Source organism: Exiguobacterium acetylicum DSM 20416 (genome assembly GCF_000702605.1).
Lineage (GTDB): Bacteria > Bacillota > Bacilli > Exiguobacteriales > Exiguobacteriaceae > Exiguobacterium_A > Exiguobacterium_A acetylicum.
Genome location: NZ_JNIR01000001.1, coordinates 571,059 through 1,032,431, shown reverse-complemented (window position 1 = coordinate 1,032,431; position 461,373 = coordinate 571,059). Strand labels below are relative to the sequence as shown.

Annotated in this window: 479 protein-coding genes, 1 other RNA gene, 11 pseudogenes, 1 riboswitch and 2 other annotated features (2 of these 494 running past the window's edge); of the genes and pseudogenes, 166 read left to right on the top strand and 325 right to left on the bottom strand. The window is 47.1% G+C overall.

Annotated features, from left to right (window positions below):
• The 5 genes from P401_RS0105445 to P401_RS0105425 form a co-directional block, all read left to right on the top strand.
• Positions 1-171, top strand: the end of a protein-coding gene (locus tag P401_RS0105445; protein WP_029341581.1) for a MarR family winged helix-turn-helix transcriptional regulator. Its footprint begins 249 nt before the window's first position; only the last 171 of its 420 coding nucleotides appear in the window; the start codon falls outside the window, past its left edge; the stop codon is at positions 169-171.
• Between the two features lie 19 nt (positions 172-190).
• Positions 191-613, top strand: a complete 423-nt coding sequence (locus P401_RS0105440; protein ID WP_023468160.1) for a MarR family winged helix-turn-helix transcriptional regulator — start codon at positions 191-193, stop codon at positions 611-613.
• Between the two features lie 82 nt (positions 614-695).
• A complete protein-coding gene (locus P401_RS0105435) occupies positions 696-1,457 on the top strand; it encodes a hypothetical protein (protein WP_029341580.1) in 762 nt (253 codons plus the stop codon).
• 233 nt (positions 1,458-1,690) lie between these two features.
• Positions 1,691-2,221 (top strand): PH domain-containing protein, encoded by a 531-nt coding sequence (locus tag P401_RS0105430; RefSeq protein WP_071908782.1) that lies wholly within the window; start codon positions 1,691-1,693, stop codon positions 2,219-2,221.
• Positions 2,190-3,668, top strand: a complete 1,479-nt coding sequence (locus P401_RS0105425; RefSeq protein WP_029341578.1) for a PH domain-containing protein — start codon at positions 2,190-2,192, stop codon at positions 3,666-3,668. The genes P401_RS0105430 and P401_RS0105425 overlap by 32 nt, the downstream gene beginning before the upstream one ends.
• A gap of 40 nt (positions 3,669-3,708) precedes the next feature.
• Here the strand turns inward: P401_RS0105425 and P401_RS0105420 are convergent, their stop codons facing one another.
• The 4 genes from P401_RS0105420 to P401_RS0105405 all read right to left on the bottom strand — a co-directional run bounded on the left by P401_RS0105420 (position 3,709) and on the right by P401_RS0105405 (position 7,431).
• Positions 3,709-4,698, bottom strand: a complete 990-nt coding sequence (locus tag P401_RS0105420; RefSeq protein ID WP_029341577.1) for a DUF2268 domain-containing putative Zn-dependent protease — start codon at positions 4,696-4,698, stop codon at positions 3,709-3,711.
• A 149-nt stretch (positions 4,699-4,847) separates the two neighbouring features.
• Positions 4,848-5,639 (bottom strand): ABC transporter permease, encoded by a 792-nt coding sequence (locus P401_RS0105415; protein WP_029341576.1) that lies wholly within the window; start codon positions 5,637-5,639, stop codon positions 4,848-4,850.
• Positions 5,636-6,430: an ABC transporter permease gene (locus P401_RS0105410; RefSeq protein ID WP_201770438.1), complete on the bottom strand. Its 795-nt coding sequence runs from the start codon at positions 6,428-6,430 to the stop codon at positions 5,636-5,638. The genes P401_RS0105415 and P401_RS0105410 overlap by 4 nt, the downstream gene beginning before the upstream one ends.
• A complete protein-coding gene (locus P401_RS0105405) occupies positions 6,427-7,431 on the bottom strand; it encodes an ABC transporter ATP-binding protein (RefSeq protein WP_029341574.1) in 1,005 nt (334 codons plus the stop codon). The genes P401_RS0105410 and P401_RS0105405 overlap by 4 nt, the downstream gene beginning before the upstream one ends.
• A 142-nt stretch (positions 7,432-7,573) precedes the next feature.
• On the opposite strand from P401_RS0105405, the gene P401_RS0105400 reads away from it, so the two are divergent.
• From P401_RS0105400 to P401_RS0105390, 3 genes are all read left to right on the top strand, one after another.
• Positions 7,574-7,957, top strand: coding sequence for a hypothetical protein (locus tag P401_RS0105400; protein WP_029341573.1), 384 nt, complete (start codon positions 7,574-7,576; stop codon positions 7,955-7,957).
• Between the two features lie 125 nt (positions 7,958-8,082).
• A complete protein-coding gene (locus tag P401_RS18035) occupies positions 8,083-9,168 on the top strand; it encodes a GGDEF domain-containing protein (protein ID WP_051656256.1) in 1,086 nt (361 codons plus the stop codon).
• A gap of 63 nt (positions 9,169-9,231) precedes the next feature.
• Positions 9,232-9,843 (top strand): YdeI/OmpD-associated family protein, encoded by a 612-nt coding sequence (locus tag P401_RS0105390; protein ID WP_034785982.1) that lies wholly within the window; start codon positions 9,232-9,234, stop codon positions 9,841-9,843.
• On the opposite strand, the gene P401_RS0105385 is transcribed toward P401_RS0105390, so the two are convergent.
• The gene (locus P401_RS0105385) at positions 9,832-10,722 is read right to left on the bottom strand and encodes an ABC transporter ATP-binding protein (RefSeq protein WP_029341570.1); all 891 of its coding nucleotides are present in this window, start codon (positions 10,720-10,722) and stop codon (positions 9,832-9,834) included. The genes P401_RS0105390 and P401_RS0105385 overlap by 12 nt on opposite strands.
• A gap of 1 nt (position 10,723) precedes the next feature.
• Positions 10,724-11,407, bottom strand: coding sequence for an ABC transporter permease (locus P401_RS0105380; RefSeq protein ID WP_029341569.1), 684 nt, complete (start codon positions 11,405-11,407; stop codon positions 10,724-10,726).
• Positions 11,408-11,649: 242 nt separating this feature from the next.
• On the opposite strand from P401_RS0105380, the gene P401_RS0105370 reads away from it, so the two are divergent.
• The 5 genes and pseudogenes from P401_RS0105370 (at position 11,650) to P401_RS0105350 (ending at position 15,470) form a co-directional block, all read left to right on the top strand.
• Positions 11,650-12,510, top strand: a complete 861-nt coding sequence (locus P401_RS0105370; protein ID WP_029341568.1) for an alpha/beta fold hydrolase — start codon at positions 11,650-11,652, stop codon at positions 12,508-12,510.
• A gap of 129 nt (positions 12,511-12,639) precedes the next feature.
• Positions 12,640-13,812, top strand: a pseudogene (gene tnpB / locus P401_RS17570) (IS200/IS605 family element RNA-guided endonuclease TnpB).
• A gap of 106 nt (positions 13,813-13,918) precedes the next feature.
• Positions 13,919-14,305: a hypothetical protein gene (locus P401_RS0105360; protein ID WP_029341567.1), complete on the top strand. Its 387-nt coding sequence runs from the start codon at positions 13,919-13,921 to the stop codon at positions 14,303-14,305.
• 161 nt (positions 14,306-14,466) lie between these two features.
• A complete protein-coding gene (locus P401_RS0105355; protein ID WP_029341566.1) occupies positions 14,467-15,129 on the top strand; it encodes a type 1 glutamine amidotransferase domain-containing protein in 663 nt (220 codons plus the stop codon).
• A gap of 53 nt (positions 15,130-15,182) precedes the next feature.
• Positions 15,183-15,470 (top strand): putative quinol monooxygenase, encoded by a 288-nt coding sequence (locus P401_RS0105350; RefSeq protein WP_029341565.1) that lies wholly within the window; start codon positions 15,183-15,185, stop codon positions 15,468-15,470.
• 71 nt (positions 15,471-15,541) lie between these two features.
• On the opposite strand, the gene P401_RS0105345 is transcribed toward P401_RS0105350, so the two are convergent.
• Positions 15,542-16,396, bottom strand: coding sequence for a LysR family transcriptional regulator (locus P401_RS0105345; protein ID WP_029341564.1), 855 nt, complete (start codon positions 16,394-16,396; stop codon positions 15,542-15,544).
• A gap of 231 nt (positions 16,397-16,627) precedes the next feature.
• Between P401_RS0105345 and P401_RS18030 the strand changes: the two genes are divergently transcribed.
• Positions 16,628-17,110, top strand: a complete 483-nt coding sequence (locus tag P401_RS18030; RefSeq protein WP_051656255.1) for a hypothetical protein — start codon at positions 16,628-16,630, stop codon at positions 17,108-17,110.
• A gap of 66 nt (positions 17,111-17,176) precedes the next feature.
• Here the strand turns inward: P401_RS18030 and P401_RS0105335 are convergent, their stop codons facing one another.
• Positions 17,177-18,208, bottom strand: coding sequence for a zinc-binding dehydrogenase (locus tag P401_RS0105335; protein WP_029341562.1), 1,032 nt, complete (start codon positions 18,206-18,208; stop codon positions 17,177-17,179).
• 192 nt (positions 18,209-18,400) lie between these two features.
• Between P401_RS0105335 and P401_RS0105330 the strand changes: the two genes are divergently transcribed.
• On the top strand, positions 18,401-18,838 hold the full coding sequence (locus P401_RS0105330) for a hypothetical protein (RefSeq protein WP_029341561.1): 438 nt from the start codon (positions 18,401-18,403) through the stop codon (positions 18,836-18,838).
• A gap of 46 nt (positions 18,839-18,884) precedes the next feature.
• Here P401_RS0105330 and P401_RS0105325 read toward each other — a convergent pair whose 3' ends face one another.
• Complete coding sequence (locus P401_RS0105325; RefSeq protein WP_029341560.1) at positions 18,885-19,364, bottom strand: hypothetical protein; 480 nt, start codon at positions 19,362-19,364, stop codon at positions 18,885-18,887.
• Positions 19,365-19,702: 338 nt separating this feature from the next.
• Between P401_RS0105325 and P401_RS19220 the strand changes: the two genes are divergently transcribed.
• The 15 genes from P401_RS19220 to P401_RS0105255 all read left to right on the top strand — a co-directional run bounded on the left by P401_RS19220 (position 19,703) and on the right by P401_RS0105255 (position 34,021).
• Positions 19,703-19,861, top strand: a complete 159-nt coding sequence (locus tag P401_RS19220) for a hypothetical protein (protein WP_422653567.1) — start codon at positions 19,703-19,705, stop codon at positions 19,859-19,861.
• Positions 19,862-19,886: 25 nt separating this feature from the next.
• Entirely contained in the window at positions 19,887-21,113 is a 1,227-nt protein-coding gene (locus P401_RS0105320; protein ID WP_029341559.1) for an MFS transporter, read from the top strand.
• A gap of 15 nt (positions 21,114-21,128) precedes the next feature.
• Entirely contained in the window at positions 21,129-21,665 is a 537-nt protein-coding gene (locus P401_RS0105315; RefSeq protein WP_051656254.1) for a GNAT family N-acetyltransferase, read from the top strand.
• A 182-nt stretch (positions 21,666-21,847) separates the two neighbouring features.
• A complete protein-coding gene (locus P401_RS0105310) occupies positions 21,848-25,078 on the top strand; it encodes an ABC transporter permease (RefSeq protein ID WP_236627074.1) in 3,231 nt (1,076 codons plus the stop codon).
• Between the two features lie 161 nt (positions 25,079-25,239).
• Complete coding sequence (locus P401_RS0105305) at positions 25,240-26,133, top strand: DMT family transporter (RefSeq protein WP_029341556.1); 894 nt, start codon at positions 25,240-25,242, stop codon at positions 26,131-26,133.
• A gap of 22 nt (positions 26,134-26,155) precedes the next feature.
• Positions 26,156-26,632 carry a DUF7878 domain-containing protein gene (locus P401_RS19215; RefSeq protein ID WP_034785977.1) on the top strand — a complete coding sequence of 159 codons (477 nt, stop codon included), beginning with the start codon at positions 26,156-26,158 and terminating at the stop codon, positions 26,630-26,632.
• Positions 26,633-26,652: 20 nt separating this feature from the next.
• The gene (locus tag P401_RS0105295; RefSeq protein ID WP_029341554.1) at positions 26,653-27,174 is read left to right on the top strand and encodes a hypothetical protein; all 522 of its coding nucleotides are present in this window, start codon (positions 26,653-26,655) and stop codon (positions 27,172-27,174) included.
• Between the two features lie 233 nt (positions 27,175-27,407).
• Complete coding sequence (locus tag P401_RS0105290) at positions 27,408-28,286, top strand: NmrA family NAD(P)-binding protein (RefSeq protein ID WP_029341553.1); 879 nt, start codon at positions 27,408-27,410, stop codon at positions 28,284-28,286.
• Positions 28,273-28,566 (top strand): hypothetical protein, encoded by a 294-nt coding sequence (locus P401_RS0105285; protein WP_023468121.1) that lies wholly within the window; start codon positions 28,273-28,275, stop codon positions 28,564-28,566. Before P401_RS0105290 ends, P401_RS0105285 begins: the two co-directional genes overlap by 14 nt.
• A 36-nt stretch (positions 28,567-28,602) precedes the next feature.
• Entirely contained in the window at positions 28,603-29,022 is a 420-nt protein-coding gene (locus P401_RS0105280; RefSeq protein WP_029341552.1) for an RrF2 family transcriptional regulator, read from the top strand.
• 53 nt (positions 29,023-29,075) lie between these two features.
• Positions 29,076-29,930: an NmrA family NAD(P)-binding protein gene (locus P401_RS0105275; protein WP_029341551.1), complete on the top strand. Its 855-nt coding sequence runs from the start codon at positions 29,076-29,078 to the stop codon at positions 29,928-29,930.
• Between the two features lie 841 nt (positions 29,931-30,771).
• On the top strand, positions 30,772-31,410 hold the full coding sequence (locus P401_RS18520) for a GGDEF domain-containing protein (protein WP_160171447.1): 639 nt from the start codon (positions 30,772-30,774) through the stop codon (positions 31,408-31,410).
• Positions 31,411-32,169: 759 nt separating this feature from the next.
• Complete coding sequence (locus P401_RS0105265) at positions 32,170-32,451, top strand: hypothetical protein (RefSeq protein WP_029341549.1); 282 nt, start codon at positions 32,170-32,172, stop codon at positions 32,449-32,451.
• A gap of 18 nt (positions 32,452-32,469) precedes the next feature.
• Positions 32,470-32,808 carry a hypothetical protein gene (locus P401_RS0105260; protein ID WP_029341548.1) on the top strand — a complete coding sequence of 113 codons (339 nt, stop codon included), beginning with the start codon at positions 32,470-32,472 and terminating at the stop codon, positions 32,806-32,808.
• A gap of 37 nt (positions 32,809-32,845) precedes the next feature.
• The gene (locus tag P401_RS0105255) at positions 32,846-34,021 is read left to right on the top strand and encodes a hypothetical protein (protein WP_029341547.1); all 1,176 of its coding nucleotides are present in this window, start codon (positions 32,846-32,848) and stop codon (positions 34,019-34,021) included.
• Positions 34,022-34,148: 127 nt separating this feature from the next.
• Here P401_RS0105255 and P401_RS0105250 read toward each other — a convergent pair.
• Positions 34,149-35,311, bottom strand: a protein-coding gene (locus P401_RS0105250; RefSeq protein ID WP_152548178.1) for an IS3 family transposase whose coding sequence is annotated in 2 segments (ribosomal slippage) — positions 34,149-35,035 and positions 35,035-35,311 — 1,164 coding nt in all. Because the reading frame shifts where the segments join, the coding sequence is not laid out codon by codon here.
• 837 nt (positions 35,312-36,148) lie between these two features.
• Between P401_RS0105250 and P401_RS0105235 the strand changes: the two genes are divergently transcribed.
• From P401_RS0105235 to P401_RS0105220, 4 genes are all read left to right on the top strand, one after another.
• Positions 36,149-37,819: a putative bifunctional diguanylate cyclase/phosphodiesterase gene (locus P401_RS0105235; protein WP_152548177.1), complete on the top strand. Its 1,671-nt coding sequence runs from the start codon at positions 36,149-36,151 to the stop codon at positions 37,817-37,819.
• 212 nt (positions 37,820-38,031) lie between these two features.
• A complete protein-coding gene (locus P401_RS0105230; RefSeq protein WP_051656252.1) occupies positions 38,032-39,918 on the top strand; it encodes a DUF4084 domain-containing protein in 1,887 nt (628 codons plus the stop codon).
• A 154-nt stretch (positions 39,919-40,072) separates the two neighbouring features.
• A complete protein-coding gene (locus P401_RS0105225; RefSeq protein WP_029341541.1) occupies positions 40,073-40,531 on the top strand; it encodes a GNAT family N-acetyltransferase in 459 nt (152 codons plus the stop codon).
• Between the two features lie 165 nt (positions 40,532-40,696).
• Positions 40,697-41,050, top strand: coding sequence for a hypothetical protein (locus tag P401_RS0105220; protein WP_029341540.1), 354 nt, complete (start codon positions 40,697-40,699; stop codon positions 41,048-41,050).
• Positions 41,051-41,149: 99 nt separating this feature from the next.
• On the opposite strand, the gene P401_RS0105215 is transcribed toward P401_RS0105220, so the two are convergent.
• Entirely contained in the window at positions 41,150-41,866 is a 717-nt protein-coding gene (locus P401_RS0105215; RefSeq protein ID WP_050677777.1) for a GntR family transcriptional regulator, read from the bottom strand.
• A 173-nt stretch (positions 41,867-42,039) separates the two neighbouring features.
• Between P401_RS0105215 and P401_RS0105210 the strand changes: the two genes are divergently transcribed.
• From P401_RS0105210 to P401_RS0105180, 6 genes are all read left to right on the top strand, one after another.
• Positions 42,040-43,362, top strand: coding sequence for a 6-phospho-beta-glucosidase (locus P401_RS0105210; RefSeq protein WP_029341538.1), 1,323 nt, complete (start codon positions 42,040-42,042; stop codon positions 43,360-43,362).
• Positions 43,359-44,678: a PTS cellobiose transporter subunit IIC gene (gene celB, locus P401_RS0105205; RefSeq protein ID WP_029341537.1), complete on the top strand. Its 1,320-nt coding sequence runs from the start codon at positions 43,359-43,361 to the stop codon at positions 44,676-44,678. Before P401_RS0105210 ends, celB begins: the two co-directional genes overlap by 4 nt.
• 29 nt (positions 44,679-44,707) lie before the next feature.
• Entirely contained in the window at positions 44,708-45,007 is a 300-nt protein-coding gene (locus P401_RS0105200) for a PTS lactose/cellobiose transporter subunit IIA (RefSeq protein ID WP_029341536.1), read from the top strand.
• Entirely contained in the window at positions 45,004-45,306 is a 303-nt protein-coding gene (locus P401_RS0105195; RefSeq protein WP_029341535.1) for a PTS sugar transporter subunit IIB, read from the top strand. The genes P401_RS0105200 and P401_RS0105195 overlap by 4 nt, the downstream gene beginning before the upstream one ends.
• On the top strand, positions 45,299-45,991 hold the full coding sequence (chbG, locus tag P401_RS0105190) for a chitin disaccharide deacetylase (RefSeq protein WP_029341534.1): 693 nt from the start codon (positions 45,299-45,301) through the stop codon (positions 45,989-45,991). The genes P401_RS0105195 and chbG overlap by 8 nt, the downstream gene beginning before the upstream one ends.
• A 377-nt stretch (positions 45,992-46,368) precedes the next feature.
• A complete protein-coding gene (locus tag P401_RS0105180; protein WP_029341533.1) occupies positions 46,369-46,695 on the top strand; it encodes a hypothetical protein in 327 nt (108 codons plus the stop codon).
• 213 nt (positions 46,696-46,908) lie between these two features.
• Here the strand turns inward: P401_RS0105180 and P401_RS18515 are convergent, their stop codons facing one another.
• From P401_RS18515 to P401_RS0105165, 3 genes are all read right to left on the bottom strand, one after another.
• Positions 46,909-47,052, bottom strand: coding sequence for a hypothetical protein (locus tag P401_RS18515; protein WP_158513337.1), 144 nt, complete (start codon positions 47,050-47,052; stop codon positions 46,909-46,911).
• A gap of 26 nt (positions 47,053-47,078) precedes the next feature.
• Positions 47,079-47,831 (bottom strand): hypothetical protein, encoded by a 753-nt coding sequence (locus P401_RS0105170; protein WP_029341532.1) that lies wholly within the window; start codon positions 47,829-47,831, stop codon positions 47,079-47,081.
• A 93-nt stretch (positions 47,832-47,924) separates the two neighbouring features.
• The gene (locus P401_RS0105165; protein ID WP_029341531.1) at positions 47,925-48,842 is read right to left on the bottom strand and encodes an NAD(P)-dependent alcohol dehydrogenase; all 918 of its coding nucleotides are present in this window, start codon (positions 48,840-48,842) and stop codon (positions 47,925-47,927) included.
• 167 nt (positions 48,843-49,009) lie between these two features.
• Here P401_RS0105165 and P401_RS0105160 point away from each other — a divergent pair, with 167 nt between their 5' ends.
• From P401_RS0105160 to P401_RS0105130, 5 genes and pseudogenes are all read left to right on the top strand, one after another.
• A complete protein-coding gene (locus P401_RS0105160) occupies positions 49,010-49,330 on the top strand; it encodes a hypothetical protein (protein WP_148662019.1) in 321 nt (106 codons plus the stop codon).
• 16 nt (positions 49,331-49,346) lie between these two features.
• A complete protein-coding gene (locus tag P401_RS0105155; RefSeq protein WP_029341529.1) occupies positions 49,347-49,547 on the top strand; it encodes a hypothetical protein in 201 nt (66 codons plus the stop codon).
• 25 nt (positions 49,548-49,572) lie between these two features.
• Positions 49,573-49,920, top strand: coding sequence for a hypothetical protein (locus P401_RS0105150; protein WP_029341528.1), 348 nt, complete (start codon positions 49,573-49,575; stop codon positions 49,918-49,920).
• Between the two features lie 353 nt (positions 49,921-50,273).
• Positions 50,274-51,354, top strand: a pseudogene (locus tag P401_RS17560) (RNA-guided endonuclease InsQ/TnpB family protein).
• Between the two features lie 414 nt (positions 51,355-51,768).
• A complete protein-coding gene (locus P401_RS0105130; RefSeq protein WP_029341525.1) occupies positions 51,769-52,071 on the top strand; it encodes a hypothetical protein in 303 nt (100 codons plus the stop codon).
• 58 nt (positions 52,072-52,129) lie between these two features.
• Here P401_RS0105130 and P401_RS0105125 read toward each other — a convergent pair whose 3' ends face one another.
• Positions 52,130-52,747: a hypothetical protein gene (locus tag P401_RS0105125; RefSeq protein WP_029341524.1), complete on the bottom strand. Its 618-nt coding sequence runs from the start codon at positions 52,745-52,747 to the stop codon at positions 52,130-52,132.
• 66 nt (positions 52,748-52,813) lie between these two features.
• Positions 52,814-53,143 (bottom strand): winged helix-turn-helix transcriptional regulator, encoded by a 330-nt coding sequence (locus tag P401_RS0105120; RefSeq protein ID WP_023468096.1) that lies wholly within the window; start codon positions 53,141-53,143, stop codon positions 52,814-52,816.
• A gap of 311 nt (positions 53,144-53,454) precedes the next feature.
• Between P401_RS0105120 and P401_RS0105115 the strand changes: the two genes are divergently transcribed.
• The 3 genes from P401_RS0105115 (at position 53,455) to P401_RS0105105 (ending at position 56,743) form a co-directional block, all read left to right on the top strand.
• Positions 53,455-54,657 carry an MFS transporter gene (locus P401_RS0105115; protein ID WP_029341523.1) on the top strand — a complete coding sequence of 401 codons (1,203 nt, stop codon included), beginning with the start codon at positions 53,455-53,457 and terminating at the stop codon, positions 54,655-54,657.
• 11 nt (positions 54,658-54,668) lie between these two features.
• Positions 54,669-55,619: a TIGR03571 family LLM class oxidoreductase gene (locus tag P401_RS0105110; protein WP_029341522.1), complete on the top strand. Its 951-nt coding sequence runs from the start codon at positions 54,669-54,671 to the stop codon at positions 55,617-55,619.
• 218 nt (positions 55,620-55,837) lie between these two features.
• Entirely contained in the window at positions 55,838-56,743 is a 906-nt protein-coding gene (locus P401_RS0105105) for a TerC family protein (protein WP_029341521.1), read from the top strand.
• A gap of 76 nt (positions 56,744-56,819) precedes the next feature.
• Here P401_RS0105105 and P401_RS0105100 read toward each other — a convergent pair whose 3' ends face one another.
• The 9 genes from P401_RS0105100 to P401_RS0105050 form a co-directional block, all read right to left on the bottom strand.
• Positions 56,820-57,341 (bottom strand): GNAT family N-acetyltransferase, encoded by a 522-nt coding sequence (locus tag P401_RS0105100; protein WP_029341520.1) that lies wholly within the window; start codon positions 57,339-57,341, stop codon positions 56,820-56,822.
• Positions 57,342-57,361: 20 nt separating this feature from the next.
• Positions 57,362-57,814 (bottom strand): MarR family winged helix-turn-helix transcriptional regulator, encoded by a 453-nt coding sequence (locus tag P401_RS0105095; RefSeq protein ID WP_029341519.1) that lies wholly within the window; start codon positions 57,812-57,814, stop codon positions 57,362-57,364.
• Positions 57,815-57,928: 114 nt separating this feature from the next.
• Positions 57,929-58,567: an ATP-binding cassette domain-containing protein gene (locus P401_RS0105090; RefSeq protein ID WP_029341518.1), complete on the bottom strand. Its 639-nt coding sequence runs from the start codon at positions 58,565-58,567 to the stop codon at positions 57,929-57,931.
• Between the two features lie 12 nt (positions 58,568-58,579).
• Positions 58,580-60,061: a hypothetical protein gene (locus P401_RS0105085; protein WP_029341517.1), complete on the bottom strand. Its 1,482-nt coding sequence runs from the start codon at positions 60,059-60,061 to the stop codon at positions 58,580-58,582.
• Positions 60,058-60,843, bottom strand: coding sequence for a hypothetical protein (locus P401_RS0105080; protein ID WP_029341516.1), 786 nt, complete (start codon positions 60,841-60,843; stop codon positions 60,058-60,060). Before P401_RS0105080 ends, P401_RS0105085 begins: the two co-directional genes overlap by 4 nt.
• 10 nt (positions 60,844-60,853) lie before the next feature.
• Positions 60,854-61,576: a hypothetical protein gene (locus P401_RS0105075; RefSeq protein WP_029341515.1), complete on the bottom strand. Its 723-nt coding sequence runs from the start codon at positions 61,574-61,576 to the stop codon at positions 60,854-60,856.
• A complete protein-coding gene (locus P401_RS0105070) occupies positions 61,563-61,910 on the bottom strand; it encodes a PadR family transcriptional regulator (RefSeq protein WP_029341514.1) in 348 nt (115 codons plus the stop codon). The genes P401_RS0105075 and P401_RS0105070 overlap by 14 nt, the downstream gene beginning before the upstream one ends.
• Before the next feature lie 143 nt (positions 61,911-62,053).
• Positions 62,054-62,533 (bottom strand): DUF4825 domain-containing protein, encoded by a 480-nt coding sequence (locus tag P401_RS0105065; RefSeq protein ID WP_051656251.1) that lies wholly within the window; start codon positions 62,531-62,533, stop codon positions 62,054-62,056.
• A 628-nt stretch (positions 62,534-63,161) separates the two neighbouring features.
• Positions 63,162-64,433 carry an alkaline ceramidase gene (locus P401_RS0105050; protein WP_029341511.1) on the bottom strand — a complete coding sequence of 424 codons (1,272 nt, stop codon included), beginning with the start codon at positions 64,431-64,433 and terminating at the stop codon, positions 63,162-63,164.
• Between the two features lie 82 nt (positions 64,434-64,515).
• Here P401_RS0105050 and P401_RS0105045 point away from each other — a divergent pair, with 82 nt between their 5' ends.
• A complete protein-coding gene (locus P401_RS0105045; RefSeq protein WP_029341510.1) occupies positions 64,516-64,761 on the top strand; it encodes a hypothetical protein in 246 nt (81 codons plus the stop codon).
• Positions 64,762-64,764: 3 nt separating this feature from the next.
• On the opposite strand, the gene P401_RS0105040 is transcribed toward P401_RS0105045, so the two are convergent.
• Positions 64,765-65,313, bottom strand: coding sequence for a TetR/AcrR family transcriptional regulator (locus P401_RS0105040; RefSeq protein WP_029341509.1), 549 nt, complete (start codon positions 65,311-65,313; stop codon positions 64,765-64,767).
• 81 nt (positions 65,314-65,394) lie between these two features.
• Positions 65,395-66,234: a hypothetical protein gene (locus P401_RS0105035; RefSeq protein WP_029341508.1), complete on the bottom strand. Its 840-nt coding sequence runs from the start codon at positions 66,232-66,234 to the stop codon at positions 65,395-65,397.
• Between the two features lie 284 nt (positions 66,235-66,518).
• On the opposite strand from P401_RS0105035, the gene P401_RS19135 reads away from it, so the two are divergent.
• The 3 genes from P401_RS19135 (at position 66,519) to P401_RS0105020 (ending at position 68,190) form a co-directional block, all read left to right on the top strand.
• A complete protein-coding gene (locus tag P401_RS19135) occupies positions 66,519-66,737 on the top strand; it encodes a DUF2834 domain-containing protein (protein ID WP_081834779.1) in 219 nt (72 codons plus the stop codon).
• A 129-nt stretch (positions 66,738-66,866) separates the two neighbouring features.
• The gene (locus P401_RS0105025) at positions 66,867-67,643 is read left to right on the top strand and encodes a phosphatidylserine decarboxylase (protein ID WP_029341507.1); all 777 of its coding nucleotides are present in this window, start codon (positions 66,867-66,869) and stop codon (positions 67,641-67,643) included.
• A 160-nt stretch (positions 67,644-67,803) separates the two neighbouring features.
• A complete protein-coding gene (locus P401_RS0105020) occupies positions 67,804-68,190 on the top strand; it encodes a hypothetical protein (RefSeq protein ID WP_029341506.1) in 387 nt (128 codons plus the stop codon).
• Positions 68,191-68,264: 74 nt separating this feature from the next.
• Here P401_RS0105020 and sstT read toward each other — a convergent pair whose 3' ends face one another.
• From sstT to P401_RS0104965, 12 genes are all read right to left on the bottom strand, one after another.
• Positions 68,265-69,536, bottom strand: a complete 1,272-nt coding sequence (sstT, locus tag P401_RS0105015; protein ID WP_029341505.1) for a serine/threonine transporter SstT — start codon at positions 69,534-69,536, stop codon at positions 68,265-68,267.
• A 328-nt stretch (positions 69,537-69,864) separates the two neighbouring features.
• Positions 69,865-70,173 (bottom strand): hypothetical protein, encoded by a 309-nt coding sequence (locus P401_RS0105010; protein WP_029341504.1) that lies wholly within the window; start codon positions 70,171-70,173, stop codon positions 69,865-69,867.
• A gap of 147 nt (positions 70,174-70,320) precedes the next feature.
• A complete protein-coding gene (locus P401_RS0105005; RefSeq protein ID WP_029341503.1) occupies positions 70,321-71,148 on the bottom strand; it encodes a carbohydrate ABC transporter permease in 828 nt (275 codons plus the stop codon).
• 10 nt (positions 71,149-71,158) lie between these two features.
• Complete coding sequence (locus P401_RS0105000; protein WP_029341502.1) at positions 71,159-72,031, bottom strand: carbohydrate ABC transporter permease; 873 nt, start codon at positions 72,029-72,031, stop codon at positions 71,159-71,161.
• A gap of 19 nt (positions 72,032-72,050) precedes the next feature.
• Positions 72,051-73,298: an extracellular solute-binding protein gene (locus P401_RS0104995; RefSeq protein WP_029341501.1), complete on the bottom strand. Its 1,248-nt coding sequence runs from the start codon at positions 73,296-73,298 to the stop codon at positions 72,051-72,053.
• Positions 73,291-75,504: an alpha-galactosidase gene (locus P401_RS0104990; RefSeq protein WP_029341500.1), complete on the bottom strand. Its 2,214-nt coding sequence runs from the start codon at positions 75,502-75,504 to the stop codon at positions 73,291-73,293. The genes P401_RS0104995 and P401_RS0104990 overlap by 8 nt, the downstream gene beginning before the upstream one ends.
• A 115-nt stretch (positions 75,505-75,619) precedes the next feature.
• Positions 75,620-76,639, bottom strand: coding sequence for a LacI family DNA-binding transcriptional regulator (locus P401_RS0104985; protein WP_029341499.1), 1,020 nt, complete (start codon positions 76,637-76,639; stop codon positions 75,620-75,622).
• Between the two features lie 135 nt (positions 76,640-76,774).
• The gene (locus tag P401_RS0104980) at positions 76,775-77,461 is read right to left on the bottom strand and encodes a hypothetical protein (RefSeq protein WP_029341498.1); all 687 of its coding nucleotides are present in this window, start codon (positions 77,459-77,461) and stop codon (positions 76,775-76,777) included.
• The gene (locus P401_RS18785; RefSeq protein WP_236627073.1) at positions 77,433-77,780 is read right to left on the bottom strand and encodes a hypothetical protein; all 348 of its coding nucleotides are present in this window, start codon (positions 77,778-77,780) and stop codon (positions 77,433-77,435) included. Before P401_RS18785 ends, P401_RS0104980 begins: the two co-directional genes overlap by 29 nt.
• 101 nt (positions 77,781-77,881) lie before the next feature.
• Positions 77,882-78,076, bottom strand: coding sequence for a hypothetical protein (locus P401_RS18780; RefSeq protein ID WP_236627072.1), 195 nt, complete (start codon positions 78,074-78,076; stop codon positions 77,882-77,884).
• A 43-nt stretch (positions 78,077-78,119) separates the two neighbouring features.
• The gene (locus P401_RS0104970; RefSeq protein WP_029341497.1) at positions 78,120-78,377 is read right to left on the bottom strand and encodes a hypothetical protein; all 258 of its coding nucleotides are present in this window, start codon (positions 78,375-78,377) and stop codon (positions 78,120-78,122) included.
• 250 nt (positions 78,378-78,627) lie between these two features.
• Positions 78,628-78,876 (bottom strand): hypothetical protein, encoded by a 249-nt coding sequence (locus tag P401_RS0104965; RefSeq protein WP_081834778.1) that lies wholly within the window; start codon positions 78,874-78,876, stop codon positions 78,628-78,630.
• Positions 78,877-79,036: 160 nt separating this feature from the next.
• Between P401_RS0104965 and P401_RS0104960 the strand changes: the two genes are divergently transcribed.
• The 3 genes from P401_RS0104960 (at position 79,037) to P401_RS17545 (ending at position 80,267) form a co-directional block, all read left to right on the top strand.
• Positions 79,037-79,588: a hypothetical protein gene (locus P401_RS0104960; RefSeq protein ID WP_029341495.1), complete on the top strand. Its 552-nt coding sequence runs from the start codon at positions 79,037-79,039 to the stop codon at positions 79,586-79,588.
• A gap of 242 nt (positions 79,589-79,830) precedes the next feature.
• Entirely contained in the window at positions 79,831-80,055 is a 225-nt protein-coding gene (gene relB / locus P401_RS0104955; RefSeq protein ID WP_029341494.1) for a type II toxin-antitoxin system RelB family antitoxin, read from the top strand.
• Complete coding sequence (locus P401_RS17545; protein WP_051656250.1) at positions 80,052-80,267, top strand: type II toxin-antitoxin system RelE family toxin; 216 nt, start codon at positions 80,052-80,054, stop codon at positions 80,265-80,267. The genes relB and P401_RS17545 overlap by 4 nt, the downstream gene beginning before the upstream one ends.
• A gap of 771 nt (positions 80,268-81,038) precedes the next feature.
• On the opposite strand, the gene P401_RS0104940 is transcribed toward P401_RS17545, so the two are convergent.
• From P401_RS0104940 to P401_RS0104850, 16 genes are all read right to left on the bottom strand, one after another.
• The gene (locus P401_RS0104940; RefSeq protein WP_029341492.1) at positions 81,039-81,290 is read right to left on the bottom strand and encodes a hypothetical protein; all 252 of its coding nucleotides are present in this window, start codon (positions 81,288-81,290) and stop codon (positions 81,039-81,041) included.
• A 382-nt stretch (positions 81,291-81,672) separates the two neighbouring features.
• Positions 81,673-82,803, bottom strand: a complete 1,131-nt coding sequence (locus P401_RS0104935; protein ID WP_034785967.1) for an McrC family protein — start codon at positions 82,801-82,803, stop codon at positions 81,673-81,675.
• Between the two features lie 132 nt (positions 82,804-82,935).
• Complete coding sequence (locus P401_RS0104925; protein WP_236627071.1) at positions 82,936-84,705, bottom strand: AAA family ATPase; 1,770 nt, start codon at positions 84,703-84,705, stop codon at positions 82,936-82,938.
• 849 nt (positions 84,706-85,554) lie between these two features.
• Positions 85,555-86,310, bottom strand: coding sequence for a hypothetical protein (locus tag P401_RS0104910; protein WP_236627070.1), 756 nt, complete (start codon positions 86,308-86,310; stop codon positions 85,555-85,557).
• Positions 86,311-86,315: 5 nt separating this feature from the next.
• Positions 86,316-87,320: a DUF2716 domain-containing protein gene (locus P401_RS18775; RefSeq protein WP_051656248.1), complete on the bottom strand. Its 1,005-nt coding sequence runs from the start codon at positions 87,318-87,320 to the stop codon at positions 86,316-86,318.
• 21 nt (positions 87,321-87,341) lie between these two features.
• On the bottom strand, positions 87,342-87,728 hold the full coding sequence (locus P401_RS0104900; RefSeq protein WP_029341486.1) for a hypothetical protein: 387 nt from the start codon (positions 87,726-87,728) through the stop codon (positions 87,342-87,344).
• Positions 87,729-87,816: 88 nt separating this feature from the next.
• Positions 87,817-88,299, bottom strand: a complete 483-nt coding sequence (locus P401_RS0104895) for a DUF2691 family protein (RefSeq protein ID WP_029341485.1) — start codon at positions 88,297-88,299, stop codon at positions 87,817-87,819.
• A gap of 22 nt (positions 88,300-88,321) precedes the next feature.
• Complete coding sequence (locus P401_RS0104890; protein ID WP_029341484.1) at positions 88,322-88,954, bottom strand: hypothetical protein; 633 nt, start codon at positions 88,952-88,954, stop codon at positions 88,322-88,324.
• A gap of 16 nt (positions 88,955-88,970) precedes the next feature.
• Positions 88,971-89,450 (bottom strand): hypothetical protein, encoded by a 480-nt coding sequence (locus P401_RS0104885; RefSeq protein WP_029341483.1) that lies wholly within the window; start codon positions 89,448-89,450, stop codon positions 88,971-88,973.
• A gap of 10 nt (positions 89,451-89,460) precedes the next feature.
• Positions 89,461-90,636: an SMI1/KNR4 family protein gene (locus P401_RS0104880; RefSeq protein ID WP_029341482.1), complete on the bottom strand. Its 1,176-nt coding sequence runs from the start codon at positions 90,634-90,636 to the stop codon at positions 89,461-89,463.
• A 72-nt stretch (positions 90,637-90,708) separates the two neighbouring features.
• Positions 90,709-91,374, bottom strand: coding sequence for a hypothetical protein (locus P401_RS0104875; RefSeq protein WP_051656247.1), 666 nt, complete (start codon positions 91,372-91,374; stop codon positions 90,709-90,711).
• 25 nt (positions 91,375-91,399) lie between these two features.
• On the bottom strand, positions 91,400-91,975 hold the full coding sequence (locus P401_RS0104870) for a hypothetical protein (protein WP_029341480.1): 576 nt from the start codon (positions 91,973-91,975) through the stop codon (positions 91,400-91,402).
• 1 nt (position 91,976) lies between these two features.
• Positions 91,977-92,699 (bottom strand): DUF2750 domain-containing protein, encoded by a 723-nt coding sequence (locus tag P401_RS18260; RefSeq protein WP_081834701.1) that lies wholly within the window; start codon positions 92,697-92,699, stop codon positions 91,977-91,979.
• A gap of 30 nt (positions 92,700-92,729) precedes the next feature.
• The gene (locus tag P401_RS0104860; protein ID WP_029341478.1) at positions 92,730-93,386 is read right to left on the bottom strand and encodes a hypothetical protein; all 657 of its coding nucleotides are present in this window, start codon (positions 93,384-93,386) and stop codon (positions 92,730-92,732) included.
• Between the two features lie 29 nt (positions 93,387-93,415).
• Positions 93,416-93,955, bottom strand: a complete 540-nt coding sequence (locus P401_RS0104855; protein ID WP_029341477.1) for a hypothetical protein — start codon at positions 93,953-93,955, stop codon at positions 93,416-93,418.
• Between the two features lie 16 nt (positions 93,956-93,971).
• Positions 93,972-95,273 carry a suppressor of fused domain protein gene (locus tag P401_RS0104850; protein ID WP_029341476.1) on the bottom strand — a complete coding sequence of 434 codons (1,302 nt, stop codon included), beginning with the start codon at positions 95,271-95,273 and terminating at the stop codon, positions 93,972-93,974.
• Positions 95,274-95,607: 334 nt separating this feature from the next.
• Between P401_RS0104850 and P401_RS0104845 the strand changes: the two genes are divergently transcribed.
• Entirely contained in the window at positions 95,608-97,074 is a 1,467-nt protein-coding gene (locus P401_RS0104845; protein WP_029341475.1) for an IS1182 family transposase, read from the top strand.
• A 398-nt stretch (positions 97,075-97,472) separates the two neighbouring features.
• Here P401_RS0104845 and P401_RS0104835 read toward each other — a convergent pair whose 3' ends face one another.
• Complete coding sequence (locus tag P401_RS0104835) at positions 97,473-98,213, bottom strand: hypothetical protein (RefSeq protein ID WP_029341473.1); 741 nt, start codon at positions 98,211-98,213, stop codon at positions 97,473-97,475.
• Positions 98,214-98,600: 387 nt separating this feature from the next.
• Between P401_RS0104835 and P401_RS19055 the strand changes: the two genes are divergently transcribed.
• The 3 genes from P401_RS19055 to P401_RS0104825 all read left to right on the top strand — a co-directional run bounded on the left by P401_RS19055 (position 98,601) and on the right by P401_RS0104825 (position 101,312).
• Positions 98,601-98,735: a hypothetical protein gene (locus P401_RS19055; protein WP_268871239.1), complete on the top strand. Its 135-nt coding sequence runs from the start codon at positions 98,601-98,603 to the stop codon at positions 98,733-98,735.
• Positions 98,736-98,844: 109 nt separating this feature from the next.
• Positions 98,845-99,231: a hypothetical protein gene (locus tag P401_RS0104830; RefSeq protein WP_029341472.1), complete on the top strand. Its 387-nt coding sequence runs from the start codon at positions 98,845-98,847 to the stop codon at positions 99,229-99,231.
• Between the two features lie 188 nt (positions 99,232-99,419).
• Entirely contained in the window at positions 99,420-101,312 is a 1,893-nt protein-coding gene (locus P401_RS0104825; RefSeq protein ID WP_029341471.1) for a glycosyltransferase family 2 protein, read from the top strand.
• A gap of 452 nt (positions 101,313-101,764) precedes the next feature.
• Here P401_RS0104825 and P401_RS0104820 read toward each other — a convergent pair whose 3' ends face one another.
• Positions 101,765-102,439 carry a 5'-methylthioadenosine/S-adenosylhomocysteine nucleosidase family protein gene (locus P401_RS0104820; protein WP_029341470.1) on the bottom strand — a complete coding sequence of 225 codons (675 nt, stop codon included), beginning with the start codon at positions 102,437-102,439 and terminating at the stop codon, positions 101,765-101,767.
• Between the two features lie 257 nt (positions 102,440-102,696).
• On the opposite strand from P401_RS0104820, the gene P401_RS0104810 reads away from it, so the two are divergent.
• A complete protein-coding gene (locus tag P401_RS0104810; RefSeq protein ID WP_029341469.1) occupies positions 102,697-103,566 on the top strand; it encodes a helix-turn-helix transcriptional regulator in 870 nt (289 codons plus the stop codon).
• Between the two features lie 74 nt (positions 103,567-103,640).
• On the opposite strand, the gene P401_RS0104805 is transcribed toward P401_RS0104810, so the two are convergent.
• On the bottom strand, positions 103,641-104,438 hold the full coding sequence (locus P401_RS0104805) for an ankyrin repeat domain-containing protein (protein WP_029341468.1): 798 nt from the start codon (positions 104,436-104,438) through the stop codon (positions 103,641-103,643).
• 338 nt (positions 104,439-104,776) lie between these two features.
• On the opposite strand from P401_RS0104805, the gene P401_RS0104800 reads away from it, so the two are divergent.
• Positions 104,777-105,820, top strand: coding sequence for a Fic family protein (locus P401_RS0104800; protein ID WP_029341467.1), 1,044 nt, complete (start codon positions 104,777-104,779; stop codon positions 105,818-105,820).
• 153 nt (positions 105,821-105,973) lie between these two features.
• On the opposite strand, the gene P401_RS0104795 is transcribed toward P401_RS0104800, so the two are convergent.
• The 4 genes from P401_RS0104795 to P401_RS0104780 form a co-directional block, all read right to left on the bottom strand.
• Positions 105,974-106,171, bottom strand: a complete 198-nt coding sequence (locus tag P401_RS0104795) for a hypothetical protein (RefSeq protein ID WP_029341466.1) — start codon at positions 106,169-106,171, stop codon at positions 105,974-105,976.
• A gap of 406 nt (positions 106,172-106,577) precedes the next feature.
• On the bottom strand, positions 106,578-106,844 hold the full coding sequence (locus P401_RS0104790; protein WP_029341465.1) for a hypothetical protein: 267 nt from the start codon (positions 106,842-106,844) through the stop codon (positions 106,578-106,580).
• A gap of 103 nt (positions 106,845-106,947) precedes the next feature.
• Positions 106,948-107,814 (bottom strand): UTP--glucose-1-phosphate uridylyltransferase GalU, encoded by an 867-nt coding sequence (galU, locus tag P401_RS0104785; protein WP_029341464.1) that lies wholly within the window; start codon positions 107,812-107,814, stop codon positions 106,948-106,950.
• A gap of 34 nt (positions 107,815-107,848) precedes the next feature.
• On the bottom strand, positions 107,849-109,345 hold the full coding sequence (locus tag P401_RS0104780; RefSeq protein WP_029341463.1) for a glycosyltransferase: 1,497 nt from the start codon (positions 109,343-109,345) through the stop codon (positions 107,849-107,851).
• Between the two features lie 380 nt (positions 109,346-109,725).
• Between P401_RS0104780 and P401_RS0104775 the strand changes: the two genes are divergently transcribed.
• Positions 109,726-111,669: a CDP-glycerol glycerophosphotransferase family protein gene (locus tag P401_RS0104775; protein ID WP_029341462.1), complete on the top strand. Its 1,944-nt coding sequence runs from the start codon at positions 109,726-109,728 to the stop codon at positions 111,667-111,669.
• A 70-nt stretch (positions 111,670-111,739) separates the two neighbouring features.
• Here the strand turns inward: P401_RS0104775 and P401_RS18510 are convergent, their stop codons facing one another.
• The 10 genes and pseudogenes from P401_RS18510 to P401_RS0104730 form a co-directional block, all read right to left on the bottom strand.
• Complete coding sequence (locus P401_RS18510; RefSeq protein WP_160171446.1) at positions 111,740-111,916, bottom strand: hypothetical protein; 177 nt, start codon at positions 111,914-111,916, stop codon at positions 111,740-111,742.
• On the bottom strand, positions 111,913-112,545 hold the full coding sequence (locus P401_RS0104765; protein WP_029341461.1) for a hypothetical protein: 633 nt from the start codon (positions 112,543-112,545) through the stop codon (positions 111,913-111,915). Before P401_RS0104765 ends, P401_RS18510 begins: the two co-directional genes overlap by 4 nt.
• The gene (locus tag P401_RS0104760) at positions 112,542-113,147 is read right to left on the bottom strand and encodes an AAA family ATPase (protein ID WP_081834698.1); all 606 of its coding nucleotides are present in this window, start codon (positions 113,145-113,147) and stop codon (positions 112,542-112,544) included. Before P401_RS0104760 ends, P401_RS0104765 begins: the two co-directional genes overlap by 4 nt.
• A gap of 28 nt (positions 113,148-113,175) precedes the next feature.
• Positions 113,176-113,919, bottom strand: coding sequence for a phosphotransferase family protein (locus tag P401_RS0104755; RefSeq protein ID WP_160171445.1), 744 nt, complete (start codon positions 113,917-113,919; stop codon positions 113,176-113,178).
• A gap of 69 nt (positions 113,920-113,988) precedes the next feature.
• Positions 113,989-114,330, bottom strand: a complete 342-nt coding sequence (locus tag P401_RS18770) for a substrate-binding domain-containing protein (protein ID WP_236627069.1) — start codon at positions 114,328-114,330, stop codon at positions 113,989-113,991.
• Positions 114,258-114,953: pseudogene (locus P401_RS17540) on the bottom strand (LacI family DNA-binding transcriptional regulator); the annotation flags it as partial. The gene P401_RS18770 and the pseudogene P401_RS17540, both read right to left, overlap by 73 nt.
• Positions 114,928-115,776, bottom strand: a complete 849-nt coding sequence (locus tag P401_RS0104745; RefSeq protein ID WP_029341458.1) for a Cof-type HAD-IIB family hydrolase — start codon at positions 115,774-115,776, stop codon at positions 114,928-114,930. The gene P401_RS0104745 and the pseudogene P401_RS17540, both read right to left, overlap by 26 nt.
• 114 nt (positions 115,777-115,890) lie before the next feature.
• Positions 115,891-116,364, bottom strand: a complete 474-nt coding sequence (locus P401_RS0104740) for an NUDIX hydrolase (RefSeq protein ID WP_029341457.1) — start codon at positions 116,362-116,364, stop codon at positions 115,891-115,893.
• Between the two features lie 20 nt (positions 116,365-116,384).
• Positions 116,385-116,795: a hypothetical protein gene (locus P401_RS0104735; RefSeq protein WP_029341456.1), complete on the bottom strand. Its 411-nt coding sequence runs from the start codon at positions 116,793-116,795 to the stop codon at positions 116,385-116,387.
• 30 nt (positions 116,796-116,825) lie between these two features.
• Positions 116,826-117,512 (bottom strand): glyoxalase, encoded by a 687-nt coding sequence (locus P401_RS0104730; protein WP_029341455.1) that lies wholly within the window; start codon positions 117,510-117,512, stop codon positions 116,826-116,828.
• Between the two features lie 132 nt (positions 117,513-117,644).
• On the opposite strand from P401_RS0104730, the gene P401_RS0104725 reads away from it, so the two are divergent.
• Together P401_RS0104725 and P401_RS0104720 are read left to right on the top strand one after the other, a co-directional pair.
• Complete coding sequence (locus tag P401_RS0104725) at positions 117,645-118,301, top strand: carbon-nitrogen hydrolase family protein (protein WP_029341454.1); 657 nt, start codon at positions 117,645-117,647, stop codon at positions 118,299-118,301.
• A gap of 58 nt (positions 118,302-118,359) precedes the next feature.
• Positions 118,360-118,611, top strand: a complete 252-nt coding sequence (locus tag P401_RS0104720; RefSeq protein WP_029341453.1) for a hypothetical protein — start codon at positions 118,360-118,362, stop codon at positions 118,609-118,611.
• On the opposite strand, the gene P401_RS0104715 is transcribed toward P401_RS0104720, so the two are convergent.
• From P401_RS0104715 to ileS, 3 genes are read right to left on the bottom strand one after another with little or no spacing between them, the layout of a single operon-like run.
• Positions 118,590-119,066, bottom strand: a complete 477-nt coding sequence (locus tag P401_RS0104715) for a GNAT family N-acetyltransferase (protein ID WP_029341452.1) — start codon at positions 119,064-119,066, stop codon at positions 118,590-118,592. The two genes, P401_RS0104720 and P401_RS0104715, sit on opposite strands and share 22 nt — an antisense overlap.
• Before the next feature lie 16 nt (positions 119,067-119,082).
• On the bottom strand, positions 119,083-119,559 hold the full coding sequence (locus tag P401_RS0104710; RefSeq protein WP_029341451.1) for an SMI1/KNR4 family protein: 477 nt from the start codon (positions 119,557-119,559) through the stop codon (positions 119,083-119,085).
• 10 nt (positions 119,560-119,569) lie between these two features.
• Positions 119,570-122,650, bottom strand: coding sequence for an isoleucine--tRNA ligase (gene ileS, locus P401_RS0104705; protein WP_051656245.1), 3,081 nt, complete (start codon positions 122,648-122,650; stop codon positions 119,570-119,572).
• A gap of 56 nt (positions 122,651-122,706) precedes the next feature.
• Positions 122,707-122,952: a binding site (T-box leader), on the bottom strand.
• A gap of 83 nt (positions 122,953-123,035) precedes the next feature.
• Between ileS and P401_RS0104700 the strand changes: the two genes are divergently transcribed.
• Together P401_RS0104700 and P401_RS0104695 are read left to right on the top strand one after the other, a co-directional pair.
• A complete protein-coding gene (locus P401_RS0104700) occupies positions 123,036-123,587 on the top strand; it encodes a GNAT family N-acetyltransferase (protein WP_029341449.1) in 552 nt (183 codons plus the stop codon).
• Between the two features lie 109 nt (positions 123,588-123,696).
• Entirely contained in the window at positions 123,697-124,611 is a 915-nt protein-coding gene (locus P401_RS0104695; RefSeq protein WP_029341448.1) for a hypothetical protein, read from the top strand.
• A gap of 297 nt (positions 124,612-124,908) precedes the next feature.
• Here the strand turns inward: P401_RS0104695 and P401_RS0104690 are convergent, their stop codons facing one another.
• From P401_RS0104690 to P401_RS0104680, 3 genes are all read right to left on the bottom strand, one after another.
• Positions 124,909-125,292, bottom strand: coding sequence for a hypothetical protein (locus tag P401_RS0104690; RefSeq protein WP_029341447.1), 384 nt, complete (start codon positions 125,290-125,292; stop codon positions 124,909-124,911).
• Positions 125,285-125,494 (bottom strand): helix-turn-helix transcriptional regulator, encoded by a 210-nt coding sequence (locus tag P401_RS0104685; protein WP_029341446.1) that lies wholly within the window; start codon positions 125,492-125,494, stop codon positions 125,285-125,287. The genes P401_RS0104690 and P401_RS0104685 overlap by 8 nt, the downstream gene beginning before the upstream one ends.
• A gap of 137 nt (positions 125,495-125,631) precedes the next feature.
• A complete protein-coding gene (locus tag P401_RS0104680) occupies positions 125,632-125,856 on the bottom strand; it encodes a DUF2188 domain-containing protein (protein ID WP_029341445.1) in 225 nt (74 codons plus the stop codon).
• Between the two features lie 146 nt (positions 125,857-126,002).
• Here P401_RS0104680 and P401_RS0104675 point away from each other — a divergent pair, with 146 nt between their 5' ends.
• From P401_RS0104675 to solA, 3 genes are all read left to right on the top strand, one after another.
• Complete coding sequence (locus P401_RS0104675) at positions 126,003-126,473, top strand: DUF2975 domain-containing protein (protein WP_029341444.1); 471 nt, start codon at positions 126,003-126,005, stop codon at positions 126,471-126,473.
• A gap of 530 nt (positions 126,474-127,003) precedes the next feature.
• On the top strand, positions 127,004-128,701 hold the full coding sequence (locus tag P401_RS0104665; protein WP_051656351.1) for a methyl-accepting chemotaxis protein: 1,698 nt from the start codon (positions 127,004-127,006) through the stop codon (positions 128,699-128,701).
• 52 nt (positions 128,702-128,753) lie between these two features.
• Positions 128,754-129,905 (top strand): N-methyl-L-tryptophan oxidase, encoded by a 1,152-nt coding sequence (solA, locus tag P401_RS0104660; protein WP_152548173.1) that lies wholly within the window; start codon positions 128,754-128,756, stop codon positions 129,903-129,905.
• 67 nt (positions 129,906-129,972) lie between these two features.
• Here solA and P401_RS0104655 read toward each other — a convergent pair whose 3' ends face one another.
• Positions 129,973-130,242, bottom strand: a complete 270-nt coding sequence (locus P401_RS0104655; RefSeq protein WP_034785960.1) for a hypothetical protein — start codon at positions 130,240-130,242, stop codon at positions 129,973-129,975.
• Between the two features lie 149 nt (positions 130,243-130,391).
• On the opposite strand from P401_RS0104655, the gene P401_RS0104650 reads away from it, so the two are divergent.
• Positions 130,392-130,910 (top strand): helix-turn-helix domain-containing protein, encoded by a 519-nt coding sequence (locus P401_RS0104650; RefSeq protein WP_029341440.1) that lies wholly within the window; start codon positions 130,392-130,394, stop codon positions 130,908-130,910.
• A 76-nt stretch (positions 130,911-130,986) separates the two neighbouring features.
• Positions 130,987-132,072, top strand: a complete 1,086-nt coding sequence (locus P401_RS0104645; protein WP_029341439.1) for a hypothetical protein — start codon at positions 130,987-130,989, stop codon at positions 132,070-132,072.
• 52 nt (positions 132,073-132,124) lie between these two features.
• Here P401_RS0104645 and P401_RS17530 read toward each other — a convergent pair.
• Positions 132,125-132,476 (bottom strand): annotated as a pseudogene (locus P401_RS17530) (cupin).
• Positions 132,477-132,673: 197 nt separating this feature from the next.
• Between P401_RS17530 and P401_RS0104635 the strand changes: the two are divergent.
• From P401_RS0104635 to P401_RS0104625, 3 genes are read left to right on the top strand one after another with little or no spacing between them, the layout of a single operon-like run.
• Positions 132,674-132,901 (top strand): PLDc N-terminal domain-containing protein, encoded by a 228-nt coding sequence (locus P401_RS0104635; RefSeq protein ID WP_029341438.1) that lies wholly within the window; start codon positions 132,674-132,676, stop codon positions 132,899-132,901.
• A complete protein-coding gene (locus tag P401_RS0104630; RefSeq protein ID WP_029341437.1) occupies positions 132,898-133,782 on the top strand; it encodes an ABC transporter ATP-binding protein in 885 nt (294 codons plus the stop codon). The genes P401_RS0104635 and P401_RS0104630 overlap by 4 nt, the downstream gene beginning before the upstream one ends.
• Entirely contained in the window at positions 133,779-134,549 is a 771-nt protein-coding gene (locus tag P401_RS0104625) for an ABC transporter permease subunit (RefSeq protein ID WP_029341436.1), read from the top strand. Before P401_RS0104630 ends, P401_RS0104625 begins: the two co-directional genes overlap by 4 nt.
• Before the next feature lie 46 nt (positions 134,550-134,595).
• On the opposite strand, the gene P401_RS0104620 is transcribed toward P401_RS0104625, so the two are convergent.
• The 5 genes from P401_RS0104620 to nikA are packed head-to-tail and all read right to left on the bottom strand — an operon-like array spanning position 134,596 to position 139,599.
• On the bottom strand, positions 134,596-135,393 hold the full coding sequence (locus P401_RS0104620; RefSeq protein ID WP_029341435.1) for an ATP-binding cassette domain-containing protein: 798 nt from the start codon (positions 135,391-135,393) through the stop codon (positions 134,596-134,598).
• Positions 135,390-136,196, bottom strand: a complete 807-nt coding sequence (locus tag P401_RS0104615) for an ABC transporter ATP-binding protein (protein WP_029341434.1) — start codon at positions 136,194-136,196, stop codon at positions 135,390-135,392. Before P401_RS0104615 ends, P401_RS0104620 begins: the two co-directional genes overlap by 4 nt.
• A complete protein-coding gene (gene nikC, locus P401_RS0104610) occupies positions 136,193-137,038 on the bottom strand; it encodes a nickel ABC transporter permease subunit NikC (RefSeq protein ID WP_081834696.1) in 846 nt (281 codons plus the stop codon). Before nikC ends, P401_RS0104615 begins: the two co-directional genes overlap by 4 nt.
• Positions 137,035-137,976, bottom strand: a complete 942-nt coding sequence (gene nikB, locus P401_RS0104605) for a nickel ABC transporter permease (RefSeq protein WP_029341432.1) — start codon at positions 137,974-137,976, stop codon at positions 137,035-137,037. The genes nikC and nikB overlap by 4 nt, the downstream gene beginning before the upstream one ends.
• 12 nt (positions 137,977-137,988) lie before the next feature.
• Positions 137,989-139,599, bottom strand: a complete 1,611-nt coding sequence (nikA, locus tag P401_RS0104600; protein ID WP_029341431.1) for a nickel ABC transporter substrate-binding protein — start codon at positions 139,597-139,599, stop codon at positions 137,989-137,991.
• A gap of 255 nt (positions 139,600-139,854) precedes the next feature.
• On the opposite strand from nikA, the gene P401_RS0104595 reads away from it, so the two are divergent.
• Entirely contained in the window at positions 139,855-140,412 is a 558-nt protein-coding gene (locus tag P401_RS0104595) for a hypothetical protein (RefSeq protein ID WP_029341430.1), read from the top strand.
• A gap of 54 nt (positions 140,413-140,466) precedes the next feature.
• Here P401_RS0104595 and P401_RS0104590 read toward each other — a convergent pair whose 3' ends face one another.
• Positions 140,467-141,423: a sensor domain-containing diguanylate cyclase gene (locus tag P401_RS0104590; RefSeq protein WP_029341429.1), complete on the bottom strand. Its 957-nt coding sequence runs from the start codon at positions 141,421-141,423 to the stop codon at positions 140,467-140,469.
• 394 nt (positions 141,424-141,817) lie between these two features.
• Between P401_RS0104590 and P401_RS0104585 the strand changes: the two genes are divergently transcribed.
• The 6 genes and pseudogenes from P401_RS0104585 to P401_RS0104560 all read left to right on the top strand — a co-directional run bounded on the left by P401_RS0104585 (position 141,818) and on the right by P401_RS0104560 (position 147,263).
• Complete coding sequence (locus tag P401_RS0104585; RefSeq protein ID WP_029341428.1) at positions 141,818-142,810, top strand: siderophore ABC transporter substrate-binding protein; 993 nt, start codon at positions 141,818-141,820, stop codon at positions 142,808-142,810.
• A 20-nt stretch (positions 142,811-142,830) separates the two neighbouring features.
• Positions 142,831-143,826 (top strand): ABC transporter permease, encoded by a 996-nt coding sequence (locus tag P401_RS0104580; RefSeq protein ID WP_152548172.1) that lies wholly within the window; start codon positions 142,831-142,833, stop codon positions 143,824-143,826.
• Positions 143,827-143,859: 33 nt separating this feature from the next.
• Positions 143,860-144,887: pseudogene (locus P401_RS0104575) on the top strand (iron chelate uptake ABC transporter family permease subunit).
• Complete coding sequence (locus P401_RS0104570; RefSeq protein WP_029341425.1) at positions 144,884-145,636, top strand: iron ABC transporter ATP-binding protein; 753 nt, start codon at positions 144,884-144,886, stop codon at positions 145,634-145,636. Before P401_RS0104575 ends, P401_RS0104570 begins: the two are co-directional and overlap by 4 nt.
• A 27-nt stretch (positions 145,637-145,663) precedes the next feature.
• Positions 145,664-146,359: a hypothetical protein gene (locus P401_RS0104565; RefSeq protein WP_029341424.1), complete on the top strand. Its 696-nt coding sequence runs from the start codon at positions 145,664-145,666 to the stop codon at positions 146,357-146,359.
• 124 nt (positions 146,360-146,483) lie between these two features.
• On the top strand, positions 146,484-147,263 hold the full coding sequence (locus P401_RS0104560) for an HAD-IIB family hydrolase (protein ID WP_029341423.1): 780 nt from the start codon (positions 146,484-146,486) through the stop codon (positions 147,261-147,263).
• Positions 147,264-147,316: 53 nt separating this feature from the next.
• Here P401_RS0104560 and P401_RS0104555 read toward each other — a convergent pair whose 3' ends face one another.
• Positions 147,317-147,583, bottom strand: coding sequence for a hypothetical protein (locus P401_RS0104555; protein WP_029341422.1), 267 nt, complete (start codon positions 147,581-147,583; stop codon positions 147,317-147,319).
• Positions 147,584-147,762: 179 nt separating this feature from the next.
• Between P401_RS0104555 and P401_RS0104550 the strand changes: the two genes are divergently transcribed.
• The 3 genes from P401_RS0104550 (at position 147,763) to P401_RS0104540 (ending at position 150,553) form a co-directional block, all read left to right on the top strand.
• Positions 147,763-148,869: a citrate synthase/methylcitrate synthase gene (locus tag P401_RS0104550; RefSeq protein ID WP_029341421.1), complete on the top strand. Its 1,107-nt coding sequence runs from the start codon at positions 147,763-147,765 to the stop codon at positions 148,867-148,869.
• 25 nt (positions 148,870-148,894) lie between these two features.
• Positions 148,895-149,839, top strand: a complete 945-nt coding sequence (locus P401_RS0104545) for a helix-turn-helix transcriptional regulator (protein WP_029341420.1) — start codon at positions 148,895-148,897, stop codon at positions 149,837-149,839.
• A 75-nt stretch (positions 149,840-149,914) separates the two neighbouring features.
• Entirely contained in the window at positions 149,915-150,553 is a 639-nt protein-coding gene (locus P401_RS0104540; RefSeq protein WP_029341419.1) for a type 1 glutamine amidotransferase family protein, read from the top strand.
• 1,018 nt (positions 150,554-151,571) lie between these two features.
• Here P401_RS0104540 and P401_RS0104530 read toward each other — a convergent pair.
• The 8 genes from P401_RS0104530 to P401_RS0104495 all read right to left on the bottom strand — a co-directional run bounded on the left by P401_RS0104530 (position 151,572) and on the right by P401_RS0104495 (position 159,975).
• Positions 151,572-152,126, bottom strand: coding sequence for a DUF1349 domain-containing protein (locus P401_RS0104530; RefSeq protein WP_029341417.1), 555 nt, complete (start codon positions 152,124-152,126; stop codon positions 151,572-151,574).
• Positions 152,127-152,167: 41 nt separating this feature from the next.
• Complete coding sequence (locus tag P401_RS0104525; protein ID WP_029341416.1) at positions 152,168-152,881, bottom strand: N-acetylmuramoyl-L-alanine amidase; 714 nt, start codon at positions 152,879-152,881, stop codon at positions 152,168-152,170.
• Between the two features lie 123 nt (positions 152,882-153,004).
• Positions 153,005-153,532 (bottom strand): hypothetical protein, encoded by a 528-nt coding sequence (locus P401_RS0104520; RefSeq protein WP_029341415.1) that lies wholly within the window; start codon positions 153,530-153,532, stop codon positions 153,005-153,007.
• The gene (locus P401_RS0104515; RefSeq protein WP_029341414.1) at positions 153,529-154,575 is read right to left on the bottom strand and encodes a DUF871 domain-containing protein; all 1,047 of its coding nucleotides are present in this window, start codon (positions 154,573-154,575) and stop codon (positions 153,529-153,531) included. The genes P401_RS0104520 and P401_RS0104515 overlap by 4 nt, the downstream gene beginning before the upstream one ends.
• Positions 154,576-154,657: 82 nt before the next feature.
• On the bottom strand, positions 154,658-156,031 hold the full coding sequence (locus P401_RS0104510) for a PTS transporter subunit EIIC (protein WP_029341413.1): 1,374 nt from the start codon (positions 156,029-156,031) through the stop codon (positions 154,658-154,660).
• 12 nt (positions 156,032-156,043) lie between these two features.
• The gene (murQ, locus tag P401_RS0104505; RefSeq protein WP_029341412.1) at positions 156,044-156,928 is read right to left on the bottom strand and encodes an N-acetylmuramic acid 6-phosphate etherase; all 885 of its coding nucleotides are present in this window, start codon (positions 156,926-156,928) and stop codon (positions 156,044-156,046) included.
• Positions 156,929-157,048: 120 nt separating this feature from the next.
• Complete coding sequence (gene lysS / locus P401_RS0104500; RefSeq protein ID WP_051656243.1) at positions 157,049-158,602, bottom strand: lysine--tRNA ligase; 1,554 nt, start codon at positions 158,600-158,602, stop codon at positions 157,049-157,051.
• 419 nt (positions 158,603-159,021) lie between these two features.
• A complete protein-coding gene (locus P401_RS0104495) occupies positions 159,022-159,975 on the bottom strand; it encodes an SMI1/KNR4 family protein (RefSeq protein ID WP_236627068.1) in 954 nt (317 codons plus the stop codon).
• A 156-nt stretch (positions 159,976-160,131) separates the two neighbouring features.
• Here P401_RS0104495 and P401_RS0104490 point away from each other — a divergent pair, with 156 nt between their 5' ends.
• Together P401_RS0104490 and P401_RS0104485 are read left to right on the top strand one after the other, a co-directional pair.
• Positions 160,132-161,043 (top strand): EamA family transporter, encoded by a 912-nt coding sequence (locus P401_RS0104490; RefSeq protein ID WP_029341409.1) that lies wholly within the window; start codon positions 160,132-160,134, stop codon positions 161,041-161,043.
• Positions 161,044-161,046: 3 nt separating this feature from the next.
• Positions 161,047-161,508 (top strand): hypothetical protein, encoded by a 462-nt coding sequence (locus tag P401_RS0104485; RefSeq protein ID WP_029341408.1) that lies wholly within the window; start codon positions 161,047-161,049, stop codon positions 161,506-161,508.
• A 79-nt stretch (positions 161,509-161,587) separates the two neighbouring features.
• Here the strand turns inward: P401_RS0104485 and P401_RS0104480 are convergent, their stop codons facing one another.
• The 7 genes from P401_RS0104480 to P401_RS0104450 form a co-directional block, all read right to left on the bottom strand.
• Entirely contained in the window at positions 161,588-162,064 is a 477-nt protein-coding gene (locus tag P401_RS0104480) for a glutathione peroxidase (RefSeq protein WP_029341407.1), read from the bottom strand.
• 73 nt (positions 162,065-162,137) lie between these two features.
• On the bottom strand, positions 162,138-162,356 hold the full coding sequence (locus P401_RS0104475) for a hypothetical protein (RefSeq protein ID WP_029341406.1): 219 nt from the start codon (positions 162,354-162,356) through the stop codon (positions 162,138-162,140).
• Positions 162,357-162,430: 74 nt separating this feature from the next.
• Positions 162,431-162,655: a hypothetical protein gene (locus P401_RS18250; RefSeq protein ID WP_081834695.1), complete on the bottom strand. Its 225-nt coding sequence runs from the start codon at positions 162,653-162,655 to the stop codon at positions 162,431-162,433.
• Positions 162,656-162,696: 41 nt separating this feature from the next.
• Positions 162,697-163,104: a cytidine deaminase gene (locus P401_RS0104465; RefSeq protein ID WP_029341405.1), complete on the bottom strand. Its 408-nt coding sequence runs from the start codon at positions 163,102-163,104 to the stop codon at positions 162,697-162,699.
• Positions 163,101-163,574 (bottom strand): GNAT family N-acetyltransferase, encoded by a 474-nt coding sequence (locus tag P401_RS0104460; protein WP_029341404.1) that lies wholly within the window; start codon positions 163,572-163,574, stop codon positions 163,101-163,103. The genes P401_RS0104465 and P401_RS0104460 overlap by 4 nt, the downstream gene beginning before the upstream one ends.
• Positions 163,575-163,599: 25 nt before the next feature.
• Entirely contained in the window at positions 163,600-163,890 is a 291-nt protein-coding gene (locus P401_RS0104455) for a hypothetical protein (RefSeq protein WP_029341403.1), read from the bottom strand.
• Positions 163,891-163,936: 46 nt separating this feature from the next.
• Positions 163,937-165,265: a M20/M25/M40 family metallo-hydrolase gene (locus P401_RS0104450; protein WP_051656242.1), complete on the bottom strand. Its 1,329-nt coding sequence runs from the start codon at positions 165,263-165,265 to the stop codon at positions 163,937-163,939.
• 116 nt (positions 165,266-165,381) lie between these two features.
• Here P401_RS0104450 and P401_RS18020 point away from each other — a divergent pair, with 116 nt between their 5' ends.
• Together P401_RS18020 and P401_RS0104440 are read left to right on the top strand one after the other, a co-directional pair.
• The gene (locus tag P401_RS18020) at positions 165,382-166,293 is read left to right on the top strand and encodes a tol-pal system YbgF family protein (protein WP_160171443.1); all 912 of its coding nucleotides are present in this window, start codon (positions 165,382-165,384) and stop codon (positions 166,291-166,293) included.
• 85 nt (positions 166,294-166,378) lie between these two features.
• Positions 166,379-166,567 carry a hypothetical protein gene (locus P401_RS0104440; RefSeq protein ID WP_029341400.1) on the top strand — a complete coding sequence of 63 codons (189 nt, stop codon included), beginning with the start codon at positions 166,379-166,381 and terminating at the stop codon, positions 166,565-166,567.
• Here P401_RS0104440 and P401_RS0104435 read toward each other — a convergent pair.
• Positions 166,560-167,057: a hypothetical protein gene (locus P401_RS0104435; protein ID WP_029341399.1), complete on the bottom strand. Its 498-nt coding sequence runs from the start codon at positions 167,055-167,057 to the stop codon at positions 166,560-166,562. The two genes, P401_RS0104440 and P401_RS0104435, sit on opposite strands and share 8 nt — an antisense overlap.
• A 101-nt stretch (positions 167,058-167,158) precedes the next feature.
• Positions 167,159-167,311, bottom strand: a complete 153-nt coding sequence (locus tag P401_RS18500) for a hypothetical protein (RefSeq protein WP_158513334.1) — start codon at positions 167,309-167,311, stop codon at positions 167,159-167,161.
• Between the two features lie 202 nt (positions 167,312-167,513).
• Here P401_RS18500 and P401_RS0104425 point away from each other — a divergent pair, with 202 nt between their 5' ends.
• On the top strand, positions 167,514-167,708 hold the full coding sequence (locus P401_RS0104425; protein WP_029341398.1) for a hypothetical protein: 195 nt from the start codon (positions 167,514-167,516) through the stop codon (positions 167,706-167,708).
• 519 nt (positions 167,709-168,227) lie between these two features.
• On the opposite strand, the gene P401_RS0104415 is transcribed toward P401_RS0104425, so the two are convergent.
• Both P401_RS0104415 and rnpB read right to left on the bottom strand, forming a co-directional pair.
• Complete coding sequence (locus tag P401_RS0104415; RefSeq protein ID WP_029341397.1) at positions 168,228-169,373, bottom strand: THUMP domain-containing class I SAM-dependent RNA methyltransferase; 1,146 nt, start codon at positions 169,371-169,373, stop codon at positions 168,228-168,230.
• Between the two features lie 111 nt (positions 169,374-169,484).
• Positions 169,485-169,858: RNase P RNA component class B (gene rnpB, locus P401_RS18245), an RNA gene on the bottom strand.
• Between the two features lie 134 nt (positions 169,859-169,992).
• On the opposite strand from rnpB, the gene P401_RS0104410 reads away from it, so the two are divergent.
• On the top strand, positions 169,993-170,436 hold the full coding sequence (locus tag P401_RS0104410) for a hypothetical protein (RefSeq protein WP_029341396.1): 444 nt from the start codon (positions 169,993-169,995) through the stop codon (positions 170,434-170,436).
• Between the two features lie 47 nt (positions 170,437-170,483).
• On the opposite strand, the gene P401_RS0104405 is transcribed toward P401_RS0104410, so the two are convergent.
• From P401_RS0104405 to P401_RS0104390, 4 genes are all read right to left on the bottom strand, one after another.
• Positions 170,484-171,827 (bottom strand): S8 family peptidase, encoded by a 1,344-nt coding sequence (locus P401_RS0104405; RefSeq protein WP_029341395.1) that lies wholly within the window; start codon positions 171,825-171,827, stop codon positions 170,484-170,486.
• Between the two features lie 49 nt (positions 171,828-171,876).
• Entirely contained in the window at positions 171,877-172,290 is a 414-nt protein-coding gene (locus P401_RS0104400; RefSeq protein WP_023467922.1) for a hypothetical protein, read from the bottom strand.
• A gap of 59 nt (positions 172,291-172,349) precedes the next feature.
• On the bottom strand, positions 172,350-173,042 hold the full coding sequence (locus tag P401_RS0104395; protein WP_029341394.1) for a hypothetical protein: 693 nt from the start codon (positions 173,040-173,042) through the stop codon (positions 172,350-172,352).
• A 69-nt stretch (positions 173,043-173,111) separates the two neighbouring features.
• A complete protein-coding gene (locus P401_RS0104390) occupies positions 173,112-174,107 on the bottom strand; it encodes a potassium channel family protein (RefSeq protein WP_231884689.1) in 996 nt (331 codons plus the stop codon).
• Between the two features lie 68 nt (positions 174,108-174,175).
• On the opposite strand from P401_RS0104390, the gene P401_RS0104385 reads away from it, so the two are divergent.
• From P401_RS0104385 to P401_RS0104375, 3 genes are all read left to right on the top strand, one after another.
• A complete protein-coding gene (locus P401_RS0104385) occupies positions 174,176-174,403 on the top strand; it encodes a DUF1659 domain-containing protein (RefSeq protein ID WP_023467919.1) in 228 nt (75 codons plus the stop codon).
• Between the two features lie 36 nt (positions 174,404-174,439).
• Positions 174,440-174,646, top strand: coding sequence for a DUF2922 family protein (locus P401_RS0104380; protein ID WP_029341392.1), 207 nt, complete (start codon positions 174,440-174,442; stop codon positions 174,644-174,646).
• Between the two features lie 89 nt (positions 174,647-174,735).
• Positions 174,736-175,629 (top strand): hypothetical protein, encoded by an 894-nt coding sequence (locus P401_RS0104375; RefSeq protein ID WP_029341391.1) that lies wholly within the window; start codon positions 174,736-174,738, stop codon positions 175,627-175,629.
• A gap of 87 nt (positions 175,630-175,716) precedes the next feature.
• Here P401_RS0104375 and P401_RS0104370 read toward each other — a convergent pair whose 3' ends face one another.
• From P401_RS0104370 to P401_RS18015, 8 genes are all read right to left on the bottom strand, one after another.
• On the bottom strand, positions 175,717-176,814 hold the full coding sequence (locus P401_RS0104370; RefSeq protein WP_029341390.1) for an ABC transporter permease subunit: 1,098 nt from the start codon (positions 176,812-176,814) through the stop codon (positions 175,717-175,719).
• Positions 176,811-177,854 (bottom strand): hypothetical protein, encoded by a 1,044-nt coding sequence (locus P401_RS0104365; protein WP_152548171.1) that lies wholly within the window; start codon positions 177,852-177,854, stop codon positions 176,811-176,813. The genes P401_RS0104370 and P401_RS0104365 overlap by 4 nt, the downstream gene beginning before the upstream one ends.
• A gap of 5 nt (positions 177,855-177,859) precedes the next feature.
• Positions 177,860-178,741 carry an ATP-binding cassette domain-containing protein gene (locus P401_RS0104360; RefSeq protein ID WP_029341388.1) on the bottom strand — a complete coding sequence of 294 codons (882 nt, stop codon included), beginning with the start codon at positions 178,739-178,741 and terminating at the stop codon, positions 177,860-177,862.
• A gap of 54 nt (positions 178,742-178,795) precedes the next feature.
• The gene (locus P401_RS0104355; RefSeq protein WP_029341387.1) at positions 178,796-179,866 is read right to left on the bottom strand and encodes a hypothetical protein; all 1,071 of its coding nucleotides are present in this window, start codon (positions 179,864-179,866) and stop codon (positions 178,796-178,798) included.
• Positions 179,867-179,878: 12 nt separating this feature from the next.
• Positions 179,879-180,697: a hypothetical protein gene (locus tag P401_RS0104350; RefSeq protein ID WP_029341386.1), complete on the bottom strand. Its 819-nt coding sequence runs from the start codon at positions 180,695-180,697 to the stop codon at positions 179,879-179,881.
• Positions 180,694-181,374 carry an ABC transporter ATP-binding protein gene (locus P401_RS0104345; RefSeq protein WP_029341385.1) on the bottom strand — a complete coding sequence of 227 codons (681 nt, stop codon included), beginning with the start codon at positions 181,372-181,374 and terminating at the stop codon, positions 180,694-180,696. The genes P401_RS0104350 and P401_RS0104345 overlap by 4 nt, the downstream gene beginning before the upstream one ends.
• Positions 181,375-181,776: 402 nt before the next feature.
• Entirely contained in the window at positions 181,777-182,199 is a 423-nt protein-coding gene (locus tag P401_RS0104340; protein ID WP_029341384.1) for a hypothetical protein, read from the bottom strand.
• Between the two features lie 147 nt (positions 182,200-182,346).
• Positions 182,347-183,021, bottom strand: a complete 675-nt coding sequence (locus tag P401_RS18015; protein WP_051656240.1) for a CPBP family intramembrane glutamic endopeptidase — start codon at positions 183,019-183,021, stop codon at positions 182,347-182,349.
• Positions 183,022-183,128: 107 nt separating this feature from the next.
• On the opposite strand from P401_RS18015, the gene P401_RS0104330 reads away from it, so the two are divergent.
• The 3 genes from P401_RS0104330 (at position 183,129) to P401_RS0104320 (ending at position 185,315) form a co-directional block, all read left to right on the top strand.
• A complete protein-coding gene (locus P401_RS0104330) occupies positions 183,129-183,812 on the top strand; it encodes a lytic transglycosylase domain-containing protein (protein WP_029341382.1) in 684 nt (227 codons plus the stop codon).
• A gap of 15 nt (positions 183,813-183,827) precedes the next feature.
• Positions 183,828-184,409, top strand: coding sequence for a DUF1643 domain-containing protein (locus tag P401_RS0104325; protein WP_023467910.1), 582 nt, complete (start codon positions 183,828-183,830; stop codon positions 184,407-184,409).
• Between the two features lie 105 nt (positions 184,410-184,514).
• A complete protein-coding gene (locus P401_RS0104320; protein ID WP_029341381.1) occupies positions 184,515-185,315 on the top strand; it encodes an SMI1/KNR4 family protein in 801 nt (266 codons plus the stop codon).
• A 75-nt stretch (positions 185,316-185,390) separates the two neighbouring features.
• On the opposite strand, the gene P401_RS0104315 is transcribed toward P401_RS0104320, so the two are convergent.
• The 8 genes from P401_RS0104315 to P401_RS0104280 form a co-directional block, all read right to left on the bottom strand.
• Positions 185,391-187,766, bottom strand: a complete 2,376-nt coding sequence (locus P401_RS0104315) for a glycoside hydrolase family 31 protein (RefSeq protein WP_029341380.1) — start codon at positions 187,764-187,766, stop codon at positions 185,391-185,393.
• Between the two features lie 152 nt (positions 187,767-187,918).
• Positions 187,919-189,442: a cardiolipin synthase gene (locus P401_RS0104310; RefSeq protein WP_029341379.1), complete on the bottom strand. Its 1,524-nt coding sequence runs from the start codon at positions 189,440-189,442 to the stop codon at positions 187,919-187,921.
• A 111-nt stretch (positions 189,443-189,553) separates the two neighbouring features.
• Positions 189,554-190,675: a GTP-binding protein gene (locus P401_RS0104305; protein WP_034786225.1), complete on the bottom strand. Its 1,122-nt coding sequence runs from the start codon at positions 190,673-190,675 to the stop codon at positions 189,554-189,556.
• 507 nt (positions 190,676-191,182) lie between these two features.
• On the bottom strand, positions 191,183-192,070 hold the full coding sequence (locus tag P401_RS0104300) for an alpha/beta fold hydrolase (protein ID WP_029341377.1): 888 nt from the start codon (positions 192,068-192,070) through the stop codon (positions 191,183-191,185).
• Positions 192,071-192,089: 19 nt separating this feature from the next.
• Complete coding sequence (locus P401_RS0104295) at positions 192,090-192,536, bottom strand: DinB family protein (RefSeq protein ID WP_029341376.1); 447 nt, start codon at positions 192,534-192,536, stop codon at positions 192,090-192,092.
• Positions 192,529-193,047: a GrpB family protein gene (locus tag P401_RS0104290; protein WP_029341375.1), complete on the bottom strand. Its 519-nt coding sequence runs from the start codon at positions 193,045-193,047 to the stop codon at positions 192,529-192,531. The genes P401_RS0104295 and P401_RS0104290 overlap by 8 nt, the downstream gene beginning before the upstream one ends.
• 90 nt (positions 193,048-193,137) lie before the next feature.
• Positions 193,138-193,875 (bottom strand): acetoacetate decarboxylase, encoded by a 738-nt coding sequence (locus tag P401_RS0104285; RefSeq protein WP_029341374.1) that lies wholly within the window; start codon positions 193,873-193,875, stop codon positions 193,138-193,140.
• 13 nt (positions 193,876-193,888) lie between these two features.
• On the bottom strand, positions 193,889-194,908 hold the full coding sequence (locus P401_RS0104280; RefSeq protein WP_029341373.1) for a ketopantoate reductase family protein: 1,020 nt from the start codon (positions 194,906-194,908) through the stop codon (positions 193,889-193,891).
• Positions 194,909-195,009: 101 nt separating this feature from the next.
• On the opposite strand from P401_RS0104280, the pseudogene P401_RS18765 reads away from it, so the two are divergent.
• Positions 195,010-195,063 (top strand): annotated as a pseudogene (locus P401_RS18765) (hypothetical protein); the annotation flags it as partial.
• Between the two features lie 4 nt (positions 195,064-195,067).
• Positions 195,068-195,892: a LysR family transcriptional regulator gene (locus P401_RS0104275; protein ID WP_029341372.1), complete on the top strand. Its 825-nt coding sequence runs from the start codon at positions 195,068-195,070 to the stop codon at positions 195,890-195,892.
• Between the two features lie 38 nt (positions 195,893-195,930).
• Here the strand turns inward: P401_RS0104275 and P401_RS0104270 are convergent, their stop codons facing one another.
• From P401_RS0104270 to adhE, 3 genes are all read right to left on the bottom strand, one after another.
• On the bottom strand, positions 195,931-198,651 hold the full coding sequence (locus P401_RS0104270) for a bifunctional 2',3'-cyclic-nucleotide 2'-phosphodiesterase/3'-nucleotidase (RefSeq protein ID WP_029341371.1): 2,721 nt from the start codon (positions 198,649-198,651) through the stop codon (positions 195,931-195,933).
• Between the two features lie 460 nt (positions 198,652-199,111).
• Positions 199,112-200,512, bottom strand: coding sequence for a hypothetical protein (locus P401_RS0104265; protein ID WP_029341370.1), 1,401 nt, complete (start codon positions 200,510-200,512; stop codon positions 199,112-199,114).
• Between the two features lie 191 nt (positions 200,513-200,703).
• Positions 200,704-203,298 carry a bifunctional acetaldehyde-CoA/alcohol dehydrogenase gene (adhE, locus tag P401_RS0104260; RefSeq protein WP_029341369.1) on the bottom strand — a complete coding sequence of 865 codons (2,595 nt, stop codon included), beginning with the start codon at positions 203,296-203,298 and terminating at the stop codon, positions 200,704-200,706.
• 336 nt (positions 203,299-203,634) lie between these two features.
• On the opposite strand from adhE, the gene P401_RS0104250 reads away from it, so the two are divergent.
• From P401_RS0104250 to P401_RS0104210, 8 genes are all read left to right on the top strand, one after another.
• Entirely contained in the window at positions 203,635-204,186 is a 552-nt protein-coding gene (locus P401_RS0104250) for a beta-class carbonic anhydrase (protein ID WP_029341367.1), read from the top strand.
• 314 nt (positions 204,187-204,500) lie between these two features.
• A complete protein-coding gene (locus tag P401_RS0104245; RefSeq protein WP_029341366.1) occupies positions 204,501-205,820 on the top strand; it encodes a Na+/H+ antiporter family protein in 1,320 nt (439 codons plus the stop codon).
• A gap of 123 nt (positions 205,821-205,943) precedes the next feature.
• The gene (gene uptA, locus P401_RS0104240) at positions 205,944-206,537 is read left to right on the top strand and encodes an undecaprenyl phosphate transporter UptA (RefSeq protein WP_023467894.1); all 594 of its coding nucleotides are present in this window, start codon (positions 205,944-205,946) and stop codon (positions 206,535-206,537) included.
• A 58-nt stretch (positions 206,538-206,595) separates the two neighbouring features.
• Entirely contained in the window at positions 206,596-207,480 is an 885-nt protein-coding gene (locus tag P401_RS18010; RefSeq protein WP_051656239.1) for a hypothetical protein, read from the top strand.
• Positions 207,481-207,643: 163 nt separating this feature from the next.
• Complete coding sequence (locus tag P401_RS0104230) at positions 207,644-209,014, top strand: amino acid permease (RefSeq protein ID WP_029341364.1); 1,371 nt, start codon at positions 207,644-207,646, stop codon at positions 209,012-209,014.
• A 334-nt stretch (positions 209,015-209,348) separates the two neighbouring features.
• Positions 209,349-209,891, top strand: coding sequence for an alkaline shock response membrane anchor protein AmaP (amaP, locus tag P401_RS0104220; RefSeq protein WP_029341362.1), 543 nt, complete (start codon positions 209,349-209,351; stop codon positions 209,889-209,891).
• Positions 209,892-209,911: 20 nt separating this feature from the next.
• Entirely contained in the window at positions 209,912-210,118 is a 207-nt protein-coding gene (locus tag P401_RS0104215) for a DUF2273 domain-containing protein (RefSeq protein WP_029341361.1), read from the top strand.
• Between the two features lie 52 nt (positions 210,119-210,170).
• Positions 210,171-210,608, top strand: coding sequence for an Asp23/Gls24 family envelope stress response protein (locus P401_RS0104210; protein ID WP_029341360.1), 438 nt, complete (start codon positions 210,171-210,173; stop codon positions 210,606-210,608).
• 55 nt (positions 210,609-210,663) lie between these two features.
• Here the strand turns inward: P401_RS0104210 and P401_RS0104205 are convergent, their stop codons facing one another.
• The 5 genes from P401_RS0104205 to P401_RS0104185 form a co-directional block, all read right to left on the bottom strand.
• Positions 210,664-211,431: an ABC transporter permease gene (locus tag P401_RS0104205; protein WP_029341359.1), complete on the bottom strand. Its 768-nt coding sequence runs from the start codon at positions 211,429-211,431 to the stop codon at positions 210,664-210,666.
• Between the two features lies 1 nt (position 211,432).
• Positions 211,433-212,356 (bottom strand): daunorubicin resistance protein DrrA family ABC transporter ATP-binding protein, encoded by a 924-nt coding sequence (locus P401_RS0104200; protein ID WP_034786222.1) that lies wholly within the window; start codon positions 212,354-212,356, stop codon positions 211,433-211,435.
• A 107-nt stretch (positions 212,357-212,463) separates the two neighbouring features.
• Complete coding sequence (locus tag P401_RS0104195) at positions 212,464-212,745, bottom strand: hypothetical protein (RefSeq protein WP_029341357.1); 282 nt, start codon at positions 212,743-212,745, stop codon at positions 212,464-212,466.
• 103 nt (positions 212,746-212,848) lie between these two features.
• The gene (locus P401_RS0104190) at positions 212,849-213,646 is read right to left on the bottom strand and encodes a transporter substrate-binding domain-containing protein (RefSeq protein WP_029341356.1); all 798 of its coding nucleotides are present in this window, start codon (positions 213,644-213,646) and stop codon (positions 212,849-212,851) included.
• Positions 213,639-214,469: a transporter substrate-binding domain-containing protein gene (locus P401_RS0104185; RefSeq protein ID WP_029341355.1), complete on the bottom strand. Its 831-nt coding sequence runs from the start codon at positions 214,467-214,469 to the stop codon at positions 213,639-213,641. The genes P401_RS0104190 and P401_RS0104185 overlap by 8 nt, the downstream gene beginning before the upstream one ends.
• A 263-nt stretch (positions 214,470-214,732) precedes the next feature.
• On the opposite strand from P401_RS0104185, the gene P401_RS0104180 reads away from it, so the two are divergent.
• Positions 214,733-215,371 (top strand): SDR family oxidoreductase, encoded by a 639-nt coding sequence (locus tag P401_RS0104180; protein ID WP_029341354.1) that lies wholly within the window; start codon positions 214,733-214,735, stop codon positions 215,369-215,371.
• 53 nt (positions 215,372-215,424) lie between these two features.
• Here the strand turns inward: P401_RS0104180 and P401_RS0104175 are convergent, their stop codons facing one another.
• The 10 genes from P401_RS0104175 to P401_RS0104130 all read right to left on the bottom strand — a co-directional run bounded on the left by P401_RS0104175 (position 215,425) and on the right by P401_RS0104130 (position 224,387).
• The gene (locus P401_RS0104175) at positions 215,425-216,042 is read right to left on the bottom strand and encodes a hypothetical protein (RefSeq protein ID WP_029341353.1); all 618 of its coding nucleotides are present in this window, start codon (positions 216,040-216,042) and stop codon (positions 215,425-215,427) included.
• Positions 216,043-216,062: 20 nt separating this feature from the next.
• Positions 216,063-217,196 carry a hypothetical protein gene (locus P401_RS0104170; protein WP_148662011.1) on the bottom strand — a complete coding sequence of 378 codons (1,134 nt, stop codon included), beginning with the start codon at positions 217,194-217,196 and terminating at the stop codon, positions 216,063-216,065.
• 285 nt (positions 217,197-217,481) lie between these two features.
• Positions 217,482-218,009, bottom strand: coding sequence for a DUF2812 domain-containing protein (locus P401_RS0104165; RefSeq protein WP_051656238.1), 528 nt, complete (start codon positions 218,007-218,009; stop codon positions 217,482-217,484).
• Positions 218,002-218,331 carry a PadR family transcriptional regulator gene (locus P401_RS0104160; RefSeq protein WP_029341350.1) on the bottom strand — a complete coding sequence of 110 codons (330 nt, stop codon included), beginning with the start codon at positions 218,329-218,331 and terminating at the stop codon, positions 218,002-218,004. Before P401_RS0104160 ends, P401_RS0104165 begins: the two co-directional genes overlap by 8 nt.
• Before the next feature lie 135 nt (positions 218,332-218,466).
• Positions 218,467-220,125 (bottom strand): FAD-dependent oxidoreductase, encoded by a 1,659-nt coding sequence (locus P401_RS0104155; RefSeq protein WP_029341349.1) that lies wholly within the window; start codon positions 220,123-220,125, stop codon positions 218,467-218,469.
• Positions 220,126-220,145: 20 nt separating this feature from the next.
• On the bottom strand, positions 220,146-221,450 hold the full coding sequence (locus tag P401_RS0104150; protein ID WP_029341348.1) for an arsenic transporter: 1,305 nt from the start codon (positions 221,448-221,450) through the stop codon (positions 220,146-220,148).
• 127 nt (positions 221,451-221,577) lie between these two features.
• Entirely contained in the window at positions 221,578-221,892 is a 315-nt protein-coding gene (locus tag P401_RS0104145; protein ID WP_029341347.1) for an ArsR/SmtB family transcription factor, read from the bottom strand.
• Between the two features lie 183 nt (positions 221,893-222,075).
• On the bottom strand, positions 222,076-223,086 hold the full coding sequence (locus P401_RS0104140) for an ABC-2 transporter permease (protein ID WP_029341346.1): 1,011 nt from the start codon (positions 223,084-223,086) through the stop codon (positions 222,076-222,078).
• A 68-nt stretch (positions 223,087-223,154) separates the two neighbouring features.
• The gene (locus P401_RS0104135; protein WP_029341345.1) at positions 223,155-223,577 is read right to left on the bottom strand and encodes a MarR family winged helix-turn-helix transcriptional regulator; all 423 of its coding nucleotides are present in this window, start codon (positions 223,575-223,577) and stop codon (positions 223,155-223,157) included.
• Between the two features lie 75 nt (positions 223,578-223,652).
• Entirely contained in the window at positions 223,653-224,387 is a 735-nt protein-coding gene (locus tag P401_RS0104130; protein WP_029341344.1) for a nuclease-related domain-containing protein, read from the bottom strand.
• 130 nt (positions 224,388-224,517) lie between these two features.
• Between P401_RS0104130 and P401_RS0104125 the strand changes: the two genes are divergently transcribed.
• The gene (locus tag P401_RS0104125) at positions 224,518-224,823 is read left to right on the top strand and encodes a hypothetical protein (RefSeq protein ID WP_029341343.1); all 306 of its coding nucleotides are present in this window, start codon (positions 224,518-224,520) and stop codon (positions 224,821-224,823) included.
• Positions 224,824-224,875: 52 nt separating this feature from the next.
• On the opposite strand, the gene P401_RS0104120 is transcribed toward P401_RS0104125, so the two are convergent.
• The 5 genes from P401_RS0104120 to P401_RS0104100 form a co-directional block, all read right to left on the bottom strand.
• Entirely contained in the window at positions 224,876-225,415 is a 540-nt protein-coding gene (locus P401_RS0104120; RefSeq protein WP_029341342.1) for a class I SAM-dependent methyltransferase, read from the bottom strand.
• Positions 225,416-225,519: 104 nt separating this feature from the next.
• Positions 225,520-226,257, bottom strand: a complete 738-nt coding sequence (locus P401_RS0104115; RefSeq protein WP_029341341.1) for a Bax inhibitor-1/YccA family protein — start codon at positions 226,255-226,257, stop codon at positions 225,520-225,522.
• A gap of 57 nt (positions 226,258-226,314) precedes the next feature.
• The gene (locus tag P401_RS0104110; protein WP_029341340.1) at positions 226,315-227,106 is read right to left on the bottom strand and encodes an AAC(3) family N-acetyltransferase; all 792 of its coding nucleotides are present in this window, start codon (positions 227,104-227,106) and stop codon (positions 226,315-226,317) included.
• 13 nt (positions 227,107-227,119) lie between these two features.
• The gene (locus P401_RS0104105; RefSeq protein WP_029341339.1) at positions 227,120-230,125 is read right to left on the bottom strand and encodes an AAA family ATPase; all 3,006 of its coding nucleotides are present in this window, start codon (positions 230,123-230,125) and stop codon (positions 227,120-227,122) included.
• Complete coding sequence (locus tag P401_RS0104100) at positions 230,107-231,228, bottom strand: exonuclease SbcCD subunit D (protein ID WP_029341338.1); 1,122 nt, start codon at positions 231,226-231,228, stop codon at positions 230,107-230,109. Before P401_RS0104100 ends, P401_RS0104105 begins: the two co-directional genes overlap by 19 nt.
• A gap of 324 nt (positions 231,229-231,552) precedes the next feature.
• Between P401_RS0104100 and P401_RS0104095 the strand changes: the two genes are divergently transcribed.
• Positions 231,553-231,921 carry a hypothetical protein gene (locus P401_RS0104095; RefSeq protein ID WP_029341337.1) on the top strand — a complete coding sequence of 123 codons (369 nt, stop codon included), beginning with the start codon at positions 231,553-231,555 and terminating at the stop codon, positions 231,919-231,921.
• A gap of 130 nt (positions 231,922-232,051) precedes the next feature.
• Here P401_RS0104095 and P401_RS0104090 read toward each other — a convergent pair whose 3' ends face one another.
• The 8 genes from P401_RS0104090 to P401_RS0104055 form a co-directional block, all read right to left on the bottom strand.
• Positions 232,052-232,408, bottom strand: coding sequence for a hypothetical protein (locus P401_RS0104090; RefSeq protein WP_023467859.1), 357 nt, complete (start codon positions 232,406-232,408; stop codon positions 232,052-232,054).
• Between the two features lie 122 nt (positions 232,409-232,530).
• Complete coding sequence (locus P401_RS0104085; protein ID WP_029341336.1) at positions 232,531-233,538, bottom strand: ThiF family adenylyltransferase; 1,008 nt, start codon at positions 233,536-233,538, stop codon at positions 232,531-232,533.
• Positions 233,535-234,299, bottom strand: coding sequence for a thiazole synthase (locus P401_RS0104080; protein ID WP_029341335.1), 765 nt, complete (start codon positions 234,297-234,299; stop codon positions 233,535-233,537). Before P401_RS0104080 ends, P401_RS0104085 begins: the two co-directional genes overlap by 4 nt.
• Positions 234,300-234,301: 2 nt before the next feature.
• Positions 234,302-234,502, bottom strand: a complete 201-nt coding sequence (thiS, locus tag P401_RS0104075) for a sulfur carrier protein ThiS (protein ID WP_029341334.1) — start codon at positions 234,500-234,502, stop codon at positions 234,302-234,304.
• Positions 234,499-235,443, bottom strand: coding sequence for an FAD-dependent oxidoreductase (locus tag P401_RS0104070; RefSeq protein ID WP_051656237.1), 945 nt, complete (start codon positions 235,441-235,443; stop codon positions 234,499-234,501). The genes thiS and P401_RS0104070 overlap by 4 nt, the downstream gene beginning before the upstream one ends.
• The gene (locus P401_RS0104065; protein ID WP_034785954.1) at positions 235,440-236,033 is read right to left on the bottom strand and encodes a thiamine phosphate synthase; all 594 of its coding nucleotides are present in this window, start codon (positions 236,031-236,033) and stop codon (positions 235,440-235,442) included. Before P401_RS0104065 ends, P401_RS0104070 begins: the two co-directional genes overlap by 4 nt.
• Before the next feature lie 82 nt (positions 236,034-236,115).
• Positions 236,116-236,218, bottom strand: a riboswitch (TPP riboswitch).
• A 56-nt stretch (positions 236,219-236,274) separates the two neighbouring features.
• Positions 236,275-237,495, bottom strand: coding sequence for a beta-N-acetylhexosaminidase (nagZ, locus tag P401_RS0104060; protein ID WP_029341331.1), 1,221 nt, complete (start codon positions 237,493-237,495; stop codon positions 236,275-236,277).
• A complete protein-coding gene (locus tag P401_RS0104055; protein ID WP_023467853.1) occupies positions 237,492-237,917 on the bottom strand; it encodes an OsmC family protein in 426 nt (141 codons plus the stop codon). Before P401_RS0104055 ends, nagZ begins: the two co-directional genes overlap by 4 nt.
• A gap of 190 nt (positions 237,918-238,107) precedes the next feature.
• Between P401_RS0104055 and P401_RS0104050 the strand changes: the two genes are divergently transcribed.
• Positions 238,108-239,292, top strand: coding sequence for an MFS transporter (locus P401_RS0104050; RefSeq protein ID WP_029341330.1), 1,185 nt, complete (start codon positions 238,108-238,110; stop codon positions 239,290-239,292).
• A 128-nt stretch (positions 239,293-239,420) separates the two neighbouring features.
• On the top strand, positions 239,421-239,909 hold the full coding sequence (locus P401_RS0104045) for a DoxX family membrane protein (RefSeq protein WP_051656236.1): 489 nt from the start codon (positions 239,421-239,423) through the stop codon (positions 239,907-239,909).
• On the opposite strand, the gene P401_RS18235 is transcribed toward P401_RS0104045, so the two are convergent.
• The 8 genes from P401_RS18235 to P401_RS0104010 form a co-directional block, all read right to left on the bottom strand.
• The gene (locus tag P401_RS18235; RefSeq protein ID WP_201770437.1) at positions 239,802-240,230 is read right to left on the bottom strand and encodes a hypothetical protein; all 429 of its coding nucleotides are present in this window, start codon (positions 240,228-240,230) and stop codon (positions 239,802-239,804) included. The two genes, P401_RS0104045 and P401_RS18235, sit on opposite strands and share 108 nt — an antisense overlap.
• Before the next feature lie 82 nt (positions 240,231-240,312).
• Positions 240,313-241,407 carry a hypothetical protein gene (locus P401_RS0104040; RefSeq protein ID WP_029341328.1) on the bottom strand — a complete coding sequence of 365 codons (1,095 nt, stop codon included), beginning with the start codon at positions 241,405-241,407 and terminating at the stop codon, positions 240,313-240,315.
• A 10-nt stretch (positions 241,408-241,417) separates the two neighbouring features.
• On the bottom strand, positions 241,418-242,233 hold the full coding sequence (locus P401_RS0104035) for a hypothetical protein (protein ID WP_029341327.1): 816 nt from the start codon (positions 242,231-242,233) through the stop codon (positions 241,418-241,420).
• A complete protein-coding gene (locus P401_RS0104030; RefSeq protein ID WP_029341326.1) occupies positions 242,230-242,907 on the bottom strand; it encodes an ATP-binding cassette domain-containing protein in 678 nt (225 codons plus the stop codon). Before P401_RS0104030 ends, P401_RS0104035 begins: the two co-directional genes overlap by 4 nt.
• A complete protein-coding gene (locus tag P401_RS0104025; RefSeq protein WP_029341325.1) occupies positions 242,900-243,280 on the bottom strand; it encodes a GntR family transcriptional regulator in 381 nt (126 codons plus the stop codon). Before P401_RS0104025 ends, P401_RS0104030 begins: the two co-directional genes overlap by 8 nt.
• 152 nt (positions 243,281-243,432) lie before the next feature.
• Positions 243,433-243,621: a hypothetical protein gene (locus P401_RS0104020; protein WP_029341324.1), complete on the bottom strand. Its 189-nt coding sequence runs from the start codon at positions 243,619-243,621 to the stop codon at positions 243,433-243,435.
• A gap of 13 nt (positions 243,622-243,634) precedes the next feature.
• Positions 243,635-244,510: an SDR family oxidoreductase gene (locus P401_RS0104015; protein ID WP_029341323.1), complete on the bottom strand. Its 876-nt coding sequence runs from the start codon at positions 244,508-244,510 to the stop codon at positions 243,635-243,637.
• A gap of 88 nt (positions 244,511-244,598) precedes the next feature.
• Positions 244,599-245,060: an NUDIX hydrolase gene (locus P401_RS0104010; RefSeq protein ID WP_029341322.1), complete on the bottom strand. Its 462-nt coding sequence runs from the start codon at positions 245,058-245,060 to the stop codon at positions 244,599-244,601.
• Positions 245,061-245,386: 326 nt separating this feature from the next.
• Between P401_RS0104010 and P401_RS0104005 the strand changes: the two genes are divergently transcribed.
• Positions 245,387-246,124 (top strand): peptidoglycan DD-metalloendopeptidase family protein, encoded by a 738-nt coding sequence (locus tag P401_RS0104005; protein ID WP_029341321.1) that lies wholly within the window; start codon positions 245,387-245,389, stop codon positions 246,122-246,124.
• Positions 246,125-246,381: 257 nt separating this feature from the next.
• On the top strand, positions 246,382-247,326 hold the full coding sequence (locus P401_RS0104000) for a peptidoglycan DD-metalloendopeptidase family protein (protein ID WP_029341320.1): 945 nt from the start codon (positions 246,382-246,384) through the stop codon (positions 247,324-247,326).
• 61 nt (positions 247,327-247,387) lie between these two features.
• Here the strand turns inward: P401_RS0104000 and P401_RS0103995 are convergent, their stop codons facing one another.
• From P401_RS0103995 to brnQ, 10 genes are all read right to left on the bottom strand, one after another.
• Positions 247,388-248,539, bottom strand: coding sequence for an FAD/NAD(P)-binding protein (locus P401_RS0103995; RefSeq protein WP_051656235.1), 1,152 nt, complete (start codon positions 248,537-248,539; stop codon positions 247,388-247,390).
• 147 nt (positions 248,540-248,686) lie between these two features.
• A complete protein-coding gene (locus tag P401_RS0103990; RefSeq protein WP_029341318.1) occupies positions 248,687-249,799 on the bottom strand; it encodes a glycerol dehydrogenase in 1,113 nt (370 codons plus the stop codon).
• 94 nt (positions 249,800-249,893) lie between these two features.
• Positions 249,894-250,721 carry a sugar phosphate isomerase/epimerase family protein gene (locus P401_RS0103985; RefSeq protein WP_029341317.1) on the bottom strand — a complete coding sequence of 276 codons (828 nt, stop codon included), beginning with the start codon at positions 250,719-250,721 and terminating at the stop codon, positions 249,894-249,896.
• The gene (locus P401_RS0103980) at positions 250,669-251,667 is read right to left on the bottom strand and encodes a DUF6005 family protein (protein WP_029341316.1); all 999 of its coding nucleotides are present in this window, start codon (positions 251,665-251,667) and stop codon (positions 250,669-250,671) included. The genes P401_RS0103985 and P401_RS0103980 overlap by 53 nt, the downstream gene beginning before the upstream one ends.
• Positions 251,660-251,911 carry a phosphopantetheine-binding protein gene (locus P401_RS0103975; RefSeq protein ID WP_029341315.1) on the bottom strand — a complete coding sequence of 84 codons (252 nt, stop codon included), beginning with the start codon at positions 251,909-251,911 and terminating at the stop codon, positions 251,660-251,662. Before P401_RS0103975 ends, P401_RS0103980 begins: the two co-directional genes overlap by 8 nt.
• Positions 251,899-253,095 (bottom strand): AMP-binding protein, encoded by a 1,197-nt coding sequence (locus tag P401_RS0103970; protein WP_029341314.1) that lies wholly within the window; start codon positions 253,093-253,095, stop codon positions 251,899-251,901. Before P401_RS0103970 ends, P401_RS0103975 begins: the two co-directional genes overlap by 13 nt.
• Positions 253,082-254,707 carry an IucA/IucC family protein gene (locus P401_RS0103965; protein ID WP_051656234.1) on the bottom strand — a complete coding sequence of 542 codons (1,626 nt, stop codon included), beginning with the start codon at positions 254,705-254,707 and terminating at the stop codon, positions 253,082-253,084. Before P401_RS0103965 ends, P401_RS0103970 begins: the two co-directional genes overlap by 14 nt.
• Positions 254,664-256,358 (bottom strand): IucA/IucC family protein, encoded by a 1,695-nt coding sequence (locus P401_RS0103960; RefSeq protein WP_029341312.1) that lies wholly within the window; start codon positions 256,356-256,358, stop codon positions 254,664-254,666. Before P401_RS0103960 ends, P401_RS0103965 begins: the two co-directional genes overlap by 44 nt.
• A gap of 327 nt (positions 256,359-256,685) precedes the next feature.
• Positions 256,686-258,164 carry an AraC family transcriptional regulator gene (locus tag P401_RS0103955; RefSeq protein WP_051656233.1) on the bottom strand — a complete coding sequence of 493 codons (1,479 nt, stop codon included), beginning with the start codon at positions 258,162-258,164 and terminating at the stop codon, positions 256,686-256,688.
• Positions 258,165-258,373: 209 nt separating this feature from the next.
• Positions 258,374-259,714: a branched-chain amino acid transport system II carrier protein gene (brnQ, locus tag P401_RS0103950; RefSeq protein ID WP_029341310.1), complete on the bottom strand. Its 1,341-nt coding sequence runs from the start codon at positions 259,712-259,714 to the stop codon at positions 258,374-258,376.
• Positions 259,715-260,080: 366 nt separating this feature from the next.
• On the opposite strand from brnQ, the gene P401_RS0103945 reads away from it, so the two are divergent.
• Entirely contained in the window at positions 260,081-260,959 is an 879-nt protein-coding gene (locus P401_RS0103945; protein WP_029341309.1) for an AraC family transcriptional regulator, read from the top strand.
• Positions 260,960-261,076: 117 nt separating this feature from the next.
• On the opposite strand, the gene P401_RS18230 is transcribed toward P401_RS0103945, so the two are convergent.
• The 6 genes from P401_RS18230 to P401_RS0103910 all read right to left on the bottom strand — a co-directional run bounded on the left by P401_RS18230 (position 261,077) and on the right by P401_RS0103910 (position 267,361).
• Positions 261,077-262,425 (bottom strand): IS3 family transposase gene (locus P401_RS18230; RefSeq protein WP_412767679.1). Its coding sequence is split into 2 segments (ribosomal slippage): positions 261,077-261,966 and positions 261,966-262,425, totalling 1,350 coding nucleotides; the frame shifts between segments, so codons are not numbered across the junction.
• A gap of 108 nt (positions 262,426-262,533) precedes the next feature.
• Entirely contained in the window at positions 262,534-263,724 is a 1,191-nt protein-coding gene (locus tag P401_RS0103930) for an acetyl-CoA C-acetyltransferase (RefSeq protein ID WP_029341306.1), read from the bottom strand.
• Positions 263,725-263,737: 13 nt separating this feature from the next.
• The gene (locus tag P401_RS0103925; protein WP_029341305.1) at positions 263,738-264,514 is read right to left on the bottom strand and encodes a 3-hydroxybutyrate dehydrogenase; all 777 of its coding nucleotides are present in this window, start codon (positions 264,512-264,514) and stop codon (positions 263,738-263,740) included.
• 5 nt (positions 264,515-264,519) lie between these two features.
• Positions 264,520-265,182: a 3-oxoacid CoA-transferase subunit B gene (locus P401_RS0103920; RefSeq protein WP_029341304.1), complete on the bottom strand. Its 663-nt coding sequence runs from the start codon at positions 265,180-265,182 to the stop codon at positions 264,520-264,522.
• Between the two features lie 13 nt (positions 265,183-265,195).
• Complete coding sequence (locus P401_RS0103915) at positions 265,196-265,897, bottom strand: CoA transferase subunit A (RefSeq protein WP_029341303.1); 702 nt, start codon at positions 265,895-265,897, stop codon at positions 265,196-265,198.
• Positions 265,898-265,921: 24 nt separating this feature from the next.
• The gene (locus P401_RS0103910; RefSeq protein WP_029341302.1) at positions 265,922-267,361 is read right to left on the bottom strand and encodes a GntP family permease; all 1,440 of its coding nucleotides are present in this window, start codon (positions 267,359-267,361) and stop codon (positions 265,922-265,924) included.
• 240 nt (positions 267,362-267,601) lie between these two features.
• On the opposite strand from P401_RS0103910, the gene P401_RS0103905 reads away from it, so the two are divergent.
• The 3 genes from P401_RS0103905 to P401_RS0103895 are packed head-to-tail and all read left to right on the top strand — an operon-like array spanning position 267,602 to position 269,358.
• On the top strand, positions 267,602-268,717 hold the full coding sequence (locus P401_RS0103905) for a GGDEF domain-containing protein (protein WP_051656232.1): 1,116 nt from the start codon (positions 267,602-267,604) through the stop codon (positions 268,715-268,717).
• A gap of 55 nt (positions 268,718-268,772) precedes the next feature.
• Positions 268,773-268,940: a hypothetical protein gene (locus P401_RS18665; RefSeq protein ID WP_023467823.1), complete on the top strand. Its 168-nt coding sequence runs from the start codon at positions 268,773-268,775 to the stop codon at positions 268,938-268,940.
• A gap of 13 nt (positions 268,941-268,953) precedes the next feature.
• Entirely contained in the window at positions 268,954-269,358 is a 405-nt protein-coding gene (locus tag P401_RS0103895; protein ID WP_023467822.1) for a DUF350 domain-containing protein, read from the top strand.
• Between the two features lie 151 nt (positions 269,359-269,509).
• On the opposite strand, the gene P401_RS0103890 is transcribed toward P401_RS0103895, so the two are convergent.
• From P401_RS0103890 to trhA, 8 genes are all read right to left on the bottom strand, one after another.
• Positions 269,510-270,064: a hypothetical protein gene (locus P401_RS0103890; protein WP_029341300.1), complete on the bottom strand. Its 555-nt coding sequence runs from the start codon at positions 270,062-270,064 to the stop codon at positions 269,510-269,512.
• An 862-nt stretch (positions 270,065-270,926) separates the two neighbouring features.
• On the bottom strand, positions 270,927-271,613 hold the full coding sequence (locus tag P401_RS0103875) for an ABC transporter permease (RefSeq protein WP_231925719.1): 687 nt from the start codon (positions 271,611-271,613) through the stop codon (positions 270,927-270,929).
• 20 nt (positions 271,614-271,633) lie between these two features.
• Positions 271,634-272,482, bottom strand: coding sequence for an ABC transporter ATP-binding protein (locus P401_RS0103870; protein WP_029341297.1), 849 nt, complete (start codon positions 272,480-272,482; stop codon positions 271,634-271,636).
• A 122-nt stretch (positions 272,483-272,604) separates the two neighbouring features.
• The gene (locus P401_RS0103865; protein WP_051656231.1) at positions 272,605-273,654 is read right to left on the bottom strand and encodes a LytTR family transcriptional regulator DNA-binding domain-containing protein; all 1,050 of its coding nucleotides are present in this window, start codon (positions 273,652-273,654) and stop codon (positions 272,605-272,607) included.
• Between the two features lie 297 nt (positions 273,655-273,951).
• Entirely contained in the window at positions 273,952-274,212 is a 261-nt protein-coding gene (locus P401_RS0103860) for a hypothetical protein (RefSeq protein WP_029341295.1), read from the bottom strand.
• Between the two features lie 21 nt (positions 274,213-274,233).
• Entirely contained in the window at positions 274,234-274,932 is a 699-nt protein-coding gene (gene rpiA, locus P401_RS0103855; protein ID WP_029341294.1) for a ribose-5-phosphate isomerase RpiA, read from the bottom strand.
• Between the two features lie 42 nt (positions 274,933-274,974).
• A complete protein-coding gene (locus P401_RS17505; protein ID WP_051656230.1) occupies positions 274,975-276,699 on the bottom strand; it encodes a M3 family oligoendopeptidase in 1,725 nt (574 codons plus the stop codon).
• A 119-nt stretch (positions 276,700-276,818) separates the two neighbouring features.
• On the bottom strand, positions 276,819-277,466 hold the full coding sequence (trhA, locus tag P401_RS0103845; RefSeq protein ID WP_023467814.1) for a PAQR family membrane homeostasis protein TrhA: 648 nt from the start codon (positions 277,464-277,466) through the stop codon (positions 276,819-276,821).
• 112 nt (positions 277,467-277,578) lie between these two features.
• On the opposite strand from trhA, the gene P401_RS0103840 reads away from it, so the two are divergent.
• Together P401_RS0103840 and P401_RS0103835 are read left to right on the top strand one after the other, a co-directional pair.
• Positions 277,579-278,094, top strand: coding sequence for a DUF1836 domain-containing protein (locus P401_RS0103840; protein WP_029341292.1), 516 nt, complete (start codon positions 277,579-277,581; stop codon positions 278,092-278,094).
• Between the two features lie 54 nt (positions 278,095-278,148).
• Positions 278,149-279,108, top strand: a complete 960-nt coding sequence (locus P401_RS0103835) for a DUF4003 family protein (RefSeq protein ID WP_029341291.1) — start codon at positions 278,149-278,151, stop codon at positions 279,106-279,108.
• Between the two features lie 77 nt (positions 279,109-279,185).
• On the opposite strand, the gene P401_RS0103830 is transcribed toward P401_RS0103835, so the two are convergent.
• From P401_RS0103830 to P401_RS0103815, 4 genes are all read right to left on the bottom strand, one after another.
• Entirely contained in the window at positions 279,186-279,464 is a 279-nt protein-coding gene (locus P401_RS0103830; protein WP_029341290.1) for a hypothetical protein, read from the bottom strand.
• Between the two features lie 61 nt (positions 279,465-279,525).
• Positions 279,526-281,283: an EAL domain-containing protein gene (locus P401_RS0103825; RefSeq protein ID WP_231925602.1), complete on the bottom strand. Its 1,758-nt coding sequence runs from the start codon at positions 281,281-281,283 to the stop codon at positions 279,526-279,528.
• A 31-nt stretch (positions 281,284-281,314) separates the two neighbouring features.
• Entirely contained in the window at positions 281,315-282,949 is a 1,635-nt protein-coding gene (locus P401_RS0103820; protein WP_231925601.1) for an ATP-binding protein, read from the bottom strand.
• A gap of 83 nt (positions 282,950-283,032) precedes the next feature.
• Entirely contained in the window at positions 283,033-283,464 is a 432-nt protein-coding gene (locus P401_RS0103815) for a YaiI/YqxD family protein (protein ID WP_029341287.1), read from the bottom strand.
• 144 nt (positions 283,465-283,608) lie between these two features.
• Between P401_RS0103815 and P401_RS0103810 the strand changes: the two genes are divergently transcribed.
• Complete coding sequence (locus P401_RS0103810) at positions 283,609-285,333, top strand: ABC transporter ATP-binding protein (RefSeq protein WP_034785953.1); 1,725 nt, start codon at positions 283,609-283,611, stop codon at positions 285,331-285,333.
• Positions 285,330-286,211, top strand: a complete 882-nt coding sequence (locus P401_RS0103805) for an NAD(P)-dependent oxidoreductase (protein ID WP_029341285.1) — start codon at positions 285,330-285,332, stop codon at positions 286,209-286,211. Before P401_RS0103810 ends, P401_RS0103805 begins: the two co-directional genes overlap by 4 nt.
• Before the next feature lie 52 nt (positions 286,212-286,263).
• Here P401_RS0103805 and P401_RS0103800 read toward each other — a convergent pair whose 3' ends face one another.
• The 10 genes from P401_RS0103800 to acnA form a co-directional block, all read right to left on the bottom strand.
• Positions 286,264-286,899 carry a DUF975 family protein gene (locus tag P401_RS0103800; RefSeq protein ID WP_029341284.1) on the bottom strand — a complete coding sequence of 212 codons (636 nt, stop codon included), beginning with the start codon at positions 286,897-286,899 and terminating at the stop codon, positions 286,264-286,266.
• Positions 286,900-287,085: 186 nt separating this feature from the next.
• Positions 287,086-287,748, bottom strand: a complete 663-nt coding sequence (locus tag P401_RS0103795) for a copper homeostasis protein CutC (protein ID WP_029341283.1) — start codon at positions 287,746-287,748, stop codon at positions 287,086-287,088.
• A gap of 25 nt (positions 287,749-287,773) precedes the next feature.
• Positions 287,774-288,538 (bottom strand): DeoR/GlpR family DNA-binding transcription regulator, encoded by a 765-nt coding sequence (locus tag P401_RS0103790; protein ID WP_029341282.1) that lies wholly within the window; start codon positions 288,536-288,538, stop codon positions 287,774-287,776.
• A gap of 191 nt (positions 288,539-288,729) precedes the next feature.
• Positions 288,730-289,344, bottom strand: coding sequence for a glycerol-3-phosphate 1-O-acyltransferase PlsY (gene plsY / locus P401_RS0103785; protein ID WP_029341281.1), 615 nt, complete (start codon positions 289,342-289,344; stop codon positions 288,730-288,732).
• A gap of 17 nt (positions 289,345-289,361) precedes the next feature.
• Positions 289,362-290,390, bottom strand: a complete 1,029-nt coding sequence (locus P401_RS0103780; protein WP_029341280.1) for a M15 family metallopeptidase — start codon at positions 290,388-290,390, stop codon at positions 289,362-289,364.
• 238 nt (positions 290,391-290,628) lie between these two features.
• Positions 290,629-291,066, bottom strand: a complete 438-nt coding sequence (locus tag P401_RS0103775; protein ID WP_023467801.1) for an acyl-CoA thioesterase — start codon at positions 291,064-291,066, stop codon at positions 290,629-290,631.
• Between the two features lie 12 nt (positions 291,067-291,078).
• Positions 291,079-293,322 (bottom strand): AAA family ATPase, encoded by a 2,244-nt coding sequence (locus P401_RS0103770; RefSeq protein ID WP_029341278.1) that lies wholly within the window; start codon positions 293,320-293,322, stop codon positions 291,079-291,081.
• Positions 293,323-293,398: 76 nt separating this feature from the next.
• Positions 293,399-294,106: a hypothetical protein gene (locus tag P401_RS0103765; RefSeq protein ID WP_029341277.1), complete on the bottom strand. Its 708-nt coding sequence runs from the start codon at positions 294,104-294,106 to the stop codon at positions 293,399-293,401.
• Positions 294,107-294,295: 189 nt separating this feature from the next.
• Positions 294,296-294,760, bottom strand: a complete 465-nt coding sequence (locus P401_RS0103760) for a DUF3939 domain-containing protein (RefSeq protein WP_029341276.1) — start codon at positions 294,758-294,760, stop codon at positions 294,296-294,298.
• A gap of 57 nt (positions 294,761-294,817) precedes the next feature.
• Complete coding sequence (acnA, locus tag P401_RS0103755) at positions 294,818-297,544, bottom strand: aconitate hydratase AcnA (RefSeq protein WP_029341275.1); 2,727 nt, start codon at positions 297,542-297,544, stop codon at positions 294,818-294,820.
• A 257-nt stretch (positions 297,545-297,801) separates the two neighbouring features.
• Between acnA and P401_RS0103750 the strand changes: the two genes are divergently transcribed.
• Positions 297,802-298,296 carry a hypothetical protein gene (locus P401_RS0103750; protein ID WP_029341274.1) on the top strand — a complete coding sequence of 165 codons (495 nt, stop codon included), beginning with the start codon at positions 297,802-297,804 and terminating at the stop codon, positions 298,294-298,296.
• Positions 298,297-298,329: 33 nt separating this feature from the next.
• Here P401_RS0103750 and P401_RS0103745 read toward each other — a convergent pair whose 3' ends face one another.
• From P401_RS0103745 to P401_RS0103735, 3 genes are read right to left on the bottom strand one after another with little or no spacing between them, the layout of a single operon-like run.
• Positions 298,330-298,908: a hypothetical protein gene (locus P401_RS0103745; RefSeq protein WP_029341273.1), complete on the bottom strand. Its 579-nt coding sequence runs from the start codon at positions 298,906-298,908 to the stop codon at positions 298,330-298,332.
• Between the two features lie 34 nt (positions 298,909-298,942).
• Positions 298,943-300,127, bottom strand: a complete 1,185-nt coding sequence (locus P401_RS0103740) for an RNA-splicing ligase RtcB (protein ID WP_029341272.1) — start codon at positions 300,125-300,127, stop codon at positions 298,943-298,945.
• Between the two features lie 40 nt (positions 300,128-300,167).
• Positions 300,168-300,989: a LysR family transcriptional regulator gene (locus tag P401_RS0103735; protein ID WP_029341271.1), complete on the bottom strand. Its 822-nt coding sequence runs from the start codon at positions 300,987-300,989 to the stop codon at positions 300,168-300,170.
• Positions 300,990-301,096: 107 nt separating this feature from the next.
• Between P401_RS0103735 and P401_RS0103730 the strand changes: the two genes are divergently transcribed.
• Entirely contained in the window at positions 301,097-302,335 is a 1,239-nt protein-coding gene (locus P401_RS0103730; RefSeq protein ID WP_029341270.1) for a purine/pyrimidine permease, read from the top strand.
• 164 nt (positions 302,336-302,499) lie between these two features.
• Here the strand turns inward: P401_RS0103730 and P401_RS0103725 are convergent, their stop codons facing one another.
• The 3 genes from P401_RS0103725 to P401_RS0103715 form a co-directional block, all read right to left on the bottom strand.
• Entirely contained in the window at positions 302,500-303,588 is a 1,089-nt protein-coding gene (locus tag P401_RS0103725; RefSeq protein WP_029341269.1) for an MBL fold metallo-hydrolase, read from the bottom strand.
• Positions 303,589-303,710: 122 nt separating this feature from the next.
• Positions 303,711-304,184 (bottom strand): YflT domain-containing protein, encoded by a 474-nt coding sequence (locus P401_RS0103720; RefSeq protein ID WP_029341268.1) that lies wholly within the window; start codon positions 304,182-304,184, stop codon positions 303,711-303,713.
• A gap of 125 nt (positions 304,185-304,309) precedes the next feature.
• On the bottom strand, positions 304,310-305,890 hold the full coding sequence (locus P401_RS0103715) for a peptide chain release factor 3 (protein ID WP_029341267.1): 1,581 nt from the start codon (positions 305,888-305,890) through the stop codon (positions 304,310-304,312).
• 402 nt (positions 305,891-306,292) lie between these two features.
• Here P401_RS0103715 and P401_RS0103710 point away from each other — a divergent pair, with 402 nt between their 5' ends.
• Entirely contained in the window at positions 306,293-307,537 is a 1,245-nt protein-coding gene (locus P401_RS0103710; protein WP_029341266.1) for an MDR family MFS transporter, read from the top strand.
• 62 nt (positions 307,538-307,599) lie between these two features.
• On the opposite strand, the gene P401_RS0103705 is transcribed toward P401_RS0103710, so the two are convergent.
• A complete protein-coding gene (locus tag P401_RS0103705) occupies positions 307,600-308,397 on the bottom strand; it encodes a hypothetical protein (protein WP_029341265.1) in 798 nt (265 codons plus the stop codon).
• A gap of 140 nt (positions 308,398-308,537) precedes the next feature.
• Between P401_RS0103705 and P401_RS0103700 the strand changes: the two genes are divergently transcribed.
• From P401_RS0103700 to P401_RS0103690, 3 genes are all read left to right on the top strand, one after another.
• Positions 308,538-308,978: an RrF2 family transcriptional regulator gene (locus tag P401_RS0103700; protein ID WP_029341264.1), complete on the top strand. Its 441-nt coding sequence runs from the start codon at positions 308,538-308,540 to the stop codon at positions 308,976-308,978.
• A 92-nt stretch (positions 308,979-309,070) separates the two neighbouring features.
• Positions 309,071-310,084, top strand: coding sequence for a hypothetical protein (locus tag P401_RS0103695; RefSeq protein WP_029341263.1), 1,014 nt, complete (start codon positions 309,071-309,073; stop codon positions 310,082-310,084).
• A gap of 26 nt (positions 310,085-310,110) precedes the next feature.
• Positions 310,111-311,415 carry an LD-carboxypeptidase gene (locus P401_RS0103690; protein ID WP_081834688.1) on the top strand — a complete coding sequence of 435 codons (1,305 nt, stop codon included), beginning with the start codon at positions 310,111-310,113 and terminating at the stop codon, positions 311,413-311,415.
• Positions 311,416-311,458: 43 nt separating this feature from the next.
• On the opposite strand, the gene P401_RS0103685 is transcribed toward P401_RS0103690, so the two are convergent.
• On the bottom strand, positions 311,459-311,782 hold the full coding sequence (locus P401_RS0103685; protein WP_029341261.1) for a hypothetical protein: 324 nt from the start codon (positions 311,780-311,782) through the stop codon (positions 311,459-311,461).
• 91 nt (positions 311,783-311,873) lie between these two features.
• On the opposite strand from P401_RS0103685, the gene P401_RS0103680 reads away from it, so the two are divergent.
• Complete coding sequence (locus P401_RS0103680; protein ID WP_029341260.1) at positions 311,874-312,299, top strand: DUF2621 family protein; 426 nt, start codon at positions 311,874-311,876, stop codon at positions 312,297-312,299.
• 42 nt (positions 312,300-312,341) lie between these two features.
• Here P401_RS0103680 and P401_RS0103675 read toward each other — a convergent pair whose 3' ends face one another.
• Together P401_RS0103675 and P401_RS0103670 are read right to left on the bottom strand one after the other, a co-directional pair.
• Positions 312,342-312,821 (bottom strand): CcdC family protein, encoded by a 480-nt coding sequence (locus P401_RS0103675; protein WP_029341259.1) that lies wholly within the window; start codon positions 312,819-312,821, stop codon positions 312,342-312,344.
• Between the two features lie 16 nt (positions 312,822-312,837).
• Entirely contained in the window at positions 312,838-313,536 is a 699-nt protein-coding gene (locus P401_RS0103670; protein WP_034786216.1) for a cytochrome c biogenesis CcdA family protein, read from the bottom strand.
• 222 nt (positions 313,537-313,758) lie between these two features.
• Here P401_RS0103670 and P401_RS0103665 point away from each other — a divergent pair, with 222 nt between their 5' ends.
• From P401_RS0103665 to P401_RS0103655, 3 genes are all read left to right on the top strand, one after another.
• A complete protein-coding gene (locus P401_RS0103665; RefSeq protein WP_029341257.1) occupies positions 313,759-313,953 on the top strand; it encodes an aspartyl-phosphate phosphatase Spo0E family protein in 195 nt (64 codons plus the stop codon).
• A gap of 196 nt (positions 313,954-314,149) precedes the next feature.
• Positions 314,150-314,446: a hypothetical protein gene (locus tag P401_RS0103660; RefSeq protein WP_152548168.1), complete on the top strand. Its 297-nt coding sequence runs from the start codon at positions 314,150-314,152 to the stop codon at positions 314,444-314,446.
• A 304-nt stretch (positions 314,447-314,750) separates the two neighbouring features.
• A complete protein-coding gene (locus P401_RS0103655) occupies positions 314,751-315,647 on the top strand; it encodes an SH3 domain-containing protein (protein WP_029341255.1) in 897 nt (298 codons plus the stop codon).
• A gap of 58 nt (positions 315,648-315,705) precedes the next feature.
• On the opposite strand, the gene P401_RS0103650 is transcribed toward P401_RS0103655, so the two are convergent.
• From P401_RS0103650 to yneA, 7 genes and pseudogenes are all read right to left on the bottom strand, one after another.
• A complete protein-coding gene (locus P401_RS0103650) occupies positions 315,706-317,469 on the bottom strand; it encodes an ABC transporter ATP-binding protein (protein ID WP_029341254.1) in 1,764 nt (587 codons plus the stop codon).
• Positions 317,466-319,217 (bottom strand): ABC transporter transmembrane domain-containing protein, encoded by a 1,752-nt coding sequence (locus P401_RS0103645; protein ID WP_029341253.1) that lies wholly within the window; start codon positions 319,215-319,217, stop codon positions 317,466-317,468. The genes P401_RS0103650 and P401_RS0103645 overlap by 4 nt, the downstream gene beginning before the upstream one ends.
• A 120-nt stretch (positions 319,218-319,337) precedes the next feature.
• Positions 319,338-319,568, bottom strand: coding sequence for a YneF family protein (locus tag P401_RS0103640; RefSeq protein WP_012370001.1), 231 nt, complete (start codon positions 319,566-319,568; stop codon positions 319,338-319,340).
• A 124-nt stretch (positions 319,569-319,692) separates the two neighbouring features.
• The gene (gene tkt / locus P401_RS0103635) at positions 319,693-321,663 is read right to left on the bottom strand and encodes a transketolase (RefSeq protein WP_231925712.1); all 1,971 of its coding nucleotides are present in this window, start codon (positions 321,661-321,663) and stop codon (positions 319,693-319,695) included.
• A gap of 272 nt (positions 321,664-321,935) precedes the next feature.
• Positions 321,936-322,173: pseudogene (locus P401_RS17500) on the bottom strand (DUF896 domain-containing protein).
• A 113-nt stretch (positions 322,174-322,286) separates the two neighbouring features.
• A complete protein-coding gene (locus P401_RS0103625) occupies positions 322,287-322,940 on the bottom strand; it encodes a YneB family resolvase-like protein (protein ID WP_029341251.1) in 654 nt (217 codons plus the stop codon).
• A gap of 45 nt (positions 322,941-322,985) precedes the next feature.
• Positions 322,986-323,273, bottom strand: coding sequence for a cell division suppressor protein YneA (gene yneA / locus P401_RS0103620; RefSeq protein ID WP_023467771.1), 288 nt, complete (start codon positions 323,271-323,273; stop codon positions 322,986-322,988).
• Between the two features lie 211 nt (positions 323,274-323,484).
• Between yneA and lexA the strand changes: the two genes are divergently transcribed.
• The 4 genes from lexA to glpK all read left to right on the top strand — a co-directional run bounded on the left by lexA (position 323,485) and on the right by glpK (position 327,035).
• Positions 323,485-324,099, top strand: a complete 615-nt coding sequence (gene lexA / locus P401_RS0103615; RefSeq protein ID WP_023467770.1) for a transcriptional repressor LexA — start codon at positions 323,485-323,487, stop codon at positions 324,097-324,099.
• 31 nt (positions 324,100-324,130) lie between these two features.
• On the top strand, positions 324,131-324,601 hold the full coding sequence (locus tag P401_RS0103610; RefSeq protein ID WP_029341250.1) for a metal-binding protein: 471 nt from the start codon (positions 324,131-324,133) through the stop codon (positions 324,599-324,601).
• A gap of 186 nt (positions 324,602-324,787) precedes the next feature.
• A complete protein-coding gene (locus P401_RS0103605) occupies positions 324,788-325,489 on the top strand; it encodes an MIP/aquaporin family protein (protein ID WP_023467768.1) in 702 nt (233 codons plus the stop codon).
• A gap of 43 nt (positions 325,490-325,532) precedes the next feature.
• Positions 325,533-327,035: a glycerol kinase GlpK gene (gene glpK, locus P401_RS0103600; RefSeq protein ID WP_029341249.1), complete on the top strand. Its 1,503-nt coding sequence runs from the start codon at positions 325,533-325,535 to the stop codon at positions 327,033-327,035.
• A 234-nt stretch (positions 327,036-327,269) separates the two neighbouring features.
• Here glpK and P401_RS17495 read toward each other — a convergent pair whose 3' ends face one another.
• The 4 genes from P401_RS17495 to dhaK form a co-directional block, all read right to left on the bottom strand.
• Complete coding sequence (locus P401_RS17495; protein WP_236627065.1) at positions 327,270-327,683, bottom strand: GNAT family N-acetyltransferase; 414 nt, start codon at positions 327,681-327,683, stop codon at positions 327,270-327,272.
• 132 nt (positions 327,684-327,815) lie between these two features.
• Positions 327,816-328,184: a dihydroxyacetone kinase phosphoryl donor subunit DhaM gene (gene dhaM / locus P401_RS0103590; RefSeq protein ID WP_029341248.1), complete on the bottom strand. Its 369-nt coding sequence runs from the start codon at positions 328,182-328,184 to the stop codon at positions 327,816-327,818.
• On the bottom strand, positions 328,177-328,779 hold the full coding sequence (gene dhaL / locus P401_RS0103585; RefSeq protein ID WP_029341247.1) for a dihydroxyacetone kinase subunit DhaL: 603 nt from the start codon (positions 328,777-328,779) through the stop codon (positions 328,177-328,179). The genes dhaM and dhaL overlap by 8 nt, the downstream gene beginning before the upstream one ends.
• Positions 328,780-328,803: 24 nt before the next feature.
• Positions 328,804-329,772, bottom strand: a complete 969-nt coding sequence (gene dhaK / locus P401_RS0103580; RefSeq protein WP_029341246.1) for a dihydroxyacetone kinase subunit DhaK — start codon at positions 329,770-329,772, stop codon at positions 328,804-328,806.
• Positions 329,773-329,925: 153 nt separating this feature from the next.
• Between dhaK and P401_RS0103575 the strand changes: the two genes are divergently transcribed.
• Positions 329,926-330,627, top strand: coding sequence for an AzlC family ABC transporter permease (locus tag P401_RS0103575; RefSeq protein ID WP_029341245.1), 702 nt, complete (start codon positions 329,926-329,928; stop codon positions 330,625-330,627).
• Positions 330,623-330,931 carry an AzlD domain-containing protein gene (locus P401_RS18225; RefSeq protein ID WP_328286321.1) on the top strand — a complete coding sequence of 103 codons (309 nt, stop codon included), beginning with the start codon at positions 330,623-330,625 and terminating at the stop codon, positions 330,929-330,931. The genes P401_RS0103575 and P401_RS18225 overlap by 5 nt, the downstream gene beginning before the upstream one ends.
• Before the next feature lie 317 nt (positions 330,932-331,248).
• Here the strand turns inward: P401_RS18225 and P401_RS0103565 are convergent, their stop codons facing one another.
• The 6 genes from P401_RS0103565 to hflX form a co-directional block, all read right to left on the bottom strand.
• Positions 331,249-331,524 (bottom strand): GNAT family N-acetyltransferase, encoded by a 276-nt coding sequence (locus P401_RS0103565; protein WP_029341244.1) that lies wholly within the window; start codon positions 331,522-331,524, stop codon positions 331,249-331,251.
• Positions 331,514-331,735 carry a (4Fe-4S)-binding protein gene (locus P401_RS0103560; protein ID WP_029341243.1) on the bottom strand — a complete coding sequence of 74 codons (222 nt, stop codon included), beginning with the start codon at positions 331,733-331,735 and terminating at the stop codon, positions 331,514-331,516. The genes P401_RS0103565 and P401_RS0103560 overlap by 11 nt, the downstream gene beginning before the upstream one ends.
• A gap of 116 nt (positions 331,736-331,851) precedes the next feature.
• Positions 331,852-333,198, bottom strand: a complete 1,347-nt coding sequence (gene glnA / locus P401_RS0103555) for a type I glutamate--ammonia ligase (protein WP_029341242.1) — start codon at positions 333,196-333,198, stop codon at positions 331,852-331,854.
• A 45-nt stretch (positions 333,199-333,243) separates the two neighbouring features.
• On the bottom strand, positions 333,244-333,642 hold the full coding sequence (locus P401_RS0103550) for a MerR family transcriptional regulator (RefSeq protein ID WP_023467758.1): 399 nt from the start codon (positions 333,640-333,642) through the stop codon (positions 333,244-333,246).
• Between the two features lie 140 nt (positions 333,643-333,782).
• Positions 333,783-335,060, bottom strand: coding sequence for a methionine gamma-lyase family protein (locus P401_RS0103545; RefSeq protein WP_029341241.1), 1,278 nt, complete (start codon positions 335,058-335,060; stop codon positions 333,783-333,785).
• Between the two features lie 2 nt (positions 335,061-335,062).
• Positions 335,063-336,304 (bottom strand): GTPase HflX, encoded by a 1,242-nt coding sequence (gene hflX, locus P401_RS0103540; protein ID WP_034785946.1) that lies wholly within the window; start codon positions 336,302-336,304, stop codon positions 335,063-335,065.
• Between the two features lie 138 nt (positions 336,305-336,442).
• Between hflX and P401_RS0103535 the strand changes: the two genes are divergently transcribed.
• Complete coding sequence (locus tag P401_RS0103535; protein WP_029341239.1) at positions 336,443-337,414, top strand: site-specific integrase; 972 nt, start codon at positions 336,443-336,445, stop codon at positions 337,412-337,414.
• A 29-nt stretch (positions 337,415-337,443) separates the two neighbouring features.
• Positions 337,444-337,848 (top strand): DUF2283 domain-containing protein, encoded by a 405-nt coding sequence (locus P401_RS0103530; protein ID WP_051656229.1) that lies wholly within the window; start codon positions 337,444-337,446, stop codon positions 337,846-337,848.
• Between the two features lie 42 nt (positions 337,849-337,890).
• Here P401_RS0103530 and hfq read toward each other — a convergent pair whose 3' ends face one another.
• Positions 337,891-338,139, bottom strand: coding sequence for an RNA chaperone Hfq (hfq, locus tag P401_RS0103525; protein WP_023467753.1), 249 nt, complete (start codon positions 338,137-338,139; stop codon positions 337,891-337,893).
• A gap of 48 nt (positions 338,140-338,187) precedes the next feature.
• Positions 338,188-339,114 carry a tRNA (adenosine(37)-N6)-dimethylallyltransferase MiaA gene (gene miaA, locus P401_RS0103520; protein ID WP_029341237.1) on the bottom strand — a complete coding sequence of 309 codons (927 nt, stop codon included), beginning with the start codon at positions 339,112-339,114 and terminating at the stop codon, positions 338,188-338,190.
• Positions 339,115-339,620: 506 nt separating this feature from the next.
• On the opposite strand from miaA, the gene P401_RS0103510 reads away from it, so the two are divergent.
• Positions 339,621-340,148 carry a P-loop NTPase family protein gene (locus P401_RS0103510; RefSeq protein ID WP_029341236.1) on the top strand — a complete coding sequence of 176 codons (528 nt, stop codon included), beginning with the start codon at positions 339,621-339,623 and terminating at the stop codon, positions 340,146-340,148.
• Between the two features lie 36 nt (positions 340,149-340,184).
• Here P401_RS0103510 and P401_RS0103505 read toward each other — a convergent pair whose 3' ends face one another.
• Both P401_RS0103505 and P401_RS0103500 read right to left on the bottom strand, forming a co-directional pair.
• On the bottom strand, positions 340,185-341,183 hold the full coding sequence (locus P401_RS0103505; RefSeq protein WP_034785942.1) for an ABC transporter permease: 999 nt from the start codon (positions 341,181-341,183) through the stop codon (positions 340,185-340,187).
• Positions 341,176-342,096, bottom strand: a complete 921-nt coding sequence (locus P401_RS0103500) for an ABC transporter ATP-binding protein (RefSeq protein WP_029341234.1) — start codon at positions 342,094-342,096, stop codon at positions 341,176-341,178. The genes P401_RS0103505 and P401_RS0103500 overlap by 8 nt, the downstream gene beginning before the upstream one ends.
• Positions 342,097-342,222: 126 nt before the next feature.
• On the opposite strand from P401_RS0103500, the gene P401_RS0103495 reads away from it, so the two are divergent.
• On the top strand, positions 342,223-342,987 hold the full coding sequence (locus P401_RS0103495; protein ID WP_023467747.1) for an SGNH/GDSL hydrolase family protein: 765 nt from the start codon (positions 342,223-342,225) through the stop codon (positions 342,985-342,987).
• Between the two features lie 38 nt (positions 342,988-343,025).
• On the opposite strand, the gene P401_RS0103490 is transcribed toward P401_RS0103495, so the two are convergent.
• Positions 343,026-343,376, bottom strand: a complete 351-nt coding sequence (locus P401_RS0103490; RefSeq protein ID WP_029341233.1) for a DoxX family protein — start codon at positions 343,374-343,376, stop codon at positions 343,026-343,028.
• A gap of 207 nt (positions 343,377-343,583) precedes the next feature.
• On the opposite strand from P401_RS0103490, the gene P401_RS0103485 reads away from it, so the two are divergent.
• Both P401_RS0103485 and P401_RS0103480 read left to right on the top strand, forming a co-directional pair.
• Positions 343,584-344,714 (top strand): S1C family serine protease, encoded by a 1,131-nt coding sequence (locus P401_RS0103485; protein ID WP_023467745.1) that lies wholly within the window; start codon positions 343,584-343,586, stop codon positions 344,712-344,714.
• A gap of 77 nt (positions 344,715-344,791) precedes the next feature.
• Positions 344,792-346,039: a lysine N(6)-hydroxylase/L-ornithine N(5)-oxygenase family protein gene (locus tag P401_RS0103480; protein WP_029341232.1), complete on the top strand. Its 1,248-nt coding sequence runs from the start codon at positions 344,792-344,794 to the stop codon at positions 346,037-346,039.
• A gap of 57 nt (positions 346,040-346,096) precedes the next feature.
• Here P401_RS0103480 and P401_RS0103475 read toward each other — a convergent pair whose 3' ends face one another.
• Together P401_RS0103475 and P401_RS0103470 are read right to left on the bottom strand one after the other, a co-directional pair.
• On the bottom strand, positions 346,097-346,957 hold the full coding sequence (locus P401_RS0103475; protein WP_029341231.1) for a DUF4003 family protein: 861 nt from the start codon (positions 346,955-346,957) through the stop codon (positions 346,097-346,099).
• Positions 346,958-347,081: 124 nt separating this feature from the next.
• On the bottom strand, positions 347,082-348,794 hold the full coding sequence (locus tag P401_RS0103470; RefSeq protein ID WP_029341230.1) for an ABC transporter ATP-binding protein: 1,713 nt from the start codon (positions 348,792-348,794) through the stop codon (positions 347,082-347,084).
• 194 nt (positions 348,795-348,988) lie between these two features.
• On the opposite strand from P401_RS0103470, the gene P401_RS0103465 reads away from it, so the two are divergent.
• Together P401_RS0103465 and P401_RS0103460 are read left to right on the top strand one after the other, a co-directional pair.
• On the top strand, positions 348,989-350,422 hold the full coding sequence (locus tag P401_RS0103465) for a C40 family peptidase (protein ID WP_029341229.1): 1,434 nt from the start codon (positions 348,989-348,991) through the stop codon (positions 350,420-350,422).
• A gap of 88 nt (positions 350,423-350,510) precedes the next feature.
• Complete coding sequence (locus P401_RS0103460; protein WP_029341228.1) at positions 350,511-350,690, top strand: hypothetical protein; 180 nt, start codon at positions 350,511-350,513, stop codon at positions 350,688-350,690.
• A gap of 29 nt (positions 350,691-350,719) precedes the next feature.
• Here the strand turns inward: P401_RS0103460 and P401_RS0103455 are convergent, their stop codons facing one another.
• Complete coding sequence (locus tag P401_RS0103455; RefSeq protein WP_051656228.1) at positions 350,720-351,910, bottom strand: helix-turn-helix domain-containing protein; 1,191 nt, start codon at positions 351,908-351,910, stop codon at positions 350,720-350,722.
• Positions 351,911-352,030: 120 nt separating this feature from the next.
• Between P401_RS0103455 and P401_RS0103450 the strand changes: the two genes are divergently transcribed.
• The gene (locus P401_RS0103450; protein WP_029341226.1) at positions 352,031-353,299 is read left to right on the top strand and encodes an MFS transporter; all 1,269 of its coding nucleotides are present in this window, start codon (positions 352,031-352,033) and stop codon (positions 353,297-353,299) included.
• 19 nt (positions 353,300-353,318) lie between these two features.
• On the opposite strand, the gene P401_RS0103445 is transcribed toward P401_RS0103450, so the two are convergent.
• Positions 353,319-354,329: an LLM class flavin-dependent oxidoreductase gene (locus tag P401_RS0103445; RefSeq protein ID WP_023467737.1), complete on the bottom strand. Its 1,011-nt coding sequence runs from the start codon at positions 354,327-354,329 to the stop codon at positions 353,319-353,321.
• 163 nt (positions 354,330-354,492) lie between these two features.
• On the opposite strand from P401_RS0103445, the gene P401_RS0103440 reads away from it, so the two are divergent.
• From P401_RS0103440 to P401_RS0103430, 3 genes are all read left to right on the top strand, one after another.
• A complete protein-coding gene (locus tag P401_RS0103440; RefSeq protein WP_029341225.1) occupies positions 354,493-354,978 on the top strand; it encodes a pyridoxamine 5'-phosphate oxidase family protein in 486 nt (161 codons plus the stop codon).
• 119 nt (positions 354,979-355,097) lie between these two features.
• On the top strand, positions 355,098-356,066 hold the full coding sequence (locus tag P401_RS0103435; RefSeq protein ID WP_029341224.1) for a cation diffusion facilitator family transporter: 969 nt from the start codon (positions 355,098-355,100) through the stop codon (positions 356,064-356,066).
• On the top strand, positions 356,063-356,359 hold the full coding sequence (locus tag P401_RS0103430; RefSeq protein ID WP_029341223.1) for an MGMT family protein: 297 nt from the start codon (positions 356,063-356,065) through the stop codon (positions 356,357-356,359). Before P401_RS0103435 ends, P401_RS0103430 begins: the two co-directional genes overlap by 4 nt.
• Before the next feature lie 63 nt (positions 356,360-356,422).
• On the opposite strand, the gene P401_RS0103425 is transcribed toward P401_RS0103430, so the two are convergent.
• From P401_RS0103425 to P401_RS0103385, 9 genes are all read right to left on the bottom strand, one after another.
• Positions 356,423-356,944, bottom strand: coding sequence for a pyrophosphohydrolase domain-containing protein (locus tag P401_RS0103425; RefSeq protein WP_029341222.1), 522 nt, complete (start codon positions 356,942-356,944; stop codon positions 356,423-356,425).
• A gap of 61 nt (positions 356,945-357,005) precedes the next feature.
• Positions 357,006-358,655, bottom strand: coding sequence for an aromatic amino acid hydroxylase (locus P401_RS0103420; RefSeq protein ID WP_029341221.1), 1,650 nt, complete (start codon positions 358,653-358,655; stop codon positions 357,006-357,008).
• Positions 358,656-358,715: 60 nt separating this feature from the next.
• Positions 358,716-358,920 (bottom strand) — a binding site (T-box leader).
• A 70-nt stretch (positions 358,921-358,990) separates the two neighbouring features.
• Positions 358,991-360,136: an FUSC family protein gene (locus tag P401_RS0103415; RefSeq protein ID WP_023467731.1), complete on the bottom strand. Its 1,146-nt coding sequence runs from the start codon at positions 360,134-360,136 to the stop codon at positions 358,991-358,993.
• Positions 360,137-360,241: 105 nt separating this feature from the next.
• Positions 360,242-362,176, bottom strand: coding sequence for a PTS fructose transporter subunit IIABC (locus P401_RS0103410; protein ID WP_029341220.1), 1,935 nt, complete (start codon positions 362,174-362,176; stop codon positions 360,242-360,244).
• A gap of 17 nt (positions 362,177-362,193) precedes the next feature.
• Entirely contained in the window at positions 362,194-363,114 is a 921-nt protein-coding gene (gene pfkB / locus P401_RS0103405; RefSeq protein ID WP_029341219.1) for a 1-phosphofructokinase, read from the bottom strand.
• On the bottom strand, positions 363,111-363,857 hold the full coding sequence (locus P401_RS0103400; RefSeq protein ID WP_029341218.1) for a DeoR/GlpR family DNA-binding transcription regulator: 747 nt from the start codon (positions 363,855-363,857) through the stop codon (positions 363,111-363,113). Before P401_RS0103400 ends, pfkB begins: the two co-directional genes overlap by 4 nt.
• Before the next feature lie 287 nt (positions 363,858-364,144).
• Positions 364,145-364,969, bottom strand: a complete 825-nt coding sequence (locus tag P401_RS0103395) for a fumarylacetoacetate hydrolase family protein (RefSeq protein ID WP_029341217.1) — start codon at positions 364,967-364,969, stop codon at positions 364,145-364,147.
• 125 nt (positions 364,970-365,094) lie between these two features.
• Entirely contained in the window at positions 365,095-366,537 is a 1,443-nt protein-coding gene (locus tag P401_RS0103390; protein ID WP_029341216.1) for a SulP family inorganic anion transporter, read from the bottom strand.
• Positions 366,538-366,608: 71 nt separating this feature from the next.
• A complete protein-coding gene (locus P401_RS0103385; protein WP_029341215.1) occupies positions 366,609-367,517 on the bottom strand; it encodes a TetR/AcrR family transcriptional regulator in 909 nt (302 codons plus the stop codon).
• A 169-nt stretch (positions 367,518-367,686) separates the two neighbouring features.
• Here P401_RS0103385 and P401_RS0103380 point away from each other — a divergent pair, with 169 nt between their 5' ends.
• A complete protein-coding gene (locus tag P401_RS0103380) occupies positions 367,687-369,159 on the top strand; it encodes a DHA2 family efflux MFS transporter permease subunit (RefSeq protein WP_029341214.1) in 1,473 nt (490 codons plus the stop codon).
• Here P401_RS0103380 and P401_RS0103375 read toward each other — a convergent pair.
• The 38 genes and pseudogenes from P401_RS0103375 to P401_RS0103190 form a co-directional block, all read right to left on the bottom strand.
• On the bottom strand, positions 369,138-369,668 hold the full coding sequence (locus P401_RS0103375) for a 4Fe-4S single cluster domain-containing protein (RefSeq protein WP_081834686.1): 531 nt from the start codon (positions 369,666-369,668) through the stop codon (positions 369,138-369,140). The two genes, P401_RS0103380 and P401_RS0103375, sit on opposite strands and share 22 nt — an antisense overlap.
• The gene (locus P401_RS0103370) at positions 369,640-371,469 is read right to left on the bottom strand and encodes an anaerobic ribonucleoside triphosphate reductase (RefSeq protein WP_029341212.1); all 1,830 of its coding nucleotides are present in this window, start codon (positions 371,467-371,469) and stop codon (positions 369,640-369,642) included. Before P401_RS0103370 ends, P401_RS0103375 begins: the two co-directional genes overlap by 29 nt.
• A gap of 241 nt (positions 371,470-371,710) precedes the next feature.
• On the bottom strand, positions 371,711-373,750 hold the full coding sequence (locus P401_RS0103365) for an ATP-binding protein (RefSeq protein WP_029341211.1): 2,040 nt from the start codon (positions 373,748-373,750) through the stop codon (positions 371,711-371,713).
• Between the two features lie 101 nt (positions 373,751-373,851).
• A complete protein-coding gene (locus tag P401_RS0103360; protein WP_412767678.1) occupies positions 373,852-374,391 on the bottom strand; it encodes an AAA family ATPase in 540 nt (179 codons plus the stop codon).
• Between the two features lie 86 nt (positions 374,392-374,477).
• Positions 374,478-375,161: an LrgB family protein gene (locus P401_RS0103355; RefSeq protein WP_029341209.1), complete on the bottom strand. Its 684-nt coding sequence runs from the start codon at positions 375,159-375,161 to the stop codon at positions 374,478-374,480.
• On the bottom strand, positions 375,154-375,543 hold the full coding sequence (locus P401_RS0103350) for a CidA/LrgA family protein (protein ID WP_051656227.1): 390 nt from the start codon (positions 375,541-375,543) through the stop codon (positions 375,154-375,156). Before P401_RS0103350 ends, P401_RS0103355 begins: the two co-directional genes overlap by 8 nt.
• A gap of 430 nt (positions 375,544-375,973) precedes the next feature.
• A pseudogene (gene mutL / locus P401_RS17490) lies at positions 375,974-377,807 on the bottom strand (DNA mismatch repair endonuclease MutL).
• Between the two features lie 10 nt (positions 377,808-377,817).
• Positions 377,818-380,349, bottom strand: a complete 2,532-nt coding sequence (gene mutS, locus P401_RS0103340) for a DNA mismatch repair protein MutS (RefSeq protein WP_029341207.1) — start codon at positions 380,347-380,349, stop codon at positions 377,818-377,820.
• 62 nt (positions 380,350-380,411) lie between these two features.
• Positions 380,412-380,849: a YlbF/YmcA family competence regulator gene (locus tag P401_RS0103335; RefSeq protein WP_023467714.1), complete on the bottom strand. Its 438-nt coding sequence runs from the start codon at positions 380,847-380,849 to the stop codon at positions 380,412-380,414.
• Between the two features lie 111 nt (positions 380,850-380,960).
• The gene (locus tag P401_RS0103330; RefSeq protein WP_029341206.1) at positions 380,961-381,788 is read right to left on the bottom strand and encodes a DNA-3-methyladenine glycosylase family protein; all 828 of its coding nucleotides are present in this window, start codon (positions 381,786-381,788) and stop codon (positions 380,961-380,963) included.
• Complete coding sequence (locus tag P401_RS0103325) at positions 381,785-383,053, bottom strand: DUF445 domain-containing protein (RefSeq protein WP_029341205.1); 1,269 nt, start codon at positions 383,051-383,053, stop codon at positions 381,785-381,787. Before P401_RS0103325 ends, P401_RS0103330 begins: the two co-directional genes overlap by 4 nt.
• A gap of 105 nt (positions 383,054-383,158) precedes the next feature.
• Complete coding sequence (locus P401_RS0103320) at positions 383,159-383,446, bottom strand: hypothetical protein (protein ID WP_029341204.1); 288 nt, start codon at positions 383,444-383,446, stop codon at positions 383,159-383,161.
• Between the two features lie 124 nt (positions 383,447-383,570).
• Positions 383,571-385,025, bottom strand: a complete 1,455-nt coding sequence (locus P401_RS0103315; RefSeq protein ID WP_051656226.1) for a phytoene desaturase family protein — start codon at positions 385,023-385,025, stop codon at positions 383,571-383,573.
• Positions 385,022-386,639 (bottom strand): annotated as a pseudogene (locus P401_RS17485) (alpha/beta hydrolase). Before P401_RS17485 ends, P401_RS0103315 begins: the two are co-directional and overlap by 4 nt.
• Before the next feature lie 145 nt (positions 386,640-386,784).
• Entirely contained in the window at positions 386,785-387,960 is a 1,176-nt protein-coding gene (locus P401_RS0103305; protein ID WP_029341202.1) for a glycine C-acetyltransferase, read from the bottom strand.
• Positions 387,960-389,048, bottom strand: a complete 1,089-nt coding sequence (gene tdh, locus P401_RS0103300) for an L-threonine 3-dehydrogenase (protein ID WP_023467708.1) — start codon at positions 389,046-389,048, stop codon at positions 387,960-387,962. The genes P401_RS0103305 and tdh overlap by 1 nt, the downstream gene beginning before the upstream one ends.
• 99 nt (positions 389,049-389,147) lie before the next feature.
• On the bottom strand, positions 389,148-390,014 hold the full coding sequence (locus tag P401_RS0103295) for a 2-oxoacid:ferredoxin oxidoreductase subunit beta (RefSeq protein ID WP_023467707.1): 867 nt from the start codon (positions 390,012-390,014) through the stop codon (positions 389,148-389,150).
• Positions 390,001-391,749, bottom strand: a complete 1,749-nt coding sequence (locus P401_RS0103290; RefSeq protein ID WP_029341201.1) for a 2-oxoacid:acceptor oxidoreductase subunit alpha — start codon at positions 391,747-391,749, stop codon at positions 390,001-390,003. The genes P401_RS0103295 and P401_RS0103290 overlap by 14 nt, the downstream gene beginning before the upstream one ends.
• A gap of 189 nt (positions 391,750-391,938) precedes the next feature.
• On the bottom strand, positions 391,939-392,199 hold the full coding sequence (locus P401_RS0103285; RefSeq protein ID WP_029341200.1) for a stage V sporulation protein S: 261 nt from the start codon (positions 392,197-392,199) through the stop codon (positions 391,939-391,941).
• 29 nt (positions 392,200-392,228) lie between these two features.
• Positions 392,229-393,023 carry a TIGR00282 family metallophosphoesterase gene (locus P401_RS0103280; RefSeq protein WP_029341199.1) on the bottom strand — a complete coding sequence of 265 codons (795 nt, stop codon included), beginning with the start codon at positions 393,021-393,023 and terminating at the stop codon, positions 392,229-392,231.
• Positions 393,024-393,072: 49 nt separating this feature from the next.
• Complete coding sequence (gene rny / locus P401_RS0103275; RefSeq protein WP_029341198.1) at positions 393,073-394,635, bottom strand: ribonuclease Y; 1,563 nt, start codon at positions 394,633-394,635, stop codon at positions 393,073-393,075.
• 193 nt (positions 394,636-394,828) lie between these two features.
• The gene (recA, locus tag P401_RS0103270; protein WP_023467702.1) at positions 394,829-395,872 is read right to left on the bottom strand and encodes a recombinase RecA; all 1,044 of its coding nucleotides are present in this window, start codon (positions 395,870-395,872) and stop codon (positions 394,829-394,831) included.
• A gap of 111 nt (positions 395,873-395,983) precedes the next feature.
• The gene (locus P401_RS0103265; protein ID WP_029341197.1) at positions 395,984-397,216 is read right to left on the bottom strand and encodes a competence/damage-inducible protein A; all 1,233 of its coding nucleotides are present in this window, start codon (positions 397,214-397,216) and stop codon (positions 395,984-395,986) included.
• 71 nt (positions 397,217-397,287) lie between these two features.
• Entirely contained in the window at positions 397,288-397,866 is a 579-nt protein-coding gene (pgsA, locus tag P401_RS0103260; protein WP_029341196.1) for a CDP-diacylglycerol--glycerol-3-phosphate 3-phosphatidyltransferase, read from the bottom strand.
• Positions 397,867-397,930: 64 nt separating this feature from the next.
• Positions 397,931-398,830, bottom strand: a complete 900-nt coding sequence (locus P401_RS0103255; RefSeq protein WP_029341195.1) for a helix-turn-helix domain-containing protein — start codon at positions 398,828-398,830, stop codon at positions 397,931-397,933.
• A 27-nt stretch (positions 398,831-398,857) separates the two neighbouring features.
• Positions 398,858-399,640 carry a DUF3388 domain-containing protein gene (locus tag P401_RS0103250; protein ID WP_023467698.1) on the bottom strand — a complete coding sequence of 261 codons (783 nt, stop codon included), beginning with the start codon at positions 399,638-399,640 and terminating at the stop codon, positions 398,858-398,860.
• A gap of 94 nt (positions 399,641-399,734) precedes the next feature.
• Entirely contained in the window at positions 399,735-400,439 is a 705-nt protein-coding gene (gene ymfI, locus P401_RS0103245) for an elongation factor P 5-aminopentanone reductase (protein WP_029341194.1), read from the bottom strand.
• Positions 400,439-401,710 carry an EF-P 5-aminopentanol modification-associated protein YfmH gene (yfmH, locus tag P401_RS0103240; protein WP_231925706.1) on the bottom strand — a complete coding sequence of 424 codons (1,272 nt, stop codon included), beginning with the start codon at positions 401,708-401,710 and terminating at the stop codon, positions 400,439-400,441. The genes ymfI and yfmH overlap by 1 nt, the downstream gene beginning before the upstream one ends.
• A complete protein-coding gene (yfmF, locus tag P401_RS0103235) occupies positions 401,707-402,960 on the bottom strand; it encodes an EF-P 5-aminopentanol modification-associated protein YfmF (protein WP_029341192.1) in 1,254 nt (417 codons plus the stop codon). The genes yfmH and yfmF overlap by 4 nt, the downstream gene beginning before the upstream one ends.
• Positions 402,957-403,508: a cob(I)yrinic acid a,c-diamide adenosyltransferase gene (locus tag P401_RS0103230; RefSeq protein ID WP_029341191.1), complete on the bottom strand. Its 552-nt coding sequence runs from the start codon at positions 403,506-403,508 to the stop codon at positions 402,957-402,959. The genes yfmF and P401_RS0103230 overlap by 4 nt, the downstream gene beginning before the upstream one ends.
• A gap of 33 nt (positions 403,509-403,541) precedes the next feature.
• Complete coding sequence (locus P401_RS0103225; protein WP_029341190.1) at positions 403,542-405,269, bottom strand: ATP-binding protein; 1,728 nt, start codon at positions 405,267-405,269, stop codon at positions 403,542-403,544.
• A 2-nt stretch (positions 405,270-405,271) separates the two neighbouring features.
• The gene (locus tag P401_RS0103220; protein ID WP_023467692.1) at positions 405,272-405,988 is read right to left on the bottom strand and encodes a response regulator transcription factor; all 717 of its coding nucleotides are present in this window, start codon (positions 405,986-405,988) and stop codon (positions 405,272-405,274) included.
• A 171-nt stretch (positions 405,989-406,159) separates the two neighbouring features.
• Positions 406,160-407,326, bottom strand: coding sequence for a c-type cytochrome biogenesis protein CcsB (gene ccsB / locus P401_RS0103215; protein ID WP_029341189.1), 1,167 nt, complete (start codon positions 407,324-407,326; stop codon positions 406,160-406,162).
• Positions 407,323-408,870, bottom strand: a complete 1,548-nt coding sequence (gene resB / locus P401_RS0103210; protein ID WP_029341188.1) for a cytochrome c biogenesis protein ResB — start codon at positions 408,868-408,870, stop codon at positions 407,323-407,325. Before resB ends, ccsB begins: the two co-directional genes overlap by 4 nt.
• A gap of 22 nt (positions 408,871-408,892) precedes the next feature.
• A complete protein-coding gene (gene resA, locus P401_RS0103205) occupies positions 408,893-409,483 on the bottom strand; it encodes a thiol-disulfide oxidoreductase ResA (protein ID WP_023467689.1) in 591 nt (196 codons plus the stop codon).
• 126 nt (positions 409,484-409,609) lie between these two features.
• Positions 409,610-410,370, bottom strand: a pseudogene (locus P401_RS17480) (pseudouridine synthase).
• Positions 410,370-410,942: an SMC-Scp complex subunit ScpB gene (gene scpB, locus P401_RS0103195; protein ID WP_023467687.1), complete on the bottom strand. Its 573-nt coding sequence runs from the start codon at positions 410,940-410,942 to the stop codon at positions 410,370-410,372. The pseudogene P401_RS17480 and the gene scpB overlap by 1 nt, the downstream one beginning before the upstream one ends.
• Positions 410,932-411,687: a segregation/condensation protein A gene (locus P401_RS0103190; RefSeq protein ID WP_023467686.1), complete on the bottom strand. Its 756-nt coding sequence runs from the start codon at positions 411,685-411,687 to the stop codon at positions 410,932-410,934. Before P401_RS0103190 ends, scpB begins: the two co-directional genes overlap by 11 nt.
• Positions 411,688-411,779: 92 nt before the next feature.
• On the opposite strand from P401_RS0103190, the gene P401_RS0103185 reads away from it, so the two are divergent.
• Positions 411,780-412,244 (top strand): DUF309 domain-containing protein, encoded by a 465-nt coding sequence (locus tag P401_RS0103185; RefSeq protein WP_029341187.1) that lies wholly within the window; start codon positions 411,780-411,782, stop codon positions 412,242-412,244.
• Between the two features lie 17 nt (positions 412,245-412,261).
• On the opposite strand, the gene P401_RS0103180 is transcribed toward P401_RS0103185, so the two are convergent.
• The 11 genes from P401_RS0103180 to P401_RS0103130 form a co-directional block, all read right to left on the bottom strand.
• The gene (locus P401_RS0103180) at positions 412,262-412,609 is read right to left on the bottom strand and encodes a GNAT family N-acetyltransferase (protein ID WP_029341186.1); all 348 of its coding nucleotides are present in this window, start codon (positions 412,607-412,609) and stop codon (positions 412,262-412,264) included.
• A 152-nt stretch (positions 412,610-412,761) separates the two neighbouring features.
• Positions 412,762-413,289 carry a type 1 glutamine amidotransferase domain-containing protein gene (locus P401_RS0103175; RefSeq protein WP_029341185.1) on the bottom strand — a complete coding sequence of 176 codons (528 nt, stop codon included), beginning with the start codon at positions 413,287-413,289 and terminating at the stop codon, positions 412,762-412,764.
• Positions 413,290-413,386: 97 nt separating this feature from the next.
• Positions 413,387-413,824 carry a peptidylprolyl isomerase gene (locus tag P401_RS0103170; RefSeq protein ID WP_023467682.1) on the bottom strand — a complete coding sequence of 146 codons (438 nt, stop codon included), beginning with the start codon at positions 413,822-413,824 and terminating at the stop codon, positions 413,387-413,389.
• Positions 413,825-413,927: 103 nt separating this feature from the next.
• Positions 413,928-414,932, bottom strand: a complete 1,005-nt coding sequence (locus P401_RS0103165; RefSeq protein WP_029341184.1) for a S66 family peptidase — start codon at positions 414,930-414,932, stop codon at positions 413,928-413,930.
• Positions 414,933-415,015: 83 nt separating this feature from the next.
• Positions 415,016-415,660, bottom strand: a complete 645-nt coding sequence (locus P401_RS0103160; RefSeq protein WP_152548167.1) for a hypothetical protein — start codon at positions 415,658-415,660, stop codon at positions 415,016-415,018.
• 104 nt (positions 415,661-415,764) lie between these two features.
• A complete protein-coding gene (locus P401_RS0103155) occupies positions 415,765-417,066 on the bottom strand; it encodes a pyrimidine-nucleoside phosphorylase (RefSeq protein WP_029341182.1) in 1,302 nt (433 codons plus the stop codon).
• Between the two features lie 47 nt (positions 417,067-417,113).
• Positions 417,114-417,926: a purine-nucleoside phosphorylase gene (locus tag P401_RS0103150; protein ID WP_029341181.1), complete on the bottom strand. Its 813-nt coding sequence runs from the start codon at positions 417,924-417,926 to the stop codon at positions 417,114-417,116.
• Positions 417,927-417,944: 18 nt separating this feature from the next.
• Positions 417,945-419,117 (bottom strand): phosphopentomutase, encoded by a 1,173-nt coding sequence (gene deoB, locus P401_RS0103145; RefSeq protein ID WP_029341180.1) that lies wholly within the window; start codon positions 419,115-419,117, stop codon positions 417,945-417,947.
• 118 nt (positions 419,118-419,235) lie between these two features.
• Positions 419,236-420,120: a site-specific tyrosine recombinase XerD gene (gene xerD, locus P401_RS0103140; RefSeq protein WP_029341179.1), complete on the bottom strand. Its 885-nt coding sequence runs from the start codon at positions 420,118-420,120 to the stop codon at positions 419,236-419,238.
• Between the two features lie 125 nt (positions 420,121-420,245).
• Entirely contained in the window at positions 420,246-420,728 is a 483-nt protein-coding gene (gene fur, locus P401_RS0103135) for a ferric iron uptake transcriptional regulator (RefSeq protein ID WP_023467675.1), read from the bottom strand.
• A gap of 101 nt (positions 420,729-420,829) precedes the next feature.
• Positions 420,830-421,360 carry an NUDIX domain-containing protein gene (locus P401_RS0103130; protein WP_034785931.1) on the bottom strand — a complete coding sequence of 177 codons (531 nt, stop codon included), beginning with the start codon at positions 421,358-421,360 and terminating at the stop codon, positions 420,830-420,832.
• A 165-nt stretch (positions 421,361-421,525) separates the two neighbouring features.
• Here P401_RS0103130 and P401_RS0103125 point away from each other — a divergent pair, with 165 nt between their 5' ends.
• Complete coding sequence (locus P401_RS0103125; protein ID WP_029341177.1) at positions 421,526-422,380, top strand: aldo/keto reductase; 855 nt, start codon at positions 421,526-421,528, stop codon at positions 422,378-422,380.
• A gap of 67 nt (positions 422,381-422,447) precedes the next feature.
• Complete coding sequence (locus P401_RS0103120) at positions 422,448-423,107, top strand: type 1 glutamine amidotransferase domain-containing protein (protein ID WP_023467672.1); 660 nt, start codon at positions 422,448-422,450, stop codon at positions 423,105-423,107.
• Positions 423,108-423,170: 63 nt separating this feature from the next.
• Here P401_RS0103120 and P401_RS0103115 read toward each other — a convergent pair whose 3' ends face one another.
• From P401_RS0103115 to P401_RS0103065, 11 genes are all read right to left on the bottom strand, one after another.
• A complete protein-coding gene (locus P401_RS0103115) occupies positions 423,171-423,788 on the bottom strand; it encodes a hypothetical protein (protein WP_029341176.1) in 618 nt (205 codons plus the stop codon).
• A gap of 80 nt (positions 423,789-423,868) precedes the next feature.
• The gene (locus tag P401_RS0103110) at positions 423,869-424,405 is read right to left on the bottom strand and encodes a PadR family transcriptional regulator (RefSeq protein WP_029341175.1); all 537 of its coding nucleotides are present in this window, start codon (positions 424,403-424,405) and stop codon (positions 423,869-423,871) included.
• 160 nt (positions 424,406-424,565) lie between these two features.
• Positions 424,566-425,150, bottom strand: coding sequence for an NUDIX hydrolase (locus P401_RS0103105; RefSeq protein ID WP_029341174.1), 585 nt, complete (start codon positions 425,148-425,150; stop codon positions 424,566-424,568).
• Positions 425,147-425,728 (bottom strand): CDP-alcohol phosphatidyltransferase family protein, encoded by a 582-nt coding sequence (locus P401_RS0103100; protein ID WP_023467668.1) that lies wholly within the window; start codon positions 425,726-425,728, stop codon positions 425,147-425,149. Before P401_RS0103100 ends, P401_RS0103105 begins: the two co-directional genes overlap by 4 nt.
• Before the next feature lies 1 nt (position 425,729).
• A complete protein-coding gene (locus tag P401_RS0103095) occupies positions 425,730-426,617 on the bottom strand; it encodes an ABC transporter ATP-binding protein (protein ID WP_029341173.1) in 888 nt (295 codons plus the stop codon).
• The gene (locus tag P401_RS0103090; RefSeq protein ID WP_029341172.1) at positions 426,589-427,335 is read right to left on the bottom strand and encodes an ABC transporter permease subunit; all 747 of its coding nucleotides are present in this window, start codon (positions 427,333-427,335) and stop codon (positions 426,589-426,591) included. Before P401_RS0103090 ends, P401_RS0103095 begins: the two co-directional genes overlap by 29 nt.
• Positions 427,332-428,090: an ABC transporter permease family protein gene (locus P401_RS0103085; RefSeq protein WP_029341171.1), complete on the bottom strand. Its 759-nt coding sequence runs from the start codon at positions 428,088-428,090 to the stop codon at positions 427,332-427,334. Before P401_RS0103085 ends, P401_RS0103090 begins: the two co-directional genes overlap by 4 nt.
• On the bottom strand, positions 428,077-429,273 hold the full coding sequence (locus P401_RS0103080; RefSeq protein ID WP_029341170.1) for an ABC transporter substrate-binding protein: 1,197 nt from the start codon (positions 429,271-429,273) through the stop codon (positions 428,077-428,079). The genes P401_RS0103085 and P401_RS0103080 overlap by 14 nt, the downstream gene beginning before the upstream one ends.
• A gap of 19 nt (positions 429,274-429,292) precedes the next feature.
• A complete protein-coding gene (locus P401_RS0103075; RefSeq protein ID WP_029341169.1) occupies positions 429,293-430,051 on the bottom strand; it encodes an SDR family NAD(P)-dependent oxidoreductase in 759 nt (252 codons plus the stop codon).
• The gene (locus tag P401_RS0103070) at positions 430,051-431,022 is read right to left on the bottom strand and encodes an MBL fold metallo-hydrolase (protein ID WP_029341168.1); all 972 of its coding nucleotides are present in this window, start codon (positions 431,020-431,022) and stop codon (positions 430,051-430,053) included. The genes P401_RS0103075 and P401_RS0103070 overlap by 1 nt, the downstream gene beginning before the upstream one ends.
• 173 nt (positions 431,023-431,195) lie before the next feature.
• A complete protein-coding gene (locus P401_RS0103065; protein ID WP_029341167.1) occupies positions 431,196-432,635 on the bottom strand; it encodes an NADP-dependent glyceraldehyde-3-phosphate dehydrogenase in 1,440 nt (479 codons plus the stop codon).
• 218 nt (positions 432,636-432,853) lie between these two features.
• Between P401_RS0103065 and P401_RS0103060 the strand changes: the two genes are divergently transcribed.
• Positions 432,854-433,732, top strand: a complete 879-nt coding sequence (locus tag P401_RS0103060; RefSeq protein WP_029341166.1) for a chemotaxis protein CheV — start codon at positions 432,854-432,856, stop codon at positions 433,730-433,732.
• A 47-nt stretch (positions 433,733-433,779) separates the two neighbouring features.
• Here P401_RS0103060 and P401_RS0103055 read toward each other — a convergent pair whose 3' ends face one another.
• Positions 433,780-434,148 carry an Hpt domain-containing protein gene (locus P401_RS0103055; RefSeq protein ID WP_029341165.1) on the bottom strand — a complete coding sequence of 123 codons (369 nt, stop codon included), beginning with the start codon at positions 434,146-434,148 and terminating at the stop codon, positions 433,780-433,782.
• A gap of 122 nt (positions 434,149-434,270) precedes the next feature.
• Here P401_RS0103055 and P401_RS0103050 point away from each other — a divergent pair, with 122 nt between their 5' ends.
• Positions 434,271-435,206, top strand: coding sequence for a magnesium transporter CorA family protein (locus P401_RS0103050; protein WP_029341164.1), 936 nt, complete (start codon positions 434,271-434,273; stop codon positions 435,204-435,206).
• A gap of 80 nt (positions 435,207-435,286) precedes the next feature.
• Here P401_RS0103050 and P401_RS17475 read toward each other — a convergent pair.
• A pseudogene (locus P401_RS17475) lies at positions 435,287-436,390 on the bottom strand (PP2C family protein-serine/threonine phosphatase).
• A gap of 126 nt (positions 436,391-436,516) precedes the next feature.
• On the opposite strand from P401_RS17475, the gene ytzI reads away from it, so the two are divergent.
• Both ytzI and P401_RS0103035 read left to right on the top strand, forming a co-directional pair.
• A complete protein-coding gene (gene ytzI / locus P401_RS18425; protein WP_143404442.1) occupies positions 436,517-436,690 on the top strand; it encodes a YtzI protein in 174 nt (57 codons plus the stop codon).
• A 133-nt stretch (positions 436,691-436,823) separates the two neighbouring features.
• Positions 436,824-437,375 (top strand): hypothetical protein, encoded by a 552-nt coding sequence (locus P401_RS0103035; RefSeq protein ID WP_029341163.1) that lies wholly within the window; start codon positions 436,824-436,826, stop codon positions 437,373-437,375.
• A 52-nt stretch (positions 437,376-437,427) separates the two neighbouring features.
• On the opposite strand, the gene P401_RS0103030 is transcribed toward P401_RS0103035, so the two are convergent.
• Both P401_RS0103030 and P401_RS0103025 read right to left on the bottom strand, forming a co-directional pair.
• Entirely contained in the window at positions 437,428-438,012 is a 585-nt protein-coding gene (locus tag P401_RS0103030) for a YdcF family protein (protein ID WP_029341162.1), read from the bottom strand.
• 150 nt (positions 438,013-438,162) lie between these two features.
• Positions 438,163-438,987, bottom strand: coding sequence for an endonuclease I family protein (locus tag P401_RS0103025; protein ID WP_029341161.1), 825 nt, complete (start codon positions 438,985-438,987; stop codon positions 438,163-438,165).
• A 337-nt stretch (positions 438,988-439,324) separates the two neighbouring features.
• Between P401_RS0103025 and amyS the strand changes: the two genes are divergently transcribed.
• Positions 439,325-440,866 (top strand): alpha-amylase, encoded by a 1,542-nt coding sequence (gene amyS, locus P401_RS0103015; RefSeq protein WP_029341160.1) that lies wholly within the window; start codon positions 439,325-439,327, stop codon positions 440,864-440,866.
• Positions 440,867-440,912: 46 nt separating this feature from the next.
• Here the strand turns inward: amyS and P401_RS0103010 are convergent, their stop codons facing one another.
• Positions 440,913-441,527 (bottom strand): NAD(P)-dependent oxidoreductase, encoded by a 615-nt coding sequence (locus tag P401_RS0103010; protein ID WP_029341159.1) that lies wholly within the window; start codon positions 441,525-441,527, stop codon positions 440,913-440,915.
• A gap of 181 nt (positions 441,528-441,708) precedes the next feature.
• Here P401_RS0103010 and P401_RS0103005 point away from each other — a divergent pair, with 181 nt between their 5' ends.
• From P401_RS0103005 to P401_RS0102980, 6 genes are all read left to right on the top strand, one after another.
• Complete coding sequence (locus P401_RS0103005; RefSeq protein WP_029341158.1) at positions 441,709-442,401, top strand: hypothetical protein; 693 nt, start codon at positions 441,709-441,711, stop codon at positions 442,399-442,401.
• Between the two features lie 17 nt (positions 442,402-442,418).
• Positions 442,419-443,342, top strand: coding sequence for an AAA family ATPase (locus tag P401_RS0103000; RefSeq protein ID WP_029341157.1), 924 nt, complete (start codon positions 442,419-442,421; stop codon positions 443,340-443,342).
• A 6-nt stretch (positions 443,343-443,348) separates the two neighbouring features.
• On the top strand, positions 443,349-444,416 hold the full coding sequence (locus P401_RS0102995; protein WP_029341156.1) for a DUF58 domain-containing protein: 1,068 nt from the start codon (positions 443,349-443,351) through the stop codon (positions 444,414-444,416).
• Between the two features lie 28 nt (positions 444,417-444,444).
• Complete coding sequence (locus P401_RS0102990; RefSeq protein WP_029341155.1) at positions 444,445-445,305, top strand: ABC transporter permease subunit; 861 nt, start codon at positions 444,445-444,447, stop codon at positions 445,303-445,305.
• On the top strand, positions 445,305-446,333 hold the full coding sequence (locus P401_RS0102985; protein WP_029341154.1) for an ABC transporter permease subunit: 1,029 nt from the start codon (positions 445,305-445,307) through the stop codon (positions 446,331-446,333). The genes P401_RS0102990 and P401_RS0102985 overlap by 1 nt, the downstream gene beginning before the upstream one ends.
• 114 nt (positions 446,334-446,447) lie before the next feature.
• Positions 446,448-447,620, top strand: coding sequence for an MFS transporter (locus P401_RS0102980; RefSeq protein WP_029341153.1), 1,173 nt, complete (start codon positions 446,448-446,450; stop codon positions 447,618-447,620).
• A gap of 52 nt (positions 447,621-447,672) precedes the next feature.
• On the opposite strand, the gene P401_RS18005 is transcribed toward P401_RS0102980, so the two are convergent.
• The 5 genes from P401_RS18005 to P401_RS0102955 all read right to left on the bottom strand — a co-directional run bounded on the left by P401_RS18005 (position 447,673) and on the right by P401_RS0102955 (position 454,739).
• Positions 447,673-448,782, bottom strand: a complete 1,110-nt coding sequence (locus tag P401_RS18005) for an MFS transporter (RefSeq protein WP_029341152.1) — start codon at positions 448,780-448,782, stop codon at positions 447,673-447,675.
• A 145-nt stretch (positions 448,783-448,927) separates the two neighbouring features.
• Entirely contained in the window at positions 448,928-451,483 is a 2,556-nt protein-coding gene (locus P401_RS0102970; RefSeq protein WP_029341151.1) for a sensor histidine kinase, read from the bottom strand.
• Positions 451,484-451,689: 206 nt separating this feature from the next.
• Complete coding sequence (locus P401_RS0102965) at positions 451,690-452,130, bottom strand: hypothetical protein (protein ID WP_029341150.1); 441 nt, start codon at positions 452,128-452,130, stop codon at positions 451,690-451,692.
• A gap of 75 nt (positions 452,131-452,205) precedes the next feature.
• Positions 452,206-452,622, bottom strand: coding sequence for a hypothetical protein (locus P401_RS0102960; protein WP_029341149.1), 417 nt, complete (start codon positions 452,620-452,622; stop codon positions 452,206-452,208).
• Positions 452,622-454,739 carry a DNA topoisomerase III gene (locus P401_RS0102955; protein ID WP_029341148.1) on the bottom strand — a complete coding sequence of 706 codons (2,118 nt, stop codon included), beginning with the start codon at positions 454,737-454,739 and terminating at the stop codon, positions 452,622-452,624. Before P401_RS0102955 ends, P401_RS0102960 begins: the two co-directional genes overlap by 1 nt.
• Positions 454,740-454,783: 44 nt before the next feature.
• Here P401_RS0102955 and P401_RS0102950 point away from each other — a divergent pair, with 44 nt between their 5' ends.
• A complete protein-coding gene (locus P401_RS0102950; RefSeq protein WP_029341147.1) occupies positions 454,784-455,680 on the top strand; it encodes a DMT family transporter in 897 nt (298 codons plus the stop codon).
• A gap of 186 nt (positions 455,681-455,866) precedes the next feature.
• Here P401_RS0102950 and P401_RS0102945 read toward each other — a convergent pair whose 3' ends face one another.
• A complete protein-coding gene (locus P401_RS0102945; protein WP_029341146.1) occupies positions 455,867-457,327 on the bottom strand; it encodes an MDR family MFS transporter in 1,461 nt (486 codons plus the stop codon).
• A gap of 145 nt (positions 457,328-457,472) precedes the next feature.
• Between P401_RS0102945 and P401_RS0102940 the strand changes: the two genes are divergently transcribed.
• A complete protein-coding gene (locus tag P401_RS0102940) occupies positions 457,473-458,288 on the top strand; it encodes an SDR family NAD(P)-dependent oxidoreductase (RefSeq protein ID WP_023467637.1) in 816 nt (271 codons plus the stop codon).
• Between the two features lie 44 nt (positions 458,289-458,332).
• Here P401_RS0102940 and P401_RS0102935 read toward each other — a convergent pair whose 3' ends face one another.
• The 6 genes in view from P401_RS0102935 to P401_RS0102910 are tightly spaced (at most 27 nt apart) and all read right to left on the bottom strand, a layout consistent with a single transcriptional unit that may run on beyond the window.
• Positions 458,333-458,704, bottom strand: coding sequence for a hypothetical protein (locus tag P401_RS0102935; RefSeq protein WP_023467636.1), 372 nt, complete (start codon positions 458,702-458,704; stop codon positions 458,333-458,335).
• Positions 458,705-458,731: 27 nt separating this feature from the next.
• Positions 458,732-459,295, bottom strand: a complete 564-nt coding sequence (locus P401_RS0102930; RefSeq protein ID WP_029341145.1) for a hypothetical protein — start codon at positions 459,293-459,295, stop codon at positions 458,732-458,734.
• Positions 459,292-460,245, bottom strand: a complete 954-nt coding sequence (locus P401_RS0102925; protein ID WP_029341144.1) for an ATP-binding cassette domain-containing protein — start codon at positions 460,243-460,245, stop codon at positions 459,292-459,294. The genes P401_RS0102930 and P401_RS0102925 overlap by 4 nt, the downstream gene beginning before the upstream one ends.
• Positions 460,181-460,900: a hypothetical protein gene (locus P401_RS0102920; protein WP_029341143.1), complete on the bottom strand. Its 720-nt coding sequence runs from the start codon at positions 460,898-460,900 to the stop codon at positions 460,181-460,183. The genes P401_RS0102925 and P401_RS0102920 overlap by 65 nt, the downstream gene beginning before the upstream one ends.
• The gene (locus P401_RS0102915) at positions 460,878-461,282 is read right to left on the bottom strand and encodes a DUF4430 domain-containing protein (RefSeq protein ID WP_029341142.1); all 405 of its coding nucleotides are present in this window, start codon (positions 461,280-461,282) and stop codon (positions 460,878-460,880) included. Before P401_RS0102915 ends, P401_RS0102920 begins: the two co-directional genes overlap by 23 nt.
• Positions 461,279-461,373 carry the 3' end of a hypothetical protein gene (locus P401_RS0102910; RefSeq protein ID WP_029341141.1) on the bottom strand. It continues 802 nt past the right edge of the window, so the window shows 95 of its 897 coding nt (coding positions 803-897); its start codon lies off the right edge, out of view; it ends in the stop codon at positions 461,279-461,281. The genes P401_RS0102915 and P401_RS0102910 overlap by 4 nt, the downstream gene beginning before the upstream one ends.

Genomic DNA, 461,373 nt, shown 5'->3' with positions numbered 1-461,373 from the left:
CGCAAGCGCAAATGGAAGACGAACTATCTGCTATTGACGGAAAAAGGAACAGCTATTCTGCAAGAAGTGTTGCCCGCCTACGAACGTTTTCAACAAGAACAATTCGCCGCTTTGACGGCTCGACAACAGGAAGAATTAATCCGTTTCTTCGATAAGCTCAACCCTGCATGACAGAAGAGGAGGAAAAATCATGACCTTCACATTCGAATCTTCAATGCAACACTGGAACGCCATTCAGCGAATCCATTCTCGTTATTCGAAAGAAGTCAACGATGTACTGAAACCAAAAGGGCTTTCAAAATCCCAATTCGATTTATTGATGACCCTGTATCATCAAGAGAGTGCGACACAAAAATCACTTGAACGCACGCTCGAACTCTCAAGCGGTGCCATTTCGCAAACGGTCAAGAAGTTGCTCGCGGAACACCTCGTCATCCGAAAACGAATCAACCGGGAAAAACGGATTCTCTTGACGGAAGATGGTGCAGCGCTGATTCAAACGTCAGCTCCCGAGATCGAAGAGATTGATGATCGTTATTTCCGTGCCTTTACATCAAAGGACCACGAGACGTTCGACCAATTGCTCCATAAGATGCAAAGCGATCATTTTTGATCGCCCTGACACTCGCGGACGCTTCCCTAATGAGGTGTCCGCAATTCTTACATATAAACACCATAAAGAGGGAGCAACAGAGATGACACATACAGACGTATTATTGGAACGATTAGACGCAATTGGGCAAACGATTGCACAAACAGATGATGCGCTCGTCCTGCTCGGACTCGGTTCTGTCGGTCAAGAACTTGAACGACTCGATGACTATTCGGACTTAGACTTTTTCGTCATCGCAAAGCCCGGTAAAAAGGCTCGATTCATCGAGCAACTCGACTGGTTAGAAAACACATACCCTTTACACTTTCAATTTCAAAATACGCAGGATGGACATAAAGTCATGTTTGACGACGGTATCTATGCCGAATTCGCCATCTTCGAACTAGATGAACTTTCTGAAATTGCATTTTCCGCTGGTCGTATCGTGTGGTGCGATCCTTCCTTCGACGCGTTTGAACGCTTAGTCCCACAACCACGTAACAGTTCGAGCGAACATCCATCCGTCGATTACGCCATCCATGAAGCACTGACGAACGTATATGTCGGGCTCTGTCGCGAAGCACGTGGCGAAACATTATCAGCCTTCCGTTTGATTCAACAATTTGCCGTTGGTCAATTGTTACACGTTCTGTCCTCATTTGAAAAAGAGGAAGCGACATCTGTTGATCCGTTTGCTCCGGAACGTCGGATTGAGCAACGTTTCCCAGAAATGGTCAACCAATTCTCAGAGATGATGCCAGGCTATTCGCATAATAAAACGGCTGCACTAGTGATCCTCGATTACATCGAACAGATTCATCCTGTCTCCCCTGCCATGTCAAACGCTATCCGTTCACTCGCTTAAATGATGTCTTCTAAAAAATACGTCCGGATGTCCTAAGTCATAGGAGATCCGGACGTATTGCGTTTAGGATGAATCAGAATCCACTTCAAAAGAATACTTCATTACAGTTTTGAAAGGAATAATATTCCTGTTCGTGATAGGTTTGCTCCCCTATGCATGATACCATTATTTTACACTATGACAATGAATCAAAGATGTATCTCTAAAAGAAGTGTAGAAAGGAAACGATCTGGATGTATGAATTAAAAGAACCTACTCAAACCATCTCGAAAGACGCGATCAAGGTGTGGCGCTTGACCGACGCGTTGGTTTCGACTGCCGTGTTGATCGGATTGATTGGTCTTCTGTTCGTCGATACGTACTATCAGTGGTCCAGTTGGATTGGGATCGTCCTCTACGTGTTGATGGCAGTGACGATCATTTCAGCTTTGATTGAGTGCACCGTATTGCCTGTCTATCGGCAAAAGACATGGCGTTATGAGATTGATGCCAAGTGCATTCAATTAAAGCATGGCGCGTTCATGCGTACGCACCTAATCATTCCGATCGAGAAAATTTATTTCGTTAAGACATCGCAAGGACCGCTCAGTAAACAGTACGGTCTTGCGACAGTCAAAATCGGTACGATCGGTTACGTCCATGACATTCCGTTTTTACCGCTTGCGCAAGCAACGGAAATCACGCAACGGATCACTGCCCTATCGGACCGTACGTCACGAAAGGAGCGAGCTGATGCGACAGGAACCGCCCCTGACTTCCTTTAAGCTCCATCCTGCCTGGATTCCGTATCGCTTTGGCATTGCTATGAAAGAATTCGTCTTCGCTGCTTTTTTGATTTCCTTCTTGTTCCGCCGCTTATCCATACCACTGTTCTCTTGGTATGGATACACGTTGCTCGGTAGTTTCATTCTCGTGCGTCTAATCGGTCTCGTGTTGCAGTGGAAACACTTTACATATCAACTCAAGGAACAAGAGCTACTGATTGAAAAAGGGGCGTTCGTGACGGAGAAAAAGCAGATTCCCTATGAACGGATACAAGGAATCACGGAATACGAATCGTTGTTTCATCGCGTGACGGGTCTGACATCACTCGTCATTGAGACCGGTTCAACGGATTCCGATGCCGACGTTCGTCTCGAGATGCTATCAAAACAAGAAGCAACGCACATCAAGGAACAGATCGAGTCGATCGTTACACGACAGCATGATCCTCAGGCACTACCAGAAGTCGCAACGACCATGCTAGCGCCAAATCCAGAGCAATACGCGATTCAATTCAAGGAGATTGCGCTGGCTTCGCTGACGTCACTCAGTCCGCTATTCTTTTTCTTCCTTCTGTACTCTGTTTATCAAGAATTGAGTCGTTTTCTTGAGCTCGATGATATCGTCTCTTCGCTCGTTACCTTCAGTACCCAATCTAACGTCATGCGTGTTGCGATGATCGGACTCTTGATCATCCTTGCTCTCAGTTATGGTGTCTTTCGGAATTATCGCCTATATGCGGGCTTTCGCATTGATACAAATCAACGATCGATCCAGATTGAAAAAGGCTGGGAGAGCGTCACGCGCTTTTCGATTCCAAAAGACCGGATTCAAGCTTTGACGATGCGGAGTCGCTTCATCCATCAGTTACTCGGAATCAGTCAAGTCAAGATGATCAGTTCGATTGATCCCGAGCAACAAGACAAAAACACGTCCGCTGTTTTGTTCCCGTTCATCCGGCGTTCAAAAGCGCTCGACTTGATTCCGAAAATCTTACCTGATTTTCAAGTGGCACCTCGGACGCTTCCGATTCCGAAACAGGCGGTCGTCGTCAAATTATGTCGGACCGTCTTGTTATGGGCTGGCGTTCCGATTTGCCTATGGTTCATGTTTCCGAACTTACGTCTTCTTGCCGTGTTAATCTGCTTTACTGTCATCACGTCACAAATCTTGAGTCGCCGCTTCAGTACATATACGACGAGTCCGACAGTGCTACACTTCCATCAAGGGGGACTCGCACCTCTTACGTACTGGATGCGCCGTGATGGCATCGAACGACTCGAACTGTCCGAGTCTTACGTGCAACAACGTCTTGGTCTTGCTAGCGTCACCGTCACCTTACATGCGACACCAGCAAAGGAAGTACGGATTATGGATGTTCCGATTGATTGGGCGAAGCAGTGTCAAAGATGGTATATCGAAGGACATAATCCTGAAGTACAAAAATAGACCAATCAGCTTCTTGATGCTGACGGGTCTATTTTTTGAATCAAAGTAGATCATTTTTATACTTGTAATCCTTTAAAATCGTTTCCGCGTCTTTAGTCGTCCAATCTGCTATCGATTCTGAAGGATGTTTTTCAAGATATGCGTCCATGATATCTTTACCTAATCGGTACATACTCCACATAGGTACATCCTGTTTCTTATTGCCGTCCATGATATCATCTTGCGTTAACTCACCATTTTTCATTAAACGTAGAACACGCTGTTTCGTCTCTTCTTCTAATGGCTCGACCCAAGCTGGTGTCACACCTTTAACGACGCGTTTCGCGAACTGATCCGCTTTCCCTTCAAGGAGGAGTGAATGGATCAGTGGACTAGCTTCCTCTCCTAAGGAAGTATCTAGCTTCATCCGATCATATAAAGCAGTGTGGTGATATTCATGGGCTACTGCATATTCCAACATTTTCTTATCGTAGTCAGCGGTAAGGAATAGCATGAAGCAATCTCTAGTTGCCAATCCTGCGACCCCTCCCATGACATCCATACGCTCCATGAATTCCGAGTTAACAGGCACGATGAATATCGTATTCGTTTGTTTTGGTAATGCCCGATATGAAGCAGTGTAACTTTTTTCAATGATTTTTTTGATCTCTGTATCTTGTTTCATCAGCTCTTTCGTCCGACTCACCAATTGTTCTTTATACTCAGTTGCTTGTAGCATAAAGTAACTTTTCATATATGTTAGATCGAGATCTTGTTGCTCACCAATTTCATCGATGTAACCTAAGACATGTTTTAGGTAACTGTTCGTGTTGTCGTCTGAGTTTCCTGTCTGCATCGCTTCTTCTAAGTACTGATTGTATTGCGTATAGAGCGGAACGATCTTGACCTGATCCTCTTGACCAATCTTGATCGTCTTGTTTTTAATCGTTTCGTCGTTCGGTGAAAAGAAGTTTTCTGTCCTTTCCCAAACGGTACAACCCGATAAGGTAACCAACATCAAACAGAGTAATACGAGCCATCCCTTTTTCAATGTAACCCCTCCCTCAGATTTATGTCTCAATATTTTATACTGTCATTTAATAACAAAAGTTTCATATTTTAGATAAAAAGTCCACCTCCAGATTGACTATAAACAAAAAGAACCTTGAAGCGTCGCAACACTTCAAGGTTCTCCTTCTTTCATGATCCCGTACTCGCAAATGCCTTTAGTCCTAATAACCAGAACCGATAAGCAATCAAACAGGCGATGATCGCGACAAGTGGTGTCGCGACTGCCATCGCGCCGTAACCTCTTCCGTCAAAGAAATACATCGCCGGATAAAAGGCGGTAAATCCGAACGGAATGATGTAGGTCAAGACGAACATCAACACCTTTGAGTAAATCGTCATCGGATAACGGGCGAAGTCACTCAAACTGAAGACCGCTGAGACGATCGGTAAACTATCGACCATCCAGAACGAGAACGTCGCAAAAAACAGGTTGATTGCGATATAGAGCAATCCGCTCGATAAGACGAGCACGAGCAACATCAAGACATCACCGAAGCTCCAAACCATATCGAGATGATCCGAGGCGATGTACAGTACGCCACCGCCAATCAATAGTTGACCGAACCCGTCTTGCTGGACCCGCTCAGCGATGATTTGAAACAACGGATTGACTGGGCGCATCAACAACCGATCCAGATTCCCGGTCCGGATGTACTGACAGCCGATCGTCCAAAGATTATCAAAGAAGATATGATGTAAGGCTCGTCCTAAAAAAGCGATCCCGTAAATGAATAGGATCTCGTAAAAGTCCCAGCCGTTTAGCGTCTCGATATGCTGAAAGACGACCGACAGGAAAAAGAGTGAGGCGAACTGTTGACCGAAGACCGACAAGACACCGATCAGGAAATCGATCCGGTATTCCATCATCACTTTAAAATGACTTTTGACATACAACCAGTAGAGTTTTATGTATCGTTTCATCCGCCGAACACCGTCACTTTCCGGATCGCGAGCGCGAACGTGATCCGCAAGATGACAAAGAATCCAATCAACCAACCGATTTGAATCAGTAACGCTTGCAGGATACCGCTTGCCCCGATCTCTCCCGTATAGATTGCAACCGGGACGTAGACGAGTGAAGCAAACGGTAAGTACAGACTAATCGTCTGAAACCAGTCCGGAAACAGCGTCAACGGGACGATCGCACCGGACATGATCGTGATGACGGCGTCTTGTAAGACGGATAGTCCCCAAATATTGACGGTGTAGAAGGCGAAGATGCCGACGAGCAGGTCAATCAACGTCGCAAGCAACACGGCACAAAGAACGCTGCCTACGAAGGCGAGTCCAGCCAGCCACGACTGTGGTCGATCCACGCCGATGAACAGGATTGAGACGAGAACGAGTGGCAGGATCGAGCGGAACAAGACCGAGACTTTTGAGCCAATATCTTGAGCGAGTAATTTATCGAGCAAGTGATACGGACGGAGCAACTCGATTGCAATCGCCCCTTGTTTGATCATTCGGGCAAGATCACGTCCGGCACCCCCTCGGAACTGATCGATCATCGTCGCAAGCACCGCATACGTCAGCATCGTCGACAGTGAGATACCGGAGACATCGGTCTTATTGGCATACACGACTTGCCAGAAGAAATAGAGGATGAACAAACGCATCGTCACGCTGAACATGCTTGCCCAGTACCAGGCCGTGTAGGCGAGATCAACCTTGATTTGGGACCGCATCAACGCGGTATATTTACGGATTCTCATGCACTGATCCCCGCTTGGTAGAGCTTGCGGATTAACGTCTCCATCTTCGGTACGGACACGGAGACGTCCCGAACGGCGTACAGCGAAACGATTTCCTTGATGACTTGACCGCTTGACAGTTCTCGGTCGTCGAAGGCGAGCTCATACGTTAGTTCATCCGTCTCAAACATGATCACACGATTGATCAACACTGTCGGTAAAGCGAACGGCACCGGTTCTTCGAGCGTGATTCGAAGTGTCCGCTCGTGACTGAAGGATGCCTTCAATTGATCAATCGTATCGTCATAGATGATCTTGCCGTCATCAAGGACGATCACCCGGTCACAAACTTCCTCGATGTCCTGCATATCGTGCGTCGTCAAGATGACGGTCGTTCCCCAGCGATCACTCATCTCGCGGATGAAGTGACGGATCGTCTCCTTGATCTCGATATCAAGCCCGATCGTTGGTTCGTCGAGATAGACGACTTTTGGTCGATGCAGGAAGGCTGCGGCTAGTTCACAGCGCATCTTTTGTCCGAGCGACAGTTGTCGGACCGGTACGTCTAGAAGCGGTGCGAGATCGAGCTTCTCCCGAAACCACGCGAGCGTTTCGTCAAACTCGGACGTCGGTACTTGATAGATTTCCTTCAACAGCTCAAACGATTCTTGGACCGGAATGTCCCAGAACAGTTGTGTCCGCTGACCGAAGACGGCTCCGATTTGTGACGCGTTCTTGACGCGGTCGGCGTGTGGATCAAGTCCGAATACCCGGACGTTCCCCGCGTCCGGACGTAAGACTCCAGCGAGCATCTTGATCGTCGTTGATTTCCCCGCACCGTTGAAACCGATATAGCCGACGCGTTCTCCTGGCGCGATCGTCAAATCAATCGCTTTGACTGCCTCTTTCGTCCGGTATGTCCTGCGAAAGAGTGCTTTGATCGCCCCGCGTAGCCCCGGTTCCCGTTGTAGGATTTGATAGTGTTTCGTCAGTCCTGTTGCTTTGACGGCATATGGTTGCATGTATTCTCCCCCTTTTTGTGCAAACGCTTTCCGAAAACGTAGTATACCAAAAAAATCCAAGATTCTTCCATCTCTTTTGAAAATTTTTCTCGATATTCTGACGTAGTCGCGTAATAATAGATGAAAAAGGAGTGGTCTGACCATGCTATTACGCCATATGACACATCGGCTTCATATGAAATCAATCGTGACGCGCGGTGGGTTGTCACCGACATTTCAAATCGATGCACCAACAGGCTGGATCGCCTTTGAAGTCGATCCTCCAAGCGTAGCGTATCAAAATCACTTTCATCAATTGAAGAGTGATTGGCAGGATGGAGATGTCGTTACGCTCGAATTTGACGGGGAGCGGATGCAAGCGGCAGGCTTCGAGATTCTGCAATCATCAGAAGACGTCCGCAATCAACAGGCAGAGAGATTAGGCGTATCCATCGAGGAAATCGGCTCGTATGCATTCATTCGTAATTTCGTCTCACTTGATTATCTAATCGAGTCTTCACGCGAGAAAATCTCCGAATATTATTGAGCTAGACGAGAAGTTCTCTTTTTTAAAAGATAAGGAAATATTGATATTTCTCAACATCGTTAGGGTATCGGACCAAGTACTGTATAAATGCTTTTAAAATGAATCATTTCGAGAGGAACACGAACATGTGGAATACATTGAATCATCTTATCCTCAACGTCGCTCTGACCTTTTTCTTCGTGCTCATCTCTCTGTTCTTTTTTAAACGATTTCAGTTTCGAAACACGTTCGACAGCTGGTTGAAGAAAAATCTGTTAGTACTGATTCTTGCGACAGGTGCCGACTACTGGATCATCCATAATGCCATCACCTATGAGGGATTTCAATTCGACTTATCGATTACCTTGATTGTCATCGCCTTCATTTATGGAGGTATTAGTAGCGGCTTCATCACGACCCTCGTCTTCGCTTTCCTTCAAACGTTCGTTTTTGATTCCGCTCATGCCTATTGGCTGATCGGTACGTATCTGATCGTCAGCATCGTTGTCTTGTACTTACAAAATGAAGCACCGGATCGATTCATCTCGTTTCCAATCATCTTCACGATTGCACTCATTCTCTGTTTACCATACGTTCAACATGTTCAACCGAATGATATGACAGCAATGACTGTCTTTCTCATCGGGAATGGTTGCGCCGGTCTCCTCTTGCACAGCATCTTGCATCAAGTCCGCTGGCACTTCACTCAAGTCCGGATGCATCGGCGTCTCGCCTTGACGGATACGTTGACAGGTCTCGATAATCGACGTCGCCTAGAAGAGACCGTCCAACGATACAAATCCCAACAGACAGACTTTTCAATCATGATCATCGATGTCGATCATTTCAAACAGGTCAATGATACTTACGGTCATGACCGCGGTGATCATATCTTACGACAAATCAGCTCTTTGCTTGCATCGTATTGTCCCCCAACTTGTGTGCTCGGACGATTCGGCGGTGAAGAGTTCATGATGCTGTTGCCGGAGCATTCGTTGCCGAAGACGCGTCGACTCGCGGAACAAATCTGTGAAGCCAGTGCTAAGCGGTCGTATGAGTTATCAGCGACGGAACCGCTGCAAGTGACGTTATCGATTGGGGTGTCCCGCCAAACTCATCAACCGTCTGAGACCCATAATTTTCTGCAGACGATCCAGCAGGCAGACGCTGCCTTCTATCAAGCGAAGAAGAGTGGTCGGAATTGTGTCTTTCATCATGACCCGTTACGTTAAAGAAAAAAGTGCCCCCTCGCGTGACGTGGAGGGGGCACTGCTATCTGAAATGGAGGAACGAACGTGGAAATCACGAATGTCTTACGCTTTACCGATCGCGATGGCTTTCGACAGTGGCTGACGAACCACGCAGATCACGCGACCTTCTGTTGGGTGATTCTCAGTCGAAAACAAGGCGGAGATGGGTTACTTTATCTCGATGCCGTCGAAGAGGCACTTTGCTTCGGCTGGATTGATGGAATTGCAAAGAAGACCGATGACGGTGAACTGGCGCAACGATTCACCCCGCGTCGAAAAAACAGTAACTGGACCGAACTGAACAAGGAACGGGTCCGTCGCTTAGAGCGCCTCGGCTTGATGCAATCGTCCGGACGACAGGTTCTACCAGACATGCGTCCTGATGCGTTCGTCATCGATGACACGATCCAAGCGCGTCTTCAAGAAGACCCGATCGTCTATGAACAGTTTAATGACTTCCCGGAACTCTATCGACGCATCCGAATTGATACGATTCAAAGTGTCCGCAAGGATCCTGTTCTCTACGAAAAACGTCTGCAAACGTTGATTGAAAAAACGAAACTGAATCAGATGTACGGTCAGTGGAATGATGGTGGTCGTCTTTTACTCGAAGATGTTCCGGAGACGGAATCAATAGCTGATCGGTCAGACCGCTAAGAAGATCTCTTCTAACGATTGGCGTTCGATCTGTACCTCGTAGACTTTGACGTCTTGTTTTGCAAGCATGACGAGTAACTCTGGAATATCTTCTTCCGTCGTTAGAGTTAGCTGTGTATACTCATCGGTTTGTGACAAAAGTCGAGCGTATGCTGGCAGATGCGATGGCTCTACTCGCGGAACAGTCCGAATACGGATTTGAATCTCCTGCCTCATTGCTTCTTGTAAGGACGCAACGGTTCCGCAGCGGACGATTCGCCGCTCCGCCATGATGGCGACACGGTCACACATCTTTTCGATCTCATTCAAGTTATGCGAGGTCAAGAAAATCGTTTTCCCCTCCGCTTTTAATGCAAGCAACAATCGCTGGATCTCGATCGCCGACTCTGGATCAAGACCGGACGTCGGTTCATCTAAAAAGAGTAATTCCGGATTTCCAGTGAGCGCTTGTGCGATACTGATCTTTTTCTTCATCCCGAACGAGAAGCTCCCGATCTTTTGTCGCTCCGTCCCGCTTAATCCGACCTGTTCGAGCAAACTTCCAACTTCTTGCTTACTGATGCGAACTCCTGATAATCCTGCCATGTATTCGAGGAACGCACGTGCCGTCATATCATGATACAGATTCGATGTATCCGGCATGACCCCGATTCGTTGTTTGACGGCATCCAGTCGATCAACGGGTTCACCGAGGAGCGAGACGGTTCCGCCTGTTGCTTGCGTAATCCCGGTCATGATTTGAATGAATGTTGATTTTCCGGCACCATTACGACCTAAAAACCCAAAGATTTCTCCAGGCTCGACCGTCAAATCCACCTCTCGTAAGACTTCTTTCGCACCGAACGATTTCTTCAACCCTCTTACTTCAATCGCATACATATTACAAATCCTTTCGTTTTAGCTTTAAGTAAGCAATCGTCAAGAACACCCCACTCCACAAAACAGGTAACACTAACAACGTTCCAGACATAATGACGGCATGATACGGCAAGATGTATTGAAACGGTAGCAGATACCGTTTTTCTGAGAACGCTGACCAGAGACCGATGATCGGTACGACAATCCCGAGAAAAATACCGAGGAACATCGTCAAACCAGGCTTCGCAATCATCGTAGACAAAAAGATGTTGAAACTGGTGATGTAGATGATGACAATCAGAACCGTCAGATAATCCATCCAGAACCATTGCTGTGCGTAGAGTGAGACAATCAGGAAATTGATCGTAAGCGTCGCGCACCAGAACAACAATGATCCGAGAAACTTCTCCAAAACGATTCGCAGACGCGACGTCTTCGTGACCAGTAAACGAATCGTCCGCGTCTCGATTTCACGATTGATGATGTCGTGTGGTAACGCAGCCACGAACAGAAAACCGAAGAACAGGATGAAGAACTTAATGCTTGAAGTATAGGCAGACGGTTGATTAACGCCAGCAAGCAGTTCCGGATGCCTCGTCAAATACGATGCTGTGAAGACGGACGTGATCGTCAGAAAAAGAATCAATAGAATCGCTTTGATGCTTTTGAAGCTGCTCGTGAATTCTTGTTTTACGATTGGAAACATGACGGACTCCTTTGGACATATTTTTGATTAACGCAAGCGTTCTTTTACTTTCGTGACAAGGACACCGAGTCCATATAAGGTAACGGCTGTTAAGAGCATCGTGATGATGGTTTCCATGTGAATTCTCCTCTATATAAACGACGTGTTATCTTACTCTACGCTACTCCTTAAAGAAAGTTTCCTTATTTTTCAATTCCCAACATTCTCCTCATGGTACAGTAAAAGAAAAAAGGAGACGGCAAATGAAACGTTATACGATCACCTGTCAGCAACAATCCGTCCACATTACGGAATGGGGAACCAAACAGCTTCCGACGATTGTCTGCTTTCATGGACTCGGCAGTACGAGTCTCAGCTTCATCGAAATCGCCGAAGCGCTCGCGGACGAATTCCGTCTGATTGCGATTGATTTACCCGGTCACGGCAAAACACCAGCTTTCTCAGACCCTCTACACTATCGCATGAAGCCGCTCACAGACTGGATTGATGAAGTTCTAAATGAACTCGATATCCAACAGTTTTATGCCTTATCACACTCATGGGGCAGTGTTCTGTCACTGTATTATTTGATTGAACATGCGGACCGTGTGCTCGGCACGATTCTGATTGACGGCGGCTATCACAGTAAACGACTTTACGGTCGTTCCGTAGAGGAAGAAGTCGCCTTTTATGAACAAGATTTCGAGGATTCCGTTTCGACATGGAACGAATTTTTGGATATTGCCGTTTATGCCCCAAACGCCCGTCGCTCGCCCTCCCTCGATCTAGCCGGAGCCGATCTCCTTCGGATGGAGGAAGGACGATTCCACTGGCATGCGCGAGGAGAGACGGCTGCTGCGATCGTACGCGCGCTTCACCACGAGGATGTTCTTGATTTCCTCCCGGACGTTCCACCAGCGAACATTCAGTTGTACGCCGCAACGTTACCGACAGATCAAGCATCGATCCGTCAGCAGGCAACGAACCGATTACATGAGATAACGCAAGCGACGGTCCATTTCGTCCCGGAGACAGGACATCTATTACACTGGGATCGTCCAGACGTCATCATCGAAGCGATTCGTCACTACTGGACGTCCGGAAAAAGATTGTCTTTCATTTGAAAAATGATTTATCAAAATTAGGCGAGAATACTCCCACTTCTAAACGTTGAGGGCGAAACCCTAGTGAAAGTGGGAGATGAATCGCCAACTATCCTTTAGGGTATGCTCCCTTCAAGGAGGTGAAAAATCATGTTAAAACATAAGGCTTACAAATTCAGAATATATCCGACAAAAGAGTAGGAAATCCTGATCGCCAAGACGATTGGTTGTTCACGATTCATCTTCAACCACTTCTTGGCGAAGTGGGATGAAACCTATAAGGCGACAGGAAAAGGACTATCCTACGGCTCTTGTTCGAAAGAAATCCCTTTGTTGAAGCAGGAGTTCGACTGGTTAAAAGAAGTTGATAGTACGTCTATGCAGACCAGTGTCAAGCATCTAGCCGATGCCTACGACCGCTTTTTCAAAAAGCAGAACGAACGACCTCGCTTCAAATCGAAGCGTAACCCTGTCCAATCCTATAAGACAAACATCCAGGGGAAGTCCCAACTACCTGAAGTCTCGATTGTCGAGAATAACCTCAAACTCCCGAAGCTGAAGTGGGTTCGTTTCGCCAAGTCGAAACAGGTCGAGGGTCGCATCTTGAACGCCACGATCCGACGAAAGGCTTCTGGCAAATACTTCGTCTCCCTGCTCGTCGAGCAGGAGGTCAACGAACTGCCCAAGACCGGCTCATCCATCGGTGTCGACGTCGGGCTGAAGCACTTTGCCATCCTGTCGGACGGCACGGTGTACAAAAACGACCGCTACTTCCGCATGCTAGAGAAGAAGCTAGCGCGAGAACAGCGGAAGCTGTCCCGACGTCAGCTCATCGCCCTGAACAAGAAGATCAAACTCTCCGAGGCGAAGAACTACCAGAAGCAGAAGCGGAAGGTCGCCCACATCCACGAAAAGATCGCCAACAAGCGGACCGACTTCCTTCACAAGGTATCGACCGAGATCGTCAAAAACCACGACGTCATCGGGATCGAGACCTTGCAGGTAAAGAACATGCAGAAGAACCGCAGGTTGAGCAAGTCCATCTCCGAGGTCAGCTGGTCGGAGTTCTTCCGCATGCTCGAGTATAAGGCCGCCTGGTACGGCAAGACCGTCGTGAAGGTCGGGAAGACCTTTGCCTCGAGCCAGCTCTGTTCGAGTTGCGGCCATCAACACAAAGACGTGAAACATCTTGCTCTACGTGAATGGACATGCCCGAGTTGCGGGGTCCATCACGACCGCGATGTGAACGCAGGACTGAACCTCAAACAAGAAGCCGAACGAATCTTGGTCTCTTCAACCGTCGGAACGACGGGGTTAGCCTGATAACGTTTCGACCGTTAGGTCGAATAACTCAGGAATCCTCCACCTCTAAGCAAAGCGTAGGTGGAGGTAGTTCAATATGGAATTAGAGTAAAAAGGAGGGGTTCCTATGCTAAAACGGTTAACGTTCGTTTGTGTAACCTTATGCGTCGCGATCGTCGCCGTGCTCGTCGCAGCACGCCATTCAACAGGCAATACCATCTCGTTAGAGGAGCCGTTATCGGTCTACATGGCGATTGGTCTAATTGTCTTCTTATTCCTACCACCACTCATCCTATCGTTTTTCGAAAACCCTGTACTGAAGATTGTCAATGTCATTTATCAATCACTAATCGTCTTTAGCTTCGTCGGATTAATTCCGGTCGGCTTCTTGATTCCGAATGGTTCTTCGACAATTATCGTCGCCGTCCTCGGAACGGTCGCTAGTCTTGCGAGTGTCATCGTGACAATACGAAGTCACTCGATTTTATCTAACTATTCTTCTGACGTTCGTTAATCCACTTTTTTAGGCTACTTTCGACGCGATAGTCGGAAGTAGTTTTAATTTTCTTCTATAAATTTATTTATCAATAAGCTCATTTTTATTAATTTTTTTGATTCATGCGGGCGTATTCTAATCACGTAGCCAATCGGCAAACGAAAAAGGAGGAACATATCATGAGTAAACACATCTTAATGGTTGTCACGAACGCAAAGGAAATGAAGGAAGGTCACGCAACTGGACTTTGGTTGTCTGAGTTCGCAGAAGCATACATTGAGTTCAAGAACGCAGGATATACAGTCACAGTCGCAAGTCCGAATGGCGGCGAATCACCAATCGACGCACGGAGCCTTGCAGACGAAGTCCCAGCTGAGATCCAAGCGACAGCTCCACTCTTTAAAGAGACACTTGATTTGAAATCAATCCAGGACTTCTCAGCATTCGATGCAATCTTCATGCCAGGCGGACACGGAACGATGTTCGACTTACCACAAAGCGATGCCTTGAACAACGCCCTTCGGACATTGTTTGAAGCGAATAAAACAGTCGCTGCAGTCTGCCACGGACCAGCTGGACTCGTTAGTGCGACACTTTCAGACGGAACACCACTCGTCGCTGGAAAAACGATCGCAACGTTCACGGATGAAGAAGAACGCGCGACAGGTCTTGACGTCTACATGCCATTCTTGCTTGAGACACGTCTTCGTGAACTCGGTGCGAACATCATCACGGCTGACAACTTTACGGAAAACGTCCAAGTCGACGGAAACCTCGTCACGGGTCAAAATCCACAATCAACGATCGCAGTCGCGAAAGCTGTCATTAATACACTCAACTAATCGAAACAAGAGATCCTTTGGATGAAGGGTCTCTTTTCATAGGAGGTTATTCGATGATTCAACTGATTGCCCGGATCGAAGCGCATCCGAATCAAGGCGAACAGCTCGCTTCTATCATCGAAGGTGTGATCGCACCTTCTCGTGCCGAGGCAGGCTGCCTGATGTATCAGGCACACCGCGCTATCGACAAACCGAACGTCTTCTTTTTTTACGAACAATGGCATGATCAAGATGCTTTCGATCAGCATGTCGCCTCACCGCACTATCAAGCCTATCGAGCAGATAGTGCGAGTCTCGTCGCTGATCGTGCGTTGACATTCTTAGATGACGTATCGAAGTAATGTATATTTCATAAAAAAAAGTCCAATCCTCTCAGCATTTTTGCTTGTGGATTGGACTTTTTTCATACGATTCAACCTAACGCTTTAATCGCCTGCTGCAAAACCGGATCATGACGAGATTCCGTTCGATAGGCGACGTATAACTGATTCGTCGCGAATCGTTCCGGTGCAATCCGCTGGACCCGTCCAGCACTGACCGCTACCTCGACGAGATAATCGGGGAGGACGCTGATCCCGTGCCCCGCTTCGATGGCTTTTAGAATCGCGTCGACGTTCGGTAAAATCATTTCCGGACGGATCCCAGGTCGTTCCCCGAACTGCGTCTGATAGTACCGACGAATGATCGGCAGCTCGAGTCCGTAACTGATCCAGCGCTGACGGGCCATCCATTCCTTTAGATCCACTTCCGGAACTTCGTAGCCAATCGGGGCGATCAAATGAAAGCGTTCGTCAGCGATCGGGACGTACTGGACGCCTGGCTCATCAATCCGTTTCGTTGCGATGATGAAATCGAGCTCATTCGAGAGCAGCCGTTGCAATAAGGGAACCGTCAAATCAAAGATGGCCGTGAATTGGGCGATGTCGAGCGGCAATTTTGGCACGATCCCATGCGTGACGAATTCTGTCGGTCCACCGAACTTCAAGACTGGACGAGGTTGTTCCCCTGCTTCGTACTTCATCTCGAGCGATAACTCTTCAAGCCGATCAATCAACCCGACGACTTGTGTATAGAGGGCTGTTCCGGCGTCTGTCGGAATCATTTGCCGAGGTGCACGGATGAACAAAGACGTCTCAAGCTCTGCCTCGAGCGCCGCGATATGCTGACTGACCGCTGGCTGCGTCAAAAAACGAATTCGGGCAGCTGCCGAGACGGAACGTTGTTGGTAGACATGGATGAAACTGCGATACCATTCAAAATCAATCATGTAATGTTCTCCTTTAAGTTTACTCTCTCCCTGATTATAGAAAGACTAAATACATAAGACAAACAATGATTTATCTAGAGTATCATAAAAATATTTATGAATGATTTGAATAAGATTTTTTAAATTTTATAATTGAACATTGTATTAAGACTGTATGCCGTTCAACAGATGAGATAGTCTTGATACAACATGATACTATGTACACATACTTACTTGAAAGGTCGATGAACCATGAAAAAATTTCGCGGTAAACGCCGTTATTTTAAAAATCTAGAACTTGAATTCAAAAGTTATTCTTCTCCCTCCTATATTGATTCAGACGACTGGCATGTGCACCCTGACTTTTATGGTCATGGCAATACGAGTCTGCGCCTTCGTAAAGCACATCTTCGGATCGCGTTGAGCGCTTTGCAGGACATGCGCCAAAAACTCGAGGAAAAACAGATCGAGCATCAGATTTATATGACAATCGCCCGCGAGGATGCTTCGCAGGACGCACTACATGTTCACACGCAAAATCCGGTTGGAACACCGTTTCCACTTGAACAGATTCAGTCGCTCTCCCTTTCTGCAGATGTTCCAGAATGGATAACGGATCTCTTTTCGACCCATGCGTATACGATTTATCAATCACAAGAGGAATTCACGGATTTTACGGAAGACGAACCTATCACATCGACCGTCACGCTTTTTTACATCATACCTAGCCCTTAAATCGACACGAAAACGAGCTACCCTTTCTTTAACTGGAAGAGGTTAGCTCGTTTTGTTCGTTTTCTCTTATGGTAGCAAGACGACTTTGCCAAATTTGCCAGCTTGTTTGAAGTACGCTTGGGCTTCTCGCGCTTCAGCGAGCGGGAACATCCGGTCGATGACCGGCTGAATCGTCTGCGTCCGAACTGCCTCAAGCAGCTTCTCGTAATCATGACGATTGCCAAGGACGGATCCTTGCAGACGGATATGCTTTAAGTAAAGCGTTCGAAAATCAAGCGACGTCACCTGTCCCCCGGACGATCCGGAAATGCAGTACGTTCCGCCGCGCTTTAGCAGCTCAAGACCTTTTTTAAACACGGCATCGCCGACGACATCGAGAATCGCATCGACCGGACCGACTTCTTGCATGACTTGTTGATCCCAGTCCGGCTCACGGTAGGAGACGACCAGGTCCGCCCCGAGTTCGTGCAATTGATCCGTTAGCTTCAAGTCACCAACGAGTGCGACGACACGCGCGCCGAAGACACGCTTCGCAATCTGGACGTTAAGTGAACCGACACCGCCACTGGCGCCTGTTACGAGAACGGTCTGCCCTTGTTGTAAGTCGAGTTGCTCGACCATATGCCACGCCGTCAAGCCACTGACCGAGAAGACGGCACTGTCCGTATAGGAGGCAAGCGGCATGTCGTAACAGAGCTTAAGCGGCCAACGAACGTATTCAGCGTACCCGCCGTCATACTCGGAACCGATGAACGATAAGTTCTCGGCACTCTGTTCGTCTTTGATTTCTCCACTTGCTGTGAACGGAAACAAGACAACGTCACGACCGATCTTCGATTCTGCGACACCGTCTCCGACCGCGACGATCCGTCCGCTGATGTCTGAACCGGGGATTCGTGGGAATTGCACACCTTCTGCTTTCCAGCCTGATTCACTCTCCACACCATAGGCGCCTTCCCGCATCCAGATTTCTGTATTGTTCAAGGCACAGGCTTTGATTTCAATCAGCACCTCGCCTTGTTTCGGTTGTGGTGTTTCCATATCAATGTACTTCAGTTGATCGAGTCCACCATGTCCTATGACCGTGACTGCCTTCATGTTTTTGCCTCACTTTCTTTTCGTTTAGATATAGCATCTCTTATCCTTTACCCTTTTGTTTTTACATACACACCACGTCAAATAAATGATCAAACTCACCAAAAATTAAAAACTGAATATCTTTTCATTTAAAAGCTTTTCTATTTGATTTTTTCTTTTGGTAAAATAAAGAAAATACCAAGGAGGTGCCTCATGAAACGTGGTTTAACGTTAGCCGTTCTACTTATTCTAGTCGTGTGCATCATCGTTTTTGAACCGTTCCGGGGTGCACCGCCGAAACCTGAAGTTAAGGCGAACGGAAAGGATGTTCCGACCGTTCAAGGCTCTTATTGTTGGGATAGCTTACTTCGCAGTCAATGTGTCGATAAGATATATCGCAACGGACTTGATATGACAAAAGAGCAAAAACCGGTCAATGTCTCTGCCGGGGCACCTGTCCGTATCGAGTTAACCGGGGACCTCGAAAGCGTGAAACTATCGCAGTGGAATGATCAAAAAGAGGATGCCACTGTCACTTTGAAAAATGATCAGTTCAACGCACCCACAGAACCCGGTGTCTATGCCTATGAATTGAACTCCCGCTGGAAACAAGGCGACGGACAATTTGGATTCTCGTTAAAAGTTCAGTAAACACAATAACCCCTCTGTCGTCTCTAGGCGTCAGAGGGGTTTGCTATCATCCGGTTTGACGGTACAGTTGCAAGATTCCGAAGACGGTCAAGATGAGATAGCCGGTTCCGATGAACAAAAAGACCGGGCGAATCAATTGATCCTTCGGTTGTCGCGTAATGCCTTCGAAGAAACAACTGACAACGAAACCGAGAACGAGGATTCCACCATACATGAAGAGGAAGGTTACGAGAAGACCAACGAGACTCGGATTCGATAACGAAGGTGCTAACCATATGAGACCACTGACTAATGAGCCAAGCACAACTATCCCCATTACGATCCCGATAAGTGGATGGATCTTGTTCAGTCGTCGCATCATATCATGGCGTTTGACGAGACGCTCCACTAAGGTCATCGCTGACAGACAGGTCAGTAAAAATAAGATTAAGAAATAGATCGCTTGCTCGACTGGACGAAACGTCGTGAAAAAGACAGCTCCGGTAAGAACTAGGAGTGGAGATATGAAAAAAATCAAACGCTTCATTTCTTTTCCTCCTTTCGAACGACTTTCTTGATGGTGAACGCGTGACCATGACAATGTATCATACAACCTGTTACATCTTTTACCATTTTGATTATTTTTCCAATTCTGATACCTATGTATCATTTTCAATAATTGTAAAAAAATTGATAAAATTCTTTACTGTTTCATTCTGCATATGCTAGGATGAGACAAATCACATGAATCAAACGCGTCGAAGAGAACAGTACGTCATCTCGGCTTTTCCTAGAGAGCTCCGATTGGTGGGAAGGAGCATCAGCCATTGACCGAACCAAGCCTCTGAGCAGCACGGTGGAACCGAATCGGGGATATCGTGACGGGTGCTCCCGTTATCGAGCTCAGGTATTTGCCGTTTAAAAGCGGTCGTACCGATGAAGGCGGTACCGGTGACGGTCTCGCGAACAGGGGTGGCACCACGACACGCACAGTCTCGTCCCCAAGACCAACGTCTTGGAGGTGGGATTTTTTTATTGGCTTAAAACACAATAAAAAGGAGTGTGTCGGATGTCGAATTGGAAATACCCTGGATTGCTATTACTTGGTGTCGGTGTCTCGAACATCGGCGCTTGGGTCTACTTCATCGCCTTGAATTTAATTGTCCTTGAACGAACGGGATCAGCGTTCGCCGTCTCCGTTCTCTATATTCTGTTGCCGATCTCCGCGCTGTTGACGAGTCTTTGGTCCGGTAGTGTCGTCGATCGGATCAATCAACGTCGCTTGCTCGTGTTGCTTGACGTCGGGCGTGCCGGGCTCGTCTTTTCACTGACACTGATCGATTCACTGTATGTCCTTTATGCGCTCGTCTTTATCCTGAACATCGGCAACACGCTGTTTGAGACATCGTCGTTGATCTACATGACGAAGCTCGTCCCGGAGAACAGCCGCCAACGGTTCAATGCGTTAAAGAACTTTATTCAATCGGCCGGCTTCATTCTCGGACCGTCGATTGCCGGCTTCTTGTTTTTGATCGGTTCCCCGGAGACGGCGATCATAATGAATGCGGGAGCACTAATGTTTTCTGCTATTCTCCTGTCCTTCTTACCGAACGTTCACATTAAATCGAAAGAAAAAACAACATTCTCAATTCGAGTGATTCTCACGGACTGGAAAGAGACCCTTCAGTTTGCACGGACGCGGCGCTACATCACGCTCGTCTACGCCTTCTATGCGTTGATGATTGTCCTTATGAGCGGACTTGATTCACTCGAAGCCTCGTTTGCGACGATTGTCCTGCAGATGGATGAGAGCACGTACGGGTTTCTCGTCAGTATCGCCGGAATCGGTATCATCTGTGGTTCTGCGGTCAATGCGACCTTCACGCATCGCTTGTCGCTCCGCTTCTTGATTCAATTCGGAGCACTGGTGACACCGATCGGTTATTTGATTTTTGCCACAGCGACGTCATTCTTGACGGCAGCGATTGGCTTTTTCTTGCTGACGTTCGCCCTTGCGTTTGCGAACACCGGCTTCATGACGTTTGCTCAAACGCATATTCCGGTCGACTTGATGGGACGATTCCTCAGTAGTATCCATGTCGTCCAGTCAGCTGGTGTCATTCTCTTGACGGCGTTGATAGGTATCTATGCCGAGACCTCGATTCGCTTGGCGTATACCGTCTCTGCAGTCAGCTTCCTGTTCGTCGGTGGATTGATCGTCTTCATCGTCCAAAATCGAACGAAGCGTCATTATTTTACGACGGAAACGGATGAAACAATCAAGCTTTCGTCATGAGAAAGGAAGGTATTCATGGACCTGACCGCAGAACGAATTTTCCTACGCCCGCTTAACGTGACGGATGCACACGTCTTATTCGAACAAATCCAGGATGAGACATTACGTTACCTGACTGGTACGACGGCGACGTTTTCGCTCGAACAGATCGAACGACACATTCTTTCGATCCAAGCTGATCCGACGCGCTTTGACTTCGCTATCTGTTTGAACTCCGGTGAAATAATTGGCGAGTGTTCGATTTTAGACATCGATGTAAAGTTGAAACAAGCGGGCTTTCGCATTTCGATGCGCGCCCTCCCCTGGACCGGTCTAGGATACGGGTCAGAAGCGATCGCGTGTATCATCCGCTTTTGTTTCGAGGAACTCCGGCTCCATCGACTCGAACTTGAAGTGTTTTCCCATAATGAGCGAGCCATCGCTGCGTATAAAAAAGTTGGCTTTCACATCGTAGAATCGATTCCTGACGCTTTACTGTACAATGGCGTTTCGTTTGACGAGATCATCATGCGGAAATGCAATCCATTCCTTACTTTAAAGAATCAATCCTGATGTAGCACCTCCTTCGTGAGGTGCTTTTTCTAATCTAATAAAAACTAACATACCTAATTAACAGCTTTTTTAGTCAATTCACTTTTATTTGTATATAATGGAAAAAAAAGAAATATATGGATAAAAGAATATCTTATTGAAAGGAATTTTATGCAATGACCAATTAATCAAATCGAAATGAGGTGGAGAACTTGCTGAGATTCATCTGGAACTCCTGGTGGCGCAATAAGGAGCGGTTCATTCTGCTCCTCGTCGGCGTCCTGATCGTCAGTACCGGACTCAGTTACTTGATCGGTACGACGCAAGCGAACAACGGAACGGTCGTCGATGAACTGCAAAAACGTTGGGGATCGTCTTACGATATCGTCGTTCGACCGGAAGGCAGCCGGAGCGTGACGGAAGATTTGAAGTTGCTTGAACCAAACTATACAAGTGGTCTTGACGGCGGCATCACGCGTAAACAATATGAGACAATCAAAAAAATTACAGACGTCGAAGTCGCTGCCCCGATTGCGATGATCGGAAATAGTTATATCGATGCGAACGTCGGTACCCACACGATCACCGATCCCGGCATCTATAAACTGACGATCACCGATTCCCAAAATACCGGTCTGAAGATGGAAAAAGATACGACGACTTCCTTCCTTGCTGCCGGTTGGGAACCTCCAAGCGGGACACGTGTGAAAGGCGTGTCTTTATTAGAACTCGGAGAACAACCATTATTCGCTTATGGTAGTGCGACGATGCTCGCTGGAATTGATCCGGAAGCCGAGGCGAAAATGGTCGGACTGGATCAATCGACTAAATCCGCTACATACAGCCGCTATTTTAAAACGGATGACAGTCCCGTTGACATGGGGAGTGACGTCTATCAAATTCCGATCTTATTAAATCAGCGCGAGTACGTTGATGCCTTCCGGACATATAAATATGAAAAAGTTGATCTCCCCTTACAGAATGATTCGATCAATACGACGATGGAGCAAGTTATTCAAAAAGGTGGCTACAAGTACCTAAACACGTTACCTTTATCGGATAAAAAAACATATAAAGTCACGACTTCGGATACGCAGAAGACATTAGTGAATGACATTCTAAAAAATACGGTTCCAGAAGAGCCTTCCGGAAGCTTTAATTGGCTAGCACTCAAACCATCACCGATTTCCTATCAGAGTGTCGCTAGTCCCTACCCATCCCGGTGGCCATTCAGCTACCAGGTCAAACCATATGAAGTCACAAACGATAGCCTACTAGCCAAACGAACGATGTACCGTGAAGCACGTCTATTTGGAACAGACATTAATAACATGCCTAAAATGCGTTTTAATTACATTGGCGTCTTTGATCCGAAAAAGCTAGACATTTCAAAAGATCCGTTAACGGAACTACCAATGGAGACCTACTTCCCAGCGAAGGCTCAGTGGGTCATGGATAAGAAGGATCGTCCAGTTAATCCACCACGTGATGTCAAACCGACGAACGATGCCTATGACTTCCTGACAAAACCGCCTTCAATGCTGACAACACTGGATGCTGCCTTCAAGTTACGAGGCAAAAAAGCAATCTCTGTCATTCGCGTCAATGTCAAAGGGGTCGAGACGATGAATGCAGAGAGCGAAAAGAAACTCCACGCGGTCGAGCAAGAAATCGAAGATAAGACAGGACTGATCACAGACGTGACGCTCGGTTCCTCTCCGCAACTCGCTTTAACCTACTTACCTGGTCTAAAAGGAGAATCGGCACTCGGCTGGGTGCAACAGCCGTGGATCAAGCTTGGCTCCTCGATGGCTATTTTCCAAGAAGCCAAGGTCGGGATGAGTGGGGTCATCTTAAGCGTCATCGCGGTTGCTTTAGTGTATGTCTTTAGTTCAAACATCATTTTGCTGTTTGCTCGGAAAAAGGAATTCGCGATTTTACTGTCGCTCGGTTGGCGCCCGCGTCAACTATCGAAGTTATTATTCTTTGAAGCGACCCTCTTAGGAAGCTTCGTCACCTTGATTTCTTGGGCGATTCTCGGCTCATTCTGGTTGACGACGAGCCATGCGACTTCAGTCGGACGTATCATCCTGATTGGTCTCGTGGGTCTTCTCATCTACTGGGGCGGCACACTTGTTCCGATGGCACTCATTCGGAAAATTCGTCCTTATGAGAGCATGAAGTCGGGGGAAGTTTCAAAAGGACGCCGGATTGTCCGTGCTCGGGGTATCGTCGGCATGAGCATCAACCAGCTCGCGACCTATTGGCAACGCACTCTTCTTTCAATCGTTGCGATTGCCTTACCTACAAGCCTGTTCATCTTCTTCCTATTCGTCACGTTCCGCTTAAAAGGTGTCTTATATGCGACGTGGCTCGGTGAATTCGTCGCCCTAGAAGTCGGAACGATGCATTATGTCGCGATGGGCGTCGCACTCATGATTGCCATTCTAACGACGACAGAAATCATGTGGCAGAACGTCAATGAACGAAAAACACAACTTGCCGTCTTAAAAGCCACCGGTTGGCGAGATGGGTACATCCGCTCGCTCGTCCTGATTGAAGGGGTGATGACCGGACTCTTTGCCGGCATACTCGGTCTTCTCGTCGCTCTCGGGATGATTGGCTTTGTCTACAATCAGTTCCCGGTCAGCGAACTCGGCTTCTTAAGTACGATGTTATTGATCCCGATGTTAACTGGTGTCCTCGGTGCATTGCTCCCTGCACAACGCGCCGTACGAATTACACCAAATGCTGCTATTGGGAGTGTGGTCATCAACTCGAAAGCGACAGAGCGTCGCTTTAAAATCGCCCTTGGAACGACGGGTGGCGTCTTACTCGCTGCTGTCGTCACCCTCTTCTTCTTCGCATCGTCTGAGAATACTGATACATCGACGACTCCGGTCACGTCAAAAGTACCGACTGTCCAAACGACGGGAAGTAAGTTACGCGATATGAAAAATGATTCAAAGCCAACTGAAAAAGCACCGTCTAAGTCAACTGCGACGACCATCGACAAGCTGATGGAACAAGGCTTAGTTCAAACCTATCCAGGTGATCCGCTCCATAAACAGAGTACTTTCCATGTGGATCGGTTAATTCAGACACCACCCGCGTCGCTCGATTTACCGACACTCAAGTATGAACGTTATGTGACGGTACCAGTCATCCTACATGAAAAGGGAGAGAGTGACATCGGCTATGCGGTCTACAGACCGAATACTTTCACGCTTCAAGATGCGAAAGGACATTCTTATGAACCCATTGATTACGTCAATCACAATGAAAAAGCATGGGTCAATGCTTTTCAGTATTATCCTCCGTATCGCTCTCAAGTAGATTTGGTCTATCGCGTGCCAGATAAAAAAGCGACCTATGTACTGTTAGCGGACGGGGCTGCAGTCGGTAAAAAAATCACAGTAAAGATCGCTTTATAGAAGCGTACGAATTAAACCTGTTTTCTACGTATGAGCAACATCATCTCGATGTTGCTCTTTTAATTCCTACGAACGCCACTTCAGCAATCCGAATACCACACTTCTCTGATACACTGAGTCATGGAAGTTACATTACGACATATTTAGAACGGAGTCGAACCATGACATATTTCATGTATCTATTTTGTTTGATCGTCTGGGGACTGAACTTCATTGCTGTCAAAATCCAAGGAACACCTGTCGCCTTGGAAGTATCCCTGACCTATCGATTAGCAATGACCGCTGTTCTCTTCATCCTATTCGCGTTATTTGTTAAACGAATGAACAAACCTACCGCGACGGACATGCCTTTCATCGTCGTATTCGGAGTCTGTAACTTCGCTCTGAGTTACTTATGTCTCTATTACGCGACGATGTTAAGCTCTGCCGCCATCGTGACGTTGATTTTCTCACTCAAGGTCATTCTGACACCAATCGCTCTGCGCTTGTTTTTAAAAGAGACCCTCCATGCGCGCGTTTGGATTGGCGGATGTTTTGGTATCATCGGCGTCGGTGTCCTGATTGTTCCGAGTCTAAGCAGCATCCATGGACTGACCGATTTAAAAGGTGTCTTGATTGCCTTGGTCGGCACGCTATTAACAGCAGTGGGTGACGCCAGTTCAGCGCGGAACGCCAAGCAACGAATCAACCCGGTCCACGCCAACGCGATTGGATTCACTGTCGCGAGTCTACTGATGGGCGCAATCGTCATGATTCAAGGAACACCGCTTACGCTCCCGACAACCGTTACCTATCTTTCTGCCTTACTGTATTTAACCGTGATCGCATCGTTTCTTGCCTGGCTGTTTTATTTGAAACTCGTCGAACGGATCGGTGGTGCGAAGAGCGGCTATATGGTAGCACTATTCCCGTTGATCGGCGGTGTTGCTTCAGTATTGATCGGTGAATCGACGCTGTCTCTTCCTTTAATCATCGGGTGTCTATTTAGTTGCATCGGGGCTTCGATTGCTCTAGGGATTCGTCCGTTTCGGCAACGAAATAAAGTATTCAGCTAATGTCAATTCATGAACCGGAGTGATGAACTTGTCTTCTCAAATCAGATGTACGTATGATTTTTTAAATTCACCGAACGCTATTTCAAATGCTTCAGCAAGGGACATTCCCACCATTCTGTCGATTGAAGCGAATGTCAAAATCATCATTGATCATGCACTATATCTCGAAACATCGTTATCCATCTTCGAGTTTTATAAATCGTTGTATCGGTGGAAAAGATCGGTGACGCCTTCATTCATTCCTGCCTTTTCTTATTATTCGGTGGAGTTTGATCATGATGAAGAAGGGGCAATCGTATCGATGGTCCCTTCCACGGATCAAGGTCGCATTCAATCGATTTGGGGCGATGAACGGATGAACACTGTTTTTCCTCTCGACACCTTAGTGATGTGCTTATCTGATTTAGAAAGGCAACTTCGATTCGATCTTGAAGCGTACTTCGACATTCAGCTGGATGCCTTCATCCGTCACATTCCCTATTCGTCATCAAAACTTTAATAGAATGAGGAGACTTCTATATGCTTGATTTATCTTGGTTCCAGATCGAGCTTGATATCAGGAAGCCAACACCCTATTTTCAGTCAACACCAGAACGCCGTATCCGCTTTTTAATGGAAGACCTAAATGCCTCGCAGTTGAAAGAAATTCTTCAGACGATTTTTCAAGAAGACAGATCCATCCACCTTCTATTCGTTGCTGCATACATCCATCATCATCGGCGCTACTTAGCAAAGGCACGAGTAGGATCATCGATCATGATTCGAAACTGGAAAGAGTATATCGTGGAAGATGAAGGAGCTCATACGGGTGTCGTATATGCACATGTGAAACATATAAAGCTAGATGAAATCATCTCCTACTGCTTAAACGTCTATCGAGGGCACACACCAGCTTACATCGTCTTCTTTGACTCGGATTTCCTTTTGTATGTGTCGACTGATGTAGTGGATGTCATCGGAACAGACGTGAATGCGATTAGGTCACTCAAGGAAACATACGCGCAAATTTACGATAGCTTTCACGACAAGTACGTCAAGTAATATTCATAATAAACCTAGATATGTAAACATAAGTATTAATAATTAATTTTTTTGATTATTAAGGTTCATATATTGAATAAATGGAACACTTAATTATGTTTTTAGCAGTAATTATCATATATCAAGTATTTGAAAGATAATTAGGGTATTATATAACTAATACAAGTATTTTATTTACCACTTTCCAACATCAGTGATGCCTCGTTCATCTAAGAGAGGAAAGGAATTTTCCCATGATTTTCATTACGGACTTTTCTTCACCGATCGGGCAGCTCGTCAGCCAACGTATGCGCACGGAAGAACAGCCTTTTTGCATCGGGGTATCCGATCCACAAGCTGCTTCCGAATTATACGGAGAGCATTTTGACTTTCGTCGATTCGATGTCCAGGATGCCTCGACGTTCGTAGAGGCACTCGCAGGATGCGATCAAATCTTTCTCGAATTTCCTGCAAACGCGGACTTGGAGACATTCGAATATTTTATTCATTATCTCAGACAGACTGCCCTGCAACACATCGTCTACCTCTCAGCCAAAGACGCTCTATCCCTCCCATTCACGCCACATCATCGTATTGAAGTCGTCATTCGCCAAACCGACATTCCCTACACGATCATTCGTCCTAGCTACTACATGCAGAATTTAAACATGTTCATGCGAGATATGTTACGAGATCATGCACACCTCTTCGCACCGGCAGGAATTGGTAAGACGTGCATGATTGATGCCCGTGACGTAGCGACCGTCGTGATGACGTGTCTTGAAAACCCAGCCACTCACTTCAATAAAATCTATACGATCAGCGGTGAAGCGGCTTACAATTTTTACGAAGTCGCCCGGCTTCTCGGAGAAGAACTTGAAACAGAGATCATGTATACGAACCCGTCGATTGATTTTTTCCGGTCCTTTATGATGCAACATGGATTGTCTTACGAAGAAACCAATGAAATCATCAAACTTCATGTGCCGATCTTATTAGGTCTAGCGGATGAGACGGATAACCACTTTCTAGAACTAATTGGTGAACGACCGATCACCCTTCGGCAATATATAAAAGACCACCTATCCGATTGGGTAAATGAAGAGGAGGGCAAAGCATATGATTACTCATGAACGAGCACTGTTCGTTCGTCAATGCATCGTCGATTATTATCACCGGCTCGGCATTCATTGTCAGGTGACGATATTCACAGAGTACCCATTGCAATTGTTGCTCGACTTCGACTCTCGAAGAGATGAACTGATTACGCCTCAACGGCGAAGCCTCTCCTGTCGGTACATTCGCGCACACCTCATTTCTGCTTTGATCACATTCGATGATTCCTACACGCATGTTTACATGACGAAAGCGCCCTTTTCCTCCATGACGCGATATTGCCTCTTGATTGTCTGATATCATCGTCAGTCAAAAATGAAAGGAGATGCGGTCGTGCGGTTGAAACGTGCTACGGAACATGGCTTACTGACATTACTTTTTTTGGCACACACCTCAAAATCGATGACACGAAGAGGAGAATACGTAAAGACGAGAGACATTTCGCTTCAATGTAACATCTCGTACGAGCATCTCACGAAGATTATTTCAATTTTAGGAAGAGCAGGTCTTTTACGAACCCATGCTGGACGAGAAGGCGGTGTTCAACTCCTCCCATTGAGTCATACTGTCCGGGTCGGAGATGTCGTCGCGTTATTCGAACGTCCGCTTTTTCCGGGAACGCGTTATCAGGTACGTGCGTTAGATCAACTATTAGATGTTGCACTGATTTCGTTCTTTAATACGCTCAATCAAGTTACGATAAAGCAATTAGCGGACGATTTACCACCTCACTTTTTCTTAGACATATCATGATTTACTTCTCATCAAACAGCAGTTCAGTCAAGTGTACAGGAAGGACGTTACACATGACGATTTTAGTAACAGGATTCACAGGAAACGTTGGACTAGCCGTCGGTCATGCAATGATGAAGCGACATATTCCCTTTCATGCGGCTGTCATCGACCCAGCAGCTGCTTCAGAGAAATTCGGCAATGCTTTTCACTATCGTCACCTGGACTACGCCGATATCTCAACGTTTTCACAAGCGTTAAAAGGCGTCGATCAACTCTTTTTGATGTATCCGTCCCAAGTATCAACACGACAGTTCCATCTCTTTCTGCGCTATTTGCGCTTCACCTCAGTCCGGCACATTGTTTATCTCTCGTTCAAGGATGTTCCAGTCTTTCCGCTGACACCTCACCATGCGATTGAAAAGATCATTCAAGAGACCGGCATCCCGTTTACGATCATCCGTCCCGGATACTACATGCAAAATTTGAATCTCTTCATGCGTGATGACATCCGTTTTCACGAGCAAATCGTTACGCCAGCTGGTCTTGGGAAGACAAGCATGATCGACATCCGGGATATCGCGACGTTCGTCATCCATTGCCTCGAACATCCTGCTCCCCATTTCAATCGTGTCTATACGTTGCATGGCGAGGAAGTTTTCGGTTTCCATGAGATCGCAAGTCTGATGACGCTACTCCTAGGAAAGACGATCCGTTACACGAACCCTTCGATTCCATTCTTCCAAATGAAGATGGTTCAAAAAGGATATCCGAAAAGCTACGTCAATGAAGTCATCATGTTACACCTCCCGATTAGTCTTGGACTCACGAAACGAACGAACCGTCAGTTCCGCGAGGTGACTGGTACCGAGCCGATTCCCCTAAGTCAATATATTCTCGATTATCAAGCCCACTGGGAGAAGCATTGATTCCTCCTTTCTTCGTAAAAGGAACATGATTTCTTCAAGAAAAGCTGGATGATTCATCTTGAATCCCACTTAAATAACGAAATCTTTCCTATAGTAAATAGAGTGTGATATCGCAAAAAAGATATCACTCTTTTTACTGTGCATAATTGAATCTCCTTAAAAAGTTAGAATATTACAAAAAATAGATAGTGGTACATAACCATATGACGTATACTTAATACTTAAAGATATAAGAATGATACATCGATTAGACACCTCTTATCATTTTTACCATTCCACTTCTATCGTCTGAATGAATGGCTCTGATACTTACTGATGACTCTCTATCAACGGTTCCTCACGAAAGGATTTTTTCGATGCTTCATGCTATGGATCAATTCATTGTCAGTGTATCGTCACTACTGTTAATCCTGATCTCCAGTGCATTTTTCTTTCAATGGTTCAATCCCGTCAAGCCGAACTCTCAAGTATCATTCATTTGGTTTCACTCATTTTGTTCTCGAATGCTGCAAGTATTTGGATCCTTCTAAAAGCAATTGATCTTCATGGATTTTCCATCGATTTATCCATCCTATTTTTAATGGTCAGCCTCTACTATGGAGGACATCAAGTCGGACTTATCACGCTAGTGTCCTTGCAACTTTGTCAAGGTCTCTTTGTCTATCAGACGACTGACATTTGGCATGCCATGAGTTACGTTCTCACGTATGGAGTAGTCTTCTATGTCATCATACTTCTGAAAAAAAGAATGATCACCCAGTCAATCAGTTTTTTTGTTCTGCTTGCGGCGAGTCTCCTAATTTCCCTTCCTCTCATTTATTTCATAGAATCGACTTCACACATGAAGGAAACGAATACACTACAATTCATATTGATTCACTTCGGATCGGGTATTTTAATCCATGCCTCTCTCGAAACGATACGTGCTCAATATGCCCGCTATCATCAAGCATGCCAGGAGGCAGGCATTGACGGGTTGACCGGTCTGTATAATCGCCGAAAACTTGAAGAATCTGTTCGACAACTGCTAAAAACAGAAACTCCTTTTTCGATCTTAATGCTTGACGTCGATCATTTTAAGCGTATCAATGATGTATATGGACACGATCAAGGCGATGCGATTCTTCGTCAAATCAGTAGATTATTACAAAACCATTGTCCGGACTCCGTCATTGTCGGTCGTTATGGAGGTGAAGAATTCATCATGGTCTGTCCAAACTTACAGTTATTCCGATCATATGAACTGGCTGAAGTCATTCGAGCAACTAGCTCGATTTATGACTATCAGATTAAGAACGAGCACCCTATTCAGATTACCGTATCGATTGGCTTAGCTTTTCATGAACAGTCTCATAACAAGAAAGAGAACCTGCAGGATATCGTTCAAGATGCTGATCGAGCACTCTATGAGGCGAAACGAAGAGGACGCAATCTTGTATGGTATAAACCTATGACACAGGTTGAGAAAAATGAGGGATAAATCTATATGTGGCGAAAACGTCAATTTCGAAAGAACCTACTCATCATCATTTTTGTTTAGTGATTCCATTCAATAAGAGAAGTGCCCTCTATGTTGATACCAAACCGATTGTTTGTCTCTTTAAAAGGTTTCAATGAATTGCGAACATCTAACCGTCACAAATAGAAACGGATGACTCATTCAAAATTTCTCTATCCATTTGAAGGGATTCAACAGTCTTTTGTGGAAAAAACCATATAATGACTATTTATAGGTTTTATGATATTGATTTCTTAGAGAAAATACTTCTATTCTGAAATATGTTTTGATTGATTGTTTAGCTATACTGATTGCTACTTTATTTACTTTGAACCATTTTGTACCGAAGCTTACGACCCATAAGTCGAAATAAACATTAAGCCCATTTCGACTGTTCAAGATTCTTCTTGCTGGTTTAGTTTATTCAGTGCTCAATGTGCTGACATGATTTATGTCGATGCGCTATATGACTGAAAAAGTAAACCCGTCATCGTGTCACCAAACGACAAAATCCATCTCTCTTTTGATAGTGAACCATATATACTTCAAGTCGTACGATGGGATTTAAAAACAAAAAGTGAGCAGGTCTCATTAAAAAATGGCGTTTTCACCGCACCGTCTGCTCAAGGAACATACATCTATGGAATTCGTGCACGGTAGAACGAACGCGGTGACGGTCTATCCGCTTTTTTGATTCAAGTCCAATGAAACGCATCCCACTCAAACAGGAGATGAATAATCATGCGAAAAGATTTTCGTTTCTGGCTTCCCTTGCTTTCACTTGCCGTCTGTTTATTTAATGCTTTCGGTTACGATGACAAAAACATCTTGTTGTTTCTCACAAGCCCTGTTTTCTGGCTACTTGAGTCACGTTCCTTCCTCGGAACTTGGCTGGATTCCTTCCATATCCCGCTGTTCCTGATCTACATCCTGACTTTGATCAGTTGGTTCTTGATCGGGTTACTGATCGATGTCATTCTTTCTGTTTTGTTTAGACGATCTTCTAGACGCATCCATGATTAACTGAGGAGGAAAATACATATGGGACCAACCAACGATTTGTGGGTGTGGGTATTGTCCTATGCTTTCTTTTTCATCACGCTTATCAGTGCAATCTTCGTCGCGATCAAGCATCCAGCCTTGAGAAAAGCATCGATTCGAGCGATGTTAGCAATGCTTTTCATGTATGCATTATTCATTTGGAACTCCATGTACCGACTTGACATTACAGAATTCAGACATTTTTACGAAGGATTGACGACACTTCGACCGTGGGCATGGATGTGTGTCTTCTTGTTCGCCTACACATTAAAGTGGTGGTATCTCGTGTTTCATCACACCCGTCGTCCGACTCCCTCTCCACATGATGTACAGCAATGACTTACGTTTCCGAAAACCTTTGAAGGAGCTATCCGATATGAAATTACATCGATTCGCAACCGTTTTTTGTCTCTCGACCGTCGTTTGGACGATAGCGGGTTGTTCCATAATAGAAGAACAAGCAACACCGCGTGTAGCACAAAAAAATGTCGCGCCATCTGAACAAGTGAACGTTTCATCCAAGAAAGCAACGACCGAAGCTACGAATCAGCATCCGGTCGAACTAGGAAAGCAGACAGAGCGCGTCACGTTAGGTCAAACGAAGACATACGACCTCTCTCCTTTACTAAGTAAACTCCACGTTTCATTCAATCCACAGTATTCTTATCATGACCAAATTTTCTACTTCGATCCACAAAAAAATAAGAGCACCATTTATACATACGATACAAAACGAAAGTATAACAAAATCGTCCGTGCGACGAAGAGTGCAATCCCGATGATGACGGGTACAGGTGAGTTTTTACTATGGGTCGAAACGGAACAGCCGACAAAGACCGGTGTGAAGTGGTCGATTCGCCAACTGAAGATTACGACGAATCAGGTGACGACACTTGATGCTGGCGAAAGTCGTTTCGATACGTCCCCGCCGCATATCGATGTCACGTCAACACGTGCGTCCTGGATCACGCAGGAAGCGACTGAACAAAAAACGATTTCCACGTTAAAGTCTTATTCGTTAAAAACCGGAAAGATCACGCCACTCCAGTCCTTCATTTTAAAAACAGGAAAAACACGAGATGGTCTGTTCACGTACGAGCACCGCGATAGCGATGACGGCGTGACCTTATACACGTCTCACTACAAAAACGGAAAGAACGTCCGAGTGCTCGAGACATTGGATGGTGCGTATAAAAAAGAGTTGTCCGGATTGATTGATTTCAGTCGTAGCGGCACCTATTTCGCTCTTGGAACAGAAGGAGACGCCATTTTCCAGCCCATCGGATTGGACCAAAAGACGCTGAACTATTCCGCTTCAAGTGCCCAGACGACGATTAGTGGCATTCGTTTTCTCTCGAACACACAAGTCATCTTCCGCGAAGGTATTAATCAGTTGATGTACGCGGACCTAAAAGCGAAGACGGTTGCTCCCCTGACGGACTTTGAAGAGTTGGTATCCCTTCCTCTTTACCAGGACGGTGTACTGGCGTATAGCATCACGAATGGAACGAAAACGACGTACCAAGTTGTAAACTTGAAAGTTTCAAATTAATAAACATAACGATAAAAAAGTTTTTTGGTCGTTTACACTAAGAGACTTAAAAAACAATAAAGAACTAAAAATAAACCTAGATCTATAGACTGACCTAGCAATATGAGACACATATAAAACACCTTGATTAGGCTGCCTGTACACCGTATTTTTTCGGTGTCAGGTAGCCTAATTTTTCTTGGATTCGTTCTTCGTTATAGTAATTTAAGTAATTAGTAACGCGTTCAGAGACCTCATGGTCTCTTAGTGAATTAAATTTGACGTACTGGAATTCCTCGGACTTTAAATTAGAGTGGAACGATTCGATAACTGCGTTGTCCCAACAGTTTCCTCTACGAGACATGCTGCTTGTTAGGTGATTCCTTTTAACGAATTCTTGAAAGGCGTATGACGTATAGACACTTCCTTGGTCCGAATGAAGGATGACCCCTTCGGGATAGTTTCGATTCTCAAGCGCTATCTTCAACGTATCAATCACAAGAGACGTTTGTTGATGCTCGTATAACTTGTATGCGACGATTTCGTTATTAAAAAGATCCATAATGGCGGAAAGATATTTCGTCGTGCTGCCGTATTGGATATAGGTGATATCCGTCACCCACTTTTGATTCGGTTTACTTGCTGTGAAATCGCGCTTGATGAGATCCGGTGCCGTTATGATGCGCTCACCTTGAGACTTCCATCTTCGCTTCGGCTTGATCCGACATTGGAGATGGTGTTTTTGCATGATTTTCTGTACGGTATTCCGATTGGCTTTTAACTGATAGATTTGCTGTAATAATGCCTTTATTTTTCGATGTCCATTCCGACACTTCGTCTGTTTACTTAGTTCAATGACGGTTTTTTCGAGCACCGAAGGTGCTTTCACAGATTCCTTAATCCAACGGTAATAGCTTGCTCTTGGTACATTCAAAGCGCTAAGAATGGCGGTGATTGTATACTTTCTCCGAAGAAACTCTACAATTTTTATGACTACTTCTTTCTCAACTCTCTTTCGATTTCCATGTACTTTTTTAAGATCTCATTTTCCATCTTCAGATGTGACATTTGTCGTTCTCTCTTGTCATCCTCACTCGCAGAATCTGGACCATGTCCATAGGTATATTGTTTACCGATTGGCTGATCAAATCGATAATGTTCGTTAGAGCGATACCATCTCATCCATGTTTTGATTTGAGATTCATTTTTGATTCCGTACTTCTCCATGATTTCTCTCGTCGTTAACTTACCACTCAGCTTATCTTTGACTACTGCCCATTTCACTTCACTTGAATATACGTTTTTGCCCATGCAAAAACACCTCCGATGTTAGTACTTTTTAAAAGTGTACCACTCCGAAGGTGTTTTATATTGTCTCAAAATTTTAGGTTAGCCCACTACTCAATTGAGAGATCTAGGTTTATTTTTAGTTCGTTACCATACTAGGAACAATTTTTTAATTCTGAATGACATTAGAACATTATGTTAAATATAAATCTAATATATCCGATACTTATTTGAAAGCTATTTAAACATAAGGGAGGAACAATCTTTGCGTACAACTATAAGTTACCCCTTCCTTCTGTCCATCGGAATTGGTTTATTATTTTGGTATGGGAACCATTTTTTTGAAGGATCTGAATGGATGCGATTGGTTCTATTAAACACGGTCCAGTTGTTCGTAGGTATTTTAAGTACGAGTTGGATTATAAAAAGTTATTTTAAAAATGACTCTTCTAAACGTTTTTGGATGTTTTTAGGTCTTGGAACGAGTTTTTCCGCCCTTGGCACACTTGTTTGGATCATCTTACTTGTTAAGAATCATGTCATGGTTACACCGGACTTATCATCCTTAACTTGGGTCTGCTCCTACTTTTTCTACTTTGCTGCACTGTTAAATCAACTTTTGAATCAAACGAGAAAATTTTCAAATTCGGCATTCTTCTTTAATACAATGATTTATATGATAGCCGCGACTTCAATTAGTTATCATTACCTGCTTTATCCGCTCTATCAGATTAATCAGCAGTCTCTGTGGTACAGCGCCCATATATTTCTTTTCCAAATTGCAGATTTAGGAATTCTTTTTTTATAATTACGCTATATTATTTAATTCTATTCAACAAACAAAATGTATATTTGACTTATTTGATCATCGGTTTATTTTTACAAGTCATCGGAGATATCACTTTTGCACAATTTACAATTAAGAACAGCTATATATCAGGTGGCAGTGTCGATTTGATTTGGACTATCGCATTACTATTTATCGGTTACACTGCTCGATATCATGAAAAAGAGCCAAGACAAGAAAGTATGATTGATCCATTTGCTCTTGATGTTTCAACAAAGAAAGAATTTATCTTTCCTTATTCGAGCATCTTGATCCCCTCCATCCTAATGATGCAAAGCTATGCTTGGAATTTAAATGCCTTAAGTACAGGATGGATTATGATTTTTCTTCTTATCATTATTAGACAAGCTTTTACTGTCATGAAAAATAGTGAATTATTAGCAGAATTAAACCAAATCGCATATATCGATCCATTAACGAGTCTAGGCAATCGTGCATCTTTTTTACTAGACACTAAAAATAGCCTCAAAGATGAACATGCACCGCTTGCCTTCATATTGCTTCAAGTAGAACGGATTCGAATGTACACAGATATTTTCGGGCATCATGTCGGGGAACAGATCATGAAAGAAGTATCTTTCCGCTTAAAACATGTATTGAAAGAGAATTTTAAAATGTATCGGTACAGTGAAGATGAGTTTATGATTGTGCTTCTAAAAACAGAGAAATCTAGTATCACTGTTGTGAATGAAAAGATATTCATTCATCTTGCAGCGCCTATCCGTTTAAAGGAGTTAGAATTGAATATTGTAGCGCATAGTGGTGTCAGTATATTTCCTGACCAAAGTTTGACGATCGAAGAAATACAGGCTCATACAGCTGAAGCTCTTTATCAAGCTAAACAGAATGTAAATTACACATTCGTTTACTATGGAACTGAACTTCAATCCAACTTAGTACGAAAGCTTGAAATTGAATCATACTTACGAAATGCAATACGTGAGCAACAATTAAGTGTCTACTATCAACCTAAAGTCAATCTTCGTTCTGGGAGAATCATTGGTATGGAAGCATTGCTCCGTTGGCATCATCCAAAGTTCGGATGGATTTCACCAGCTGAGTTCATTCCAATCGCTGAAGAAGCTGGTCTGATCAATGAAATCGGGGAGTGGGTCCTATTCACTGCGACCTACCAAAGTAAACAACTTCAGCTTTTAGGATTCGAACCTTTGCTTCTATCGGTCAATGTTTCTGTTCTTCAATTCCAAAATCCAAACTTCTGTCAGCGTGTCATCGAGATTCTTGAAGAGACATCTCTTGACCCGCAGTGGCTCGAGCTTGAGATTACAGAGAGCATTGTTCAAAACATCAAAGAGAGCGTTTCGATTTTGCAATGTTTGAAGACCTCGCAGATTAAAACATCCATCGATGACTTCGGAACAGGGTATTCTTCCTTAAATGTACTCGAGCAACTTCCGATTGATACATTGAAAATCGATAAATCGTTCATCGATCGCCTGACTCCTAATCAAAAATCGCCTATGGTCAAGACGATCATCGAGCTTGGCTTGAATCTTAATTTAACCGTCGTAGCGGAAGGAATTGAAACGATTGAACAAAAAGAGGTTCTCACTTCCTATGGATGTACGATCGGTCAAGGCTACCTATTCTCACGCCCAATCGATTTTGCCGCATTTGTTACATTACTTCAAACACAAGATGTTTTGAAGACTACCTCTCTCTAAATTTTTTTAAAGTGCATGATGTAGATGACGTTTGATCGCTTATATCATACACTTTATGATTGCGACTTATTTTTCTACCTTGTTCTTAAGGCGTTATTAGAAGATGCTTTGTCTGATAAGTCAGTATAGACCTGTTTTATAAACAAGTTCTTTTCAAAAAATAAGCTCATTGTATACTAAGTGAATATGATAAGAAGGAGTATATGAATAGCATGTTTAAACAACCTAAAAGTTTTATCCTAATCATTCTACTTTATGCGTTAGGCTATTATGGATGGATTTTCACTTTTTCTGATTCTCAATTCCTTGAAGCACTAGGGGGAAATATCTTTTCGATTGCAGGGTTGTTGATCGCCCTTCTCTACTTAAAGATTGCTATCAAATGGGCTGATTCAAATGATCGTAAGTTCTGGTTACTTATCGCTTTCGGCACCTTTTGTTATTTAGTCGCCGAATTGATTTGGTTTTTCACAGAAAGTATTTTCCACAAAAACGTGGCGTTTCCAGGATGGCCAGACGTGTTTTACATTCTTCAAGTCCTTTTCCTGCTTTACGCTTTGATATACAAAATTTTGAAGGATGCAGCAATACAGCAACGCATTTCATTCTTATTTGATGTCATGATCATTTTAGTCGTTGCGAGTACCTTTTCTTGGCACTTTTTAATCGAACCTATTCTGGATACGAGTGTGGCAACCATTAATGCTCTCATTGTTTCCTTAATCTATCCTTTAGGAGATTTGGGTATGTTAGTCGCCGCCTCCTTTTTATTTTTTAATCTTACGAGTAAAGATAAGAGTTTATCCATGTATCTCATTATCGCAGCCGTCACGATACAAGCAATCGCTGACTCTGTTTACTTGTATTTGATTGCTCAAGACACATACATCTCAGGTAGTTTAATTGACCCTCTGTTCATCATAGCAATGATCGTTTTAGCTTTTTCAGGTCTTCAACATCAGCCAAATACTATAAGTACAACGTTAACGACTCATCACGAAAAGTTAAATATTTTTCAAATGCTCACGCCTTATGGGGGAGTCTTGATTCTGTTCGTCTTCATGGGATTTCACTCGCGTAGTTTCGATATCGTGACAGTAGGTTCAGGACTTTCCATTTTACTCGTCATTACCCGGCAAGTCTTAATTATTATCGAGAATCATAAATTAGTCCGTCGCTACTACGATCAAGCACAAACGCTTGAATTAAGCGAAGAAAGGTATAAATCCTTGTTCGAATACCATCCAGATCCAGTGTATTCAACGGACCTTAAAGGTCAATTCGATAGTGCGAATACTGCCTGTAGCGATCTTCTCGGTGTCTCTAAAACTGACTTGATGGGTCAAGATAGCCTTCGCTATGTCAAAGATACACACCGGATGACGGTCGCGAAAGAATTAAAGGAAGTATTTAAAGGTATGCCACGAAGTTATGAGACCGTTGTTGAAAATGCATTGGGTTCCAGTATGTATATGAACATCACCAATGTTCCAATCATCGTCCAAAACGAAATTGTTGGAATCTTCGGTATCGGTAAAGATGTGACTGAAATAAAACGAAATGAACAACGTATTCAATACCTTGCCTATCATGATGCGCTGACAGGACTATTCAATCGGCTTGCGTTCGAAGAACGACTGTTAAAGCTCATTAAAAGTAATTCTCTTCATCCTTCATCAAATGTGTCTTTATTTTTCATGGACTTAAATCAATTTAAAGCAGTCAACGATACACTTGGACACGATATCGGTGATCAGTTATTGAAAGCTGTTGCTAGAAGACTACAATCATTCGAAACGGATTTTGACATGATGGCACGACAAGGCGGTGATGAATTTACATTACTTTTAAAGAATGTTAAATCATACGAACAACTTCATCGTATGGCAACTCAGTTGTTGAGCACGTTACAAGCACCTTATGAGATTGCCAATCATATGATTTCTTGTCCGCCAAGCATCGGTATCTCCTCCTATCCGACGGATGCCTCGAGTATGCTCGAGATGCTACAGCACGCGGATCTCGCCATGTATCGCGCAAAAGACATTCCCTCAGGAAGCTACGTTCTTTATAATGAACTTCAACATATGCCGAGTTAAAAAAACTTATTTGTCTTGGGTATTGACTCTTTACAATATGAAACCAGCACCTGATTATTTATCAGATGCTGGTTTTTATTAAATGATAGTACGTTTAAAGGAAATAAAAATAGTGGTTCGCTAATTAATCTTAAAATGTAAGGAGTATACAGTTATGAATGTAGATATTCATCAATTGTCCATCCATGAGACTCCTCCGATGGAGCTCTTGCTAGCGGCGGACCCGTCTCTGAAGTTAGTCGAAAACTATGTAAAAAGAGGTCATTGTTTCGTTGCTGAAAACAATGAACAATGGATCGGCGTGTATGTACTTCTCCCGACAAGACCGCAAACAATAGAAATCGTAAATATCGCAGTGGACGAGTTGTACCAAGGAAAAGGTGTCGGGAAGGATCTTTTACGACATGCGATTAACACAGCTAAAACAATGGGATACACCACCATAGAGATCGGAACAGGAAATTCAAGCATTGGACAGTTAGCACTTTACCAAAAATGTGGATTCCGGATCGTCGGAATCGACATGAACTTTTTCTTGAGACACTATGAAGAGGAAATCATCGAAAATGGAATCCGGTGTACCGATATGATTCGATTATCCCAAGATATATGAGAATATCAGCATCCTTTTTATGAAAAGCGTGGTACTATCTCTGACAATGCAACTTGAACGATGATGGACAACACATTCATAAATCATTGCCGTTAAATAAGATTGCAAAAAATGGATCTACACCACATAATATGAACATACGTTCTTATTACAAGGAGGTCCACCATGCAGCACCTTCAAAAAGAAATGACTCATCCTGCACCGTTACACACCATGAACCGGCCGATTTGCCTTTCCATCGATTCATCCATTCATCTTTACCATGATGCTTCTGTTCCTATGACTTACAAAATGGAAGTCATATTATTCATTGCTTTACGGGAACGAACTCCTTTATCCATGCGTCAAACCAGTGATTCTGGTAGTAGCAAAGAACTTGTCTACATAGAAGAAGTGGACTTCGAGAGTCGACAGCTGACGCTTTTCCATATGAACGATTCGTCATTGTCCTTTCATCGTTATATCCAAGACGATTCGTTACATGAACAGCACCCTCAGCTTTTACTCAGTATGATGTAAGTTAAAACAAACGCATGACGTCAAAAAGGTTGCGTCCATTTCGATGTGTAAATGGATACAACCTTTTTTTCGCTTTGCTCGACAACAACGCTATTCAATTTAACGATACGAACGTTCAATCACGAAATTCGTCTTATCCCCACGGAAATAGGAACGCGAATACTCGATGATTTGTCCCCCTTGATCCTCTGTTACGGTTTCGATGTAGAAACACGGTGCATTGACTGGACATTTCAGATGACTACTGATCGCTTCATCGGCTAGAACGATTTCAAGTGACTCTGTCGTTTTCGCCACCTGGATATCAAAGACTTTTGCTAACGTATCGAACAACGAATGCTCCGCCTGTTCCTTCGTAATTCCTGGAGCAATCGACCACGGGATGAATGAGATCTCATATTGTGTCGGTTCACCGTCAGCATGACGAATCCGTTCGATTTTCTGGATCGGTGCCTGTTCCTCTACTGCAAAAACCTCTGTCAGGACATCAGTCGCAGAGACGACGGATAATTGGATTAGCGACACCTCGCCTCGCTTCCCTTGCACCGCTAATTGAGCGGCGTAGTTGTTCGGTGTATGCGATAAGGTCTGTCGGACTTTTTTGCCCGCAACGAACGTTCCACGTCCTTGTTGTCGGATCAAGTATCCTTCTAGCGTCAACTGGTTCAATGCCCCTCGAACGGTCGTCCGACTGACATCAAATTCCTCACACAGCACATACTCTGTCGGGAATTTTTTCCCTTCTTCGTAATAGCCTCTCTTGATCCGCGATAGCAATTCTTCTTTAATTGCCGTCTGTAATGTTGATTGCGACATCATGCCACCTCCTCCTCTTATCCTTTGTGCCTTTATTGTGATACAGACATCATACAAATGCAAATACAAATCTTTATTTGTATTATTTGTATTTTATTATTGTCTTAAGTTGTATTATTTGTTACATTTGTTATAACAAAAAGAAATCGCTTTCATGAGGAGGAATTTACAACATGCCACTCAAGGTCGTCATCATCGGTGGAGGCTCCAGCTATACACCGGAAATCATCGAAGGTTTCATTTTGCGTCACCATTCCTTTCCGGTCGACGAGGTCGTTCTCGTCGATATCGAGGACGGAAAAGAAAAGCTCGAAATTGTTGGTAAACTCGCACAACGGATGATTGACAAGTCTAACTTGAAGATCACGCTTCGTTGGACGCTCAATCGAAGAGAAGCCCTCCGTGGAGCCGACTTCGTCTCGACGCAAATCCGCGTCGGGGGTCTATCGGCACGGGCTCTTGACGAGCGCATTCCACTCAAGCATGGCTTCATCGGTCAAGAGACGAATGGTGCTGGCGGTATGTTCAAGGCGTTCCGGACGATTCCCGTCTTGCTCGAACTCGCGGACGAGATGGCTGAACTCTGTCCCGACGCCTGGTTGATCAACTTCACGAATCCAGCCGGCATCGTGACCGAGGCACTTTTGAAACATTCCAAGCATCAGAAAGTGATTGGTGTCTGCAACATCCCGTTCAACATGCGGAACTCCGTCGCTGAAATCCTACACGCTCCCGTCGAGCACGTCTCGATCGAATTCATCGGGTTGAATCACTTCATCTTTGGTCGACATGTCACGGTGAATGGTGTCGATCGGACAGAAGATGTACTCACTGCGTTGCGTGATGGAAACGACTACTCGCCAGCGAATATCGTTGGACTCGGCTGGTCCGACTCATTTCTGAATTCAATCAAGCTGTTGCCGAACCCGTACCATCAATATTATTTCCAAACACGTGACGTGCTCGCAAAAGATCGACAAGCTTACGAAGAGAACGGGACACGAGCTGAAGTCGTCCAAGAAGTCGAGCGCCGACTATTTGAGCAATACCAAGATGTATCGCTCGATGTAAAACCGAAGGAACTTGAACAACGCGGTGGAGCGTATTACTCGGACGCTGCATGTAACTTGATGGACTCGCTCTATAACGACCGGGGTGATATCCAGACCGTCAATGCGCTGAATCAAGGGACGATCCGTGACTTACCGGAAGATGCCGTCATCGAGGTCAACGCTGTCATCACAAAAGCCGGACCGCGTCCGCTATCGATCGGTAGCTTACCACTCCCCGTCCGTGGACTGATCACGAACTTGAAGACGTTCGAGGAACTGACGATTCAAGCAGCCGTATCTGGGAAATACGAGGACGCTTATGTCGCTGCCATTATGAATCCATTGATCCAAGACGAAAAACGGATCGATGCCTTACTTAAAGAGCTGTTTCGCTCACATCAATCTTACTTACCCCAATTCCAGCTTAAGGAGGTTCTCTCATGAATAAGTTCATTGAAATTGCCGGACGGATCGGTTCCCAGCGCCATCTTGTCGCCATCCGTGACGGCTTTGTCTCCGTCATGCCGCTCATCATCGTCGGCTCACTCGCGATTCTAATCAATAACTTCCCTGCCATCCAGATCGGTAGCTGGTCGCTCGATTTCGTTGGCTCGATGAATGCCGCTTTCGGTGAAGGTAGTTGGCAACGGCTCGGCGGCAACATTTGGAATGCATCCTTCGCAATCCTCGGCTTACTGGTCGCCTTCTCGATTGCCTATAACTTGGCACGGTCCTACGATATCGATGGTCTCGCCGCTGGTATCTTGTCGATCGCGTCTTACGTGATGCTCGTTCCGGTCACGAAGGACTGGGGACTCAGCTTCGCTTGGCTCGGCGCCCAAGGCTTATTCGTCGCCATCATCGTCTCGCTTCTCGTAACGGAAGCATTCCGTTTTCTCATTCATACGAAGCTGACGATCCGAATGCCGGAGGGTGTGCCCGGTGGTGTCACCCGATCGTTCCAAGCCTTGATTCCTTCAATGATCATTTTGACGGTCGTTGCTGCGATCCAGTTGCTCATCCAAGTGAAACTCGAGCTCAGCATCTTTGAGGTCATCTTCAAGGCAATCCAACAACCGCTTCAAGGCTTCGGTGATTCGCTCGCTGCTGGTCTGATCATCGCCCTCTTGAACCATGTCCTCTGGTTCTTCGGTCTACACGGCACGAACATCATCGGGTCGGTCATCGAGCCGATTTACTTACCGCTGATTGAACAGAACTTAGCTGCCTTTCAAGCTGGTGCTTCCGCCTATGACGTGCCATATACGGTAACGAAACCGTTCCTCGATGCCTTCGTCTTTATGGGTGGCTCCGGTGCGACATTGTCACTCCTACTTGCGATCTTCATTGTCGTAAGGAAACAACGCAATCATCCTTATCATCAAGTCGCTAAGCTATCAGCACCCGCCGGTCTATTCAATATCAACGAACCGGTCATCTTCGGCATGCCGATCGTGCTCAACCCGGTCATGCTGATCCCGTTCATCCTTGCACCGGTCGTCTTGACGGTCGTCTCGTATGTCGCACTATCGACTGGGATGGTACCGAAAACGGTCGCCATCGTTCCATGGACGACACCACCGATCATTAGCGGGTACCTTGTCACCGGTGGTAGCATCCGCGGTGTCCTGCTTCAGGTGTTCAATCTGACGCTCGCGACATTGATCTATATCCCGTTCGTCGTAGCAGGAGCGCGCGCCATGACTGCCGAAATCAATCGAAACAAAGACAGTATACATGAAGGAGAGAAAATCAGTTGAAGACAGAATCGATCCAACAATTATCGTTCATGATCATCCTACATGCCGGAAATGCACGCTCGAGTGCGTTTGAAGCGATCGCTGCTGCTAAACGCAGTGACGAAGCACTTGTTCAAGCGAAACTCGAGGAAGCAGAGACTTCGTTTCTTGAGGCACACAAACTTCAGACAGAACTTTTACAAGAAGAAGCACGAGGAACCAGCAACGAGATGAGTGTCCTACTTGTCCACGCTCAAGATCATCTGATGACAGCGATGACGGTCAAGGAACTGGCGACCGAGATGATCGACATGATCACGAAAATCAATCGACTGGAGGAAACGAAATGAACATCTTACTCGTCTGCTCAGCAGGCATGTCCACTTCAATCTTAGTAGAAAAAATGCGGACGGAAGCCGTAGCACGAGGACTTGACGCAACGATCGAAGCAGTACCCGAATCGCGACTAAAGGAACATACGACGATGGACGTCATCTTGATCGGTCCGCAAGTCCGCTACCTCGAGAATAAAATCCGTTCAGCAGTTAACGTGCCGGTTGCTGTGATTGACAACATGGCATACGGGTTGATGAAGGGCGATCAAGTGCTTGATCAAGCACTCTCGCTGACTGGCACGGCACATGCCTAAGACGCGTGTAATCGTCAATGCTGATGATTTCGGTTTGACGACGGGTATTAACCAAGGCATCATCGAGAGTCATCTTTACGGTCCCGTCAATTCGACGACGCTGATGATGAACGGACATGCGGTCGAAGAAGCTGTTCGACTTTCTCAGCAACACCCGGACCTGCATGTCGGCGTACATCTCGTGCTCTCTTGGGGAAAACCGCTCGCTTCGACAAGTCAGTCGTTAACAAAGGAGGACGGGACGTTTCGTTTCACGAGTCGCTTTTTGAAGGAAGAGCCACCGGATCCTGAAGACGTCTACCTGGAATGGAAAGCCCAGATTGAAGCTTTTCTTGCTACCGGGCTGTCGTTGCACCACTTAGACAGTCACCATCATATCCACGGCTGGTCCGCGATCGACTCTGTCATCGTCGAGCTCGCTAATGAATATCAAACGACGTTCCGTGCTGCGGGGAACGAGAAGCACCGGGATCTCTGGCTGACGAATCGCTTCGATGAGCGGTTTTATGGAGAGGGCGTTTCGTTTGCGACACTTGATTCAATTTCACCCGGTTCATCCGTTGAGGTCATGGTGCACCCTGCCAACATGGATACGCTACTTCCAAGTGTCACGTCTTATGTGAAGCAGCGACTTGTCGAGAAAGATCTTTTAACGAGATATACTCCACCGGATTGGTGGACATGAAAATAACATCCCTACTGCCTTGACGAACCGATGAGTAGGGATGTTGTCATTTTCTTCATGAAACACTGTGCTAAAAATCGCGTTGAAAATATGGAATTAATTTTACATATATCTCGTTTAATGACATACTAATGGTAATACTTTCATGAGGAGGAGATACCTTTGAAAAAACAACTCGCTTATGCTGGTTCTTTTGCGCTCTCAGCTATCACGATCATCATCATTCTTAAATTAGTTAGAGTCGATATCTAAAGCAATCACTCAAATGATGTAGATTTTCAAATTAATGATTCAATCGCTGTTATGATGCATCGTCTTCCGATCATCTGTAACAGCTTTTCTAGGTTTAATGCTATGGAACGATCGGAAGTGATGAATTGAAAAAAATCGGAATCAACGTTTTGGTTGTCTTTCTCCTACTAGGTGGACTGCTGTTTTACTTAGACGTCCGATACGATGAACGATTCGAGCAGCATGTCAGCACAAAAGTTGAGGCCTATGTCGTGAAAAAGTACGGTCCAGCACATGTCGCCTCACTCCATTCTGCCTATGACGACAAACACCGCGACAAGGAAAAACGCTATCAGATTGCCGTGAAAGTACAGGGTCAAGGGCTTCAACAAGAAGAATATTTCCTGTATCGTCTTCAAGATGATCACGTCGTTGAGATGGGCACAACGACTAGTTTGCCAAAGCGAGACTAAATCACGTGATGATTTCTTATTTCACACTACATATCACGAAAGGTCAGAAGTTTCCTTTTTTACACGGAATCATCTGACCTTTTCTTTTAACACCTTTCACTGCTCAGAAATACCGTAAGCTAGTAATAGCAAATATGACATCATGCAGAACGTAATGAGATGGACACCGCCGAATCCCCACTTGAGTATTCGGTGCTTCGTTTTGTACCCTGTTTATACGCCGACTAACGGAATGATAAACAGAAGTAAGATATAGACAGTTCCAAACCCTTTCAGACTGACTCCGCTCTTCATCAGGAAAAAGAAGAAACAAAAACAGACGAATGCAGATAACGAAAGAATACTGTAACGATTCATAAGCCCTCCTCCACTACAAACACAGCTTAGCGTCTTACCGTCTGAAGATTGAAGTATTCCGATAGCGGCACGATCCGCCCCTGTTCATGCCAGTTCCGATATGCTTCAAAAACGCGTAAGACGTTCCCGTCATACCGTTCCTCGATGAGATGATGGATCGCGAGAAAGCTCCGCCAATAATCAAACATGATACTCCACAGACTACCGGCATAGGAGGCACTCCCAAATTGATCAATCGAACGCGCTCCATACTCTCCCTGAAAGAGCTCGACCAGCTCTGTCTCAATTAAAGTAATTCGCTTGAATGCTTCGTCCGACAACAGGTGCTTCCGGGGGAGGTACTCACACATTCCCTCTTCGAACCAGATTCCGTCTTCTCTCTCATCGTCGAATTCATCAACGAACAAATCCAAATGATGGGTCAGTTCATGACCAGCAATCGTCAAGACGTGATCTTCAGTAAGCGTTTCGTAGAACGCTCGAATATGCGGTACGTCCTTCCCGTCGAGTTGAGACAAAAATAGCATCCGCCACTCTGCAACGTCTGGTGATATGTAGATCAAGTCCTTATTCGTAAACGCTGGAATCGGAATGTCTGAGAAGACCGTCGTCGCGAGTTCCGCTGACGTCCAAACGATTCCTTTCGGTACGTCGATCAGTTGATACTTCTCTTGTAAGATCGTTTGATACTCGTCTAACCGTGTTCGAAAGCGATGCGTGACCGCTTCGTATTTCTCATAGTCCGTTTTTGTCTCAAACGCATGAATCTGTTTCATCATCGCTATATCCCCCCATCCTTAAAATAGCCTATTTTATTTTAACATATATTGGATAACCATAAAAAAACCACCTGAATCAGGTGGTTCGATGAATCATTCGTTTGCTATTAACACGACGACGTTACCGAATTTTTGCCCAGCGTCGACATAACGGTGCGCTTCGACGATCTCATCAAGTGAATAGATATGGTCGATGACGGCTTTGAATCGTCCCGCTTCAAACAGTTCATTTAAATAGTGTAGATCTTCTTTCCGTTCTCTCGCCACACCTTGTCCCGCGACGGATGCAAAGGCGCCGTTTTGTTTGACGTGCCGTTTCGCTTGCGTCTTATTGATCTTTCCGGACGCATCGAAGACGGCATCGTACTTCAGCAACAATCCATCGTAGCCGTCCTTTGTATAATCGATGACGTGATCGGCACCGAGCGCTTTGACCCGCTCCGTGTTTCGTCCACTACAGACAGCCGTCACCTGCAGCCCTTTTGCTTTTGCGAGTTGAACGGCAGCCGTCCCGACAGCGCCCGACGCACCGTAAATCAAGATCGTCTTCATCTGATCGATTTGGAGTTTCCGGAAGAAATGAAGCGACGTCGTACCACCGAACGGGAGACAGACCGCTTCCGTGTATGATGCATGTTGCGGCATTTTTGCAATGCAACGTTTCTCAGACACGCATGCATATTCGGCGTATCCACCGAAGCCAAATCCCGTCAAGGCATGGACACGGTCTCCGACTTGGAACTGCTTGACGTCTTGACCGACTTCGACGACTTCTCCGGCAAGAACGACGCCAAGAATCGGTTGTCGCGGTCGCTTGAAGCCGACAGCCAGACGCATTGGAAGCTTCCCCAACAGTGGAACATCGAGCGAACGCATGCGACGATCTCCGGAATGGACGGCAGATGCATGTACTTTAATCAGTAGATCGTTTGATTTTGGAACCGGGCGTGGTACCTCTGTGATGTGCAAGACGTCAGGGGATCCGTAGCGGGTACAGATGGCTGCCTTCATCGTATTTCCTCCTCTGATCGAGATGATGGTATTTCTTTAATCATACGCCGATTCCTGCCTGAATCCCTTTCATTTCAGAGCAAGAATATTTTTGTGATTCGCATCAACCAGTATCGCAACTGGTAAAATTTATATAATCATACGATCTCATCTAACCCTATTAACTGATGAAAGCAGGTGCCTGGTTCATGCCGACACATCGGTGGCTTTTCGCTTTTATTCTATTCCTTAGTATGCTGCTTGGTGCCTGTACACACGAGAACGATGCACGAATCGTCGAGAAAATTACAGGGGATACGTTATTCGTCGCTCCGAGCGAACAAAAACCGGACGAACAGTATGCTTTAACAAAGATTCGCGTCACAACGGACACGATCGTCTATGGCAAAACGGATAACACAGTTGCCATTCAGACGGGTGACACGATTCAAGTGACGTTTGCAAAGGACTCGATTGTTGCGACCGAGATCCGTCGAACGAAAAAATAAGAAAGAGGGATTATCCATGATTGTTCCAGTACTCCGCCATCTACGCAATATTTTCATGAGCATGAGCCTCATCTTCGGTTCATCCTATTTTTTTCAAAAAAGTTATGGTGATGAAATCACCGGTTTGTTTTTCATCGGAATCATAGGTGCGATTGGTTTTTGCATTACCCTCGGTCTACTCTGGTATCTCAAACGAAAAGAATCGCACGGTTTTTAATAAGTTTGGCAAAGGAGACACAATCATGATGATACGTACGAAAAAATTACACCTTATTCAGTTGAAGGTACTCTTCGCGCTTCTGATCACGCTTTCGATGATTGGTGCTGTTTTCGCACCTCATTCTGTCGACGCGGCGACAAAGGAATATACGTCGTACAAAAAACTAAAACTCGGTATGACCGCGACAGACGTCGCAAAATCGCTCTACGGAAAATCATATAAGAAATACATACAGAAAGAACATGGCGTCACGACACTCAATCATGATGTAATATTGAGTGAAATCAAAGACGACTATGCTTTATACGCTTTCTCATTTTATCCGTACGATGAAAAAATGATCATTGGTCTTTACAGCGCATGCATCTGATCTTCAAAACGAAACAAGAAGGTCACACGTTATATCTTGTGCAAAAGGAATACACCCCTAAAGCGCCTTCGAAAAAACGACTCTTGCCAGGAAAGAAATTTAAACCAGGCATGACGATAGCTGAATTCGATCATATTCTCTCTGGTAAAGGGCTAGGTGTCATGACGGCTCACCGCACAGAAGATTACAGAATGTACGAGCGAGAAAGCCCACTCCTTTAGGGGTGGGATGATAGCGAGTTCGGGGACGTGGTGTCTTCAGACACCGCATGTCCCCGACTGTTCTTCCTGATGAAATGCATTTATAGTAAATCTATAATGGAGTTGATTATTATGATGAAGGAGGTGTCAAAGATGAGTCAAGTCGTCACGGTAGAAGTTCGAATCTATGCCACGCGTCGTCAGGATGCCATCCTAAAAAGGATGGGCAAGACCTATATCCAGACCGCCAACCGAGTCGTGGCGAACATGGTCGCCTCCGAGGACGGGAAGAGGTGGTCGAGCAAGGACATCGACACCCCCCTTCCGAGCGCCGTGAAGAACCAACTCGCAGGAGATGCCGTCGGCATCTACAAGAAGGCGAGGAAAGAGGATTTCAAACGCATCCCTGTCCTCAAAAAGCCGGTCTGCGTCTGGAACAATCAGAACTATTCCTTCGACTTCGAGAGCATCTCCTTCCCCGTTTGGATGGACGGGAAGTCCGTGAAGATGCGATTCCGTGCTGCCATGGTTGACAAGGACAATCGGAATACCCGACTCCTTGCCAACAAACTCGGGACGCTCAGGGTCACGAAGAAGGGAAGGAAGTGGATCGCTCAGATTTCCGTCCATGTCCCGACCGTTCCTCGGACGGGGGTGCGGCTGATGGGGGTTGACCTCGGACTAAAAGTGCCGGCGGTCGCCGTCACCGATGACGACACGACCCGTTTCTTCGGGAACGGTCGTAAGAACAAGTATATGAAACGCAAGTTCCGTGCGGAACGGAAGGCACTCGGCAAAAAGAAGAAGCCGAAGGCTATCAAACGACGCAATCAGAAGGAACAGCGGTGGATGCGGGACAAGGACCACAAGGTCAGCCGAGCCATCGTCGATTTTGCAAGACAGAAGAAAATCTCTGTCATTCGCCTCGAACTCTTGGCGAACATCCGACAGACGGCAAGAACAAGCCGTAAAAACAACCAGAACCTCCACTCATGGTCGTTCTATCGTCTCGCGTCCTTCATCGAATACAAAGCCGCCTTGTCGGGCATCAAGGTTGAGTATGTGAACCCCGCCTACACGAGTCAGACCTGCCCATCCTGTTCCGTCAGGAACAAGGTGAGGGATAGGGTCTACACGTGTGCCTGTGGGTTTAAAGGACATCGGGACACCCACCGTCGGTGCGATGAACATTCGATACGCACCTGTGATGGATGGTAACAGTCCATCAGCCTGAGAACCTATACGGTCTGTCTCAGGAGGGGTGATGGCACACCCCTACCTCAAGGCTCGGACGAAGCAGAAATGGATTGAGTCCGCCAAGCACTTGAGAATCCCACCCTCACCAACGGTGTGGGCTTGCGGCTTTAGCCGTGGGAGTGTCAATCTAAGATCGGAAAAGCCTATAATGACAATACAGTCGAGTATCCAGAAAAACAGACATCGCTCTTTTACTCGTATCGGAATCCAACGGGTGATGATTGGATGATCGTTGAATTTAAATATGATTTCGATCAAAAGAGATACATCGCTCAAAAATAACGAGTATTCATCTTCGGATGAATACTTTTTTACTTTTAATTGAAATTGATTGAATCTTTTTACATAAATATTCGTAAAAATCTGTATACACGAAAGGAGCTCGACACACATGTATGATTTGTTATTGACCGTTGGTATTTGTCTCGTTGGATATTGGTTCTACTATGTCTTCTTACTCGGATTCAAAAAAGGAAATATCGTCATGACGTTTAACGAGCGGTTCATCCATCATGAAGATCATATTCAAGCTGTTAAGCGAAGATTAAAGGATGACGGTCGCCACTTCGAGTATCTTGGAGATCGAAAATTCATCGTCGATGGAAAACCGTACCTGTTCATGGAACGGACGGTTCCAGGGGACTTTGGTCCTCTGCAACAGACGATTCTAAAAGGTCAACGTAAAGCGTTTTAACCAAAGCACCGCTCCTTCTGTCGACGACAGAGGGAGCGGTGCTCGTTTCATTCAAGTATTATTCAGGTGTATGTATAGATAACGCATCGATGACTCGTCGAATCGCGGGCAATGAATGCTCTAAGTCGATCCAGACCTTAAAGTAATACTCGAAAAAGACACCTTGGTTCCGCATCCGTTCTAATGTATTAATCGGATCTCCTTCGGTGACCCAATCTAGGTTCTCAAAATTTGTATAACTATCCGTACACGATACGTCCTCCTCGTAAATGCCCGACTCTAAATAATCATTTGAACATGTCTCATTTTGTATATCGATTTGTCGATAAAAATCACGAAGTCCTTCCTTTGGACGATTGATATGGTAGGACTCACCCGATTGATAACTCTCCTGGTAATACCATTCCCACAAGATGACCCATTTCCAAACCAACCCATCGATTAGATAATAACCGATTGCCCGGTCCATCCGGTAAAAGTTAAACCGAAACGTCCGTTCACCAAAGTTCGTCTTCAAATCAAGGACGACTTTGATGTCGCTAGTTTCCGGTGGATGACCGAAAAATAAGATGCCATGCTCGAATCCTTGTGCAAACTCATCGATTGACTGGCGTCTACCTGCTTTATCCTCAAAACTAATGGTAATCGAATCGAACTGAACGATTGGTTGCTCCATCTTTTTCTCCCCCTGCATATGATGTACTCAAAAAAGTGAGCCTCAGGCGAGACTCACTTTTGTTCGTCATGACGAGACGACTTCTCCACCTGTCAAATCGATATGTCCTTCTCCCCACGCGCACATCGCGTCAAGTATCGGCTTCAGCGACCAGCCATACTCGGATAACGAGTAGACGACTTTTGGTGGGACTTGTTCAAAGACCGTCCGGATGATGACGCCATCTTCTTCTAACTCCCGCAATTGTTGCGTCAGCATTTTTTGCGTGATCGTCGGCATCAGCTTGCGAAGCTCACTTGTCCGACGCTCGCCTTTAATCAAATGACACATGATGACGACCTTCCACTTTCCACCGATAACTTCGAGTGTCGCTTCGACTGGGATATTGTATGGCATGTTCGTTCCATCCTTTCGTGATTCCGTTGAGAGCATAGGCACTTTTTAGTGCCTACCGTACTTGAAAGTGCGTACTTCCCAAGCGGATTGGCTGGCTATATGATAGCAATTGTCAACGGAAAGTACAACCTCCTTTTAGACCTTGCATCTAAATGAAGGAGTAGGGTACTTTTTAGTGCCTATCGCACTTTAAAGTACGTACTTCCCGAAATGAAACACCCCGGTTATGCTGGGGTCATGTCAATCGGATCACGTTCGGTCGGGCCCACCGGACACGATCCCTACTGAAATCATTTTTAGGAGGAATCCCCATGAATCAATTAAACTCACAGATCCAGGAGGAACAGGTCCCAAGAAACGGCGGACTTGCCCTACTTGCCTTAGCCATCAGCGCCTTTGGGATCGGTACGACGGAATTCGTTCCGGTCGGACTGCTCGCAGCGATTGCTGGTGACTTAAATATCGGTATCACACTCGCAGGTCTCATCATTTCTGGTTACGCGATCGGTGTTGCCGTCGGTGCACCCATCCTGACGGCACTTACGAACCGAATGAACCGGAAAACGTTACTGATGGCATTGATGGTCGTCTTCATCGCTGGTAACCTCGTTTCCGCGATTTCACCGACGTTTGAATTGTTGATCGTTGCCCGTTTCATCACTGCTTTCTCGCACGGTGTTTTCTTCTCAATCGGTGCGACGATTGCCGTCCAGCTCGTACCGGAGCATAAAAAAGCGAGTGCCATCGCCTTGATGTTCACGGGTCTGACAGTCGCAACGGTCACAGGTGTACCACTCGGAACATTCATCGGTCAATCATTCGGCTGGCGCGCGACGTTCTTCGCGGTTGCTGCACTCGGCATCATCGCGATCATCGCAAGTTTCTTCTTGATTCCAAAAGACTTGAAACAATCACCACCTGCTAAGTTCTCCGACATGTTCAAACTGTTGACGAACGGACGCTTGATGCTCGGCTTCTTGATCACGGCCCTCGGTTACGGTGGAACGTTCGTCGCCTTTACGTACTTGACACCAATCATGCAGGACGTCACGAAAATCAGTCCCAGCTTGATCAGTATTATTCTGCTCGTCTACGGAATCGCGGTTGCGATCGGAAACACGGTCGGCGGAAAACTCGCGAACGGTAATCCGATTAAAGCGTTGTTCTATATGTTCATTATCCATGCCATCGTCATGATCGCCCTCTCGTTCATGATTCCATTCAAGGTCGCCGGTATCATCGGTATCATCTTGATGGGACTCCTTGCGTTCATGAACGTCCCTGGACTCCAGCTCTATATCGTCCAGTTGGCTGAAAAATATGTCCCAGCAGCAGTCGATGTTGCATCTGCCTTGAATATCGCAGCTTTCAATATCGGCATCGCACTCGGAGCAACGATCGGTGGTCTCGTCACCGATACGATCGGTCTCGTCCACACGCCATGGGTCGGCGGGATCATGGTCATTCTTGCCGTCATCTTGACAGGTGTCTCGCGTCGTCTCGAACATCAATAAGGAGGACTACTATGTTTAACGATCATGCAAGTTATCAGCGGATGTACCGGGAGGGCGAGCTCACGCTCGGTCTCCACGTCCCGCTCGAGAATTTCAAGATGCGAACGCCGACGCTTGCCAATCAAGTCGAGCTCGCACAAAAAGCAGAGAACTATGGTTTTACGACACTCTGGCTACGCGACGTCTTATTGAAGGATCCTTATTTTCTTGATCCGGCTGTCGGACAGATTCATGACATGCTGATATACGGGACGCATCTTCTCAGCCAAACGAAACAAATCGCCCTTGGAACGTCAGCACTCGTCCTGCCGCTCCGTCATCCGTTACGCTCTGCGAAGGAAGTCGCGACGATTGATGCCTTGTTCCCGGAACGTTTGATTCTCGGTGTTTCGTCCGGTGACCGGCAAGCCGACTTCCATGGACTCGGTGTCGATCATCCGAGCCGTGGTGCTCAGTTCAAGGAAGCACTGCAAGTGATGGAGCAAGCTTTATATGAAGACTATCCGCAAATTGATTCGACGTATGGAGAAGTTCGTGGTGCGACACTCGTGCCACGACCAAAGAAAAAAATCCCGACGATGATCACGGGTTTCGCACAGCAGGATATGGACTGGCTCGCAAAAAACGGCGACGGCTGGATGTATTATCCGCAAGGACCGTTCGAACAAGCACGTGCCATCGAGCAATGGCGTGCCGCGAGTCAAGCAGCCGGTAATACAACGTTTCGCCCGTTTTCTATGCCGATGCATCTTGACCTGTCCGCGGATCCAAATGAAGAAGCGACACCGATTCGACTCGGTTTTCGGATCGGGCGCAATCGACTGATCGAGTTGCTGGAATTGTACCGCGAGCTTGGCGTCAATCATCTGTTCTTCGCCCTATTCGACGGTGAGCGATCAGCGGAAGATGTCATCGATGAACTCGGAACGTACGTCGTGCCACATTTCCCTCCCTTATCATGATGACTTATATAATTAAAAGTAACATGCATGAAACCCAGTCTCCTTTTGGAGCTGGGTTTCATGTCGTTTCACTGCAAATAATATCGAATACATTTGTCCACTTTCGAGGATTGTTTTTTAACCAATCGCACATTCCGAACATTTATTCCTTTACTTTTAAGTTCTTATGACCTTATAATAAATTCAAGATAACAATTACCTTAAAGGAGGAAGCGCTGTTGACACTACTCATTGCTTTTCTAGCCATCGTTATCATCATGCTCGCCCTTGACCTTGGAGTCTTCCATCGTAAGGCACATGAAGTTTCGCTTCGGGAGGCCTGGACGTGGACGTTCGTCTGGATCGCGATTGCCGTCGCTTTCGGTGGCTGGCTCTACTTCGATCAAGGTAGCTCCGCTGCGATCGAATATACGAGCGTTTATTTCATCGAGAAGGCTCTCGCGATTGATAACGTCTTCGTCTTCTCACTCGTCTTCGCATACTTCGCGATTCCATTGAAGTACCAGCACAAAGTCTTATTCTGGGGTATTCTTGGTGCAATCTTCTTCCGCGTCATCTTCATCGTCGCTGGTGTTTCGTTGCTTGAGAATTTCGCTTGGGTGTACTACATCTTCGGAGCGTTCCTCGTCTACACGGGTTGGATGATGTACAAGAACATCGGTCAAGAGACGTCGCTCGAAGAAAACAAAACGATTCGTTGGTTAGAGAAACGTTTACCGATCACGCAAGACATCTCGTCTGGTAAGTTCGCAAAACGAATTGATGGGAAACTGTTCTTCACGCCACTCTTGATCGCGCTCGTCTTCATCGAGATCTCGGATATCGTCTTCGCCGTTGACTCGGTCGCAGCAAGCTTCGCGTACTCGCGTGATCCGTTCATCATCTTCTATGCGAACATCATGGCGATTCTTGGACTCCGTAGTCTCTACTTCGTCCTCGCGAACTTGATTGATCGTTTCTATTACTTGAAACACGGTCTTAGCTTCATGCTCGTCTTCATCGGAGCGAAGATGATCTTCAGTGACGTCTACAAAATGCCAATCTGGATGTCACTCGGTACGATCGTTCTCGTCATTCTAATCAGCGTCTTCTATAGCTTCTACAAGACGAAGCCTGGAAAATAAAAACACTGATTAATTAAATTGCATTGTCAAATAAAAGGTAGTGGACTATGTTCCACTACCTTTTATTTGATCGTCGTTAATAAGAAAGTTCCTTTGTCATAATCCAATCGATTTGTTCATCTTCTCCCATGAAAAATGAATGTTGTCCTGTTTGGGCAAAACCATGTTTTTCATAAAACGAAATAGCTTTAGTATTGCGTTCCCATACACCTAACCAAATCGCCTTCATATCATTCTCTTTTGCCAATTGAAAAACATGGTTCATCAAAAGCTTGCCTAAGCCATGCTGTTGATACGATCGTCTCAAATAAATCCGTTCAATCTCAAGTGAGTCATCGCTCATTGCCTCAGTTTGAGCAGATTTAGTATTGACTTTGATATATCCTGCCACTTCACGACCAATATAAAGAAAATAAAAATGTGAAAATTTTTCTTGAATCTCAGCTTTCAATTTTTCAAGCGAATACGCTTTATCTAAATAATTCTGTAAATCTGTTTCCGTGTTATCAGCTTCAAACGTTTCTTTAAAGGTTTCGATGCTAAGTGTTTGTAATGTATAGACATCATCTAAACCACACAATTTAATTTTTGTTTCCATCTATCTCTTCACCTCTCTGTTTAGTAATTTCGCTTATGTCCTTTTTTGACTTGTTCCCAATCTTTTTCGATATTTTTACGAATACGTTGTACATAACGAAATACCGCCTCGATTTCCTTCTCTTTAAAACCACTTAACGCTACTTCATTAGAATATTCATGTTCTCTAATAATTAATTTATAAATCGCCTTCCCTTGTTCTGTTGCAAAAAGATTTTTATTTTTTTTATTTTCCAAGTTGCTTCTTTTTTCGATCAGTCCATTTTTTTCTAATTTTTGTAGTACTCTAGTTGCTGTTGAACGGTCTACTTTAATCAAATCAATTAATTGTTCCTGAATGATTCCTGGATTCTCACATATTCTAACGATGTAGACATATTGTCCTTTAGAAAGTTGTAATTCTTTGAACTCTAAATTACTTATTGAGTCAAGAGCACGTGCAATCATACCAATTTCACGAAGAATCTCCTTCATTTTTCAAACTCCTTTTAATCGTTTAATAAAAGACCTATTTAAAGGATATGCTTATTTTATTGCATTTGCAATAAAATAAGCATCATTTGATTTTCTCTCAATTCTTTTCACACTCTATTCGACAACCTCGAGCCGCCCCTGATTGATACGGTAGACGGAGTCACAAAGTGCGTCGATGTCCTGTTGATTGTGACTCGTCAAGATGATCGTCTTTCCTTCTTTTTTGAAGGACAATAAGAGTTCCCGCAGACGCAAGACACTATCGTGATCGAGTGCATTGAATGCCTCATCCAAGATCAAGATGTCCTGCTGTTCCATGATGGCTTGCGCGATTGCGAGTTTTTGTTTCATTCCGAGCGAATACTGTTTGACTTTCTGGCGATTGCCGGGCTGTAAGCCGACGGTCCGCATCGCTTGTTCGATGTCGGCATCTGTGATCACTTTCCGGATCGCCGCTAGCTGCTTTAAGTTCTCAAATCCTGATTTGTGGGCAATATAACCCGGTCGATCAATGATGACGCCGACGTTTTCCGGAAAGCGTCGTGTCGGACCAAGCTGTTCATTCCGGACGGTGATTGTTCCCGCGTCCGGATGGATGAAGCCGCAAATCATCTTGAATAAGACTGATTTTCCTGAACCATTTGGTCCCGTGATACCAATGATGTCTCCTTTTTGAATCGTCAAATCAACGTCTGCGAATAACGGATTACCTTGATACCCTTTCGTGACCTGCTTGAGCTTGATCATTTCCATGATACGTCCTCCCTATATTCGTATGCTTTTTTGAAACAGAACATATAACCAGACAAGTGAAAGCCCAACATAGATCAACAAAACGATCAAGAGATGTGTCAGACTAAACGACTGCAACTGGGCGAATCCATTCAATCCGGACGGAAAGATGCCATACCGATTGAAGTTCGGCAGTAAGAAAACCGATAAGACACCGAACAAACCGAGCATCGCGTATCCATCTGGGAATTGCCACAGTAAGATGAAGCTGAAGAGTGAATAAAGCATTAATTGTAGTATCGAAATGCCAATCAGTTGCAACAGCAATTGCATCGGTGAAATCGATAAAAGACTAGTCGAAAGCGATAGCGCTAACCCTTGTGCCATTCCAACTCCCATCGTTCCGATGATCAGAAACATCAGCGCCAGTAGATAAAAGCGTCCTTCCTTAACGAAGACATGCAGTGCCCATTTCTCGAGGCGTTGGTAACGCATCCACGTGTATGGTCCGATCGCTGTCATTTGGTCCTGCAAACGCAATTGACTTAAGTAAGCGAGTCCGAAGAAAAGGATCAGATGTGACGCGAGTTGCAGAAACGAACTGTCTTCCGCGCTGACACCGTAAAACACGACGACGAACAGATCACCAATCGTTTGCAGATCCGCCGACGCTCGGCTGCTACTCAGTAAAATGTACAGACTCGCAAGCATCGCATAGACGAGATACGGTAAGAACTCCTTTCGCGAATTCAATCGCTGACGGAGCGATTGAATCCATTGTGCCATTAGATAGATCAGTGCGATCGCAAGACTGAGACCGACGAGTGCCACCCAGGGTTGCATCCTGAAGGATATAGACCCAACAGAGAAATACGTGGCGGGTGACAAGAACTTCCCGATTCCAAACGATGATTTGAAACTGATGATACACCAAATCACTACCCCTGCCGCCTGTAGTAACAAGCCATTACGCTTTTCGTGCAACAGAAACACAATACACATCAATCCATGTAGAACAATGCTCGTAAGCAACCACAGAATCGGTTGTAATAAAATCACTGACAGGGGTGAATGGAAAGTCGCAATGAGATAATGACTGATGTTACCACTCGTTGCGAGTTGACTATATGGACTCCACTGCAACGTAAACGATTGATCGCTAGCACTAAGAAGACTCAGCAACAAGACGAATCCGAACAGTGTCAGGACAGCGCGTACATATCGTTTTGTCGAGTAGTACACCCAGTTCCGAAATGAGCCAACCCGAATCAAAATCGTCGGTTCATACTGCTGTTCAATCGTTCGAAATGAGAGGAACAGCAGTATCGGCATCAGGAAAAAGAGTATTAGGTACATATCATTTTGAATCGCAAATGTAATGTCCCACGCGTTGTCGTCTTTGCCGAATTCTTGTGCCTCGGACAGAACTTCTTGTCGTCTATACCATGCGACGTAGCTAATCACGAGGATGAATAAACTGTTCAGTACAATCGAAATGTTTCGTGTCCTCTTCATGATTGGAAGATCCACTCCGGTTTTGGTCGAATCATCGTCAGATAGAGCGTGATGTTAATGACGATTAAAATAGTAAACGGTACGAACACCGTCCAAAGCGGTTGTTCCGTGATATTGAACGGAAAGACGGTACTAATGGGTGAGAACTGTGGTACTTGCATGATACCCGCAACGAAATTAAAGATATGATAAGCGACGAACGGTAACGAAATTGCGAGATAGACTTGTTCGAGCGCCAAAATCAACAGATAAGCAAGCGTTGCGTACGCTGCTCCGTTGAGTCCAATCCAAACAGCATAGAGGACGGCATAGAGTAACGGATGAATGTCCGCCAAGAACGAAAATGCATTTGAAGTCTCATATGTCTTTTCGCTGAGCGACCAATAGTCAACGAGACCGATGATTGGTTCGACATAATGAAGGAGGATGAACGTCACGATCGTCATTAAAAAGAATACGAATCCTGTCAGCATCGCATTGACGAAACCGACTGCAAGCAGATAATCCTTTAGACTCGCACGTGTTCGGACATATGTCAGATAGTTATCCTTGTATTCAGCGATGAAGATTGGCAAGAAGATCAAGACCGCAAGTACCGGAAACAGCATCGGGATCGTTCCTGATAGCGTCTCTTCGAACACTTCGATCGGTAAGAAGAATTGATAGCCTTCATAAATGAAACTGAATTGAAGCGCCGGTAATCCGAGAATGATCAGAAGATATAACACGCATCGTTTCACCGTGAATGCTTGCGACCAAATGAGCTTAATTTGTTGCAACATATGACCCCTCCTATTTTCGTAATGCCCAAAACCAATAACCCAGTACATTAAAGAACACGACTGAGACGATACTTAATAGATGCAATCGTCCTGCATGATGGAGCTTGATTATGCTCCAAATGACGGATGTCACGAGATAGATCGTCAAGCCAATCAACATGAGCACGGCACCGAATTTCGTGACGTCAAAGCTTTCTGTCGTCGTCAGGTGCTGTTCGTCAATCAGATACAAGCCGTGTGAAGTGAACAACTCCGGTAACCAAATCGATTTATGAATGGTGAAGTCTCGCGAGGACGCAGCGTCTTGTCCGGAAATCGATACCAGCAACAGATGATCTTCTAAAATACGTTCATACGCTTCGATCGAGCGTTCATTGCCATAAAAGGCATCCGCATAGGCGAGTGACTGATGCTGGCTCAACATCATCGTGCCGATAAAGCACAATATCGTTGCAGCGGCGATGCTGATTCCGATGCAGAGCAACCACGAAGCGAACGTCCGCTCTTTTCGATAGACCCACGTCAAGAGCTGATCGACATGCTCCTTACTACCGTAACGATACATGGCAAGCTTCGTCGCTTCTTCTTCCGAATAACCTTGAATCATCAAGTCTCGCACCGATTGTTCAAGATGACTTCGCGTCTCTTCCATGACGTCGATGATTTCCGGATCCGTCACATCCGCATCTTGATACAAGTCATGGACAAAATGATCGAGTTTATTCAAGCGCACCGTCTCCCTCTTCAAGAAACTTCGGGAGTAGCTGCTTTAGAAAACGCCATTCAAGTCGTTTTTTCGCAAGAAGGATTTTTCCTTCAGTCGTCAGCGCATAATATTTACGTCGTCCGCCGCCCGCTGCTTCGTTACTCCAATAGGATATGACGAATCCTTTTTTCTCGAGGCGTTTGAGTGACAAATAGAGTGTCGCCTCTTTCAGTTCGAACTGCTCGTCTGACGTTTGCCGGATCGTCTTCGCGATTTCATACCCGTATCGGTCTTGTTCGTTCAGCAACGACAAGATGATCGTGTCGACGTGCCCCTTTAATAATTCTTTATCGATTTCCATCTCGTACAACCCCTTCCTTATTCTGGATGTCTCAGTTCCTTAACGATAAACTGAATTACTCTGTAATGCAAAGTACTTTTTACAACTTATGGGAATGAATCAACAAAAAAGCACACTCCTGTTCAAGAGCGTGCTCGGTCGGTTCAGTTGAATAAGTCGTTTACTTTCTTCGAATCTTCGATAAAAGGGTTCGTGAACGCCTTCAGTGCTTTCTCATTATCGTACGTCGTAAAGTCTTTTCCATACCAATCGTGCAGCTGTTGTTTCGTAAAGTGATACGAAGCATCCTCGATCGTCATGTTGACGCGGTCGACATTCGGAATCAATGTGAATAGTGCTGTTGCATTGTAGATTGCCGTACGATTGCTTTTTTGTTCGATCTGTCCTTCTTTATATCCAGCATAACGTAACGTTAGTTGATACGGTTTATCCTTCGTCGAAAGTTCCATCTTCTCCAACTGATCGCCATGTGGTAGCTGTTGGACGATGTCTCGTACGCTACTGTTATCCCCTAGATATGTACCTTGTTGTTCAAATAAATCGGTTTGTGTCGCTGCTGTTCCACAACCAGCGAGTATCATCATGCCGCCCGCTAATACGATTGCACCAACTGTCTTTTTCATGTTTATTTCCCCCAATACGTTGACTCGTTCATCCTAATTAACGGATCAAACAAAGAAAAGTTTCAAAATAAAGGAAATCAACGCTTTCGAGAACTCGGTAATCTTGGTTTAAGGTAGAGAAAGCTGAACCCAGTACCTATACCTGCAGCAATCAAAAGCTTTACAACATTAAAACGAGTGAACCCTTCAAAAGCGTACCCTTTTATCTTTTGAGCTAACGTTGCTTCCGGAATCCAATCGATCGTATACCCGATGCTGAAGGATAAAAGCAAGCTGAGGAATAAATAAGTGATGATAATACTAAGAATAAATCTTTTGATGATCATGATATCCCTCTCTTTTTATAAATGGAATAAAATAACTATTGATTCATAGAATGAATAAATCCTTAAAGAAATATCAAAAACAATAAATCATTTCCCTATATATTGTTAATTACTATGTTACTCTATTACTATTCGAAAGTTCGAAAATCAGCTATACATATTCACGGAGGTCTTTGATGTTACATCTATCTGCAAGCCTATTCATTACGCTTCTTTTATTCGCCTTACTGACATGCGGATTTGTTTTTGCGTTTCGCCGGTTCATCAAAAAAATCAAATCGTAATCACGAAAACCCGGTCTCTCAGACGAGAGAAGCCAGATTGTTTGTTTCATAGAGTTGTCGGATACGATGCACGATGTCGTTTGCCGTTTCCGGTACAGGTGGCATCCAAAGACCTGTCACTGGACCGTAGACAACGGGATTGATCGCCACTTCGTACCCACCATACGGGTGTTCTTCCGCAGACGGCAAATAACCAATGTAACCGTTCGTATAGCCTCCAAAAAAGGCGAGTTCCGTTTGACGCATCTGTTGAATCTGTAGCGCTGTCTCACAGAACGGTTCCATCGGGATGCCTGAGAACGAACCTTCATTTAGCTCAAACAATTGAATTTCGACCGGGATGGTGAGTGTTGTCCCTGATTGCTCTTGAACGTGCGCCAACCATCGTGCTGCGCTGACACCCCAAGTCTGTTCAGCGTAATCCGTCATGTCTTGTAATTGGTTTATCGTTGGTATTTCTGTTAAGTACATTGGATAGATCATCGACTGAATCCGGTGGTGCGTTAACGGTTGATACGACACTTCTGGAATCGTCGTCAAGACGTGTCCACTTAAAGCAAACGCCATCTTCTGTAGACTTGCTAGGTCACCGCGATATTTCGCATTGATGTTCCCCGTCGCCCCTTGGACGATTATGACTGGACAGCTGAGTGCCTGTTCGAGTATCGTTCGAGCGACGCCCGGATAATCACCGGATAAGACGATACTGTCTGATTTCAAGACGTTCGGATGCGCCGTACAAAAGACGAAGGCTCCGACGAGTTGAAAATCGTCAGTCCGGCGAATCAATAATGTTCCGATTCGGTCATCCGTCACCCCAAGCGGATCCGTTCCCATCACCGCGTGACCATTCCTTTTCTCTCGTCGATTGACGCCGAGTTTCCCCTGCGTCACACCCCAACCCATCTCGACCGACTGTATCGCTTCGCTTGCTTTGACGGCAGAAACGATCGCTTGTTGCGTCAAGATCGTTTTATAGGCGACGGTCAACGGTTCGTTTCCTGCTGTCGCTGGTCCCGAATGCGTATGCGTATAGACGACCATGATCTGTTCCTTCGAGACGTCTAGCTGGTCCGCGATGCATTCACGGATGGTATCGGTATCTGCGACGAGCAACCCGATGTTATCGATGCTGACAAATACCGATGTCGTCTGCTCACTTTCAAAGATACTCGCTGTGACAAATAGCGGATCATGTATGCTTGCGACACCGACTTCTCGGTGATAACCGATGAAGGCGGCACCGAGCGGCGGATTGATTACTTCCTGATGTATTCCAAAACGACTCATGTCTGACGTTCCTCCTTGAATAACACACTGTTTCTTCCATATACTAACATTAACTACAGTAGAGGAGGACATGAAGATGGCGATTCGCTGGAAGGAAGAGATGATTCAGTTCGAGACATTCCGTGAAGCCGAAGTCTGGGCGGACTCGATTGCAAATGAGATGCACGGTCGTTCGATTACTGGTTATGGTACACCAGACTTTAAGGTTGCTACGATTCTTGCCTTTTATTTAGCACAAGTCTCTGAATTTCGAGTTCATACCGCGATGTTCCCACTCGATACAGAGGTGTTCTATCAAGTCTGGATTGAAATCGAAGATGATTTATGAAATTCATGCTCTTTCGTATAGATCAATCATCGCCTCAACCGCCGCGTCCATCCGCTCTTGTAAACCGATCTTATTTAAGATGACGAGCCCCTCAGTAAATACGAATAACAACGCAGTCTGCTGTTCGACATCTTCTCCTTCTGCCGGCACATAAATCTGTTTAATCCAATCGTCGAATGACTCCCCGATCGTCCGCGTAATCGACGTATACGGTTCCCCCTGACTCGTCGCAAGATGGGTGATCTCGAACCAAAGGTTCAAATAAGGCTTGATTCGTGGCTCATCGATTGCTTGTCGCAGAAAACGGACGAATGCCGTGAACTCGAGTTTTAGATCCGGTTGCTGTAGTAAATCAATCAGTTCTTGACTGATCGCAGTCAACACGGCGGTCTCGATATCTTGTTTATCCTTGAAATAATGCATCAGCATCCGGTCACTCGTCCCGGCAGCAGTCGCCATCTTCTTCAGACTCATCTCCTTGATGCTTGATGCTAACGTCGCTTGTGCGATGTGATGCGTATAGTCCTGTCGCTTCTGTTCAAATTTATCCATATCCGATCGACTCCTTCCCTTTCCATCATACTCGATTTTAAGAAACGGGCACTACGCAAAAAAGCATCCACGAAGGATGCTTCATTTTAAAAAGCGATTGATGATCTTCTTGAAAGCAAGATCCAGTCGGGCGTTCTCATCTTTCGTCAGCTGTTTCGCTTCTTCAAAGACAACTGCTGCTTCCTCGAATTTATTCTCGTAAATCAAGATCGTCATTTTCCCACGCTCCGGTCCAACGCGCTCACTCGACGTCTCACGTTCTCGTACCATCGCTTCAGCTGCGCGATCTACGCGCTCTATCCGGTCTTGCTTACTGATTTTTTTCTTGATCAGTTTTCGTTCGAGTTCCTGTACGTATGGAAGTGATTTAATCAACGTCAAAGCCGGATCAATCGGTCCATATTGGGCGACGAATGCTTCCATTTGCTGTCGCTCGTAATCCATGACTTCTTGATACAGTGGTTTGCTTTCCTTCGTTAATGCCTGCTCGACCTTAACGAGTCGTTTGACTTCTTTTTTCATTGCGGCCATTCGTTTATCGAACGCTTTTTTCTCAGACGATGTATCGACTGCTTTTAGATCAACCCGCATCGCTCTGATTTTTCTTGACTCCTTCACGTTATCTGAATCGTATTTTTCTACTTTCGGATTATACTGCTCGACAGCAGTCCGATATGCTTCGTTTTGATAATAAGAAGGAATTTTGATTGGGGATTTGGAGCTAAGATCCGATAAGATGTTACCGTACTTCGTGATGACCTTCAATTGATCGGCACGGTATTTTTTATAATCGAACACTTTTTTCGTCTGGACCACTTTTGCTTCGACAAGACTGCTTCCACTTCCAACACTTGCTCCACTCATCAATACGGCTACAGCCGCACTACAGGCGAAGATTGTTCGCAATCGCTTTACCTTCATATGTTCGCTCCATCCCTTCTCGTCATCCTACGTTTCTTTTTCCGTATTATACCAAATTTAACAGCATCACATTTTGTTATTTGACGGATCAGGGTAATAACTTTCCTTCTACATATCCTCAATTGACGTTCAATTGTAGTACACGCTACATTTATTTGTAGTAAACACTACACTTACAAGGAGGATCCTTCATGAAAGAATCTCAAGCTTCGTTTGTAGACAACATCCCGAAACCTTTATTGCTCGTCATTACGATCGCGTTCGCTGTTTTAACTGCGTTTTAGATAATTGACTTTGGTGTACTTGGCATTTTTGCGGAAGCGACACAAAACACGGCGACGCTCCAGATTTTCGTCGATCTGATTCTCTGCGCCCTCTTCATCATCGTTTGGCTCCGCCATGATACACGTCGTACCGGACGAAGCTTTCCACTTTGGGCGATCATCACCCTCGCGATTGGTGCGTTCGGACCTCTACTCTATTTGTTGACTCGAAAATCATGACGTTCTAACACGTGCCGCATCTTCGGTACGTGTTTTTCTTAAGACAAACTTAAGAAAACGACTCCGTCTATCAACAGAATTCGACCGTATCCTAAGAGGTAGATTACAACTTAAAGGAGTTTTTACCTCATGAAGAAAGCCATCTTTGATACGATCGTCCACTTAAATGCCCGACCAGTTGTCGCGAACACACTAAAACGGTTTGCGATGAGTCGCTTTAGTAAACCGCTCATCCGACCTTTCATTCGCACCTATCACATTCAGACGAATCAAGCGCTGAAGTCCGTCGATTCATTTACGTCGCTGCACGATTGTTTCGTACGCGAGTTACGTCCCGGTATGCGACCAATCGCATCGGCACCAGATGCCTTCGTCAGTCCGAGTGACGCCGTCCTCTCCATCGTCCCGGCGTTAATGCAAGGTAGTCGGTTTACGATCAAAGGACAGGACTATAACGTTGCTGAGCTGATCGGCTCGAGCGAACGCGCCCAGGATTACGCGAACGGTGTCGCCTTGATTTTCTATTTGAGTCCGACCGACTATCACCGTGTCCACTCGCCAGTCACGGGCGAAATCACGACGAGTTATACACTGGGGCGAGAATCGGCACCCGTCAATGACATGGGGCTACGATTCAGCAAACGTCCGCTGACACGCAACTATCGTCGGGTCACGCGTCTGCAAGTCGATCACCGCGCGATCGAGCACGTCATGGTCGGTGCACTGAACGTCAATACGATCGTTCAGACACATCAAGGACGCCTGCTGGAGCGTGGTGCAGAGTTCGGCTACTTCTCGTTTGGTTCGACCGTCATCCTCGTCTTGCCACCGGACACCGTCGAACTTTCACCAGGCATTGAACGTCGCGTCAAGATGGGTGAGCAGATCGGACGCTGGATATCCTGAAAACAGATTCCCTTTTCTTGTAGAATCCTGAGTAGTACAGATATACGAATTTGCTAGACTAAAGGAAACCACTGTTCAATGGGATGGCAACCATGAAGAACAGTTGACGTTAACAGATATCGACATGGAATAACATACAAAACGGGAAAGAGGTTATATCATGAAAAAAGTCGTTTTATCATTCGCTTTCTCGATTATGGCTGTATGGATATTAGTTGGTTGTAATAACGAAGAGAATATGCAAAGTACTAGTGAAAAACCGACGGCATCCGAAGTATTGAGCGAAGATTCTAAAGCAGACATTTTTCAATTCAATGATACGATCTACAAATCAGATGTTGCATGGGCAGAGAAAACCGAAGTCACTCAGAATAAAAAAGTCGGAGAAATTAAAAGAAGAAGTTCGGATAGAGACGATTTTGATAATGGGACTGCTACGAAACTTTCTAAGGGTACCGCCCTATTCTCTACTAAAGAAAGAAATGACATTTTACTAGTGAGTTTCAACGGGAAATTAAAAAAGTACGTTGCTTTAGGAGAAGGTTAATTTGTCTATAAGAAAAGGCATCCTCAACTGGGATGCCTTTTCTTATTTAGATCATGATGATAGTAGAAAGCTGATCAGCCGTTGACGACTTTTTCAGACACAGCTTCATTCATCGACTGACGATTGATTGACAGTTGCTCGCCTTCTTTCAATCGTTTTCTGTAATCAGCTGTCGCCGTGAACAGGACATCTGTTGACGAGTTGAGCGCTGTCTCAAATGAATCTTGCAATACACCGATGACGAATCCTACAGCGACGACTTGCATCGCAACGTCATTTGGAATCCCGAATAAGCTACACGCGAGCGGAATCAAGAGAAGCGATCCTCCAGCGACACCAGATGCGCCACACGCACAGACAGCAGCGAGGACACTTAAGATAATGGCTGTCGGAAGATCAACTTGAATATTAAGCGTATTGACGGCAGCAAGCGTCAAGACGGAAATCGTGATGGCCGCTCCCGCCATGTTGATCGTTGCACCAAGCGGAATTGAAATCCCGTACGTCTCTTTATCAAGACCGAGCCTCTTAGACAATTCCATATTGACTGGAATGTTCGCTGCAGAACTTCGTGTGAAGAATGCTGTGATCCCACTCTCACGTAGACATTTGAAGACGAGCGGATATGGGTTTTGACGAACATTGATGTAGACGATCAATGGATTGACAATCAATGCGACGACAAGCATCGTGCCAATCAGTAACCCTAACAGACTCACGTAATCGAAAAGTGACGAGAGACCGTTCTCCGTAATCGAACCGATGACGAGCCCCATGATACCGAGCGGAGCAAGCTTGATGATCCAACCAACCATTTTCGCAAGTGCATCTGAGAAGTTCGAGATGAACGTTTTCGTTGAATCTGACGCATTTTTGAGTGCTAGCCCTAAGATGATCGCCCACGTCAGAATGCCGATGTAGTTCGCTTGGACTAATGCATTAACCGGGTTATCGACCATGTTGAGGACGAGTGTCTTGAGGACTTCGACCGCGTTACCCGGTGCTGTCAATTCCTCCGTGCTCTCTTTAAGTGTAATAGTGACCGGGAACAGGAAGCTGACGACGACCGCAATCGCCCCGGCTAAGAACGTACCGAGTAGATACAAAAAGATGATTGATTTCATGTTCGTTTGCTGTCCCTTTTTATGTTGCACAATCGAAGCCATAACTAAGAAAAAGACCAAAATCGGCGCGACTGCCTTTAGTGAGGAAACAAATAATGTTCCAAAGATGGTCAAAGAACTCGCTACTTCAGGAATCGTGACGGCTAAAATAATCCCTACGATCAAGCCAATCGCGATTTGTTTCACTAAACTGATTTGGTTCCACATCTTCAACAATTTCATACGTTCCCCTCCAGGCTTACAAAAAATAAGTTATTTAGAATTCGAAAAACGATGACTTCTCTCTTCTACTCAAAAGTATGAATAGTCTAGTCATTCACTTTTCTAAAAATTCTCGCAGTTTGTTGTGTTCTATTTTTGCATAAATCGTGTGAAATAAAAACTAGTTTTTTGCAAGAAATATGATTCCTTTTCCTGGATGTTATGTGGGCATACGGATGCAATCGATTGCATAATTACAAAAAAAGTAGAAGAAGACGCGTACCTCCCCCTACTTCATTATGTAAACTAAAGCTTTTTTTACGAGTGTTACCCGACCTTCCTTTACTCTTCAAGAGATTGTTTTTCTTTTGCGTTTGACGATCAACAGAATGATCACGAACAGAAACTCAAGGATCGTAAAGATGCCGACAAAGAAAAAGACGACCAACACCTGACTGATCCCATCGACAGCAATCGTGTAAAACCACAGTAATGAAATACCCGTCGTATAGAGAAGATTGATGATCGTTCCGCTAATCAAGCTAGCTTTCAAACTTTTTTTACTCCGCGCCTGACTCACGATGATGACGATGGCACCGATCACCCAGACGATGAGTATGAGTTCAAGGATAGTCTTATCGTTCCACTGTACTTCCATGTCTCTTTTTCCTCTTTTCAATGTTTTGTTGTTTCGCTTCTATAACACGGTAATCTATTCTTCATTCCAATTCTGTTTTCCTTTTATTTCCTTATACAAAAAAACATGCATACGACTCGAATGTCGAACACATGCTTTCTCAGCTCATTATTTAATTGAACCATTTGCCATCCCATCAATGATATGGCGCTGGAAAAAGAGATACACGACGAGGATCGATACGATACCGACCACATACGACGCGAACGAAGGACCAAAATCACTAAAATATTGCCCTTGGTAGTTAAATTGGAACAAAGGTAAGGTCCAAGTTGACTCATCGCGGTTCAGCAGAAGCAACGGTAAGAGAAAATCGTTCCAAATCCAGAGTGCATTCAAGATCAACACTGTCGCATGCATCGGTTTCATCATCGGGAAGATGATCTTGAAGTACGTATTGAACTTCCCGCTCCCGTCAATCGCTGCCGCTTCATCGAGTTCTTTCGGAATGACGGTTTTTACATATCCTGCGTAAAGGAACAGCGATTGTGGCACCGCGTACGTCAAATACAACAGGATTAAGCCGAATTTACTAGATAATCCGAGTCCTGACATCATCGAAGTAATCGGAATCATGATGACTTGAAACGGAACGAAAATTCCGATGATTAAAAAGATGTAGATGCCTTGAAACACACGATTCCGATCCATCGTACGTGCCAACGAATATGCAGCCATCGGCACAATCAGGATGATCAGCACGATCGCCGAAGTCGTGATGAGCATCGAGTTCGCGAAGTACTGGACGACACCATCATCCCATAACCGCTGGAAGTTATTGAACGTGAATGGATCTGGCCACTCAAAGAAACCGCCGGTGATTTGACGCGTTTCTTTGAAGGAATTCAAAATCGTCAGATACATCGGTAGAGCAATCAATACGAGTCCGATAGATAAAAATAGATAGGTCGGAATATGAATGCGATCTTTTTTCATGATGCCCTCCTTAAACTTCGAACCGTTTGGACGAGTTGATTTGAATGACCGAAACGATCGCGATGATGATGAACAGTACGATCGCAATCGCACTGGCATAACCGAACTGATTATTTTTGAACGCATAGTTGTAGACGAGTAGTCCGAGTGATGTAGTCGAGCCGCTTGGTCCTCCACCCGTTAACGCGTAGATTAAATCAAACGCAGTCAAACCCGCCTTCATGGCGAGAATCAAGACGATGCTGATTGCTGGCGATAGGAAAGGTAGTTCAATTTTTTTAAATGTCTGCCACGCATTTGCTCCGTCAATGGACGCCGCTTCACGAATCTCGTTCGGAATGCTTTGAAGATTCGCTAAGAAGATGACGACAGGAATCGCGACGCCTTGCCAAAGCGCGACGAAGAGTAGACCCCAGAAGGCCGTTCCTTCGTTTGCGATCAAGCTTTGCGACAGCCATTCAATCTGTAAGTATTCACCGAGCGGTACGAGACCGTAGTTGAAGAACTGCTTAAAAATCAAGCCTAGCGTGACGGTGCTAATGACAGCAGGAAAGAAGTAGGCTGTCCGAAACAGCCCGACTCCTTTGATTTTACGGTTCAATAATTTAGCAATCGCGATGCCGAGTACGATTTGACCAGCGACGAGACCGATTGTAAAGAGTAACGTAAAGCCGATGCTATCCCGGAAACGTGTGTCTGATAAAATCGAGATATAATTATCAATCCCGATGAAGTGATAGGAGCTAGTCAAGCCTGTCCAGTCGGTGAAGCTGAAGATGACACCTTGAACCAAGGGAATGAAGAAAAATATAATTTGAAGTAAGAGCGGCACGATAATGAAGAGATAGGGCCAGTAGCGGTTGACGAATCCTTTTTCTTTCATGGAGGCAACTCCCTTTCGATTATTTCATTTCATTGAAGAACGTGTTGAGATCATTCGAAAGCTTCTTCTTATCCCCTTTATTCATATAATCCACCGTCAAATGCCAGAACTCTTCTTCTGACGGCCACTCGGAATGCAACCAGATGATTTGTTTATCCGAGAAGACAAGATCCGAGACAGCTTTTGTTTCTTTGAAGGATCCGTCTGCCTTTACGGCTTTGACGGACGTTGGCGAGCCATCCTTATCATAGTATTTCTGCATGACGTCCCCTTCGGTTAAGTACGACAAGAACTTCTTCGAAGCTGACTGCTCTTTTTTCGATCCTGACGCTGAGACAGATAACGCTAAATCGGCTGCTCCGACCGTCATCTCTTCTCCCGCTTGTTTTCCCGGGTATGCGAACATACTGACTTCGAAATCAGGCTGTTGGTCCCGGATGACTGGAAGTGCCCAGATGCCGTTCGGGAAAATCAACGCTTCTTGATTCGCAAATACAGCGACCGCATCGCTGTACGAAGCACCGTTCGCATTCTTTTGCGTATTTCCGCTGACGAGACTCAGTTCGTTCGCGACTGCTTCAAAGTTCGGATCTCCGACTTTGATGCCATTTTTTGGGCTGTTCTTGAGTGCATCCTGTGTTTGTTCGAATCCACCTGTGACCGTTGCCCAGGCAAGTTGATGATATCCGTTCACTGTCCACGAGTCCTCTGTCGTCAATGCGCTCGCAAATGGTGTCTCGCCCGCGTCTTTGATTTTTGCGACGACTTCCTTCATCTCAGCCCACGTTTTTGGTGGCTGTAGACCGAGCTCATCGAATTTCGTCTTATTATAGAAGAAGCCCCAAGCGTTCGAGTTCAGCGGTAACGAGTAGACTTTTCCATCAACAGCATACGACTCTGCGGCACCATCTTTAAGATTTCCTAAAAACGACTCCTTCGATAAATCAACGAACTTCCCATCTGCTGCCCACCCTTTGAAATCCGCGTTTTGTGGATAGGTATGAACGATGTCCGGGACGTCACCACCAGCAATCCGCGTTTTTAAAACAGTACCGGCATTGCTGACGCTCGTCAGTTTCACATCGATGTCGGGATTCTTCTTCTCGAAATCTTTGATGATTTGATCTAACGTTGCTTTCATCTCGACTTTTTGTGAAAAGAACTCAATCTCGGTCTGATCCGAATTCGCTCCCATCGTACAGCCTGCTCCAAACAATAATGAAGACGAGAGAATGCCTGCCATTCCTAATTTCATCGACTTATTCATCATGATTGCCTCCTGAATGTTCTTGTATTTTTTTCAAGACATATAACCGGCTGTCAAAATCTCCGTTGACGGTTGGTGGAACATATAATCCGACGTACATGAGCTCATCTCCGCCGTAACGAACTCCTTCTAATTCGTAGATTGCTTGAGGATCGAGACCGCTCAATTTCAGCGTCCGAATCGGTGCCGCAGCTTCACTCAAGATGGTGACATCACAGACGATGATCTCGTCTTGCTTCTGTGAGACGAACATCCAAGCTGGATGATTGCTCGTGAACGCACTCTCCAACCGATAAAACGTTCCGTATTGGAGCGTACGCCGATGCGTTTTGTAAAACGCGATTTGCTGTTTGACGATCGCCTTCTCCTGTTCCGACAACCGTGTCGCATCAAGTTCATATCCGAATACACCCGCCATCGCAACGTGACCTCGCATCGCAAGACGAGTCTTGCGATGCGTTTGATGATTCGGGACCGCAGAGACGTGTGCGCCCATCGACGAGATCGGATAGACCATGCTCGTACCGTGCTGAATCTTCAGACGCGCGACGGCGTCCGTGTTGTCACTCGTCCATGTTTGCGGCATGTAATACAACATCCCGGGATCAAATCGACCGCCGCCACCGGAACAACTTTCGAACAGGATATTCGGATAACGTGCAGTCAAGAACTCTAGTACTTCGTAGAGTCCGAGCACATAGCGATGCAGCAGTTCGCCTTGCAACTCGCTCGGCAACGCGGTCGAAAAGACTTCCGTGACGTTCCGATTGAAGTCCCATTTGATGTAATCAATCTCGACTGCGTCAAGTACAGCTGTCATCTGTTCGATGATATTGTCTCGCACCTCTTTTCGACTGAAATCCAGGACGTACTGGTCTCGTCCTTTGGATCGTCCACGACCTGGAATATGAATCGTCCAGTCCGGATGGTCTCTGAAAAGTTGGCTATTCTTCGAAATCATTTCCGGCTCGAACCATAACCCGAATTGCATCCCTTGAGCATGGGCATGACCCGCAAGATGTTTCAGTCCGTTCGGTATCTTTTCTTGATATTCGAACCAATCTCCGAGTGAGGAGTAATCGTCATCTCGTCGTCCGAACCAGCCGTCATCCAGCACGAACAATTCGATGCCAAGAGAAGCGCTCTCCTCCATGATTTGCTTGATTTTCGTTTCACCAAAGTCAAAGTACGTCGCTTCCCAGTTATTGATCAGAACCGGTCGATCAGCGTCCCGGAACTTCCCGCGTGCCAAGCGCTCGCGATACAGCGCGTGAAAGGCTTGCGACATTTGCATCATGCCGTGTTGGCTGTAAGAGATGTTGACTTCGGGCGTTTGAAAACATTCACCTGGATTCAGTTGCCACTGGAAACCGAATGGATTGATCCCGAGTTGAATCCGCGTCTGTCCATAGGGGTCCTTCTCAATCGTCATTTGATGACTCCCGCTATAGACCAAGCTGAATCCGACGACTTCTCCGCTGTACTCCGTCGCCTCTGGTGAGACGATCGCGAGAAACGGATTCATTTGGTGACTACTCGAACCACGTTTACTGTCAAACACCTTGATGCCTCGTGTGATCGTCTCTCGTTCCATCATCCGCTCACGTCCCCACGTACCATTCAACGTCAGACATTCTAATTGTTGGGACGGGAGATCCAGTGACAGACTCATCAGTTTTTGGATGTCATGTGCTTTCGTACCGACGTTATGCACCTGGACGGATCGCGATAAGATCGGTCGATCCCGAAAGACGGTATATGCTAGATGCAACTCGAGTTCTTCCTTTGCATCTTCTAATATCAAGACGAGCGTCTCCGCCTCTTCCTCCAATTCGATATAGGTGGCGGGAAGACCATCCAGCTTCGGCTTTCCGTTGATTCGCTCATATGAGCGATAGCGAAAGTCTGTTACATCTGACCCATCTTCGTGTTTGATCTGTTGCGCTGGTGAACGATAATCCCCCGTCCCATAACCGGGATACTCTTGCAGGAGCGTATCGAGCGAGAACAATCGATCCGTAGCATCCGGAAAGTTAGGTGAAAACGATCGATCAATCCGTGGGTATTTTCGCGCTCCATGATACGTTTTGATTGGCTGACCAAAATACTCCTGGGCGACGACATGTCCTTCTTCGATACGAAGGATATAGCTGTAATGACGATTTGTTAAGTGAAATATACCTTCTGTTTCGTTAACATGAATCAGTTCCAAAACCCAACCCCCTCAATTGATGACGCTTTCATTTTGGGACAAAATAAAAAAGCGTTTACTAAACATATCTATAACTTAAAGTTTAGTAAACACTTTGTCAACACTATTTTCAATTTTTAGGAGATACACTTTCTCGTTTTATCAGTTGTGCGGGAATCATGAGGCGGATGGGCAGATGACGTTCGCCACGAATTCGTTCCAAAGCCATTTTGATGGCGAACTTTCCTAGCTCTTCTGTTTCGACCTTCACTGTCGTTAAGGAAGGTGTTAAAAATTCGGCGATTTCGATATCATCAAAGCTCGAGATGGAGATGTCTTCCGGTATCTGATGACCGTTTCGCTGGAATGCCCGGTACACACCGACTGCCAGCGGATCACTGGCGACGAGTACCGCGGTGACATCCTGATGTTCAGTCAGTTGCTCCCCTAACCGAAGTCCTTCGAGTGTTTTCCATTCTCCGAGCAACCCGTGTATATGTTCAGACAACTCTTTTTGCTTCATCCAAGAGACGTACGTCTGATATCGATCCTCTTCCTCACTCATGAACGACTCGCCGTGCTGATTCATGATGACACGATGACCACCGATGAACGCGATCTGCCGATGACCGAGCGCATAAAAGTGCTCAAGACTCGCAATCGTCGCACTTTTAAAGTCAGAATAGACGGCATCAAACCGCGCATCTGCTTGGGAATCGTCAATCACGATGATGTTCGGATTTTTTTGATATAAGACTTCTAACATATCTGGTGCGACGGTACCTAGTACTAAAATCGCGCCTAAATGATTTAATCCTTCAAGGTCCGCCTTTTTCTCAGATAAACGAATGACCTTGTTGACACTTACTTTTTGGCGTTCCGCTTCACTTTCGATGCCGCGACGAATCGACCTGAAATAAGGATCATCGATTTCTTGTATTTCGTTGACTGTCGTCACTAAGCCAACGGTCGCAATCCGCTGATTATACGATTTTTTTTGCCGTGGACTATAGTTCAGTTTTTTTGCCGTCTGCAACACCTTATCTCTGGTTTCTGGACTGACTGATAACTTTTCATCTGCATTCAACACACGCGAAACCGTCGCAATCGACACACCAGCTAATTTTGCTACCTCTCGAATACTTGCCATGTTTCCTCACTCCTCTGAACAGTAGTAAAATGTGAACCCATTTTACTAAACAAATAGAGTTGTTTCAACACAAAGAAAAAAGCAGGCGAATCTCTGCCTGCTTTCGTTCATCCAACGATTCCTATTTACTCGTGTTCAATCATCTAAATGATCGAGATCGATGTCTTTCATTTTCCTAACCCGAATACTTTCCTCCTGACCGATTTGATCGGTCTCTTTCAAGCGGTGCTGAACGACGAGCAGCACTAGTACAATCGCGGAAATCACACAATTCGTCGCATAGTACGGTTGCGCGACGCGCTCGAACTCTAACGCTGATAGTACCTGTAAGATCGTCAATCCCGCGAGCATCCCGTGGAAATATCTTTGATAGCTGCGCGGCATTCCCGGCTGTCCGAACGTCTCATACCAGATGTATAAGCCAAGCCCAAACGCGAGTCCGTTCAAGATTGGCGAAGGAAGAAGGAAAAGAAGAATGCCGAGACCGAGCATCAACCAAGCGTATCGGATCGCAGGCTTAAAGAAAGCAGGATCGAGCTGCGCTTCCTCTTCCTCGATGACGGGCGCTGCTTTCTCCGCTTCAGTCAACGGTCGAAAACCAAGTGCTTCTTTCGCTTCCGCTAACTCAAGCATTCGTTTCTTCATCCCGAAATAAAACGGAAAACGTTCTTTGACGACCTCCCCTTCATCCGTTTGACCATCCGCTTGCTCTTGCACGGATACCTGATACAGCGTGCGCCCCATCCGGTAACTGACCCAATAGTCGGTCGCTTGACCATTGTCGCGCTTGAGTTCAATCACCTTCGTTTGTTGATTCGTCATGATATGTGATTCCTTTCGTCGCAAGTTCCTGTAATTGTTCTGACGCATACAACAGGAGAATAAATCCTGAGATGAGATAGACCGCTCCGTTAATCGAGAGATTGATTGGTGATAGATAGTTTTTTGATGAGCCCGCTAAGGCGAATAAGAAGAGTCCACCAGACCAACGATAGAAGCGAGCACGTGCTGATTTTCTTTCGAGATCACGCGGCCAGAACAGAGTCAGAACAACGAATGTCACATATCCTGGAATCGGTAAGCTACCTGTCAGCGTCAGTAATCCACTCAACAAGATCAATAGAACGCTTAAAATACGCAACTTATGATGCGTCTGTCGGTTCGAAAATCCATTTCTTTATACAAAGCAAAAGGTGAACGGATGTAGCCATCGTCTAATTTTTCACGTATCCATGTTTTTTTCTAACGATAAGCGAGGAACGGATTCTTGAAAACAATCCGCTTCGTTGCGGACTCTTCATTCGTTTCCATCATATCCTCGCTATCGATTGCCTGCTCTTTTTGGGCAACACCTTCCCGGCAGAATAAAGTGCGCCCCTCTTGGTGAAAGACGATGTGATGCACACGATCGCCGATTTGTTTTACTAATTGAATCATGATTTGTGCTCCTTTTATCTTACCTTCTACATTCCTATGGGTCTCACCATGCTGCGCTGACAGTGTATAGTATGAACAGTCCACCTAAGACACAGATGTAACCGTAATGTCTGACGGTCAACGAACAAAATAGGATGACGCCAATTGACAGAATGATACTGAGTACGAATGAATCTACCGTGTCGACGCTATCCCCGTGTCCCGCTAACGGTGTCTTTTTCGCATGCTTTGAGCGGATGAAATAGATGCCTAACGTCAACAAGAACATCCCGACACCAAGTCCAAGAAACGGTACCACCATCAACGTCTCCTCCGACACTTGTATTCTTTGAATATGTTTGTTTCATGAAGTTATTATACAACTAATAATTACGATATTTTCCTTTATTAAGTTTCATTGAAAAATTTTCTATGTATGATTTTTTCTTTTATATCTTCTTTTTTACAAAAGGAGTGCAAAACTATGTACGCATCCATCGCACCAGCCTGCACTCCTATTTCGCATGATGTATTCACTTTTCTTATGTAAGATTCTTATCCGAAAAATCAGGTCATGGACCTGTACCACAAGAGACCGCGTACTTTTCTTCACTCACTTTCTTCGAATAACAGACAAAAGGAGTTCCGCCCGTTTCACTTTTCCAATCAAACCAAAACATGTTGTAACGCTCCGCTTGCGGATCTTGTTCCGTAATGATTGCAAAGTAACTTTGATAGAAATAGCCTTCTTTATAAAGTTCGTGTCTTAGAGCACCTCTCGGCGAAGCATCCGTAAACAGAACCGGTGATAGGATCGGCATGAGTAGTACGATGATGGCTAGCGTTCCGAAACATATCAGGACTATTTTCTTTCTGTTCTTTTTCTTAGAATTCGATTTACCCATCTTTTTCAACCTTTCCTTTATTGGCTTTTTTTGTTATATAGTAACATTATCCATACAACAGAAAGAGGTTTTGATATTGAAGAAAACTATTTTATTATCACTCTCTTTAGGTGTACTTCTATCTTCTGGTTTTTTGATAAGTAACGCAATAGCGACTTCTAATATTTCACAGGAAAAATCTGAAAGCACCATTTCAAAGGAGCAAGCCTTCACTTTTTTCACGAAAGTCCTGGAGCAACAAAAAGCGGATTTTTTAAACAATACGCCGTTAGCACACACCAATCAATCCAGATTATCTTCACGCGACGAGGCTGTATTAATTTTTCTATCTAGTACAAAAATGGATAAACAACAGTTACATTCATTTAGTTATAAAATTTCTAACGTAAAAGTGTACTCCGAAAATCAACGAAATTATGCTGAAGCTTATGTAACACGAACTTTTAACTTCAAGAGTGGGCTTGAAACGGGTTTAGGTGATACATTAGTGCTTGAAATTCAATCGAGTCCAGATGATTTAAAAGGATCATCTCACACCATTTCCTCGAGTAAATCAACGAGTGAAGTAAATGAAAAAGTCTCTGTTGATGAATTTTTAGAGAGGTATGAAGTAGAGGCAGAAAAATAAAATAACGTAAAGCTACGCCTAAGGAAAACTAAATCGGATATAATAATTTCCTATTATGCAACACAAGTAGTTGTTGTTTATCCTTTAGCAGTCATTACAATTTCTACAATGATGGTGATTGTTCAAATTTTGTAACTTAAACTCTTGTAGTGAGAGATATGATTTATACTTTTAAATTCTTCCCATTCATGATGTGTAAAGCTTAATCTGTATTACAATATAATACAGAGGAGATGATAATCATGAGCACCATTTCCATACGTTTGGATGATCAGGATGCACGACTCATAAAAGAATATGCAAAGGCAAATAACATCACGATTTCTTCACTCGTTCGCGATATCGTCATCGACCGTATCGAAGGAGAAATCGATTTACAATTCTACCATGATCTCATGGCAACATATCGTAAAAAATCAGAATCTATCTCTTTCGACGACGTGATGAAGGAACTTGATTTAGAATGACAGCATATACAGCAGAGTTTGAGCATTGGGCTCAAAAATCTCTTAAGAAAATGGAGCCCTCACAAGCGCGGATCATCATGTCCTGGATCAAGAAGAATCTGGTCGGGATGGATGATCCGCGTCGTCATGGTAAAGGTCTCGACTCGAATCGCTTTGGCAAATGGCTGTATTGCATCGGTGATTACCGTCTGATTACTAACATTCAAGATTGAAAAGTCGTCATCTTGATCTTTGAAATTGGGCACCGTCAGGATATCTATAAATAAGGTGACTAGATTACATATATGAGTAATTATATATAATTTTTTTATTTTTTATGGTTCTTTCGTACATGTGTATCTGTCTGATCAGGTGCAGTAATTGATCCTATTTGACAAAATATGAAAATCAACCAAGGAACACATCTCTTCATCTACCTATTTTATCAACGATTATGTTCGTAAAAATAGATTTAAAGAGTGTAGAAAAAGACGTATACATTTCGATATAGAAATATGTATACGCCTTTTTCTACACAAACGTCATTAAGTTATTTGTCATTAAGTTATTTAATGGGGTTTCCCATGACTTTTTAAGAAGATGATAATTTAGCTAGGCTAAGGAATCGTTATAAATTTATGATAGACGATTCCTAGAATACTCTCATTCGTCCTTCAAAATGAAAGACTCAATCTCTAGCTTCCGGAGATTGAGTCTTAAGATTTACCATCGATCGAAACCATCGTTTAAATACCGCGGTCGCCGCGTTCTTCTTTTTTAAAATATAAAATAATCATGCTACTTACAAAAATCACGAAACAGACAAACATGACATACGTATTTAAATTGAAGAACTGTGAATTCATAAAAGGAGAAAAAATGCCACTGGTTATGCTATCTATATAATCCAAATCTTTAGTCACGCCTTTAGCTAATACTATCTCTTTAACCAAGTTTTTGTATTTTGAATACTCATTTGATTGATACAAGAATCCAATAATCATCTACGACAAAGAAAGTATTATCAAAGTTCCTAAGTAGCCCAATTTTAATCTTAGATTCTTTAGAGTATTCATTAAGAAAAAAATAAAAATAGGAATAATGAAAATAAGTGCAATCATAGCAAGAATCGCTAAATTACCATTCCCACTACTACTTCCAGGAGCAACAGTCATCTGATTCCCGAAATAAAATAGAAAACCAGATATGATTAGTAGTACTATTAATGTTACTTCTGGATTTTTATTAGAATTCATGATGGGTGCACTCCATTTCAGTTCATTATTAAATTATTATTAACGGCTATTATAGTTAGCACAAATCATCGTCAGATAATAATTGTAAGTGTTCCATTTATACCAATGATTATCTTTACTATCTGCACAATTATCAGGATTATTAATAACAAAATAAGCACCATACGAAGTATGCTCATATCCAATAGCTAATACGAAATGATAATCAAGTATCTCTGCTTTTGGATCACTATGGTTTGATGCATATAAGATGCGGTATAACACCGCTAACTAATCCTATGTATTCTTTTTTTCTTCATAATTGATGACTCAATTGAACACCTTGTGAACCTTCCCTCGACAACTTCATAGTGTCTAATCATGGATATCGATACAAGACGTACTATATCTGACGCTCTGGATCTTCAAGAAATCGCATCAAATCTTTTTCTCCGTTTACACAATCCAGTAGATAAATATACACTGCAATACCCTCACTCATGTAGCGAAATATTCTCTGATCAGCAGCGAAGCTCTCAACGAGTGGATATATGACAATTACTTGTTTACTCGCGTACTTCTTAGCATATGCAAACATCTGATACATATCTGATTGTGAAATCCCCAAATTATTTACCTTAGGATTAAGAACCTTCCATTTCATATCAATGATTCGTGTCTTTGCTATTTTATCGACAGGACATATATACTTCATAACGATGTCTGGAACGAGTCTAAACGATCCGCTATCGAATAGATACTTTGTCGGCTTCTTAAGTGATACTTCCCAGCCTTCTCCAGTATGACGTTCGATGAGTCTTCCGACGTAACTTTCAAACAACTGATTCATTGAAAAAAGGAGAGACTGAGTCCGCGTATGACCAACCAAATTGGAGATGTTGAAGTCATTTAGTAAGAGTCGCGACCATTCTAAGCAATTTGTATAATATCCATTCTTTCGATTTTCAGTAATACTCGCGAACTCTTGATCAAGCGTGTGACTCTCCCTAACACCATCAAAATGATGTAAGAGACGACGTGCCTCGTGACGATTCCTTGGATCTAATGCTATCAGCATAGCCTTTATCAATGTTTTTTTTAGAATTCGATTCTCTGGACAATCGATGCTGTATTCATCAAACGCAACATAAAATCGTTCTTTATGGACATGGTTGATGGTAAGCTGACGCGCAAAGTTCATCTTCCCTTTATAAAAGCGTACATTTTCTTCTTTCGTGCGATAGTCGGACTTCAATCCTCTTTTGACTACCTTAGACACTTCGCGAAGAAAAAGACTTATGTAGACTTCAAACATTGGCATTTTCGAGCTTCCCAGTTCCGTTGCATCAAAAGATTTACTCGGGAATGTACGTAACGTTTTCAGCATTTTAAGCATCGCTGTGCGAGCATCTGCGTTTGTTGCATCAATTTTTGGAAGGATTTGAAGTTGTCTGCCGCTTGGCATCTGTAAGACACCAACATAATTCCTAGCGCGAATCACTTTTCCGACACCTTTCCTTGAAGATAGCGTCAAGAAATCTAATCCATCCCCCCCTCTTCCGATAGTTCGAGCATGAGACTTTCTAGTTCCTTAAAGGTTTTTTTATCGACATTTCGACGTGGTCCTGTACACATGATGTCTTCATATTCCATTACCTCAATAACGTCATACGTTTGCATATTGATTCCCATAGATCGCTTGATATGTCTCAGGTTGAGCAAGAATGGCATAATTGATACGATAGCTTGTCTCTAAGTCATTTGGATCAATTGAGGAGTCGAACAATCCAAAGGCTGGCACATCTTGAATGAGAATTGGATAAGTCTTATCATTTCCGAATATAGCGTTTATTTTTTCAACATTATCAAAAAAGTACTCTTGCAATAGAGGAATAATTGATTTTAAGAAGATTTGCTGCAATGCACTTATGTCGTCACTAGATGATAGTGACGTGAAATAGGCATGACCGATCATATGATCTCGATCATATAGTGCTGCAATCCGGCGATTCATAATATCGAGGACATATTCTAAATGTACACCTTTGATAGAAATACCTCGAAGTGTCCGCGGATCTGGAGCCATTTCGATGAATTGGAAGCGTCTCCGCAACGCAGTGTCCAATAACGCAATAGAACGATCAGCCGTGTTCATCGTTCCGATAATATAGATGTTACTCGGAACACCAAACTCCTTTTTAGAGTATGGGAGCTTAACAAGCGTCTCTTCCATTTCTCCAAGTCGTTTTGACGGTTCAATGAGCGTAATCAATTCTCCTAGAATCTTTGAAATATTCCCGCGGTTAATTTCATCGACGATGAACACATACGGTTTTTCGCTTTGAACGTTTACATTCGAGATACCGTATTCACTTTCAAGCATGCGTTCTACTTGCGAGACAGACAGACGATCTAAAGGATACACGGTCTTCCGTGTCAAATTTTTCCGCATATTCATCTCATGTATATCAAGTGAGATATGTTTAGCAAGCCAGTTTACTTTCCGGCTACGTTTGTAGTGATCTTCATCTTCCAACCACTCGGCTTCCCCTTCAATAATTCCAATACCATCAATATGCCGTTCGTCTTTCAATGATAGAACAATATCGCCCATTTTCATCGTTTCGTAAAAATATGTTAAAACACTTCGCTCAGAAGGATTCATGGAGACCGTACTTTTGAAGGGCTCTTCTCCATATTGATCCCACCCAATCCGCATGATATCTTTATCAAAGCAAACTTTCTTGAGCGGATGACCCCCTGATCCTCCAAGAGAAACCTTCCAAATACGTGCCTCACTATCAATTGAAACGTCATATCCACCAAATCGTCGTCCGTCAGCAGCAAGATCACAAAACTCCTTAAAAATACCAGACTCGATGTTAAACCCAATCTCGTTCTGATCAGCTACTACGACTGGTTTGATGCCTTCGATAAACTCTTCGTATCCATATGACTGGTGGAATGTCGTAAAGGCGATTCGATTCTCGTCTCGATATTTTGCGTATCTTCTCTTTACTTCCGGATATCCATCCTTCTGAATTTCATCAATAGACTTCCCTTCAATGATGGCGACGGCGTATAAGACCGTATGATAGGTTTTGCCCGTTCCTGGTGGACCTTGTAATATCATATTCTTAGGATGCACTATTACTCCTCCTTTAACATGGTCAACTGAAGCTGGTGCTTGCTCCTCAGTTATAGCAGGAGCAGTTTCTAGAATTGCTTCATATTTAGGTATCATTCGTTGAATTGCTTCGTATAATATATGAGTCAGTTCTTTATTCTTATTCTTTGTACGAACATCTATATTATGGATGAAAACTAACTCTATGTTCTTACTTGGCTCATGTTCAACTTGTTTTTTTAACGTATCCGGATGTTCAACTTCTGACTGTGATTCATATTGGAATCCATCCTCATTAAGATAAGGCAAGCTTAAAAGCCGACTATGTCGGATTAAATCTTCATCCGAAGGATAACGTTTTTTTGTTCCTGTTCCATAACGACACTGAAGTACAATACGAAAAACAACCTGTTCTTTTTCCCGATTCCATCGAAGGTCTACTTGTAGTCCATGAGGAAGTTCTTCGTACCCTTTTTTTGAGGACTCCCCATAATCGTTTCCGTCTATTTATTAACCTGTTCCCATCTGCTAATACCAAGTTGCTACCACTCATTAAGATTTCATAGAATTGTTTCTCAGCTTCTTGTATAGTGATAGCTTGTTCATTCAATATGTCGCCTTCTCCTGCAAGATACTCGAAGAGAATCGTTGTAACTTCGTTTTTCATTTTTTACTCCTTCCCAACAATTCTTCTATCGTCGTAAGTATGTTGTACATCACCCTATAGGTAATGGAATATTCCTTAATGTTAAAATGATTTCAAAGTATTATTCTTACAAAAGGAATATATAGATTTATTTTTATTAAGATATAAAAGCCAAATGCGTTTATATAAATAACAACTTATGAGAATCAAGGGCTGTTTCTGCTTTATACATAGATTTTTCTAAACTTAAAAGATTTGGAGAGATACGATTTAAGAGTTTTTGCATTCATTTCAGCATCAATATTTAAATGAGTTATAGCTTTCAATTCCAGATGCTTCATGAACTATCCTTCATAAAATTTTTAGTCAACTCCACCTGTCGAATGAATTCTATTCCGAAATGATGGTTGAAAAAATCCATGCCATCGCAGACATTGTCTAAGTACAAGGTTAAACCATCTAAAACGACGCCACCGTTGACCAGCGTTTTCTTCTTCCTTATGCGTTTACGATCATTTATTTACTACACCGATATTTCCAAAATGTGCAATTTTCCCATTCGTACAAAAGTGATCGAGCATGCCAAATCGATCTGTTGCATCGCGGGTCACGATGAAGTTATAGGGCATCAATAACGAGAACTCAGACATGAAGTCCTCAAGCGTTTGCTGCGCGGAACGTGCATCTTTCGAAAATAATCCTGACGTCATTTCCTTTCGATTCAGCAAATGCAGTAAATGTTCTTCCAACACCGCTTGCCAATTGGAATCGTGCAACGTCATCACGTGAATCGAATCATCGTTTTCTAAAACATCCCGACCACAAAAGACGACCTCGACCGGAAACGTAGCATGCGGTAAAATCGCATCGAAAAAGTTCTCATATTCTGTCCCTGCATCATCGAGCTCTTCATATGCGACTCCATACATCGAGACACAATCGTTTGTGACCCGGATGATTCCTTGTCCTTGTTTTTGTATGATAAGCGTCACCTCTGCATCAGTCGCTATTTCCTGCTGTTCGATGACAAGATGTTCGAGAAATCTTTCAAGCTGTGAGGCGTCAGTCATGATCATGTGAGATCGAACCGTCCAATTCGAAAAATCACCGATATTTGGATTCTGCTTGAGTAGTCGGTCCAGTAACTTTACTTCAAACGGATACGAGTGCTGACTCACTTGAAGACGGACGAGGTCTTTCCAATCGTCGTGTGGCAGCAGTTCTCGGAACAGATCAATCCAGTCGTTTCGTTGAAAGGTCATTTTCATCTTACTCACCCTCTTCGGATTTCATTCGAAAAAATCTTTGTTCTTTGGAACGCAGAAATCAGATCTTCTCCAAACAACGTGATGCTCCCCTCCCACGGGTGACCGAGATATCCCCAGCGAAAATCACGAGCGATGAAAAAGGAGTAATCGCCATCTGGAACTGCTGGAATCATCCAGTCTCCTTCTTCATTTCGAAGAAACGGACGCCTTGGGTCGATCCAATACCCTTGATGATTCCAATCGAGCGCCATGACGCGTTCTCCTTCAACAGTCAGCTCGGTCAGAATACGCTTTAGCTCCTGCTCGATTTCTTCTCGTTTTTCATAATCCACTTCGTATGTAATGAACGGACTCGGGGCATGGTATGAGGGGAAAACTGTCGTACTGGGTGCGAATTGCAATTGTTGATCAATGACGTGCCATACCTTCTCATCCTCCGCTTGCGTCATCGGAATCCAGCTCCATGGCTTGCCTTCACCAATCAGATCGAACGGCGCTCCTTCAGGGTATCGAACGGTGTATGCTGCTCCTTCTTGTACTGCAATTTTTGGTTTGTCTTGTACATCGCGTGCTTTCATTTCTTCAAAAATTAGTGTAATGGCTGCCTCGATATCAAGGACGTGGTAGAAGATATTCGTCGTACCATTACCAATATCTCCCCCTTCGCAGTAGCCGTTCCCCGTATGAAGCAAACCATCATTGATTACTTCTTCCATCATGTGACGTCGCTCGAGCGCTGTTTCTTCCTGATCCTTTTCATAAGAAAACTGGACAACCAGTTCCGTATAATCGGTCTCGTTCAGCTCGCGATAGCCTTGACGTTCAAACTTCTCGATCAGCTGAAAAATTTGTACACCTAATCGTTTGAAGCGAGAAACGCGCATCTGTTTTACGTCTTCTTCTCTCACCCATGCTCCAACGATTCCTTCGTGCTGCACGATGATGCGTCCCTCGGTATAGATTGTTTGGTAGAGCATATCCGCGCCGTTTTGTTTTATCAGTAGAATCATGAGTTGTTCCCGCTCCCTCCTTCACAATGCGTTCAAGTCACGATCTTCTATGTAGCCTAAAAACGTATCTTGCAATGCACCATCTGTCTCTACGGTCTCGACCGGATCTCCTGCTTCGTCGACTCGGACAAGTGCCAGTTTCGCTTCAAGCGCAGATCCATTTAGTCCTGAAGTCCCATCGATGATGCCAAATACATGGGAAACCGTATCGATGATTGTCTGTTCCATCATCTGTCTCATTCGTTTTTGATCCGCTTCGCTCGACTGTTGGTAAAACGCGATGCAGGCCGTATAGTCATTGACGTTTGGATCGACTTCTTCTTCATAGATGTCCTTATAGTCTGCCATACCATCCTGAACGACCGTCCGATGGACCGCTTGAACGAACTCTTCCATCTCTTGATTCATGATTTTTCTCTCCTTTTATCAAAACTTCGTAGTTCATAGCTCTCACCTTAAACGCTTACAGATTACATCTGTTCGTCTGAACAGTGTCTTATTCTGCCCATACCGACAAACGAGTCCGAGGATCATTATCATCGGTCACCCACTCGATTCCGGTATACCCACGTTTCATCGCATTCTCATAAAACGCTTCAGATACGTGCTTCTCCTTACAATAGATATCTACGTATGTGCAGTCATACACCAAAATCGCGATTTGACAATTGCTTTCCTGAAACCACTCATACGTCGTTCCCACTTCTTCAGTCTGACCACCTTGAAATGCAAACAATTCAGCAAAGATTAGGTAATTGCTTGTTCCCCTTAGCCATTTCGCTAGTTCATGTCCTGTCGCTATCCGATCGATTGAAAACTCTTCTAAACTGTCATACAACTCCCCATCCATGGTTTGGATCGGAAAATCAAAGTTACGAAGAAACCAATCATACGCCTTCATCTCAATCGCACTTAATATGTCGAGCAAGACACGTCCCGGTTCATTCGGAATTTCAAACGATACGCCACGCAGACTCATCGAATTCCTTCTTTCTACATTGTTATAAGAAGGCTGCCGTATAAAAACACTGTAGTTCCTGTTCTTCACTCGAACTTCCCCACGTGCAGACGGCATAACCTTGTGCGGTCAGTGTCGTGACCATCTCGACGACTGGCAAACCTCCACTTTCTGTTAAGCCGATGTCGAGCACCTGATCAAGTAACTCCTGACAGTGTGACGGTCGATCATGATTCGCACAAATAATGATATACATAGCTGGAGAATCACTAATCATCTCGATAGCTGTCGAGAGCTGTTCGATACCAAATTCAGCAATCCCAACGTAGTACGGTTCTTTGCCCACTTTAACCGCTACTTCCATTCGGGAGGTGAAGCCCTCGAGCATCTCTTCTCGTTCGAGCAAACGCCACAGCTTGTAATAATCAAAGATTCTTTTGGACTGAAACTCATTTCCGACACACACTACTATATAAAAGCGATAGGTACTCAATGCATGCTTTTGCTTTAGCTCATCACGGAACATCTCACTACTGATTTGTTTGAATTGGACGATGTCTTCTGGAAACAAAAGCATTTCACCGACTACGCATAGACAACGAATCGATGAACTCGCATCCGCAAGCCAAGGGTAGACGCGTGTCGCATCGATATGCTCTTCGATATACATTTTCATGAAGAATCTCCTTTTTTCAATCCCACTGACACGTCACGCTTCGATACGTTTCAAACTGTAGATACACGAGTTGATTCGTACCAAGATGAGTGAGTCTGAGTAAGTGTTGTAATGGTTGCGTATAAGGCAATTCGAATCTGACACCTTCGATTTTTTTCAATAAAAAATAAGCCCAGTACCGATCGTATTCATTTTTGGACAGAACATCCCATAACGCATCCTCACAATGATTTGCCTGGTAAATATACAATTTCATAGTCGTATTCTCCGCTATCAAGGATAACCCTGCGAATACGGGCAGGGTTGGAATTCGCGGTTTCTGAATGACCAATGTATAACCATCTTTTAGAAGACGATCCAAATGTTCGCGGCTATCCGGAATCTCCTCTTCGATGACGGAAGCCGGCAGTTCTCTGATGCGGATCGGCAATCCTACCTCATATTCAAAGGGATCTTCGAGAGCGAGTAAGTCTTCATGGGAATAGATTATTTTCATGAGATTATCCTCACATTCTTTTATGGAGTGCTTTCAGATTACACGCGCGCCACGCATCACGGACGATATCTTGGAAAGTCGTTGCCTTCGGTTTGAGTTTTAACGTTCTATAGTCGAAGCAATAGACAGCTTCGTCTGGACGCTCTTTTAATACTGCATAGTATTCGTCCTGTCTAAACGACGAACCAAAAAAGAAGTATTTGTCGCGGATCGCATCGAACTCGGTTAACGCGTATTCATCAAGACTAACCGAAAGATTGTCTTGGATCTCATGCGATAACCCGTTCCAGCTCGCCAGCGGTATACCGTATAAGTTCAACTCTTCGGTAAAACGTACCCCGTTACAGACTCGCAAAATATTTTTATACCACTCCGGAATCGCGAAATGATCGGTCTCGAATGCTTGAATACGGGCTTCCGGACAAGGACTCTCAACGGACACTCGGTAGCTTTGAATTTTTGGTAAGCGATCATACAAACAAAGCTCATGCCTTACCTTTTGCCCCTCGATTAGAATGCTGTACTTTAGTTTTTTGTGGTCTTTTCCATAGAATCTCTCCATGGAAGCTAGCACATTCGCCAGAAACCTATCATCAGATCCTGATGGATGTCTTTCTTTCTTGATGAGCGGCATTTCAACGTCTTCTAGTGACACGTCTTCCTCGTCATCGTGTTCTTCAAAAGCCTCATGTTCCCCAAGGACGATCGCGATCCCTGTCACGTTCTCGTCTTCTCGTCGGACGAGGACTTCATAGTGTCCATCCCCCATTAACTGAACGGCGACACCGAACGGAAACAGGAAGATCTCGTCTTCCATCATTTCATCTGAGATTGCGATATAGAACGGGTCGATTTCTTCGTCGAACTCTAGCGTATTTCGAATCTCCCAATCAATGGCTTCCCGTCTCCCGTAATCCGCTGTGTTCATGATGACGAGCTGCGCTGAATCGACGACGACTAGATCGGATAACGGCTCGAAATCGGATGGATCCATCTTCGTTTCTTCATTCATTGTTAGGTAAAGCAAATTGATTGATTCGAACTCATCTTCGTCATAGAAGACCGTCCAAATCGAACCTTGTTCAACTGGAATTGTCACGTTGTATTCTATATCCGGCTCAAGGAAAGCAGGATCCGAGACAATCAAATTCCCTTTGTGACTTGTAAACGTGCCTAGTTTTTTCATGGTGTATACCTCTTTCTTAAATATAACGGAGAGGACATTTCCAACTTGCTAATGTCATGGGATTAATCAAACTCAATCCTTTGATTCTTGTTGCAGACGCCACTCCATGAATCCGGTGGTTTGCTCTTGCCGGAAACGAACCCAATCCGTTAAGGTTTGATTCATTTTCTGCCATTCGTTAATACATTCCGATTTCAAAACCGCATCTTCGAGTTGCTCGATTAACAACCAAGTCTCTGTTAAGGTTGCTGCATCCTCTTCTATTTCTCCTAAATACAAGTCTTCATTGAGATGGTGGAAAGAATACCAAAGTCCATACAAGTGATGATCAATCATCTTCTCAATTGCTAACTGCTCCTGTCTTCCCCCTCGCGTAATCGCTTCTTGTAAGTAGATGTAACGGTCATCTTCATCAAAGAAAAGACCATACCAACGATACGGTCGGACGTCATCCGGCATCTCTTTCATCCACTTCTTCAAAGTCGGTTTTAGAAGACGTTCTTTTAGCGGATGAATCAATAGGAACGAAGCTTCTGTCTCTCCTTCACAGGTAGACAATAACCAACTCACAAACATCCGCTGTCGCTCGAAGTTCCATGTATTCGCTTTTTCAATGAACCTCTCCATATGTACTAACCACGCTTTTCGCAAACCGCGATCTTTCGCAAGAAGAGCACTATGTAAACGTGGTACCTCAGAAACGGCAGGATCTTGTAGTAACTTATCTAGAAGTAACATGTTTCATCTCCTTTTAAAAATGTCATTACTCCACTTTCATTTGTTGTCTCGTTTTTCGAAGATGAAACCATAATAGTATTCCCGTGCCTATCGAAAGAATCGGGAAAAGATACGGGATATACGATTCCTGCTGATGAATCACGTGCATGAAAAAGTAACTAATGAAGCAGACAATTCGAAGCCATGTAGGAAGATAACCTTTACCGAGAAAAGCTAAAAACATCAAGGGAATACCCATTCCAAATACTACAATTGGTAAGACAGAGAACGGTGTCACGAACTGAAACAGACCTAGTCCCACCAGAAGATAGGCGAACCAGGACGTCCGTCGTCGAAACTTCTCGCGTTCCTCTCGTCCAGGTTGTATCCCGTAAATATCATCCTGCTTGTATCCTTCCGCTTGCTTTTCAGCAATTAGTTCCTCCATCCGTCGTTTCGCTTGACGCCTCGTCGAGTACTGTTCTTCCTTCTCATCGCTGACATCTTGATCAAGCTTCCATTGCTCGGTGACACCGTGATAGATTTGGATGATTCGACCATCACGATACAAGTACCAAAAGTACGTAATGCCATCCACCTGTTTACTGAGTGTCTGAATCATGTTAACTCTCCAGATCTGCTAGGACATCTTCTGGATCTAGCTCAAGTCCGACGAGCTCCGGTCCCCAGTTCAAGCCACAATACAGTCCGTCGTTAATCATGTTCGGTAACCAGCCATTCATGTACAAATCCAGGTCTAAGCGAATCAGATGATAGTTCGCCCATTCCTTCGTCTGCAGTGCTTTTGCCGCCGCATCCGTCGAAAAGAATAATAGGACGTCCGTTTCCTCTTGATTCGACGGACAGTACGCCCAACCCGACTGTTCCAACTTCGATAGACCATAGACAGCACCCGTCTCGAGAACTGTCTGTAAGAAGTCTTCTGCTTGTTCCGCACTCTGTTCCATTTGTTGTTCCTTTTCAACGAACGCATTCAACGTCGGTGCTACCGGAAATAGTTCTTGTTCTTCGTGGTCCCACAAGACGATCGTCTCTGTGTCCGGTAACTGATATCCGAGTTCGTCACCTGTTCCGTCCGCCGCAATCCGCAAGAACCCTTCTGGATACTCTTCTGCATCTGTCAAATTGATACGAACAAGGTCGTCCCATGTTCGCTTGATATACTTCTCGTCCTTGATCGGATGAAACTCCCATTCACCGACATTGAACTTGTTTTCGCGCTTGTAGCAGTTTCGTAGTTCTTTCGGAAGCTCGAAGCCGAGTACTGCCTCTACTTCTTGTAGTCTCTCTTCCGTAACGCCAGGTAATCCACTTTGATATGTCATTCTGTATGACTCCCTTTATCTTCAATTGAATTAATCGTAGGTATTTAGTAAATGATCAATCTGATAATCCGTTGGTAAAATCGCTTTTAGTTGATCGACGGTTTGAAAGGCATCTCCATTCGAAAACCACATGAAACCGAGCGCATCATGCGACGGAAGGATGAACGGTAATCCATCACGTGCATCAACTACATGCGTGTATTTCGCTTCTTTAAAGATCCATATCCCAGAAGTCTTCAACTCAAACGTAGGTCGTGCGAACGTGATGAGGAACGTTTCACTATAAGCAGCTCGAAAAAAGGACTCTTCTAAAACGAAACGCAGATCATTCGCATCCAACACTTCGATACAGCAATAAAAACTGGTATACCGATGATCGCCTTCGTACCGGGGATGTTCGTGGCAAACGAATGGGCGCAATTTTAAACGCTCTAAGAGGTCCATTTCATCTTCTCGAATCTCATCAAAATTAGTCGTGATATATAAAGGAAAATGATTGAAGCGAACTAGCGTGCCATACAATACCTCCTCCGTCAATTCACTGGTAAAACTACCTACTGTATGGTCATAACACATGATTTCGTAGATGGTTTGTAATTGATTGAGCACGTTGATTTCGGATGTCTGAAGCATACGTTGGATACTCTTCGACTGAAAAGAGTATTCGTCGATTGTCAGTTCGTTCATACTGTTCCTCCTATCTGTGTCGTCATCGTTCAATTTTTCCGGTTAAAATTCTTTCCTGTGGGATAAAGCCCGGTCAATCGTCTGCCATAATGAACTTTTGCCTGCCCCATTCGGATTTTCTTCAGATTAAACTGCTCCTTAAAATAATCAATGACGGGTTCAACGATATAAGACGGCTCCAAGATATGAAGGACAAATTCGATCGCTTCTGGACCAAATTCATCTTCAAAAAAATACCCGTTGCCGATTTGAAAAAGAAATCCATTGAGGTCTTCTTCAATGCTCGAACGATGCTCAAAGATGACGTCATACTCTGTATCCTGACAAAAGATCTCGACGACAACTTCGTGGTAATCCGCTTCTTGAACGACCGAGTATCCGTCCTTTTCTTTCTCAGCTACGAGTTCTCGAATGTAGGCATCCAGATTAAAAAAGCGCGAGAACTTTTGCTGGCTCATTGGTTCTTCTAACCGCTCTCCCATGATGCCATGAAAGGTGTAGAGTGTCCGTCCATCCTTCTCAAACAGCCAAAAATGATTCTGGTCGTTAATTGGTTTGATGAGTTGCATGCCGCTCCTCCATTTCTTATAGGTCTGCGAACAATTCTCCATTCAGCTGGCGAATCACCGTATCGCTTGGTAACTGTTGTCGCAGTCGTTTCGCCCAGTCCGTCCGAAGATCATATGCGAAATGTTCTTCGTTCGAGAGCAGATAAAGCATTTCACCATCATGACCGACAATCACGACGGTCGTATCCTCCGGATAAACGAATCGATCTTCTAAGACACGTGTTTTTCGGTACGTCGTTTCGACCTCTTGTTGAATTGACAGATGATCGGAATACGAAAACATGAACAGTTCGTTCATCATTCCGGCTCCACAAGCGTGCTCAAGGATGAGTTCGAGCATCTTAGTATCTTCAATCTTGATCGTGAAGTAATGACTCTCCCTTGTCGATGTTCGTTTTCCTCGTAACCATCCGTTCGTTTGTTTTTGTCTAGACAAGACATGTGAAGTGAACGACATATGATGCTTCGTGAAGAATGCTTTGTTGTCTTGGTCTTCCTCTTCAAAAGCAAAAAAGGTCGCGTAGATCGGAAAACGATTTTGATGATTTAGAAAATCAAACAGAAAAGTTTCATTTTGATCTGTATCGCCCTGTTCTCCCGATTCAACACTCATGTGATACGCCTTCGCTAACGGTCCATTTAGTACTAACGGTCGTTGGATCTCGTCTTTAAAAAACGCATCCGTGATTTCACACTCGAGAACGAAGAGTTGTCTCTTAGCGTTCAATGCTTCGATCGCTTCATCGTCTCCCACAAGCGGATGTCGCTTTAAATTAAGTAGCTGCATCTCAGTTTCATACATCATCTCATTAAATTCCTCAGTACCGTATTGTCCGATGTATGCGACTTCCGAAGCAAAGATCGGTACGAACCAGACGGGTAACGCCGCCTCCGGTTCCCCGAACGCTGCGTTCCCTTTATAGACTTGAAATGATTCTTCAAAGTAGAACGGTATCGTCACATATAGGGCAGCGAAGCCGTACTTCGATAACAACCCATCCGGCATTGGTAAGTACTCGCCTAAATCATATGCGTGTCCAGTTTTCAATGCTTCTAGCGTCAAGCGATAAACCAATTCAATCAAATCCGACTCGGCATCTGGTTGCATGACGGATATCATCACTTCTTGATGGACGATGGCACCGTTCTCGAATTGCAATGGGTGATGCAATAATCCAAGTGATGTCACGGTATTCGCATTCGCAAACGGTGCATTTTGAAACTGCAACAATTGAATCGCATGATCTTGTAATTCTTCCATCTCAAGGTGACCAGTACTTTCACCACAATGGGCTTCTAAGTGTTCTATGTAATTCATATTTTTATATCCTCATTTCATGACATTAAAAAATGTCATTTTCAATAAATATCTTCTACCATATATTATATATTTCATAATACAATTTTGGGATTTTTTATTTTTTCCTTGTGGAGGGTATCGTGACATCTGAAAACGACAAAAATGACTCCGGTTCAATACGAAGGCACTGAAAAACCTCATATAATTTTAAACAGAGGAGCGTCGTCCCGAAGGGATCTATGCTCCTCTGTTCTTATTTTTCGATCGACCAGCCTTTTGCTACGAGGTTACTGTACATGAATGCCATTCCAGACTATACTGGCTGAAATCAATACATTTGGAGGCGATTTCGATGATGCCCGACCTGCCGAATATGCCGCCGAGCCCTTATCGGGCTCTCTATGATTTGTTAATCCCCGCGGATGATGAGTTACGTCTCATTCACGACCTCGTCTCTTTTGATTTCATTACAGAATTGCTCGCGGACACGTATTGCCATGATAACGGACGGATGGCGGTCCATCCCGTTCGGATGTTTAAATATCTATTTCTGAAAGCCTACTCAAACCTGTCCGATGTCGACCTCGTCAGACGGGCGAAAACTGATCTTGCCTATAAATATTTTTTGGATTTGGCACCGGAGGAGGATGTCATTAATCCTTCATCGCTCACAAAATTCCGGCGTCAGCGTATGGATAATGACGAGCTACTCGATCAGTTGATTGCGTACACAGTACGGATCGCGAAAGAGATGGGCGTTCTAAATAGTCGGACGTTGATTGTTGATTCGACCCATTCTCGTGCTCGATACGGACAAAAACCGATTAAGCAGGTTGTCATCGAAGAGGCGAAACGGCTTCGGCAGGCATGTTATCAAGAAAATGACAACACGAAAGGACGTTTCCCAGAGAAAGTGGATGAAGCAGATATCGACCAACTCTTGGCGTATGCGCTCGCTGTAGCTGAAACTGTTGAATCCGAAATGCCTGAATTGATATCACGGGAGCACATTCGGGCTCGGGTGAACCGTGTCCGTGAACTGACGGAGGATGCACACTTCGAGTTGCGGGTATCAAGGGACAAGAATGCCCGGACCGGGCATAAAAGCGCTGACTCCTCGTTCTTTGGTTACAAACATCATCTCGCAATGACCGAGGATGGCGTGATCACAGCTGTTATCGTGACGTCCGACGAAGCGGCAGATGGCATTCAACTGACCAGCCTGGTTGAGAAGAGCCATATAGCTGGCGCCGAGTTCGACTACATTGTGGGTGACTCTGCCTATTCTAGTCGTGAGAACCTAGTTTCTGTCGCTTCGCAAGGATGTAAGCTCGTCGCTCCATTGAATCCACGGGTCTTTTCTGTCTCCACGAATCGAGCTGAGGGGTTCACCTATAATAAAGATGCAAACCGCTACGTCTGCCCTGCCGGGCACATGGCCGTCCGAAAGTCTCGAACAGGCAAAAAGAATGTAGGTGCAAGTCAACAAGAGACACACTTTTTCGATATCGTACTATGTAAATGTTGTCCGTTGCGCGAAGGATGTTATAAAGATGGGGCAAAATCTAAAACGTATAGCGTATCGTTGAAGTCAAGGGAGCACAGCGATCAGCTTGAGTACGAACAGACTGACGAATTCAAAACGTATCGTCGTAAACGATACGCGATTGAATCCAAGAACAATCAACTGAAGAATACGTATGGTTTGGCGCGAAACAAAACGTCAGACCTAAAAGGCATGACATTGCAGAGCGTGATGGCGATCATCGCGGTCAACTTGAAGCGAATTATCAGCCTCCAAAAAGAAAAAACAGACTAATGGCAAAGAAAAAAGATAAAGCGACTTTTTAAAGTGTTCATCCGTTAGGCTGCACTCACATGTATCGTTTTCGTTTGTAGGACTTTTCTTCGATCCATGTCCAAATCCGAATTGCTAGGTAAACATCGATTATGCCAATGATTAAAGTAACGACAATCATGAGAACACCATTATTACCAGAAACGAATAGAGGGTGTAAAATTGTAAAAGTAATACTCAAAAGAATTGGTATTGTGATGCCCATCCAAACAGAATTAAATAATAGTGCCTTCCACATCCACATCATCCTTTTACATGTAATAGTTGGTCTAAGTGTAGCATCTAGTGAGCAGAAGAAAAGAATTGCATGTTAAGAGCGACTCTATGTCGCAATCACTCGATAAAAAATAATGCTTTCTTTAAGCCTTTATTTTTTGTTGCTTAACCAAAACAGAGTCATCATTCTTCCGATAAATTTTGGTTCGTAATCTATCTCCCACTGTGTTTATGATGATGTCGATCGTATTCTCATTTTCCCAATACAATTCATATCCATATAAAGAGATAGGGTTCAATATACTTCTTAACGGTATAATGACTGATTGCGGTAATTCAAATATACATCCATCATATAGGCTTTTCCGAGACTTCATATCAGTAATCACTAGAAACAAATTTAGGTTAACAGGTGTCAATTTTGCTTTTAGAGTAGCTCTCATTGTTTTCGTTTTGTTATTTTTCCTGCCTATGTTCTGTACGAATATAAAGTTCTGTTCATACACATAATTTTCCATTTTATTTAATTCATCATCGGTTATACATTCTCGGAGTATTGAATGTCTAATTCCTTCTAATAGAGTACTCAACGTTTCTTTTAAAAAATCTAAATTCTTTTTTGACTTTAATTCCTCCATCTTAGTTTCTTTAAAATAATATTCGCGTCCTTCACCATTTTCACTTCTGATTTTTAGTTTTTCTTCTTCTGTTAAACCTTCATAAAAAATAACATAAAGCGAACTGTATTTCGGAAATTGTACCTTTAATTTTTTCAACATCCTTTGAAACATAAAGATTAATAGTTCATTTTTTGGATCAAAATAGTTGATATCCAACTCATTATTTGCATTTTTCTCAATATATAACACTTCTAGTTCTAACATGATTTTTACCTCTCTTAAAAGCTGTAATGATATGGTGGTTTCAACTTATATCTTAAGGCACTTTTTACTGATCTAGACGAAAAATATGCCTCAATTGGATTGAACGGATGTATAAGTACGGGTAATTCCTTTTAAAGTCCTTCTTCGAGATCTCTATATATCAAAATCCAATTCAGTTGATATATTCTATTATGATTACAATTCAACTTTTAAACACCTATATGTAAGCGTTATCACTATAAAGTGTACGGTACTAATTCTTTATTTAGGAGTTGAATCGAATGGATACGGTCATCAGTCATTATTCGAAATTCAAATGTCGGCGTTATCGCGAGAAATTCAAGGGATGAAGTTCTCATTGAAGATTTACATAGTGTATCGTACGAAGTGCGCCGCTTAGTCGTTGAAATCCAGTATGACTTCTCTTCGGAAGTCGCTTGTCCGAACTGCTACCATCAATGTCTCATTGAAGGAAACGTCTGGGAATACCCCGAAGGCGTCATCGATGCCATCGAACTATAATGTGATCACCATGAAAGACTTCCCTTTTTCTCAAGTGCGCTACATATGAAGTACTGCCTTGATGTACACTATCTTTAATACAAAAAGTGTACATCGGAGGTGTTCGCATTTGAAAATGAAACTGTTATCTTTACTGCTCTTTTCGGTAATCTGCCTAGCGGGATGTAGCGATTACGACCAAGACGGAAATACGACTAGTGAAAAAGCAAAACAGAAATATGATGCAGCCATCAATCAAGTCATCAAATCTGAAAACCAGTATTTGAAGAAGCCGCAAATCAAACGGCAACTAAAGCGAAATGCAGGTGAAACGGGAGTCATCGTCTATGAGGATCAAGATTTAATTGAAATTTATTACGACCAATCATCTGCACAAGAGAGAGCCGTTTATCAAAAAAACGGATCAACTTACACGCGAAAGACATACACGAAACAAATCTCAAATAAAATCGATTCCTCTGAAAAAAAATACCTTGAGAATATTGGGATTAAATAATTCCAAGCAGTCAAGGCTGATTTTTTATTGGTTCACCTACTGTGTAAAAGGTCGATGACCCTCATTTTTGATGGAGTCATCGACCTTTTTTTGTATTTTCTCGCCATTCTCTCTCATGCATCTATCCGTTTTATGGTACAGTTCAGATGGTATTTTTTTTAATATTTTGTTTAAGGTGGGAACTACTGTTGGAAAAAAACTTGTCAATCATCATTCCTGTATACAATAAGGCCGCTTACTTATCGACTTGTATCGAGTCGATTCAGGCACTCACACTCGATCACTCAACGATCGAAGCGATTTTTGTTGATGACGGATCAACGGATGACTCGTTATCGATTCTCCATACGGCTGCAAAAGCGATGGATTTCATTCGCATCATCGAACTTCCTGAAAATACGGGAAGTCCTGCCCAACCGCGAAACGTCGGAATCGAAGAAGCAACAGGTACATACGTCACTTTCTTAGATGCTGATGATCGCCTTGATTCTGTCGGATTCCCTCAACTCGTCGCACAAGCCGCTTCGAACGACGCCGATATCGCATTCGGTCAAACGATCAAACATACCGACACGTCGATTCAAAAGGTCGGTCGCTTCGCATCGTTTACGACAGCTAATCAGCTTGTCCCGTATGAAATCGACAAAATATTCCGCGCGGTTGGACCTCCAGGAAAAATCCTGAAGCGCTCCGTCTTGATTGAGCATAACATCCGGTTCAGCCCAATGAAGTTCGGTGAAGATAAACTCTTCTTCTTTGAAGCCATCTCAAAATGTCAAACGGCTTCGATGAACCCTGCACCGGTCTATCACGTCAACCGATTCGCGATGAATGATTCGCTTGTCGGACAAACAAGTATTTTCGAGAAGACGGCCTTTAATTTACAAGTGCTTGAGAAAACGCTCGAACTTGATATTCCGGCAGTCGCTAAAACGCACGCTTTGAGTCGCTTGATCGAGATGGACTTCCTCTCCCGACTGTTCAACAACAAACGTTTCCTTGAGCATCCACAACAGCAGACCTTTTTCGACCTGTTCCGCGAGATGATTGCAATCTTTGAACGCCATAATGCAAACCCAGCGGATTTCATTTTCGATGAAATCTTCCAAAAACAGTATGCCTTACTTCAGCAAGAAGATTACGACAGCTTCGTCGCCTTCATCACGCTGCTCGTCCAAAAACATAAAGCGCGGCGATATGTATCGGAGAACCGTCTCTATTACCGGATGCCGGAATCGTTGCACCATCTCGGACCTGTCCTTGAGCCATTCTTTGCTACGTATGCAGGCACGCGTCTCGTTGATGGTGTCTTCTATGAAGTCGTACAATTACTCAAAAACGACACGGCTTCGGTCGATCAAGTTCTCTTAATCACGCCTAACGATGAAGCAACGGAAACCGCCGTTCCGTTCCATATCGAAGGAACTGAATTATTCATTCCGACAGAAGCACTCGAACGACATTCACATCCATTCCAATTGATGCTGATCCATGACGACTATCATCCGTTCGTCGTGCGAATGACATTACCGAGTAGTGTCGACGGGATGCATTTGCATTATCAGCAACTCAAAGTCGAATTTCGTCCCGAGGAACAAAAATCACCGTTACAGAAAATCGACGCGACGAAGTATCATGTCGAAGTACCGACACAAGTCGTTGTACTCGAGAAAGCTTTCTTGTATGATGACCTCGACTTCGAGCGCAAGCAGAGCCCTCTCGAAGTCGGTCAATTGCTGACGATTAGTGATTTACAGCTGACGATCGCTGGCACACCACGACTCGTCACCACTGACGGGGCTTACGTCACGGCAAACAAAAAATACGTCCATCTTCCGCCTGTAATCGATGACGAAACCTATCTGACTGTGCCGCCGGAAGCAGTTCGGATTTTGAAGACATGTAAACAGTACACCGATCGTGACTTTAAAAATGAACTGCCAACGAAAAATACACCAGATGCCATTCTTCCAATTGAAAAGATCGTGCTGTCATCAAAAGGAACACCACGCTTGAAAACGGCTCATGATACGTATATCACAGCCAATCGGTCATTCGTTCAACCCATCAATGAAGCTTGACGATACGCCTAGGGACATGTATATCGTGTCCCTAGTTTCCTTATTATCCTCAAAAAAGTATGCTGTAGTATGTACAGGATTCATCCATGTGACATATTAAGTTATGTCGCTACATTAATATGTAAGCGTTATACAAAAGTAGCTGCCTTATGAAACGTGATTTGTTCTTTACATTGAACAAGTTAGTTGCACAACGTGGCTCATTAATTATTTAGCACTTCATCAGGCAGACAAGCGGTCCGTCGTCTCTTCAAAAGCCAAATTGATTCCACGATGAGCAAAAAGTTATACGTTACTCCTCAATGCGAGTCGCGCCGAAAAAATTCATTTCGGTTGTTCGACAATGGTACATACGTCCAGTACGCCCGGTTTGACGCCGTCGATCAACTCACTTTCATCGATATTGTCGCAACTGATTTGGAAGAATGTAAAAGATGTTCTTAATTTAAGAATTATGTCAGAAATCTGAACACATACTCGTCAAAGATCCGTTGCATGACTTTCGGCGTATTTTCGATATAGATCCGCATCTGTTCGATGTTTGCTTCGACAGCATTTTCTTCCTTCTCTTCGGTCGGAAAATCGGAGATACCTTTGATGATGATACATTCGACGGCGTTTTTCTGACAGATGTACGCGATAGCCCCCGCTTCCGTATCGGCAATCGTCAATCCGTTATCCCGCAGTTCGATATAGTCTCGCCACAGGACGACAGCACGGTCTGCCGTTCCGATCGTTCCGAGATGAAAGTCGTTACCATACTTCGATACATCGAGATCGACGGCGAACGAGGGCTTGATCAGTGGTTCAATCTCTTTGACCGTACAATCATATTGAACCGCACGATCCGGAACGATGATATCGAGTACGTCGTACCTCGGGTCAATCCCGGCACACGTTCCGGCAACGATGACCTTCGTCAAAGAGAAACGGAGGATCATATATTGATTCGCTCCGATGCCATTTACTTTTCGAACGCCTGTGCTGTAAAACAGAAGTGTCTTCCCGTTCATCTCACGCGTAAAGTATTCACCATACGGATAGCTGATTTTTTCTTCAGGTGAGACATGAAAATACGCAAGTGTCGCGTCGAACTCCCATCTGGTGGCGATGCTGATTCCGATCATGTCGTATTCCTCCTTTAAGTTCTGCTGCCTAATGTATGTTTTATTTTACGATAACTTATTCTGTTTTGAACTGATTTTCCCCAGAAGATAGCAATTATTATCAAAAACGTTTCCAGCTCGGATCTATAATAAAGAAGTAAATAAAACAGAAAAGGAGTCCTGCCGATGATTCTCGATTTATTGACGTCCATTGTAGCGGAAATATTGCATAGTCAGATGTACTCGCCTTCTACGAAGCGCTCGGAATTACCTGAACGATGACTGCCATTGATGTCATCCTTAAAGATATCGAAACACATCTATTTGATGATTGGCTGGTGGAACAACTAGCAGAGCGCCATCACTACTCCACTTTTCATTTCGGACGACTCTTCAAACGGCAAGTCGGTCAGACACTTGGGGAATATGTCCGTTTACGTCGTTTGTCGGTCAGCGCCACTCTTTTAAGAGACGGCGTCGACTTGCTCGAAGTTGCATTGATGTGTGGGTATCAGTCACAAGAAGCCTATACGCGGGCGTTCAAAGGGTTATATCATTTACCTCCACGAAAATATGTAAAGCTGATGGAACTAATGACGAATAAGGAGATGATTCAAATGGAAGAACAGCATGTAGAAGGTTGGTTCTTAAGCGGTAGTCATGCCGGATCTTACACGCTTAAGACCGATTCAGAGATCGTCCATCAAGGACGTAGCTCTGGAAAAATCAGTTTTACGTCTGACACGGAAGAAGCAGGCATGTTCGGTACGATGATGCAAAGCATACAAGCAACTGCTTATCGGGAGAAGCGAATCATGGTCGCAGGTTTTCTGCGAACGGAAGCAGTCGAAAGGGCAGCCATCTGGTTTCGTGTCGATGACGTCCACGGTGACCCGGTACAGTTCGATAACATGACGAATCGTGGGTTGACCGGTGACCAGGACTGGACGTATTGCGCTTGTGTCCTTGACGTACCACTTGAAGCCGCATCGCTTCACTTCGGTGTATTACTTGAAGGAAGCGGAACCGTTTGGGCAGATTCATTCATCTGTCATGAAGTTCAGACATCTATTCCGACTACGAATCAATTACCTCAGGAGATTCTTCCGTTACATCCGACGAATTTGTCGTTCGATGTAATCATTTAATGCGAATGCAAAAAGATCCAACGTAGAAGAACCGTTCATCGGTCTTCTGCGTTGGATCACTTTTTTTGCTCACATCATGACGACGCATCGATCTCTTTTTGTCGCAAGATTTCCGCAATCTGATGGTGTTCATTATCAAGTGCCGCATCACGCGCTGTCCGCCCGTCCTCATTTCGATGTAGTGGATCGGCTCCATAAGAGAGCAATAACCGGACGACGCGTTCATAGCCATAAGCACTCGCTAATGCGAGGACTGCCGTATCGCCATCCGCAACGTTTTCCGCCTCGATGTCGGCTCCCGCCTTTAGAAGCACTTTGACCGCTTTCGGATGATTATTTCCGACTGCGAGATACAACGGTGTGAATCCGTCCAGTCCGACGGCATCGACTTCTGCTCCTGCATCCAGTAACAGTTGGACTTTTTTCGACTTGCCTTCTTGCGCCGCATAATGTAGCGGTGTCACACCTTCCCCATCATCGGTCCGTTGATGTAACAATTCGACGTTCTGCGCTAGTTTGCGTAAGACTTTTTTATTGCCGGACCGCCCCGCTATTAAATGAAGCGCTGAGAAGCCATATTCATTTAAGTCAAGATGAGCGCCTCGCTTGATCAAAAGTAGCGCAATGTCCGTCTTTTGATCATATAGCGCGATATGCAACGGTGACATTCCGTCTTGATTCGGAAGGTTAACATCCGCACCGTGATCGAGCAATAATTCGACGATCCGTTGGTACCCTTCCTGAATTGCCCAATGAAGTGCCGCAAACCCTTCTTCATCCAGTTCGTTCAGATCGTCACCACGTTCGATGCAGCGCATTACTTGTTTTCGTTTGCCCAAAAAAGCAGCATCTTGGATCGATCGCTTCGTCATGTCCGTTCGCCCCTCACCTGTTCCGTCGTTATCTATCTTATTTTACAACAAGGGCATTGAGAAATGCGCAAAAACGACTTTGAGTATCCGATGTCTTTTGTACTCAGTTCGGTTCGTCATTCACTACATTTATTTATTTTAAGGAAATCGTTAGAATTAAAAGAAAAATAATCATGATCAGAACACGTATAAACATAGTCAAATTATAGTGATTTGACTATGTTTATCTATGCTTGAATGCTTTTAAATACGTTATAATAGCGATAAACATAGTCAAAAAGTGTAAAAATGAATATGTTTAATATAAAATGATCTATTTCGTGAAAGGAGTTCAACGAATGCGCGACTATACATATACCTATCTCAAAAGTCTCGCCCTGCCGATGGAGACCGTCCGTTTGATTGGACGGATCAATGAGTACAAAGGAAAGCAGGATCTCTATAAACAGCAAGCGCCTCAAATCCTCAACACCTTACGCGATGTCGCCGTCATCCAGTCGACGAAAGCCTCGAATGCGATTGAAGGAATCATCGTCACGGAGAGTCGTCTCCAAACTATCATGTCAAAGTCAGCTGATCCCGCAGATCGTTCCGAGGCAGAGATTGCTGGTTACCGGGACGTCCTCAACCTGATCCATGCCTCAGCCGAGGACATCCCTGTCAATGCGAACATTCTGTTGCAACTACACAAGGAACTCTATAAGTTTGTCCCCGTCGAAGGTGGGCGGTGGAAGAACGTCGATAACGAGATCAGCGAGACATACCCGGATGGCACGCGCCGGACGCGCTTCATTCCCGTTCCAGCATTCGAAACTCCGGCAGCGATGCAGACGTTATGTGACAGCCTACGTGAGCGTCGGCAACACGAGGACGTCGATCCGCTCATCCTGACGAGTCTGTTCGTTCTCGATTTCCTATCCATTCATCCTTTTAACGACGGGAATGGTCGGATGGCACGATTGTTGACACTCTTGCTTCTCTATCAGTATGGCTTCGAGGTCGGACGCTATATCAGTCTTGAGAAAATCGTCGAATCACGGAAGGAAGATTACTATGAGTCACTCCGTCTCTCTTCTGTTCGTTGGCACCAAAACCAACAAGATCCGTTTCCTTGGATCAACTACTTGTTGAGTACGATTCTTGCTGCCTACAAAGAACTCGAAGATCGCGTCGGTTTGGTCACGACCGGTAGTCAAAACAAGAACAGTCGGATTCGTCGTTTCGTCGAAGGACGAATCACACCATTCACGAAGGCAGACGTACGGAAAGCGTGCCCCGACATCAGTGAGGCAACAATCAATCGCGTGTTGCGTGACTTACGTGACGAAGGGATCATTGCCCCATCAGGTCTTGGTCGGAGTGCGAAATGGATGAAGAAATAACCTCGAGTTGGATTACGGTATTAGTGAAAATAATGGATTCGTCATATCGTAATATATTTCACTCGATCACTTTGCATTGAAGAAAGCCCACATTATAACGCACATGTGGGCTTTGTTTCTATCGTGTACTCAGCATTAAAACAATTGAATACTTTATTGATTTGATGTGTTTTTTTTGAGAGATTTTTTAGAAAAAATACCTTCCGTTATTAGGAAAATGACAGCAATTGCCACAGACTTTATTCCATATTCGACCCATGTATCAGTCGACTTCGGCATTCCTTCAAAAAACATTAGAAAAATAAGAAAAAACATTGCTGCGAAAACACTTTCTAAAATTTGATTTTTCATCTTTCTGTATCACCTCTCAATTCTCCATACTTTATTTTACTTTTATAGAAGTAAAACATTTCAATTTTACTATATTTATATAATTACATTTATTTTTTACCAATTCAACTTAAAAAAAGGTTTATCCTATTTTTAACGAGGAGACAATTACGTTCTACCTAACAATTTATGGAACGAAATCATCAATTTCTCGTTTGATTTGGATGAATTTAGAAAAAGTATCACATAAGCATTTTTTCGCTCAAAATCGCCTTCTAGAGAAAAATAAGCAGGAGCATCCGCGAGAAGCTTGACCCTGGAAAATGATTCGAGATAAACGAAAAAGCGCAATCTTTCTCAATTAGAGAAAAATTGCACATTGTCTTCAATCTGAATCGACAAACTTCAGGTGGTCTTCGTGTATCTCTTACTTTTCACTCGACTTATCTTGCAGGGAGCGCTCTACCAAAAGCACGAAAACGACTGCTGTTAGGACGCCAAGCACGCCTGGTAACACGGAAACGATCGGATCACTGAAAAATGCCGTTGGGATGAGTGCTGTCACTCCCCACTTCACACCCTTCAAGATCACAAGCGATAGAAGCAAGATCAGGAAAATTGTTTTCTTTTCGACACCTGTGAAAAATTGTCGTCCTGCTTTTTTATCAGTCCTCATACCGAGCCACGTTAACATATGTAGCACCTCTCTTCTCATTTCTTCTACGTTTCGACTCGACGGATTGGTTTCAGAAATCACAAAAAAACCACCCTGAATCTTGTCAGAGTGGTCCATCATGTTAAATGTCTAGTGTCTTGATGAAAGCTTTCAGTTCGTCACGCATCTCTGCATCTTTCAACGCGTATTCAATCGTCGTCTTGACGAAGCCGAGTTTCTCTCCGACATCATAGCGGTTGCCTTCGAAATCATACGCAAAGACTTGGCTATCCGCATTCAAGCGTTCAATCGCATCCGTCAATTGAATCTCACCGCCCGCCCCTTCTCCTTGATTCGCTAGATAATCAAAGATATCCGGTGTCAGTACGTAACGCCCCATGATTGCGAGGTTTGATGGTGCTGTGCCCAGAGCCGGTTTTTCGACGAATTTTTTCACGTCATATAGTCGTCCGTTTTGCGAAACAGGATCGATGATGCCGTAACGATGCGTATCTTCCGGACGGACTTCTTGTACACCGATGACCGATTTCTCCGTCTGTTCGTAGACGTCCATCAATTGTTTGATTGCCGGATCGTCCGACTCAACGATATCGTCCCCGAGTAAGACTGCGAACGGTTCGTTCCCGATGAACTGTTTCGCCGTCAAAATGGCATGACCGAGACCTTTTTGTTCTTTTTGGCGGACATAGAAGATGTTCGCTAGGTTCGTCGAGAATTGAACCTTTTCGAGTAATTCCGTCTTCCCGGAGTTCTCGAGCGTGATCTCGAGTTCTTTTTGGTTATCGAAATGATCTTCGATAGCCCGTTTGTGTTTACCCGTGACGATGATGATATCTTCGATACCGGCTTTTGCCGCTTCTTCGACGATATACTGGATCGTCGGTTTATCGAGAATCGGTAACATCTCTTTTGGCATGGCTTTTGTCGCAGGTAAGAAACGTGTTCCGAGTCCTGCTGCTGGAATAATGGCTTTCGTGATTTTCTTCATAACGTTCATCCTCTTCATCGTTCAAGTAGTAGGTTTAGTTGCTTAATTCTTCTAGTAATCGTCCATAGTTCTTTACAGCTGTCTCGAGGTAAAGCGATGGCTTCGTCTCGACGCGCTCGAGTGGTCGTTCAACGAGTTGCACCATCGCGGCAGCAAAAGCTTCCATATCGTTCGCTGGAACGAGGTAGCCGTTCTCGCCGTGAGCGATGATTTCGCGTGGTCCGTATTTGACGTCATAAGAGATAACCGGACAGCCCACATTAATACTTTCCATGACCGTCAGTCCAAATCCTTCAAATTCACTCGTCAACAGTGATGCTCTTGATTCCCGGAACACTTCTGCCGGATTCGACGTGAAGCCGTGGATTTCGATATCGTCCTGTAAGCCAAGCTCTTCTATCAAACTCTCCATCATCGCCAGTTGTCCTTGTTCGTCCATGCCGTAGAGCACAAGCTTCGTCGCGTGACCTGACTGTTTGAAAATCGCATAACTCTTAATCAAATGATCCATCTGTTTTTGCAGACCGAATCGACCGATGAAACAGAATTGATCCTTGACCTGTTCCCGTCGTTGCACCTGTTCTGGGACGATAAAGTGAGGAATGATGGAAATCTTCTCTTGCGGGATGTTATACCGCTCCAAAATGTCTTCTTTTTGGTGATTCGTCAGACTGATGAAACGTGTCACTTTATCGGATTCCGAGAACATTGTCGTATATGATCCTTTGACGGTCGAACCATCCAAGTGTGAGTTATGGATGACCATGACCCGTTTGACATCTGCCTTGATGTTGAGAATCGAGCGGTCGAGTAAACGCGCATCGACGAACAAGACATCACCGTCTTTAAATAATCGATTGAAGTAATACTCAAATAAGTCCTTCTCTTTTTTGAACGCTTTGTACATTCTGCCGTTTCGGTATAACTGAATCAAGATGAGCTTCGGGCGCGCCATTTCATTGTAAAACTTCTTACAATAGACATTGCCTTCCGAATCATACAACTCTTCCATCATCTTTCCATGATGGACCGGCGAATAAATCGTCTTCCGGTGTAATTGGCCGTAGACGTTATATTCCCAGCGCTCGACTTTTTTACGGGAAGCGTTCGTCATGAAATCCTCGAATTCGACGACTTGCGTTTCAGGGTAAAATTTACGGTAGAGGACATACTCATCTTCCTCATCATAATAACGAACGGCGTCACTGCCTTTTTTCTCGACGCTTTTCAATCCTTCGATTTCACGCGCCGTTTCTTTGATGATCGGTTTGTTACGAAAACGAGTCGTTGGAATACTTAACAATTTGTAATCTGATAGCCAATCGTAGATATTTTCAAATTGTACTTTCGGACCGACTTTTTCTTCCGTTCGGAACAATTCGTAGACTTCCATATAGTTTGCATTATAGTTCGTCGTGACGATTGTTGAACCGGCGCCAAGTTCTTGTTCCATGAGCGCGATCCGACTCAATAACGACTTCGTTCTACCACCGTGTTTTGGTGGTAATGTCGATGTTACCGTATACAGCATCTGTCATTACTCCCCTTCACCCTTCAAGATTGATCCCTGTTTTTTTCTGTGAGTTCAACCTCTATATATAGCCGACTTTTCTTTTTCATAAACCTATTGCGATACCAGTCGCATTTACCAATACAGTTTCTATTTATCTCCTTTTTTACGAACAAAGTCAATTGGTTTTGCATAATACCCAATCATTGTCACAGTTCTGCAACCAATAGTCTGTCGAAGATGCGGTAAAGTCTGTCTTTTCCCAATATCCTTTAGCCAGAAGACTATACTGGATTGGTTTCCAATCAATCTACATCTTTGCAGAAATCGGAAGATATTGTATGGTAGGTGATGTAGTTTAAGAACGACTGAATCAGAGTATGAAAGGAAGCCATGCACCAATGAAAATCACCTGTCGTGATCATACGTTTTTGATCGAGAATCTTCCGCACCAAAGCCTACAGTTAGCGATCAATGAACAACTGATACCCCTCCAACGAATTGAGACAGCCTTTGTGCTATCAATCGATACATTGCTTGATATCTTCAAAAATAAGAATCATCCTGTTAAATTCGTCGATGAATCCGGAACACCGATCTCGTTCAAACATCTTTCGGAGCCACTGGACATCGCACCGAATAGTTACATCAAACAAGGGAAACATTCCTATTTCATTTTCATCGATCAAGACGATGAGCTTAGTCTGATCTATAACAAAAAACCGTCCATCATGAATTTCTACAATCAAGACATCATGTTTGAAGGCTTGACTCGACACAACGATTCGCTTCTCTTGAAGTTTTCATTTCACTCGAAGTACTTCGAAGTGGAGCAGCCGAGTTGCTTCATTAAATTCAGACATCTGGAACAAAAAATCACCCTGCCGATTGAACGCTTCAGCGTCACACCGGTCGATGCCCGACGTTTCAAAACAGAGGTCGAGGCAGTGATCGAAAAAGAACTCGTCAATCAATTGCTCGGTGACCAGTATGACTACGAAACCCTTAATGTAAACATCTACGACCTATTGTTTGGCTTTTCGATTCGTGAGATGCCGATTTCTGGTTTTACACCTCGGATTCGCCACTTTAAAAACCATCCGGAACTCTTGAACGATGAGCATTGGTTACCGTTTAATGATCAATACGATATACTGATTCGACCGTACTCAACCGTGTCGGAACGTCTTGCGATGCGTCTGATTCCAGTACCCGTCGAAACGGTCAAGTATTACGCAAATCCCCAACCGTTACTTGGACTGGATCCTACGAAGAAGACGATCATCTGTTTTGAATATCCGGATAAAGCACAAGATAACGGGATGATTTTCTTTAAGTATCTCGTCGATACCTACCGGAAACAGTTCAACATCTATTACATCATCAGTCGGACGAGTCCAGACCTGAAAAAGCTTACTGGATATGAGAACCATATCGTTTTCTACAAATCACCAGAGAACATCGAGGTCGTTCAAGCAGCAGATATTCTCTGCCATACGCATTCGTCGAGTTATGTCTTACCGTTTGCTACATATAAAACGGAAGCGTTGATTCAAACGAAACAAAAGCTGTTCTTACAACATGGCGTCATCGGGTCAAAAGATGTCAGTAATCTTTATGGAAAAAAGATGCCGCACCCTTTCACCGATTTATTCGTCGTCTCCTCTGAACGGGAGAAACAGCTCATCGCCCGCGATTACGGTTTTCATCCTGACGAAATCATTGTGACAGGACTCGCTCGATTCGATCAATTGATCACTGAACGATCACGTTGGATCAAGCGATACAAGAATCGGAAAAAGCTGTTGATCATGCCAACGTGGCGACCGAAAATCGATACGTATCCAGATGAACAATTTATGGAGAGTGACTACTATCAGGAGTTTCAAGCGTTGATCACGGATGAACGGTTGAGAGAACTCGTCATGGAACATAAGTATGAAGCTTCTTTCTATCTCCACCGCAACTTCCAAAAGTTCAGTCACTTATTCCACTCGGACTTCGTCGATGTCATCAGTCAGGATGCGTTCACAGTCAAGGAGCTACTTGAAAATCATCATGTGTTGATCACCGACTATTCGAGTGTCGGTCTCGATTTCTCCTTGATGCATAAAAAGGTCATCTACTACCGTCCACCTGTCTTAGTCGGCGAAGATAATGCCGGCGAATCGACGGATTTGTTACCAGGAGACGTCATCGAAACAAGAGACGCCTTGATGGAATCACTACGCGAATCGAAGATGCCTAAAAAGTTTAAACGTCATCTCAGTCACATTTATGCGTTTGACGATACGAAAGCAAGTAAACGGATTTTCGAAGCGATGCAACATCATTTTCAGCTATAACAAATGGTATTGACTCAAAAAAGAATGACGCGTCTTTTCACGCCCTTTCCTCAGACGAGACACAAGCCAGTTATCCTGCTTCATTTAAGCAGGAAAGCGGATCTTGTTTGTCTGACAGCGCATAATGCGCTTTTTCCTGTAGGGGTGGCGTGTGACGCGTCATTTTTACGAGAAAAGGGTGGCAGATCATCATTCTGCCACCCTTTTCTTTGTAGAGACCAACTTTTGAGTCAGCTCTTTTTTTCATCGACGAAATTCCAATGAGACCCCGTCGGCAATCTGGGAGGACTGTTTTAACAACTCCCGCTTGACTGGATCAATCCAGTAATACTGAATCCGCTCACCAAACGTAACGTGAACGCAAAGCGTCTCTACATGTTCGCCTGACTCAGTCGTCAATAGTTCGTTCCGCAGAGGGTTCACCTGAATCGGCACCTCACGTCCGGAAACGGCACTAAAACCATTTAACGAGAGTGTCGAATCGACGGTTAGCGGTAATGCTCGCAACAACAATTCGATTGAAAATAAATCAACAGTTTCAGCATGAATCGACAGGACCGACTTTTCATTTCCTCGCGTAATCACGACTTCATCCGCTCGATACAACGCATGCACAGTTTGAACACCAGCTTGGTATTCGACGAATTCGAATGGCGCATAACTTTTTGCATCCATCGTCAGGCGGATAGTTCGATTGCCGATTTTTTCTGACACCAATTCTTGCTCCCGTACCAAGATGGATTGATGTGCTGTTTTTTCTAACCGAATCGTTTCGTAGGTCTGTCCGATCTGAACCGATTCTCCCTGTTCTATCCAATAGACCTGTTTTTCATCTTGTCCCTCGATGAGGGGATACGTCAGTTCTTTCAAGTTCATATTTCGCTCCCCCTTCCTAAGATTCCAGTGACAGACAACTGATGAATCGCTGCTTGTCGGACTTGCTCCGGCGTTTTCGCCGTCGTATCAATCGAATAGACCGGAAACTGTTTATACCAGTTTTCTTCGAGTGCCCAAAGCGGTTGATGTTGTTCAAAAGATTGACGAGTTCTTGTCTGATCAGCGTCCCGACGCGTTTGTAAGAGTTGGTTTGACGCGCGTAAATAAAGAATCTGGTCGGACCGATATTCTCTTAATGCTTCAAGTTCCGTCTTTAAACGAGATTCAATATCCCAGTCATGCCCATGTATCTGTGGATATTGAAGCGTGTAGAATTCAAGATCCTCCGGACCACGATCTAATATGATGTGTCCATCGGGAAAATGGCGAAATCGTTCGATTTCCGCTTGAATGAACAGGCGCTGATTCTCAACGAATCCGTCTTCGGTACGGATGTCTAATCCGAGCTCTTTTCGTTTTTGAACGATCGGATACGGATTTTCATAATAGACATGCAACTCCGGGTAAGCGTCTTCGAGCGCTTGCGCAAGCGTCGTCTTCCCGGATGCCATAGCCCCTTGGATCGAGATGATGGTTCTCATGAATGGCGTTCCTCCTACCTGTATATACTTAAGTATTAAAAAAATATGAGCTGAGATCTGGATGACTGATCAATTCCTTTAACCGACTTTGTTCAGCATCCGGGATTTGCTCAAGCATCCTAAGAATGACCATGAGTCGTAACCAGTCTGCAAGATTCGATAGCTGGATTGACGAAACAGCTTGATAGCGGTCGAGGTATTCTCCACAGACGTATCGTCGTACCTCGTCCGGCACTGCTGTTTCACCTGCTATTCGCAGCAAGAGCAACGTCCGCGCGACATCCGCGATCGGTGGCCCTGTCGTCGCATCATGCCAATCAATGACGACGAACGTTTTATCCGCTTCCGCTGTCACGAGGATATTCTGGAAATGGTAGTCCCCGTGGAGCAATCCTTGTTGTTGCGGAATGTGAAGCGTCTCTAACAATCGTTCCGCCTTCAAGCGTAACGCAGGTGATAGATGACGCATTTTTTGATGGGTGACATCGTGCCATCCAGGTGCTACACGCGATTGATGCTGATGAATCCGTTGATGTAATGTCGCGAAGGCATTAAGAAAATCCGTTATTCGGGAGGGATCAAACAACTCTAACATTTCGTTGCCGTCGATCTGCTGCATCTCAATGAACGGCGAATCTTCTAATGCAACAGCATATACGTTTGGCGTCGGGATAACCGTCCGCTCGAGTTCTTCGAGCATACGAAATTCCTGTAAGATTCGTTGTTTTTCAATCGATTCATGGAAGTATTTGCGTACTCGTTCGTCAGACATTGTCATTACGGTAGCGGTAGAACCTTTTTTTCGTTAGTCATCGCCATATTTCTCCCATCACTTAGTTCGTTAAGTCGTTTCGCGAATCATCAAGGAAGGTTCAAGTAACGCACTTCCGTTACTATTATGTTTCAATCCATCATTCCATAACCGCTCTGCCGCTAGTCGCCCAAGCCCCACGACTGGTTGCCGGATCGTCGTCAATCCAAGCGCTCGTGCGATCGGTCGATCATCAAATCCCGTAATGGCGATATCCTCTGGCACCCGAATGCCATCCTTGCGAAATTGATGGATAAGACCTGCTGCGACTTCGTCATTGCCGACGATGATGGCATCTGGTAAGTCGATGTTAGAAGCTGATTTGCGAGTGCTTGTCCGTCTTCGAAAGAATAGCACCGATCCGCGTACCATTGAATTCCATGACGGAGCGAAGACGTCTTGAGATATTGGTCGAACGCATCCCGTCTGACTCTTCCGACTCCGCTATCTGGATTTCCAAGACAGAGACCGACTGTTTTTGCTCCTCGTTCTTCTACATGTTGCAGCAACATCGTCATCGCTTTTCCATGATTAAAAGAGATCGACGGCACGATATCCTGATGGTCTTCGCAGGCAACGACTGGTCCAAGCGTCCGCATCGTTTTAAGTAACTGCGGCTGACTGATGGCGCCAATGATCAATCCGTCAACCCGCTTATCGCGAAGGTATTGCATACTCGCTTCTTCTTTTGCTGGATCGTGTTCCGTCTGGATGACAAGGAGTGTGTGGTTTCGTTCCATGCACACTTGACCGATCCCCTCGATTAATTGATGAAAAAACGGATGACCGACACGCGGCACGAGGACACCAATCGTATTCGTCTTACCGCGTGAGAGGTTGATCGCATTTCCGTTCGGACTATATTCCAGTCGCTCCATCACGTCTAAGATGATCCGTCGCTTTTCTTTTGATACATGCTTATGACCGTTTAAGACACGGGATACCGTCGACTTCGAGACGCCAGCTTGTTTAGCGATGTCCGAGATGTTCGCCATGCTGTCCCTCCTTCTTTTGTTCCCATCGTTCTAAGTCGTTTAATGCCTCCGCTACACCGTCCTCGTCATGGTCACCGGTGAGGTATGTCGCTCTGCTTTTGACAGACGCTTCAGCGTTTACCATGGCAATCGATGTTCCCGCCACTTCGAACATCGGTAGATCGTTTTGATTGTCACCGATTGCAATGATGTCCTCGAGTGTCATCTCGTACGCTCTCGCAATTTCTTGAATGGCGGTCCCTTTCGTCACGCCGTTTGCCATGACTTCTAAGTTATAGGCACCTGATCGTGTCACGGAACAGATCTTCAGCTGAAGGAGTTGCTGTTCGAGGTGTTCGAGTCTCCATCTGTCAGGTGAGACGAACATGAATTTGATGACGTCCAGCTGATCAATTGTGATTTCGTCAACTTTCTCGACACCGTATTGCGTTAATTGAGCCTGAATGGCTTCTTGAAACGCACGATCTCCGCCTTGAAGGGCAACAAGCGAAAACTGCGGTAACAGGATTTTGTCTTGTAGATAAATATGTATGAATACGTTTGTAGAACGTACTATCTCCCAAACCGTTCGACTACTGGAACGATTCAAAAAATATCGTCTACCTTGTCCCACCTCGATCTCTGCCCCGTTCGCACCAATGACCGGACAATCCAGTCCGTGTTGCGCTAAAATCCGTCGCGCATCAAAGGCAGCTCGCCCGGTGACGATGATGACGATATCTCCTTGGGCTTGCCGTTTATTGATGGCTGCCTGATTGGCATCCGAAATCCCGTGTTCCTTATTCAATAACGTTCCATCTAAATCAATCGCAAAGCATCGCATCGCGTTTCCTCCTTTTCGTGTCCTCTTGATGCTACAGGCTGAAACGCGTCCCAGTGCAACAAAAAATCTTGAATGAACAGTTCATTCAAGATTTTTTGTTTTTTATCCTTTGCTTCAAATGGAGAGGTGATGCGCTGTCCGTTGTTTTTGAACATACTCCATCAAGATCGGTCGTTCCGGTGGATTGAGGTTTTCTGGTAGCTGATCCATAGCGAAAAAGCGTAATTCTGCGACTTCTGACGGATCCCGAACCACTTCACCCGTATAAGCTGTACACAGAAATGCCGAGATCACATTATAGACTTCATCCCCATGCGGATACTTATAGTAAAAAGCATCACCCGAATAGACGTTCAATAATTCGAGATGCTCCGCTTCAAGACCGGTCTCTTCCCTTAATTCACGTTTTGCTGTTTCTACGAGCGTCTCACCGATCTCAAGCGCTCCACCAGCGAGTCCCCAGCAACCATTATCTTGCCGAAGTTGTAATAAGACTTCTTGTTTATCGTTGACGACGATGACACACGCCCCTGCCATGACGAGTGGTCGTGTGCCGACGAGTTTGCGTAATTCTGTGATATATCCCATGTCATTCAGTCCTTTTACATTTAAATCACTTTCGTTCGGACGCGCATCCGTTTGAGTCCCGTCAATAGAAGACACAACAAGATGATGCCCGAAACAAAAAGTACGTACGTATGAATCGTAAAGAGAGAACGGAAATCGATCAGTGCCACATTCTGCTGCACCTCAATCCAACTACTTAGTATGATTCCACTGATTGCAAGTAAGATGAGTACGCCGACCTGTCGACGTGTCAGCGAGACATACGTCAAAACGCGCATGCCTTCACGGATCACAAACGGTAGGAGAACGAGGAGTGCTGCGACAGGTAAGATGACCGGGTCACCGCCTTGCTGAATCGGCATCGACCGGGTCAAATAGCCAAACAGAAAAAAGAAACCACATACGAACAACAATAATCCGAACGCGATACTCGCATTCACCGCTTTGTTCATCTTACTTCCCTCACTTTTTAGAATAATGAATTATGAAGAAACGGTACTTTGATGCCATACGCCCGCTGCATCAAGCCGGACCCGATGTCTGCCGTCGAGTTCCATCTCGATCGGACTGACCTTCGCCGTCTTCGGTGAGAACAACCATGTCCGACCTTCTGGGACGAGCAAGATATGCGTTCCATCCGCGACCGGTCCGAGGAAGTTGAGTGACGCGCCATTGAGCGGACGTTCCCGTCGCTCGAGAACGCCGATCTCCGCTAGCTGCTCACCGACTTCAAGCACATCTTTCACCGTCAGACTCATCTCACCGATTCCGAGGATGTCGGATACATCAAACGTCAGTTCCGCTTTAGACGGATTGATTTGATGCCGCGCGATCAGTTCCAAGACGTTCTCATCCGGGTCATAAAAGTAACAGGAATGCGAATCCGTGAAGTCAAAATAAATCTCATCCTGTCCGTCTTCGATCAAGAGTGGTGTCCGTTCTACGAGCCACGCTTTTCCTTGTTGGAAGGCGTTTTCCGGAATGTTGAACGCCATATGGTACTGCGTATCAACATCATCCGTCTGTCGATATGTCAGCTGATCCGTACCGATTTGCATCGTAAACGAATCGTTCGTTTCCGAGACGAGCGGGAATCCGATCTGATTTATGTAAAAATCTTTCATTGCTTGTAGATGACGTGTCACAAGAATGGTTTTTAAAATGTTCAAGCTGATGACCTTCCTTCAATTGCAGTAAAATTTATCAAAAAGCGATATGCTTTATTTTACCACTAATGGTAAAATCATTACGAATGTAAAGTCTGATTTTTCAGATATATTTATGCCTGAGAGGATGTTTTGATGAAATTATTAATCGCTCAACCAAAACGCGAGACCGGACTCGAGCAATTCGAACGTGAAATCGCCGCTTATCCTGAAGTCGATCTGATTGTCTACCCGGAAGGCTATTGTACGGTCACGGAACTCGAACGCGTGCAACATCTTGCCAAACAGTTCGAAACAGCCATCGTCGTCGGTTACAAGGATGAAGCGAATCTCGATCGCGCTGTCATCATCGATGCGACCGGGACGATTCTGCTTGATCGCGCAAAAACACCAGAAGCTGGACCGCTTTATACGCCTTCAACAGCAAACGAAGGGTTATTCCGCTATGGATACGTCCTCTGCCGCGAAATCTTCTTAGGAAAAGATGGACTACGCGAGGAATCCGGACTTGATCTCATCTTCAATCCGATTGGCGTCGGCATGTTCAGCGAGGAACAGTACGTTGAGTGGTCCGGTGAAGCACGTAGTATCAGTCAGGCGCAACAAGCGCTCATGATCGGAACGAGTCATGCCGATGGTTCGTACCGCAACTGTGGTTTTTCTATTCCTATTGCCTTCATCTATGACGAGACCGGTGAACCGTTGCTGTTGTCTCATAACGATACGCGGACACGTCTGTTTGATACGGTCACGCGCCACGTCGAAGTCGTCGGTACACCATCTTTATCGTAAACGAACACACGCTTCTTCCGGTCAGAAGAAGCGTGCCATTCCTTCAGGAGGTGCTCATATGTCTCAAACAGGTCGTGCGTCATTCTTTTGGAAACGATACTTCTATGTCTTCTTTCCTTTATTCATCTTCGGGGTCAGTCACGAATCGTACTTGGTCGATAATCCGTTAGCTAACCTTGAGGACATCGGTGAGTTCGTCTTCTTCTTTTGTCTTTATCTGTTTAACTTTGCCGTCCTTGCCGCTCTATTAACGAATCTGTGGTGGTTCTTCCTTCCGATAAAACCCGCTCATTCCGAAACTGATTTTTGATAAGAAACGAGTGTCGCCCGTTCATTGAGCGGTTGACTGACACCAGTCAATCGGTAACCCATCTTCTCATAAAAGTAACAGTTACGTGTCTCTTCGCGAATCGTCCGCAGTTCCCAAGTCGCAGCAGCCGGATACGCTGCTTCAACGAGCTGTAATGCGCGTTGGGCGATCCCTTTACCTTGACGGGCTGGATCTAAAAACATCGGACTGATGGCGTAGCGAGTCGGTGCTTTCGCAACGACACAAATCCCGCCGACGACGTCACCGTCGACGATGATTTGATGAAACGTACTACTCGGATGCGTGATCCGGTGAATGACACGATCAATCGATTCGTTCGCCGGATTCGTCGCAAAATCTTGATACCGCTCGAGCGTCTCTGAAAACGCCTTGATTTGAAGCGTGTGAAGTTTCGCAGCGTCTGCAAGAGACGCTGTCTTTAATTGAATATCCAATAATACTCTCCCTCTCTTAACTTAACCACTCCCAAAATGGTGTGCCTTGCGCGACAATCAAGTAGTCGAGCCATCGCTCAAAGCCGAACGGCATCGTGTCTTCTTTCCATTCCTCGAAATTAAGAAATTCCCCACTCCAGATCCGATTTCCTGCCGGTCGATTCATCTCGTATACGATCCACTCCCCGTCTGGTCCTGCGCCGATCGCCAAGAAGTCTTCGGGACATTCCCAAATCTCGCTATACGTCAGGCAATCCTCAATCGAAAAAAGTTCGAATCCATCGTTGTACGATAACGTTTCGTGCTGAAAGAGCTTCGCCCCGTTATGTTGACGTAAGAACGTCTGATAGTCGTCTGCCGTCCACTCAGGTAACAGCGCGAGCTGTTCGTCCGTTGCTCCTCGGTTAAAGATGAAACGTTCTCGCGAGACGTATCCTTCTTCTTTTTGAACCTCTAACAAACCGTCGACGAGTCGACCTTCTAATGCAATCATGACCTTCTCCTTAACAATATTCTTTCGTTGGTGCGAACGAGACACCGACATCGTGTCCGCCTAGCTGGACATCCCCTGCTCCCTGTAGCGGTTCAGTTCGCACGGAGGATAAGGCAAGGTGTTTGAATAACAAAGGCTCAAACGTTTCGACGATCGGTTGGAACGTCGCATCGACCGATAAGACGAGATCGATTCGGGCGTCCCGCGATAACGCTTGTGCCTTTCGTTCAGACTGGATATAGCGAACGAGCTCCCGCATCCAGCGTTCCTGCTCCAGTGCTTCCGTGATCCGCGTATCGAGCGTCACGGTGAGTCCACCACTTGTCGCAGCAGCAAAGCCCGCCTTGACGATTGGTTCAACGATGACGTCTGCTTGACGCACTTCGACTTCGTCGCCTGAAGCGGTCTGGTAGATCAATCTTCCTGTCTCGAGCAAGTCTGAAGTCTCCTGTGCAGACAATTGTTTTAGCCATTGATGGATCGCGTTTGCTTGCTGTGCGAATTTCGCTCCGGCTACGCGGAAGTTCAGTTTAAGACGGAAGCTTGTCGTCGCTTGCGTCGTCGGAACGATTTGGACGTCTTTTACATTCAGTTCCTCTTGAATGATTGCCGTATAGTCCGCCCACGAAAAGGTTTCGCTTGATTGGACGCTTAGGCTAGCAAGCGGTTGTTTGACTTTTAAAGCGTGCGTATTACGTACTTGTCGTCCTAACTCGACTACAGAGACAACCTGTGCCATTTCGTATTCCAGATCAGGTCGGAGCATCGATGGATCGGCAACCGGATAATCCGCTACATGCACGCTCATTCCTGTTAATCGCTGATAGACATCATCAGCAAGGTACGGCGTGAACGGAGCGAGTAGTCGTGCCGTCGTCGAAAGTGCGAAGTGAAGCGTCTTGTACGCGGCTTGTTTCTCTTGCGACCAGTCAGCTTGCCAGAAACGTTCCCGCGAACGGCGGATGTACCAGTTACTGATCTCACCGACGAGTTGCGCAAGACTCCGTGCTGCTTGAGTCAATTGATAATCGTCCATCGCATCCGTCACGTCTTGCGTCGTCTGATGGACACGCGAGAGCAACCATTCGTCGAGACGCGTCCGTTTTTGCGGACGTGAGCCATCAAATCCGTCCAGCTTGGCATACGTCAGATAGAACTGGACGGCATGATCCAGTGTATCGACTAGTTTTGATTTTGCTTCTTGGACGATCCGCTCAGCAAACCGTTTCGCACTCCACGGACTGCTGTCGACGAGTAGCGCCCAGCGTAATCTATCAGCACCATATGCTTCGATTAACGCCACCGGGTCAAGGGCATTTCCACGACTCTTCGACATCTTCTGCCCGTTCTCGTCGAGGACGTGCCCGAGTGCGAGGACACGCTTATAGGCAGGCTGTCCCGTGAAGAGTGTCGAGATCGCTTGCAAGCTGTAGAACCAGCCCCGCGTCTGATCGATGCCTTCGATGACGACATCGGCTGGATAGCGGTTAAGCGTCTGCGTCCGTGACGGATAATGCTGTTGCGCGAACGGCATCGCTCCGCTATCAAACCAGACATCGATGACTTCTGGTGTCCGGTGCATCACTCCCTGACACGTCGGACACGAGACCGATAACGCATCAACGTATGGTTTATGCAACTCGACGGATTCCGTCGATGTCGTCCGGTGCAACAAGTCAGCCTTGTTTTTTGGAACGAACGTCGTGTCACACGCTTCACACTCCCAGACGTTCAGTGGTGTGCCCCAGTAGCGATTGCGACTGATGTTCCAGTCGACGAGTTGCTCAAGGAACTTTCCGAACCGCCCTTCCTTGACGTGATCGGGGTACCACGTCACAGACGCATTGTTCGCAAGGAGTTGTTCCTTGACGACCGTCGTCTCGATGAACCAGTTATCTTGTGCGTAATAGAGCAGTGGTGAGTCACATCGCCAACAATGCGGATAGCTGTGCGTATAGCGTTTTTTCGCAAACAAGCGTCCCCGTTCAGCGAGCAGCTGGATGATCGCGACGTCTGACTCTTTGACGAATCGACCAACGAGTGGTGGAACGGCATCCGTGTAACACCCAGCAGCATCAACGACGTTAACGAACGATAGTCCGTTTTCCCGGACGACCCGGTAATCCTCTTCCCCATACGCTGGGGCAAGATGGACAAGTCCGGTTCCACTCGTCGCTTGGACAAAGGAAGCCCCGACGACCGTGTGACCATTCTCCGGCGTCACGAAATCAAACGGTGGTTCATAACGCAAGCCGACGAGTTCCGCACCAATCTGTTCGGATACGACCTCGACGGATTCCGAGAACAGTTCAGCGACTAACGCTTTTGCGACAATGAATAGCTCTCCTTCAAACGATACTGTGACGTACGTCAATTCCGGATGAACCGCCACCGCGACGTTTGCCGGTAACGTCCATGGTGTCGTCGTCCACGCAAGTAGAAACGTCTGCTCCATGCCGACGATTGGGAGTTTAACCGTCGCCGATAAGTCCGTCACGTCCTGATAGCCTTGCGCGACTTCATGGGAACTGAGTGACGTCTGACAGCTCGGACAATACGGTGATACACGATGTCCCTTCGTCAACCAGCCTTTGTCATGGATCGTCCCGAGGATATGCCAGACGCTTTCGATATAATCGTCCTCCATCGTCACGTAAGGGTCATCCATGTCGACCCAGTAGCCGAGTTTTTCCGTGAAGGAACGCCACTGTGCCTCGTAGGAGAAGACACTTTCCTTACAGCGTGCGATGAATGCTTCAACACCGTAGTCTTCGATTGCTTGTTTGCCAGAGATCCCGAGTTGTTTCTCGACACCGAGTTCGACCGGTAGTCCATGCGTATCCCAGCCGGCTTTTCGCTCGACCCGAAACCCTTTCATCGTCTTATAGCGGGCGACGGTATCCTTGACGGTTCGTCCGAGCGCGTGACCGACGTGGGGTAAACCGTTCGCAGTCGGCGGTCCTTCGTAGAATACGAATTCCGCTTCCGTGCGTTGCTCAATCGATCGTGCGAAGACCTGGTCTTGTTTCCATCTGTTTCGGACACGCGCCTCGCGTTGTTGTACGGTTTCTGCTTGGTTTTGTGACGTCATCTCTTGTTCGCTCCTTTGTCAGTAACTAAGAGAATACAAAAAAGTCCGCCCCCTTTGACAGAGACGGACTTCACCGCGATACCACCCATATTCCGTCGAGAATACTCGTTCTCGACAGCACTTAGTTGCACACTATCATGTGCATTCCATGTAACGGTGGACACCCGGTCACGCTTACTGAATGGTTCAGCGTGACTTCTCAGAGAGGATCTTCATGATTGATCTGGCTACCGGTTCTCAGCAATCCCGGTTTTCTGTAAGGCAGAGGGACAATCATTACTCTTTCTCGTCAACGAAATGATATGCTCTTGTTGTGGAGAATTTTACCATATGCCTTAAACATTGACAATATTTTTTTACATTTTCTTGCAAAGGAGTTTTTTGAATGTTACATACTTTCCCAACGCTTAAAACGAACCGTCTTGTCTTACGCGAAGTGTTACCAGCAGATGTTACGAGTGTCCTAGCCTATTTATCAGACGAACACGTCGTCAAACAGATGGGACTCGCCGCCTTTCAATCAGAAGCAGACGCGCTTGAAGAGATTGACTGGTATGCCTCGATTCGTCGCGATGGAACGGGTATCCGGTTCGGGATTGCGTTACAAGAAGACGATGTCATCATCGGCAGTTGCGGTTTCTTGAATCAAGCGGAACGCCATCAGCGGGCAGAACTTGGGTTTGAGTTGAGCCCTGCCTATCAGGGACAAGGCATCGCGAAGGAAGCATCGCTTGCGGTCATCGAATATGGCTTTACAGAACTTTCGCTCAACCGGATCGAAGCACTTGTCCTACCAGCAAACACCGCTTCGCTACGATTGCTTGAACGGCTCGGATTCCAGCGTGAAGGGTTGCTTCGTCAATATGAGAAAACGCGTGGACAATTCGATGATTTGTATATGTACTCGATATTGCGAAGTGATTGGTTTCAAATTTAATCTATAAAAACATTCCCTTCATTTCAAAATGATTGAAATCTAAAAAGGTGATATTGGAATATACTGTTAGGTGTAAGAAATCATTTTTGTCATTTAAGGGGGAACCATCTTGAAGAAATGGATCGCAGCAGGTCTTGTATCATCATTAGCATTCGGTGTCATGCAGACATCAATCGTTGAAGCAAGTTCAAGTTCAAAAGAAGTGGCTAAACTGAAAAAGGAAAAAGCAGCACTCCAAAAACAACTAGCCGACGAAAAGAAAAAAACAAAGAAGTCGGAAAACGCTTATAAGACGTTACAAGGACAGCACACGAGCCTCTCAAAGTCTTATAAATCACTTGATACTAAGTACAAGAATCTTCAAATCGAGAACGAAGGGAACAAAAAGAAGATCAAAGAGCTTTCGACTGGGTATCGCCTTCTCGCATCTTCAAAATCACTTGTCACAGACGGAGCAGTCGTAACTGGTAAGTACAAAAATACAGAAAGTTTGTTGATGCTTGGTAAAACGCCATACGTACCATTACAATTGTTAGCAGACCTTTCAGGATTACCTCTAATCGAGACTTCCACCGCTTATGAAGTCGGAACACCACTTTCAGGTACATCACTTTCATCGATCCATATCGCCTCTTCATCGTTTGAATCGATTGAAAAAAATCAATCCATTTTAGCGAATGGTAAACTAAATAATCAAAACGTAATCTTATCAGGGTTCTTCAATGATGAATATGCTACTTTTAGTCTTGATCGAAAATATAAAAAATTATCTGGTCAACTGTCCCTTTTGACTGAACAAGCTTTGACAAAAAGTTCGAGTGACTTGAACTATGCGAGTCCAGAAGATGAAATGACACTTGTATTCTCCGACAATAACGGAAAAGAACTCGGTCGCTATGATGTTGTATATGGCGCGGATGAAATAGACTTTGATATTGATGTCACGGGTGTGGCGAATCTTCGTGTAACTGCAGAAGGAAACAGTACAGTTACTACATTGATTTCACCTGTACTGACAAAATAATAAAAAAATACCTAGAAGAGATTATTAGTCATCTCATCTAGGTATTTTTTTCATCATTTATGCAATTCTTTGATTCGTTTGTGGGTATCAGTTATTTCTTCTTTAAACAGATAGACATGGGATTGCCCTCAAAAAACAAGATAAATTCATAATAAGCAACACCTAGTGGAGCGAGCTCAATCGCTTTTCGTGCATGGTGCAGCAGGCACATTCCATATAATATAGTAGGTGTACCATCGGAAGTGAAGTCAGTATCGTTGTTCGTCCATGCTTTACTCCTTTCCGTTCCAAACCGCTTCATCGATAGGAACGTGCTTTCATAAACTCAATGATTGGTAGTGTAACTAAAGCAATCGCGAACAAAACGATCAATAACAGATTCGCTGATTCATGTAAAAAGTAATCGAGACAGATGAATCCAAAAATCAGGACAATCAGAATTTTGTAGCTAACGAGCCCGCTCTCCATCGTAATCTTTTCTCCAAGTTCGTCATCAGGTACCGGACGCTCGTCCTCCGTCGTCCGCGCCCACGTAAAATACGAGAAGAACATGATCAACAGAATCGCCAATTGAACAATCGAGAAGAACGTTACGTTGTTTTCGATGATCATACTGATGACGGTAAGACTCGCAAGTATCACGAGCGTTACTAAAAATAAAACCGTTTTTTTCTTAGACATCCCATTCCTCCTGTTCTGAAATGAACAGATGATCGACTTGTGTCCGTAAGACTTTGGCGATATTAAACGCTAATTGTAAAGTCGGATCATACTTGTTGTTTTCAATCGCATTAATCGTCTGCCGACTGACCTGACAACGATCAGCCAGTTCTTGTTGCGATAATTTTGCCGCTAGACGTCGCTCCTTGATGTGGTTTCTCATGTTCATTCCTCCACGACGTGTCAAATTCTTTTTACATCTCTACTGTAATGAACTTCCATCATCATGTCAAAAACTTTTGACATAAAAATCATTAAAAAGACACGCTCTCATGATCAGAACGTGTCGTATATGATGGCTCAACCTCGTGGTGGAAATGGATCATGTCCGTAGGAATCTTTTTCCCGAATCTGCCCTTCTTTGTTATGAATGACGAGCTCTGTCTTCTGACTTTTCGCAATGCGACGCCCTTCTGCAATCGCTTCTTTCTGTGTAGCGAATCGTTTGGTTGCTCGAGTCGCACCGGCAGCTTTCACTTGATAGCCACCTTTTGGATGCGGCGTGACATGTTGCTCTCGTTTCATCACGTGACCTCCATTTCCTTAATCTATTTCATCTTCATGACACTATTTTAAAGTGCGGTTGCCTCTTCACTTGAATTTTCTACTAGCCTCTCGGGAGATGCAGTATACTAAAAGAAACGTTTGTTGCCTCGAAAGGAGTTGATATCGTGAATCATTTCGTCTGGCAAGTTCGGTTTTTACGCTTTATCGTCTTCGGTATCATCTTCAGTCTGTTCGGTTTAGCTGGTCTTGGTATCCCACTTGTCTGGCATGGTATCACGAAAAACTTGTTACTCGAGCGACCTGGCTACAGTGTTCTATTGACCGCATACCTTATCTTCATCCCGACTCTTTTGATTTTATTCCATGCGCTCCGCATCCTTCGATATATGTCGATGGCTCCTCCGGCTTTTCCACTCATCACTGCTTCCATTCAATCGATGAAATTGTCTTTTTATATCGTCGCCATTTTAACGGCATGTCTCTTTCCCGTCTTTTTCTATATTGGTCAGATTGACGACGCGCCTGGTCTGATTATCATCGGAATGGGTTTGATTCTTGCTCCGTTGACAATCGGAACGCTACTTGCCTGTATCCAACAATTATTAATACGCTATGTGTTGCCTATGAAATCCTAACTTGAATGACCGAAAAACAAGTGCTCATGATTGTTTTTGTCATTCTAGTCGTTGCTTTTCCTACCTAACACTTTGTTCAATCTCGCTCCTAAGAGCGGGATTTTTTAGTTCGCGTCACATTGATGGCTATCCTGATGTCCCTGTTTCAACAGAATCTTCGATTGGCAACGTAGACATGTCATCAATCGAAATGTAGTTTTTTTGTGCTGACCGCGTGTCTTCGTAATTCATTTTCATATACATGTCTTGCCTTGATTCGATGATCGACTTCACTTTCCATCTCAATCCCTCTTCCCTCAACTTGTATTTTTTTCTATCTAATATGTGCCCTGAATCATTCTTAATAAATCCTTTTTTAAGAAAAAACGGTTTTTCTTACGACCTTTTATAAAAAAATCCTCAAAAAGTCCTGTTTAATATGTATTTTAACGACCGATAAATGAGTTACAGATAGAAAATATGAGTTGAAAGGACGGTTGCATGTGAAAAACACAACCAAGAACCATTCCATCCGAACACGTCTTTTAGTAATGATCAGTTTGATTTTGATTGCCTTTTTTGTTTTTAGTAGTCTGGCCTTATACTTCAATACGAAACAAACTGCGGTCTCAACGCTGAAAGCGACCGCCGAAAAAGACGCGCTTCGCATCAGCAAAACATTCGACACAGTGGCTTATAGCGAATTCCTACAATCGCCTGTCGCGTCCGAGCAGTATGAAACCCTACGGAATCAACTTGATACCTTACGTAAACAAAACGGACTCTTGTATACATACACAGCACGCATCGACCAAAACAAGGTCCGTTTGCTGATTGACGGTCTCCCTAAGAAAGATGCCGCAAAGATTAATGAACCGGCGAGTGGCGCAAAAGTTACTGACATGAAGGACGTATTAAATGGTGGAACACACGCGACGGACATCATTGATGATCCTGCATATGGACAGTATATGAGTGTCTACGTTCCGTTAAAGGATGCGTCTGGTCAAATCATCGGAATTCTTGGCGTCGACATCGCTGCGAAGGAAATCGATGCCCTCACAACAGAATTATTAAAACAAAATGCACCGATTTTCATTGGACTTTTACTTCTTCTGTTAACGATCACACTCGTCTTGCTCTACATCGTACTCGGTCGAAAATTACGTCCGCTCGAGACGTTACAGAAAGTCGCTGCCTTGATTGCCGAGGGACGACTCGATCAGGCAAAACAGACGTTGACCGATTTGACGATTTCTTCGAGAGACGAAATCTATGCGCTTGCCATCTCGATTCGTGATATGAACGAGATGTTACGGACGATGATCGTTGATATCAAACAGACAGCCACTCTCGTCTCGACGACGAGTCAATCGATTGATCAAAGTACATCAGAAGTACTCGACGGGTCCGAACAAATCGCTCATACGATGTCGGAAATCGCGACCGGGACCGAAAGTCAGACGCAAGTCACGCTTTCGTTGAATGACGAGATGAATCGGTTCGCAGCATTGATCGAGACGACGAATCAGTCTGGTATTGAAATTCAAGGAACGACGGAGCAGATGGCAACACTGACACGAGTCGGACGGGATCAAATGTCCGCTTCCGTCGAACAGATGCGCCACATTCATCAGCACGTCACGCAGTCTGCTGAACAGATTGATCTACTGAAACAGCAATCATCAGATATCCAAACTCTCGTCGGCATCATCCGCGGTATTTCCGAACAGACGAATCTACTCGCCCTCAATGCCGCGATCGAAGCGGCACGCGCTGGTGAACAAGGAAAAGGATTCGCCGTCGTCGCGACCGAGGTCAAGAATCTCTCAAGCCACGTCGCTAGCAGTGTCAGTGAAATCGCAACGATTGTCACGTCGATCGAAGCCAGTGCGCAACAGATGCAACACAGCTTCAAGACGACGGTCGAAGCAACAGCAGCCGGTGAACAAATCGTCCTCGATACGGATACGACGTTCGAACGGTTGACCGATCAAGTCACGCACGTCTCGTCAGCAACACAACAGATGACGCAACAGATGGAAGACGTCTTGCAGGCAGAACGATTCATCCGTAATGCCTTGACGGAAATTGCCGCTGTCGCGGAAGAACATACAGCGAGTAATGAGGAAGTTGCCGCTGCGTCTGAACAAATGATTGCGACGATTACGACGCTGCATACACTCGTCGGTGATTTGAACGAGCGGACAGAACACTTAGAACAGGAAGCCCGTCGCTTCGAGATTTAATCTTTCATTTGTCATTTCTAGGTTCTCACTCTATACTGGTGTGAACTTACATATGAAGGAGTCGAACCAGATGTCCCATTATGATGTCATCATCGTCGGTGCCGGTTCCATGGGGATGGCAGCCGGCTACTATCTTTCACGAACCGATCAAAAAATCCTATTGTTAGATGCCCACAATCCACCGCATGATCAGGCGAGCCATCACGGGGAGACTCGGATCATTCGCCATGCCTACGGTGAAGGTGAAGCCTACGTACCACTGGCATTAGCCGCGCAACGCTTATGGTATGAGTTAGAACAGATCAGCGGCCGAAGTCTATTCCTGAACACGGGAGTCTTAAACGCTGGTCACCGTTCGTCCCGTTCGATGCAAACGATCATCAGGAGTGCAGCACAATACGATTTGCCGCTCGAGGTCCTGACGGCTGAGGAAGTTAGAACCCGCTGGTCCGGCTTAACGATGTCCAACGATTATATCTGCTGTTTTGAACCGACGTCTGGTGTATTGAAGTGCGAGGATTGTATTGAAGCGTATCGCGATCTTGCTGTCGCGAACGGCGTCGACATTCGGACGAATGCGAAAGTGACGACGCTCACTGCCCACGCCACTGGCGTTGACGTGACCGTCGAATCAGACACCTATTCGGCTGACGCGTTGATCGTCGCAGCTGGCGCCTGGTCTGGTCCGTTACTGGAACAGACTGGACTCTCCTTACCGCTGCGACCGGTCCGCAAGACGTTCGCCTGGTTCGAAGCAGCGGAAGAGGTATTTAATGACGCGGTGTTCCCTGCCTTCGCTTTTGATACACCCGCCGGTTATTATTACGGTTTTCCAAGCATCGCTCAAACCGGCCTGAAAATCGGACGCCACGACGGTGGGATTCCCGTTGATCCGAATCAACCACGCCGTCCATTCGGTCAAGAGACTGGTGATCTGGCTGATTTACGACAGTTCACGAATACGTTCATGCCCTCGATCGAAACTTTAGCTCACGGCAAAACGTGTCTCTATACGATGACGCCAGATGAGGATTTCATCATCGATTTGCATCCGGACTATCCGCACATCGCGATCGCCGCCGGCTTTTCCGGTCACGGATTCAAGTTCAGCAGCTTAGTCGGAAAAGTACTCAGTGAATTGATCATGGAACGATCGACGACTGAACCGATCGGACCTTTCGCGATTAAGCGTTTTGCGAAATAAGGCATATGAAACGATAAAGACCGGCAACGAAAATTCGTTGTCGGTCTTCTTTATCAACGGTATGATGTCACACCGATTCATTTGATTCTTGTTGATTTTTTGAAGCTAGCTTTTCACGCTGTTTTTTCTCATCTTCATTCCACCAGCCGTGGATAAGTAGTACCAGTCCAAGGATCAATGCACTCATCGGGAAATATGTTAAGTAATACTCACCAAGGTTTTCTCCTAGAAATTCTGGAGATAATTCAATATACGCTCGGAACATCTGGACGACGAAGAATAAGAAAAAGCTTGTAATGAGTGCATATGTACCGTAGCGATAACTTGTATTTTTCATATGATGACTCCTTTCTTTATGATGTTCTAGTATAAATCATTCAAGAGACGCATCACATTTCCTCTTTTTTCATTATCATTTTTAAGAATGTTTCCAAAAGCATGATAAGATAGTTTTAGAAACGATTGGATGAAGGAGTGGGACACGACGTGAACTTTAACTTATTCAAAAATCATGTCCGGTTTAAGATTGCGCTCGAATTGATTGATCTCGAAGACGGCTTATCAATCATGCAACTGAATCAACGTTTAACGGATGTACCGCAGTCAACTTTGTACCGGCAAGTCAATGCGATGATGGACGATCAGTTGTTGAAGGTCGTCGCCGTCCAGCGTGTTGGAAAAGTCGAAGAGAAAATCTATGCCTTGAACACAAGCGGCTATCAAATCAGCGAAGCAGACTGGAACAGTGCGACGTACGATGAAAAAGTGAACTTCGTCTCGTTCTACTTCATGTACGTCTTGCAGCAGTACCAGACGTACTTCGAACAGACCGTTCAAACGCAAGGTCAGGACCACTCGACGTTCTCGATCGCGAAATTGCACCTGACGGATGAAACCTTCAATGATTTTCAACAGGACATGCGGGCACTGCTCGAAAAATATCATCACCTAGAGACAGAAGACCAGGCAACTGAACGGACCGTCTCACTCGTCATCTTGCCGTAAACACGCTCCGTTTCTAGAAGCGTATTTTCACCAAAATGAAACGAGACAACATTGCGAGGGAGAGAAAATAGACCCCATGAAACGGATCAAAGAAAATCTTGATGCAATTGTGCTGGATACGTTGAACGTAAAAGCAGAACAGATTCTAAAGATTGGTGAAGGAGCTTGGCACACTGTATATAAGTTAAAGAGAGTAGATGATCAAGACCTTGTGATTCGCATAAAAAAGAATGAAGCTTATGGGGAGTTGCAACAGATTAATGAACAAGAGCTGACTACAGAGTATGAGTCTACGAAAGCTTACTATTTACACGCCAATACAAGTGATCAAAATGTCTGTCCTGATTTTTATCAATATTTCATTGAAGATGACACAGTATTTACAGTAGAAACGTTCATGGGTCGTGGAACGGATTTATTGTTACTCGATCAGAATAAAGCCCATTCTTACGGTAAGAAATTAGGTCGAATTTATCACAATATACACAACCAGAAAACCTCTATTGCAGGTTTCGGGGAACTGCACTGGCAAGGGGAAACTTTACGAGGTAGCGATTCAAAAAACAGGGATGAATTATGGCAGGAAGAAAATGACCACGTCTTAACCGCCTTAAATGCTCTCATTCACTCTAGTCTTTGCTTTGATAAAGAAAAAGTCGGTAAACATATTCATGCTTTAATTGAAAATAGACGAACTCAGGTTCAAAACATCTCTCTCGTGAATCAAGATGTAACACCAGAAAATTTAATTTTAAGTGATGAACACATTGCAATCATTGACCCGTTTCCAAGATTGGACTTTGATTTGAAATATGCAGCTTACTTTGTTTTTTGTTACAATTTTTTGTTACCAACCTTTTCAAATGCTCCACGATACATAAATCAAGCGTATAAAGAAAAAAGTTATGTTCTTAACAAAATAGCTGATGGATTCATAAGTGGATATTGCTCTAACGTGGTTGGAGACAAACTCACCATTCAAACTCGACGATTACTGGATGAGTATACATTATGGGTATTGCAAGAAGCTTATGAGCACTACGACATTCTACATCAGCCTCAACTCACTCATAAAACAACGCAACAGATGGGGAATCGAGAAATGATCACTGCTCGGTTACATTTATGCCTCGAAGAATTAGAAAAATGGTGTACTGAATAAGAATAGAGGCTGACGCATAAGTCAGCCTCTTTATGTATCGCGATTGGTTTCGTTATACGGAAACGAGAAATGATGTATCCAGTGACTCACTTTCAATCATGATCGCTGTTAAACCCGTATCCGTCTTCGTTTCGTGCCATTCTCCTTGTTTCCAAAACACGACTTCCCCACACTGAACATTTATGTAGTCATCCGTTTCCCCTCTTACAAAGCCCTCACCCTCTACAATTAATAGAAGTTGCGGCACGACAGCCTGGTGATAACCGACCACGCCATCCTTTCTCTAAATGGATGCATCCGATGTGCGTCACTTTTTCAGTTTGCATGATTCGCGACATCACAAAGTTCGAATCAAATTTCGTGATCTTCTTACCAACCTCTTTTTTGAATTGATAAATCTGCATATAAGTCTCCTTAAAATCATGATTCGTTTGATAGTTCGTCTTTCATTTAAACTATTTGATTCAAATCTCATTTGGAAAATTTTGATAAGAGAAGTTTATCATAGCTCTAACTGATTGAGAACTAACGATGATTCGTCCATGGCATTGACTTTTATATTTTCATTATTGATAATGGTAATAGAAAAGGAGGGTTTTTCATGAACACAGATTTCTCTGCCTTATCACACATCGACTGGGAACGATTCCTGCCCCTATTATTGATTTACATCTCCATCAACCTGATTCTACTCAGCTGCGCCTGTATCGATTGGTTTAGACGGAAGGACAGGATCGCGACACCGACTACTTGGTTATTGATCATTCTCCTCGTCCAGCCGATTGGCTCGATTATCTACTTCGTCCTCGGAAGGAGGATGACAGCATGATTCAGATTTCTCATCTCCAGCTTTCACTTCAACGACGTCTTATCCTAGACGATATTTCCTTTACGATTCACGAACATGAATGTCTTGGACTGATTGGTCCGAATGGTGCCGGAAAGACGACACTCCTGAAATGTCTGAGCGGCATGATCGAGAGTGACCGTGGTTCCATCACGATGTCTTCGCGCTCCATCCGTCAACACCAGCAATCGATCGGCTACTTATCACAACAGACCGACTTTAAACCTTGGATGACGTGCGAACAATCATTACGTTTTTTCGGTCGCTTGTCAGGTCTCGATCGCGCAACGTTAAATAAGCGGATTCCGGACGTTCTAAATGAAGTTGGACTCCACGATCAACAAGCAGAAGTCATCGAGCGTTTGTCCGGCGGTATGCGCCAACGTCTCGGGATCGCCCAAGCGATCTTACATGAACCGACATTTCTGATTCTCGACGAACCGGCTTCCGCACTTGATCCGAGTGGTCGACGTGATATCAATCAGTTGATTCTCCGTCTAAAAAAACGAATGACGATCATCGTCTCGACGCACTTGTTAGAGGACGCGAAGATGTGTTGCGACCGCTTCCTCGTCATCAAACACGGAAAATTGCTAGGGCCACTCGACAATCAACGCAACGTGAATCAATACCGGATTCAAGTCGAGACGCTCCTCCCTGTTCCTTCATTTTCTTCGACCCTATTTCCACAAGTCGAGATTGATCGAATCAACCCGTGCTGCTATCAGTTCTCCGCGCAGCAGCCGCTTGTTCTCTCGCAGTTAGCGACCACTCTGATTCAACAGGGATGGTCGATTGCTTCGATTGCCTATCAACCGATCGGACTCGAGGAACGGTTTCTCGACATGGTGGCGGACGTATGAGGACGTTTTATACACTGACGCTGACCGAGTGGTTGGAGGCGTGGAAAGAATGGAAGATCGTCTGGTTACCGCTATTCTTCATTGCCCTCGGCGTGACCCAACCATTACTGTTGATGTACATGGATGTCTTGCTTGCACATGTCGGAAATGCGGACGGAATCATCGTCGATCCGAATCGTCCTACTCCACAACCGCTTGACGTTTTCAGCGCAACGATTCACGGACAGTTCAATCAGCTCGGCTTGATTGTCCTGATCATGAGCTTCATGGGACTGCTCGCACCAGACCGACAAACTGGCATGCAGGATTTCATTCTGACGCGCCCTGTCTCCCGGAATGTTTATCTGCTGTCGAAATGGTTCAGTCACGGGATGATCAGTCTATTCGGGATTTTGATTGGCGCACTCACGTCCTATTGTCTGACCGTCTATTGGTTCGGATCTCTCTCACTGATGCTTGCGCTACGCATCATCCTCGATTTTAGTCTTTGGATGTTATTCGTCGTCAGTCTGACACTACTGATCAGCACCTTATTGCAACGCGCTGTTCCGATTGGCATCCTGTCGCTCGTCGTTTCCTTACTACTTGTTGCACTTCCTTCGCTAATGCCAGATGTATTATTTTTCACGCCTGGTGCGCTTCTGTCGCTTCCATCGAACACGTCGTTTTTTTCTTCGTCCCATCTAATCGGTGTCGCTTCTTGTCTCGTTTGGATTGCCCTAACACTTGGCTGGTCTGGTCTTCGGTTTCGAAAAACGCCTTACTAATCCTGCTCTACAATAAAAAAGGATAACGGAGCCGTTCAGCAGTCCGTTATCCTTTGTTTGATTGTGTCTTTCGAATCGTTCGTTGCCTTGGATGCACGGCAAGCTTTGCTTGGCGCATCCGTTCAACGGCAGGATCCGTCGCAGCATCAAATGCAACTAGACTCGGGTAATGCCCGACGAGGCGTCCTTGCTCTAAGATCGCGAATCTGTCGCAAAGTTGCTCGGCAGCTTTAATGTCATGCGTGATGAAGACATATGTTAGACCGTGTAGCCGTTTCAAGTCAGCTAGCAATGCGAGAATCAATCGTTTGTTGACCATGTCGAGGCTACTGACTGCTTCGTCTAAAACGATCAGACGTGGTTCAGCAGCAATCGCTCGCGCAATCGCGATTCGCTGCAGTTGCCCGCCACTGAACTGCGCCGGATATTTTGTCAGATCCGTCGCCTTGAGCCCGACTTGTTCGATAAGCGTGACGAGACGCTGTTGCCGTGCTTCACCCTTTAAACGAATGAAGTTATCAAGCGGTTCGGCGATGATATCGGCCGCTGTCAGCTTTGGATTGACCGCAGCAAACGAGTCTTGGAAGACGACTTGGACATCTCCTTGAAACGGTCGTTTTGTCGCATGCCGGTCGACACCGTTGAACCAAATCGTACCGCTTGAAGGACGTTCGAGCCCAAGCAACAATCGTCCGAGCGTACTTTTGCCGGCACCACTCGACCCGAGCAATCCGAGACAGCGTCCCGCTTCAAGCGTCAATGAGACATCGTGTAAGACGGTCTTTGCTGGTTGAAACCGGCGTTTATAGACGTGTGAGACTTGATCGATCTGCAAGAGACTCATCCGAACGCCTCCCTTCCTAGATGCTGTGCAAGAAGTGACTGTGTATACGGATGTTGCGGTCGATCAAACAATTCAAAAACATCTGCTTGCTCAACGATCCGTCCTTGCTGCATGACGAGGACATCGTCTGCAAGTTCAGCGATCACACCGAGATCATGCGAGATGAGTAACATCGCCGTTCCGTAAGTCGCCCGCATCCGTTCGAGTAATTCAAGAACCGTCTTCTGATTGAAGACATCGAGTGCCGTCGTCGGTTCGTCGGCAATCAAGACGCTTGGGCGCAGGGCAACGGCTAAGGCGATCATGATCCGTTGCAACATACCGCCACTCAGTTCGAACGGATAAGCTTTGAGCAACCGGGCGGCATCCGTCAGATTGACTTCTTCGAGTGCCGTCATCGCTTGTTGTTTCGCTTCACGTTTTGAACAACGTGAATGGGTCTGAATCGTCTCGATCATCTGGTGCCCGATCGAATAGACCGGTGTGAAGGCACTCATCGGATTTTGCATGATGAACGCAATTTCACCGCCTCGAATCGTTCGGACGGTTCGTTCGGATAGAGACATGATTGATCTGCCATTCAGTTGGATGTCACCGGTGACGTCTGTCGTCTGCGGATTGAGCAGACGCATCAAAGCGAGACTCGTCACCGTCTTCCCACAACCACTCTCTCCGACAAGACCGAGGATCCGACCTGGTTGAATCGAGAATGATACCTCTTCAATCAGTGTCACTTGTTGTTTCGTACGGACGGTCAGACCGTCGACAGCTAAAATCGGTTCGATACGGGCACCTCCTCTCATTTCATCGTTTTCGACACACCGAGTCGTTCTGCTAACTGTTCTCCTACTAGGTTAAAGCTGATGATGACGAGCATGATCGCAAGTCCCGGATAAATCATCAATTCCGGATTCGTCCGAATGTACGATTTTCCTTCGTGAATCATTGCCCCCCACTCGGCAGTTGGTGACTGGACACCAAGCCCGAGGAACGACATCGCCGAGATATCCATGATCGCCCAGCCCATCTCAAGCGTCCCGATGACGAGCAGCGGTGGTAAGATGTTCGGCAGGATGTGCGTCCGGATGATTTTCCACGAAGACGAACCGTTGACGCGAGCAGCGGCGATGAACGCTTCTGTCTTCAACGTCATGACCATCCCGCGAAACATTCGCGCGTAGTAGACCCACTGGACGAGCATCAAGGCGATGATGACCTGCTTGAGTCCTGGACCGAAGATACCGACGAGGCCGAGGACGAGAATCAGACTCGGAAATGCCATCACACCGTCACACAGACGCATCAAGAGTTGGTCGACCCAACCGCCACGATAGCCGGCTAGTGTTCCGACAAACAGTCCGATCGCAAGTGAGGCGATGAAAATCAACACGGCGCAACCGAGTGAGATCCGCGCGCCGTAAATCAAGCGCGACAAGATGCAGCGTCCGAGCTGGTCGGTTCCGAGCGGATAGGCTGACGACGGCCCATGAAGCTTTTGCGTCAAGTCGACGAGGTTCGGATCATGCGGCGCAATCCATGGCGCAAACAAAGCAATGCCTGCCATCCCGATTAAGACGAATGCACAAAGATAAAGAAGCGGTGTATACCGCGACCGGATCATCGTTGCTGGAAGTGGAGTATTCATACCGTCCCTCCTTTTTTCGCTAGGCGTGGATCGAGCACGGCTTGAATGATGTCGACGAGCAAACTGCTACCGATGAAGACGAGGGCCGCGAGAAAGACGTAGCCTTGGATGACCGGCATATCCCGATCAAAGATTGCTTCAATGAAGTAGCGACCGAAGCCTGGCCACGAGAAGACGGTTTCGACGATAATCGTTCCCGTCAGCAACTTCCCAAGGTTCATCCCAAGACCCGTGATCATCGGCGGAATCGCCATCCGAAGGACGTGTTTCCCAAGAATCCGACCTTCCTTTAATCCACGTGTCCGCGCAAATAAGACATACGGTTCATTCAACGCTTCGATCACACTACCGCGCAGCAATCGCGTATACAGGGCAATCAACGGAAACGCGAGTGTCAATGCCGGTAAAATCAAGTGCATCACACTTCCCGTTCCGCCGACCGGAAACCAATCCAGCTGGACGGCAAAGAAGAAGATAAACAAATACCCGAGCCAAAACGACGGAATCGAGGCACCGATGAAGGCGATTGCCCGACTGAGATGGTCAAAGAAACCATTCTTCTTGATCCCAGCAAGGAATCCGAGCGGGATACTGATGACGAGTGCGAGCAGTAGACTTGTCACTGCCAGCTCGACCGTCGGTGGTAAGCGGAGCAAGACATCTTCTAGGACCGGTTTGCCAGAAAGATAAGATGTTCCGAAATCGAGCTGTGCCAAGCGGATGACGGCATCGAAGTATTGTTGATAGAACGGTTGATCGAGCCCGAATTCTGCTCGTTTGGCAGCGAGTAGTTCATCCGTCGGCTGGATATGGGCAGCGGACAGATAAGCCTCTGCCGGATCAACCGGTGACAAATGAATCAATCCGGTCAGAATCAAGACCGCAAGTAACAAGATCGGGATGACGGATAATATGCGTTTGACGAGGAAGACCCCCATGTCATCCCTCCTTTAGTTGATGCCGATCCGAGCAAATGGACTCTCGTCCCGGTTCGCCGGGAACTGGAAGTTTGTTACGTCCGACTGATAGATCGCCATCTTCTTCAAGTACGAAATCGGAATCAACGCCCCTTGATCTTGGAGTGATGGCAGAATGTCAGCATACATCTTCTGACGTTTCGTCTCGTCCGTCGTCTTCAAGACATCTTTGATTTCTTGTAACAGTTGTTCTTTATTCGGATAAGCCGAAATCGCTTCCTTGAAGCCGAAGCCATCCGTGTCAATCAGGTTCACAAACGTATGTGGATCATACGGTGCTCCGAAGTTACTGTAGAAATTGATATCAAATCGGTTGTCCTTAAAGCGCTGAACTTGATCCGGTAATTCGACGGCTTCCGTCTTCAGCTCAACGCCGATTTTCGACCATTCCGACTGCAATGTCTCGGCCATCGCCTTTTGGACCTGTTCGGCTGCATCGTACATCATCCCGATTTGCAACGGTTGACCGTCCTTGACGCGGATTGTTTCACCTTTCGGCAATTCCCAACCGGCTTCATCAAGGAGACGATTCGCTTCCTTGACGTCATAATCCCGTTGCTTCACTTTCAGGTTCGACGTGTACGGCATGTTCGGTGGCAGAAGGTAGTCAGCTGGTGCTTCTAGTCCCGACGTGATCCCTTCGACGAGAGCCGCTTTATCGAACCCGTGCTGGAGCGCCTGGCGGACGCGTTCGTCAGACAGACGTTTATTTTTTGTGTTCAAGACGAGGAGACGCGTCGCAACTGGTTCAGACATTTGCGTTTTATACGACTTATCCGTCTTCAACTGATTGAAGGCATCGATGCTGATTGCGCCTTCCCCGTAAATCAAATCGACCTGTCCTTTTTCAAGAGCTAAGACACGTGTCTCTGCATCCGGGATGATATCGACCTTAATGTGATCGACATTCGGTTTCGGACCCCAGTAGTTCTTGTTGACCTTAAACGTCGCGTACTGATCCGGTTTGTACTCGTTGAGCATCCACGGACCTGTCCCGACTTCCTTTTTGATACCCTTCGATGTATCACCGTTTTCCGGGAATCCTGCTTCTCCGAGGAAACGGACCGGACGGACGACCGCGAGCTCTTGAATCGTCGGGTAGTAGGCTTCGGATAATGTCAGGCGGAATGTTTTCGCATCAACGGCTTCCGTCTTCTCGATTTTCGTGATGAAACCAAGCCAGCTATGTAAGGCTTTTTGTTTGAGGATCGCATCGAAGTTCTTTTTGACGATTGCTGCGTCGAACGTCGAACCGTCCGAGAACTTGACGCCGTCACGAAGCGTAAACGTATACGTCTTTCCGTCCTGTGAGATCTTCCAAGATGAGGCTAAGTAAGGCTCAAGCTTTCCACCTTCACCGTAGTGGACGAGTGGCTCATAGATCATCGACTGCGCGAACAGTTGTGATGGGTTGTAGACGTGCGGGTTCATCGTTCCGACGTCGCGTGGCCACGCGAGCGTCAATGTATCTTTATCTTTTCGCTCTCCTGTCGACTCGCCCGGATTCGAGCAGCCGATCAATAATGATGTCAAAGACAGGATCGAGACGGTAGAAATCAGTAATTTTTTACGGTTAACGTTCATAGTAGACAGAACCCCCAACTTGTATTGATAATCATTTTCAATTGTAAGAGGGAAAGGGAAGGATTGTCAATGGATAATCCAGATGTTAACTGGACATAAAGACGCTTTTTGACAGGATTTCCACGCTTAACTGACCAACATTCTGAGCACGTCTCTCTATTGTCAATAATTGTAATCAACTGTGTTAAGCGGTATCCTAATCTATAGGCTTCGTCTCTTGTCTAATAACACGATTCGCATGGAAAGGATGATGGTATGTCACGACTGGTTACCTCCGTCTCGCTTGTATTTCTTGGTCTTCTCTTGGTGCTCCCTTTACTGATGATCGATGGACTGATCTTATACGTTGGCGATGTGTCCTACGACTCGTTCGTTGGTTGTCTGATGTTTCTGTTATGTTTCTATTTCGCTAACCTAGTCGTCAGCGTCGTCTTCGACGGGATGATGCGTGCGCTCGGTGGACTGTTTAAGCGCCGCCTCTCGCACGTACTGTTTGCTGTCGTAAACGGTTCCGTCAGTTTAAGCGTCTTGCTCTGGATGGACCTCTACGTTGCGTCCATCATGATCTCGCTTGCGACAAAAGTCGTGCTGGTATTTGTACATACGCTATTGTTTTACTTGATTCATCAATCGAGCGATTCGACTACCTCGTCTTCTGAAGACAACGCAAAACAAGAGCCAATCGTCCAAGACGCCATCCGTTTGTTAGAAGTTGAGGATCCTGTGTCCTGCGTCGAACAGTTATGTCTCAAGTACCCTGATCTTCCGAAAAAAGACATCATTCGGATCGTCTATCGCCTTCATGGCAACTAAAAGACCTGATCGTGTCTGAAAGGATTCAGAAGCGTCAGGTCTTTTGATATTCGTTCATTTCTTCGTCATCTCGTAGAACTGATACGTATTCTTCCCAGACGACTTAGCGGCATATAGCGCAACATCCGCCTGTTGTAACAAGGCTTGCAACTCTGGACGAAACGCAGTGTCATACATCACGATTCCGATACTCGTCGACACGCGATAGTCCGTTTCCCACTCACTTAACGCAGTGACGATCCGCTTTGCGAGTCGTTCCCACCCTTCCCTTGAATCCGAATGGCCGAAATGTAAGATGAACTCATCGCCACCTAGTCGTACAGCCATCGCATCATCTTGTTCGCGGACGAACTGTCGCAAGCGTTGTGCGACTTCTTGCAGGACGACGTCTCCTGTTTCGTGTCCATAGACATCGTTGACTTGCTTAAAGCCATCGAGATCAAGGAAGAAGACGGCTCCTGTCTGCCCGGGATGCTCCTCGAAATGCTTCGTTAAGTACCTCCGATTATGCAGTCCTGTCAACGCATCCTTCCAAGCATGACGTTCGAGCTCCAAGTAGTACAAGAAAAGCCGGACGATTCGTTGCAATAGCTGAACATTTTTCTGTTCATACAAGCTGACTCGATTATTGATCGCACATAATGTCCCGAACGTCTCCCCGCTCGTCAAGACGATTGGAATACCCAAGTAGGACCGGACATAAGCCTCCTCCAAACCCTTTCGCCAGTCGCCGAGTTGTTCCGCGTTCGGAATATTTTCGAGGACGACCGGCTGTCTCGTCTCGAAATCAATCAGCTTGCATAACGATTGGTTCAATTCAATCTGCATGCCTTCCACCATTGGGATATCCGCTTTATCGTTCGCGATCTTCAACATCCGTTGTTGCCCTGCTTCAATTGCCGATAAATATAACATCTGTTCCGGTAAAATCTCTTTCGCAAAATCGAGGACATCATCTGCAAGCTCATCAAAATTTTGATACATCTTTAAGTCTTCAAATGGTTGATTCATACAGCACCTCATTTCGAAGTCATCCTCTGCAGCGTCTCTGATTTGAAAAACAAAAAGGTTACATTTATTACCACTTTCTCTTTTCACTGTCGCTTAAACCTGTTTTTGTAAAAAGCGTTCGATGGTCCTATTTCGAGTCCTAATTGAGAAAGATTATCATTTTTTATTTTCGTATAGTTTATAGAAGTAAAAAATTTGGACAGTCAATTGACTGGAAATTAGCGTTGCATCTTCCAAATTCGTTTGCTATGATTCTCGGTGAACATGACAATGATAATCATTATCACTTATTGAGAACAGATTAATCACGTAAACACGTAGATATACATAATCCATCTGTTAATCAATCCGTGATTTATGCGTTATCAAATCAAATAAGAGGAGCTGAATCATCATGGGGAAATGGAAAACACCACTCGTCGTGAGTTCGCTTGCTGTCTTACTGGCGGCATGCGGGAACGCAGGAGAAGCAGACACGAAGAAGGACGCGGAAGCACCGAAGACGGTCAAAATCAAGGACGCACACGGAACGGTCAACGTCCCGGTTGATCCGAAAAAAGTCGTAGCACTCGACAACCGGACGTTCGAGACGCTTGCCGCATGGGACGTCGAACTCGCAGCAGCACCAGTCGGACTACTCCCGGCTGAGTCACCATACGCAAAAGACAAGGATATCGTCGATGTCGGCATGCACTTCGAACCGAACCTCGAAGCGATCGCTGGTGTCAATCCGGACGTCGTCATCGTCGGACAACGATTCGCTGATCATTATGAAGACATCAAAAAACTCGTTCCGAACGCCGCTGTCATCGACCTTGATATCACATTACCGGAAGACTCAGGTACACCAGGGGAATTACTCGTCAAAGGACTTGAAGATACGACAGAAACACTCGGACAAATCTTCGATAAGAAACAAGAAGCCGACCAACTCGTCACGACACTCGAGCAATCGATCAAAGACGTTAAAAAATCGTATAACGGTCAGGACAGCGTCATGTCGGTCATCGTCTCAGGCGGTGATATCGGTTTCTCGGCTCCGATGAGTGGACGTGTCTTCGGACCGATGTATGATCTGTTCGACTGGAAACCAGCACTCGAAGTCAAACAAAAATCGGGCAACGACCAAGGGGACGAAGTCTCGGTCGAAGCGATTGCTCAAAGTAACCCGGACTGGTTACTCGTCCTTGACCGCGACGCACCACTCGGAAACGCTGAAGGTGCCGTGCCGGCGCAAGACGTCATCGACCGCGCGCCTGCCCTGCAAAAAACGAAAGCAATCAAAGACGACAATATCGTCTACGCACCAAAAGATACGTACTTGAATGAATCGATCCAGACGTACTCGGAATTCTTCAACGATATCGCGAAAGCACTTGCGAAGTAATGGCACACGCACAGCAACAAATGAATGGAAGAGTCGAGCCACCCGCTCGACCTTCCTTTTCTGTCGTTTGGACGAAACCGTTCGTCTTCACCTTATGTCTGGTTTTAGCGCTTGCAACGGCGTCCCTTTTCACGGGCGTCTACGAACTGCGTAGTGCAGCGAACGATTTCGATATGTTCTGGATCACGCGTGTTCCACGGACACTTGCCTTGATGCTGACGGGTGCTGCGATGGCGATGGCAGGTCTCGTCATGCAATTGATCACGCAAAACCGGCTCGTCGAACCGACGACGACCGGAACAATCGAATGGGCGGGACTCGGACTGTTAGCCGTTTACTTGCTCGTTCCCGCACCGTCGTTAATGATGCGGATGAGCGGTGCCATCGTGTTTGCGTTCATCGGAACGATGGTCTTCTTCTGGTTCCTCCGTTCGGTCCGGTTACGTTCATCGTTGATCGTTCCGATCATCGGTCTAATGCTCGGAGCCGTCATCTCCGCGATATCGACGTTCCTCGGGTTGTTTTTCCGTGCCAGCCAAGCGATCGAAGGCTGGTTCGTCGGCTCGTTCGCGTCCGTCCAGATCGGTCGCTACGAATATCTCTGGATCATCATCGGTGTCACAGTCTGTATCTTCTTTCTCGCGAGTCGCTTGACGCTCGTCGGACTCGGCGAAGACATTGCGACGAGTCTCAGCGTCAATTACAATCGGCTGATGCTGATCGCGACCGGATTGATCGCTTTATCGGTCGGTGTCGTCGCGACCGTCATTGGCAACCTACCGTTCCTTGGCTTGATTGTTCCAAACATCGTCTCGATGTTTCGCGGTGACGATCTCCGTAGTAATCTACCGTGGGTCTGTCTGATCGGGATGGCAACTATTCTAATCAGTGATTTGATTTCGCGCACGATCATCCGTCCGTTTGAACTGCCGGTCTCGTTGATTCTCGGAACGGTCGGGGCAGCTGTCTTCATCATCATTCTGTTACGTCGACGGAAGACTGGAGGTGTCAGATGAGTACCGCGATTAGACAACACGAACAAACACAATATCAACCGGACGTTACACGTGAAACCAATCGCCGTGCGTCTGCATTTCAGTCGAAACGACTCGAGCGCCGCTACTGGATTCTCCTCATCCTGTTCCTCAGCGGCGGAGTGCTCAGTACAATCGGTCTCTTGCTCTACAATAATCCGGTTCCGTTTGATTCTCCGTCCTTTTGGCCGGTTGTCGAACGCCGAATCACCGCTGTCATCACGATGGCGATTGCAGCAATTTGCCAAAGTCTTGCGACCGTCGCCTTTCATTCGGTCACGAGCAACCGGATCATCACACCATCCTTGCTTGGTTTTGACGCTCTCTATTCGACGATCCAGACATCGATGATTTTCTTCTTCGGTGCGGGAGCACTCGTCGGCTTTACCGGCACGAGCGCCTTTTTGACACAAGTCGCGATCATGCTCGCGATGAGCCTCTTATTATACGGATGGCTCTTATCCGGAAAATACGCGAACCTGCAGCTGATGTTGCTCATCGGAATCATTCTCGGCACTGGTCTCAACTCGCTGTCGTCATTCATGCGAAAGATGCTCGCGCCGTCCGAGTTCGATATCTTACAAGCACGATTATTCGGTTCGGTCACGAATGCCGACGCGTCCTACTTCCCGATCGTCATTCCGGTCGTCCTTATCGTCGGTCTGTTGCTCTACTTCTCTGCTAGACGACTCAACGTCGTCGCGCTTGGAAAAGACGTCGCGACATCGTTCGGTGTCAATCATCGCGGCAGTGTCATCTACTTCTTGATCCTGATTTCACTCCTGATGTCAATGTCGACGGCATTGATCGGACCATTGACGTTCTTCGGTTTCTTAGTCGCGACTCTCAGTTATCAGGTCGCTGCGACGTACGATCACAAATACGTTTTCCCGATGGCATTCGCAATTGGTTTCTTCGTTTTAACAAGTGCTTATTTCTTCATGTATCACATTTTCAACACGCCAAGCGTCGTTTCCGTCATCATCGAACTGTTCGGCGGTCTGATTTTCCTTATCGTGTTGCTTAGAAAGAGGTCCCTATGATATCACTCGAACAAGTAAAAAAATCGTATACGGACGACGTCCGGATCGGTCCAATTGATCTATCGATTCCAAAAGGCGGATTCACGGCATTGATTGGTCCAAACGGTGCCGGCAAGTCGACAACGTTGATGATGATCGGCCGGTTGCTTGATCTCGATGCTGGGCAGATTGAAGTCGCTGGCATGGATGTGACAAGTAGCAAATCGAAAGACTTAGCGAAGATCATCACCATCTTACGACAGGAAAATCATTTCGTGACCCGGCTGACGGTCCGGCAGCTCGTCGGCTTCGGACGTTTCCCCTACTCACAAGGTCGCTTGACGGCTGACGATGAGACAATCATCTCGAAATACATCGATTTTCTCGAGTTGACGTCGCTTGAGAACCGCTATCTCGATGAATTATCGGGTGGTCAGCGGCAACGGGCGTATGTCGCGATGGTACTCTGTCAGGAAACGGAATATATTCTACTCGACGAACCCCTCAATAACCTTGATATCGCCCGCTCAGTCCAAATGATGGGTTATCTACGACACGTCGCCGATACGTTCGGACGGACGATCATCACTGTCTTGCACGATATCAATTTTGCTGCGAAATATGCCGATCACATCTGTGCGATGAAGGACGGACAAATTGCCGCTTTCGGAACGGTCGCCGAAGTCATGGATGAAGCGCTGTTATCCGAGATCTTCGAGACACGACTTGAGATCATCGAAGGTCCATACGGTCCGATTGCTGTGTATTGATACTTATATAGAAATGAGGAATGAACGATGCAGATCGATTGGCTACCACTAGTACAGGTAACGCAAGAAGGCGAACACACCTATACGTTTCATTTGAAACGCCCAGATGGTTTCGTTTGGGAGGAAGGCGCCCATACGCATATGGCGCTAGAAGGGTTTAATGCAGGCGAAAAGCCGAACCGCAGTCTGATTCGGCATATGTCGATCTCGACGCTCCCACATGAAGGAACGATCGGCATCACGACACGGATCAAACCGGAATGTTCCGTCTTTAAGGAGACACTTCGGCAGCTGAAACTAGGTGAGAAGATTGCTTTGTTTAAGACGCATTCGAACATTCCACTACGCCGGGAACATCGTTCGGTGTACTTACTGTCAGCAGGCGTCGGTCTGGCAACGTTTCGTCCGATCATCCTGCAACATCAGGCTGATAGAAATGGCATTCCGCACATGCACTCGTTAAATGTCGACTCGGCGCGCACTGAACTATTCAAAACTCAGCTTCCTTCGCACGAGCAGTTTAGCCCCGCTTTTGTCGAGAGTCGCTCCGCTTACTACGATGCTGTCAAAGCGATGACAGCGGACAAGGAAGGGTTGTTCTACATCGTTGGTAGTGATGAATTTCTCCGAGACACGATTGACGTGTTGCAGACCGCTAACATTCCGGCAGCACAGATCATGATTGATAAACGTCAGGACCAGCGAGATACGTTTTTAGCATAAGGTACCAATGATTAGACTTCAGCATTGACTGGAGTCTTTTTGTTTTCTCAAAATAAAGAATTGGTATGTTATCTGTAAATATTTGTTATGATAAGTGCATCAACTGACTTTCGGAGGGTTGCTTATGAATTTTGTATTTGATCTCGACGGCACAATCTGTTTTAAAGGAGAACCGATGTCTCAAGACATCGTACAAGCGCTTCATGCAGTCGAGAACGACGGGCACCGTGTGATTTTTGCTTCAGCACGTCCTATCCGTGACATGCTACCTGTCATTCATCCTTCATTCCATGATCATATCTTAATCGGCGGAAACGGATCGTTGGTCGCATCGGAACAAACAATCGTTCAGTCCAAATCGTTCGACGATCGTGAGCTTTCTTTTATCACAGAATTACTCGACAAGCACAAAGCCACATATTTAATCGATAGTGATTGGGATTATACATATAATGGACCGCAAGACCATCCTATCCTGAACAATCTAGATCCGGCTAAGACGGCACAAAATGTTCCGCTAGCTCACCATGATCGAATCATAAAAATCCTCATTTTGAGTGCCAACAATCTGAAATCCTTAGAAAACGAGCTACTTCGAATGGATGTCGTTGTTCATTATCATGGATCGGAACAAGTATTGGACATTAGTCCGACCACCATCAATAAACGGACTGCTTTACAATCACTTGGGATCGAGAGCGAGGGGTACATTGCTTTTGGGAATGACGCGAATGATATCGAGCTATTCAAAGGAGCACAGTATGCGGTCATGATCGGAAGCCATAAATCACTCCGTTTTTACGCAGATCACACCATTGACTCCACCAGTCCTTTAGAATCTCACATAGTCGAACAAATCAGGCATCTAAGCCAAAAATACGTCTATTCCACGTCGTATTCCTAAATAACGCCTGGTGAAATTTTCGGATCAATAGTTAAATCTCTATCAATAGTTACTCATCCAAAGAGGAATACGATGGGTAAGAATAATCCGCCCATCAGGAGCATCCCTAATACGACAACGAGACTCGATTTGAAAACCGACAGAGTTTGTTCTTCTAGTGGCTTAAATCGTTTTACGGGAATGAGCATGGTCAATGAAGCAACGACTAATGCAAGCGGCTCAAGAATCGTTCGGCTCACTGAAAAGAAAATATCGATCATTAAAAAAACATTTAATACAAAGAAAAATCCCAATAAGCGAATGATCATTGCTTTATTCATATGTACTCCTTCTTCAACTATGTACGTCATAGTAGATACAATTTTCTATTAAACCATTATAATTTCTTCTTTGATTATAGAACAGCTCAGAATAATTTTGGAAACGCATTCAAATAACTGGTGATTTGGTATCGTTGTAAGTCATACTGACAGTAGATATTAGAAAAGGAGTGTTGAAGATGGAATACAAAAAAGGACTCGAAGGCGTCATTGCCGCTGAAACACAAATCGGTTTAGTCGATGGAACGTTAGGTCACCTTATCTATCGCGGACACTGGGCAAAGGAACTCGCATTATCCTATTCATTCGAAGAAGTGGCGTATTTCATCTGGAATGGTGAATTCCCGACTGAATCGGAACTTTTGACATTCAAAGAACAGATGACGAGTTATCGCGAACTTCCTTCTTACGTTAAAACGATTCTCGATACATTGCCGAACGAGATGGATGTCATGAGTACGATGCGAACAGCAATCTCGGCACTTGGTACACCCGCTTTCGCTTGGCCACCGACAATTGATCAAGCGATGCACGTAACAGCACTCTTACCAACAATCATTGCCTATAAATATCAAAAAAATCAAGGTGCTGACTTCATCGAACCGAATCCGGAACTCGATCACGTCGCGAATTACATCTATATGATCAAAGGACAATTGCCGAGTGAAGTCGAGATCAAAGCACTGACGGCGTATCTGATCCTAACGATTGAACACGGCATGAATGCTTCAACGTTCGCTTCTCGTGTCGTCGTCTCGACGGAATCGGAAATGATTTCTGGCGTCTGTGCCGCGATCGGATCCATGAAAGGACCGCTTCATGGTGGTGCTCCGTCAGAAGTCATTGAGATGATTGATGAGATCGGAACAATCGACAACATCGAACCGTGGATCCGGAACAAGTTAGAGAAAGGCGAAAAACTGATGGGCTTTGGTCACCGCGTCTACAAAACACGCGATCCGCGTTCAGAAGCCTTAAAAGTCGTCTCAAAGAATCTCGCACAAGAGAGCGATTGGTTCAACCTGATTACACAAATGGAGCAAACAGCGATCGATTTACTCGAGGAATACAAACCGGGTAGAAAACTGTATACGAATGTTGAATTCTTCGCGGCAGCCGTCTTAAAAGGACTCGACATTCCGAAAGAACTGTTCACACCGACGTTCACCTCTAGCCGTATCATCGGCTGGACGGCACACATCCTCGAACAATCGCAAGACAACCGGATCTTCAGACCTCAATCGTCATACACAGGACAGATGCCGGAACAAGCAGCTAAGTTTTGATGAATCATTGATTGGAGGACCTCTTTTGGCGAAAAGTGATCACCTATTAGCAATTCTTTGGATGCTACAATCCGGAAAAAAAGTAACGGCTCAATACATCTCCGAACAACTTGAGATGAACATCCGGACCGTCTATCGATATATTGATACGCTTTCCGCAAGTGGAGTTCCGATTGTTGCCGAAGCAGGTCATCATGGCGGATACAGCTTATTACCTCAATTTATAGAAGCACCTTTATTCTTCGATGCTGAAGAGCAGCAGTCTTTATATCACGCTGCTCTTTTTGCAGAAGAAGCCGGTTACTATGGTAATACAGCTTTAAATCGCGCGATTAAAAAAATAAAACAGCACGCTTTAAAACCATCGACAAGTGCTCCGCTCTTGGATGTAATTCCCTATCAACCCGAAATGTCGTCGAGAGCCGAAATCCTGTTACGAGAAATCGATCAAGCCATTCGCAGTCGAACAACAATACATATTCAATACTGTCGCGCGAACAATGAAGATGTTCAATCACGTGACATCAATCCTTTTAGATTAACTTATTGGAAACACGCTTGGTACGTCACTGCATTCTGTCAGTTAAGAGAAGAAATCCGCCATTTTAAAATCAATCGTATAAACAGCTTTAAATTGTTGTTGAATCAATTCGATATTCCAGATGATTTCGATGTTCAGTCTTCTTTTATGACCGATTTACTACCAAATCCAAGAGAAACTCAAGGTGAACTAATCCTCTCCGGTGACACCTCTACTATTGATTCAATTTGCCAACACTGGTACTTTAAGCACTGTTTAATCGAACAAAATCAAAACCGTGCTGTTTTTATGATTGAGACGAGCGTTTTAGACGAACAAGTCCCGAGTCTCCTTATTGCTTATGGAACATCGATACAAGTCGTTTCTCCTGTTGAAATCAAAAGTAAAATCATTGATCGATTACACGAATTGATCGCTTCGCATCAATGATTTATTTTCACTGACAGTAGTTGTCAGGATAACTTTTCTATACTAAATGTATCTCATATAGTAAAGGAAGCGGTTATCTTGACTCACACTGTCTATTTATATGTATTCGATTCAATTTCAGATTGGGAATACGGTTACGTGATGCCAGAGTTACATTCACGAAGATATTTCAAAACAGATGCTCCTCCATTCAATGTCGTTACAGTAGGACCAACGCTACACCCCATCACGACTATGGGCGGATTACGTATTTTACCGGATATCGCCGTTTCACAATTAGAGATGACTTCAAAGGATGCATTAATTCTTCCCGGTGGACAGACATGGCAAGAGTCTCTTCATGACCCTCTACTGAATAAAGTAGGAAACGCGCTGAGTAATGGAACAATCATCGCTGCGATTTGCGGTGCGACTGAAGGGTTAGCAAAGAGTGGATTCTTAAATCTGCGACTCCATACAAGTAACGATTTGTCTTACTTACAATCCGTTTGCTCGAATTATTCCGGAGAATCTTTTTATCAACATACTCCAGTTGTCCGTGATGATTCGTTAATCACAGCGTCAGGAATGGCAGCATTAGAGTTTGCTTATGAGACGATTCGTGCACTCGATGTATTCACACCTGAAACGTTAGAAGCATGGTATGGTCTTCATAAGACGAATGAAGCGAAATATTTTTTTGACCTCATGGTTGCAACGTCTATTAATTATTGAACTCCCACTCCTAATTAAGAATATTCCATTATTAATATAGTTTATCTTTATAAACAAAAAAAGGCTTGATGAAAATTTACGAACATTCATCAAGTCTTTTTTTGTCTCACAGCTTTTAACTAACTGTTAAAATACTTTTTAAACTTTACGTAATCATCGTTTATTAATTTAAAAATCCGATCGGAAGATAAATAGAATAAAAGAAAAGTCGTAATTAATAACGAATTAATACTAAAATCTTGTGAATTATTAATACTCACTACTGAATTCTTTAAATCCTCATACCAAGCAGTCGTTCCAAGAACAAATATGATTAAGTAACTAATCATTTTTTTCTGGGTAGTATATATATCATTCTCATTAGTACTTTCAAGTGGGTTAATTATATTATTGTAAATGTAGTTTTCTAAAACGAACCTGTTTGAATACAAACTTAATAGAATAACAAATCCAATCAATACACCTAAATTAAAATCCGGAAAAAAATTTATAGTTATACTCAGAGTGAATATGACAGATAGTATAAGACTAGATACAACAATAAAAAAAGAAAACATTGTATGTTCTATAAAAAAAGTAAACGTTGATTAAGATAATTTTTGCGGATAGAATTATTGTCATTTATCGGATTATCCATCTTGTTCTGGATAATTAAAACGTTATCTAAAAAAAGAACTAAAAATAATTCTAATGCTAAAAAAATTAATCCACAGAGTTGAAAATATAAATTATTAGTTATAATTGATTGGATAAAAAGAAATACTACTAAAAACAATAGTGATAGAAAAATTATTAAAATTAGGTAGCTTAAAACTCCACCTTTTTTTATTGTAAGAAATTTTTTGGACTTCCCCTTCTTTAATCCTTTATTTTGATTAAATCTGCTGTTAGATATTGTGTTTGAAATTTTTAATCCCGTCTTAATACCAATTACTGAAATAAGCCATGAGAGTGAATGAAGAATGCAAATAGATACTATTACTGAAATAATAATTAACAACACACTACTCCTCTGAATTTAGTAAATTTTAAAATCTATAATTCCCACTTCACACCCTGCCGCTTCTACATCCGGACTACACGCATACGGTCCAATCTTCAAATCGGTCACGTCATGTAAGTGTGCGATCCGGAGTTGCTCTTTGTGCTCTCCTGTTACGTGATACAACGTGACATCTTGATTGAGATAGTGGAGTTCAAAGACAAGCGGTGCATCAAACAGCGTATTGTCGACATCCCGACACGACCAGTCCGAGTACCCGAAGCTCGTCACGACGGCACCCAGATGCGATGGACCATCCGGAATGAACTCAGCCGACACCTTCACCCAGTGATCGTCGTTCACATAAAGCAAAATCCCCGCCTGATCATATGTCGCATTCGGATTTAACTTTACTTCAATCCGGCACTTGAACTCCCCTTCCGGAGCATCCTGCAACAGTGCATGCCTCGTCAGACGGTTGAACTGATAATGAGTATTGCGCCAAAAATCCGTATCCGGATCCGTCATGAAGCGTAATGGTGTTTCCTGTTCGATACGTGTCGGTGGATTTAACCAACTTGTATTCTTCATCGAATTCTCCCCTTTTTAATCATTGATGATCTATTGAACCTTTATTTTAGCGACGCATCGATCCCTTTTACCATTCCGTTCACTAGCTTTTTTTGATAACTGTCAGATGCTAATTTTTGATCTTCTGTTGGATTTGACATGAAGCCCATTTCAATCAACACAACAGGTGTCTTCGACCAATTGAAACCCGTCAAATCTTTTCGTGGAACAAGTCCAGTTCCGTAACTCTTTTTCGCCTTCGTCGATTCAATCAAGTGCTTCAACATGATGGTTGCTTGTTTTTTACTCGTCTTATTGATCGCCTTTGTCACTTGATCATCTGGATATAAGACGGAAATTCCTTCTACCTTTCGATCCGTGCTTCCATCTGCATGAATCCGAACGGTTAAGACAGCTTTCTTCGCATTACAATATTTTGCACGCTCTGCATTGCTGATGTTGACGTCATGTGTCGTACGCGTCATATGTACCTGGTATCCCTTTTTCACTAATGCAGCTTTTAGTTTCAACCCGACTTGTAAATTCAGTTTATACTCCGGAATTTTCGTCTTTACTCCGCTCGTCCCCGCGCTCACTTTCACTTTCATGACCTTCGAGCGTGGAGCGACCGGTTCTTTTGCTAAGTTTTGCTTTTTTTGATGACCCGGATCAATACAAATCGTTTCCTTCTTTGACGTCGATTTCGCCTGTCCATTGAGCGGCGTCGCACTTCCAATCAATAGACTTAACATGATGAGTAAACCAATCCGTTTCACTTTTCATCACACTCCATACCATCCATTTTGCAAAACTTTTTACCGTCCTCTTAACTTTCGTAACTTTCGATAGCCACGAATGAGCATATCGAGCATACAATCCCTCCTATTTTCTATGAACCCTTAGACTACTTTACGAAGTCGTTGCATATCCTTATTCAATGCTGATCGTTTCAAACGTCTATTCTGTATTAAGTATTGCACATCTGACCGGTTATCGTACATAAGTTGGATATGGAAATAATTGATATATTCAAGAATCGCGAATACATATAATAACAAGGCAAGTTGTGTTCCGGAGACCGGAAGCTCAGATCGGAAACGCATCCAATCGATTCCGAACGCACACGCTGTCAGGACGATCAAAGCCAGATTGATGACACGACAGTGACGTAATCGTCGGACGACGGGTACCGGGGTGACTGACGTTCCTTCCTTCTTCAGACGCCTTGACTTGCTGTACCAATACCAAGCTCCTTGAATCAACAACAGCTCAAACAAAAACAGTGACATCCAAAATGCACTGAGTTCAAATAACTGCAGTCGTGGAAAGACACGATTACCAAACCAACTCAGCGGTAAAATCGTGACGACCGTGAACAGCTCCCCTCGGTACAGATAGGCGAGTCGTTCCGCAACGAGTTGCTTCATGGCGTCACCCATTCGATGCGAAACTTACTTCCTGGACCAAGCCGTGCGATCAATGGTTGATCTGCCTCGATCACGCGTCCGAGGACGTTGACTCGCTCATCTGCCGACAAATTACGTTTCGTGATTTGAACCTCGCCCGCGTATCGTCCGTATTTTTCATTATCGATCGTGATCGTTCCAAGCGGACGGGCAGACGGATCTTGCGGGGTCAAATCAATCGACGATGGCTTCATTCGCGACTCGACGGACCGAATGACATCCCGCGCAGGATCAAACCGATTCGTTTCCGTATCTCGTTGTACCTGTCGTCCGTTCGCCACGGCTCGGAGGATGATGATGCCGTCTTGCTCTGCTTCGAATTGCCGAATCGTCGCCTCCGTCAATCGTGGATCCCCAACAAGAATTCGATCAACGGTCGCTTTTAAATCGATGTAACTGGCGAACGGTGCCGCATGCCGGTGTTCTTCAAGTGTCGGTAACGTCTCAAACAACGGTCCACGAAGTGTCCCGTCACCCGGTATGAACGCTTGAACTCGTAATCCTTGCGCCTGCAACCAGGCATTCTTTTCGTCGAACCATGTCCGGTCGAGTCCCGTTTCCGGTCGCGGATAAAAATTATGCCACGCTTCCGTTCGATCGATTCGCAGCCCGTGTGCCTTCATCTCCGTCAATTCATCTGCTGTTAACGTACTGGCGTTCAGTGCGACCATCATCTGATTGGATAACGTCGCGATTTGCTGCGGACTGATGCCGTAATCAAGACGGAGTCCGGTTACACCCCAGTCCGTTAACGTCGCTGCCGTCTCCCATGTCTTGCCGAGCGTCGCGAGTGACGCCGGTGCGATGTCCGCTACGAGTTCGAATCCAAGCTCACGTGCTATGCGACCGAGTGCTTGCAAGCGTTCGACGTACAGTGAGGAATCGTCCTCGGGAATATGTAGTGATGTAAAGAGCGACGTAAAGCCAACAGCATGCATCCGCTGTAGCCACTCGCTCGTCTCGTCTGTAATCGGTTCACTTAAATAGATTGATAATCCTTTCATCCACTCACTCCTTCCTTTCTCTACTTAGGGAAAAAGCAGCTGATTCCTTCTTTTTCGAAGGATTCAACTGCTTTTCAATACCTTAAATACCGTCTGCCATCTCTTCTTTGAAACCGAACCAATACGTGAACAGGAATCCTGCCGCGTACGAAATGACGAGACCACCGATGTACGTCAAGTACATCCCGTTGTCGATCAACGGTGTCAATGATAAACCGGATACGCCGACTCCAAGCGCCGTCGTCTTCATCGTTGCTTGGAAGGCACCACCGACTGCTGCGCCGAGACATGCCGTTACGAACGGGCGACCGAGCGGCAACGTAACACCGTATAATAACGGTTCACCGATTCCGAGGAATCCGACCGGAATCGCACCTTTAATGATGTTACGCAGGCGCGGATTGCGAGTCTTGACGAAAATCGCCATTGCCGCCCCGACTTGACCCGCTCCTGCCATTGCAAGAATCGGTAAGAGTGGCGTGTTGCCAATCGTATTCAAGAACTCGAGATGGATCGGTGTCAGTCCATGATGGAGACCGACCATAACGAGTGGTAAGAAGAAGCCGGCCAGTACTGCCCCGGCAAGTGGTCCACCGACCTCAAGCACGGCATTGATTGCTTTCATGATTCCGTCAGACAACAGTCCGGCAATTGGCATGATCGCATAGAGTGAGGCGAATCCGACGATCAACACCGTCAACAGTGGCGTAAAGATGATATCAATCGATGCTAGCATGAAGCGACGGATATGCTTCTCAAGATATGTCATCAACCAAGCCGCGAAGATGACTCCAAACAAGCCACCCCTGCCCGCAACAAGCGGTTCACCATAAATCGTGATGTCCGCAAGTACCGGGTTGAATAAAATCCCACCAGCGATTGCTCCGAGCACCGGCGTCCCACCGAATTCCTTCGCCGTATTCCACCCGACAAGGATCGCAAGATATAAAAAGACCGTCCCACCGATCAGTAGTAAAATCTGCATCCATGTCTGCGTTTCGTCGACACCCGCATTCTTCGCGAAGTTCGCCCCCCCGTTGATGATACCGGAAGCAACAAGACCCGGAATGAGCGGGATGAAGATATTCCCGATCCGGCGTAAGAAACGCTTGAACGGTGATTGTTGTTTTGCTTTCACTTTTTGCCGCTCGACAGCTGCTCGTTCTTCTGGTGTTAAATTCGGATCCACGGACTCTTCCCCGATCGCGAGTCCTGTTTCACGACTTAAGTGATCGGCTACCCGATTGACTGTTCCCGGTCCAACGACAATCTGTAACGTCTCGTCATCGATGACCCCCATGACCCCATCAATCCGCTTTAAGGCGTCGATATTTGCTTGCGTTGGATCTTTTAACGATAAGCGAACCCGCGTCATGCAGTGCGCGAGCTGCCGGAGATTATCTTTTCCACCGACGTGCTCGAGTATCGCGTGTGCCAGCACTTCTTCCTTCTTCATCGTGTTTCCCCCTTAGAGTGCGTCACGGACGAATCCGTTTGCTTGCTGTAATCGTTCGATGGCTTCCGCATGCGGAACATTTGCGAGAATCATGACGATCGCCGTCTTGACGTGCCCGTGTGCCTCCCCGAAGACACGCTCCGCCGTTATGGCATCAACTCCTGTCGCCTCACGGATCATCCGCTTCGCCCGGATCTCCAGTTTTTCGTTCGTCGACTGAACGTCGACCATCAGATTTTGATAGACCTTACCGACACCGATCATCGCCGCCGTCGAAATCATGTTCAAGACGAGCTTTTGCGCCGTTCCAGCCTTTAATCGAGTTGACCCCGTCAAGACTTCCGGACCCGTTTCGACTTCAATCGCATAGCGCGCGTGCCCACTGATGACCGCATCCGTATTACAAGAAATCGCAGCTGTCACCGCTCCGACTTCCTTCGCATAATCAAGCCCGCCAATGACATACGGTGTCCGACCGCTTGCAGCGATCCCGATGACCGTATCACGTGCTTCTAACTGGAGCGCTCTCAAATCATCGACGGCAAGCGTCCGACTATCCTCTGCTCCCTCGACCGCTTTGATTAACGCGCGTTCGCCACCAGCAATCAATCCGACGACCATGTCTGGTGAAACTCCGAACGTCGGCACACATTCTGCCGCATCGAGAATCCCGAGCCGCCCGCTCGTACCGGCACCGATGTAAATCAAGCGTCCTCCGTTTTTGAATGACGCAATGACGTATTTGACGACTTCCGCGATGACGGGAATTTGTTCCCGAATGACCGTCGCGACCGTTTGATCCTCAGCGTTCATCACCCGTAAGACATCTTCGACTGTCATCTCATCGAGTTGCATCGTCTGTTCATTCCGACGTTCCGTTGCTAATTGATCTAACATCTGCTTCACCCTTTCTCTTCCCTCCCTTTATTATACAATTAAGAAATTTTAATTCAATATTATTTATTTAAATTTGAAATAAAATTTCGATATATAAAAATAAGGTTTTGTCCTTCTTTTTCAGGCTTGGTCCCTTGATTTCCTGCTTGTTGTAATTTCCTCATTCACAAAGTCCAGTAACGCAGACATTCGCTCCCGTCCAATCGTCGCGACGAGTAACGGGATGCGTGGTCCGTAGGATTGATTGATCGTCAGTTGATAGAGTAGCGTCGCATAGTGTTTCTGCAGGCGAAGTGTTTCCTTTTTTTCAGCTTGCCGTGTCAAACGGTAGAAGGCAGCAAGGACGTCTTCATCCGTTCGGAGAGCAGCGACGAATTGTCGGATCCAGTCCTGTTCCGTTTCCGTCAGTTGCGCATGTAGTTCACGATTCGGAACAGTACTGATTTGAAGTTCACGTTCCGGACACCACTGCGTAACGAAAGTACGGGCACGTGCAATCTGTTCAGGCGGAACGCTCGCGCAAAACACATTTTCAATCAAATCAGTGTCAAAACCAACCATCGGACCAATCATCGTCAACTGCGTAAACGAAACGAGATGAGCAGTTCCACGATGACTCCAACGCAGACTTTGCTGAATGTCTTCGGATTGACGCGATGAGTGTGCGACAAATCGCTCGAACTCACTGTAATTGCGTAACACATCTTCATCTAGCCCGATATGAAACGCGTGATTCGGACGATGTTTCGCAAATAAGAACAGAAGAATGCTCGGTGGATAGACGGCGAGTAGATCTTGCGGAGTCAAGACACCACCGCTTGAACTCGACATTTTTTTCGACTCCCCTTTTAGACGAATGAATTCATACGGGAGATAGAGCGGTGTCGGCTGTTGGAAAATTTCTTGCGCAATCCGGGACGAAACCGTGTAACTTCCGTTTGCTGCTGAATGATCTTTTCCACCCGGCTCGAAATCGACGCCTTCATGCGCCCAGCGCATCGCCCAGTCGACTTTCCAATTCAATTTCATCCGGTGTTCCGTCCGCATATCGACCGTTGCCATATGACCACATCGACAGCTGTAATGGTACGTGGCTTCAGCTTCATCGAACGAATCGATGGTAGTCGCGTCGGTTCCACAAGCAGCACAATAGACGGTCGCCGGGTAAAACGCTGCTCGCTCAGCATCGGATCCTGCCGCTGTCTTATGGTCGATCAAGATGTCATAAATCGCGTGACGATGGCGAAACGCGTGGATGATTTGTTCAGCATAAATGCCAGACGTATAGGCTTCGTGTTGATAACGGTAGCCTGGTGTGATCTCGAATGCTGCCAGCATGGTTTCGAATTGCTGTTCAAAGTACGTCGCGTAACTCATGTCGGATCGATCCGGTGCCGGAACGGCACTATAAGGCATCCCGATATATCGAGTAAATGCTTGATCGACATCCGCAGGCACTTTCCGGAAGCGATCGTAATCGTCCCACGAAAACAGGAAGCGGACCTCTTTGCCGAGGTCTTGCAGTGCACGCGCGACGAAGTACGTCGTGACGACTTCCCGAAAATTGCCGATATGAACGGGACCCGATGGACTGATCCCGGCAGCACAGACGTATGTCTCTTTATCTGGCTGACGTTCGATAATGGTTCTTGCAGTGTGTTCTGCCCAATGCATTATGATTCCTCCAGTAGTAGACAAAAAGCTGATTTTCGCCCGTTAGTTGCCTAAAGGACGAGAATCAGCTTCCCGTGGTACCACCTTTGTTCGTCCGCCTGTCACCAGACGAACCTTCACATGTACAATCATACATGCTCTCGATAATGGGAGAACCCATCGTAGCATCATCCATATCGGAATCCGTACGAAGCTCGGAGGCTTTTTTCAGAGAGAAACCCGGTCATCCGCTCTCACCATCTCGGACTCGCTTGGCACCGTCAATTTCTTCCTACTCTTCTCGTCATCGCCTTGATTATGTAATTTTGATTAGCATACAGATTCATCCAGTTCGTTGTCAATTCTTTTTTGAAAGATTTGTTTATACAATCAATTCGAGTTTCGACAGTACCGATCATCGAATTCGAACACTTATTGTATCATTCCCATCCTGGAAGTGGGCGTGGCGGCTCCTCGACAAAGGCACGATATCCATCGAATCGTAGTCCTTGACGTTGCGGATTATGGTTGCGGATCAAGGGATCACCCGTCTCGTCCTCATTCTGCCAAAATCGGTGTTCCGTTTGAAAGACCATGATCGACGCATACTGGAATCGCTCTGCCATTAGATATTCCCGTACCGATTGCACAACTTTCTCAAAGCGCGAATCTGAGTCGTAGCTTGAGCCAAGGCGTTCTTGTTCTTGTTTTCCCTCGAAAATCTTAACTGAGAAACAAGCATTTTTCTTCGCCATCGGATACTCGATTTCAACGCGAACCGAGTCGACGAAGCGAATGGGTCGTGGTTTGTTCACTTCCTCTTCAGAATTGTGATTCTCTACATAATAATCATTTGTTGCAATCGAGAAGTCCTTGAACTCCCAGAACATATCCCCTTGCGCAATGATCGCATACTCGAGGAACGTGCCGAAGTTCTGTCCAATCGGGTCAGTCTCCTCTGTCGATAACTCATGAAACATCCAGTGCATATACGGTGTCTCATCTGTTTTCGCATCTTCCGTCTGAATCAAGACATATCCTTCGTTTATTTCGCCAATCATCAAGAAGTGATCATAGTCTTCATGGATCAGGTCGTCCTCTTTAGCTTGGATTGTCATTTCAATGACTTTATCAAGTGGATAGAGTTCGATACCGAGACCTTGAATCATGAACAACTCCGCTCCATCATGTAAACGAAGGAATGTCTTATATTCACTTGGTAACGTTAGTTTGAACTGTTTTTCAAATGACTGAATCGCCTGTTCCGTCACCGGATCATTTAAATTGAATTGAGCGACTCCTGTATCGTATCGCCGCTGAATGAAGGTCGACCCGTGATTGTTTTTTTGTGATAAGACGTCAAGTACCGCTTCGATTTGGTTCATTTCTTTCATGGGTCCCATCCTTATCATTTTCGTATTCGTGAATGATACGACTTCACCCTATATACCATACCATTTTTTCAATTATTTGGTGTATTCCTTCCTACTCGTTCTGTGGTATTCTCGTTCTAATATCATTTTAAAAAATTGCACTCGAAGAGGTGACCCATGTCTAAATCATCATCGATGTTGCTCATATTACTTGCTGCAATCTTTTGGGGCACGACGGGGACTTCGCAAGCCTTTGCGCCAGAAGATGCACATCCGATCGCAATTGGTGCCGTACGCCTTGCCGTCGGCGGACTATTCTTACTCTGTCTCGTTCTCTTCAAAGGAACACTCACGTTACGCGACTGGCCGTTGCGGACGATTTTACTCGCTGCCGTCAGCATGGCGGCTTACCAACCGCTGTTCTTCTCCGCTGTATTGATGACCGGTGTCGCCGTCGGTACCGTCGTCGCAATCGGTAGCGCACCAATCTTTTCCGGGTGTATCGAGTGGCTGTTCCTAAAGAAACGTCCAGCGCTGCTATGGTGGGCATCGACCGGACTATCGATCACCGGCTGTCTGTTGCTATTGAACAATCAAGGAACGGTTGCGATTGATCCAATCGGAATCGTCCTTGCACTCGGTGCCGGACTATCGTTTGCCGGGTATACGTTCGTCAGTCGAAACCTCGTCAAGACACACGCACCGCTGTCAGTCGTTGCCGTCATTTTCACGACGAGCGCCTTACTGTTGTCACCTCTGCTCTTCTTATTCGATCTCTCCTGGTTGTTCACGTCACGTGGTGCCGGAATCATCCTCCATCTCGGCGTCGTTGCGACCGGAATCGCTTACTGGTTATTCGCGAAAGGACTATCGAACGTACCATCGTCGACTGCCGTCACGCTCTCGCTCGGTGAGCCGCTGACTGCCGCCTTGCTTGGTGTGTTCGTCCTCGGTGAAGAATTAAGTGGTACGGCTTGGTTCGGAATCTCGTTATTATTACTCGGAATCGCCTTATTGATCGGTTCGTCTCGCCTAGCAGCGCGCCAAACTGTTTTGACAGAACAACGACAAACTCGGACTGGAGGCTAAATCATGCAAGACATCACGCTTGAGAAACTACAATTTCGCGAAGATTATCATATCGGACTCGATCAGTTCTTGATGGATGTCGCAAATGGTAACCGATTGATCTTTCATTTTCGCGGGCATACGGAGGAGACGATGGTCATCGTCGGCGACTACAGCTGTAATTACTTCCGATTGACCTTCGAGGCGGATGCGATTCTGCTTCGTTCACCGGACCTCTATGAACTAAAAGAAGATGTCGAGATCAACCCGATTCCACTTCTGACGCTGACCGATTCAAAGCTGCTGACGTTCGCACGTGAAATGATGAATCTCGATCCTACAAAAGACTGGGTTCATTACTGGCTTCGGGCGTTCGAGCAGGATTTTCATGTCTTGTCCCCCCGTCCACCGGTTCTGACCGATCTCGGGCATAAGCGCAGCGATGCGATTGTCAAGCATTCCTTTGATTCGTTCATCGTTGAATGACATAAAAAAAGCCCTACCTCGCCAAAGGTAGGGTATTCGTTCGTCCCGCCCAACGACTCGCGCCGGACGGTTACTTGGATTATAGATACAAAGATAAGGTTTTTTCAACCAACTGGACGGAATCGACCGGACTGAACCGCTGTACGACACGTCCTTGGCGATCGATTAAAAACTTCGTATAGTTCCATTTAATCTTTGACGACAGCAGACCGGAGCGTTCGCGTTTTAGGAATGTATAAAGCGGATGTTCATTTGGTCCATTGACGTCGATTTTCTGAAACATCGGAAACGTCACGCCATAGTTCAGCTGACAGAACTGCATCGTCTCTTCCTGACTCGCGAACTCCTGCTGATTGAATTGATCGCACGGAAAGCCAAGCACCGTGACTCCTTGCTCGTCATATTTATTGTACAATGCCTGTAGTTCGCCAAGTTGTTTGACGAGCCCACATTTGCTTGCCGTGTTGACGATCACGAGGACACGCCCCGCATAGTCACCTAATGAAACAGTCTCGCCTGCTGCGTTTTGTACGGTTGCATCGTATACGGTTTGCATGTTTCCCAGCTCCTTTGCCCCGAGTATAAGACAAAACGCGCACCCTGTCGTTTTCAGGCATGCGCGTAATGCTTTACCAGATCGTCTCTTCTTTGTCGCTCAGTTTGATGACGAACGGTAGGATCAAGACGAACAAGAGACTGACGTATCCGAGCGATAAGTAATGTTGCGAGTCTTTTGAAATGTATTGCTTTACGCCGCAGTTCGGACACGCTTTACCATGTTTCGCAAATCCGACAGCAAGCACTTCTTTCGTTTTGAACTTGTATTGGCAATTCGTACAACGTACCATCTGATCATCTCCTTCTTCCTTATCTACTGGTGGAATCAGGAAAAAGTTTCATGAAATTGAAGGTAAACGACATCTTACCTCATGGATTCTTCCCGGTCGCTCAACCGGATCAGAAACGGCAAGAACAGGACGAACAAGAGACTGATATTCCCGAGTGAGAGATAAAATTGTGACTTTCGGGACATGTATTGTTTCACGCCACAGTTCGGGCACGTCTTGCCTTTCCCATGTATCGCAACACTGACAGCGAGTACTTCTTTTGTGTTGAACTTATACTGACAATTCGTACAGCGTGCCATGACATCATCTCCTTCTCATTACATACGTTTCCTCTTATCATTTACGTTTCAGTCGAATAAGCGTGTGACCAATGATAGGGTTGAAGCTCTTGGAGTGATTTAAACAGAATGGTTTGTTCAGAGTTCGTCACTGCCGCTAGGACGTCCGGTCCAAAATAATTCAATCGTTCCTGACAGACTCCACACGGCGTCAAAATTTTAAAAGATGCTTGTTCGTCATCCCGAACGACACACATCGTATGCGTGATGCGGCAATTGAGTTTGTGTGCCTCAAGAATCGCTCCGGTTTCTATGCATAACTCGGTCGAAGCGTTCAATACTTCTGGCGCCACGCTCGTCAAGATTTGACCGTCATCGGTCGCCATCGCTGCTGCCCCACCCCATCCATTCGGATATCTGCTATTGATCAAATTCGTCGCTGCCTCGAATAATCGTTGTTCGATTGTCATGATATCACTCCTATCGATAAACGCATTTTCAAAAATTCATAGCTTCCACCGTTCGTCGTCTGTTGGAACCGTTCGACTGGAAGGAAGCCACTTTTCGTATACAAGCGAATCGCCCGCTCGTTGAATGTCGCGACAGCTAATTCAATGTGTTTAGGTGTATACTGGTCCCTAACGAACGCAAGACCGGCTTCTAAAAATGCCGTACCATTTCCTCGTCCCGTTAAGTCCGGTCGCATGCCGAGACCGACGTCAACAACGTCTGCGCTTGGTTCGAATACATAATAACCAATCAATTCTTCCCGATCCAACACAGCAAAATAATGTTCCGTCCGCTTTGCTGGATCGAGAAATTCTGCTAAATCTTCTTCGTCATTCGGCATATCATAAAATGCAAACGCCCCGTCATATTGCCACTCGTAGGCAATCTGTTCCGCCTGTCGTTGCGTCAGCGGTGAAAATGTATAGCTCATCAGGATTCAGCTCCTCTTCGGTTCGTCAACGCGATCGATTTTTTCGGTAGTCTAACAGTAGCGGCAATACATTTAATCCGATCGAGATGAACGTCAATACCCACAGTGCCCGCTCCATGCCCGGTACGACGTCTTGTAACGCTGCCCAGTCCTCCCGCGCCACGAATTCTGCGACAAGTCGGTATTCCGCGCACAGCGTCAGTGCCGTAAAACTTAGTCCGAGCACCATCAGAAAACGATACTCCTTACCGATCAAATAAAAGATGATATTCAGTGCAGTAAAACCAATCGCTATTAAACCCAGTATGATCCACATCGAATCGTCTCCTCTCACCTCTCCTTTTTACTATATTTGGAATCCATTAATCGGTATATCCGCCTGGAGGTGGATTTTCTGTCCGCTCAGCGAAATAGCGCTCGAGCAATCGATGATGGAGTAATGTTTCGACCAAACGTACGGTTTCGAGCGTCGCCGCAAAATCAACCTGTTCAAAATCCGTATGCTCATGCAGATAACCGACGGATAGGTTAACGGACGGAATAGCTCGTAACGCGAATAGTTTCGCATCACTGCTCCCCCCGTACCGTGTCGTTCGCCAATCTGGCATATCACTCAACAGACCGGCTTGCTCAAAACATGAGCCAAAAGCCTCCTTACAAAAATCAAACTCGCCATAACAGCCCGTAACGATGTCGCGTGTACCGCAGCGATCAAAGACGATTGCTGCGTCAACGTCCTTTAAAAAGGACGCGTCCATCGCTTCCGCACCGCGACAACCAATCTCTTCTTCGACTGAAAAAGCGAGCTTGATCGTTCCGCGGAAGTCAGTCGCTGGGATGCGTTCCATGAGTTCAAGAATCGCAGCGATTCCCGCTCGATCATCTGCCCCAAGAATCCCGTTTGAACTCGTTAAGATTGTTCCTTCCTGAAACAGCGTCCGGTACGAATCGATACGTTCGACGGTATCGAGATGTGCCGATAATAAAATGACCGGTCCTTCCCCTTGATGGTAGGTCACGAGCAGGTTCCCTTTTTCATCGATAACAGAATCGTCAGCAAATCGGCGGACTGCCTGTTGTACGCGACTGCGAATCATCTGCTCCCTTCTGCTTTGTCCAGGAATAGCGAGCCATTTTAGCAGACGCTTTCTGAAGCGTTGCAACTCCAGCTCTTGTATCATCGACGCGTCTTGTTTGATGCGGTATAAGACTTCCGCTAAATCCAGCAACAGCGAACGTTGGTCTCTCACTTCAAGTTGAATCCACCGACTCTGTAAGGACACAGTCAACCCTGGAACCGTATCTGCCGCTAAACGAAGCAGATATCGTTGCTGGTTCGTCAGCAGATCCTGCGTATAAACCCGAGCAGCTCGTTTACCGTGACCGTCACAACAGGAACTTGTCAAAATCCCAAGTTCGTTCATCATACGAACGATGCCTCGGACATACCCGTCAAACAGATGATAGGGTAACGCCTGTCTTCTTGGATCAAACAATGCTTCCATCCCATGATCGTCAAGTGGTGCATAGCGATGTTTTGCTTCTTCGATCCAATCGAGAATCTCTTCATCTGTCGCTTCTTGTTGACCCGCTCGTTGCACGACATCTTGTACACAAGCTGACCATGTTGGTTCTTTGATGACTTCCCCACTTAAAATGCCATATCGGATCCATTTGGTTTCGTTTTTCATCTCACATCGACTCCTTTAATGTTGATACCTATAGAGTAGCAACACCGCTGTGACAGCTTGTCACACACGTTGGTCCGCCCTATGATGAAAGAAAAGAGACAGAAAGGATGACCGGAATGATAACGAGTTATGCACGAGCGCAAGAACTCCAGCGCGCCATTCGGGAAACGACGGATCGAGATGAAAGAAGACAATTGGAAGACGAACTAACGAATCTGTATGTCCGCCAAGCGGAGTACTCGAAATTTTCGGAGACGCCGGATTATAGCGCAGCGCGTCGAGCATTGAAGTTGGCAATCCGCCTTCGTCCGAACCACCCACTTGCGAATTACCGTCTCGGCTATATTCTTTATGTCAAACGCCAGTATGCGGAAGCGATACGTCACTTCAGCCGAGCGCTCGACGGTACGGTTGACGCTACTTTGAGCGACATCCAGACGACGCTGACGCATATGTTCGTCGTCAACTGCAGCATCTACCTGGCTCGCGAATCACTTGCTGAACTCGAATACCGAGAACACGAGGAGCATCCGGATGAAGCGGCACGACTCAACAAATACCGAAACGAATTACTCGTTGAAGATGAGCACCTGTTCGATCGTCTTTACTATCGAAAACTCCAAGACGGAACGGAGACATTGATCAATGAACGTTCGTTTCAGGAATATCAAGCTGACGGTCAAGAAGTGGTCTTACGAAGCAGTTCAGAGGGAACCTTCGTCGAGTGGAAAAATCAAACTATCTTACTGAATCCGAACGGTTTCTTGACACTCTTCGTTATCATCACGAACACGACGTCGACGTATCCTGCGCTAGCCGATCGATTGACGGAATTGAGTGGTCAAGCGATAACGTACGATCATGTCCGTCAGCTTCTCCGTCATTTACGAAGTGACCTATTTTTCTTCCAGGACATCGTCCAAACGACACCGCTTCGCATGAATGATGGCACACGAATGAATGGCTTTTCTGTCGCTGATGGTGTGAAGGTGACGATCTTATGTCGAGCGGATCATTTGTTAAACTAGAAAGACAAATGGATATCATTTGTAAATGAGTGTTTCGAGCGCTATACTCTTACTTTCGCATCCGCTGCTTAGGAGGAGATTACGAATGGAATCGCTGAAGGAGTCATATGTAAAGCTTGATGGGTACGTCGTCGTCAAAAAAGATGGTGGCCATGTACCACACGAGGAATTTCTCGTCGAATTCACCAGCTGGCTAGAGACAAAAGGTCGTGGCTGGACAGGACTTTCTACTCAAGTCGATCAAGACGGCAACGCCATCGACAATATCAAATAACTACATACCTCAAAAAGACCGGTCGAAGGAGCATTCCTTTGACCGGTCTTTCGATTGCTACTCCATGAAATTGATTCTTACTCCGAATGATTTGTTTATCTCGATTTTTCTTTACTTTCAGATGATAGATGCCGTCTCCATATCCAGAATCGGTCATGATACCCGCTCGAAACAAATGGACGTCCTGTTGACCGAAAAAGAGTTCCTCGGCTAGTTCCTCCTCACGAAACGCAACATCATCACCAATCAGTACAAATCCCGAATCAATCGCAATCTCATGCGAGCGCGTCCATCTGCCCGTCGGCTGTTCAATCAAGAGGTTGAACAGTTGCACATATCGGATGCTCTCCACGCTGAATGCGAGGATGGCTAAGTAATCTTGCAGTGGTTGTTCTAACACGACCTCGACGGCATTAAAATTAGCGTCCGCTTCAATCGAAATCGACAACGGGTTCGGGACAAGCACGATGTCGTTCGCGATTAATGCCACTTTCGCACTTACCTTACCTCGGCTTCGGTAATCTTTTCGAGCGTCAGCATTCTTTCCTTTTAGACGACGAGCACCGAGGTACTACCAGGTGTCGGATCAGCTCAGAAGACTTTCGCCTTCGTGATGCCCACCGCCTCAAGCGCACACGCTTCATAAGCTCCGAGGTTGATTGCGTCTTCGATCGGGTTGAAGAAGATGCCGAGATCACTCGATGTTGCTGTGCTCGATGCCTTTACGGGAATCGGGTAATCCAAGCCCGGTTATTCCTTACTTTTGGTCAACAAAAAAGACAGCTTGTTTGCGGTCTTTTCGACAATAGAGACGTGAGAAGCGATGAGATTCTTGATTTTACTTGGCAATTTTTATCAGCCTATTCCGGTAAAGAGATAAAATGCTTGATATCTCTTAGTCAACTGCTTATACTCGACGCAGAAAAATTAGAGAGGAGGAATTCGAATGCCTAAGAAAATAGGAAATAAACGACCGCTTATGGAAGATTGGTATTGCGAAAAATGTGATAAAACAGTTGGGGTACTGTATGAAAAATCCTCATCTCAAGAAGGCGAGCGCACGGATTACTATTGTTTCCCGGAGAAACATTATTTAAAGTCCGAACTCGACCGAACTAAAAAGCAACGTCCACGTCCTTAATCAAATTGATTAATGACATCCTGTCGAAGAGTCTTTTTCTCTTCTAGCGTCAAACCTAAGATGTTCTTATTTACGACCGGAACCGTCTTGTAATGGCAGTTGACGCGTTGCTTAGCCGACAATGATATATCTCGAGGATACTCGCCAGCTAACTTTCAACATCAAAGAACTCATTCAGCCCCTTCTGCGTACCGCTCAGTGCATGCGACAGACGGGACTAATTCTTGCGCCCTCCGCTGTGTAATCACTCGATACCAATGACAGCGGGTGATTGCCGGTAGGCTTCATCGTCCCCGACAATGGCAGCCGTGAGCGTCTCCATGATGCCGATGCGACGTTGACGATGGATACGTACGCTCACGTATTGCACACTTTACAATCGGATACGGCGACGCAATTCGAACAGCTTTTGAAACGCAAAAAAACCGCTCAACAGAGCGGTTCGTGAGGAAATTCCCGCTTTTCACATCAAGTGTGCAAAAAGTGTGCAATGGGTTTTCTGTAAGTGCTAGAAATGGCTTAAGCCTGCGGACGTTTCCGACGCAAACCATAATATTGATAGAACTGAACTTCGATGTTCCCATTGTACAGCTTCCGGCGTTTCGTCGCTGGGCGACCGTACGCTTTTTCGAACTCAACATACGACGTGATCATATAGACGCTGTAGTATGGGAATTCTTTATACGCCGTACCAATCTTGCGGTACAACTGATGGACTTCACGTGCGTCTTCCAAACGTTCCCCGTACGGCGGGTTCCCGATGATGACACCGAAGTCTTCCTTCGGTTTGAAGTCTGCTGCGTCGCGTTGCATGACGTTGATTGCATCGCGGACGTCTGCGAGTTCTGCGTTCGTTTTCGCGAGCTTGACCATCTCTGGATCGACATCGCTTGCGTAAATCTTCAATGGTTTGTCCCATTCGGCTTTTTCGTTCGCTTCGTTGATTGCATCGAACCACGCCTTCTTCGGAATGCATTTCCATTCCTGCGAGACGAACTCCCGGTTGATCCCTGGTGCGATATTACGCCCGATCATCGCTGCTTCGATTGCAAGCGTACCTGAACCAGTGAAGACGTCGTAGAGCGGCATGTCCGGCTTCCAGTTCGTCAGCATCAGCATCGCTGCTGCCATCGTTTCTTTGAGTGGGGCTGCTGAGTGGAACTCACGGTAGCCACGTTTGTGCAACGCATCGCCAGACGTATCGATCGTTAATGTTGCGATGTCTTTTAACAAAGCAACTTCAATCGGATAGCTCGCACCTGTCTTCGGTAACCATTCCGTCCCTTTGTTGTACTGTTCTTGCATGTGCGAGACGATCGCTTTCTCGGTGATCTTCTGACAGTCACGGATCGAGAACAGCTTCGACTTGACCGAACGACCGTTGACGATGAAGTTCGCATCCCACGGCATCAATTCGTGCCACGGTAGTGCCTTGACTTGATCGAACAATTTTTCGAATGTCGTCGCGCGGAACTCGGCAACGACGAGTTTGATCCGGTCCGCTGTCCGAAGCCACATGTTCAAACGAGGAATGTCCTCCATCTCACAATCGATGTAGACCTTTCCGTCCTCGACCGTACATTCATATCCTAACGCACGGACTTCTTTTGCGACGAGCGCTTCGATTCCCATCGCCGCTGTCGCGATGACTAAGCGTTTTGCCATATCGCGTTCACTCCTTTATTATTTCTTCCACTGAATCGTTTCATTGCAATAAAAAAAGAGCCCAGGGTGGACCTGGACTCTCGTTCAACTTAAAAATAACAGCCTATGTGGTCCTGTAAGCCATGTTCTGTTCCTTAGTGTTCCAAACGGTTTGACCCTCACACGCAGGCGACAATCATCTATCTCCGTATTTGCATACGCTCTCCTTCGCGTTCAGTTCCGCTCCGGAAATTCCCCTACCAAATTTGGGTTTCTCGCTCGTGGGGTTTACCTCGTTCCACCTTCATGGTTTCCCATGAAGCTCCGTCACTGTGGCACCTTCAAGAAGTTTCGGCCCTATCCGAAGACTTAGGCGTTCCTTCTGCCGTCAGCTTGACGCTGCCTACACTTATCTTTTTGTGTAGCACGATCACTACAGCCATCGCAGGCTGTGCGAGCATGGACTTTCCTCAAAGCACCGAAATGCCCCGCGATTGTCCGAACCAACATAGTCACTGCTTATGAGTGTAGCGTAGATGTCACTTTCCTGCAAGAGGCAATTCTCGTTTTATAAACGAAAAAGTTGCGTCTCTGCCTCATTTCACGGTATAGTACAAGAGTTCAGAAGGGGGCATGTAGCATGAAAAAACGACGCTCTGGTACGAACCGGCGAACGGTTCGCAAGTTGACATTCCTGATCGAAATCGATGAGATCAAGGCACTTCATCTGCGAAACGGCATCTTCGCCTTCTATCGTCAAGGGGAGCTCATCCACGCGTTCGAGCCGTTCAACGTCAAGGCGCCCGATGCACTCTCAAAACGTAGCTATCATTTCGATCAACACGATATCTTGCTTATGAATGAACGTTTCCCTGAGCAAATCCCGTTGTATGATGAAGCAATGACGTTACGCTCTTGGGCTGACCAGGTCGCTTATGGTTTATACCAATTGATCGATTCCAGTCGCCTGTCGTTCGTCCATGAGGATGACACAGGATACAAGATGGAAGCGATGATTACGTGGACTGGAGAGGCATTAACGCCTCCGACGCCCGTCTATAAAAAAGGAAAAGACCCGAAGTAATCTCCGGGTCTCGTACAGCGTTTCTCACTAAGTGGGAGGCGCTTTTTTTATTTCACTGTCAGGAGTCGTTCGACCGTCCGCGTATGGCGTCCGCCGGTCGTCGTAAAGACGAGCTTGTAAGACCCCTTCTCTTTCAACTTATACGTAAACTTATGCGGTCCATTTTTTAAATTCGATTGAGTGAACGTCTTGACAACCTTCCCGTCCTTATAAAGACGTGTCATCGTCTTCGCACTCGCGTACTCATCGAAATAGAATGAAAACAGTTGATTCGGCTTGACCGTTGACGGCAACGAGATCTTCGAGATCGGTGCCGGCAGTGTCGCCAAAATCCCGGCGTTCAAGCGACCTGTTCCATAATGCGACTTCGTATCGCCTGATTTTTTCGTCGCTGCCGCATATAACTTACTGCGCATCGTCGTGTTCGAGACGAATGGATTCTTCGATTTCGCGAGTGCCAGTACACCGCTGACGACTGGTGTCGCCATCGACGTTCCGTCCAAGTAGCCGTATTTGTTCCCGACGATCGTAGAGTAAACCCCTTCACCCGGCGCCATGATATTGAGTCCTTTCCCGTAGTTCGAGAACGTCGAGGCACGCCCAAGCGTCCCGACCGATCCAACGGCAACGACTTGACTCATCGAGCCTGGGAAAAGCACTTTCCCCTTCCCGTCGTTTCCGGCTGCACCGACGACGAGGATGTTTTTCGCTTCTGCTTTTTTGATCGCGGACTCCATATACGGATCGTATTCATATTGTCCGAGCGACAGATTTATGACATCTGCTCCCTGCTCGATGGCATACAAAATACCGTCGCCGATATCGATCGACCCGGCATATTCTCCGTCAAAGACGTCCGCTCCAATCAGTTTGACACCAGAAGCGACACCGACAATCCCTTGACCGTCTTCACGCGCCCCGACGATCCCCGCGACATGTGTGCCATGATCATCTGGTTTACGAATCCCGGAAATCGTCGTCGTTTTATAGATGACATCCTTGAACTCACGGTGTTTCGTATCAATCGCGTCATCGATGATCGCAACACGAACATCCGATTTCCCGCGGCTGTACTTCCAGTAAGCCGGAATCCGTGACTGATCGAGGTACGTTTGCTGGAATTGGGCAGAATCCGTCGCTTTTTTGACGTCCGTGATCGGAATCAAATCGGCGTCGATATCCTTTTCTTCGAGGTGCGCAAGGGGCTCGACGAGTGAGAACCCTTTTTGTTTCAAGGCACGAATCTCGGTCAGACCTTGATTCGCCAACCATTCTTGTTTTTGTTGTTCTGTAAAGGTTGGGTCGTATTGTACGTATTGAGACTGCGCGAAAGCAGACGTTGGCATGGCGACGATTGTCGCTAGCGTGAGTAGTGCAAGTTGCTTTTTCATGGGAACCCTGCCCTTCTCTGTTTACGCGCCGACCGAAGAATCGTTTGGACTAAAGCGGAACCGTACCGTCCGGTTCTTCGCTGACTTCAAAAGGAATGATCTTTCCGATCGTCACGTAAGCATAATAGCGTGCAAGGACCGCACGCCAACGCGTTGCATCGATACCCGTCAAATCTTCACCTAACGGGGAACCGTCGAACGTCTCGAACTGTTGGCAAAAGAACGCTTCCTCTTCTTCATGCCACGTTACTTCTTCGCCGATGAACCCAGTCGAAAAGCGGACGAAGTCCGCAATCGAGGGTCCAATCACTTCTGCCGGCAAGCGTTCGCTCATCCGTCCGACCAGTTCATACCGGTCACGTTGTGCTTGTTCCGCTTCTTCAATCGAATGACACAGCAGCACTTCACGATTTATTTCTACTAACACGACATAGTCACCACTCGGTAAATTGACGTGAATCATCCCTACACCCCTTGGATTGGATTCGTGCGGCTTCTAGGTGTCATTTTTTCTTCGATAATTTATAATGTCCATTTTCGATCAAATGTTAATTCAATCGGCTCGTTATCTTTCGACTTTAACATAACGACCCGTGTCGTTTCAATTTGATCGACGAGATCCGCTTGACGAAGAGACTGAATTTCCTTCGATGAACCGGCTTCAATCCGGTCTCTGTACGGGGCAAGCAACTCTTGTTGATTGCTTGCGAGTGCGTACCAGGCAAGACGAGCGAACGGTTCATCCTTTGCTGTCTCGAGCGCATAGCTCTCGAAGATATCTGGAAGATAACTGCTAAATTGATCGAGCGCGTCAATCCGTTCTGCGACATCTAAAATCGTCAACCAGCTCGGGAGTGACAGTAAGGATTCACTTGACCACCAGTCGAGTAAATCAACATGTTCTTTAAGTAATTGCTGCGCTTCTGGTCGATCGATCATATGTTGTAGGGTCTGGATGAGTTCGTTCCAAGCAAGTGACCAGTATTCCTCAGATGGATTAGCTGAGAGGAAGAATTGACGATACACCGTCAGTAGTTCCGAAACGTCCGTTAATGGTTCGACTTCCAATCGTTGATTAAAACGACTAACTGCTTTTGTAAAATAACTTGGTTCAAGAGTCAATGCCATATAGAGTAATTTCGGTGCATTTTTAATTTCGCCTTGATCGACCGTCTCAAATAATTCTTGGATCCATTCTGGTTGTGGTTGTGTCATAATCCTTTTCCTCCGTCTAGTAAATTTGTTTACTATACCCGAAAAAAGATTAGTTGAATCATGCCCGACCTAAATTGCTCCGATTCGTTGGGCGGTTTCCTCCGAACATAAGACGATCAGCGTTCCATTTTTCGGAATCGTTTCGTCGAGACGTTGGTTCAAATCCAGCCGCTTCCCGTCGGATAGAATCGTCACTCCTTCTTCCAGCAAGGCGTGAAACGCATCGCGGTATGTCGCCCATTCCGGTCGTGTCGGAATCGAGAACATTCCCTCACCATCCTTCGTCAATAAGTTCGTCACGACTTTCGTTACGCCAGGATGATGGGACGCGAGGATCGCCATCCGGGCAATCGTCTCGTCACCGAGCAATACCTCATCAACCTTGACCTGTTCAAAGCTGTCGAGGTGTTCTTCGAGCATCATCTCGACGATCGTGTAAATGTTCGGATTCGCCCGTTCGATGCTTGAAGCGATCAACAGTGTTCGTCCGTCAGCATGGACTGGCGGAATCGAATGATCCGCAAGGACGATCGCGCGGACCGCCTTTTCGATGTGAGCTCGCTCGAGCGTCGACGTCAGTGCCGGATCACCACAGACGTAATGGAATCGGGGATGACTGAATGGCTCTCGCTCTAGGTCGTCGACGAGGACGACATCCGTATGTTCAAGCAATGATTCGATGACGTGCTTCGAACGCCGACTGTAACCGAAGACGACCGTATGTCCTGTTTCCTTCACTTGTAACAACCCTCTTTCCTTTTGATTACGAATCAACTGGACACCGTCGACCAGTTTTGAGATCAATCCACCGACGATCCCGATCCCGAAGATGAACACGAAGATCGTCAGAATCCGACCGGTATCCGAGTTCGGGAAGAAGTCACCGTATCCGACCGTGACGACGGTCGTCATCGTCCAGTAGACGGCGCGGAAGTAGGACCCGAACGTCTCCGGCTCAAGAGCATACATGATGCCCGCGACACCGAAGACGAAGATCAACGATGCATATCCGAGCGTCCGCATCCGTAGAAACGAGACTTTTCGTAAAAAACGTAACCAGACCATGTTTTTTTCATTCCTTTCGAACAATCCGGTCTCTTCCCCTGTCAATAAGGGCGAAGGAGGTGATACACATGACACAAGCAGAAGAGATCAAGACGAGTCTCGTCATCGTCTTCGAGCGTAAGGACAAGGTGACAGCGAACGGTGATGCCGTCGTCGCTCGCCGCCGCTACAACGGCTTACGTTCGAATCTTCCAGCAGACGTCGTCGCTTCGATCGGGCAATCGATCGGCAGCTTACTCGACGGACGTTACGCGCTGACGGAAATCAGCCGTGACTACGCTTTACTGAAGGCATGACCCATCCTCTACATTTCACGAAAGGAGTGACCATTGATGGAACATACGATCGTCCTGACGTTCGATACGGTGACGAAAAAGCCGTATCGCTTACGGATCGCTGGTGCGAAGGAGAATGCGACCGTGGCTGAGATCAAAGCAATCGGTGACTTGTTCGTCGCCCATGACCCGTTCATGAACGGTGTCACACGTCTCGCGTCCGCTGAATTGCAAAACAGTTCGGAATCGGCATTCGTCTTGTAAGCTTTTTCAGACCATCGTCACGGGATTACGTGACGATGGCTTTTTTTTGGTATACTAGAAACATCAACCAGCTGAAAGGAAGTCAATTTATGGCCAAACGCCCACTCACTCCTCGCGAATGCGAACTCGTCGTCTGTAGTCTCTACGTAATGGAACTCATCCCGTTCGAAGGCATCATGGAACGTCTCGAATCCATTACGCTCCGAGACATCATCGGCCCCGTCGCACGTGGCGAATCGACGCGGGAGCAAGCTGCTGACGCGCTTGACCAGTACATCAAGGTTCGACGTCGCCGGTTCCGTAACGTTCCACCAGAGCATCTCTGGTCGCTTGACGACCGGATTGAACAGGAAGCACTGCGGATGATCCGCAAGCGCTCGCCACTCTCGGCAGGAGAAAAGCTTCAGCCGAAAGCCATTCCCCATGAAATGGGGGATACGGTCGAGATGAAAGTGACTGAAATCCAAGATCGCAACAATAAAGTGACCTTGATCGGGAAAGTCGGTAATGTCACGGCGAAGCTCCCGGTCGCGAACCGTCAAGCCTATAAAGGCAATAAGACGATCTCCGCTTGGATCACGGGTGTCGAAAAGAAACCCGCCTTACTTCATCTGTCGACATCTGATTACGGCAAACACCAACCGTCGGAAGACGTCAAAGCAGCATATGCGACTGCTGTCGCAGCGTTACGTCTTTATTTCGAGACGAACGAACTCCCGACGACCGAAGAAGTCGATCTCGCGAAATCATTGTTCCAGCGGATGATCCGTCGCGATCAAAACGATTGGTTTACGGTATACGTCGCGATGGGTCGCCCACAACTCGATCACGTCCGCCGCTGGGTCAAGGTCATCCAGATGCTCGCCCGCTCACTGCGCGGAGACGAAGAAGCGACACAACAACTCGCTTCGCAGGAAGATCGTTTCTTCAAGGATGCCTTATTGCGTGCCTGTAAAGCGGCAGAGAAAAACTTCACGTCTTGATGCTTTCGCCTTAGGACACATCGATTCCTAGTCAAAACGCAAAAAAGACGCTTCGCACCGGACAACTTTTCCGGTGCGAAGCGTTTTTTAGGCGGACTGGCGAGAGACCAGCTTGTAACAACCCCAGCCGAACAAGAGGATCGTCGCGATGCTACTGGCGATGACGACTACTGGTAAAGTAATGGGTTGCCCAAACACCGATATAGCAAGGTAATCCTTAAACAATACGAACACCATCAATGATTGTCCTTGTGTCAGGAGGAGAAGTGACCGAATCGTTTCGCTAGCCATGATGCCTCCGACGAACTTCTCGAGCACGAACGGACTAATCAGCCAGATCGATGCGAGTATCAGAACAGCGAGGACATGTCGGACGAGTAATGAGAAAAACGTGAACGTCATGACTAATGAGATGCCGACCAGCCACTGCATCAAAATAGCGAGCAGATACAGTTGCCCGAATGTCAACGGATATGGAGAATCATGATAGTTAAACTGAATCGGTAACTCCCAGCCGCTCGACTGACGGAAAAATAAGAGCCACTGCACGATATTGTAAACGAGGATGATGCCAGTGACGAGCAGGATCGAGAGTGTTAATTTTGCCGTCAGGACGTCTTTGCGACCATGCTTTGAACTATAGAGCAGTTGCAACATCCCGGTCTGCGCTTCGCGCGAGTAACTCGTCGCGGTTACTAACGTCAAGACGATCGCCAACAACGCAAATCCTCCGACACCGAGAAATACGATGAATTGATCAAGCGTCCGGTAGTTGCCAACGTGTTGATAATCAATTTTCGCAAGCAACGACGCTTCTTGTTCGAGTTTTCGTTTTTTGATGTCAGATGTCGCAGAGCGCGCTTCTTGACGCAATTCGTCGACACGTTGCGATTGCGACTGATGCCGTCCATTCGCCTTCAGAACCTGCAAATATATCCCGTATTCGTCCTGTTCTGCTTTCGTAATCCCATCCTTTGTTACACGCTTTTTTCCTTCTCTTGCCTGTTCTACGAAGTCCTTCGTCAATTTTCCTTCAAACGGTGCATTCGTTCGTTCCGTCCCAGGTAAGCCCATCCGACTAAACGAAAAAATCAGACCGACGATAAACACAAAGCACAGGAGAACCCAGACCATCTTTTGTTGCTTTACCTTTTGCCATTCCACCTTCAATAACTCGCGACTCATGTCAGCTCCCTCCTTTTGACAGATCGCATCATGAATACGTAAAGGGTGACGATCAGCGCCATCCAAACGAGCATCACAAAAATCGGTAAGACGAACGGTATGTCTGTCTGAAACAGTTCACGCGTCAGCACGCCGCGGCTTGGGAAAAAGAAGATCAGCACTTGCACGAAGTCCGGGAAGAAAACGTCCGGAATGACGTAACCATACGTCAATGGTAAGCCGATCAAAATCGTCACGTAAACGAAGGCGTGACTATACTGCTTCGCGAATAACGAGGCACATAAAATAGCTGTCGCTAGCGTCACAAAGGCAAGTTCCTGATAAATGAACGTAGACAGTACATATCCACCAATCGATAATGGATACGGCGCTGCAGCTAGTCCATCCATCGCTTGCATCGGTGCCGACCAATCGATCGGTCCGAGTTGATAACGGACGACTAAGATCGTCGCAAGATACGTTAATACGTGGATGATCGTCACGTACATAACGGCAGCCATCCATTTCGCACGTAATAAGAGATGTCGTCCATTCCGCGACGTCAACTGGTACTGTTCGACTCCGGTCATGCGTTCACGTGTATAACTGATCGTCACGAGTAGGAGTCCGATCAACGGGAACAGGAGTCCGGATTGATTGACGAACGTCGCTACGATTTCCGCCGGATCGTGATAGCCAATCGATGCGACGTTGATACGATTGACGAGCTTTTGCTCGAACGTATCGCTTTTTAAAACGTCGAGGCGTTGCTGCCGTTGAATTTGCGCTTCTTCCATATGTAAGATTTGAGCATAGATTTCATTCTTGTAAAATATGTCGTCTTCTAACATTCGTGTATCTGGATCATTGATGATATTGCTATCTGTCTCAATCATCTTAAAGACGTCTTTCGTTGCTGGTCCTTCGAACGAAGAATAGCGGGACTTGACGACATGATCAATCGGTTCCACTAATGTCGGTAAGAAAAAGATTCCCGTCCCGATCAACAGCAACCAGACGATTAGCGATTTATATAATTTATATGATTCGAATCGTAACATCGACATCACGCGCCACGCATCCGTTCATCTAAGTGATAAAGGTATAAATCTTCTAGTTGCGGCTCTTCCTGAACCGCATCTGGATGCGGTCGATCGGATGAGATGATCCGGACGCGTTTTTTACCAGACCGCGTTTGGTGAATCGCACCCATTTGGTACGTCTCCTGCAAGACGAGTAATGTCTCGTCCGATACATCGACGGACCAGATCGAGGTCGCGATCTCATCGAGCAAGGTATAAGGATTAGCTTGGCGGATGATCTTCCCTTGCTGCATCAGGATGATTTCCTTTGCGATCGACCCGACGTCCGAGACGATATGTGTCGACAGTAAGACGATTCGTTTTCGCGCAATCGTCGCGATGACGTTCCGAAAATGAATCCGTTCTTTTAGATCAAGCCCTGCCGTCGGTTCATCGATGATCAGAAAGTCCGGGTCGTTCAACAGTAGTTGCGCGATACCGATCCGTCGCTTCATTCCACCTGAGAAGCGGCGTAGTTTCTGATTTTTTTGTTCTAGCAAATTCACATCGATCAAGGCTTGTTCAACGCGAGAGGTGATGTCGGATTTAGGAACGCCCTTGACCGTTGCCAAGTACGTTAAAAACTGTGTTGCCGTGAAATCACCGTAAAGCGGTGTCTCCTGCGGCAAATACCCGATTCGTTCGCGGTACGTTTCTTCTAGTGGTGAGACGACGTGACCGTCGACTCGAATCACCCCTTGCGATGGACGTAACAGTCCAGCGAGAATCTTCATCAACGTCGTCTTCCCTGCTCCATTTTCACCGAACAAGGCATACACTCCGGCTTCTAGCGTCAACGTGATCTCCTGCAACGCCTGTTTTCGATTCGGATAGATTTTTGATAACTGTTCGATTTCTAGTTTCATATCATTCTGTCCTTTCAAAAAGACGTCATCCGGTTTCGGTATGACGTCTCCATTTCATTGAATCGCAAAATCATAGATATGTGTTCCTTTTTTATGATTCGCATCCTTGATTTCACCTTGATACATCAGTTGTTCATTCTTCAGATCGATCACGGACACTTGGAATCCAGCGTTCGTCTCTGATGAGAGATAGAGCTGCATCTCGTCCGTCGAATCCAACCAATCGATCTTTTTCAAAACAAGCGGACTGCTTACGCTATGCTCGGATAATCGTTTCGTTTCCAAGTCGAACATCGACCATTCGATTCGTTTCGTCTCTCCTTCCGGCAGGCGGAAGCCAATTAGATAACGACCGTTCGCATAGGGGGTATAACCGATTTGTTGCTGATTTAACTCCTTGATGGACCGAACGACCTTCCCGTCATCGAGAAAATAAGATAGTTTTGTGTTCTCTTCATCGCTGTCAGACGGTTGTTCCGTGTAGACGACCTCATTTTGATGAATCGCTAAAAATTGACGAGCGTTTTTAGGCGCTACTGGTTTTTGAAGAACGATCTCTTCGACCCGGTCGCTTGTTAAATCGAGCACAAGTAGTTTTGTTTCCTTTGGCTGATCGACTCGATCGAGTTGGATATAAACCTTCATCGCCTGTTTATCGACGACACTGGCTTGTAAGTCCCTCCCTGTCTCAAGTTTTGTATCATACTGAAATGTCTTCTCGAACATTTTCTCTGTCTTGAACGTAAACATCTTAAATTGCAGTTTATTGTGTTTAATCTGAATCGCATATTCCGATTGCCCACTCCCACTGACATTTGTTTCCATTTGTGTCGTGAACTCATAATATTTGTCTGGTAAATCCGTCATGCTATCTTCACGGAAAAGTTGTCCGACGTAAGAGTTTGACTGTTTTTCAATGGCTCCCTTAGCATCGACATCATAAACCGTCGAACGCATGCCTTTCGTCTGAAGACGTAGATTAAAATTTTCTACTTGCGAAGGTTTTCCACTGACGGTCTCGAGCGACAAGTCTGCGCCTTGGATCGATAGCGTATAGCCGATGTAGCTCCCGATTGTCATGAGAATGATCAATCCATAGATCAAAAGTTGACGATATCGTTTCATGAGATTTCTCCTTTATACGGATAGGCGCGTCTGGACTAACCGCAGATTTTTGTATGACACATATAACGTTAAGAGCACGACGTATCCGAAATAAAATTGCATATGCAGCTGACTCAGGTTGCTCGAAATAGCTGACAAGGCTACGCCTAAAACGATATAACCGCCAATCAGCGCAACCCCGTGTAATCCGACGAGCAAGAACGCTTTTCCTCTTCGAAACGAACGCTCAAGTAATACTGTCATGAAGACGAACGAGATGACGATGAATGTCATTAGTAAAATGAATAAAATGTCAGTTGGGTACATCGTATAGAACAACTTCATGTAGAAGGAGTATTCGTTGATGCTGGCTGTGACCTGTTGAGCATCTGGCAATAGCCATAAGTAAAGATTACGACTAAGCAACAACAACACCCACTGAATTCCGATCAGACTAGCGACGACGAGAAGAACGGCCGTCAGTTTTGATGCAATAATCGCCCGGCGTGAACCAGGTAACAATAGCAATCTGTAAATGTACTTCGTCTCGCCCATCCAGTCGCGATACCAAATCCAGAACGCGAACAAGAGAATCATCCCCATCGCTAAAACAATGATTGAATCGTAAAAATCCGTTGCCTGTGCGAATGTCAACGCACCACCTACTTGTGCAATTGCGTCCATTTCTGAAATCTGATCGATACGCATCGTTTTCTCGATCGTGCTTTGATAATCGTAAATCTGATAGAGCAGTGACGCGATTTCCGCGACGATCAATCCTGAAATCAAGAACACCAGTAGTTTCGTACTCCGTTTCAGTTCTTCATTTGTTAATAACAACCAGCGTTTCATCCTTGATATACCTCCCGCATCCGGTCTTGGACCGATTGATGATGACGGCCACGTAACTCATCCGTCTCTTTGACTTCGACGATCTTCCCGTCCCGTAAGAATAACACTCGGTCAATCACCTGCTCGACCTCAGCAATTTCGTGAGTCGTCATCAGGATGCTCCGTCCTTCCATGAACTCACTTGAGAAAATCCAAGCGATCTGTTCCTTCATGAAGAGATCGATTCCCGCGAGCGGTTCGTCGAGTAATATGTACGGTCGATCGAGGGCGAATCCTAAGACGAGATTAAACTTCGCCTTATTCCCTTTTGATAAGTTCGCCATTTTATCCGTCGTAAACAGCTGGAACGTCTGCAGCAATCGTTCTGCTGTCTCTTGATTCCAGTCTGGATAATGATCCGCCATATACGCGAGCGCTTGTCCGATCGTCATGTAGCTCGGCATCGTCTGGAGATCAGGCACGAACGCGATCTGGTCGCGCGATGTTTTGCCGTCGACCGTCACCGTCCCGGCATCTACCGGAATCAGACCGAGAATTGCTTTTAAAATCGTCGACTTCCCCTCCCCGTTCAAGCCGATCAGACACGTCACTTCGTTTAGACCGACAGAGAACGTCACGTCACGTAAGACCTGCTTTTTTCGTCCATATCGTTTTTGTAGCCCCTTCACTTCAAGCACTAGACTTTCCTCCTTCATTATCACCATTGTATTAAGACAATAGTACATCTGTTAACTGTATGGTACATGCCATACAGTCTGTCGTCAACCTGTTTTTCCCTGAATATATCCAGAAAATGAAAAAGAGTCGGACAATCATGTCCGACTCCGCGAGTCTTTCGACTTCGTTTCTATCTGGAAGAAAGAAACGCGATTTGTTCACTCGAAATCGCTTCCTAGGGAAAAACAAACAGGAGCGACCCTGCAACGAAGTAAAGCGGCTCGATGCTTGTCCCAGGAAAACGATTCGAGATGAACAAAAAAGTGCACGTTATCCTCATGACATCTGACTCTTTCGATTCGTTGATCAAAAAAAGAGAGGACGCCCTAATGGACGTCCCCTCTGAACACGTGACTGGTGTTTCAATAAATATTAATCGTTGACTCCAGTGCCCGGCATGTCCGACGCACGGTCGGTAAGAAGTCGGTCCGTTTTGCGACACCGCCTTCAATCTGGACATGCTGAATGCCTTTCGTCCGCTGCATCGCTGTTAAGACGGTGACCAGCTCGATGAACCAATTCGAAATCAGTTCGACGACCTGTTCGTCAAAAGCGGCAGCGCCATACACATCATACCCGTTCTCGCAGAGATGGTTCGGGAAGCGGGCTTTGAACCGATGAATCAAAGTGTCCGTCGTCGGAATCAAAAATTCGTCGTAGACAACACGTTGCTCGGCATCAAGCGTTTGTTCTGTCACACCACCCATCATCAAATGTGGCTGATTGCCGATATTCAATGTCCAACTCGTCTTCTTTCGCTCGCCAGTGGAAGTGATCGTTCGCATGGTTTCATCCATCTCCTTTTGATGTGTAAGCGTTTACCTTCTCATTCTACTTGTCATTTGACCTGTTCTGCAACCGTCAACTTGACCAATTTAAACGATGACTTCGCTTGACATTTAGTCTACCAAATTCAACGCTTTTTGACGATGTCAGGAATTAACATCGTCCTTGTAGATGTAGACGGCAACGAGATCAATCAAGACATGGATGATGATCAGTGGCCAGAGCGTCTCAAGTGCTAGGTATAAGTAGCCGAACCCCGCCCCAATCAGCCCCGTGACGAGAATCGCGAACCACCCTTGATAACGATGGGCGACCCCGAACAGGATGGCACCGATCCAGACGAAGCTGACGTCTGAAAACGGTAAAAATAATCCGAGCGCATGAAAGAGAAACCCGCGATAGATCAATTCTTCCGTCACCCCTGCCATCAGTGCGACCATTTGGAACCCGGTCCGTTCCTCTTTCGTTCGCGGCAGAATCAGTCGTTCCGCCTCACTTTGATAGAGCGGTAGCAAACGTTTGCGAAATGCTGGAACGGTCGCCGTCAAAAGCAAGACGATGCAAAGCAAGACGATCAGTCCGATCGTCGCGTACCAGACAGGACCACTTGGGACAAAAAACGTCAACCCGATTTCCGGCAACAGCGTACCGCTAATCAGCGTGCCACCGACGAGCAACAGACATAAAATCCCGCTCGACTGGACCATCGAGGGGTAGAATTCCTTGCGGTGAACGATCGTCAAATCGACCGGACGGACCGCTGCGATGATCGAAAGGACGACGAGCAATCCGAGTAAAAAACCATTTACGAAGAGATACATGACTTCGACTCCTTTTTTGATTCCACACTCCCGTCACAGAAAGTGCTATTAGACCCTACTAAAATATGATACCATTCAGTGGAATCCTATACAGAGGAGAGAACAATATGCGAAAAGTTTTTCGAATCAGCATCTTGTTCGTACTGTTCGCCCTCATCGTCAGTAGCTTTATCTACTGGCAAAATCGGGAACGTGTTCAAAATGAAATGTATCGTACGTATTATGGACAGCATGGCGTACCTGCCGAGAACATCGACATCTACGAACAAGCCGCGGCACGTTACGGCATCGACTGGAAGCTACTCGCCTCCATTCATCGCGTCGAGACGATCTTCTCGAACTCGTCAGCGATGCAATCGTCCGTTGGCGCCATCGGTCCGTTCCAATTCATGCCGAAAACATGGGTCGGTTGGGGATACGAAGGTGGCACGTCGCTCGGAGACATCGAGCATGACGGCATCGACGTGACAGACCCGGAAGCCATCAAGAAATATGGTGGTCTTGGAGTGGACGCGGACGGCGACGGGAAAGCCGATCCGACGAGTCTCGTCGACAGCGCCCACACGGCGGCAAAATACCTGAAACAACACGATGTCGCAGAGACATCCGACCGAGACACGCTCGCGACAGCACTGTTTGAATACAATCGCAGTGAACAATATGTCTCTGACGTGCTCGCCCAATATGATCGTTACCAACAACATGTCGAGGCGATCGATGCGAACGACCCCGACCTCAAGAAGAAGACACTCGCATTCTTCCTTCGCATCAGCTCACGTTTGACCAATTAAAAGGAGGCACCACCCATGACACCAGCCGATTCTTCCGAACTCTTGATTGAGGAATCGTCGATCCGCGTCCAAACGACGTTTGATCGAGACAAGACGAAACGCTATTTACGCAGCTACATCTTTGACGACATCGCAGAAGGTACGCACGTCGCCGCTTTAATCTACACACCTCGGACGACGGATGCCTTTCTCTCTGGAACGACGACACAACGTGCGTACAATTTGATGAAGAAGTATGTCAGTGACCCCGTCAAACAATATGACATCATCAGTTTGATGCCGGACCTGCTCGTCAGCGAGGATCTGCCGTTCGCGCAAGCGAGCTTCGATGAGACGAACTACGAGTTCGTCGCGAAGACACTTGCTGAGGTCAAAGCGAAAAATGGCGTCGTCCTCTGTGGCTGGGGGTCGCCTGGTCGCCTGATGCACCACCTGCCGGCATATGAGGAACTGTTTGAGCAGTATGCCGACATCCTCTATTGCTCCGGCATCACGAACAAAGGCGAACCGAACCATCTGCGCTTGACGATGGACGATAGCCCGATGATTACGTACAACGACATGAAACAAAAAGCGAAAAAATTGCGTCGTAAATGACACAATAGACCCTTCCATAACGGAAAGGGTCTTTTTTTGAAACATTTTCCATCAGCTTCGCGTATAATCAAGGTCTACATATTACATAGCAAGGAAGGTCATACGATGCCATTTTGGGATGAAGAATTACAGGAAGAAACGATGATTTCAGTCAAAGAAACAGACATTAAACGAATCGAGCAAGCCGTCAACGGTTCACTCCCCGTCCGTTACCTCGAACAAATCCAGGAACAAAACGGCGGTGCTCCGGAAGCCATGGCCGTGATGGTCGAGTTTGAGAATACATGGTCGGACGAAGAAACTGGATTGCATCTCCCACTCCGCTCCATGTCGTCATTGACATTCGAACGGTATCTAGACGAATTGTCGATCCTCCGGGAATGGGACGTCGAAGGAAACGTCATGATGTTCGCGGAAGGCGAAGGTAGCTATTTTTGGTACTTCCATTTCTCGGAAACTGCCGAGCCAACTGTCTGGTGCCTCGATATTTCTGTCGCAGAAACACATTTTGTCGCAACGACCTATGACGAATGGTTAACGAAGCTGAGTAGCGATGTTCCGGAAGTCGTCATGCCAGATGTCGTATTTCTGACGTTACCTGAAATCAAGGACATTCTCCGTGGAGATGACGAGAATGAAAAACTCCTCGCCTACTCCCACTGGATGATTCTCGATGAAGAACAGGAAGAACTGATCGAAGCGTTCATGACACTGATCGAACGAAACGATCAGCCTGATTTCCTTGACTCGTATGCGTATTACCTCATGGAAGTCTTGACGAACAACCCGGAGTTATTAGAACAGAAACGAGATGACGTCACGACCTTGATCCTCAGTAAAGGTGACGATCTCGATGCAGAAGACTTACTATCTTGGATGGATGAAGAGGTAGACGAAAAGTTCTGACCTCAATCAAAAAGCCAGTATTCCTCGTCCATTCGGATGACGAATACTGGCTTTTTCGCATGCCTATCCAATCGTTTAAGACAACATCAACTCAAGCAGACAGTCGACGAGATCCTTCTCGAGTTCGAGTGCTTGCAATTGGTGCATCATGTTGACCGGGTCGAGTTTTTGTGACAATAGACGGTACAAACGATCTTTCAGGTCATAGCTGATTTCCGCTTGGTCGAGGAATGCATACAACCGGTCCATCTTGTTCTCGTTCGTCGAGATCTCGACTTGGAGTGACAACGTGATCGTATCCGTCACTTCACCGAGTTCGACACGAAGGGACTGCGTCGCATGATCATAGACGCCGGTGACACTCTCTCCGTCGCGCTGAACGTATCCTTCACGGACTCCACGTAAGATCAATGTAATCGAGCGGTTTTCAGGTAGCAAGTCACGGTGTCCGGTTGGTGCCGCGATCGTCAGCTCACGTGCTTCCCAGTCGAGCGCAAACGTCGTCTCGACGTTGACACCATCGCGGTGCGCGACACCTGTACTGTCATCTTCAAACAACGTAAAGCGGTTCGATGCTCCCGGGAAGACGACGACTTCGAGATCCTCTGGATTATGCAGGGCATTCGACTGTTCGAGATGACGACCGAGTGGCACGATCGCACCGGCTTTTGCGAGTACACCTTGGTCTTCGAGATAACGGAACAGACGGATTTGTTTGCCGCCACGGTATCGATGCCCGTTGAAGAAATCGAACCATTCGCCTTCCGGCAACCAAGCGGTTGTCGCCGTCATGTGCAGTTTCCGATGCATTGGTGTGACCATCGGTGCGACAATCAGTTCTGTTCCGAAGTAGAACTGGTTCGGGACGTTATACGCTTGATCGTCTTCCGGATGTTCATAATACATCGGTGAGACGAGTGGCAAACCGTCAAAGTGATTGCGGGCATTCATCGTGTAGATATACGGTACGAGCTGGTGCCGGAGCTGCAGGTACTTCTTCATGACGTTCGCCGCATCGGTCGAATAACGCCATGGTTCTTTCCCGTTAAAGATGCTCATCGTACTGTGCAGGCGCATGATTGGACTGAAGACGCCATACTGAAGCCAACGCGTCGATAACTCGTCATCCTTTTCCCCACGCTGGTGTCCCCCAATATCATGGCTCCACCATCCGTAGCCAATGTTTGACGCCGTCGCCGTGAAATACGGCTGGAATTGGAGCGATGCCCACGAGATGATCGTATCGCCCGAGAAACCAACCGGATAACGATGACTTCCGGGTCCCGCGTAACGTGAGAAGATCAGTGGTCGATTGCCATCGCGGGCGATATCAAGTGCGTGGTAATGATTGAGCATCCAAAGTGGATCAAGCCCCTTCATCTTCGAGTTCGCACCCTGTTGCCAGTCGATCCACCAGAAGTCAACGCCATCTGCCTCGTGCGGATGATGCAGCTTCGTGAAGTAGTTCTCGATGAACGTCCGGTCCGAGAAATCGAATGGGATTCGGACATCCGATTCGGGATCGACGCCCATCGCGACCGCCATCGCCTCGTATGCTTCTTCAAACCCACGCACACCGTCCGCCGGGTGCAAGTTGAGCGTGACCATCCGGTCGTCATCCTTCAACCATTGCAAGAATCCACGTGGATCCGGGAATAGATCACGGTTCCACGTATAGCCCGTCCAGCCACTTCCGTAGCGTTCCGGGATATCGGTGACGTGCCAGTCCATATCGATGACACTGACCGAGAATGGAATGTCTTCTGTCTTGAAGCGCGTCATCAAATCCTTGTATTCCTTCTCACTATAACGCCAGTAGCGACTCCACCAGTTGCCGAGTACCTGACGTGGTAACATCGGTGTCGGTCCTGTCAGGTGGTAGAAGTCACGCAGTGCCTGTTTGTAGTCGTGACCGTATCCGAAGTAATAGATGTCATGCGTACCGGAGCGTCGCGGTTCAACGAAGTGGTCTTCCGTCAGGACGAACGCGTTCGAGTCGTCGATCGCTGCGTAACCTTGTCGGGAGACAATTCCTTCTTCGAGTGGGATGACGCCGTCCGCATGGTCAAGCGTCCGTGCCGTTCCTTTTAACGTCCGGAGCGGTCCGCCGAACGTATAGCGGCTGTAGTAGGTACTGAAGTTCCCTAAGACATCGATATAGAATGTGTTCGCAGCGAACGGTCCCTTCGTATAATGCAGATGGACGTGCTCGGTGATGATTTGCAATTCTTCCTCGTTTTCGACGATGCGGTAAGCAGGTACCGGGAAATCACGATTGAAGACCGTTTGGGTCGGTCGATCCTCGAACTGTCCATCCGCCGCGTACTCGAGCCGGATCATCCGACTCGTTAAGACCGTGAAACGGTAGACATCTCCTTGGATGATGGCGTCTGGTCGTGCTTGTGGTTTCATGTCGCGCGTGTAGAAATGGGATTCATCAATTGTTCGCATACGGGTTCGGGACTTACGCCCCTTTCACTTCCTTCCAGGCTAAGTAGTGTGCAACCGATTACACATCTAGTGTATAAGAGTTCATGTTCCCACTTCAAGGAAGAATCAACCCAAAAATGTCCCGCACCTGAAAATCGATGCGGGACACTCGGTCATAATAAGGGTGAAATCAAACGTGAGAGTGACTCAAAAATCCGGAAGCGGAGCGGTCGTTTGACGTAATCATTCGATGATAACTGAATCGAAACGTCAAAATCAGCGATGAAGTCACGCTCGAGCTGCTCGGTGCTTTCCGTGTCGTACAGGAACGCCATCAGTTCATAATTGAGAACAAAACTGCGAATGTCCATGTTTGCCGTTCCGACGGCACCGATCTTCCCGTCGACGAGAAACAACTTCGCATGGATGAAGTGACGGTTGTACGTATAAATTTTGACGCCGTCCTTCAAGAGTGGTCCGAAGTAGGAACGGGTACCGTAATAAGACGTAAAACTATCGCCTTTCCCCGGTGTCAGGATGCGGACGTCGAGCCCGGCACGTGCTGCGAGCCGAAGCAAGGTCATCGTCTCATTGTCCGGAATCAAATACGGTGTCGCAATCCAGATGGAGCGTTGTGCTGCGATGATTGCGGCAATCAAGGCATTACGAATCGCGGGATCCTTCGAAGTCGGTCCGCTCGTGACGATTTGAATCGCTCCGTCTGACGCCACGTCATGTTTCGGGAAGTACTGATGGATCGTCTCGTCACCCGCAAACGTCTCCCATGTGTCACCCGATTCGATTTGGGCATAGATCCAGTCGTCGAGGAACGTCGCTTGTAATTCCTTGACGGCGCGTCCTTCGAGCCGTAAATGCGTATCGCGCCAAAAGCCGAACTTCTTACTCTTACCGTCGTACTCATCCCCGACGTTCAAACCACCGGTGAAGCCGACTTTTCCATCAACGACGACGATTTTCCGGTGATTGCGGAAGTTCGCTGTGAAGATGAACAAAGGACTTGAGATCGGATCATAGGCTGCGATATGTGCTCCAGCGTCGCGTAGCGGACGCAAGAAGTTCTCACCGAGCATATAGCTTCCAAGTCCGTCATACATGAACCGGACCGTCACACCGGCTTCGAGTCGCTCAATCAATGCTTCCCGGATCGCCTTGCCTGTCTCATCATTCCGATAGATGTAATACTGGATGTGGACGTGATGCTGCGCTTGACGAATCGCGTCAAGAATCGCCGGGAACGTCTTTTCCCCGTTCGTCAGAATCTCACTTGATGTATGAACGTCCACCCCGCCACCACCGAAGTTGCGAATCGTGTTCGCAAGCTTCAAGTGATTCGGTGGCAACTCACTGACGGCAAGCGACCGGACTGGACGAATTGCTTGTTTGAGCAATTTTCGTTCGTCATGCGAACGACGATTCCGGCGACGACGCCGTGGATTCCGACCGAACATCAACCAAATCACGACACCGAGAATCGGTAGGAAGATCAGGACGAGAAACCAAGCGATCGTTGATTCCGCTGTCCGGTTTTCAATGAAAATGATCATGATGACGGCGAGCGGCACGACTGTCGCTGAAATCGTTAAGACATAAAATAAATAGCCGAGTTGATATAGTCCCCAAATGATGCCCCCGGCGACTAAAAATACGAGTGCGAATTGTAAAATCCGGTTGCGCACAGACCTTCCTCCTTCAATTAACATACCTTCACTAGTATTCTTTCCCCATTTACTATGAAAATATAACAAAAAAGAGAAACCGCAGATACGGTTTCTCGAAAGATTTACCTCTTATAGAAAGTTTTCTTCGTACATCTCGCGACCAGGAATTGGATCATTCAGTGACGCCCAGTCCGTTTCATCTGCTTGGACGAGACACGCATCGAATAATGCTTCGAGCTTCTCTTGCTCCAGTCCGATTCCGATTAAGACGAGCTCGGTCCGTCGATCTTCGTCTGATGCAAAACGACCAGCGTATTCCATGTTCGACGCATATCCTGCTTGGTGGAACAACAGTGCCATCTCAGGACGGGTTGCGAGGAACAAGAAGCCTTTCGCCCGGACGACTTCTTGCGGCCAGTCTTCGATCAAGGCAAGCAAGCGCTCCGGGTGGAACGGCACGTCGCGCTTGTAGACGAACGAGCTGATCCCGTACTCTTCCGTTTCCGGAATATGTTCTTCCGCATTCAACTCACGGATCCAGCCGGCACTTGCTGCCGCTTGTTCAAAATCAAATAGATCAACGTCTAAAATCTCTGCCGGATCGACTTGAGCATATGTTGTCTCGATCAAACGAGCAACTGGATTTAATGCCTTTAGATAACCGATAACGGTATGGCGTTCTTCCGGTGTCAGGCGATCGACTTTATTTAAGACGATGATGTCTGCAAACTCAACTTGATCGACGAGTAGATCGACGACTTCGCGCACGTCTGTCTCATCGACGGCCTGTTTCCGCTCAATCAACGATTCACCAGACTCAAAGTCCTTTAGGAAACGGTATCCATCGATGACCGTGACCATCGCGTTGATTTTCGTGACTTGTGATAAGTCGATTGCACTGTCCGGATCTTCGTACGTGAAAGTCTGGGCGACCGGAATCGGTTCCGAAATACCACTCGACTCGATGACGATACCGTCAATATCTCCTTGGTCGACGAGGCGTTTGACTTCAAGCAATAAATCATCGCGTAACGTGCAGCAAATGCAGCCGTTCGAGAGTGTGACGAACGACTCTTCCGTCCGCGAGAATCCGCCTTGCTCAATCAATGCCGCGTCAATGTTGACCTCACTCATGTCGTTGACGATGATCGCGAGGCGGCGTCCTTCGCGATTATGTAGTAAATGGTTCAATAGTGTCGTTTTACCGGATCCTAAGTAACCGGATAAAACCGTGATCGATATCGGTTGCATCATCATTCATCTCCTAAAACGTAATCATTACGTTTTATAGAGTAACCGACTTTTTACCTGACGTCAATCGGAATGATTTCGATTTATTTCATTAAAAAAAGCCGACAAGCGTCGACTCAAGGAATAGACGGGGCTAACTCCAAAAGAGAATGACGCGTCTTTTCACGCCCTTTCCTTAGGCGAGACACAAGCCAGTTTTCCTGCTTCATTCAAGCAAGAAAGCGGGTCTTGTTTGTCTCTGACAGCGCATAATGCGCTTGTTCCTGTAGGAGTGGCGTGTGACGCGTCATTCTTTTTGTTATGAGATAGGGGATTATTCTGCCACCCCTATCTTTGTAGAAACTGACTTTAGAGTCAGCTCCGTCAGTGTTCCGAAGCACGAGAAAAGAAACGTTTTGTAAGCTCGGAATCGCTTCTTAGGGAAAACAAGCAGGAGCGACCCTGCAACGAAGTAAAGCAGCGCGATGCTTGTCCCAGGAAAACGATTCGAGAGAAAAATGCGCAACCTTACCGCTGAGTTTGAATCGGTAAATCCCATGTCGTCCCGATCAAATCGGTGATCCGCTCTGCTGCCTCATGCGAAAAGCCAGCGATCGTATAATGATTCGTATCCGCAATCACATGATACATCCCGTTCGGTAAACTGTCGGCGAACGCAGCGTGAGCCACATTGATTTGTTCGGTCAATGCCGGGTTCAACCAACTTTCCGGCATACCACCTGCCCAGTTCGAAGCGGACAGGACGAGGACCGGCTGTGTCACGTCTTCGAGCAACGAAAGAATCAGCTGATTGTTCTCTTCGACCGATTGCCACTCGTCGAGTGTTCCCCGCCAATGTCCAGGCGCCGCAAAATGCCGCCACATTGGTAATTGATCGGCTTCCGGTAAGACACTGAACATCTTTTTTCCTAGACGGTCAGGAATCATCCAGGCGATCGGTCGGACGTGACTAAGGAAATAGAGGAATCGATTCCACTCCTCTTGTGTTCGTTCGTACCAGTTCGGTAATGCCGCATCGACATCCGGATGCGACGGATCGAGCAAGACGATGCCACGCGTCTCGTCTGCAAATAGGCGTCCACTTGCAAGCGAGATATAGGCTCCGAGCGAGTGACCGATGAAGACATATGGTCCTTCGACACGAAGCATCCGTAAGACGTCCGCGAGCTCATCTGCTTGATGCGAAAAAAGTCGTTTACTTTTGCCACGACTCGAACGACCGTACCCGAGACGCGAATATTCAAAGACCCGTCCCCGTTTTAACAATTCAGTCCGTAACCAGCCCCACTGGTGTCGATTCGACATCATTCCGTGATCGAGGACGAATGTGACGTCCCCACTTCCAGTCAGCCGGGTATCAAAGCGACCGGCTGATGTTTCAACGATATATTCCATACACTATCCCTACTTCCATTCATTCAAATAACGAGATCTCTAGCTCGTACCCAAGGATGTTCAAGTAATCAAATAACTGGGATCGATGATGATAGAGATGCACGGCTGCTTCAATTGCCCAGCCATTCATCGAGTCGGTAACCCCCCAGTACGTCGGACGCGTCGAAAATCCGGTCGTGACTTTTTCTTGATAGACAGAAAACGCATGATCGATTCGCTCTGATAACTGATCGCGCGGAACCGGTGTCGCATAAAACGACTGCATCGCTTCAGCCGTCGCCCCGTCTGCGATCATCAAATCGGCTTCGAGTAACACAGCGAGATGGACAGCGACTTCACCGACGGTCCGTTTCCCGGGAATTGGTCGCGCGTTCCAGTCCTGTGCTTCAATCTTTTCAAACAGCGCTTTCGACGTCTTTACACCAATACTGACATGACGAACGAGGGCATGTTCCCAGTCAGTCATGTGCTTTTCCCCAATCGATCGCACGTTGTTCGAGCTCCTTGACGAACGCATCCTTACCATTGATATAGGCTTCGATATCAAGCGGATTTGTTGTCGCTAACTGTTGTTTTAATGCCCCATAAGCAGCAGCTTCTTCTGGATGGGTACGTAAGTAGTCCCTGAAGACGAGATGACGCTTGATTTCTGGATTTCCCACCGCATAGAGATGGATGTGATGCGTCCGTTCGTCGCCGCCTTTTCGATAATAGCGGCGTCCCGGCATCCCGAATTCACCCTTCGCCTCGTAACCGAGCGCTTTCATCTGTGCGTCGAACTGCTCGATCCCCTCGAGCGTATCGACGACGGGTAGGATATCGATGATCGGTTTTGCTGCGAGTCCCGGAACTGATGTACTTCCCATATGATGAATGCTATGTAGACGTGCCCCAAACACGTCTCGTAATTGTCCCGCTTCTCGTGCGTATTCACTCGCCCATTCTGATTGATACGGTAACACAATAACTTGTCGCATGGTCGTTTCCCCCTCTCAATTCAGTATGCCAGTTTTTGGGGTAAAACAAAACGACCATCCATTTTGGAGGTCGTTGATGTTAGAGAGTCGTTAATCCGTTAAATAATCATACAGTTTCGCAGGTCCACCAAGTCGAAGATCAGCGATGATATGCTGGGCATCGACGATCTTCCGAACAGGGAAGTCAGCGAGTGGTGCCATGACATGTTCGAATAACTGAAGTCGCGCCGGTCCACGATATGCTTCTTTAATCTCAAGATCCGTGATTTGACTCCGCGTCAGTTCGGAGATAATCAACTCGCCTTGATAACCGCGATGTTGTTTGAGCATGAATTGCGGCGCACCGATGATTGATTGTGCTTCTTCAACTGCCATCGGAATATACTTGTATCCCATCGTCGCTTGGGCGACACGGAGTGAATGGTAGTCAAGCGTTCCAACGAGTACATCATTATCGAGATAAAGCCGGGGTGAGCCATACTTCTTCGGAAAAGCAGCCACTTCACGACCAGAGGCGATCGCCGGCTGATTGTTGACATACATCGAGAGGTAAAACTCACCGACCTCTCCTTGATACCGAACCGGAATGACTTGCCCGCACTCGAGATAACTCCCAAGACCCGTGCTATCCGGCATGTTGATGATCTCAAACTTGATCTGATTACTCAGCACCTCGAGCGGTTCCGGAACGACTGCTTGTAAGGCTTCGATGTCCGTCTCATAGATGATGTTCAAGTATTCCCGATTCCGAAAGAAGATATCGACCGCCGGAAAGACCGGTGCATTGATCGGTGTCGCGACGATATTTTTTACATCTTCCTGTCTCATCTGAATCCCTCCTTCATGCGTTTAACAATGCGGCAAAGCGTGCGACACTTGTTTCAAAATTTGGAACCGTCTTCGCTGCTTGCGCTTCTTCGACGATTTCTTGAATGAGTGAGTTGAATGGTGTTTTGATATCGTATGTGTTGCCATACATCGTGACGATCCCATTGATGAAACGAATTTCGGTCGGTTGCCCTTTTTGTAAGTCCTGCAACATGCTTGCTTCTAAGTCACGCGACCCGTGCATCAATTGTGGCACGGTGCTCAGTTTTTCATCGATAGCGTCTAGTGTTGCGTAAGCTGCCGGCTCAAACGTACTCATCGGTGCGAATATGATGCCGTGGGCGTGACCGACTTCAACGACTTCCTGCATCGTATGGATCGCTGCCCGTAACAAGACCGGATGATCGAGAACGTCGCCATACGTACCGTTACACGCAGCGGATAACCCACTAAACGTACTATTGATGACGAGTTTTGACCATTTCGTTCCCGGTAGATTATCAGAGATTTCCGTCCCACCGATGTGATCAAGGATTTCCTTCAAGTGAATGATTCGGTCCGTCTTCTTGCCGTCCAGTTCACCGATTTGCATCGCATACGTCTTGAAGTGCTCGTAATCCGATGTCAGACGTGACTCACCTGGTCCGACGTATGTCGCTCCGAACTCGACGGATCCCGCAATGATACGTTCGCGTGGAATCTGTTGTTGAATGAATTCTTCTGGTACACCGTTTTGTAAGGAGACGAGAATACCGTCTTCCTTCAAGATCGTCCGGACTTTCGCCAGGACCGGTTCATTGTAGACCTGTTTCGTCAGCAACAATACGATATCGTACATCTCCGTGATGTCATCCGGATGCATCGCATGGACGGCTTGCGTCAAATCTGGTCCAATGACATGCGCGCCTGTTGTGTTTAGCGCTTCGATATGTGCGCGATTCGTATCGATCAGATCGACACCCGCATACTGTTGACTCAAATAAGCTCCCATGATGGTTCCTAGTGATCCTGCTCCGTAAATTCCGATTTTCATATCTATCACCTCTGGTATTTACGATATACTGGTTTCATCATAAACAGAAATATATATATTTATATATTTTAATAACCTATAGGTTATGTTAGGAGGATATCATGGAACTCTTACATTTGAATTATTTTCGTCACGTCGCGGAGGAATTGAACGTGACGCGTGCTGCCGAACGATTATTCATCAGCCAACCCCGCCCTCAGTGCGACGATCAAAAAACTAGAACGTGAATTGAACACGACGTTGTTTCATCGAAAAGGCAGAACGATCAGCTTGACCGACAATGGACGACTTCTGCTGCAATCAGTCGAAAAAATCGAACACGAGCTGACACGGGTCCAGGAACGCATGGCGCGAAATGATGCCTCTACCGAAACACCACTCAGTCTTGCCAGTTCGCACGGTCGCTTCATCCAATTAATCCTACGGGAATTTCTCTTGCCGCAGACTGCGCCTTTGTTCAACTCGGACATCCTCTCGAATCGCGACATTTTAAGTGGCCTGCTCCATCAAGAATTCCATTTCTCGATCAGCTTCATGGAACTCAAGCATCCGCTCATTACGAGCGAACCGATCGTGGAAGAGGAGATTGTCATCACCTATCCTGCTTCCTATTCAGAGAAAGAAGCGATCACGGCGCTCTATGCGGACGCAACGGAGACTGCCTTTTTATTTCCCTCTCACAATAAGGATTACAACCGCTTCATCCAATTGAAGATGGCGGAACTGAACATTTATGCCGATACCACGCACTATATTGATGACGTCTCGCTGCAACTCGCCTTACGTCAGCAACGGTATTTCAGCTTCGTTCCTGTCTCCGTCTGTCGCGAGATGGGGCTACCCTTCATTACGGACGATGTGTTTACCGTTACGTCACGACTCTACATGTCGCACGTGACGAACCAATTAACAGTCGAGCAAGCAACCATCTATGAACGCATTAAACGGTTTCTGCTCTCACAACGCACATATCTAGCCAAATAAAAACGGATGTCTGCATGTGCAGACATCCGTGTGACATGTTACTTCGTGATGAAGTAACGCGATTGATCGAGATGATCCTTCGCTGTATAGATGTTGAGTTTGTACGAGCCGTTCGTCAATGCCTTACGCATCTTCAAGACATAGTTCCCGTGCTGATCCGCCACGTCTTGAGCAATCAATTGATAACCAGCTTCTGTTTTTTGGTAGAGGCGGACGATTTGTCGTTTTTCGACTTTACCTGTCAACGTCTTTTTGCCTGACCATTTTTTGACCGGATACGTGTTCTTGATCGTGAACGACGCCTTTTTCGTGATCTTGTTCGAGATGTCTGTCGACTTGACCGTGTACGTACCTGTCGTTAGACCGTTCTGGACCGCAATCTTGAAACCACTTGCCGTCGTTTTCGCTTTCGCGATCTTCGTTGATCCTTTATAGAGCGTCACGTCAAGACCTTCCGTTGCTTTACCGCGGAGGACCGTCGATCCGTAGACTGCTGACTTTTTATCGATTGCTGGTATCGCAACGACACCTGTTCCGACTGTGACGTTCGTTTCTGTCTTCATGAAGCTGAGTTCAGAGACGATCGTCAACTTGTCACGCAATTTGAGCGGACGTGTTCCGACTTCGTATTGACCCGCTTCGTTTGCTGTTGCTGTACCGAGGACTTTATCGCCAAGTTTAACTGTGATTGTTGCGCCCGGAACTGCCTGACCAGTAACGACTTTCGCACCTGGTTTAACTGCTTTTGCCGAGACCGTGAAGTCTTTCATCGGCACGTTCATGTTGAATTTAAGGAAAGTTCCTGTCTCACCTGGACGTGTTTCACCTGTGTTCGTGATTCCTTCATACCGCTTGACGTACGGTGCAGCTGCAACCGCTGAATCAAAGCTGACCGTCATCGGCTTACTTGCGACGAGTGACCAGTTGTCATCGGCTTTATAATCAACCGGTTGTTTCGCTTTGATATAGTCCGAGATGACGTTACGTGTTTCGTAAGCCGATTTGTAGACGATATTTTGACCTTTCCCAAGACCCGGGAACGTCGCACTACCAGCGCGGTAGTTGTTCGTCGCAACGAGGAATTCTTGGTCGTCTGTGATTGCTTTGCCTTGATACTTGATGTTTTGGACGCGGTTGTCACCTTTAAATTCCTTCGATAAGTCACCATTATAGTCAAACTTCGCTGGTTTCGTGATATCAATTTCATACGTCAATCCATCGAGGATATCGAAGTTGTAGCTACGGAAATCTTTGTTCAACAAGTTCGTTTGCTCACCGCCGACTTGGTTGAACTGACCGGCTGACATTTCGAGCCAGTCTTTGACGTCAGCACCTGTTACTTTGACGACTTCGAGTGTATTCGGATAAACATAGAGATCGGCGACGTTCTTGAGTGCGATTGGTCCTTTTTTGATCAATGTATAATCGGATGCGTTGACTTGGTTACGACCACCAGTCTTGAATGGTGCACCTGCTGACAACAACGGGAGATCTTTATATTTCGCGAGATCGGCATTTTCTTTGAGTTGTTTCTCGACATACCATTTCTGAGCGTTCGTTACGAACTGAACTGAATCATCGTCTTGCGCGAGAGCGAAGAAACTTTGGATGTCGTCATTAATCGTTCCGACTTCTTGACGAATGTACGCGAGTGTTCCTTCATGTGCTTTTTCAATCAACTTGACGGCACCGGCATCTGCTGTCGTGTCTTTCGTCACGTCCGCTAGTTTCGCACCTGACGTATCAACGACCCATTTCCCGTCGACTTGCTTCAACTCAAGATCGATGACACCGACGTTCTTTCCTTGTGTGTTTGCCATGACGACTGGTTTACCATTGATTAGACCTTTTTCTTTATCAACATTCGGCAATTTATTGAACGCTGAATCGACTGCCGGGAACTTTCCGTGCTGATGACCTGTCATCAAGACATCGATGTCTGCAACTTTTGTCAATGCGTAGCCGACATTCTCATCGCCGTCTTTTTGATCCGTCGTATCCCCGATACCTGTGTGTGCGAGTGCAACGACGACGTCTGCGCCAGCATCTTTTAATTTCTTCGCTGTTGCTTTAGCAGTCGGGATGATATCTTCAGCCGTGACTTTCCCTGTCAGGTTCCCCGCATCCCATGCCATGATTTGTGGCGTGACGACTCCGAACACACCCACCTTGACTGTTTTCATGTCACCGTTCTGGTCCTTGACTTGACGTTCGATGATTTGATAGTCTTTTCCATCTTTGTTGTAGTCCGCGACGATCGGCTTTTTCGTGACTGCATCCAATACGTTCGAGTTGACGAACTTGATTGAACCGCTCGAAGCACTCATCGCTGACTTAAGGAAATCAAGACCGAAGTTGAATTCATGGTTTCCGAGCGTGACCGCATCATAACCGAGGTATTCCATCAATTCGTACATCGGATGTTTGCCTTTGTTTCCTTTGTCGTACTGGTTCTTCACGTAATCACCGAATGGCGTTCCTTGAAGTGTATCCCCGTTATCGAATAAGAAACTGTTCGTTGCGCCCACTTCAGTTTGTTGCTGTTTAATGACCGTAGCGGCTTTGACGAGACCAATCGTTTCGTCCTGCGCATCCTTGAAGTAATCGTAGTTCATTGAGTTCGTATGTAAATCCGTTGTTTCTAGGAAGCGTAACTTGACGACACTGTTGTCGGCAGCAAGTGTCTTGACTTGAACGACTGGTACGAGCATCGGTGCGATCAACGTCGACGCGATGACGAGTTTCGTAGCTTTTTTCATATGGATTTCCCCCCAGGATGTTTTGACTGCTTCATTAATTTAGCATGGTTCGATTATAGCTAATAGTCCTTTCAAATAGGTCGGACATCCGTCTTATTTAACCCACTTAACCAATTCCAAATACTGGCTTAACATTGTTTGTTTTACCTTTACAAACCAAGTTTGAATGGTAAAAAAAGGCGTCTTACACCGTTGTATAATTCATACAAAAAAACGATACTTTCTCAGACCAAAATCCTGAAAAAGTATCGTTTTAACTAATGTAGAACGTAATTGTTCATTCTCGACTCCTACAGGAAAAGAAAGCATGTTCTTCACTTTCGTCAGGGTCAGGTGAGACCGGGTAGACGAAACGTAGTTTAGGATACCGCGGCCTACCTCCCGCCTGCGGAAAGCGAGAATGACAGCAACGTTCGTAGATTGGATTCATGGCATAGGATTTTCACCACTCCACGTCCCCTTACACCGTTTTCTCTGGTTTCCGTCGGACGACGTAACCGAGAATTCCAGCAAGTAACGCAAGTCCTGTGGCATAAAGTACTGTCCAGCCTGCGGTTTGTTGAGCGAATTCGAATAAGACGTCACTCCGCCATTTCATCGCGAACTGAACGTATGAAGCCTGACTGACGATGAAGCTGATCACACCAATCGTGATCGCAAAGACGAACGGATCGATAATCGACTTGAAGCTTCGGATGCTACAGACGAAGTAGATCGCGAACGTTACCAGCAATAATACCCAATACCCACTCTCACTCGAGACATTCGGTGGCGTCGCTCCTGCAGATTCCGCATCAATCACTTGAATCGTCTGCCGCGCGACACCGTAATCAACAGGGTCGAGCTTCAATTGTGTTGCTGACAAATCCGGACGTTCTCCACCGAGTAACGTCAACAATTGTTCTGTCACCCGGTCCGTATCGATCCCATCGACGACTTTTTGGATCGAGTCATTAAGCTGATCCGTTGAGGTCTCCCCGTTCAACATCGAGACCGGGATTTCCGCGTTCGCTCCAAGAACGTCTGCTTGATACACGACCTGTCCGCCGTGGATCCAGTCGTACATTCCGCCACTTCCGGCGTTTAGACTCGCGACGGTCAACGCCGTCCGTAGTGAGGAATCACCGTCATACGCCGCTTCGTCCTGCACCGTAAAGACGAGTTGGAGCGTACTTGCGAGCATCAAAATCAGTAAGCTGGCACGTCCGGCAGCTGTCAGACCGGATAACTTTTGCGGGAAGAACGCCATCCAGCCAAGTAAACTGACGACGAGAAGCGGTAGGATCCCACTCATCGCATAGCCATCTTGTAACGAGAGAAACGGCACGTCGTTTCCGCGTCCGGCAAGGACGAACCAGATGATTCCGACCGTTAAGAAGAAACTGATCGATCGAATCGTCCACCCGAGACGACTTGCCTTAATCCGTAAAACCAAAAATAACAGGACGATCAAACCGATGCCAAAAACGGAATAGAGTAACGTGCCGTAAGAGACATCGAACGTAAGTGGTGCGAGGACCTGTTTTAAGTCGATCCCAAACAACGATAAGACATCACCGGCAGAACTCGCATCAAGTACCTGATTGATGATTCCTTCCCGAACTGCGCTCGGCATCGTGATTGACAGTCCACCGACGAACAAGAGCATGAGAGAGACCGTGATGTCTGCATCTTTCCAGGAGACGTCCGCCTGTTGCATCTGCGTCACGAGATCTTGATAGTCTGAGGATGAAGTGATTTGTGAAGTCAAAAATGCCATCACGCCATAGATGACACCGAAAAAGATGAGACCGATAAGGACGCCAAACAGGACATCCCAGACGGAAAACCGTCGTTGTTTCCTTTCTTGCCTTGACTCCATCCCATTTCCTCCTTTTTATGTCTGATGTTTGAATATTCCTGCTACAGCGAAACCAAAAACATCAAATTCGTTCAACAGCCATTATATCCCACTTTTTCTCCGACTGTCTCCATCGATTTCCAAAACAAAAACCGACTTCTCAAAATGAGAAGCCGGTTGAACGATCAGGTGCCATGGTATTTTTTTCTCTATTAGATGCCTTCGTACGCTTGTTCCATGATCGTCCGTAATTCAGCAACAAGCGGCATCTTTGGATTCGCTGTCGTACATTGATCTTCGAAAGCATCAACTGCCATCTTGTCGAGTTTTGCCTCGAAGTCTGCTTTTTGAATGCCTTGCGCCTTGAATGACATCTTGATGTTGAGACGTTGTCCGAGATCGGCAACTGCTTGAATGAGTGATTCGACCCCTTGTTCCGTCGTTGCTGCCGGAAGACCGAGGTAGCGTGCGATGTCGGCATACCGTTCATCGGCAACGAATGATTCATATTTCGGGAATGCTGCTAGTTTTGTTGGACGTGACGCGTTATAGCGAATGACGTGCGGCATCAGGATCGCGTTCGTCCGTCCGTGTGGCGTGTGGAATTCACCACCGATTTTGTGCGCGATCGAGTGGTTGATTCCAAGGAAGGCGTTCGCGAATGCCATCCCTGCCATCGTTGACGCGTTATGCACTTTTTCGCGTGCTTCGGCGTCTGATCCGTTAGCATATGCTCGTGGCAAGTACTCAAAGATCATCTTGATTGCTTTCAGTGCCAGTCCATCCGTGTAGTCGTTTGCAAGCACCGAGACGTATGCTTCTGTCGCATGCGTCAAGACATCCATTCCGGTATCAGCAGTGATCGAAGCTGGAACGGTCATGACGAATTCCGGATCAACGATTGCGACGTCAGGTGTCAATGCATAGTCAGCAATCGGGTATTTGACATTTTTCTCTTTATCCGTGATGACGGTGAACGGTGTCACTTCTGAACCTGTACCAGAAGTCGTCGGAATCGCGACGAACTTCGCTTGACGACCAAGTGTCGGGAATTGATACGCCCGTTTGCGAATATCGAGGAATTTTTGACGTAAGTTCGAGAACGTTTCGTTCGGTTGTTCGTAGAAGAGCCACATTCCTTTTGCAGCATCCATTGCTGAACCACCACCAAGAGCAATGATCAAGTCAGGCTTGAAATCACGCATCGCTTGAGCACCTGTCTGAACAGTCGTCACCGATGGATCTGGTTCGACTTGGTCGAAGATCCGGTAACTGACGGACTGTGGTAAGTTTTGAATTACTTTATCGGCATACCCGAACTGTACCATCGTTGGATCAGTCACGATCATGACACGTGAGACGTCTGTCATCGACCGCAAGTACTGAACAGAGTTCTTTTCGAAGTAGATTTTTTCAGGAACCTTGAACCATTGCATGTTCACGCGTCGTCTCGCCACCTTCTTGACGTTGAGTAAGTGCTTCGCTGTCACGTTTTCAGATACAGAGTTTTTCCCGTATGATCCGCAACCGAGTGTCAATGATGGTGTCAACTCGTTGTACAGATCACCGATCCCACCGTGAGCAGATGGACTGTTGACAAGGATCCGGCAGGCTTTCATGCGGAGTCCGAACGCTGTCATCAAATCATCGTTCGTCGTATGAATGACAGCTGTATGACCGAGACCACCAATTTCAAGCATCTGTTCGGCAATCGTGAACGCTTCTTCAGTTGATGCAACGCGGTACGCACCGAGGACCGGACTGAGTTTTTCATGAGACAATGGTTCTGCTGCTCCGACGTGCTCGAGTTCCGCGACGAGCATGACCGTTGTTTCCGGAACGTCGATGCCGGCTTTCTCCGCGATCCATGTCGCTGGTTTCCCGACGATGTCCGCATTGACGGCACATGTATCGGTTTTGATGACGAGTGATTCGAGACGTTGTTTTTCTTCCGGTGTACAGAAGTAACAACCGAGTGCTTCCATTTCCGCACGAACCGTCGCATAAATCTCTTGGTCGACGATGACAGCTTGCTCAGACGCACAAATCATTCCGTTATCAAACGTTTTTGAGAGAACGAGATCGCTGACTGCCCGTTTGACTTTCGCTGACTGTTCGATGTAACACGGAACGTTCCCTGGTCCAACACCGAGTGCCGGTTTACCTGTTGAATACGCTGATTTGACCATTCCCGCTCCACCTGTCGCAAGGACCATCGCGATTTTTTCATGGTTCATCAAGACTTTCGTTGCTTCAAGTGATGGTTCTTCGACCCATTGAATACAGTCTTTTGGCGCACCTGCTTTGATGGCTGCGTCGCGGAGTGTTTTCGCTGCTTCAACGGAACAACGTTGTGCCGATGGATGGAATGCGAAGACGATCGGGTTGCGTGTCTTGATCGCAATCAATGCTTTGAACATCGTCGTTGATGTCGGGTTCGTGACCGGTGTGACACCACAGACGACACCGACGGGTTCAGCGATATATGTGATGCCGTTTTGGACATCTTCTTCTAAAATCCCAACTGTTTTTTCATGACGTAGACTGTTGTAGATGTATTCTGTCGCAAAAATGTTTTTAATCATCTTATCTTCAAAGACACCGCGTCCCGTCTCTTCTGCAGCGAGACGAGCGAGTTCGACATGCCGTTCAAGTCCGGCAAGTGCCATATCCCGGACGATCGTATCGATTTTTTCTTGATCGAATGTCAGTAATTCTTGTAATGCACGTTGCCCTTTTTCAACGATTTGTCCAACTGCTTGTTCGACTGGTGTTGCCGTCGATTTTGTTTTTTCTTTCACAGCCATGAGTGGTTTCCTCCCTGTCGTGGAACGAATCTGAGTTTGATTTGCCAACCATTATGTCAGGAATGCCAAGCTGTTTTTCAATAGTTTGTGCTTTCCTTCACAAATCAATCATAACCCCTTTTTCCTGTTTTGTGCATGACCATCCTGTGAATTCCATCACACCTTTGATAGCGTTTACAACTATTGTGCGTTCTTCTTTTTCAACGTTTTGCTTCATGTACATAGATGTGTGCGATTTATCACACCTCGCATTTTCCTGACTTGATAGCCGTTTCATCATCTTGTATTCTGATATGGGGTACATATTAAGAGCTACCACTAAAGGAGGACACTTGAATGTCAGTTGTACAGGAAATGCTAGCCTTCAACGAGCGATTCGTCGCCGAAAAACAGTATGAGCAGTTCGTCTCGGATAAGTTCCCAGATAAAAAGGTCGTCATCCTGACGTGTATGGATGCCCGCTTGACGGAGCTCCTCCCACATGCACTTGGTCTTAAGAACGGGGATGCGAAAATCATCAAAAATGCCGGTGCTATCCTATCGCACCCATTCGGCTCCGTCATGCGCTCGATTCTCGTTGCGTTGTATGCTCTTGGCGCTGAAGAAGTCGTCGTCATCGGTCACCACGACTGTGGCATGAGCACAATTGATCCTAAACACATGATCAACGAGATGAAGGATCGAGGAATCGACCAACAGATTCTTCACACACTCGAAGTATCCGGTGTTGATTTGAATCAATGGTTGCGTGGTTTCACGTCGGTTCAAGAAAGCGTTGCTCACTCAGTCAGCCTCGTGAAGAACCATCCGTTATTGCCACCTGGGACGAACGTTCACGGACTCGTCATCGACCCGGCTACTGGTAAACTCGACATCGTCGATTGCTGATCACTCTTTATAGAAGAAACGCAAATAGACTCGCATATTCTATTCCGTCTTAAACTAAAGACAACGTGCCATATTTTCTCGTAACGGAGAAGGATGGCACGTTTTTCGTATGAATTATATTCAGTGATCAACACGCTTCTCACTTCATGCTCAGGGGTATAACAGAATATATCATCTTGTGGAGAGCTAATAAGCGTACCATTCATCTTTTGATTACGAGGTCAGACTTTTACTCTTGACAGCATTCCAACATGGCTGTAATATACTTTAGTATAGTACAGTGATAACAAAAGAAAGTGTGGTTTTACTGAATGATAAACGCCGTATTGTTTGCCGTCTTTTTACTGTTTATTTTAGCGATCTTCCGCGTCCACATCGTGCTCGCGATGGTCATCAGTGCGTTTGCCGGTGGTCTCGTCGGTGGTCTTGACCTGACTGCGACGACAAAAGCGTTCTCCGGTGGTCTTGGTGACGGGGCAGAAATCGCCCTGAGTTACGCGTTGCTCGGCGCGTTCGCTGTCGCCCTCTCGAAAACGGGCTTACCCGATGCACTCGCACATGCCTTGATTCAACGTTCGCGCGGTAATGCAAGTGCCTCATCGGTCAAAAAGTTAAAAGGATTCATCTTGTTTGCGATTCTGTTACTCGCGATCAGTTCACAAAACGTGTTGCCAATCCACATCGCATTCATTCCAATCATCATTCCGCCGCTCCTTGGTCTGTTTAATCAGTTGAAAATGGACCGTCGCCGGATTGCGATAATCATGACGTTTGGTCTTGTGACACCTTACATGTTCTTACCAGTTGGTTTCGGAGACATTTACCTCAATCAGATTCTACTAAAGAACTTGAAGGCAAATGGTCTTGATACAGCAGGAGCATCCGTCATCGAAGCGATGGCGATTCCGGCACTCGGGATGGTCGTCGGTCTCTTAATCGGTCTATACTCATATCGTAAAGAACGGACGTATGAGATGCGTGATATCGCTCCAGACGATTATGAAATCCCGGTCATCACGAAAACGAAGCTTGCCTTAAGCGGTATCGTCGTCATTGCGACTTTGATCGTTCAACTGCAGACCGGATCAATGATTCTCGCTGCAACAACTGGTTTAATCCTCTTCTTGTTGCTTCGTCTTGTTCGCTTCAGCGAAGCAGATGACGTCATTACACGCGGTATGCGCATGATGTCATTCATCGGTTTCGTCATGATCTCAGCGAACGGATTCTCGAACGTCTTGCGTAAGACGGGCGATATCGAGCCACTCGTCGAGAACTCAAAAGCATTGATGGGCGATTCCCAACTCGTTGCCGCCTTCGTCATGCTGTTGATCGGTCTTCTCGTCACGATGGGGATTGGTTCAAGTTTCTCAACCGTTCCAATCATTGCTGCCATCTTCGTTCCACTCTGTATCCAGTACGGATTCAGCTTAGAAGCGACGATTGCGATCATCGGTACAGCCGGTGCGCTCGGTGACGCGGGTAGTCCCGCATCAGACTCGACACTCGGGCCAACAAGTGGTCTAAATGCGGATGGTCAGCACGATCACATGCGTGAAACGGTCATTCCGACGTTCTTGCACTACAACATTCCATTGATCATCTTCGGTACGATCGCCGCGGTCGTATTATAAAAAGAAGACGGATTCGCCGTAATTGCGAATCCGTTTTTTGAATTGTCTCCGTTTTTTTCCTTTTCATTTCGCCGCTTGTTCTCTAAAATAAAGAAATGAACTGATACAAAGGAGTTGTCTAACGTGTTATCTCAAGTCGTCAACCAGATTTTACTTTCGCTTGCCGATCTCGGATATTTCGGCATCGCCCTCGGGTTGATGATTGAAATCATACCGAGTGAAATCGTCCTCTCTTATGGAGGATTCATGATTTCTCAAGGAACGATCGGCTGGCCGCTCGCCATCGTCGCTGCCGTCATCGGTGGATTATTCTCGCAATTATTCTTATATTGGTTCGCTCGTTACGGCGGTCGTCCCCTTATCCTGAAATACGGAAAGTATGTTTTAATCTCAGAGCATCACCTGGATTTAGCTGAGCGTTGGTTCTTGAAATATGGACAAGGTGTCATTTTTGGCGCTCGTTTTATTCCTGTCGTTCGTCATGCCATCTCGATTCCGGCTGGTCTTGCGAAGATGGACCAAACGAAGTTCTCTCTCTATACGGTGCTTGCCATCATCCCATGGTCGATCTTGTTCCTGTATCTTGGTGAAACGCTCGGAACGAACTGGCGTTCAATCAAGGAAGTCGCTGCACCGTACACGAACGGCGTTCTGATTGCTGCCGTCGTCTTGATCATCTTCTACGTCATCTACAAACGCCGTCAACGAACGGTTTGAACAACTAGCAGTCTGTCTGACGACGGACTGTTTTTTTAAACAAACAGGAGGTCCTGCCATGCTCACATCCCCGCTTGCCCATTTTCCACTCCGTCGTTTGACTGCATCCTATCGGTCGGGTCGTCCTGTCGCGACTGGGATCACCGTCGACGGACATATTTTGATCGTCGAAGAAACCCTCGACGAAGCACGCAATGAACACGTCCTTTCCATTCATCAATTAAAGGATGATTGGCGTAAGACGACGATCGTTAAAAAAAGCGAAATTGTTTTTTCGCTCGTCGATCGTTTTCCGGATGGACGTTTGTTACTCGTCGCTTCCCGTTGTGACGACGATGTAGATGGAACGTGGTTACCAAATGCCTTTGTCTATGATCCTCAAGGGAATTTACTAGACAGCTTTTGTTTAGACGATGGGATTCAGAATATGCAAATCGATGAACAAGGATGGATTTGGGTCAGTTATTTCGACGAAGGAATCTACGCTGATGCTGCAACTAGTTCGAATGGCGCATTTGGTCTCGTCGCTTTTGACGATACAGGTGTAGTCCAGTATAAGAATCGTCAATATCCAATCGATGATTGCTACGCCTTAAATGTCTGTTCGTCGAAGGAAGTCTGGTTTTTCTATTATTCCGATTTTCGCTTCATTCGTATCAATCAAGAGGACGATCTCGTTTGTGAGGCACCTACGATTGCCTTTTCTCAGTTCGCTCGGTACGACGATTTTCTGCTTGCTGCAAATTCTGATGAAGCACATTTACTTGAACGTAAAGGAACGCTTTTTGAGAGTATTCGTTCGATTCGATTCATGACAGAACAGGGAAATACCCTGTCAGGTGACCTTACAATGCGTAACGACTTGATCGTCTTAGCGACTTCAGAACACCTGTATTTCGGGAGACTCGGTCAGCGACTCGTCTCTCTCATAGCAGGCAAATGAAAACAGTTACAAAGTTGTTTCATAATCTTTTCACTTTTGAAAACCTTCAACCCAAATTTTCAAAAAGACTAGCGAGTCCTATCTGAGGATAGTATACTCAGCGTTATAGTTATTCGGACAAGTTGTCTGAACATTATGACGTCACAGAATTTTTTTGGGGGAAATGATGAGTTCGAATTTGAAACGCGATTTAACAGCACGACAGGTACAAATGATTGCACTCGGAGGAACAATCGGGGTCGGTTTGTTCCTTGGGGCATCAAGCACGATCGCTTGGACAGGACCATCGGTTTTGCTTGCGTACATGCTAGCAGGAGTCTTTATCTTTTTCATCATGCGTGCACTTGGTGAGATGGTCTACACCCATCCTCACAGTGGTTCGTACGCAAAGTTCGCAAACGACTATATCCATCCAGCTGCTGGTTTCTTGACAGCAAGTAGCAACATCTTCAACTGGGTCGTCGTCGGGATGAGTGAAGTCATCGCTGTCGGAACATACTTACGCTTCTGGTGGCCGGAACTACCGACTTGGATTCCAGGGGTCGTCGTCATCATTCTCTTGACGCTCGCGAACCTCGCTTCCGTCAAGATGTTCGGTGAACTCGAGTTCTGGTTCGCCTCAATCAAGGTGATAACGATTCTTCTGATGATCGTCGCCGGATTCGGCATCATCTTCTTTGGTCTAGGAAATGACGGAAACCCGGTCGGCTTCTCGAATCTGTGGGCGAACGGTGGATTCTTCACGAATGGTTTCACCGGCTTCTTCTTTGCCCTCTCGATCGTCTTCGCCTCTTACATCGGTGTTGAGTTGATTGGCGTGACAGCTGGAGAAACGAAAGATCCAGAGAAGAATATTACGAAGGCGATTAATGGTGTCGTCTGGCGGATTTTAATTTTCTACGTCGGATCGATCTTCATCATCGTCACGGTCTATCCATGGAACGAGTTGTCGGATCTCGGCAGTCCGTTCGTTGCGACATTCGCCAAGGTCGGTGTCACGATTGCTGCTGGGATCATCAACTTCGTCGTCATCACGGCCGCTTTATCCGGTTGTAACTCCGGGATATTCAGCGCAAGCCGGATGATCTATGCCTTGGCTGAAAAAGGACAAGTGCCGTCCTTCTTCTTAAAGGTCAACAAACGCGGCATTCCATTCTACACGGTCTTCGCAATTTCAATCGGGATTTTCTTCGGTGTCATTCTTGATATCACCTTGCCGCTCGTTCTCGGGAAGGATACGAACATCTTCGTTTATGTCTACAGTGCTTCGGTACTGCCAGGGATGGTACCGTGGTTCGCGATTTTAATCAGTCATATCCGGTATCGTAAACTCGAAAGCGAACGGACAGCCTCACATCCGTTCAAGATGCCAGGTGCACCGGTGACGAACTATCTGTCGATCGTCGCGCTGGTGACAGTGCTCGTCGGGATGTTGTTCAACGATGAGACACGTGTCTCAATCTTAATCGGAGTTGCTTTCTTGACCTTAAGTACGGTCTATTACATCGTAAAAGTACCGAAGATCGAAAAATAATGATATTTTATCTTCCTCTCATGACATCATGGGAGGATTTTTCGTGTTTTCCATTTTTATATTGACATTACATTTTTCCCATGATAGATAATCAAATGCGAACTAATATGCCTTAGAACGCTAAATCATTCATAATTTTTTTAATAAATATCGTATTTCATCTACTATTTTTCTAATAAACAGACTAATTTTCAGAATAAATAGTCTTTTTATTTTAAGTGTATTTTTATGTTTTGAGTTCGTTTGAACGGGAATATTCTCACCATACACATAATATTTCATGTGTAGAACAATCACGTTAAAACATTTTAACGACAGAAAGGAGAGGTGTAACATGAACGGATTCAATCGTTTCCTACTCGTCCTGATCGGCATTCTCGGTTTAGTCAGCGTCGGTCTTCTAGTACTCGGCGTCTATGATGTTCCACGACTCAGTCCTTTGATTGAACAGTGGCAAGATCAACAATGGTATAGCTACACGATTTTATCACTTGGTGGCTTCCTAGCATTCGTATTTGTCATTCTATTATTCACTGGACTATTCAGTCGTTCAAAAGGACAACGTCTCCTGATTCAAACCGGTGACGGGAATATCACAATCTCTAAGCAAACGATCGAACGAACGGCACTCGAGTCAATTCGCGGTATCAACGGCGTACGTTCGCCACGCGTCAACGCGGACATTCACTCGAAAAAAGAAACCGTCGCGTTAGAAGTTGACTGTTCCGTCTTTGGTCAAGAAGGTTTGCCGACAATCGGCAAAGACATTCAAGAACGCGCCAAACATGCAGTCGAATCGTTGCTTGAACTACCTGTCACAAAAACACGCGTCCGGATCAGTGACACGAAGACCAAAACATCTGAACGCGTCGTCTAAGATCCGAGAGGAGGAAGATCATGAAAACGAGCGAAGCACTTCGTCCGTATCGCTACCGTCTACTCGGCGGGCTAGTCGGACTGATCCTCGCCATCTTGTTCTTGACGATCGGTTTTGGACCGACGTTGTTGATCATCGTATTCGCAACAATCGGTTACTTGATCGGTCAGTGGCGGGATAACGCGCTCGATGTCGAAGGATGGATTCAGTTCTTTCAACGGGATTGAGCATACAGAAAATAAAAAATCATTCAACTCACATTAAAAGGAGAGATTTCTCATGGCTAACGAAATCAACACGAAACAAAACGAAAACGAAGTAGTACGCGAAAACAAACTCACATTCGAAGATCAAGTCATTAAAAAAATCGCTGGTATCGCATCAAATGATGTCAAAGGCATCCTCTCAATGAGCGGTGGCTTCATGAGTGGTTTGACAGATCGTTTCCGGAGCACGGAAGATATCGCAAAAGGCATCGACGCGGAAGTCGGCGAGCGCCAAGTCGCACTCGACCTAAAAGTCATCGTTGAGTACGGCAAAAACATCCCGTCGATCTTCCAAGATGCTGTAACGAAAATCAAAAAATCAGTCCATGATATGACAGGACTCGATGTCATTGAAATCAATATGCATGTCGAAGATGTCATGACACGTTCTGAGTTCGACGCAAAAAGTAAATCGTCGAAAGAAGAGGAAGAAAAACGCGATTTGAAATAAGACCGTCAACTAGATAGCCGCATGAAATGGACCCGTCTAAAAACGGGTCCATTTTTTACTTTTTCAATGCCCCACGTGCGTTCAACGCAGCAAAGATCACCATCGCGATGCTGAGAACAGCAGCGACGATCAAACCTTGCCAGTAAACCGACCAATCAATTTCTGGACGGGTTAACACACTACGCATGCCTTCCATGATATAGGTCGTTGGATTGATCGTCGCAGCAATCTTGAGCCACTCGGCTTCAATCAAGTCTTTCGGTACGAACGTCGTCGACAGGAAAATCAACGGGAAGAATAAGAGCGTTCCGGCTTGAGCGGCTTGCGCATTCCGCGTCTTCAAAGCGACACCGACCGAATAACCGGCAAAGGCGAGTCCAAATCCGAGCGCGAGTACGATCGTCAAGAAAAAGCCACTGACACCGACTGGGATCGATAGACCAAGCAAAAAGGCCATCCCGAAGATGAGTAACGTTTGAACGAATAATTGCAGCATCCCGGCAAGCATCGGGCCGAGGACGATTGCTGTTCGCGAGACTGGTGTCAATAAGAGTCGTGCAAAATAACCACTCTCGATATCCTTGACGAGCGCTTGACCGGCCCCCCCTGCTCCACCAACAGCACCCGAGACGATTGAAACTGGGAGAATGAAGTTCAAATAATCGACGCCGTCGAACTGCGGTAAATTCGAGATTCCGGACAAACCACTCGTGTAGACGAGCAGGAAAAAGACACTGATGATCAAGTTCGGAATGAAGGAAAACGGATTACGTAACGTGACGAGTAGACTTCGCCGCATCAAAAACCACGTTTCTCGAATCATGTCACGACTCCTCCTTATAGGCTTGTCCGGTTAAACGAATAAAGACATCATCGAGTGACGGTTGTTTGACAACCAGTGACGTCGCAATCATCTTCCGTTCGTCAAGAAAGCGGACAACAGCGCGTAATGTCTCCGTTCCATGTGAAGGAATGACCAGTTGACCTTTTTCCTGACGTCCTTTAAACGTTTCTAAGACAATCCGCTCGTCCTCTTTTTCAGCAAGTGTCAACTCAATCCGTTCCTCTCCGTTTGCTGCCTTCAGCTCAGCTGCCGTTCCTTCCGCAATCAGTTGCCCTTCGTTGATGATGGCAATTCGGTCCGCCAACTGATCGGCTTCTTCCAAGTACTGTGTCGTCAAAAAGATCGTCGTGCTGAACTCTTCGTTTAATCGCCGGACCTCGTTCCAGATTTGTACACGACTCGCGGGGTCAAGCCCAGTCGTTGGTTCATCGAGAAACAGAACGGTTGGTTGATGGACGAGCGTCAAGGCGAGATCAAGCCGTCGTTTCATCCCACCGGAGTAAGTGCCCGAACGGCGCTTCCCATCTTGATCGAGTCCGACGAGTCGCAGCAATTCCCCTGCCCGTGTTTTTGCTTCCGTCTGACTTAATCCGAATAATTTTCCTTGTAGGACGAGTAATTCAAGTCCGGTCAAGTCTTCATCGATGCCGGTATCTTGTAAGGCGACCCCAATTTGCAACCGAACCTGTTTTTCCTGTTTGACGACATCAAATTCCTGAATCGTCGCCCGACCACCGGAAATTGGAATCAATGTCGTCAGCATCTGGACGGTCGTCGACTTCCCTGCCCCGTTCGGTCCTAGAAAAGCGAAGATTTCCCCGGCTTGCACGTCGAACGAAATCCCTTTGACGACATCCTTCCCATCGTACGTCTTCGTCAAGTTCTCGACATGAATCATCTTCATTCCTTCTTTCTCTGAATTCAAAGTCATGTCCAAGATTTTCCCGTTTTTTCTGTTCTCGAATCAAAAAAAAGACACCTGATTCGGTGCCTAAATTCAAGCTCTAACGATTACGCTACAATCTGATACACACCGTACACGACACCCGCGGATACCACGAGCGTCGTGACGATCGACACCATCATCATCGTTAATCCGATTCCCTTTAATCGAACGGTTCGCGCTAACGCGAGACTAAACGATAGTACCGCACCACTCGCAAGTACAATCGCCCCTCCTAATAACAACGTAGTGCTGATCCATGACTCTCCGATGACAATCCATCCGTAAGTGATACAGGCAAAAAGAACGGTCATGATAAGCCATTGTTTGGATGTTCCCTTATTCAACATATCGATTCCTCCTGATTTGCTTATATGTTACTTGTTCGCCCTTTCCCATTAGATTCCTGTTACGAAAAAATCGTGCCTCCTGTTATACGGAGACACGATCCACTTACGACGCTACTTGCCATTTTTCTTTTAATTGCTCCATCTCTTCTTGACCTTCGTGCGATTGCATCCAGAGATTGAAAACATCGACGACGTCCCCTTCCGACTCTCGAACGAGGTAACTCTTCTCCGCCGGAATCCATTTTTCTTGAATTCTTGGTGCCGCGAGTCGTTTGTCGAGCGCTTCATAATGAATCGCCTCGACCGTATCGGTGATCATGACATCGACTTCACCTGAGGCAACCGCGTGCGGGATATCGAGGTTTTGTTCATACATGACGATATTCGCCTTCGTGAACGTCTTACGGACGAATTGTTCATTCGTTCCACCTGGATTTAGACCAATCGTCACGTCTGGACGATTGATTTGTTCGATTGAAGCAAGACGTTTAGCATCTTCTTTACGGACGAGCGGTGTCTTTTGGAATGATAGGTAACTCGATGTGAAGTCGCCGATGATCTCGCGCTCGATGTTCTTCGTCACGCCCCCGACGACCATATCGAATTTCCCGCTAGCAAGATCAGCAGATAGCGTGGGCCATGTCGTCGGGACGAACTCGACATCGATACCGGTCGTCTTCGCGAAAGAACGGATCACTTCGATATCGAATCCTTCGTACTCGTTCGTCTTCCGGTTCAAGTACGTGAATGGTTTGTAATCCCCAGTCGTTCCGACGACGATTTTTTTCGTCGCAAAGACGTTCTTCGCTTGTACTCGTCGTGGTTGCTCCGTTTGCCATAGCGTCAGTAAGCTCGCAAACAAGACGCCACCTCCGACGACGATCCATCCCCATTTACTCATATGCTCCCGCTCCTTTCGCTCCGACCGTCTCACGTGTCGAGACTATGTTCCATTTTTTCTTCAATTTTTGAACTTGTTCTTGCCCCTCTGCACTTTCAATCCAGACCCGGAAGACATCTCCAAGCTGTTTTTGATCCGGTTGCATCAAATACGCCATCTCGGCTGGTTCCCATGCCTCTGTTAGTTTCGGCACCGCAAGATCGAGTTCTGTCGCGTAATGCAACGCCTCGATGTCGTCCGTCACCATGACATCGACTTGTCCGCTTTTTACGGCTTTCGGAATGTCCAAGTTGTTCTCAAAGACGGTCACATCTGCCTTCGGAAAATGCTTCTTCACGAACGCTTCGTTCGTGCCACCCGGATTGACACCGATTTTGACTGCTGGATTATTGATTGCAGCGAGCGAATTCAAGCGTTCGACATCTTTCTTCTTTACGAGCGGTGCTTTTTGAAAGGAGAAATACGACGATGTAAAGTCTCCGATGACCTCGCGCTCGACTTTCTTCGTGATGCCACCGACAGCGATATCAAACTTTCCTGATTTCGTATCCTCTGATAATGTCGGCCATGTCGTCTTGACGAACGTCACATCAAGATTTGCTGCTTTGGCGAACGCTTGGATGACATCGATATCAAAGCCTTGATAACGATTCCGTTCCTCGTTCCAGTATGTAAAGGGCTTATAATCCCCCGTCGTCCCGACGACCAGCTTGTGGTCTTCGAAGATCTCATGTGCTTCGGCATCCGTCTGTTGATTCCAAATCATCCAAGCGGCAACGCCTGTCAAAACAAGTCCTGCCAGTAGCCATGGTTTCTTTCTCATCGTATCTCTCCTTTCTGTTTCGTCGTTGCCCATTCACCGAATATTGCTACAATTTAACCCAAATGATTTTCGGTGTGGGTAATAGTCATTATCCTACCACACTTACACGTGATTTCAAGATAATTTGATGATTTTATGCATAAAAGCGTTAAAAAGATGTTTTGATGACGGTTGCAGTTCTACAAGTCGTCTTTCTTTACAGAATCCCCCCGTCTTTTCCATACTGAAACAGAATCATCAAATCGCGATTGGAGGAATGGAACATGAGTCAGATTTTCATCATTGGTGCAAATGGTAAAGTAGGTCGTCACGCTGCTCGCTTACTGCAGGATTCGGAGCACGATGTCAAAGTAGGATTACGTTCCAAGGACCAGTTCAGTGATTTTGAGAAATTAGGTCATACCCCGGTCCATCTCGATCTTGAAGCGGACGTCGCGACGATCACCGATACATTACAAGGATCAGATGTCGTCATCTTTACCGCAGGATCAGGTGGTCACACGGGAGCCGACAAGACGATGCTAATCGACTTCGACGGTGCCGTCAAAGCGATTGAAGCAGCAGAAGCAATCAATGCAAAACAGTTCATCATGGTCAGTGCCTTGAATGCCGATTCGCCGGAAACATGGTCCGACAGCATGAAGCCGTATTACATCGCAAAACGTTATGCGGATCGTGTCCTGAAGGAATCGTCACTCAACTACACGATTCTTCGCCCAGGCGGACTATCGGATGAAGCCGGAACAGGCAACGTCACGACGGATCCGTCCGAGCAAGCGACTAAAAAAATTCCACGTGAGGACGTCGCCCGTGTCATTTTAGCTGCGCTCGGTCACGACAACGCCTCGAAGCAAGTCGTCACATTGCTTGAAGGTGACACACCAATTAACGAGTTGTTCTAATACAAAAGCTCACGTCTCAATCTCTGAGACGTGAGCTTTTTCGATGAAATCGATTATTGGTAGAGTTGCAGATACATCGTCCGCATCGTTTCAGCAATAACCGGTAAGGAAGCTGGAATGTCGATCCAGCGCCGACTATCGTAATCAAAGTAGAGCCCTTCCGTACGCATCTTCTCTTTTGTATTGATCTCATCGAACTCAAGAAACATATCCAGCTCATCATCCGCGTTCTGAAAGTCGTCCCACGGTCCAGGACCAAAATAAAAGAGTAGTCCTTCCGCATCGTAGCCAGCAAGCTCGTTCATTGCCCGTTCCAAATACGCTTCAGACTTGGCAGATGTCCTGACGGAGTCAGCGAGTGTTTGATGAATTCCAAATGCGTTTCCACTCATTAAGTGACGTTGCTGAGCCCATTCCCAGATGTTTTTCCAGCGTTGTATGAAAATATTAAACCGATATGCTTGTGTTGCTTCATCCCGTTCTCGCACGTCATATGACCAGGAAATCTTTTCTCCACTGATCCACATGCTTACGTGAAAGTTTCCCTCCCGCGCTTCATCATCTTGTAAAGAAGACCAATCTGATTGTTGTTGCTCAAGATACGTGAAAAGTGAAAATCGTTCTCCCGCTTTTTTTTCAAACTCAAATTCAAATCGCTCGATACGGTTCAAAATATCTTCCTCTCTTTATCTCATTCGATCACAAAGTCGATTCCAATCGGTCCTTCCACCGGAATCTCGTGAAGCAACTCATACTTTTGATTCGTAATGAGCAGTTTCCCTTTATCCGGTTTTTCAGGGTCAAATTCGATGAAATATGATTTTTTCGTCTCGGGATGAATATATACGTACTTGTACCGTTTATCGGCTTTCCAAAACTTCGGTTTGATTTCCTGAACCGAGAACGATTGTCCGAACGTCCATTTAACTAGAATTTGATGATCCGCATCTAGGTTATTCTGTGAGAATTGCTGAACGACTTGAATCCCTTGTGTTGCATCAATCATTCGAATCGGATCAGTACTATCAAAATTCGTATTCTGAAGAAACGGATAATACCGCTCGGTTTGTTCACCTGCCTCATTGATCCGAATCATCCAACCATCTGTACTAGCGAAGTATGCCGTATCGTCCTTCCCATAAAGGGCTGAATATGCATAAGGTTCTTCCTTGTTACGGTACACGATTGGTTTTTCAGTCTGTTTATTCATGAAAATCATCGCTGCTTTTTCTTCTTGTTCATCTTCACTACCAGCACTGGCATAAGCTAGATGATGCTCTAGGTCAATCATCATCGAATTTCCTGGTTCGAAGCGCGCAGGCGTCTCATAGTTTTCTTTTGTATCAAAATTAGAAAAGGTGTGCGAGAATCCTGTTCCTTGAGACGATCGTTGCGTACCGGTTTTGTATGAATTCAACGTCTTGAACCATGTATCCGTTCCAAAATGTTTGATGGATTCTATCATGGGATCGTGCTTGAAATACGTCACATGATGTTGAACAAACCGTCGCTTTGTAAAATCGAATGTATAAAAATAATTCGGATAGCCTTGCACTGATGCATACAACACATTCGGCGTACTCAGTTTTTGCACAAGCGTCATGTTCGTAAAACGTGGATCATGGACCTGTCGTTCGCTTACTACCTTTCCTTTCATGTTGATCGTGACAATCGAACTATAGGCAAGTTCAGGATCATTCGTTTTCCCTTGCCCCTGTCCTGGATAGACCAACATCACGGTGTCTTGTTGAGGACTAAAATCGATGGCTGTAATCGAAGAACGTGGTAGGACAGTTGCGTTTGTGCGACCCTGTTGCACTTTCATCCAGGTCGCTAAAAGGATACTTCCACTGACAAAAAACACTAGACTAAAAAAAATCCACTTTTTACGGATAGACTTATCCATTCGATTCATGACCCCTTGACTTGTTGATTTAAACAATTTCTTCTACCTAGTTATACACTGTTAGATCGATGTAGTACGTCTTTCTTACAACACTGTTAGACGAATTGACCAACTTTACAACATCCTCCTGAACTCTAACGACTAAAAAAATTCCTCACGTTTCATTTAGAGACGTGAGGAATTTTGAAATCAGGTTATATGCGTTTAATCCTGCTCCGCGATGGCACGCAATCCACGTAACGTTTGAATTTTACGTTCGTGGCGTTGCATCACGAATGAGAGACCCGTCACGATCGCGAGATTGAACCAGATCATCGTGTCGGTAGTCGGATTAAACAAATTAATGAGTACTGCAATGATGTTCACGAAAAAAACGACTTTATAGAGTTGCAAAATTCGATGTTCGTGATGGATCTGTGAATCAAAGTCCGAGTACAAATGAAATGGTTCATCCGAGGTCCGTTTTCTTAAGAAGACCCAGCGGAACGATGTATCCACGACTTCGATGCCCATCTCTTCCAAAAACGCAAAGTAATCCTGCGACTTCGGATGCTTTGACATGTTTTCTAATAACTCGATTCGATACGTGTACATACCAGGTTCACCTTTGATGAATACATAATGTCCGAGTCGAAACTGCTGTAAGTACCAGCCGTTGTTTGCCATCTCGTTTAACCACACTTCTTCTTTTGCATAATCAGCGTAAAAGCGATAGACCGTTTTACTACTCACCTTGATCCACTCCCATCGTTTCTTGTCCATGTCGCACGAGTTCTTTTAATCGATCTAGCTCTACCTGTAATCTCTCCCGCCCCTGATTCGTCATGATGTACTCTTTCTTTCGCCCTGCTTCTTGCTCGATCGCTTCAATCCACCCTTTATCGACCAGACTGCTGAGTGCGCCGTACAACGTACCAGCAGCTAACTTGACACGATCATTGCTCAACTCCTGGACGAATTGCATGATGCCATAGCCATGACGGGGTTGTTGAAGCGACAGTAAAATATAATAGACAGCCTCAGTTAATGCCGTCTCTTGGATTGTCCGTGCCATTTTCTCACTTCCTTATTCCGTCTTCCGTTATATCGTCTACCGATATACTAAAAATATCCTATTTCTAACAATTTGACAACAAAAAAACGTGATGATCCCTAAGTAAATAGGATCATCACGCTATATTGTTCGATTTTATGAAAAACATTTTTTAATATGTTGATAGTTCTTGTTGCCACCTGATAAGTTGCATACATCCGTAAATCCAAGGTTTTTCAAGACGTTTTGCGCAGCATTCCCCGTCACGCCTTTGTTGCAGTAGACGATCGTCGGTAACGTCGGATCCAATTCCTTCGCGCGTGTCCGCAGTTCACCAAGTGGAATATGGATCGCTCCGTCGACATGATTTTTCTCGAATTGTGCTTTCGAGCGTGTATCAATGATTTGGAACGACTTCCCACTCGCGACTTGGTCAATTAATTCGTTCGGTGTCATCAAACGCGCTGTTTTTTTGATGGCATTATCGAGTGCCATTCCCGTATAGAGAACGGGATCCTTCGTCGTCGCGAACGGTGGAGCGTAAGCTAAATCGAGATGGAATAAATCCTCTGCCTTCGCTTTAAAGGTGATCGCCGTCGCTAGGACATCAATCCGTTTGTCGACACCTTGCGGACCAACGATCTGGGCTCCGAGGACTCGCCCTGTTGCCCGATCGGCAATCGCTTTGATCGTCATCTCTTTCCCACCCATGTATTCCGGACGATCTGGTTTGATGTTATGCAAGACTTCGATGTCATACCCTGACTCACGCGCTTCTTTTTCCGTCAAACCCGTCTGAGCGACAGTCAAATCGAACGCCTTGAAGATACCCGTCCCTAAGATACCACGGTGCTCCGCTTCCTCACCCGTAATGACCATGCCGGCAATCCGTCCCATCTTGTTCGCTGTTGAACCAAGCGGACGATAAAGTGCTTCACCCGTGATGACGGAGAAACTCTCTGCGACATCGCCGACTGCGTAGACATCGGCTACATTCGTCTGCATGTGACGGTTGACTGCAATCGCTCCTGTTTTACCAAGCTCTACGCCGATCTGCTTCGCAAGACCCGTGTTCGGCTTGACGCCAACAGATAAAATGACGAGATCCGTCTCGATCGTTTTTCCACTCTCAAGCGCGACCTCAGAAATACGTTCTTCTCCGTTGAACGCTGTCACGGATTCGCCAAGCAAGAGGGATACCCCTTTATCTTTCAAGTGATCCGCTACGCGTTCTGCCATATCGCGATCAAGTGGCGGCATGACTTGCGGCAAACGTTCGACGAGCGTGACTTGAATGCCCCGATACGTCAATTGCTCTGCCATCTCGAGTCCGATGAATCCTCCGCCGACAATCGTTGCTGTCTTCGGATCGTGAGCATCAATGTAGGACCGGATCGCGTCGGCATTGCGGACATTTCGAACCGTAAAGACATTCTCATGTTCAACGCCTGGAAGTGGTGGAATGATACTTGAAGCACCGGTTGCCAGCACTAACGTATCATACGTGTCCGTGAAACGATCCCCTGTCAGGAGATTGACGATCGTCGCCGTTTTTGTCGCATGATCAATCGATTCGACTTCGTGTTGTGTATGAATATCGATGTTATATCGTTTTTTAAAGAAAGCGGCATCGCGCGGTGTCAATTCGTCGATGTCAGCGATCTCCCCACCGACGAAGTAGGGAATCCCACAACCTGAATACGAGATGTCCTGATCCCGATCATAAATCGTAATTTGCAACTCTTCACTGTTACGACGTGCTTTTGCTCCTACTGATGTTCCCGCAGCAACTGAACCAATAATCATCAATTTCATCTCTAGTTCCTCCTTAAAAATCAATAAAGTATCAAGCTGATATACAAGCCAAGCAATGTGATGGCAAGTGTCGGGATCGTCAGAATCGTTCCGATTTTAAAGTATTGACCCCAACCAATCTTCACGCCTTTCGTCCGAAGCACGTGTAACCAAAGTAATGTCGCTAAACTACCAATCGGCGTGATCTTCGGTCCAAGATCAGATCCGATGACGTTCGCATAGATGAGCGCTTCTCGAATCGTTCCAGTCGCCTGGCTCAAATCGATCGCAAGGGCATCGATCATGACGGTCGGCATGTTATTCATGATCGACGACAAGATGGCAGCCAAGAAGCCCATACCAAATGTCGCGGCTGCTAAATTCGTCGCAAAGCCATCAATGATGTCAGCGAGAACTTGTGTCAATCCTGCATTTTGAAGTCCGTAGACGACGATGTACATTCCAAGTGAGAAGAAGACGATCGCCCACGGTGCACCACCGATGACCTTTTTCGTCGGTACGCTCGGTGAACGACGTGCCATCAATAAGAAGAACAAGGCGATGATTCCAGCGACAAGACTGACTGGAATGCCGATGACGTCACTCGTAAAGTATCCGACGACAAGCAAGATGAGTACGAACCAAGATAACTTGAACATCCGTTGATCCTTGATCGCTGTCGCGGGTACGACGAGCTGCCCGACATCATAATTCTTAGGAATACTCTTTCGGAAATAGAGATACAAGACGATCAGACTGCCTACGACAGAAAAGAGATTGACGAATACCATCCGTGACGCATACTCCGTAAAACCGATATTAAAGAAGTCTGCTGAGACGATGTTGACGAGGTTCGAGACGACGAACGGTAAACTGGCCGTATCGGCAATGAATCCGGAAGCAAACACGTAGGCTAACACGACATAATCCGGAAGTTTCAAGTGACGAACCATCGCGAGGACGATCGGTGTCAGGATCAAGGCTGCCCCATCGTTCGCAAATAAAGCCGCAACGACAGCACCGAGCAATGTCATATATACGAATAGTTTGACACCACCACCTCGTGCGATGCGTGCCATGTGGAGTGCCGCCCATTCGAAGAATCCGATCTCATCAAGAATCAGTGAGATAATGATCAGAGCGATGAACGTAAAGGTGGCATTCCAGATGATGCCCCAGACAGTCGAAACATCATCGAGATTGACGACTCCCGTCAATAGCGCAACGAGCGCCATCCCCATCGCGGAGTAACCGATGCCGAGTCCTTTCGGTTGTTTGATGATTAAGAATAAGGTGATCAGAAAAATTCCGATCGCTAGTAAATGTGTACCGGTCAATGCGTTCACTTCATTTCTGTATTAAATTTCGAGTGGTTCTATTAACGATTCGCCATCCTTGAACGTGTGCCATCAAGAATGGAATATCGTCTCGATTCCAATGCCTTGCTCGTGCTAATCCATTTCATCCATGGTGCTAGCAACTTCTGTCCGGGATGTCCGGAGTGTCCATTTCTTCTAAAATCGTCAATAACAACTTGTGTTGCGGATGATCTGGATTGATTCGAAAATAAATCCATTGTCGTTCACGTCGTTCCAAGATGAGATGGGACTGACGCAATAATTTTAGATGACGACTGACTGCCGGTTGCGAAATATCAAACATTTCGACGAAATCACAGACACAATGTTCCCGAACGTGTAGTCTTCGCAAAATTTCAAGACGTGTTCCATCGCTCAGTAGCTTTAAGAACTGACTCATCTCTTCTACCCGTTTTGCTGTCTCGATCAATGGAGAGTCCTCCTTTCTCTTAAACGTATAATCCATGCCTGATACAGGAGCGAATTTATCTTTTTCGCTTTTCACATAACCATATTATTATATAACGTTTTTGTTATGCAATGATTTTTTCATAAATCTATCTCAAATAAAAAAAATCGCCATCTCATTCGATGACGATTCTTCTTATATTCTTCATGCAACAACACGTCGTGCTTGTCGTTGCTCCCTCCAACTCACCACTAAACATGTCACGATAAAACTACCGAAACCAATCAGTGATAAATGAAGCACCTGTGTCCCTACTGAACCATTCATGAACAGCAATCGACTGAATCCAGCCACGGCATTCGGAACCGGTAAGAACGTTCCGAGCGATTGATAAAACGGTGCCAACATCTTCGCTGGCACGATGTTTCCGGCAGTCATCAACTGGAAAGGAATCAATGCGACATTGATAAGTGGCGCAATCGGTCCAAATATCGCGAAGTTCATCTGTGTGACGGCGATACAGGTCGCGACAACGAGGAACTCGAACGCCCACAACTTCATGAACGGTGTCGTGATGTCCGTTAATACATGTGCCACAGAAACGAGCAGTAACGGAACGACTAGAAGAACGATTCCATGCAACAGTTGGCGACTCCAAAATAGTGACCAGATTGAATGACACTTACTTAAGATCGTGCTGACGAGATTGAACTGAATCCCCATCGTCATTGTTGCGATATAGATGACGAACCCGAGGACGAGTGGCAGCATCGACAAGGCAAAATCTGAGACGGCATGCTCCGTGACGACCGACGTCGTGAACGTCGGCTCACCATTCAACTGTTTGCCGATCGTTTCCGTTGCCCGCTCGAGAATCGCATTCGCAAATTCGGCATTCGTCTGGCTGACGTGTGCCGTCAGTTGACGCGTTGTATCATCCTTTTGTAGGACGAGATCGACTTCATTGGCATCGAGTGCTTCCAACCCTTTCGCTTCGGTCGGAACTGCTTGGACCGTGAACGGTGCTTCTTTTAGTGATGTGACGAACGGGTCGTTCACTTCGCCAACGACACCGACGTTCAATTGATCGAGTCGTTCCGTTGTTCCTTCGTAACCAGTCATCCAGACGACGAGGAACAAGAGCGGGACGACGATCGCGAAGACGAGCCCCACTTTCGTTTGTGTCATTGACCAGACATCTTTCCATGCTTTCATATTACAATCTCCTTTTATATGCATTACTTATAATATCATGTGCAACTATATGTCCGAAGGAAAACCATTCACGTCACATTCCGGTGAATGGTCTCAAGTGTTTCCTTTAATTGCTCGATTTGCTCCCGCGAGAGTCCTCGGAACGCTTCGAATTGTAGCTGATCGAGCTCTGGTCCGAGACGATCGACGATGTCACGTCCTTCTCGTGTCATCAAGAGCAGAACCGCTCGTCGGTCCCGAGGATCCGGTGTCCGAACAATCAATTCTTTTTTACCGAGTTTATCGAGAATCTTACCGATCGTTGTTTGATCACGTTCCGTCACGAGTGCCAGCTGCTTTTGCGAAACACCATCTTGTTTAGCAAGTTCACTCAGGACAGAAAACTGTTCCGGCGTTAAACCGAACGTCTCCATCCGTTTAGCGGCAGCACGTTTGAACGCATAATAACTACGAGATAATTGCATGCCAAGCGACCATTCCGATTCTTTCATCCCATCATCTCCATATAGTTGCACTACTTATTATTTATCCACTATACCTGAAGGAGAGCCAGTCCGTCAACGCTGTCATTTGGCCTGGCGCTGACGAATCCCATCGATATGCGCCTGTTGGGTGGCACGATCGACTTGTGAATGAACCCCGAGTTTTCCCGCGATCGTATCGACTTGACTTGGTGTCAACGCCTTTTCTGTCGCGAGTTGCTCAATCGTCTTACGTAAGACGTTTCGTTTCAAGACACGGACATGCGCTGAAACGACGGTGATCTTTTTGAGTTCACAGCGTTCGCTGAAGACGATCAAGGAGTGAAAGAGCGTAGGATCCGTTCCTTCTAAGAAACGTTGCATACTTTTAAGGTGCCCTTCATTTTGTTTAATCGGATTATAGAACCGTTGCTTGAAGCGATTCTGGAACTGTTGTGTCCACTGACGGTCCTGCTCGCGTCCGAAAATCCACCCGCTGTAGTTTTTCGATTCGAGCACATAGATGCCACTTTCATGAATGAACGTCACATCGATCTCCGTCGTACCTTCTCCCCGCGCACGAGGTAAATATGTATTAAACACATACGTGCCGTATCCTGACACTTGATCGAGTTGACGTGTCGTCAAGTACTCGCCCCATTTCCCCTTATCACGGACAATCCGTAAAAACGGTTCACGTGTCAGTCGATAATAACGACTGTTGTGATACGAGCTGCGTTTTACGAAGAAAAACAGACCAAACGTTCCGAAGAAGAACAGCACCATGATTAGTCCGATTTGAATCAAGAATGGCAAAAATGTCACTAATACATTATCCACTAGATTTATCTCCTTTCCATATTAACCCTTTATTTTCCACTATATCAGCATAATCAATTTCCACCTCGTTTTCCACTATTTGTTATGAATCATTTCCTATGGTACGGTGGACGAAAGGAAGGTGTTCACTATGGATTCTGTCGTCACGTTCGCTCCACTAATTGTCTTATTCTTCATTTGGATGTCCTTATCGCAAAAAGCGGACGAAGCAAAACGCCGCCAACAAACGATTCTAAAAAAATTGCAACGAATCGAGGAACACCTCGGTCTGAACGAAGTGTCTTTAGAAGAAGCAGCATTACAAGTCGAACTGGTTCAGTTGCTTCATGAAGGAAAGACGGTTGAAGCTGTCAAACGCGTTCGAGAGACGCTCGGATCGTCATTGCTCGAGGCAAAACAATATGTCGATCAACTGAAAAGCGAGCACGGAATATGATCAAAAAGACCATCTGACAGCGAAGTTCAGATGGTCTTTTTCAACTATGTATTCATTTATATGCATCAAGTATCAACGAAGGAAATCTCATCTGTTCTGCATTACGGGGATCATATCGTTTCGAACGGAAAATGATACCGTCTGCGCCGTCCCAATCCGCTTGATGGAACACCCCATTCTCATCAAAATATTCGAGAAAACGTACCTGAAACCCAGCTTCTTCGAATACGTTCCGTAACGTTTCGTACGTATAGACGATTTTGTGACTCGCTGCCGGATGGTCAACTGGACCGGGGCCACCGACTTGGACGATTGCTTGGTATGCCTCATCCCGAAAATAACCGTCCGGCACTGCACAACGGACGTATCCTCCTGGTGCAAGGTATGCATAACAATGACGTGCCGCGTCAATCCCTTCTTCGAATGTCAAATGCTCCCAGACATGTTCCGCAAGAATCGCTTGCAACGTGTCGTTCGAACACAATCGTTCCCAATCGGAACGATTGAGCAAATTCAACTCATCTTCTTGTGAATGATACCAACCGGGATTGTTGTGATACGGTCCTGCTCCAATGACGATACGTTCTTTCATGTATCTTCTCTCCTTTCAGTTACGTTTTATCATTTCTTGTTTTCCGCGACCATCCCTGCTTTCGATAAAAAAACAGACGACGGAGAACCCGTCGTCTGTTGCTGTTAATCTCGTGCCGCAAGACGGTATAAGAGATCAAGTAATTCGATGTAGAGCCAGATGATCGTCACGATCAATCCGAATGCTGCGACCCACTCCATTGACTTCGGAGCACCGGCGCGCACTTGTTGTGAGATGAAATCGAAGTCCATTACAAGTGACAAGGATGCCACGATGACGATGACGAACTGAACGCCGATCGCAACCGGTGAGCTACCCGTCATGAATGGGAGGTCGACACTAAATAACGCGAGAATCAAGTTGACCGCATACAAGACGAAGATCGAGAGAATCGCCGCTGTGACTGCAGAACGGAAACGCTGCGTTACTTTAATCATCCCCGTCGAGTAGACGAACCACATCGCAAACGCAACGACGAATGTCGCAACGACTGCTTTTCCGACGATACCTGGGTACATACTTTCGAACATTAACGATAACGCTCCGACTGCCACACCTTCAACGATTGCATAAACCGGAGATAGGACCGGAGCTGTTGCTGGTTTGAATGTGATGATCAAGGCAAGGATCAGACCGATGACGAATCCACCGATTAATGCCGGGAATAGGAACGCTTGGTTTTCTGCGAGGAAGAACCAACTGCCCCCTGCTGCTGCCGTGACGAGAGCGAGCATCAAGAAAATCTTGCTCATCGTTCCGCTTTTTGTCATTGGTCGTTCTCCGACACGTGCTGTATCGAATCCGCGACGCAATGCCGGGTTTACTTTAAAACGTGAAGCCATTGCTTTCACTCCTTTTTATGATTCTGTTTTCTACTACGAAGGTTTCCCGAAAAAGTTTCAAAATAACCATTGATCGAGCGCTTTTAATTGCAACATGACGACTGGGATCGAGGCTTTGGCATCGATGCGGTAAGATTTCGCTTGTCCAATCAAACCGGACGTGACGAAATCAGCGCTTTCGAGCGCTTCGCCAATCGGACCAAACGCATCACTATCGATTTGACGATGGCGGTAATGAATGAATCGTTCCGTCGTTCCTTCTTTGACTTTACAACCATCCTCGACGTCCGGACGATTCAATCCGTATTCCGCATAATGCCAGACGGTCGTCGTATCCCAAGGAGAACCGATATGCAGAATTTGACCATCCGCCTCGATGAAGCGTTCGATTGGTGAACCGGGACCGAAGCCATTTTCTAATGTATGATCGGCAACGAATGTCGCCGCATCTTTCCCCCAGGCAGTCACGGACCACATCGGATGATTACTTCGAACGACGCCGGGATACGTCCGGAAGACTTCCGGTACGCGACCAATGCCACGCGTGACCGTTTTTGCTGGATCATATGCCGGCATCTCCCGACGAATCGTTTCCCACCATTCCTCGGGAACAGCGGGTTGGCTCCAGTTCTTCGGATCCGAATTATCAGTACTTTGCGCCGGCATCATGATTAACCCTTCCGTCGTGACGACTTCCTGTATGGCCTCAATCAATGCTTGTACGCCCCCGGGAATCCAGCCGATTTGTTTGAGTGACGTATGGACAAACAGCTTCATGCCGGGCGACACACCTAATTCGCGTAACGCTTCTTTGATTTGTGATTTCGTGACCATGTTTCGTGTTTCCATCGATCTTATCTCCTTACTCGACGACTAGTGCAATCGTCGACCCCGTTTTTCCTTGTTTGACCTCGATTTTTGCGTCAACTCGTGACTTCAGTTCCTGGACGTGACTGATGATTCCGACCATGCGACCGCTCGCTTGAATCGAGAGCAACGTCTCGATCGCTTGTTCGAGTGATTCCGGGTCAAGTGTTCCGAATCCTTCATCGATGAACATCGTCTCAAGTGATACCCCACCGCTTGCTTCTTGCACGACTTCCGACAATCCGAGCGCAAGGGCAAGGGATGCTTTGAAGCTTTCGCCACCGGATAACGTCTTGACATGCCGTGTTTGCGACGTGTAAGCGTCAAAGACATTTAAATCAAGCCCGTATTTCTTAAGCCCTTTTCCCGCCTCCGTTTTCCGTTCAAGCTGGAAACGCCCGGAGGTCATCTCGTGCAGATGCCGGTTTGCGGCGAACAATATTTCATCGAAGTATGCCGTCTGGACGTACGTCTCGAACGTCATCCGTTGCGCATTCTCCCCGACACCAACGCGAGCGAGTTCGCCGATGATGCCGTATCTCGCATCCTCGTCCTCAATCTGGCGTTGCAAGCTTTCCCAGGCCGCCATCAATTGATCGATATGTGCGCGTTCCTTCTCGAGCCCGACTCGTCGGTCGGTCTGCTCCGTCAGTTCGAGCGACACCGTCTTCACATCCATCCGCAACTGTTCAAGATCCGGACGCACTTGACCTTCCGTCTTCAAACGGGCTTGTTCCTGTTTCAGCTTCAATTCCTGCCGTTCGAGGCGATCTTGTTCCAAACGTTCTTGGAGGTGACGGAGTTCGTCACGAGACCGTCTCGCTTCGCGGAAGGCTTCAATCGTCATAAACGCTTCTTCTTCCAAGACAGCTTGCAATTCGTTTTCGCGGTTCGTTAATCGGTCGCTTTGTTCAGCAGATGCCTCAGTCAATTGACGGAATCGACCTTGGTGTTCCGCGAAGTCACGATCGAGCTGTTCCTTCTCGCGTAGCTGGCGTTGTTTGTCTTGTTTGAACTGCTCGATACGTGTTTCTGCCTGTTGTTGTTCCTCACGGAGTGCTGGTAGCGATTTCGCGGACTCTCCTGATTGGCTTAGGCGACCAGACAAGTGCGCCAATTCCGATTCGATGACGGTCCGGTCTTTGATCATTGCATCGACCTTCAGTTGTAGCTGGTCCATGGATTGCTCGAGTTGTTGCAGGCGAGTCTCAAGACGCGCTTTTTCCGTCTGTGCTGATGCTAATCGGGCTTCCGTCTGTTCGACTTCCCGAAGCTGTGCTGAAACATCCGCATGAGATGACTTGTTTTCACTCGTCTTTTGAATCTCGATCGTCAGTTGTCCGAGACGTTCGGCAACCGTTCGGTACGAGGCTTGTAACTCTTGATGCGCTTGTTGGGCTTCTAGGAACCGCTGTTGCGCTACATCGACGGATAGTTCCTTTACGACGGCGACAGCATGCTGTGGATGCGACGTACTGCCGCAGACTGGGCAAGCCGTCCCGTCTGTCAATCCTTTGGCAAGTTCAGCAGCCAGTTGTTCTCGTTCGTGTCTGCGCGCTTCTTCATACTGGCGTGCCGCTGCCTCTTTTTGATCCCGGACGCTTGTGCCGCGGACGATCAGCTGTTGCCGTTCTGCTTCCAATTTGTCGTGTTCCGCTATCTTCGTCGCCAGTTGTTGTAGGATGAAGCGCCGTTCTTGCACCTGTAAGCGCTCTGCTCCGACGTTTTGCAATGGATGCAGTTGTTCTTGAACGTTCTTTCGCTCCGTCCGTGCTTGTTCGAGTTGCTTCCGTAATGGCTCTGGGTCCAGAAGCTTCAAACGTTCTACTAGTTGTTGCTGTTGTTGTCGTAAAGCCGTTTCTGCTTCCAAGCGTTCGCGCTCTTCTTGAATCTTTTCGAGACGACGACTGAGTTGCTCAATCTGTGGTTCCTCCGCTAGCAATCGATCCACTTTTGCTTGCACGACCTCTTGTTGCTCATTCAAGCGAGCGATGTGCTGTTCGGTTTCCTGTTTTCGACGTGTGAGTTGCGTCAATTGTTCTTGATCCTGTTGCCACTGATCATGAATCGGTGCGACGATTTGAGCGCGTTCAGCCGCCATTGCTTCTTCTTGCATCTGTTTGATTTCCGGTAAGCGATCCAGTAGCAACTGTTCCGTCTGTTGAAGTCGCTCCTGCTCTTGGAAAAACGCTTCAAGTTGCTCGCCTTGTTGCAACTGCGTCGTTTTCTTCTCAACGATCGCACGAGTCTCTACTTCAGCTTGACGCGCAGCCGTTAGCCATTCGTCCCGTTCCGTCGTCAACGCCTCCATCCGTAACCGGATGTCGCCTTCCGTCAGTTCACTCCAGTTCGCTTGCAAAGGTAGTTCCTCAAGCTTGGCCCATTGTTTCGTCTTCGTTTCCTTGATACGTGCCGCAAGATCGAGCGCTTGTCGATGCAAACGTTGCTGGAAGTCACCATAATGTTCCGTCTTAAACAGCTGCTTGAGAATCTGTAGTTTATCTTTCGACTCTGCCATCAACAGTTCACGGAACTTATTTTGCGGCAACAGGAGAATTTGTGAAAATTGTTTATGGTCGAGCTGGATCAACTCTTGAACGCGTTGTTTGATTTCCGGAATCTTGACCGCAAGCGGTTTCCACGTCGTCCCGTCGAACCGTGAAAGCTCGGCTTCATGCGAATAACCGGTTTTATTGACCGGATGTGGTTGACTTGGCTGGCGGATGATCCGGTACCGTTCCCCTTTCAGCGTAAACTCCAGTTCAACTTCCGTCTTTTGCTCAGGCACGGCAAAATGACTTCGCAGTTCGCTCATTTCCCGTTCCCCGCCTGACGTTTCGCCATACAGGGCGAACGTCAATGCGTCAAAGATCGTCGTTTTTCCTGCTCCGGTATTCCCGGAGATGACGAACATCGTCCGTCCGGCAAGTGCCGTGAAATCAATCGTCTCTTCACCAGCAAATGGTCCAAAGGCGCGTAATGTCAGTCGTTCTGGGCGCATGTCGCTTCCTCCTTCAGGACGACTTGCATCGCTTCCGTCGGTTTCTTCTCACGGACTGCTTCATAAAACTCACTGAACAAATCCGCAACGGATGCATCCTTAACTTGCTCACGCGACGCCTTGACCGCCCGCGTACTTTCGCGGACGAATCCAATTCGCTCGAGGTGCAGGATATTCGGATAGATTTTTTTCAGCTTGCCCATCGGATCCATCAAGGCTTCGCCGTCCGTTAGATTGATCTTTAGATAATCGTCCGTTTCTTGTGTCGCGACGAACGCCGGATCTGTCAGTTCAGCGAGACTTCCAGTCAGTTCCCGCAAGTCACGTTTCGGTGCAAGCGATTCGAACCGGCGATCAAACGTACCCGCATCGTTCAACGTCAACACATCGACCCCTTTGACATGATGTGCTTCCGAAAACGAATATTTTAAGAGAGATCCGCTATAACGGACCGTCTCGGATTGAATCGCAAGCGGGTTGTGCAGATGACCGAGTGCCGTATAGGTGAACGGTGCAAACTGGCTCGCGCTGACCTGTCCTGCTGTTCCGACGGACAATTGTCGCTCCGAATCCGTCTCGAGGCCACCAATCACAAAGGCATGACCGATGAGGACACTCGGTCCGTCCGGAATACATCCGGCAAGGATCGTCCGCATCGCATCATCATGTGTCTTGATCGTTTCGTCCTGATGCACGTAACGAACGGTCGCAGGATCCGCAAATGGCACCGGGTAAAACGACACTCCTTTGATCGTGACCGGAGTAATGACCGGCGTTAGTTTTCCGACGAGATGCAGACCGGCCCGTTGGAGTAACGTCGTTCCGAAACTCAACCGTTCGGCTGAGTCATGATTTCCGCTGATCGCAATGACCGGGATGTCTCGGTCGAGAATCAAGGCAGCGAGCGTCTCGTCAAGCAGTTCGACGGCTTCCGTTGGTGGTACAGCGCGGTCGTACAAGTCACCTGCAATGACGATCGCATCCGGTTGTTCGCGGTCGACGAGTGCCAAAAAATCCGCTAAGACCGCCCGCTGGTTCTCGAGCATCGACTCGCCATGAACGATTTTGCCGAGATGCCAATCGGCAGTATGTATCCATTTCATCTTCATCACACTCACTTTTTGAATATAGTAGCTTAAGTGTAGCATGCAAGCGTTCGTTCTGCGACGAACATCCGTTTGGAATACAAAAAGCAGAAATTATCGTATTTCTTAGCGACAATGGTCTAAAGAAGAAGACTCGGTATCATATTAGATTTATTATTTTCGATGTATTAAGAAATCCTATTTTAGACTACTTTCAATATCCAATAAATGTATTTTGTGCTAAGCTAGTACCGTTATATCCTAAGTAATAATTAAATCATGTTAGAACTTCGTAAACTTTAATCGTTATGGATCATCCATCGAAATATGAGGAGGTAAAACATGAAAAGACTTATACTGTTAGCTCTGTTATGTACTTTGTTATCAGCCTGTAGCATCAACGAGTCTAAGCTCAGTTTTAGTGAGTTAAAGATTGTACCAAACGAAATACAAACGAAGATCAATCCCGCCAATACTTTGCAATTGATCAATACGAAAGACAAAGTCGCTTATGTTGTTTATCAGTCAAAGAAAACAGTTGCTACTGATCTTGAGGAAAAAGGAGATACGCTAAAGATTAAATTGAATGAATCTAAAACTCATAAGAAAACGAAGCAGCATGTCTACAAGTTAACATTAGATCCTGAACATAAAATTATCGATGTTTACGTGAACGGTAAATCTACCGCATTTGATAACGTAACTAACTGATAAATCTAGATATAACAAGTAGAAACAACATACATACTAAAACCTCTTCATTTCTTTTGTGAAACGAAAGGGTAACACAAAAAGCAGAAGGCGAATGCCTCCTGCTTTTTTCACTCTTGCGACGAATGTGTTATTTCGTCCGTTGTTTTCTAAATCGTTGAACGGAACGAATCACAGAAACCGATCCGCCGATGATCGCACCGACGCCGACGACGATGCCTGTTTTAAATTTTTTGCCCGATTGTTCTGATTTATGCGTTGCTTGATTGTGTTCAAAAAGTTGTTGGAGGGGCGACGACGTCTCGACTTCGAGAATTTTCGATGCATCCTGATGCACGTCTTCTCTACGTTCGACACTACAAGGTGACAGATAGAATGGGTTCAAGTTCGTCCGGTACCGATCCGGATTCCAGTTGGCTTGCTGAACAACTGCTTGGGCGTCTTCCGTCTGTGCTTGATCCTTGATTGGATCGAATTCTTGTTTCATCTGAATCACTCCTCTTCACGTTCAAAACTTGTAGACCGATTTATGTCTGAAGTCTTATTTACCTGTTTTTCAAACATTTAAAACATATATATTTAAAATTAGTTTTTAATGTTTTGTGAACGTTAGCCGAAATAGGCATGATAGAGCCGCTTCGCTTTGACGAGATCCGCCTCGCCATGAATCAGAACGCGTCCATCTCGGAAAGCAACCATCCGATGTTCGTCCGTCGTAAACGCCAGCAAATATGGATTATGAGCGGAAATCGCAGCGACCGGCTGGAGACGTTGTTTCAACTGTTCCAGATCCCGCTGTCCGTCTCCCCGGATTTGAATGGCATCCCGACCGCACAGTGCCGTGAAACGAACCGTTTGATCCGATAAGTAAGGGTAGGACGGATCGATGCCGCACGACGGGCACTCCGTTTGCTTCAGTGACTGGACGTTAATTTGTTGAAACGTATTCGACCAGACATCAAACGCAAGCAAGCGCGTCCGCATGGCGTCCGTCTTTCCGCTCAACCACTTCAACGCTTCCGTCACCTGTAAGGAAGCGACCATCTGTACAGCTGGTCCGATGATTCCCGTTGTATCACACGTCTCCTGATCCCGCGGTAATTGATCGAGCAGACAATGCAGACACGGCGTCTCCCCGGGACGGACGGTAAACGTGATCCCATAACTGCCGACGCATCCACCGTAAATCCACGGAATCGAACGCATCAACGCCATGTCGTTCATCAGCAAACGAATATCGAAATTGTCCGTCGCGTCGATGATCAGATCGATATCATCGAGAAGCCACGTCAGCGCTGCCCGGTCGACGTCTACTACATGCGCTTCGATCGTCACCGTCGAATTGATCGCTTCAAGCCGTGCTTTTGCGGCAATCGCTTTTGGCACGATGTGACGCGCATCTTCCTCGGTATAAAGCTGTTGTCGTTGTAGATTACTCCACTCGACATAGTCGCGGTCGACGATTCGGACGACACCGACACCGGCGCGGACGAGTTGCTCTGCCGACGCCGTTCCGAGCGCTCCCATGCCGATGAGCAGCACCTTCGCTGATGCCAAGCGCGCTTGTCCCGCTTCCCCGATTGGTTGAAATCGAGTTTGTCGTGAGTAACGGTTCATCGAATCAATCCACTCGTTGGACTACTCGCGACCGCGTACTGTTTCTTCTCGATACGTCCCGCTTCGAATCCGAAGCGCCCTGCTTCGACAGCTAGTCGCATTGCGTGCGCCATCTTGACCGGATCTTGGGCATGGGCGACAGCGGAGTTCAATAAGACACCATCCGCTCCCAGTTCCATCGCATAGGCGACGTCGGTCGGTGAACCGATCCCGGCGTCGACGATGACCGGGACCGTCGTCTGCTCGATGATGAATCGCAAGTGGAGCGGATTGAGGATACCTTGTCCGGAACCGATTGGTGATGCAGCCGGCATGATGGCGTGACAACCGAGTTCCTCGAGTCGTCGTGCGAGCACGACATCGTCCGACGTATACGGTAAGACGATGAAGCCTTCTTTGAGTAATTCTTCAGAAGCTCGTAACGTCTCGATCGGATCAGGTAGTAACGTCTTATCGCAACCAATCACTTCGACCTTGACCATGTCACACATACCGGATGCCCGCGCAAGCTTCGCAAGTCGGACAGCTTCTTCCGCTGTCTTCGCTCCGGCCGTGTTCGGTAGTAGATCGTACTTCGCTAAATCAAGTGACTCCAAGAAATTCGCTTGTTGTTTGTCGAAAATATCGAGCCGACGGACGGCGAATGTCAAGATTTGTGAAGCGGACGCATCGATCGCCTCCTGCTGTACCGTAGCATCCGTATATTTCCCTGTTCCGAGTAATAACCGTGATTCAAATGTCTTTTCTCCAATTTTCAGCATGTTTATCCTCCTCCTACGAAATGAACGATTTCAAATGTGTCATTGTCCCGAACGACTGTCTGACCGTACGCCATGCGATCGATGATTTGTCGATTCTGTTCGACGATGACGAGCTTTTCCCCTAAGCCGAGTTGTGTGAGCATGTCCTCGATCGTTTCAATCTGCTCGATCGTGTGGTCATTGCCATTAATCGTAATGTTCATCGGACTTCCTCCTTCTGGATCAACCGTAATGTATTTGCCAAGACTTCCGCTGTCGCCGGTGCGAGTAATATGCCATGCCGATGATGCCCGGTCGCTAGGAAGATCCGACGAGAAGACGCGGCAACTCCGATATATGGCAAGCCGGACACCGTTTGCGGTCGTACACCGGACCAGACTTCTTCGATGACCGCGTCACGAATCGGTGGATAAAGTCGTTCTGCTGCTTGAAGCAATGACGTGACCCCTGCGACACTGACGCCGACCGTCTCGTCGTGCGGTAGTTCGGTCGCACCGATCAAAATCCGTCCGTCAGCTTTTGGCACGAGGTAGACGGCGGCGTCAAACAGGATCGAGCGTAACGGCTGGCCCGCGAGACGGACTGCGAGACACTCCCCTTTGACCCCATATGTCGCAATCGAAATGCCGGCTGTATCGAGCAAGGCTTGCGAACCCCGTCCGGCAGCGACCGTCACCGTTCGTCCGGTCCAGATTCCCGCATTCGATTCGATCCTGATGAAGTCAACGTTCTCTTCGATATGTGTGACCTCCACCTGTTCTTCGATTGGTACCCCACGCTTTCGTAAGGCATATATCAATGCAGTCGTCAGTCGTCGTGGATCGATTTGACCGACCACTGGAAACAGATGCTCGCGCCCTTTACGCTTTAACAAAAATGGTTGTTCCCGGTATCCACAATCGATGCCTGTTTCTCGCTCGAGACGACGTGCAAGCAGCGGATACAGACGACGGCTTCGCGCGGCAAGTGCATGCAATTCCTCTCTGAGCTCGATGTCCGTCGCAAGCATCCCGGCAGCCGCGCGACTCGTTCCTTGTCCACCTGCTCCGCGTTCTAAGACGACGACGGATTCATTCTGACAGGCGAGACCGTAAGCAAGCGTCAAACCGATGACTCCACCGCCGATGATGATGTGATTCGTCATACCCGTACCCCCTGATAATGCTTGACGGCGGCGAGTGGATCCGATTGACCGAGAATACCCGATAAGACGGCGATTCCGGTTACACCGGTCGCTGCGATTTCAGGCATGCGTTCTGGTGTAATCCCACCGATCGCAATGACTGGTTTCGTCGTGAAGGTGACGACTTGCTTCAAGGCGTCAATACCTCGTGGTGGCACGTCCGGCTTCGACTCTGTCGGATAAATATGACCGTACAGCAGTCGGTCGGCTCCTTCCGCTTCTGCTGCCAGTGCCTCTGCTAGTGAATGGACCGATTTCCCGATGACGAGATTCGGAAAATGACGTCGCACATCGCGGACACGCAAGGACCGTCGCGTCAGCTGCACACCGATGCCGGCGACATGGGCGACGTCGACCCGATCATGAACCGTTAACTGATCAGGCGAATAACCATGTGTAAGGAGCGCTTCAATCAGATCAAGTAATTCTGCCGCCGATAAGTTCGGTTCTCGTAGATGCAGCTGATCCGTATAAGGTTGAAGCGATTGAAAGGTCTTTATTTCGTCAAGCGGATTAATGGATCCCGTCGAAATCAGATGTAAACGCATCATGTTCTTCCTTTCCATACGAAAAAGGACCACTCCCGATGTTGAAGGGAGTGGTCCGAAAATGCGCTGAAGCGCTAAGGATATCTAGGATTTCGAGCCACTTCCCTCCGCTAGTACGAACTAGATCAGGTTCAAAGGGTCCGGATACTTCCGTCTCAGTCTGCTGGGAGACTCCCCTAGTGTCTTTTCGTGTTTAATTGGCTTGCCCCATTAGTCTAGCATGAGTCGCTTTGCTTCGCTAGTCCTAGTTGAGCGCTTCCACTTGCTGAATCAGCTCCGATTTCGTCGGTCGCTGTTGCTCTTGGCTGTCGGCATACGTCTTCTTTAGCTTCAGGATGCGCATTACTTTAGCATCGAGCATCTCCGGCGTCAGCGTTTTGTCTTTGACGGCTTGCATCACTTCAGCATGGACCTTTGTGTAAGCACCTGCCTCTGAAAACATCGCCATATCAGCTCCATTGACGAGCGACTGACGTGCCGCTTCTGCGAGACCATATTGTTTCGTGATCGCCCCCATGACGAGATCATCCGTGATGATGACACCGTTGAATCCGAGTTGTTGACGCAAGAGGTCAGTCAAGATCGGCTTTGAGAGCGAGGACGGATTCATATCGTCATACGCGGGATAGAGAATATGGGCGACCATCACCATCTCGGCGCCCTCTTGAATCGCTTCTTGGAACGGTAACAGCTCCGTCCGCTTCAATTCTTCCTTTGATGCCGTCACTTTCGGTAGCCCGACATGGGAATCGACACTCGTATTGCCGTGACCGGGAAAATGTTTGACGACCGGAATCGTTCCCGTCTCCTGCATCCCGTGCATCAGGGCCGTACCAAGCGTCGCGACGGTATTCGGATCAGCACTTAACGCACGGTCGCCGATGATCGGATTGTTCGGATTACTGTTGACGTCAAGGACCGGCGCGAAGTCCATGTTGAAGCCATAAAATTGTGACAAATGACCGAGCGTACGTCCGACGTCTTCCATTTTCGCAGCATCTGCTCCTTGCGCTATCCGTTGACTCGTCGGTAACCGTAATCGTTGATCCGGTACCCGGCTGACGCGTCCGCCTTCTTCATCAATCCCGACGAACGCATACGGTTTTTGGTTCGTCTCTTGAATCGCACGCGTGAACGTCAAGAGTTGCTCTTCCGACGTAATGTTTCCGCCGAGCAATAAGACCCCGCCAATCGCATGCGTCTGTAACAAATTTCGGTCAGCTGCTGAAAGTTCCGTGCCGGCGACTCCGATGTAGAGCAGTTGATCGATCTTTTCTGACGTCGACATCGTTTTAAGTTGCTGCTTTAATCGTGCTTGTTGTCGTTCCTCTTTCGTTGGCTCAGGTTTCGGTTTCTTTTCTTCTGTCGGTTGCTTCGTTTCCGATTGTGATGGTTTCGTTGGTTCCGTCGTCTCCTGCGCACACCCTGCAAGCAACAGGCAACCGATCAGTACGACTTTCTTCACAAAGGATCCTCGCTCCGCACACCATTGATCGAATAATAGACGGAAATCTCAGCATTCAGGGATTGCGAGACCGAACAATATTTATCCTTTGATAACGAGATGGCACGACGGACCTTATCTTCCGGGAGATCACCTTCAAGCCGGTAATGAATCGAGATCGACGTAAAACGTCGCGGATGATCCTCTGCCCGTTCTCCTTCGATATCCATTTCGAAATGGGTGATCGTCAAGCGCATCTTCTCTAAAATCGAGACGATATCAATTCCAGTACAGCCGGCAACGGCATGTAGCAAGAGTTCGGTCGGTCGTGGTGCTTGGTTTTCACCACCGTTTTCGGGTGCTGCGTCCATCGCAAGATGATGCCCTGATTCCGTCTGTCCACTAAACCCCATCTGTTTGTTCCATGTCACTGTCGCTTGCATCGTTTCCACTCCTTTATAATTAGTCTTCTTCTGTAGTATACGCAAAAAATAGCAAGCCTGGAAATTCACACGCTATTTCGAATAATGGTTCTTTTCCCGAAATCTCGCTTTGCGATACCCGACGAAATCGTTTCATGCTATCCTGTTACTCATAGTTTCGCGCGCAAGCGCTAGAATTGAGGAATCATCCATGTCACCTACTACTCGTTTAAGTCGACGCGATTGGCTCTTGATTGCTACGTTGTCGCTCCTGACATTCGTTCTCGGAACAAGCGAATTCGTCATCGTCGGGATCCTCGCTGAAATCTCCTCAGCCCTTGATATCACGATCGCAACAGCCGGTACGCTCGTCTCGGCATTTGCCATCTCTTTTGCGATTGGTACGCCGATCGTCATGTCGATGACCGGTCATCTGGAACGGCGTCGCCTGATCCTACGTCTCTTACTTGCTTGGATACTATTGAATCTTGCCAGTAGTTTTGCACCAAGTTACGAAGTATTGCTCGCAACCCGCATTCTGACAGCCATCCTGACTGGTGTCTTGATCTCACTCGCAATGGTCGTCGCAAGTGACGGTGTACCTGTCGCGAAGCGCGGTGTTGCCGTCTCGTTCATTTTCGGTGGTTTTACACTTGCGAACGTTTTAGGTGTTCCGATTGGTACGTTCATCGGGCAACACGCTGGCTTCGAAGCCACGTTCTGGCTGACGACGGTCATGGGAATAATCGCGTTCCTCGCTGTTTTAAAGATCGTTCCGGTCCAGCAATCGACGGGTTCTGGTTCGATTAAGGAACAGCTCGGATTGCTCGCTAATCCACGAATCTTGATTGCTTTCTTCATTCCGTCATTCGGATTCGGGGCAACCTACGTCGTCTACACGTACCTTGTACCGATCCTGCAAACAGAACTTGGGATTGCGAAAACGTGGATTAGTCCGATCCTGCTCGCTTACGGCGTCGTCTCGATCTTCAGTAACATCCTTGCCGGCAAGATCGCTAGCAAAAATCCGATGGGACGCTTACGATTCGTCTTCGTCGTACAAGCAATCGTACTTGCTGCGTTATACTTCACGACAGCATCCCTTCCGCTTGGTCTGTTCAACATCGCCTTGATGTCGTTGATGTCGATTTTACTGACGACTTCGACACAAATCTACCTAATTGATCTCGCTGAGAAGTTCAATCCGGAAGCAAAAGGACTCGCTGCTTCATTGATGCCGGTTGCGAGTAACGTCGGGATCGCTTTTGGTTCGGCACTCGGTGGCATCGTCTATGCGAACGGTCCGATGATGAACACGGCACTCGTCGGTGGGCTTGTTGCGCTAGTTGCCGCTTTATTGACTGCAATCAGTCATCGCCTCGATCAACGGTCATGAAACCGTTACCTTATCCTTTTTTTGTAACAGGTCGATGACGGTTCGATGACGTTATGATGATAGTCCCCATCTCGCTGATGATTTTTCAGTATGATGGGGACTATGTTGTAGTAGAGGAGTGTCTGAAAGTGAAAGCATTACACATCATCGGTCTCGGTCTATTGACGATCATCCGACTCTGGCTCGGAATCCAGTGGTTCATCGCCGGAATCGGTAAGTACATTAATGGCTTCGATGCGAAGCCGTTTCTCGAAGGAGCGCTTGCGAAGTCAACTGGCGAAGACGCACTCGTCAGTTCGTGGTATGCGACGTGGATCGAGCAACTCGCCTTACCGAACGTCGGGCTGATCAACGCCTTGATTCCGTTCGCGGAACTCGTCGTCGGGATCCTGTTGATTCTTAGTCTGTTGACGGTTCCTGCACTGGTCGTCGGAAGCATCATGAATCTCAATTACTTACTCGCTGGGACGATTGCGTTAAACCCATTGTTCCTAGCAGCGTCAATCGCCTTACTGGCTGCAGGACGCTTTGCGTATCATATCGGTATCGATCACTGGATCATGCGCTGGTATCGTTCGTCGCAGCAACCGCATCCCCTTGACCGGATTCCAGTCTAACGAAAAAACTCTCCCGTACGCGGGAGAGTTATTTTTTTGTTGCTCGAGAATCGTCTGCTGTGTCGGAACCCCGCCGACTGAGACTGTCCGCTCGAGGAACAGATAGGGTTTGCCATCAACTTCGAAACGACGGTCACCGAGATAACGTGCCGAGTGCCCATCCGTTGCGAGCTTTTGTTCGATGGCTGAGACATGTTCGTCGAGTGAATAAAACCGATCATCGAACGTCAGCGTGATGTTCTTCTTACGATACCCGAGTAAGAAGTTGTAGTAGAACCAATACATGGCACCTGCGAAAACGACAAAAATCAAGAATTGCATGTCAGTCCCCCCTTCGTATAGTCTTTATACGTTGGAAGAAAACGGTAGGTTTCAAGTGATGTGTAGAAATTGGTTACTTTTATTAATTTGTTACGACTTCATTTAGATAAATGTTATTTTTCGAACCTTGTTTCTGAATATTAGCTTCGTAAACGATTTCAGATGTCACCGGATTGATCACCAATGATTTGACCTCATCTTTTTTCGTTCGATAAGCGAAATAGATATGGTCGTGATCTACAGTAAAGCTCGTATGGGAAAAATCTTCTTCTAATGTAGGAGATTCGAGGTTAATCGTTTTGGTAATTAGTCGCTCTGACTCAACATCATAGATTAACCATCTTAACTTTTTCTTACTCGATGGTTTCAGAGAGATTTCAAGAAGTCCTAGATAATATTTACCATCATTTATGACATTTGATTCGTTGACTTGATCGAATTCTTTTAATACTTTTGTTTGTTGACCATCCTTTACGACGGTTTCAGACAAAAAATCATCAGGATATTCCAATTCTTTTAATTGATCGACAATCATTTTTCCATTGTATAACGATCGAATCGTATCACCTTTTCCTAAACGGTCAGGTAATTTGATTTTAGTTATCGTTTTCTTTTTTAAATCGATTTGGTAGATATATTCTCTTTCAATCTGTCTATTAAGAGGGGTCGCATCAATGAGTAACTTGTCCTTTGTTCGTTGAAACGGAGAAAAACGTAACTGTTTATTCATTTGATCTTCAGGCAGCTTAATCGTTGTGCTCGTCAATTTCTTAGTCTGCGCATTCCAATACTGAAGTTCAAGTTTATTTTCGCTTAATCTATTGATTCCATATGTAATCGAATCTTTTGTAAACACATGTGTATCATTCTTCCAAGCAAATTGTTGGAACGATCGTGGAGCATCGGTCCAATTAGATTCATTATAAAAAAGTAACGAAAGTATTGTTTGACTATCCTTCGTCATATCCCCATTCATCGAAATACTATATTCATTCGGATTTTGTCCCCACTCACTAAGACTAAGTTGCATGTTTCGGACGACTTCTTCGTTTGGATCACCTTTTTTTGTTTCAACGACGAATTTCGTCTTATCGAACGAAAGTACTTGTCCCACATAAATTCCTAAAGACACGATAGAGATGACGCCTAAAAGTAAAACATATTTTATCGAACGCATAGTGTCCTCCTTAAACCGTAATTTTCCATTTTAATAAACGTAGACTTCTCCAAATCACATAAGCAAAATAGAGGACGAACAACCCAATCAATACAAGCGTCTTTTCTGAGTTCAACAATAATTTAGTTTGCTCTAAGAAATAAAGACCTGTCACAGTAAAAATAACCACGATGAAAATCTCGACTCCCATTCTCAGAAGACCAGTCCATTTACGGTAAGAACGTTCGATTAAAACAAGAAGGAATATAAAACTCACGATAAACATCGATATTGAAAGAATTACAAATAAATTCGTCAAATTCAACGAAAAGAGTTCGCCTAACGTACTTCCTAGTGTGCGATGACTGTCTTTATCCAGATAGTCAACTCGGACAGACCAATTAAATAATAGATTTCCGAATTGGATCAAACACCACTGGATACCGAGAAAACTCGTGATGATCAAAAGTAATGTCGTCCACTTCGAGAAGAAAATGCTTGCTCGATTTCCTGGAAGCATCAATAAACGATAGATATATTTCGTTTCACCAACCCAATCCCGGTACCAAATCTGAATTGTATAAATAACGACTAACGCCATACCAATCAATGTCATGTAACTGAAAAAGGAGGTTGTATTAATGAACGAAATTTTTCCAATGTCATTGAATGCGTCATACAAAGTAGCAGTATTCGCCTTCAAGTAATCTTCGATTCTGCGCTCATGTAGTTTGACGTTTACAACGACCGATACCAGCTCAATCGCTGCCATCACAAGCACGGCGATTATATAAAGCTTAAAACTCCGTTTGATCTCTTCATTCGTCAATTGTATGTATTGTTTCATCGAAGGTAAACCTCCCGCATCCGGTCCTGAACCGACTTCCCGTACAGTTCTCGCATCTCTTCCGTCTCATGTTCATCGATGATTCGACCGTCCTGTAAGAAGACGACTCGATCGATCAAGTGCTCGATTTCCTGAATTTCGTGTGTCGTCATCAGGATGCCGCGTCCTTCCATGAAGTGACTCGAGAATAATCCTGCAATCTGTTCCTTCGTAAACAGATCGATCCCAGCGAATGGTTCGTCGAGTAATAAGTACGGACGATCGAGAGCGAAACCGAGGATCAAGCTGACCTTCGCTTGGTTCCCTTTTGATAAGTCCGTGATCTTATCTGTCGAGAGTAGCTGGAAGATCCGCATTAGCTCATCCGCTGTCGCCGGGTTCCAGTCGGAATAATAATCCGCCATGTACGTCAGCGCATCACCAACCGTCATGTAGCCGGGCATCGTCTGGATATCCGGAACAAAGGCAATCTTATTTCGGTTGATCTCGCCATCGATGAGAACTGTTCCCGCGTTAACCGGGACAAGACCTGCGATTGCCTTCAGGATCGTCGATTTCCCCTCACCGTTTAGTCCAATCAGACACGTCAATTGATCCATTGGAACGGAAAACGAGACGCCTTGAAGAACTGGTTTTTTACCGTATTTCTTTTGTAAGCCATGGACTTCAAGCATCGATCTTCCTCCGTTCCGTTTCCTGATACACCGTCTCGATCTTCGAGACGACCTCGTCGAGTGGAATTTGAATCGCTTTGACGGCATCGATGAATTCAGAGACGGCTTCTTCCAGCATCTCAGCACGTACTTTTTGGACAACTTGTGGATCGCGTGTAATCTTACTCGGGACATTCCGTTCTGTCGTAATCAATTGCTGCTCCTCCATCTCTTTGTATGCTTTTTGTGCGGTATTCGGATTGATTCCGAGCTGTGCGGCGATTTCGCGGCGGGACGGGATCTCTTGCCCGCTTTGCAATTCCTCGGTCGCGATTCGTTGTTTGAACCAACGGACGACCTGCAGATACACCGGGCTTCTTTGGTCGAACTGCATCGGTAGACCTCCCTTTTTTGTTTAATGTATTAAAACAATAATACACTTCTCTTCTGTATCATACTCACCATACAGTTTGACTGTCAAGATAGTTTGTCTTCTTTATCACGAAAAAACCACCATCCAATTTTGGATAGTGGTCACTTCACTCATTAATAGGGATTCGGATCCTCCTGCGGTGTATCCGGAATCTCAGTCGGTTCTGGGAACGTATCCGGTTCCGGTTGACGGACCGGGTCTTCCTGTGGCGTATCTGGCACCTCACTCGGTGGTGTCTGCGGTATCTCATCCGGTTGATGATCCGGTTCGCGTTCTGGCACTTCATTCGGATTTTTCTTCATCTTGATCTCCCCCTTAAGACGTGATGTAATCGCCGCCATTGATATGAATCGTCTGACCCGTGATGTAACTTGAATCGCGAGAAGCCAGATAGACATAAGCCGGTGCATTTTCCGACGGTTGTCCCCGGCGTTTCATTAATGTATCTTCCCCATGCGACTCGACTTTCTCCTTCGAGAACGTCGCCGGAATGAGTGGCGTCCAAATCGGACCGGGTGCGACGGCATTAACGCGGATTCCCTTCTCAATCAAGCTCGAGGCGAGTGAACGTGTTAATGTCGTAATTGCCCCTTTTGTGGCTGAGTAATCGATCAACGTCGGTGCCCCACGATAAGCCGTCACCGATGAGGTATTGATGATTGCATCTTCTTTATGCAAATGCGGAAGCGCCGCTTGAATCAAATAGAACATCGAAAAGACATTCGTCTCGAACGTTTCCTTCAATTGATCTGGTGTAATCGAAAGAAAATCATCCTGCGGGAATTGTTTCCCGGCATTATTGACGACAATGTTCAATTGACCGAATTCCGCAATGACCGTATCGATGATCTCTTGTGCATTTTCCGGTTGACTGACATCTTTTGCGATTTTTAAGGCTTTGACCCCGTAGCCTTCAATCAACGATTTCGTCTTTTCCGCGTCTTTCCCCTCATTTAAGTAAACGATCGCGACGTTTGCCCCTTCTTTCGCATAAGCGACAGCAACGGCACGACCGATTCCACTATCCCCGCCCGTGATCAGCGCGACCTTCCCCGTCAGTTTTCCTGAACCGACATAGTCCGGATCATCGTAAATCGGTTCTGGTTTCATGGCATACTCGACACCGGGTTGTTGTTCCTGCGTCTGCCCTCGTGCTTCTTGATGCATCGCTTCGAACTGTTCTTCTCTCATGAACGATCAGCTCCCTTATCACTGTTGGAATGAACTACATGATTAACCATTCCCTTGCGATACATCTATAAACGTTTTTCTGGAAAAGTCAGATGTCATTCGTCAACAGTGTCGGGAATACATTCGTTTGGAGCATGTTTGATAGTTCACTTGGATACAATGTATACTGATCCAGTTTGTCAAACGGAACGAAGCGATACGTCAACCCTTCACCTTCTGGACCGTAAAAATCCTCTGTTAATAAAGGCAGCGGTTTTTTGCAAACGACTTCATAAAACAATCCTAGTTCATGAAACTCGTGATCAGCGTACCCAAAGAAATTTTCATGCAGGAAACGGAAGACCGGTGGCTCAATCGACTGACCGAGTTCTTCTACTAATTCACGTTCAATCGCTTTGGCACCATTTTCACCGAACTGGACACGTCCTCCCGGTAATGACCAAAAATCATCTTCTCCTTGACGATGAATCAAGAGATGTCCGTCTTGGATGAGTAGCGCCACTGCGCGAATGTTAAGCTTTTTTTGATTTACTGTAAACGTCAAATCCATCCCATTACCTACTCTCTTCTTATTAGACTCCCATACTTTCTCATCATTTCCCATGATTGCGTTTTGTCATCAAATTCATCTCGTTGTAACACGGATTCATCTTGATTTTAAGGGATTTTGAGATTGAATATGTATTCAATATTACAACAATTGTTATTAGAATATATTTAAGCAATCAAATTGAAACACAAACGTCTGATGTTTGAATGCTATACTCTCGTTAGTCAAATGACCGCATCACTCACTTCAACACACACTAAACGCATCCACTTCTATAGATGTCATTCCGACGACAACACTAGATATTCAACTTAGGAGGAACATTCATGAAACGAACAATTACGACGTTAGCAATGAGCGCCCTCGTTGTTTCAGGTTTTGCAGCTACGGGTACAGGTAAGGTTGAAGCCTCTTCTGGCTCATCGTATAAAGTTAAAATCAAAGCAGACGGACTCCGCGTCCGGACTGGCCCATCGTTAAAACACCGCATCGTCGACGGCGTCAATGCGGGTCAAACATTCAAATACCTCGGTCGGACAGGAAACTGGACGAAGATCATGCATAAAGGTGAAAAACGCTTCGTCTATTCTGGTTACGTCAAGAAGTATAGCGCTTCTAGTAAATCAGCGAAGAAAGCATCATTCTCTTCGTCGACCGGATTCATGCGTCCGACAAGCGGATCGATCACACAAGGCTACGGGAATGCTAGCGGGAAATACGGCTACACGTTCCATAACGGAATCGACTTCGGAGCACCTACTGGAACACCAGTTAAAGCAGCTGCTGCCGGAAAAGTCATCAAATCGTCATATCAGGGAGCTTATGGTAACCATGTCATGGTCCAACATAAAGTGAACGGTATTTCGTACACAACGGTGTATGCTCACCTTAGCAAACGTTCTGTCTTCGTCGGTCAATCGATCCCGAAAGGCGCGAACATCGGAGCTGTCGGTAGTACAGGGAACTCTTCTGGATCACACTTGCACTTCGAGATACACCGTGGAAACTATGTCTACAGCGGTTCTTCAGCAGCAAGCAGTGTCAACCCACTCGCTTTCTTATAAGCATTTCAAGATACCTCAGATGAGGTATCTTTTTTGTTTTCAATGGGCATTTTATCTTATCCAATTCCATCCAATCTTGTCAAAGGATTTTAAGGATTATTGGAAAAAGAATAAAATTAAGTTCGTTTAATATAATTTATTGAAATAATATCGAAATGTGAATGTAACAATTAAACATTTTCGTAAATGTTATACTCATCTATGAAATTTACATAACGGTTTGGTCACACAGATTACATACTCAGGAGGAATGAATCATGCATGGTTTTTGGAAAGGTGTCTCGGCGACAGCCATCGCTGTCGCAAGTTTTGCATCATTTGCCATCCCGCGTGCGGATGCAGCAACGACGTTCTATAAAGTGAAGGTCATGGAAGACGGCTTACGCGCTCGGACGGGTCCTTCAACGTCTTACGGCACGGTCACGAGTTTTGAAAAAGGTGACACATACAAGTATCTCGGTCGGACAGGGAACTGGACAAAAATCCTCTACGGTTCGAAAAAAGTCTACGTCTCTTCTACATATGTTAAGAAATATTCTGTAACACGTATCTATAAGATTAAAATCAACGTCGACAATCTTCGCGTTCGTAGCAGCAACTCGACGAGCAGTGCAGTCGTCGGAAGTGTCGATAAAGGCGAAACATTCCGCTACCTCGGTCGGACAGGTGACTGGATCAAGTTCCTATACGGTGGCGACAAACGATTCGTTCACGCTGACTACGTCTCGAAATATGCTGTCTTGACACTGACAAACAGCAGTGGCGCATCAAAAGCCTCGACGTCGACGTCAAAAAGCTTCGCGACACCAACGAGTGGTCCGATCACGCAAGGATATGGTAAGGCAAGCGGTGCTTACGGCTATACGTTCCATAACGGTATCGATTATGGCGCAGCAAAAGGTACTCCAGTCTATGCGACAGCAAGCGGTAAGGTCATTACGTCTCAGTTCAAAGGCGCATACGGCAACTACGTCATGGTCTCACACACTGTCAACGGATCGCCGTTCATCAGTCTGTATGCACATATGAATAGCCGCTCCGTCTCGGTCGGTCAAACTGTCGCCCAAGGTCAAAAAGTCGGTACAGTCGGCGAGACAGGTAACGCTTTCGGGACACACTTACATTTTGAACTCCATAAGGGATCGTACGTCTACAGCGCAACATCAGCTGGTAGCAGCGTCAATCCACTCGATTACCTCTAAAAAAAGGCCCGACCACATGACTCATCAATGACGTCATATGGTCGGGGCTTTTTCTATCCTTTTAGACGGAAGCAAGTGAAGTCTGCTTCTCTTCAATCGTCGAGGCGATCGCACGTGCTGCGGCTTGTCCTCCGTAAATCGACCGAGCGAACGGTCCGACCGTCAAATCAGCAAGGCTGCCTGTCGCGAATAAGTTCTCTCCCCATTCAAAGGTTTCTTCATCTAATAACGGCGTCCGGCAAGGAGACAATGGCAGATCCAACTCTTGCTGTACCGCTTCAAGCCAAGATCCTTCGACGACCATCGGACGGATACCCGTTGCGCAAATAATCGATTCAGCGGTGATGATGCGGCCATCCGTCAACTTTACTCCGCTATCGATTTCCTGCTCGACTTCACCAATCACATGACTGATGATTCCTTCCCGAATCAGATGACGGACACGTTGAATCAAGTCCTGTGTTGCCGTTCCGGGGCGACGCTCCTGTACGATCAACGCTCGTTTTTCGCTAGCCGACAAGGACTTGAATGGCGTCAATCCTTTTGGTCCCATGAACTTCCGATCCGCATCGAATGCACTTTTTTCGAGCGGACGTCGTGAAAGGAGGGTCACCTGTCCAGGATAGCGCTCGGCACATTGAATCGTATGATGCAAGGCACTGATTCCACCTCCAATGATGACGACCGGTGGTGTATCGTGCTTCGATAAGAAAACGTGACGCGCCGATTTCGCCCACTCTGGCATGACGTGATGCTCCGATTGTCCGAGGGCGAGAACGACACGTTTTGCCCATAACTCGCCTTCGTCTGTCGAGACGATCCACGTTCCGCTTTCTCGTCTTAGCCGTGCGACTTCCCCTTGGACCCAGCTCGCCTCCACTTCATTTTGCTGCGCCAATTGAAGGGCATGGTCGTTGAATAATTCCAAGGATGGTCGCCCGTATGTATCCTTGAAGGCTTGATGTGTATAATCCTGTTCTTCAGCATGATGCCTGAGACTCGTCGGATTCGTCGAAGTGTGGTGCACCCGAGTTGAACGCAGGTAAGGCATGCCGATCCGTTCGGTTTGTTTCAGCCAGTTCATCAATGGTTGCCGATGACGGTCGATGATCCGTATCATCTCCCGATCGATTCCTTTTTCACGTAAGGCATTGAATACCGTCATTCCATGAATTCCTCCGCTAACAATCACCCATTCATATCGATCCGTCATCACAAAAACTCCTTTACCTGAATTAAATCGTAATCATTACGTTTTATAACAATAGCGTGTTTTTAAGAAGAATTCAAGCGTCATTCGACGAAAGCCCATAAAAAATCCGCTTCCTCTCGGTAGAGGAAGCGGATTTAAACGCATCGATCAGGAAGAAGCATGTTTCGCTAGATACGCTTTCGAATAGCGGTCAGCTGCGATGATCGCATCCGCGACTTCGTCCGCAGTGACGTTGAAACCGCTGTGGATCGTCTCGCCTTCAGCAGTCGCTGCCTCGCCGACCTTGACGATATCTTCACGCGACGCATCTTTTAGCTTGACGTCTTCGAGCGTCACCGGTAAGCCAAGATCCGTGTAGAGCGCGATGTACCGCTCGATTTCTTCTTGTGGATGTTCTTCGAGCGCCAGTTGAACGAGTGTACCAAAGGCAACTTTCTCACCATGCGTTAAATGGTGAATCTCACCATCCAGCGCTGTGAACCCGTTATGGATCGCATGCGCTGCAGCTAATCCACCACTCTCGAAACCGAGTCCACTTAAGAGCGTATTCGCCTCAACGACGGCTTCGAGTGCTGGTGTGACGACTTGCGCCTGGACGGATTCATACGCCAGTCGTCCATGCTCGAACAAGACTTCCTCACACCGTTTGGCAATCGCTTGTGCCGCAATTGTCGGTCGCCCGCCTGCCATCGTCTGTCCACCAAAAGCGACGACACTCCGAACCTCGACCCAAGTCGCGAGCGCATCGGCGATTCCGGACGCAAAGAAACGCGCCGGCGCTTGCGCAATCAGTTTCGTATCGACGAGAACGAGATCAGGATTCTTCTTATAGAAGCGATAACTTTCGAAAATCCCTTCGTCGGAATAGATGACGGACAAAGCACTCGTCGGGGCATCGGTCGAAGCAAGCGTCGGAACGATGACGACGGACACGTTCAGCTCATCTGAGACCGCTTTTGCCGTATCGAGCGTTTTCCCGCCACCGACACCCATGACGAACCGAACATCTGCCGCTTTTGCTTGCTCCGCGATTCGTTTTACTTCATGCCGTGAGGCTTCGCCACTGAAATCGGCTTTCTCGATGCCGACGTTTTCACTAGACAACGATTGTTCAACGCGTTCCTTGACGATTTTCCAGACGACATCATCCGCGATGACGAGCGCTTTTTCACCGAACGGGCTCACATATGTACCGAGCCGGTCAATGACATCCTTTCCTTGGACATACTTTGAGGGACTAATGAAGACACGTTCTGACATGTTTCAACATCCTTTCTGTAAGGGACACGATAGTCAATGACATACAGTAGAGGAATTTCCTTTTCTACTAACGTTTAAACCCCATCGATTCGAATCATTTTGACAAAACGGGTACTCTTTCAAGAGCTTGTGTGATGAGACTCCGATCACTTCTTAATCGCTCGTCCGGATCAGGACCGAACCATTCGAGGCTAGCCGTCAAGTGATCGAGATGACCTGAAACGTCTTCAAAGAACCGGTGATAATCGACGATCCCTTCGAACAATGGAACCATCCCTTCCCGCGATCCGCTTGCCGCATAGACATTTGCTGGTTCAAAAACTGAAAACTGTTCAGCATTCGCCACTGTTTTTAAGTGTAGGTGATCCACATACGCTGCAAGTCTGAAGTATGCTTCGACGGGATCTGCCTTTGATTCGATGACGTGTAAGACGTCAAAGTTGATCCGACATGCCGGGTGATTGATCGCTTGTAATAAACGTATCGTTGCCGCAACCGTATCCGTTGCAGTGTTCGGATGAAATTCAAGTAATAATCGCTGTCCTGCAGGATCAAGGACACGACAAATCCCCTTCAATCGATAAACGAGTTGATCCCATTTTGCATCGGATAAGGTATGGCTCGCCTCATTACCAGCAAAGATGCGGATACGCTCCGTTCCGATTCGTGTCGCTAATCGCGAGAGTCGTTTTGTCTCCGCAAGTAGTTCTGACATCGATGCGTTTAAATTTAAATAATGACTCAACATACTGACGTTCAGATGGGACGAGTTCAGCCGATCGACTTCTTCCATCCTTAAATGTTCAGCATGAACGCCCCAGATATCAATGGCGTCAAAGCGTTCTTCTGAAGCAAAATCGATCAAATCATTAAATGAACGCAGATGATGCCGATAGCTGATCGTGCAAAGTGCGAGTTTCATGTTCAATCCCCTCCTGTCGTTGATACGCATGGAACGTGTCGACGAGTTGCCGTTTAATTGCACTCTCCCGTGCCCATTGTTCTTCGATCAATCGTTCGATTTCCAAGTACACTTCCGGTTGACGCGTTACAGCATATTTAACAGCCCGATGCTGGATGACAGAGTATTGATTGACTAATGTTTCAACCTCATCCGTCCATTCTTCAAAATCAGATGTCTGCAAGTCGCGTCCAATCGTTTCATATAAATAAGCAAATGCATGCTCATAGGCGTATTTTCGAATGGCAATGACAGGTAACTGCTTTAAGGCATTCGGTAATCCCTCAGGTTGTTTACGATAGTGATGCACAACACGTCTGACTGCCTCGGTCAATGGATGATGTACGTTTAGACAACTCATGAAATAGGCACTTACCGTCGTCGCGTCCGGTATTCGAACATCCGTACTCTGAAACGCGAACCCACCAGCGACAGCAGGATGACGTACCGCTTCCAGAATACGCTCGCGTGCAACATCACCTTCATATCGGAAATCAGGATCAAGCATGTGCCATACTTCCGGATTTTCTGTCGCCTCTAACATGACGTAGTGGGGAAACACATCATGGTGAAATTTATTTTCGCGCTCAGGTAGACTAGCTAAATCCAACATGACAATCACTGACTCGTCCTCGTTTTTCTGTTCGACTCGTTTAATAAGATGTGCGATATTCAGTTCCTTTGATTGCTCGTGATCATACCATTCTTCGACAGGTATGCCATAAAGCTGTTCATACCAAACAAGCATCTCCTGATGATCGATCTTCTCATCATGATGTGAGAGGACATAATCGGCTGACAAGGAGAACGAAGAGTCCCACACGCCAAAGTAATAGGGACGATGGTCCGCGTCCGATCGTTTGATCGTCTCGCAGACGCAACTGACGAGACAGTGTACTTTAATCATGTGCGACCTCCTGTAAAACAGACATCAACTCTTCTACTCGCATTTTGGGCAGGGCTGACATGTGCTCATCGGGAATCACTAACCCGTGTTCCAATTCAAGGTGAAGCAACAGATGAATCAAGCGCATCGAATCGAGTCCTAGATCATCTCGTAGAGAGTCTGTTGTCGAGACAGCGACAGATGATGACCATTCGAGCTGTTCTGTCAGTATATCTTCGAATTGCGCAATCGTTAAACGGGACATGTTTGTTCCTCCAATCGTTTTCTACTCACTTTTCCATTCGCAGACAGCTCGATTTGCTCAACGATTTGCCACTCCGTCGGTCGTTGATGTGGTGCGAGATGCTTCATACAATGTTGTTTCAGTTCTTCCTCTGATGCTGTCGTCACGAGTTGAGCGCAGACGCGCTCTCCTTGAAACGCATCCATTCGTTTAAAGACGACGACAGTCTCGACGGTCGGAAGCTGATACAAGACATCTTCGACTTCCCCTGGATAGACGGATAAGCCAGACACATTGATCATCTCATCGAGCCGGCTAAGAAAGTGCAGCCCGTCTTCAAAGTACATCAAATCCTTCGTACCGATCCGTACGCCTTGTTGCGAAACGACTAATTCTGCTGGTTTTCCCTTCGTTCCAGTTTCAATCTCAAGATGCTCTAGTGGAAAGCCGATCGCTTGCGGACTCGACGGATTCGGATGAAGTGCGATACAGCCGATTTCTGAACAGCCATATTGTTGAAGCAAATGATGTGTCTTCCGTTCAATCGAACGGAACCACTTTTCTGGTAATGTCATCCCGGAAATCATCACTGCGTGAACTGTTTGCGGGAACAAACTCATCGCATACGCCAGTCCCGGTGCCGTATAGATGATCGCGTCCGGATGCAAACGATGGATTGCTAGCACATGACGCGGTGAGAAGTCTTGTAGGATGACTGGTGTTGCTCCACGTCTTAAAGTCGCGAACACTCCACACAGTAATCCGAATGAGTGCGTCGTCGGACAAGCAACGATCGTCGCTTTCGTCGTCAGCGGAAAACTGTTCGTATAAGCATTCAGTTCCGTCTCGATCGACTCCCATGTCCGGTGAATGATTTTTGGTAGCCCCGTTGTACCGGAACTGAATTGAATCAATCCACCCGCACGTTTTTCTGCTTCCGGAAGCGAAACGATGGTCTCTTGATAAATCAAATAACCACATCCGGCTTGTGTCGCTAGACGCTCAGCACCGGAAACTGGCGTATCCGGATGAATGGGCAGGATCGTTCCATTCATTCGGCGCATCGCAAGACAAAGGGCTAACCACGCTTTTGTATCTGACGTACAGATGGCTACGGTCTTCCCTTCCGTTATGAACGATTGCTTCACCAGTTCATGTGTCGTCAATTCTTCTTCTGTCACCCATTCTTTCTCAATCCATAGCATGATCGTCTTCCTCTCCTCGTTGAACGAGTGAATTCTTTACATCGATTTGATTCGTCAAACCAAACCGTGGTGCCAGTAAGGCTTCTGCTGTTACTCTTTGTTCGTACCATCCGATTCGTTCTAGTCGGTCTCGATCAATCGGCAATCCTTCGATCGTCTGATGCATCCAATCAAAGAACGTCGCTTCACTCAAGTTCTCCGTCTGTTCAAGTTGATACGCTAGTTCCGTCAAATGATAGACGAATAATGTATCGTACAGCAGTTCGCGTAAGGCAAGCGGGTGTGACATTTCGTAATACGTGTTGAGCGGTGCATCAAAATCAGGATGTAGCCTCTTAAAATCGGGTACATCCGATGGATCGTCGAGTAACTCGGTGACGAACTCGACGCTATCATGAAAATCGCGGAGAATGATCCGTTCCGGCCATCCGTCCCGTAAGACAAGTAACGTATTCTGGGCGTGAGCTTCCACACCGATTCCTTTCTCAGTGACGAGTCGGATGATCGGTTCGAGATAGACAACGAAGAATCGACGAAGCCACCGTTCATGACCATATCGTTCCAACCACGGTCCTAGAAAATGTCTTCCGTCGACCTCGATTTGAGCAAGTGCCGTCAAAGGCATGACTTGCTCGCCCGGTTGAGCATACGTCAAGACGTTTTCTCGAAAGACACAGCCGACCCGACCCGCAAGTGGACCGCTCGAGCCGACGCATGAAGCAAATTCAGATAACAGCGTCACCGGCAATTCACTCGCCTGTTTTTTCAACCAATCCGATACTGCAGGAGCTGCCACGACATTCGGCACGGCAAAAGTCCGAACGGCTGACGTTTGCTTCAAGTCGAGTGGCAATTTGATATGCGGTAGTTCGGGGTGACCTGGACAAAAAACGGTTCGAATCGACTGCGTCGCTTGCACGAATACCCCGCCTTCTCCTAAGTCGATACCTCCGACTTGCGCCACCTCCTGCTTGATACGTGACCATTGCCATGGGTGGACAGGAAGAATCTGATAATCGATTCGATTCAAGCTCTCTAGCTTTTCCAAAAAACCGTGAAGTTTATGCTGTCCAAGTATTCGTCGAATCGGCATGATCCCATTTCCTTGAACGAGCGTAGGCGGCGAGGCGACCCAATGCAACTGGAAGCGATTGCCCGCTTCAGGTCCATATGCCTCGTGATCGGCATGCGAAAAGCCAATTCTTGATTTGAAGCAAGGATGGTAGGGATGCCCTTCGATGATGGTCTGCTCCAACTCTTCATAACCGAAGCCTGCTCGGTGGATTCGTAGACGATGTCGCTGCGACAAGTCATCGAAATCATGTGTACGTCGCAACTCTTCCTGAAAGTCGTCCGAGATCGGCAATTGCGTCAAAAGATACTCAAACCAGTCATTGACGCCGGATGACTTCGATGAGCGTAACGTCTTGATGTCGAGCCGTATTCGGTCGAACGGACCACGTTTGCCTTCGACTGTCACTTCACTATCTTTTAAGTGGAATGTAAAACAATGCTTTGTTCCGACAATCGTTTCAGTAAAAGGAAGAATCCGCTCAAATAACAGACTCTCAAGAAGTTGTTTGCAGATGCGTGTTTTGCTGTCGTAAAGCATAGTTTCCCTCCCGTAACGGATTATCCAAGTCGACGAAACAAACCCGTTCCCCCTCGACTTCGAGTTCATCTAGTCCTTGAAGGCGTGTTAGTAAATTCGCCTTGTATGGAAGTGTCGACGATTCTAACAACATCAAAAGCCAAGCTCTGCCTCTCCCTTCTAGATTTTCAACTCGTACCTGACACCATTCACGCAGTAACGCGATAGCAACTTCTTCGTTCAATAATGTGTCTGCTGCCAATCGGTCGATGACACTCGCTAGATGGTTCCAAATCATGTAGTACGTCAAACGCTCAGCAATGACTTCTTCTGAGTAGAACAACGTCGTATGCTTCAACTCCGGTTCTAGCAGGATGAAGGAATCTCGATTCGTGTCTGCTAAGTAATAGCCTTGATTATCCCGGACGTGATATCGAACTGGCCATCCTTTTTCAAATGTAATGAGACTATTTTGTTGATGTGCCTCGAGCCCGATTCCTTGTTCCTCATACAGTGTGACGATCGCTCCTAACGTCAACTCCAAGTACTGTTTCCACCACCGAGTGACATGCTCCGTTTCGATTGATCCTGACTGCCGGATGAGCCGCAACAGGAGTGATTCTGAATCCGGCAATGCTGGTTGGACGAGTGCCGCAACATTTACCGCGTGGGGTGCTGGCTCTCGCAAAATGACTTCGAATCCGGTCTCTTCTTTAGTCCGGATCGCTAAATACGCAGGATCATGAATGAGGTCAAACGTATCAGGAAGAGACAGATGACAAAACAAGCGATGCATCAAATAACCAGCCTCTAATTCGTGCCGCTTATTGACGCGTCTTGAGTTCGTCACTTGGACAGGTATGGATAACTTCAACATATGGCTTCGGTCGAGTGCTTCGACGGTCCGGATCGATGAAGTCGCGTTATAAAGTGGTCCAGATGCGCCATGATAACGGAGAATACCTTGATCAATCCATTGCTCGACTGTTGGCTGACGCAACAAATACTCGGCTTGAAGCGGATGGATTGGAATGATTCGCTCTTGTGCCGTCGCTTGAATCGAGTTAGCCTGTTGATTTTCCATCAGCTGACTGATTGTCTCATAGCTACCTGAACGTTCTTCGAGCAATGTCTCATGTACTGTAAAATAGTGAAGTTGAAACGGTTGACGGAATTCAGGCGCATACGCCTTTTGTTGCCAGTCGGTCATACCGACTCTACTTTTCGGGGTCGGATGGAACCAATGACCACACCACAAGCGTTGTTCATAATCGATGAATGTCTCTTGCTCTTGTGCGTCCAGTTGTTCCTCTAAAATCAATTGCACTGTCCGGTGACTGTCAAGAACACGAAAGAGTAAGTCCGTTTGATCCGGATCTTTTTGTTGAAGCTTGGTGCAACAGGTGATGATACAGGACATGGCTGAAACTTCCCGCCATCCGCTTTTTGTCTTTTCACGGATTATTCCAATCTCGTGGCGTCCGATGATGGAACGACGTTTGATTTCGATGAGATACGGTTTCATCCAATAAAAAGAGGATATCTCGGATGCATCAAACGGTCTCTCGTTGACCCATTCGCCCGGGTTCACTTCTCTGATGTAGCTGTTCATGAACGATTGAAGCGTCACCTCGGTCGCTAATCGCTCGATTTGTTCTTCGCATGTTCGCACGCTCTACTCCTCCTCTTATTGAAAATCATTCTCATTCCATATCAATAGAAAAACGGGTTTCCCCGTTTTTGATGGTACGTATACGCACTTATGTTAAGTAAAACGTTTTCAAGTTCCTTCAATCCTTTTTCACAATCGATTAAATGCCAGGAGTCACGTATCGTCGTGAGATTTAACACCAATCAAACAAACGATCCTTCCTAACATTCGTACGACAAGGCGACGACTTTTTAGGTTCATTTATCAGCCTTCTCTGCCTCATTGTGAACTCCACCTGTAATGATAATCATTATCAATGATGAGTGACATGGATTTTCTTTTCATTCTTCATGGACAAACAAAACAGTTACTATCGCTGATATACGTATGCAATTGACGTAACATATGCATTCTCCCAAGTGGTCCCCACGGATCCCAATCGACACTGTCTGGGTAAAATATACGCCCCGTCCTAACGGCACGAAGCGTTTGCCACACCCTCGTTCCTCGAATTCGTTCCACATCTGCAGGTTGACTCCACAGTATGAACAGACCATCCGGATCCAACTGCTGTAATGTTTCTAAGTCGATCGTCATGTAGACGGCATGCGGAAGTCCTTCCACGGCTTGTAAACCGATTTCACTGAACAGAAAATCCAACATCGTATGCCCTGTTCGTCCGTACAGTCGGATTTCTGAGTCTCTGATCCAAATGACGGCCCATGTCACATTCCGATTGAATTCGAACTGTTGCTTCACAATTGTTTCAAGCGTCTCGACTTCGTTGATGATGTCAGTCGTTCGCTCAAGCGTATCGGTTGCCGTAGCAACAGCATACAAGTAACCCTTCCAACAAGTTTGTTTCGGAATATCGATGACCGGACAAGACATTAACATAGATAGTGATTCACCTCGTATCGGTGTCCGTAAAACGAGATCGAGATTTGATGTCTCGAACCATTCCGGTAAAATCGTTGTTGACGCGTCGTATAGTTGCGTACCTTCGAGTTCACTTAAATAGTCTGGCACACCGTTCGAACGATATTGTGTCGGAAAAGTCGGTGCGATGACAGGTTGAATGCCAAGTGCCAATAAGTGATCTTGCAACAACGCTTGACTCCAAATTCCGACCCGTGGAATCAACCGTTTCCGGTACTGACTTGGTGATAGTCCCTCACGTTTTTTAAAGAGACGGCTGAAATAAAATTCATCATTGATTGATACACGTTCTGCGATCTCAGCAATCGTCCAATCTGGATGTGCAATCATCCACTCCTTCGCCCGTTGCATCCGCAATTGATGAACCAGTTCCTTGGGTGATTGATCGTAGTGCTTTTTGAATTGGCGGGAAAACGTCGGCAGTGACATATTCAACTCATTTGCCAAGTCACTGACTGTTCTTGATTTCCCGAGTTCTTCTAACCACTGGGACGTCACTTCCTCAAACGTCTGCTCATGACGACGTTCACTTAATTGCTCCAGCAGTTGATACAGATAGCGATGCTGTCTAAGAGAACCGGTTATTGTTTCTGGACAACTGTGCATTCGTTCTAAGCACTCCACTAGTTCATTCGTTGGTTGTCGGAAGATTGGAAATGGCGTCAGTTCAACCTCTAACTGATACAAAAGACAATGCCCCTCCTGAACGATGAATCGTTCACCTGATTTCTTGACGAAACAGGCTTCTCCCGCCTCTAGACGTTTTCTTTCCGTGTAGGTAATGCCAGCGCCTTGTATGACGACGATCAAACTCGGACGTAACGCCAATTGTCCTCCTGTTTGTAATGCGTGTTTCCTCACTCGAAATGTATGTAGTGCTTCTGTCATTTCCAACTCACTCCTAAAAACATTTGCTACCTGATACTTTTTTTCGTATATCAACTTTGAATTTCCCTAATTGATAATGAATATCATTTTCGTTAACACTATAGCATCACTCTACCGGTTTTTGTCAACAACTGTTGCTAAAGTACGTTGCACCGTCACAACAAAAAAGTCCCTTCACCCAGTGTAATCTGAGTGAAGGGACTTAATTTTTAAGCAATACGCGACGACGAGTGTGTCTCCGCTGTTTTCTTACCAACGACTGCTCCGATCACTCCACCAATGATCGCTGGAACGACCCACCCGAGACTGACGGAAGCAAACGGTAATACTACATCGAACACGTCCGTGACAGCTGAGACGTTGATCCCTGCTGTCTTTAATCCATCAAACAAGCTGATGAGGAATGTCATCCACAGCGCCCCTTGATAAACGGCTGGTTTGCCTTTAAAGAGTGGATGCAAGAACGTCAAGAAGATGAGACAGATCGCCAGTGGATAAAGCGTCATCAAGACTGGTTTTGAGACGGCGAGCAATTGATTCAGACCGATGTTCGCGACGAGTGCGCTGAAGACCGATAAACCAATCGTCCATTTGACGTACGAGATTTTTGGCACGAGTGCCGAGAAGAACGATGCACAGGCCGTGATCAAACCGACGCTTGTCGTCATACAGGCTACCGTGATCATCAGACCGAGCAAGATCGCACCGTATTCACCGAAGTAATGATCCGACACAGCCGACAAGATTTCTGCGCCATTCGCCAGTTGTCCGATTTCCGAGACACTCGAAGCACCCATGAAGGCAAGCGCCGAATACGTGATTGCTAGCAAAGCTGCTGCAATCAAGGACGCTTTCGTACAAATCAGCAACAACTGTCGCTTTGACGTGACGCCTTTTTCCTTGATCGCTGCGATGATGATGATACCGAAGACGAAGGCCCCAAGTGCATCCAGTGTCATGTATCCTTCTTGGAAACCGTTAAAGAAGGCATTCGACTGATATGTCTTCAAAGGATTCTGAAAACTTCCGATTGGATGAAGGACGGCGACGACGATCAAGAGACCGATGAACGTAATCTTGATTGGTGTCAGTACCTTACCGACAACATCGACGATCTTCGTCGGGTTCAACGACAAAAGACAAGCGACCGTGTAGAACAAGACCGTGAAGATGAGTAAAGGCCAGTGGCTCGTTGACTCACTGAAGAATGGCTTGATTCCGATCTCATATGAGACCGTTCCGGCGCGTGGAATCGCAAAGAATGGTCCGATTGCCAGATACAAGATGACCGAGAACCCGATTCCGAATGCGGGATGGACACGTGACGCCATCGCTTGTAGATCGCGTTCCCCTGAGTACGCGAAAGCGAGAATCGCTAGCAATGGTAGACCGACACCGGTAACGAGGAAACCGGCATTGGCGACCCAGACATGCTCCCCTGCGAGCTGTCCGAGCATCGGTGGAAAGATGAGATTGCCTGCCCCGAAGAACAAGGCGAAGAGCATCATACCGATGACGATGATAAATGATGTTGGAACAGTTTTAGACATAATAAACCCCCACTGATGATGATCGACTTGATCCGCTCCCTAAGCAGATGAAGTACTTCGTTCGAAAGAATACCATACGTTTAAGAGCTCGTGCTAGGAGTTTATCTGGAGAATATTCTGAAAATTATGCAGAAAGTTTGATATAGCTTGTTTCTACATAATTTGTTACGTCTGTGCGTCGAAGCGTGAAACCGGATTCATAAGTTCATCTGACGGAGTAGAAGCTTTTACTTCTTTTTAAAAAAGAAGATAATATAAATTGTCCACAATGATGACTCTCACCAATCGACTTAATTCGTATGCAAAGAATCAAGTCTCCTTTGTCAGCGACACGTATAGTGAATAGTGAAAGGAGGGGAATAAATATTGCTCGATCAATTAAATCAATTGATGCGTTATATCGATGAACATTTGACGGAAGAACTATCACCTCAAGACATTACTCGACTGACAGGACTATCCGATTATCATTTTCGAAGAATGTTTTCTTATATGTCCGGGGTAACACTAACGGAGTATATTAAACAAAGGCGTTTATCAGAAGCGAATCGCGACTTAATTCAAGGTGCTTCTGTCACTACGGTCGCCTTCCAGTATGGCTTCCGTTCTGTAGAAGGTTTTTCGAGAGCTTTTCGTAACTGGTCAGGTTATTTACCGTCATTTGCTATAAAACATCAGATTCAAAAAAACTTTCCTCCCTTCACATTTTATTTAGAAATTAAAGGAGGAACTTCAATGGAGTTTAAAATCGAAGAAAAAAGTTCATTTTTTATAACGGGTGTCTCTAAACGTGTACCAATTCAATTTGAAGGGGTTAATGAATCCATCATTGAGCTTGCCCAATCCATCACGACGGATCAACGACGACAAATGAAGGCAATGGCCGATCTTTATCCTAATCATATATTGAATGTATCTTTTGATCATGAGGAACAATTCCAGGAAGAAACCGGTTCACTTACTCATATGTTAGGATATGCTACAACGCAAAAATTAACTGATTCCGGTATAGGACTTGAACAGTTGTACATCGATGCATCGACATGGGTCATTTTCCCGAATCGTGGACCTTTCCCAGCAACTTTACAAGATACGATGGCTCGATCATATTCTGAATGGTTACCTTCCTCTGGTTATGAATTGATTGACTTGCCTGCCATCTCCTTTACGATTCACGGTGACGACCCTGAACAGGTTTATAGTGAAGTATGGGTCGCAGTTTCAAAGAAAAGTAGTGAACAGTAATTCTATATATGTTGGCAAACGAAAAAGCCGTCTTCTCAGCAAACGAAGACAGCTTAAATGTCACACACTCCCTTAAATTATGAACTGAACCAAAAAAGTTAGACAATAAATAATTTGTCAGGCGACCTTGAGGACCTGAGTCCGGTATTCCACCGGGCTCAGGTTTTTTAGTCGTCTCTTGATACGACGATGGTTATAGTACTCGATGTAACGCTCGAGCTCACATTTGAAGTGGTCCATGTCATCGAACTCCTTGAGATACAGGAGCTCTGACTTGAGCACAGCGAAGAAGCTTTCGATGGCTGCGTTGTCGAGGCAGTTGCCCTTACGGGACATGCTTTGCGTAATGCCGTGCTCGTGAAGCGTACCGACGAACGCTCGATATTGATAATGCCACCCTTGGTCGGAATGCAGAATCGGTCGGGCTTTCCCGTCGAGCTTCCCGATTGCCTGATCCAACATTTCACCAACGAATTGATAGGTAGGGCGGTCCGATAGGGTATAAGCAATGATCTCACGATTTCCCAAGTCCATCATCGGCGAGAGGTAGAGTTTCTCCCCGAACAGGTGAAACTCAGTGACGTCAGTCACCCATTTCTGGTTCAGGCCGGTGGCCTTGAAGTCACGTTGGAGAAGATTCGGTGCGACCTTTCCGACCCGTCCTTTATAGGAGCGGTATCGCTTCATACGGACAAGACATTTTAGACCGAGCTCATTCATGAGACGGCGTACGGTCTTCGGATCGTGCCGGAAGCCTTGGCGTTCGAGAAGTGCGTGGATGCGACGATAGCCACATCGTCCCTCGTGTTCGTGGAAGAGAGTATGGATAGCTGTCTTCACCTCCGCATACTTGTCCTCGCCCGTCAGGCGCGTCCGCCAATAGTAATAGACGCTTCGTGCCATACCGAGCACGCGAAGGAGTCCCGGAACGGGATAGACTGACCGCAATTCGTCGATTACTTGTGCCTTGATCCGGTTCGTCGCGCATTCTCTTCTTGAACCAAGGCTTTCAATTTTTTTAACGCAGCGTTCTCCATCTCGAGATACTCGATCCGCTCTTTGAGCTTCTCGACTTCTGTCATCTCTTCAAATTCCTTCTTCTTGCGTCTCGCCATCGGGGCACGTCCTTTCGGTCTGGCGACCAGACCTGCGGTCCCTTCCCGTTCATACGTCGATCGCCATCTCGAGATCGTCCCTGGGGAAGAAATTCGGTACTTTACGGCCGCCTCTATATTGGACAGCCTGTTGGTCACCATGTCGTTTAATACCTCCAGTTTAAATGCCAGCGAGTAGCTTGTATAGGAAGGATCGAAGATCGTTTCCCCCCAACGCTCATAGAGACGCGACCACTCGCGGATCAGTTCACGTGCTATCCCGAATTCTATCGCTACACCTCGGTATCCGTCTCGTCCTGTCAGATAACGCTCAGCGACTTGGACTTTAAACGCCTTTGTATATTTGACCATAAAAAACACCCCATAAAAGTTGGATTTTTATGTCCAACTTTTATGGGGCAGTTCAAATTATTTGAATTGAGGGAGTGTTTTCATTTCTTTTTATTATTCCTAATTCAATCATACTCTTACAGACCTTACGATCGTCGCAACCCCTTGCCCGCCACCGACACATAACGTCGCAAGACCATGCGTTTCACCCGTCCGTTCGAGCTCATGAATCAACGTGACGAGAATTCGCGCCCCACTCGCACCGATCGGATGACCGAGCGCAATCGCGCCACCGTTGCGGTTGAGTTTCTCATGCGGGAACTGAAGCTCCGCATCGACCGCGAGGGATTGCGCTGCGAACGCTTCATTCGCTTCGATGACATCGATCTCGTCAAGCGTCAGTCCTGCTTTACCGAGTGCCTTCTGGACCGCTTGAACGGGACCAATCCCCATGATGCTCGGGTCGACGCCGGACGTTCCGTTCGCAACGATCTCAACGAGTGGTGTCACACCGAGTTCTTTTGCCTTTGTCGCGGACATGATGACGAGCGCAGCAGCTCCGTCATTGATGCCAGATGCATTGCCTGCCGTGACCGTTCCGTCCTTCTTGAACGCCGGACGCAAACGGCTGAGTGTTTCGACAGACGTGCCCGCTCGCGGAAACTCATCTTGTTCAAAACGAATTGGATCGCTTTTTCGTTGTGGAATCAACACTGGCGTAATTTCCGAGACGAACCGTTCTTCTACCAATGCCGTCTGGGCTTTTTGCTGACTCGTCGCAGCGAACTGGTCCTGCGCTTCGCGGGAAAGTTCGTAGGCGTCGGCTAAATTTTCTGCCGTGATCCCCATGTGATAGTCATTAAACGCACACTCAAGTCCATCCTGGATGATTGTATCGACGAGTGGTTGGTTGCCCATCTTCAGTCCAGACCGTGCGCCTGCAAGGACATACGGCGCCTGACTCATGTTCTCCATCCCACCGGCAACGATGACATCGGCTTCGCCCGACTTGATCGCCTGATACGCAAGATGGACGGCTGAGAGGCCGGATCCGCATACTTTATTGACGGTCATCGCTGGGCACGTCTCCGGTAATCCGGCAGCGAGTGCCGCTTGCCGTGCTGGATTTTGACCAAGTCCTGCTGAGAGGACGTTACCGAAAAAGACTTCGTCGACGTGATTTCCTGCGACACCAGCTTTTTCGAGTGCTGCGCGGATGACTGTCGCTCCGAGTTCCGTTGCTTTGATGTCCTTCAAACTTCCATTGAAATTTCCAATCGCCGTGCGCGTCGCACTGACGATGACGACTGCTTCACTCATCTGCTCCATCTCCTTATTGAATCGTATATCCACCATCGAGTACGTTCGCTTGTCCGGTGATGCCTTTTGCTTTACGGCTCGCGAGGAACAATGCGTAATCTGCGATTTCTTCGACGGCGAGCAACCGTTTTTGCGGAACGAGCGGATAGATGACTTCTTCCAGTACTTTTTCGAGTTCAACGTGACGCGTCTTTGCCAAGTCTTCCATCTGATTTCGGACGAGCGGTGTATCGACATACCCCGGGCAAATCGCGTTGACGGTGATTCCGTGTTCCGCTCCTTCAAGGGCTGCGACCTTCGTTAGACCGAGCAACCCATGTTTCGCTGAGTTATATGCTGCTTTACCGGCAAAGCCGATCAAACCGTTGATCGATGCCATATTGAGAATGCGTCCGTAGCCTTGATCCTTCATGATCGGAAAAGCATGTTTGATGGCGATGAACGGTGCCGTCAACATGATCTTAATCATCAATTCGAACTTCTCCGTCGGAAACTCCTCAATCGGTGAGACGTGCTGAAGACCAGCGTTGTTGATCAAGACGTCGAGTCGACCGAACTGTTCGACCGTTTGCTTCAAGACCGCTTCGACCTGTGCTTCATCGGTGACGTTTAACGTCATCCCGACTGCTTCATGACCGGCCGTGCGAATTGATGCCGCTGCTCCCTCTGCTGCTTCAGCACGGACATCCGTCACGACGACTTTTGCGCCAGCTGCTGCGAACGCCTTCGAGATTTCAAGTCCAATTCCACTCCCTGCACCTGTAACGAGTACGATATCTCCTTGTACCATCAACTTCACTCCCCTACCGTCACGCGTTCGAGTTCCGGACTGACCGTGAACCGCGCTTCCGTGACTTGTTTGATGTCCTCGACCGTATGACCATTCAGTGTCTCGATCAAGACCATCCCGTCCGGTGTAAAATCAAAGACGGCTCGGTCCGTAATCAGACGATTGACGACAGCGCGTCCTGTCAACGGCAAAGTACACGCCTGTTTGACTTTCGATTCACCGTGTTTGTTGACATGTTCCATGATGATGACGACGCGTTTTGCTCCATTGACGAGATCCATCGCCCCGCCCATTCCTTTGACCATCTTGCCCGGAATCATCCAGTTCGCGAGATCACCGTTCTGATCGACTTCCATCCCACCTAGGATTGCGAGATCGATATGCCCGCCGCGAATCATCGCGAACGACTCAGCACTATCGAAGTAAGAAGCTCCTGATTGTGCCGTAACCGTCTCTTTTCCAGCATTGATCTCGTCCGCATCAACCTCATGATCGAGTGGATAAGGTCCGATCCCAAGCAGACCATTTTCGGATTGCAACATGACATGCATGTCGTCCGGAATCGCATTGGCAATCAATGTCGGAATCCCGATCCCGAGGTTGACGTACATCCCATCTTCAATTTCCTGAAGTGCGCGTTCAATGATGATCTCTCGTGTCGTTTTCATGTCAATCTCCTCCTCAAGCTTCCCGGACAGTTCGGCGTTCGATGCGTTTTTCATAATCCGTCCCGACGACGATGCGCTGGACGTAGACGGCAGGTGTATGAATTTCGTTTGGATCAAGTTCGCCGACTTCAACCAGTTCTTCGACTTCGACGATCGTTACTTTTCCGGCTGTCGCGACAATCGGGTTAAAGTTGCGTGACGTCTTTCGGAAGACGAGATTCCCGAGACGATCCGCCTTCCAGGCTTTGACGATCGCAAAATCACCAACGATTCCTTCTTCGAGCAGATATGTTTTTCCGTCGAACTCTTTTTGTTCTTTTCCTTCGGCAATCGGTGTCCCAACGCCAGTCGGTGTGTAGAAACCAGGAATGCCAGCACCACCAGCACGAATTCGTTCCGCAAGCGTACCTTGTGGGACGAGATCGACTTCAATCTCGCCACTGAGGTACTGTTGTTCAAACGTCTTATTTTCTCCGACATACGACGAAATCATCTTCTTGATTTGCCGTGTCTGCAAGAGCAAACCGAGTCCGAAGTCATCGACGCCACAGTTGTTACTGACGACCGTCAAATCTTTGACGCCCTTCTCTTGTAACGCCGTAATGGATTTTTCCGGGATTCCGCAGAGTCCGAAGCCCCCTACGACTAACGTCGCCCCGTCAAAGATGTCTGCTGTCGCTTCCGCGAATGATGCGTATACTTTCCCCTGTTTCATCTGATGATGCCCCCTTTGAAGTCTTTAATACAAACCAGTTAAGCTATACAATCCGATCATCAAGAAGACGGTTACTGTCTTGAGGATCGTAATCATGAAGATATCCTTATAGGACTGACGGTGTGTGAGTCCTGTGACCGCTAGCAACGTGATGACGGCACCGTTATGCGGTAACGTATCCATCCCACCGGACGCCATCGAGATGACGCGGTGCATGACTTCTGGCGGCACACCGCCTGACGTGATTGCCTGTGTATATTTATCAGACATCGCACTTAACGCAATCCCCATCCCACCAGATGCTGAACCAGTGACACCGGCAAGCGTCGTCGTCGTGACTGCTCCGTTGACGAGCGGATTCGTAAATGTTTCCGAGATCCCGCTTGAGACGGACTTGAATCCCGGAAGTGCGGCGATGACACCACCGAAGCCATACTCAGCACCGGTATTCATGACGGCTAAGAGTGCGCCGCCGATACTGACGTTTAGACCCGCTTGGAAGTTCGTCTTGATCTTCGGGAAGTCATACAGCATCGCTGCGAGAATTCCAATCAATAGCGCCATTTGGACGGACCAGATCGCAAGAACAGCTGGTGTCTCAATCTTTCCGAATGCTTCTAATCCAATCGCTGAAAAGTCGAACCCTTCTGGATACCATTTCGGAATCGACAAGGTGAAAACTTTGTTCATGACGGCAACGAGGACGAGTGGGACGAAAGCAAGGACTTGACGATAGACCGGTTGACGATCCGTCTCAAGTGTCATTTCTGGTTCATTTTTCAATTCCATCTGTGGTGCGGCACTCGCAGCTGTCGCTTCGAATCCAGCGTATCCTTCACCCTCTTGATGGGCTTTTTTCTTGCGTGACTCGAGATACCACATCCCGACGACTAAGATGAACAAGCCACCGACCGTCCCCATGATCGGTGCAGCGTAGATATCTGTTTTGAAGAACGTCGTTGGAATGACGTTTTGAATCTGCGGTGTTCCTGGCAACGCGTCCATCGTGAATGTAAATGCACCAAGGGCAATCGTTCCTGGAATGAGACGTTTCGGGATATTCGCTTCGCGGAACAGGTTTGCCGCGAACGGATAAACAGCAAACACGACAACGAACAGGCTGACGCCGCTATATGTAAGAATGGCGCCAAGCAAGACGATAGCGAGGATGGCGCGTTTTGCACCAATCATGCGGATGATCGTCTTCGCGATTGATTCCGCGATACCGGACATCTCGACGACTTTCCCGAAAATTGCTCCTAGAAGGAAGACCGGGAAGTATGCTTTGATGAACCCGACCATCTTTTCCATGAAGATATTCGAGAAGAAGGGTAACACCCAATCCGGGTTCGTTAGTAAGACGGCGAACAAGGCACAGATTGGTGCAAATAGGATGACCGAAAAACCACGATAGGCAACAAACATCAATAAGGATAAGGCAAGAAGAATGATGACGAGTTCCATAAGTAGATCTCCTTCAAATTTAGTAAGCGTTTTCATTTCGCTTCTTCATCATTTAACAACGCAGTGTCGAGAAGGTCAATTACATTTCGTAAAACCATAAGTACAGCTTATAGAAATCATAATTTCACATTATAGACACAATTGGATCAGATAGATTATTTTTTCAAGTAACAGGAGTTAGTCCTTTTATGGCGTATGTCTTTTAAGTAACGTACTTTTATTTGAAAGGATGAACAGTTCATGAAAAGCATCCTTTTTGACGTCTTGCATAACGTGACGCTATTAATGGCTGGTTTCTACCTGCTCGGAAAATTATCACCGCTCCCGATCACCCGTGACTCCCCACGGCTGACCCGCGTGTTGTATGGCCTTGCCTTAAGTGTCATCTCATTACTACTCATGCAGATGACGATCGAAGCAGCGCCTGGCGTCATGGTCGATTTGCGCCATATTCCGGTCGTCGTCGCTGCCTACTTTGGTGGTGCCATCCCGACAACGATCGTGACGATCGCAATCATCATCTATCGCTTCAGTTTGGGAACGAATCTAGCAGCCTTCACCGCATTCGGTTTCATCGTCGCCGTTGCTCTCGGAACGAGTCTGATCGTTCGCGAGATGCCACCCTATGCAAAACGAACATTCACACTCGTGACGATATACGCGACGGCTTTACACGCTCTTGTCTTATGGATCGTCTTACCGAAACAGATTCTTCTACTTGAAGTGATGACAGTCGTCATTCCTGCATCGTTCGTAAGTAGTTGGCTCGCCCTGCTGATCATCCGCGATATTCGGTTGACCAAACAATCATTACGGATGCTTCGTCAGAAAGCGCAACTTGACTTTTTGACGGGATTAAATAATTCACGCGCCTTTAATGAATACTTCACGGATGTCAAACAGCGATTGATCCTGAACAAACAGTCGGTCGTGTTGTTGACGATTGACATTGATCATTTTAAACAGGTCAACGATACGTATGGACATGAGGCGGGCGACGAGGTGCTACGGCAGTTCGCCAATCGACTGCGCGATGGAGTGGCAGAAAGCGGGTATTTATCCCGTAACGGCGGTGAGGAGTTTTCAGTCCTGTTTGAGGGCGTGCCACTCGCTGAAGTGATTCCTTTAGCAGAACAATTGCGTGAACGGATCGCTTCCAGCCCGTTTCGATTGGCTTCGATCGATTTGCCACTTACGGCATCGTTTGGTTTAGCGGCTTTTGATGAAACGACATCTCAAATCGACCAGCTCCTTCCGGATGCGGATGCTGCCCTCTATCAGGCGAAGCAACAAGGTCGGAACCAAGTCGTCCTGTTTTCTCCTAATGCAGAATCTGCCGTCAGCTTTCAAGAATAACGATGGACGTCACCTCTGAAATCCGCTACCTTTAAAGAAGAGGTAGGTGATTGGCATGAAGTTAGCAAAAGGTCCCTATATCCTGATCGGCCTCATATTAGGTCTCTTGTTCGGATTCATTGGTGACAACTTCTATTTGTATGTATCAGCAGGTATTCTTGTCGGAGCACTGCTCGAATTATATGTTGCATACGAACAACGCAAAAAAAATAAAAAATCATGATGGAGGTACCAGCATGACATTCAGTGATTTATTCCTCTCGACTCTTTCGTATATCGGTGTCGCAACCGTACTCCTTGCCATCGGTGTCGTCCTGTTCGAGGTGACGACGAAATCAAAGGAGCTTGAATTAATTCGTAACGGGAAGAAAGCGGCCGTCTACGCCTTCGGTGGACGAATTCTTGGTCTCGCCATCGTCCTGTATTCGAGTATTTCGAACTCTGTCAGCATTCTCGATATGGTGTTATGGGGCGCACTCGCGATCGTCTTACAAATCGTTTTATTCTATCTCGCGGATTTACTAATCCCACGCTTAAGCATGACGAAAGAGATTGATGCGAACAACGAAGCAGTCGGCTTGTTGCTTCTCTTCTTATCGATTTCGATCGGTTTGATCATTGCAGGATCGCTTACATATTAAAAGGCACGAAAACAGCCCTGGATCATTAGGATCTAGGGCTGTTTAGATTGTATATCATTTAATCCATATTATAGATTCTAGCTTTATAAGGTCGTAATCTAACTGTATCATTCGAAACGTTCAAATTTATCCATCCTAAACCCCATCAATATTAGTTCCAAACTGAAGTAATTTCTTTTTCAAACATGACGGCCTCTCCTTCTTGAGAACGATCGACCTCATCTTTTATATATTGTGCAGGTGTAACGACCTCATTCCAAGCACTCTTCAGATAGTTTGCTTGATCGACGTTCATCGATTCCTTACCGTGCATATTGCTCGCAACATATTCAAGCGCCTCAATATAAGCAGTATAGTTCTTCGCTACTTTTTGTAAGGATTTTGATTCTGGATCATTCAACTTGAATTGGAAAGATTTTTCGATGTGGTACATCGCATCAATCTTCGACCTCAGTTCATTCATGGTCACATTCTTTGTAATGGAATCACCCGTCGAATAAGGTGCAAAGTTAGCCATATTTCGCATCGATCTATCGATGTAGTCTTTTCGATTGACTGAATTGACGGTCTTAGCATCCATCAACTCCTCATGCTCTTTATCTATATAAGGTGTTGTATAAGGGATGTATCCTGCTTGATACGAATACAAGCTTCCCCCGATTAATACAATGACTGTCGAATAGAAATATAAATATCGTTTTTTCAAAATACCCTCTCCTTAATGCTATGGAATTTTATGTACCTTACATCCTTCTATTAAGATCTGTAAAAAATGTTCGGGGGCAGTAGACTCCTCATAACATCATTCATTTCTTTCAAATTGCTACTTTTTCAATCTTTCATCGACTTTTGATCCACGATAAGAAATTTAGAAACCATTACAAAAATTGGATACGTTAATACAATGGTGATTAAAATGAAGCCTAAACCAGGGCTTGGCATGTCTCCTTCATTCGTGACTGGAATAATCCCACTTATGAAATAGGTGAATAAAACAAAGTAGACGAACCAGGAAAGACAGATGATTCGTTCAAACGACTTATGTAGAGTGGACTTGAAGGTGATCCGTCTAATTAAAAAAGGAATACTGATTAGAGTGATGCATCCAATCATGATATTCAGAGTCCAAAACATACTTGAAGACATATCAGTAAGTCTCATGATTCGATTGATATTTAGCATGCATTGTAATGGAATGAATAAAGCGACGGCATATAAAAAGCTCGATATGTTGATGTTTAAAAATGTTTTCATTCAATGAATCTCCTCTCGAAAAAGGCATAACTTGTATGAACACACTGCATAAATTCTAATTTTGATGACTTAGGAAAATATCTCGAATTAAGAAATATGATCTATACATTTTTCCAATCAAATACGAAAGTCAAACTTAATTCAAGTGAAAAGCATCAATTATTATGTGAAACTCTCCTACCAATCATTTTTATAATCCGTTCTGAATGACATACATAATGAGTAGGCCAAAGAGCGTCCCAACAATTGCTAACAGTACTTTTTTCATCATTTCTTACCCCCATCGATTTTTGTATTCTGTGCTGTAGTGACTATTAATCTTTTAATGTTCTCTTTCGATAGATCATGAAGACTAAAGCACTAGATAATATACCAGCAATCAAAATAACGATTAGATTAATGGATAGCGAAGAGAAAGAGGCACCATTCTCAACCTTTTCAGCTAGCTCTAACAGTTGTAAGTTCGGCAAATAATCGACAATCGAAAGTAACGGATATTTATCAGAAACCTGCTGGAGCAACGTTCCGAATCCGAATAAAAACATGACAGGTAATACAGCGACAGAAGCTTCCATCACAGAGGAAGTCATCAATCCTAGAAGTGTCCCTAAGGCAAGGTAGAACAAGCAAGAGACGAGAAGTCCAATTATTATGATGAAAGGATGTGACGGAGCATAACCCGTAATGACGGCACTGATGACTATGGTGAAGAGTGTGATCAGTGCAGTCAATATACTTTTGCCACCTAGAATCTCTAGAGTGGAGGCAGGTGACAGCATCAAGCTTCGTAACGTGTTCTTCTCTTTCTCTTCTGCGATCAATGTGCATTGAACGAATGCTGCTACTGAAGAGAATGTCAAATTGATGACGGTGTAGTGAATTTCTAACGTCACTTCGCCAATATTCTTATAGACAATTGCCATCAAAATAGGTACTAACAGTGTCGTACCGACAAATACGTTTCTTGACACGTCTTTTACATCCTTCTGAAAAATGGCCATTGTACGATTGATTGAAAAGATCATCTGAGTTCACTCCCTGTTACTTTTACGAACACGTCCTCTAGAGTCGGTTCGTTAGAATGGATAGATACAACCTGATTAGTACGTAACATTTCATAGATATGGCAAGCATCTTTTTCATTCGATTCGAAAACGTGTTCTAGGCCGTCTAATGATTCGATTGTCAACGTCTGATCAGCAAAACGCTGTTTGATCGATTTTGGTGATCCTAACAACTGGATATGACCACGATTTAGGAAGGCGACACGATCGCAAAGGGTGTCCGCTTCTACCATATCGTGAGTCGTTAAGAAAATCGTCGCACCGTCTCGATTCATATCTTTAAGGGCAGAATAGATGGCTTGAGTGTTGACAGGATCTAACGCAGAAGTAGGTTCATCTAAGAATAAGATTTCGGGTTGATGTAAAAAAGTTCGAGCGAGTAGTACCCGTTGTTTCATCCCTTTCGACAGTAAGGCAACTTTCTTATTCTGCTCATCACCTAAATTGACTAACTCCAGTGCACGATGAATACGGTTTTCAGAGACAGAAAAAATTTTGCAAAATAACTTTAAATTGTCTTTTACCGTCAAGCGATCGTAGAGACCACTATTGTCTGTCATGATACCTACTTTCTGAAAGGTGTTCTTTTGTTTGAGTTTTTCAGAGGGAATTCCAAGTAAACTGGTTGAACCCGTGGATGGTTTCATTTGACCAGTCAATATTTTGATCATGGTAGTTTTACCAGAGCCACTGGGACCAAGTAGCCCGAAAATCTCTTTTTGCTTGATATAGAAACTTAAATCGTCAAGAGCCGTCTTATCTGAAAAGTGTTTCGTCAATGATTCAATTTCGATTACCTTTTCCATAGTATAGTTCTCCTCTCGTTTTCTAACCTTAGAATAGTAGAGAGCACTATACATCGCACTATTTTAACGATGAAAGGAGTTAATAAGCTTATGAAAAGAGTAATTAGCTTGCTAGAAGATCGTCATTTAATGCCGAGCATCTCTTTAAGAACGTGTATTTTATTCTTAGATAAAGGCACTTCGGTTCGATCGTCGAGAACCAGACTAAAACTGTTCCGTGTCCACGTGACAATCTCGCGTACTTTCTTCAGATTAACGAGATAGGAACGGTGACATCGGAAAAAATACCGGTCCTGAAGAGTCGTTTCATACTCATTCATTGTATATAGACCCGGTAACATCGTATCCGCCACATGAATTTGAACACTTCCCGATGCGCTCTCGAAAAATTTGACCTCATCTATATCCAGTAAAATAAGATTACGTTCAAGTTTGGCAACGACCTTATTCAGTTCGAGAGGCGAAAACGGAGTGGATTTTTCAAGTCCATTGATCTCTTCATCATTTTTTGAGATTGCGTTCTCTTCTTCCTCAATTTCTGTATTGATGCGTGTAAGCCCACTACTACTTAATACATAAGATTCTTCGGATAAAGTAATTGCACTCTCCGTACTTCCTGTCAGTATTAGAAGACACTTTTCTTCCTGGAGCAACAATTCGATAACTTTGAATAGAATGTTCTTGGTATATTGATCAATATTTTGATCCGGTTCATCGAAAACGACCACCGGTGTATCTTGTAAAATAAGAATTGCGAGTTGCAGACGTTTCTTTTGAGAACGATCTAGTTTGTTTGTTCTTTTCTTTGCTATCTCGCTTAATTGTGTAACTTCGAGTGTGTCTGAAATCGCTTTTGAGCTGTTATACAATTTTTTATAAAAAGCAAGATGATCTAAAATGGTTAATCTATCGTATGTATACGGTTGCTCATAATAGAAACTGATTGACGAGTGATATTGTACAGTATTTCCTGGGTGATGATTGTTTACTTGAACATGTTTATTTGCACTTTGGATACGACCTTCAAGTATCTTTATGAGTAGCTGACGATGGGTAATATTAGAACTAATCGCCAATGACTTTCCTGGAGAAATGGAAAACGTAACTTTTTCGAGTACTGTTGTTTTATCTTTCTGATCTATGTAATTAAGCTCATTAACAAATAAAGTCACTCTAGTTCCCCCTTTGGGATGAATTATCCCTTGAAATATACATAAACCTTATCATGTTTTTTTACAAAATGTAGGTTATAAAAGAAGAATAATGGAATAGTGAATTAAATATTGAATATTTTAGAAATGAATTTTTGAATAGTAGTCACATACGATTTTCTTATTAACGTTTTAATTCATAACTATAGCGCAGAAGACACAAAAACGGCTTAGGTCCGTTTAAATAACGAATTTAAGCCGTTTAAAAAATCATTAAGTTATTTAGTTTATCAATAAAGAAATATTTTATTGACATTCTTATTTTTCAAGCTCCTCTAGCTCCGTCCGCGAACGTGGGAAACCATTCGCTTGCCACTCCGACCGATAGATCGAATCCAGTTTCGTCAATCCGACCTCATCCGGGTCTTTCGCAGCATCTGGACTCGGATCCTGATCGAGATGCGCTAAATAGTCTCGTAACGCATCGGTCTGTGTGCTCTGTTCCCGCTTCCTGAACAACAGTAGACTCGCACCGGCAATGACACCTGCTCCGAATAAATACCGTTTTTTCAAGCCCATACGGTTTCCTTCTTTCTTCCCTTAAACCAACCCACCGCCGTCACGCAGTCGTGGATGCGCGATGCGTTTGACCTTTCCCTCTTCGACCGTCAGGACATGATCGGGCTGTCGCTCGAAGTAACCCGTATCGAGTACACCCGACCAGCTCTTCACTTCTTTTGCAAATACTCGGACGTCCGAGATGGCTGATACATCAACGTCCAAAATCACGTGACCTCCATCTGTAACGAAGGGACGATCGTCTTTCACGCGTAGCGTTGCTGAGACATGCTTATCACGTAACCGTTGTCGCACATACGGTAAGGCAAACGGATCCAGTTCGACAGGTAACGGTCCGCTTAAATGATGGACGAACTTCGAGGAATCTGTCAGATAGAGCAATTCCCGACTCATCAGTGCGACGATTTTCTCGCGAAATAGTGCACCGCCACCACCTTTGATCGTTTGAAATCGTCCGTCAATCTGATCGATCCCATCGATCGTCAAATCGATTTCCATTCCCTCTTCCAAGTCAATCAACGGAATGTGTAGCTGTTCCGCGAATCGTACCGTCGCAAGTGACGTTGCCACACCTTGAATCTGTAGTCCAGCATGCACAAGTGGACCGAGCGCTTCGATGAACCGTTCCGTCGTCGAACCTGTCCCAAGACCCACTATCATCCCATCTTTCACATAAGTTAGTGCTGCCTCAGCGACTAATTGTTTCTCCTGTTCATACATCCGCATCCCTCCCTACATTTCTGTTCCCGTTTCGATTCGTCTTCAATCGACGGAGAGAGAGGATTCCGTTAACGTCAGGTACTGCTCAATTGCCTGGACGAGCGGTTGCTGAGCTTCCATCCAAAACGCGACAGATGTCGGATCAGCATCGAGATGACGGTTAACGATCTCATCGATCGTCGCTTGACCGGAATCATGCATGACCGCTTCAAAGACTGCTGAAAATTGACTCGGATCCGCTTGAACCGTCTGATACAGACTATTGCTGAGCAGATAACCGATCGTGTATGGAATGTTGTAGAACGCAAGATTCGGATTAAACAGATGACTGATGTACATCCATTTATAGCGCGCCGGTTCAGGCAATACCAGACCATAGGCTAACCGTTCTTCCTCTTGCAGGAGTTCACTTAACCGTTCGGCACTGACCGTCCCTTGCTGACGTTCCGCATAAAAACGTTGCTCGAAACGGAACATTCCGGGAACGATGCTGGCATATTTCAGCCCTTCCCGGATCTTGACCTCTAGGAGAGCGAGCACTTCCTCCCGCTCCTCCGTCTCTTTGATGGCAGCATCGAGGACGAGATTCTCCATGAACGTCGAAGCCGCCTCCGCGATGCTCGTTCCTTTGACTTGATTTAAATACGGTTCGTCTTGCAGTAAATAATTATGATAGGCATGACCGAATTCATGAGCGAGCGTTGCGACGTCCGGATAACTATCACGGTACGTCATAAAGATCCGGCTCTCTTTGGCAATCGGAAAGGCAGCACAGAATCCGCCCTCTGCTTTTCCAGGACGATTCTCTGCATCGACCCATCCCTCACTAAACACGTTTTCCGCAAAGGCGCCGAGCTGCGGATTCAATCGTTTGAATTGTGTCGTGACGATTGTCTCTGCCATCTCAAACGGAACGAGACGCGCGGAGCGATAGGTGTTCGTCTCAAAATCATGCCATTCTCCCGTCATCCGCTCCGCCTGGGCAATCTTCCGAGCGTAATAAGCGTGAAAGAGGTCGCGGTGTTGATCAAGTGCTTCCATCATCGCTTTTAGGCTCGCTTCCGAGATCCGGTTCTGCTCAAGCAACTCAGTCAACGGTTGCTCCCAGTTCCGCATCTTGTAAGATTGCAATCTGAAGCCGGCAATCCGGTTCAGAATTGTCGCAAACAGGTCAGCTTCTTGTGCACAAGCGGTGTCAACTGCTGTCGCTGCCGCTAAACGAGCCGAACGGTCAGGTGCGAACATCGCTTCGTGCAGCCCTTGACCGATCGTGACCTGCTTTTTGTCCAAGTCGACGCGCAATGCCATGAAACGCTGTTTGTAGAGCTGCCCCCAGCCTTGGAACCCGTCCACACCGAGATCTTGCAACAATTGTTCTTGAACCAGTGGTGCACGACGCGACTGGATGTCACGGCGTTCGTTCAAGAAAAAGGCGTATGGTGAACTAGTGACGAGCGCCTCCCACTCTTCTTGTGACAGTGCGGCGATCTTCGTATCGAGTGCTGCTGCCTCACTGCGCACCATCGCTTGTACGATTTCGATTTCCTCGAGCAATGAATGGACTTCTGAGCGCGTGACATCTTCTGCATATAAGCAATAAATGAAGTCACTCCATTCTTCGACGTCGCGCGCGACTTGCTGATAACGCTCGACCTGTTCTGCCACATTAGCCGGACGTTTCGTCAACGCGGCTTGTATCGTAGCAATTCCTGCTTTAACGTCGTTAATCGTGTAGAGTTTTTCTAATTGCCATCGTGTGTGTTTCATGCTTTTCCTCCTATGCGTGATCTATTCGTTCTTTCATTCGTGAGGACACTCGACTTCTCCTGTATTTTCCATCAGACACAAAAAAAACTCCTTCAGCCATTGACTGAAGGAGGACATCCTCATAAAACGAAGAAGTAGACACATAGAAAGTGTGCTAGGCTACCCAGTAGTACGAAGATATGGAAGATTTCATGGAATCCAAGATGTTTGAACGATAAGATACGTGGCTTCAGCCCATAAATGATGCCACCAATCGTGTAGAAGATACCACCAAGGAACAATAATCCGATGCCGAGCGGTGATAAAACTTGCGCAAGTGGTGTGATCGCAAATACCATGATCCAGCCCATTCCGATGTAGAGCGTCGTTGATAACCAACGTGGACTGTTGAACCAAACCAATTTAAAGGTGATTCCAGAGACTGCAATCAACATGACGATGCTGAACAAGACCCAACCAGTCGGACCGTTCAGACTGACGAGACAAAATGGTGCGTAAGACCCGGCAATCAACAGATAAATCATCGAATGATCCAACCGACGCCAGATCGCGATTGCCCGGTCGCTCGCAAGGACCATATGGTAGGTCGCTGAGACGGCATAGAGCGCCATCATACTGACACCAAAAATAATCGCTGCGACGATCGCAAGTGATGCCCCCCGTTCTAACGATGCCTTGATGACAAGTGCCAGTAACCCGACAAAAGCAAAGACAGCCCCTCCAAGATGCGTTAATCCATTAATCGGTTCTCTCATATAAGCTTTCACTTTCGTTCCTCCCCTGATATGTAGTTTCGAATACTACATGGCGTTATATACGTATTCTATCATATGATGGAGAAGTAGAAAGTCCTATTTTAGCGATTTTGGAGGTTTTTTTATGACACATTCTGATGACACGAGACACGATCGTCAATTACGGCTCGAAGATATCCCGAATATCGATCTCTATATGGATCAAGTCATTCAACTGTTCGAGCGGACATTCGAGGAAACGACGCGAAGTGCAGACGAGACGATTTTGACGAAGACGATGATCAACAATTATGCCAAAAAGAAATTATTCTTTCCGGTCACGAATAAAAAGTATACGAAGGAACACTTGATTCTGATTAGCTTGATTTATCAATTGAAAAGTTCGTTTTCGATCAATGATATCAAAACGATTCTTGCGCCCTTGAACGCAGGGATCGAACAGGATCAACTCGATCTTGAAGGGTTTTATCGTAATTACCTCGAACTGACGGAACGAAATACAGCCCGCTTCGTAACGGAACAAGACGCTCTGACCGCTTCGACGACCGATCCACTGGAGCAGATTCTCGCTATGGCTCATATGAGTAACTTGTACCGGCGCGCAGCAGAACAATTGATTGACACCCAACTGAAAAAATAAGAGAACGCTTTCACTGCGTGATACACTAGAAGAAAAGGCAGAGGAGGAACAGTCATGGAGATCGCGACGACTTTCTTGCGACAGCTTGATCACATCGGACCAGAATTCAGAACCTATCAGGATGGTATTCTGATCGAACTGGCATTCGACCGAACGATCGGAACGGAGCAGGTTTCCGCAAGTGTGTTGCTTGAGACAGCAGATGACTTGAAAATACGCTTGTATACACAAACCACCCAGGCATTATTACTTGCTTCGAAGATTCATGCCTTTGACGCCCACACACCGAGTCGGATTGCTGAGATGATGTCGATTCATGGCTATTTTAAATCGCATCGCTTGTCGCATCCCTTGAATGCCTACTCTACTGCCCTGTTCATCAGCCGTCTTACTCCACAGGACGCGGTACTTGAACGAACGGTACAATTATACACACGCCTCAAAAAACAACATCGGTTCATCGTGTCACCGCTATTGATCTCTTTCGTCTATTTTCACGCTACGACACGCGGTGAGTTAGACGAACTCGCCTCGCGTATCGAAACGGTCTATCAACGACTCAAACGACGGTTCGGACGCGCTCAACAGACGTATGTCGTGGCCTTGATATTCGCTTTATTGCCTGAAGACGATTGGGATCGCTATATCGCACAAGTGGAGGCATCCCGTAAGATACATCGTAAACACCATGTTCCGCTGTCGTTCCACGGCATGCTTGCGTTACTCGGTGATCCAAACGTTCACGCTTCGTCACTCGAACGGATGGCAGAGGCGTTACGCTCCGATTTACATTTTAAATACCGGAAGGACTTAGTCTATTTGACAGCAATCCGATTGTATTTAAGTCAACAAACGATCCTGCAACAACTCTTCCCATCTTCGATTCTCCCACCGGACGGCGCCGACGCGATTCCGTTCTTACTCTTCCCTGTTGATTTGACCGACACGTCCCATGCGACGGACGGCGGGATCGACGGAGGATTTGATGGTGGTGGTGACGGCGGGGGCGAGTAATCATTCAAGAACAATACAGCAAAAAGGGCAATCGACGCGTGGCATTACTGCCGAACGTCGATTGCCCTTATTTTTAGTCATTCTTTATCTTGCTGGTCTTCATCAGAAGGCTGGACATCGCCATCTTCATCAGAAGCGTGTGATAAATCGGGTGCTTCTTCACTCGAAGCATCGTCATCTGATCGTTCTGTTTTCTCAGCATCTTGTTCTTGCTCTTGATGCTTTGATTCTTTTTCCTCTTTTGAAGATTCCGGTACATCCGTATGGTCTTGCGGATCACGTCCGGCAATCTCATCCTTCGTCATGCGGTTCCCTGAAGTAATCGGATCCGTCTCTTTATCGTGTTGATTCGCCATTTGGCATCCCCCTTAAAATGTACTTGTTCCACATTTTAAAGTATTCCCGACTGAAGAACGATTAAACCTCGGCGTGCCCGCGAACGATGTCCTCGATGAGTAATTGTTCAATTGGCTGAGGGTGATGTACTTCATAGCCTTGCACATAAAGGTCCTCATCCAGCAGTTGAATCTGTTGGAGTTGAGACGCGGTCTCAACCTCTTGAATCACGAGCGCGATGTTCAGCACAGACGTCAACGAATGAACAGACCGAATCATCGAGCGCTCCAACTGATTTTGGACGAGGCGACGCGTAAAGATTGGATCAAGTTTGACCGCTTGAACAGGTAAACGCAATAACGAATTGAGTGATGCGTAATGACTTCCAAAATGATCGACGGTCAAACGATAGCCTGCTTGACGCAATTGTTCCAACCGGTTGATCGCAAAACGGCGACGTGTCTGCAGTACTTCTTCCCGAATTTCAAGAATGAGTCGTTCATTCGGGAAGTATGACTCCTCTGTCAGTCGGAGCAACTCGGAAAATAGTTGATCTGACTCGAACTGATTCGCCGACAGATTGACGGCGACGGAAATCTTACGACCAAACGTTTCTTCTAAACGACGTTGATCCAAGATTGCCTGACAGATCGTAAAGCGACCGATGTCCGGGAAAATTTCCATCTTCTCGGCAATCGGAATGAAATCCGTCGGACTGACGAAGCCAAGCACTGGGTGGTTCCAACGTAAAAGCGCTTCAACCGCGACATAATGTTTTTGTTTCGCATCGACGATCCATTGGTAATAAAGTTCGAACTGCCCTCGTTCAAGTGCATGCGACAACTCTGATTCAAGGACCGATGCAAATGGATGTTGCTCCGCATTTCGGTTCGGATTAACGAACGAGGTCCGTCGTTTCCCATCGTGTTTGACCTGTTGCATCAGCGCTTCTGCTGCGTAAATTTGTGTTTGACGGCTTGCCATGTCACCGGTCAGGAGACTGACGCCAGACGAAGCCGTCACGTGAATCGGTTCATCTGCGACACCAACGATCGGTTGCTCAATCGCTTCCGTGACGATACGGGCATATTCTTCTGCATGTTGCTCGAACTCCAGATCCTGTTCGATTGCTGCTAGGACAACGAATTCATTCCCGTCCATCCGCCCGACGACATGGTTCGGTAAAGGAACATACTTTAACCGGCTCGCGATTTCACGCAGTACTTCATTCCCTGCCCGGTATCCGTGCGCTGCATTGATTGCATGAAAACGGTCCAGGTTCAACACCATCATGAAAGCGGGATGAATCGTCATACTCGAAATCAATCGATTCATATACCGTTCGTTGTAGACGTCTGTCAGTGCATCTTTGATGACATAGGTTTCGACGTTGATTGATTTACTGATAATATCCGCGTATCGTTCAACGAGCGCAACATCCTGTTCCTTGAAGTCAAATGGCTGATCGTCAAAGGCACATAACGTTCCGATTTTCTCGTTCTCCGCGTTTTTGATCGCCACCCCTAAAAAGCTACCGTTTCCAAGTGCTTTCGTGACCGGATGATTAACCGTCAATGGATCATTGAGCAATTCATTGATCGAGACCTTCCCATCCGTCTCATCGACGACCAGCTTACAGAGGACATGTTGGAAGACATGGGTCGAGCCTTCTTCGATCAACTGACGGTCTTGGTTGATTGCTTTAACGACAAAATTGCTGTAAGAATCGTTTAATGCAAAAAATAATGTATTGACGCCGATTTGTTCACTCAGTTTTTCAAGAATTTCTTCGACGAGTGGATGCAAAGCTTCATAACGAATGTGTGAGTTATTATTCACCGTGTCTTCCTCCTTTCTGGTTCTGTCGTGGTCATACGTCAACTGGAAGTTGAATGATGAAGGTACTACCTTTTCCTTCCGTCGATTGAACGGAAATCGCTCCTCCATGATCGAGCACGATCATTCGGCAAATCGCGAGCCCTAAGCCGGTTCCGCCGATTTTACGTGTATCCGAATTATCCGCTCTATAAAACTTATCAAAAATGTAAGGTAGGGCTTTCTCTGGTATACCGAGCCCTTCGTCCGAAATCTCAATCCGTAATTGATCCGATTGGTTTGACCCTTTGATCCGGATTGCGCCGCCCTCAGGCGAATATTTTATCGCATTCATGATTAGGTTCGTAAACAGTTGCTTCATCTTCTCACTGCTGGCTGATACCGTATAGTCTCCTGATTCGAACTGAACACTGATTCGGTGTGCCTGACTCGCAAGATCAAACATCGGCTTCATCTCGAATATCAACTGTTTCAAATCAAGCGGTTCTTTTTGCGTGCCGTGCGTCGAATCTTCCCCTTTTTGAATTTCCAGGATATCATTGATCAATTCCGCTAATCGAACGGTTTCCGAATGAATCGTCTGCAAATACCGCTTTTGGCGCTTCGGATCGACTTCTCGTTTCATCAGTAACTCCGTAAAGCCCATGATGGAAGAGAGCGGTGTCCGCAACTCATGCGATACGATCGAGACGAACTCTGCCTGTTTAAGATCGAGTTCCTTGTCTTTCGTCACGTCGCGTAAGACGAGCATCATTCCCCATTCAACGTTCGCGATCGCAATCCGTTCAGCGTAGGCACTGAGTAATAAGTTCCCACGAAACGCCGAGAGTTCGATTGTTTCTCCCGGAATATCCCCGTTCATTAGTTGACCGATATAGTCATGAAGTGCGTCCGGCTGATCGACATGTTCAAACAGCGACGTCGCCCGTTCATACGCATGACGGAATCCTTGCGCTTGATTGACGAGCTTCGGGGGAAACATGTTCAACAAGGCTTGGTTTGCATAAATCTGTTCTCCGCTACTCTCGATATATAGGACAGCTTCCCGAATCGAGTCCAGTAGCTGATACGTCTTGATTTTTTCATGCTCCATCTGATGGAACAACAGATGGCGCTCAAGCGTCATCCCGAGTTTTCGTGATAGATCAAGTAAGTCCCCGACTTGCTCTAGATTGAACTGAGCGAAGGCATGACGAACATAAAGCAATCCGACGACTTGTCCGTTGCTTGGAGACTGGACCGGGATTGCCGACTCGAACTGCTCACTGATTGGCAACTGAACCGATTTACGCATGACGAACGCCCGACGTAAGACCGAATATTGATCGAGATCTTTTTCGATCAGCTCCATCTCGTCGATGCCTTGCGCGACGAAATGATTCAATTGTTCACGACGGTACAAGAGGATGGCACCTTCTTTTACATCGAGCAGTTGCAACAGAATCGTCAGGACGGTCTCACAGGCCGCTTCGACATTTTGTGTCGCTAGCGCTTCCATGATTTCATTACGTTGCTTCAATTTCAGTTCGACTTCCCGTAAATTCTGTTGTAACCGATTGATTTCACGTTGATCGAGTGAAGTGAGTCGTGCCTCAGCTGATGCCGGAACCGTTCCTTGGCGCAATCGGTAAGGACGGTCCTTCGAGTGGTCGCGTAAAATTCGTTTCAACGTGCATCCTCCTTTCTGAATTCATTCCTGTTTCAAATTATAGCATGGTCCTTGCTGTATCAACAGTTCAAGTACATTCTTACTTATATGATGGTGTGCACTAATGCACGAAATGCTTCTTCAAATGCCCGATCCGCATCACGTGTCCGTTTTTTCGGTCCTTTCGTCCGTCCACCTGCTCGTCGGATTTGTTGTCCGACATGCCGTGTATGAAGTAATAAATCAATATTATCGTTCGTGAACTCACGACCGTTTTGGTCCATTGCGAGTCCTCCTCGCGCTAAGACGAGTGCTGCTAAACCGTAGTCTTGGGTCACGACGAGATCGCCACGTTTCATCCGATTGACGATTGCGTAATCGACAGCATCTGGACCTTGTCCGACCGTAATCGTCGTCGCCCCCTCCCGCATCATCTGGTGTGCTGTATCACAAACTAAAAAGACGTCACGTCCCTGTCGGTGTCGAACGACGAGATCGACAACGGGACATCCGTCCGCATCTACGAAAATAGACATCTGCATCCTCCCTTGTTGGTTCCACTATCAGTGTCACAAACCAAAAGATTTCTTGTCAAGTCGCGTTTCCCATTTGACCGTTTCTTCGTTCTTTCGGACAATGGAAAAGAGAGGATGTGTTGAAATGAACGCTGCTACGTTCCAATCTTTTTACCTGTTATTGAAAAAACGAAACCCCCGGTCGGATTATTATCCGCCGCTGTTTCCGTCTCCGTCATCCAAGCACTGGCTGCCCTCGCCATTCCTTGGTTCTTAAAGACGTTGATTGACGGTTTTACAGTCGATCGACTGACTCCGCAGCTGATCAGTTTGTTCGTGATCGTCTTTGTCGTCCAAGTCGTCGCGAATGCTTTATCGATCTATTGGTTACAGATCGTCGGTCAACGAATCGTCGCTAATTTACGGACACTCCTATGGAAACACCTGTTGACCTTATCGATTCCGTTCTATGATGAGACGAAATCTGGTGAGCTTGTCTCCCGACTCAACAGTGACGCTACGACACTCCAGCAATTGCTGTCGGAGCAACTCGTCCGCCTGCTGACATCACTCGTTTCGATCATCGGAGCGATCACGATTCTGTTCTTCCTCGACTGGCAGATGACACTCGTCATGGTCATCGCTGTACCCGTGACGCTACTAATCATCATCCCGCTCGTGCGGAAGTTGCATAAGATATCTCGTGAGACTCAGAAGGAACTCGCGGGATTATCCGGTTTTTTTGCCGAGATGCTCGGTGAAGTCCGACTCGTCAAATCGCAAGCGACTGAATCCTATGAGCTCGACCGTGGGAAAACTCGCATTGAGAATCTTTATGGCTATGGCGTCAAGGAAGGACGAATCCAATCCCTTTTGTTGCCAATCTTTAACGTCACCTTGACGACGATGTTGATCTTGATCATCGGCTTTGGTGCCTACCGCGTCGCGACGAACCAGATCACAGCAGGTGAACTCGTCGCCTTCTCACTCTATTTGTTCCAAATCATGACGCCACTCGTGACGATGACTGAATTCATCACGAAGTTACAGAAGGCTCGCGGGGCGACAGAGCGAATCATCGAGCTTCTCGATGAGACACCGGAAGCACCTGGAGCGCTTGTTGCGCCGCGTCCGTTTACGGACGTCACGGTCGATCACCTATCATTCGGATACAATGAGACGCCCATCCTACAGGATGTCAGCTTTACGTTACCACGCGGCAAGACGACAGCGATCGTCGGTCCGAGTGGATCCGGGAAGACGACATTATTCGCGATACTGGAGCGATTCTATCAACCGACATCCGGACAGATTCGACTCGGAGATCAATCCATCGCTAATTTAACGCTATCGTCTTGGCGCCAAGCGATCGGTTATGTCGCCCAAGACTCCCCTGTTTTATCGGGAACGATCCGTGACAATCTCGTCTATGGTCTTGCGGAAGACGTCAGTGAAGACAAAATTCGTGAGGCTGCACGGATGGCGAATGCCAATACGTTCATTGAACGTTTTCCAGAGGGGTACGCAACTGAAATCGGGGAACGAGGTGTCAAGTTGTCTGGTGGTCAACGCCAACGGATTGCGATCGCACGTGCACTCCTCCGAGATCCGGAAATTCTATTGCTGGATGAAGCCACGTCAAGCCTCGACTCCGAGTCCGAGCGGGTCGTTCGGGAAGCACTCGAGCGATTGATGGTCGGACGGACGACGTTCGTCATCGCTCATCGTCTCGCGACAGTTCGTCATGCCGATCAAATTATCGTTCTTGAAGATGGTCGGATTTCCGGCATCGGGACACATGATCGTCTTGTCGTCGACAATCCATTGTATAATAAGCTCGTAACGCAACAATTCATCGGCACGGAACGTGCAAGGGGGAATCATGTATGAAGACAGTCGGTTTCATCGGATTAGGTGTCATGGGACAAGGCATGGTCCGCAATCTGCGCAAGGCAGGTTTTACAGTTAAAGGATACAATCGTACGAAAGAAAAAGGACTTGTCCTTGAAGCAGATGGTGTCGAAATCGTCGATACGATTCAAGACGTTGTCACGGATGTCGACGTCGTCATCTCGATCGTCGGTTATCCGCAAGACGTCGAGCAAATCTACTTCGAAGACAGAGTCCTCGACTATGCGTCACCCGGAACGATCCTGGTCGATATGACGACATCTAGTCCAGCTCTTGCAGAACGCATCGCGCAGGAAGCGGCAACACGCGGTCTTCAGGCACTGGACGCACCTGTCACAGGTGGTGACCTCGGTGCGAAGAACGGGACACTCGCTATTCTCGTCGGTGGTGAAGAAGCAGCGTTCGCGCAAGCGAAGCCATTATTCGAAGCGATGGGAAAATCGATTTCACTCTTCGGTGGTCCTGGTAAAGGACAATCAGCAAAACTCGCGAACCAAATCGCAATCGCCGGCTCAATGATCGGAACAGCGGAGATGCTGTTGTTCGTCACGCGGTCCGGGATTGATCCGACGCAGTTCATCGAGACGATCAAATCTGGTTCTGCCGGTAGCTGGAGTCTTGAGAACTTAATTCCACGCGTCATCGCTGAAAACTACTCACCTGGTTTCTTCGTCAAACACTTCATCAAGGATATGCGGCTTGCTCTCGAACGCGGCGCTGAGATGGGCATCGCGACACCTGGTCTCGCACTGACGAAGGATTTATATGAACAACTTGCTGAGCTGGGTCACGCCGATTCCGGTACACAAGCGCTTTATCTGTTGCTCGCTGCACGTTCACGCGCTTCGGTAGAATGAGCAAAAAGCCTGTACATTACGTCAGTCGACGTAGCGTACAGGCTTTTTTGGTTCATCCCTCGACGGATGATTGACGTGTTGGTTTCAAGCGTTCATAGAAGTGTGCCATCGTCGTATCGAAATACGGCGTCAAGAAGATGACACCCACAGTACTAAGTAGTGCAAGGATACCCCAGCCGATGAAACTCAAGTAAAGCATGATCAATTCACGCTTATGCCCTTTCATCATCCGACGACTCTCACCGAGGACTTGCCAAAACGACAATTCTGGTCGGTCGACCAAAATGTACGGGACGAGGCGATACGCTAGATAAAAGTACAATGCCGGTAAAATCAAAAATGATCCGACATACACCAATACCGTCACGATTGCATACGCAGCAATCGTCCGGAAAACACGTCGAAACGAAGAAAACCCTTCGAATAACGTTCCGATACCGGCAGACTCCCCGCGTGTGAAGCGTAAGTAAGCAATCGTTCGTCCAACCGTCACCGGAGCAAGGACTATCGTTACGACCATGTTCAGTCCGATGAAACGGACCATGCTGTCGATGTCATCTTGGTCAAAGGACATCCGGCTTGCTGCAAGCGCAAAGATAAGGAAGTAGATGATCGAGATGCTTAGCCCGACCAGCCAGCGTCCTTTTAGTGTACCAAGGGCGTCTTGTTTTAATTGTTTAGGGTTCATGTCGTACTCCTTCATTTCCACTATTTCCATCTTTGATTCTAGCGTAGTCCCGTTGAAAAACCTAGTTATCCCGCTTTGCTTTTCAAACGTGTCACGGAATCGTCGAAAATCCGTCACGAACACATACAAAAAAATCCATTTCTCTCATCTCATAAGATTTGAAAAATGGATTCGTGCGGTATAGGATTAGCGCAGAAGTCGCGTCAATGCCTCAACACGTTCTTTTTGAATGATACCGTCTTGTAAGACAGCGGATCCCACATGTAGTTCCGATGCCTTCGTCGCCTCAAGAAGTGCTTCCGCATTCTCAAGCGTAATCCCGGAACCTGGTAAGATAATCAAGTCCGGATGGTCCTCGATCAAGCGCGCGATTGTCTCTTTTCCTTCTAACGCCGTCGCTTGACCACCCGACGTCAAGATCCGGTCGACTTCTGGAAAATCAGCGAGCACTTCTGCCGCTTCGAGAATATCGCGACTACTATCGATTGCTCGGTGGAACGTCAATGACAGTTCCCCTTTATGTTTGATGATTCGACCAAGGAAGCCTTCGTCGACGCGACCATCTGCGGTCAATGAGCCGACGACGATCCCGGCAGCACCGAGTTCTCGGATCAAGTCGATATCCGTGATGATCGTTTCTTCGTCTGATTTCGAATAGACGAACGACTTACTATGTGGTCGAACGAGGACGTGAACTGGAATCTCGACCGTCGAGACGACTTGACGAATCAGTCCATAGCTCGGCGTCACCCCACCTTCGGATAATGCGGAAACGAGCTCGATCCGGTCCGCTCCGGCTTGTTCTGCTGCGACCGCTTCTTCTACGGTCGATGCGATGATTTCTAACATGATACATCCCTCCCGCATCAGTGTATCATGAGACGACCATCCAGTTCACGCGTTCGTTGAACAGTTTCATCTCCCACGATGGTGGATAGGAGGCTGGACTGAGGACGATCTTCGCACGTCGGAACTCTGCCACCTTATATTTACGATTGCCCTGGAATTCATCATTCGCCAAGAAGGCATAAACGTCTTTCGTACAACTGATGACGGCTTTTTGAATCAGCGAGGATTCAATATCATCGCTGACGAAGCCACGCTCGATTTCGGCACCGTCAAACGATAGAAAACAGGCATCAAAAGCGTAGGCATCGAGCGCCTGCAAGACTTCGACTCCGACCGTCCGCCCATAGGCATCGACCGTCCCACCAAGTAACCGAATTTCACCTTTGAACGGTCCCGTCTTGCGGCACTGCTCCAAGTGACTAGCGACCACTAGTGAGTTCGTGACGATCGTCGCATTCCCCGTTAAATACGGCAACAGATGCTCGACCGGCTCGCCTCGACCAAGAAAGATACAGGAATAATCGCTGAGCCATCCTTTCGCATAACGCGCTAAACGGCGAGACAACTGATCCGTCCGACGCGAGATCGGTGTTTCTCGTTTTCCTCCTTGATAGATGGCACCGCCATAGACGCGCTTCAACTGCCGTTCCCGTTCGAGCTCCTCTAAGTAGCGTCGTACCGTTTCTCCCGAGACATCGAGACGTTCGATCAAATCCTTCGTCATGACTTTCCCTTCCTCTTCCAGCCATTCCATGATGCGTGATTTCCGCTCTTCTCCTAACAACGACACGTGCGCTTCCCCCTTCACAGACAAGTTCTAGTTCTAGTGTATCGAACATCTGTAAAGGTCTTGTAAATCCGATGTAAATAAACGTGTAGTTCCTATGAAATGTCGTTGAATTCGTCCGTTATCCGACTTTTTCCACAAACAAAAGACGCATCCGCATCTCAATGAACGAGATGTAGATGCGTCTTAATGACTCATTCAGACGGTTTCTTTGCAAAGAGTGGAATCTTAGACTCTGTACCTTGGCGAATCCGTTGGATGTTCTCGCGGTGCTTGAAGATGACGAACAAGGCAAGAACCGTAAAGAACGTCGGAACGATCCAGTCGTTCGTCAAGACACCAATCGTGATGGAAACAACGATTCCGACACTTGCTGCCACGATTGAACTGAGCGACACCATCCGGCTCAGACGAAGTGTCGTCAAAAAGGAAACGAGCAGGAAGATGAACAGAACAGGGCTCGTCACGAGCAACATTCCACCTGACGTTGCAACTGCTTTTCCACCTTTGAACTTCGCGAAGATCGGATAGATGTGACCGATGACAGCTGCTAGTCCAGCAAACAACGGATGTATATCTGCTCCCATCAAGATGGGAACGAGACTTGCGACGGCTCCTTTTCCGAAATCACCGATCAATACGATGATTCCCGCCTTTTTTCCCAAGACACGGAACGTATTCGTCGTTCCGAGATTCCCGCTACCATGTTGGCGAATGTCCATCCCGTGTCCCCACTTCCCGACAAGAAGTGCGAACGGTATCGAACCAAGCAGATAGCCAAGAACTAAAATCCCTATGATTTCAATCATAGTCAACCTCCAACCTCTTAGTGACCGACTTTCATATATTCCTCAAGAGTCTGTCCGTTATTTTTAATTTGTGTCGCGACATCGACACCGACATAACGAATGTGCCATGGCTCATACGTATAGCCTGTCCGTGATTGGAAGCCACGATCGTAGCGAACGATGAAACCATATTTCGCTGCGTTATTCGCAATCCATTTCCCTTCTTTCGTATCACCAAGAGCAGCCGTTAACCCGTTACCAACGCTTGGTGCTGAAATATCGAAAGTGAGACCCGTCTGGTGCTCACTATGACCAGGACGTGCTGAATATTGATCAGCAGCTGCCTTGCCATCACGTGCGACATAATTATTATACAATACTTTTTGACGTTCGCCTGAACGGAATCCACTGACAGCGTTTAATGTCACGCCTTCTTTTTTAGCAGCGGCAAACATCTTTTCCATCTGTTTCGCAGCTGGCGCCCGCATGTAGCTCTGCTCAAGTACACCTGAGTATGAGAAGCTGACGTTTGGTACGACGAGATCCGATGGTTTGTAGTCGATCGGTAAGCTGTATTTCTTATTGACGACGACGAGATTACCAAGTGATAGATCTGCTTTGGCATCTGCTGATTTATCAACGTCCGGTGTCTCATCTTCTGGTTTCGACGGTTTCTCTTGTTCTGGATCCTGAGACGAACTGTCCGGTTTATCCGTCGATTCATCTTTTTTGTCCTCTGTTTTGTTCTCTGAAGCTGGTGTATCGTCTTTTTGTTCTTCTTCTTTTTTCGTTTCATCTGAAGATTCTTGATTTTCTTGCGTTGCATCAGACGAATTGTCTTCTTGTTTTGCTTCTTCTGACGTATCGTCTTTTGTTGTTTCGTCTGTTTTGTTTGTTTCTTCTTTGTTCGTGTCTTTTGCTGTGTCTTCTTTTTTCGTTTCGTCGTTTGATTGTTTTGTCTCATCTGATTTCTGTTCCGTTTTCGTTGTATCATCCGCTTGTTGATCCCCAGGATTACATCCTGCAAGGAGAAGCGCTAACGTACTGACGGTTACGATTTTTTTCATGAGTAAGACCCCTCTTCTTTTTATGCTTCTCTATGTTACCGCTAATCGTTCCATCCGTCGAGTCTACTTCCGACAGATGGAGTAAGTCCCTACCTTACTTCAGCTTCTTTATTTTCGCAAATGATCCTGACTTTGTCATCGGTCGTTAGTACCAAGTGCTAAATTTTACTGTTCAGACTGAAATAAAAGAAAAAAGCGGAACCGATTCAAAAATCGATCCCGCTTTTGTTGTATCGCTTCACGCTTCCGTTAAGAGTGCTGCGTCCGTCTCACTCATCTTCTCATAAATTTCGTGCCAGTTCGGGAAAACCTTCGGCAAGCGAATCGGTCGGAAGTTTTCCTTCTTGACGACGACGTGTGTCGTCTTCGCCGATACTGCAAGTTTCCCGTCCGGATGTTTGACTGTATAGCCATAAATCGTTCGTAGTCCATCGTAATGATCAATCCAGACTGTGACGACCGCTGTATCACCGTACGTCAACGAGCGTTTGTAATCGAGATTGACATTCGTGACCGGGGAGACATATCCCGCATCTTCCATCTCCTTGTAATCAAGACCCAAGGACTGGATTAATTCTGTCCGCGCCAATTCCAAATAGACGAGATAGTTCGAATGATAGACGATGCCCATCATGTCCGTCTCGGCGTACCGGACAGGTATTTCAATCGTGTGCATGTAGCTTCCCCCTTAAAAATCCTCTTTTTCAAGATAGGACCATTCTGAACCGGATAAGCTAACTTTGTCAATTAATCGCATCGACTGCTTCGCGATCGCCTGTTCGACGATCGTGATCGCCGCTCGTGCGTTTCCGTTCGGAACGACATCAATCTTCTCGGTAAGCGTCAATCGTGCGTCCTCCGTCAGCTCGTATCCGAACCGTGCCGCATATCCTTCAATGATTTGAATCAACTCGTCTGGCGAGTAATTCGGGAAGTGGAATGACCGTTTGAAGCGTGATTTCAGTCCTGGGTTACTTGCGAGCAAGGCGTTCATCTGTTGCTCGTAACCCGCAAGGACGACGACGAGATTATCTTGATGTTTCGTCATCTCATCCACGAGCGTATCGATCGCTTCCTTTCCGAAGTCGTTCGCTCCACCATTTAATGCATACGCCTCATCTATGAATAAGACACCACCCAGCGCGTCGCGAATCGCGTCACGCGTCTTTTGCGCTGTTTGTCCGACGTAACCGGAGACAAGATCTGCCCGGCTGACGACTTTCAGATGTCCGCGTTTCAAATAACCGCATTGTCGTAACACATCAGCATAAAGCTGCGCGACAGTCGTCTTTCCGGTCCCGCTATTGCCGCTAAAGACCGCATGCAGTTCAACCGGCAAGACTTTATAGCCCGCTTCCCGGCGACGTTTTTGCATCGACAATAAGGCTTCAATCTGCTTGAGTTCGTCTTTGAGATCGGACAATCCGACGAGCGAAGCGATCCGCTCCTCAACGGTTGCGTCCGGTTCTTGTACCATCTCGAAATCTTCTTGTTCGAGTAAGGCAAAGTCTTCATGACTGGCACTCTCTCCAAGGCTCGCACCCTTCTTGAAGATGGCATCGAGCACGATATTGCGAACAGCGCGTCCGTTTCCGAAACTGGCGTCGACGCGTTCCCGCTCAAGCCGTCCGAGTAATGCCCGCTCCGCTTGTTCCGTCAAGACATAATCGTTCGCGGTCGCGATCGAGCGTCCGATGGCGAGCAGCTCCTGATCCGTATAGTCGGCGAGTAGATAATGATTCGATTCCGGAAAACGACTCCGCAGTCCAGGGTTCGCCTTCAGAAAATCACGCATCTCTTCTGGGTAACCAGCAAGCACGACCGCAAATCGCCCTGCATATTCCCCACTCGTCATCGCTGCGACGAGCGTATCGATCGCGGCCTGACCATAATCGTTCCCACTTTGTCCGGCACGTTTTAAGGCATAGGCTTCATCGATGAAGAGCACCCCTCCGACGGCTTCGCGGACTTTACTCATGACCTGTTCTTCCGTCTGACCGACGAACGCACCGACAAGCGATGAACGATCCGTCTCGACGACTTCCGGTCGTTCGAGTAATCCGAGCTCGTGATAGATCTTTGCCATCAAACGGGCAAGCGTCGTCTTTCCGGTTCCGGGGTTCCCCATGAAGATCATGTGTAGGGATGGTTGATCGCTTGAACGGTAGCCATCTTCCGATCGTTTCTGTTGATACTTCAAGAAGCGATACATATGATGAACCCGTTGTTTGATGTCTTCGAGACCAATCATCGCGTCAAGTTCCTCGAGTGCTGAGCGTTCGACTTGTTTGCTTTCGACGGGGAGCAAAGCGACGACACGTTTGAGATCCTGGATCGTCGTCGCTTTCAGTTCCGTCATCTCGCGGAACGCTTCCCGGGAATAGAAACGCTCTTGTAAGCTGTCGACGAATGTCTGCGCTGTCTGTTCAAGCGTGGCACTTGAACGCAATAATGCCGTTCCAGCCTCGAACAGTTCCGTCCAGCGTCCGGCATCCAACCGACGAAGTCGTTCCGTCAGTTCGACGATTTGTTCCGTCTCCTCGACGATTTGACTTGCTTGGAGGATCAGTTCCTTCGTCGCCGAGCGTTTTGCGTTCGCATTGTCCGTCTCGCGAATCGTCGGAAACGTATGCGCGACAAGGCGCTGATACGTACTTTGTAATTGTTGTTCCGTCAACAACTGCTCAAGACGGGCTGGCAGGCGGCCATGCTGACGGATTTCTTGCATCCAGCTCTCAGCTAAGGCATCCAGTCGTCCCGTCATGATATAGCGATGCTCGACAAGTAATGCCAAGATGCGGACGAGTGCTTCCGTTTCGCCAAGCAACCGGCTACTTTGGGCATAACGTAAGGTGAGCACCTCCTCGACCTTCGCGCCCTCTTCCCACGCTTTGATTTGATTGAACATCTCCTCTTTCGAGAATGCTTCCATGTTGAACCTCCTGCGTCTCGAAAAAACCGACTTTGTCCGCTACCGTTTCGTAGCGTCATCGCCGGTCGTTTCTTGTTTATTTTGCTTTTAACCAATCCGGATCGAACGTATCGATCGTTTCAAAACTCTTCATTTTGACAGAGTAGAACAATTTACCGTTATTGCGTGACTCCGCACCGAGTACTTTCGAACGGTCGGAAGCGACATAATACGTTGCTTGTTCTTGGTTGTTTTCTTTATCGAAGATCGATGGATATTGTTTGATCCATTCTTCTGGTACCGTGCTTGACGGTTCTTTTTTCACATACACGTCCGCTGCCATTCCGGCGATGTCCGCTTCTCCCTCGACTTGTCCAAAGTCACCTTTGTTAATGAAAGCGAGGATCTGTTCGTTGAAGCCACGTGAGAGGAATGGGCGCGGCGCACTGACACTTTTGCCAGCTTTCGTCTCATTGACTAACTTCCCTGTCGCATCATACTCACGGAACATCGTCCCGTTCCAGATCGCAAGCGATCCTTTTGACGGACCGTCTACGACTTCTGTCCGGAAATGACCTTTGTCATTAAAGACGACTTCATACGTGCGTGATTCAAGTTCATCTTTTTTCGTCGCGAGTTTCTTCTCAACATATTGAATGCGTGTCATCGTATAAAACGGTTTGACCGTCGCGGCTTTTTCATCGCTTGCAGTCTGCGTCTTGTTCAAGAGATAAAAATTGTAGGCAAGGAGGATAGCCATTGCCACGATTGCTACTGCAATCCACGTGCTCGTTCGTTTCGTCATGCCATGTACACCTTCCTAGCTCAAGTCTCTATTCCTTATCATCGTATCGGTTTTATAAGGAGAATACAAAGGGTTTGTCCGAGATTTCACGATTTCTGACTAAATTCGTCAGACTTTTGAACAAATCAGAAAACGGTCAGGACAACAAAAAAGGCGAACCGAATGAATTCGGTCCACCCTTGATTACGTTTATGCTTCCTTCGGCGTCAGCGAGACGATCATCGACTCATCGACCAAATAATAGCTATGATGCGGCATTTCGCGCAAATAGCCATCCTGAAACAACATCGCGCAGTCGACTTGGAACGTCTTGCTATATGGTTTCAACGGGAGTTTCTTCACCCGGTCAAAATAGCGATCGACGGCGACTTGGACATGATCCATCTCATAGACGAGTTCCCGATCTTTTGCCTCCATGATGGTGAATGTCTCACGCGACATGTAAAACACTTGTGTCGAACGTGCTTTCAAATACGGCTCCAGCTGTTTTAAATCGACTCGCTGCTCATCATCCAGAAGTACCGTCCGATTCGTCCCTTTCGGTAGTTCGGATTCAAAGGCATGCGTCGCTTGTTTGACTTCATCAAGCGTCACGTCACGCATCGGCAACGGCTGGTCTTCCTTCGGTTGAAACCACTTCTTGAATCGGTTCACCTTTTTCCTCCTCTCGTCAAAAAAAGGTGGGGTTTCCCCCACCTTTGATTAGACAACTTATGCTTGTTGGAGACGCTCACGAAGGACCATTGGAAGGATCCCGCCGTGACGGTAGTAATCGATGTCGACTTCTGAATCGAAACGAGCAATCGCTTCGAATTCAGTGACTTTTCCATCTGCCGCTGTTGCTGTGACTTTGACGATGTCACGTGGACGAACAGACTCATCGATTGCGATGCTGATTGCTTCTTCACCTGTTAAACCAAGTGTTTCAGCTGTTGTGCCTGCCACGTATTGAAGTGGAAGAACACCCATCATGACGAGGTTTGAACGGTGAATCCGCTCGAAGCTCTCCGCGATGACGGCTTTGACGCCGAGCAAGTTCGTTCCTTTGGCTGCCCAGTCACGTGAAGAACCCATACCGTAGTCTTTACCAGCGAGGATGACGAGACCTGTACCATCTTCTTTGTACTTCATCGCAGCATCGTACATCGCCATTGTTTCGCCTGTTGGCCAGTACGTCGTGAAGCCACCTTCTGTACCTGGTGCGACTTGGTTACGGATCCGGATGTTCGCGAACGTTCCGCGCATCATGATTTCGTGGTTACCACGACGTGAACCGTATGAGTTGAAGTCTTTCGGTGCAACCCCTTTGTTGACGAGGTATTGACCGGCTGGTGTCGTTTTCGAGAATGAACCCGCTGGTGAGATGTGGTCCGTTGTGACTGAATCAGCGAACTTACCGAAGACACGGAGTCCGTTGAGTGCTTCGACTTGACCAGCTTCCTTCGCCAAGTTCTCGAAGAACGGTGGGTTTTGGATGTACGTCGACTCACCGTCGAAGTCGTACTGATCGCCTGTTGGCACGTCAAGGTTGTTCCAACGTTCGTTTCCTGTGAAGACTGAATCGTATTCTGCACGGAAGCTTTCTGGTGTGACGACCGTGTTGATGATCGTTTGGATCTCATCACGTGAAGGCCAGATGTCAGCAAAGAAGACTTCTTGTCCGTCTTTGCCTGTTCCGAGTGACGCGTTCATGATATCGACGTCGACTGTTCCTGCAAGTGCATACGCGACGACGAGTGGCGGTGAAGCCAAGTAGTTCGCTTTGACGAGCGGGTGGACACGACCTTCGAAGTTACGGTTTCCGGAGAGGACAGACGAAACGAGTAAGTCTGAACCGAGGATCGCGTCTTCGACAGCGCGGTCGAGTGGACCGGAGTTACCGATACATGTCGTACAGCCGTAACCGACTGTGTTGAAGCCGAGTTCGTCAAGGTACGTTTGGAGTCCTGATTTCTCGAGGTAATCCGTAACGACCTTCGATCCTGGCGCAAGTGATGTCTTGACGTATTTTGGAACCGATAGACCGAGTTCGATCGCTTTTTTCGCGACGAGTCCCGCACCGATCATGACGTATGGGTTTGATGTGTTCGTACAGCTCGTGATCGCAGCGATCGCCACGTCACCCGTACGCATTTCAACTGCTTCGTCTTCGAACTGAACGACAGCGACTTTGTTCGCTTCTTCTTCCGCTAAGCCGAATCCAGCGTTTCCTTGTGGAGCCGTTAACGCTTTTTTGAATGATGTATGAACATCCGTCAAATCGATCCGGTCTTGTGGACGTTTTGGTCCAGCAAGGGCAGGAACGATTGTTGAAAGATCGAGTTCGACTGTTTTCGTGAATGTTGGATCTTCGTTTTGTGGTGTGTAGAACAAACCGTTTGCTTTCGAGTAGTTCTCGACTTTTTCGATCAATTCTTCATCGCGACCTGTCAGACGAAGGTACGTCAATGTTTCTGTGTCGACTGGGAAGAACCCACATGTCGCACCGTATTCTGGTGCCATGTTCGCGATTGTTGCCCGGTCAGAAAGTGACATCAAGTGGAGTGATGGACCGAAGAACTCGACGAATTTACCGACGACGTTCTCTTGACGGAGCATTTCCGTTACACGAAGGGCAACGTCTGTTGCTGTCGTTCCTGGGTGCATCTCACCTGTGATGCGTACACCGATGACTTCAGGCACTGGGAAGAATGACGGCTGTCCGAGCATGCCCGCTTCCGCTTCGATCCCACCGACTCCCCAACCGAGGACGCCGAGACCGTTGATCATCGTCGTGTGTGAGTCTGTTCCGACGAGTGTATCCGGATACACATCAACTGTACCGTCTGCTGTTTCCTTTTCAAGGACAACAGATGCCAAGTACTCGAGGTTAACTTGGTGGACGATCCCTGTTGCTGGTGGTACGGCACGGTAGTTATCGAATGCCGATGTCGCCCAGCGAAGTAATTTGTAACGCTCTTCGTTACGTTCGAATTCGAGATCCATGTTTTCTGCAAGTGCTCCAGCAAAACCGTAAGCATCGACTTGAACCGAGTGGTCAACGACGAGGTCGACTGGTACTTCTGGGTTGATGACCGATGGGTCTCCACCGAGATCTTGCATCGCTTTACGAAGTGACGCGAGGTCAACGACCGTTGGAACACCTGTGAAATCCTGAAGGATGACGCGTGACGGTTTGAACGGAACATCGACATCGTTCGAAACTTGAGCTGTTCCCCATTTCGCCAAGTTCTCGACGTGTTCACGTGTGATCGAACGACCATCTTGTTGACGAAGCACTGACTCGAGTAGGACACGAATCGAGTATGGAAGACGTTTGACTTCTGTCAATCCGAGTTCTTCCAATTTTTCAAGACTATAGTACTGATAATTCTTACCGTTTGCTTCAAACGAACGGCGTGCGCCAAAGATATCTTGCGACACATCTGTTTGCTTCATGGTGATTCCCCCTTTAAGTGTTCACGACATCAAGCCCCTGATACCGCTTACTTGTACAGTTCTATCATAGTATAATATGGATTCCGTTACAATTTGAAAGAACAAAAGACTTTCGATAAGTTTTACTTATTGCCGATATTAAAAAATTATTCTGTTGTCCTGTTTTTTTCATATTTCCAGTCTCGCGTTTCCATTTAGAATGTTCAGGGTACTTAAAAAGTGTAGTACGATAACCGATTCTTGTGGAGGCGTTTATTATGGCGAAATATAAAAGCGATGCAACGCACGTCATTACGACAATCATTTTTAGTGATGTAGAAAAAGCAAAAACAGGCTTTGCGATGATTAAGGATCTCGAAGCAATCAAGGAAATCGAGATGGATCAGATGGTTCTCGCAAAACGTGACGAAGCAGAGGGCTTCTCTTTCATCGATGCGATCGACTTCACACAACAGGACCAATCCTTCAAAGGTTCATTGATTGGCATGGCGATTGGTGTCGTCGGTGGTCCGTTCGGTATGCTCGTAGGTTCCGTTGCTGGTTACTTGATCGGAGCGAACCGGGATGAGAAGAATGAACGGGAGTCGTTTGATTTATTCAACCGGACGCTGAATCAAATCGATCCCGACCATTACGGTGTCATCTTGATCAGTGAGGTCAACGAAGATTCAGAAGCCGTCAATGCGATCGCTGCTGAACTCGGAGCGACAATTCGCCGGACAGGTGAGACATTGCCGGATGGTACGGTCTAATCAAATCAGAGTTGTCTCCTTTACGTTCTCGTTTTAAACGGGAACGTTTTTTAATTCGTGGATCACCTGTTTTGCTGCTTCCTGCGTCGTGTCTGAATCGACTTTCTGTAAATAATTGTGTTGCACGGATATGAGGATATTTTTGTAGCTGATGATGAGGAGCTCACCGTAATCACCGTTTGATTGATATTGAATCAGATCATTGCCTATGTATCGATCCGTATACGCAAAATGGATCGCTAATTGCGTATCTTGTTTTTGGTTTTCAAAATAAAGTGCCTCCTGTGTCGAGGACGTGTCAATCGTTCCGTCAACCGTTAACCAACGTCTCTTCCCAAAACTCAAGGATTGATCCACAGCTGTAAAGTCTGCACCTATCGTGCTTCTCTTCAACTGAAACTGATCCATCTTCAAGTGTTCATCCATATGCTTGAACAGCTTTTCATACTGAACAGGATTTAAGATGGGATGTTTCGTCTGATTCGTCTTCTGATCCGTATGAGTAGTGGTTTTGACTACTTTTTTCTGTTCCGTCGTGACCGCCTCATCCGTGCATCCAGCAATTAAAAACACACTTGAAAACAGAATTAACATAGTCCCCTTATAGTTCATACTGTATCCTCCCATATTGAAAGTATCTTACACATCATTTTGCCTTAAAGTTGTACAGCGGTTTAATGATCTCAACGACATCGACTGTTTCTTTTGTGTTTCGGATGATTTCGTCCATCGGTTTGTAGACGAACGGTGATTCGTCACGCGTCGATGCGACGACAGAACTTGACCAGACATCGGTCATCGTCTTTTCAAATGCATCCAGTTCAACTGTTTTGAATGCTTTTGATCGTGACATGATACGTCCTGCTCCATGTGGTGCGGAATAGTTCCAATCGGGATTTCCTTTTCCGACGACGATCAAAGAGCCGTCACGCATGTTCATCGGAATGATTGCCTGCTCACCCGCTTTCGCAGAGATGGCACCTTTTCGTAGAATCATCGCGTCAAGATCGATGTAGTTGTGGATCGTATCGAACTGATCCGCAACCGTCCACCCCATCGCTTCAAAAATAACTTGAGTCATCGCCTGACGGTTCAGCGCGGCGTAGCGTTGCGCAATCTTGAGATCATGCAGGTAGCGCTCCATCGCTTCTCCGGAAACAGATGCTAAGTCTTTGTTAAACATAGAGCGTGTTGCTTTCAATTGCTGTAAAGTCGCTTGAATCTCCGACTCACGCCCCGCTTTCTTTAATTCCCCGATGACTTGATCCGCATCAAATTGGAAGCGTGCCGTTTCCGCTTCTGCCTGATAATGTTCAGCGATCGTTTTCCCAAGATTTCGGCTTCCGGAATGAATCACAAGATAAAGCTCGCCTGCTGCGTCCTGGTTCAGTTCGATGAAGTGATTTCCTCCACCGAGCGTACCGATCGATAATCGTGCCCGTGTCTCGTTGAACGGTGCAAGCACTTGATCAAATGGTACCTGTTCTGATAATGGATGGGCTTTTTGACGTACCGACATGCCACTTGGAACGAGACGCTGGATCGTTGCGTCAAGCTCTGCAAAGTCGATTGGTCCCTTTTCAGCGAGTCGTGTACACAACATCCCACAACCAATATCGACTCCGACGAGATTCGGTACGACCTCGTCCGTCACATGCATCGTCGTTCCGATGACAGATCCTTTTCCAGCATGGCAATCCGGCATGATTCGAACGCGACTACCTGTCGCAAATTGTTCCTCTAGCATGGCTGTGACTTGCTTAATCGTCAGGTCGTCGACGTTATCCGTGAAAATCTTTGCTTCCCCATACGTGCCTTGAATTGTTTTCATACGATCGTTCCTTTCCATCCTATCTATCCTATCCATTTGGTTATTCTGCTGTTTCTTGTATGATTTCAATGAATTGTTTTGTCAGTGTCGTCGGTCCGGCCTCCGTCAACCAGACGAAGGCTGTCGTACTCGCGGCACCTGGTAGGTATGTCTGGTGCAGTCCTGTCATATCCAGTTCCCGCAACGTACTTTCCGGCAAAACAGTCACCGCCTGTCCACTACGGACGAGTCCGATTAGCGTCAAGACATCAGAACATGTTTCTTGCGATACGACACCGAGTCGTTGACTTAACGTCTGAAAGACACCCAGTCCTTCTTGACTCGGAATGATGAGATCCGCAGTCGGGTGATCGGGGTGCCAGACTTGATGAAACGGTTCTTCCTCCATCCATTCAATCGAGATCCCTTGCGCATCAATCGGCAGAAGGACGAACGCTGCGTCAAGCGACCGCTCTTTCAACCGTTCGATGAGCGCACTCGATTCTCCTTGGTGGACTTGTAAGATAATGCCAGGATGTCGTCGTTTCATCTGTTCGATCCATTCGACGAGCCGACTGGCAGATAACGTGTTGACACCAATCCGCAAGATCCCCGTTCGACCGGCTTCGATGTCGCTCACTTCCATTCGCGTCTCCTGCTCGAACTGCAACAACGAAACCGCTCGTTCATATAAGCGGTTGCCGCTTGGGGTAATCCTGATCCCACGTCCTGCCCGCTCGATCAGACGAACTCCGAGTTCTTCTTCCATCCGCCGGATTTGCTGGGTTAAGGCAGGTTGTGCCATCCGTAAGCGCTCTGCCGCCCGCGTAACGGATTGTTCCTCGACGACCGCACAAAAATAACGATACTGACGTAAATCCACATTCATCATCTCTTTCATATGTTTTCATGTATAAAGATATATGAATCATAACATCAATCATATGCTATGATGCAGGAATATCTGAAGTTAAAGAAAGGAGCTTTTTCATGAAACAAACGACTTCTACCTTCCAGTGGATCGTCTTTTTACTCGCGAACACGATTGCCTTACCAATCGTCGTCGCCAGTCTGTTCGACCTCTCCTCAGTCGAGACAGCTGCCCTTGTCCAACGGTCGTTCTTTGTAGGCGGGATTGCCTGTTTCCTACATGGCGCTTTCGGCCACCGGCTTCCGATCGTATCGGGACCTGCCGGATCATGGGTCAGTATTTTCGTCGTCATCGCCGCCTTACCGGTCGATTCAAAAACAGCCTTTACGATTGCGATGGCAGCTGTCGTCATTGCTGGTGTTGTCCTCATCATCCTTGGTTTGACAGGATGGACGAAATACTTATTACCTGTTTTCACACCGCTCGTCAGCGGAACATTTTTGCTCTTATTATGTATTCAATTAACAGGTGTCATGCTCGGTGCCGTCCTCGCTGTTGAAGCAACACGTCTCGCCGGGATTATCACATTCTTGCTCGTGCTCGGACTCAGTCAATTCGGTCCGAGTCGCTTACGCCCGTTTGCCTTGATGATCGGGATCATCGTTGGTTGGCTCGTCAGCCGTCCGTCACTTCCTACGTCGTCAAGTTTGTTTGCACCACCGCAAGCGTTACCGTTCGGATGGCCGCAGTTTGACGGCAGTGCATTCCTTGTCGCGATTCCGTTCGCGATCTTGCTCGTCGTCAATTTGATCGCCGCTTTAAGTGCCGTCGAAGCGACGCTTCAAAAACAAGGTCGTCTGCACCAAGGATTATCAATCGAAGGCGTCATTCATTTACTCGCTGCTACATTCTCGACGCTTGTGCCGGTGCCGTTACCCATCACGAGTGGTTTCATCGCGCAAACCGGTAGCCGGAAACGTCGCCCGTTCTTGATCGCCTCACTCGTCATCGCGTTGATCGGGTTCTTCCCAAGCTTGATCGGGATCATCGCGACATTACCGCGTAGCGTTGCGAGTGCCGCGTTGCTTGCGACATTGCCGCACATGTTTCTGATTGCCTGGCAGTCAGCGGAAAGTAACATGGAGAACAGCCGTCGCCGCCATGCGTTTGCGATCAGTGCCGTCATCGGCATCAGTATCTTGTTGCAATCGACCGTCATCGCGGAAGTCCTGCCTTTGACGCTTCGCCCGTTCCTCAGTAACGGATTACTTGTCGGAACGATGCTTGTGCTCGGTTTCGAAATCATCGAAAAAGTTCGCTCTCGTCGCGCGAAACAAGCGGATCGATTGGCGAGCTAAATTGTATTGTACGACCGGACGATGTCATCATCCTCGCTTTCCTGTAAGAGTCAAGGATGAACATCTCGTCTGTTTATTCACCTAAAAAAGTAGCCTTTTCGATGTGATTCGAAAAGGCTACTTTTTTCTCATTTCATTCAATTAAAATCAAAAAGCTATCTTACTCAACGCACTTCCCGCCACCATTTTCGTGTAGTACTCTCGGGTGTCACACTTTCCCCGATCATCGGTGTCAGAACCGAAATCTCGTCACGTTTCGCTTCCTTGAGCAACCGTTCGACCGGTTCGAACCAGGCATGAAACGCGAGGATGAAGGCAGACCAGTGAATCGGCATCAGGACACGACCTTTTACATCTCGATGAGCTTGAACTGTTTGTTCCGGTAACATATGCGAATTGGACCACCGGACATCGTACTGCCCACATTCCATCATCGTTAAATCAAACGGACCATATTGTTCGCCGATTGCTTTGAAGTGTGGACCATATCCACTATCGCCACTAAAGAAGACCTTTTGCGAGCCTTCGATGACCCATGACGCCCATAGCGTTGAAAATTGATCAAGACCATTTCGCCCTGAATAATGGCGCGACGGAGCCGCTGTCAGTTTGATGCCACCGACTTGTGTCGATTCATGCCAGTCGAGTTCCGTGATTCGCTCAGCTGAGACGCCCCATCCACGGAGACGACTCCCGACACCGAGCGGCACGATGAAGCGACCGACTCGATTTTTCAAGGCGAGGACGGATGGATAATCGAGATGATCATAATGATCATGCGAATAGACGACGACATCAATCAACGGTAAACGTTCGAGATCAACCGTCTGCGTCGTTTGAAAACGTCCTCCACCCAGTTTTGGGAACGGTGATGGTGCGCGCCCGAGCATCGGGTCAAAGAAAATCGTTTGTCCATCGAGTTCGATTAAAAATGCCGAATGTCCGAACCATGTGACGCGTGGTGCTTCACTATCGTCTTGACGTCGCTGATACGGAAGCGTCGGTAACGCTTTGACAGGACGCAGATTTGGAATGTTTCGTCCGTAATCCTTTAAAATGCTTTTCATCGAGTCCCATTCCATCTTCAACTGAAAATCCATCTCATTTTTGAACTTCCCGTCGACAAAACGGTCTGATCGTTCGAAACTTCGCCGTTCTGCACGGCTTGGTCGTTTCCCGAACACCGGGTATCGGTTGATGAACCAAGCGCTCGCAAGACCAATTCCTGCTAAAGCTGTCACTATTTTTTTCATGTCTTATCACCTCTTCGATGCTCTCAGTATAGCACCTCGATTCCTTAGACATCTCGCTTTGCGACTCCGGACGCGAGAAAAAAAGTGAAGATCACCGTTATCGGCGCCTTCACTTCTAGGTATTAGTCGAGATCGTCTGCTTTCCATTTCGCCCGGTCGCTCTTCTCACCGTCTTCACGGTGATTGCTCTCGTAGGCATTGTTCCCCGGATTTTCGACCTTGTTATCATCGTGCCGATGGTCGTGGTCATGGTGATGATGGTGCTCATGGTCATGATGGTGATCGTGGTCATGAGCATGGTCGTGATCTCGATCCTTGACGAACAATGCAAGACCGCCGCGCTCGACTTCCGCGTAATGCCGTTCTGCCTCATCATCTGAATGTCCGACACGTTTTAACGTCTCGCGGAGCGGTGGTTCTTTAGAAAACGTTGATTTAACTTGATCAATCCAACTCGCACCTGATGCTTCGTCTGCCGCGTCATCCCGACCCACGACAGAAAAATCTGAATCGTGATGTCCTTGTTGTTTCAATTCCTCGATTTTTCGTTCCAGACTCGATTGATCCTGATAGATCCCAACAAACCGTTTCGCCATCACATGACACCGTCCTTTTTCATATGAATTCAAACACGCTCTATTTTTACCCTTGTTCGATTGTCATCAAACGAGATTTCATGAACGAAAAAACGGACCACTTCGAAAAGTAGTCCGTAAAAACATTAGAGTTGTTGCGGTGAATCGACCAATGTGATCGTCCCTTCGTTTTTCTGAACGAATCGCTCGTAAACGAAATCGTTCGCAAACAGCAATACAGCATTTTCCCAGCGGTCGTAGACGAGTACCGTCCGTGAATCCGTCAATTGTTTGACAGCAGCGACTTCTGCCGGCTTGATCCACTTCGCGACTTGGAAGTTCGCAGCATCCTTCAAGATGTCAACGCCATACTCACCTTTGAGCCGGTGCTCGAAGACTTCGAATTGGAGTTGTCCGATCGCTCCAAGAATGATTTCGTTGTATTCCGTCTTGTAGACTTGGATCGCTCCTTCTTGCGCGAGCTGCTCGACACCTTTTTGGAACTGTTTCGACTTCAAGGCGTTTTTCGTATAGACCTTCAAGAAGAGTTCCGGTGCGAACGTTGGGAGTGCTTCATATTGGAGTGATGGATCACCATTCGTGATCGTATCGCCGATTTGATAGTTGCCTGAATCGTATAGCCCGATGACGTCTCCCGCGAACGCTTCGTTAACCGTTTCACGCTCATCTGCCATGAATTGTGTCGATTGCGACAACTTCATCTTTTTCCCTGTCCGTGTCAGGACGACGTCCATTCCACGATCAAACTTACCCGTACAAATACGGACGAACGCGATCCGGTCACGGTGGTTCGGGTTCATGTTTGCTTGAATCTTGAAGACGAAACCACTGAAGAAGTCTTGCGCCGGTTCGACCTTCCCTTTGTTCGACTCACGTGGTGTCGGTGAAGGAGACAGGTTCAAGTAATGCTCGAGGAGCGGTGTGACACCGAAATCAACGAGTGCTGATCCGAAGAAGACCGGAGTCAATTCGCCTTTTGCAATCAATTCTTCATTGTATTCGTTACCTGCGCCGTCGAGTAAGTCAACTTCATCCATCAACGTCTCGTACATTTCCGAGTTGATCGTCGTCGCGAGTTCTTCGTTCGCGAGACCTTCCTCACCGAGTTCGATCGACTTACGATCGTTCTTGAAACAATGGAATTGTCCTTTGACGCGATCATAGACCCCTTCGAACTGTTGCCCTGAACCAGCTGGCCACGTCACAGCAACAGACGGAATACCGAGTACTTCTTCAAGTTCTTCCATCAATTCGAGTGGATCACGTGCTTGACGGTCCATCTTGTTGATGAACGTAAAGATTGGAATCCCGCGCATCCGACAAACTTGGAAGAGTTTCTTCGTTTGCGACTCGATCCCTTTCGCTGCATCGATGACCATGATTGCTGAGTCAACAGCTGTCAGGATTCGATACGTATCTTCACCGAAGTCCGAGTGACCTGGTGTATCCATGATGGAAACGATTTTTTTATCGTATTCGAATTGCATGACCGAAGACGTAACAGAGATGCCTCGTTGTTTTTCGATTTCCATCCAGTCCGATTTCGCGAATTTCGAGTTTTTCCGTGCCTTGACAGAACCTGCTTCACGGATTGCCCCTCCGTGTAGGAGGAATTTTTCAGTTAATGTCGTCTTACCCGCATCCGGGTGGGAAATGATGCCGAAAATCCGACGCTTTTCGACTTCCGTTTGTAGAATGTTTGTCATGTATGGTAGTTCCTTTCACCGATATATTCAAAAGTCCGATCAATCTTTTTCGCAACTAGTCTATCATACCGAATTTTCAAGGTCTCGTCCATTTCACTTCATTGACTTAATTTTCAGATTTAAAGTTGACAATTCCTCTACTTCTTCTTTACGATGACTAGGAAGTTCACTATTACAGAAGGAGGAGACGTACAATGGTATTCTATCAAGCTCGGACATCTGTCCACACTGTCTTTGTATTGGCTACAACTGTACGTCACCCAATCGTTTAATTTTTAATTAAGCAGGGTGTGCGTATGCGTATACGTACATGCTGCCCTCTTATATTAGGACGGGTATGCCCATATTTGTGCGTATCCGTCTTTTCTATTGTCTAAAAACGGAATATAAGGGGTTTTCACTATGTTTAACGCACTCAAACAGCTTGATCGTAACATCTGGATCCGGTTCGTCGGGGAAACGATCACGGGAATCATGATGTTCATGATTGCACCATTTTTAGTTCTGTATTATGCGGATCGTCTCGATTCCTACTTTTTGGTCGGTGTCATCATGGCGACCGGACCGATCATGTCACTCGTCGGCGCCGTCCTCGGTGGTCATTTCGCTGATAAATTCGGTCGAAAACCACTGATGGTCCTCTCGATCATCGGGGATGTCATTGCGCTAATCGGCTTCTCGTTCGCCGATTCATTCGGACCGCTTCTCGCTTTGAACGCGCTGCTCGGTTTATCCAGTTCACTGTTCCATCCGGCTGCAAGCGCAATGGTCGCTGACGTCACGCCACCAGAACGCCTGAACGAATCGTTCGGTCTATTGCGGATGGGGCATAACGTCGGGGCAGCATTCGGTCCACTGCTCGGAAGTGCCGTCTTGTTCGTCGACCGTTCACTCATCTTCTACTCTGCCGCTTTCGTCTTTTTCCTGTACGGACTCGTTCTCTACTTCTTCATCGAAGAAACGAAACCGGAGTATATTGAAAAGACAGACGAAGTCAAAGTGTCCCCACTCACCGTGTTACGGAAGGACCATGTCTTTTTAATCTTCATCGGTGCGGGTGTCTTCATCTCGATGGGATTTGCCCTCGTTGAGAGCATGTTACCGGTCTTCTTGAAGGAGGCACTACCGGGCTTGCCGACGAAACAAAATCCTTTCCCTTATTTGATGGCATTAAACGGAATCATGGTCGTCTTATTCCAATTCCCGATCGCCGCTCGTTTGTCAGGTAAAGCATTCGGAAAAGTCATGTTGCTCGGGGCATCGATTTTCGGCATCGGTATGATTTTCCTCGCGTTCGTGCCGTCCTACCTGTTCTCACTCGGAACAGACTATGTCGTGCTCGTAACGGTATTGCTTGCGATTTATGCGTTCTATACGCTTGGTGAGATGATTATGTCCCCTGTCCAGATGACGTTCATCGCTTTGATTGCACCAGAACATCTTCGCGGAACGTATAACGGTGCTGCGAGTCTTCAGTGGTTAATTGGCGGCGTTACCGCACCGCTTCTCGGATCTTTGTTCCTTGATTCCGGAAAAGGTGACTTTGCCTTAGCATTCATCGGATTACTCTGTTGCGTCTCGGGTGGAGTCTATCTCGCACTCGACCGGTCGATTCAACGTGCGAAGCGTTTAACGAAATCAGCTTAAAGCTAAAAAAGCGATGTGTCATGCTCCGACTTCAGTCAGAGCGTTACACGTCGCTTTTTTCATTAAGAGGGTAATTGATTTGCCGCTACGAACGGACCAAACAGGACCGGTAACGGATCAAGTCGTTGCTGGATTTCTTCAATGAAATTTGTCGATCCACTGACGAAGACGATCGGATCATTTGCTGTGATCATCGTCAGGAACTCGTGCATCTGCTGTTCCCATCCTTCTTGACGAATGTGGTGGACGACCATCCCTTTCGTCGTCAAAGAGAGGACATTCGCTAACATGCGTTCCGCCAGTTCCTCAGCCGATACATGTAATAAAGTCGTTTTGCGACCGCTCAGGAGCGCATGCCGGGCTTCATCGATGACGGACCCGAGGTGATGGTCTTCAGCAATTAATAAAATATCTTGTTGACGCCAGTTTTCAGCATGGCGGTATTTACAAAAATGCCGGCACGTATCGACGAGTTGATGATGGACGATACTCCATGCTTGAAGCAACGGTGCATCTTCTTCAAGTGCATATTCGATCTGGATGGCTTTTAGAATTTCATGACTGATGATGTCCGGGTATGTCAGCAGAAACGATTTCGTCTGATTGATTTCGTTCAATAAAATCAATTTAAACAGTTCACTCGATTCATGTTGGTTAGTAATCTGATTCAATAATTGACTCAGGCGTAAAATCCGTAATGCGCGAGTTCCATCCTGAGCCCCCGCTTCTCGAAGCGCGCGCAATTCTTCTTCATACGTCGCCTCGAGCGAGTCATAGAAGCGCGTCGCGATCCGCAATCCCTTTTGCTCCATCGATGGACCGAGCTGTTGCAAAAGGTGTAATGCCTGATCGAAATGCATAATTTAACCTACCTTTCACCGTCCATTATGCGATAATCGCCTCATAAAAACAATCTGTAAAATGCATCTTATTTTTTGCACATTGAGAGTTGATAATGCTTGCGTCGCCCCCTAGTATGTGTGTTAAGTAGGTGATGAAAATGCGCATGACACGTTATACGGATTACGCGATTCGGTCCCTGCTGTTCGCAGCAGCTCACCCCGATCGTTTAGTCCGAATCCAGGAAGTAGCGGATTGTTACGACATTTCTAAGAATCATTTAATGAAAGTAGTCTATCGTTTAGGACAGAGTGGTCTGATTGATTCTGTCCGTGGTCGTGGAGGTGGTTTCCGCTTAGCAGGCCCTCCGGATGCAATTCATATCGGTGACGTCGTACAACTGTTTGAACCAACCGTTCATTTTCTCGATCCGCAAGAAGGCATTCACGAGGTCCCTTCGCTCAATCCGGCACGTGATGCCTTCGATGATGCCATTGCGGCGTTCCATCAAGTACTCAATAGTTACACAGTACATGATTTGCTACATCCGACAGCTGATACTCATCCACAAATACTTGAAATGATTCCGAACCGCGATTGAGCCGGTTCGGAATCTTTTTTTATTCCATCCTCGCTCAATTGCGATTTCTCAAAACGCTCGTGGTATACTTATATAAGAAAGGAGGGGTACAGATGAACCCTCAAGAAGAACTCCATCTCTTATATCTTCGCTTAAAGGAAGAAGAACCCTCCGTTGCACGCGGTGAGGCCTTATGGGCCATCTTTGAGGAAACAGCTGATGATTCACTCCGCTTCCTCTCCTTATGGGCATTTTCACAAAATCAATTTGATTTAGGACACTTCCGATCGTTTCTCGTGTCCTTCACGCTCTTGATGGAATGGATCCGAAAAGATGAGATGACACTGACTCCAAAACAAGAACTTGATTTGTACTGGAACTACAAGTCCTATTTGATCTATATGGCAGAACAAGAAGACGTGACGGTCTCGCTTCTCGAAGAAGATCTTGATCGCTTCATCGACTTCTGTGACGCGCATGGCTTTATTCGGACACGTGACTATATCAGCTTCATGGTCTACAGCAAACTCGGTGACGAGGAACAAGCCGATCACTATTTATCAGAATGGATCGACGCGCCAAGCGACGAACTCAGTGATTGCCCATCTTGTGAAGCATTCAGCCGAATGACGTATGCGATTGAACGTGGCTTCGAAGATCGTGCCTTGCTACTTTATGCAGCACTGCGGCATGAACGCGGTTGCTCGCGGATGCCGGATCAGGCTCATCCATACATCCTACCGTTGTTCCTCAGTCGCAAAAAAGAACGCTTCGATTGGAGCGAACGCTTGATCGAAGAAGTCAAACGGAGTGAAACCCTCTTTACAGGCGGTGACGAGCCGTACCACCTGTATGCGAAGATGTATTACGATACGAACTATACGTGGTCGATGGAAGAGAAAAAACAATTGATTCCGTTCTTGACCGACCGTGGGTATCTTCAGTTCTTACTCGCTCACTATGCATTTGCTCATCGGCAATCTCTTGGTGAGGAAGCGTCGTATCTCGCAGCGCTGCGGACGAATCTGTATGAGATCGCACAATCCCTCGATCGCCGGATCGAAGGTGTCTTCTACTTGAACCTCGTCGAACGTGAATTGAAACGAATCACCCAGTTCGTTGCCTGAATCTCATTCGTAAAGGAAGTGTCTTCATGTTAGATCATGTCCAGCTCGCTATGCCGAAAAACGAAGAAGATCGCGCCCGTGCATTTTATGCCGGGCTTTTACATATGAAGGAAGTCGAAAAACCCGCTGGTGTTCAAGCTAGTGGTGGTGTTTGGTTCGAAGATCATGGTGTAGCACTTCATCTCGGAATCGAGGATCCATTCGTTCCTGCTAAAAAAGCGCACCCTGGATTAACCGTCGCTGCGTTCGAAGCGTTGAGCGATGCTCTTCAAGCTGCCGGTTATCCGGTTGAGCATGACACCCGCCTTGCGCCACGTCGTCGTTTCTTCACAGCTGATCCCTTCGGTAACCGGTTAGAAATCATCGCCGCCCACCTGCCAACGTTAACGCCGAAAAAATTAACGGATGGTTCACATGTTCGTTTAATCGCACCCGCTTCTAGCCTCTCGACGGTCGAGATGAAGATCATCGATGGTGCGATCCAGACGCTCGAATCACTCGGGTTACGTGTCTCGATCAGTCAACATGCACGTGCCATCAATCCGTTCGGTTCCAGTGATCCTGAGTTACGCGTCGCAGACCTTCATGCTGCATTCGCTGATCCAAACGTCGATGCGATTCTGTGCGTTCGTGGTGGGTTCAGTACAAATGAACTTGTCGACTTACTCGACTACGAATTGATTCGGACACATCCGAAGATTCTTTGTGGCTTCTCCGATATCACAGCACTCAGTCATGCTATTCTAACGAATACCGGATTAATCACTTACTCCGGACCGATGTTACGGGCTTTCCGGGATCGTGATGCCTATACGATCGATTACTTCAAGCAAGTATTGTTTGGAACAGAACCCGTTACGATTAAGCCCTCTGTCCATTGGCGGGATTCTGATCGTGGACACGTCATCACGTTACCGAATAAAGGTCCACTTCTCTTATCGCCGGGACAAGCGAGCGGTCGACTGATTGGTGGAAACCTTTGTACGTTGAACCTTCTGCAAGGCACACCGCACTTCCCTGATTTACGGGATGCGATCTTATTCCTTGAAGACGATTACGAAGTCCATCCAGCGACGTTTGCCCGTGATTTCGCCTCGTTGATGGCGCAACCAGGTGCGGAGACGGTTCGCGGGATCGTCTTCGGGCGCTTCCAACTCGCAACGAAGATGACGGAAGAGCATCTGCGATATCTGATTTCGCTCTATCCATTCCTAGAGCACGTACCAGTGCTTGCGAATGTCGACTTCGGACATACGAGTCCTTTATTCACGTTCCCGATCGGTGGTCAGGTGGAACTGCATGACGAGGTCATCCGACTTCATATTTCCTGAATAATAAAAGAAGGAGACGCGGCAATCCGCATCTCCTTCTTTTTTAATAGTCGAGCAATCTCGAAGCGTCGATTTGACGTTTCGACCCATCCGCGAACATCTCAAGTGTTGCGAAAATCTGGTCATTTTCCCATTCATAGTGAAGTAACGTGAAGTCTTCGAGTGTCGAGACCGTCTTGAACGTTTTCCCGACCGTAAACGCACGCTTCCGGCTCGCATCTTCTGCCGGAACGGTGACGAAGATGACCGTGATCTCTTCGCCCTTCGTATCATAATAGAATTCAACGATCCGACCGTCCGCTGTTTCAGGTAAGACACCTTTACGGGGCTGTCCGGTCTCGTCCAATTGTACGTATGGTTGCAGCATTCTTTCGCCTCACTTTCTCCGTCATTCATCATAGCACGTCCACCTGATTTATGCTAATCTATATTTGATGTGAAAGGGGGATGAGTCGCGCATGGAATGGTTCATGAACGGGATTCTGCTCTGGGGCTTTATCATGATTACACTCATGGCAATTGGCGGGTTTTTCATGTTCCGGAAGTTCCTCAAAAAGTTACCGAAAGAAGACGGTAAATCGATGATGGACTGGGAAGATGAATACATCGACCAGACACGACATCTTTGGACGGATGAGACGATGGAATTGTTGAACGCTCTCGTCATGCCGGTTCCATCGGCATTTCGCGATGTCGCACGCCGCAAGATTGCCGGGCGGATCGGACAGTTCGCACTTGAGGAACAAGCGACAGAGATGACATCTGAACTGGTTGTCAAAGGATATATTTCCGCTACGCCGAAACGCGATCATAAATTCTTGAAAAAAGCACTAACGGAGCACGCTATCGACTGGCGAGACTACGCATTATACTTCCAAAATTGAAAGATGCACGAAAAACCGCCGAAGTCACCTTCAGCGGTTTTTTTAGTGAGGTAAGTGAGCGACCGGTACGGTGCCCGACTTGACTCGTTTGTATTTCAAATACATCGCGAAGCGCCAAGGGACGATCATTCCAAAAGCGACGAGATAAAAAATGCCGCCCGTTTCGAAAATATCAATCTGCCCGCCGATGAAGAACTTCGCAACCGTCCGAATGAATAAGATACCGAATAAGACGATGAAAAAAGCTTTCGAACGTTGCAAATAAATTTGCCCTTCTGCTTCATAAAAATTGGATGTCTTGATCAAAAAGATGCTGAAGATGGCTCCAATGAGCAATGCTTCCGCCACTTCCGTCCATGTCAGACGGGATGCCGGGTATAAAAACTGTAGCATCCCCGTCGACATCGCAAAGGGCGGGATCAAGATTTTTTTAGCATTCGTCGGTTTTGCTGATGCCTTCACACGAATGAAGCTGATCAGCAATCCCATGACGAGCGCTACCCCAGTTGATATCCAAATCATCCGATCACTTCCTTGATTAAAATCCAGTGAATCCGACGATGTCACTCATCCATGCTGCGAATTTACTCAAGCCATCAAAATACAGCATGACTCCGAAGACCATCATCAAGGCTCCCCCGAATTTCGTTAATTTCAGACTATACTGCACGAACAAGCGCGAACGACCGACGAAGAACGCCATTAATAAGAAAGGAATTGAGAACCCAAGTACGTAAGCAAGCATGTAGAACATACCTTGACTTGGATTGGTCGCAGCTAATCCGATGACTCCTGCGAGAATCGGACCTGTACACGGTGTCCAACCGGCTGCAAAACCGATTCCGACGAGTACCGTTCCGACGTATCCTCCTTTTCGTTCCCCGAGATTCAGTTTCTTTTCACGCATCAAGAATGTCGGTTGCCATAATCCGACGAGAACAATCCCGAAGACGAAGATGACGAGCGCCCCAACCATCCGTAACGTATCCCGATAGGTGATAAAGACATCTGCGAATAACGATGTCGATAAACCGAGTACAACGAATACCATCGCAAAACCAACGAGGAACGCTAACGTATGAAACAAGGATCGCTTTTCTCGTACGCCCCGTTCTTTTAAATCCGTTACCGCCACGCCTGTGATGTATGAAAGAAACACAGGATACAGTGGTAGCGTACACGGAGAGACGAAAGATAACAATCCTGCTCCAAACGCTAACCATAACGAGAGCTCCATCATGAGCATCCCCTTTCCTTTACTACTATAGAAGAAGTTCCTCCTCTATTTTGCCAAACTCCTCTGCATTTAGCACCTATTATCTCACAGAAAGTTGCAAAAGATTCGTGTCCGCCAAAATTACAAAAAAATTACATTTCGTCGATTTTACTGAAATCTCGTTGCACCTAGTAAATGGACTTGCTAGAATATGGATACGACACCAATGTAAGGGAGACTGCTATGACGACACAACAACTATTGACGTTAGCGATCGAAGCCAAACGTAGCGAACTATATCATCAAGCTGACCAGTCCAGCTTTACCTCCCCGCGTGTTCTACAACTTAGTCATGAACTCGATGTCTTGCTTTTAGAATATTCACGCATCGTCCAAAACTATACCATTCACGGTTCGAATGAACCGCTTTTATCTTAATGCACGATCTGGTCAGCATTCGAGTGCGAATGCTGACTTTTTTATGGTTTCTTATTTCTGATGGAGGTGCTTTATGTCCGCTCTTACATTCATTGCTAGTTCTCGTCTCCTCTATATGCCTGACGATCTCCCCCAATTATACGTACATGAAGTCGAAGCGATTGAATACGTATCATTGAAGCGAGGAAGGTTCACGATGCCTTACCTGTACACGATCGAAGGTGCTGATCAGTGGGAGTTCATGATTTACTTACAGCATTATATGGAAGAAGGAGATGTCCTCGAGTTGCTTTATATTGAAAATCAAAATGACAGCATGCATGACCATCTACCATCCGTCCCCTTACTAGAGCCGATTGAAATCAATATTCGACAGCGAACGTACCAAACGATTCACGGCACGTTTCAGCTTTCCGCTAAAGATTGGATGCAGGAATTGTTCCATCGTTCTTACCTGACAGCGTTCGGCGTGACGACGATCGTCAAGTATTGATCTGCGTATCCTCCATTTCACTTTTTCATCAATAGACGATAGAAGGATGACATAGTTTCTATTTTTAAGACTTTTTTCTGTTGAATTGTGCGAATCTTTCAGCAAAAGTAATCCAAAAGACCTATAAACATCCGTTTTTCATAATCAGTATGTCCTATCGATGACAAAAACCGACCTTTTGCAATCTCGTTGTCACAATAGCCCGGTTTGTAACTCGAATGACATTGACCTGTAAACGCACAGGTCAGTTTTGCCGTGTAAAGTAGGAACAGTAAACACAGCATATGTCAGGAGGACATCAATAATGAAAAAAGCAGTTTTCGCTGCCGGTCTTGCAGCAACAGCTCTATCAGTAGGATTTGCCCAAGAGACAGAGGCTGCCTCAGAAACGGTAACAGTAAATACACCAGTACTCAACGTACGCACAGCACCTACAACTGCATCAGCAGACGTAGGCAATGTATATAAAGGTCAAACATTAAATGTCGAAGGACGTTCTGGCGCATGGATCCAAACACACATTAACGGTCAAAAACGTTATGTTCATGGCGCGTATACGTCTGCAGCAGGCTCATTCGACTTTAAAAAAGCGACAGTTACTACGGCAGTACTAAACGTCCGCACACAACCAACGACAAGCTCGAAAGATGTCGGTAACCTCTACAAAGGCGAAAAAGTCAACGTAGAAGGTAAAGTCGGTGCATGGATCAAAACAACAATCGATGGTAAAACACGCTACGTACACAGCGACTACACTTCACTCGCTGGCGTATCGAAAGCACCAGCAGCACAAGCACAACCAGCTGCTAAACCAGCTGCGAAGCCAGCACCAAAAGCAGCTGCTAAACCAGCAACTGCAACAAAACAATCGACACCTGCAAAATCAGGTACGAAAGTGACAATGAACGTCACTGCTTACACGAACGACCCGTCTAACAACGGTAGCCAACTCTACAACGGTCGTGCGTTGACAGCAAGCGGTTATGACGTTACAAATACGATCACGTACAATGGTATGCGTATCGTAGCAGCTTCTTCACAATACCCAATCGGTACACGTATGCACATCGAAGGCATTGGTGAAGCAATCGTACTCGACCGTGGTGGCGCAATCCAAGGTAACAAACTTGACCTTCTCGTTGGTTCACAACAAGAAGCACTCAACTGGGGACGCCAAAACGTCACAGTCACAGTCTACTAATCAAAACAAACAACCTGCCGGGCGAGATCGCCTGGCAGGCTTTTTTTATGTCTATTTTTTAAGAAACCGTGACATGACCGGATTGCAACTGGTACATCTTTTTATACAGACCATCTTGCGCAATCAATTCTTGGTGATTGCCTTGCTCGATCACTTCTCCTTGATGCAATACAAGAATCAAATCAGCATCTTGAATCGTTGATAGACGGTGAGCAATGGCAATCGTCGTCCGTCCTTGACGCATCCGTTCAAGTGCAACTTGAACTTTTTCTTCCGTCTCCGTATCAATCGAACTCGTCGCTTCGTCGAGAATCAGGATTTTCGGATCTCGCGCCATCGTGCGTGCGAAGGAGATCAACTGACGTTCTCCAGCTGAGAACGTCGCGCCCCGTTCCGCAACGGGACTATCATATTGCTGGTCCAGTTGATTGATGAATCCGTCGGCTTGTACGAATTTGGCAGCCGCTTCGACACGATCAAAGGAAATCGAACTATCGAATAATCGAATGTTATCAGCGACCGTTCCCGTGAACAAGAATGAATCTTGCAACACGAGTCCGACGTGCTGTCGTAGTTCTTCTTCCGATAACTGCTCGAGCGGTTGACCATCGATCAAGATCCGACCCGATTGGTACGCGTAAAAACGCATCAAGATGTTAATGATCGAACTTTTCCCACTTCCCGTATGACCAACGAGCGCGATCGTCTGTCCTTTTTTCGCCTCGAACGAAATCCCTTTTAAGACGTCTTTTTCTCCGTCATAGCTAAAGCGAACGTTTTCAAAGACGATATGTCCTTCCGATACGCGTGCCTCCCCTTCGAGCTGTTTCGTTGGTTCTGGCTCATCCGTATCGAGGACCTTGAATACACGGTCTGCTGAGACGACAGCTTGTTGGAACTCGGACAACCGTTGCATGATTTGCTGAACCGGTTGGAAAATCCGCTCCATGTAGCTGATGAAGGCATAGACGACACCGACTTGGACCGTTTGTGAGAACGATAGGACACCGAAATACGTCACGAGTGTCGCAATTGAAATGGCGAGTAACAATTCAATGATTGGTCGCAGTAACCAACTATCGAGCTTCAAGTTCTTATAACGTCCATTCTGGTGGGCAACGTTCGTCTCCTCGAATTCTGCCATCAAGCGTTTTTCTTGGCGGAATTGTTGAATGATCGCCATCCCGTTAATGGATTCGTTCAGTTGGGCATTGATTTTCGATAGTAAATCGCGGACTTCCGCGTAATACTTCGTCGAATACTTTCGGTAAATCCAAATGATGAAATAAAACAATGGTAACAACAGTAATGCAATCGTCGCGAGTCGCGGCTCTAGTAGATAGAGGAAGATATATGTTCCAATCAACTGAACACCGCTTTGTACGAATGTCGACAAGACACCGATGTAGAGCTCCTTGATTGCTTCCGTATCGTTCGTGATCCGGGACACGAGCACTCCGGCAGGCGTCCGGTCAAAATAGGCAAGCCGTAGGTGCATGACATGACGGAACACATCAATGCGTAAGCGTTGAATGACTTGCAGTGCAATCTTTTGGAATTCGAACGCCTGCAAGTAATCGACGATGATCCCTGTCGTATGCAGTAACAAGTACGCTGTAAACAAGAGTGCGACTTCCTGTACTGGATACATACCCGGTGCGACGTATTCATCAATGAAAATCTTGACGAGATACGGTCCCCCGAGTTTTGCTGCTGTCGTGATGAACAGCAGGATGAAGGCGATGCTGACTTGCTTTTTGAACGGTTTGACGAAATCAAGCAATCGCTTCAGGACGGCTTTTTCATTGATATCATGATTCATTCGGAACGCCCTCCTTGTTCGACAAGTGATTCTAGTTGCTGGCGATCGTACGTCTCTTTATACCAACCGTCATGAGCGAGTAATTGCTCATGTGTGCCTCGTTCGATGATCCGACCGTCTTCAAGGACGATGATCTCATCGGTATGCGACACAGCCGACAGGCGATGGGCAACGATGATTTGTGCCTGATCGTGATCCGCCGTGCGGAAGTGATGGATGATCGCTTCCTCGGTTTTAGCATCGACCGCTGACAAGGCATCATCGAGCACTAAAATCGGACAGTCTGCTAATAATGCCCGGGCAATCGAGATCCGTTGTTTTTGACCGCCGGATAACGTCACCCCACGCTCCCCGACCATCGTCGCGTACCCTTCCTTAAACCCGAGAATATCATCATGGACTGCTGCAATACGTGCCGCTTCCATGATGTCTTCCATTGATGCATCCGGTTTTGCAAAGGCAATATTGTCGGCAATCGACGCGGAGAATAAGAAATGATCCTGTGGAACAATCGCTACTTGACGACGGACGGTGTCACGTGTCAATTGTTTGATGTCTCGTCCACCAATCGTGATGGCGCCTTGTTTGACGTCGTATTCGCGAGACAATAAGCGAACGAACGTCGATTTCCCGGCACCCGTCTTCCCGACGATGCCGAGCGATTTACCGGGCTCCAACGTCACATCGATGTCTTGTAAGACCGGTTGCGTATCATAGATGAAACGCTCAATCCCAACGTGGAGTTCTGGTGAGGAAACACTCGTTGCTGCTTCCTTCGCGTCTTTAATTTCCGGTTCGATCGCAAGCATCCGCTCGATCCGATCGTAAGAAGCACGACCCCGTTCGACGATGTTGAACAACCAACCGAAGGCGAGCATCGGCCATGTCAATAAACCAAGATATGTAGTGAATGAGACAATGTCACCGATTCGGATTTCACCTTGTTGTAATAAGTAAGCACCATATCCGACAGCGATGATGTACGATAGACCGACTAATCCAAAAATCGTCGGGTCAAATAAAGCATCGATTTTTGCGACACGACGGTTCTTTTGGACGACGTCATCCGATAGATCCGTAAACGTCTGTACATCAGACTCGACTTCTCCTGTTGCCTTTAAAACACGGACACCACTAATGCTTTCCGCGACCTTATCGTTCAAATCGGAGAAGGCTTCCTGTGCGTCATGAAAACGCGAATGCAACATCTTACCGTAACGTGATGTCAAATAGACCATCAGCGGCATCGGTAGGAGTGATACGAGCGTCAACTTCCAACTGATCGTCGTGACCATCGTGATAATGACAAAGCTCCCCATCGTCACCGAGTCGACGAGTGTTAGAATACCGGCACCCGCTGTCATCGATACCGCTTGTACGTCGTTTGTCGCATGCGCCATCAAATCCCCGCTCCGGTATTTCTTATAGAACGATTGATCTAAGTCTGAAAAATGCCCATACAGTTGGCTGCGTAATAATCGACCGAGACGAATCGATGCCCCAAAGATATAAAAACGCCAAAAATAACGAATGATGTACGTCGCGACCCCGATGAGCAACAATGTACCTGCGAGACGAATCAAATCATCTTTCGTCAAGCTTCCCTCACTCAGACCGTTGACTGTCGTCCCGATGATCTTCGGTGGAATGAGTTCTAACGCTGCCACAAAAATCAAACTGACGACCCCAAGACTATACGCTTTCCATTCTCGTCGGAAAAACCAACCGAGTTTCCTGAAGACTCCCATTCAAGTCTCCCCCCTTTTTTAAATCCTATGATTATTTGAAATAGTCTCACATTTTAGATTAGTTCTCTTTCTAAAAAATAGCAAACAAAAAGGAGACCATTCGGTCCCCTTTCGTACAGCTTATTTTTTAGGTGATTTCATTGAACCACTCATTGAACGCATCACTTGGTTGACTTTCTTTTGTGATGGCTTTTGACCCATTTGCATCATCAATGTCTTAATCATATCTTCGTTGATTGGTGGGTTTTGCTCCAAGTAGTTCATCATGTATCGACGAGCGATATAGAAACCAAGGGCGACACCTGCTACCAAGCAAAGAAGGGCAATTAAAATCCAAATCCATGTAGCCAAGTTGCTTCCTCCTCTAACTTAAAACGTCGCTTTTTACTATACTATAATTCCAATTGTTTGCATAGATGATAATAGATGAAAAACGAGCCCGACGTAAGATCGGACCCGTTTTCTCCGGAAGTGATTATCCGAGTTGCTTGACTGTTGCTAATACGTTTTCAACAGACATGCCGTATTCTTTCAAGAGGAAGTCCCCAGGAGCAGATGCGCCGAAACGATCGATTCCGATGACTTGTCCTTCTGTTCCTACATATTTGTACCAACCGAGTGAAGCGCCTGCTTCGATTGCGACACGCTTCGTGATGTGTTTTGGAAGAACTGATTCTTTGTACTCTGCTGACTGTGCTTCGAATACTTCCCATGATGGAAGAGAAACGACAGCTGCTGACTCACCAAGTTCTTTTTGTGCTTCGACAAGAAGGTGAACTTCTGAACCTGTACCGAGCAAGAGTGTATCAGCTTTCGTCACATCACCAGCGATGACATAACCACCTTTTTCAGCGCCCTCTGTCGTCGTACCTTCAAGTTCAGGAAGACCTTGACGTGTCAAGACCAGAAGTGTCGGTTTGTCTTTCGCTTGAACCGCTGTTTTCCATGCTGCGATCGTCTCTTTTCCGTCTGCAGGACGGTAAATCGTGACGTTCGGCATTGCACGGAAACTCATCAAGTGTTCGACTGGCTCGTGTGTTGGACCATCTTCACCAACAGCAATCGAATCGTGCGTCAAGACGAAGATTGATGGAAGTCCCATTAACGCAGCAAGACGAACCGCTGGACGGAGGTAATCCGAGAAGACGAAGAATGTCGCGCCGTAAGGAATGACGCCGCCGTGAAGTGCCATACCGTTGACAGCCGCAGCCATTGCGAATTCACGTACACCGAACCAGATGTTACGACCGCTTGGTTCGATATCGAAATCTGCTTCGCCTTTGAGCATCGTGTTATTCGATCCTGCAAGGTCAGCTGAACCACCGAACAATGTCGGAACGTTCTTCGCAAGACCATTCAAGACTTCACCGCTCGTTTGGCGTGTCGCTTTTTTCGATGACAAGTCGTACGTCGGAAGATCTGCTTCCCAGTTGCTTGGCAATTCGTTTGCGATCGCGCGAACGAGTTCAGCATGCAATTCTGGATGAGCTGCTTCGTATTGTTTCATCGTCTCGTTCCATGCGTCTTCTGCAGAAGCACCACGTTGGACGATCCGCTCGTCAAACAATGACTTAACTTCTTCAGGCACGTAGAACTCTTCGTGATCCCAAATGTAGCTTGCTTTCGTTAATTTGATTTCCGCTTCACCGAGTGGTGCACCGTGAGAAGCCGATTTACCTGATTTGTTCGGTGAACCGAAACCGATGACTGTCTTGACTTCGATCAATGTTGGTTTTGTCGTCTCTGCTTGTGCCGCCGCGATTGCTTTCGAAATCGAATCGATATCCGTTCCGTCTTCTACGCGAATGACTTGCCAGTTGTACGCTTCGAAGCGCTTCTGGACGTTTTCAGAGAATGATTTATCGAGATCGCCATCAAGTGAGATATCGTTTGAATCATACAATACGACCAATTTACCAAGACCAAGGTGACCTGCGAGTGAAGCCGCTTCAGCTGAGACACCTTCCATCAAGTCTCCGTCTCCACAGATTCCGTATGTGAAGTGATCGACGACGTTGAGATCGTCACGGTTGTATTTTGCTTCAAGATGACGCTCTGCCATCGCCATACCAACTGCCATTGCAATCCCTTGACCAAGTGGACCTGTCGTTGCGTCTACACCAGCCGTGTGACGGTATTCCGGGTGACCTGGTGTTTTTGATCCCCATTGACGGAATGATTTAAGATCATCCATTGATAGATCATATCCCGATAGGTGGAGGAGTGAGTAGAGAAGCATCGAACCGTGTCCGGCTGAAAGTACAAAACGGTCGCGGTTGAACCATTCTGGATTTTTAGGGTTGTGGTTCATATGATCCGCCCAAAGCGAGAATGCCATCGGCGCTGCTCCCATTGGCATCCCTGGGTGACCCGAGTTCGCCTTTTGTACGGCATCAATCGATAAGGTACGAATCGTATTAATTGCTAATTGTTCTACTGTCGTCATGTTCGTCAAAACAATCATCCTCTCTCTTTTTCACAAATTCCTACTCATTTTAGCACACTCTCAAATGTGATACAACTTTTCTAAATAGTATGTCACATTAAAATGAATGCGCTATCTATAGCCGTTCTTCCGACTCATACAGGATGTATGAATCGATGAAAGATCTCTATTAAGATGTATTGCTATCGTACAATGTTTCCTATCTAACCAATCTAACAAAAAAGAGATCCACCGATTGGGGACCTCTTCCTTACTATAGAAGAAATAAACGATTATTGTTTATTCCGTTCTTCTTCTTGTGCTTGTTTCAATTTCTCTGGTGTTACGTCCGTTCCTTCTTCATCGACGATTTTCATGCCCATGAGTTGGTTTTTGAACGATCCACGGAATGCTGCGAGATACGCTGCACGTAACTCTTTTTTGCTCTGCCGTTTCGGCTTCTGATAACGGCTCGACTTTTGATTTATTCGCTAATGCATTGATTCGATCTAATTGTTCTTGTGATAACATGGAATCCCTCTTTCTGTACGACTCAAACTTGAGTTGTTCAATTGTATCCTTACTTTAAAAGAGGCTATAAAAAAAAGCAAGTTAACCGCGTCAGTCGACGGGTAACTTGCTCTTCATTCCGGGCTAGGTGTCAGTTCGCGGTATTCAAGATATCGACGATTGACCGTTGCTTTTGAAATATCATGTCCCATCCCACGCAAGGTGATGGCGATATCTGAAAACGTCAGTCCGAGCTCTCGAAGACGTACGATTTCTTCGATCGGTACGTCCTTTCGACTACGCCCAGCGTTCTCTCCTTGGCGATTCAGATTTCGTTCCGGGCGAAAGCCTTGTTCAACAGCTCGCCGCATGCCGCGCGCAATTTTTGCGTTATGCAGTTTCCGTTGATATTCTTCCACCAGTGAGACAATCTCAAGGACCATTGCTTCTGCATCCGCAAGCTGGTATTCTCCATCGGAATCAAGTGTCATCAACCGAACACCGTGCTTCTTAAACGTGTGCAAAATAGCGATTTTCGCATTCCCTCGACCAATCCGTGTGTCATCTGTCACGAGGACCGCATCTACCGCATCACGTGTCACATGGTCAAGAACCGTCAGCATTCCTTCCCGATCAACGTCATATCCACTCTCTTTTTCAGAGACGACATCCACGACATCAAAGCCCTTTTGAGACGCGACCTTGGAAAGCTCCATCCGTTGGCGTTCAATCGAACTATCTTGTGCTTCTTTTTCGGTCGACACCCGACAATAAATCACGACCTTCATCGTACCTCACATCCCTGTTCGTTCTTTCACAACTTTTCCATTTTGTCATTGTTGTGCGATTGGTACAACGATTTTGCTTTTTGAGATGACGTGTTTTGTCTCGACATCATTATTTTTGATCAACCAGTTGACGTATTCTTCATCTGACATCGAACCATCATTGTAGACTTCAGCAATTTGTTCGACTGTAGCGTTCTCATCGACCGTAACGGAAGCGGTCATCAGTTGCGCTACCTTTTCATCCGGGCGTGGTGTGAGTAAAAAGATCACGAAGGCAATACTTAATGCATAGAAGAGAATTGAAAAAGCATGAGTACGAATCGTATGAATCATCATGAATCCCTCCAAATATGAAATGAATGAGTTAGAATAAATGTTCGCGGAACAATTGTTCGCATAACTCATAATAAACACAGAACCCGTGTTCGGTCAACACAAAATGTCGAACAATTGTTTGTACGCTCATTTGTTCTATGTTATAGTGAATCTAGAAACATATATTCTTACATTTCAAACTTCAATCCAGAAAGAGGTGGCAATTCGTATGCGGAAAATGTCTAAGCGCCAACAAGAGATTCTCGACTACATCGTCTCTGAAGTGAAACTGAAGGGGTATCCACCATCAGTTCGTGAAATCGGAGAAGCAGTCGGACTCGCGTCTAGCTCGACGGTACACGGTCATTTGGATCGACTCGAGAAACGGGGAATGATTCGCCGTGACCCGACGAAACCACGTGCGATTGAGATATTGCTTGATAAGCCTGAAGAAATCACGGAAGCCATCGTCCATGTTCCCGTCATCGGGAAAGTCACAGCGGGTCTTCCGATTACAGCGATTGAAAACATCGAAGAACAGTTCCCGCTCCCTGCACATTATGTAGGAAATGAGACGGTCTTCATGTTGACGATCGATGGTGAATCGATGATTAACGCAGGTATTCTTGACGGCGATCGTGTCATCGTGCGCCAACAAAACACAGCAGAAAACGGAGAAATCGTCGTAGCTATGACCGAAGATAGTGAAGCGACGGTGAAACGGTTCTTCTTAGAAGATCAACAGGTACGTCTACAACCAGAAAATGACTCGATGGATCCGATGTATTTCGATAATGTCTCCATTCTTGGTAAGGTAATCGGCGTGTATCGGACGATTCATTGACGGAGGGACCAGTCGCGACTGGTCTTTTTTCATGCCTTCAGGAAATGTACATGATACCGTCAATACCGTCGCACTGACGGGTTACGTTGCGTATTCGGTCGCAACGCAACAAACCGATTGGTTACCAACCGCCATCGGTATCGCTGTCGGTACCCTTTGGTTGTCACCCGACCTCGATTTAAAGTCAGAACCGTATTATCGCTTTGGACCATTTCGAGTCCTTTGGATGCCGTACGTCAAAATCATGCCCCACCGCTCGATCTGGTCGCATGGACTGATCATCGGAGACATCATCCGACTTCTTTATAGTGCTGCTATTCTGATTCCACTGCTGTTTCTAAGTTTGTACTTTCAGATTCTTGATTCTGCTACGATTGATTCGTGGTTCGCTTCCTTGCCTGCATTCGTCGTCGGTATCATGGTGGCAAGTACGATTCATATCCTACTAGATTATTCCAGCAGTTGGTTTCGACCTAAAAAAAGAAAAAAACGTCGTCGGTAACACCTCTTTTGCTTGCTTGCAAGCAGAATGAGGTGTTTTCTTATCCACTTTTTCGTATCTTTAAACATCAAAATAAAAAATTTCCATTCCTATATTTCAATTATATGTATTGAAAACGTTCTCAATTCGGAGTAATTTAAAGTAGAAAGGCCATTATCTGCTTTAATCCAAAGGGAGGGTTTTTGCATGAATAACTTTGTATTGGAAATGATCGGTACGATGATCCTCATCCTGCTCGGGGATGGAGTCGTCGCCGGTGTCGTCTTGAAAAAGACGAAATCGGAAAACAGCGGATGGATCGTCATCACATTCGCTTGGGGTCTTGCCGTCATGACAGCAGCATTCGTCGCTGCTGAAAGTGGAGCACACTTGAACCCCGCATTGACGATTGCACTTGCTTTGAACTCTGACCTACCGTGGGCAGACGTTCCGATCTACATTGCCGGACAACTTGTCGGAGCTTTCATCGGCGCCATTCTCGTTTGGCTTCATTACATGAAACATTTTGAAGCGACTGATGATCAAGCTGCAAAACTCGGTGTGTTCGCAACAGGTCCAGCGATTCGTCATACGCCGTCGAACTTGATTTCTGAGATCATCGGGACATTTGTTCTCGTCTTCGGTATCTTGGCACTTGGTTTAACAACGTTCGGAGATGGCTTAAAACCACTCATCGTCGGTTTACTCGTCGTCGTCATCGGTCTCTCGCTCGGTGGTACAACAGGGTATGCCATCAACCCGGCTCGTGACCTTGGACCGCGTATCGCGCACGCTATCCTACCGATTCCGAATAAAGGTTCATCTGACTGGGGCTATTCATGGATTCCTGTCGTCGGTCCGATCATCGGTGGAGCGATTGCCGTGTTCATCTATCAATTGATCTACTAAGATCACATCTCACTAACACATACCGCTCAAGGGGGATTTCGAAATGGAAAACAAGTATATCCTAGCACTCGACCAAGGTACGACAAGCTCACGTGCGATCATCTTCGATCACGATGGGAAAATCGTCAACTCGGCACAACGGGAATTCAAACAGTACTTCCCACAACCAGGCTGGGTCGAGCATGATGCAAACGAAATCTGGGGTTCGATTCTTGCCGTCATGGCCGAAGCACTCGGGACAGCAGATATCAAACCTGAGCAAATCGCCGGAATCGGCATCACGAACCAACGTGAAACAACAGTTGTCTGGAACAAAGAAACAGGCAGACCGGTCTATCACGCACTCGTTTGGCAATCGCGTCAAACGTCTGGTATCTGTGACGACTTAAAAGAACAAGGTTTGAACCAGAAGTTCCGCGACAAAACAGGACTTCTGATTGATGCCTACTTCTCTGGCACAAAAGTTAAATGGATCCTCGACAATGTCGAAGGTGCACGTGAGCAAGCAGAGAACGGTGAATTGCTCTTCGGTACGATCGATACGTGGCTCGTTTGGAAACTGTCTGGTGGAAAAACGCACATCACGGACTACACGAACGCTTCACGAACATTGATGTATAACATCTACGAACAAAAATGGGATGAAGAGTTACTCGATATCCTCGGTGTTCCTGCTTCCATGTTGCCAGAAGTTCGTCAGTCGAGTGAAGTCTACGACAAAACGGTACCGTATCACTTCTTCGGTTACGAAGTGCCAATCGCTGGTATTGCGGGTGACCAACAAGCAGCACTCTTCGGTCAAACGTGCTTCGAAGCGGGTGAAGGGAAAAACACATACGGAACAGGTTGCTTCATGCTCATGAACACAGGCGAGAAAGCCGTTTCTTCTGATCATGGACTCTTGACGACGATCGCTTGGGGCGTCGATGGAAAAGTGGAATATGCGCTGGAAGGTTCTATTTTCGTCGCTGGTTCTGCGATCCAGTGGCTCCGTGATGGACTCCGTACGCTGAAAAATGCGAAAGATTCAGAAGGTTACGCAACGAAAGTCGACTCAACAGACGGTGTTTATGTCGTTCCTGCCTTCGTTGGTCTTGGTGCGCCATACTGGGATTCAGATGTACGCGGAGCAATCTTCGGATTAACACGCGGAACAGATAAGGAACACTTCGTTCGTGCAACGCTTGAATCACTCGCTTATCAAACACGCGATGTGTTGACAGCGATGGAACAAGATTCTGGTATCGAACTGAAGACACTTCGTGTCGACGGTGGTGCAGTAGCGAACAACTTCTTGATGCAGTTCCAATCGGACATCCTCGGCGTTCCTGTCGATCGTCCAGAAATCAACGAAACGACAGCACTTGGTGCAGCCTACCTTGCTGGATTAGCTGTTGGTTACTGGAAAGATAAAGCGGAGATCAAAAAACAATGGAAGCTGGATCACCAGTTCAAACCAGAGATGAAAGAAGACGATCGTGAACAACGCTATGCCGGATGGCAAAAAGCAGTGGAAGCGACAATGGTCTTCAAACCATCAAAATAAAACAATTGACCCGGTCCCTTTTGCAGAGGGACCGGGTTTTCACTGTCTTATAAAAACTACAATAAAGTCATTTTTAAAGTCATTTTTCTAACACCAAACGCCTCAGCACATACATCATAATTCTTTGTGCTACTCTTTCGCATAGAGGAGTTCACATGTATTCCTTTCCATTTATAATGTGGATCACTCATTTTTCTCTAGCATGATCATGTCGATCGCCTATATTCCGTTCTCTCAGATTTCCTCTGGATACGACCGAAAAAAATCTTTTTTTATATCGTATAGCCGGAAACCAAGCTTTTGGTAGAAAGCTAAATTATCAATACTCGAATTAGCCGTTCCTACGATGAAATGATGATACTCTTGTTCCTTATATTGTTCGAGCGTTAATGAGATGATCCTCTTTCCTAACCCTTGACCCTGTTGTTCTTTTTTGATGGCGACGTTTTTTATTTCCATTGTATCTTGATTAATTTTGGTCATAACAATAACACCCACTACATTCCCAGATGAATCTTCGAGATAATACAGGTCACCGTTAGGTAAATATTCATAAATCTTATCGATAGATTCATCAGCCAGTAATAATAAGGGGATGAATGTCCGCTTTTTGATTTCAGTGTCTGCTTTCCTTAACGTATAACTCAAGAACTCACCTCATTCTTTACATTCTATTACTGTCCTATTTATGTACATGCATTATGATAACAATTTTCATAGCACCATTTCATTCAGATATGAAAGAATCCCCATTGCATTGAAGCAAAGGGGATTTGATCCTTATTTGCTAAACTCTTTTTTCAATCCGTCTTCAATCTCATCAACGGATTTCGACTGCCCGCTAAGAACAGCTGCTAAAAACGCGCCTTCGACGAGTGGTGCGTCGATAAACCGAACTGTCCGTTCGCCACTATATAGTTCAAGGGCCAATTCCGTGTTCATAGTCGCAGAACCGATATCCGTTAAGACGACTCCATCATCGTCCAGTGTATTTAGTGTTTCTTCGATTCGCGTCGCGTCCGTTCCAATGCTACCGTCCTCAAGACCTGCCGCTACTAAGACTGGCGTATCCGGCGCCATCTCTGCTAACAGTTCCTTTAGTCCAGTCGCAAGTTTTTCACTATGGGAAACGAGTACAAGATTAACCATGAAGCACCTCCGCGATTTCGCCGAGTAACAACGCACTCGATAGACTACCTGGGTCCTGGACGCCTTCCGTCGCTTCACCGAAGTAAGACGCGCGCCCTTTCGTTGCGATACGCGCTTTCGTATCAGCAAGCGCTTGATCGATTGCCGCTTTCAAATCCCCTTCTTGCGAGAGCGCCTCTTGGAACGGTGTCCAGATATCGACCATCGTCTTTTGACCGAATTCCGATTTTCCACGCGATTTGATGCCTTCCGTCGCTTCATGAAAAGCATCCGCGAGTTCCGCACCTTCGACTTCCGTTTTCCCTTTGAACGCACCAGCGAACTTAACGAAGGCTGTTCCGTATAAAGGACCGGATGCTCCACCGACCGTCTTGATCAGCGTCATCCCGACTTCTTTCGATAAAGCCCCTAAGTCCTCATATTCACCGTGTTCTTCTAACGTCTTTTGGACTGCTTGGAAGCCGCGTGACATATTGATTCCGTGGTCCCCATCGCCGATTTCCCGGTCAAGGTCCGTCAATTCATCCTTGTGCTGTTCGATCTGTTCCGCTGCTTTAATGAGCGCGCTTCGTAACTGTTCCGTCGTCAACTTCATCTTTGTACACCCCGTTTATCTGAATTAGAATCCAATCGCTTTCGTTTCTGCATCGAGATAACCAAGCAGTTCATCATCCACTGGTAAGAGCGTGATTGAGAATCCGTGCATCTCGAGCGACGTCATATAGTTTCCGACGAACGAACGGGCAATCTCGTACCCATGCGCCTGAAGTTCTTCCGCAACGTATTTATACGTGATATACAGTTCGGATTCTGGTGTTCCACCCATTCCGTTCACCATGACGGCGACTTTTTTGTCTGGTACCTCTTTCGTCAGACGATCGAGCAACTCTTTAACGATCGCATCAACGGAAGCGACCGCTTTTCGTTCAAGTCCTTTTTCACCATGGATCCCGATTCCGATTTCCATCTCGTCATCATGCAACTCAAAACCTGGCTTGCCACTCTCCGGCATGTAACATGGCGAGAGTGCCATTCCGATCGAACGAACGCCCTGGATGACTTTTTCTGCGACTGCCTTGACTTCACTCAGTGATTTTCCATCTGCAGCTGCAGCACCAGCAATCTTATGGACGAAGACGGTTCCCGCGACACCACGACGGTCTTCCTCTTTTTTGATAGCAATGTCATCATTGACGATGACCGTGTCGACTTCGATGTCCTCGAGTTCAGCGAGTTCCTTCGCCATATCGAAGTTCATGACGTCACCCGAGTAGTTCTTGACGACGAGTAACACACCTTTTCCACCATGGGCTGCTTTGATGCCTTCAAGCACCATGTCCGGTGTCGGTGACGTGAAGACTTCTCCACAAACAGCCGCAGCAAGCATACCGTCACCAACGAATCCCGCGTGCGCCGGTTCATGCCCACTTCCCCCACCAGAGACAAGACCAACTTTTCCGTCAAGCGGCACTTTCCGCGCGACGACATTGACCCCTTCGACCTTTTTATACAAATCAGGGTGAGCTAGTACGAGTCCGTCGACCATGTCTGAAACGAACCGGTTTGAATCTTCCATTAATTTGTGCATGAAAAACGCTCCTTTACCTAACTGATTTTGCCGTACCACTTAGACTTTACCACCAAATCAAGTCGAATATGTCGAAAAAATGATGAAAATATTGACCAGTTGGTGACGATATCCCGCATGAATGCTATGCTCTAAAAAAAGAGGAGGATTCGAATGTCATCAGCCTTTCAAGCAGGTGTCCGTGCCTGTCTACCCACTGTCCTCGGATATATCGGCATCGGCTTCTCAGCCGGGATCGTCGGTCGTGCCTCCGGCTTATCCCCTCTTGAAGTCGGATTCATGTCCGTCTTCATCTATGCCGGCGCCGCTCAGTTCATCATCACGAGTCTCTTACTATTAAATAGTCCTGCTTCTGCCATCATTCTGACGACGTTCATCGTCAATCTCAGGCACTTGTTAATGAGTCTGACGCTTGCGCCACATGTCGAGACACGCCATCTCCGCGACCGCCTCGGTACTGGAACGCTACTGACGGATGAGTCGTTCGCTGTCGCGATGAATACTGCCCAAAAAGGGAAGCTCTCCCCGTCGTTTATGCATGGCTTGAATCTGACTGCTTACTTTAGTTGGATCGTCGCAACCGTTCTCGGCGCCCTTGTTGGCAGCTGGTTCCCTGATCCCGAGCGCTTCGGTCTCGATTTTGCCCTGACAGCGATGTTCATCGGCTTATTATACTTACAGTTTGAAGGGGAACGTTCCCGTATTGCCGTGAATAGTTTTCTTTTACTGATTGTCTTACTATTGCTTTACATAACCATGCGCTACTTTTCTCCAGAAGTCGCCGTTCTTTGCGCGACGCTCGGTGGTGCAAGTATAGGAGTCGTGATCACACGATGGAAATCCGCCCAGAATTAATTGCTCTTTTTTAGCTTGTGGACTCGTCACTTGGATTCCACGCGTCTTACCGTTTCTCGTCCTTCATGGACTGACGTTACCGCGCCTCGTAACAGAATGGCTCTCGTTCATTCCAGTCTGTCTGCTTGGTGCCCTCTTCTTTCAAAATCTCCTCATCGCTCAAGATGAGGCGTTTCCGACGGTTTCGACGCTTCATGTCTTCGCAGCATTACCGACCATGGCGGTCGCGATTTTCAGTAAAAGTTTATCCTGGACGGTCGTGACTGGTGTTGTCACGATGGCGTTTCTACGATTGTATCTATAACAAATCTACTATTTCTTTTATGTAGCACAATTTGATATCCATCTTGTGCTATCCTTAAATAGAAATAAATGGATAGTAAAGGAGGTCCTGATATGCCAAATAAGCGGTTTATACCCTATTTGATATTGCTGTGCGCCATTTTTATAATCGCGAGTCAAATGGATCTACCTTATATGCTAAAACAAGGACTGATCGTGCTGTACGTCGTCGCCTATTTCGGTGCGATGATGGTTTCTCGCAAAATGAAAATCAGGGATCATAAACAATGATTTAAAAAATCTCCTCTAGTCTTAAGAGACTAGAGGAGATTTTTGTGTTCACGTATTCGCTTGTACATCCTGATAGGAAGGCTGTTGTTCAAACTCTTTTTTCGCAAAGGGACATAACGGCAATAGCTTGACGTTTGCTTCGCGTGCCCAGTTGACGATCTCGGCAACGAGTTGTTCCCCGATCTGTTGATTCCGGTGCGCGGGATCGACGTATGTGTGATCGATGATCCACATGCCGTTGTTCGTGTCGCTGTAGGTGATTTCCCCGATGACTGCACCCTCGTGATGGGCTTCGATTTTACGTTCTGCTCGTTTAAGCTCCATTTGTTTCCCTCCGTTCGTAAGATAAGGCGCCGCTCGGACAACCGTCGACGACCCGCATTACGTCTTCCACCGGTGCCCCGTCCGCTTCAATCCACGGACGTCGTTTGACATCAAAGACAGTTGGTAGACTTTGTACACAATGACCAGAGTGAATGCAGACTTCCGAATCAAAATAGACCGTGATTTCTTTGCCTTCATATCCTTTTTTCATGATGTATCGTCTCCCTTTCTTTGTACTCTTGTATCTTTCCACATCCTCGACTCATTCCCTGTCGCGGACATGAAAAAAGCACTTCCGGACAGAAGTCCAGAAGTGCTTAAGTTGGATTAGAACAAGACCATGTACTGATCGCGTTCCCATTCCGTGACTTGCGTCCGGAACATATCCCATTCGATTTCTTTCAATTCAACGAAGTGCTCTGCGATGTGATCGCCGAGAGCGTGCATGACGACGTCATCCGCTTTCAAGACTTCGAGTGCGTGGCTGAGTGTTGATGGAAGATCATCAATTCCGTTTGCAACACGTTCCGGTTTGTCCATGACGTAGATGTTACGATCGATTGGAGCCGGTGCTTTCAAGTTGTTCTTGATTCCGTCAAGACCTGAAGCGAGCAATGTCGCAAGCGCGAGGTACGGGTTCGCTGCTGGGTCGACTGAACGGACTTCGATCCGAGTCGAGAGTCCACGTGCTGCAGGAACACGGACGAGTGGTGAACGGTTACGTGCTGACCATGCGACGTAGCAAGGTGCTTCGTAGCCAGGAACAAGACGTTTGTAAGAGTTGACTGTCGGGTTACAAACCGCTGTGAACGCACGAGCGTGTTTGAGGATACCTGCCGTGAAAGCACGTGCATCATCCGACAATTGCATATCTTCGTTGCTTTCATCGAAGAAGACGTTCTCGTTGCCTTTGAAGAGCGACATGTTCGCGTGCATTCCTGATCCGTTGACACCGAAGAGTGGTTTTGGCATGAATGTCGCGTGCAAGTTGTGCTTCGCAGCAATCGTCTTGACGACGAGTTTGAACGTTTGGATGTTATCCGCAGTCGTGATCGCATCGGCATATTTGAAGTCGATTTCATGTTGACCTGGTGCGACTTCGTGGTGTGATGCTTCGATTTCAAAGCCCATGTTCTCGAGCTCGATGACAATCTCTTTACGGCAGTTTTCGCCGAGGTCGACTGGTGCGAGGTCGAAGTATCCACCTTGGTCGTTCAATTCAAGTGTCGGACGACCTTTTTCATCTTTCTTGAAGAGGAAGAATTCTGGCTCTGGTCCAACGTTGAATGATGAGAAACCGAGTTCTTCCATCTCTTTAAGTACCCGTTTGAGCTGACCACGTGGGTCTCCTGCGAACGGCGTGCCATCCGGATTGTGGATGTCACAGATTAAACGTGCAACTTTCCCTGTTCCATCTTCTGTCCATGGGAAGACGACCCATGTGTTTAAGTCTGGGAAGAGATACATATCTGATTCTTCGATTCGGACGAATCCTTCGATCGATGAACCATCGAACATCATTTTGTTATCAAGTGCTTTTTCCAATTGGCTTACTGGAATCTCAACGTTCTTGATCGTTCCGAGGATATCTGTGAACTGTAAGCGAATGAAGCGTACATCCTCAGCTTTAGCGATTTTCAAAATGTCTTCTCGTGTAATGTTGCGACGTGTCATGTGACAAATCCCCTCTCCGATTCGTTTTTATATGGTTACAGGTCCTTACTTGAAGAAACGCCCGAGCTCACCTTGTATAAGCGACGTCTTTCCATGTCGTCCTGCTTCCTTCAATTCATTTTTCAGGAGTTTATACAATTCGCCGTCAGATAATTCCGGGCGCGTCTCGACGACGCTCTCCGCAACGCGTTCGCGTTTGACGAGATCGTTTTCAAAAATCAATTTGATCCCTGCGATATTCAGTCCCTGATCCAGGTATTCCTTAATCGACAACAGGCGATCGACATCGTTGAACGAATAGAGGCGACGTTTCGTCTCTGTCCGCTCCGGCTTGATCAGTCCCTGTTCTTCGTAGTATCGGATCTGGCGGGCAGATAACGCGGTCAACTCTTGAACGACTCCGATGGGAAATAGTGGCTTGGACTGGCGTGATGAGTCTGCCATGTGGTTCCTCCTTTTTCCTTACTCCATGAGAATAAACCTCTGTCAGGCAACTTGTCAAGCGATGTAAGAAAAGTTAACACAACTTTTTTAATCACTTTACATGAAGTCGTTCAGAGGTCTTTTCACGAGATATTCTAGTATTAAACGTTTTTTTCTGGAATTAATTGTTTTTCCATCAAGTGATTGACGGCTGAGATGATGGCAATCTTAACGTGGCTATACGTCAAACCACCTTGGACGTACGCGGTATAGGGCGCACGGATCGGACCATCCGCTGACAACTCAATCGATGATCCTTGTACGAATGTTCCTGCTGCCATGATGACATCGTCCGCATATCCCGGCATATAATCCGGAATCGGTAACGCATGTGCATTGACGGGTGAAGCAGCTTGAATCGCTTGACAGAAGGCAATCATCGGCTCCGGCGCATGGAACGAAACCGATTGAATCAAATCCGTCCGTTCTGCCGTATGATGCGGTGCCGTATCAAAGCCGAACTGACCGAGCATGCTCGACGTGAACATCGCGCCCATCAACGCTTGGCTCACCGTATGTGGTGCCATATAGAAACCTTGATACATATCCGGAAGTGCGGATAACGATGGACCGGCTTCGGCGCCAATCCCTGGCGTCGTCATCCGGAACGATGCCCGTTCGATCAAGTCCGTTCGACCGACGAGATAACCGCCAGTCTTCGCAAGACCACCACCCGGATTCTTAATCAACGACCCTGCCATCAAGTCTGCCCCGACGTGCGTCGGTTCGATTGTCTCGACGAATTCACCGTAGCAGTTATCGACGAAGATCAGTACGTGCGGATGGACAGCTTTGATGGTGGCAATCGCTTCTCCGATCTCGTTGACCGGCAGACTGCGTCGCGTCGCATACCCTTTTGAACGCTGAATCCCGACGACCTTCGTCTGCGGTGTGATCCGTTCGAGAACGGCCGGTACGTCGATCGTCTCGGCGTTTTTCATCTCGACGACATCATACTGGACGCCCAGTTCCTTTAATGAACCGCGTCCGTCACCACGAATTCCGACGATCTCTTCAAGCGTGTCGTATGGTTTTCCTGTGATATAGAGCAATTCGTCTCCTGGCAATAACAAACCGAACAACGCGATACCGATCGCATGGGTTCCGCTGATGATTTGCGGACGACAAAGACCGGCTTCCGCACCGAAGACATCGGCATAGATCCGTTCGAGCGTATCGCGTCCTTCATCGTTGTAGCCGTACCCTGTTGACGGCATGAAGTGAAAATCACTGACCTTGTGACGTCGGAACGCATCGAGGACACGGAATTGATTGTATTCCGCGACCTCTTGCGCTTTCTTGACGTACGGGGCGATTTGTTCCTCCGCCCGGTCAATGAGCGGACGGAGCGTTTCGTAATGGGTTAATTCTGAAAACATGTTTACACCTCGTATTGTTTCAATGTCGCGTATAGACGCGTATCTTTACGCAAGTAACCTTTTAGAATGACGGAACCATCTTCTTCGAACGATTCCTTCAAATTCATCATGACTTCTTTCGCCGGATTGTAATGAGCAAATCCGTCAACTGGAATACGAATCTCGAGATACTCGAGAATTTCGCTGATCGAACGTTCGATCTCTTCGATCAAGCGCTCGATATCCTGCGGGTCAAGCGCAGAAATCAGCAGTTTTCCACCTGTGAACAAGCGGTTCAATTGATCCTTCTTGTTGTAGACTTCCAGTTGCGGAATGTCACCGGCACCGAGTTCATCGAGGACATCGTTCGTCGTCTGCATCTGATTCAAGTAATGCTCACTCGACGCATCAACGACATGGAGGATCAAGTCGGCTTCCAGCACTTCCTCGAGTGTCGAACGGAACGCCGCGATCAACTTCGTCGGGAGATCTTGAATGAAACCGACCGTATCCGTCAGGAGGATTTGACCACCTTCCGGCAAATCGACTTGACGTGTCAACGGATCAAGCGTCGCGAACAACTCATCCTTCTCGTATGTGTCGGCTTGTGTCAACCGGTTGAAGATCGTTGATTTGCCGGCATTCGTATAACCGACGAGCGCGATTTGGAATGTCTGGTTCTCTTTGCGACGTTCCCGGTAACGGGCACGGTGCGCGACGGATGTCTCGAGTTGTTTCGAGATCTCATCGACCCGACGCCGGATATGACGGCGGTCCGTCTCGAGTTTCGATTCACCTGGTCCACGCGTCCCGATTCCGCCACCAAGACGTGACAGTTGTGTTCCCTGCCCGGCAAGACGTGGTAAGAGATAACTCATCTGTGCCAGTTCGACCTGCAATTTCCCTTCGCGTGACTGGGCTCGGCCAGCGAAGATATCGAGGATCAACTGCGTCCGGTCAATCAATTTGATGGCTTCCGGGTCCGACAAGGCGATCCGGATATTCTTCATCTGACCGGGCGTGACCTCGGCATTGAATATGATTAAATCAGGTTCAAGTTCGTCTGCTAAAGCAACGAGTTCTTCAACCTTTCCTTTTCCGATGAACGTACGGCGATCAATCGCTTGTCGTTTTTGATCCAGACGACCGACGACGACACCATGCGCAGTCGTTACGAGTGCTTCGAGCTCCGCGACCGATTCTTCATAGACATGGTCCGGGACACCGGGGAGCTGGCAACCAACGACGATGACGCGTTCTGACATAATATCATTCCTTTCACGAGTAAAGACGTACTGCGCCCTTTATCATACCACAGGCACCGGTTCGTCTGAACTTTTTTGGACAGGAAACATCCGTTCGGTTTATGATGGAAGAAAGATTACGATAAGGGGAGGAAAACCATGGCACGCGAACAGTCGTATACGCTTCCAGAGTTCATTGAACGCTATTTGTTTTATCTAACGACAAGTGGACGGCAACTTTCGACCGTCCGCCGCTATCGCTATGATTTAATCGAAGTCCATCGCTACATGACCGATGTCGACCAACCACTCGAGAAGATCGACGATTTCAAGGCGATTTCGATCGAGACGTGGAAGACGTTCATCAATGAATACTTGATCGAAGAGAAACTCTACCAGCAAGCAACGGTTGCCCGGATCGTCACCGTCATCAATCAAGTCAATTATCAGATTCGACAAACGAAGGCGAAGCTGATTGAATACGCACAACCGTCGCACGAATTGACGGCAAAACACGTCGCTTCCTTCAAGGAATATGAACAATTGGTCCGGACGAATCAATCCGATCGCGGCTTGACGGAACATCAATTGAAGGCACGTCCGTATTTGATCGATCGAAACGAATTGATTCTCCGTCTGTTTTATCGTTACGGTCTACGTGTCCATCACATCATTGGTTTGAAGATGCACGATCTCAATTTCGCCCAGCAAGAGATGACCGTTCATGACCGACTCGGCAACCGTTACCTGCTTCACCTCGAGCGGGAAGATCAAGACATCATGTTGCGTTACTTGAAGACGATTCCGGAGCCGGTCCGCCCCCGTTATAACAGTACCGACCCCTTTTTCGTCGCCTTCGACTTTGCTCGGATGACATTCCGCTGGGTCTACAGCAAAAATGCACCGAAGCAACTATCGATCGTCATGATCACGAAGATGATGCGTCAGCTGAATGAACGGTCCGATAACAAGCGGATCTTGACACCGTCGATGTTACGCAACAGTTTCATCTTAAAAACGTATCAGGACGAGATGACGAAGGAAGAACGTCTGCAGAAGACATGCCTCTATAAGGATGTCTCGCTCCGACGTTATGAAGAGGCGGTCGAGGAACTGACACCGTTGTTGTAAAAAAATCATTAGGCTTGGATGTGACATAGATGACGATTCGAATGACTTATGATCAAGAAGCAGAAATGGGATATCTATATCTCTTCCCAGAAACATTTACTCCCGCGATTGAAGAAACTGACGAGCTAGAAGAAAATGAATTCCTCAACGTAGACGTTGATCAAGAGGGACGCATCGTCGGAATCGAATTTTTCAATGAAGAAGCGAATGTGATCCGCGCCGTCCATTCACAAGCATTCTTATACGCAGAACATACAGATCGTTTCTCGCTCCGATTGCAAAACACGATTCCGAAAAGTTCGTGTCACCTCCAAGGAGTTACGTTCTACTTTGCTGAACCCGACCATACCGGATTCATCGGACTTGATATCCTCGACTTGGAACGGTACCCTGTCGACGTTCTTCGCACGCTTGCTCAGTCAGCGTATAAATAATGAAGTGAACAAAAAAAGACGACCCCCCGGTCGTCTTTTTCATTAGCGAGAGACTTCTTGTGTCTCTTCTTGCTCATATAACGTCACGTTGCGCGCTGGTGCGAACGTCGAGATCGCGTGTTTGTAGATCAATTGCTGTTTACCTTCCGACTCCAAGATGACTGTGAAGTTATCGAATGACTTGATCAGCCCCCGTAATTGATACCCGCTGATTAAGAAAACTGTTGTCGGGACTGCATCTTTCCGTAATTGATTTAAAAAGACGTCCTGAATGTTGTATGTCGCTTTCATGATTCCCCGTGCCCCCTCTTTTTATCTGTTTCTGTCTTCGGGCAACTCTTATTTAACCGCTTTCAGAAACTCTACAGTTCTATCATAGATAATTTTGAACGTTTCTTCAAATGAAAACTTTCCCATATCTACCCAAACGCCATCAAATTGATGACGGAACCATGTCAATTGACGTTTCGCGAAGCGTCGTGTGTTCCGTTTCAGCATGTCGACAGCAGGATCGAGTGGTGCCCCGTCAAGGACTGGTAACATCTCTTTGTAACCAATTGCCTGTAAGGCCTTCGTCTGTCGATATCCGGCAGCATCCAGACGCGCCACTTCCTCAAGAAGCCCACTTTCGACCATCATATCTACTCGCTGATCGATCCGATCATACAAGCGATCCCGGTCTTCCATGTGTAGGACGAACAGTAGACTCTCGTAAAGTGCAGGCTTACTACCGGTCGTTTGTGTCTGACCCGTCCGCGCGACCTCGATCGCCCGCACGACCCGCTGAATGTTATTCGGATGAATCGCTTCGGCACGCACCGGATCAAGTTCCTTCAACTGATCATGTAGCGCATTCGCTCCATGTGTCGCTGCATACGCTTCGAGTTCAGCCCGTAAGGCTGGATCTTCTGCCTGCTCGGTGAACTGATAATCATATAAAATCGAACGGATATAAAGCCCTGTTCCACCGACGATGATCGGTAACTTCCCCCGACTTGCGATCTCATCGATCGTCGCTCGGGCAACCGTCTGGAAACGCGCTACACTCATCTCATCATCCGGTGTAACGAGATCAAGCAGATGATGCGGCACCCCTTCCATCTCTTCGGTCGTCACTTTTGCCGATCCGATATCCATCCCTTGATAGACTTGGACAGAGTCTCCAGATAAGACTTCTCCGTTTAATCGCTTGGCTAGTTCAATGCCCGTCTTCGTTTTTCCGACTGCCGTCGGTCCGACGATGACGATGACTGGTTGTTTCTTCATTTTTCTTCACCCATTCTCTATCTTTTCATTCTGATTCGAGTGTACCACAGCCACTTCGATGGATTAAAAAAATCCACGAAAAAACCGCCCATTCCGGACGGCTCCCATTTGTATTTCTTATACCCGACGGATGAAATCGTCATAGATGGCACTAAAGATGCACCACCCACAAATGACGACGCCTGTCAGCATGATGCCCCAATCTGCCATGGTCGTTCCTCCTCTAGTCATCGTTATTCTCTCTTTTGACGGTTTGAACGGTTTGTAAACCCTTTCGAGCAGGTTTGACACCAATTCTTGGAATCAGTATGATAAAAGTACGATTGGTACGTAGCGCGGAAGCTGACCTGCATCGGCTTCCTATTAGAGGCACTGCCTCTCGATTCCATGTCTTGTGCTTGCACGAGGCGACATAGGAAGAATTCGTACTTCCAAGCGACAGGTCCGGCATCATGCCCGGGCCTGTTCTGCGTGCCGATACATTATTTCGAAAGGAGCCGATTATCGTGCGTATTCAAATCATTGGTGGATCAGGTACCGGAAAAAGTACACTGGGCGCCTTCATCGGGCAAGCTGAACAGATTCCCTGGATTGATACAGACCATTATCTTTGGAAAGATACGACGTTCACTGAAAAGCGAGACGTCTCCGAGCGATTTTCCATGTATGAAGCAGATCTTATGTCTTACAACGATTACATCGTCTCCGGTTCTGTCTTCGCCTGGCATCCGGACGGTTTCATCAATCGGGACTTGCTTGTCTTCCTGTCGCTCGACGAATCGGTTCGGATGGAACGTCTCATCGCACGCGAAGCAGCACGATACCCAGATTTTACAGGCTCCAATGAATTCCTTGACTGGTGCCGGACGTATCATACGGCGACGGACCCATCGATGATCGGTACGTTCGCAGAACACCAGTATCAAATGGACCGGTCAATTTCCCCGATTCTCATAGTAGATGCTTCGTTATCGACACAACTTCAGTATCAAAAAATAATCGAGACATACGATCGTTTGTCGCTTCATCCATGAAAAACGGGTCCCCCTCTATAGGTGGACCCGTTCGTCTTAATACATATCTTTTTGTGTGAAGTTCCAGAACGCAACGACTAGTGCCGCGACCGTCCAACAACCGAGGACGGCAAGGGAGAACGGAAGCGTCATCCCTTCGATCGGTGGTGCTTGTCCATCGAGATAGTTGATCAGTCCGAAGTTGACGTTGACGAGATATTTCGAGCTCGTCCAACTTGAACCGAGTGTCGTCAGTAACGTACCGGAAATCAAGACTGCCATCATGATCCCGATCCCTGTCGCTGTGTTTTTGACGAGAACAGAGACCATCAAGGCAATCGTTCCAACGACAGCTGTAACGATCCACGCTAGACCGACTGCCATCAAGAGGTACTCCCACATCGGTAACGTATGCACGAACTCCGTCGAGAACGTACCGCTCGGTGAAGCTTGGAAACCGGTCAAGATCGGTGCGGTCCAGCCGTCATAGCCGAGGACGATCCCGGATATCGCGTAACAGACGGCGACGGTCAATGCCATCAGCATCGACGTATAGAGCAACACCGTCAACCATTTCGCCATCAGGATCTTCCAGCGCCGGACTGGTCGCGACAGTAGCGTCTTGATCGTTCCGTCATTTTGCTCCCCACTGACGATATCCGCCATGATGACGATGATGAACAGCGGTAAGATCAGCGTCAATCCTTGCGAGAAGAAGATCCGGATGAACGTCGGGGCTCCCGGATAGTTCGGGTTGATGTCATTGTCGAGATAGTATTGATTTTGTTTTAGGTCAAACTCAAGGAACTGACGGAACTCATCTTGAATACTGCTGGAAGCAAGACGGTTCTGCGTGTCGACGATGTCTTGTTGTAACTCAACCCGCCAATCGAGCGTTCCCTGCTTTTTGATTTGTTCTTGGATGTCTCGGTACTGTGCGTACGTAAACATCGAGACAAGGACGATCAAAATGATCGCAACGACAGCAAAACGACGTTTTGAAGCGATTTTCGTCACTTCATTTCGAACGAGACCGATCATGTTCGGATTACGCAATGTGATCGCCTCCCGTTAACGTGATGAACAGATCTTCGAGCGTTTGGACTTTCCGTTCAATCGTCCAGACTTCGACACCTGCTTCGAGCAACTGTTTGTTGAGTGCTGGTGTCTTGCTTGCATCCATCAAAGTATGAACCGTATTGGCATCGACGACTTCGGACACTTGGACTTGATCCGATGCTGATAAAATCTCATTTGCCTTAAAGGCATCATCAACACGCCAGTCAACGCCTGGTGCGAGCGACTCGACCAGTTCCTTGACCGTTCCGACTTGAACGATTTTGCCATAACTCATGATTGCAACTCGATCGGCAAGCATTTCGATCTCAGCCAAGATATGACTCGAGACGAGGACCGACAGTCCCGTTTCCTCGACGAGCCGGCGGATGAATTGACGTAAATCCCGAATCCCCATCGGATCGAGACCATTCGTCGGTTCGTCGAGAATCAAGACGCTTGGTCGTCCGAGTAATGCTTGTGCGATTCCGAGACGCTGCCGCATCCCGAGCGAGTATGTCCGGACTTGATCATCAACACGCGCCGTCAAATCGACGAGATCGATGACTTCCTGAATCCGGGCATCATCGACATTCGGTAACATCCGGGCAAAGACTTGTAGATTTTCGCGACCCGTCAAATACTTATACAACTCTGGATTTTCAACGATCGAGCCAATCCGCTCCATCGCTTGGACGAACTGTTTGCGGACGTCGAAGTCACAGACCGTGATTTTACCGGACGTCGGTTTGATCAAGCCGACAAGCATCCGGATCGTCGTCGTTTTTCCTGCCCCGTTCGGTCCAAGGAAGCCAAAGACTTCACCTGGTTGGATCTCAAACGAGATATTATCAATGATCGTCTTTTTTCCGATCACCTTTGTTACACCTTCTAATTTCACTGTTGGTTTCACGTCTCTCACCTCTTATTGTCTATTCTAGCGGAATAATGAATCATTTGACTTGTCAGAACACTTCATTTCCGCACATTCTTTCAACTTTTGCTACAATCAGGTTAGAACCTAGAAGGAGGAACGTTCATGAAGCGATTACGCTGGCCCCTGTTTTTAACCGTCTCACTCGTTTTGACGGCAATCTTTGGATACGGCTTCGTCAGTGCCTATAGTGACGTCGTCAACCCACCAAAACGTGCCGTCCTGACACCTACGAAGGAAGAGCCTGTCAAAAAAGGCGGGACGTACGTCGCGCTTGGTGATTCCTTGACACGTGGTGTCGGAGCATCAAACGGCAATAGTTACGCCGCAATCGTCGGACGCGATCTTGTCAAAGATAACACTGTCGAGCGCTTCCAGAATCTTGCCGTCAGTGGTGCCCGGACGGAAGATTTACTGAAACAACTAGAACAAAAAGAAGTCTTACGCTCAATCAAACAAGCAAAAGTCATCTCGGTGACGATTGGCGGAAATGACTTATTCAACCGTGGTGAAGGCGTCGCGAACTTCAATGCGAAGAAGACAGCCGAAACCGTCACGACGGCACAAGCGAACTTGAAAAAGACGTTCAGTATCCTACGAGAACAAAATCCGGATGCTGTCATTTTCTACGTCGGGCTCTATAATCCTTTCCGCGCGACGGAAAACGGTGAAGCATTCGATGCCATCGTCCAAGATTGGAACGCAAAATCACGGACGCTCGGTATCGAGTACGATGTCGAGATCATCGACACATTCAATCTCGTGCGTGACGTCAAACGTGATTTGTCGAGTGACCAATTCCACCCGAACGATTCTACCTACGAAGAGATTGCAAAAGCTTCCTTACTTGCTGTCAACAAACGTTTCTAACAATAAAAGCCGCCATTTAGGCGGCTTTTTGTTCCGATTCATTTCAGACGTTTCGCAAGAGAGACGAGCCCCCATTGGAGCGGCAACCGTGTCCAAAGCAACCAAGACGGAAGACGTTTCCCATTAATCGGCTTCGGATTGACTGCCATGTTGACGTTTGCGGGTAAGACAGCATATAAGAAGGCAGGAAGAGTCTTACGAACGAGGTGCACCCCTTTTCCTGTCAACAACATGACACCGTAAGCGATTTCGATGACCCCTGTCACTTGGACGAAGAAGCGCTTGAACGGAATGAACGACGGCATGATGCTGACGAACCCTTTTTCATTGCGGAAATGACCAACTCCCGCAAACAGTAATCCTGCTCCATAGACTAGACGCAATAGCATTATGTTCCACACTCTCTTTCTGTTAATGAAATATATGTTCGAGACAGCTTCAGTGTATCGAAATGACCTGATTATCTCAACTTTTAGAAATTGTCGTCGAATTATGGGGAATGATGAGTCATTTCGGAATGTCTCCCGTAATCAGAGAAGAGGTTGCTTCATTTGCTATGATGAAGTCAGAAATCATACAGAGAGGAATGATGACTTATGGCTGGAAAAACGAAAGCACTTTTACCTGGATTGACTGGAGGCATCATCGGCGCGGTCTTGACGGCTACGGTTGCCTTTCCGATCCTACTCGATCAAGAACAACAAGTCGCTGATACACCACTATCAAATGGTATGCCCAAACAAGTCTCAACGACGACGAATGATCCGGTGACGAACGCAGTCGCCACGGCTCAAAAATCCGTCGTGACCGTAACGAACTATCAAGCGGGCAACTCAATGTCGCAACAAGAAGCAGCGGCTGGTTCAGGGTCCGGTGTCATCTATAAGAAAGAGGACGGCAAAGCATACATCATTACGAACCATCACGTCGTCGACGGGGCATCAAAACTCGATGTAACGTTGAATGACGGCAAGACACTCTCAGCCAAGTTGCTTGGTAGCGACGAAACCTATGACTTAGCTGTGCTTGAAGTTGACGCAAGCGATGTTCCGGGTGTCATCACACTTGGAAAATCAGCGGACTTAAAAGCCGGACAAACCGTCCTCGCAATCGGTAACCCGCTCGGTGAGTTCCAAAACTCCGTCACACGCGGAATCGTCAGTTCGAAAGACCGGACCGTACCGGTCGATACGAACAGTGACGGACAAGACGACTTCAATACGACGGTCATCCAGACCGATGCTGCCATTAACCCCGGGAACTCGGGTGGTGCCTTGATCAATGAACAAGGACAACTCGTCGGAATCAACTCGATGAAAATCGCTGAGTCTGGTGTTGAAGGCGTCGGCTTCAGTATCCCGATCGATGATGCATTACCAATCCTCAAACAGCTTGAAACAAACGGTAAAGTTGAGCATCCGACGCTCGGTGTGTCCTTACAAGACGTCGCGGCGTTCCCTGCCGGTTATCTAAAAGATCAAGTCAAACTACCAGACAGTCAAAAAACAGGTGTCGTCGTCATGTCGGTCGAACCGAACAGTCCAGCTGCTGCGGCTAAACTGAAAACAGGTGATGTCATCACGAAAATCAATGACTCCGAAATCAAAGCATTCGTTGATATCAAAACGGCACTGATCAAATCAGATGGACCGCTCTCCTTGACGATCATCCGTGATGGGAAAACGATGACGGTCGAAACCAAAACAACGACAACCGACCAGCTGTAAAGCTTTAGCCTGACGTTTCGTCCGCCTTCCTTTTCGGGTATTGTTTTAGAACAATATCGAATTGGGAGGCTTTTTCTATGTATGACTTAATCGGCATTGGCATTGGTCCGATGAATTTAGGATTGAGTGCACTTGCGCATCCGACAGATTTAAAGACGTTATTTTTTGACGAAAGCGAACAATTTTCATGGCATCCCGGCATGATGATTCAGGACTCGATGATGCAAACAAGCTTCATCTCCGATCTCGTCACACTCGCCGATCCGACAAGTTCGTTTTCCTACCTCAATTACTTACGATCGATTCACCGTCTCCACACGTTTTACTTCTATGAAAAACTTCTGATCTCAAGACAAGGTTACAACGATTACTTACGCTGGGTCGCGACACAACTTGAAGATCTCCGCTTTTCGACGCGCGTCATCGACGTGCAAGACACCGGTGATAGTTTTGAAGTCCTCGTCGAAGATGTCTCAACCGGCAAACGCGAAACGTTCGAAGCACGAAACGTCGTCATCGGCACTGGTTCAAAACCCGCCATCCCGGATACGTTTGACGAACGCGTCATCCACAATACGCAATATGTCATGAACAAGGCAGATTTACTTCAGCGCAACAAAATCAGCATCGTCGGCTCCGGTCAAAGTGCCGCCGAGATTTTCCTTGATCTCTTGACGACGCCTGCTCCAGAGCGTCCTGAACTCGAGTGGATCGCGCGTTCGACACTGTTTGAGACACTTGAGACCGGCAAACTCGGAGAAGAAATTTTTTCACCGAGCTACGTCACGTATTTCAACCAACTTCCACTCGAAGTACGACAAGAGTCGGTCAAGAAGTTTGCCCGCTCTCAGAACGGTATCAGTCCGGAGACACTTCAATCAATCTATGCCCATCTCTATGATTTGACGGAAGAGGAACAACGACAGGTCGCGATCCGCGCGAATCTCGAAGTAAAAGAAATCACCTATGATGAGCGGTTCACGATTGCAATGCAACATCAAGAACTTGAGGACGAGCGCTCGTCTGTAACAGATGCCGTCATTGCAGCAACTGGTTTTTCGCCATCCCTTCCGAGCTTCATCGACCGACTTGATATTGTATTCGAAGCACCGATTGCCTGGAAAGTCGATGCCGACTACCAAATCGTGCGTTCGGTCGAGACAGCCCATCATCTTTACGCAACTGCTAATTTAGAGCTGTCACACGGTCCGGCTGCGGATAATCTCGGGATGTCCGTCTCGCGGAACCAGTTGATCTTGAACGCTGTCGCCGGTACGGAACTGTATCCGGTCGAACGACATGCGACGTTTACGACGTTCGATTAAGTCACTAAACCAAACGAACGAGGAATGGCGCGCGCCACTCCTCGTTCGTTTTTCGTTTTACGGTTTTTTCGTCAACTCTAGTGCAGCCAGCAATAGCAACGTGGCTTGAACTCGTGTCACACCCGTTTTAGCAAGCAACAAATGAAAGGCAATCAACCAGTTGACTTCGTCTGAAAATCGATTCCGTGCCCGCTCCCGGTCGACAATCCGAGTCACATAAATCCAGTCGACACGTTCCATTGTAGGCAGTAACGCAAGGATTGGCATCAAGCGATCCCAGATGATGATTTCTCGCCGCTCTAACAGTTCCCGCCACGCAATGATTCGTTCCTGTTGCGCTGAAGGATCTGGATGCGCCGCTAAGATTTGCGCTGTAATGACACGTTCACTCGTCCGTTCCATATATTGCGCGAGCCATTCTTCCGATGTATTGACCCGCTCTAGAAATTCCTCTGGTAATGGCTGCTGTTCAAGCAAGGTCGATGTCACGACGTACTGCTTTGCTGCATTCAAATGCGGGCGTGTCGCATGCAATCGTTCCATGTAAGGGAACGCATCAATTCCTTGTCGCCGATTCAATACTTCGTTGAGCGCAAAAAATGGACGAACCCCTTTATCACGAATCAGGCGATGTTTAATTTTCTTTTCCGCAACGATGATCTCTTCGATGAGAACATCGGGATCCGTGCTATTCAATTGAACATGGGCGACAAGTAACGGCGTATAACGGCTCCGAAGCGCTGAAAAACGCGATGTCTTGTGTTTGATTGTCCGCATCAATCTTTCATATACAGTTTGTTCAAAGACAGTATCATGAATCGTGTAGGACAGTGCAAAAAAACGATGGAAATCATGTGACGTCTCTTCCCGCAAGACGGGATAACTCTCATCATAGTTCTCACAGAATTGACCGTACATCCTTCCACCTCGCCTTCTTTTCTATAAATCGTTTTCCCTAAAATTAGCATACACAATCTTATTTTTGAACGAACAAAAAAAAGCAACGGAACATGTCCATTGCTTTCCATTCTTTCAAATCGATTCAAACTCGTTGTCTCTCTAACAACCGGGAGAAATAACCACCTTGATCCATCAGTTCGTCATGCGAGCCTTCTTCGACGATGCCGTCCTTCGTGACGACGAAAATCTTATCTGCATTCCGGATCGTCGCTAAACGATGGGCAATGACGAGCGTCGTCCGGTTCTCGGACAACTCGGCGAGCGATTCTTGGATCAGTGCTTCCGTTTCCGTGTCGAGCGCCGACGTCGCTTCATCGAGAATCAAAATCGGCGGATTCTTAAGGAACATCCGTGCAATGGCAAGTCGTTGCTTCTGCCCACCCGATAACTTGAGTCCCCGTTCGCCGATTTGTGTCGCATACCCATCAGGCAGATCCGCGATCATCGGACCGAGATGGGCACGTTCTGCCGCTTGCACGATGTCTTCGTGCGTCGCATTCAGGTCACCGTAGGCGATGTTTTCAGCGATCGTCCCTGAGAACAAGAAGACATCCTGCTGGACGATCCCGATTTGTTGTCGCAGAGACTCCTTCGTCATCTGCCGGATATCGATTCCGTCAATCGTGATTGCGCCATCTAGAACATCGTAAAAACGTGGAATCAACGAACAGATCGTCGTCTTCCCTGCCCCTGATGTTCCGACGAACGCGACTGTCTGACCCGGTTCGACCGTCAGATTGATATTCTCTAGAATGAGACGATCGGCTTCATAACCGAACGCCACATCCTTGAATGTGATGCCACCGTTCAACCGATCAACGACGAGTGCGTCTGGCGCATCCGGAATCGATGCATCCTCATCAATCATCGAGAGGAAGCGTTTGAAGCCAGCCATCCCTTTTGGATACATCTCAAGTAATGCGGTGATCTTGTCGATTGGCTTCAGCAGGATGTTCATATAAAGAATGAATCCGACGAGTTCCCCTGCCGTTAAAGCTTCGCGATACGTCAAGTAGGCACCGACGACTAAGACGGCAAGCGTCATCACACGGGTCGTCAAGTAGATGCCGGATAGACTCTTACTCATGACCTTGTAGGCATTGATCTTCGACTGCCGGAACGTCGCGTTGTCTTTTTCAAAACGCTCGATTTCGTAAGCTTCGTTTGTGAATGACTGAACGACACGGACACCAGAGACACTGTCCTCGACGCGTGAATTGACTTCCGCGATGTTGCCATACATCCGGTCCCATGATTTATTCATCCGGACGTTCGCATAACTGATCAGCCAGATCAGGAATGGTACGGCGATGATTGTCACGAGCGCGAGTGGTACGTTGATCGTCAACATGATCGAGAATGCACCAAGCAATGTCATGACGGCAATGAATGCATCTTCAGGACCGTGATGGGCAAGTTCCCCGATATCAAACAAATCATTCGTGATCCGACTCATGATATGACCCGTCTTCGTATTATCGAAGAAGCGAAACGACTGTTTCTGCACATGGCTGAACAGTTGACGACGCATATCGGTCTCGATATTGATCCCGAGCTTATGTCCAAAATAGTTGACGACGAACTGCATCAACGTGCTGATGATGTAGAGTGCTAATAGTCCGACGCTGACGAGGATGATCCAGTTCATCTCACCGTTTGGCAACAAGGAGTCGATGAACCATTGGACAGCGAGTGGAAAAGCAAGTTCTAAAACCCCGACGAATAAGGCAGATATGAAATCGAGCCAGAATAATCGTTTGTGCGGGATATAATACTGATAAAAACGGCGTAACATGTGTAGCCTCCTTCCGAGTACTTCTAGTGTACTTGAACTTTTTTGAAAATACTCATTCTACCTATTCGTTTTTTGAAAAACGGTATTACAGTTTTCCAGACAAAAATTATATTTTTAAATCAGGGGAATCAGCGCTTTTTATGACAAAATGGTAACAACGATTTTTACCTATCTATTGGAAGGAGCTATGTCACGTGAAAAAGACTGTTCTCGCCCTCACGACGCTCGCTTTGATCGGTACCACGGTTCCGGTTTCAGCCGCGTCAACGACACTGACTTTGACGGATAACGTCAACATTCGCACGGCTGCCTCGACTTCCGCGAAGGTCATCACGACGCTAAAAAAAGGCACGAAGCTGACAGCTGTCAAGAAAGTCAACAGCTGGTATGAAATCCGCTATCAGTCCAAACCAGCCTTCATCACTTCAGCATATGTCAAAGCGACGACGGAAAAGGCTCCAACAACTACGACCTACATAACGAACACCGATGCCGTCAACATTCGCCAAAAAGCAACGACGAGTTCGAAATCACTCGGAAAACTGGCAAAGAACACAATCTTATCTGTTAAGAAAAAAACAGGAGATTGGTACCAAATCACGTATAAAAAGCAAACGGCTTACGTCCATGCGACGTTAGTCAGCAAAAAGACCTCGAACGTCACGACGGACTCCAAGCCACCAGCGACGACTCCCGTCAAAAAAGTCGTTAAAGCGGTTGATCGATCGAAAGTCTACACGGTCAATGCGAAGGAAGGCTTGAACGCACGGACTGCTGCAGCGACGAACGCAAAAATCTACAAGACATTACCGCATCAGACGGTGCTCGATGTCACAGGTGCCGTTGATTCGTGGTACCAAGTCAAGCTTGACGGAAAAGAAGCATATGTCGCTTCGACCTATGTCAAAGCTTCAACAAAAGCATCACCACCAACAACACCGACGACTCCCGGAGTCTCTTTGACGCCAGTTGATGCCTCGAAGACGTATCGCGTCAATGCACCAACCGGGCTGAACGTCCGCACATTGCCTTCGACGTCGTCTAAAGTCTTCACACAAGTCGGACACGGTTCGACAGTCAATGTCACAGGTGAAACGACAGGTAAAGATAGCGGCTGGTACCAGATCAAGATCGGAACGGGTCTCTACTATGTCGCGAAGAGTTACATCACGACGGGATCCGTCACGACGACGCCTCCGGTCACTCCGACGACACCTCCTGTGACGACCGTTCCTGGTTCGACATTGATGGAACGTGCCATCTCGATTGGTCAACAATATCTCGGTACACCATACGTCTGGGGATCAAGCAGCCCCGTTAATGGTGGATTCGACTGCTCTGGATTCATTAACTATACGTTGAATGCCGCTGGCTATGCAGTCGGACGAACGAACGTCAACGGCTACTGGAACGATGATCGGTACCTCGGAGCGAAGTTATCAAAATTACGTCAACCGAAGCGCGGCGATATCATCTTCTTCGAAAACACATATGCTGCTGGTCCGACGCATATCGGAATCATGCTGAACAACGATCAGTTCATTCATGCCAATACACCGGCACTCGGCATCAGCCGTGTATCGGAACGTTACTGGACACAAAAACTGTTAGGGTTTAAATCACTTTAAACATTTCCTCATCCATCCCTTAGGATGGATGTTTTTTGTCTTCTCACTTTACTTTGGGATATACTGGATATGGAAAGGATGTGTCTGCATGTCTTATAAAACACTTTATGTTCGGCTCCTCTTTCTTGCCTTATTGATTTTTGGTGGCTCGATGATCTTGCATTATATCCAGACGGGAGACGTCTATGTCGGTCACTTGATTGTTTCCGTCGTCGCATGCGTCTTATTGATCTTCAGAAGAACGACATCCTCACACGAACAGGCATGAAGCGCACTCGCTTCATGCCTGTTTTTTCGTCATTGAATATTAACCAATGTTTGTATCTCTCGCTCAAGATCGCCTTTGAGGCGGTCACTTTGAAGATCATCCTTCAATCGCAAGACATCATTCAGCCGTTCCTGACCGACACCTTGTTGCATCGCCAGTACGAGCGTCCGCAACATCATCGCTTGGTCGAACCCACTCGCCGCAAGCCAGTCATCTTGCATCTCCCATATCTTATCGACGCTCTGCTGAAGCGTCTGATTCGGTAATTCGATGCCGTTCACAAGGAGATGGACTTCGAGTTGTCCGATGTAATGTTTCGCGTCGTCGATCGCCACAGTAACGAGTTTTTCCCACGCCATCTGCATGCCGGTCGTATCGTTTTCAAAAATCGCGATGAGTCCTTTCGTCAAATCGACTTCAATCCGTCCAACGGCAGTCGTTTCACTAAATGCAAAAAACTGCTCCAATCGATCAAACTCTTGCTGTGATTGTTCGATTTCCCCTTCTAGATATAAAAACAGTCCGAGAAAACGTTGAAACGAAATGACATGATAATAGACATCTTGCTCCCGCATATACTGAACCCCTTCACGCAATAAGGCGATCGCTTCTGTGTAGTGATCATCGAACAAACTTGCTCGAAGTGCACGCAAGATTTGGAAATTTAAATAGGTTTTTGGCGCAAGTGGAATCTCGCGTGGTACATCCATTGCTTCGATCAGCTCGTATGCTTCCTTTGTCCGTTTGAGATTGAATAAAAAATAGACTTTCGAGATCTGAGCGAGCAACTGCTCATCTTGACGACCGAGCTGTCGAAAAATCTGCTCCGCTTGGTCGTAATACGTCAAACCAAGCTCCGGATTCTTCGTTCGGAGGGCATCGCCGTATTTATGGTAGACCTGCCCTTGCCAATAAGAAGTCGTTTCCGGAACCAAGTAAGGTTTTAGCAGTTCCTGAATTTTTTCGTCTGAAAAATATGGGGTATGCCGCGAACGGATTGTTTCGATGAGTTCCCGCATCTGAACATCCCGCGGATCAAGCATCAATTCTTCGACCGTCACCTGTAATCGCCTAGCAATCGCCTGTAGTGCGGGTACAGACGGTGTCGCTTTCCCATTCTCGACCATACTGAGCATCGACTTCGTGATGATACCGGTCGCAACGTCCGTTTGTGTCATTTTTTTCTGTTTTCGGATCTGTTTGATACGTTCCCCTAACACACTGGTCACTCCTTTTATCATAAAAGTTAAATTAAATTTAACTTTTTCTTTACATTTTTCTTCCACTCCTTTATTCTACACTAAAGTTCAATAAAATTTAACTCTGAAGGAGTGAACAGGATGTCATTTAATTTAAAGCGTGTCTTATTCGGAAAGTTTTGTTCATTGTTCGCGGCTAGTCTCTTTACGTTTGTCGCCGGACTGACCGTCTTACGGGAAACATCGTCTGGTTTTCAGTTCGCGCTCGTATTGCTTGCAGGATCGGTGCCACGGATTTTGCTATCACCGGTTGCTGGTGTCTTCGCTGATCGATGGAACCGCAAACGAATCATCGTCATGACCGAGAGCTTAAGCGCACTCGTCTTGTTCGGACTTTTGCTCTATTCGCTACAAGCCCCTCTACATACCGTTCATTATATCATCGCAAGTGTCCTCTTGACGAGCCTGTCGACGTTCCTGTCCGTCACCTTATCAAGCTCGTTACCGCAACTCGTACAAGAAGAGGAGTTACAACGCGGGAACGCCCTCTTCTCGACGATTCAATCGACCTCAACGATCACCGCTCCACTCGTTGCGGGATTGCTCATCGCCGCTGTCTCCATCACGCAATTTTTGGTTTTACCGTTTCTCTTGTTTGCTTCTGCTGCCTGGTGGAATAGCCGTCTCCGCTTTCTTGCAATGGATACCTCTCCTCTAGCTACTACCGATACTCCGTCTTTCGTCTCGGCGTTTAAAGAAGGATACCGCTATCTGTTCCGTCAACCAGTATTGACGACACTCGTCCTGATGGCGATCGTCCTGAACTTCTTTTTTGTCGCTTTCGAAATCTTGTTACCGATCATTTTGCTCGATCGACTACAATTCACACCATTTCGGTTTGGAGTGGTCGAGTCCGCACTAGGTGCCGGTCTTCTTGTCGCTTCGTTGCTTCTTGCCTTACCTCGCTTTACGGTGAAACGTCCGTTACGAACGATATTCGAGTCGCTCTTTTTAATCGCCTCTTGTTATGCGCTTCCTACACTTGCGCTACTCGGCTATGTTCCATCTGCTCTACTACTACCTTTTTTCATGATCCTATTGTTCATCGACGGCATGCTCGTCTTACGGATGAACATTCCACTACAGCTCATCGTCCAAAAACAGACCGATCCGGCTTATCTCGGACGTGTCATCGGTGTTTTGGAATCGGTCGCGATGGCGATGATGCCGATCGGTACCCTATTGTTTGGTTTACTCAGTGATCATGTGTCTATCATCGTGCTACTTGGAGTCGGTACAGTCGGCTTATTCGGTGCGGCATCATTCGGATTCCTCCGACTTCGTAAAGACATCTTGTCCGAGAGCATTCCTGTAGCAGACGCAAAAAACACGTCCTCCCTCACTTCGTGAGAAAGGACGTGCGTATCGGTCAGACCGTCGCTTTGACGGCGTCCATGATTAATTTCAATGATTGTTGTTTTGCTTCCTTGTCTGCGATCATCGAAGCGATCATCACTTCGTCTGTGCCGTAGGAATCGGCGAGCTCTTGCAATTGTTTTGCAACGGATTCCGGATTACCGACGATCATCCGCTTCCGGTTTTCAGCGATCCGGAATTGGTCTTGGAACGTATACGGATACGCCGCTGCCTCTTCCGGAGTTGGCGTTCCTGTCGACGAGACCCCTTTTTCCAGTAAGAGTAGGGACAAATCCAGGCTTGACGCCAAACGTTCTGCTTCTTCCGTCGTTTCAGCACACGTCACGAAGATCGAAACGAGCGTTTGTGGTGTCTCATTGAACGACGTCGCCATGAAATTATGACGGTAGTAATCCATCACTTCCTGACCACCTTGTCCATTGATGAAGTGAGCAAATGCAAATCCGAACCCGCGTTGTGCGGCGTTCAAGGCACTGCCCCCACTTGATCCAAGCAACCAGCCCTCTGGTGTCGTATCGACTTCTGGTGTTGCAACGAGTCCTGCGAACCGGTGTCCGGCAGGAGCACCGTCTTTCAAGTAATCGACGAGATCATCGAGTTGTTCGCCGTAATCGGCTCCACCAAAACGTGGGGACGAACCTTCCTGCAACGCACGTGTCGCAAGCGGCATACCGCCTGGTGCCCGACCGAGTCCAAGGTCGATCCGGTTTGGTGCAAGCCCTTCAAGGACACGGAAGTTCTCTGCGACTTTATAGGCACTGTAATGCGGCAGCATGACACCGCCTGAACCGAGGCGAATCTGTTTCGTCACTGCCGCCATGTAGGCGATCAAGACTTCTGGGCTCGAACCAGCCAGTGTTTTAGCGAAGTGGTGCTCGGATACCCACAGGCGATGATAGCCGAGTTCGTCCGCGATTTTCGCGAGCTCGACCGTTTCGTGTAAGGCATCAGATGGGGATTGTCCTTTAGAGACCGGGGATTGGTCTAAAATACTAAGTTTCATGTATGTCTCTCCTTTTTCTTTCGAATGCGTACCTACACTGTACGCCTCCTCGTTGTACCGTGCAACGAAACTGCTTCTTTCCATCATGGGGACGTTTTCATTTTGAGATTCAGGGAACAATGCCTAAGTGAGCATAAAAATCTAACGAATGAGGTGGAGTTACATGTCAACGCATACTACGAATCAAGAAGCAGTCGAAACGGTCAAGAAACTGATTGATAAAATCGAAACAGCGATGCTGACGACGATTTCAGCAGAAGGACTCGTATCGCGTCCGATGCAAACACAGGATATCGAATTTGATGGCGACCTCTGGTTCCTCACTTCAAAAGAAACAGACAAATATCAAGAACTACTTAAGAATCCGAGCGTCAATGTCGCATATGTTGACAAATCATATGTCTCGATCCGCGGAACAGCGGAACTCGTTGAAGACATCGAACGGAAGAAAGAACTCTGGAGTCCACGCTATGAAGCCTATCTCGGAACGACATATGAAGATCCGAAAGTCGTCTTGATTAAAGTCAACACGGAAGCAGCCGAGTACTGGGAAACTGGAAATACTGCTAAATCCGTCAAACAAGTATTGAAGAAAGTCGTCGGCAAAGACGATGAGAACGAAATCAATAAAACAGTCGACTTGTCTTAACCTCTTAACCCCTACGCGAAAAGCGTGGGGGTTTTATGTGTCGGAGTGGTCGTTTCAGAAAAATTAAGTTAACATAAGAAAGTGAACTAATACGTAACTTAACTAAAAGGAGTACAATCATGGGAGAATTTTTTACGTTATTACGCCGGGGAAACCGGTCGGCGCTGACGGCAGGCATCGTTAACTCTGTCATCGCCATCATCAAGGCAATTGCCTACGTCCTGACGGGAAATGTCGCGATGTTCGCGGAGATGATGCATACGCTCGGGGACGCTGCCAACCAATTTTTCGTCTTCATCGGTTCTGCCCTCAGTAAAAAGGCACCAACGAAACGATTCCCGAACGGCTTCGGTCGTCTCGTCAATCTCGTGTTGCTCGGCGCCATCCTCTTCGTCGGCATCATGGCGTACGAAACGATTCATGAAGGGATCGCCCACATCATCGAACCGACGGAATCAACTGGCTTTTGGATCACGTTGTCTGTCTTGTTCGTCGGTGTCGTCTTAGAGAGTGGCGTATTTGTTAAAGCGATGCAAGAGATCGCACACGATGCGAAGTTAGACTCGAAAGGACCACGCTTGATTCTTGACAGCTTCCGCTCACTCAAACAAGCAAAACCAGCCACACGCCTTGTGTTCCTGGAAGATTTGGTCGCAACGGCTGGTGGTGTCGTCGCGATGATCGCCGTCATCATCTCGCATGTAACACCGTTCCATCAGGCAGAAGGAATTGCTTCGATCCTCATCGGACTGATGATGTTTTATGTCGTCGGGAATGTCTTCCTGCAAAACGCAGCTGGTGCACTGGGTGAAGCCGATGAGACGATGGCAGCACGTCTCGGCGGACTAATCATGAAGGACCCTGACGTCAAGGACATTAGTAAACTAGAAGTCATTAAGGAAGGCGATCATTTCCATGTCGAAGTCGAGATTGAAGTCGACCCGACGTTGACGATCGCACAAGCGGACGATATCAAGGACCGTCTCGAACTCCAGATTCGTTTGCAGCAAGGCATCATCGATGTGACGATCGGCTTTGATGAAGACGATAAGATTCAACAGTATGTCGTTGCTACGGACGAAACATGACACCATTCACGCAAGATGTCCTGACTATCATTCGTTCGATCCCTGCTGGTCGAGTCATGACTTACGGGCAAGTCGCTCGACTCGCCGGTCATCCGCGTAGCGCACGACAAGTAGCGCGGATTCTTCACAGCATGAGTAAGACGGAACGTCTACCGTGGCACCGCGTGCTTGCTGCTGGTGGAAAACTATCGCTTGAAGGCGATGAACAGCGACTTGCGCTTGAAGCAGAAGGTGTCGAGTTCCTCACCGCCCGTCAACTCGATTTATCGCATTATCAAGTCAAAAGCGAATAGATACAAAAAGAGAGGGATGACCGGTTCGCAGACCAGTCATCCCTCTCTTTTTATCGTAATGAATCAAGCCTTCGACGTACTCGAAGCTACAGCGATTTGTCGACGTACTTCTGCTTCCAGTTGTGGTTCCGGTGGTTGCCAGCCTTCCGGTTTCATGACCTTTTGGTCCGATTCCCGGAAGATTGGTTTTCCGTCCGGTCCAAGCTTCGCCATGTTCGCACGCTGGACGATCTCGAACAATGGAGCCGGATCAAGCCCGATCTCAACGAAGCTTCCCATGATGAAGTAGAGGGCGTCCGTCAAGGCATCCCCTTGTCCGACGAGCCGTTCGACATCTGTGTCGGGTTGTTTCATCTGGAGCGATTTTTCAACTGCTGTATCAAGCCCTGACTTGAAACGTTCGATCGCTTCGAGAAATTCTGCTTCACTCGTCGCTGATTGATGCAGAAACTCAACGACCGCTTCTTCCGCCGTCCAAGTCGATCGTTTGATTCCACGATCGACCGTCATAGGTGTTGGCGTCGTTGCGCCAGGGTGTGAAAACACACGGTGGAATTCCTTTACGTCTTGATAATAATTTGTCATAACCGATCATCCCCTTTTACCGAATGTCTCCATTCTAACAGGTTCAGAACCGGAGTTCGACTCATTGATGAACGACGTCGAGTAAAGCCATTCCACGCGTAATCAATTCATCTCGCTGCTCAGACGTTGCTTTTAAGCGCTCGAGATCTGAAATCAGACGTGGTTGATCGACTTCATCCGCTAACTCAAGTAATTCAAGACGGAGTAACCATGCGTCCGGTAACTGGACGAGTGTCTGATCGATCAGTTGCGGTAACCGTTCTCGTCCGGCACGTCCTTCGCGAATCTCGCGGACGACTTCGAAGATCGGATCGGCCGCTGTCAACGGACGTTCGATTCGTTCGAACTCGACCGTTTCTGGAATCGGCTTCAGTGCTTCAACTTCCGTTCCCGGGAATGCTGACGTGATGTCACCGACGATTAATTCCATCCGGTCCATCGTCATCGTTTTTCCGTCGTTTGCAAGCGTCGCTGCCTCTAAGACGATGAGCGCCCGGTTTCCATTGACGTTTTGAATCGCTGTGATGTTCCCTGTGACGCGAACATTTCCTTCCGCCCAGTCGAGACGTTCACCGATTTTGACTTGCATCAATACTTCGTTCAATTCCTTGCCGTGAAGGAATGTAAAGCCTTCCGGATGATCTGCAAGTCCTTGACCTGTCAACACTTCACCGTTCGCAGCAAGCGCTGTCGGACCTGTTAGTTTGACGAGATGCAGCGAATCGTGGATCTCTTGCGTTTCAGGAACACCGACGAGCGAGAGACCACTGTCGAAGACGAGCGTCGATAGGTTACCCGATTCGACCGCTTTCGTCAGTCCGTGAATACCACCGCGGATGTAAGACATCGACTGTGCGAATTCTTCAAGTGCATCGCGGAGCTGTTCGAACGATTCACAAACGAAGAGTTCTTTTTGCATGCTCGTCACGTCATGTTTCGTCGCAAGTGCTTTCTCAAGCGAGAATGGATGTTTAACGACCGCGTCCGTTAAGCAGTGACGGCTTTCACCGACTGATGATAGAAGACCTGCCCCGTAGATTTGTGGATTGTCGATATCACCAATCAGACCGAATTCAACCGTCCACCAGAACAGACGTGAGATTTCGTTCGCTTCCGAAATCCCTTTGACGTGTGTCCGTGTCTCCGCGAGCTCAATTTCAGCTTGTTCGATATCGGCTGGCGTCGAGAATGGGCTCTCTTTGACGATTGTCAATTTCTTCAGTGCCTTGAACACGTCATGCTCTGCTTTATGGTTAAAGGCATGTGCCCCAATCTCACCGAAGCGACGAACGAATTCCGCGTAGACCGGATTCATCAAGATTGGTGCGTGCCCCGCTGCTTCATGCAAGATATCTGGCGCTGGTGTGTAAAGAATGTTATCGACCTTCCGGATGTCGGTCGCGATCGGCAAGAGTCCGTGCCCTTGGAAATCGAAGAAGGCGACGCCAGGAATGAGACCATCAACAGCGACTGTTCCCCAGCCTCCACGGCTTAGGTTCGCTGTCATTTCACGTACATCCGGAATCCGTTCCGGGCTGATGCCCGATGCAGCAAGCCCTTCGAGGTATGCCGGGTGTGCTGTATCTTGTAACGTATTTAGATTCAGTCGCATGACGTATCTCCAAACGGCATGATCCGTTGGTGTGTAGTCTTCGTAGTGCTGTGGTGCGACGTGTGGACGTAAGTGACTTGGAATGATTGGTGTAGACATATGAGTTCCCCCTTGAATGAATGATAGATAACAAAAAAGCCCCTGCCGAACGTATCGTTCGACAGGGGCGACGAAAGCCGCGGTACCACCCTGATTACCCAGTCGTCGACTGAGTCACTCATGATCGGGATAACGGTTTGCTCCGCTCGCTTACGCAAGAAGCTCAGAAACTGTAATTCAACACCATCTGTGTACACGTTCGCAGCGCCACGTGCTCTCTGAAACAGGGAGATGGTCTTTACTTCGGTTTCATCACCGCTTAATCTTTCGTTCTGTTATGCTGTTATACTGTTATGCTTTTAGCAAGTAAAGTATCGTTAAGGAGGACTATACGCTTACTTTTTACTTTCGTCAATGGCTTTTTTACGTTTAAATCGATTAAATGTTTTATCACGGACTGATTTTTGTTCGATCGTCAGTGATGTGATATGACGACGAAGCGCACCGTTGAGCCGTTTTTCGAATGCTTCAAGCTCTTGGATCCACTCATTCATCGAGACGACGATCGGTAAGATTTCCATGATGACTTCTTCCTCGAGTTCATCGCGGTCAAGGAAAGAGTGCTTGACGAAGGCGATGTTCTCTTTGACGAGATCCTCCATCGCGAGTGGTTCTTCCGTCAACAAGAGATCATATGTCAGCAAGACCTTCTCTTGTCGCTGTGCGATATGCATCAAGTGATAAAACAATTCACTCCGAAGATCGTCCGCAATCGAGTCAAGGGCCTTCTCTCGCTCTCTGAAGCGCTCTGCCGTCGCGACACCACGTTCGAGGCACGATTGCATATGTTTGAGAATCAAGAGGTTCCGTAAGAGCGAGGCGTGCTTTTGACGCGTTCCTCGAATCTCTTCCTTGTGTAGGTTGAACAGATTTTGTGTCTCAAGGAGCGAATTTGACATTTTATCAATCGCCGCCCGATATGGGGCGACCTTTCCTTCGAAGGCAATCGCTCGCGTGACGACGAGCAGTTTCTCGAAGAGTTTCGTCGCTTTCTGGTAATAGACATTGCCGTAACGCGGCGGGAAGATCAACGCATTGATGCCGAGCGCACAGCCAATCCCGAGCATGACGAGCAAGTAACGGATCAAGACGACTTGCCAAAGTGGTTCGGTCGCTGTCGCCACACTTTCGAGAATGACAATGATCATCAAGACGACGTGTGGAATCGTCCGCCCGAAACCAAAGGCTAGCAAAATCGAGATTGCTGCCATGATGACGATTCCGATTGCAAGCGGATTCGCCGGATTATCCCCTAATATCCAAAGGGCGAGTAACGTCAAAAAGGCACCAATCAAGTTGGCCTCTGCTTCCTCGAGAAATTGTTTCCATGTCTGATAGACCGAAGGCAGGAGTGTCGTCGCTGCCGAGATCGCAGGTAGGATCGGGCTGAGGTTGAACAGATTACTGATCAACAGCGCCAGGATGACCGCAAGACCTGTCTTGATGGTCCGTGGTCCGATTTGTAAGGATTGTCCACCCATGTCCATCCCTCCTTCTTATTCAGTATGCCCTCTATTCTTCACCGTTAGCCGTCAAAATTCAACAAAAAATCCCCTCCGTTTGAAAACGGAGAGGATTTAGATGAATTATGATGCTTTTGTACCTGTTCCTTCTGTCATTTCCGCTTTCGCGACCGATTGGTCAACAAGCGGTTTTTTGAGGAAGGAGAGGATTGCCGCACCGACGAGTGAACCGATGAGGATTGCACCCGCGTAACCGACGATTGCCATGACCGTACCTGATGGACCATCAAGTAACGGGAAGACGAAGATACCGCCGTGTGGCGCTGGGAGCAAGACGCCGAAGACGATTGTCAACGCACCAGCGATCGCTGAACCGATAACGCTTGATGGAATGACGCGGAGTGGATCGGCAGCAGCAAATGGAATCGCACCTTCTGTGACGAACGATGCACCCATTGCGTAAGCAGCGATACCCGCTTCCCGCTCTTGCGGTGTGAATTTCTTACGTGCGAACAATGTCGATGAGAAAGCAACGATGAGTGGTGGAACCATCCCACCCGCCATGACGGCTGCCATGACTTCCGTGTTACCTGCTGTAAGAGCAGCTGTACCGAAAACGTATGCTGTTTTGTTGATCGGACCGCCCATGTCGATTGCCATCATAGCTGCGACGAGCATACCGAGAAGAATTGCGTTCCCACCACTGAGATCGTTCATTGAATCGGTGAGCCATTTCATGAATTGCGCGATTGGTTCATTGACGACGAGCAACATGATTATCCCTGTGATGAACGAACCAAACAGTGGATAGAGCAAGACCGGTTTGATTCCTTCAAGTGCTGCCGGGAGACCTTTGAAGACTTTAACGAGCAGAAGAACGACGTAACCTGCAAGGAAACCGGCAATCAATCCACCGAGGAAACCAGCGTTACCGTTACTTGCAAGGAAACCAGCGATCAGACCAGGAGCAAGACCCGGTTTATCGGCGATCGACATCGCGATAAATCCAGCAAGGATTGGAATCAAGAGAGCGAATGCCGCTTTCCCGATTGTCATTAACTGAGCAGCGAATTCATTGTATGATGGATCATCCGGGTTCGCGGAGTTGATTCCCCAGAAGAAACTGATCGCGATCAAGAGACCACCAGCAACGACGAGTGGCAACATTGCCGATACACCGCTCATCAAGTGTTTATAGAAGCCACCGCGGGCTGGTTTCGAGCTCTCACCCGAGCCGCTTGCCTTATAGACAGGTGCGTCTTGTTTGACAGCACGGTTGATCAATTCTTGTGGTTTACGAATCCCTTGCGCAACTGGTACTTCGACGACGTGTTTCCCGTTGAAGCGATCCATCTCAACCGCTTTATCCGCTGCGACGATGATTGCTGTCGCATCGTTGATGTCTTGTTGTGTCAAACCGTTTTTGACACCAGTCGATCCGTTTGTTTCAACTTTAATACGGACACCCATCTCTTCCGCTTTTTGACGCAGAGCATCAGCTGCCATATACGTATGTGCAATCCCTGTCGGACAAGCTGTGACAGCAAGGATATAAGGCGCATCTTGATCGACGTTGTCGCTTGAGACGTCAACTGGACCTTCTTCTTCGCGTTCTTTCGCTTCGATTGCCGCGATGACTTCATCTTTCGTTTTAGCTGCAAGAATCGTATCACGGAAGTTCATGTCCATCAGATAAACAGATAGTTTCGAGAGTGTTTCAAGGTGCGCGTTATCCGCGTTCTCTCCTGCTGCAATCATGAAGAACAACCGACTTGGTTGACCATCGAGTGCTTCGTAATCAATACCTGCCGAGCGACCGAAAGCGATTGCTGGTGTTTTGACCGCTGCTGTTTTTGCGTGCGGGATGGCAATGCCTTCCCCTAAACCTGTCGTACTTTGCGCTTCCCGTGCGAGAATCGCTTCTTTATATGCCGAGCGATCGTTCAGTTTTCCTGCCCGATCGAGGACGTTGACGAGTTCGTCAATGACAGCGGCTTTAGATGACGCTTGTAAATCGAGCTGAATCGTATCACGTGTCAAGAGATCTGTAATTTTCATGAGTAGTCACACTCCTTTTAGGATTGAATGAGTTCAACGACATTGACGTCTTCGAGAAGACGATCGATATCTTCCTTCGTACAAAGACCGAAGGAATAAGCAGACGCACTACCAGTCGTGACCGCATAGCGGAATGCTTCTTCTGGTGATTTGCCAAGCGCATGGCTGGCAACGAATCCGGCGACGAGTGAGTCCCCAGCACCGACGGAGTTGACAAGCTTCCCAGCCGGTGTGTTTGCCGTGTAGGCACCTTGACGATTGACGAGCAGTGCTCCGTCTCCTGCAAATGAGATGACCACGTTCTCGGCACCACGCTCGACGAGTTGTTGGGCGTAAGGAACCGCCATCTCCTTCGACGTAATCTCGACGTCAAAGATTTCACCGAGTTCATGGTGATTCGGCTTGATTAAAAATGGACCAAGCGGTAAGACTTCAAGCATCGCTTCCTTCGTCGTATCAACTGCGAAGCGGACGTTCCGTTCATTCAAGATCGTCGCGATATGACGATAGAGATCATGCGGTAGACTGCTTGGGATACTGCCTGCGAAGACGACGATATCACCGGCTTGCATCGTCTTGAATCGGGATAATAAATGCTCTAGCTCTTCCGGTTGAATCTTCGGTCCCACTGCATTCAACTCAGATTCTTGATCAGCACGAATCTTAACATTGATCCGCGTCTCATCTTGAATCGGTGTGAAGTCGGTTAAAACGCCTCGTTTCTCGAGTTCCGTCCGAATGAATTGTCCGGTACTTCCTCCAAGGAATCCGAGTGCTTGTGTTTCTACCTCATAGTTTTTTAGGACGAGAGAGACGTTGATTCCTTTCCCTCCGGCCACTTTTTCCGCCTGTTCGACACGATTGACTTGTCCTGCCTCAAATACCGGTAACGTGACATAATAGTCGATGGATGGATTGAGTGTCAGTGTATAAATCATTTCGCGTTCACCACCTCTGTGTATTGACTGTATTTCGCTTCTTGCTCGCTGGATGTCGTCGTGATGATCGTCGCCGCTTGCAAGGACGCCACCCGACTGAAGCTGATTGCATCCAGTTTCGTCTCATCGACGAGTACATACGATTGTTTTGCTAACTCGATCGCTGTCTTCTTTACGAGTGCCTCTTCCGGATCTGGTGTCGTGAAGCCTTGTGTCGGATGAACACCGTTCATCCCAAGGAACGCGACATCAAAATGGTAAATCAACATTCCTTCACGTGCGTTGTAACCGACGAGTGCTTGCGTTGAATGCTTCAGTTGACCTCCGACGACGAACGTCGGGATACGGTGATAGAGTAACGTGTTCGCTAGAGGAAGACTGTTCGTCACGACCGTAATCGCCTTCTCTTCGAGATACGGAACGATGGCAAGCGTCGTCGTTCCGGCATCGAGGTAGACATACATCCCGTCTTCGATCAGGTCAGCGGCCGCTCGTGCGATCCGTTCCTTTTCTTCGACATGTTTGTCACTCTTTTCGAAGTAACTCGGTTCCTCAATTTGCAAATGGTTCGCTGTCGCGCCCCCGTGCACCCGACGCAGATGACCTGCTGTCTCAAGCTGTGATAAATCCCGACGAATCGTAGACTCACTGGCACCGGTTTGCTCGACGATTTTTTGCATCTTGACGACTTCTTCTCGAGCTAGTAATTCGAGAATGAGTTGATGGCGTTTTTTCGTTAACATAAGGTTTCCCTCCACATCTATAATATAAAGCGTTTACATTCAAAAATCAATCAAAAACGTTCAAAAATTATATAATTTCTCTATAAAACGTTCAAAATACGACTTTTTTCGACATTAAACCGTCCTTATAGTTTCATTATACATCAAAAACGGTCATATGATGACTGTTTTATCGAATAAAATCAATCATTTTTCAAATTATCTATGTATTTCGCAAAATAAAAAACCGCTTTCCAAAGTAATGTGGAAAGCGGTGAATGAAATTCAATCATTTCGGTCATCTTCGTTCACTGGACTTCATTTTGCAGGCGACCGATTCCTTCAATCGATACCTCGACGACATCCCCTGTCTGAAGGTAGACCGGTGGTTTCATGCCGTGACCCACACCAGCTGGAGTTCCTGTCGCAATGATGTCCCCTGCTTCAAGCGTCATTCCGCGCGACACTTCAACTAAAATCGTCACGACGTCGCGTAACATCAACGCGGTTGATCCCGACTGTCGGAGTTGCCCGTTCACGCGCGTCTCGACGAGGACGTCACGTGGATCAAAGCTGTCCGCTGAGACGATGACCGGTCCGAACGGACAGAACCCATCAAGCGATTTACCACGGAAGAACTGGACGTGTTCTTTTTGTAAATCCCGCGCTGTCACGTCATTGACGATACTATAGCCGAACACATGATCAAGTGCATTTTCTGGTGTCAAATCACGCCCCGTTGTGCCGATGATGATGGCAAGTTCCCCCTCATAATCCAGTTGCTGCGTCAAATCCGCATGCCGTTCGATTGGTTCGAACGGACCGACGATCGATGTCGGTGCTTTCGTGAACAAGACGAATTTCCCTGCTCCCGCCGTATCCATCTCCTTGATGTGATCGGCGTAGTTCTTGCCGACACAGATGACGTTTCGTGCCGGTACATACGGCGCGAGCTGACGAACATCCCCTTTAAGTAGTGGCGCGATATCTAGATCAAGGTCAACATCGAACTCACGTGAAATCACTTCAAACAATGAATCCGTATAGACTTGTGCCGTCACATCATATGTAGAGCCATCCCGTTCAACCCCAATACCTACTTTTCCTTCATGCTCAAATCGAAACCATTTCATCTTAACTGCCCCCTTTTGTTTTTAGTATAGCGAAACCAATCAAGGGACGCACTTCTCATCGTCAATCAGAAGGAAACAAAAAAGCGGTCGACATCGTGTCGACCACTTCCTCATATCCTCTTCCGTTATGCGATTCGCTGCGCTAATCGATCGACGAGCGCTTGCGACTCTTCATTCAATCCAGTGAGTTCGACTTTTTTGCCGAGACGTTCGTATTTCAAGACGACGTTTTCGATCGCTTCGATAGCGGAATCATCAAACAAGTGACACGCCGAGAAATCGAGCGTGATGACGGACGATGGATCAGCGTCGAGCTGGAATTGTTCCGCAAATGCTGTCGTCGACGCGAAGAACAACGGGCCACGAATCGTGTAACGGACTCGATCTGTTTGCTCCTTGCGCTCGACTTGAATGCGCGAAATTTTTGAAGCGAATAATAACGCCGCAAGCAAGATCCCGACAAGAACGCCCATTGATAAATCGTTCGTCAATACAGTGACGAGAACAGTTGCGAGCATGACCGCAGAATCACTTTTTGGTGACGTCTTGAGCATCTTGAATGAACCCCAGTCAAACGTCGCATACGAGACGAAGAACATGACACCGACGAGTGCTCCCATTGGAATCGTCATCAATAGATCATTCATCGTAAACATCAACAGCATTAGGAACACACCTGCTGTCAATGTCGACAATCGCCCACGCCCACCCGACGTGACATTGATGACCGATTGACCGATCATCGCACAGCCCGGCATTCCACCGAACATACCCGCGATGATGTTCGCAATTCCTTGTCCACGTGATTCCATTGCTTTGTTCGACGTCGTATCCGTCATCTCGTCGACGATTCGTGCCGTCAGCAACGATTCGATCAAACCGACGAATGCAAGTGACAAAGCATACGGGAAGATGATTTGGAGCGTCTCAAGTGAGAACGGAACATCCGGTAAGAAGAAGCTTGGTAACGCCGCTTCGATTTGTCCCATGTCTCCAATGACTCGTGTATCGAGTGAGAAGACGACCGTCAACACTGTCATTATCGTGATCGCAACGAGTGGTGCCGGGATTGCTTTCGTCACGTGTGGGAATAACAAGATGATGGCGAGTGATGCGGCAACCATTGCGTACATGATCCAGTTCTGTCCTTCGAACTGCGGCAGTTGTGCCGAGAAAATCAAAATCGCTAACGCATTGACGAATCCGACCATGACGGATCGAGGAATGAATCGTAATAACTTAGCAATTCCTAAAAATCCGAACGTGGTTTGTAGAATTCCGGCAAGGATACCGGCAGCTAGTAAATAATCGACACCATGGTCCTTGACGAGCTGGACGACGACGAGTGCCATCGCACCGGTCGCAGCTGAAATCATTCCGGGACGACCGCCGGCAATCGAGATGACGATTGCAATGATGACGGAAGCGTATAAACCGACCATCGGATTAACGCCAGCGATCAGCGAAAACGCGATTGCTTCCGGAACGAGTGCTAAGGCGACGACGATTCCGGACAGCAAATCCGCTTTTGGTTGCAGGAACCACTCTTTTTTCCATTGAGTAAACATATGATGATGAGACCCCTTTTCTAACATGAATGGTCTCAGTGTAATCTGGTTAGTTTCAAAAATCAACCTTTTTAGGAAGTTTTGGTCCGCACACGGGCAATCTCATCGACCATCGCCTTATAGGTTGCCATGATTTCCTGACCCGCAAAGACCGGATCTTCGTCCATCGTCTCGAGTGCCCGGCGTAGAAGATGAATTTTTGGTTTCTTCCGTTCGAGTAGTTCTTCATAGATGAAATCAAGAACCTCTTCATGGGCTTCCTTCGATTCATCGGAAATCGATGACAGGGTAATCAAGCGTTTCATATGCGCACTCGTCTTCTCGAACAAATCCTTCCGAATGACGACTTCATCTTGTGGCCGATCGAGCCAAACGGATAGGAAGCGCGGCGGAATCAACTGTTCTTCCGTCCGACTGACGTCTTCGACGAGATGCGTCAATCGATTGAATACGTAACGGACGACACGTTCCGGTTGTGTGTTCGGTTCGGATTGTCGGAAGAAGTACATCGCATATTGCAACATTCCTGTATAAATGACCGCTAAATCTAGAAGATACGGTTCTTTCGTCTGACCGAATAAATCACGTAATCGTTCAAACGTCCATTCGATCTCGAGAAGACGGTTATTCTCCATGAACGTCTTCAGTTCTTTTTCATTTGAAGCAATCGCCTCTTCGAACAACGTATACAATTTATATTTTTGCATCAGTTCCAAGTAACAGTTACCTTGTTGAATGAACGTCTCATAATCTGAGACATCTCGTCCGACGAGAATTTCCTTGCGCGCTGTCCGCATCTTTTCAAAGACGGTATTGAATACATCGATGAATAATTCATTTTTAGAGGAGAAGTAGTTATAGAACGTTCCTTTGGAAACGTTACTGTGCTCAAGAATGTCCTGGATGGACGTCGATTGATAACCTTTTTCGACGAATAGCTGATAGGCGGCATCTAGAAGTTGTTTCTTTTTTGAATTCATGGTCTTGTCCTTTTCTGTTCAAATGATTGCAATGGTTTAACAATCACTTATTTTAGTGTATGAAGCAAATAATTTGAATTCATTCGACTTAGCCTGGTAAGATAGCCAAGTTAGTCATAGAATTCAAGTCTAACATTTTAGACTCGTAGTACAAAAGGAGCATAACGAAATGCAATCAAGCAAGCAATCATCACGACTTTATTTAATTTTAACTGTCCTTATGGCAGGTGCGTTCGTTGCGGTCCTGAACTCAACGTTACTTAATATTGCCTTACCGTCGATCATGGGATCCTTCGGTATTCAGGCAAGCACCGCCCAGTGGTTGACGACGGGCTATATGCTCGTCAACGGAATCATGATTCCAACGTCGGCCTTCCTTGTCCAGAAGTTCTCGACACGTCAACTGTTCTTGACGGCGATGACGCTGTTCTCACTCGGTACAATCATCGCTGGACAAGCACACGTCTTCCCGCTTCTACTCGGTGCGCGGATGATGCAGGCATCTGGTTCTGCGATCATGATGCCACTATTAATGAACGTTCTTTTGACCGGTTTCCCGATCGAGAAACGCGGACAAGCAATGGGCATCTTCGGACTTGTCATCACGTTCGCCCCAGCCATCGGACCTACATTGTCCGGCTGGATTCTTGAACATTATGAATGGCGGATGTTGTTCCATCTCGTTACACCGATCGCATTACTCGTACTGTTCACGGGTGCCTTCTTATTGAAGAAAGAGACGGTTCGTAGCACACTCAAACTCGATTTATTTTCACTCGTTCTCTCAAGCTTTGGTTTCGGTGGTTTGCTGTATGGATTTAGTTCCGCTGGTTCTGCCGGATGGGGATCTTGGACGGTCATCGGATCATTGATCATCGGTGTGATTAGTCTGACTTCCTTTATTATACGTCAATTCATGCTCGAAGAACCGATGCTTGAGTTCGGGATTTTCCGTTATCCGATGTTCGCCTTATCGCAAGGAATTTCGATGGTCTTGAACATGTCGATGTTCTCCGCCATGATCTTGATGCCGATCTATATCCAGACGATTCGCGGTATCTCACCGTTTCACTCTGGTCTCTTGATGTTACCGGGTGCGATCGTCATGGCGATCATGTCACCAATCACAGGTCGTCTGTTCGACCGATTCGGTGCTCGGATCCTTGCGATCATCGGCTTATCACTGACGGTCTTAACGACGTTCTCGTTTAGTCAGCTAGCTGCGGATACGTCATACGCGTTCCTCGTCATCATGTATACGCTACGTTTCCTTGGAATCTCGATGGTCATGATGCCCGTCATGACGAACGGGTTGAACCATATTCCGCAACACTTGACGCCACACGGTACGGCATTGAACAATACGTTGTCACAAGTATCAGGTGCGATCGGTTCAGGTCTGCTCGTGACGATCATGACGTCGCGGACGAAACATCACGTTCCGGAACTTGCTTCACAACCTGAAGCCGCTAATCCGGAATGGTTGCAAATGCAGGCGATGATCGAAGGGATCAATGATACGTTCTTCATCGCGACGTTACTTGCACTCGCGGCATTGATCTTATCGTTCTTCATCAAAAAACGACGGACGACGACACTCGCAGTCGTCGAATCCGTCGATCAAGAACAAAAATATGCATAATCTGATTCTCCCCTGTCTGATGAGACGGGGGAGTTTTTGTTTTTGTGTAACACTCTTTTTTGCAGTTGCTGTCGATCATAAATTCGTTGATTCGTACTGCCCCGAAAACGTGTCGTTCGGTCGAGTTTCGACAGGATGAACGGACCATCGATGAGTCCGTCTAGTCGCAGTATTAGTGGATGCCACCGTCGACGCTGTAAGATTTCCTCTAGTACATAGCCAGTATATAAAATGACGTCATAATCTGGTCCAAGTTGTTCGAGAAGTTGCACAAGTGCTGCCGCTTGAAGCATCGGCTCGCCGCCGGATAATGTTAAACGACGATTTCCGATCGCCTGAATCCGTTCCACTGTTTCTTTAATCGTCCAATCCACTCCACCTGCCAGATCCCAGGAGGACGGATTATGACAGCCGACACAATGGTGTGGACAACCGGCAAGAAACAGGACCGTTCGCAAACCGGGTCCATCAACGACAGAATCAGGATGAAGGGAAAGAACGCGTAACATCGTGCTTCACCCGATTCTGCTCTTCAGCCCGTTTTGCCTCATTCCAACGGTCCAGTGTACCGACGAGATATCCTGTGATGCGTCGAATCCGTTCGATCGATCTACTTCCGCAAACCGGACACTGATCCTCGATTGTCTGCTCCGTTCGACAATCAAGACAACGATCGACGGGATGATTGATTGACCCATAGCCGATTCCAGCTTCCGCCATCAAACGAACGATGTCTTCAATCGCTTGCGGATTTCCAGCAAGGGCACCATCTGTCTCGACATAGGTGATATGTCCACCATTACATAATGCATGAAACGGTGCTTCGAGTTGAATCTTTTCACGGATCGTCACGGGCGCATCGACAGGGATATGAAAGGAGTTCGTGTAATACGGTTGATTGGTCACTCCTTTGATTTCACCGAAGTCACTAGCATCACGACGTGTGAACTTACCTGATAACCCTTCAGCTGGAGTTGCCAGTAAACTGAAGTTCAATCCCGTCATCTCGCCATAGTTGTCGACGACCGTTCGCATCGCTTGAATCAAGGCAATACCAATCTGGTGCGCCAGTTCGGAATACCCATGATGATTGCCCGTCAAAACGGTCAAACATTCCGCGAGACCGATGAAGCCGACTGCTAACGTCCCGTGCTTGAGGACCGGACCCACCTGATCCGTACTTTTCAGCATCTCACCGTCTTTCCAGACATGTTGATATAAAAATGGAAACTCGTCAGCCGTTCGACTTGCCTGGAACTCATAACGCGCGATGAGTTGCCGGCATGCAAGTCTTGTCGTCTCTTGGACGGCTTCGAACATTTGATCGACGGTTTGACTCTGAAGTGCCAAACGGACGAGATTGATGCTCGTAAACGATAAGTTGCCTCGACCTGTGACAGACGGGATGTCTCCACGATCTTCAAACACACGGGTCCGGCATCCCATATACGCGACTTCTGCTCCCCCCGGTTGCTCCTGACAGTTAAATGGTGCATCAAGAAACGCAAAGTTCGGAAACAATCGTTTTCCTGTCACGCGGGTGGCAAGTTGAAACAAATCGTAGTTCGGATCCGTCGGTGACAGGTTGATGCCTTGTTTGACTTTAAAGATTTGAATCGGAAAGATCGGCGTCTCCCCTCTTCCTAACCCTCGTTCCGTCGCTGTCAGCAAGGCGCGCTGAAAGAGCCGCCCTGCCTGCGTCGTATTCGTCCCATAATTGACGGATAAAAACGGCACCTGTCCACCGCCGCGTGAATGCATCGAATTCGTATTATGGATGAACGCTTCGCACGCCTGAAACGTCTTTTCATACGTCTCCTGCCATGCGCGCCGCTCCCGCTTGCGTCGCTTCCAATGCGGCACAAGGGCGTTTAGTTTGGTCCATTCGCGTTGGTAGGTCTTTTCGACGAATGGCGCTACATCATCGTCAAAGGTCGCGAAGGCTTGTCCGCCATGCTGCATGTTTTGATTCGCTTGGACGATGATTGCCGCAAGGGCGAGGGCAGAACGGATGTCTTGCGCTGGTCGGATTGAACCGTGTGTCGTCTGAAATCCGTTCGAGAGTAGCTGACCGAGCGGAATCTGAGCACACGTCGTCGTACCGGTCACGTAATAATCGGCGTCGTGGATATACAAGATGTTGTCGTCAAGCGCCTGCAAGACATCTGCTTCGAGATGTCGTCGCATCATCTGCCGCGCTGCTTCCCCAGCAATCCGCTGTAATTTCGCAAGCGGTGTTTTGCCATCAATGTTTGCATTCTCTTGTTCGATATCTTGCGGTGGTGTGAGTAACGCTTCTAAGCTCTCCATGATTCTTCTTCCTCTCACGCTTTTTTGTAATCACTATAGCGAGAGTACAGAAACGTTCGCAATCCCTGCACAATTTACGATTTTTTCAACTGTTTCAGCCGTTCTGTCATCAATCTGTTCGATTTATCGTTCAAATGTCTGCATCTTACTCGTTTTAGCCAAACGCATGAATTTGGACGAATCTCACACGTGAAACGACAAAAAAAGAAGAGGCGCATGATATCGCCTCTTCTTCGTCTCTTCATTCTGCTTCGAGTAACGCGTCTGTCGCACTCGGCAATTTGACCCGAAAGACCGTTCCTTCTCCAAGGATCGATTCGACTTCGATATTGCCATCATGTGCGCGAACGATTTCCTTACAGATTGATAATCCAAGACCTGTCCCGCCAATCTTTCGGCTGTCTGAGTTGTCGACCCGGTAAAACTTGCTGAATAAATGCGGCATAGAATGGCTTGGAATCCCGATCCCGAAATCGCGAACGCTGAGTTCGATTTGATTGTGTTGGTGAGTCATCGTCACGACGACATCCCCGCCGTCCGGTGAGTACTTCACCGCGTTATTCAAGAGATTACCGAGTAACTGTTTCATGCTGTTCGCATCTGCCTCGACCATGAAGTCCTGTTCATCATTCAAATCAAGTTTCAGACTGTGTTGCTCCGTCGCTGCTTGATAGAACTGAATTTGTTCCTTGACGATTTCTTTCAGGTCAAAGATTTGTTTGTCATACTCTTGCTTTCCTGACTCCATCCGCTGGACGTTCAAGAAGTCACTGACGAGATCGGTCAGACGTTTTGATTCATCGTGAATCGTCTGCAAGTATCGCTTGTTCCGCTCAGGATCCAAATCCCGTTTCAACATTAGCTCCGTAAAGCCAAAAATTGAAGAGAGCGGTGTTCGAAGTTCATGCGAGACCGTTGAGACGAGTTCCGACTTCACGCGGTCGACTTCTGTCTCAGCCGTGACGTCACGGAAGACGAGAATCGTTCCTTTTGAATGTCCCCCGTGCGCAATGGCTTCGGCATAGACTTGAATGAAGTATTCACCTTGGTCGATCGACAAGGAAAACATGCCCTCCGGAATCTCACCCGATAAGACTTCTTCAAAGTATGCTTCAAACGCTTCCTTTTGATCCATCTGCTCGAACATCGTTTCCGGTCGGACTTCGAGGAAGGTCATCGAATCGTTGTCTTCTTCGACTTGTAACGACTGGAAGATATCGAATAACGCCTGATTTCCTAAGATCGTCTTCTCTTCGTGTTTGATGTAGAGAATCGCTTCCCGAACGGAATTCAACAGTTGTGCCGTCTCTTTTCGTTCGTATTCCATCTGTTCATAGAGTGACATTCGCATTAATGAAATGGCGATCTGTTTTGAGAACGATTCAAGCTCCGCCAAGTCTTTTTGATTGAATGGCGCATCAAAGCGGGCCAGATAGAGACAAGCAATCAATTCTTCCTTCGCCGGGTCCATGATTGGGATGACACCTTCATAGACGTGATACGGATACTTGATGAGATCATCATTCGCGACCTTTTTCGAGGAATGTGCCGTTTCCTTTGAAATCATGACGCGTTTCAGTAGCAATGATTCTGTTTTTAAGCTCTCCTGCTGATCCTCCGTCATTTCTTTTGGAACGACTTGCGCGATCTCATTATTCTTAATCAGTAAGAGGGCACCGAATTCTGTCTTCGTCAACCGCACGATCGTACTGATGACAGAGGAATAATCAAACAAACTCTCTTTTGAAGCAAGCGTTTCGATCAGTTCATTACGATCTTGTAAATGGAGCTCATTCGTCCGTGTCACTTCCAAGGCGCGTTCGAGCTCGTTCTGCTTCTGTTGTAAGACCTTCTGGTTAAGCTCCATCTCTTGATTCTTATCTGACAGTTCCGCATGTTGAGAAGAGATCGACCGTGCCATCCGGTAAAACGATGCCGTCAGTTGATCGACTTCATTATGGCTGTCGACGTCATGCTCGAGCGAAATTGACTTGCCTTCTGCGAGACGACGACTCTTGACGTTCAGTTCGCGTAGCTGTGACGTCACCCGATGAATCAATGGGCGAACGATGAACAGTAGACAAAATAAAAAAATCATCAAGTTCAAGAACCAGAACCATTGTGTCTTTTGTAACTGGTCGAGTACTTGTTCCTTCGTCCGACCGTCTGCATTATCCACATATAAATAACTGGCAACCGATGTGACGACACTTAGTGCAAAGACACTATAAAAAATCGCCATCAACTGTCTGCCTAGTTTCTCAGTCATCCAGTGTTTCATGTTCATAAATCCTCCTAGCAATAAGTTGCCCTTCATTCAAGATTGTTTCCTCCTCATCCTATATCACCTATTGATTCCCGGAAACATCTTTCTTGAACCCTTTACGGTCGGGCAGGCGAGAGTCCGATTCCGGTCACGAGAGCAATCGCATCAATGACTTGCCCTTTCGTCAGATCATCCGTCTCAATCTGTTGACTGAACAGCGGATCGGATAATTGCCGTAGTCGTTGTTCCGCTTGTTGACCGCCCCATGAGTTCGGACGCTCAAAGCGGCTGATCAGGCGGCGTTTGACGGTCGCCTCCTTCGCCATCAGTGCGATATGACGGACATCATGCCCGTTCTCGCGTAACGTACCGATGATTTCCTGAAAGTACGCCGGGTTCGTTAAGGTCATTGGTACGATGATCCGTGCTTTTTCCGTATCAAGCTGTTCGAGGAGCTGTCGGTTGAACGTGCGCCACAACGGCTCATCCTGAAAATCATCCTTGTTTTCCGGCAGTTGCGCCCGTAAGAAATAGCCTGTCTCCTCTGGATCAAAGATGTGTGATCCGCTCCAGCGTTGTTGTAGCCCTTTGGCTGCCGTCGTCTTCCCGACACCAAACGTACCGTTAATCCAAATGATCATCTTATTCTCCTCCACCCTGTTTTCTGTTGTACTATACTGCAAAAGTGGTCGACAAGTTTCAATCGGTTACAAAAAAACACTCCGTTGAAAAAACAGAGTGTTTACCCATATAACCATGTGATTAAAAACGGTGCGATGACGCTAGCACAGACGGCCGTCAAGACCATCGTCAGCAGACCGACCGCCCCTTCACGTTGGTCAAGACTCATTGATTTCGTCGCGCCCATGACGTGGGCAATGGATGCTAAGCCGACGCCACGGCTAACGAAGTGACGAATCTTAAGTCCTGTCATGAGTTTTGGACCGACGATCGATCCGGTTAACCCCGTCAATAAAACGAAGGCTGCCGTTAGCGTCGTCGTCCCACCTGCTTTTTGCGAAATCGCCAAGGCAACAGGTAACGTGACTGATTTCGGTAACAGGGCAAGGTTCGTCGTCCGCTCAAGATGGAGCAGCAGACCGAGTAACAGATCTGAACTCATTGCAATACATGTTCCAAGTAATACACCCAGTCCGATTTCGGGTAAAAAGCGCCGAACGTGATGTCGGACGCGGTAGAGCGGAATCGCAAATGCCGTGATCGCTGGACCGAGCATCTTCGACAAGTACTGTCCCCCTTGCATATATTCTGCATGTGAGACCCCACTATAGATGAGGATGATAATCAGGACAGCCGTCACCGTCAGGATCGGTAACGTCCAGACACGAGGATGCCGTTGGTAAATGAACATTGCGCCACTGAATAAAAGAATGGTCAAAATGATCCAGAACAGTGTCTCACTCATGTGGTGTCACCGCCTCTTTCCGGTGTGCTAAGCGGTCGACGATATACGCTGAGCCGACTAACGTCAGGAGGCTGCTGACGACGACGATTAATAGGACTTGAAGACCAGATGTTCGAAGGAATGCTGTATAATCCATGATTCCAGACAGTGCCGGAACAAAGAATAACGGCATGACGAACAGCAGAAAGGTTCCGCCCCGTTCGACAGCGACGAGAGGAAGCAGTCGACTTTTTAACGTCACGTACAGAAGAATCAAGCCGATGATGTTACCGGGTAAGGGTAACTGGAAAGTTTCGCTCACCCAGTCCCCACTGAGTGAAAAACAAAAAATAAGTGCGATTTGAGCAATGATTTGAATGATACGCATGATGCGTGACAACATGATAAAGGTCCCCTTGTTAACAGTTTCGGGTCTTATTATCCGCCTCTTTCCTTCAACAATCAATGAAATCTAGTTAATCAACTGAAGTAACCGTTCTCATGCAAATCCACACCTTTTTTTGTAATAGCACAAACAAAAACTAGTCAATCGTGTATCAGTACAACAAATGATTCGAGACGAACAAAAAGGAGCTGATTCCAATAAAGAATGACGCGTCTGTTCATGCCCTTTCCTCAGGCGAGACACAAGACCCGCTTTCCTGCTTCATTCAAGCAGGAAAGCGGGTCTTGTTTGTCTCTGACAGCGCATAAATGCGCTTTTTCCTGTAGGAGTTGCGTGTGACACGTCATTCTTTGCAGAAACTGACTTTTGAGTCAGCTCCCTTTTTAATCTGAGACGACACCTGAATGGGATCGTCTCCTCTTCATGATTACATGACCCGTTTGAATAACTTCTCAAGTTCATACGTCGTCCATTCGATGATGACCGGGCGTCCGTGTGGACACGTGAACGGCATCTCCGTCTTCGCTAGATCGTCAATCAACCGGCGCATCATCTCATCGTTCAACGGATGATTCGCCTTGATTGATTTTTTACATGCCATCATGATGGCGGCATCTTCCCGGTACGTCTCAAGATCGATTTTTCGCTTCATCAAGGCTTCATCGAGTAATTCCTGAATCGTCTCTTCCTGCCGATGCGATGGGAACCACGTCGGAACTTCTCGGACGATGAAGCTTTGTGGACCGAATGCTTCAAACTCGATGCCGACGTCTTTTAGCAACGGAAGGACTTCATCCATCCGTTTCATATCATCCGACGAGATTTCAAACGTATACGGCAAGAGCAATTGCTGTCGTTGTTCCGGTGGTCGACCGAACATGACTTTATACGTCTCGTATTTGATCCGTTCCTGTGCTGCATGTTGATCAATCATATACATCCCGTCTTCCCCGGCACAGACGATATAGGACGAATGGAGTTGACCGATGACGTCGAGATGCGGAAAGCGCGGACGCGCGGGTGGTTCCTCAATCGGTTCAGCAAACTCCTGCTTGACCGGCTCGATGGGCTCGAACAGATCATCATCGTTGCTAAACGGTAATGATTTCTCTACAGGTGGTCGATCGTCCTCTTGCGGCTTTTTCGGAATCGGATAATTCCAGACCGCTCGCGATGACGTTTCTTCGACTGGTTCCGCGACGTAAGAAAAATCAAGTTTTTCCTGGCTACTCGGATCCTTTTTTGGTTTCGGTGGCGTCACTTTCGGAATCAGCGTCTCCCGGCTGAGCGTCATCTTGATTGTCTCCTGGATCAACTGGCAGAGCTCCATCTCTTTTGAAAGACGGACTTCTCGTTTCGCCGGGTGGACGTTGACATCAATCAGGAGTGGATCCATCGTCACCTCGATGACTGCAATCGGATACCGCCCAATCGGTAAGAGCGTATGGTAACCGTTCAAGACCGCTTGCGTCAGGGCGAAGTTTTTTGACCGAACGTCCATTCAAAATCAACGTGATGTAATTCTTTGAGGCACGGGTCACTTCCGGTTTGACGAGATGACACGTCAATTGATAATCGGCATTCGCACCTTTTGCGACCAACGTCCCTTGGATCGTTTGATGACCGTAGACGCTCGCCAGCGCTTGCCGGACGTCTCCTGATCCGTTCGTCTGAATCAACGTCTTCCCTTCATGGGTAGCCCGAAGCTTGACGTCCGGATGGGCGAACGCCATCCGGTTCAACACGTCCGTGATTGCCGCAAGCTCCGTATGCGTCGTCTTCAAATACTTCAATCGAGCCGGTGTGTTGAAGAAGAGATGCTCGACCGTCAATTCCGTTCCCCGGTTCATTGCTGCTGGCGTCCGTTCGACGACCGTCCCGTACTCAAGCGTCACTTGAATCCCTTCCGCGTCCTCACGTTTCGTCTTCAACGTCACTTTACTGACAGACGCGATCGAGGCAAGTGCCTCTCCGCGAAAACCAAGTGTCTTGATTCGGAACAAGTCATGCTCGTCCTTAATCTTACTCGTCGCGTGACGGACGAAAGCCAGTTCAGCGTCATCCGGGTAAAACCCGTGTCCGTTGTCGCGGATCGTCATCCGTTTCATTCCAGCTTCTTCGAGTTCGACATCGATTTGGGTCGCACCGGCATCAAGTGCGTTCTCGACCAGTTCCTTGACGACCGACGCTGGTCGTTCGACGACTTCTCCCGCCGCGATCCGGTTCGCTAAACTATCGGATAATTCACGAATGATTCCCACTGCATTCTCCTCACTTTCTCGCTTCGGCTTGTAGACGATACAGCGTATTCAATGCCTCGAGCGGCGTCATATTGATCAAATCAAGACTCGCCATCGTCTCTCGCAGAGGATCCGCATCTGAGAACAGACTGAGTTGATCAATCGGCTCCTCCTGAACAGGAGCTTTTACAGGTACTGCGACCGGAACAGGCTCAGCCTGCTCGAACTCGGACAAGAGGACTTGCGCCCGTTCGATCAGACTATCTGGTAAATCAGCTAACCGCGCGACATGGATTCCGTACGATTGGTCGGCTTTTCCGTCGCGTACTTCATGCAAGAAGACGACACGCCCATCTTGTTCAACGGCACGGACGTGAACGTTCGCTAATCGATCAATCGATTCTTCGAGCACCGTCAGTTCATGATAATGGGTCGAAAATAGCGTCTTCGCTCCAACGCGCCGGGCGATGTATTCAACGATTGCTTGTGCGAGTGCCATCCCGTCGTACGTCGAGGTCCCACGACCAATTTCATCTAGCAGGATCAAAGACCGGTCCGTTGCACGCGTCAAGGCTTCTTGTGTCTCGACCATCTCGACCATGAATGTCGACTGTCCACTGACGAGGTCGTCTGCTGCCCCGATCCGGGTGAAGATTTGATCGAAGATCGGCAGTTCCGCTTGAGCAGCTGGTACGAACGAGCCAATTTGATGCAATAAAGCAATCAAGGCGAACTGTCGCATATAGGTCGATTTACCGGACATGTTCGGTCCAGTGATCAACAGCATCTCGCGTCCTTCGTTTAAGGTAATCCCGTTCGCGACGTATTCACCGCGCGGTAAGACTGTCTCGATGACCGGGTGACGTCCTTGCTGAATATCAACTGTTCGTCCCGTCGTCGTGATTGGTCGGACATAGTCGTGCGTTTCAGCAATCTCAGCTAGTGCGACGAGGACGTCGAGTTCCGCGATCCGGCGACTGACCCGTTGCAAGCTTTCGATATGTCCTTTGACTTCATCGCGCACTCCACAGAAGAGATCGTACTCGAGTGTGACACTCTTCTCTTCCGCCCCTAGGATCAGCGCTTCTTTTTCTTTTAATTCCGGTGTGATATACCGTTCGGCATTGGCGAGTGTCTGCTTCCGTTCATACCGTCCTTCTGGCAACAGCTTGGCATTGGCTCGTGAGACCTCGATGTAATAACCGAAGACGCGATTGTAGCCGATCTTCAACGTCTTGATTCCGGTTGCTGCCCGTTCACTGGCTTCAAGTGTCGCAAGCCATGTCTTTCCGTCTTTTGAGGCGACGAGTAACTCGTCGAGATCTGCTGAATAACCAGCCTTAATCATTCCGCCCTCTTTCGTTGAGATTGGTGGTGCTTCAACGAAAGCACGATCGAGCAAATCGCTCAATTCGTCGTGCGGATCGAGTCCGAGACTGAGCTGACCAAGACGTTCGCTCATCATCTCCTCGAGCGCTGATTGAATGCGGGGAATCAGCCGTAACGTCGACTTCAATTGAACGAGGTCGCGCGCTGAAGCCGTACCGTAACCGACTTTTGCGACGAGTCTCTCGAGATCATAGACTTCGCGTAACGTATCTTTTAATTGCTGACGTTCGAAGTAGTGTTGCAACAATTCCTCGACAGCGTCGAGCCGCTCGGTGATCACGCGTTCCGATAACAACGGTTTTTCAAGCCAGCGTTTCAACATCCGTCCGCCCATCGCTGTACCTGTCACGTCAAGTAAACCAAGCAACGAACCTTTTTTGTCTCCTGTCCGTGCCGAGCGGACTAGTTCGAGATTCTTGACCGTATTTGGCTCGAGTTGCATGAAGTCATTCGCTTTATAGACGACAGCGGGTTGTAGATGTGTCAACGCTCTTTTTTGTGTATCGTGCATGTAGGCATAGAGCACCGCAAAGGCTTCCGCTTGGGCTGCATCAATCGCACGATCCCCGTGCGGATGCGATTCGCGCCGAGAACTACGCGTCAGTGGAATCCGTAAGTGCGCGAGCGCCGTCTCGTGTTCCTCTGTCGTGACGATGATTTCCCGTGGCAAAATGATGCTCAGTTCTTTGACTACACCGTCGAGTGTCGCAACACTTGTCAAGGCACTCTCACCTGTTGAGACATCACCGCGAGCAATCCCAAAACGACCGTCCTGTTCGACGACCGCGACTAAGTACCGATTCTCTTTTTCCGTCAACGCGGACATCAACGTTCCCGGTGTGATGACTTGGATGACTTCGCGTTTGACGAGTCCTTTCGTCAACTTCGGATCCTCGACTTGATCACAAAGTGCCACTTTATAACCACGCTCGATCAACTGTTCGATGTAGCCGTTCGCTGCGTGATGAGGCACGCCACACATCGGAATCGGATGTTCCGCGTTCTTTCCATTTTTCGCCGTCAGCGTTAACTCCAGTTCATGGGCGACCTTTTTGGCATCCTCAAAGAATAATTCGTAAAAATCACCGAGCCGATAAAACAAAAAGGCATCCGGATAATCCGCCTTGATCGAGAAGTATTGTTTCATCATCGGAGTGTTGTGTACTGCTTCCATTCTTCCACCTCATTCGTAGAAAAAGCCGACGGATGTCCGTCGACTTTTCGTTCATTTCGTGATTAGTAGCCGCAACCGCCGCTTTTGTTTTCTGCTTCCATGCCGCTACCTGTCTTACCAGCGAGAACATCTCCGTCCGTCGCTTCGATGATTTGATCCGTAATCCCGTTCGAGATCGTCACCGTGATGTATTGGAGAAGTCCGTTGACTTCTTCTTGTGTTTCTTGGAACTGTTGGACGACAGGCATCTCATCGAGCTCAGCGAACAATTTATCGAGCTTCGCTTCGACACGTGCGAGTGCTTCTGTTTTGCCGTAATGTTGGCAGTTGACTGCCTCTTTTTGAAGGAACTTGATTTGTTTCATCATCTTTTGGACTTTTTCATTCCCATTGATGTTGGCTTCTGCCGCTTTAAATCGTTCTACTTCCGGTGTCTCTGAAATCATTTTGGCGATTTCATTGGCTTTTTCGATGATTTGTTCATCTGTATACATCCACATTCGTCCCCTCTATCGTTAGCGAACACGTCGCTTCCCTTAGCATTCTGAACGATTCCTCGTTCTGTCGCATTCATTATACCGTTCTCGCGATAGAGTGACAAGAATAGTTCCTTATTCAATCGAACGCCATAATAGATAGGCGGCGTGACTGCGGACAGGAGCAAATTCTTCCGCCAGTCGTGTCGCTTCTTCCACCGATGGTCGATACCCGAGTAACCGTTCAAAAGCCCGTAAAATCCCGATGTCCGATGCCGGAAAGAGATCCGGACGACCGTATCCGAACATCAGGACGTTTTGAACCGTCCATGGTCCGACGCCTTTCAGTGCAATCAACGTCTCAGCAATTTCTGCGTCAGTCGCTGACGTCAATCCATCATAATCAATCGGTGCCGTCGCTACGCCGAGCAAGTAATCGACTTTACGTCCTGATAGTTGCAGAGCGAGCAAGTCCTCACGACGCGCAGCAGCTAATTGGCGCGGTGTCGGCGGAAGGATGATCCCGTCTTGGACCGTTCCGAATGTTCGAAAGACACGTTCCGTCAATGTATGGGCAAACGTCAGATTGATTTGTTGATGAATGATTGAACGGATCAAGGCCGTGAATGGTGAATGATCCAGCACGAGTCGTTCATCGCCGAACCGTTCGACGATCGCGTGTAACGACGTCGCTTTGAGACGTTGCGCAGGATTCGGCTCACTAAGTCGAAAGCGTCGCTTGAGTTGCGTCAGCACCGCTGCTTGTGGTCCTGAACCGTCAATCCGTAACATGTAACCATCGATGGCTTCTATCGTCGTGATGTACGCCTGATCGTTGATGAAGACTGGAACCATGAGTCGCCCTGCACGTTCGACTTGTAACGGGTCTTCCGTCAAACGAGACATAACACCCTTAAAATCAAATGCTTCCGACAACGTCAGATCATATGTCCAGCGGCTCATCCGACGAATACCTTGATTGCACCAAGAATCAGACCGATGATGAATCCACACAAGGCTCCGTTGACCCGGATCCATTGCAAGTCACTGCCGACCTTATCTTCGATCATATTAATCAGCGTCTCGGTATCGAAGCGGTTTAAGTTCTCACGGACGAGTCCACCGATTTTTTGGTGATTTTGTTCGACGAAACGAACGAGTTGCTCCTTCATCCACTGATCACTGCTATCCTTGAACGTCGGATGTTGTTCCCAGTCGTCTAAGGCGCGCGAAAGCATCGGCATCGCCCGTTCCGACCAGAAGGCATCTGACGTCAAGTAGCGTTCGAGCTCAATCAGACCAGCATCATAAGCGCGTTCAATGACTGGAACGAAGTCAAACCGGTCGACCTCGCTTGCCTTCCAGGCATCGATTTTTGCTAGACGCTCTTCATCAACCGATAACTGTGCTAGATTGCGGCGCAGATGATCAAGAATCGCGAGTCGATTCGGATGATGGACGTGTCGCATATCTTGAATGACCGTCAACAAGACGCCTTGAATGACCAGACTGAGTTTTTCTTCCGAATAGACTTTTTGGACGGTTCGCGCCGTCACCCGCAAGAACGTATTCTTTTCTTGATCGATCATCGCCGTATAGGCAAGGCGCCCAATCTGATCTCGGATGACGGGATCTTCGAGCAGACGTTGCCCATAATCGAGTAACTGATCCATCAGCAACTCATCAAGTCGACGTTCCTCGTTCAATTGCATCGCCCGGACAGCCAACCGTTTTGACGGATACGCTTTGATCGTCTCCGTCACCCGGGTATTCGCAAACTCAAGAATCGCCTCTTTCGGTAGTTTCCGGATCAGACCGACCATTAGTTCGGTAACGGTCGCTCGAAAAGCAGGCAGAACCAGAATCGAGCGTAAGATTTTGATGACACGATCCGCGAGCGTCATGTGCTGCAGTTTCGCGACGATACTTTCTTTATTCAGTAAGTCCGTCTCGAGCATATGAACGATCGATTCGATGACCCGTTCCCGATTTTTCGGCAACAGGTTCGTATGGGGAATCTTTAATCCAAGTGGATGGCGAAACAATGCCGTGATCGCGAACCAGTCGGCGATCCCACCGACGAGTCCGGCTTCAAAACCACTCTGGAGCCAAAAGATCCACGCATTTTCTTTAAATGGCAATGAGACGACGAATCCGACCGCCATGAAAATCAACGAGACGGTCGCAAGCCGCCGTGTCGATGTTTTAGGTTGTTCAAGTGATGACACATCGTTTCCTCCTTCAATTGAGTCACTTACCTACCTTACGAACGGGATGAGGATTAGGTTTCGACACGAAAGAGCCCCAGTCATCGACTGGGACTCCCTATGTACTTAAAACGTGTATTCACCAAAACGGTCGCCATCCCATGTCGCGGTTGCCGTTGAGACAAAATAGACTAGTCCGTTGCCGAATGTATTTTCCATTAATGAAACGAGTTGTTGACCATTCGTCTGCTCGACGAACGCTAATCGGACTTCTTCTTTCCCTTGATAAATCCGTTCGTAGACACTTAAACCGCGTGCATTGAGAAACGTACGTGCCGACTCGAATTGAATCGGACCGACTTCAGGTCGTCGTTCCTGAATGAACGACTGACATTTTTGCTCGAATGTCTCCATGGTTTTTCACTCCTTCTCTCTTTCTGTTCATGGATATCATGTTCCCGACTCTTCTTCATCATAATCCTCAAATGTGAAAAAAGCGACAGATGCGTCGCTTCTTTCATCATTTTACGACGATTTCTCATAATCTGACATCAAACTGTCGGGCAACATGAATTGCGGACGTCGTGGCACCGATCGTCCCGGCACCTGGAAAGATCGTGTCCCCAATCGCAAAGAAGTGATCGACGCCCGTTCGAAACGGTGCTGCGAACAAGAGACTCGTACTTGGACGTTGCGGATATCCCCCGACTCCGCCATCTGGTCGAAACGTATAGCGGACCCACGCACCGGGTCCACCCGGATGGCGTTCGATCGCCTTTTGACCGAAGCCGGGAAACTGTTGTTCAAGAATAGCTTCGAAGATCGCCGACATCGTCTCGACCTGTTCGTCGTAGCGCTTCCGGTCCGTCTTATCAAACGTACCGATTGGAACATGGCATGACATCGTCAGCGTCCGCTGACCAACTGGTGCACGTAACCGGTCCTCCGGACGGGAGAGGGAGATGAAGGCATGACCTGAAGGTAAGGACGAATCATGAACTTGCCGGAACGCTTCGTCAGACAAAATGATCGACTCCGGAATCGCCGCATAATACGTAAAAGTCGCCCATTGCTGTAGCTTTTCTTGTCGTCGGTACGTTCGTCGTAACGTTCGTCGCATATCCGCGCTGACGACTTCCCGGATACCTTCAAGCGGAACGGCGCAGATGACAGCATCGGCAAGCGTCAAACGTCCTCGCCGATCCTCGATCAAAAAACCATCCGGCGTCTTGCGAATCGACGTGACTTTTCGTCCAAGCAGACAGATTGCCCCGTTCGCCTCAGCTGTTTCTTTCAATTGTTCGGCTAGCCGGTACAAGCCGCCCGGAACATAATAGGCACCGTCATGATAAATCGATAAGGCGACAGCCCCTAATAAAGCAGATGCTTCCTGCCCTGTCTGCATGCTGTCGAGTAAGATCCCGTCGATCACTTGTGCGAACAACGTATCCGCTAATCGATGTTTGCGTAACAGATGACCAATCGTCATCGGAAAATACGGTAAGAGGACAACACTTTTCGCGTGACGGACTAACCGCCTGACGTCTGCTGGATCTTGAAGTGGCAACGCCGGCAGTTCTGCCATCAGTGGACGAATCGCCTCATGAATCTGCTCGATTTCAGCAAAGAAAGCACGAATCGACGATGCCTGCTCCGGAAAATGTGATGTCAATTCGATTAGAAAGGCATCGCGATCCCGATAATAATGAATCGTCCGTCCTTCGATGCGAATCGTCATGACGACGTCGAGTGACTCGACCTGATGCCTGACTCCAAGATGATCGAGCACACGGGCATGAATGCCGCCAGCCTCAAATCCCATCCCAAGGGTCGCTCCAACTGGATATGTCAGATCCCGGCGTGTAAACTTCCCGGCTGACCCTCCCCATTCACGGCTCCCCTCAAGGACGGTGACCGTATGCCCTTCTTGTGCGATCAATGCAGCAGCCGTTAGACCGGCAATTCCTCCGCCGACGATGACGACGTGTTTCATGATGATTCCTCCTCCGTGACCCGGTTTTCTTTAAACAGGAAATTGCGGATTTCGCGGAAGACGGGCTCCCGGCGATGAATCGTGAAATGATCATATTTATACGATTTTGTTTGGATGTTATCCGTATAGTTCTCGAGTGCAAATGAACTCTTCAGCGAAATCAGATTGAAGTCGCCCCCTTTGGCACCAAACGAATAGACGAGTACATCACGTGGCCACGTCTCGAGCCGCTGGGTCAGATTGTTCATCGCTGGAGAACCTTTCGCCAGATCGCGGATCGCGGGACTGTTCGTATTCGTACCGAGCGGTGCAAGCGTCAAGCCGAGTTTCGCGTAATCGGAGCCGGCGATCGGTGAGTCGAGCGTCACGACTTTTCGGACGTGATACGGCATCTCTTCTTGAACCGTGTAGGCGACGACATCAACACCACCCATACTGTGCCCAACGAGCTGGATATCGGCAAAGGTCGCTTTTTGTTTCGCTTCATACGCGGCAATTGCCGCATTCAACCACTTTTGTTGATCGGCAAGGCTTGCCTCATCGTCCGCAAAAAACGATTCGGACAAGCGGGTAGCCGGTCGGTGAGGGGTTGACGCTACAGGTCGCTTTCCCGGAGCGTGTCACGTCACATCGTCCTCCGTCATCGGCCACTTTTTTATTCGTGAAGTTTTGAATCATCGGAACGAACGTCCGCTCCGTCCCAAACAACCCATGGACGAGGAACGTCGGCACGATTTCACTCTTTCCTTGTGTGACAATCTGTCGCGTCGGCGGTGGGGCACTCGACGTATCTTCCGCAAATAGCCACCACGCCCCTCCCCCGACGATCAAACAGACGAGAAGTGAGATACTAATCGTCTTCAGCTGTTGACGACGTAGTTTACGGACACGATGAAAGACCCAGTAGAGGAATAATCCGACACCAATCAATAGTACGATACCGGTAATGATCCAGCCTGTCGGATTCGGTACATAGGCAATCAACTGTAGCTGGTTGGCTTTCGTTCCGTATAATTTCCATGACACATCATGGTAATTCGACCAGTCGATCTTTTCACCATTTTGGAGACCGATCACTTTCGGACCGTGGAGCTTGATCTCGATATCGGCTTGACGGATATACCGATCGGCGAGTTTCTTGACCTGTCCTGTCGGTTGATAGCCTTTGATATTCAAACGATCGATACTGAGATCGATGTTCGTATCAAGTCGATACGTATCAAACCAAAAACCGTCCGATTTTTTCATGTCGAACTTCGTATCGGGTGGAATCAGAATCCCACCGATACCTGTCTTCCATTCGTCCTTGATCGACGTCATATCCTTGAAGTTCGCGAATGTCTTCTGCATCCGGATCCCTTCATAGTCATCCTTCGTCTTGAACGTCTTCGCTGCATAGCCGTTCTTTTCTGCCTGTTTGACATAACTATTCCAATTCGGATTTAGATTCAGTAAACGCGCCACTGGGTGTTCCTTTGCGGCATATGTCGTCTTTAAGGTAACACTCTGATCGGTATGGATCGTCGCATCATATTGGATGCGAATACAACCCCCAAGGAGCAGCGTCAGCATCAAAAATGAGAGCAAAATTCCTTTCTTCTTCGTACTCATCAGGTCACATCCTTTCCTCATCTGTTATTCCCTATCTCGCAAAAGTAAAAACGGTCGACTTTGATTCTTTCGTCATGACGCACTTCAGGCAGTGGGTCATCGACCCACTGCCTGAAAGTATGCGGACCTGGTTCGTCCGTGATCGATATCAACCGATCAAGTTTAATTCACGACCGACTTTTTCGAAAGCTGCAAGCGCCGTCGTCAAGTCTTCGCGTGTATGTTCAGCCGTCACGATCGTCCGGACACGTGCTTTTCCTTTTGCAACCGTCGGGAAGGCGATGCCTTGAGCAAAGACACCTTCTTGACGTAAGCGGTCCGACAACTCGTGGCAACGTGCTTCATCCCCGACGATGACCGGTGTGATTGGCGTCGTCGACGTGCCGATGTCAAATCCGAGATCACGGAGTCCTTGTTTAAAGAATTCCGTGTTTTCCCACAGACGATCAAAGAGTTGCGTTTCTTCTTCCATGACGCGGAGCGCTTCCCGGTTCGCTTCGACGACTGCTGGTGGATGTGATGTCGAGAACAAGAACGGACGTCCTTTATGAATCAGGTAATCTTTGACGTGCTGTTCACATGCGACGTATCCGCCAAGGACGCCGATGGCTTTTGAGAGTGTACCGACTTGCAGAGCAACACGTCCGTCAAGACCGAAGTGATTGACTGTACCGCGTCCCGCTTTCCCAAGCACACCTGATGCATGGGCATCATCGACCATGACGAGTGCGTCATAGCGTTCTGCTAATTCAACGATCTCAGGGAGTGGCGCGATGTTTCCGTCCATCGAGAAGACACCGTCCGTGACGATAAGGCGTGTCCGCGCGTCTTGTGTTTCTTGTAATGCCGCCTCAAGATCCGCCAAGTCGACGTGTTTATAGATCCGGCGTTTCGCTTTCGTCAGACGAATTCCATCGATGATCGAAGCGTGGTTCAACTCATCCGAGATGACGACGTCTTCCGGACCGAGCAGTGCCGATAAGACACCAAGATTCGTGGCGAATCCAGACTGGAAGACGAGTGCCGCTTCCGTATGCTTGAATGTCGCGAGTTCTCGTTCGAATGCTTGGTGCATCTCGAGTGTTCCAGCAATCGTCCGAACTGATCCCGTTCCGGCACCGAACGTGCGCGCTGCTTCCGCTGCTTGTTCAGCGAGACGTGGATGCGCCGCGAGTCCGAGGTAGTTGTTCGACGACAGTTGAATCAATTCCTTACCGTCGATCGTCACGCGGTTATGTTGTGCGCTTTCGAGTGCTACGAGGTTGCGGAACGTGCCCGCCTGTTTCATCTCTTCTAGTTCTGTCCGTAAGTGTTCAAATCCCATTAATTCGTCCCCCTTGGTTGTAATACGACTTTTCCGCATTTCCCTTGACGCATCAATTCAAATCCTTCTTCGAACCGCTCAAGCGGCAATGTGTGTGTGATCAACGGGCGGACATCAACTTTTCCGCTCGACAAGAAAGCAGAAACTTGACTCCATGTCTCATACATCTTCCGACCGGTGATGCCTTGAACCCGGACGCCTTTGAAGACGACGTGGTTCGTCAAATCGATTTCGACCGGTTTGACCGGCAGACTAAGGATATTGACGTCTCCACCTGCTGTCACCATCTCGAACGCTTGACGAATCGCAACAGGATGACCACTCATCTCACAGACGACATCAATCCCGTCGCCGTCCGTCATACGTTCAATTCGCTCTAAGACATCGTCATGACGTGAATCGATGACGACATCCGCCCCCATCGTCCGCGCGAGCTCGAGACGATACGGATTGACGTCGATCGCAACGACTTCCGCCGCACCAGCTGCTTTAGCGACCGAGACCGCCATCAGACCAATCGGACCACAACCGACGATTGCGACCGTTTTGGCACTGACATCACTCGCAAGAACGGTATGGACGGCATTACCCATCGGCTCTTGGATCGAGGCGATCCCTGCTGGCATGTCTTCCGGGTTGACCCAGAGGTTTTCTTCCGGCATGACGACGTATTCCGCAAAACAACCTTGTGTATCGACACCGATGATCTTCGTGTTCTTACAGATATGGTATTGCCCACGTAGACATTGTTTACATTGATGACAGACGATATGCGTCTCAGCCGAGACACGGTCACCGAGTTTCAAGCGTTTCGTGCCTTCTCCGAGCTCAACGACTTCGCCTGAGAACTCATGACCGAAGACATACGGTGGATTGACACGTGAAGCTGCCCACGCGTCCCACTCATAGATATGCACATCCGTCCCACAGATCGATGTTGCCTCGACTCGAATCAAGACTTCTCCACGACTCGGTACGGGTACCGGTACTTCTTTGAGTGCCGCACCGAACCCGCGCTCTTCTTTGACAAGCGCACGCATCGTTTTCGTCGTTGTCGTCTCTTCTACCGTCGTTACTAATTTCGTCATCTTTCCCCGACTCCTTCGCGGAAGTTCGCGTTTATTTATATGTTGCGAGCTCCCAAATGTTTAGCATCCCCAAAAAACCAAACACATCTTTCCTCTATCTTACATGAATTCTGCCGCTAGTTTACCGAATGTTTCTTCGTTCAGCTCAAGATCCGCATACGCAAGACCCGACTCTTGATACCCATCGATTTGTGACTGGTAATCAGGACGTGTCTCATCCTGATAGATCAGTCCCATGACGAGTCCGTCATGTGCATGAACCGTTTGTTTTGCAAGATCTAAGTTTGATGGATCATATCCTTCGATATCAGACAACTTCGTCAAGTTCTGTTTGAACCAATCGTACGTATTGACCTTGTTGAACGTGACACATGGACTGAAGACATTGATGAAGGCAAACCCTTTATGTGCCGTCGCCTGTTCAATCAATTGCGTCAAGCCCTTCAAATCATTCGAGAAGCTTTGGGCAACAAACGTCGCGCCAGCCGTCAAGGCGAGTTCAACGGGTGAAACACTCTTTTCGATCGACCCTTTTGGAGTCGATTTCGTCTTGAATCCAGGTGCAGAAGTAGGTGACGTCTGCCCTTTCGTCAAGCCGTAAATCTGATTGTCCATGACGATATACGTCATGTCGACATTTCGCTTGAACGCATGAATCGTATGTCCCATGCCGATTGCAAATCCATCACCGTCGCCACCAGATGCGATGACCGTCAATTCGCGGTTCGCCATCTTCACACCTTGAGCGATCGGCAAGGACCGTCCATGAACACCGTGGAAGCCATACGTATTGATATAACCGGAAATTCGACCAGAACAGCCAATCCCGGAAATCAATGCCAACTCTTCTGGTTCGAGCCCGACGTTTGCGACAGCACGCTGAATCGCTGCTTGAATCGAGAAGTCTCCGCACCCTGGACACCAGTTTGGTTTGACATCATTTCTAAAATCTTTAAAGGTTGCCATGATATACCCCTCCTACGACCTGCTCGACGACCTCTGCCGGGTAGAACGGATCGCCATTGAATTTCAGGATATGCTCGATCTTCGATGCATGTCCACAGTTCATCTGGATCAGTTTCGCCAGTTGTCCCGTTGCGTTGTACTCGACGACGATGACTCTTTTTGCCCGCTCTAAGTGCGGCGTGACGAGTTCACTTGGGAACGGATGGACTTGACGGATATGCAAGTGATCGACTTTTAATCCTTGTGCTTCGAGTCGTGGCATGATTTCTTCGATCGTTCCACGCGTCGAGTTGAAACCGACGAATAAGATATCCGGTTCTGCATGATGCTCTGTTACGAGAACGGCATCCTGTAAGCGGAACGTGTTCAGCTTACGGAGTCGCTTCGTCATCTGATCGACCCGGTTCTTCGTCGCTTCCGACGGACGCCCTTCCTCATTGTGCTCAACACCCGTTACGTGATGAATCCCGTGCTTGACGCCTGGAATGACGCGTGGGCTGATCCCATCTTCCGTCACTTCGTAGCGTTTGAAGTACGCTTTTCCTTCAAGTTCTGGTAAATCTTCTTGAATCAACTTTCCGCGACGGATCTCAACGCGTGACATATCTGGTGGCTCGACCGATTGTTTTCCGAGCGACAGCATCAAATCCGTCAATAGAATGACCGGACACTGATACTCCTCTGCAATATTGAATGCCTCTGCTGCATCGTAGAACGCTTCCTCAACCGTTGACGGTGCCAAAACGACCTTTGGAATCTCACCATGCGTGCTGTAGATCATCGCCATCAAGTCCGACTGTTCCTGTTTCGTCGGTAGACCTGTTGACGGACCACCCCGTTGTGTATCGACGATCACGAGCGGTGTTTCCGTCATCCCGGATAAACCGATCGCTTCCGCCATTAATGACAATCCTGGACCAGCTGACGCCGTCAAAGCACGGACACCTGCGTAGTTCGCCCCGATCGCCATCGTGACTGCTGCCAGCTCGTCTTCCGTCTGGACGACCGTTCCGCCGAACTGCGGTAATTTCTTGATTAAGTATTCCATGATTTCAGATGATGGTGTGATCGGGTAAGCCGCCATCAGGCGTGCTCCACCAGCAATCGCACCAAGGGCGATCGCATCGTTTCCGATCATGAACATCCGTTGTTTTCCGTCTGCTGGATCTAAGACGAATCGCTCACCATCTCCTGCGAGTGCTTCAAATGCTGCTGCACCTTCACGGATCGCTGCTAAGTTTTTCTCGACCATGTCTGGTCCTTTTCGTCCGAAGATCTGCTCGACGACGGCTTGGAAACGCTCCGGTGCAATCCCGAGAATCGCACTCGATGCACCGATCGCGACCATGTTCTTCATCAAGGCCGTACCGAGATCTGCTGCAATCTCCGTAAATGGAATCGCATACAAGGAAGCGCGTGCTTCGTCTGGATTCGTCGGATTGAATTTCGCATCCGCGATGATGATGGCACCTTGACGCAATTCATGGAAGTTAACATCGATCGTCTCTTGATCGAACGCGACCAAAATATCGAGATCATCGGAAATCGTCCGGACTTCCTGTGTCGCGACACGAATCTTATTGTTCGTGTGCCCTCCCTTGATACGTGACGAAAAGTGACGGTAGCCGTACAGGTAATAGCCGAGTCGATTCAAGGCAATTGCAAAGATTTCGCCTGTTGATTCGATCCCTTCTCCCTGCTGACCGCCAACTTTCCATGATAACTGATTATACATCGACGTTCGCTCCTTCTCTGTCCCCTGAAATGATAGTTCTCTCTATCCTCCCTCATGATACCGATTTACCGGAAGTAGTACAATGCTCCCTCGGTGGAAAGGTGAGAAAATTTCGCAGGCGCAGCAAAAAGACCATCTACTCCAGTCGAGTAAATGGTCTACTTGCAAATAGGACCTATGTCCAATTCGTCATCGTGGTTCAACGATGAGTTTGATGGCGGTTCTCTCTTCTCCATCAATCAAAATGTCTGTGAAGGCTGGGATACAAATCAAGTCGATGCCAGAAGGAGCCACGAATCCACGTGCGATGGCGACGGCTTTGACAGACTGATTGAGCGCTCCCGCACCAATGGCCTGAATCTCGACGGAACCTCTCTCTCGAATGACACCCGCGAGTGCACCTGCTACCGCGTTTGGATTCGACTTAGCTGATACTTTCAGGACGTCCATGCGTGTACCTCCCCATCCAGAAATGGCAATCAGTCGAAGAATACTGACTGATCCGTCAGATGAATCCGTTCAATCTTCGTTGCTTTTTTTGTTGTGTCATCGATATGAATCAAGACTCCATTAAGTTGTTCCCGTCCTTCGGCAACTTCAAACCGTGTTGGGAGCTGTGTCTTGAATTTTCGTAGGACATCTTCCTGACGCATCCCAAGCACACCGTTTAGTGGACCTGTCATCCCGACATCCGTGATGTAAGCCGTTCCTCCGTCAAGGACACGCTCATCTGCTGTCTGGACGTGCGTATGTGTGCCGACGACAGCTTGAACTCGACCGTCGAGGTGATAGCCCATCGCGATTTTCTCACTTGTTGCTTCCGCGTGGACATCAACGAAGATGGCATCGACTTTTCCTTCGACTTCCGCAAGCAGTGCATCGACGGTACGGAACGGGTCACCGAGTGGTGGTAAGAAGACCGTTCCTTGGACGTTGATGACGGCAATCTTTTTATTACCTGCCTTGACGATCATCATTCCACGACCTGGTGTGCCTTCCGGATAGTTCGCCGGACGGACGATTCGATCCGCGTCGTCGATCCAGTCAAAGATGTCGCGGTTATCAAACGTGTGATTCCCCATCGTGATTCCGTGGAATCCGAGTTCTAGGAATTGATGATAGATTGACTTCGTGATACCGCGTCCGTGTGCTGCGTTTTCGCCGTTGACGAGCATGACGTTCGGGTTGTACTTCGCTTTCAAGCGTGCTGTGAATTGTTGTAGGATATGTCGACCAGGTGCACCGACGACATCTCCGATGAATAAAATCTTCATTGCTGTTCCTCCGTTCATTAAAAAAAGTGGCGGTCGCCCGCCACTCCACTTATTTCGCGTATTCGACTGCTCGTGTTTCCCGAATGACCGTGACTTTGATGTGTCCCGGATAATCGAGTTCTTCTTCGATTTTTTTCCGGATGTCACTCGCCATCTTGTGAGCCAGTACATCATCGACGACGTCAGGTCGAACGATGATACGAACTTCACGACCCGCTTGGATCGCAAATGATTTTTCGACACCGTCGAACGATTCCGAGATTTCCTCGAGGCGTTCGAGACGGCGAATATAACTTTCGAGTGTCTCTTGACGTGCACCCGGACGAGCAGCAGATAATGCATCTGCGGCTGCGACCAAGACGGAAATGACAGATGTCGCTTCCGTATCCCCGTGGTGGGATGCGATCGCGTTGATGACGGTTGGATGCTCTTTGTACTTCGTACCGAGCTCGACACCGATCTCAACGTGACTGCCTTCGACTTCGTGGTCGATCGCTTTCCCGATATCATGCAGAAGACCCGCACGCTTCGCAAGCGTGACATCTTCCCCAAGTTCAGCTGCCATCATACCTGCAAGATGGGCAACCTCAAGCGAGTGATACAGGACGTTTTGTCCGTAACTCGTACGGTACTTCAAGCGACCGAGAATTTTGACAAGGTCCGGATGAATGCCGTGGATTCCGACATCATACGTCGCTTCTTCCCCGATTTCTCGAATTCGCTCGTCGACTTCACGACGGGATTTGTCGACCATCTCTTCAATACGGGCCGGGTGAACACGACCATCCTGAACCAATTTCTCGAGCGCCATTTTAGCGACTTCGCGACGAATTGGGTCAAAACCAGACAAAATGACGGCTTCCGGCGTATCATCGATGATCAAGTCGATTCCAGTCAAGGTCTCGAGCGTACGGATGTTGCGGCCTTCCCGTCCGATGATCCGACCTTTCATCTCATCGTTCGGCAAGTTGACGACCGATACAGTCGTCTCTGCGATATGTTCAGCGGCGAACCGTTGAATCGCAAGTGACAAGATGTTACGTGCTTTCTTGTCGGCTTCTTCTTTTGCTTTTTGTTCGATTTCTTTTTGAAGAATGGCTGCGTCATGTAAAGCAGCCTGTTTCGTCTCATCCATGATGATCGTTCTTGCCTCGTCTTGCGATAAATTCGCGACGCGGACAAGCTCTTGACGTCCCTGTTCATACAGGTCCTCTACTTTGCGCTCTAGTTCTTCAGCTTGATGCTTCCGTTTCGCGATCTCTGCATCACGTGTATTGATTTGATCTTCCTTACGGTCGATGGCATCAACACGGCGATCGAGTGTCTCTTCTTTCTGGAGCAACCGGGCTTCTTGTTTCGCTAGCTCTTGGCGACGTTCACGCAATTCTTTTTCCACTTCGTTACGAAGTTTGAATGCTTCATCTTTCGCTTCGAGTACTGCTTCTTTTTTCGTTGCCTCAGCCGATTCGCGCGCACGTTCGACGATTTTATTCGCTTCCGTTTCTGCGCCTTGAATCTTCGCTTCTGCAATCGATTTCCGCAAGAAGTAGCCTACGATGAATGCGATCAGCAAAGTGAGGAGAAGTATGACAATCCAAGTCAGTGTACTCATGGGTTCACCTCCCCTTTGCAAGGTGTTTCTTAGTTCATTTCGGTATTTCATCGAAGCTGCCTAAAAAACGTACATCTATATTGTAAGGATAGCACTCGTTCATTGTCAACGAACGGACGGGAAAGAATTCCACTGTTTTCCTCTTTTACACTAAAAAAGAGAGGATTCGCATGCGAATCCTCTCTGAAACGGTTTATTCAGCAAATAGATCTTCTGGTTGTTCTGCTTCGAAATCAACCGGCTCTTCGCGATCGACGAGACCGTGGTGTTCACGAATCAAACGTTCGACCTCTGCTGCTACTTCCGGATGCTCGACCATATATTGTTTCGCGTTCTCACGCCCTTGACCGAGACGTTCAGAGTTGTACGAGTACCATGCACCACTCTTTTGAACGATATCAAGATCCGTTCCGATATCGATCAACTCACCGACCTTCGAAATTCCGAGACCATACATGATGTCGACTTCCGCTTGTTTGAACGGAGGTGCAATCTTGTTTTTGACGACCTTAATCTTTGTTTTGTTACCGACGACGTCCGTACCGTTTTTCAACGCTTCCGCACGACGTACTTCTAAACGAACAGACGAGTAGAATTTAAGTGCACGACCACCTGGAGTTGTTTCCGGGTTACCGAACATGACACCGATTTTTTCACGGATTTGGTTGATGAAGATGACAATCGTCTTCGATTTATTCGTTGCACCAGACAATTTACGAAGCGCTTGGCTCATCAAACGTGCTTGAAGACCAACGTGTGAGTCACCCATCTCGCCTTCGATCTCTGCTTTTGGTACGAGTGCCGCAACAGAGTCGACGACAAGAATATCGACCGCACCAGAACGAACGAGTGCTTCCGCGATTTCAAGCGCTTGTTCCCCAGTGTCCGGTTGTGACAAGAGGAGCTCATCGATGTTGACACCGAGTTTATTTGCATATGCTGGATCAAGCGCATGCTCCGCATCGATGAATGCGGCTTGTCCACCTTGTTTTTGAACTTCTGCGATTGCATGAAGCGCTACCGTCGTTTTACCTGACGATTCAGGTCCGTATACTTCGATGACCCGTCCACGTGGGTATCCACCTGCACCTAGGGCAATATCTAATGTAATCGATCCAGAAGAGATTACTGATACCTTCTGATCCGCATTTTCTCCGAGTTTCATGATAGAACCTTTACCGAACTGTTTCTCTATCTGGCGTAACGCCATCTCAAGTGCTGCTTTACGATCACTCACGTAGCAGGCCTCCTTTTAATTATCTTACTGAGATTATTGTACTTCTTTTGAGACCGAATGACAAGCATTTTACGAACATTTATTCGCATACTTGCACTTTGACCATTTTTCTCACTCTGGTGCTTTTTCGAGATGTTTCAGTAGAAGGAAATAGGTATCCTTGACGGCGCGCAGGCGAATCATGCCTCGATCGAACGATGGATATTGCCATTCGACAATCCGTGTTCCATGTTCGTCCGCAATAGCACAATAGACCGTTCCGACCGTTTTTCCGCTGTTGCTCGTCGGACCTGCTTCCCCCGTCAAGGCAACAGCGATGTCCGATTGATAAAGGCTTCGTGCTCCTTCTGCCATCGCGATCGCCACCTCTTTACTGACTGCCGTATGTTCTTTTAAAAGCTCTTCTGGTACCGACAGTACGGCTTGCTTCGCTGCGTCATCATAAACGACGGCGCTCCCACGCAATACTTGACTCGCACCGCTGAAATCAACGAGACCACTTGCGGCGGCTCCTCCCGTCAGTGATTCGGCGAGCGAAAGTGTCAATCCTGCTTCTTGATACCGTTTTAGGACGACTTCCGGCAGACTCGTCTCCCCATATCCATAAAAGTACATGCCGACTTCAGCAAGGACGTGTTGTTCGAGTTCATCGAGCATACGATCGGCTTCCTGTTGATCGAGTGCTTTAGCCGTCAGGCGTAACCGGACTTCAGCGAGCTCCGCATACGGTGCGACCGATGGATTCTTCGCCTCCTTGATCAACGTTTCCAGACGGTCATTTAAAGCTGATTCCCCGATTCCGAAGAATCGTAACGTCCGAGAACGGATCGTTTCTTGACCGAACAGATGACTGAAGTGATCTTTGAGGATTTGCTTCATCTCGCGTGGCACACCAGGTAAGACGATATATTGGTGGTGTTCCGTCTGAACCGACATACCGGGTGCAAGTCCTGCATCATTACGTAAAACCGTCGCTCCTTCGATGACGAGAGCTTGTTTTCGTTCATTGATCGTCATTTCCCGTTGACGTGTCTTTAAGAACCCTTCGATTCGCTCGTACGCCGCTTGATCGAGAACGAGATCACGTCCGAGGAGATTAGCGAGCACTTCTTTCGTCAAATCGTCTTCCGTCGGTCCGAGACCACCTGTGATGACAAGGAGTTCTGCCCGTTGTTGTGCCTGACGGAATGTCTCTTGCATCCGCTCATGATTGTCACCGACGACTGTATGATAATGAACGTCAATTCCGGCACTCGCTAACCATTCGGAAAGGTACTGTGCATTCGTGTTCGCGATTTCTCCAAGGAGGAGTTCGCTTCCGACTGCGATGATTTCTGCTTTCATGTTGATTCCTCACCTTCTTGAAGTATAAGAAAAGACTGTTCGGTATGACGAACAGTCTAAATTGATCCATCTTACATGGATTTCGTAATTAACTTAATGTTTTTAGCGAAATATTCGACACCTGAGTAGATCGTCAAAATCAAAGCAAGCCACATCGTAATATCTGCGAACGGAATATTCCACATCGCAAAGATGATATCGTGCAGCAAGTATGCCGTAATTGATGTCAGCTGAACCCATGTTTTGGCTTTGCCAGAGTTTCCAGCAGCAAGGACGATCCCTTCGTCAGATGCGACGAGACGAAGACCTGTGACTGCGAACTCTCGACAGAGAATGATGACGACGATCCATGCTGCGACGAATCCAAGTTCCACCAAGTAGACAAGAGCAGCTGCAACTAACATCTTATCGGCAAGTGGATCCATGAATTTTCCAAAGTTCGTCACTAGTTTTTGTTTGCGGGCGATATACCCATCGAGCCAGTCCGTCAGTGAAGCAACAAGGAAGATGATAGCTGCAACGAAGTGTGAGACGGGAAGTTCAGCTCCCAGCACATCCCACTGTCCCCAGTTCGGATCAATCGCAAGTACGATGACGAACACGGGAATTAATAAAACGCGTAATACTGTCAATTGATTCGGTAAGTTCATGTAACGCCCTCCTCCTTCATTTCGTATGTAGATGACCATGTCATCTAAAAGAAGGCACGCCGGATTACGGCGTGTCTACTTTCTTCAAATAGATATTTTGGACGAGAAGCGAACGGTTCAGTTTCAGTTCTTGGTCATTGACGACGATTTTATCAATTCCTTTAATCGAACCAATCCGGATCCGGATCAAGTCCGTCTTCGCGTCCTTCACGACGATCGGATTTGGATCCGATGCATTGATGTGATCTGGCGCAAGTGCTTCTCCTTCAAGTGATGTATCACGCACACCAACGAATGGCGATGGAGATGCATCTTTCTTGATTTGAATCGAGACATTCATCGTATCCTTCGTTGCTACTTCATACGTGACATCTTGACCAGATGTCGACTTCACAGCAAGTGCCTCTTTTTTAGGTTCTTCTTTTGTTTCTTCTTGTTTCGCCGGTTCTTCCTTCGGCTCTTCTTCGGTCTTCGCAGGCGCATCCGTTTCCTTGCTCGGTGCGTCTCCTTGATCGATCGTGACATCATTTTGTTTCGGCGCGGACGTCTTCGCCTCTTCGTTACCGTCGAGGAACGTCTGCAGACCATAATACAAGGCAGCACCGATTGCAAAGATCAATACGATGATGATGATGTTCGGAATCCAACGTTTCGCAACACTCTTCTTCGGAGCACTGGATTTCGAATACGTCGCGCGCCGCGACAGTTCGACGACCGGCTGTGCTTCCGGTTCTGGAAGATCACGCTTGTAGGTCGTAAAGACTTCATCAACGTCAAGACCGAGTGCTTCAGCATATGTCTTGATGAAGGCACGGGCATAGAATGCACCCGGTAATTGATCGTAATTGCCTTCTTCGATCGCGACGATATAACGCTTTTGAATCTTCGTCGTCGTTTGAATTTGTTCGAGAGAGACACCAAGTGCCTCCCGTTGTTCCTTTAAGTAGGTTCCGAGCTCGGTCATCGGTAACACACCTTCCATTTTTCATACTTATTCAAAGTTGAACCAATCATTTCCACCATGGGAACGAGGCAGTTCAGTCACAATGATTTCTTCAGTCGTGTTGCGTAATTCAATGATGTAATCAAAATCATCCCACGTATATTCACTTGATTTGACGAACGCATCCGGATGCTCGACAATTTTTGTCGCTGGTAGTCGCATGACTTCGCGCAGGATTTGCCAGTGCCGTTCATCGAAATTTCGTTGCGATACTAAGGCATCGATGATATAGACATAATCACCGGTCCGCTCGTCGTCGAACAACGATGTTCGCACTGTCTGTTTGATTAATGTCGATGACAAGAACAGCCATTTCTTATTCGCACTGACGCTTGCTGCGACGATCGATTCCGTCTTCCCGACTCGCGGCATGCCACGGACACCAATCAACAAGTGACCATCCTGTTTACACAGTTCTGCCATGAAATCGACGAGAATCCCTAAGTCTTCTCGAACGAAGCGGAACGTCTTTCGCTCATCACTACTTTGATCGATATAACGACCGTGTCGAATCGCAATTCGGTCACGGAGCTTTGGTTTTCGTAGTTTGATGACCTCAATGGTTGACATCGTCTTGAGAATAGCGGCGAGTCGTGGAATTTGATCCGGTTGTTTCGTTTGCAGTAACATACCACGTCGTTGATGATCAACACCATTGATCGTCACGATCGAAATATGTAACATTCCCATCAACGAAGCAATGTCCCCGAGTATACCGGGACGGTTGACCTTTAATTCATATTCGAGATACCATTGCTCGAACTCACTCACGCGCCCATCCTCCTCTATCAATACGATTATCCATTCCTCATGTTAAATGATTTTTTGAAAAATGAAAAGCATTCCTGAACTGAAATTCCAATGCTTACATCCACGCACCATCTATTTTCAGGATGGCTCCCGACACATAACTTGACTCGGGTTGCACTAAGTAACAGATGGCAGAAGCCACTTCTTCTACTTTCCCGAATCGACCAGCAGGAATTTCAGCGATTGCTTGTTCCTTTTCATCTTCCGAGAAAATCGCGTTCATCGGTGTGTCAATCCATCCCGGTGTGATCGCATTGATACGTCCGTACATCGGTCCAAGTTCCTTGCTGTATGCTTTGACGAATCCGAGCTGTGCCGCCTTGCACGTCGAATAGACAACCTCACCCGCGACACCTTGTTCCCCTAATACACTACTGATGACGACGATCGCAAGCTTCGACGTAAACGGTTTCGTCCGTGTCACGGTTTGGCTGATGCGCATCAACGCCTCGACGTGGATTTTCCAAAGTTCGTGCATTGATGTTGCCGATTGATCGAGCAACAAACCGCTATAACTCGTTCCGGCACAATGGACGAAGGCATCAACGACAGGTAATGCCGCACAAAATGCCTGCAAGTCCTCCTCATCCGCTAAATTCGCAGTCAGGATGTGATGCTCTCCTTGCCACTCCTCTATCATCCGTTCCAAAACAGCGTGCTGTCGATACGTCTGAAGCACCAATTCATGTCCGGCGGCAGCGAGTTGTTTTGCTGCCGCAAGACCAATGGCACCACTCGCACCGGTAATGAGAATTCTCATCACGCGTACGGTTTGACGATTGAGATCGCCCGGTTTTCAATGGCGAACAACTCGTCGAAACGGGCTTCAATCTCTTCTTTCGTAATCGAAGCAATCAACGTCGGAAGCGTGAACAAGTTCGTACCGGCAAGTGCGTGACGCGAGAACTGGTTCGCGATGAATTCTGGTGAATTCAAGGCACGGAGGAACTTCCCTTGCATCATGTTCCGCTTGCGCGTGACTTCATCTTCCGTAAAGTCAGGACGCGTTTGCAGAAGTGTCTCATACGCTTGGATGAACTTATCTGGATCTTCTGTCTCCATCCCGAACGTCGCGAATGCGAACTCTTCCTCACTTGAGTAATCAAAGCTGAACGTATCGTCAATCAAACCGTCTTCATACAGTTCCAAATACGTCGATGATGTTTGATCGAACAAGAGGTGTAACAGGAGTTCACTCGTTAATTCACGACGGACTTGTGCCTCGCTGCGAAGCGATTCGTCCTTATAACCGATTAATACCTTAGGTGTCTTGACGTCGAGCTCGAGTTCAAAACGCGGACGATGTACGCCATGCGGTTCTTGACCATAATCCCGCTCGATTGCCGGACGATCCGTATAGTCTTTCTTCGCCTGATTCGCCTTGATCAATGCCAGTGTCTCTTCCGGATCAATGTTTCCGACGACGAACAACACCATGTTCGATGGATGATAGAACGTACGGTAGCACGTGTACAGGTCATCGGCTGTGATTTGATTGATCGATTCCGGAGTTCCCGCGATATCGATCCGGACTGGATGCGTCGCATACATCGATTCAATCAGACCGAAGAACAAGCGCCATCCCGGATTATCTTGATACATCTGGATTTCCTGCGTGATGATCCCCTTCTCTTTTTCAACGCTTTCCGGCGTGAAGTAAGGATCTTGTACGAAATCAATCAACGTCTCGAGATTTTGTTCGATTAATGACGTCGCTGAGAACAAATACGCCGTCCGCGAGAACGAGGTAAAGGCGTTCGCTGAGGCACCAAGACGACCAAACTCTTGGAAGACATCACCTTTTTCGGATTCGAACATCTTATGCTCAAGGAAATGGGCGATGCCGTCCGGTACCGTGATCCATTCCTCTCCTTTTTTGAATCGTTGATCAATCGAACCATAACGTGTCGTAAACGTCGCATACGTCTTTTCGTATCCCTTTTTTTGCAGTAGGTAGACGGAGAGCCCGTTATCAAGCTGCTCATGGTATACCGTTTCGTCTGTATCGTGATAGGTCAGTTGTTCCATCATGCTTCACCTCGCAATAGATATACGGCATCAAGATCGATTGCCGCTGCTAATCGAACGACGTCTTCACGTGTCGCCGTCTCAATGATATGAATTTCATCTTCAAGTGTCAGTCCACGCATCTTCGAACCATTCAACCAGCCGATCAATTGACCCGGCTGATCAAGGATTTGACGACGCGCATTGATCAGCATCGCCTTCGTCTGTGTCAATTCTTCATCCGTGAACTGTCCTGCTTTCAAATCAACGAGTTGTTCCAAGATGATCTTCTCGGCACGTTCCGCTTCTTTTGTGTCGACCCCTGCATAAACATAGAGTGCACTGTTCAGTGCCGCGTAACGTGAGGCCGCATAATACGCGAGGCTCTCTTTTTCACGGACATTCATGAACAGTTTTGAATGGGGGAAGCCACCGAATAGACCATTGACGATTTGCATCCGAATCGAGTCAGCAGATGTCGGATCGACCGCTACCCGGTAACCGAGATGCAATTTGCCTTGTTTGATCGGTTGCGTTTCACTCGACCGTTTCACGCCATTGACTGGTTTTTGGGCCGGAATGTAATGGCTGATCTTTTCAGAATGCGATGGCAAGAAGGACAACGCATCTTCCATCTCCTCCTTCGTCACATGTCCGACGACGAAGACATCAATCCGATCGTCTTCGATCATCGAACGGTATGTATCACGCAAGGATGACGGGGTGATCTGTTCGAGTTCTTCGAGTGTTCCAAGCGATGGCAACGCGACGGCTTCACCTGGTGCCATTAGTTCAAGGAGACGTTGCTGGGCGTAGCGCATTTTATCATCATATAGTGAACTAATCCGTAAGGCATGCAGTCGTTTTTCTTGTTTGACGAACTGTTCACGGAAACCACCTTCCGTCAAATCTGGATACAGCACCATTTGTTCGAGCAATTCGAGTGCTTCTTTTAACAACGACGGATGATGAACGAGTTCTCCCCGGACGACATCGAGTTGGAACGAGATGACGTGCTCTTCTCCGAACTTCGACGCGTCCGCATAAAGTCCCGCATCATATAATGTTTCAAGCGGTTCACGTAATGCTTTCATCGACGGATAAGCGGCTGTCGATTTTTCCATGATGTACGGTAGGATTGCACGGCTTGTCAGCGTCTTCGCTTCTAACGGTGCTGAAAATGTAACGAGAATCGTCGTCGTCTTGAATTTATCAGTCGGAACGAGATGAAAGCTCGTTCCTTCCTTTTTCCATGTGCTAAATGACTGACTCATTGCTCTCCATCCTTTCGTTTGAATACATGCGCACTGCGGACATATTCAATATCTGCTTTTTGTTTGACGGCATTCTCGTAACGGGCTGCTGTAAAGAAGAAGTCACTGAGTCGGTTGATGAACGGTAACAAATGAGCGGCTTGAGGGACATCGATCATCGAACGTTCAACACGACGACAGACCGTCCGTGCCACGTGTAATGTTGCAGCTGCTTCCGTTCCACCGGGCAAGATGAATTTATCGAGTGGCGGTGATAACTCCGTTAACGTGTCGATCCAACTTTCTAAATCAACCGTCGCTTCTTGACTCAAGCGTGACGGGCGCGGTTCGACATACATCAAGTCACTACCACAATCGAATAAGGCGTGCTGGATCACTGTCAGTTGTTCCCGCACCTCGATTGATGATGCTTTCGTCCGGGCAAGTCCAACGAAACTATTCAATTCGTCGAGTTCTCCCATCAAGCTAATCAAACGATCATTTTTTTTGACTCTCCCACCAACGAGGGATGTTTCTCCTTCGTCACCAGACTTCGTGTAAATTTTCATTTTTCATTCACTCCTATAGCGAAAGGAAGCGACTCATAATGTTCGCTTCCCTTGTTTTTTCGGTAATCGGATCCGGAAGGTCGCTCCCTCACCCAAGCGGCTGTCGACTTCGACTTCACCACCATGAGCTCGGACGACATTCGCCACGATTGCAAGACCGATTCCTGTACCTGTCTTGCCACGTGTCCGCGCTTTATCCGCTTTATAAAAGCGGTCAAAGACGAACGGTAGATCTTCTTCTGGGATTCCGTCACCCGAATCAATGACGGATAATGTAATGTTTTCCCTATCTTCATCAATCTTAATCTTGATTTCGCCGTTCTCCGTGTAGCGCAAGGCGTTACCGAGGAGATTCGTCAACACTTGTTCCATCTGATCCGGATCGGCATCAAATATGATGTTCGGACCGGAAACTGAGAACGTGACCTGCTTATCGCGACCCATCTGTTTGAACTTCTTGATAACTCGTTGTGCGAAGGAAACGGCTTCGACGGCTTCGATCCGTAATTCCTGATACCCCGCTTCCATCCGTGCGAGATCGAGTAGATCATTGACAAGACGGGACAGACGTTGCGATTCATCATAAATGATTGAGGCGAATTCTTTCGTCGCCTCATCACTTTCGGTCATCCCGTCGACGATTGCTTCCGAATATCCTTGCAGCATGACGAGTGGCGTCCGCAGTTCATGACTGACGTTCGCGACGAAGTCGGCGCGCATCTTTTCGAGTTGTTGCGCTTCCGTCATATCACGCAGGACGGCGACCACTCCAATCTGTTCTTCTTGTTCGAGTAACGGACTGACGATGATGATGTAGAAACGTCCCTCTCGTTCGAAGGACACGGTCATCTCCGTCTCTTCCTGCATGACCGTCTGGAACAGTTCGATCAGTTCGTCTGGTACCGGAGAACCTGCGAGGAATGCCTCTGCCGGTGGATTCGTCGCGAGGAGTTCGCCTGATTTCGAGAACGTCAGCACGCCATCTGCCATACAGCGCAGAATCGAGGAAAGCAAGTGCCGTTCCTTATCGAGATCCGTGACATATTGATTGAGTTGACTACTCATTTCATTGAACGCAAGCGCTAAGTCACCGATCTCATCACGCGAACGTTGCGTCAGGCTCTGATCAAACTTTCCTTCACCGGCCTCAACGACAGCTTGACGAATCGTCCGCAGTGGTGCTGTGATTCGTGTCGAGAGGAAGAAAGCAAAGACGGTCGTTCCAATGATCGCTAACAGGACACAGAGTTGGATGATCTGACGTGCTCCCTCATTCGCCTGTTCGATGTTCGTCAACTGCTCGATCAAGTAGATTGTTCCGTTGCCACTGTCCGTAATGAGCGGTGCCCGATACGCGAGTGCCGCCTTTCCATCGAAGGTCTCATAGTTGCCGATCGCCGTCTCGCCTTCTTCACCGTCAATTGCTTTCCAGTTCTGACGTTCGAGTTCCTTGATGATCCGGTTCGCCTTCGCTTGTGAGATGTTCGCTTCGACGGAATCGTCCTGCGTCTTTGCGATCAGTGTCGCGCCGTAAATATCCGTGATTTCAACAGCAGTACTCGACCCTTCCTCGATGCCGGAATGCGCCTGAAAGACGGTCTCGACTTGTTGACCGAGTTTCGCGAGGTGTCCCCGCTCCTGTTCGATATGGAACGAGTTGAAAAATTCAAGTAACAAGATCGTCAAGGCGATCAAGACGACCGAAACGAGTAACAGAATCGTTCCCCATAGTTTGATGACAACGCTTTGCAACCATTTCATCGTCAGGTCGGACTATTCTCGAACTTGTATCCGACACCCCAGACCGTCGTGATCATTTGAGCGGCGTTCGGAGACAAACGATTCAGCTTTTCACGCAGACGTTTGACGTGTGTATCGACCGTCCGCAGATCCCCGAAGAATTCATAGTTCCAGACTTCCTTGAGTAGTTGTTCCCGCGAGAATACCTTATCCGTTTGTTTTGCTAAGAAATACAGAAGTTCGTATTCTTTTGGTGTTAAATTGACTTCTTGTGATTCAACCGTCACGCGGTGGGCATCATTGTCGATCGTCAAGTGTGGGAAGACGATGACATCTTTTGTTTTCGCATCCGTGTGGAGGAATTTCGTCGCACTTGCCCGACGAAGGATCGCTTTGACACGCAAGACGACTTCGCGTGGGCTGAATGGTTTGACAATATAATCATCTGCCCCCATCTCAAACCCATGGACGCGGTTCGTCTCTTCGCCTTTTGCCGTCAACATGACGATTGGCGTCGCTTTCGTTTTCCGCAGTTCTTCACAGACTTGCATCCCGTCCATCTTTGGCATCATCAAGTCGAGGAGAATGACATCGTATTCTGTCTCAAGCGCCATTTCAAGCGCCGTTTCTCCATTGTCTGCTTCCTCGATCGTGAAATTTTCCCGCTCCAGATACATCTTCAACAGGCGACGAATCCGTTCTTCATCGTCGACGACTAAAATACGTGCTTCTTCTGACATGCTGTCTCCTCCTATGAACTAAACTCTACTCCTCTATCCTACTACTCTTTTAGTATACTATGAAACGAAAAGAATGGCTTGCTCTGGCTGATTTCTCCGAAAAGGCACACTTCGATCGGACGAATACGAAAAAGCAGCGGACCGTTTCCGGATCCGCTGCTTGTTTTTTTCTTATGCGTAAGAGTGTAATCCTGCTACGACAAGGTTAACGAAGACGAGGTTGAACATGATGACAGCAAATCCGCCAACACATAACCAAGCTGATTTTTTACCAATCCAACCACGCTGGATGCGCATATGGAGATAAAAGACGTAGAAGAGCATCGTAATGAGTGCCCATACCTCTTTCGGATCCCAGCCCCAGTAACGGCTCCATGCCATTTGCGCCCAGATCATCGCGAAGATCAGACCGCCAAGGATGAAGATCGGAAGACCAATCGCAACAGAACGATAGCTGATCTCATCTGCTGTCTCAAGATCGATCTTACGCGCGATCGGCTTCAAGCTCTCAGCAAGACGCTTGCGAAGAATGACGAAGCGAAGCAAGACGTATAAGACGACGCCGCCGATGATCGACCATAAGACCGTGTTGACTTTGTTCGCATTCAAGAAATTCGGTAATTCAATGACGGCACCTGAACCCGATAAGACTTTCCCGCCTTCAGGACCTGTCAAGACTGGCATCGCATAGTCATGCGTCATCGTTGCACCGTTTTTCGCCACGTATTCGATCGTCGACGCAGAACCTGTTGCTTTGAACAACAGCCCAACTAAGATGTAACCGACGACACATGCGAGCGAGAACATGACGACTTCGAGCCACGTCCGTGTTTTCGATTCCTTGCTGAAATCCGTCGCGTGAATCAGATACAATAATCCGGTCGCGAAGCTGACGGCAAGAATCCCTTCGCCGAGCGCTGCCGTCGTGACGTGGATTTTGAGCCAAACACTTTGTAGTGCTGGGATCAACGGTTGGACTTCATCCGGAAACATCGACGCATAAGCGATGACGAGCAATGCAACTGGCATCGCAACCAAACCGAGGACATTGTTTTTGTAGATGGCATAAACGATCAAGAAACCAAGCACCATCATCATGCCGAAGAATGTCGTGTATTCATATAAGTTCGAAACTGGAACGTGCCCAGCTCCAGCCCAGCGCGTGAAGAAATATCCGAGCTGCGCGAGGAAACCGATGATCGCAAGCGTAAAGGCGATTTTACCAGAACGCGTCGGTCCTTTTTTACCACTCGTCGCTACAGCGAAGAATCCTGTACTGACGAGGTAGACGATGAATGATGTAAGGAGCAGGTTACTGCTCAACTGAAGCAAATTCATTTAGCTTCCCCCTCTTCCCGCAACTTTTGTCGATCCTCAAGTTCTGGCAGACCGACTTCCGTCAACGCGAGATTGGCTTCCTTTTGGAGCCCCAATGCATTTTTGTTCGTAAATCCAGCAATCTGGATTCGACCGTTCTTCTCTTTGAGCCAGAGACGACGGTGCGGCCAATACATCCCGATCAATAGACCTGCCATGAAGATGATACCACCTGCAAACAGGAACGGTAGCGTCAGATCTTTTTTAATCCGGACACCCGAGATGTTCGAGAGCTCCGTACCGGCGAATGCCATCTTGTACTGGTTCTCATCTCCACCAACATTAAGTTTGATCCCAATCAAACTCCGTTCACCTTTCGGATGTTCCGGTGACTTGATGCTGAAGACGAAGGCTGGATTGACTGGACGTCCCGAGTTCGTCGTTGGCTGACCATCTTTGACGACGAAGTCCGGAAGGAAGTCCTTCAGTTCGACTTCATATCCATCTTTTAAAGCATATGTTTCTTTCGGATCACGCAAGTCGACCTTGATCGTATCGACGACTTTGTCCGTCTTCTGGTTGACGATATTAAACGACATCGTCTTGAATTCCGGATCTGCCGCGTACTGTTCCTGGAAGACTTGATAATCATCGAATTCGAATGGGCGGTTGACTGCCGTCTCACCTGACTTGATTTCTTCAAGCTCCGGTTTGAAATCGGATGTTTCGCCGACTTTCTTGTACAGCGTCATCTTCGTATCATAGTTCTTCGGTACGTTTCCGCCTGCTGCTTCAAGTGATTTCTTGAACTTCGCATCGACCTTCTCAGGATCATAGAATTCGATGTTGAACGCTTCATTTTTCAAGTAGTACTGGTTATCCGTCGCCTCGATCGGCAATGTCTCTCCTTCACGGAGCCAAAGCAATTCATCTTCGTGCATGCCTGGTACGACTCGAAGCATCGCACCACCGAAGAATAAGACGAGTCCGATGTGATTGATGTATGGACCCCATCGTCCGAAACGTTGCTTTTCAGCTAAAAGTGCCCCGTCTTGTCGACGGATTTTATAGCCTTTTTTCTCAAGCAACGGTGCGATCGCATCGATTTTTTTGACATCGCCAGTCGCTTCCGCGCCAAATCGCTGACCGTTCATGAAACGGTCCGACTGGATGACCGGTTGTTTCTTCAGTGCTCGGTAGAGCGGGAAGAATCGGTCAATCGATACGATGATGATCGAGAGTAATAAAAGCGTGATCAATCCGATATACCACCATGATTCAAACAGATTATGGAATCCTAACGTATAGTAGATGTCACCAGCCGTGCCGTATTCCTTTTGATAAAACTCTTCTGGTGGTGTTGCCTGTGGAATATACATCTCCTGCGGGAAGATCGTTCCGACCCCGCTCGCGATGATGATCAAGGCAATCAACCATAACCCGACCTTGACGGACGAGAAGAACGTCCATGCTCGGTCAATCCAAGATGGATTTTTACGTTTCGATCGAAGCTCCGCTTCCTCGTAACGCATATCCAGTTGTTTGAAATCTTCTTGCTCCTGCATCCTTAAATCCCCCTTCGATGCGTTACTCGTTCGCCTTCTTCACCATCTCTTCGAGCTTCGCTTGATCAATCTCACCTTCATACTTCTCGACGACTTCACCCTTTTTATTGATGATGAACGTCACAGGTAAGTTGTAGATCCCGTAAGCCTTCTCGACCGAACTGTTCGTATCCATGAGAATCGGATAGTCCGTTCCGCCAATATCCTTGATGAAGCTTGAGACACGAACTGGTGTTTCACCGACATTGACCGCTACGAAATTGACGCCCTGGTCTTGCATCATCTGATAGTTGTCATTGATCAATGGCATCTCTTTCTTACATGGTTCACAGAATGTTCCCCAGAAATTGAGTAAAAGTCCTTTTCCTTTATACTCGTCCATCGAGTGCTGTTTCTCACCATATAGATCAACGAGTGCGAAACCAGGGGCATCATCGCCTGCCATGACACGACCGTTTTTATCACGTGTCGCTTGATCGACGAATTGCATGATGACGACTGCTCCGGCGAACAAAACGATCGTCATGATCATTAGACGCCAGAAGGAGCGTTTTTTCTTTTTTTGCTGGGCCGCTGCTAAGCGTTCTTCCGGATTTTGTTTCGTTTTTTTCATATTTTACCGCCTCCACCCATATTGTACTTGAAATCGCTTTACCGTTGACAAAATGTGAAATTCGTTAATCGTTTTGTCACAAAAAAAGAAAACTCAACCCGGAGGATGAGCTTCTCGCTTTACAAATTAACGTTTTTTTGTGTTCTTACGTCTTTTCGTAGGTGGAGCGGCTGGATCCGCTAGCTCACGCAATTGATTGACTTCTTTTTTGAAAGTTCACGCCACTCGCCAGAAGTAAGACCTGCCAGTGTCAAGAAACCGAACTGTTCACGTTTCAACTTCAAGACTTCCGAACCGAGTGTCTCGACCATTTGACGGACTTGGCGGTTATGCCCTTCGTAGATGACCATTTCAAGAATCGCCGTATTTTTCTTCTTATCGATATCTCGCATCTCGACACGTGCTTTACCTGTCTTGAAACCATCCGGTAAGACGACACCTTTTTCAAGACCTTTGACGTGGAAGTATTCTGGCACACCTTTGATTTTGACGATGTAGCGCTTCGGTACCTTATATTTCGGATGAAGCAACAGGTTCGAGAATTCACCGTCGTTCGTCATTAAAAGAAGACCGCTCGTATTATAGTCGAGTCGACCGACTGGGAAGACACGGTGTCCGGGTGGTACGAGATCAACGACCGTCTTACGTCCTTTATCGTCTTCAACCGTCGAGACGACACCTGTTGGTTTATAGAGCATGTAATAGACGTGCTCTTCACGCTCAAGCTTAACGCCGTCTACTTCGACTTCTGCACGTGCTCCGACTTTCGTTCCAAGCTCCGTGATGACTTTTCCATTGACCTTGACGCGACCTGCTGTGATCAATTCCTCTGCTTTACGCCGCGAAGCGACACCTGCTTGTGCGATGATTTTTTGTAACCGTTCCATTAATTCACTCTCTCCTCTAATGAAGGATCATTCCGGAAGAAGAGATCTCCATCCGATTCGAACGTTTCTTCGAACTCGAGTGGCGGTAACTCTTCAATACTGTTTAGACCAAAATGGTCCAGGAAATGATCCGTCGTTTTATACAATTTTGCGCGACCGACGCCTTTGGCGCGTCCCGCCTCTTCAATTAAACCTTTTGCACTTAACGTATGGATGACACGCTCCGTCTTCACACCACGAACGACTTCGATGTCAGCACGTGTGACAGGTTGTTTGTATGCGATGATGACGAGTGTCTCCATTGCTGCTCGAGACAAGGAATCTTCTGCGAGCGAACCGGCATATGCCTGAATATACGGCGACATTTCTTTTCGTGTCACCATTTTAAAGACACCACCCGACTCCACGATTTGGAGCACACGCTGCTCTGCTTCGAATGTCGTTTGAAGAGCCAGCAACTGTTCACGTGCTGCCGCTTCACTGATCTCTAGCGCTTGACTGAGACCACGTGGATCGATCCCATCGTCTCCGACGACGAATAACAGGCTCTCAATGATTTGTTCATACGCCAATCTGACTCTCCTCCTTCACCATGCTCCGCAATAGGATATCATCGGTCATCTGTTCACAATCAATGACCCGTTGCTTGACAAGCTCAAGAACAGCGAGGAAACTGACGACTAGTTCTTCGACCGTCGGTTGCTCCGCAAAAAAGCCGAAGAATGTCGTACGCTCCCGGGTCGCGACGTACCGGGCAACGGACTCCATCTGTTGCTCGAGTGAACGTTCTTCTCGTTTGACCGTCTTCGAACGACGTACCTTCCAAGCTTCACGTTGGCGCATTTTTTCATAGGCACGTAATAAATCACTCAGAGATAACGTACCATTATACTCTTGTGCATCCGTGTCGAGATAACGCATCAAATCCTCTGGTTGTTTCGAGAACAGCTCAAGGCGTGCCTCTTCCTTTTCTTTCAGGACGAGTGCCGCTTCCTTATATGCTTTATACTCGATCAACTGTTGAATCAGACCTTCTCGTGTCGGTTCTTCCTCGAAATCAGGAATCTCATCGTATTCCGTCTGTTCGATCGGCAAGAGTTGTTTGCTTTTCAGTTGCAACAGCGTCGCTGCCATGACAAGATATTCACTAGCAACATCTAGTTCAAGATGCTGCATCGCACGGATATAGGACACATATTGATCCGTCACCATGGAAACGGATATATCATAAATATCGATTTCTAATTTACCAACCAAGTGTAACAGCAAGTCCAGCGGGCCTTCAAACGCATCCATCTTTACACTGTATGATTCCATGATTCTCCCTGCCCATCAACGTTTTTTGCGCCTTAGTATACCATACAACTGGTGGGTTCGACTATGTTATATTCAAAGGAAGAGGTGATTCCATGAATCCGATTGAACGATTCGTATTTGAATTCAACATCCGGCACGATTACTTCGAGTGCCATGAAATTTTAGAGGAAGTCTGGCAAGAAGGACAACGTCAGGACGAGGCGCTTGTCGGTCTGATCCAGCTGGCCGTCGCCCGCTATCATCATCGTCGCAATAACCAATCCGGTGCACAACGGACGTACAGTAAGGCATTCGATAAGATCGAACGCCACCGAGCAGCGCTTATCACGTCTGGTATCGATGTCTCACGCCTACTCGATCATCGCGATCACTTCACAGATCCGGTCTATCGACACATCCCGTTACCTGTCTTCTCGGACGTCATCCGAACCGTCGCACTTGAAGCGACAGCACCTGATCTCGATTATGTGACGCATAAACACCGTTTGCGCGATCGTACGGACGTCGTCACGGCACGACAAGAAGCGCTACAAAACCGAAGAGACCGGTCCATTTAAGCCATGGACCGGTCTTTTTATTGATTTTTCCATTTGTCGACAAGGCGTTGCGTCTCTTCGGTCGCACCCGTAATATCCGTTCGAAGAAGCTTAGTTGCTTCATCCAGTAAGAGATACGACATCCGTTCTCCCCGGAATGACGGCGATAAGGCGATATGTTTCAATTCAGCATGGCCATCCATTAATTGAAACCCGATGACACCAACGAAATCCTCATCTTGTTTGTACAAATACAAGCGTTGGTCTTCTTCCTGTTCATAGGCTTGAACCGTTTCAAGCAAATACTTCGGATCCTTCACTTCGCACGAAAAGGCGATCAGCCCCATCGCGGTCCGTTCATTCAACTTCTTATATTTTACTAGCATGTGATTCTACACCTTCCTAATTTCAACAACTCTCAGGAGCATGAACGACTGAGACTCATTCATTCTACACCTTCTCACACCGAATTACTGCATTTTTTTCATAATCCACTAAAAATGCAGGAGTCCGTCTCGTGACGTCCCCTGCATCTGAGTCATGCTTGTTCTTCCATCACTTGGATGAAGGCACGCATGTAGTCTGGTAGATCGGGCGGACGACGACTCGAGACGATATGCCCGTCGACGACGACTGCTTCATCGTGCCAAATCGCACCTGCATTCGTCATATCATCCTTGATTCCTGGCGTACTCGTGACGTTGACACCTTTTAAGATGCCTGCAGAGATCAGCACCCAACCAGCGTGGCAGATTTGACCGATCGGTTGCTTGTTCTGGTCAAAATGACGCACCATATTCAGAACGGAGTCAAAGCGACGTAACAAATCGGGTGACCAACCACCCGGAACAAGAATCGCATCATATTCCGACGGGTTGATCTCATCGAACGTCTTATTTGATTTAATCGGGACACCATACTTCCCAATGTACGTCTCATCCGCCTTCTCTCCGACGATATCGACGATTGCCCCTTCTTCACGTAAGCGATGGACAGGATACCATAATTCTAAATCCTCGAAGTCATTGCTGACGACTTGGATGATTCGTTTTCCTTCTAAACGCATGACAAACACTCCTTTTCGAGTTGAGTTCCCTTACTGATTGTACCCGGATCTAAAAAAAGAAAAACTCCTCTTCGAACGTTCGAAGAGGAGCAAGAACTTACGCTTCGACGCGGATTTCTTTGATGCCAGCGCCTTGCTTCATTTTTTGTGCATGTTCGAGACCCGAAGTCACTTGTCCGAAGACCGTGTGTACGCCGTCGAGGTGCGGTTGTGGCTCGTGTACGATGAAGAACTGGCTTGATCCTGTGTTACGACCAGCGTGTGCCATCGAGAGTGAACCTGCTTTGTGTTTGTGTGGGTATGATGTTGACGTTTCGCAAGGAATCGTTTTTCCTGAACCGCCTGTACCGTTTCCGATTGGACATCCGCCTTGTGAGACGAAGCCCGGGATGACACGGTGGAAGTTCAATCCATCGTAGAAGTTCGAGTTTGCAAGGTTTTCGAAGTTTTCAGTCGTGATCGGTGCTTCATCGTTGAACAATTCGAATTCGATTTTATTTCCATCTTCTAATAAGATATGACCAGTTTTTTGCATGTTTGACCAACCTTTCGTGCTTTTCAGCAGGAGATTCGTCACGATTCGAGATCGTGATTCCATGGTACAGTGTACCAAATTTCAGGGCGTCGTGCAGACCTTTTTACTCGACAGCTGCCTCTAATATATCGAGTGTGACCGAATCCGTTGCTTCGACACGAATCTGAATTCCATTCGCCAGTGTCGCAACAGGATCCGTATGTCCGAAGTCCGCATCAAGAATGATTGGGAAATCATAGCCCCGCGTCGCACGCAGAATGATGTCTTTCAGCGCAAATTCCGGATCAAAATCGACTTTGCGCGGGAAACGCCCGACGACGAGTGCCGCAATCTTGTCATACGCACCCATGTGTCGTAATTGCGTGAAATAGCGGTCAATCGTTTCCGGTGTCTCACTTTCGTCATCCTCGAGCATCAAGACGACACCATCAAATGATGGCAAGTATGGTGTTCCGGCAAGCAGTAAAAGTGTTCCCGTGTTCCCCGTCAGAATCGGTCCTTCTGCAACGCCTGTCTTAACGATCGTATATCCCGCGTTCGGAAGATGTTCCCGTCTTCGGTCGTCCGCAACATCCCAGCGTAAAATCTCGTCCGTCCACTCTTCAGACGCTTCGATCCGACCGATCGGCTCCGTCTGCATGAACGTACGGTTGAACGACTCTTCCGTATACGGATCAAGACCATCGAATTGACCAAACTGCGTCAGTAGTGCGGGTCCGACGAACGTCGTCAGTCCTGTCTGCTGGTAGATGCCAGCAAACAGTGCTGTGATATCACTGTAGCCTACAAAGATTTTCGGATTGTTCCGAATCAATTCATAATCGAGTTCGTCGAGCAACTGGTGCGAGTTAAACCCACCGATCGTCGAGATGATCGCTTTGATCGATGGATCAGCGAACGCCATATGTAAGTCTTGCAGCCGTTCGCCGATCGTTCCTGCCGTATGACTATGAACAGCCGTTGCGTTCGGCATCAAGACGACCTCGAACCCCATTTTTTCAAGTGTTGCGATACCGCGGGCAAGACGACGCGGTACGTATGCTGCGACAGCAGACGCCGGCGAGACGATGGCAATCTTATCCCCTTTTTGTAAGCGTGGTGGTTTCACGAAAGTTCCCCCTTATTCATTACAAGTATTTCCAGTATAACAAATTGAATGGGAACCGCGTACTCTAATTTTTTTGGTCCACTTTATAACGTTACGAACAACGAATTTCCGTCCTCCAATAACTCACCTTTTTTCGAGACATAATCAATCTTGACCGTCATGTGTTGAAGAATTCCTTGCTCACGTAACGACTTTGCCCACTCTTTGATCTGTGCTCTATCCTGTTCATGTCGTTTGCGAGGCACGTCCACCAAGAGCGTCGGAGCGATTTCCGCACGTAAATAAGCATTTGAATCAAAACGGACCTTACCAAGTCGCTGAATTTTATCGTTGTCATAAAGTACGGTCACGCTCAATTGATCCTTCAGTTTTTCGAGAGTCGGCGACGGAATCCGTTGCTCTAACCGATCTTCCCAAAGTGCCGCATGATACGTATCGACGAACTTTCCAGACTCCTTCTGTTGATAGACGAAAAACTCAGTATTCGTTTTTTCATCGACTGCTCGCGCTGCATACTCAAACGAATAATTTCCCATATTGTCGTAAATACTACCGGTCATCTTTGCTTCCGGAAGGTGCTTTTCTAAGTATGTCTTTGCTTTTTGTTGTACTTCAGCCTCTTTCGTTCCATCTGACTCCATGTCCTTTGTAAAAGCGTACGTCATCATCAATGCGCCGCCTCCGATAACTCCAACTAAACTGGCAACTACTATGAACCAACGTTTCACACGATCGCTCCTCTGCATATATCCATATTTTTACACTTTTGATTTTATCATAAAAAAAGAGTAGCGGACGAAGTCCACTACTCAGATATTGCTTATCGGATGGATTACTGGATGACAGCGTGAACGAGCGGACGTGCTTCCGGTTTCGTTTCACTGATATGGTATGCGTGATCCATTTTTTCGATTGCTTGGTCGAGCGTTTCTTTGTTTGAACGAAGCGTTGCGATGACATCGCCGACTTCAACACGATCGCCGACTTTTTTGTGCAGCGTAACGCTTGCTGCGTGATCGATCTCATCTGCTTTCGTCGCGCGTCCTGCACCGAGGATCATCGCTGCAACACCGACTTCGTCAGCGATGATTTCAGAGACGTAACCCGCTTTTGAAGCAACGAATGTTTTTTCGTATTTCGTTTCAAGTGCTTTTGTCATGTCGTCAACGAGTGAAGCGTCGCCACCTTGAGCTGCGATGAACTTCTTGAAGACGTCAAGTGCTGCTCCGTTACCGAGACGTGTTTCGAGATCCGCATATGCTTCATCGAACGTCGGGTAGAACTCACCGAGGACTGCCATGTGTGAAGCGATTGTCAAGGCGATGACTTTTAAGTCACGGACATCTTTTCCTTGAAGGACTTCGATCGCTTCCTTGACTTCGTTTGCGTTACCGATTTCAAAGCCGAGCGGCTGATCCATGTCTGTAATGACAGCAACCGTCTTACGGTTGACACTCTTACCGATCGAAACCATCTCTGTCGCAAGTGCTTTTGCATCTTCGAACGATTTCATGAAGGCACCAGAACCCGTCTTAACGTCGAGTACGATGCTGTCCGCTCCTGCTGCGATCTTTTTCGACATGATCGAACTTGCGATCAATGGGATCGAGTTGACCGTCGCCGTGACGTCACGAAGGGCGTAGAGTTTTTTGTCTGCAGGCGTTAGGTTACCCGTTTGACCGATGATTGCCATCTTAATGTCGTTGACTTGTGAGACGAACGCTTCTTCTGAAAGCTCGACGTCAAAACCAGGGAACGCTTCGAGTTTGTCGATAGTTCCACCTGTATGACCGAGTCCACGACCGCTCATCTTCGCAACCGGAATGCCGATTGACGCAACGAGTGGTGCGACGATCAGACTGATCTTGTCACCAACACCGCCTGTCGAGTGTTTATCGACTTTTTTCCCGTGGATACGTGAAAGGTCGATCACGTCGCCCGAGTTGACCATCGCCATCGTCAAATCAGCGATTTCACGATCTGACATTCCTTGATAGAAAATCGCCATCGACATCGCTGACATTTGGTAATCTGGAATCTCACCATTCGTGAATCCTTCTACCATTGCTTGAATATCAGCTGTTGCGAGTTCGCCACCGTCTCGTTTTGTTGCAATCAAATCTACCATACGCATAATCTAGTTCCTCCTCAGGAGTGGTTTGTGAGTTTTATAAATAGTCGTTACATTTTTTTGATCGAACCGCGAACGAGTGATAGGAAGTGTGCCCGGACACGTTCTGTCGTTTCGATGACTTCATCATGATGTAACGGTTGATCGAGAATACCTGCTGCCATGTTCGAGACACATGAGATCCCAAGGACTCGCATATCGGAATGACGGGCAACGATGACTTCAGGAACCGTCGACATACCGACGACGTCGCCACCGAGCATCCGTGCCATCTTGACTTCTGCTGGCGTCTCATACGTTGGACCAGTGTTTCCGAAGTAGACACCTTGACGGACACGAATTCCGAGTTCGTCCGCTGTTTCTTGCGCAAGACGAAGTAATTCTGCATCATACGGCTTCGACATATCGGGGAAACGTGGTCCCATCTCGTCGACGTTCTTCCCGATCAGTGGGTTCGTACCGAAGAAGTTGATGTGATCCGTGATCAACATCAAATCACCTGGTTCGAACGCTTCGTTACAAGCGCCAGCTGCGTTCGTGACGATCAATGTCTCGACGCCGATCGCTTTCATGACGCGGACTGGGAACGTGACCATATCCATCGAATATCCTTCGTAGAAGTGGAATCGTCCTTGCATCGCAACGACTTGTTTCCCTTCAAGAGTACCGAAGACGAGTTGTCCCGCGTGTCCTTCGACCGTTGATACCGGGAAGTTCGGGATTTCATGGTATGGAATCGCGATCGGGTTTTCGATCTCATCCGCGAGGACACCAAGTCCTGAACCGAGAATCAATCCGATCTCCGGTTTTGCCTGCATCTTGCTTTCTAAAAACGAACGTGTTTCATTCCAGTTGACTGTCATCTGAATCGCTCCCTCGAATTAAAGTTCTGTTAAAAAGCTTGTTCCATGTGCCGGCATTTTGACGCCGAAGTTTTCTGCGACCGTCGCTCCAAGATCAGCGAACGTCTCACGGATACCGAGCGGTTTTGCGACACCATTTTTATGGTAAGCAAGCAACGGCACGTATTCCCGTGTGTGGTCTGTCCCAGCATGAACCGGATCGTTTCCGTGGTCAGCCGTGATGATCAAGAGATCGTCTTCTTTTAAGCGATCAAACACTTCCGGAAGACGTGCATCGAACTCTTCGAGCGCTTGTCCATAACCTTGTGGATCACGACGGTGTCCGAACAACGCATCGAAATCGACGAGGTTCAAGAAGCAAAGTCCGTTGAAATCACGATCGAGTTGCGTCACGAGTTGATCCATTCCGTCCATGTTCGACTTCGTACGGATCGCATCCGTGACGCCCTCGCCGTCGTAGATATCAGCAATCTTACCGAGAGAGATGACATCAAGTCCTGCTGTCTCGAGTTCATTCATGACCGTCCGGTCGAATGGTTTGAGTGCATAGTCGTGGCGGTTCGCTGTCCGGACCCACGCCCCTGCTTCACCAAGGAATGGACGTGCGATGATGCGACCGAGCATGTACGGGTCATCCCGCGTGATGTCGCGTGCATATTCACAAATCCGGTACAACTCTTCTAACGGCACGACTTCTTCGTGTGCTGCGATCTGAAGGACGGAGTCTGCTGACGTATAGACGATCAACGCCCCCGTCTCGACATGCTCTTGTCCAAGTTCGTCGAGGATTTCCGTACCAGAAGCCGGTTTGTTCCCGATGATCTTCCGTCCTGAGAACTCTTCTAAGCGATGAATCAAATCATCCGGGAACTTTTCAAAGACACGGAATGGTGTATCGATCCGCAGACCCATGATCTCCCAGTGCCCTGTCATCGTATCTTTCCCTGCAGATACTTCCTGCATTTTTCCGTATGCCGCAAGCGGTGCTTCTTCAACTGAGACACCTTCGATCGGTTCGATATGCGAGAGACCGAGTTTTGCCATATTCGGCATATTGAGTCCGTTGCGTTCACGCGCGATATGACCGAGCGTATGTGAACCAAGATCTCCGAACTGTTCAGCGTCCGGTGCTTCTCCGATTCCTACGGAGTCCATGACGACCAAAAATACACGTTTAAATGATTGAGCCATTTGCTGTTCCTCCTATATACGAGCTGTAGTTGTGCGATTCCCGTTACGATTTTTCCCGGAAAGAGACTAGACAAAACGCATTATTTGTCTGAAGTCAGACCTTTAAAAGATAGAACCATCATGCCCGTGGATGATGTTTCTTATACACGTCGTGGAGTCGTGCTTTGTTGACGTGTGTATACATTTGTGTCGTCGACAAATCAGCGTGTCCTAGCATCTCTTGTACGACGCGTAAATCGGCACCATTTTCAAGTAGATGGGTCGCGAACGAATGACGCAGGACGTGCGGCGTAATCTCTTTTTCGATACCCGCTTCCTTTGCCCGTCGTTTAATCATCTTCCAAAATCCTTGCCGTGATAAACGATCACCGCGACTGTTTAAGAAGACGTCGTCCGTCTGTTGACCACCGAGACTGTTGCGCGCGAGGTCAAGATATGTCCTGACGCTCTCAATCGATGTCGTACTCATCGGGATGATCCGGGATTTGTTCCCTTTCCCAAGACACGACAGATACCCGAGTTCGAGTTGCAAATCGTTCAACTTCAGTTGGAGCAGTTCGCTGACGCGCATGCCTGTTCCATAGAGAAGCTCAAGCATTGCTGCATCTCGTCGTGTAAGCGGATCGACCCCGACGACCGAATCAAGCAAGCGTTCGACGTCCGTTTGACTCCAGACGACCGGCAACTTTTTCTCCGGTTTCGGTAAATCAAGATGACGAGACGGATCATGTGTTGCAAGTCTCTCTTCGACCAAATATTGATGGAACGAACGGATTGAGCTCGTCGCCCGGCGAACCGTCGATCGTGACTTTCGTGCCTCAAGCAATCGTTCAATATGGTCGACGATATGATGTCGGTGAACCTGTTCGAACGAGGAAACTTCCGCTGTTTCAAGCGTCTGTAAGTATTGATTTAAATCATTTCGATACGCAGCTGCCGTATTCGCGGACATTTGCCGTTCAATCACTAAATAATTGATAAATGCTTCCAGTTGTTCACGCACTGAACTCATCCTCTTCGTTTACGAAATCGCTTACTTTCCCATCATATCAAAGGTGTAAACCGTTGTGAAGAGGTCTGACCTATAAAAATTGAAAAAGAAAAACCATCCGAAATTTCGTCGGACGGTCAGACTGTTTGTGTTTGCGATTGTTCCAACGCTTCCCGAGCATGACGCTCTTGGCAGACACGGCAGACGCCATGGAATGTCAGGCGGTGATCCTTGATTTTAAAGTGGAATCGGGACACGATTTCTTTCTCTACTTCTTCCAGCATATCGTCTAAAATCTCTTCGACGGATCCGCATTCGATACAGACGAGATGGTGATGCGAATGACTCGCACCCTCTTGTCGTAAATCAAATCGGGATACGCCATCTCCGAAGTTGACTTTATCAACGACTTCAAGCTCCGTCAATAATTCAAGCGTCCGGTAAACCGTCGCAAGTCCGATGTCGGAGTTCTTTTCTTTTACAAGGAGAAAGACATTTTCGGCACTGAGGTGATCCGACTCATGTTCGAGCAGGACACGCACAGTCGCTTCACGTTGGGGAGTCAGCTTATATCCTTTACCGCTTAGCTGTTTTTTGATGCGTTCTACACGACTTTCCATCATAACGCCCCCTTTGTTCGAACTGATGCTATTATCATAGCTGATAATCAGTCTTTTTTCAAATTAAAATGATTATCAACTGAAAATCATTTAAATGAGAATCATTTTAAAGTACGGATCTGCCAATGCTGGATCGCCATGATCGTCTTCGCATCAACAATCGTTCCGTTTGCAACGAGTTCGAGCGCCTCTTCAAGCTTCAATGTCTTATTCTCAAGGAACTCATCTTCATCGAGTTGACGATCACCAGCAGTCAGACCAATCGCTTCATAAATATGTACACGCTCACTACAGAAACCAGGCGCACCATAAAAATCAAAGACATGTCGTAACTCTTTCGCGACGTATCCTGTTTCTTCCTTTAATTCGCGTCCGGCACAATCAAGTGGATTTTCACCCTTCTCGAGTTTTCCTGCTGGGATCTCGATCGATAGACTTTCAAATGCTTTTCGGTACTGTTCCACGACGATCAAGTCACCTTGTTCATCAAAAGCAATGATCGCGACGGCACCATTATGATAGACCAGTTCACGGACGGACGTATTGCCGTTCGGTAACGTGACGACGTGTTTCTCGACATCAAAGACTTTTCCTTCATAAATCACTTCACGTTCAATCGTTTTTTCTTCCATCATGTATGCCCCATTTCTATTCTAGTTTCGTTCACTGTCATGATTAGTATGCCGTTTCCGACGTATTGCCGCAAGACTTCGAAACCGTCTTTTTCATCAGATATGATACACTAGAATGCAGAAGTTCCAAACTTACAGTTCATCTAAGAAAAGAGGGAATTGAACATGTCATTAGGATTAGGTACGATGACGATCTTAAAGCGCGGCCAGGAAGAAGCAACGGCAATCCTGCGGACGGCACTTGATGCTGGAATCACGCACTTCGATACAGCGGACGTCTATGCGAACGGAGCGGTCGAATCCATCATCGGTCAAACCTTCTCACAAGAGGATCGCAGTCGATTGTTTCTCGCCTCAAAAGGTGGAAATCGGATGAACGCGACCGGAACCGGTTGGACATGGGATCCGAGTTATGACTATCTGAAACAAGCCTGTCTTGAAAGTTTGAATCGTCTTGAAACCCCTTATCTCGACCTGTATTACGTCCACGGCGGCACGATTGATGATGATATCGATGCATCAATCCGCGCAATGGAAGATTTAAAAGCAGAGGGGAAAATCAAGGAATATGGTCTGTCGTCACTGCGGCCGAATGTCATCGAATATTGGCTCGAGCATAGTAATTTCTCTTACTTGATGACGCCTTATTCGTTGCTCGATCGTCGCATCGAAGAGTTGTTACCACGCTTAAAAGAGAAAAACATCCAAGTCGTCGCTCGTGGTCCACTAGCAAAAGGTCTCTTGACACATGAGAGTGCTTCACGCCTGCAGTCGGTTGATCGGTTCGAACAATTCGATAAGGAAACGCTTGAGGCAAGTCTACAAAAACTCCAAGATTTCCCGCTTCCAGCGCTTGCATTGCAAGCCATCGATCAACAGGTCGACATCGTCCTTCCTGGTGCATCGAGCGTGTCACAACTTCAGTCAAACGTCCAAGCGATGAAAGAGTCGATCTCGCAAGCTCAAATCGACCAGGCGCTTGCTTCACTACCGATTCATCACTATACCGAACACCGGTGAGGTTTAACTCTTCATTTCTCCGGGAAACTCCTTCTTTGTAACGTTCATACAGAGGAGGAGTTTTATTATGGCTCGTATTTTAATCGTATCAACAAGCGCAGATGACATGAATGGTCACAAAACAGGATTATGGTTCGAAGAGTTCGCAGCACCATACAACCTGTTCAAGGATGCAGGACATGACGTGACAGTCACGTCGATCAAAGGTGGCGACGTCCCGATCGATAAAGCATCGATCGTTAAAGAAATCTTGCCGAAATTCCAAGATGCACGCCGTGCGTTGCACGACACGAAAGCACTTTCTGAGGTGGATCCAGCATCATTTGATGCAGTCTACTTCCCAGGTGGTCACGGTGCAGTCGTTGACTTCCCGAATAACCCACAAGTGGCGGGTGCCATTGAAGCCGTCATCAAAAAAGATGGCGTCGTCGCATCAGTTTGTCACGGTCCTGCTGCCTTTGCGCACGTCATGATCGATGGCAAACCATTCGTATCAGGTCGTCAAATCAACGGCTTTACGGATGAAGAGGAAAAATCAACAGGTCTCGAAGATAAAGTACCATTCTTGCTCGAGACGACACTTCGCGGTGAAGGAGCTACTTTCCTGACATCGGATGCAGGTAAGGAATTCGCCGTCATCGATGGCAATGTCGTCACAGGACAAAACCCGGCTTCAAGTGAAGCAGTCGCAAAACTAGTCCTCGCGAAACTCGCGACACAAGCTTAATAGATAGTATTCATACAAAATGGAGCACGCTACATCATGTCGCATGCTCCATTTTTTCATACGTTATAGACGGTGAAGTGAATCCAATCGTTCGAGATCAGCTTCTGTCTCACGTGTTTTTTGTTCGAGTCGCTTTAACTCGTCCTCGAGTTGTTGTTGTTGAGCTTGCAATGCAGATCGTTCTTCCTCTGTATAGGAACGTGATACTTCTTTTTCTTTGAGATACCACCACTTTTTGACCTTTTGAGGTGGCGGTCCGAGTTCAATCTGTTGCTCATGTTGTTGAACTTCCTCCATTTGTTCCGCATGCGCCAATTGAAGCTGCTCTAATTCCGCCTCATAGGCAGTTTGTCTAGCTTCAAGAATCGGTGTCAGGTACGCGAGAATATGCGCAGTAAAGTCTCGCTCGACGACTCGTCGTAATACATCTCGACGAAGGGAGGCTTCCGAATTGCCTATGGCATTCTCCCACACGCTCGGATCCGCTTGTTCTAGAATCTCTTCTTCTTCCGCTTCTCCGAGCCAACGTAGTTTCAGTAACAACGGTTCAAGTAGTGCCTCTTCTACATACGCCGTGAATTGCGAATACGACGTTGCTTCTCGTGTCAACGGTTCCTGATGTAAGCGAAATAAGGCTTCCGCTTCTTCTTCAATCCAGTCTTCGTAATCATTAAAATACATCGATTCTCTCCTTACTAAATCCTATTACAAAATAAAACTGGCTCGAATCCGCCATCTACATGACAGTCGAGCCAATATTGTTAGACGTTTGCTTCGTTCTTTTTGATTTCCGCGATTGCCCAGTCACACCAATCCAAGTAATTCAACATCATACGCAAGCCGTACTCACTCGTCAAGGTCTCCCCTAGTGTTGCACCGTTCTCGAGATGATCGTGACGCCAACTATGCATCATCTCAACAGCAAATTGGTGATGGCGTTTTGATTCCTCTAAATAGGCGATAGCTTCTCCTGGCGGCAGCAGATGTAAGAGCGAAACTCGCATCAAGTTTTCATCCTTCATCTTTGGTTTAAACTCGTTTGGTGTCCGTAGCCATTCGACAAGCTCCGTCCGCCCTTTATCGGTGATGGAATAGACTTTTTTATCCGGCAGATCTTCTTGAACGATATGGACACTCGTCACGAGTTCTGCTTCTTCCATCTTTAACAACTCTCGGTATATTTGTGTATGATGTGCGGTCCAGAAGTGGATCATCTGTTTTTTAAAAGTCGCGCTTAAATCATAACCGGTCGCTTCCCCTTGGGTCAGCAGCCCGAGTAGTGCAAATCGTAATGCCACTGGCTGCACCTTCTTTCCTTCTTTTGTATATATACTTAATTATCTCAAATATATCTTAATTTCGCTACTCTTGCGTCGAACGAATGTACGATTAAAAAAAACCTGCGAGCGAATCACATTCGATCGTAGGTCTTCATGCGTTATTGCTTTTCGATTTTTTCTATTTACGTAATTGCTCGATTCCTTGTCGTACATGTCTCCAGTAAGAAGAAGGATGCGGAACGAATTGACGACGATCGAACCATTCGCCTGTCGTGTCCTGAATGCGCTCGATGGACTCGTCAGCGATTCGTTCAAACTGCTCGATTGGAAAAGCAATCAATCGCTTCACTTCTGTTTCCTGGAGGACGTATGCGTCTATCGCTTGATCACTTTGAGCAAGAAAGACATGGCATCGCTCACAGTCCCAAAGCGACGCATCCCGAAACTCCTCTTCCTGGATGCCAAGCGGTATCAATTGATCCAATGTACACGTCAAACCAATCTCTTCCTCGAGTTCCCGGACACCATCCTCGATTGTCTCATTCGCAAGCAAATGACCGGCTGCCGTGATATCGATCATTCCTGGAAAGTCCTTCTTTTGTTCAGAGCGTTGCTGGAGCAACACGACGTCCCGCTTTGGATCATAAACGAAACAATGAAACGTTTCGTGCCACAAGCCGTTTGCGTGGACTTCCGAGCGCGGACGAGGTCCGAGCAGGTTGCCCGCTCGATCTACTGTCATGATCATCTCTTGTTCACTCATCGTAACACCTTCGAAGCTTGATGGAATCGCTCTCCGACCGTATAGAGTTCAGCAATCAAAAAGACGATTGCGATCCAAATGATGGCGCTTGGGAACAGAATCATCGCTGTCAGGAATAAAAATCCTTCCGTCCGTTCGACGAGTCCTGGTTGATATTGAAACGACTTGTAGCCGTAATTTTCACTGACCGCTCCGATTGCAAGGAACATCGTCATGCCAATGACGAATGATGCGACGAGCAACAGAATGACGACCTGCGTTTCCGGAAATCGGAGTGCAAGACCAATCAATACTGACAGCTCGACGATTCGGTCGAGAACAAGGTCAAGAATCGTGCCGATCGGAGTCGTCTTCTCTTTTCGTGCCATCGTTCCGTCGATGACATCGAGCATGCCCGAGATCCATAACAAGACAATCGCTGTTCCCATCATGTCGTTATAGACGAAAAAGCCTGTTGCACCACCGATGATACCGGAAATAATCGTCACCTGCGTTGCCGATAATCCGATTTTCTTAAATAAGGTCGCCCCTTGATCAAATAGGGGTTGAACGATTTTACGCGCACGCGTATCTAACATATCACCCCTCCTTTCTAACGATATACCCTTCTTTCACCTGAATCGTCTCGTCTGAAGAGAGCACGAGACGTTCTCCGGACGCCCGTTCTACTTCGTAGAAACGTACACCGTATTGAATGAGTTCTTTTGTAATCGTAACACGTTCATCCGTTTCCTTCGTCGGTCTTGAGACCAAGTTGACTGCCGTCAACGGATGCCATGTTTCTTCAATCTGAATGCCTTCGCCAAAAAACGGACTTGTCTGGCTAAGCGTAATTGGTGTACCATGATCGACGATTCGCCCCTGTTCTAAGACATATACCACATCCGCCATCGCCATTGCCTCTTCCCGGTCGTGTGTGACAAGGAGTGTCGTGACACCTTGTTCCTCGGTCAACTTCCGAATCAATGTCCGAAGTTCCCGTCGTCTCGGTACATCTAGACTCGAGAACGGTTCATCGAGCAACAAGAAGTCCGGTTGACTTGCTAGCGCACGAGCTAAGCTTGCCCGCTGTTGTTCACCCCCTGAGAGTTCGTGGACGGCACTTTTTTCTCTTCCCTCGAGTCCCACGCGATGTAACCAGGATTTGAGCTCGATTGGTGTTAATTGTTTTGCACCGAGACGGATGTTCTGTTCTACGTTCAAATGTGGGAACAATAGAGACCGTTGAAACATCATCGTCACACCACGTTGATTCGGCGAAAGAACAGTGACATCTCGATCCCCGAATTGAATCACTCCACTCGTCACACGTTCAAGACCCGCAATCAGCCGGAGTAGCGTCGTCTTCCCACTACCGCTCGGTCCAACTAATGCCACACATTGTCCAGACGCGATCTTTAAATCGATATCAGATAATACACGCTTCGTTCCAAATCGTTTATTGACTTGTTGTATCGTGACTTCCATTTAAACGCCTCCGTACGATTCGTATCCAACTAGAAAAAATAACGGCTTGCAACGCATAAAAGAGAACGGGCAACCCGATCAACCACAGTGTCGCGAGACGCGCCGCCCCTTGAGAATTACCGGAATACGCCGGGAACACCTCCAGTGCGATCATGCGGACGATCCCACCACCGATTAACGCCACCAGTGCATACTGACTGATCGTGATCACCGTGACGAGCAACGTCACGGATTGTAGCGTCGATCGAAGCATAGGACCCGTCAAATAGAACCAACGTTTGAATCGATTCCCCTCGATCAAAACCATCTGTTCGAGCATCCGTTCCCCGAGCGCCTGAAATCCGTTCGTGTACAAGCGAACTGTATATGGCAAGGTCGGCAGAAGTAACACGAGCAGGACACCGAAAAACCGATCTGCTAGACCAAGACGAATCCATGTCAAATAAAGACCAAAGGACAGCAACAAGACAGGAACAAACAACGGTAAACTGATCAAGAACTCCGCTATACGAACACGTTTCCCCGCTTGAAAGGCAATCGCTTTTCCTGCCATGTATCCGAAGAGATGATTCAACAACACGACGGCACAGATCATCGCGACCGTCGTACCAAGCGTCGCTTCAAGACGCGGATTCCAGTTCCACTTCCCCGGAATCAATCCGATCAAGGGGACGATGAATAGGAGCACGACGAATACAGTAGTACTAATTTTTTTCATTCGCTCCGCCCCCTACTAATCTTCGTTGCCAGTGGGCGTGTCAAACCAGTCATGAGCAACAAGAGGAAGAAAAGTCCTCCCGTCAAAACGACACTCATCGCAAAAGCGAGTGGTTGCTCTGATAAATCGCCTTGTGTATATAAATCGAACGCATAGACTCCGAGTAATTTCGGATAGGTCACACCAAGTAATGCAGGGATTTCATATGCGAACAGGATGAAGGCAAGTAAAATAAAAGCTGCTTCTAGCATCGGTACAAGTAAAAATACACCTCGCGCATGCCAAAAACGGCGCACCGGTGACAAACCGAGCATCGTACCGAGCTCTTGATAACGTGGATCAAGACGCCGGACCACCGGTAAGAGATAAAAAAAGACGAACGGAATTTCTTTATATAGATACGTCAGGATGACACTAAAATAATTCCCTTCGTGCGGTCCAATGACAGGCACATCACTGAGATAGAGGATGGCGAGATACGCCGCTCCTAGATGAGGAATGAATAACGGAATCGCAAGTAACGCGGCTAGTCGTGTTCTGCTCAAGAGCCGAGCGAGCACTACACCAATGATCAGCGCGAGCACCGTACTGACAATCGCCACGTAACTACTGACGGCTAGACTTTCTAAAAAGACATCATCCGTCAGTAGCTCGCGGTAATCAGCAGGTGAAGTCATCGAGACACTTACCCATAACCCATATAAGACCATGCCTGCCATCAAGATGGCGGCGGGATATGCGTTACCGCGCCACACGAGACGGCCATTCCTTACGGATCATCTCAAAGATGGACGGGTCGAGTTCCGTCCGGACCTTTCCTTCAAAGACACTCGGTTTCGGTGTTGACGGTGCAGCCGGTACATCAGCGAACTGTTTTTGTTCTGCCGTATCAAGTGTCGATAAATCAAGACTTGAACCGTCTCCCCAGTAAGTTGCATCATATTTTTTCAACTGCGCCTCTGGTGACAACAAGGTGTTGATCGCAACGAGTGCACCTTTCGGGTTCGGTGCATTGAACGGTACAGAAAGGAAATGTGTCGACGCGATTGAGCCCTCCTTCAAGACGATTGGACGTGTTTGTTTCGGGAACGTACCTGACTTCACTTCTTGTTCTGCCCGTCGTTCGTTGAAGCCCATCGTAAAGTCGACGTCTCCTTTTGCGTATAACTGATCAAGTTGCGCAAGCGTTTTTGGATACGTCTTCCCTTTTTTCCAAAGATATGGCTTGATTTCGTTCAAGTAAGCCCATGTCTTCTTAAAATCTGCTTTTGGATCCTTTAACGTTTCATTCGATTCGACACCATACATGACATGGCGGACGAAGGCATTCCCCGTAAAGTCCGTCACTTCCGGATAAGTGAAGCGCCCTGGATTCTCCTTGACCCAAGACTTCAACGCTTTCAAGTCGGTCGGTGGCGACTTCACATCGGCTGCGTCATAGTGCAACGTGTATTGGACTTTCCCCCACGCGGCTTCCAAACCTTCTGTTTTTGTGCCGCTATCTGAACTTTGCGCGGCAGCATCGACATACTTCATGTTCGGGAGGACTTTCGTGATTTCGCCATACAGTAAATCATCTTTTTTAGCATTTAAAAAATTATCGCCATTGATCCAGACGACATCGATGACACCTTTTTCCTTACCTGCCTGCTTCTCAGCACGCAGTTTTTGAATGATATCCGCCGTCTCGATTGGAACCCGTTCTAAGGTGATGTTGTGTTCCTTCTTCAGACGCGGTGCTACGTACTCATCGATGTAGGCATTGATGCCGTCATCGCCGCCCCACATGTACATCCGAACCGTTGATTTTTCCGCTTCTTTTTCAATCGTCTGATATGAAGTCTCTAAGACATTTTTCGGTTCCGGTGTTGCATCCGGTGTCCCACATCCTGCAAGCAGGGTACTTAAGGCAAGAAAGCTGATTACTTTTGTTTTCATTCGTTGTTCTCCTCCGTCATCACTTTTTGTCGAAACCTGATTTTCCTAACCACTCAATCAGCTGCGGCATAACGCCGTATCCTTTTGCCGAAAGCTCCATCCACCATGGTGCATTGACTTCTCGCTTGCGGCGCCGCATCGCCCGAACGACGGTCTGTGCAAGTTGTTCTTTTGATAAGACGATCGAAGCGACGTTTTTTTCATACTTTCGGCTAATGTCCGCTCTTACGAAAAATTCCGTCGCGATTGGTCCGGGATTAACCGTCATGACATGGATACCTTTTGGACGTAATTCCAGACGCAATGCATTCGAAAACTGTAACATTGCCGCTTTCGTCATGCAGTAGATCGTTGACTTCGGTGTCGGCAACTTGCCCGCCTGACTTGCAACATTGACGATCATGCCACCTTTTTTGAGTAATGGCAGACATGCTTTCGTTAAGCGAACGGGACTTAAGACATTGATTCGGTGCATCGACTCGATCGTTTCAATCGATGTGTCGTCTAGGAAGCTGAATTCCCCGAAACCTGCGTTGTTAACCAACACATCAATGTATCCATAACGATCAGCCAACATCTGCGCCAGTGCTTCCGGCGCTTCTTCTAAATCATAGACAAAGTAGTGCGCTTGAAGTTCAGATGCTAATACTTGTAATCGCTCCTCGCGTCGTGCGACTAAAATCAAGTTCGCACCTTCTTTGTGTAAAGTACGGGCTAGCGCTTCCCCAAGACCACTCGAAGCTCCTGTGATGACGATTGTCCGGTTCATGAGTTGCATTAAACTTCCTCCATTTTCGAATAGTAGAGGATACCTGATCGTTTCTCAACCGTAATCGCACCACGTGCGACGAGCGTATCAAGGCGTGCCTTCATTTCACTCATGACGAGTGGGAATGATTTTTTTAATCGGTTACCATACGTCACTTGTGCTAATTCGAATAACGTGTGCTCTCCAGAAAAATACTTGAGTAGTTGATCGCCGCGCGCCTTGCGTTGCATCAACCGTTCTTCGACGAGTGCCGCAACATCCCGAATCGGGGCACCGTGTCCGGTATAGGCGATTCGGATTTGTTCACCTTGTAGTTTTTCTAAGGAGTCGAGGTACGCAAGGACAGGTCGTTTGACGAGCGCATCATCTCCTGGTTGCGGTTGTTCGAGCAACGGGTTCGGTTCGACCCGGTCGAGCAAATGATCGGCTGCGAACAACACACCATCATCACTTAGAATTCCGATTTGGTCACTCGCATGTCCTGGTAGTTCGATGACACGGTATCGCCCAGACGGTGTGATGGCGTCACCTTCTTGTAATGTGAAATCGAGCTGACCTTTCCCAAGCCATTTCAAGGCAGATTGATAGCTTGGTAACATTTCTTGAATGGCTGACGGAACACCAAACGATGTCGCCAATCGCTGCAAGAACGCATCTCCATTGTTCAAGAACGTCTCATCTTGCTCCAAGTACGGGCGTAACCGCGCATGTCCGTAAACCGGAATCCCTTTTTCTGAAAAGCGATGCGCCATCCCAGCGTGATCCGCATGGTGATGTGTCACGATGACACGATCGAGATCCTCGACTTGAAGATCATGTCGTGCCAAGATTTGTTGCATCGCTTGCCACGCTTCAAGTGTATCGGGGCCACAATCAATGAGGATGTTCTCCCCTTCTGTTCGTAATACGTAGCAGTTCACGTCTCCTACCGGAAATGGTGTCGGAATCGGAATCGAAATGATTTCGTCTGATACAGTCATGCCTACACGCCTCTTTTCTCTCGTCCATTTTCTTTCATTATAGAGAGAATGAAGCTATAGCGCCAAACTTTGTGCGTCAACGGATGACATTTGTTGTTTAGCATACGTTAGCGCTTCAAAAACGGATGCACAAAAAACCGACCTTTCCGCAGATTGAAAGGTCGGTTAACAACTTATTTTAAGTTAAGAACTGTTAATTTATCACGCGTCATCGAAGCGAGGCTTCGTCCGACACCTTGTACGCCGAGTCCCGATGATTTCACACCGATGAATGGGAAGTGGTCAGGACCACGTTCCGTCCGGCCATTGATTTGAACAGAACCAGTTTCAAGCGCATCTGCTACCGCAAACGCTGCATCGATGTTCTCTGTGAAGACACTTGCTTGAAGACCATACTCTGATTCGTTCGAGTACGCGATCATCTCGTCAACCGAGTTAACACGGATGATTGGGAGAACTGGTCCGAACGGCTCTTCCCAAGCAACGCGCATGTCGCGTGTCACATTGTCAAGAAGCGTTGGTTCAATCAAGTTTGCCGTACGTCCACCACCAATGACGAGCGTTGCACCTTTGTCAGTTGCATCCGTGATCAATCCTTCGACGAAATCCGCTGATTTCGTATCGATGAGTGGTACGACGACACTGTCTTGTTCAGGAGAACCGACTGTCAATTTCGCGATTCGCGTTTTAAGTTCTTCAATGAGTGCATCCGCTTGGTGATCAAGAACGAAGACGCGTTTGATTGCTGTACAACGTTGACCTGAGTAAGAGAACGCACCACTGATAATGTGATCTGCCGCAAGTGACAGGTTTGCATCTTCAAGGACGAGTGCTGGGTCTTTTCCGCCAAGTTCGAGGACGAGTGGAATCATTGCCGATTGACGAGACAAATGTTGCCCTGTTCCTGTACCACCAGTGAATGTAATCATGTTGATTCCTGGGTGAGCTGTCAAGTAATCACCGATGACCGATCCACGACCTGTGACGATATTGACGAGTCCAGCTGGAAGACCTGCTGCGACGAGTGCCTCGACCATCAAGATACCGCTGATCGAACCTTGTGTTGCTGGTTTGAAGACAACAGCGTTCCCTGTCATGAGTGCAGGTGCAAGTTTTGCTGCTGCCAAGTTGACTGGGTAGTTGAATGGTGAGATCGCAAGAACGACGCCGAGCGGTGCTTTTTTGATGACTGCGATTTTTTTCGCACTACCGCCAGGGAACGAATCCCCTTGCATCATCTGACCGTCGAAACGAAGACCTTCTTCCGCTGTGTAGCGAATGATTTCAGCTGTCCGTTTGACTTCTTTGACGCCATCCGCACGTCCTTTACCGACTTCGCGCATGATGACTTCACCGATTTCGTCGGCACGTTTCTCGAGTTCCGTTGCCCACGCATGAAGCAATTCAGCCCGTTTGTTTGCCGGTTGCTTTGCCCATTCTGCTTGTGCCGTTTTCGCTGAAGCGATGGCACGATCGACTTCTGGTTTCGTCATCGCTTGAACACGACCGACAAGATCCTCTTTATATGGTGAAGAGATTTCAATCGTCTCTTTTGATTCACTTTCATGCCATTGCCCATCTAGTAAAAATGTGTAGGTTGTTGCTGTAGTCATTCCACTCTACCTCCATTTATTTTTATCTCTCTCATTTCAGTGTGTGGCTGCATAGCTTATTGTAATCAATTGGTCAGACAAATGCCAAACTTTTTGCTTAACATATTATGAAAGCGATTACAACACTTTTTTTGTCAATTCAGAACTAGAATTTTTAGCGTAGCATGCCGATAACTAGTCAGAAGTGAAGTGAAGGTAATGGAAAGGGGCACAACCATATGTATAATCAGCACGATATTTTATTAGAAGCCGGTACGAATGAACTCGAGATCGTCATCTTCCATTGCGGTCCATATACGTTCGGAATCAACGTCATGAAGGTCCGGGAAATCATCGTTCCGCTCCCAATGACACCACTCCCAGGTACACCGGACGCTGTCAAAGGATTGATTGAACTGCGTGGCGAAGTCATGACAGTCATCGATTTGCCGACGGTCATCGGTGTTCCCCACGACGAAGCAACCGAGGATCGATTGATCATCTGTGAATTTAATGGAGAAAAGAGCGTCCTGCGTGTCGATTCCGTGACGGAAATCCGTCGTATCTCATGGGAGCAGATCGATACACCAAACGAACTCGCTCGTGGCATCGAAGGACTGACGAACGGTGTCGTCAAAACAGGCGACAAGATGATTATCCTGCTCGACTATGAAAAAATCGCACTTGAGCTCTCACGCAAGGATATCTTCGCCCGCGAAGAAGGACGACGCGTGCAGTCCCGTGACCGATCCGACAAAGTCATCTGGATTGCCGAAGACTCGGAAATGCTCCGGACATTGATCATCGAAACACTCGAGGAAGCCGGTTACCACGGACTGAAATGGTTCATCAACGGCAAAGAAGCCTTTGATGCTTTCGAACAAGGAAGTAACTGTGATCTCCTCATCACGGATATCGAGATGCCGAAGATGGATGGACTCCATTTGACAAAACGTCTTCGTGAGGACGATCGCTATGGTGAATTACCAATCATCGTCTTCTCGTCGTTGATTTCCGACGATTTACGTCATAAAGGCGAGTCCGTTGGTGTCAATGCACAAATCACGAAACCGGAAATCGGTCGTCTGATCGAGACAGTGGATTCTTACGTCTTGTAAATCAAAAAAAGCCGACATGAAGTCGGCTTTTACTATTTATTTCATCCTTAACGTAAAGCGTCAATGTTTTTCCCAGTAAAGACATCGAGCCAGACGACACGGAATTCCACCATGCATTGCTCAATCCGATCGACGATTTCTTGTGTTCCGGTCATCGAACCAGATTCTGCTTCTTTTTCAAGCAGTTCGAAATCATCCGCTAAATCATCAGCAGCAACGGAATAGGAAGCACCTTTTAACAAGTGAGCCAGCTTTTCAGTTTGCTCAGCATCTTGTTTGGCGACGGCATCTTTTAGTTCAGGAAATTTCCGATCGAACTGTGCGATATACGTCTCTCCGATTTTTTGAAGGAACACGTGGTCTCCACCTGCGATCGATTGAAGTTCTTCGAGCTTCTTAGCATTAAAAAAAGGCATGTCTTCCCCTCCTCTGTTTTCATCTTATCACTAATCTTCATAAAAAAAAATCGGAGAATCATTTACACGCCGTCGTATCTATTTCTATAATGAGACAGTGAAGAGCAGGAGGGATAGACAATATGTTGACGATTTATCGAAGCGATGTCACCGGGGCAGTCAACGAGATACAGGAGTTCACGAAAGGTTCCTGGATCCATCTTGTCAATCCGACAAAGGACGAAGCCGACCAAGTCATCGCTGCTACGAAAATTCCAGAGGATTTCATTTATGACCCTTTGGACGTGGAAGAAAAACCACGTTTTGAAAAAGATGAAGAAGGTCTTCTGATGATCGTCGACGTTCCCTACATCGAAGAAGAATCATCAGGACGCCGTTATAATACGATCCCGCTCGGTATCATCGTGACATCCCGTCATTTTATCACCGTTTGTTCGCAACAGCTCGACGTGTTGACGTTGTTCTCGAGTGGTAAGTTACGTGGATTCCGAACGAATTATCGATCGCGTTTCGTATTCCAGATTCTCTACAAAGTCAGTTCTTCGTATTTACGTTTCTTGCGTCAAATCGATCGTCGCATGGACGAACTTGAGGAAGAACTACAACGTTCGATGCGAAATCAAGAAATCTTTCAATTAATGAACCTTCAGAAGTCATTAGTTTATTTCATGACGTCCTTGAAATCGAACGACGGTGTCCTCGACCGGATTATCAAGACACCAAGTCTTGAGAAACACGAAGACGATGAGGACTTACTCGAAGACGTCTTCGTCGAACACCGTCAAGCAATGGAAATGGCACAAATCTATAAAGATATCATCAGTTCGACAATGGATACATTCGGTTCCGTCATCTCGAACAATGTCAACTTCGTCATGAAGTTTCTTGCTTCGATTACGATCGTCATCTCGATTCCGACGATGATTTCCGGGATGTTCGGGATGAACGTTCATGTTCCATGGGAAGGAGAAGTCATCGGATTCTGGATCGTCTTCGGAATGATGATTTTCTTCTCCGGTCTAGCAGCTTTTATCCTATGGCGGAGAAGGTTCTTTTAGTTCAAGTAGATTCAGAGCTTGTAAGACTCAAAAAAGACTCAGTGACGGTGTTGCCGTCGCTGAGTCTTTTCACTTACAGGTTAATTGATTTCGACCGTCACGAGACACAGGTCATCCGCTTCATCGCTCTGATCCGGTTGAATCAACTGATGGATGTTCGGTCCTTGTTGTTCGATCAGGTTCTGGATAGCGTGGATTCCCTCATCGATACCTTTACTGTACAATTCCATGAAACCATCCGTGTACAGGTAGACACATCCTGGTGAGACGATGTCGATCGTCTTGCTCGAATATGTCGAGTCTTCAAACATACCGACAGGAAGTCCCGTATTCTCAAGCGGAATGATTTGATCATTCATGCGCAACAAACCAGGCGGGTGCCCTGCGTTCGCATAGCTGAGCTTCATCTCATCTAGGTCGATGTAGAGGTAAACGGCAGTGAAATAGATTTCTGTCTAGTCTCCTGGGAACAATCGACTCATCTGCTGATTCAATTCTTCGAGTACTTGTGCTGGATCACCAATCCGGTGCACGAGTTCGAATAAAATCGAGCTCATTCCCATCGTGATCAGCGCAGAAGAGACACCGTGTCCCATGACGTCAAACAAGATGATGCCGTATTTATTCTGAGAGATGCGGTACCAGGCGTACATATCTCCCGCTAGTTTCTTAGACGGGATATACGTCGCCATGATGCGGATCTCATCGTCTTCAATATTCGCACTGAGCACACTCTGTTGCAGTTTTTGCGCCAAATCAAAGTCTTCCTGTAATACTTTTTCATATCGTTTTCGCGCATCGATTGCTTGCTTCAGACCGATCGCGTTACGAACTCGCGCGAGCAATTCCGTTTTACGGATTGGTTTCGTTGTATAATCGGATGCCCCTGCATTCAGTCCATCAACGATATCTTCTTCGTTTGATCGCCCGGAAACAATCAGAATTGGCAATTCATCGAGACCAAACCGTTTTCGAATCAAACGTGTCGCTTCGATTCCGCTGATCCCTGGCATTTCGACGTCGAGGAGAACGACGTCCAACTGTTCGATGAATAACGGATCGTCCATTAATTCGATTGCTTCTTCCCCACTCATTGCTTTGACGACGTCATAGCCTTCATTTTCTAACAAGCGCTCTAAGAGCATTAAATTGGTTAACTCATCATCTACGACCAAAATACTCATCCGCCGTCACCTCGTTCCGTTTAACATGTTTATCTGAAATTAGTTTAGCACACAACCTACAATTTCGTTTAGACGGAAGCTGCGTTTTCCGTCATACTAGAAAGTGAACGAAAGGAGGAGTGGACTATGTGGTTATATGTCGTCTCCATTCTCATCATCGTATTCGTCTTGGTCGCCTCGATTATCGTCATTTCCAAAGGATATGGCTACAAGGGGAACAAAGATGATATCGAAATCGATTATGATGAAATCAACCGAAAACTTCGTCACGAAAAAGATGATGATTCATTCAACAAATGAACCTCTTAGACCATCATATCACGGTGGTCTTTTTTGTTTCATTTCAAATACATGTTTTTTTTAGATGTTTTTGATTCAGTCACAAGGGTATATCCATATCATGGTCAAATATTATCTCAAGGGAGTGTTCATCATGGAACCGAAGCTTCAACATGATCCACACGCAGTACACGCAGAACAACCGAATCGCCAGTTCGATCAGGAAGAATCATCAGGTCGTCAAATCAACCTCGTCACAGGGATGTTGCTCGGTGCCCTTGTTGGCGGTCTATTGACGCTACTTAGTTCTTCGTCCCGCCAAAATACGAAACAGAGTTTACGTGGTGCGAAAGATTCCGTCTCGACCCTCGCCTCTTCCATCAAGGAAGATCCTTCAGGTAAAGCATCACAAGTCATCACTCAAGTGAAGAGTGCTTCAAGCATCATTCAAGAAGTCGCGTCTGATGTTCAGAATGTCTATGATAAAGTGAACACAGAACTTGAAACGGTGAAGTCAGATGCCTCTACGGTGAAAGAGACAGTAAATGAGACGAAAGGTGACTTAAATGCTATCAGCAATAAAGTCGTCGAAGCGAAGGATGTCGCACTCGGCAAAGAAGAACCACCAGCAGAGCATGATGCTTCCGACAAACAAGCAAATGACTCTCAATCTTCTGAGGAAAAACATAAAGGTGAAGGCATCTAATCATTCAATGCACTTCTTCTTTCTCCCCGACATGTTTAGCGTGTCGGGGATTTTAGCGTAGAAATTGAACAACGATCGCAACGCGTTCGCGCATCCCGAATCGAAGAACTCCTGAAAGTGGCGTTTCAGCCGGAATCGCATCCGTCCGTAAACCGAGTTGCTGTGCTTCTTTACGAGCACGGTATAAGTGGAAATCCGACGTGACGATTGAGACGCGTCGGACGTCCTTTGGCAACAACGCTTTTGAAAACTTTAGATTTTCTGTCGTTGATGTCGAGTCGGCTTCAAGGATCAATCGCTCTTCAGCAATCCCGGACGCCATCATTCCGCGTCGCATCGCTTCTGCTTCTGAAATATCTTCATCCTGACCTTGTCCACCACTTAAGATGAAGCGGACTTCTGAACGTTGTTTCCCATATGCAGCAGCTGCCTGAATCCGATTATGTAGGATTTGCGAAGGTTTTTCTCCTTTGACACCCGCACCGAGGACAATGACATACGGTGACGTCCCATCAGCGAGTGGTCGCTCCCCTTTATTGACGAAAATACCGACACTGTACCAGAAGGCGACACAAGCGACGAGCCCCCCACCAACCATCCATTTGATGTTTCGTTTGTTAAACGTGCGTTTGATCATACCGTACGACCTTTCTACTAAAAAATGGCTTACGGTAAGCACTACGCATGATTCTTCAAAAAGTTTCAAGACCGTGGTGCTTCACAGCATAAAAAATGCGATCTTCTCTTCTCTTGAGAACATCGCATTTTCCTATTGATTGACTCGTCATCAATTTCCCCAAATTGATGTTACGTATTCCGGATGATCGATGAACGGATTCCGGTTTTTTTGCCACTTCTCGAAGATGACATCGTTGCGACGTTTCTCGAAGCTATCGACTGGGTCAAGCTTATTCCATGCTTTCAGCGTCGACAATTTGCCGTGTAACGGGTTCGAACCATTATTGACGTTTTCTGAGGCTTCGAGATCGATTTCTCCGCCACCTTCATAACGAACCGCCATGTAGAAGATCATCCGCGCGATATCACCTTTGACACGGTTTGGTGGTTCCCACGAATCGCTATCGCGGTAGCAATCACATCCACTGTACTTCGTACCGCCATTATCGAAATCTAGATTCCCACGTGCGCTGTTGACGACGACATCTTCCGGACGCAAGTGATGCAAGTCTGTTCCAGGACCGTTCGTCGTACCAAAGTCACCGTGTGACTTGGCCCAGACATGTTCACGATTCCACTGACCGACATTCCCACCGTTACTGCTCTTTGAAATCGATTTCCCCGTGTATAACTCGATGACGTTATTCGCATTGTTTGGATCTTGATCCGTTTCTTTCAGTGCTGTCCATACCGTGTCGTATGACACTTGTGTATGGTTGTCGATGATATCGTGCAGCGATGCCTTCAACGCTGCCCCTGTCTTCCCCGCTGCTGGTAAATAGTACGCATCGATCGTCGATTGTGACGTAACCATCTGCGGACCAGCTGAAACTTGTTTTGGATCAACTGTTTTTGCTGTGACCGGTGTAAAGACGATTGACCCGAGCGCAAGTGTTGCAGCAAGCGCACCTGTGACCTTTGACTTCCAGTTCATGTGTGTTCCCCCTTAAATAGTATGTATGAAAGCGGATGTTACACGCTCATTTTCACACCGAATCCATTCCTGGTGGAAGATGGACGATAGACCTGCTTTTTTGAAGATGAGTCGTCGTTCAGAATATTCATTGAAAGGCAACGGTTAGATGGTCCTGATTTTTTTCATTCATGACGTCAATCCCATCAAAATAGTTCTTCAGAAGAAATATTCTAGGGTCAAAAGTCACGAACAAAAGAGACTTACAAATAAGAATCCGGGACGATATTCCTCCTGTCTAAAGCTTCCCTATAATAAATAATGCAAGCGCTTTCACAAATCATGAGGAGGTCTTTACGTGAAACAAAAAAGATGGATTTTAGCAACCGTCGCATCTGCTGCTTTTTTAGCGCCACTTGCGCAACCGATTGCAGTCGGCGCAACGGCAGACAACGGAACGATGATGCAGTATTTCGAATGGTATGTGCCAAATGACGGTAACCACTGGAACCGTCTCGGGAGTGACGCAACAAAGCTTGATCAACTCGGAATTACATCGGTCTGGATTCCCCCTGCTTACAAAGGTACCTCGCAAAATGATGTCGGGTACGGTGCCTACGATTTGTACGATTTAGGTGAGTTCAACCAAAAAGGAACGGTCCGTACGAAATACGGCACAAAGGCGCAATTAAAAACGGCAATCGGACAATTGCATACCGCTGGAATCGATGTCTATGGCGATGTCGTCATGAATCATAAAGGTGGCGCCGATTTCACGGAAGCCGTCACGGCAGTCGAAATCAATCCGGGTAACCGTAATCAAGAAATCTCGGGCGATTATCAAATCCAGGCATGGACGGGATTCAATTTTGCAGCACGAAATAACCTATACTCAAACTTCAAATGGAAATGGTACCATTTCGACGGCACGGACTGGGATCAATCGCGTTCAAAAAGCGCCATCTACAAGTTCCGCGGTACCGGTAAAGCGTGGGATACGGATGTCTCAACTGAAAATGGCAACTATGATTACTTGATGTATGCGGATCTCGACTTCGATCATCCAGAAGTCCAGCAAGAAATGAAGAACTGGGGAAAATGGTACGTCAACGAACTTGGTCTTGATGGGTTCCGTCTCGATGCCGTCAAGCATATCAAACACGGTTACTTAGCGGACTGGCTCGCAAACGTTCGTCAGACGACGGGTAAACCATTGTTCACAGTCGCAGAGTATTGGCAGAACGATCTCGGCACGTTGCAAAACTACTTAAGCCGAACGAATTATCAACAATCCGTCTTTGATGCACCGCTTCATTATAAGTTCGAACAGGCAAGTAAAGGCGGCGGGTATTACGACATGCGGACGATCTTTGACGGTACTCTCGTCAAGAGCAATCCAGTCCAAGCCGTCACACTCGTAGAGAACCATGATTCGCAACCTGGACAATCGCTTGAATCAACGGTTCAGTCATGGTTCAAACCGCTTGCTTACGCGATGATTCTGACACGTGAACAAGGTTATCCGTCGGTCTTTTATGGTGACTACTATGGTACAAAGGGTACGTCGAATCGCGAAATTCCAGCACTCGCTTCGAAGATTGATCCGTTACTCAAAGCACGGAAGGACTTCGCGTTCGGGAAACAAAACGATTACCTCGATAACCAAGACATCATCGGTTGGACACGTGAAGGTGTCTCAGACCGAGCGAAATCAGGTCTTGCGACAATCCTTTCGGATGGTCCTGGCGGTAGCAAGTGGATGTATGTCGGGCTTCAGAACAAAGGAGAAGTCTGGACAGACATCACTGGAAACAACACAGCATCGGTCACGATCAACCAAGATGGCTACGGTCAATTCTTCGTCAATGGTGGTTCGGTCTCCGTCTATCGTCAACAATAAGCATTCAAAAAGGTCTCTTCCGTATGACGGGAGAGACCTTTCTTCTTCATTCAGCGAGACCGACACTCGATTTGATATGATCTTCCGTTTCAATCGCTTGTAAGAGGAAATGCGCCACATCTGCGCGATTGATTTGTTTTGCATCTTCCGGAACACCTGTATCTGCTTGACGATAAAGCCCCGTCAACGGACCGTTCAGTAAACGGAGTGGTCGGGCTACCGTATAGTTCAAATCTGCTTGTTGCAAAAGCGCGACCGCTTGACGGTGGTCCTTCAGTGGATTTTTCAGAATCCGCTGAGCGAGCATCCCTTGCACACCCGGTAATTCATCATCGACACCGGCAGACGCGACATAACCAATTCGGTCTACCCCCTGTTTTTTCATCGCTGTCACGATCCGGACGAGACTCCGTTCTAAAAAGCCACTGTATGCAAGACTCTCTGTGCCAAGAGCCGTCAGGACAGCCTCTTGCCCGGCAACAGCAGCCGTCACCGCTTCTTGATCGAGCACGTCACCCTTAACGACGTGTAACCGTTCATCACGTAGTGTCAGTTTTTCCGGACTGCGGACGAACGCTGTGACCTCATGCCCGTGATCGATCGCTTGCTTGACCAGTTCTTGCCCCGTTTGACCCGTCGCTCCAAAAATAATCAATTTCATACAAAACACCCTTTCTCTTTCAAGAACCACTGATTCCATCATACCCTCACCACTTGAAAATGAATCGTCTCACATCGTCTTTATTTTCAGAAAATTGTTTTTATTTGTTAAGCGTGTATGCTAAAATCTTCCTAAGTACATATGGATATTTTTTCCTTAAATACAGGAAGGAGAATCGCTTGTGTTACGGCAACGCTTCATCATGTCGCTTGGTGTCATTTTGATTGGTCTGTTCTTGTTTCAAACCGTCACAACATACGTCTATACGCATTACATCATGCCGGGTCCTGTTAAAAATCCATCAGACTGGCGATACGTAGATGGAGACATTGATCGTAAAACTGATCCTGGTCACTCTCATGTTAAAACAAGAGACAAGATGCCATTTAATCCAATCGCACGAATACCTGGTCCAAAGGAGCTTTGGAAATCCCTTAAAGCGGATGCCTCTGACTCCCCTCTTTCTTATCTACAATATGTCATTTTAATCAGCTTGTTTAGTTTCATGGTCTGGAAACTCGTTCAATCGCGTCGCGTGAAAAAACGGAGCAGTCCTAAAGGAGAGTTGACCGATGACGTTCCACTAGCTCAATCGATCTTTCGTCCTGCTTCTTTAAGAAAATCGCCTTATCTGTATGCATCATATTCATCTTCACGTGTCCGTAATCTCGTCATCCGCTTTGAGCAACACTTACCACGCAGTCAGCAACGTCGTCCGAACGAGACGCTTGAAGACTGGTTACGTCGGATTGAGGTCCCTGTCGACTTTCAGTTATATCGGGATATCCGCTACGGTGACGTGTCAGAAACGATCGTCACGGACGATGAGATTCTGCGCTTTGAACAACAATTAGCACGCTACTCAACCATTTAACCTTGGAGGGATTTCCTATGAAACTACAACAATTAAAAGACCAACTCAATTCGATCTATCTCGGTAAACCGGACGTCATCGATCTCTGTCTGACGGCACTCATCGCTGAAGGACACATCCTCCTTGAAGATGTACCGGGAACAGGGAAAACGATGCTTGCCAAGGCACTCGCTCAGAGCTTTGAGAGTGCCTTCTCGCGGATCCAGTTCACGGCGGACCTTCTCCCGTCAGACGTCATCGGTTCAGACTTCTTCAACTTAAAGACGCAGGAGTTCGAGAATAAACGCGGTCCATTATTCGCGAACGTCGTCTTGATTGATGAGATCAACCGCGCTGTTCCGCGGACACAATCGGCACTGCTCGAAGCGATGGAAGAACGTCAGGTCTCGATCGGTGGAACGACCTATCAGATGCCGGCCCCATTCTTCGTCATTGCGACACAAAACCCGATTGAATCGGCAGGAACGTTCCCACTACCGGACGCCCAACTCGACCGATTCATGGTCGCAATCGAAGTCGGTTATCCGGATTTTGAGAACGAACGCCGGTTATTGTCTGAGATTCTGACGAACGTCCGTCGGTCAGCTGTCGGCATCGCGTCAGGCGGTGACTTGATTTCCTGGCAGGAAGAGGCACGCCGCGTCCATGCATCGCAAGACGTGCTCGATTACTTGCTCCATATCGTCCAAGCGACACGAAACCATGAACTCATTGAAGTCGGCGTCAGTCCGCGTGGAGCGATTGCGTTGCTTCGCGCCTCGCAAAGCTACGCGTTCTTGAATCAACGCGACTTCATCATCCCGGAAGATATCAAATATCTTGCAAAACATGTCCTGTCCCACCGCCTGACACTGACACTTGAAGGTGGAATCAAGACGACGAAAGCGGCTGTCTTGACGCATATTCTGGACGACGTGCCGGTTCCGGTCGAGATGGGGTGACGAATCATGCAGATTGAACATTCCGTCCCGTTTTGGCTTGAACGCCGACTTTTTCCACTGTACGTCACGATGACGTTCATCTTCCTCTTCATTCCGCGTCTTTCCGTCCTCGGTTTCCTGTTCGCAGCTTTGGCGACGATTCATTTCGTCGTCGGGCGAACAGAAAAGCAGCTCCAACGGGACGTCGCAATCGAATGGAAACATTATGAATCCCTGATGTTCAATCAAGAACAGACGTCGCTCCACTTACAAGTCTTCGGCGTCGAAGCCTTGAATCAGCTTGGGCTCGAAGCGACACTTCGTTTGCACACAGATGGCGGAGTCATCTTCCCGGAGATGGACCCACTACACCCGGCAACATTTCATGCAGTGATTGACTCTGAAGACGCGGTGACGATTCCGATTCAGACGGTTCGCCGTGGACCGGCCGAGTTCGATGAGATCATCTTGACGATTCGCTTGCCTTGGAAGATGGGCGTCTATCTCTTTACGTTCGATACGTATCCTTCATTTACGGTTTTACCGTCCTTGACAGCGCAAGCGACGCCGCTTCTTTTACAACGTTTACGGATCGGTGATCGACCAGACCGCTACTCACCGCTCAAGAACAAACTCGTTCAACTTGGTGCAAAACCCTATACGGCGGAACCGTCAAAAGAAATCGATTGGTATGCGACGGCGAAGACCGGTCGCCTGCAGGCGAAAGTGTTCGAAACGAGCAATCAGGATACGTTTACGATTGCCTTGAATTTATCAGCCCCGAGCGGTTACGGTCTCCATCAACAATTTGAGACGTTCATTGAACAAGCCGCATTCCTGATCAGTGAATTAATCAAAGAAGGCTGTAAGATCGAACTATTCCTCAATCGACTCGACGGAGCGAACCGAATGACGCATCTCTCATTACAAGAAGGACAACCACAATTAAAACATGTCCTGATGACGCTCTCGACGGTCTCGACGCGTGATTCGTTCATCGCAACGCAACAGTTCGAACGCTACGTACTGCGCCGGAAACATATGAACAGTCAGTTGATCCAAATTGGCAATGACCGGATCCTCGCTATCGGTTGAGGATCCAAAGAAAGGAGTTTTTCCCTTCATGTTTTTTATCGCCCGAAAATCAATTCAGCTCATCGTGGCTTTTTTTGTCTTGATTGCGATCAGCGCCCTTCCGGCGCTCGTTGCGCAAATGAAATTCAACCCAGCAAGCTACTGGGAAGGTCTGAAGCAACAATTTGCTCAATTAACGAAACTTGATGAGATTACCTATTTTAACGTAACCGCTCAAAAGGAGTTCTTATTGCTTCCTACCATCAGTCCCTTTATTAAAGAGACGTTAATCATCTTTACGACAGCTATGCTGGTCTCCGCTGTGTGTGCGATTTTTTATGCTTATTTGTTTTATCGGAGTGGCCGCAAAACACGCATGATGCTGAAACAGACGACACGGACGCTTGAGATGGTTCCGGATCTGTTCTGGATCATTCTTTCACAATTCCTTGTCCTTTATCTGTTTAAAACGACCGGGTATGACAAAATCGAAATTGCGGGATCCTATGCTGAGTACATTCGTTTTTTACCGATTCTTACCCTAACGTTGACAACACTATTCTTCTTCATCAAATGGTTGACGACGCAAGTACTCGAACAGGAAGCTGCTCCTTTCCTTGAACTTGCACGGGCTAAAGGGATTCGTCCTGCCACTCTTTTCTGGAAACACTTGATTCCGACAATGATCTATCGGTTTTATCTGTTTTTCCGAGCGAATATCATTACGGTCTTATCGAGTCTCGTAATCATTGAATACACATTCGAAGTCCAAGGTATGTTCCGGTTCGTCTTTTATAATGGACAAATGCCGATTTTGATGGTCATCTTGTTCTTAATCTATCTGCCGATCTTTATCATTGATTTACTGGCAGAATGGCTAATTCCGAACGCCTGGAAAGGGGGCATTTGATGCGTCGTACTTTGATGCGAGATCCTATCTTCTGGCTATGTTTAGTTTTACTCGCTGGTTTACTGCTGCTTAGTTTTGGAAATACAATCTTCCGTGATGGTCAAGTCGATCAAATTTCGAACCGGTATGCTGAAGACGGCACGTTCCTTGCGACGTCACCACTAAAACCGTCAAGTGATCAATGGCTCGGTACAGACCGCTCTGGCAATGACCTCTTTCAATTGATGATTGAAGGATTTAAATGGACAGCCGGTATTTGTATGATTGTTGCGCTCGGTCGAATGTTTCTTTCGCTAGTGATCGCAATTCCGCTAGCTTTCCGAAGCGCTCGCGTCAATCGATACTTAAAACTTATTCTTGATGGATTTTTAGTTTTACCGCTCTCTCTTGTCGCGTTACTCATTTTGCTTCCATCACTTACGTTCTTTGATTCGACTGCTATCCCACCGTTGTTCGACCGTGTATCGTTCGAATTAATCGTCTTGATTTTGCTTGGTCTCCCCTCTTTATCGCTTTATCTGATTGCTGAGACCCGTCAGTTGCTTAGTCAAGAATTCATGATTGTCGCTCAGACGCTCGGTGGCAGTCCATGGCATCGTTTCAGACGCCATATTTGGCCACACCTTATTCCGACGTTGACAATCGTCTTTATGCAACAGTTCATTCAAACGTTGATGTTATTAGTGCATTTATCACTTTTCAAAATCTTTTTCGCTGGCACGGTTAATTTACATGTCGGAACTGCCCCAACGATTTTTGAGTGGTCCTCGATGTTCGGTTATTACTTCAACCAGTTTTCAGCGACGTCGTGGCTCAATCATATGTTCCTCGTTCCACTGATTGGACTAGCATTGATTGTCTTTTTCAGCAATCTATTCATGAGTCGGCTCGAACGGGCTTTCCAATTCCGCCAGCGATTAAAACCAATCCAGGTGCCGTCTTCTCGTGCTCAAGACGAAGCCGCTGCGACGTCGATGGTCGATCCCTTTACACTCGTTGCCCGGAACTCCCGTCACGATTCTGATTGACAATCCATTTTTTTCCTCTTACACTAGAAAAAAACATGAAATGAGGGCGTCCGATGTAAGTCATTCTGAATTCTCACTCCTAACTAAATACGTACGATATGGAGGTCATTCAGAATGAACCGGTTTACGCTTTTATTGGCCAGTCAATGGATTGCGAATGCGGGAGATGCGCTCTATATCGTCTCCCTGATCGCCATGATCTATCAAACGACAGGGCAAGCGAGTCTCGCTGCCCTGTTTCCCGTTCTCGTCACAACAGGCATGACAGGAAGCGGCTTCTTATTCGCCCAAGTCGCTCAACGTGTTCCTCATGCCTCCTTGTTGTTCGGCAGTCAACTCCTCAAGACGATCCTCTTAGGCGTCATCTGGGGATTTGATCTACCACTGCCTCTCGTCCTCGTACTCGTTGGGTGTATCGCTTTCTTCGACGGATTTGCTCGTCCGATCGAAAGTGCCTTCATCCCTCGACTGTGTCAGGATGTCCAAAAAGCTAACAGTCTCGTACAAGGTTCGAATCAAGTGATTCAGCTCATCATGTGGCCGCTCGGCGCCATCCTGGTCAGCTTGTTATCCCCTCTTTCCGTCTTGTCCGTCTCGGCTGGTCTGTTTTTAGGTGCCAGTCTCATCAGCTATCTGTTCTATCGAAGCGTCCGCTCTCTACCCGACCCTTCGATGGAAGAGGAAGACGTCTCCTTCCGGTCGAGTATTCGCTACACGCGAACGCATCCTTTCGCGAAAGCCAACACGTATCTCGTCGGAATCGATGCGTTCGTCAGTACGGCTTGGATTTCTGCTCTGTTCCTCGTCTACATCGATACACATTTCCAGCTATCGGAACGCTGGTGGGGTATCTTGAACGCCTTCTATCTGCTGAGCATGATTGCCGGCAGTTACATGATGTTACGTCGACGCAGAACACGTTCGTTGCTTTATCGCAGTATCGGTTTATCGATTGGGGCGACCTTCTTGTTTGCCTTCGCTCCAGTCGTCACACTTGCCGTGATCGCTTGTCTGTTCCAAGGGTTTGCGAGTCAAGTCCGGGCAATTGAGCTGAATACGTTGTTGCAAACGACGACACCACTCGAGCGGTTACCATATGTCTACAGCGTACAACAAACCGTTTATGCACTCTGCTTCTGTCTCGGTAGTCTATTGTTCGGATGGCTTGCCGATATGTTTGCGATCGAGCTCGTCTATGCGCTTGCAGGCGTCCTCTCCTTATTGATGTGGCAACCGGCTCGCCAAGTATTAGCACGTTCCTCTCAGGAACAACGACACGTGTCGTAATAAATGACAGTCAAAAGGACAAAGGTCAATGCACCTTTGTCCTTTTTTTGATTCAGTTCTGACGCGTTCGCGTCACACCATACAATAGAAGCAACATAAGTGAGACGAGACCGAGCGCGGCATAGGTCATCTGAAGCGAGAAGACACGTTCGACGAAGACGAACAGCGTACCGGTTCCAAGCACAGCTAAACGTTCAATGACCGAGATCATCGACGTAAACGTTGCGCGTCCATTTGGCGGCGCAACATCTTGGATGATAGTGGTCAAATAAGGCTCAGCCCAGCCATAGCACAAGTACAGCGTACCGAGTAACCCGATACTGACGAGCGGAGAGGCAACCGACAATCCGGTAAGACACACGATATAGATCATCGCCCATCCGACGGGCGATCGGAACCGAGATAATGACGCACCAATTGCCTGCATGATTTGGAATAACACGAAGACAAACCCTAAATGGACCATCGGTATTGCTTGATCCCGTAGATAGAGTTGCCAAAACTCATCGACGAAATCAATCGTTGCTGCGTATAACAAGACAAGACAAAGAATTCGGACATAGACGCGTCGAAACGAAAACCCGTTTAGCAATGTCTTCAACGAACTCGTCTTTATGTCCTGTTCTCGCGATGCTTCCTTTAAGAAAAACGTCAGGAGTACTGTTCCGAGCAAAACCCACCAGGACACGTGATAGTGCCAAATCAAGTCTACCGATTGTGCGGCGTAACTACCGACGAGTGCCGCGAGTCCAGACGTTAACAAACCACCAATCGAGATCTTTCGCCAGACCGTCTCGAATTGCTCTTCTATCCTATGCATTCGCAATGTTTCATAGACGTGGGCTTCAAGCGATCCACTGAGTGCTGCACCACCGATGCCGGCAAGGACCATCGCCAAAAGGAAGGCAGGTAATGAGTGCGCTTCAAGCAACACCGTAAACGATAACCACTCACATACGAAACCAGCCAGAATAAACGGCTTTCTGCCCCACCGGTCGGATAACAAACCGAACGGAACCTCGCCGATCAACATGACCCAAGCAAAGACGACTTCTGCGATGACGACGTCGGCAATGCTCATCCCGCGGTCTTCCCAGTAAAAGCGTTCAATTACATAAGCTGGAATGAACGAACTACTGGCTTCGATCAGGATCCAAAGCACGAGTGCTCGTCGGACTTAACAAGGCCATCTGCTTCGCCGCATCTCCTCACTTCCTTTCTGTTTGATAGTAATCCGTTCCCGTTTTGCAGAGGAAACCAACAAAAAAACGCCCTTTGATTGAAAAAATCAAAGAACGTTTTTGACATTAACATTCATCTGCCGATTCCGTGACCGGTATGACGGACTGGACGATCGGTAGTTCGACGATGAACGCGGAACCGACACCTTCCGTTGATTCGACATGGATCATTCCTTCGTGTGAACGAACGATTTCCTGACAAATCGCAAGACCGAGACCGGTACCGCCGATTTTTCGACTATCCGAATTATCGACTCGGTAGAACTTACTGAACAGTTGTGGTAACGTGTGACGCGGAATGCCGATTCCTTCGTCTTCGATCATCAGCTGGACACGATCTTCGACTTGACGCATCGTAATCGTGATCTGACCACCATCCGGTGAATACTTGATCGCATTGTTGATCAGATTCGTGAACAGCTGGCGCATTTTTTGTTCATCAGCATGAATCCGACCCGTCGTCGTTTCTTCAAAATCAAGGACTAGCTCGTGATCTTTTGCCGAAGCCGTATGGAACTCGACCGTTTCCTGAATGACTTTCGTCAAATCAAGCGGTTTAAAGTCATACTGTTGCTGACTCGATTCCATCCGCTGAACATCGAGGAAGTCGTTGACGAGGTTCGTCAACCGTTCGGTTTCCCCATGAATCGTCTCGAGATACCGCTGACGTTTTGATTCATTGACGTCTCGCGCAAGCATCAATTCTGTATAGCCGTAAATCGAGGCAAGCGGAGTCCGTAACTCATGCGATACGGTCGAGACGAATTCCGATTTCATCCGGTCGATCGCCGTCTCTGCCGTCACGTCACGTAAGACGAGCATCGTACCGCGGAAACAACCACCGTAATGAATTTCCTCTGCATATAACGTGACGAATCGTTCTTCCTTATTGAGGGACAGCGACAAACTCTCTGTCGGAACTTCCTGATTGCATATTTGATCCATGTACGCTAGGAACGCTTCGTGTTGATCAACCTGTACCGCTAGTTCTTCGATTTTGACGTCAAGCGTCATTAGACCTTCATCCGTCACTTGATCGTGCGCCGGGTGATGGAACAAGGCGAGCAATGGTTTATTGGCAAAAATTATCTCCCCTTCGATATAAATGACAGCTTCTCGAATCGAATGTAGGAGTTTTGATGTCTTTTCACGCTCCCGTTCGACTTCTTCAAAAACACGCATCCGGAGCAAGGATAGTGCCAATTGGCGGGAGAACGACCAGATTTCGTCCGTCTGGTCTTCCGTGAAGGCATCCCGGTAACGAACGAGGTAGATACTTGCAATCATCGTATTCGTCGCCGGGTCCATCACTGGTACGACGATCTCATACATTGTGTACGGATAAGGCAACGGATGATGACTCGCCACTTGTTTACTGGAGCGTACAGCACGTTTATTTAAACGTGCGCGTTCGAGTAGTGATGTCGAAGCATGCAACAACTGATGCTCTTGGTCTGCCGTCATCCCGTACGAAACGAGATCCGTATAACGCTCTTGCTCTAAGAAGACGATGGCTCCGAGTTCGGCACCGGTGATTGTAATCAATTTTTCAATGATCGCCGGATACGCCGTCAATGTTTCACGAGAAGCAAGCGTTTCGGTCAACTCATTGCGATAACGCAAATGGGTCTCATTGCGTAACGTGACATCGAGTGCCTCTTCGAGTTCTTCCTGTTGCGATTGCAGTTCTTCTTGTTGCGCAACCAATTCCTCCTGCTGACTTTGTAATTCGTCATTACTTGAGACAAGTTGGTACTTTTGCCCTGAGATGGCGGCTGCCATCTGATTGAACGTCGTCGTCAACTCGCCGATCTCATCTTGACGATTCGTGACGACGATCGGTGTCGCATCCTCACCCTTAGCGAGACGTCCACTTTCACGGTTCAATTGACGAAGCTGACGGGTCAAGCGTCGGACGAATGGCCGGATGAAAACGAGTGTGATCAATAAAAGAATCGCAATGTTAACGACTCCTAAAATCTGAGATGAGTTAATTTGTTTGCCAAGTCGATCTTGTGCTGCCGTTTCCTGATCATTTAAGGAATTACGGTATTTCGTAAAAACCGACTCCATATCAACGATACTTGAACTCATATCAGCTGCACTCTTCGTCTTGATGTTGAACTTTCGCTGCGCATCGAGAGGTTTTGACTTCGTGACTTTTCCAAGCGTCGGCATCTTCAAGAACGGCTCCGTCACATCACCGTCTTTTTTCGCAGCGACATAATTGACGAGACTTGGCATGACGCGTTGTGTATAGGCCGTGTAGAGTTCCCGCGCGTCGGTCGCGTACTGCCGCTCTTCCGGGAAACGAGCGTTCCGCTCGAACCAGGTCGTTTGCCGATTGATGCCGTTCTTTTTCTGTTCGATTTCCTTTAACATCTCTTCGTCTCCAAGTAAAACGAAGCCACGCATCTCATATTGCATGCTTTGCCATGATTCATATAAATCAGTCGCCCGTGTCCGATGTTCATTTAACATTTTCAACTCTTGGCGTGATTCATCTACCTGTTGTTTCGTATATAGATAGACACCACCGGTCGTAAGGAGTAGCGTCAAAAAAATCGCATAAAATACGGTCATGATTTGTCGCTCGATCGTTTGATTCAGCCATGTTTTCATTAGAGGAATTCAACCCCTTTCTCTTTATACAGCTCGCGCAGTAAAGGTATTCCCGTTCATTCATTGTAAACTTTTTTCAATCGATACACAGTATTCTGCTCAAAAAGATTTCAATTTCATACAACTTTAATCTAAATCGTTGTATATGACAATTAGATGTCACGATTCAACCGTTTTCAACAAAAAAAGAGCCCTTAGGACTCTTTTTAATGGTGATGGTGATGTCGATGGACCGGCTGTTCATCAGCTAAATGATCCGCATCTAAAATGCCGAGCCGTAAGTACTGGACTTCGATCTGCTTTTTAATCGTTTCAGAGATTTGATCTGTTCCTTGAACGAGCTTTAAGATACCAGTCGCAATCCGGAATGGTTCAAGATTCGTCTTTTCGACCGGAAACCGTGTCAACGTCTTTAAGTATGCGACGTAGTTCAGTGCGTCCGATTCACCCGGACTCACGAGACGCGCCGCATGCTCGCGCAGTTGCTGCGTCAAAGAATTCGTTGAGATCCCCTTTGAGGCTGCAGATATGACTCCGAACAGAATGAAACCGATGATAAGAACGAAAAATCCGACCATGAAAATCGGCATGCCCGAGAAGAAGCCGTCGCCTCCCAATTCGCTTTCCATGAATGCTAGTGTGAACATGATGAACCCTCCAACTGAATAGGATGATGACGATAACTTGTCCTACGTCATCTTATTCCAGAAAGTTTCATCTCGTTAGGTAATTTTTTGTAATTCCGCTTGAAACCAATCTTTGACGTAAAAGCGTTCTGTCTCCGTCTCGATTTGATACGAATATAACACTTCGAAATCCCCTTCCGTCAACATCGGCAACGTCAATTCGCGCACGAGGTGACGTAACTCTTCTGTCAACTCAGCTTCGTAGCGAATGAATCCATCTTCCCGGTGTTCGACTTCCGTCAAATACGGAAGTAAAATATGCTTACCGAACGATTGTGGATCGTCAATCACTTCTGCTGTCACACCGAACAGTTCTTCTGCTTCTTCGACGAGTCCTTCTGCCGACTGTACCTCGATATGATCCGGAAACCAGACCGTCAAGCGGCGCCCTTCCTGTAACAGTCGTTCAAAGACAGGACGAAACGTTTGATTTTGAATCAGTTCGTATTGCATCAGTCTTCCCCCTTCGTGAATTCGAATTTTAATTGATCGCGTTCGAGATAGAGCATCGCCTTGAACTGACGCGCATTCTTTTTCATCTCGAGCGGTTTTGTTTTTTGACCAGCGAGTACTTTTTTAACTTCCGTTTGTGTCAGTCGGGCACCTAGAATCGTTTTCGGTAATGTAAAACCACAGTTATTCTTCTGGTATCCACTGCAACCATAAAACTTCCCACGATCAAGCACTGCTGACTGGCATAGTGGACATGGACCGACCGGGCGATTCGTTGCTCCACGCGGTGACTTGCTTTTAACTTGCGTTGGATCAACAGCGAGTTGCTCGATCCGTTGTTTCGCATCGACGACGAGATGCTCCGACAATTTTTTCGCCTGTTCAATGAACTGGGCGGCAGATGCTTCGCCTTTTCCAATCTGTTCAAGACGGCTCTCCCACTTCGCTGTCATTTCCGGTGAGGCAAGGATGCTTCCCGTCACGGCATCGATCAATATTCGACCTTTTGGTGTCGGATGAATCTCTTTTTTGACGAGTTTGATATACTCACGTCGTTTTAATCCATCGATGATCCCAGCACGGGTCGCTTCCGTTCCAAGCCCTTCGACTTCCTTCATGATTGCTTGCAGTTCATCCTCTAGCAACTTACCAGCTGTCTTCATGCCGAAGATCAGTGTCCCTTCCGTGTAGCGTTTCGGTGGCTCCGTTTGTTTCTCGAGCAGACGACAGCTTTTAATTGGCATCTCTTGTCCTTTTTCAACAGCTGGCAATTCGACTTCCTTTGACTCGATTTGTAAGACCTGTTTAAAGCCCGGATCAATCGTCCGACTGCCACGTGTCAAAAAGCGGTCCATCTCGCGTGTCGTTACGATTTCTGTCTTCTCCGAGACAGCGTCCGGTGCAAAGGCGGCAAGGAATCGACGGACAATCAAGTCATAGACTTGCGCGTCCCGACCAGATAACTTGGCGACGGCACCCGCTTCTTCTGTTGGAATAATCGCATAGTGATCGCTGACCTTAGCCGGATTGACGTAACGTTTATCGTTAGCTGGATTGTTCGTCAGGACATCCTTGATCGGGCTATATTCCGCTTGCTTCAGTAACCGATCAAGAATGACCGGGAACTGTCCCGCCTCCTCTTTTGTCACGAAGGAAGAGTCCGTTCGCGGATAACTGATCCAACCACGGATATAGAGTTTTTGCGCGATATCGAGTGTCTCTTTTGCACCGAGACCATACCGTCGGCTCGCTTCTGTTTGTAAGAGCGACAAACTGAACCAAAACGGTGGTCGTTCCGTCTGCCGCTTTTTCTCGATCGATGCGACGACTCCGGTTCCTTTCGTCCGATCCACGATCGCTTGTGCCTGTTCCCGGTCACTCAGCTTCGTCTGTTTCTTTGCATTGATGTATTTTCCTTTGTATCGCGTAAAATCCGCCTCGACTTCGTAGTACGTCTCCGGTCGGAAATTCTCGATCTGTTTTTCCCGTTCGACGATCAGTGCGAGCGTCGGTGTCTGGACCCGTCCGAGAGAAAAGACGTCGGCGATGCCCTTCTTCTTCAGTAACGTCGTATACGCACGGGACGCATTCATTCCGATCAGCCAATCGGCGCAAGCGCGACTCATCGCCTCGTGAAAAATGTTCTCCGTTTCTTTGCCATCGAGCAGGTTCGCAAACCCATGGTCAACCGCTTGAGGCGTCAGACTCGAAATCCAGAGTCGTTGTAATGGCTTTGCGTTGTTTGCGAGACGTAAGATCAATCGGACGATTGCCTCTCCCTCTCGCTCGGCATCCGATGCTATAATGATGGAAGTCGTCGTCCGCTCATTCAATAATTTCTTGATGACCTGGTATGGTTTACTCTTCCCTTTTGCCAGTCGGTAATCAAATCGTTCCGGGATGATTGGCAGATGATCGTAGTTCCATCGTTTCCATTTGGCGTCATAATGCGCCGGCTCCTGCAGTTCACATAAGTGCCCGACCGCATAAGCGAGTTTTGCTCCTTGCGGAAACCGGTCACACGGTTTGATTTCAATGTAGCCGTCCCGCTTCACGGACGGATACGGAGCTGCCAGTTTTTCCGCTTGTTTTGGTTTTTCAGCAATGATCAATTGCACACGCTTCACCCTCATTTCCTTACTTCAGACATGTGGAGGTACCCATGCCCTATTTTACGTTATTCATGGCTTTATTCTTTATTTCAACATCGGCAATCTTCGTCAAGTGGGCGGAGACCCCGATAGAGGCTGTCGCCTTTTACCGCATGTTGTTCTCGACCTTGTTGTTGCTCCCGCTCATTCGATTGAAGGAACTTTTGCAACTCAGTTCGTCAACGATCCGGCATATGCTATTAAGTGGCATTTTGCTCGCCGGGCATTTTTGGCTGTGGTTCCTCTCTCTTGATTATACGACAGTTGCGAGCTCGACGCTCTTCGTGACCGCGAGTCCGATTTTTGTCCTGGCCGGTAACGCATTATTCTTCAAACAACACCCGTCGCGCAAGGCACTCCTGTTCGTTGCTGTCGCCTTGTTCGGTGGCGGTCTCGTCGCTTACGGAGATATCGCCGTCGGTATGCGCGCCTTGATCGGGGACGGTCTTGCTTTGCTCGCAACGATTTTAGTCGCTGGTTACTGGTTGCTCGGTCAACACGTCCGCACAAGCGTTTCGACGAATCTCTATTCGTTCGGTGTCTACGCTGTCGCGTCGCTCGTCTTGCTTTTGTTATCATTGATTCAATCAACGAATCTCGTCGCTGCGTTCCAACAAGACTGGTGGCTGTATATTCTTCTTGCCGTCTTCCCAACGTTACTCGGTCACAATTTATTCAACTGGGCGCTCGCTCGTGTCAGTGCCAGTATCGTCAGCATCACGATCCTTGGTGAAGCGGTTTGGGGAATGATTTTCAGATACTATCTGTTCGATGAGAAGCTGACATGGATTCAAATCACCGGTGCCGCTTTACTGTTGATCGGAATCGGATTGTTCCTCCGACGCAATGAACGTGACATTCGTGAGCAGCTCGCCCAGCGTGAGAGTGCCACTAGTCAATCCTCCTAATTAAGAAGAGGATGACTAAAAAAAGAATGACTCGCCGCTTCACGCCCTTTCCTCAGGCGAGACACAAGCCAGTTTTCTGCTTCATTTGAGCAGAAAAGCGAGTCTTTTTTACGAAATAAGGGTGGCAGATCATCAGTCTGCCACCCTTTTCTTTGTAGAGATTGACTTTTGAGTCAGCCCCTTTCATTACGATCGTGGATCGTCAGGTCGAACTTTCGGTAAACGCCATGTCATCGCGAACGCGAGAATGGCACAAACGACTCCACCGATGAAGACGTAACGTAATCCATGTGACAACGCGATTTCTGCCGCATACTGTAGGTCCTGTCCGAACGTTTTTGCCGTACTCGATTGGAAGAATGGATCAATCGCGTACCCTGAAAGCGTGTCCGACGCTGCAAACGAACGAAGGATTGATAGGTTGAAGATCGTACCGAAGATCGCAACACCGAGCGTCTGCCCCGTCGTACTCAAGAACGAGTTGACGGCCGTCGCTGAGCCACGAAGTGACCAATCGACGGAAGTCTGCAAGACGACCATAAAGACGGGTTGTGAGAGACCAAAACCAATTCCGATCAGCGAAACGGCAAGATAGATGAAAACATCACTTGATTCGCGCGTGATCAACGATAAAATCACTGTACCGACGATCAGCAGTCCCATTCCTGTCATCGTCCGATACCGGGGTGAAGCCACACCAATCGTCCGTCCACCGATAATGGCGGTCAGCGTCCAAAAAAGCGACAGTGGCATCAACATGAAACCAGCTTCGGTCGGACTCTTGCCGAGTACCCCTTGGGCAAAAATCGGAATATACGCTGACATCGAGACGAGCACCCAGGCGGAAAAGAAGACCGCTAAGTTGATCACGAGAATGACCGGATGGCGAATGACTGCTGGCGGTAAGAGTGGATCGCTCGCCTTTTTCTCGACACGATAGAACGTGAACAATAAAACGAAACTAATGAAAAAACTGGCTAGAATGATCGGACGCAAGAACGTCTCTGACTCACTGCCCGATAATAAGCCGTAAAGAAACGCACTCATCCCGAGCGCAAACAATAACGCACCCCGGTAATCGATTTTCCGCTCCGTTTCACGGACCGTCTCTTTGTAGTAAACGACGATCATGAAGAACGACAATAACGCAAACGGTACGTTTAGTAAGAAAATATACCGCCACGAAAGCGATTCGACGAGGAATCCACCGACAAGTGGTCCAGCGACACCTGAGATTCCCCAGACAGCGCTGAGCACTCCTTGGATTTTCCCCCGCTCCTCATATGTATACAAATCACCAATGATCGTCATTGCGATTGGCAATACAGCTCCTGCCCCGATGCCTTGGACGGCGCGGAAAACGATCAACATCTCCATCGATTGAGCGAGTCCACAGGCTAACGAAGCGACGGTGAAGACGCCGATCCCGAATAACAGAACCCGTTTTCGACCATATAAATCTGCCATCTTTCCGTAAATCGGCGTCGAGACCGCCATGAACAATAAGAACCCGGCAAAGATCCAACTGACTAATTTTGCCCCGTTCAGTTCACTCGCCATGACAGGCGTAGCTGTTGCGACGATCGTCCCCTCGATCGCAGCTAAAAACGTCGCGAGCAACAAGGCGACGGTTACTTTTTTCCTCATTTGTTCCACTTCCCCTCTACTGTTCTATCATACTGGTTGGACCAGTGATAAGAAAAGTAAATGCTTACGAAACAGGATTCGCGGGAACGGTATGGAATGGTATACACTAGACTCAGATTCACGATTTCGAATGGAGGAATGTCCTATGTTACGAAAAACGGCACTGATTACCGGTGCATCGGGTGGAATCGGACTCGATCTCGCTGTCCTTGCAGCGCGAGACGGTTTCGATTGTGTCCTCGTTGCCCGCAATGAAAAGAAACTCAAGGAACTGCAACAGGTCCTTGAAAAACGCTATCAGATCAAAGTTTATGTATTCGCTGCTGATTTATCACTAAGCGACAGCGTTGATCGTCTCGTACAGTACTTAGAGGAGCAAGAATTGACAGTCGATCTATTGTTCAATAACGCTGGCTTCGCTACGTCGGGACGCTTTGCGGAAATCGATCCAACAGAAGACATCAACTCAATCCAGGTCAACGTCGTCGCCTTGACGGATTTGACGAAACGTCTTTTACCAGGAATGGTTGAGCGCGGCTTCGGACGCATCCTGAATGTCGCATCCGTTGCCGCCTTCATGCCAGGACCGTACATGAGCGTCTACTACGCGACAAAAGCCTATGTCCTGTCGTTCTCGGAAGCACTCGCAACGGAAGTCGACGGCTCTGGCGTCAGCGTAACCTGCCTCTGCCCGGGACCGACTGATACGAACTTCTTCGACCGGGCGAACATCACGCTACCGTTTAAGAGTATGCCGTCGCATCTCGTCGCATTCGCTGGGTATCGCGGTATGCTCAAAGGGCGTCGCGTCGTCGTTCCAGGTGCGAGCAACCGCGCCATGGTTTCCTTGTCTCGTCTCTTGCCACGCCGCCTGTTAACAGAAGTGACAGGTCGAATCCAAGATCCTGCTCGCCAGCAAGAATCCTCGACAGAAGAAGAACTCCTGTACGCGAATTCATGAAAAAAAACGGAAGGACCAGATAGCTGGTTCTTCCGTTTTTGTATTTATGCCTCGTGATGACGAAAACGCCGCGTCGCATAACGTTTGACGCGATCAAAGGTCGTCGTATAGCGATACAGATAACGAATGACGAGCGCACCCGTGATCGAGACGATGTAGCCCGTCGATAAGACGAGTAACCAGGAGACAATCGCGAGGAACCATGAACTCTCGAATCGTAAATGTTGCCAAAGTAATCCTTCTGATGAGGTAATGAGCATGGCGCTTGGGAAGATGGCGGCAGCAAGTAAGTAACAAGCAGCATAACGTCCTCTAATCGTACCTTTCATCAACAGAATACTGCCAAACACTAAGCCGACACTCGAGACGATGAGCAACATGACGACATAAGCAAGCGAAATCGACGATCCCAGCATATGCCTTCCCTCCTGTTCGGTATGTTACTATTCTGTACCCCTCTTTTCATCGAATGAATGCATAATTCGTAAAAAAATCGGAAACAATATCCAAATGAAGATCGCGTTACTGAATCCGTGAAGCATATCAAATGTTCCCCCGGCTACAAGCAGTGTCAAAAAAGCTTGCCACGAGAATCCGGTCAATACCAAGAACCCGAGATTGCTCACCCATCCGTATAAGAAACCAGCTAGAAATCCATATCCAGTCAATACGATCCGGTAACGAAGAAACGGAACGAATCCTAAACTGGCAATCGTTGCATACGCCAGCGCCTGAAAGAGGACGAACGGACCGCTTCCGAGAAATAAGCTCGTTAACACAACGACAAGCATCCCAGAAATGGCTCCGACGATCGGATGGATGAATACGGCTAATAATAAGACGAGTGCCGTTGCCGGCTGGACGTTCGGCAAACTGGAGAACAACAATCGTCCGACGATTGCCGCTGCCGTGATGATGGCGATGAACCGTAATCGTTGATCCGTCATCGGTAGTTTTTCGAAGATGATCAAGAACAGACCCATAATCAGAATCGTTGCGACGATCATACGAACAACCGACTTTCTTGTAAAAAATCCTTCGTCGGTCCATCGAAAGCAACTTCTCCGTGCACGAGATAAATGATCCGCTGTGCTGCCCGAATGAGAACTGGATCATGCGTCGCCATGACGATCAGATTCGTCGGATTCTGCTTCCACGATGCGACGAAAGCCATTCGTGCGCTGTCATCAAGTCCAGCCGTCGGTTCATCAAAGTAATAGCTGTCTTTACTCCAATCGATACCGTCCAAGAGACGTTTTTTTTGCGTCGTAAAACTACCACTTCGATCGTCTAATGGCGCAAGCATCGGATGCGCTGGTACATAATGCGTCTCCCCCGACCGCCGGACTTTTCCGTATAGCGGTCGCTCGACACCGAGCGCGAGTCGTAGTAACGTCGATTTCCCACTACCATTCGCACCGACGATCGCAATGCGTTCACCTTGGTGAAACGACAATTTTTCTGTCACGAGTGCATAGCGTGTCTGTAACGGATAACGGTGTTGGACGTTTTCGATCCGATTCAGGATACGACCTGTCAGTTCAGTGGCGCGACTCGTGATGGACAAGTCGGATTGTATCGTCATCGAGCAATGGATCTGACAACCAAACCGTCGTTCGATTTCTTCAAGCAATCCCATTAATCGCTTTCGCCTGACATGATCAAGAAAGAGAAACGGTTCCGACAAGAACAGGGTCTTTGGTGACGAAGACAACGCATGACCGAGACCGACGAGCTGTTGTTCTCCGGATGAGAGTTCACTGGACTCCGCTTCAAAAAAAGCTTCTAGCCCAAGCAAGGTCGCGAGTTCTCCTGCTCGAAACAAGGAACCCGTCGCCAGAAGATCTCGGACACGTCCATGAAGCAACCGCTCCGGTGTCAATACCGGTTTTTCATGTCCGCCCGCCTGTTGACGTAGTCGCTCTTCGCGATCGGTGTCGGTATACATGATAGGCATCCCGGATTCCTCCTTTTGTAAATAATAGCGCTATAGGCAAAATCATCGCCGGAATGATTGCCCATGGTGTCAGACAAAGAGCCAGTCCTGCCGCAAGCAATAAACCTATCTGAACATCACGTCGCGTGATCGGTCTTAAGCGAGACGGCACCGCTTCGATCGGTACGATATGATAGGCGGCCATCCGCTCCAGTCGAACAGCAAGCGACGTATCCGGATGACTCATCTTGACTTCGGGCCAAGTGCGTAAGAAAGATGGAATCAGCGCCAGCACCATACCCGTCAATCGTGTCAGTCGAGGTAAGAAACGAAACAACGGTCCCATCTGATCGAGTCGAACCAACGTAAAAATCCATTGACTCGACGTGATGAATAGCGTCACTTGGACCGTCGTTTCATAAATCGCAACTGTGTCGATGCTTGCACCATAAAGAAGCGGGACACACATCATGACGGCATAAAGAGCCGGGAGGACTAAATAGCGAAACACAGTCCGTTCTTGAACGAATAAAAACAAGAGCAGATGATAGACGACGATCACTGATTGATCATGTGTGAGGACGAACGGGATCGTAATCATCCCGATGAAAAAGAGAGCGACGTTCACTGGGTGAAGTCGCTCCCGTTCTGGTTTACTCAAAATAAGCCATTGCATCTTTTTCAAATCGCCATTCGAGACGATCTCCTTTTTTCAGTTCATAACTTCCAGCACCGACTTCGCCTGGTTTGCCGTTGACTCCGAAGACCCAGCCACTACCTGCTCCAGCTGATTTCTCTCGAATCCCATCGACTGCCGTGACATATGCCATCTCACCTTTACCTGTTTTGACGACATCGAGCGTCGTATCTTCAAGTGCATCAAGTGCCGTATCTTTTTCGTTCAAGCATACGTCTTTATCAAACAACGTCTTATCCTTGACGTGATCCACGACCGATACCTTGACTTCCGCCTCACAAGACGCTGTTTGTTGTTCCTCTTTTGCTTCCGCGCAACCGGCAAGTAACACGATACTTGCAGCAAATAGCCATTTTTTCATCGTACGACTCCTTTTCGCCTTGATGTCTCAAAGCTGTAATTGTATAACAGAATGGTTTTATTTCGTAAGGATTGACCGTCAGAACGGTAAT

Excerpts from the sequence above, each read along its gene's own strand:
- P401_RS0105440 (WP_023468160.1), top strand. The coding sequence starts at position 191 with ATGACCTTCACATTCGAATCTTCAATGCAACACTGGAACGCCATTCAG.
- P401_RS0105435 (WP_029341580.1), top strand. The coding sequence starts at position 696 with ATGACACATACAGACGTATTATTGGAACGATTAGACGCAATTGGGCAA.
- P401_RS0105430 (WP_071908782.1), top strand. The coding sequence starts at position 1,691 with ATGTATGAATTAAAAGAACCTACTCAAACCATCTCGAAAGACGCGATC.
- P401_RS0105425 (WP_029341578.1), top strand. The coding sequence starts at position 2,190 with ATGCGACAGGAACCGCCCCTGACTTCCTTTAAGCTCCATCCTGCCTGG.
- P401_RS0105415 (WP_029341576.1), bottom strand. The coding sequence starts at position 5,639 with ATGAAACGATACATAAAACTCTACTGGTTGTATGTCAAAAGTCATTTT.
- P401_RS0105410 (WP_201770438.1), bottom strand. The coding sequence starts at position 6,430 with ATGAGAATCCGTAAATATACCGCGTTGATGCGGTCCCAAATCAAGGTT.
- P401_RS0105405 (WP_029341574.1), bottom strand. The coding sequence starts at position 7,431 with ATGCAACCATATGCCGTCAAAGCAACAGGACTGACGAAACACTATCAA.
- P401_RS0105400 (WP_029341573.1), top strand. The coding sequence starts at position 7,574 with ATGCTATTACGCCATATGACACATCGGCTTCATATGAAATCAATCGTG.
- P401_RS18035 (WP_051656256.1), top strand. The coding sequence starts at position 8,083 with ATGTGGAATACATTGAATCATCTTATCCTCAACGTCGCTCTGACCTTT.
- P401_RS0105385 (WP_029341570.1), bottom strand. The coding sequence starts at position 10,722 with ATGTATGCGATTGAAGTAAGAGGGTTGAAGAAATCGTTCGGTGCGAAA.
- P401_RS0105380 (WP_029341569.1), bottom strand. The coding sequence starts at position 11,407 with ATGTTTCCAATCGTAAAACAAGAATTCACGAGCAGCTTCAAAAGCATC.
- P401_RS0105370 (WP_029341568.1), top strand. The coding sequence starts at position 11,650 with ATGAAACGTTATACGATCACCTGTCAGCAACAATCCGTCCACATTACG.
- P401_RS0105360 (WP_029341567.1), top strand. The coding sequence starts at position 13,919 with ATGCTAAAACGGTTAACGTTCGTTTGTGTAACCTTATGCGTCGCGATC.
- P401_RS0105355 (WP_029341566.1), top strand. The coding sequence starts at position 14,467 with ATGAGTAAACACATCTTAATGGTTGTCACGAACGCAAAGGAAATGAAG.
- P401_RS0105350 (WP_029341565.1), top strand. The coding sequence starts at position 15,183 with ATGATTCAACTGATTGCCCGGATCGAAGCGCATCCGAATCAAGGCGAA.
- P401_RS0105345 (WP_029341564.1), bottom strand. The coding sequence starts at position 16,396 with ATGATTGATTTTGAATGGTATCGCAGTTTCATCCATGTCTACCAACAA.
- P401_RS18030 (WP_051656255.1), top strand. The coding sequence starts at position 16,628 with ATGAAAAAATTTCGCGGTAAACGCCGTTATTTTAAAAATCTAGAACTT.
- P401_RS0105335 (WP_029341562.1), bottom strand. The coding sequence starts at position 18,208 with ATGAAGGCAGTCACGGTCATAGGACATGGTGGACTCGATCAACTGAAG.
- P401_RS0105330 (WP_029341561.1), top strand. The coding sequence starts at position 18,401 with ATGAAACGTGGTTTAACGTTAGCCGTTCTACTTATTCTAGTCGTGTGC.
- P401_RS0105325 (WP_029341560.1), bottom strand. The coding sequence starts at position 19,364 with ATGAAGCGTTTGATTTTTTTCATATCTCCACTCCTAGTTCTTACCGGA.
- P401_RS0105320 (WP_029341559.1), top strand. The coding sequence starts at position 19,887 with ATGTCGAATTGGAAATACCCTGGATTGCTATTACTTGGTGTCGGTGTC.
- P401_RS0105315 (WP_051656254.1), top strand. The coding sequence starts at position 21,129 with ATGGACCTGACCGCAGAACGAATTTTCCTACGCCCGCTTAACGTGACG.
- P401_RS0105305 (WP_029341556.1), top strand. The coding sequence starts at position 25,240 with ATGACATATTTCATGTATCTATTTTGTTTGATCGTCTGGGGACTGAAC.
- P401_RS19215 (WP_034785977.1), top strand. The coding sequence starts at position 26,156 with ATGAACTTGTCTTCTCAAATCAGATGTACGTATGATTTTTTAAATTCA.
- P401_RS0105295 (WP_029341554.1), top strand. The coding sequence starts at position 26,653 with ATGCTTGATTTATCTTGGTTCCAGATCGAGCTTGATATCAGGAAGCCA.
- P401_RS0105290 (WP_029341553.1), top strand. The coding sequence starts at position 27,408 with ATGATTTTCATTACGGACTTTTCTTCACCGATCGGGCAGCTCGTCAGC.
- P401_RS0105285 (WP_023468121.1), top strand. The coding sequence starts at position 28,273 with ATGATTACTCATGAACGAGCACTGTTCGTTCGTCAATGCATCGTCGAT.
- P401_RS0105275 (WP_029341551.1), top strand. The coding sequence starts at position 29,076 with ATGACGATTTTAGTAACAGGATTCACAGGAAACGTTGGACTAGCCGTC.
- P401_RS18520 (WP_160171447.1), top strand. The coding sequence starts at position 30,772 with ATGAAGGAAACGAATACACTACAATTCATATTGATTCACTTCGGATCG.
- P401_RS0105265 (WP_029341549.1), top strand. The coding sequence starts at position 32,170 with ATGCGAAAAGATTTTCGTTTCTGGCTTCCCTTGCTTTCACTTGCCGTC.
- P401_RS0105260 (WP_029341548.1), top strand. The coding sequence starts at position 32,470 with ATGGGACCAACCAACGATTTGTGGGTGTGGGTATTGTCCTATGCTTTC.
- P401_RS0105255 (WP_029341547.1), top strand. The coding sequence starts at position 32,846 with ATGAAATTACATCGATTCGCAACCGTTTTTTGTCTCTCGACCGTCGTT.
- P401_RS0105230 (WP_051656252.1), top strand. The coding sequence starts at position 38,032 with ATGTTTAAACAACCTAAAAGTTTTATCCTAATCATTCTACTTTATGCG.
- P401_RS0105225 (WP_029341541.1), top strand. The coding sequence starts at position 40,073 with ATGAATGTAGATATTCATCAATTGTCCATCCATGAGACTCCTCCGATG.
- P401_RS0105220 (WP_029341540.1), top strand. The coding sequence starts at position 40,697 with ATGCAGCACCTTCAAAAAGAAATGACTCATCCTGCACCGTTACACACC.
- P401_RS0105215 (WP_050677777.1), bottom strand. The coding sequence starts at position 41,866 with ATGTCGCAATCAACATTACAGACGGCAATTAAAGAAGAATTGCTATCG.
- P401_RS0105210 (WP_029341538.1), top strand. The coding sequence starts at position 42,040 with ATGCCACTCAAGGTCGTCATCATCGGTGGAGGCTCCAGCTATACACCG.
- celB (WP_029341537.1), top strand. The coding sequence starts at position 43,359 with ATGAATAAGTTCATTGAAATTGCCGGACGGATCGGTTCCCAGCGCCAT.
- P401_RS0105200 (WP_029341536.1), top strand. The coding sequence starts at position 44,708 with ATGATCATCCTACATGCCGGAAATGCACGCTCGAGTGCGTTTGAAGCG.
- P401_RS0105195 (WP_029341535.1), top strand. The coding sequence starts at position 45,004 with ATGAACATCTTACTCGTCTGCTCAGCAGGCATGTCCACTTCAATCTTA.
- chbG (WP_029341534.1), top strand. The coding sequence starts at position 45,299 with ATGCCTAAGACGCGTGTAATCGTCAATGCTGATGATTTCGGTTTGACG.
- P401_RS18515 (WP_158513337.1), bottom strand. The coding sequence starts at position 47,052 with ATGAATCGTTACAGTATTCTTTCGTTATCTGCATTCGTCTGTTTTTGT.
- P401_RS0105170 (WP_029341532.1), bottom strand. The coding sequence starts at position 47,831 with ATGATGAAACAGATTCATGCGTTTGAGACAAAAACGGACTATGAGAAA.
- P401_RS0105165 (WP_029341531.1), bottom strand. The coding sequence starts at position 48,842 with ATGAAGGCAGCCATCTGTACCCGCTACGGATCCCCTGACGTCTTGCAC.
- P401_RS0105160 (WP_148662019.1), top strand. The coding sequence starts at position 49,010 with ATGAAAGCAGGTGCCTGGTTCATGCCGACACATCGGTGGCTTTTCGCT.
- P401_RS0105155 (WP_029341529.1), top strand. The coding sequence starts at position 49,347 with ATGATTGTTCCAGTACTCCGCCATCTACGCAATATTTTCATGAGCATG.
- P401_RS0105150 (WP_029341528.1), top strand. The coding sequence starts at position 49,573 with ATGATGATACGTACGAAAAAATTACACCTTATTCAGTTGAAGGTACTC.
- P401_RS0105130 (WP_029341525.1), top strand. The coding sequence starts at position 51,769 with ATGTATGATTTGTTATTGACCGTTGGTATTTGTCTCGTTGGATATTGG.
- P401_RS0105125 (WP_029341524.1), bottom strand. The coding sequence starts at position 52,747 with ATGGAGCAACCAATCGTTCAGTTCGATTCGATTACCATTAGTTTTGAG.
- P401_RS0105120 (WP_023468096.1), bottom strand. The coding sequence starts at position 53,143 with ATGCCATACAATATCCCAGTCGAAGCGACACTCGAAGTTATCGGTGGA.
- P401_RS0105115 (WP_029341523.1), top strand. The coding sequence starts at position 53,455 with ATGAATCAATTAAACTCACAGATCCAGGAGGAACAGGTCCCAAGAAAC.
- P401_RS0105110 (WP_029341522.1), top strand. The coding sequence starts at position 54,669 with ATGTTTAACGATCATGCAAGTTATCAGCGGATGTACCGGGAGGGCGAG.
- P401_RS0105100 (WP_029341520.1), bottom strand. The coding sequence starts at position 57,341 with ATGGAAACAAAAATTAAATTGTGTGGTTTAGATGATGTCTATACATTA.
- P401_RS0105095 (WP_029341519.1), bottom strand. The coding sequence starts at position 57,814 with ATGAAGGAGATTCTTCGTGAAATTGGTATGATTGCACGTGCTCTTGAC.
- P401_RS0105090 (WP_029341518.1), bottom strand. The coding sequence starts at position 58,567 with ATGGAAATGATCAAGCTCAAGCAGGTCACGAAAGGGTATCAAGGTAAT.
- P401_RS0105085 (WP_029341517.1), bottom strand. The coding sequence starts at position 60,061 with ATGAAGAGGACACGAAACATTTCGATTGTACTGAACAGTTTATTCATC.
- P401_RS0105080 (WP_029341516.1), bottom strand. The coding sequence starts at position 60,843 with ATGTTGCAACAAATTAAGCTCATTTGGTCGCAAGCATTCACGGTGAAA.
- P401_RS0105070 (WP_029341514.1), bottom strand. The coding sequence starts at position 61,910 with ATGGAAATCGATAAAGAATTATTAAAGGGGCACGTCGACACGATCATC.
- P401_RS0105065 (WP_051656251.1), bottom strand. The coding sequence starts at position 62,533 with ATGAAAAAGACAGTTGGTGCAATCGTATTAGCGGGCGGCATGATGATA.
- P401_RS0105050 (WP_029341511.1), bottom strand. The coding sequence starts at position 64,433 with ATGAGTCGTTTTGGAATACATCAGGAAGTAATCAATCCGCCGCTCGGT.
- P401_RS0105040 (WP_029341509.1), bottom strand. The coding sequence starts at position 65,313 with ATGGATAAATTTGAACAGAAGCGACAGGACTATACGCATCACATCGCA.
- P401_RS0105035 (WP_029341508.1), bottom strand. The coding sequence starts at position 66,234 with ATGAAGGTAAAGCGATTGCGAACAATCTTCGCCTGTAGTGCGGCTGTA.
- P401_RS0105025 (WP_029341507.1), top strand. The coding sequence starts at position 66,867 with ATGAAGAAAGCCATCTTTGATACGATCGTCCACTTAAATGCCCGACCA.
- P401_RS0105020 (WP_029341506.1), top strand. The coding sequence starts at position 67,804 with ATGAAAAAAGTCGTTTTATCATTCGCTTTCTCGATTATGGCTGTATGG.
- sstT (WP_029341505.1), bottom strand. The coding sequence starts at position 69,536 with ATGAAATTGTTGAAGATGTGGAACCAAATCAGTTTAGTGAAACAAATC.
- P401_RS0105010 (WP_029341504.1), bottom strand. The coding sequence starts at position 70,173 with ATGGAAGTACAGTGGAACGATAAGACTATCCTTGAACTCATACTCATC.
- P401_RS0105005 (WP_029341503.1), bottom strand. The coding sequence starts at position 71,148 with ATGAAAAAAGATCGCATTCATATTCCGACCTATCTATTTTTATCTATC.
- P401_RS0105000 (WP_029341502.1), bottom strand. The coding sequence starts at position 72,031 with ATGAAAGAAAAAGGATTCGTCAACCGCTACTGGCCCTATCTCTTCATT.
- P401_RS0104995 (WP_029341501.1), bottom strand. The coding sequence starts at position 73,298 with ATGAATAAGTCGATGAAATTAGGAATGGCAGGCATTCTCTCGTCTTCA.
- P401_RS0104985 (WP_029341499.1), bottom strand. The coding sequence starts at position 76,639 with ATGGCAAGTATTCGAGAGGTAGCAAAATTAGCTGGTGTGTCGATTGCG.
- P401_RS0104980 (WP_029341498.1), bottom strand. The coding sequence starts at position 77,461 with ATGACGAATCAACAAACGAAGGTGATTGAACTCAAGCGCGACAATGGT.
- P401_RS18780 (WP_236627072.1), bottom strand. The coding sequence starts at position 78,076 with ATGATTCAATTAGTAAAACAAATCGGCGATCGTGTGCATCACATCGTC.
- P401_RS0104970 (WP_029341497.1), bottom strand. The coding sequence starts at position 78,377 with ATGGTGGTACCGTTTCTTGGACTTGGTGTCGGGATGTTCTTGTTGACG.
- P401_RS0104965 (WP_081834778.1), bottom strand. The coding sequence starts at position 78,876 with ATGCCGATCCTATCACCGGTTCTGTTTACGGATGCTTCGCCGAGAGGT.
- relB (WP_029341494.1), top strand. The coding sequence starts at position 79,831 with ATGAGCACCATTTCCATACGTTTGGATGATCAGGATGCACGACTCATA.
- P401_RS17545 (WP_051656250.1), top strand. The coding sequence starts at position 80,052 with ATGACAGCATATACAGCAGAGTTTGAGCATTGGGCTCAAAAATCTCTT.
- P401_RS0104940 (WP_029341492.1), bottom strand. The coding sequence starts at position 81,290 with ATGAATTCTAATAAAAATCCAGAAGTAACATTAATAGTACTACTAATC.
- P401_RS0104910 (WP_236627070.1), bottom strand. The coding sequence starts at position 86,310 with ATGAAAATGACCTTTCAACGAAACGACTGGATTGATCTGTTCCGAGAA.
- P401_RS18775 (WP_051656248.1), bottom strand. The coding sequence starts at position 87,320 with ATGATTCTACTGATAAAACAAAACGGCGCGGATATGCTCTACCAAACA.
- P401_RS0104900 (WP_029341486.1), bottom strand. The coding sequence starts at position 87,728 with ATGAATCAAGAGATGGAAGAGTTCGTTCAAGCGGTCCATCGGACGGTC.
- P401_RS0104895 (WP_029341485.1), bottom strand. The coding sequence starts at position 88,299 with ATGAGTCTGCGTGGCGTATCGTTTGAAATTCCGAATGAACCGGGACGT.
- P401_RS0104890 (WP_029341484.1), bottom strand. The coding sequence starts at position 88,954 with ATGAAAATGTATATCGAAGAGCATATCGATGCGACACGCGTCTACCCT.
- P401_RS0104885 (WP_029341483.1), bottom strand. The coding sequence starts at position 89,450 with ATGAAAATAATCTATTCCCATGAAGACTTACTCGCTCTCGAAGATCCC.
- P401_RS0104880 (WP_029341482.1), bottom strand. The coding sequence starts at position 90,636 with ATGAAAAAACTAGGCACGTTTACAAGTCACAAAGGGAATTTGATTGTC.
- P401_RS0104875 (WP_051656247.1), bottom strand. The coding sequence starts at position 91,374 with ATGTTACTTCTAGATAAGTTACTACAAGATCCTGCCGTTTCTGAGGTA.
- P401_RS0104870 (WP_029341480.1), bottom strand. The coding sequence starts at position 91,975 with ATGATTCAGACACTCAGTAAACAGGTGGATGGCATTACGTACTTTTGG.
- P401_RS18260 (WP_081834701.1), bottom strand. The coding sequence starts at position 92,699 with ATGACATATCAAAGTGGATTACCTGGCGTTACGGAAGAGAGACTACAA.
- P401_RS0104860 (WP_029341478.1), bottom strand. The coding sequence starts at position 93,386 with ATGAACGAACTGACAATCGACGAATACTCTTTTCAGTCGAAGAGTATC.
- P401_RS0104855 (WP_029341477.1), bottom strand. The coding sequence starts at position 93,955 with ATGCAACTCATCAAACCAATTAACGACCAGAATCATTTTTGGCTGTTT.
- P401_RS0104850 (WP_029341476.1), bottom strand. The coding sequence starts at position 95,273 with ATGAATTACATAGAACACTTAGAAGCCCATTGTGGTGAAAGTACTGGT.
- P401_RS0104845 (WP_029341475.1), top strand. The coding sequence starts at position 95,608 with ATGATGCCCGACCTGCCGAATATGCCGCCGAGCCCTTATCGGGCTCTC.
- P401_RS0104835 (WP_029341473.1), bottom strand. The coding sequence starts at position 98,213 with ATGTTAGAACTAGAAGTGTTATATATTGAGAAAAATGCAAATAATGAG.
- P401_RS0104820 (WP_029341470.1), bottom strand. The coding sequence starts at position 102,439 with ATGATCGGAATCAGCATCGCCACCAGATGGGAGTTCGACGCGACACTT.
- P401_RS0104810 (WP_029341469.1), top strand. The coding sequence starts at position 102,697 with ATGACTGCCATTGATGTCATCCTTAAAGATATCGAAACACATCTATTT.
- P401_RS0104805 (WP_029341468.1), bottom strand. The coding sequence starts at position 104,438 with ATGACGAAGCGATCGATCCAAGATGCTGCTTTTTTGGGCAAACGAAAA.
- P401_RS0104800 (WP_029341467.1), top strand. The coding sequence starts at position 104,777 with ATGCGCGACTATACATATACCTATCTCAAAAGTCTCGCCCTGCCGATG.
- P401_RS0104795 (WP_029341466.1), bottom strand. The coding sequence starts at position 106,171 with ATGAAAAATCAAATTTTAGAAAGTGTTTTCGCAGCAATGTTTTTTCTT.
- P401_RS0104790 (WP_029341465.1), bottom strand. The coding sequence starts at position 106,844 with ATGTTAACGTGGCTCGGTATGAGGACTGATAAAAAAGCAGGACGACAA.
- galU (WP_029341464.1), bottom strand. The coding sequence starts at position 107,814 with ATGAAGAAAATCACGAAAGCCATTATTCCAGCAGCAGGACTCGGAACA.
- P401_RS0104780 (WP_029341463.1), bottom strand. The coding sequence starts at position 109,345 with ATGCTGTATACGGTAACATCGACATTACCACCAAAACACGGTGGTAGA.
- P401_RS0104775 (WP_029341462.1), top strand. The coding sequence starts at position 109,726 with ATGAAAATCACCTGTCGTGATCATACGTTTTTGATCGAGAATCTTCCG.
- P401_RS18510 (WP_160171446.1), bottom strand. The coding sequence starts at position 111,916 with ATGAAAAAAAGAGCTGACTCAAAAGTTGGTCTCTACAAAGAAAAGGGT.
- P401_RS0104765 (WP_029341461.1), bottom strand. The coding sequence starts at position 112,545 with ATGAACTTGAAAGAACTGACGTATCCCCTCATCGAGGGACAAGATGAA.
- P401_RS0104760 (WP_081834698.1), bottom strand. The coding sequence starts at position 113,147 with ATGAGAACCATCATCTCGATCCAAGGGGCTATGGCATCCGGGAAGACG.
- P401_RS0104755 (WP_160171445.1), bottom strand. The coding sequence starts at position 113,919 with ATGTCTGACGAACGAGTACGCAAATACTTCCATGAATCGATTGAAAAA.
- P401_RS18770 (WP_236627069.1), bottom strand. The coding sequence starts at position 114,330 with ATGGTACGCGGATCGGTGCTATTCTTTCGAAGACGGACAAGCACTCGC.
- P401_RS0104745 (WP_029341458.1), bottom strand. The coding sequence starts at position 115,776 with ATGCGATGCTTTGCGATTGATTTAGATGGAACGTTATTGAATAAGGAA.
- P401_RS0104740 (WP_029341457.1), bottom strand. The coding sequence starts at position 116,364 with ATGGGATATATCACAGAATTACGCAAACTCGTCGGCACACGACCACTC.
- P401_RS0104735 (WP_029341456.1), bottom strand. The coding sequence starts at position 116,795 with ATGAACAAAGCGGTGAATGCGAGTATCGCGTTCGGATTATTGTTGTTC.
- P401_RS0104725 (WP_029341454.1), top strand. The coding sequence starts at position 117,645 with ATGAAATTATTAATCGCTCAACCAAAACGCGAGACCGGACTCGAGCAA.
- P401_RS0104720 (WP_029341453.1), top strand. The coding sequence starts at position 118,360 with ATGTCTCAAACAGGTCGTGCGTCATTCTTTTGGAAACGATACTTCTAT.
- P401_RS0104710 (WP_029341451.1), bottom strand. The coding sequence starts at position 119,559 with ATGATTGCATTAGAAGGTCGACTCGTCGACGGTTTGTTAGAGGTTCAA.
- ileS (WP_051656245.1), bottom strand. The coding sequence starts at position 122,650 with ATGACGTCACAAAACCAAGCAGAAACCGTACAACAACGCGAGGCGCGT.
- P401_RS0104700 (WP_029341449.1), top strand. The coding sequence starts at position 123,036 with ATGTTACATACTTTCCCAACGCTTAAAACGAACCGTCTTGTCTTACGC.
- P401_RS0104690 (WP_029341447.1), bottom strand. The coding sequence starts at position 125,292 with ATGTCTAAGAAAAAAACGGTTTTATTTTTAGTAACGCTCGTGATACTT.
- P401_RS0104685 (WP_029341446.1), bottom strand. The coding sequence starts at position 125,494 with ATGAGAAACCACATCAAGGAGCGACGTCTAGCGGCAAAATTATCGCAA.
- P401_RS0104680 (WP_029341445.1), bottom strand. The coding sequence starts at position 125,856 with ATGAAACGAGAGCAACATGTCACGCCGCATCCAAAAGGTGGCTATCAA.
- P401_RS0104665 (WP_051656351.1), top strand. The coding sequence starts at position 127,004 with ATGATCAGTTTGATTTTGATTGCCTTTTTTGTTTTTAGTAGTCTGGCC.
- solA (WP_152548173.1), top strand. The coding sequence starts at position 128,754 with ATGAAGGAGTCGAACCAGATGTCCCATTATGATGTCATCATCGTCGGT.
- P401_RS0104655 (WP_034785960.1), bottom strand. The coding sequence starts at position 130,242 with ATGAAAAATACAAGTTATCGCTACGGTACATATGCACTCATTACAAGC.
- P401_RS0104645 (WP_029341439.1), top strand. The coding sequence starts at position 130,987 with ATGAAACGGATCAAAGAAAATCTTGATGCAATTGTGCTGGATACGTTG.
- P401_RS0104635 (WP_029341438.1), top strand. The coding sequence starts at position 132,674 with ATGAACACAGATTTCTCTGCCTTATCACACATCGACTGGGAACGATTC.
- P401_RS0104630 (WP_029341437.1), top strand. The coding sequence starts at position 132,898 with ATGATTCAGATTTCTCATCTCCAGCTTTCACTTCAACGACGTCTTATC.
- P401_RS0104625 (WP_029341436.1), top strand. The coding sequence starts at position 133,779 with ATGAGGACGTTTTATACACTGACGCTGACCGAGTGGTTGGAGGCGTGG.
- P401_RS0104620 (WP_029341435.1), bottom strand. The coding sequence starts at position 135,393 with ATGAGTCTCTTGCAGATCGATCAAGTCTCACACGTCTATAAACGCCGG.
- P401_RS0104615 (WP_029341434.1), bottom strand. The coding sequence starts at position 136,196 with ATGAGAGGAGGTGCCCGTATCGAACCGATTTTAGCTGTCGACGGTCTG.
- nikC (WP_081834696.1), bottom strand. The coding sequence starts at position 137,038 with ATGAATACTCCACTTCCAGCAACGATGATCCGGTCGCGGTATACACCG.
- nikB (WP_029341432.1), bottom strand. The coding sequence starts at position 137,976 with ATGGGGGTCTTCCTCGTCAAACGCATATTATCCGTCATCCCGATCTTG.
- nikA (WP_029341431.1), bottom strand. The coding sequence starts at position 139,599 with ATGAACGTTAACCGTAAAAAATTACTGATTTCTACCGTCTCGATCCTG.
- P401_RS0104595 (WP_029341430.1), top strand. The coding sequence starts at position 139,855 with ATGTCACGACTGGTTACCTCCGTCTCGCTTGTATTTCTTGGTCTTCTC.
- P401_RS0104590 (WP_029341429.1), bottom strand. The coding sequence starts at position 141,423 with ATGAATCAACCATTTGAAGACTTAAAGATGTATCAAAATTTTGATGAG.
- P401_RS0104585 (WP_029341428.1), top strand. The coding sequence starts at position 141,818 with ATGGGGAAATGGAAAACACCACTCGTCGTGAGTTCGCTTGCTGTCTTA.
- P401_RS0104580 (WP_152548172.1), top strand. The coding sequence starts at position 142,831 with ATGAATGGAAGAGTCGAGCCACCCGCTCGACCTTCCTTTTCTGTCGTT.
- P401_RS0104570 (WP_029341425.1), top strand. The coding sequence starts at position 144,884 with ATGATATCACTCGAACAAGTAAAAAAATCGTATACGGACGACGTCCGG.
- P401_RS0104565 (WP_029341424.1), top strand. The coding sequence starts at position 145,664 with ATGCAGATCGATTGGCTACCACTAGTACAGGTAACGCAAGAAGGCGAA.
- P401_RS0104560 (WP_029341423.1), top strand. The coding sequence starts at position 146,484 with ATGAATTTTGTATTTGATCTCGACGGCACAATCTGTTTTAAAGGAGAA.
- P401_RS0104555 (WP_029341422.1), bottom strand. The coding sequence starts at position 147,583 with ATGAATAAAGCAATGATCATTCGCTTATTGGGATTTTTCTTTGTATTA.
- P401_RS0104550 (WP_029341421.1), top strand. The coding sequence starts at position 147,763 with ATGGAATACAAAAAAGGACTCGAAGGCGTCATTGCCGCTGAAACACAA.
- P401_RS0104530 (WP_029341417.1), bottom strand. The coding sequence starts at position 152,126 with ATGAAGAATACAAGTTGGTTAAATCCACCGACACGTATCGAACAGGAA.
- P401_RS0104520 (WP_029341415.1), bottom strand. The coding sequence starts at position 153,532 with ATGAAGCAACTCGTTGCGGAACGACTCGCCTATCTGTACCGAGGGGAG.
- P401_RS0104515 (WP_029341414.1), bottom strand. The coding sequence starts at position 154,575 with ATGAAAGGATTATCAATCTATTTAAGTGAACCGATTACAGACGAGACG.
- P401_RS0104510 (WP_029341413.1), bottom strand. The coding sequence starts at position 156,031 with ATGAAGAAGGAAGAAGTGCTGGCACACGCGATACTCGAGCACGTCGGT.
- murQ (WP_029341412.1), bottom strand. The coding sequence starts at position 156,928 with ATGTTAGATCAATTAGCAACGGAACGTCGGAATGAACAGACGATGCAA.
- lysS (WP_051656243.1), bottom strand. The coding sequence starts at position 158,602 with ATGCATTGGGCAGAACACACTGCAAGAACCATTATCGAACGTCAGCCA.
- P401_RS0104495 (WP_236627068.1), bottom strand. The coding sequence starts at position 159,975 with ATGAAAGAAATGAACCAAATCGAAGCGGTACTTGACGTCTTATCACAA.
- P401_RS0104490 (WP_029341409.1), top strand. The coding sequence starts at position 160,132 with ATGTCTAAATCATCATCGATGTTGCTCATATTACTTGCTGCAATCTTT.
- P401_RS0104485 (WP_029341408.1), top strand. The coding sequence starts at position 161,047 with ATGCAAGACATCACGCTTGAGAAACTACAATTTCGCGAAGATTATCAT.
- P401_RS0104480 (WP_029341407.1), bottom strand. The coding sequence starts at position 162,064 with ATGCAAACCGTATACGATGCAACCGTACAAAACGCAGCAGGCGAGACT.
- P401_RS0104475 (WP_029341406.1), bottom strand. The coding sequence starts at position 162,356 with ATGGTACGTTGTACGAATTGCCAATACAAGTTCAAAACGAAAGAAGTG.
- P401_RS18250 (WP_081834695.1), bottom strand. The coding sequence starts at position 162,655 with ATGGCACGCTGTACGAATTGTCAGTATAAGTTCAACACAAAAGAAGTA.
- P401_RS0104465 (WP_029341405.1), bottom strand. The coding sequence starts at position 163,104 with ATGACAATCGAACAACGATTATTCGAGGCAGCGACGAATTTGATCAAT.
- P401_RS0104460 (WP_029341404.1), bottom strand. The coding sequence starts at position 163,574 with ATGAGCTATACATTTTCACCGCTGACGCAACGACAGGCGGAACAGATT.
- P401_RS0104455 (WP_029341403.1), bottom strand. The coding sequence starts at position 163,890 with ATGTGGATCATACTGGGTTTAATAGCGATTGGTTTTACTGCACTGAAT.
- P401_RS0104450 (WP_051656242.1), bottom strand. The coding sequence starts at position 165,265 with ATGAAAAACGAAACCAAATGGATCCGATATGGCATTTTAAGTGGGGAA.
- P401_RS18020 (WP_160171443.1), top strand. The coding sequence starts at position 165,382 with ATGATAACGAGTTATGCACGAGCGCAAGAACTCCAGCGCGCCATTCGG.
- P401_RS0104440 (WP_029341400.1), top strand. The coding sequence starts at position 166,379 with ATGGAATCGCTGAAGGAGTCATATGTAAAGCTTGATGGGTACGTCGTC.
- P401_RS0104425 (WP_029341398.1), top strand. The coding sequence starts at position 167,514 with ATGCCTAAGAAAATAGGAAATAAACGACCGCTTATGGAAGATTGGTAT.
- P401_RS0104415 (WP_029341397.1), bottom strand. The coding sequence starts at position 169,373 with ATGGCAAAACGCTTAGTCATCGCGACAGCGGCGATGGGAATCGAAGCG.
- P401_RS0104410 (WP_029341396.1), top strand. The coding sequence starts at position 169,993 with ATGAAAAAACGACGCTCTGGTACGAACCGGCGAACGGTTCGCAAGTTG.
- P401_RS0104405 (WP_029341395.1), bottom strand. The coding sequence starts at position 171,827 with ATGAAAAAGCAACTTGCACTACTCACGCTAGCGACAATCGTCGCCATG.
- P401_RS0104400 (WP_023467922.1), bottom strand. The coding sequence starts at position 172,290 with ATGATTCACGTCAATTTACCGAGTGGTGACTATGTCGTGTTAGTAGAA.
- P401_RS0104395 (WP_029341394.1), bottom strand. The coding sequence starts at position 173,042 with ATGACACAACCACAACCAGAATGGATCCAAGAATTATTTGAGACGGTC.
- P401_RS0104390 (WP_231884689.1), bottom strand. The coding sequence starts at position 174,107 with ATGGTCTGGTTACGTTTTTTACGAAAAGTCTCGTTTCTACGGATGCGG.
- P401_RS0104385 (WP_023467919.1), top strand. The coding sequence starts at position 174,176 with ATGACACAAGCAGAAGAGATCAAGACGAGTCTCGTCATCGTCTTCGAG.
- P401_RS0104380 (WP_029341392.1), top strand. The coding sequence starts at position 174,440 with ATGGAACATACGATCGTCCTGACGTTCGATACGGTGACGAAAAAGCCG.
- P401_RS0104375 (WP_029341391.1), top strand. The coding sequence starts at position 174,736 with ATGGCCAAACGCCCACTCACTCCTCGCGAATGCGAACTCGTCGTCTGT.
- P401_RS0104370 (WP_029341390.1), bottom strand. The coding sequence starts at position 176,814 with ATGAGTCGCGAGTTATTGAAGGTGGAATGGCAAAAGGTAAAGCAACAA.
- P401_RS0104365 (WP_152548171.1), bottom strand. The coding sequence starts at position 177,854 with ATGTTACGATTCGAATCATATAAATTATATAAATCGCTAATCGTCTGG.
- P401_RS0104360 (WP_029341388.1), bottom strand. The coding sequence starts at position 178,741 with ATGAAACTAGAAATCGAACAGTTATCAAAAATCTATCCGAATCGAAAA.
- P401_RS0104355 (WP_029341387.1), bottom strand. The coding sequence starts at position 179,866 with ATGAAACGATATCGTCAACTTTTGATCTATGGATTGATCATTCTCATG.
- P401_RS0104350 (WP_029341386.1), bottom strand. The coding sequence starts at position 180,697 with ATGAAACGCTGGTTGTTATTAACAAATGAAGAACTGAAACGGAGTACG.
- P401_RS0104340 (WP_029341384.1), bottom strand. The coding sequence starts at position 182,199 with ATGCGAACGATCACTTCCACTGGCGAGCGAAAGAAGACGAGTTGGACA.
- P401_RS18015 (WP_051656240.1), bottom strand. The coding sequence starts at position 183,021 with ATGTATCTCTTCGTAAATGGTTTTTTACTCGGATTGCTCGTCGTCCTT.
- P401_RS0104330 (WP_029341382.1), top strand. The coding sequence starts at position 183,129 with ATGCGAAAAGTTTTTCGAATCAGCATCTTGTTCGTACTGTTCGCCCTC.
- P401_RS0104325 (WP_023467910.1), top strand. The coding sequence starts at position 183,828 with ATGACACCAGCCGATTCTTCCGAACTCTTGATTGAGGAATCGTCGATC.
- P401_RS0104320 (WP_029341381.1), top strand. The coding sequence starts at position 184,515 with ATGCCATTTTGGGATGAAGAATTACAGGAAGAAACGATGATTTCAGTC.
- P401_RS0104315 (WP_029341380.1), bottom strand. The coding sequence starts at position 187,766 with ATGCGAACAATTGATGAATCCCATTTCTACACGCGCGACATGAAACCA.
- P401_RS0104305 (WP_034786225.1), bottom strand. The coding sequence starts at position 190,675 with ATGCAACCGATATCGATCACGGTTTTATCCGGTTACTTAGGATCCGGT.
- P401_RS0104300 (WP_029341377.1), bottom strand. The coding sequence starts at position 192,070 with ATGGAATATATCGTTGAAACATCAGCCGGTCGCTTTGATACCCGGCTG.
- P401_RS0104295 (WP_029341376.1), bottom strand. The coding sequence starts at position 192,536 with ATGACTGACTGGGAACATGCCCTCGTTCGTCATGTCAGTATTGGTGTA.
- P401_RS0104290 (WP_029341375.1), bottom strand. The coding sequence starts at position 193,047 with ATGCGACAAGTTATTGTGTTACCGTATCAATCAGAATGGGCGAGTGAA.
- P401_RS0104285 (WP_029341374.1), bottom strand. The coding sequence starts at position 193,875 with ATGAGACAGGAAGATGTAAAAAATATCGTCGCGACACCGATCAATGCA.
- P401_RS0104280 (WP_029341373.1), bottom strand. The coding sequence starts at position 194,908 with ATGAAAATCGGAATTTACGGAGCAGGATCACTAGGAACCATCATGGGA.
- P401_RS0104270 (WP_029341371.1), bottom strand. The coding sequence starts at position 198,651 with ATGAAAAAAGCTACGAAACTCGTCATCGCGTCGACGTTGATCGCACCG.
- P401_RS0104265 (WP_029341370.1), bottom strand. The coding sequence starts at position 200,512 with ATGGAGTCAAGGCAAGAAAGGAAACAACGACGGTTTTCCGTCTGGGAT.
- adhE (WP_029341369.1), bottom strand. The coding sequence starts at position 203,298 with ATGGCTGTGAAAGAAAAAACAAAATCGACGGCAACACCAGTCGAACAA.
- P401_RS0104250 (WP_029341367.1), top strand. The coding sequence starts at position 203,635 with ATGTCAGTTGTACAGGAAATGCTAGCCTTCAACGAGCGATTCGTCGCC.
- P401_RS18010 (WP_051656239.1), top strand. The coding sequence starts at position 206,596 with ATGCTCACATCCCCGCTTGCCCATTTTCCACTCCGTCGTTTGACTGCA.
- P401_RS0104230 (WP_029341364.1), top strand. The coding sequence starts at position 207,644 with ATGATGAGTTCGAATTTGAAACGCGATTTAACAGCACGACAGGTACAA.
- amaP (WP_029341362.1), top strand. The coding sequence starts at position 209,349 with ATGAACGGATTCAATCGTTTCCTACTCGTCCTGATCGGCATTCTCGGT.
- P401_RS0104215 (WP_029341361.1), top strand. The coding sequence starts at position 209,912 with ATGAAAACGAGCGAAGCACTTCGTCCGTATCGCTACCGTCTACTCGGC.
- P401_RS0104210 (WP_029341360.1), top strand. The coding sequence starts at position 210,171 with ATGGCTAACGAAATCAACACGAAACAAAACGAAAACGAAGTAGTACGC.
- P401_RS0104205 (WP_029341359.1), bottom strand. The coding sequence starts at position 211,431 with ATGATTCGAGAAACGTGGTTTTTGATGCGGCGAAGTCTACTCGTCACG.
- P401_RS0104200 (WP_034786222.1), bottom strand. The coding sequence starts at position 212,356 with ATGAAGATGATTCATGTCGAGAACTTGACGAAGACGTACGATGGGAAG.
- P401_RS0104195 (WP_029341357.1), bottom strand. The coding sequence starts at position 212,745 with ATGTTGAATAAGGGAACATCCAAACAATGGCTTATCATGACCGTTCTT.
- P401_RS0104190 (WP_029341356.1), bottom strand. The coding sequence starts at position 213,646 with ATGAGTAAATGGGGATGGATCGTCGTCGGAGGTGGCGTCTTGTTTGCG.
- P401_RS0104185 (WP_029341355.1), bottom strand. The coding sequence starts at position 214,469 with ATGAGAAAGAAACCATGGCTACTGGCAGGACTTGTTTTGACAGGCGTT.
- P401_RS0104180 (WP_029341354.1), top strand. The coding sequence starts at position 214,733 with ATGAGTCAGATTTTCATCATTGGTGCAAATGGTAAAGTAGGTCGTCAC.
- P401_RS0104170 (WP_148662011.1), bottom strand. The coding sequence starts at position 217,196 with ATGAAAGTGCAACAGGGTCGCACAAACGCAACTGTCCTACCACGTTCT.
- P401_RS0104160 (WP_029341350.1), bottom strand. The coding sequence starts at position 218,331 with ATGGCACGGACAATCCAAGAGACGGCATTAACTGAGGCTGTCTATTAT.
- P401_RS0104155 (WP_029341349.1), bottom strand. The coding sequence starts at position 220,125 with ATGAAATTGATGATTATTGGTTCAGTTGCTGCGGGAACATCAGTAGGA.
- P401_RS0104140 (WP_029341346.1), bottom strand. The coding sequence starts at position 223,086 with ATGAAAGCATGGAAAGATGTCTGGTCAATGACACAAACGAAAGTGGGG.
- P401_RS0104135 (WP_029341345.1), bottom strand. The coding sequence starts at position 223,577 with ATGAAAGAATCGGAATGGTCGCTTGGCATGCAATTATCTCGTAGTTAT.
- P401_RS0104125 (WP_029341343.1), top strand. The coding sequence starts at position 224,518 with ATGGATTCTGTCGTCACGTTCGCTCCACTAATTGTCTTATTCTTCATT.
- P401_RS0104120 (WP_029341342.1), bottom strand. The coding sequence starts at position 225,415 with ATGAAAGAACGTATCGTCATTGGAGCAGGACCGTATCACAACAATCCC.
- P401_RS0104115 (WP_029341341.1), bottom strand. The coding sequence starts at position 226,257 with ATGGCTTCACGTTTTAAAGTAAACCCGGCATTGCGTCGCGGATTCGAT.
- P401_RS0104110 (WP_029341340.1), bottom strand. The coding sequence starts at position 227,106 with ATGGAAACACGAAACATGGTCACGAAATCACAAATCAAAGAAGCGTTA.
- P401_RS0104105 (WP_029341339.1), bottom strand. The coding sequence starts at position 230,125 with ATGCGCCCAGAACGACTGACATTACGCGCCTTTGGACCATTTGCTGGT.
- P401_RS0104100 (WP_029341338.1), bottom strand. The coding sequence starts at position 231,228 with ATGAAATGGATACATACTGCCGATTGGCATCTCGGCAAAATCGTTCAT.
- P401_RS0104095 (WP_029341337.1), top strand. The coding sequence starts at position 231,553 with ATGAAAAGACTTATACTGTTAGCTCTGTTATGTACTTTGTTATCAGCC.
- P401_RS0104090 (WP_023467859.1), bottom strand. The coding sequence starts at position 232,408 with ATGAAACAAGAATTCGATCCAATCAAGGATCAAGCACAGACGGAAGAC.
- P401_RS0104085 (WP_029341336.1), bottom strand. The coding sequence starts at position 233,538 with ATGAACCGTTACTCACGACAAACTCGATTTCAACCAATCGGGGAAGCG.
- P401_RS0104080 (WP_029341335.1), bottom strand. The coding sequence starts at position 234,299 with ATGCTGAAAATTGGAGAAAAGACATTTGAATCACGGTTATTACTCGGA.
- thiS (WP_029341334.1), bottom strand. The coding sequence starts at position 234,502 with ATGAACATTACGATTAATGGCAATGACCACACGATCGAGCAGATTGAA.
- P401_RS0104070 (WP_051656237.1), bottom strand. The coding sequence starts at position 235,443 with ATGACGAATCACATCATCATCGGCGGTGGAGTCATCGGTTTGACGCTT.
- P401_RS0104065 (WP_034785954.1), bottom strand. The coding sequence starts at position 236,033 with ATGATGCGTTTACATCTGATTTCGACGGGATCCATTAATCCGCTTGAC.
- P401_RS0104055 (WP_023467853.1), bottom strand. The coding sequence starts at position 237,917 with ATGCAAGCGACAGTGACATGGAACAAACAGATGGGGTTTAGTGGACAG.
- P401_RS0104050 (WP_029341330.1), top strand. The coding sequence starts at position 238,108 with ATGTCACCTACTACTCGTTTAAGTCGACGCGATTGGCTCTTGATTGCT.
- P401_RS18235 (WP_201770437.1), bottom strand. The coding sequence starts at position 240,230 with ATGCAATTCTTGATTTTTGTCGTTTTCGCAGGTGCCATGTATTGGTTC.
- P401_RS0104040 (WP_029341328.1), bottom strand. The coding sequence starts at position 241,407 with ATGCGTTCGATAAAATATGTTTTACTTTTAGGCGTCATCTCTATCGTG.
- P401_RS0104035 (WP_029341327.1), bottom strand. The coding sequence starts at position 242,233 with ATGAAACAATACATACAATTGACGAATGAAGAGATCAAACGGAGTTTT.
- P401_RS0104030 (WP_029341326.1), bottom strand. The coding sequence starts at position 242,907 with ATGCTTGAAGTCCATGGCTTACAAAAGAAATACGGTAAAAAACCAGTT.
- P401_RS0104025 (WP_029341325.1), bottom strand. The coding sequence starts at position 243,280 with ATGCAGTTCGACCAAAGAAGCCCGGTGTATCTGCAGGTCGTCCGTTGG.
- P401_RS0104020 (WP_029341324.1), bottom strand. The coding sequence starts at position 243,621 with ATGAAGAAAAATCCGAATGAAGTGCCAGAACGCGAACCGGATCATCAA.
- P401_RS0104015 (WP_029341323.1), bottom strand. The coding sequence starts at position 244,510 with ATGAGAGAAGAACAGTTCGAAGCGATGCATCAAGAAGCACGAGGGCAG.
- P401_RS0104010 (WP_029341322.1), bottom strand. The coding sequence starts at position 245,060 with ATGGATTTGACGTTTACAGTAAATCAAAAAAAGCTTAACATTCGCGCA.
- P401_RS0104005 (WP_029341321.1), top strand. The coding sequence starts at position 245,387 with ATGAAACGAACAATTACGACGTTAGCAATGAGCGCCCTCGTTGTTTCA.
- P401_RS0104000 (WP_029341320.1), top strand. The coding sequence starts at position 246,382 with ATGCATGGTTTTTGGAAAGGTGTCTCGGCGACAGCCATCGCTGTCGCA.
- P401_RS0103995 (WP_051656235.1), bottom strand. The coding sequence starts at position 248,539 with ATGACGGATCGATATGAATGGGTGATTGTTAGCGGAGGAATTCATGGA.
- P401_RS0103990 (WP_029341318.1), bottom strand. The coding sequence starts at position 249,799 with ATGTCAGAACGTGTCTTCATTAGTCCCTCAAAGTATGTCCAAGGAAAG.
- P401_RS0103985 (WP_029341317.1), bottom strand. The coding sequence starts at position 250,721 with ATGAAACTCGCACTTTGCACGATCAGCTATCGGCATCATCTGCGTTCA.
- P401_RS0103980 (WP_029341316.1), bottom strand. The coding sequence starts at position 251,667 with ATGATTAAAGTACACTGTCTCGTCAGTTGCGTCTGCGAGACGATCAAA.
- P401_RS0103975 (WP_029341315.1), bottom strand. The coding sequence starts at position 251,911 with ATGTCCCGTTTAACGATTGCGCAATTCGAAGATATACTGACAGAACAG.
- P401_RS0103970 (WP_029341314.1), bottom strand. The coding sequence starts at position 253,095 with ATGCTATGGATTGAGAAAGAATGGGTGACAGAAGAAGAATTGACGACA.
- P401_RS0103965 (WP_051656234.1), bottom strand. The coding sequence starts at position 254,707 with ATGCTTTACGACAGCAAAACACGCATCTGCAAACAACTTCTTGAGAGT.
- P401_RS0103955 (WP_051656233.1), bottom strand. The coding sequence starts at position 258,164 with ATGACAGAAGCACTACATACATTTCGAGTGAGGAAACACGCATTACAA.
- brnQ (WP_029341310.1), bottom strand. The coding sequence starts at position 259,714 with ATGTCTAAAACTGTTCCAACATCATTTATCATCGTCATCGGTATGATG.
- P401_RS0103930 (WP_029341306.1), bottom strand. The coding sequence starts at position 263,724 with ATGAGTGAAGCAGTCGTCATCGTCAGTGCGACGCGCACGGCGATTGGA.
- P401_RS0103925 (WP_029341305.1), bottom strand. The coding sequence starts at position 264,514 with ATGGTACAAGGAGATATCGTACTCGTTACAGGTGCAGGGAGTGGAATT.
- P401_RS0103920 (WP_029341304.1), bottom strand. The coding sequence starts at position 265,182 with ATGAAAACGACACGAGAGATCATCATTGAACGCGCACTTCAGGAAATT.
- P401_RS0103915 (WP_029341303.1), bottom strand. The coding sequence starts at position 265,897 with ATGAAACAGGGGAAAGTATACGCATCATTCGCGGAAGCGACAGCAGAC.
- P401_RS0103910 (WP_029341302.1), bottom strand. The coding sequence starts at position 267,361 with ATGGAACTCGTCATCATTCTTCTTGCCTTATCCTTATTGATGTTTGTT.
- P401_RS0103905 (WP_051656232.1), top strand. The coding sequence starts at position 267,602 with ATGAAAAGCATCCTTTTTGACGTCTTGCATAACGTGACGCTATTAATG.
- P401_RS18665 (WP_023467823.1), top strand. The coding sequence starts at position 268,773 with ATGAAGTTAGCAAAAGGTCCCTATATCCTGATCGGCCTCATATTAGGT.
- P401_RS0103895 (WP_023467822.1), top strand. The coding sequence starts at position 268,954 with ATGACATTCAGTGATTTATTCCTCTCGACTCTTTCGTATATCGGTGTC.
- P401_RS0103875 (WP_231925719.1), bottom strand. The coding sequence starts at position 271,613 with ATGGCCATTTTTCAGAAGGATGTAAAAGACGTGTCAAGAAACGTATTT.
- P401_RS0103870 (WP_029341297.1), bottom strand. The coding sequence starts at position 272,482 with ATGGAAAAGGTAATCGAAATTGAATCATTGACGAAACACTTTTCAGAT.
- P401_RS0103860 (WP_029341295.1), bottom strand. The coding sequence starts at position 274,212 with ATGGGCTTGAAAAAACGGTATTTATTCGGAGCAGGTGTCATTGCCGGT.
- rpiA (WP_029341294.1), bottom strand. The coding sequence starts at position 274,932 with ATGTATGAACAGGAGAAACAATTAGTCGCTGAGGCAGCACTAACTTAT.
- P401_RS17505 (WP_051656230.1), bottom strand. The coding sequence starts at position 276,699 with ATGAAACACACACGATGGCAATTAGAAAAACTCTACACGATTAACGAC.
- P401_RS0103840 (WP_029341292.1), top strand. The coding sequence starts at position 277,579 with ATGACACATTCTGATGACACGAGACACGATCGTCAATTACGGCTCGAA.
- P401_RS0103835 (WP_029341291.1), top strand. The coding sequence starts at position 278,149 with ATGGAGATCGCGACGACTTTCTTGCGACAGCTTGATCACATCGGACCA.
- P401_RS0103830 (WP_029341290.1), bottom strand. The coding sequence starts at position 279,464 with ATGGCGAATCAACACGATAAAGAGACGGATCCGATTACTTCAGGGAAC.
- P401_RS0103815 (WP_029341287.1), bottom strand. The coding sequence starts at position 283,464 with ATGTCTATTTTCGTAGATGCGGACGGATGTCCCGTTGTCGATCTCGTC.
- P401_RS0103805 (WP_029341285.1), top strand. The coding sequence starts at position 285,330 with ATGAAGACAGTCGGTTTCATCGGATTAGGTGTCATGGGACAAGGCATG.
- P401_RS0103800 (WP_029341284.1), bottom strand. The coding sequence starts at position 286,899 with ATGAACCCTAAACAATTAAAACAAGACGCCCTTGGTACACTAAAAGGA.
- P401_RS0103795 (WP_029341283.1), bottom strand. The coding sequence starts at position 287,748 with ATGTTAGAAATCATCGCATCGACCGTAGAAGAAGCGGTCGCAGCAGAA.
- plsY (WP_029341281.1), bottom strand. The coding sequence starts at position 289,344 with ATGATTGAAATCATAGGGATTTTAGTTCTTGGCTATCTGCTTGGTTCG.
- P401_RS0103780 (WP_029341280.1), bottom strand. The coding sequence starts at position 290,390 with ATGAAAAAAATCGTAACCGTCAGTACGTTAGCGCTTCTCCTTGCAGGA.
- P401_RS0103775 (WP_023467801.1), bottom strand. The coding sequence starts at position 291,066 with ATGCACACGATTGAAATACCTGTCCGGTACGCCGAGACGGACATGATG.
- P401_RS0103770 (WP_029341278.1), bottom strand. The coding sequence starts at position 293,322 with ATGGAAGCATTCTCGAAAGAGGAGATGTTCAATCAAATCAAAGCGTGG.
- P401_RS0103765 (WP_029341277.1), bottom strand. The coding sequence starts at position 294,106 with ATGACGAAACGAACGAGCACGTGGATTGCAGTAGCAATCGTGGCAATG.
- acnA (WP_029341275.1), bottom strand. The coding sequence starts at position 297,544 with ATGAAGCAAACAGATGTGTCGCAAGATATCTTTGGCGCACGCCGTTCG.
- P401_RS0103750 (WP_029341274.1), top strand. The coding sequence starts at position 297,802 with ATGGCGAAATATAAAAGCGATGCAACGCACGTCATTACGACAATCATT.
- P401_RS0103745 (WP_029341273.1), bottom strand. The coding sequence starts at position 298,908 with ATGAACTATAAGGGGACTATGTTAATTCTGTTTTCAAGTGTGTTTTTA.
- P401_RS0103740 (WP_029341272.1), bottom strand. The coding sequence starts at position 300,127 with ATGAAAACAATTCAAGGCACGTATGGGGAAGCAAAGATTTTCACGGAT.
- P401_RS0103730 (WP_029341270.1), top strand. The coding sequence starts at position 301,097 with ATGAAACAAACGACTTCTACCTTCCAGTGGATCGTCTTTTTACTCGCG.
- P401_RS0103725 (WP_029341269.1), bottom strand. The coding sequence starts at position 303,588 with ATGAAAAAAATAGTGACAGCTTTAGCAGGAATTGGTCTTGCGAGCGCT.
- P401_RS0103720 (WP_029341268.1), bottom strand. The coding sequence starts at position 304,184 with ATGGCGAAACGGTTTGTTGGGATCTATCAGGATCAATCGAGTCTGGAA.
- P401_RS0103715 (WP_029341267.1), bottom strand. The coding sequence starts at position 305,890 with ATGACAAACATTCTACAAACGGAAGTCGAAAAGCGTCGGATTTTCGGC.
- P401_RS0103710 (WP_029341266.1), top strand. The coding sequence starts at position 306,293 with ATGTTTAACGCACTCAAACAGCTTGATCGTAACATCTGGATCCGGTTC.
- P401_RS0103705 (WP_029341265.1), bottom strand. The coding sequence starts at position 308,397 with ATGCATTTCGATCAGGCATTACACCTTTTGCAACAGCTCGGTCCATCG.
- P401_RS0103700 (WP_029341264.1), top strand. The coding sequence starts at position 308,538 with ATGCGCATGACACGTTATACGGATTACGCGATTCGGTCCCTGCTGTTC.
- P401_RS0103695 (WP_029341263.1), top strand. The coding sequence starts at position 309,071 with ATGAACCCTCAAGAAGAACTCCATCTCTTATATCTTCGCTTAAAGGAA.
- P401_RS0103690 (WP_081834688.1), top strand. The coding sequence starts at position 310,111 with ATGTTAGATCATGTCCAGCTCGCTATGCCGAAAAACGAAGAAGATCGC.
- P401_RS0103685 (WP_029341261.1), bottom strand. The coding sequence starts at position 311,782 with ATGCTGCAACCATACGTACAATTGGACGAGACCGGACAGCCCCGTAAA.
- P401_RS0103680 (WP_029341260.1), top strand. The coding sequence starts at position 311,874 with ATGGAATGGTTCATGAACGGGATTCTGCTCTGGGGCTTTATCATGATT.
- P401_RS0103675 (WP_029341259.1), bottom strand. The coding sequence starts at position 312,821 with ATGATTTGGATATCAACTGGGGTAGCGCTCGTCATGGGATTGCTGATC.
- P401_RS0103670 (WP_034786216.1), bottom strand. The coding sequence starts at position 313,536 with ATGGAGCTCTCGTTATGGTTAGCGTTTGGAGCAGGATTGTTATCTTTC.
- P401_RS0103665 (WP_029341257.1), top strand. The coding sequence starts at position 313,759 with ATGACGACACAACAACTATTGACGTTAGCGATCGAAGCCAAACGTAGC.
- P401_RS0103660 (WP_152548168.1), top strand. The coding sequence starts at position 314,150 with ATGCCTTACCTGTACACGATCGAAGGTGCTGATCAGTGGGAGTTCATG.
- P401_RS0103655 (WP_029341255.1), top strand. The coding sequence starts at position 314,751 with ATGAAAAAAGCAGTTTTCGCTGCCGGTCTTGCAGCAACAGCTCTATCA.
- P401_RS0103650 (WP_029341254.1), bottom strand. The coding sequence starts at position 317,469 with ATGAATCATGATATCAATGAAAAAGCCGTCCTGAAGCGATTGCTTGAT.
- P401_RS0103645 (WP_029341253.1), bottom strand. The coding sequence starts at position 319,217 with ATGGGAGTCTTCAGGAAACTCGGTTGGTTTTTCCGACGAGAATGGAAA.
- tkt (WP_231925712.1), bottom strand. The coding sequence starts at position 321,663 with ATGACGACAGTAGAACAATTAGCAATTAATACGATTCGTACCTTATCG.
- P401_RS0103625 (WP_029341251.1), bottom strand. The coding sequence starts at position 322,940 with ATGAAGGTCGTGATTTATTGTCGGGTGTCGACCGAAAAAGAAGCACAA.
- yneA (WP_023467771.1), bottom strand. The coding sequence starts at position 323,273 with ATGATTCATACGATTCGTACTCATGCTTTTTCAATTCTCTTCTATGCA.
- lexA (WP_023467770.1), top strand. The coding sequence starts at position 323,485 with ATGCGGAAAATGTCTAAGCGCCAACAAGAGATTCTCGACTACATCGTC.
- P401_RS0103610 (WP_029341250.1), top strand. The coding sequence starts at position 324,131 with ATGCCTTCAGGAAATGTACATGATACCGTCAATACCGTCGCACTGACG.
- P401_RS0103605 (WP_023467768.1), top strand. The coding sequence starts at position 324,788 with ATGAATAACTTTGTATTGGAAATGATCGGTACGATGATCCTCATCCTG.
- glpK (WP_029341249.1), top strand. The coding sequence starts at position 325,533 with ATGGAAAACAAGTATATCCTAGCACTCGACCAAGGTACGACAAGCTCA.
- dhaM (WP_029341248.1), bottom strand. The coding sequence starts at position 328,184 with ATGGTTAATCTTGTACTCGTTTCCCATAGTGAAAAACTTGCGACTGGA.
- dhaL (WP_029341247.1), bottom strand. The coding sequence starts at position 328,779 with ATGAAGTTGACGACGGAACAGTTACGAAGCGCGCTCATTAAAGCAGCG.
- dhaK (WP_029341246.1), bottom strand. The coding sequence starts at position 329,772 with ATGCACAAATTAATGGAAGATTCAAACCGGTTCGTTTCAGACATGGTC.
- P401_RS0103575 (WP_029341245.1), top strand. The coding sequence starts at position 329,926 with ATGTCATCAGCCTTTCAAGCAGGTGTCCGTGCCTGTCTACCCACTGTC.
- P401_RS0103565 (WP_029341244.1), bottom strand. The coding sequence starts at position 331,524 with ATGGAGCTTAAACGAGCAGAACGTAAAATCGAAGCCCATCACGAGGGT.
- P401_RS0103560 (WP_029341243.1), bottom strand. The coding sequence starts at position 331,735 with ATGAAAAAAGGATATGAAGGCAAAGAAATCACGGTCTATTTTGATTCG.
- glnA (WP_029341242.1), bottom strand. The coding sequence starts at position 333,198 with ATGACACGTCGCAACATTACACGAGAAGACATTTTGAAAATCGCTAAA.
- P401_RS0103550 (WP_023467758.1), bottom strand. The coding sequence starts at position 333,642 with ATGGCAGACTCATCACGCCAGTCCAAGCCACTATTTCCCATCGGAGTC.
- P401_RS0103545 (WP_029341241.1), bottom strand. The coding sequence starts at position 335,060 with ATGTTTTCAGAATTAACCCATTACGAAACGCTCCGTCCGCTCATTGAC.
- hflX (WP_034785946.1), bottom strand. The coding sequence starts at position 336,304 with ATGTCAGAACGCGTCATCGTCGTTGGTTGCCAGCTCCCCGGTGTCCCG.
- P401_RS0103535 (WP_029341239.1), top strand. The coding sequence starts at position 336,443 with ATGGCACGCGAACAGTCGTATACGCTTCCAGAGTTCATTGAACGCTAT.
- P401_RS0103530 (WP_051656229.1), top strand. The coding sequence starts at position 337,444 with ATGACGATTCGAATGACTTATGATCAAGAAGCAGAAATGGGATATCTA.
- hfq (WP_023467753.1), bottom strand. The coding sequence starts at position 338,139 with ATGAAAGCGACATACAACATTCAGGACGTCTTTTTAAATCAATTACGG.
- miaA (WP_029341237.1), bottom strand. The coding sequence starts at position 339,114 with ATGAAGAAACAACCAGTCATCGTCATCGTCGGACCGACGGCAGTCGGA.
- P401_RS0103495 (WP_023467747.1), top strand. The coding sequence starts at position 342,223 with ATGAAGCGATTACGCTGGCCCCTGTTTTTAACCGTCTCACTCGTTTTG.
- P401_RS0103490 (WP_029341233.1), bottom strand. The coding sequence starts at position 343,376 with ATGCTATTGCGTCTAGTCTATGGAGCAGGATTACTGTTTGCGGGAGTT.
- P401_RS0103485 (WP_023467745.1), top strand. The coding sequence starts at position 343,584 with ATGGCTGGAAAAACGAAAGCACTTTTACCTGGATTGACTGGAGGCATC.
- P401_RS0103480 (WP_029341232.1), top strand. The coding sequence starts at position 344,792 with ATGTATGACTTAATCGGCATTGGCATTGGTCCGATGAATTTAGGATTG.
- P401_RS0103475 (WP_029341231.1), bottom strand. The coding sequence starts at position 346,957 with ATGTACGGTCAATTCTGTGAGAACTATGATGAGAGTTATCCCGTCTTG.
- P401_RS0103470 (WP_029341230.1), bottom strand. The coding sequence starts at position 348,794 with ATGTTACGCCGTTTTTATCAGTATTATATCCCGCACAAACGATTATTC.
- P401_RS0103460 (WP_029341228.1), top strand. The coding sequence starts at position 350,511 with ATGTCTTATAAAACACTTTATGTTCGGCTCCTCTTTCTTGCCTTATTG.
- P401_RS0103450 (WP_029341226.1), top strand. The coding sequence starts at position 352,031 with ATGTCATTTAATTTAAAGCGTGTCTTATTCGGAAAGTTTTGTTCATTG.
- P401_RS0103445 (WP_023467737.1), bottom strand. The coding sequence starts at position 354,329 with ATGAAACTTAGTATTTTAGACCAATCCCCGGTCTCTAAAGGACAATCC.
- P401_RS0103440 (WP_029341225.1), top strand. The coding sequence starts at position 354,493 with ATGTCAACGCATACTACGAATCAAGAAGCAGTCGAAACGGTCAAGAAA.
- P401_RS0103435 (WP_029341224.1), top strand. The coding sequence starts at position 355,098 with ATGGGAGAATTTTTTACGTTATTACGCCGGGGAAACCGGTCGGCGCTG.
- P401_RS0103430 (WP_029341223.1), top strand. The coding sequence starts at position 356,063 with ATGACACCATTCACGCAAGATGTCCTGACTATCATTCGTTCGATCCCT.
- P401_RS0103425 (WP_029341222.1), bottom strand. The coding sequence starts at position 356,944 with ATGACAAATTATTATCAAGACGTAAAGGAATTCCACCGTGTGTTTTCA.
- P401_RS0103420 (WP_029341221.1), bottom strand. The coding sequence starts at position 358,655 with ATGTCTACACCAATCATTCCAAGTCACTTACGTCCACACGTCGCACCA.
- P401_RS0103415 (WP_023467731.1), bottom strand. The coding sequence starts at position 360,136 with ATGGGTGGACAATCCTTACAAATCGGACCACGGACCATCAAGACAGGT.
- P401_RS0103410 (WP_029341220.1), bottom strand. The coding sequence starts at position 362,176 with ATGAAAATTACAGATCTCTTGACACGTGATACGATTCAGCTCGATTTA.
- pfkB (WP_029341219.1), bottom strand. The coding sequence starts at position 363,114 with ATGATTTATACACTGACACTCAATCCATCCATCGACTATTATGTCACG.
- P401_RS0103400 (WP_029341218.1), bottom strand. The coding sequence starts at position 363,857 with ATGTTAACGAAAAAACGCCATCAACTCATTCTCGAATTACTAGCTCGA.
- P401_RS0103395 (WP_029341217.1), bottom strand. The coding sequence starts at position 364,969 with ATGAAATGGTTTCGATTTGAGCATGAAGGAAAAGTAGGTATTGGGGTT.
- P401_RS0103390 (WP_029341216.1), bottom strand. The coding sequence starts at position 366,537 with ATGTTTACTCAATGGAAAAAAGAGTGGTTCCTGCAACCAAAAGCGGAT.
- P401_RS0103385 (WP_029341215.1), bottom strand. The coding sequence starts at position 367,517 with ATGAATTCAAAAAAGAAACAACTTCTAGATGCCGCCTATCAGCTATTC.
- P401_RS0103380 (WP_029341214.1), top strand. The coding sequence starts at position 367,687 with ATGCAATCAAGCAAGCAATCATCACGACTTTATTTAATTTTAACTGTC.
- P401_RS0103375 (WP_081834686.1), bottom strand. The coding sequence starts at position 369,668 with ATGTTACGCGTTCTTTCCCTTCATCCTGATTCTGTCGTTGATGGACCC.
- P401_RS0103370 (WP_029341212.1), bottom strand. The coding sequence starts at position 371,469 with ATGGAGAGCTTAGAAGCGTTACTCACACCACCGCAAGATATCGAACAA.
- P401_RS0103365 (WP_029341211.1), bottom strand. The coding sequence starts at position 373,750 with ATGAAACACTGGATGACTGAGAAACTAGGCAGACAGTTGATGGCGATT.
- P401_RS0103355 (WP_029341209.1), bottom strand. The coding sequence starts at position 375,161 with ATGAGTGAGACACTGTTCTGGATCATTTTGACCATTCTTTTATTCAGT.
- P401_RS0103350 (WP_051656227.1), bottom strand. The coding sequence starts at position 375,543 with ATGTTGTCACGCATCATGCGTATCATTCAAATCATTGCTCAAATCGCA.
- mutS (WP_029341207.1), bottom strand. The coding sequence starts at position 380,349 with ATGGAAGCAGTACACAACACTCCGATGATGAAACAATACTTCTCGATC.
- P401_RS0103335 (WP_023467714.1), bottom strand. The coding sequence starts at position 380,849 with ATGTGGATGTATACAGATGAACAAATCATCGAAAAAGCCAATGAAATC.
- P401_RS0103330 (WP_029341206.1), bottom strand. The coding sequence starts at position 381,788 with ATGAGCCGCTGGACATATGATCTGACGTTGTCGGAAGCATTTGATTTT.
- P401_RS0103320 (WP_029341204.1), bottom strand. The coding sequence starts at position 383,446 with ATGGAGACATTCGAGCAAAAATGTCAGTCGTTCATTCAGGAACGACGA.
- P401_RS0103315 (WP_051656226.1), bottom strand. The coding sequence starts at position 385,025 with ATGAAACACGTCGTCATCGTCGGCGGAGGAATTGCCGGTCTAACGGCT.
- P401_RS0103305 (WP_029341202.1), bottom strand. The coding sequence starts at position 387,960 with ATGGGATTTGAACACTTACGGACAGAACTAGAAGAGATGAAACAGGCG.
- tdh (WP_023467708.1), bottom strand. The coding sequence starts at position 389,048 with ATGACGAAATTAGTAACGACGGTAGAAGAGACGACAACGACGAAAACG.
- P401_RS0103295 (WP_023467707.1), bottom strand. The coding sequence starts at position 390,014 with ATGGCAACCTTTAAAGATTTTAGAAATGATGTCAAACCAAACTGGTGT.
- P401_RS0103290 (WP_029341201.1), bottom strand. The coding sequence starts at position 391,749 with ATGTATAATCAGTTATCATGGAAAGTTGGCGGTCAGCAGGGAGAAGGG.
- P401_RS0103285 (WP_029341200.1), bottom strand. The coding sequence starts at position 392,199 with ATGGACGTCCTGAAAGTATCAGCTAAGTCGAATCCAAACGCGGTAGCA.
- P401_RS0103280 (WP_029341199.1), bottom strand. The coding sequence starts at position 393,023 with ATGAAGATTTTATTCATCGGAGATGTCGTCGGTGCACCTGGTCGACAT.
- rny (WP_029341198.1), bottom strand. The coding sequence starts at position 394,635 with ATGAGTACACTGACTTGGATTGTCATACTTCTCCTCACTTTGCTGATC.
- P401_RS0103265 (WP_029341197.1), bottom strand. The coding sequence starts at position 397,216 with ATGAAAGCAGAAATCATCGCAGTCGGAAGCGAACTCCTCCTTGGAGAA.
- pgsA (WP_029341196.1), bottom strand. The coding sequence starts at position 397,866 with ATGAACTTACCGAATCAATTGACAGTATTACGCGTTTTATTAATTCCC.
- P401_RS0103255 (WP_029341195.1), bottom strand. The coding sequence starts at position 398,830 with ATGACCGAGCTCGGAACCTACTTAAAGGAACAACGGGAGGCACTTGGT.
- ymfI (WP_029341194.1), bottom strand. The coding sequence starts at position 400,439 with ATGAGAATTCTCATTACCGGTGCGAGTGGTGCCATTGGTCTTGCGGCA.
- yfmH (WP_231925706.1), bottom strand. The coding sequence starts at position 401,710 with ATGATGGAACAACTGACCTATCACGATACAGACGAAACGGTATACCAT.
- yfmF (WP_029341192.1), bottom strand. The coding sequence starts at position 402,960 with ATGAGTCAGTCATTTAGCACATGGAAAAAGGAAGGAACGAGCTTTCAT.
- P401_RS0103230 (WP_029341191.1), bottom strand. The coding sequence starts at position 403,508 with ATGAAAATTTACACGAAGTCTGGTGACGAAGGAGAAACATCCCTCGTT.
- P401_RS0103225 (WP_029341190.1), bottom strand. The coding sequence starts at position 405,269 with ATGAAATGGTTGCAAAGCGTTGTCATCAAACTATGGGGAACGATTCTG.
- P401_RS0103220 (WP_023467692.1), bottom strand. The coding sequence starts at position 405,988 with ATGTCAGAAGAAGCACGTATTTTAGTCGTCGACGATGAAGAACGGATT.
- ccsB (WP_029341189.1), bottom strand. The coding sequence starts at position 407,326 with ATGAATTTGCTTCAGTTGAGCAGTAACCTGCTCCTTACATCATTCATC.
- resB (WP_029341188.1), bottom strand. The coding sequence starts at position 408,870 with ATGCAGGAGCAAGAAGATTTCAAACAACTGGATATGCGTTACGAGGAA.
- resA (WP_023467689.1), bottom strand. The coding sequence starts at position 409,483 with ATGAAAAAAACGAAACAAAATCCGGAAGAACGCTTAGCAGCGGCCCAG.
- P401_RS0103190 (WP_023467686.1), bottom strand. The coding sequence starts at position 411,687 with ATGGAATCATACAGTGTAAAGATGGATGCGTTTGAAGGCCCGCTGGAC.
- P401_RS0103185 (WP_029341187.1), top strand. The coding sequence starts at position 411,780 with ATGAATCCGATTGAACGATTCGTATTTGAATTCAACATCCGGCACGAT.
- P401_RS0103180 (WP_029341186.1), bottom strand. The coding sequence starts at position 412,609 with ATGCTAGTAAAATATAAGAAGTTGAATGAACGGACCGCGATGGGGCTG.
- P401_RS0103175 (WP_029341185.1), bottom strand. The coding sequence starts at position 413,289 with ATGCGTTTAGAAGGAAAACGAATCATCCAAGTCGTCAGCAATGACTTC.
- P401_RS0103170 (WP_023467682.1), bottom strand. The coding sequence starts at position 413,824 with ATGCAAAAAACTGGTCATATCTTATTAGAAGATGGAAATAAAATCGAA.
- P401_RS0103155 (WP_029341182.1), bottom strand. The coding sequence starts at position 417,066 with ATGCGTATGGTAGATTTGATTGCAACAAAACGAGACGGTGGCGAACTC.
- P401_RS0103150 (WP_029341181.1), bottom strand. The coding sequence starts at position 417,926 with ATGACAGTCAACTGGAATGAAACACGTTCGTTTTTAGAAAGCAAGATG.
- deoB (WP_029341180.1), bottom strand. The coding sequence starts at position 419,117 with ATGGCTCAATCATTTAAACGTGTATTTTTGGTCGTCATGGACTCCGTA.
- fur (WP_023467675.1), bottom strand. The coding sequence starts at position 420,728 with ATGGAAAGTCGTGTAGAACGCATCAAAAAACAGCTAAGCGGTAAAGGA.
- P401_RS0103130 (WP_034785931.1), bottom strand. The coding sequence starts at position 421,360 with ATGGAAGAAAAAACGATTGAACGTGAAGTGATTTATGAAGGAAAAGTC.
- P401_RS0103125 (WP_029341177.1), top strand. The coding sequence starts at position 421,526 with ATGTCATTAGGATTAGGTACGATGACGATCTTAAAGCGCGGCCAGGAA.
- P401_RS0103120 (WP_023467672.1), top strand. The coding sequence starts at position 422,448 with ATGGCTCGTATTTTAATCGTATCAACAAGCGCAGATGACATGAATGGT.
- P401_RS0103115 (WP_029341176.1), bottom strand. The coding sequence starts at position 423,788 with ATGTATTTTAATGATTACGAAGACTGGATTGAAGAAGAAGCGGAAGCC.
- P401_RS0103105 (WP_029341174.1), bottom strand. The coding sequence starts at position 425,150 with ATGAGTGAACAAGAGATGATCATGACAGTAGATCGAGCGGGCAACCTG.
- P401_RS0103100 (WP_023467668.1), bottom strand. The coding sequence starts at position 425,728 with ATGTTAGATACGCGTGCGCGTAAAATCGTTCAACCCCTATTTGATCAA.
- P401_RS0103095 (WP_029341173.1), bottom strand. The coding sequence starts at position 426,617 with ATGGAAGTCACGATACAACAAGTCAATAAACGATTTGGAACGAAGCGT.
- P401_RS0103090 (WP_029341172.1), bottom strand. The coding sequence starts at position 427,335 with ATGAAAAAAATTAGTACTACTGTATTCGTCGTGCTCCTATTCATCGTC.
- P401_RS0103080 (WP_029341170.1), bottom strand. The coding sequence starts at position 429,273 with ATGAAAACAAAAGTAATCAGCTTTCTTGCCTTAAGTACCCTGCTTGCA.
- P401_RS0103075 (WP_029341169.1), bottom strand. The coding sequence starts at position 430,051 with ATGCAACTCATGAACCGGACAATCGTCATCACAGGAGCTTCGAGTGGT.
- P401_RS0103070 (WP_029341168.1), bottom strand. The coding sequence starts at position 431,022 with ATGACTGTATCAGACGAAATCATTTCGATTCCGATTCCGACACCATTT.
- P401_RS0103065 (WP_029341167.1), bottom strand. The coding sequence starts at position 432,635 with ATGACTACAGCAACAACCTACACATTTTTACTAGATGGGCAATGGCAT.
- P401_RS0103060 (WP_029341166.1), top strand. The coding sequence starts at position 432,854 with ATGTATAATCAGCACGATATTTTATTAGAAGCCGGTACGAATGAACTC.
- P401_RS0103055 (WP_029341165.1), bottom strand. The coding sequence starts at position 434,148 with ATGCCTTTTTTTAATGCTAAGAAGCTCGAAGAACTTCAATCGATCGCA.
- P401_RS0103050 (WP_029341164.1), top strand. The coding sequence starts at position 434,271 with ATGTTGACGATTTATCGAAGCGATGTCACCGGGGCAGTCAACGAGATA.
- ytzI (WP_143404442.1), top strand. The coding sequence starts at position 436,517 with ATGTGGTTATATGTCGTCTCCATTCTCATCATCGTATTCGTCTTGGTC.
- P401_RS0103035 (WP_029341163.1), top strand. The coding sequence starts at position 436,824 with ATGGAACCGAAGCTTCAACATGATCCACACGCAGTACACGCAGAACAA.
- P401_RS0103030 (WP_029341162.1), bottom strand. The coding sequence starts at position 438,012 with ATGATCAAACGCACGTTTAACAAACGAAACATCAAATGGATGGTTGGT.
- P401_RS0103025 (WP_029341161.1), bottom strand. The coding sequence starts at position 438,987 with ATGAACTGGAAGTCAAAGGTCACAGGTGCGCTTGCTGCAACACTTGCG.
- P401_RS0103010 (WP_029341159.1), bottom strand. The coding sequence starts at position 441,527 with ATGAAATTGATTATTTTTGGAGCGACGGGTCAAACGGGGCAAGAACTG.
- P401_RS0103000 (WP_029341157.1), top strand. The coding sequence starts at position 442,419 with ATGAAACTACAACAATTAAAAGACCAACTCAATTCGATCTATCTCGGT.
- P401_RS0102995 (WP_029341156.1), top strand. The coding sequence starts at position 443,349 with ATGCAGATTGAACATTCCGTCCCGTTTTGGCTTGAACGCCGACTTTTT.
- P401_RS0102990 (WP_029341155.1), top strand. The coding sequence starts at position 444,445 with ATGTTTTTTATCGCCCGAAAATCAATTCAGCTCATCGTGGCTTTTTTT.
- P401_RS0102985 (WP_029341154.1), top strand. The coding sequence starts at position 445,305 with ATGCGTCGTACTTTGATGCGAGATCCTATCTTCTGGCTATGTTTAGTT.
- P401_RS0102980 (WP_029341153.1), top strand. The coding sequence starts at position 446,448 with ATGAACCGGTTTACGCTTTTATTGGCCAGTCAATGGATTGCGAATGCG.
- P401_RS0102970 (WP_029341151.1), bottom strand. The coding sequence starts at position 451,483 with ATGAAAACATGGCTGAATCAAACGATCGAGCGACAAATCATGACCGTA.
- P401_RS0102965 (WP_029341150.1), bottom strand. The coding sequence starts at position 452,130 with ATGTTCACACTAGCATTCATGGAAAGCGAATTGGGAGGCGACGGCTTC.
- P401_RS0102960 (WP_029341149.1), bottom strand. The coding sequence starts at position 452,622 with ATGCAATACGAACTGATTCAAAATCAAACGTTTCGTCCTGTCTTTGAA.
- P401_RS0102950 (WP_029341147.1), top strand. The coding sequence starts at position 454,784 with ATGCCCTATTTTACGTTATTCATGGCTTTATTCTTTATTTCAACATCG.
- P401_RS0102945 (WP_029341146.1), bottom strand. The coding sequence starts at position 457,327 with ATGAGGAAAAAAGTAACCGTCGCCTTGTTGCTCGCGACGTTTTTAGCT.
- P401_RS0102940 (WP_023467637.1), top strand. The coding sequence starts at position 457,473 with ATGTTACGAAAAACGGCACTGATTACCGGTGCATCGGGTGGAATCGGA.
- P401_RS0102935 (WP_023467636.1), bottom strand. The coding sequence starts at position 458,704 with ATGCTGGGATCGTCGATTTCGCTTGCTTATGTCGTCATGTTGCTCATC.
- P401_RS0102930 (WP_029341145.1), bottom strand. The coding sequence starts at position 459,295 with ATGATCGTCGCAACGATTCTGATTATGGGTCTGTTCTTGATCATCTTC.
- P401_RS0102925 (WP_029341144.1), bottom strand. The coding sequence starts at position 460,245 with ATGCCTATCATGTATACCGACACCGATCGCGAAGAGCGACTACGTCAA.
- P401_RS0102920 (WP_029341143.1), bottom strand. The coding sequence starts at position 460,900 with ATGCAATGGCTTATTTTGAGTAAACCAGAACGGGAGCGACTTCACCCA.
- P401_RS0102915 (WP_029341142.1), bottom strand. The coding sequence starts at position 461,282 with ATGAAAAAATGGCTATTTGCTGCAAGTATCGTGTTACTTGCCGGTTGC.